Annotated in this window: 413 protein-coding genes, 2 pseudogenes and 2 riboswitches (1 of these 417 only partly in view); of the genes and pseudogenes, 227 read left to right on the top strand and 188 right to left on the bottom strand. The window is 47.8% G+C overall.

The annotated features are described in order from the left end of the window. Positions 1–315, bottom strand: partial view of a glucosamine-6-phosphate deaminase gene (nagB, locus tag BGP75_RS12690; protein ID WP_076718959.1) — the 5' end (the start) only. 474 nt of this gene lie to the left of the window's left edge; the window shows 315 of its 789 coding nt (coding positions 1–315); the start codon lies at positions 313–315; its stop codon lies beyond the left edge, outside the window. 482 nt (positions 316–797) lie between these two features. On the opposite strand from nagB, the gene BGP75_RS12685 reads away from it, so the two are divergent. The 5 genes from BGP75_RS12685 to BGP75_RS12665 all read left to right on the top strand — a co-directional run bounded on the left by BGP75_RS12685 (position 798) and on the right by BGP75_RS12665 (position 6,095). Beyond that, positions 798–2,069, top strand: a complete 1,272-nt coding sequence (locus BGP75_RS12685) for an ABC transporter substrate-binding protein (RefSeq protein WP_076718958.1) — start codon at positions 798–800, stop codon at positions 2,067–2,069. Positions 2,070–2,190: 121 nt separating this feature from the next. Continuing rightward, the gene (locus BGP75_RS12680; protein ID WP_076718957.1) at positions 2,191–3,120 is read left to right on the top strand and encodes a carbohydrate ABC transporter permease; all 930 of its coding nucleotides are present in this window, start codon (positions 2,191–2,193) and stop codon (positions 3,118–3,120) included. 15 nt (positions 3,121–3,135) lie between these two features. Further along, positions 3,136–4,002 carry a carbohydrate ABC transporter permease gene (locus BGP75_RS12675; protein WP_076718956.1) on the top strand — a complete coding sequence of 289 codons (867 nt, stop codon included), beginning with the start codon at positions 3,136–3,138 and terminating at the stop codon, positions 4,000–4,002. An 87-nt stretch (positions 4,003–4,089) separates the two neighbouring features. Then, the gene (locus BGP75_RS12670) at positions 4,090–5,238 is read left to right on the top strand and encodes an ABC transporter ATP-binding protein (protein ID WP_076718955.1); all 1,149 of its coding nucleotides are present in this window, start codon (positions 4,090–4,092) and stop codon (positions 5,236–5,238) included. Positions 5,239–5,306: 68 nt separating this feature from the next. Next, positions 5,307–6,095 carry a GntR family transcriptional regulator gene (locus BGP75_RS12665; RefSeq protein WP_076718954.1) on the top strand — a complete coding sequence of 263 codons (789 nt, stop codon included), beginning with the start codon at positions 5,307–5,309 and terminating at the stop codon, positions 6,093–6,095. A gap of 23 nt (positions 6,096–6,118) precedes the next feature. Here BGP75_RS12665 and BGP75_RS12660 read toward each other — a convergent pair whose 3' ends face one another. Continuing rightward, positions 6,119–7,681, bottom strand: a complete 1,563-nt coding sequence (locus tag BGP75_RS12660) for a diguanylate cyclase domain-containing protein (protein ID WP_076718953.1) — start codon at positions 7,679–7,681, stop codon at positions 6,119–6,121. A 307-nt stretch (positions 7,682–7,988) separates the two neighbouring features. Next, positions 7,989–8,879, bottom strand: a complete 891-nt coding sequence (locus BGP75_RS12655) for a LysR family transcriptional regulator (RefSeq protein WP_076718952.1) — start codon at positions 8,877–8,879, stop codon at positions 7,989–7,991. A gap of 233 nt (positions 8,880–9,112) precedes the next feature. On the opposite strand from BGP75_RS12655, the gene BGP75_RS12650 reads away from it, so the two are divergent. The 6 genes from BGP75_RS12650 to BGP75_RS12625 all read left to right on the top strand — a co-directional run bounded on the left by BGP75_RS12650 (position 9,113) and on the right by BGP75_RS12625 (position 19,780). Continuing rightward, complete coding sequence (locus BGP75_RS12650; protein ID WP_076718951.1) at positions 9,113–14,065, top strand: alpha-2-macroglobulin; 4,953 nt, start codon at positions 9,113–9,115, stop codon at positions 14,063–14,065. Between the two features lie 44 nt (positions 14,066–14,109). Beyond that, the gene (gene pbpC, locus BGP75_RS12645; protein ID WP_198939353.1) at positions 14,110–16,515 is read left to right on the top strand and encodes a penicillin-binding protein 1C; all 2,406 of its coding nucleotides are present in this window, start codon (positions 14,110–14,112) and stop codon (positions 16,513–16,515) included. Between the two features lie 200 nt (positions 16,516–16,715). Next, entirely contained in the window at positions 16,716–17,129 is a 414-nt protein-coding gene (locus BGP75_RS12640) for a DUF2000 domain-containing protein (protein WP_076718950.1), read from the top strand. Positions 17,130–17,220: 91 nt separating this feature from the next. Continuing rightward, positions 17,221–17,829, top strand: a complete 609-nt coding sequence (locus BGP75_RS12635; RefSeq protein ID WP_076718949.1) for a LysE family translocator — start codon at positions 17,221–17,223, stop codon at positions 17,827–17,829. Between the two features lie 223 nt (positions 17,830–18,052). Beyond that, positions 18,053–18,514, top strand: coding sequence for a MarR family winged helix-turn-helix transcriptional regulator (locus BGP75_RS12630; RefSeq protein WP_076718948.1), 462 nt, complete (start codon positions 18,053–18,055; stop codon positions 18,512–18,514). A 51-nt stretch (positions 18,515–18,565) separates the two neighbouring features. Then, on the top strand, positions 18,566–19,780 hold the full coding sequence (locus BGP75_RS12625) for an FAD-dependent monooxygenase (protein ID WP_233152917.1): 1,215 nt from the start codon (positions 18,566–18,568) through the stop codon (positions 19,778–19,780). A 97-nt stretch (positions 19,781–19,877) separates the two neighbouring features. On the opposite strand, the gene BGP75_RS12620 is transcribed toward BGP75_RS12625, so the two are convergent. Further along, positions 19,878–20,231, bottom strand: coding sequence for a nuclear transport factor 2 family protein (locus tag BGP75_RS12620; protein WP_076718947.1), 354 nt, complete (start codon positions 20,229–20,231; stop codon positions 19,878–19,880). Positions 20,232–20,351: 120 nt separating this feature from the next. Further along, the gene (locus BGP75_RS12615; RefSeq protein ID WP_076718946.1) at positions 20,352–20,771 is read right to left on the bottom strand and encodes a VOC family protein; all 420 of its coding nucleotides are present in this window, start codon (positions 20,769–20,771) and stop codon (positions 20,352–20,354) included. 167 nt (positions 20,772–20,938) lie between these two features. Between BGP75_RS12615 and BGP75_RS12610 the strand changes: the two genes are divergently transcribed. Beyond that, a complete protein-coding gene (locus BGP75_RS12610) occupies positions 20,939–21,853 on the top strand; it encodes a LysR family transcriptional regulator (protein ID WP_076718945.1) in 915 nt (304 codons plus the stop codon). A gap of 54 nt (positions 21,854–21,907) precedes the next feature. Here BGP75_RS12610 and BGP75_RS12605 read toward each other — a convergent pair whose 3' ends face one another. The 12 genes from BGP75_RS12605 to BGP75_RS27050 all read right to left on the bottom strand — a co-directional run bounded on the left by BGP75_RS12605 (position 21,908) and on the right by BGP75_RS27050 (position 33,780). Next, complete coding sequence (locus BGP75_RS12605) at positions 21,908–22,600, bottom strand: GntR family transcriptional regulator (RefSeq protein WP_076718944.1); 693 nt, start codon at positions 22,598–22,600, stop codon at positions 21,908–21,910. A 165-nt stretch (positions 22,601–22,765) separates the two neighbouring features. Beyond that, positions 22,766–23,767, bottom strand: a complete 1,002-nt coding sequence (locus BGP75_RS12600; protein ID WP_076718943.1) for a 4-hydroxyproline epimerase — start codon at positions 23,765–23,767, stop codon at positions 22,766–22,768. A 129-nt stretch (positions 23,768–23,896) separates the two neighbouring features. Next, complete coding sequence (locus BGP75_RS12595; protein WP_076718942.1) at positions 23,897–25,201, bottom strand: FAD-binding oxidoreductase; 1,305 nt, start codon at positions 25,199–25,201, stop codon at positions 23,897–23,899. Next, positions 25,198–26,127 carry a DMT family transporter gene (locus tag BGP75_RS12590; protein WP_076718941.1) on the bottom strand — a complete coding sequence of 310 codons (930 nt, stop codon included), beginning with the start codon at positions 26,125–26,127 and terminating at the stop codon, positions 25,198–25,200. Before BGP75_RS12590 ends, BGP75_RS12595 begins: the two co-directional genes overlap by 4 nt. Before the next feature lie 195 nt (positions 26,128–26,322). Beyond that, the gene (locus BGP75_RS12585; protein WP_076718940.1) at positions 26,323–27,372 is read right to left on the bottom strand and encodes a trans-3-hydroxy-L-proline dehydratase; all 1,050 of its coding nucleotides are present in this window, start codon (positions 27,370–27,372) and stop codon (positions 26,323–26,325) included. Between the two features lie 152 nt (positions 27,373–27,524). Continuing rightward, positions 27,525–29,027 (bottom strand): aldehyde dehydrogenase, encoded by a 1,503-nt coding sequence (locus BGP75_RS12580; protein ID WP_076718939.1) that lies wholly within the window; start codon positions 29,025–29,027, stop codon positions 27,525–27,527. 71 nt (positions 29,028–29,098) lie between these two features. Continuing rightward, positions 29,099–29,821, bottom strand: a complete 723-nt coding sequence (locus BGP75_RS12575) for an amino acid ABC transporter ATP-binding protein (RefSeq protein ID WP_076718938.1) — start codon at positions 29,819–29,821, stop codon at positions 29,099–29,101. Next, the gene (locus BGP75_RS12570; protein WP_076718937.1) at positions 29,814–30,485 is read right to left on the bottom strand and encodes an amino acid ABC transporter permease; all 672 of its coding nucleotides are present in this window, start codon (positions 30,483–30,485) and stop codon (positions 29,814–29,816) included. Before BGP75_RS12570 ends, BGP75_RS12575 begins: the two co-directional genes overlap by 8 nt. Before the next feature lie 11 nt (positions 30,486–30,496). Continuing rightward, a complete protein-coding gene (locus tag BGP75_RS12565) occupies positions 30,497–31,156 on the bottom strand; it encodes an amino acid ABC transporter permease (protein ID WP_076718936.1) in 660 nt (219 codons plus the stop codon). A 99-nt stretch (positions 31,157–31,255) separates the two neighbouring features. Then, entirely contained in the window at positions 31,256–32,074 is an 819-nt protein-coding gene (locus tag BGP75_RS12560; protein WP_076718935.1) for a transporter substrate-binding domain-containing protein, read from the bottom strand. A 163-nt stretch (positions 32,075–32,237) separates the two neighbouring features. Next, complete coding sequence (gene dapA, locus BGP75_RS12555; RefSeq protein WP_076718934.1) at positions 32,238–33,110, bottom strand: 4-hydroxy-tetrahydrodipicolinate synthase; 873 nt, start codon at positions 33,108–33,110, stop codon at positions 32,238–32,240. Between the two features lie 514 nt (positions 33,111–33,624). Continuing rightward, positions 33,625–33,780, bottom strand: a complete 156-nt coding sequence (locus BGP75_RS27050) for a hypothetical protein (protein ID WP_158070105.1) — start codon at positions 33,778–33,780, stop codon at positions 33,625–33,627. Between the two features lie 564 nt (positions 33,781–34,344). Between BGP75_RS27050 and BGP75_RS27045 the strand changes: the two genes are divergently transcribed. Next, positions 34,345–34,482: a hypothetical protein gene (locus tag BGP75_RS27045; protein ID WP_158070104.1), complete on the top strand. Its 138-nt coding sequence runs from the start codon at positions 34,345–34,347 to the stop codon at positions 34,480–34,482. On the opposite strand, the gene BGP75_RS12545 is transcribed toward BGP75_RS27045, so the two are convergent. Continuing rightward, the gene (locus tag BGP75_RS12545; protein ID WP_076718932.1) at positions 34,469–34,732 is read right to left on the bottom strand and encodes a helix-turn-helix transcriptional regulator; all 264 of its coding nucleotides are present in this window, start codon (positions 34,730–34,732) and stop codon (positions 34,469–34,471) included. The two genes, BGP75_RS27045 and BGP75_RS12545, sit on opposite strands and share 14 nt — an antisense overlap. A gap of 3 nt (positions 34,733–34,735) precedes the next feature. Beyond that, positions 34,736–36,115 carry a type II toxin-antitoxin system HipA family toxin gene (locus BGP75_RS12540; protein ID WP_083704788.1) on the bottom strand — a complete coding sequence of 460 codons (1,380 nt, stop codon included), beginning with the start codon at positions 36,113–36,115 and terminating at the stop codon, positions 34,736–34,738. Positions 36,116–36,597: 482 nt separating this feature from the next. Between BGP75_RS12540 and BGP75_RS12535 the strand changes: the two genes are divergently transcribed. Both BGP75_RS12535 and BGP75_RS12530 read left to right on the top strand, forming a co-directional pair. Continuing rightward, on the top strand, positions 36,598–37,374 hold the full coding sequence (locus tag BGP75_RS12535; RefSeq protein ID WP_076718930.1) for an SDR family oxidoreductase: 777 nt from the start codon (positions 36,598–36,600) through the stop codon (positions 37,372–37,374). Between the two features lie 29 nt (positions 37,375–37,403). Next, a complete protein-coding gene (locus BGP75_RS12530; RefSeq protein WP_076718929.1) occupies positions 37,404–38,417 on the top strand; it encodes an AraC family transcriptional regulator in 1,014 nt (337 codons plus the stop codon). A 17-nt stretch (positions 38,418–38,434) separates the two neighbouring features. Here the strand turns inward: BGP75_RS12530 and BGP75_RS12525 are convergent, their stop codons facing one another. Continuing rightward, positions 38,435–39,652: a Xaa-Pro peptidase family protein gene (locus BGP75_RS12525; RefSeq protein WP_076718928.1), complete on the bottom strand. Its 1,218-nt coding sequence runs from the start codon at positions 39,650–39,652 to the stop codon at positions 38,435–38,437. A 416-nt stretch (positions 39,653–40,068) separates the two neighbouring features. On the opposite strand from BGP75_RS12525, the gene BGP75_RS12520 reads away from it, so the two are divergent. After that, positions 40,069–40,677 carry a MarC family protein gene (locus tag BGP75_RS12520; protein WP_076718927.1) on the top strand — a complete coding sequence of 203 codons (609 nt, stop codon included), beginning with the start codon at positions 40,069–40,071 and terminating at the stop codon, positions 40,675–40,677. 43 nt (positions 40,678–40,720) lie between these two features. Continuing rightward, the gene (locus tag BGP75_RS12515; protein WP_076718926.1) at positions 40,721–41,161 is read left to right on the top strand and encodes a hypothetical protein; all 441 of its coding nucleotides are present in this window, start codon (positions 40,721–40,723) and stop codon (positions 41,159–41,161) included. Between the two features lie 246 nt (positions 41,162–41,407). Here BGP75_RS12515 and BGP75_RS26805 read toward each other — a convergent pair whose 3' ends face one another. Then, complete coding sequence (locus BGP75_RS26805) at positions 41,408–41,692, bottom strand: hypothetical protein (RefSeq protein ID WP_143821046.1); 285 nt, start codon at positions 41,690–41,692, stop codon at positions 41,408–41,410. A 484-nt stretch (positions 41,693–42,176) separates the two neighbouring features. Here BGP75_RS26805 and BGP75_RS12505 point away from each other — a divergent pair, with 484 nt between their 5' ends. The 4 genes from BGP75_RS12505 (at position 42,177) to BGP75_RS12490 (ending at position 46,362) form a co-directional block, all read left to right on the top strand. Continuing rightward, positions 42,177–43,889: an aldehyde ferredoxin oxidoreductase C-terminal domain-containing protein gene (locus BGP75_RS12505; protein WP_076718924.1), complete on the top strand. Its 1,713-nt coding sequence runs from the start codon at positions 42,177–42,179 to the stop codon at positions 43,887–43,889. 157 nt (positions 43,890–44,046) lie between these two features. Beyond that, the gene (locus BGP75_RS12500; protein WP_076718923.1) at positions 44,047–44,808 is read left to right on the top strand and encodes an ABC transporter permease; all 762 of its coding nucleotides are present in this window, start codon (positions 44,047–44,049) and stop codon (positions 44,806–44,808) included. Further along, positions 44,771–45,544: an ATP-binding cassette domain-containing protein gene (locus tag BGP75_RS12495; protein WP_076718922.1), complete on the top strand. Its 774-nt coding sequence runs from the start codon at positions 44,771–44,773 to the stop codon at positions 45,542–45,544. The genes BGP75_RS12500 and BGP75_RS12495 overlap by 38 nt, the downstream gene beginning before the upstream one ends. Further along, entirely contained in the window at positions 45,541–46,362 is an 822-nt protein-coding gene (locus BGP75_RS12490; protein ID WP_076718921.1) for a substrate-binding domain-containing protein, read from the top strand. Before BGP75_RS12495 ends, BGP75_RS12490 begins: the two co-directional genes overlap by 4 nt. 282 nt (positions 46,363–46,644) lie before the next feature. On the opposite strand, the gene BGP75_RS12485 is transcribed toward BGP75_RS12490, so the two are convergent. The 8 genes from BGP75_RS12485 to rsxA (BGP75_RS12450) form a co-directional block, all read right to left on the bottom strand. After that, on the bottom strand, positions 46,645–47,595 hold the full coding sequence (locus BGP75_RS12485) for a LysR family transcriptional regulator (protein ID WP_076718920.1): 951 nt from the start codon (positions 47,593–47,595) through the stop codon (positions 46,645–46,647). A 233-nt stretch (positions 47,596–47,828) separates the two neighbouring features. After that, complete coding sequence (locus BGP75_RS12480) at positions 47,829–48,122, bottom strand: RnfH family protein (protein ID WP_198939352.1); 294 nt, start codon at positions 48,120–48,122, stop codon at positions 47,829–47,831. A gap of 96 nt (positions 48,123–48,218) precedes the next feature. Then, on the bottom strand, positions 48,219–48,908 hold the full coding sequence (locus BGP75_RS12475; protein WP_076718919.1) for an electron transport complex subunit E: 690 nt from the start codon (positions 48,906–48,908) through the stop codon (positions 48,219–48,221). A gap of 18 nt (positions 48,909–48,926) precedes the next feature. After that, on the bottom strand, positions 48,927–49,694 hold the full coding sequence (gene rsxG / locus BGP75_RS12470; RefSeq protein WP_076718918.1) for an electron transport complex subunit RsxG: 768 nt from the start codon (positions 49,692–49,694) through the stop codon (positions 48,927–48,929). Then, complete coding sequence (locus BGP75_RS12465) at positions 49,691–50,824, bottom strand: RnfABCDGE type electron transport complex subunit D (protein WP_076718917.1); 1,134 nt, start codon at positions 50,822–50,824, stop codon at positions 49,691–49,693. The genes rsxG (BGP75_RS12470) and BGP75_RS12465 overlap by 4 nt, the downstream gene beginning before the upstream one ends. After that, entirely contained in the window at positions 50,821–52,425 is a 1,605-nt protein-coding gene (rsxC, locus tag BGP75_RS12460; RefSeq protein ID WP_076718916.1) for an electron transport complex subunit RsxC, read from the bottom strand. Before rsxC (BGP75_RS12460) ends, BGP75_RS12465 begins: the two co-directional genes overlap by 4 nt. Beyond that, positions 52,422–52,979, bottom strand: a complete 558-nt coding sequence (locus BGP75_RS12455; protein WP_076718915.1) for an RnfABCDGE type electron transport complex subunit B — start codon at positions 52,977–52,979, stop codon at positions 52,422–52,424. Before BGP75_RS12455 ends, rsxC (BGP75_RS12460) begins: the two co-directional genes overlap by 4 nt. A 20-nt stretch (positions 52,980–52,999) precedes the next feature. After that, positions 53,000–53,581: an electron transport complex subunit RsxA gene (gene rsxA / locus BGP75_RS12450; protein WP_143821062.1), complete on the bottom strand. Its 582-nt coding sequence runs from the start codon at positions 53,579–53,581 to the stop codon at positions 53,000–53,002. 427 nt (positions 53,582–54,008) lie between these two features. Here rsxA (BGP75_RS12450) and BGP75_RS12445 point away from each other — a divergent pair, with 427 nt between their 5' ends. From BGP75_RS12445 to BGP75_RS27420, 3 genes are all read left to right on the top strand, one after another. After that, entirely contained in the window at positions 54,009–54,473 is a 465-nt protein-coding gene (locus BGP75_RS12445; protein WP_076718913.1) for a RidA family protein, read from the top strand. A 349-nt stretch (positions 54,474–54,822) separates the two neighbouring features. Then, positions 54,823–55,806 (top strand): hypothetical protein, encoded by a 984-nt coding sequence (locus BGP75_RS27215; protein WP_076718912.1) that lies wholly within the window; start codon positions 54,823–54,825, stop codon positions 55,804–55,806. Positions 55,807–55,928: 122 nt separating this feature from the next. After that, positions 55,929–56,168: a hypothetical protein gene (locus BGP75_RS27420; RefSeq protein ID WP_233152916.1), complete on the top strand. Its 240-nt coding sequence runs from the start codon at positions 55,929–55,931 to the stop codon at positions 56,166–56,168. 384 nt (positions 56,169–56,552) lie between these two features. On the opposite strand, the gene BGP75_RS12430 is transcribed toward BGP75_RS27420, so the two are convergent. The 4 genes from BGP75_RS12430 to BGP75_RS12415 all read right to left on the bottom strand — a co-directional run bounded on the left by BGP75_RS12430 (position 56,553) and on the right by BGP75_RS12415 (position 58,954). After that, positions 56,553–56,921 carry a cupin domain-containing protein gene (locus BGP75_RS12430; protein WP_198939351.1) on the bottom strand — a complete coding sequence of 123 codons (369 nt, stop codon included), beginning with the start codon at positions 56,919–56,921 and terminating at the stop codon, positions 56,553–56,555. A gap of 65 nt (positions 56,922–56,986) precedes the next feature. After that, complete coding sequence (locus tag BGP75_RS12425) at positions 56,987–57,319, bottom strand: EthD family reductase (protein WP_076718910.1); 333 nt, start codon at positions 57,317–57,319, stop codon at positions 56,987–56,989. 83 nt (positions 57,320–57,402) lie between these two features. Beyond that, a complete protein-coding gene (locus BGP75_RS12420; protein WP_076718909.1) occupies positions 57,403–57,648 on the bottom strand; it encodes a ferredoxin family protein in 246 nt (81 codons plus the stop codon). 64 nt (positions 57,649–57,712) lie between these two features. Further along, on the bottom strand, positions 57,713–58,954 hold the full coding sequence (locus tag BGP75_RS12415; RefSeq protein WP_076718908.1) for a 4Fe-4S dicluster-binding protein: 1,242 nt from the start codon (positions 58,952–58,954) through the stop codon (positions 57,713–57,715). Positions 58,955–59,558: 604 nt separating this feature from the next. On the opposite strand from BGP75_RS12415, the gene BGP75_RS12405 reads away from it, so the two are divergent. The 8 genes from BGP75_RS12405 (at position 59,559) to BGP75_RS12370 (ending at position 69,222) form a co-directional block, all read left to right on the top strand. Beyond that, complete coding sequence (locus BGP75_RS12405) at positions 59,559–61,109, top strand: BCCT family transporter (protein WP_076719316.1); 1,551 nt, start codon at positions 59,559–59,561, stop codon at positions 61,107–61,109. A gap of 106 nt (positions 61,110–61,215) precedes the next feature. Next, the gene (locus tag BGP75_RS12400) at positions 61,216–61,605 is read left to right on the top strand and encodes a PaaI family thioesterase (RefSeq protein WP_076718906.1); all 390 of its coding nucleotides are present in this window, start codon (positions 61,216–61,218) and stop codon (positions 61,603–61,605) included. A 420-nt stretch (positions 61,606–62,025) separates the two neighbouring features. Continuing rightward, the gene (locus tag BGP75_RS12395; protein ID WP_076718905.1) at positions 62,026–63,624 is read left to right on the top strand and encodes a hypothetical protein; all 1,599 of its coding nucleotides are present in this window, start codon (positions 62,026–62,028) and stop codon (positions 63,622–63,624) included. An 87-nt stretch (positions 63,625–63,711) separates the two neighbouring features. After that, a complete protein-coding gene (locus BGP75_RS12390; protein WP_076718904.1) occupies positions 63,712–64,422 on the top strand; it encodes a 3-oxoacid CoA-transferase subunit A in 711 nt (236 codons plus the stop codon). 104 nt (positions 64,423–64,526) lie between these two features. After that, positions 64,527–65,165, top strand: coding sequence for a 3-oxoacid CoA-transferase subunit B (locus BGP75_RS12385; protein ID WP_076719315.1), 639 nt, complete (start codon positions 64,527–64,529; stop codon positions 65,163–65,165). Between the two features lie 43 nt (positions 65,166–65,208). Then, entirely contained in the window at positions 65,209–66,522 is a 1,314-nt protein-coding gene (locus tag BGP75_RS12380) for an aspartate aminotransferase family protein (RefSeq protein WP_076718903.1), read from the top strand. Positions 66,523–66,591: 69 nt separating this feature from the next. Then, positions 66,592–67,791, top strand: coding sequence for a 3-oxoadipyl-CoA thiolase (gene pcaF / locus BGP75_RS12375; RefSeq protein ID WP_076718902.1), 1,200 nt, complete (start codon positions 66,592–66,594; stop codon positions 67,789–67,791). A gap of 114 nt (positions 67,792–67,905) precedes the next feature. Continuing rightward, positions 67,906–69,222, top strand: coding sequence for a pyridoxal phosphate-dependent aminotransferase (locus BGP75_RS12370; protein ID WP_076719314.1), 1,317 nt, complete (start codon positions 67,906–67,908; stop codon positions 69,220–69,222). Positions 69,223–69,427: 205 nt separating this feature from the next. On the opposite strand, the gene BGP75_RS12365 is transcribed toward BGP75_RS12370, so the two are convergent. Further along, positions 69,428–70,183 carry an ABC transporter substrate-binding protein gene (locus tag BGP75_RS12365; protein WP_076718901.1) on the bottom strand — a complete coding sequence of 252 codons (756 nt, stop codon included), beginning with the start codon at positions 70,181–70,183 and terminating at the stop codon, positions 69,428–69,430. A 338-nt stretch (positions 70,184–70,521) separates the two neighbouring features. On the opposite strand from BGP75_RS12365, the gene BGP75_RS12360 reads away from it, so the two are divergent. Both BGP75_RS12360 and BGP75_RS12350 read left to right on the top strand, forming a co-directional pair. After that, positions 70,522–70,974 (top strand): DUF302 domain-containing protein, encoded by a 453-nt coding sequence (locus BGP75_RS12360; protein WP_076718900.1) that lies wholly within the window; start codon positions 70,522–70,524, stop codon positions 70,972–70,974. 722 nt (positions 70,975–71,696) lie between these two features. Continuing rightward, entirely contained in the window at positions 71,697–72,209 is a 513-nt protein-coding gene (locus BGP75_RS12350) for a hypothetical protein (protein WP_076718898.1), read from the top strand. 183 nt (positions 72,210–72,392) lie between these two features. Here the strand turns inward: BGP75_RS12350 and BGP75_RS12345 are convergent, their stop codons facing one another. The 14 genes from BGP75_RS12345 to sbnA form a co-directional block, all read right to left on the bottom strand. After that, positions 72,393–73,244, bottom strand: coding sequence for an ABC transporter ATP-binding protein (locus BGP75_RS12345; RefSeq protein WP_076718897.1), 852 nt, complete (start codon positions 73,242–73,244; stop codon positions 72,393–72,395). A 3-nt stretch (positions 73,245–73,247) separates the two neighbouring features. Further along, on the bottom strand, positions 73,248–74,219 hold the full coding sequence (locus BGP75_RS12340) for an iron ABC transporter permease (RefSeq protein ID WP_076718896.1): 972 nt from the start codon (positions 74,217–74,219) through the stop codon (positions 73,248–73,250). Continuing rightward, positions 74,216–75,220: an iron ABC transporter permease gene (locus tag BGP75_RS12335; RefSeq protein WP_076718895.1), complete on the bottom strand. Its 1,005-nt coding sequence runs from the start codon at positions 75,218–75,220 to the stop codon at positions 74,216–74,218. Before BGP75_RS12335 ends, BGP75_RS12340 begins: the two co-directional genes overlap by 4 nt. A gap of 6 nt (positions 75,221–75,226) precedes the next feature. Further along, positions 75,227–76,138 carry an iron-siderophore ABC transporter substrate-binding protein gene (locus BGP75_RS12330; RefSeq protein ID WP_083704785.1) on the bottom strand — a complete coding sequence of 304 codons (912 nt, stop codon included), beginning with the start codon at positions 76,136–76,138 and terminating at the stop codon, positions 75,227–75,229. Further along, entirely contained in the window at positions 76,132–78,273 is a 2,142-nt protein-coding gene (locus BGP75_RS12325) for a TonB-dependent receptor (protein ID WP_076718894.1), read from the bottom strand. The genes BGP75_RS12330 and BGP75_RS12325 overlap by 7 nt, the downstream gene beginning before the upstream one ends. Before the next feature lie 355 nt (positions 78,274–78,628). Then, positions 78,629–79,048 (bottom strand): ParB N-terminal domain-containing protein, encoded by a 420-nt coding sequence (locus BGP75_RS12320; protein ID WP_076718893.1) that lies wholly within the window; start codon positions 79,046–79,048, stop codon positions 78,629–78,631. A gap of 1 nt (position 79,049) precedes the next feature. Next, entirely contained in the window at positions 79,050–80,252 is a 1,203-nt protein-coding gene (locus BGP75_RS12315; protein WP_076718892.1) for a type III PLP-dependent enzyme, read from the bottom strand. After that, entirely contained in the window at positions 80,245–81,021 is a 777-nt protein-coding gene (locus BGP75_RS12310) for an HpcH/HpaI aldolase/citrate lyase family protein (RefSeq protein ID WP_076718891.1), read from the bottom strand. Before BGP75_RS12310 ends, BGP75_RS12315 begins: the two co-directional genes overlap by 8 nt. After that, positions 81,014–82,801 carry an IucA/IucC family siderophore biosynthesis protein gene (locus BGP75_RS12305; RefSeq protein ID WP_076718890.1) on the bottom strand — a complete coding sequence of 596 codons (1,788 nt, stop codon included), beginning with the start codon at positions 82,799–82,801 and terminating at the stop codon, positions 81,014–81,016. Before BGP75_RS12305 ends, BGP75_RS12310 begins: the two co-directional genes overlap by 8 nt. Next, positions 82,794–84,602: an IucA/IucC family siderophore biosynthesis protein gene (locus BGP75_RS12300; RefSeq protein ID WP_076718889.1), complete on the bottom strand. Its 1,809-nt coding sequence runs from the start codon at positions 84,600–84,602 to the stop codon at positions 82,794–82,796. The genes BGP75_RS12305 and BGP75_RS12300 overlap by 8 nt, the downstream gene beginning before the upstream one ends. Continuing rightward, positions 84,589–85,770, bottom strand: coding sequence for an MFS transporter (locus BGP75_RS12295; protein WP_076718888.1), 1,182 nt, complete (start codon positions 85,768–85,770; stop codon positions 84,589–84,591). The genes BGP75_RS12300 and BGP75_RS12295 overlap by 14 nt, the downstream gene beginning before the upstream one ends. Then, on the bottom strand, positions 85,763–87,571 hold the full coding sequence (locus BGP75_RS12290; protein ID WP_076718887.1) for an IucA/IucC family protein: 1,809 nt from the start codon (positions 87,569–87,571) through the stop codon (positions 85,763–85,765). Before BGP75_RS12290 ends, BGP75_RS12295 begins: the two co-directional genes overlap by 8 nt. Positions 87,572–87,583: 12 nt before the next feature. Further along, positions 87,584–88,594 carry a 2,3-diaminopropionate biosynthesis protein SbnB gene (gene sbnB / locus BGP75_RS12285; protein ID WP_076718886.1) on the bottom strand — a complete coding sequence of 337 codons (1,011 nt, stop codon included), beginning with the start codon at positions 88,592–88,594 and terminating at the stop codon, positions 87,584–87,586. Positions 88,595–88,749: 155 nt separating this feature from the next. After that, complete coding sequence (gene sbnA / locus BGP75_RS12280; protein WP_076718885.1) at positions 88,750–89,796, bottom strand: 2,3-diaminopropionate biosynthesis protein SbnA; 1,047 nt, start codon at positions 89,794–89,796, stop codon at positions 88,750–88,752. A 308-nt stretch (positions 89,797–90,104) separates the two neighbouring features. Here sbnA and BGP75_RS12275 point away from each other — a divergent pair, with 308 nt between their 5' ends. From BGP75_RS12275 to BGP75_RS12265, 3 genes are all read left to right on the top strand, one after another. After that, complete coding sequence (locus tag BGP75_RS12275; protein ID WP_076718884.1) at positions 90,105–90,401, top strand: hypothetical protein; 297 nt, start codon at positions 90,105–90,107, stop codon at positions 90,399–90,401. Further along, positions 90,394–90,783 carry a DoxX-like family protein gene (locus tag BGP75_RS12270; protein WP_076718883.1) on the top strand — a complete coding sequence of 130 codons (390 nt, stop codon included), beginning with the start codon at positions 90,394–90,396 and terminating at the stop codon, positions 90,781–90,783. Before BGP75_RS12275 ends, BGP75_RS12270 begins: the two co-directional genes overlap by 8 nt. A gap of 126 nt (positions 90,784–90,909) precedes the next feature. Then, complete coding sequence (locus BGP75_RS12265; RefSeq protein ID WP_158070103.1) at positions 90,910–92,031, top strand: saccharopine dehydrogenase family protein; 1,122 nt, start codon at positions 90,910–90,912, stop codon at positions 92,029–92,031. 109 nt (positions 92,032–92,140) lie between these two features. On the opposite strand, the gene BGP75_RS12260 is transcribed toward BGP75_RS12265, so the two are convergent. From BGP75_RS12260 to BGP75_RS12215, 10 genes are all read right to left on the bottom strand, one after another. After that, complete coding sequence (locus BGP75_RS12260) at positions 92,141–92,467, bottom strand: DUF6916 family protein (RefSeq protein WP_076718881.1); 327 nt, start codon at positions 92,465–92,467, stop codon at positions 92,141–92,143. Positions 92,468–92,486: 19 nt separating this feature from the next. Beyond that, positions 92,487–93,032, bottom strand: a complete 546-nt coding sequence (locus BGP75_RS12255; protein WP_076718880.1) for a phage tail protein — start codon at positions 93,030–93,032, stop codon at positions 92,487–92,489. A gap of 30 nt (positions 93,033–93,062) precedes the next feature. Continuing rightward, the gene (locus BGP75_RS12250) at positions 93,063–93,578 is read right to left on the bottom strand and encodes a phage tail protein (protein ID WP_076718879.1); all 516 of its coding nucleotides are present in this window, start codon (positions 93,576–93,578) and stop codon (positions 93,063–93,065) included. A gap of 41 nt (positions 93,579–93,619) precedes the next feature. Further along, positions 93,620–94,123: a phage tail protein gene (locus BGP75_RS12245; protein ID WP_076718878.1), complete on the bottom strand. Its 504-nt coding sequence runs from the start codon at positions 94,121–94,123 to the stop codon at positions 93,620–93,622. A gap of 305 nt (positions 94,124–94,428) precedes the next feature. Further along, a complete protein-coding gene (locus BGP75_RS12240) occupies positions 94,429–94,755 on the bottom strand; it encodes a DUF6916 family protein (RefSeq protein ID WP_076718877.1) in 327 nt (108 codons plus the stop codon). A gap of 19 nt (positions 94,756–94,774) precedes the next feature. Further along, positions 94,775–95,320 carry a phage tail protein gene (locus BGP75_RS12235; RefSeq protein WP_076718876.1) on the bottom strand — a complete coding sequence of 182 codons (546 nt, stop codon included), beginning with the start codon at positions 95,318–95,320 and terminating at the stop codon, positions 94,775–94,777. A 22-nt stretch (positions 95,321–95,342) separates the two neighbouring features. Further along, a complete protein-coding gene (locus tag BGP75_RS12230; protein WP_076718875.1) occupies positions 95,343–95,858 on the bottom strand; it encodes a phage tail protein in 516 nt (171 codons plus the stop codon). A 41-nt stretch (positions 95,859–95,899) separates the two neighbouring features. Beyond that, the gene (locus BGP75_RS12225; RefSeq protein WP_076718874.1) at positions 95,900–96,403 is read right to left on the bottom strand and encodes a phage tail protein; all 504 of its coding nucleotides are present in this window, start codon (positions 96,401–96,403) and stop codon (positions 95,900–95,902) included. A gap of 51 nt (positions 96,404–96,454) precedes the next feature. After that, positions 96,455–96,988: a GNAT family N-acetyltransferase gene (locus BGP75_RS12220; RefSeq protein ID WP_076718873.1), complete on the bottom strand. Its 534-nt coding sequence runs from the start codon at positions 96,986–96,988 to the stop codon at positions 96,455–96,457. 330 nt (positions 96,989–97,318) lie between these two features. Beyond that, on the bottom strand, positions 97,319–98,164 hold the full coding sequence (locus BGP75_RS12215) for an alpha/beta fold hydrolase (protein ID WP_076718872.1): 846 nt from the start codon (positions 98,162–98,164) through the stop codon (positions 97,319–97,321). Positions 98,165–98,339: 175 nt separating this feature from the next. Here BGP75_RS12215 and nosP point away from each other — a divergent pair, with 175 nt between their 5' ends. Both nosP and BGP75_RS12205 read left to right on the top strand, forming a co-directional pair. Then, complete coding sequence (gene nosP / locus BGP75_RS12210) at positions 98,340–99,482, top strand: nitric oxide-sensing protein NosP (RefSeq protein ID WP_198939348.1); 1,143 nt, start codon at positions 98,340–98,342, stop codon at positions 99,480–99,482. Then, positions 99,433–100,515 carry a sensor histidine kinase gene (locus BGP75_RS12205; RefSeq protein WP_083704784.1) on the top strand — a complete coding sequence of 361 codons (1,083 nt, stop codon included), beginning with the start codon at positions 99,433–99,435 and terminating at the stop codon, positions 100,513–100,515. The genes nosP and BGP75_RS12205 overlap by 50 nt, the downstream gene beginning before the upstream one ends. Before the next feature lie 114 nt (positions 100,516–100,629). Here BGP75_RS12205 and BGP75_RS12200 read toward each other — a convergent pair whose 3' ends face one another. Genes BGP75_RS12200 through thiB form a run of 3 tightly spaced genes read right to left on the bottom strand, consistent with a single transcriptional unit; the run spans position 100,630 to position 103,868 of the window. Then, the gene (locus tag BGP75_RS12200) at positions 100,630–101,244 is read right to left on the bottom strand and encodes an ATP-binding cassette domain-containing protein (RefSeq protein ID WP_076718870.1); all 615 of its coding nucleotides are present in this window, start codon (positions 101,242–101,244) and stop codon (positions 100,630–100,632) included. Beyond that, the gene (locus BGP75_RS12195) at positions 101,231–102,829 is read right to left on the bottom strand and encodes an ABC transporter permease subunit (RefSeq protein WP_076718869.1); all 1,599 of its coding nucleotides are present in this window, start codon (positions 102,827–102,829) and stop codon (positions 101,231–101,233) included. Before BGP75_RS12195 ends, BGP75_RS12200 begins: the two co-directional genes overlap by 14 nt. Positions 102,830–102,884: 55 nt before the next feature. Next, entirely contained in the window at positions 102,885–103,868 is a 984-nt protein-coding gene (gene thiB, locus BGP75_RS12190) for a thiamine ABC transporter substrate binding subunit (RefSeq protein ID WP_076718868.1), read from the bottom strand. 75 nt (positions 103,869–103,943) lie between these two features. After that, a riboswitch (TPP riboswitch) is annotated at positions 103,944–104,088 on the bottom strand. 32 nt (positions 104,089–104,120) lie between these two features. Here thiB and BGP75_RS12185 point away from each other — a divergent pair. Continuing rightward, a complete protein-coding gene (locus BGP75_RS12185) occupies positions 104,121–105,050 on the top strand; it encodes a phosphotransferase (protein WP_076718867.1) in 930 nt (309 codons plus the stop codon). A 42-nt stretch (positions 105,051–105,092) separates the two neighbouring features. Then, positions 105,093–105,674 carry an XRE family transcriptional regulator gene (locus BGP75_RS12180; RefSeq protein ID WP_076718866.1) on the top strand — a complete coding sequence of 194 codons (582 nt, stop codon included), beginning with the start codon at positions 105,093–105,095 and terminating at the stop codon, positions 105,672–105,674. Positions 105,675–105,783: 109 nt separating this feature from the next. Here BGP75_RS12180 and BGP75_RS12175 read toward each other — a convergent pair whose 3' ends face one another. Both BGP75_RS12175 and BGP75_RS12170 read right to left on the bottom strand, forming a co-directional pair. After that, entirely contained in the window at positions 105,784–107,262 is a 1,479-nt protein-coding gene (locus BGP75_RS12175) for an L-lactate permease (protein ID WP_076718865.1), read from the bottom strand. A gap of 109 nt (positions 107,263–107,371) precedes the next feature. Next, complete coding sequence (locus tag BGP75_RS12170) at positions 107,372–107,605, bottom strand: hypothetical protein (protein WP_076718864.1); 234 nt, start codon at positions 107,603–107,605, stop codon at positions 107,372–107,374. A gap of 446 nt (positions 107,606–108,051) precedes the next feature. Between BGP75_RS12170 and BGP75_RS12165 the strand changes: the two genes are divergently transcribed. The 5 genes from BGP75_RS12165 to BGP75_RS12145 all read left to right on the top strand — a co-directional run bounded on the left by BGP75_RS12165 (position 108,052) and on the right by BGP75_RS12145 (position 114,763). Continuing rightward, positions 108,052–108,642: a DUF938 domain-containing protein gene (locus tag BGP75_RS12165; protein WP_076718863.1), complete on the top strand. Its 591-nt coding sequence runs from the start codon at positions 108,052–108,054 to the stop codon at positions 108,640–108,642. 83 nt (positions 108,643–108,725) lie between these two features. After that, entirely contained in the window at positions 108,726–109,679 is a 954-nt protein-coding gene (locus tag BGP75_RS12160) for a zinc metalloprotease HtpX (protein WP_076718862.1), read from the top strand. 284 nt (positions 109,680–109,963) lie between these two features. Beyond that, complete coding sequence (locus BGP75_RS12155; RefSeq protein ID WP_076718861.1) at positions 109,964–111,691, top strand: ABC transporter substrate-binding protein; 1,728 nt, start codon at positions 109,964–109,966, stop codon at positions 111,689–111,691. Further along, on the top strand, positions 111,688–112,557 hold the full coding sequence (locus tag BGP75_RS12150; protein ID WP_076718860.1) for an ABC transporter substrate-binding protein: 870 nt from the start codon (positions 111,688–111,690) through the stop codon (positions 112,555–112,557). Before BGP75_RS12155 ends, BGP75_RS12150 begins: the two co-directional genes overlap by 4 nt. Positions 112,558–113,005: 448 nt before the next feature. Beyond that, positions 113,006–114,763 (top strand): ABC transporter substrate-binding protein, encoded by a 1,758-nt coding sequence (locus BGP75_RS12145; protein WP_083704783.1) that lies wholly within the window; start codon positions 113,006–113,008, stop codon positions 114,761–114,763. A gap of 197 nt (positions 114,764–114,960) precedes the next feature. On the opposite strand, the gene tpiA is transcribed toward BGP75_RS12145, so the two are convergent. The 4 genes from tpiA to BGP75_RS12125 form a co-directional block, all read right to left on the bottom strand. Continuing rightward, positions 114,961–115,710, bottom strand: coding sequence for a triose-phosphate isomerase (gene tpiA / locus BGP75_RS12140; protein ID WP_076718859.1), 750 nt, complete (start codon positions 115,708–115,710; stop codon positions 114,961–114,963). Between the two features lie 23 nt (positions 115,711–115,733). Then, positions 115,734–117,038, bottom strand: coding sequence for a hypothetical protein (gene eno / locus BGP75_RS12135; RefSeq protein WP_076718858.1), 1,305 nt, complete (start codon positions 117,036–117,038; stop codon positions 115,734–115,736). A gap of 186 nt (positions 117,039–117,224) precedes the next feature. Further along, positions 117,225–118,775 carry a glycerol-3-phosphate dehydrogenase gene (gene glpD, locus BGP75_RS12130; RefSeq protein ID WP_076718857.1) on the bottom strand — a complete coding sequence of 517 codons (1,551 nt, stop codon included), beginning with the start codon at positions 118,773–118,775 and terminating at the stop codon, positions 117,225–117,227. A gap of 373 nt (positions 118,776–119,148) precedes the next feature. Then, complete coding sequence (locus BGP75_RS12125; RefSeq protein ID WP_076718856.1) at positions 119,149–119,907, bottom strand: DeoR/GlpR family transcriptional regulator; 759 nt, start codon at positions 119,905–119,907, stop codon at positions 119,149–119,151. A gap of 276 nt (positions 119,908–120,183) precedes the next feature. Here BGP75_RS12125 and glpK point away from each other — a divergent pair, with 276 nt between their 5' ends. Continuing rightward, positions 120,184–121,668 carry a glycerol kinase GlpK gene (gene glpK / locus BGP75_RS12120; protein WP_076718855.1) on the top strand — a complete coding sequence of 495 codons (1,485 nt, stop codon included), beginning with the start codon at positions 120,184–120,186 and terminating at the stop codon, positions 121,666–121,668. 217 nt (positions 121,669–121,885) lie between these two features. Here glpK and BGP75_RS12115 read toward each other — a convergent pair whose 3' ends face one another. The 5 genes from BGP75_RS12115 to BGP75_RS12095 all read right to left on the bottom strand — a co-directional run bounded on the left by BGP75_RS12115 (position 121,886) and on the right by BGP75_RS12095 (position 125,895). Then, complete coding sequence (locus BGP75_RS12115) at positions 121,886–122,977, bottom strand: methyltransferase domain-containing protein (RefSeq protein WP_076718854.1); 1,092 nt, start codon at positions 122,975–122,977, stop codon at positions 121,886–121,888. A gap of 6 nt (positions 122,978–122,983) precedes the next feature. Continuing rightward, a complete protein-coding gene (locus BGP75_RS12110) occupies positions 122,984–123,367 on the bottom strand; it encodes a PAAR domain-containing protein (protein ID WP_076718853.1) in 384 nt (127 codons plus the stop codon). A 226-nt stretch (positions 123,368–123,593) separates the two neighbouring features. Continuing rightward, positions 123,594–124,079, bottom strand: a complete 486-nt coding sequence (locus tag BGP75_RS12105; RefSeq protein ID WP_233152915.1) for an MEKHLA domain-containing protein — start codon at positions 124,077–124,079, stop codon at positions 123,594–123,596. 22 nt (positions 124,080–124,101) lie between these two features. Continuing rightward, positions 124,102–124,596 (bottom strand): ATP-binding protein, encoded by a 495-nt coding sequence (locus tag BGP75_RS12100; protein WP_076718852.1) that lies wholly within the window; start codon positions 124,594–124,596, stop codon positions 124,102–124,104. A gap of 141 nt (positions 124,597–124,737) precedes the next feature. Then, positions 124,738–125,895: a toxic anion resistance protein gene (locus BGP75_RS12095; protein WP_076718851.1), complete on the bottom strand. Its 1,158-nt coding sequence runs from the start codon at positions 125,893–125,895 to the stop codon at positions 124,738–124,740. A 340-nt stretch (positions 125,896–126,235) separates the two neighbouring features. On the opposite strand from BGP75_RS12095, the gene BGP75_RS12090 reads away from it, so the two are divergent. The 4 genes from BGP75_RS12090 (at position 126,236) to BGP75_RS12075 (ending at position 129,562) form a co-directional block, all read left to right on the top strand. Next, entirely contained in the window at positions 126,236–126,562 is a 327-nt protein-coding gene (locus tag BGP75_RS12090) for a DUF6471 domain-containing protein (protein ID WP_076718850.1), read from the top strand. A gap of 90 nt (positions 126,563–126,652) precedes the next feature. Next, positions 126,653–127,369: a hypothetical protein gene (locus BGP75_RS12085; protein ID WP_083704782.1), complete on the top strand. Its 717-nt coding sequence runs from the start codon at positions 126,653–126,655 to the stop codon at positions 127,367–127,369. 63 nt (positions 127,370–127,432) lie between these two features. Further along, on the top strand, positions 127,433–129,109 hold the full coding sequence (locus tag BGP75_RS12080) for a VWA domain-containing protein (protein ID WP_076718849.1): 1,677 nt from the start codon (positions 127,433–127,435) through the stop codon (positions 129,107–129,109). A 63-nt stretch (positions 129,110–129,172) separates the two neighbouring features. Next, positions 129,173–129,562: a hypothetical protein gene (locus BGP75_RS12075; RefSeq protein WP_076718848.1), complete on the top strand. Its 390-nt coding sequence runs from the start codon at positions 129,173–129,175 to the stop codon at positions 129,560–129,562. Between the two features lie 130 nt (positions 129,563–129,692). Here BGP75_RS12075 and BGP75_RS12070 read toward each other — a convergent pair whose 3' ends face one another. Further along, positions 129,693–130,847 carry a hypothetical protein gene (locus BGP75_RS12070; protein ID WP_076718847.1) on the bottom strand — a complete coding sequence of 385 codons (1,155 nt, stop codon included), beginning with the start codon at positions 130,845–130,847 and terminating at the stop codon, positions 129,693–129,695. Between the two features lie 768 nt (positions 130,848–131,615). On the opposite strand from BGP75_RS12070, the gene BGP75_RS12065 reads away from it, so the two are divergent. Beyond that, entirely contained in the window at positions 131,616–132,785 is a 1,170-nt protein-coding gene (locus tag BGP75_RS12065) for an AAA family ATPase (RefSeq protein WP_076718846.1), read from the top strand. 160 nt (positions 132,786–132,945) lie between these two features. Here the strand turns inward: BGP75_RS12065 and BGP75_RS12060 are convergent, their stop codons facing one another. The 10 genes from BGP75_RS12060 to cysD form a co-directional block, all read right to left on the bottom strand. Beyond that, on the bottom strand, positions 132,946–133,545 hold the full coding sequence (locus tag BGP75_RS12060; protein ID WP_076718845.1) for a PilZ domain-containing protein: 600 nt from the start codon (positions 133,543–133,545) through the stop codon (positions 132,946–132,948). A 213-nt stretch (positions 133,546–133,758) separates the two neighbouring features. After that, on the bottom strand, positions 133,759–134,394 hold the full coding sequence (gene nth / locus BGP75_RS12055; RefSeq protein ID WP_076718844.1) for an endonuclease III: 636 nt from the start codon (positions 134,392–134,394) through the stop codon (positions 133,759–133,761). Between the two features lie 116 nt (positions 134,395–134,510). Then, a complete protein-coding gene (locus BGP75_RS12050) occupies positions 134,511–135,215 on the bottom strand; it encodes an electron transport complex subunit E (RefSeq protein WP_076718843.1) in 705 nt (234 codons plus the stop codon). Next, positions 135,208–135,897, bottom strand: a complete 690-nt coding sequence (gene rsxG / locus BGP75_RS12045) for an electron transport complex subunit RsxG (RefSeq protein ID WP_076718842.1) — start codon at positions 135,895–135,897, stop codon at positions 135,208–135,210. Before rsxG (BGP75_RS12045) ends, BGP75_RS12050 begins: the two co-directional genes overlap by 8 nt. Before the next feature lie 5 nt (positions 135,898–135,902). Continuing rightward, a complete protein-coding gene (gene rsxD / locus BGP75_RS12040; RefSeq protein ID WP_076718841.1) occupies positions 135,903–136,940 on the bottom strand; it encodes an electron transport complex subunit RsxD in 1,038 nt (345 codons plus the stop codon). A 36-nt stretch (positions 136,941–136,976) separates the two neighbouring features. Further along, positions 136,977–139,391, bottom strand: coding sequence for an electron transport complex subunit RsxC (gene rsxC, locus BGP75_RS12035; protein ID WP_076718840.1), 2,415 nt, complete (start codon positions 139,389–139,391; stop codon positions 136,977–136,979). Continuing rightward, positions 139,388–140,002 carry an electron transport complex subunit RsxB gene (gene rsxB / locus BGP75_RS12030; RefSeq protein WP_076718839.1) on the bottom strand — a complete coding sequence of 205 codons (615 nt, stop codon included), beginning with the start codon at positions 140,000–140,002 and terminating at the stop codon, positions 139,388–139,390. Before rsxB ends, rsxC (BGP75_RS12035) begins: the two co-directional genes overlap by 4 nt. 8 nt (positions 140,003–140,010) lie before the next feature. Further along, positions 140,011–140,592, bottom strand: coding sequence for an electron transport complex subunit RsxA (gene rsxA, locus BGP75_RS12025; RefSeq protein ID WP_076718838.1), 582 nt, complete (start codon positions 140,590–140,592; stop codon positions 140,011–140,013). A gap of 218 nt (positions 140,593–140,810) precedes the next feature. Further along, positions 140,811–142,550, bottom strand: a complete 1,740-nt coding sequence (gene cysN, locus BGP75_RS12020) for a sulfate adenylyltransferase subunit CysN (RefSeq protein WP_083704780.1) — start codon at positions 142,548–142,550, stop codon at positions 140,811–140,813. Between the two features lie 223 nt (positions 142,551–142,773). Further along, the gene (cysD, locus tag BGP75_RS12015) at positions 142,774–143,736 is read right to left on the bottom strand and encodes a sulfate adenylyltransferase subunit CysD (RefSeq protein WP_255395936.1); all 963 of its coding nucleotides are present in this window, start codon (positions 143,734–143,736) and stop codon (positions 142,774–142,776) included. A gap of 343 nt (positions 143,737–144,079) precedes the next feature. Here cysD and BGP75_RS12010 point away from each other — a divergent pair, with 343 nt between their 5' ends. From BGP75_RS12010 to cysG, 5 genes are all read left to right on the top strand, one after another. Then, entirely contained in the window at positions 144,080–144,865 is a 786-nt protein-coding gene (locus BGP75_RS12010) for a sulfite exporter TauE/SafE family protein (RefSeq protein WP_076718837.1), read from the top strand. A gap of 236 nt (positions 144,866–145,101) precedes the next feature. Next, the gene (locus BGP75_RS12005) at positions 145,102–146,793 is read left to right on the top strand and encodes a nitrite/sulfite reductase (protein ID WP_076718836.1); all 1,692 of its coding nucleotides are present in this window, start codon (positions 145,102–145,104) and stop codon (positions 146,791–146,793) included. Beyond that, the gene (locus BGP75_RS12000; protein WP_076718835.1) at positions 146,777–147,286 is read left to right on the top strand and encodes a DUF934 domain-containing protein; all 510 of its coding nucleotides are present in this window, start codon (positions 146,777–146,779) and stop codon (positions 147,284–147,286) included. Before BGP75_RS12005 ends, BGP75_RS12000 begins: the two co-directional genes overlap by 17 nt. Positions 147,287–147,352: 66 nt before the next feature. Then, on the top strand, positions 147,353–148,084 hold the full coding sequence (locus BGP75_RS11995; protein WP_198939347.1) for a phosphoadenylyl-sulfate reductase: 732 nt from the start codon (positions 147,353–147,355) through the stop codon (positions 148,082–148,084). A gap of 155 nt (positions 148,085–148,239) precedes the next feature. Then, on the top strand, positions 148,240–149,667 hold the full coding sequence (gene cysG / locus BGP75_RS11990; protein ID WP_076718833.1) for a siroheme synthase CysG: 1,428 nt from the start codon (positions 148,240–148,242) through the stop codon (positions 149,665–149,667). A gap of 88 nt (positions 149,668–149,755) precedes the next feature. Here cysG and BGP75_RS11985 read toward each other — a convergent pair whose 3' ends face one another. Further along, positions 149,756–150,988, bottom strand: a complete 1,233-nt coding sequence (locus BGP75_RS11985) for a flagellar assembly protein T N-terminal domain-containing protein (RefSeq protein WP_076718832.1) — start codon at positions 150,986–150,988, stop codon at positions 149,756–149,758. 409 nt (positions 150,989–151,397) lie between these two features. Between BGP75_RS11985 and BGP75_RS11980 the strand changes: the two genes are divergently transcribed. The 6 genes from BGP75_RS11980 (at position 151,398) to BGP75_RS11950 (ending at position 156,869) form a co-directional block, all read left to right on the top strand. Beyond that, the gene (locus tag BGP75_RS11980; RefSeq protein ID WP_083704779.1) at positions 151,398–152,057 is read left to right on the top strand and encodes a FlgO family outer membrane protein; all 660 of its coding nucleotides are present in this window, start codon (positions 151,398–151,400) and stop codon (positions 152,055–152,057) included. 183 nt (positions 152,058–152,240) lie between these two features. After that, positions 152,241–152,702, top strand: a complete 462-nt coding sequence (locus BGP75_RS11975) for an LPP20 family lipoprotein (protein WP_076718831.1) — start codon at positions 152,241–152,243, stop codon at positions 152,700–152,702. Between the two features lie 649 nt (positions 152,703–153,351). Continuing rightward, positions 153,352–154,410, top strand: coding sequence for a Glu/Leu/Phe/Val dehydrogenase dimerization domain-containing protein (locus BGP75_RS11965; RefSeq protein WP_076718829.1), 1,059 nt, complete (start codon positions 153,352–153,354; stop codon positions 154,408–154,410). Between the two features lie 168 nt (positions 154,411–154,578). Further along, positions 154,579–155,610 (top strand): ferrochelatase, encoded by a 1,032-nt coding sequence (gene hemH / locus BGP75_RS11960; RefSeq protein ID WP_076718828.1) that lies wholly within the window; start codon positions 154,579–154,581, stop codon positions 155,608–155,610. Beyond that, complete coding sequence (rlmB, locus tag BGP75_RS11955) at positions 155,603–156,349, top strand: 23S rRNA (guanosine(2251)-2'-O)-methyltransferase RlmB (RefSeq protein ID WP_076718827.1); 747 nt, start codon at positions 155,603–155,605, stop codon at positions 156,347–156,349. The genes hemH and rlmB overlap by 8 nt, the downstream gene beginning before the upstream one ends. 241 nt (positions 156,350–156,590) lie before the next feature. After that, a complete protein-coding gene (locus BGP75_RS11950; RefSeq protein WP_076718826.1) occupies positions 156,591–156,869 on the top strand; it encodes a hypothetical protein in 279 nt (92 codons plus the stop codon). Between the two features lie 241 nt (positions 156,870–157,110). Here BGP75_RS11950 and BGP75_RS11945 read toward each other — a convergent pair whose 3' ends face one another. From BGP75_RS11945 to BGP75_RS11890, 10 genes are all read right to left on the bottom strand, one after another. Further along, the gene (locus tag BGP75_RS11945) at positions 157,111–158,394 is read right to left on the bottom strand and encodes an ammonium transporter (RefSeq protein ID WP_076718825.1); all 1,284 of its coding nucleotides are present in this window, start codon (positions 158,392–158,394) and stop codon (positions 157,111–157,113) included. A 77-nt stretch (positions 158,395–158,471) separates the two neighbouring features. Next, entirely contained in the window at positions 158,472–158,810 is a 339-nt protein-coding gene (locus BGP75_RS11940) for a P-II family nitrogen regulator (protein ID WP_076718824.1), read from the bottom strand. 405 nt (positions 158,811–159,215) lie between these two features. Further along, complete coding sequence (locus BGP75_RS11935; protein ID WP_076719306.1) at positions 159,216–160,421, bottom strand: alanine--glyoxylate aminotransferase family protein; 1,206 nt, start codon at positions 160,419–160,421, stop codon at positions 159,216–159,218. A gap of 114 nt (positions 160,422–160,535) precedes the next feature. Next, positions 160,536–161,705 (bottom strand): YeeE/YedE family protein, encoded by a 1,170-nt coding sequence (locus BGP75_RS11930; protein ID WP_083704778.1) that lies wholly within the window; start codon positions 161,703–161,705, stop codon positions 160,536–160,538. A gap of 11 nt (positions 161,706–161,716) precedes the next feature. Next, positions 161,717–162,193, bottom strand: coding sequence for a hypothetical protein (locus tag BGP75_RS11925; protein ID WP_076718823.1), 477 nt, complete (start codon positions 162,191–162,193; stop codon positions 161,717–161,719). Positions 162,194–162,393: 200 nt separating this feature from the next. Further along, a complete protein-coding gene (locus tag BGP75_RS11920) occupies positions 162,394–163,680 on the bottom strand; it encodes an ammonia-forming cytochrome c nitrite reductase subunit c552 (RefSeq protein ID WP_076718822.1) in 1,287 nt (428 codons plus the stop codon). 24 nt (positions 163,681–163,704) lie between these two features. Beyond that, entirely contained in the window at positions 163,705–164,670 is a 966-nt protein-coding gene (locus BGP75_RS27210; RefSeq protein WP_198939346.1) for a cytochrome c peroxidase, read from the bottom strand. A gap of 69 nt (positions 164,671–164,739) precedes the next feature. Beyond that, entirely contained in the window at positions 164,740–165,069 is a 330-nt protein-coding gene (locus BGP75_RS11900) for a hypothetical protein (protein WP_198939345.1), read from the bottom strand. A gap of 259 nt (positions 165,070–165,328) precedes the next feature. Next, on the bottom strand, positions 165,329–165,958 hold the full coding sequence (locus BGP75_RS11895) for a TlpA disulfide reductase family protein (RefSeq protein WP_083704777.1): 630 nt from the start codon (positions 165,956–165,958) through the stop codon (positions 165,329–165,331). A gap of 125 nt (positions 165,959–166,083) precedes the next feature. Further along, complete coding sequence (locus BGP75_RS11890) at positions 166,084–167,001, bottom strand: LysR family transcriptional regulator (protein WP_076718821.1); 918 nt, start codon at positions 166,999–167,001, stop codon at positions 166,084–166,086. A gap of 275 nt (positions 167,002–167,276) precedes the next feature. On the opposite strand from BGP75_RS11890, the gene hppD reads away from it, so the two are divergent. After that, the gene (gene hppD / locus BGP75_RS11885) at positions 167,277–168,317 is read left to right on the top strand and encodes a 4-hydroxyphenylpyruvate dioxygenase (RefSeq protein ID WP_076718820.1); all 1,041 of its coding nucleotides are present in this window, start codon (positions 167,277–167,279) and stop codon (positions 168,315–168,317) included. A gap of 144 nt (positions 168,318–168,461) precedes the next feature. Here the strand turns inward: hppD and BGP75_RS11880 are convergent, their stop codons facing one another. Next, positions 168,462–169,406 (bottom strand): cytochrome c, encoded by a 945-nt coding sequence (locus BGP75_RS11880; protein ID WP_076718819.1) that lies wholly within the window; start codon positions 169,404–169,406, stop codon positions 168,462–168,464. Between the two features lie 78 nt (positions 169,407–169,484). Further along, positions 169,485–169,964, bottom strand: coding sequence for a cytochrome c (locus tag BGP75_RS11875; protein WP_158070102.1), 480 nt, complete (start codon positions 169,962–169,964; stop codon positions 169,485–169,487). Positions 169,965–170,486: 522 nt separating this feature from the next. On the opposite strand from BGP75_RS11875, the gene BGP75_RS11870 reads away from it, so the two are divergent. From BGP75_RS11870 to BGP75_RS11840, 7 genes are all read left to right on the top strand, one after another. Next, positions 170,487–171,179: a DUF1449 domain-containing protein gene (locus BGP75_RS11870; protein WP_083704775.1), complete on the top strand. Its 693-nt coding sequence runs from the start codon at positions 170,487–170,489 to the stop codon at positions 171,177–171,179. Between the two features lie 44 nt (positions 171,180–171,223). After that, positions 171,224–173,158: a flotillin family protein gene (locus tag BGP75_RS11865; RefSeq protein ID WP_076718818.1), complete on the top strand. Its 1,935-nt coding sequence runs from the start codon at positions 171,224–171,226 to the stop codon at positions 173,156–173,158. A gap of 175 nt (positions 173,159–173,333) precedes the next feature. Then, on the top strand, positions 173,334–178,754 hold the full coding sequence (locus tag BGP75_RS11860) for a DNA repair ATPase (protein WP_076718817.1): 5,421 nt from the start codon (positions 173,334–173,336) through the stop codon (positions 178,752–178,754). Positions 178,755–178,771: 17 nt separating this feature from the next. Beyond that, positions 178,772–179,329 (top strand): hypothetical protein, encoded by a 558-nt coding sequence (locus BGP75_RS11855; RefSeq protein ID WP_076718816.1) that lies wholly within the window; start codon positions 178,772–178,774, stop codon positions 179,327–179,329. Positions 179,330–179,544: 215 nt separating this feature from the next. Then, positions 179,545–179,796 (top strand): GlsB/YeaQ/YmgE family stress response membrane protein, encoded by a 252-nt coding sequence (locus BGP75_RS11850; protein ID WP_076718815.1) that lies wholly within the window; start codon positions 179,545–179,547, stop codon positions 179,794–179,796. A 121-nt stretch (positions 179,797–179,917) separates the two neighbouring features. Next, a complete protein-coding gene (locus BGP75_RS11845) occupies positions 179,918–180,091 on the top strand; it encodes a DUF2986 domain-containing protein (RefSeq protein ID WP_369832124.1) in 174 nt (57 codons plus the stop codon). Positions 180,092–180,209: 118 nt separating this feature from the next. Then, positions 180,210–180,455, top strand: coding sequence for a hypothetical protein (locus BGP75_RS11840; protein WP_076718813.1), 246 nt, complete (start codon positions 180,210–180,212; stop codon positions 180,453–180,455). Between the two features lie 86 nt (positions 180,456–180,541). On the opposite strand, the gene BGP75_RS11835 is transcribed toward BGP75_RS11840, so the two are convergent. Both BGP75_RS11835 and BGP75_RS11830 read right to left on the bottom strand, forming a co-directional pair. After that, positions 180,542–183,403 (bottom strand): cation:proton antiporter, encoded by a 2,862-nt coding sequence (locus tag BGP75_RS11835; RefSeq protein ID WP_076718812.1) that lies wholly within the window; start codon positions 183,401–183,403, stop codon positions 180,542–180,544. Between the two features lie 261 nt (positions 183,404–183,664). After that, on the bottom strand, positions 183,665–184,888 hold the full coding sequence (locus BGP75_RS11830) for an adenylate/guanylate cyclase domain-containing protein (RefSeq protein WP_076718811.1): 1,224 nt from the start codon (positions 184,886–184,888) through the stop codon (positions 183,665–183,667). 394 nt (positions 184,889–185,282) lie between these two features. Here BGP75_RS11830 and BGP75_RS11825 point away from each other — a divergent pair, with 394 nt between their 5' ends. Beyond that, positions 185,283–185,555, top strand: a complete 273-nt coding sequence (locus tag BGP75_RS11825; RefSeq protein ID WP_076718810.1) for a hypothetical protein — start codon at positions 185,283–185,285, stop codon at positions 185,553–185,555. Positions 185,556–185,594: 39 nt separating this feature from the next. On the opposite strand, the gene BGP75_RS27740 is transcribed toward BGP75_RS11825, so the two are convergent. From BGP75_RS27740 to BGP75_RS11805, 3 genes are all read right to left on the bottom strand, one after another. Further along, complete coding sequence (locus BGP75_RS27740; protein WP_076718809.1) at positions 185,595–186,005, bottom strand: PilZ domain-containing protein; 411 nt, start codon at positions 186,003–186,005, stop codon at positions 185,595–185,597. A gap of 400 nt (positions 186,006–186,405) precedes the next feature. Then, positions 186,406–187,695: an acetyl-CoA hydrolase/transferase family protein gene (locus tag BGP75_RS11815; protein WP_076718808.1), complete on the bottom strand. Its 1,290-nt coding sequence runs from the start codon at positions 187,693–187,695 to the stop codon at positions 186,406–186,408. Between the two features lie 1,347 nt (positions 187,696–189,042). Beyond that, positions 189,043–190,662 carry a HAMP domain-containing protein gene (locus BGP75_RS11805; protein WP_076718806.1) on the bottom strand — a complete coding sequence of 540 codons (1,620 nt, stop codon included), beginning with the start codon at positions 190,660–190,662 and terminating at the stop codon, positions 189,043–189,045. 401 nt (positions 190,663–191,063) lie between these two features. On the opposite strand from BGP75_RS11805, the gene BGP75_RS11795 reads away from it, so the two are divergent. From BGP75_RS11795 to lipA (BGP75_RS11735), 13 genes are all read left to right on the top strand, one after another. Then, positions 191,064–192,350, top strand: coding sequence for a glutamate-5-semialdehyde dehydrogenase (locus BGP75_RS11795; RefSeq protein ID WP_076718804.1), 1,287 nt, complete (start codon positions 191,064–191,066; stop codon positions 192,348–192,350). A gap of 35 nt (positions 192,351–192,385) precedes the next feature. Then, positions 192,386–193,024, top strand: a complete 639-nt coding sequence (gene nadD, locus BGP75_RS11790) for a nicotinate-nucleotide adenylyltransferase (protein ID WP_076718803.1) — start codon at positions 192,386–192,388, stop codon at positions 193,022–193,024. Positions 193,025–193,073: 49 nt separating this feature from the next. Next, positions 193,074–193,412 carry a ribosome silencing factor gene (gene rsfS / locus BGP75_RS11785; RefSeq protein ID WP_076718802.1) on the top strand — a complete coding sequence of 113 codons (339 nt, stop codon included), beginning with the start codon at positions 193,074–193,076 and terminating at the stop codon, positions 193,410–193,412. Between the two features lie 41 nt (positions 193,413–193,453). Then, complete coding sequence (gene rlmH, locus BGP75_RS11780) at positions 193,454–193,921, top strand: 23S rRNA (pseudouridine(1915)-N(3))-methyltransferase RlmH (protein WP_076718801.1); 468 nt, start codon at positions 193,454–193,456, stop codon at positions 193,919–193,921. A 271-nt stretch (positions 193,922–194,192) separates the two neighbouring features. Next, positions 194,193–196,082, top strand: a complete 1,890-nt coding sequence (gene mrdA / locus BGP75_RS11775; RefSeq protein WP_076718800.1) for a penicillin-binding protein 2 — start codon at positions 194,193–194,195, stop codon at positions 196,080–196,082. A gap of 30 nt (positions 196,083–196,112) precedes the next feature. After that, a complete protein-coding gene (gene rodA, locus BGP75_RS11770) occupies positions 196,113–197,258 on the top strand; it encodes a rod shape-determining protein RodA (RefSeq protein ID WP_076718799.1) in 1,146 nt (381 codons plus the stop codon). A 137-nt stretch (positions 197,259–197,395) separates the two neighbouring features. After that, on the top strand, positions 197,396–198,541 hold the full coding sequence (mltB, locus tag BGP75_RS11765; RefSeq protein WP_076718798.1) for a lytic murein transglycosylase B: 1,146 nt from the start codon (positions 197,396–197,398) through the stop codon (positions 198,539–198,541). Between the two features lie 14 nt (positions 198,542–198,555). Continuing rightward, a complete protein-coding gene (locus BGP75_RS11760; protein ID WP_233152914.1) occupies positions 198,556–199,419 on the top strand; it encodes a septal ring lytic transglycosylase RlpA family protein in 864 nt (287 codons plus the stop codon). A 272-nt stretch (positions 199,420–199,691) separates the two neighbouring features. Continuing rightward, the gene (locus BGP75_RS11755; protein ID WP_076718796.1) at positions 199,692–200,849 is read left to right on the top strand and encodes a D-alanyl-D-alanine carboxypeptidase family protein; all 1,158 of its coding nucleotides are present in this window, start codon (positions 199,692–199,694) and stop codon (positions 200,847–200,849) included. 112 nt (positions 200,850–200,961) lie between these two features. Next, entirely contained in the window at positions 200,962–201,822 is an 861-nt protein-coding gene (locus tag BGP75_RS11750; RefSeq protein WP_076718795.1) for an aminotransferase class IV, read from the top strand. 164 nt (positions 201,823–201,986) lie between these two features. Then, the gene (locus BGP75_RS11745) at positions 201,987–202,259 is read left to right on the top strand and encodes a DUF493 family protein (RefSeq protein ID WP_076718794.1); all 273 of its coding nucleotides are present in this window, start codon (positions 201,987–201,989) and stop codon (positions 202,257–202,259) included. Beyond that, the gene (lipB, locus tag BGP75_RS11740; protein ID WP_233152913.1) at positions 202,259–202,918 is read left to right on the top strand and encodes a lipoyl(octanoyl) transferase LipB; all 660 of its coding nucleotides are present in this window, start codon (positions 202,259–202,261) and stop codon (positions 202,916–202,918) included. Before BGP75_RS11745 ends, lipB begins: the two co-directional genes overlap by 1 nt. 7 nt (positions 202,919–202,925) lie before the next feature. After that, positions 202,926–203,951, top strand: a complete 1,026-nt coding sequence (gene lipA, locus BGP75_RS11735; protein WP_083704771.1) for a lipoyl synthase — start codon at positions 202,926–202,928, stop codon at positions 203,949–203,951. Positions 203,952–204,009: 58 nt separating this feature from the next. On the opposite strand, the gene BGP75_RS11730 is transcribed toward lipA (BGP75_RS11735), so the two are convergent. From BGP75_RS11730 to leuS, 9 genes are all read right to left on the bottom strand, one after another. Continuing rightward, positions 204,010–204,459 carry a type IV pilin protein gene (locus BGP75_RS11730; RefSeq protein ID WP_076719297.1) on the bottom strand — a complete coding sequence of 150 codons (450 nt, stop codon included), beginning with the start codon at positions 204,457–204,459 and terminating at the stop codon, positions 204,010–204,012. Positions 204,460–204,464: 5 nt separating this feature from the next. After that, positions 204,465–209,132, bottom strand: a complete 4,668-nt coding sequence (locus BGP75_RS11725) for a PilC/PilY family type IV pilus protein (protein WP_076718793.1) — start codon at positions 209,130–209,132, stop codon at positions 204,465–204,467. 15 nt (positions 209,133–209,147) lie between these two features. Continuing rightward, complete coding sequence (locus BGP75_RS11720; protein WP_076718792.1) at positions 209,148–209,675, bottom strand: PilX N-terminal domain-containing pilus assembly protein; 528 nt, start codon at positions 209,673–209,675, stop codon at positions 209,148–209,150. Then, the gene (locus BGP75_RS11715) at positions 209,672–210,463 is read right to left on the bottom strand and encodes a PilW family protein (protein ID WP_076718791.1); all 792 of its coding nucleotides are present in this window, start codon (positions 210,461–210,463) and stop codon (positions 209,672–209,674) included. The genes BGP75_RS11720 and BGP75_RS11715 overlap by 4 nt, the downstream gene beginning before the upstream one ends. A 10-nt stretch (positions 210,464–210,473) precedes the next feature. Next, positions 210,474–211,025 carry a type IV pilus modification protein PilV gene (gene pilV / locus BGP75_RS11710; RefSeq protein ID WP_076718790.1) on the bottom strand — a complete coding sequence of 184 codons (552 nt, stop codon included), beginning with the start codon at positions 211,023–211,025 and terminating at the stop codon, positions 210,474–210,476. Further along, complete coding sequence (locus tag BGP75_RS11705) at positions 211,022–211,618, bottom strand: GspH/FimT family pseudopilin (protein ID WP_076719296.1); 597 nt, start codon at positions 211,616–211,618, stop codon at positions 211,022–211,024. The genes pilV and BGP75_RS11705 overlap by 4 nt, the downstream gene beginning before the upstream one ends. 202 nt (positions 211,619–211,820) lie before the next feature. Beyond that, the gene (holA, locus tag BGP75_RS11700; protein WP_076718789.1) at positions 211,821–212,840 is read right to left on the bottom strand and encodes a DNA polymerase III subunit delta; all 1,020 of its coding nucleotides are present in this window, start codon (positions 212,838–212,840) and stop codon (positions 211,821–211,823) included. A gap of 10 nt (positions 212,841–212,850) precedes the next feature. Beyond that, complete coding sequence (lptE, locus tag BGP75_RS11695) at positions 212,851–213,354, bottom strand: LPS assembly lipoprotein LptE (protein ID WP_076718788.1); 504 nt, start codon at positions 213,352–213,354, stop codon at positions 212,851–212,853. Positions 213,355–213,439: 85 nt separating this feature from the next. Continuing rightward, the gene (gene leuS / locus BGP75_RS11690) at positions 213,440–216,073 is read right to left on the bottom strand and encodes a leucine--tRNA ligase (protein WP_076719295.1); all 2,634 of its coding nucleotides are present in this window, start codon (positions 216,071–216,073) and stop codon (positions 213,440–213,442) included. Positions 216,074–216,263: 190 nt separating this feature from the next. Between leuS and BGP75_RS11685 the strand changes: the two genes are divergently transcribed. Continuing rightward, positions 216,264–216,839, top strand: a complete 576-nt coding sequence (locus BGP75_RS11685; RefSeq protein ID WP_083704768.1) for a zinc ribbon-containing protein — start codon at positions 216,264–216,266, stop codon at positions 216,837–216,839. 168 nt (positions 216,840–217,007) lie between these two features. Here BGP75_RS11685 and lnt read toward each other — a convergent pair whose 3' ends face one another. The 5 genes from lnt to miaB all read right to left on the bottom strand — a co-directional run bounded on the left by lnt (position 217,008) and on the right by miaB (position 222,562). After that, the gene (lnt, locus tag BGP75_RS11680; protein WP_076718787.1) at positions 217,008–218,573 is read right to left on the bottom strand and encodes an apolipoprotein N-acyltransferase; all 1,566 of its coding nucleotides are present in this window, start codon (positions 218,571–218,573) and stop codon (positions 217,008–217,010) included. 6 nt (positions 218,574–218,579) lie between these two features. After that, positions 218,580–219,440, bottom strand: coding sequence for an HlyC/CorC family transporter (locus BGP75_RS11675; RefSeq protein ID WP_076718786.1), 861 nt, complete (start codon positions 219,438–219,440; stop codon positions 218,580–218,582). Between the two features lie 51 nt (positions 219,441–219,491). Further along, positions 219,492–219,950 carry an rRNA maturation RNase YbeY gene (gene ybeY / locus BGP75_RS11670; RefSeq protein ID WP_076718785.1) on the bottom strand — a complete coding sequence of 153 codons (459 nt, stop codon included), beginning with the start codon at positions 219,948–219,950 and terminating at the stop codon, positions 219,492–219,494. Continuing rightward, complete coding sequence (locus BGP75_RS11665; RefSeq protein ID WP_076718784.1) at positions 219,947–221,005, bottom strand: PhoH family protein; 1,059 nt, start codon at positions 221,003–221,005, stop codon at positions 219,947–219,949. The genes ybeY and BGP75_RS11665 overlap by 4 nt, the downstream gene beginning before the upstream one ends. Positions 221,006–221,212: 207 nt before the next feature. Next, on the bottom strand, positions 221,213–222,562 hold the full coding sequence (miaB, locus tag BGP75_RS11660; RefSeq protein WP_076718783.1) for a tRNA (N6-isopentenyl adenosine(37)-C2)-methylthiotransferase MiaB: 1,350 nt from the start codon (positions 222,560–222,562) through the stop codon (positions 221,213–221,215). Between the two features lie 220 nt (positions 222,563–222,782). Here miaB and BGP75_RS11655 point away from each other — a divergent pair, with 220 nt between their 5' ends. Further along, positions 222,783–223,109: a DUF1820 family protein gene (locus tag BGP75_RS11655; protein WP_076718782.1), complete on the top strand. Its 327-nt coding sequence runs from the start codon at positions 222,783–222,785 to the stop codon at positions 223,107–223,109. Between the two features lie 194 nt (positions 223,110–223,303). Continuing rightward, positions 223,304–225,571 (top strand): phosphoenolpyruvate--protein phosphotransferase, encoded by a 2,268-nt coding sequence (gene ptsP / locus BGP75_RS11650; RefSeq protein WP_076718781.1) that lies wholly within the window; start codon positions 223,304–223,306, stop codon positions 225,569–225,571. 428 nt (positions 225,572–225,999) lie between these two features. On the opposite strand, the gene BGP75_RS11645 is transcribed toward ptsP, so the two are convergent. After that, on the bottom strand, positions 226,000–226,845 hold the full coding sequence (locus tag BGP75_RS11645; RefSeq protein ID WP_076718780.1) for a CsiV family protein: 846 nt from the start codon (positions 226,843–226,845) through the stop codon (positions 226,000–226,002). 99 nt (positions 226,846–226,944) lie between these two features. Then, positions 226,945–230,397, bottom strand: a complete 3,453-nt coding sequence (gene mfd / locus BGP75_RS11640; protein ID WP_076718779.1) for a transcription-repair coupling factor — start codon at positions 230,395–230,397, stop codon at positions 226,945–226,947. Between the two features lie 363 nt (positions 230,398–230,760). Between mfd and BGP75_RS11635 the strand changes: the two genes are divergently transcribed. From BGP75_RS11635 to sthA, 10 genes are all read left to right on the top strand, one after another. Next, positions 230,761–232,191: a glyceraldehyde-3-phosphate dehydrogenase gene (locus tag BGP75_RS11635; protein ID WP_076718778.1), complete on the top strand. Its 1,431-nt coding sequence runs from the start codon at positions 230,761–230,763 to the stop codon at positions 232,189–232,191. A gap of 329 nt (positions 232,192–232,520) precedes the next feature. Then, positions 232,521–233,858, top strand: a complete 1,338-nt coding sequence (locus BGP75_RS11630; RefSeq protein ID WP_076718777.1) for a Na(+)-translocating NADH-quinone reductase subunit A — start codon at positions 232,521–232,523, stop codon at positions 233,856–233,858. Positions 233,859–233,860: 2 nt separating this feature from the next. After that, positions 233,861–235,069, top strand: a complete 1,209-nt coding sequence (locus BGP75_RS11625) for an NADH:ubiquinone reductase (Na(+)-transporting) subunit B (protein WP_076718776.1) — start codon at positions 233,861–233,863, stop codon at positions 235,067–235,069. Next, on the top strand, positions 235,059–235,838 hold the full coding sequence (locus tag BGP75_RS11620; protein WP_076718775.1) for a Na(+)-translocating NADH-quinone reductase subunit C: 780 nt from the start codon (positions 235,059–235,061) through the stop codon (positions 235,836–235,838). Before BGP75_RS11625 ends, BGP75_RS11620 begins: the two co-directional genes overlap by 11 nt. A gap of 2 nt (positions 235,839–235,840) precedes the next feature. Next, complete coding sequence (locus BGP75_RS11615; RefSeq protein ID WP_076718774.1) at positions 235,841–236,488, top strand: NADH:ubiquinone reductase (Na(+)-transporting) subunit D; 648 nt, start codon at positions 235,841–235,843, stop codon at positions 236,486–236,488. A gap of 14 nt (positions 236,489–236,502) precedes the next feature. Further along, the gene (gene nqrE / locus BGP75_RS11610) at positions 236,503–237,111 is read left to right on the top strand and encodes an NADH:ubiquinone reductase (Na(+)-transporting) subunit E (protein ID WP_076718773.1); all 609 of its coding nucleotides are present in this window, start codon (positions 236,503–236,505) and stop codon (positions 237,109–237,111) included. Between the two features lie 37 nt (positions 237,112–237,148). Continuing rightward, a complete protein-coding gene (gene nqrF / locus BGP75_RS11605; protein ID WP_076718772.1) occupies positions 237,149–238,372 on the top strand; it encodes an NADH:ubiquinone reductase (Na(+)-transporting) subunit F in 1,224 nt (407 codons plus the stop codon). A gap of 6 nt (positions 238,373–238,378) precedes the next feature. After that, positions 238,379–239,431, top strand: coding sequence for an FAD:protein FMN transferase (locus BGP75_RS11600; protein ID WP_076718771.1), 1,053 nt, complete (start codon positions 238,379–238,381; stop codon positions 239,429–239,431). Positions 239,432–239,440: 9 nt separating this feature from the next. Beyond that, positions 239,441–239,689 (top strand): (Na+)-NQR maturation NqrM, encoded by a 249-nt coding sequence (gene nqrM / locus BGP75_RS11595; protein WP_076718770.1) that lies wholly within the window; start codon positions 239,441–239,443, stop codon positions 239,687–239,689. A 179-nt stretch (positions 239,690–239,868) separates the two neighbouring features. After that, positions 239,869–241,269, top strand: coding sequence for a Si-specific NAD(P)(+) transhydrogenase (gene sthA, locus BGP75_RS11590; RefSeq protein ID WP_076718769.1), 1,401 nt, complete (start codon positions 239,869–239,871; stop codon positions 241,267–241,269). Between the two features lie 124 nt (positions 241,270–241,393). Here the strand turns inward: sthA and BGP75_RS11585 are convergent, their stop codons facing one another. Further along, positions 241,394–242,428 carry a sensor domain-containing diguanylate cyclase gene (locus BGP75_RS11585; RefSeq protein ID WP_076718768.1) on the bottom strand — a complete coding sequence of 345 codons (1,035 nt, stop codon included), beginning with the start codon at positions 242,426–242,428 and terminating at the stop codon, positions 241,394–241,396. A 102-nt stretch (positions 242,429–242,530) separates the two neighbouring features. Continuing rightward, a complete protein-coding gene (locus BGP75_RS11580) occupies positions 242,531–243,760 on the bottom strand; it encodes a PilT/PilU family type 4a pilus ATPase (RefSeq protein ID WP_076718767.1) in 1,230 nt (409 codons plus the stop codon). Positions 243,761–244,155: 395 nt separating this feature from the next. Between BGP75_RS11580 and BGP75_RS11575 the strand changes: the two genes are divergently transcribed. The 4 genes from BGP75_RS11575 to BGP75_RS11560 all read left to right on the top strand — a co-directional run bounded on the left by BGP75_RS11575 (position 244,156) and on the right by BGP75_RS11560 (position 249,929). After that, positions 244,156–245,796 (top strand): adenylate/guanylate cyclase domain-containing protein, encoded by a 1,641-nt coding sequence (locus tag BGP75_RS11575; RefSeq protein WP_076718766.1) that lies wholly within the window; start codon positions 244,156–244,158, stop codon positions 245,794–245,796. A 170-nt stretch (positions 245,797–245,966) separates the two neighbouring features. Then, positions 245,967–246,866, top strand: coding sequence for a MoxR family ATPase (locus BGP75_RS11570; protein WP_076719293.1), 900 nt, complete (start codon positions 245,967–245,969; stop codon positions 246,864–246,866). Between the two features lie 13 nt (positions 246,867–246,879). Continuing rightward, positions 246,880–247,890, top strand: a complete 1,011-nt coding sequence (locus BGP75_RS11565; RefSeq protein WP_076718765.1) for a DUF58 domain-containing protein — start codon at positions 246,880–246,882, stop codon at positions 247,888–247,890. Beyond that, positions 247,887–249,929, top strand: coding sequence for a DUF3488 and transglutaminase-like domain-containing protein (locus BGP75_RS11560; protein WP_083704766.1), 2,043 nt, complete (start codon positions 247,887–247,889; stop codon positions 249,927–249,929). Before BGP75_RS11565 ends, BGP75_RS11560 begins: the two co-directional genes overlap by 4 nt. Before the next feature lie 132 nt (positions 249,930–250,061). Here the strand turns inward: BGP75_RS11560 and BGP75_RS11555 are convergent, their stop codons facing one another. Beyond that, positions 250,062–250,454, bottom strand: coding sequence for a DUF3461 family protein (locus tag BGP75_RS11555; RefSeq protein ID WP_076718763.1), 393 nt, complete (start codon positions 250,452–250,454; stop codon positions 250,062–250,064). 360 nt (positions 250,455–250,814) lie between these two features. On the opposite strand from BGP75_RS11555, the gene BGP75_RS11550 reads away from it, so the two are divergent. Together BGP75_RS11550 and aceK are read left to right on the top strand one after the other, a co-directional pair. After that, positions 250,815–253,061: a YgiQ family radical SAM protein gene (locus BGP75_RS11550; RefSeq protein WP_076718762.1), complete on the top strand. Its 2,247-nt coding sequence runs from the start codon at positions 250,815–250,817 to the stop codon at positions 253,059–253,061. A 238-nt stretch (positions 253,062–253,299) separates the two neighbouring features. Continuing rightward, the gene (aceK, locus tag BGP75_RS11545) at positions 253,300–255,057 is read left to right on the top strand and encodes a bifunctional isocitrate dehydrogenase kinase/phosphatase (RefSeq protein WP_076718761.1); all 1,758 of its coding nucleotides are present in this window, start codon (positions 253,300–253,302) and stop codon (positions 255,055–255,057) included. Positions 255,058–255,260: 203 nt separating this feature from the next. On the opposite strand, the gene BGP75_RS11540 is transcribed toward aceK, so the two are convergent. After that, on the bottom strand, positions 255,261–255,470 hold the full coding sequence (locus tag BGP75_RS11540) for a cold-shock protein (RefSeq protein WP_076718760.1): 210 nt from the start codon (positions 255,468–255,470) through the stop codon (positions 255,261–255,263). A 320-nt stretch (positions 255,471–255,790) separates the two neighbouring features. Here BGP75_RS11540 and BGP75_RS11535 point away from each other — a divergent pair, with 320 nt between their 5' ends. Together BGP75_RS11535 and BGP75_RS11530 are read left to right on the top strand one after the other, a co-directional pair. Further along, a complete protein-coding gene (locus BGP75_RS11535; protein WP_076718759.1) occupies positions 255,791–256,384 on the top strand; it encodes an ACP phosphodiesterase in 594 nt (197 codons plus the stop codon). A 64-nt stretch (positions 256,385–256,448) separates the two neighbouring features. After that, positions 256,449–257,189, top strand: a complete 741-nt coding sequence (locus BGP75_RS11530; protein ID WP_076718758.1) for a ferredoxin--NADP reductase — start codon at positions 256,449–256,451, stop codon at positions 257,187–257,189. 62 nt (positions 257,190–257,251) lie between these two features. Here BGP75_RS11530 and BGP75_RS11525 read toward each other — a convergent pair whose 3' ends face one another. Next, positions 257,252–257,527 (bottom strand): late competence development ComFB family protein, encoded by a 276-nt coding sequence (locus BGP75_RS11525; protein WP_076718757.1) that lies wholly within the window; start codon positions 257,525–257,527, stop codon positions 257,252–257,254. A gap of 265 nt (positions 257,528–257,792) precedes the next feature. Between BGP75_RS11525 and BGP75_RS11520 the strand changes: the two genes are divergently transcribed. From BGP75_RS11520 to BGP75_RS11465, 12 genes are all read left to right on the top strand, one after another. Then, a complete protein-coding gene (locus BGP75_RS11520; protein ID WP_076718756.1) occupies positions 257,793–258,359 on the top strand; it encodes a 2-hydroxychromene-2-carboxylate isomerase in 567 nt (188 codons plus the stop codon). Positions 258,360–258,497: 138 nt separating this feature from the next. After that, positions 258,498–259,559: a histidinol-phosphate transaminase gene (hisC, locus tag BGP75_RS11515; protein ID WP_076719292.1), complete on the top strand. Its 1,062-nt coding sequence runs from the start codon at positions 258,498–258,500 to the stop codon at positions 259,557–259,559. 411 nt (positions 259,560–259,970) lie between these two features. Next, positions 259,971–261,185, top strand: a complete 1,215-nt coding sequence (locus BGP75_RS11510) for a PfkB family carbohydrate kinase (RefSeq protein ID WP_083704765.1) — start codon at positions 259,971–259,973, stop codon at positions 261,183–261,185. A gap of 46 nt (positions 261,186–261,231) precedes the next feature. Beyond that, positions 261,232–262,149 (top strand): pseudouridine-5'-phosphate glycosidase, encoded by a 918-nt coding sequence (locus BGP75_RS11505; protein WP_076718755.1) that lies wholly within the window; start codon positions 261,232–261,234, stop codon positions 262,147–262,149. 240 nt (positions 262,150–262,389) lie between these two features. Then, positions 262,390–262,602: a hypothetical protein gene (locus BGP75_RS11500; RefSeq protein WP_076718754.1), complete on the top strand. Its 213-nt coding sequence runs from the start codon at positions 262,390–262,392 to the stop codon at positions 262,600–262,602. Between the two features lie 327 nt (positions 262,603–262,929). After that, positions 262,930–263,892, top strand: coding sequence for a MoxR family ATPase (locus BGP75_RS11495; protein ID WP_076718753.1), 963 nt, complete (start codon positions 262,930–262,932; stop codon positions 263,890–263,892). A gap of 77 nt (positions 263,893–263,969) precedes the next feature. Next, complete coding sequence (locus BGP75_RS11490; RefSeq protein WP_076718752.1) at positions 263,970–264,947, top strand: DUF58 domain-containing protein; 978 nt, start codon at positions 263,970–263,972, stop codon at positions 264,945–264,947. A 3-nt stretch (positions 264,948–264,950) separates the two neighbouring features. Continuing rightward, the gene (locus tag BGP75_RS11485) at positions 264,951–265,658 is read left to right on the top strand and encodes a DUF4381 domain-containing protein (protein WP_076718751.1); all 708 of its coding nucleotides are present in this window, start codon (positions 264,951–264,953) and stop codon (positions 265,656–265,658) included. Further along, the gene (locus tag BGP75_RS11480) at positions 265,645–266,694 is read left to right on the top strand and encodes a VWA domain-containing protein (protein ID WP_076718750.1); all 1,050 of its coding nucleotides are present in this window, start codon (positions 265,645–265,647) and stop codon (positions 266,692–266,694) included. Before BGP75_RS11485 ends, BGP75_RS11480 begins: the two co-directional genes overlap by 14 nt. Further along, positions 266,691–268,034 (top strand): VWA domain-containing protein, encoded by a 1,344-nt coding sequence (locus tag BGP75_RS11475; RefSeq protein ID WP_076718749.1) that lies wholly within the window; start codon positions 266,691–266,693, stop codon positions 268,032–268,034. The genes BGP75_RS11480 and BGP75_RS11475 overlap by 4 nt, the downstream gene beginning before the upstream one ends. Beyond that, positions 268,018–268,293: a hypothetical protein gene (locus BGP75_RS11470; RefSeq protein ID WP_076718748.1), complete on the top strand. Its 276-nt coding sequence runs from the start codon at positions 268,018–268,020 to the stop codon at positions 268,291–268,293. The genes BGP75_RS11475 and BGP75_RS11470 overlap by 17 nt, the downstream gene beginning before the upstream one ends. 66 nt (positions 268,294–268,359) lie before the next feature. Then, positions 268,360–270,099, top strand: a complete 1,740-nt coding sequence (locus BGP75_RS11465; protein WP_076718747.1) for a BatD family protein — start codon at positions 268,360–268,362, stop codon at positions 270,097–270,099. Positions 270,100–270,145: 46 nt separating this feature from the next. Here the strand turns inward: BGP75_RS11465 and BGP75_RS11460 are convergent, their stop codons facing one another. Both BGP75_RS11460 and BGP75_RS11455 read right to left on the bottom strand, forming a co-directional pair. Next, positions 270,146–270,457 (bottom strand): hypothetical protein, encoded by a 312-nt coding sequence (locus BGP75_RS11460; RefSeq protein WP_076718746.1) that lies wholly within the window; start codon positions 270,455–270,457, stop codon positions 270,146–270,148. A gap of 84 nt (positions 270,458–270,541) precedes the next feature. Then, on the bottom strand, positions 270,542–271,057 hold the full coding sequence (locus BGP75_RS11455) for a flavodoxin (protein WP_076718745.1): 516 nt from the start codon (positions 271,055–271,057) through the stop codon (positions 270,542–270,544). A gap of 347 nt (positions 271,058–271,404) precedes the next feature. Here BGP75_RS11455 and BGP75_RS11450 point away from each other — a divergent pair, with 347 nt between their 5' ends. The 18 genes from BGP75_RS11450 to BGP75_RS11365 all read left to right on the top strand — a co-directional run bounded on the left by BGP75_RS11450 (position 271,405) and on the right by BGP75_RS11365 (position 286,830). Further along, positions 271,405–272,181, top strand: a complete 777-nt coding sequence (locus BGP75_RS11450) for a DUF3450 domain-containing protein (RefSeq protein WP_076718744.1) — start codon at positions 271,405–271,407, stop codon at positions 272,179–272,181. After that, positions 272,178–273,545 (top strand): MotA/TolQ/ExbB proton channel family protein, encoded by a 1,368-nt coding sequence (locus BGP75_RS11445; RefSeq protein WP_076718743.1) that lies wholly within the window; start codon positions 272,178–272,180, stop codon positions 273,543–273,545. The genes BGP75_RS11450 and BGP75_RS11445 overlap by 4 nt, the downstream gene beginning before the upstream one ends. Continuing rightward, on the top strand, positions 273,535–274,065 hold the full coding sequence (locus BGP75_RS11440; RefSeq protein WP_083704763.1) for a MotA/TolQ/ExbB proton channel family protein: 531 nt from the start codon (positions 273,535–273,537) through the stop codon (positions 274,063–274,065). The genes BGP75_RS11445 and BGP75_RS11440 overlap by 11 nt, the downstream gene beginning before the upstream one ends. Then, positions 274,065–274,475, top strand: coding sequence for a biopolymer transporter ExbD (locus BGP75_RS11435; protein WP_076718742.1), 411 nt, complete (start codon positions 274,065–274,067; stop codon positions 274,473–274,475). The genes BGP75_RS11440 and BGP75_RS11435 overlap by 1 nt, the downstream gene beginning before the upstream one ends. Continuing rightward, positions 274,475–275,149 (top strand): energy transducer TonB, encoded by a 675-nt coding sequence (locus BGP75_RS11430; protein WP_076718741.1) that lies wholly within the window; start codon positions 274,475–274,477, stop codon positions 275,147–275,149. Before BGP75_RS11435 ends, BGP75_RS11430 begins: the two co-directional genes overlap by 1 nt. Before the next feature lies 1 nt (position 275,150). Continuing rightward, positions 275,151–276,356, top strand: coding sequence for a lipopolysaccharide assembly protein LapB (locus BGP75_RS11425; RefSeq protein WP_076718740.1), 1,206 nt, complete (start codon positions 275,151–275,153; stop codon positions 276,354–276,356). Then, positions 276,331–277,095 carry a response regulator transcription factor gene (locus BGP75_RS11420; protein ID WP_233152912.1) on the top strand — a complete coding sequence of 255 codons (765 nt, stop codon included), beginning with the start codon at positions 276,331–276,333 and terminating at the stop codon, positions 277,093–277,095. The genes BGP75_RS11425 and BGP75_RS11420 overlap by 26 nt, the downstream gene beginning before the upstream one ends. Continuing rightward, positions 277,092–278,438, top strand: a complete 1,347-nt coding sequence (locus BGP75_RS11415; protein WP_076718739.1) for an ATP-binding protein — start codon at positions 277,092–277,094, stop codon at positions 278,436–278,438. Before BGP75_RS11420 ends, BGP75_RS11415 begins: the two co-directional genes overlap by 4 nt. 102 nt (positions 278,439–278,540) lie before the next feature. Further along, on the top strand, positions 278,541–280,511 hold the full coding sequence (locus tag BGP75_RS11410; RefSeq protein ID WP_083704762.1) for a TonB-dependent receptor domain-containing protein: 1,971 nt from the start codon (positions 278,541–278,543) through the stop codon (positions 280,509–280,511). 92 nt (positions 280,512–280,603) lie between these two features. Beyond that, positions 280,604–281,239: a PepSY-associated TM helix domain-containing protein gene (locus tag BGP75_RS11405; RefSeq protein WP_083704761.1), complete on the top strand. Its 636-nt coding sequence runs from the start codon at positions 280,604–280,606 to the stop codon at positions 281,237–281,239. Between the two features lie 36 nt (positions 281,240–281,275). Next, positions 281,276–281,770, top strand: a complete 495-nt coding sequence (locus BGP75_RS11400) for a DUF2271 domain-containing protein (RefSeq protein ID WP_158070099.1) — start codon at positions 281,276–281,278, stop codon at positions 281,768–281,770. 2 nt (positions 281,771–281,772) lie between these two features. After that, complete coding sequence (locus BGP75_RS11395) at positions 281,773–282,621, top strand: DUF4198 domain-containing protein (RefSeq protein ID WP_083704760.1); 849 nt, start codon at positions 281,773–281,775, stop codon at positions 282,619–282,621. Further along, on the top strand, positions 282,618–282,935 hold the full coding sequence (locus tag BGP75_RS11390; RefSeq protein WP_076718738.1) for a hypothetical protein: 318 nt from the start codon (positions 282,618–282,620) through the stop codon (positions 282,933–282,935). Before BGP75_RS11395 ends, BGP75_RS11390 begins: the two co-directional genes overlap by 4 nt. Continuing rightward, entirely contained in the window at positions 282,925–283,449 is a 525-nt protein-coding gene (locus BGP75_RS11385; RefSeq protein WP_143821042.1) for a DUF6162 family protein, read from the top strand. The genes BGP75_RS11390 and BGP75_RS11385 overlap by 11 nt, the downstream gene beginning before the upstream one ends. Beyond that, positions 283,442–284,392: a metal ABC transporter solute-binding protein, Zn/Mn family gene (locus BGP75_RS11380; protein WP_076718736.1), complete on the top strand. Its 951-nt coding sequence runs from the start codon at positions 283,442–283,444 to the stop codon at positions 284,390–284,392. The genes BGP75_RS11385 and BGP75_RS11380 overlap by 8 nt, the downstream gene beginning before the upstream one ends. Beyond that, positions 284,392–285,102 carry a metal ABC transporter ATP-binding protein gene (locus BGP75_RS11375; protein WP_076718735.1) on the top strand — a complete coding sequence of 237 codons (711 nt, stop codon included), beginning with the start codon at positions 284,392–284,394 and terminating at the stop codon, positions 285,100–285,102. The genes BGP75_RS11380 and BGP75_RS11375 overlap by 1 nt, the downstream gene beginning before the upstream one ends. Continuing rightward, positions 285,102–285,980, top strand: a complete 879-nt coding sequence (locus tag BGP75_RS11370; protein ID WP_076718734.1) for a metal ABC transporter permease — start codon at positions 285,102–285,104, stop codon at positions 285,978–285,980. Before BGP75_RS11375 ends, BGP75_RS11370 begins: the two co-directional genes overlap by 1 nt. Positions 285,981–285,993: 13 nt before the next feature. Beyond that, positions 285,994–286,830 carry a hypothetical protein gene (locus BGP75_RS11365; RefSeq protein ID WP_076718733.1) on the top strand — a complete coding sequence of 279 codons (837 nt, stop codon included), beginning with the start codon at positions 285,994–285,996 and terminating at the stop codon, positions 286,828–286,830. A gap of 153 nt (positions 286,831–286,983) precedes the next feature. Here BGP75_RS11365 and BGP75_RS11360 read toward each other — a convergent pair whose 3' ends face one another. Next, on the bottom strand, positions 286,984–288,699 hold the full coding sequence (locus BGP75_RS11360; protein ID WP_076718732.1) for a PepSY domain-containing protein: 1,716 nt from the start codon (positions 288,697–288,699) through the stop codon (positions 286,984–286,986). 79 nt (positions 288,700–288,778) lie between these two features. After that, complete coding sequence (locus tag BGP75_RS11355; protein ID WP_076718731.1) at positions 288,779–290,839, bottom strand: TonB-dependent siderophore receptor; 2,061 nt, start codon at positions 290,837–290,839, stop codon at positions 288,779–288,781. A gap of 358 nt (positions 290,840–291,197) precedes the next feature. Between BGP75_RS11355 and BGP75_RS11350 the strand changes: the two genes are divergently transcribed. From BGP75_RS11350 to nudC, 6 genes are all read left to right on the top strand, one after another. After that, positions 291,198–291,812 (top strand): TetR/AcrR family transcriptional regulator, encoded by a 615-nt coding sequence (locus tag BGP75_RS11350; protein ID WP_076718730.1) that lies wholly within the window; start codon positions 291,198–291,200, stop codon positions 291,810–291,812. 104 nt (positions 291,813–291,916) lie between these two features. Beyond that, the gene (locus BGP75_RS11345) at positions 291,917–293,158 is read left to right on the top strand and encodes an Acg family FMN-binding oxidoreductase (protein WP_076718729.1); all 1,242 of its coding nucleotides are present in this window, start codon (positions 291,917–291,919) and stop codon (positions 293,156–293,158) included. A gap of 201 nt (positions 293,159–293,359) precedes the next feature. Continuing rightward, positions 293,360–294,112 (top strand): hypothetical protein, encoded by a 753-nt coding sequence (locus BGP75_RS11340; RefSeq protein WP_076718728.1) that lies wholly within the window; start codon positions 293,360–293,362, stop codon positions 294,110–294,112. A gap of 364 nt (positions 294,113–294,476) precedes the next feature. Then, complete coding sequence (locus tag BGP75_RS11335; protein WP_083704759.1) at positions 294,477–296,150, top strand: methyl-accepting chemotaxis protein; 1,674 nt, start codon at positions 294,477–294,479, stop codon at positions 296,148–296,150. Between the two features lie 163 nt (positions 296,151–296,313). Continuing rightward, a complete protein-coding gene (locus tag BGP75_RS11330; RefSeq protein ID WP_076718727.1) occupies positions 296,314–296,661 on the top strand; it encodes a helix-turn-helix domain-containing protein in 348 nt (115 codons plus the stop codon). Next, entirely contained in the window at positions 296,648–297,571 is a 924-nt protein-coding gene (gene nudC / locus BGP75_RS11325) for an NAD(+) diphosphatase (RefSeq protein WP_076718726.1), read from the top strand. The genes BGP75_RS11330 and nudC overlap by 14 nt, the downstream gene beginning before the upstream one ends. 54 nt (positions 297,572–297,625) lie before the next feature. Here the strand turns inward: nudC and lipA (BGP75_RS11320) are convergent, their stop codons facing one another. From lipA (BGP75_RS11320) to BGP75_RS11285, 8 genes are all read right to left on the bottom strand, one after another. Then, positions 297,626–298,567 (bottom strand): lipoyl synthase, encoded by a 942-nt coding sequence (lipA, locus tag BGP75_RS11320; protein WP_076718725.1) that lies wholly within the window; start codon positions 298,565–298,567, stop codon positions 297,626–297,628. 291 nt (positions 298,568–298,858) lie between these two features. Then, positions 298,859–299,989, bottom strand: a complete 1,131-nt coding sequence (gene gcvT, locus BGP75_RS11315; protein ID WP_076719283.1) for a glycine cleavage system aminomethyltransferase GcvT — start codon at positions 299,987–299,989, stop codon at positions 298,859–298,861. Between the two features lie 150 nt (positions 299,990–300,139). Then, positions 300,140–301,531, bottom strand: coding sequence for a sodium:alanine symporter family protein (locus tag BGP75_RS11310; protein ID WP_076718724.1), 1,392 nt, complete (start codon positions 301,529–301,531; stop codon positions 300,140–300,142). A gap of 476 nt (positions 301,532–302,007) precedes the next feature. Next, complete coding sequence (locus tag BGP75_RS11305; RefSeq protein ID WP_143821055.1) at positions 302,008–302,736, bottom strand: amino acid ABC transporter ATP-binding protein; 729 nt, start codon at positions 302,734–302,736, stop codon at positions 302,008–302,010. 110 nt (positions 302,737–302,846) lie between these two features. Beyond that, the gene (locus BGP75_RS11300) at positions 302,847–303,950 is read right to left on the bottom strand and encodes an amino acid ABC transporter permease (protein WP_076718722.1); all 1,104 of its coding nucleotides are present in this window, start codon (positions 303,948–303,950) and stop codon (positions 302,847–302,849) included. A gap of 1 nt (position 303,951) precedes the next feature. Then, entirely contained in the window at positions 303,952–305,142 is a 1,191-nt protein-coding gene (locus BGP75_RS11295; protein ID WP_076718721.1) for an amino acid ABC transporter permease, read from the bottom strand. 134 nt (positions 305,143–305,276) lie between these two features. Beyond that, positions 305,277–306,299, bottom strand: a complete 1,023-nt coding sequence (locus tag BGP75_RS11290) for an amino acid ABC transporter substrate-binding protein (RefSeq protein WP_076718720.1) — start codon at positions 306,297–306,299, stop codon at positions 305,277–305,279. 763 nt (positions 306,300–307,062) lie between these two features. Continuing rightward, positions 307,063–307,686: a helix-turn-helix domain-containing protein gene (locus tag BGP75_RS11285; RefSeq protein ID WP_076718719.1), complete on the bottom strand. Its 624-nt coding sequence runs from the start codon at positions 307,684–307,686 to the stop codon at positions 307,063–307,065. Positions 307,687–307,972: 286 nt separating this feature from the next. On the opposite strand from BGP75_RS11285, the gene BGP75_RS11280 reads away from it, so the two are divergent. From BGP75_RS11280 to BGP75_RS11250, 7 genes are all read left to right on the top strand, one after another. Continuing rightward, entirely contained in the window at positions 307,973–309,352 is a 1,380-nt protein-coding gene (locus BGP75_RS11280; RefSeq protein ID WP_076718718.1) for an L-serine ammonia-lyase, read from the top strand. Between the two features lie 103 nt (positions 309,353–309,455). Further along, complete coding sequence (glyA, locus tag BGP75_RS11275) at positions 309,456–310,754, top strand: serine hydroxymethyltransferase (RefSeq protein WP_076718717.1); 1,299 nt, start codon at positions 309,456–309,458, stop codon at positions 310,752–310,754. Positions 310,755–310,916: 162 nt separating this feature from the next. Continuing rightward, positions 310,917–311,309: a glycine cleavage system protein GcvH gene (gene gcvH, locus BGP75_RS11270; protein ID WP_076718716.1), complete on the top strand. Its 393-nt coding sequence runs from the start codon at positions 310,917–310,919 to the stop codon at positions 311,307–311,309. Between the two features lie 135 nt (positions 311,310–311,444). Continuing rightward, positions 311,445–314,345 (top strand): aminomethyl-transferring glycine dehydrogenase, encoded by a 2,901-nt coding sequence (gene gcvP / locus BGP75_RS11265; protein ID WP_076718715.1) that lies wholly within the window; start codon positions 311,445–311,447, stop codon positions 314,343–314,345. 275 nt (positions 314,346–314,620) lie between these two features. Then, positions 314,621–317,356, top strand: coding sequence for a PAS domain-containing hybrid sensor histidine kinase/response regulator (locus BGP75_RS11260; RefSeq protein ID WP_083704758.1), 2,736 nt, complete (start codon positions 314,621–314,623; stop codon positions 317,354–317,356). A 230-nt stretch (positions 317,357–317,586) separates the two neighbouring features. After that, entirely contained in the window at positions 317,587–318,657 is a 1,071-nt protein-coding gene (locus tag BGP75_RS11255; protein WP_076718713.1) for an HD domain-containing phosphohydrolase, read from the top strand. Between the two features lie 347 nt (positions 318,658–319,004). Continuing rightward, positions 319,005–320,012, top strand: coding sequence for a diguanylate cyclase (locus tag BGP75_RS11250; protein ID WP_158070098.1), 1,008 nt, complete (start codon positions 319,005–319,007; stop codon positions 320,010–320,012). Between the two features lie 123 nt (positions 320,013–320,135). On the opposite strand, the gene BGP75_RS11245 is transcribed toward BGP75_RS11250, so the two are convergent. The 6 genes from BGP75_RS11245 to BGP75_RS11220 all read right to left on the bottom strand — a co-directional run bounded on the left by BGP75_RS11245 (position 320,136) and on the right by BGP75_RS11220 (position 328,754). Beyond that, complete coding sequence (locus tag BGP75_RS11245; RefSeq protein ID WP_076718712.1) at positions 320,136–321,677, bottom strand: sodium:alanine symporter family protein; 1,542 nt, start codon at positions 321,675–321,677, stop codon at positions 320,136–320,138. A gap of 351 nt (positions 321,678–322,028) precedes the next feature. Then, positions 322,029–323,717, bottom strand: coding sequence for an ABC transporter ATP-binding protein (locus BGP75_RS11240; RefSeq protein WP_083704756.1), 1,689 nt, complete (start codon positions 323,715–323,717; stop codon positions 322,029–322,031). Between the two features lie 13 nt (positions 323,718–323,730). Further along, positions 323,731–324,639 (bottom strand): ABC transporter permease subunit, encoded by a 909-nt coding sequence (locus BGP75_RS11235; protein ID WP_233152911.1) that lies wholly within the window; start codon positions 324,637–324,639, stop codon positions 323,731–323,733. Positions 324,640–324,653: 14 nt separating this feature from the next. Continuing rightward, entirely contained in the window at positions 324,654–325,580 is a 927-nt protein-coding gene (gene oppB, locus BGP75_RS11230) for an oligopeptide ABC transporter permease OppB (protein ID WP_076718710.1), read from the bottom strand. 215 nt (positions 325,581–325,795) lie between these two features. Further along, positions 325,796–327,391, bottom strand: coding sequence for a peptide ABC transporter substrate-binding protein (locus BGP75_RS11225; RefSeq protein WP_143821040.1), 1,596 nt, complete (start codon positions 327,389–327,391; stop codon positions 325,796–325,798). A 226-nt stretch (positions 327,392–327,617) separates the two neighbouring features. Next, the gene (locus BGP75_RS11220; RefSeq protein ID WP_076718709.1) at positions 327,618–328,754 is read right to left on the bottom strand and encodes a GNAT family N-acetyltransferase; all 1,137 of its coding nucleotides are present in this window, start codon (positions 328,752–328,754) and stop codon (positions 327,618–327,620) included. Between the two features lie 184 nt (positions 328,755–328,938). On the opposite strand from BGP75_RS11220, the gene BGP75_RS27040 reads away from it, so the two are divergent. Continuing rightward, complete coding sequence (locus BGP75_RS27040) at positions 328,939–329,106, top strand: hypothetical protein (RefSeq protein WP_158070097.1); 168 nt, start codon at positions 328,939–328,941, stop codon at positions 329,104–329,106. Between the two features lie 75 nt (positions 329,107–329,181). Here BGP75_RS27040 and BGP75_RS11215 read toward each other — a convergent pair whose 3' ends face one another. The 7 genes from BGP75_RS11215 to nosR all read right to left on the bottom strand — a co-directional run bounded on the left by BGP75_RS11215 (position 329,182) and on the right by nosR (position 337,822). Continuing rightward, positions 329,182–329,541: a copper-binding protein gene (locus BGP75_RS11215; protein WP_076718708.1), complete on the bottom strand. Its 360-nt coding sequence runs from the start codon at positions 329,539–329,541 to the stop codon at positions 329,182–329,184. Positions 329,542–329,612: 71 nt separating this feature from the next. Further along, positions 329,613–330,176, bottom strand: a complete 564-nt coding sequence (locus BGP75_RS11210; protein ID WP_233152910.1) for a nitrous oxide reductase accessory protein NosL — start codon at positions 330,174–330,176, stop codon at positions 329,613–329,615. Then, positions 330,173–331,000: an ABC transporter permease subunit gene (locus BGP75_RS11205; protein WP_076718707.1), complete on the bottom strand. Its 828-nt coding sequence runs from the start codon at positions 330,998–331,000 to the stop codon at positions 330,173–330,175. The genes BGP75_RS11210 and BGP75_RS11205 overlap by 4 nt, the downstream gene beginning before the upstream one ends. Next, the gene (locus tag BGP75_RS11200; RefSeq protein WP_076718706.1) at positions 330,997–331,902 is read right to left on the bottom strand and encodes an ABC transporter ATP-binding protein; all 906 of its coding nucleotides are present in this window, start codon (positions 331,900–331,902) and stop codon (positions 330,997–330,999) included. The genes BGP75_RS11205 and BGP75_RS11200 overlap by 4 nt, the downstream gene beginning before the upstream one ends. Then, on the bottom strand, positions 331,899–333,257 hold the full coding sequence (locus BGP75_RS11195; protein ID WP_083704754.1) for a nitrous oxide reductase family maturation protein NosD: 1,359 nt from the start codon (positions 333,255–333,257) through the stop codon (positions 331,899–331,901). The genes BGP75_RS11200 and BGP75_RS11195 overlap by 4 nt, the downstream gene beginning before the upstream one ends. Positions 333,258–333,459: 202 nt before the next feature. Beyond that, entirely contained in the window at positions 333,460–335,376 is a 1,917-nt protein-coding gene (gene nosZ, locus BGP75_RS11190; RefSeq protein WP_076718705.1) for a TAT-dependent nitrous-oxide reductase, read from the bottom strand. A 262-nt stretch (positions 335,377–335,638) separates the two neighbouring features. Then, on the bottom strand, positions 335,639–337,822 hold the full coding sequence (gene nosR / locus BGP75_RS11185; protein WP_076718704.1) for a transcriptional regulator NosR: 2,184 nt from the start codon (positions 337,820–337,822) through the stop codon (positions 335,639–335,641). Positions 337,823–338,440: 618 nt separating this feature from the next. Between nosR and BGP75_RS11180 the strand changes: the two genes are divergently transcribed. From BGP75_RS11180 to BGP75_RS11160, 5 genes are all read left to right on the top strand, one after another. Beyond that, positions 338,441–339,514, top strand: a complete 1,074-nt coding sequence (locus BGP75_RS11180; protein WP_083704753.1) for an ADP-ribosylglycohydrolase family protein — start codon at positions 338,441–338,443, stop codon at positions 339,512–339,514. 125 nt (positions 339,515–339,639) lie between these two features. After that, positions 339,640–340,122 (top strand): HIT domain-containing protein, encoded by a 483-nt coding sequence (locus BGP75_RS11175; protein WP_076718703.1) that lies wholly within the window; start codon positions 339,640–339,642, stop codon positions 340,120–340,122. 197 nt (positions 340,123–340,319) lie between these two features. Beyond that, positions 340,320–340,574, top strand: a complete 255-nt coding sequence (locus BGP75_RS11170) for an FmdB family zinc ribbon protein (RefSeq protein ID WP_076718702.1) — start codon at positions 340,320–340,322, stop codon at positions 340,572–340,574. Between the two features lie 291 nt (positions 340,575–340,865). Next, positions 340,866–342,638 (top strand): aspartate--tRNA ligase, encoded by a 1,773-nt coding sequence (aspS, locus tag BGP75_RS11165; protein ID WP_076718701.1) that lies wholly within the window; start codon positions 340,866–340,868, stop codon positions 342,636–342,638. 74 nt (positions 342,639–342,712) lie between these two features. Beyond that, a complete protein-coding gene (locus BGP75_RS11160) occupies positions 342,713–343,453 on the top strand; it encodes a YebC/PmpR family DNA-binding transcriptional regulator (RefSeq protein ID WP_076718700.1) in 741 nt (246 codons plus the stop codon). A 96-nt stretch (positions 343,454–343,549) separates the two neighbouring features. Here the strand turns inward: BGP75_RS11160 and BGP75_RS11155 are convergent, their stop codons facing one another. From BGP75_RS11155 to BGP75_RS11140, 4 genes are all read right to left on the bottom strand, one after another. Beyond that, positions 343,550–344,821 (bottom strand): sodium:proton antiporter, encoded by a 1,272-nt coding sequence (locus BGP75_RS11155; protein ID WP_233152909.1) that lies wholly within the window; start codon positions 344,819–344,821, stop codon positions 343,550–343,552. A 69-nt stretch (positions 344,822–344,890) separates the two neighbouring features. Further along, complete coding sequence (locus BGP75_RS11150; RefSeq protein ID WP_076718699.1) at positions 344,891–345,415, bottom strand: MgtC/SapB family protein; 525 nt, start codon at positions 345,413–345,415, stop codon at positions 344,891–344,893. A 108-nt stretch (positions 345,416–345,523) separates the two neighbouring features. Continuing rightward, positions 345,524–345,688 (bottom strand): DUF1328 domain-containing protein, encoded by a 165-nt coding sequence (locus tag BGP75_RS11145; protein WP_076718698.1) that lies wholly within the window; start codon positions 345,686–345,688, stop codon positions 345,524–345,526. A gap of 94 nt (positions 345,689–345,782) precedes the next feature. Then, complete coding sequence (locus BGP75_RS11140; RefSeq protein WP_076718697.1) at positions 345,783–345,980, bottom strand: CsbD family protein; 198 nt, start codon at positions 345,978–345,980, stop codon at positions 345,783–345,785. Positions 345,981–346,526: 546 nt separating this feature from the next. On the opposite strand from BGP75_RS11140, the gene BGP75_RS11135 reads away from it, so the two are divergent. The 9 genes from BGP75_RS11135 (at position 346,527) to BGP75_RS11095 (ending at position 353,826) form a co-directional block, all read left to right on the top strand. Continuing rightward, positions 346,527–346,706: a hypothetical protein gene (locus tag BGP75_RS11135; protein WP_076718696.1), complete on the top strand. Its 180-nt coding sequence runs from the start codon at positions 346,527–346,529 to the stop codon at positions 346,704–346,706. Between the two features lie 196 nt (positions 346,707–346,902). After that, positions 346,903–347,070, top strand: coding sequence for a DUF1328 family protein (locus BGP75_RS11130; protein WP_076718695.1), 168 nt, complete (start codon positions 346,903–346,905; stop codon positions 347,068–347,070). Between the two features lie 104 nt (positions 347,071–347,174). Continuing rightward, on the top strand, positions 347,175–348,764 hold the full coding sequence (locus BGP75_RS11125; protein WP_076718694.1) for a sensor histidine kinase: 1,590 nt from the start codon (positions 347,175–347,177) through the stop codon (positions 348,762–348,764). After that, positions 348,757–350,190 (top strand): sigma-54 dependent transcriptional regulator, encoded by a 1,434-nt coding sequence (locus BGP75_RS11120; RefSeq protein ID WP_076718693.1) that lies wholly within the window; start codon positions 348,757–348,759, stop codon positions 350,188–350,190. The genes BGP75_RS11125 and BGP75_RS11120 overlap by 8 nt, the downstream gene beginning before the upstream one ends. A 493-nt stretch (positions 350,191–350,683) precedes the next feature. Next, positions 350,684–351,529, top strand: coding sequence for a BON domain-containing protein (locus tag BGP75_RS11115; protein ID WP_076718692.1), 846 nt, complete (start codon positions 350,684–350,686; stop codon positions 351,527–351,529). 115 nt (positions 351,530–351,644) lie between these two features. Continuing rightward, on the top strand, positions 351,645–351,941 hold the full coding sequence (locus tag BGP75_RS11110; RefSeq protein WP_076718691.1) for a YqjD family protein: 297 nt from the start codon (positions 351,645–351,647) through the stop codon (positions 351,939–351,941). Between the two features lie 3 nt (positions 351,942–351,944). Further along, entirely contained in the window at positions 351,945–352,376 is a 432-nt protein-coding gene (locus BGP75_RS11105) for a hypothetical protein (RefSeq protein ID WP_076718690.1), read from the top strand. Continuing rightward, a complete protein-coding gene (locus tag BGP75_RS11100; RefSeq protein WP_076718689.1) occupies positions 352,363–352,611 on the top strand; it encodes a hypothetical protein in 249 nt (82 codons plus the stop codon). Before BGP75_RS11105 ends, BGP75_RS11100 begins: the two co-directional genes overlap by 14 nt. Before the next feature lie 36 nt (positions 352,612–352,647). Continuing rightward, the gene (locus tag BGP75_RS11095) at positions 352,648–353,826 is read left to right on the top strand and encodes an AI-2E family transporter (protein ID WP_083704752.1); all 1,179 of its coding nucleotides are present in this window, start codon (positions 352,648–352,650) and stop codon (positions 353,824–353,826) included. A 239-nt stretch (positions 353,827–354,065) separates the two neighbouring features. Here BGP75_RS11095 and BGP75_RS11090 read toward each other — a convergent pair whose 3' ends face one another. The 4 genes from BGP75_RS11090 to BGP75_RS11075 all read right to left on the bottom strand — a co-directional run bounded on the left by BGP75_RS11090 (position 354,066) and on the right by BGP75_RS11075 (position 358,825). Continuing rightward, a complete protein-coding gene (locus tag BGP75_RS11090) occupies positions 354,066–354,794 on the bottom strand; it encodes a hypothetical protein (protein ID WP_076718688.1) in 729 nt (242 codons plus the stop codon). Next, positions 354,779–355,348, bottom strand: a complete 570-nt coding sequence (locus tag BGP75_RS11085; RefSeq protein ID WP_076718687.1) for an RNA polymerase sigma factor — start codon at positions 355,346–355,348, stop codon at positions 354,779–354,781. The genes BGP75_RS11090 and BGP75_RS11085 overlap by 16 nt, the downstream gene beginning before the upstream one ends. Before the next feature lie 260 nt (positions 355,349–355,608). Beyond that, complete coding sequence (locus BGP75_RS11080; protein WP_083704751.1) at positions 355,609–356,343, bottom strand: hypothetical protein; 735 nt, start codon at positions 356,341–356,343, stop codon at positions 355,609–355,611. Between the two features lie 226 nt (positions 356,344–356,569). Then, entirely contained in the window at positions 356,570–358,825 is a 2,256-nt protein-coding gene (locus BGP75_RS11075; protein WP_076718686.1) for a bifunctional diguanylate cyclase/phosphodiesterase, read from the bottom strand. A gap of 277 nt (positions 358,826–359,102) precedes the next feature. Between BGP75_RS11075 and BGP75_RS11070 the strand changes: the two genes are divergently transcribed. The 6 genes from BGP75_RS11070 to BGP75_RS11045 all read left to right on the top strand — a co-directional run bounded on the left by BGP75_RS11070 (position 359,103) and on the right by BGP75_RS11045 (position 367,614). Then, positions 359,103–359,663, top strand: a complete 561-nt coding sequence (locus BGP75_RS11070; RefSeq protein WP_076718685.1) for an acyl-CoA thioesterase — start codon at positions 359,103–359,105, stop codon at positions 359,661–359,663. Positions 359,664–359,982: 319 nt separating this feature from the next. Then, positions 359,983–361,038 carry a substrate-binding domain-containing protein gene (locus BGP75_RS11065; RefSeq protein WP_076718684.1) on the top strand — a complete coding sequence of 352 codons (1,056 nt, stop codon included), beginning with the start codon at positions 359,983–359,985 and terminating at the stop codon, positions 361,036–361,038. Between the two features lie 80 nt (positions 361,039–361,118). Further along, a complete protein-coding gene (locus tag BGP75_RS11060; protein WP_076718683.1) occupies positions 361,119–363,971 on the top strand; it encodes an EAL domain-containing protein in 2,853 nt (950 codons plus the stop codon). A 178-nt stretch (positions 363,972–364,149) separates the two neighbouring features. Beyond that, entirely contained in the window at positions 364,150–366,948 is a 2,799-nt protein-coding gene (locus tag BGP75_RS11055) for an LTA synthase family protein (protein WP_076718682.1), read from the top strand. A 34-nt stretch (positions 366,949–366,982) separates the two neighbouring features. Continuing rightward, positions 366,983–367,339: a DUF2956 family protein gene (locus tag BGP75_RS11050; protein WP_076718681.1), complete on the top strand. Its 357-nt coding sequence runs from the start codon at positions 366,983–366,985 to the stop codon at positions 367,337–367,339. 59 nt (positions 367,340–367,398) lie between these two features. Then, on the top strand, positions 367,399–367,614 hold the full coding sequence (locus BGP75_RS11045; RefSeq protein ID WP_076718680.1) for a hypothetical protein: 216 nt from the start codon (positions 367,399–367,401) through the stop codon (positions 367,612–367,614). A 137-nt stretch (positions 367,615–367,751) separates the two neighbouring features. On the opposite strand, the gene BGP75_RS11040 is transcribed toward BGP75_RS11045, so the two are convergent. Further along, positions 367,752–368,111 (bottom strand): hypothetical protein, encoded by a 360-nt coding sequence (locus BGP75_RS11040; protein ID WP_076718677.1) that lies wholly within the window; start codon positions 368,109–368,111, stop codon positions 367,752–367,754. 648 nt (positions 368,112–368,759) lie between these two features. Between BGP75_RS11040 and BGP75_RS11035 the strand changes: the two genes are divergently transcribed. From BGP75_RS11035 to BGP75_RS27590, 3 genes and pseudogenes are all read left to right on the top strand, one after another. After that, positions 368,760–369,530 carry a hypothetical protein gene (locus tag BGP75_RS11035; RefSeq protein ID WP_076718679.1) on the top strand — a complete coding sequence of 257 codons (771 nt, stop codon included), beginning with the start codon at positions 368,760–368,762 and terminating at the stop codon, positions 369,528–369,530. A gap of 232 nt (positions 369,531–369,762) precedes the next feature. Beyond that, positions 369,763–370,269 (top strand): annotated as a pseudogene (locus tag BGP75_RS11030) (transposase); the annotation flags it as partial. A 172-nt stretch (positions 370,270–370,441) separates the two neighbouring features. Further along, positions 370,442–370,576 (top strand): hypothetical protein, encoded by a 135-nt coding sequence (locus tag BGP75_RS27590; RefSeq protein WP_255395934.1) that lies wholly within the window; start codon positions 370,442–370,444, stop codon positions 370,574–370,576. 138 nt (positions 370,577–370,714) lie between these two features. Here the strand turns inward: BGP75_RS27590 and BGP75_RS11025 are convergent, their stop codons facing one another. Further along, on the bottom strand, positions 370,715–371,074 hold the full coding sequence (locus BGP75_RS11025; protein WP_076718677.1) for a hypothetical protein: 360 nt from the start codon (positions 371,072–371,074) through the stop codon (positions 370,715–370,717). A gap of 364 nt (positions 371,075–371,438) precedes the next feature. After that, positions 371,439–372,722, bottom strand: a complete 1,284-nt coding sequence (locus BGP75_RS11020; protein WP_076718676.1) for a bifunctional molybdopterin-guanine dinucleotide biosynthesis adaptor protein MobB/molybdopterin molybdotransferase MoeA — start codon at positions 372,720–372,722, stop codon at positions 371,439–371,441. Positions 372,723–373,098: 376 nt separating this feature from the next. On the opposite strand from BGP75_RS11020, the gene BGP75_RS11015 reads away from it, so the two are divergent. After that, positions 373,099–373,578 (top strand): cyclic nucleotide-binding domain-containing protein, encoded by a 480-nt coding sequence (locus BGP75_RS11015; RefSeq protein WP_076718675.1) that lies wholly within the window; start codon positions 373,099–373,101, stop codon positions 373,576–373,578. A 702-nt stretch (positions 373,579–374,280) separates the two neighbouring features. On the opposite strand, the gene BGP75_RS11010 is transcribed toward BGP75_RS11015, so the two are convergent. After that, positions 374,281–374,595 (bottom strand): SCP2 sterol-binding domain-containing protein, encoded by a 315-nt coding sequence (locus BGP75_RS11010; RefSeq protein ID WP_076718674.1) that lies wholly within the window; start codon positions 374,593–374,595, stop codon positions 374,281–374,283. A 284-nt stretch (positions 374,596–374,879) separates the two neighbouring features. Here BGP75_RS11010 and sohB point away from each other — a divergent pair, with 284 nt between their 5' ends. The 5 genes from sohB (at position 374,880) to BGP75_RS10985 (ending at position 379,533) form a co-directional block, all read left to right on the top strand. Continuing rightward, on the top strand, positions 374,880–375,944 hold the full coding sequence (gene sohB / locus BGP75_RS11005) for a protease SohB (RefSeq protein ID WP_233152908.1): 1,065 nt from the start codon (positions 374,880–374,882) through the stop codon (positions 375,942–375,944). Between the two features lie 9 nt (positions 375,945–375,953). Continuing rightward, a complete protein-coding gene (locus BGP75_RS11000) occupies positions 375,954–376,613 on the top strand; it encodes a TetR/AcrR family transcriptional regulator (RefSeq protein ID WP_158070096.1) in 660 nt (219 codons plus the stop codon). Further along, entirely contained in the window at positions 376,610–377,098 is a 489-nt protein-coding gene (locus BGP75_RS10995) for a L,D-transpeptidase (RefSeq protein ID WP_076718672.1), read from the top strand. Before BGP75_RS11000 ends, BGP75_RS10995 begins: the two co-directional genes overlap by 4 nt. A gap of 146 nt (positions 377,099–377,244) precedes the next feature. After that, complete coding sequence (gene nagZ, locus BGP75_RS10990) at positions 377,245–378,306, top strand: beta-N-acetylhexosaminidase (protein ID WP_233152907.1); 1,062 nt, start codon at positions 377,245–377,247, stop codon at positions 378,304–378,306. A gap of 96 nt (positions 378,307–378,402) precedes the next feature. Further along, positions 378,403–379,533 (top strand): mechanosensitive ion channel family protein, encoded by a 1,131-nt coding sequence (locus tag BGP75_RS10985; protein WP_076719260.1) that lies wholly within the window; start codon positions 378,403–378,405, stop codon positions 379,531–379,533. A 148-nt stretch (positions 379,534–379,681) separates the two neighbouring features. On the opposite strand, the gene BGP75_RS10980 is transcribed toward BGP75_RS10985, so the two are convergent. Further along, a complete protein-coding gene (locus BGP75_RS10980; RefSeq protein WP_076718671.1) occupies positions 379,682–380,335 on the bottom strand; it encodes a glutathione S-transferase family protein in 654 nt (217 codons plus the stop codon). A 178-nt stretch (positions 380,336–380,513) separates the two neighbouring features. Between BGP75_RS10980 and BGP75_RS10975 the strand changes: the two genes are divergently transcribed. Further along, positions 380,514–381,356: a LysR substrate-binding domain-containing protein gene (locus BGP75_RS10975; protein ID WP_076719258.1), complete on the top strand. Its 843-nt coding sequence runs from the start codon at positions 380,514–380,516 to the stop codon at positions 381,354–381,356. A gap of 24 nt (positions 381,357–381,380) precedes the next feature. On the opposite strand, the gene BGP75_RS10970 is transcribed toward BGP75_RS10975, so the two are convergent. Beyond that, a complete protein-coding gene (locus BGP75_RS10970; RefSeq protein WP_076718670.1) occupies positions 381,381–381,641 on the bottom strand; it encodes a DUF5062 family protein in 261 nt (86 codons plus the stop codon). 140 nt (positions 381,642–381,781) lie between these two features. Beyond that, positions 381,782–382,876, bottom strand: coding sequence for an AmmeMemoRadiSam system radical SAM enzyme (gene amrS / locus BGP75_RS10965; protein ID WP_076718669.1), 1,095 nt, complete (start codon positions 382,874–382,876; stop codon positions 381,782–381,784). 82 nt (positions 382,877–382,958) lie between these two features. Between amrS and amrB the strand changes: the two genes are divergently transcribed. The 3 genes from amrB to BGP75_RS10950 all read left to right on the top strand — a co-directional run bounded on the left by amrB (position 382,959) and on the right by BGP75_RS10950 (position 386,289). After that, complete coding sequence (amrB, locus tag BGP75_RS10960; protein ID WP_076718668.1) at positions 382,959–383,789, top strand: AmmeMemoRadiSam system protein B; 831 nt, start codon at positions 382,959–382,961, stop codon at positions 383,787–383,789. Then, on the top strand, positions 383,776–384,408 hold the full coding sequence (amrA, locus tag BGP75_RS10955; RefSeq protein WP_076718667.1) for an AmmeMemoRadiSam system protein A: 633 nt from the start codon (positions 383,776–383,778) through the stop codon (positions 384,406–384,408). The genes amrB and amrA overlap by 14 nt, the downstream gene beginning before the upstream one ends. 111 nt (positions 384,409–384,519) lie before the next feature. Further along, complete coding sequence (locus tag BGP75_RS10950; protein WP_198939344.1) at positions 384,520–386,289, top strand: DEAD/DEAH box helicase; 1,770 nt, start codon at positions 384,520–384,522, stop codon at positions 386,287–386,289. Positions 386,290–386,468: 179 nt separating this feature from the next. Here the strand turns inward: BGP75_RS10950 and BGP75_RS10945 are convergent, their stop codons facing one another. Next, the gene (locus BGP75_RS10945) at positions 386,469–387,380 is read right to left on the bottom strand and encodes a LysR family transcriptional regulator (RefSeq protein WP_083704749.1); all 912 of its coding nucleotides are present in this window, start codon (positions 387,378–387,380) and stop codon (positions 386,469–386,471) included. 247 nt (positions 387,381–387,627) lie between these two features. Here BGP75_RS10945 and BGP75_RS10940 point away from each other — a divergent pair, with 247 nt between their 5' ends. Both BGP75_RS10940 and BGP75_RS10935 read left to right on the top strand, forming a co-directional pair. Next, the gene (locus tag BGP75_RS10940) at positions 387,628–388,329 is read left to right on the top strand and encodes a glutathione S-transferase family protein (RefSeq protein ID WP_076718665.1); all 702 of its coding nucleotides are present in this window, start codon (positions 387,628–387,630) and stop codon (positions 388,327–388,329) included. A gap of 217 nt (positions 388,330–388,546) precedes the next feature. After that, positions 388,547–388,705, top strand: a complete 159-nt coding sequence (locus BGP75_RS10935) for an oxidoreductase-like domain-containing protein (RefSeq protein WP_076718664.1) — start codon at positions 388,547–388,549, stop codon at positions 388,703–388,705. A 143-nt stretch (positions 388,706–388,848) separates the two neighbouring features. On the opposite strand, the gene BGP75_RS10930 is transcribed toward BGP75_RS10935, so the two are convergent. From BGP75_RS10930 to BGP75_RS10860, 14 genes are all read right to left on the bottom strand, one after another. Continuing rightward, on the bottom strand, positions 388,849–389,223 hold the full coding sequence (locus tag BGP75_RS10930; RefSeq protein WP_076718663.1) for a hypothetical protein: 375 nt from the start codon (positions 389,221–389,223) through the stop codon (positions 388,849–388,851). Between the two features lie 327 nt (positions 389,224–389,550). After that, complete coding sequence (locus tag BGP75_RS10920; RefSeq protein ID WP_083704748.1) at positions 389,551–390,189, bottom strand: LysE family translocator; 639 nt, start codon at positions 390,187–390,189, stop codon at positions 389,551–389,553. 377 nt (positions 390,190–390,566) lie between these two features. After that, entirely contained in the window at positions 390,567–390,998 is a 432-nt protein-coding gene (locus BGP75_RS10915; RefSeq protein WP_076718661.1) for a universal stress protein, read from the bottom strand. Between the two features lie 62 nt (positions 390,999–391,060). Beyond that, positions 391,061–393,670 (bottom strand): TRAP transporter permease, encoded by a 2,610-nt coding sequence (locus BGP75_RS10910; protein ID WP_143821053.1) that lies wholly within the window; start codon positions 393,668–393,670, stop codon positions 391,061–391,063. Positions 393,671–393,944: 274 nt separating this feature from the next. Then, positions 393,945–394,919, bottom strand: coding sequence for a TAXI family TRAP transporter solute-binding subunit (locus BGP75_RS10905; RefSeq protein ID WP_076718659.1), 975 nt, complete (start codon positions 394,917–394,919; stop codon positions 393,945–393,947). A 705-nt stretch (positions 394,920–395,624) separates the two neighbouring features. After that, positions 395,625–396,161 (bottom strand): VOC family protein, encoded by a 537-nt coding sequence (locus BGP75_RS10900; protein ID WP_076718658.1) that lies wholly within the window; start codon positions 396,159–396,161, stop codon positions 395,625–395,627. A gap of 141 nt (positions 396,162–396,302) precedes the next feature. Further along, on the bottom strand, positions 396,303–397,529 hold the full coding sequence (locus tag BGP75_RS10895; protein ID WP_076718657.1) for a Bcr/CflA family multidrug efflux MFS transporter: 1,227 nt from the start codon (positions 397,527–397,529) through the stop codon (positions 396,303–396,305). Positions 397,530–397,614: 85 nt separating this feature from the next. Next, entirely contained in the window at positions 397,615–398,265 is a 651-nt protein-coding gene (gene maiA / locus BGP75_RS10890) for a maleylacetoacetate isomerase (RefSeq protein ID WP_076718656.1), read from the bottom strand. Between the two features lie 31 nt (positions 398,266–398,296). Next, positions 398,297–398,884 carry a MarR family winged helix-turn-helix transcriptional regulator gene (locus BGP75_RS10885; protein WP_076718655.1) on the bottom strand — a complete coding sequence of 196 codons (588 nt, stop codon included), beginning with the start codon at positions 398,882–398,884 and terminating at the stop codon, positions 398,297–398,299. Positions 398,885–398,994: 110 nt separating this feature from the next. After that, positions 398,995–399,405, bottom strand: a complete 411-nt coding sequence (locus tag BGP75_RS10880) for a bacteriohemerythrin (protein ID WP_076718654.1) — start codon at positions 399,403–399,405, stop codon at positions 398,995–398,997. A gap of 12 nt (positions 399,406–399,417) precedes the next feature. Beyond that, the gene (locus tag BGP75_RS10875) at positions 399,418–400,722 is read right to left on the bottom strand and encodes a TRAP transporter large permease (RefSeq protein ID WP_076718653.1); all 1,305 of its coding nucleotides are present in this window, start codon (positions 400,720–400,722) and stop codon (positions 399,418–399,420) included. 2 nt (positions 400,723–400,724) lie between these two features. Beyond that, entirely contained in the window at positions 400,725–401,264 is a 540-nt protein-coding gene (locus BGP75_RS10870; RefSeq protein WP_076718652.1) for a TRAP transporter small permease, read from the bottom strand. Positions 401,265–401,445: 181 nt separating this feature from the next. Next, positions 401,446–402,459 (bottom strand): TRAP transporter substrate-binding protein, encoded by a 1,014-nt coding sequence (locus tag BGP75_RS10865; protein ID WP_076718651.1) that lies wholly within the window; start codon positions 402,457–402,459, stop codon positions 401,446–401,448. Positions 402,460–402,791: 332 nt separating this feature from the next. After that, complete coding sequence (locus BGP75_RS10860) at positions 402,792–403,595, bottom strand: IclR family transcriptional regulator (protein WP_076718650.1); 804 nt, start codon at positions 403,593–403,595, stop codon at positions 402,792–402,794. Positions 403,596–403,776: 181 nt separating this feature from the next. Between BGP75_RS10860 and BGP75_RS10855 the strand changes: the two genes are divergently transcribed. The 4 genes from BGP75_RS10855 (at position 403,777) to BGP75_RS10840 (ending at position 408,135) form a co-directional block, all read left to right on the top strand. Then, a complete protein-coding gene (locus BGP75_RS10855; protein ID WP_076718649.1) occupies positions 403,777–404,748 on the top strand; it encodes an MBL fold metallo-hydrolase in 972 nt (323 codons plus the stop codon). A gap of 252 nt (positions 404,749–405,000) precedes the next feature. Then, positions 405,001–406,701 carry an FAD-dependent oxidoreductase gene (locus tag BGP75_RS10850; RefSeq protein ID WP_076718647.1) on the top strand — a complete coding sequence of 567 codons (1,701 nt, stop codon included), beginning with the start codon at positions 405,001–405,003 and terminating at the stop codon, positions 406,699–406,701. Between the two features lie 34 nt (positions 406,702–406,735). Next, positions 406,736–406,972 (top strand): DUF2783 domain-containing protein, encoded by a 237-nt coding sequence (locus BGP75_RS10845; RefSeq protein ID WP_076718645.1) that lies wholly within the window; start codon positions 406,736–406,738, stop codon positions 406,970–406,972. A 152-nt stretch (positions 406,973–407,124) separates the two neighbouring features. Further along, positions 407,125–408,135, top strand: coding sequence for a fumarylacetoacetate hydrolase family protein (locus BGP75_RS10840; protein ID WP_076718643.1), 1,011 nt, complete (start codon positions 407,125–407,127; stop codon positions 408,133–408,135). Positions 408,136–408,284: 149 nt separating this feature from the next. On the opposite strand, the gene BGP75_RS10835 is transcribed toward BGP75_RS10840, so the two are convergent. After that, a complete protein-coding gene (locus tag BGP75_RS10835) occupies positions 408,285–409,235 on the bottom strand; it encodes a LysR family transcriptional regulator (protein WP_076719251.1) in 951 nt (316 codons plus the stop codon). A 119-nt stretch (positions 409,236–409,354) separates the two neighbouring features. On the opposite strand from BGP75_RS10835, the gene BGP75_RS10830 reads away from it, so the two are divergent. The 3 genes from BGP75_RS10830 (at position 409,355) to BGP75_RS10820 (ending at position 411,042) form a co-directional block, all read left to right on the top strand. Further along, positions 409,355–410,023: a DJ-1/PfpI family protein gene (locus BGP75_RS10830; RefSeq protein ID WP_076718640.1), complete on the top strand. Its 669-nt coding sequence runs from the start codon at positions 409,355–409,357 to the stop codon at positions 410,021–410,023. 140 nt (positions 410,024–410,163) lie between these two features. Next, a complete protein-coding gene (locus BGP75_RS10825) occupies positions 410,164–410,553 on the top strand; it encodes a hypothetical protein (RefSeq protein WP_076718638.1) in 390 nt (129 codons plus the stop codon). Between the two features lie 270 nt (positions 410,554–410,823). Next, positions 410,824–411,042 carry a hypothetical protein gene (locus BGP75_RS10820; RefSeq protein ID WP_076718636.1) on the top strand — a complete coding sequence of 73 codons (219 nt, stop codon included), beginning with the start codon at positions 410,824–410,826 and terminating at the stop codon, positions 411,040–411,042. A gap of 103 nt (positions 411,043–411,145) precedes the next feature. Here the strand turns inward: BGP75_RS10820 and BGP75_RS10815 are convergent, their stop codons facing one another. Then, positions 411,146–413,326 (bottom strand): bacteriohemerythrin, encoded by a 2,181-nt coding sequence (locus BGP75_RS10815; RefSeq protein ID WP_158070095.1) that lies wholly within the window; start codon positions 413,324–413,326, stop codon positions 411,146–411,148. 1,140 nt (positions 413,327–414,466) lie between these two features. Here BGP75_RS10815 and BGP75_RS10810 point away from each other — a divergent pair. The 5 genes from BGP75_RS10810 (at position 414,467) to BGP75_RS27735 (ending at position 423,133) form a co-directional block, all read left to right on the top strand. Then, positions 414,467–417,139 carry a methyl-accepting chemotaxis protein gene (locus tag BGP75_RS10810; RefSeq protein WP_076718631.1) on the top strand — a complete coding sequence of 891 codons (2,673 nt, stop codon included), beginning with the start codon at positions 414,467–414,469 and terminating at the stop codon, positions 417,137–417,139. Positions 417,140–417,262: 123 nt separating this feature from the next. Beyond that, complete coding sequence (locus tag BGP75_RS10805) at positions 417,263–417,595, top strand: STAS domain-containing protein (protein WP_076718629.1); 333 nt, start codon at positions 417,263–417,265, stop codon at positions 417,593–417,595. Further along, positions 417,588–419,360 carry a fused response regulator/phosphatase gene (locus tag BGP75_RS10800; protein WP_076718627.1) on the top strand — a complete coding sequence of 591 codons (1,773 nt, stop codon included), beginning with the start codon at positions 417,588–417,590 and terminating at the stop codon, positions 419,358–419,360. Before BGP75_RS10805 ends, BGP75_RS10800 begins: the two co-directional genes overlap by 8 nt. Beyond that, complete coding sequence (locus BGP75_RS10795; protein WP_083704746.1) at positions 419,332–420,561, top strand: EAL and HDOD domain-containing protein; 1,230 nt, start codon at positions 419,332–419,334, stop codon at positions 420,559–420,561. Before BGP75_RS10800 ends, BGP75_RS10795 begins: the two co-directional genes overlap by 29 nt. Positions 420,562–420,835: 274 nt before the next feature. Next, positions 420,836–423,133, top strand: coding sequence for an NADP-dependent malic enzyme (locus tag BGP75_RS27735; protein WP_076718622.1), 2,298 nt, complete (start codon positions 420,836–420,838; stop codon positions 423,131–423,133). Between the two features lie 314 nt (positions 423,134–423,447). On the opposite strand, the gene BGP75_RS27205 is transcribed toward BGP75_RS27735, so the two are convergent. The 7 genes from BGP75_RS27205 to BGP75_RS10760 all read right to left on the bottom strand — a co-directional run bounded on the left by BGP75_RS27205 (position 423,448) and on the right by BGP75_RS10760 (position 429,359). Next, complete coding sequence (locus tag BGP75_RS27205) at positions 423,448–423,717, bottom strand: hypothetical protein (protein ID WP_198939342.1); 270 nt, start codon at positions 423,715–423,717, stop codon at positions 423,448–423,450. A 75-nt stretch (positions 423,718–423,792) separates the two neighbouring features. Continuing rightward, on the bottom strand, positions 423,793–424,356 hold the full coding sequence (locus tag BGP75_RS27200) for a DMT family transporter (protein WP_198939341.1): 564 nt from the start codon (positions 424,354–424,356) through the stop codon (positions 423,793–423,795). A 22-nt stretch (positions 424,357–424,378) separates the two neighbouring features. Further along, entirely contained in the window at positions 424,379–425,242 is an 864-nt protein-coding gene (locus tag BGP75_RS10780; protein ID WP_076718620.1) for an ABC transporter permease, read from the bottom strand. After that, the gene (locus BGP75_RS10775; protein WP_076718617.1) at positions 425,242–426,213 is read right to left on the bottom strand and encodes an ABC transporter permease; all 972 of its coding nucleotides are present in this window, start codon (positions 426,211–426,213) and stop codon (positions 425,242–425,244) included. Before BGP75_RS10775 ends, BGP75_RS10780 begins: the two co-directional genes overlap by 1 nt. Further along, on the bottom strand, positions 426,210–427,007 hold the full coding sequence (locus tag BGP75_RS10770; RefSeq protein ID WP_076718615.1) for an ABC transporter ATP-binding protein: 798 nt from the start codon (positions 427,005–427,007) through the stop codon (positions 426,210–426,212). The genes BGP75_RS10775 and BGP75_RS10770 overlap by 4 nt, the downstream gene beginning before the upstream one ends. Continuing rightward, entirely contained in the window at positions 427,001–427,798 is a 798-nt protein-coding gene (locus BGP75_RS10765) for an ATP-binding cassette domain-containing protein (RefSeq protein ID WP_076718613.1), read from the bottom strand. Before BGP75_RS10765 ends, BGP75_RS10770 begins: the two co-directional genes overlap by 7 nt. Continuing rightward, positions 427,785–429,359, bottom strand: coding sequence for an ABC transporter substrate-binding protein (locus BGP75_RS10760; protein WP_198939340.1), 1,575 nt, complete (start codon positions 429,357–429,359; stop codon positions 427,785–427,787). Before BGP75_RS10760 ends, BGP75_RS10765 begins: the two co-directional genes overlap by 14 nt. A 310-nt stretch (positions 429,360–429,669) precedes the next feature. Continuing rightward, positions 429,670–429,936: riboswitch (cobalamin riboswitch) on the top strand. A gap of 90 nt (positions 429,937–430,026) precedes the next feature. Between BGP75_RS10760 and BGP75_RS10755 the strand changes: the two genes are divergently transcribed. The 20 genes from BGP75_RS10755 to BGP75_RS10660 all read left to right on the top strand — a co-directional run bounded on the left by BGP75_RS10755 (position 430,027) and on the right by BGP75_RS10660 (position 453,428). After that, positions 430,027–430,836, top strand: coding sequence for a DUF4198 domain-containing protein (locus BGP75_RS10755; protein WP_076719249.1), 810 nt, complete (start codon positions 430,027–430,029; stop codon positions 430,834–430,836). Positions 430,837–430,854: 18 nt separating this feature from the next. After that, complete coding sequence (gene cbiM, locus BGP75_RS10750; RefSeq protein WP_076718611.1) at positions 430,855–431,475, top strand: cobalt transporter CbiM; 621 nt, start codon at positions 430,855–430,857, stop codon at positions 431,473–431,475. Then, entirely contained in the window at positions 431,468–432,136 is a 669-nt protein-coding gene (locus tag BGP75_RS10745) for a hypothetical protein (RefSeq protein WP_076718608.1), read from the top strand. Before cbiM ends, BGP75_RS10745 begins: the two co-directional genes overlap by 8 nt. Next, the gene (cbiQ, locus tag BGP75_RS10740; protein ID WP_083704745.1) at positions 432,120–432,902 is read left to right on the top strand and encodes a cobalt ECF transporter T component CbiQ; all 783 of its coding nucleotides are present in this window, start codon (positions 432,120–432,122) and stop codon (positions 432,900–432,902) included. Before BGP75_RS10745 ends, cbiQ begins: the two co-directional genes overlap by 17 nt. 31 nt (positions 432,903–432,933) lie before the next feature. Continuing rightward, positions 432,934–433,698, top strand: coding sequence for an energy-coupling factor ABC transporter ATP-binding protein (locus tag BGP75_RS10735; protein ID WP_083704800.1), 765 nt, complete (start codon positions 432,934–432,936; stop codon positions 433,696–433,698). After that, on the top strand, positions 433,673–435,052 hold the full coding sequence (locus BGP75_RS10730; RefSeq protein WP_076718606.1) for an MFS transporter: 1,380 nt from the start codon (positions 433,673–433,675) through the stop codon (positions 435,050–435,052). Before BGP75_RS10735 ends, BGP75_RS10730 begins: the two co-directional genes overlap by 26 nt. A 120-nt stretch (positions 435,053–435,172) precedes the next feature. Continuing rightward, the gene (locus BGP75_RS10725; RefSeq protein WP_076718605.1) at positions 435,173–437,023 is read left to right on the top strand and encodes an ATP-binding protein; all 1,851 of its coding nucleotides are present in this window, start codon (positions 435,173–435,175) and stop codon (positions 437,021–437,023) included. An 84-nt stretch (positions 437,024–437,107) separates the two neighbouring features. Continuing rightward, the gene (gene cobO, locus BGP75_RS10720) at positions 437,108–437,695 is read left to right on the top strand and encodes a cob(I)yrinic acid a,c-diamide adenosyltransferase (protein WP_076719247.1); all 588 of its coding nucleotides are present in this window, start codon (positions 437,108–437,110) and stop codon (positions 437,693–437,695) included. Beyond that, positions 437,695–439,200 (top strand): cobyrinate a,c-diamide synthase, encoded by a 1,506-nt coding sequence (locus tag BGP75_RS10715; RefSeq protein ID WP_083704744.1) that lies wholly within the window; start codon positions 437,695–437,697, stop codon positions 439,198–439,200. The genes cobO and BGP75_RS10715 overlap by 1 nt, the downstream gene beginning before the upstream one ends. 61 nt (positions 439,201–439,261) lie before the next feature. Beyond that, positions 439,262–440,398, top strand: a complete 1,137-nt coding sequence (locus tag BGP75_RS10710; RefSeq protein WP_076718603.1) for a cobalt-precorrin-5B (C(1))-methyltransferase — start codon at positions 439,262–439,264, stop codon at positions 440,396–440,398. Positions 440,399–440,456: 58 nt separating this feature from the next. Further along, positions 440,457–441,209, top strand: coding sequence for a precorrin-6A reductase (gene cobK / locus BGP75_RS10705; RefSeq protein ID WP_076718601.1), 753 nt, complete (start codon positions 440,457–440,459; stop codon positions 441,207–441,209). Between the two features lie 198 nt (positions 441,210–441,407). Beyond that, the gene (locus tag BGP75_RS10700; protein WP_076718598.1) at positions 441,408–442,049 is read left to right on the top strand and encodes a precorrin-8X methylmutase; all 642 of its coding nucleotides are present in this window, start codon (positions 441,408–441,410) and stop codon (positions 442,047–442,049) included. Further along, positions 442,049–443,434: a precorrin-6y C5,15-methyltransferase (decarboxylating) subunit CbiE gene (cbiE, locus tag BGP75_RS10695; protein WP_076718596.1), complete on the top strand. Its 1,386-nt coding sequence runs from the start codon at positions 442,049–442,051 to the stop codon at positions 443,432–443,434. The genes BGP75_RS10700 and cbiE overlap by 1 nt, the downstream gene beginning before the upstream one ends. Further along, complete coding sequence (gene cobI / locus BGP75_RS10690) at positions 443,427–444,158, top strand: precorrin-2 C(20)-methyltransferase (RefSeq protein ID WP_076718594.1); 732 nt, start codon at positions 443,427–443,429, stop codon at positions 444,156–444,158. Before cbiE ends, cobI begins: the two co-directional genes overlap by 8 nt. Further along, positions 444,155–445,120 carry a cobalt-precorrin 5A hydrolase gene (locus BGP75_RS10685; RefSeq protein ID WP_076718592.1) on the top strand — a complete coding sequence of 322 codons (966 nt, stop codon included), beginning with the start codon at positions 444,155–444,157 and terminating at the stop codon, positions 445,118–445,120. Before cobI ends, BGP75_RS10685 begins: the two co-directional genes overlap by 4 nt. A gap of 85 nt (positions 445,121–445,205) precedes the next feature. After that, a complete protein-coding gene (gene cobJ / locus BGP75_RS10680) occupies positions 445,206–445,985 on the top strand; it encodes a precorrin-3B C(17)-methyltransferase (RefSeq protein ID WP_076718590.1) in 780 nt (259 codons plus the stop codon). Positions 445,986–446,002: 17 nt separating this feature from the next. After that, the gene (gene cobM, locus BGP75_RS10675) at positions 446,003–446,839 is read left to right on the top strand and encodes a precorrin-4 C(11)-methyltransferase (protein WP_076718588.1); all 837 of its coding nucleotides are present in this window, start codon (positions 446,003–446,005) and stop codon (positions 446,837–446,839) included. A 31-nt stretch (positions 446,840–446,870) separates the two neighbouring features. After that, positions 446,871–447,971: a cobalamin biosynthesis protein CobW gene (cobW, locus tag BGP75_RS10670; protein ID WP_076718586.1), complete on the top strand. Its 1,101-nt coding sequence runs from the start codon at positions 446,871–446,873 to the stop codon at positions 447,969–447,971. Then, positions 447,972–452,087, top strand: coding sequence for a cobaltochelatase subunit CobN (gene cobN, locus BGP75_RS10665; RefSeq protein WP_076718584.1), 4,116 nt, complete (start codon positions 447,972–447,974; stop codon positions 452,085–452,087). It abuts the gene before it with no gap. Positions 452,088–452,309: 222 nt separating this feature from the next. Next, a complete protein-coding gene (locus tag BGP75_RS10660; protein ID WP_076718582.1) occupies positions 452,310–453,428 on the top strand; it encodes a sirohydrochlorin chelatase in 1,119 nt (372 codons plus the stop codon). A 79-nt stretch (positions 453,429–453,507) separates the two neighbouring features. Here BGP75_RS10660 and BGP75_RS26800 read toward each other — a convergent pair. Next, positions 453,508–454,116 (bottom strand): annotated as a pseudogene (locus BGP75_RS26800) (integron integrase); the annotation flags it as partial. Positions 454,117–454,134: 18 nt separating this feature from the next. Continuing rightward, complete coding sequence (locus BGP75_RS26795; RefSeq protein WP_198939339.1) at positions 454,135–454,491, bottom strand: phage integrase N-terminal SAM-like domain-containing protein; 357 nt, start codon at positions 454,489–454,491, stop codon at positions 454,135–454,137. A 376-nt stretch (positions 454,492–454,867) separates the two neighbouring features. On the opposite strand from BGP75_RS26795, the gene BGP75_RS10650 reads away from it, so the two are divergent. The 10 genes from BGP75_RS10650 (at position 454,868) to BGP75_RS10600 (ending at position 461,175) form a co-directional block, all read left to right on the top strand. Continuing rightward, positions 454,868–456,130 carry an AAA family ATPase gene (locus tag BGP75_RS10650; RefSeq protein ID WP_076718580.1) on the top strand — a complete coding sequence of 421 codons (1,263 nt, stop codon included), beginning with the start codon at positions 454,868–454,870 and terminating at the stop codon, positions 456,128–456,130. A 100-nt stretch (positions 456,131–456,230) separates the two neighbouring features. Beyond that, positions 456,231–456,467, top strand: a complete 237-nt coding sequence (locus BGP75_RS10645; protein WP_076718578.1) for a hypothetical protein — start codon at positions 456,231–456,233, stop codon at positions 456,465–456,467. Next, complete coding sequence (locus BGP75_RS10640) at positions 456,464–456,937, top strand: hypothetical protein (RefSeq protein ID WP_076718576.1); 474 nt, start codon at positions 456,464–456,466, stop codon at positions 456,935–456,937. The genes BGP75_RS10645 and BGP75_RS10640 overlap by 4 nt, the downstream gene beginning before the upstream one ends. A gap of 440 nt (positions 456,938–457,377) precedes the next feature. Next, positions 457,378–457,872: a hypothetical protein gene (locus tag BGP75_RS10630; RefSeq protein ID WP_076718572.1), complete on the top strand. Its 495-nt coding sequence runs from the start codon at positions 457,378–457,380 to the stop codon at positions 457,870–457,872. Positions 457,873–457,897: 25 nt separating this feature from the next. Next, the gene (locus BGP75_RS10625; RefSeq protein WP_076718569.1) at positions 457,898–458,692 is read left to right on the top strand and encodes a hypothetical protein; all 795 of its coding nucleotides are present in this window, start codon (positions 457,898–457,900) and stop codon (positions 458,690–458,692) included. A gap of 113 nt (positions 458,693–458,805) precedes the next feature. Next, positions 458,806–459,120 carry a hypothetical protein gene (locus tag BGP75_RS10620; RefSeq protein ID WP_198939338.1) on the top strand — a complete coding sequence of 105 codons (315 nt, stop codon included), beginning with the start codon at positions 458,806–458,808 and terminating at the stop codon, positions 459,118–459,120. Between the two features lie 101 nt (positions 459,121–459,221). Next, positions 459,222–459,608: a hypothetical protein gene (locus BGP75_RS27415; RefSeq protein WP_076718567.1), complete on the top strand. Its 387-nt coding sequence runs from the start codon at positions 459,222–459,224 to the stop codon at positions 459,606–459,608. An 81-nt stretch (positions 459,609–459,689) separates the two neighbouring features. Continuing rightward, positions 459,690–460,019, top strand: a complete 330-nt coding sequence (locus tag BGP75_RS10610) for a hypothetical protein (protein ID WP_143821035.1) — start codon at positions 459,690–459,692, stop codon at positions 460,017–460,019. 74 nt (positions 460,020–460,093) lie between these two features. Beyond that, entirely contained in the window at positions 460,094–460,618 is a 525-nt protein-coding gene (locus BGP75_RS10605; protein WP_143821034.1) for a hypothetical protein, read from the top strand. A gap of 26 nt (positions 460,619–460,644) precedes the next feature. Continuing rightward, positions 460,645–461,175, top strand: a complete 531-nt coding sequence (locus BGP75_RS10600; RefSeq protein ID WP_198939337.1) for a DUF6714 family protein — start codon at positions 460,645–460,647, stop codon at positions 461,173–461,175. The last annotated feature ends 198 nt before the right edge of the window (positions 461,176–461,373 follow it).

The following is a 461,373-nucleotide window of genomic DNA, read 5'->3' as shown; positions in this document are numbered from 1 at the left end:
AGTACCATCTGGCAGATGAGTATTCTGCAGGTTGATATTGATATGCTTGAACAGTTGGTGATTCATAAAGTGTCGGTAGCTTTGAGGGTGGTCCGGTTCAAGACCAACGTATTCGTCCAGGTTAAAGCTGCGGACCTGGCTAAACGAAAGAATGCCATGTTGAAAGCGTGAGATCAGCTCTTGGTAGAGAGCAATGGGTGTGCTACCGGTAGCCAGACCTAATACTGCCGCAGGTTTGTTTTTGATCAGTCGACAAATATGGTCTGCCCCCAGTTGCGCAACTTCTTGCGCTGATTCAGCAATAACGACCTGCATAGAGATTACCTCCAAACTATTCTTAGAGTAGCGATGGTGACTTCGCTGGTAACCCACAATGGTATTTGATCATGGTCAGTCGTCATTGAATCATCAAGGCTTGTTTGAACCTGATGCCAGACAATACCAGTGTGGCTTTGAATCTGTTTCTATTTTCAATAAATAATACCTATACAATACCATTGATGGTTTTGGATTGATAGTGTAAAAAATAATCAGCTGTATCTTATTGATATTGAATTATTTTCAAGTTTGTTTATGAGTCTGGGTATTAAGTGGTATTGTAATTGGTGTGCTGTTTATGTACATTGGTATTATGTTGGTCAGGGTAAATCACCTGGAAATACTATTTTGGTGGTCATAAAGGCTAGCTGGTAAAGATACCAATAAGGGCTTTTTAAACGGGCCAAAGAATAAAAGACATACGCCTGATCCAGAAAAGGGTTGGCGTTCGGATAACAAGCAACCGGAGTATAAGAATAATGCGTAACACACCTCTTAAGGGCGCTGGCTTTCAGATGGCTGGTCTGGCGCTCGGAATTGCGATCTCTTCTACCAGTGTTCAGGCCGCTGATTGGTTGGTTATTGAAAGCTGGCGCAATGACGACACCAAAATCTGGAGTGATGTAATTATTCCTGCATTTAATAAGGTCCATCCTGATATCAAAGTGGAATTCAACCCGACTCCTCCCAGTGATTATAACTCTGCACTTTCCGCCAAATTGCAAGGTGGAACAGCAGGAGACTTGATCACCTGTCGGCCGTTTGATGTTTCTCTTAGCTTGTATAACAAAGGATATCTGGAGCCCCTGAATGATGTTGAGGGCATGAAACACTTCTCTGATGTTGCCAAGAGTGCGTGGGTTACTGATGATGGCGCTGCCAATTTCTGTATGCCAATGGCCTCTGTTATTCACGGCTTTATTTACAACAAAGAAATTTTTGAAGAATTGGGACTAAAAGAACCCAGGACAGAAACAGAGTTCTTTGATCTGCTTAATACTATAAAGACTGAGAGTCGTTATATTCCTCTGGTCATGGGCACGGCTGACCAATGGGAAGCTGCAACCATGGGCTTTCAGAACGTAGGTCCCAATTATTGGAAGGGTGAAGAGGGACGTAAAAACCTGATCAGCGGTGATGAAAAAATAACCGATGATCAGTACGTAAAAGTTTGGGAGCATCTCTCTAAGTGGAGTCCCTACATGGGGCGGGGCTATAAAGGCCAGCGTTATTCCGACTCCCAGAACCTTTTTACCCTGGGGCGTGGCGCGATCTATCCAGCCGGTTCCTGGGATATCCCGACCTTCAATGAACAGGCTGACTTTAAGTTCGGTGCTTTTTTCCCACCGGTTCCTGATGGGCAGGATACCTGTTATATCAGCGATCACACCGATATTGCCATGGGGATTAACAAGGCGAGTAAGAACAAAAAATCTGCAAAGATATTCCTTAACTGGATGGCCAGTCAGGATTTTGCCGAGCTTTATTCCAATGCGCTACCGGGTTTCTTCTCTCTAGCTAACCATAAGATTGAAATAAAGGACCCGGTGGCTCAGGAGTTCCTGAGCTGGCGTGATGAATGCCAACAGACAATCCGAAACTCCTATCAGATTCTTTCCCGAGGTACTCCGAGTATGGAAAATGAGCTCTGGAACGTCAGTGTTCAGGTACTGAACGGCAAAATGACACCAGAAAATGCTGCGGCTCAGGTCGAAAGTGGCCTGAGCAAGTGGTATGCACCCCACCAGTAAGCGTGTAAGTACTGAGGGATCCAAACAGGCGTCATAGAGAATCATGGCGCTGGAAGAGACCCTCGATACCAGACCAGGACATCCTGGTCTGGTTTGATTCATCCCCTTCTGGTACGACGATATGACTACTTCCAATCACAAGGCGCCATTTCCCTGGCATATCCTGTTTTTTCTCGCCCCGGGACTACTGATCTACGTTTCAATCAGTGTTTATCCGTTACTGGATACGCTTTGGCTGGGTTTTTTCGAGGAAGATGAGAGTGGGCAGCGTTTTTTCTCCGGCTTGAAAAATTACCAGACATTGCTGTTTGATGCCGTCTGGTCAGAGCCGTTCTGGAACGCGCTCTGGAACAATACCAAATTTTTTATTGTTCATATGCTGGTACAAAACCCTATTGGATTGATGCTGGCTGTGTTACTCAGTTCTCCACGTCTACAATGGAGCAACAGTTATCGCACCTTAATATTTATGCCGACCATGTTATCGGTGGTGATTATCGGATTTGTTTGGCAATTGTTGTTAAGCCCTATCTGGGGTATCAGTGAAAACTTCCTTTACGACATTGGGCTAGGCGAATACTTTGATGCCTGGTTAGGTAATGAGGGTACTGCGCTTACAACACTATCATTAATTTCTGTTTGGCAGTTTGTTGGTATTCCAATGATGCTTATTTATGCTTCGCTGCTGAATATTCCCGACGAACTCATCGATGCCAGCGTCGTTGATGGTTCAAGCGCCTGGCAGACTTTCTGGAATATTAAACTCCCGTTGATTTTGCCAACTATAGGTATGGTTTCGATTCTGACTTTTGTGGCTAACTTCAATGCCTTTGAGTTGATCTATGCAGTGAAAGGAGCACTGGCTGGCCCTAATTTCTCCACTGATATAATGGGGACGCTATTCTACCGCACCTTCTTTGGCTTCCAGCTGCAATCCGGCAGCATCACGATGGGAGCAGCGGTCGCTACGCTTATGTTCCTTATTATTCTGATTGGTGTCGCTATCTACCTGTTTCTGGTACAGCGTCGCATGCAGCGATTCCAGCTTTAAGGGAGGGCGATACAAATGCTTAATCAAATGACGATCCCACAGAAGCTGTCTATTAAACATGGCAGCGGTAAAAAGGTAATGATGCACGGGGTGTTGATGATCTACACCTTTATTGCTCTATTTCCCATTTTTGTGATTATTATCAATGCCTTCAAGACCCGTAAGGCGATTTTTAAAGATCCTTTGGCGCTACCCACTCCGGATACTTTCAGTATGGTGGGTTTTGAGCAGGTACTGCTGCGTTCAGAGTTCGAATTGTTCTTTGCAAACAGCATGGTGGTAACGTTGTTATCGCTATTTTTCGTGTTGTTGTTGGGGGCGATGGTGGCTTTTGCCCTGACTGAATACAAGTTTCGCGGTAATCTTTTTATCGCCATCCTGTTTGCCATGGGGATTATGATTCCTATTAGGCTGGGTACCGTCAGTATCCTTAATCTGATGTCAAATCTGAACCTTGTTAATACGCTGACGGCGCTGGTACTGGTCTATATTGCTCAGGGGTTACCGTTGGCGGTTTACATTCTTTCGGAATTTATTCGTCAGATACCCAAAGAGCTGAAGGAAGCTGCTCGCTGTGACAATGTCAGTGAATACAAGATCTTTTTTACCATCGTGTTGCCTTTGATTCGTCCGGCACTGGCAACCGTTGCAGTATTTACGATGATTCCTATATGGAATGATCTCTGGTTCCCGCTGATTCTGGCGCCAGGTGAAGGTAATCAGACAATTACACTGGGTGTCCAACAGTTTATAGGCCAGTACGTGACGGATTGGAACTCTGTGCTTGCGGCTCTGACGCTGGCCATCGTACCCGTGCTCGTTCTTTATCTGATCTTCTCGCGCCAGCTTATCCGAGGCTTGACCTCTGGAGCGGTGAAGTAGAGATCTATATCTATCCGAAAATGGTGCTGAGATACGGTATTGCGATATAGACGGAATGATCAGAATACTCGAATAAATAGGTGATTTATGGCTGACGTACAACTAAAAAATATTAAGAAAAACTATGGTGATGTTGAAGTTCTGCATGGGATTGAACTGGATATCAAACATGGTGAGTTCGTGGTGCTGGTTGGAGCATCCGGTTGTGGTAAGTCTACCCTGTTAAGACTTATTGCCGGGCTGGAGGATATCAGCAGTGGTGAGCTGTCAATTGCCGACCGGGTGGTGAACAATCTTCCTCCGGCTAAACGCGGTATTGCGATGGTGTTTCAATCCTACGCACTGTATCCACATATGAGTGTCTTCAAAAATATGTCTTATGGCCTCAAAATCGCTGGAAAAAGTAAAGCGGATATCCGTGAGAAAGTAGAGGAAGCAGCCAGGATTCTCCATATTGACCACTTGCTGGATCGGTTGCCAAGAGAGCTGTCGGGCGGACAACGACAACGAGTTGCGATTGGTCGCGCTATTGTCCGGGACCCCAATGTTTTTTTGTTTGATGAACCATTATCAAACCTGGATGCCGCACTTCGGGTTAAGACACGAGTGGAGATCAGCAAACTGCATCAGGAGCTGGGAGCTACCATTATCTATGTGACCCATGATCAGGTTGAAGCAATGACCCTGGGAGATAAAATTGTAGTGATGAACGAGGGGCGGGTAGAGCAGTGTGGCTCGCCATTGGAGTTGTACCAGCATCCGAAGACTCAATTTGTGGCGGGTTTTATTGGTTCACCCAAGATGAATTTTATGGATGGCAGAGTATCGGCTATTAATTCAGAGTACTTGGATATTAAGCTGAGCAACGGTACCATCACACAGGCTCATGTGGAGAGTGCTGATCTCGCTATTGGTGATAGTGTAACAATCGGTATTCGACCCGAGCATATGCAAGAGGGAACTGACGCAGAAATGGTTCTGGAAGGACAGGTCACACTGGTAGAGCAGCTGGGAGAAGCCAGCTTTGTTTACATGCAACTGGATGATGGCGCTGAAATTATTGTTCGAGCCAGCGGTGAAAGCACGACGACCATTGGCGAGCGTATCAAGGTTTGTTTCAGCCCGGTGAGTGCCCATGTATTTAGCCAGAGCGGTCAAGCCATGCGTCGATTAAAAGCAGGGAATGTTAAATCTCATGCTGAGTTGGCCCGATTAAAGGCCGTCGGTGCGGGTTAAATGGATATATTAGAGATAGAAAGGGGGAGATAAGACAGGGATAGCAATCTGAGCCTCCTGAGATAATTATGAATAAAGTTGAGAGCCTTGTTCACAAGATATTTGACTCCCATGAGCAGATTTCCCGGGAGAATAAACCACTGTATTTGCAATTACAGCAACTGATCAGGGAAGCTGTGAAAAGTGGCGTGCTTAAGTATGGTGATGCCATTCCTGCTGAGCGGGAGATAGCCAGTGCCATGAAAGTGTCCCGTGTCACAGTGCGTCGTGCAATCGATGATCTGGTGGATGAAGGCCTGTTGACCCAGCGCCAGGGGGCGGGAACCTTCGTCAGCGACCGGGTAGAACAGCCGCTGAATTTTCTTAAGAGCTTCTCCGAGGTTATGCAGGAGCGAGGAAAAACGCCTGGAACCCGGTGGCTGGATCGGGCCTTAGGGCTGGCAACTGAGGATGAGCAGGAAGCCTTAGGACTCAGTTCTGAAGACGAGGTGGTGCGCTTTCATCGACTGCGGACCGGTGATGACCAGCCGATGGCGCTGGAAATGGCCTCTATTCCGCGTCGTTTTCTGGATAACCCTTTCGTAGTGGAAGGCTCTCTCTATGAAGTTCTCTCCAGTAAAGGGCTCAGGCCGGTGAAAGCCCTGCAGCGAATCAGGGCAATTGCTATTGATGATATTCGGGCGGGGTATCTGGAAATTCCGGTCGGCAGCGCAGTGCTTTATATCGAACGCTTGGGTTTATTGGAAGACGATACTCCGGTGGAATTTACCCGTTCTTATTTTCCCGGAGATACCTACGACTTTGTTGCCGAGATTCGCAACCCGACCAGTCTGGAGCCTCCAGGCGGTCGGAGCTGATTTCAGTCACTCGCCGAGATCCTTTACTCTCCAAATATTTGGTAGATACCCGGTCCTTTTGACTTTGCCTGATACATCGCCTGATCGGCCATGCCGATCATGTGATCAGGGTGTCTGGTCTGATCATTGGCAAAAGCGATACCTATGCTGGTAGAGGTGTTTATTTTGTGATCATCTATATGAAAGGTCTTTTTCACGGCATTAATAATGCGTTCTGCAATTTGGAGTGCTTGCTCGCGGTCTAATGATTCAAGCAAAATGGCAAATTCGTCGCCACCAAAGCGAGCCAAAGTATCAGACTCTCGCAGACATTCAGCAATTGAAAGACCAATCTGCTTTAGCAACTCATCGCCTACAAGATGACCGTATTGGTCATTTACATTCTTAAACAGATCCAGGTCCAGAAAGAAAATGATTACCGGATGTCGTTTATCTCGATGATGCCTGGCCAATGCCAGTTTTAGCCTGTCATAGAACAGCATTCGGTTAGGCAGACTGGTCAATACGTCATGCAGTGCCAGATGTCGCAGTCGTTCTTCATTGGTTTTTCGCTCCAGCGCATCACCCACATGGCTGGCTACGTACACCAGCAGCTCCTTATCTTTCTCGGTGAATGAGGTGTTGTGATCATAGCTTTGAACCACCACCGCACCAGAAAGGTGATTTAGAAAAAAGGGAGCACCTAACCACGAATAGGGGGCTGAGCCTATATGTTTGATACCCCGTTTTTCACAGGTTTCTTTAAGGGTGTTTGGCAGGATTAGTAATGGCTCCCGGCTGGAGAGCAGGTAACCGGTAAGGCTGGTTTTTTCTTTCTGTTTAAAATCAAATGACTGGTCCTCAAATATCGGGTCCAATTCATCAATAAAAAAAGGAAAAGTGATTCGTTGACCTTCGTTATCCACCAGAGCAATGTAAAAATTCTTGGTGTAAATGAGCCCGCCGACGATTTGGTAAAGTCTTCGATAGAGCTCTTTCAGGTCCTTTGCGGCATGGGTGACGGATGATATTTCATACAGTGCCGTCTGCACCTGTTCGGCATGTTGCAACTGTTCCACCGACTCACGGAGACGCTCAACGGTTTTGCTGTTAGCTAATTTGGCAGCAATATTCAGCGCCAGGGTTTTAGCCAGTTCCAGGTGTTCTTGCTGGAAAAAATTCTCCTCGAAACAGGCAAAGTAGATAACCCCAACAGCGCGGTCTCCCAATAGAATCGGGACTGACACCTCCATGCGCAACGCCTTGAGGAAGGAATTTTTAGCTTCGCCAGCTCCATTAGCACTTTTTAGAACAGATTCTTTTTGTTCGAAAACCTGTAAAGGGGTATCAGAACCCGTTATCTCGTTAACAGAAAAAAGCTTCTTGCAACGGGGTGAGCAACACTGAGCTTTTTGAATGAGCTCCTGTTTTTCATCAGCCAGATAAATTCCACAGACATCGCCGTAAAAATCCGGTAGCTCAAACGTGCTTATAGTGGCGAGGGCATCATTAAGATCATCAATGACAATCAGCTGGCTAACAAGTCTGTTGATGAAACTGAAATAAGGTACCACCGCTACACTGGGGTCGTGTCTGGGAATTGACATGCTTCAATCATATCCAATGAGCGTTATAAATACACCCAGAGTTCGGAGGTGGGGCAAAAAAAATTGGGAAGAGCGCCTTTTGGATAAGTATGTTGTCAATGTTATGAAAGTGTTTTTGTTTGAACAGGCACAAGCCTAAACCGTTGAAGTGACCATTGCGGAAAAATCAGGTCCGGTCTCTCGATTATTAATCTCAAAGAGGTGTATAACCTGGCACATCCATCAGCAAGGAAAGATAACGGAAGTTGACGCACGGTCAACAAGGGATAGGTAATGAATGTCATCTCAAAAAAAACCTTCAATACCACTAAACTCTCCGCTCTTGTTGCTCCGCTAAAAATGAGATCAATCGATATGTCAGGCTTTCCCTTGTTGCATTTGGGGGCCATACGGCGTAGACCCCCAGGGATTCTATATCCCAGTTTTTTATGGGTTCTATCAGCTGACCGCTTTCCAAAGCATCTTTAACCATAAATGCTGGCGGGGAGGCTAAGCCTGTTCCGGCGATGGCCAGTTGGCAAACGGCCTCCAGACTGTCGACGATGATTCTGGGCTGGTAATCTATCTGGTAATGGTCGCCAGACTGGTTGACAAGAATTTTATGATTGGGACGCATTTTCAGGCCTATCCAGTCCCAGCTTTTTAAATCTTCCGGATGTTTTGGTTGGCTGTTGCGCTTTAACAGGGAGGGGCTGGCTACCAGTTTTCTCTTCATTACAAAGAGTCTTTTTGATTTCAGGGCACTGTCTTTCAGTCCTCCAATTCGAATAGCCAGATCAATGCCTCCCTGAATCAAGTCCTGCTGTAGATCACTGAAGCTGATCGATAAGTTTACTTTGGGGTACTTATCAGCAAAGGCTGCTATATTCTGGACAAGCTGATCTCGTGCCAGCATTGCCGGGACAGTTAGGCTGAGATTCCCAGAGGGTTCGCTGGAGTGGCCTGCAATGGCATCCAGACCTTCAGTAGCTGCTTCTATGATTTTTTGAGAGGCTCTGAATAGTTTGTTACCGTCGTCGGTCAACGAAAGTCGACGAGTAGAGCGGTACAGCAACGTCACACCTAACCGTTCTTCAAGTCTGGATATATGATGACTGACGACTGAAGGAGTCAACTTCAGCTCTTTAGCAGCTCCTCTGAATGATCCAGATTCAACTGTTTTTGCAAACACAACCATAGCCCGTAAGTCATCAATCATTGTCAGATATTCTCATATGGTTGAAGGGAAGCCCTTAAGCGATTCGTTCCGGCACGGATTATAAAGCTGTTTTAATACTATTTGCTTTATATCCTTGTCCAGATAAGAATGCCTTTCATCGAAGGGCATTTTGTTAGGGAACCTGCGCACAAGTCCCTTGGGCCATTAAACGTTCCCTGCGCAACAATAGTTGTTTCAAAGACATTTATATTTTTCTACAGGACTCGCTCGCTATGAAATGGACTCTGTGTTATCTCGCCTTGTTACTTATTGTTGGTGGTTGTTCAGATCAACGCAGAGAAGATCCTCAAGAAACCCTGACTAAAGCAGTTGTTGTTTCTGATGAGACCGTTGTCGCGTCTGATACGAAGATAGAGGATGGCGAAGACACTTTTGAGCTTGCCGCTGTGCAGCGTGATTATCAGGGGGTCGATTTTAAAGTACTGGATATTTCAGAGCGTACTCTCGATGGCCGTAATGCCATTGCGGTGATGCTTTCAGTCCCACTCAATCCAGCTGATGATCAGCAGACTCATTTGAGTGTTAGTCAGAACAGTGGGGACCTGGTGGATGGGGCCTGGGTATTATCTGCTTCTGGCAAGACGTTATGGTTTCCCCATACCGAGCCTGATACTGAGTATGAGATTACCGTTCAGCCTGGTCTTAAAGCAGCAAACGGTGATTCCCTGGTAACCAAGGCTTTTGCAACTGTACGTACCCGTAATTTGATCCCCGTGGTTAATTTCGATACCAATGGAAGCTTTTTAACCGCGGGTCTGGGGAATGGTCTGCCGGTTGCGGCGGTGAACGTTGAACAGGTCAATATCGACTTTTTTCGCATTAAGAACAAACATATTGATGATTTTTTACGACGGATGGAAAACTACCGTCAGTATTATTGGGATATGGATAGGCTGACAGGCCATGGGGATCTGGTTTACAGCGGACGTTACGATCTGAATGTGCCTAAAAATACCCGGGTGAAGCGCAGCATTGATGTTCGTGCTTCGGAAGCACTTAAAGAGCCGGGGCTGTACCTTGCGGTAATGTTGGCAGCGGGGGAATACGACAAGAAACAGCTGGTTTGGTTTTCTGTTACTGATTTAGGCATCCATGCCCGCCAGTATGACCAGCAGCTGGATGTACATGTTTCTTCACTTAAAACAGGTAAGCCGTTGGCCGATGTTAAGGTTAGTTTACTCGATACGCAGTCCAATATATTGACTGAAAGTTTGACGAGTTCCGATGGTCTGGCGAGCTTTGAAGGTTCAGAAGAAAAAGCCAGTTTGATTGTCGCTCAGGCTGGAGAACACTACTCGATTATTGAAACCAGAAAACCAGCATTTGATTTGTCAGAGTTTGATCTTGGCCAGCGTCCGCAGATGCCTGTTGAATTATTTGTCTATTCTCCCAGAGATTTATTCAGGCCAGGAGAAGTCATTGACTTTAATGGTCTGCTGCGTGACGGTGATGGTCGCAATACCCTGGCCACTGTACTCAATGCAGAGCTTAAACGTCCCGATGGATCGGTTGCCAAAACCTTTAACTGGCGGCCGCAGTCCCTTGCTTATTACCATTATGGTTGGCAAATACCGAGCAACGCCCCCTTAGGGAACTGGGAGCTGGTGGTTACCGGAGCATTACAAAGCCCCGTTGTTTATCCGTTTAAAGTCGAGGAGTTTTTGCCCGAGCGGATGAAGCTGAGCTTTAACAATAATAATAGCCAGCCGATAGTGGCGACACCGGCTGAAGAGCTTAAGGTTCCTGTATCAGGTGAATACCTTTACGGCGCCCCGGCAGCAGGAAATCGTCTCAGTACCATCGTTAATGTCAAACCCTGGCGAAATCCGATCAAAGCACTGGAAAATTATCAGTTCGGACATATTACTGAGTCAGGGTTGAGTCAGAAATTTAACCTGAAAGATTTGCGTCTCGACAAAGGAGGCTCTGGAGAGGTTGTTATCAGCTCGCGCTGGCCCGGTGTCCGCTCGCCACTTGAAGTTAAGTTAATCAGTAGCTTATATGAAACCGGAGGCCGACCGGTTACCCGCGTGTATTCCTCTCTGATCTGGCCTGCCAAGGAGTTAATTGGCATCCGTACTCGCTTTGGTGATGATAATCCAGCGGCTAATTCACGTGTGGGCTTTGATATCGTCAAAGCGAATTTGCAAGGAGAGCTAACTGCGGCGGAACATATGGAGGTCCAGTTAATTCGTGAAGATCGTCAGTATTTTTGGGTGTATGACGATTCACGAGGGTGGCACTACGAATGGACTGATAAGGAATTCGCTGAGATTACTGAATCTGTATCGATTACAAAAGGCCAGCCAACCACTGTGGAATACCCGGTAAGCTACGGTAACTACCGGTTGGAGGTCCGTGACAGGGACAATAACCTGACCAGTAGCGTTCGCTTTTATGCCGGTTACAACTGGTATAGCAATTGGCTTAATGCTCAATCGAGTAGTCAAGCTGTTCGTCCGGATAAAGTCAGTATCGTACTGGATAAAGAGCATTATAAAGCGGGTGATATCGCCAATGTCACGATTGTTCCTCCAGAACAGGGTGAAGCACTGGTTATGGTTGAAGGAGACGCTCCTTTGTGGATGCAGCGATTGTCGATTCCTGAACAGGGTGTGACATTGCAAATCCCCGTCGATGATAGTTGGCAGCAGCATAACCTGTATATTACTGCGATGGTTTTGCGTCGCGGGGAGCATAAAAAATCGATTACGCCAAAGCGCAGTTTTGGATTGGTGCACCTGGCGCTGGATCGCAGTGATCGTCAATTACAGGTTGAGTTTGATATCGCTGAAAAAGTTCTTCCGGAACAAACCGTTGATGTAGAGATAGAAGTATCCGGCAGTCAAATCAATGGCAATGGCAAGAATTCCAGTCCGGTGTTTCTGACACTGGCTGCGGTTGATGTAGGGGTGTTAAGCATCAGCAATTTTTCAACTCCTGATCCTCATGAAGGTTTCTTTGGACGACGACGTTATGGGATAGAAAATCGCGACATATATAACCAGGTTATTGAAGTCGGTGATGCAGAAAAGGCGAGTCTGCGTTTTGGGGGGGATGCTGACCTTACTCGTGGGGGGCAGGAGCCACAATCAGAAGTACAGATTGTTTCGCTGTTCAGTGGGCCGATTGAGGTTAATCAGGGTCGTGCATCAGTACCGCTGCATATTCCTGATTTTAATGGACGTTTGAGATTAATGGCGCTTGCATTTTCTGCCGATAGTTTTGGCCATGGAGAACAAGAGTTAACAGTAGCGGCTCCCGTCGTGACCCAAGTGGCAATGCCGCGTTTCCTTGCGTTGGGTGATAAAGCTACCATCGCGTTGGATATTAATAATCTCAGTGGTGAATCTCAAACGCTGGATGTTTACTTACAAAGCGAGGGACCTATTAGGCTGGTTGCACAAGAGCAGCGTATAGCGCTGGCCGATAAAGAGAAAAGAACGCTTAACTTTGAAATAGAAGCAACCGATTACAGCGGTCAGGCTCAGTTTGACCTGTTGGTCACTGGCTCTGCTATTCAACCCGTTAAGCGTCAATGGTACCTGGGTGTGCGTCCACCCTATCCTGCGTTAATTCATCAGCAATCGAAGTTACTTGCGAAGGGAGAGCGCTTCAGTCTACAGAGAGAAAGTCTCTCCGGTATGTTGTCAGATTCCGTCGAAGCATTGGTATCTGTCTCTCCCCATGCAAATATCAATTTGCAGGATCAGCTGCAACAGTTGCTCGAATACCCCTATGGCTGTCTTGAGCAAACCAGTAGTAGAGCTTTTCCACTGACCTTTGCTACACCCGAAATTCAGCAGCGTTTTGGTTTGAAAACGCTCGCTGAGGAACAGCGCATAAAAATGATTGAGCAAGGCATTGATCGTCTTTCGTCAATGCAATTGGTCAATGGTGGTTTTGGCCTCTGGAGTAACACTTCACCAGAAGAACACTGGTTGACAGCATTTGTGGCAGACTTTTTACTCAGTGCCAGAGATATGGGGGTTGAGGTGCCCACCCGTCTCATCGATAAAACGATGAATCGTCTTAAACAGTATGTGAATCGGGGTGGTCGCTTTGTCGGAGAACGCTGGAGCCAGGACAGCAATCATTACACATTTGCCTATAAAGCTTACAGCGCCTACGTATTGTCACGGGTTAATCAGGCTCCGTTAGGCTCCATGCGGACATTATTCGACCACCAGTTGGATTGGGCAAAATCCGGGCTGGCCCAGGCTCAATTAGGGATTGCGCTGATTCGGATGGGAGATAAGAAGCGTGGTGTGCAGTCTCTTGAAAAAGCGCTTGGCAATATTGCGCAGAGGAGTCGTTATTTCGGTGATTATGGCAGCCGTATTCGTGATATGGCGATGACGATCTATTTGCTGATCGATAATGGTATATACACTAATCAGGCCATTTCCATGAGTTTTGATCTGGCAAAACACCTAAGAACGCGACGCTGGTTAAGTACCCAGGAGCGCAATGCCTTATTTTTAGCGGGCATTGCTCTGGAAAGCTATCGTTCCGATAGCTGGCAGGCAAAGGTGATTCTGGGGGCGGCAGAACAAATACTGAGCCAGGATGTTGCCTATCGGAGAAAACTGGATGGTTCGGTGATAAATGAAGGACTGGAAATTGAATCGCAAAGTGACAAGCCCTTGTTTGTTAGTGCGAATATAAGTGGCTATGGCACGGAAAAACCCGGTTATAGCTCAGAAGGGCTGTCAATTGCCCGAACCTGGTATACCACAGACGGTCAACCAGTTGTTCCGGATAAAGTCCGTGTGGGTCAGCTTTATATTGTGCATCTGGAAGTGACTGCACAAGAGCGCACACCCGACGCTCTGGTGGTTGATCTGCTACCAGCGGGGTTCGAACTGGAAAATCAGAACCTTGAAAATGCGATCAAGCTGGATGAGTTCAATATCGACGGTAAGCTTATGAAAGAACTCAGTCGATACACGACAATTAAGCATCAAGAATATCGCGATGATCGATTTGTTGCAGCCTTGGATCTTAATAGTTACGGTGCAGCGAATGTTTTTTATCTGGTACGGGCGGTGACTCCGGGCATCTATAAAGTGCCTTCGCCGTTGGTCGAGGATATGTATCGTCCTGAGCGACGTGGTGTTGGTCACACGTTGGATTCCATCACCATTGTCAATACGGATGACTAGCCGCTGATAAACAGGACATTGATGACCAAGTAACAGAAGTAACAGTGAGCTTGAATCTACTGAGCCGATGGCGCTCCCATTGTAATAATGTTGATGATGACGGTACCCCCGGAAGGTACCGTCGACAGCTTGCTGTTATTTCGTTTACTGCTGTATTTGCCGGAATCTTACTGCTGCTCAACTCTCTTTATCCATTAAATTTGCCGCGTGATAATGCTTTGTTCGCGCGGATTACCGTGGATGATAGGGGTCGTCCTCTGCGAGCTTTTGCTGATCAGGCTGGTGTTTGGCGATATCCTATTTCGTTGCAACAGGTTTCGCCCCTTTATCTTGAGGCTTTGCTTACCTACGAAGATCGTTGGTTCTGGTATCACCCGGGTGTCAACCCACTGGCCCTTATCAGGGCAAGCTTTCAGAACCTCTTACAGGGTAGGGTGGTGTCCGGCGGCTCAACGATTTCCATGCAGGTGGCTCGCCTGCTGCATCCTCATCGGCGAACATGGGTAGGAAAAGCCAGGCAAATATTACGCACACTGCAACTTGAATGGCAGTTGGATAAAAATGAAATTCTAAACTTATATCTAAATATCGCACCCTTTGGTGGCACTATTGAAGGTGTGCAGGCCGCCAGTTACAGCTATCTCAATAAATCAGCAGCCAATCTGAGCCATGCAGAAGCAGCCTTATTGGCTGTTTTACCACAAGCCCCAACGCGCTATCGCCCGGATAGTCACAGCCAGATGGCAACGGTTGCCAGAAACAAAGTTCTTGATCGTATGGCTGTCAGTGGCCGCTGGTCAGCGGAAACAGTTGCTGAGGCGAAAATTGAAACGGTACATGCCTATCGTGCTCGTCCACAGCAGTTAGCACCGCTGTTATCAAGAAGACTTCTGAAAAATGCTGACGGGCAGCGGGCTATAAAAACAACCATCAATGGATCTTTGCAGCAGGCTTTGGAAGACTATTTGAGCAGCTATATTCACCGCCTGCCAGAAAAGACATCAGCAGCGATTCTGGTCGTGGATAATGAGACTGCGGCAGTTAAAGCTTATCTGGGGTCTGCAGATTTCAGTGATCCTCGGCGTTTTGGTCACGTTGATATGATTCAGGCCATTCGCTCTCCGGGCTCAACTTTAAAACCGTTTCTTTTTGGTATGGCGATTGATGAGGGGTTGATTCACTCTCACTCCTTATTAGCTGATGTTCCCCGGTCATGGGGCAGTTACCGACCATCCAATTTTAATAATCAGTATTCAGGGCCTGTTTCTGCCAGTGAGGCATTACAGCGTTCATTGAACGTTCCTTTTATTGATCTTTTGGAACGCTATGGTCCTCGGCGTTTTGCCGCAGCCTTGCAGGGAGCTGGTTTGAATTTAAAGATTCCCGGGGGGATGCCTAACCTTGCGATCATATTGGGCGGGGCCGGAACCACACTGGAGCAACTTGTCAGTGGGTATATGGCGTTTGCCCGTGGTGGGAAAACCGTACAGCTGAAGTACCTCCAGCAAGATTTAGCGGCAACGGAACATGAGCGGTATTTATTATCTGCCGGCGCTGCATGGATAACGCAGCGAACACTATCATCGGTAACAAGACCCGGTAGCCTGAACACGCTTGCGTCTGTTCAAACAGCCCAGAGTATGGCCTGGAAAACAGGTACCAGCTTTGGTTTTCGTGATACCTGGGCTATAGGCGTTGCAAAAAAATACACCATCGGTGTCTGGGTAGGTCGCCCTGATGGCACGCCCTTGCAGGGACATAGTGGCCGGGAAACGGCAGGACCTTTGTTATTTGCGGTTGCAGATCATATCCAACTGCAGCCGGATCAGATAGAGCAGCCCTCTGAAGTCAGTCAACAGGAAATCTGCTGGCCTTTGGGTATTTACACCTCTGTTTCAGAGCATTGTCATCGGTTGCACACTGCCTGGACGGTTGATGAAAACGTCCCTCCCACCTGGCATCGCGCTGACAATGATGCCTGGCAAACAAACCCATTTACATTCTGGATTAATACAGCAACCGGTTTACGCGTGGATAGCCATTGTGGCGACACTGATGAGCCGGTGATTAAGCAAAAAAAAACCGTTGCCCTTTGGCCTAAAGTGCTGGATCCCTGGCTTCCTGCCAAGATTCGTCGGGCAACACAGATACCTTTCATTGACAGCAGTTGTGATCAACACATCATTGATACATCCAGCACACTGAAAATCACTGGTATTGTTGCCAATAGTATCTATCGGGCGGCGGGCAGCTCTACGGTTTATCCCAGTGTGACGTTGCAAGCGATTGGCGGCAATGGCAATTATCATTGGTATATCAATGGAGTGCGTCGTTACAGCGGGTCTGGCAGGCGAGTGATTCCTCACCCGCTGAAAGAAAGGGGAGATGTCCAAATATTAGTTGTGGATGATAGTGGCAATATTGATAAGCTGGATATCAGAGTGATGTAATGTTGGATGATTGTTCGATTATATAAATTAGTATGTGTTAATAGGTCTGTATTATAAACCTTAAGCTTTTTCTGTACCTTAACTATAGGCGAATGAATAACAGCGAGCAGTAAAAACAAACCTGCTTGTCAAACGTCATTATTCAGTGTGATTTGTCAACTACAGTCATTATCTACCAATAGTTATGTACGGAAAAAGTTATGGAAACCAGAAAATGCGTCATAGTTATCGATCAGGCTCTTAGCAGTGGACCCATTGCAAATACTGCCGCTGTACTTTCCTTGAGTCTCGGTCGAAAGTTTCCTGAGTTGATCGGACAGGACCTGACCGACAACCAGGGGGATAGACATCATGGTATTACCACCGCAGCGATTCCTGTTCTGAAGGGGAGCGGGCCTCTGTTAAAGGAAATGAGAGAGGCTCTCAAAGCCCATGAGGCAGAGCTGACTGTTATTGATCTCACCCGAGATACGCAAACAACAAGAAACTATCAAGAATATGCAAATAAGCTGGAATCAACCCCGCTTGAGCAGTTGGAATACCAGGGGGTGGCGATATACGGTAATAAAAAGCTGGTCAACAAGTTCACCGGAAATCTTGGATTACTTCGTTAGGTTCCTTAGGTCTTTCCCGATTGTTTGTATTGGTTCAGGTTGTGTAACCTGAGCCAGACTTTTATTCACAATAAGTTAGGAGCACATACAGATGCTGATGAGCTTTATTATGGCTTCTTGTCTGATTACCCTGATCCCGGGGCCCTCAATGTTGATTGTTATGATGAACAGTATAAGGCAGGGGCTGCTTGAAGGGAGTAAAACTATTATTGGTGTTGTCGTTGCTGATGCAATATTACTAACGTTGGCATTGTCTGGAATCGGTACTCTGTTATACACATCAGCAATAGCCTTCTCAGTATTAAAGTGGGTTGGTGTGGCCTACTTGGTTTATCTGGGAGCGAAGCAACTTATTACTCCGTTGAATAAGGCTGAAGAAGGATCAAAGCCGGTGAAAAAAAGTGCAAATTCTTTTCTTCAGGGGGTGGGTGTTACTTTGCTAAATCCGAAAATTATTGGTTTTTTTGTCGCATTTTTTCCGCAGTTTATTGACCCTCAGGCCAGTATATCCAGTCAGTTACTGATATTGGGGCCGCTATTTTTGATAATAGTATTCGCTATTCTGTTTATGTATGCGCTCTTTGCCCGTTCAGTGAGTCATTTTCTCGCAGCTAGAAAAGGCCAGTTGGCATTGAAGAATTCTGCCGGGGTCGCTTTGATCGGGTGTGGCGTACTGGCTGCAACGGTAGAGCGGGGGTAGATCCTTCGATTCCTTAGTCCAGAGGGTTTTTCTGGCCGTTCTTTAAATCGAAGGGCTATTGACTGATCAGACCTGTTTGTTTAATAAGCTGAATCAACGTTATTAACGGATCTCTGGCTCTGTCAATGCGTTTTTGCTGTTGCGTTAAGCTAATCATTATTTTATATTCCATGGAATATAAGTCCTGAGTAACTAGTCGTCGAGTCAAGTGGAGTGAACTGATTTGAAGAGCAGCAGCTTAAGCGACCAATCAGATCAAAACAGTCCAGAAACAGACCCTCTGACAGAGGCTGCTATTTCTTTGCTGCAGGCAGCTAACTGGCTGAATGCTCAAATATCCCAACATCTTGATCCGTTAGATCTGACCTTACAGCAGCTAAAAATCTTATCAATTATCTATCGCTCTTCTGAGAACAAGGCTACGGTCAATCAGATTAAACAACAGATGATAGATCCAAGCTCCAACGTATCGCGGCTACTGAATAAGCTGATGGACAAAGGGTTAATTGAAAAAATCAGGAATCGGGAAGATCAGCGAGTTGTTCATATCCATATTTCCAAGGCTGGCATCAGGATGATGTGCACAGGGAAGCAAGCGATGGATCAAGGGATGTCTGTCTTGGGTAAGCTGGATTTAGAGGAACTAAAGCAGCTGGACAAGCTGATGAACAAGCTAAGGGCATAGTCGTTTTTTTTAGAAAAATAGATTCCATGGAATATAAATACATGGTATTTAATGTTGAAAATAAAGTTTTCGGATATTAATGGCGGTATGAGGAGAATTATATTGAAAGTGGCGGTTCTTGGCGGTGGGGTTGCGGGGCTTAGTGCAGCCATTGCTTTAAAACAAAATGGCTTTGAGGTGGAAGTCTATGAAAGGAATTCTTCTACCACTGATATTGGTGCCGGTATCGTTTGCTGGCCTAATGCCTCTTTCGTTCTTGATGATCTGGGAATCTTGGACCAGGTCGCATCGGTGTCAGGTATGCCGCCGATGATGAAGCGTATGACTCAGCGAGGTGAATCACTGGGCTCATTGGATATTAAACAACTAAACCGGTTGATGGGGTATCCCAGTTTCTCCATTTTACGTTCTGAGCTGATGAGTCTTTTGCTTCGTAGGATGGCTGCACTGGATATCAGTCTTCAATATGGTTGTATGGCTACGGCGATTGAACCTATTGAGAAGGGGAAAACGCAGCTATGTTTCGACAACGGTGAAAGCCTTATTGCCGACTTGGTTATTGGGGCTGAGGGGCGTATGAATTCTATGACGCGCCAATATGTCCATGGTGATAACAGGCCTGTTTATCAGGGGTTTATTAACTGGATAGGGGTGTACGAATCAGATGACAGGCGTTTCTCTGACCTATCGGTGTTCGATTATTGGGGGCTGGGGGAGAGATTTGGCATAGTTCCAATCACTGATCGAAAGGCATATTGGGCAGGAGGCGTGGTTTCAACGAAAACTGGCAACCGTAATCCTGCTACTTATAAGGATGATTTAACTGCCCTGTTCGAAGGTTGGCCGGACCCGATTACAGCGATCATCAAAGGAACTCCGCAATCGCGTATTAATAAGATTTATGTTCATGACCTTGAACCCGTTGATGTGTGGCACCGTGATAATGTGTTATTAATCGGCGATGCGGCTCATGCGCCACTGCCAACATCGGGCCAGGGAGCCTGTCAGGCGCTGGAAGATGCGTGGCATTTAGTTCAATGTCTGAAGACTGGTCAGCCGTTACAAGCAGTGTTAGAACGGTTTACAGATATTCGGGCATCAAAAACCACTGGTATTACGTTAGGTGCACGAAAACTGGCCTCATCCATATTCAATACTGATCCTGACTATTGCTCAGAACGTAATCAAAACAGTTTGCGTACCGATTATCGTGCTGTGGTTGAAGGTATGGCTAAGGGATGGGCGACAGGTTTACCCATTGGATGAGCCGCATCCCGTTAGCGGCTCTTCTTTTTGATGCTTTTACTGGTGTGGCTTTTACTTTGCTGTGATGTTGAATTTGTCATCATTGCAATGGCATCAGCTAAAGCCCAGACACATCAGCATAAATACGATAGTCCGTAATTCGGTCATCTTTCACCTTAAGAATCGTGGCAAATGTTGCCGAGTGATGACTGTTGTCCAGCCGTGTGTACTGAACCTGACCGTCACAGATCAAATCTTCACCTGCTGCCCAGACATTTTCAATAGTATGGGACATGCTGCTGATACTGGCAAAGAAGCCTTCATTAGCTGCGATCACGGCCTCTTTTCCTGTGATTGGATCTGCATTGGCGAACACAAAACGAACGTTGTCGGCCAAAAAACCGGATAAAGCATTTGCATTCTTGTCATCGACGATACGGTACAGTTTGTTGATATATTCCTGACTGTCCATGAGAGCTCCTGTTTATTGTTGTAAATCTGGGGGGTTATAGACTCGGGGTTATTAGTTAAGGCGATCGGGTTTGGATTAGCCGAATGTCACCGTTGTTTTTATAAGTACAGAGTTGCCAATTTATAAGTACAGATTTTTCTCGCTGGGTACTTCACTGAGGTACTCAACAAATTCAAATTGAAAACCTGCTGGATCAACAAAGTAGACATTTTTTCTGAACGGGTGGGCGGTTCCTGTGATGTCTATTTTGTAGCCTTTATTGGTGAGTCGATCGATAACCCCGTCGAGATCATCGACAACAAAACCCAGATGAGCCAGGCCGGGGTTATGGCCGGACAGTTGTCTGTTCTCTCCTTCACCCCCATTGTTTAATGTCAGGTAATAATCATCATCCCCCAAGTGCAGCCAGTCTCGTTCCCTTCCGTGACTGACTACTTTCCCCTCTCCACGGATGTGCCAATGGGGAAATGCAGTTTGCAGAAACCTCAACGTTGCAGGGATACTGGTTACCAGTAGGTTGGCGTGTTCCAATCGAACCATTTTTTGTTTCCTCCTGGATGTTTTGTTGAGTACATCCTAATACGTTTCGTATAGAGAGATAATCAGGTTTCAAGGAAAAATATTGTTGAGATAAAGTAAACAAAAAGGCTAGGATTGCTGTTGAAACGGTTTGACTGGATAGGGCAGACCTATGTAGAGGAGCTGTCGTGAAAGGTTTTAGTGCAATACCCATTTTTGTCGCTGTTATTGAAACGGGTGGCTTTTCTCCTGCAGCAAGAAAGCTGGGTGTGTCCAAGTCAGCTGTCAGTAAACGTATTACTCAGTTAGAAGATCAGCTCGGAGTGAGGCTACTGCATCGAACAACCCGCAAGCTCAGCTTAACGGAAGCGGGACTGCGTTATTATGAGCTTGCTTCTCAAGTGATGGTTACGGCGGCTCAAGCGGAAGACGCGGTAACAGAGCTGCAGGGCGAGCCTCAGGGGCGGCTGCGAATTAATGTCCCTATGTCATTTGGCCGACTGCATGTGGCGCCTGTTATTCCTGTATTTCTTGAGCGTTTTCCGAAACTGGAAATCAATTTGGTCATGGATGATCAGATGGTGGACCTGGTTGGGGGGGGATTTGATTTGGCCATTCGTGCTGGAGAATTACCTGATTCAGCTTTAATCGCACGGAAGTTGGCTCCTTGCCGCCATGTTATTGTAGCTTCACCTGAATATGTTGCCCGTGAGGGGCGACCAAAGACAGTGGATGAGCTTCGCGACCACAACTGCCTTTTATACAGTTATTCAACTGATGCCAAAGAGTGGACATTAACGAATAACAAGGAAACCACTTCTATTCAGGTTTCTGGTAATTATCAGGTTAACAACAGTGAAGCCTTGCTTGAGGGAGTACGTGCAGGAACGGGCATTGGGCGCTTACCAACGTTCGTTGCCGGGCCTGACCTTAAGGCAAAGCGACTGATAAATCTATTTGAGTCCTATCAGATAGCGGATAAAACCCTATATGCTGTTTTTCCTGAACGGGAATACTTACCTGCAAAAGTGCGGGTTTTTGTGGATTTTTTAATTGAACAGTTTGGTGGAGAGGAGCCTTACTGGGAGCCATCCTCTCACTGATAGTTCCTTTCGCTGATAGTTCCTTTTTCACCTTCTCCGGTTAGGTCTTAATCGCTACTTACCGGCGGTAGAGTGCATAAGTTGTTGCTGAGTCAGCAGATCATGAATGGCTTGACCGGCTTCCAGAATGTGTTTTTTCAGCAAAGTGGTTGCGGCGGCTTTGTCACGTTTCTTACATAAGGAAAGGAGTTCACTATGCTCTTTTTCGGCCTTATCAATTCCTGTTGTGAATAGAAGCTGTAAGCGGATATAACGGTCAGATTTGATGTTCAGGCTCTTAATAATTTCCATAGCCTGCGGCATTTCAGCCGGTTCGTACAAAGCGGCGTGCAGAGCGTAGTTAAGATCACTCCATGTTTCTATCTGAGTACCACTTTCAACGGCTGCTTCAAAGTCATGCAAAATCTTACTGGCTGCATCGAAATCCTGATCGGTCATGTTCTCTATAGCGTTCTCCAGCACATGACATTCTACCAGAGCTCTTAATTCGAATAACTCGTTCACTTTTGCTGGTGACAGCTCTGTTGCTGTTGCACCCTTATGTGCTTCGAAATGAACAAGCCCCTGAGCTTCGAGTTGCAATAAGGCTTCCCTTACCGGGATGCGGCTAACATCAAATTCTTTGGCTATTGCATCTTGCCGTAGCGCTTCACCTGCGACGATTTCCCCAGAGAGGATTTTTTCTCTCAGTATGTCGGCAACCATCTGGGTGCGTGTTTTGTAAACTGTGCCAGATCCTTTATTCATAAATAGCGTGTGACCGGTGACTAGAACTGTGTGAGATTCTGGAATTGTATCAGGTCATCGAGGGATAAAGGGAATATCCTTGTTGCGATCGACCCAATAAGTGCCGATCGCAAGCCCCAGCGGCGTTGATTATCAGTTTATCTGACAGCCTTATTCAGTTAGGACCTATTTTACTTCGAAACCGTGGGCGTAGGGGTCCTCACTGTCAACCCAGATGGTGTTATGGCCAAAGACCCGAGCCCAACCCTGAACGCTTGGCATTATTGCGGGTTGACCTGCGATGCTGGTGGCTGATTCAACGCGTCCCTCAAACAGGCTGCCAATGATACTCTCGTGAACGAACTGGTCTCCAATATTCAATTTTCCTTTGGCAACCCACTGAGCCATACGAGCGCTGGTACCGGTCCCACAGGGGGAGCGGTCTATTGCCCGATCACCGTAAAAAACTGCATTTCGGGCCAGAGCTTCAGGTTTGGTCGGTTTACCGGTCCATAGAACGTGGGATACACCACACAGGGTCGGATCTTCAGGATGCACAGCGTCGACAACGTCATCGACAATTCTGCGCACCACCGGACTTAGGCTAAGGATCTGATCGACACTGAATTCTTCAAGTCCGGCATAATTTTTTTGAGGGTCAATAATGGCGTAAAAATTTCCGCCATAGGACACATCCACTATGAGTTCTCCCATCCCTGGAATATTAACAGCAACTTCGCTGTGGGCGAGATAGGAAGCTACGTTGAAAATTCTGACCTTTTCTACTTTGGCTCCATTTTGTTGATATTCAATACGAATTCTTCCTGCTGGTACATCCAGAATCAGTTGTCCGGGAGTGCGGGGTCGGATAATGGCGTTCTCTATCGCTGCGGTCACGGTTCCGATTGTTCCGTGACCGCACATGGGCAAACAGCCGCTGGTTTCAATAAACAGCACCGCTGCGTCTGCTTCTGCGGAGCAGGGTGGGTAAACAATAGCACCGGACATCATTGAGTGCCCTCGGGGCTCAAACATTAAAGCGCGGCGAATCCAGTCAAAGTTCTGCAAAAAGAACTGACGTTTTTGACTCATGGTCTCGCCTTCCAGGGCTGGATAACCACCCGCAACCAGGCGCACCGGGTTGCCACAAGTATGGGCGTCGATGCAGAAAAAGGTGCCTTCTCTCATGTTAAATTCCTTGTAAATATTTTCTTTAAAATCGGCCTGTTTAACGAAATTTCCCTACAGACAACGGTTTATATCAGGTTTATAGGCTGCTTGCTTTTTTTCAGGAAGGAGTATTCTGTACCATCGCTGTCATCCTTGATTAGACAGGATTGATTCGGTTGGCAGATGTAAAGGTGCGCTGCTTCCGAACCGGGCTAGTTGATACGGTTTAAGGTCAATACTGGCTGTTTCATGTCGATAGAGCTGTAGAATCAACTGAGCGGTAATGGCAGCCTGGGTCAGCCCCAGATGTTGGTGTCCGAAAGCCAGCAGAACCTGTCCTTTTGGACCGGTACGGTCAATAACCGGCAGCGAATCGGGTAACGAAGGGCGACGTCCCATCCAGGGGGTCGCGTCACGACAGTCCAGCGGCCTCCCGAATAATGCCTGGGCATGCTGCTCCAGCATGTGGGCACGGCGCATATCCGCTTCTTTTTCAAGCCCGGCAAATTCGACGGTGCCAGCCAGCCTCAAGCCTCCTTCCAGCGGTGTCATGATAAAGCGTCTTTCTGCTGACGTGACAGGGAATGGCAGGGCCTGCTCTTCATGAGGAAGCATCAGATGGTAGCCTCGTTCTGTATCCAGAGGTACTTTTACGCCGGTCAGTGCCTTTACCAGAGGCTTGGCGTAAGCCCCATTGGCAATCAGCACATGCCGGCAGCGAAGCGAGCCATTGCTGCTATGAAGCTCTACCCCCTCATCCGTTAACTGGCCGCCGATTATATCGGCTTGTTCGTAGACCATGCCTCTTTGCTGAGCGGACCCTATCAGTACTTCTACCAGCTTAAGCGGATTTGTCACATGGCCTGTGGCAGAAAACTCCAGAGCGCCAAGCAGGTTTGGACTTAGTTCCGGCGCGCGTTCCAGTAACTGCTTAGCGTTGATGTGAGTAACCGGGATCTGATGGGGAGATAGCTTATCCATAAGGGCCAGCAGGGCGGCTTGGGTCTGTTGCTTTTCATAGGCCAGAAAAGAGCCTTCAACCTTGATTAAGTCTGTTCGTTCAATGGAACCCAGTAAATCGGACCAGGCTCCCAGGCTCGCGCTATTGAGTGCAGACAGAGCATCGGTGCTTCGTTTATACGCGGCGGGTAGCATATTAGCGACCAGTCTGAGCATCCAGGGGGTAATCTGCGGCAAGTAACGCCAGTCTATTCGTAACGGGCCGAGAGGATCGGCAATCATCCTGGGTAATTGCAACAGCATATCCGAAGAGGCCAATGGTAAAACCTGTTCAGAAGCGAGGTGTCCGGCATTTCCCGATGATGCACCTGACCCCGGCGCTTCTCGTTCCAACAGATGTACACTCAGGCCTGATTGCTGAAGTGCGAAGGCGCAGCTGGCGCCGATTACACCACCGCCTACGATGGCTATATCAGAGTTTAAGTTTCTCATAGAACCTTCTTGGTTATTTGGCTGTCACTTGGGTTTTTAATCTTGTTCAATGAGCCTGTTTTACCGACCTGATAAAACCCCCACATGGAAAGTAGAGTTACAGCAGCACCGATCATCTGCAGCTCTGTCATCAGTTCTGCCAATAACCAATAACCGGCAATCAGGGTGATGACTGGTTGTAGCAGAATGTAATTCACCACCGAGTTTATTCCGTGCCGGTTAATCAGCTGATACCAAATGGCATACCCCAAAATGGAGGAGCAGGAGACAACATAGAGAAGTGACAGAATGCTCTCAGTAGTGAGTTGATCAGCGATTGAACGGTCATCTGGATTAAGCCAATATGCGAGAAAGCACAGAGGGGCACTGATAAAGCCGATCCAGAATTGAAGAGTCAAAATAGGTAGGCTGCTTAATTTCCGTATTTGCAAATTGCCCAATGCCCACATCAGTACACAGAACAGAATCAATAATGCACCTGCCTTGATATCGATGGACTCCTGTAGCAACGTTGGAACAGTCGCCCCAAACCCTGCAATTACGACTGCCAGTATCTGCAGCAAACGCAGCCGTTCATTAAGAAAAATAAACGCCAGTAATGAAGACAACGGGGCTCCCAGTAGCAGGATTAACCCCGCTACGACGCTGTCCACGTAGCTGATGCCGATACTTAGCAGGCAAAAGTGACCTATCCCCATCACCAGGGCGATAACAATAACCTGCCGAAGGAGTTCTCGTGGAATCCGAAGGAACGGCAATAACAACAAACTCAGCAGTGTGAATCGCATACCGGTATAGAGCAGGGGCGACATATCTGTCAGGCCTATCTTCATAAACACCACGTTAAAGCCCCAGATCAGAACGACAAACAGCGCCGGTAATGCTGGTTTTGAGAGAATATTGCTTGTAGCTAAGTTATTCAGCACTCATTGCCTCCTGGCTTTTGGCCGGTCATCGTAGTATTTCAAACCAGCAGGTATCTTATCTGTCGTTATTCAGTTAGTAATCATTATCTTATTAATGGCGATCTGAGGAACCTGAATAACAGTGACCTTATTGATAGCTCTGTTGTTTGTGATACGTCAGAATCAGCTGCGATCGGACCTGTTTATTCCTCGTTATTACTTGCTTAGTTTATTACCCTTGTAGCGCGGCCAGGTATCAGAAACCCGATAGCCTTCAGGCCAGGGGTCTGTTGGATCAACCATAAGTTGGTGGGTGCCGGTGATCCAGGCCTGACCAGAGATGACAGGATAAATGGCTTCACGATCACCTACTCTGGTGATGCCATCGATACGGCAGTGAAATCGGGAACCGATAACAGACTCGCCAATGAATTGATCACCAGCCTTGAGTATTCCTTTTGCCTGAAGTAATGCCATCCGGGCCGAACAACCGGTGCCTGTCGGAGAGCGGTCCAGTTTTCCGGGCTGAATAGAGACCGCATTACGGCCCAGCCAGACTCCCGCTTCCTGTTCCAGAGGCGCAGCAATCTGGCAAAAGGAAATGTGCTTCCATTCCGGGTTTTCCGGGTGCGTGAATCCCAGTTGTTCATTGGCAGCGTTGGTGATTCTGATGCCTGTTTCAGCAATGTCCCGGGCCTCATCGGGAGTGATGGAAAAGCCTAGCTCTTTGGAATCAACAATGACAAAGCTGTCCCCCCCATAAGCAGTATCCACCCTTAGGGTGCCAAGTCCACTGACTTCAATAACCGCATCCATCTTGTCAACAAAGGAGGGGACATTACGCACCCTTACCGTTGTTACTTTGCCATTCTTACATTCGGCAATTACCTCAATCAGCCCCGCTGGAGGTTCCAGGGTCATGTGGGTTTCTGGCTCCTGCATGGGAATTATTCCGGTTTCAAGCAGTACAGTGGAGACACAGATACTGTTGGAGCCTGACATCGGCGGTGTATCCTCGGGTTCCATGATAATCCAGCCCATTTGGGCTTTCGGGTTCTTTGCCGGTACCAGTAGATTGACGTGGCGAAACACACCGCCCCGAGGTTCATTGAGGACAATATTGCGCAGGGTCTGATCGTTGGCTATCCAGCGTGACTGCTGCCAGATGGTTTCTCCTGGAGGAATAGCTACACCACCGACAATAACATCACCCACTTCTCCTTCAGCGTGGCAGCTGACAACATGAATAAGCTTGCGTGTTTGCATAATGAAATACTCTTAGAATCCTCAATGCCTGGTCGGTAGTGCATCATTGGCTTGCTATCCCGGCAGGCCACCGTACCGGCCCATATCCGTACCCAGGCTTTCGTGAGTGGTTAGCAAGGACCCTCTGGGATCGTAATCAATATTGAAAAAATTTATTCACTAAGATCAAGCCAGATTGTTTTGGTTTCAGTGTATTGATCATGGGCAAGCAGGGAGTTATCGCGTCCACCGAATCCTGATAACTTATAGCCACCAAATGGTGTGGTGATATCACCTTCGGCATAACAATTGACCGACACAGTTCCTGCCTGTAGTTTGCGGGCGTAGCGCTGCGCTTTAACCACATTGGAAGTGTACAGCGAGGCTTGTAAGCCGTAACAAGTATCATTGGCAATCTCAAGTGCGTGTTCATCTGATTCAGCCGTCATAATGGCGAATACAGGGCCAAATATTTCTTCGTTAGCAATGGTCATGTCGGGAGTGACCCTATCGAATAGCGTCGGGGCAATGAACAGACCCTTGCCCGCTACAATGGGGTCACCGCCAGCAAGTACTGTTGCCCCTTCTTCTTTGCCTTTGGCCAGGTAATGGCAGACTTTGTCGTACTGCTCCTGGCTGACAATAGCTCCCAGCATATTGGCCGGATCGAGAGGATCACCGGTAGTCCACTGATCCATTGCCTTTATGATTTTCTCAGTCAGCTCTGCTTTGATATCTTTGTGTATGATAATCCGGGAGTTAGCGGTGCAGTTTTGTCCCATATTCCATAAAGCGGCATAAACGATCTGTTCTGCCACTTTGTCGAGATTGTCTGCATCAGCCAGAACAACGGACGGGTTTTTACCTCCACACTCCAGGACGATACGCTTTAGATTGCTTTTGGCCGAGTATTCCAGAAATTTGCGGCCGATTTCGGTGGAGCCGGTGAAGGATACAACCTGCACATCCTCATGTAATCCCAAGGCTTTTCCGGCTTCATGACCGTATCCTGTCAGCACGTTGATAACGCCTGCGGGAATGCCGGCTTCTATGGCCAACGCTGCCAGCCAAAGGGTCGTCATGCTGGTTTGTTCTGCGGGTTTTACCACTACACTGTTGCCGGATGCCAGAGCAGGGCCCAGTTTCCAGGCGACCATCATCAGCGGAAAATTCCAGGGTAAAACACAGGCGACAACCCCAAGAGGCTCCCGCACGATAAGGCCTACTGCATCGTTTCCTGAAGGGGATAGCTGATCATAGAGTTTGTCTGTTGCCTCCGCATGCCATTCGATGCACTGTATGGTTTCCGGCAGGTCGGTGAGTTCGCATTCTCGTATTGGCTTACCGCTTTCAAGGCTTTCCATGACGGCCAGTTCGCGACTGTTTTTTCGGATTAGATCCGCAAACCGAAGCATGACCTTCTTACGTTCCGCCGGGTGTAAGCTGGCCCAGGCTCCACTTTCAAAAACGGCTTTACCATTAGCAACGGCGATATTGACGTCATCGTCATTGCAGGCGGCAATTTGAGCGATGGTTTCTCCCGTTGCCGGGTTCAGGGTGGGCAAGGTATCCCCTGAAAGCGCATCGACATATTGGCCGTTGATAAATGCCTGGGTAGGGAAATTCAGACTGCCGGCGATGTCTCTGTATTCGCTTGTAGTTAGGAGTTCAGACATGACTAGATTCTCTTTTATTGGTCAGAGTAGCTTTGATAGTTAGTGTGAATAGCCAGGTGCTCAATAAACAGCTACCGCACCTTGCTTAGAAACTGTTGCGTGCGCGCTTTCTGCGGATCGTTAATGAGTTGCTGAGCCGGTCCGATCTCTTCAATAACGCCCTGATGGAAGAAAGCGACACGGTCCGATACATCCCGGGCAAAACTGATCTCGTGAGTCACCACAATCATGGTCATACCGTCATCACTTAGCAGTCGTAAAGTATCCAAAACCTCGCCCACCAGTTCAGGATCAAGGGCGGAGGTGACTTCATCAAAAAGCATGTAATCAGGTTCCATTGCCAGCGCACGGGCGATAGCCAGCCGTTGCTGCTGACCACCGGACATACGAGTGGGGTAGACATCCAGCTTGTCTCCGAGACCGACATGTTTGAGCTGCTTTTCTGCAATATGGCGGGCTTCTTCCTTTGATTTACCCAGTACCAGCCTGGGTGCAAGCGCCACGTTTTCCAATACAGTAAGGTGGGGAAAGGAGTTCCATTGCTGAAAGACCATTCCGATATGGCGCCGAAGTTCGTTCAGGTTGGTGGACTTATCATGAACATCAATACCGTCCACAACGATCTGCCCACCTTGAATCTGTTCCAGTGCATTGATGCAATACAGCATGGTGGACTTCCCCGAACCACTGGCACCAATGATGCTGATAACCTCTCCTCGTTTGACCGAAAGATCTATGCCCTTTAAGACTCGTAGATCGCCAAACTTTTTTTCAACATTCTTCAGTTCAATCATATTGCCACCTTTGTTCCAGCTTGGCTGTGGTCTTCGAAATGGGATAGGAAAGGGCGAAATAAAAGAGTCCGACGATCGATAGAATAATGAACGGCTCCTGAGTACGGGTAATCAGTATCTGTGAGGCGCGAAGCAACTCCAGATAACCCAGTACTGAAACCAGGGCGGAATCTTTTAAAACTCCCAAGGCCACCCCCGCCCAGGCGGGAAGAACTGCCCGCAGGCCTACCGGCCAGACGACGTAACGCATGTCCTGCCAGTAAGTCATACCCAGGGACCGCGAAGCACGACGCATAGACGCAGGTACAGCCTCTATGCCTCCGCGGGCCACCTGAGCAACAAGGGCGGATGTGTAGAAAATCAACACAATACTGCCGGCTGCGAACGGATCTATCGGCAGGCCGATAATAGGAAAAAAATTAAAGAACAGTAGCAACTGAATAATCAGTGGCACACTGCGAAACACGTCCAGTACAGAACCTAACGTCAGGGAAGTCCATCGGGATGCCGTTAAAGCCCATCCGAACAGGCAACCGAAAAATGTGCCCACTGAGATGGCTATGGCTGAAATAAGTAGTGTTCCGCCAGCAGCCTCTGCCAGAAACCACAGATCATTAACTTGAAAACCGCTGAAAAACTGAATAGCACTTGCGTCTGATGACATCGATTTCATCCTCAGTAACGAAATAGCTTTCTGCTAAGCAGGTGTGATGTACCCAGAACAACCTTTACCAACAGATAGTAGATAATTGCTGTTGCCAGAAAGAACTCAAACAGACGGAAGGTGTTTGAGGCCAGGAACTGGGTCTCCCCGGATAATTCTCGAAAACCCACCAGCATTCCTAACGAACTCATTAATACCGCCCATACCAACTGGTTGGTCATCGGGTGATAAACCAGTCGAAAAACCTGGGGAATGACTATCCGCAAATAGGTTTGGGTTGCGGTTAATCCCAGACAGCGAGCGGCCTTGATTTGAGTGTCGGGTATGGCTTGAAAGCCTCCTCGAAAGTTCTCTGCCAGATAACCTGCGTTATTGAACGACAGCCCACATAACACAATAAGAAATGGTGACAGGTGCCAGCCAAAAGCCCCCAATCCAAATCCGAAGAAGAACAGTTGCAAGAGTGCGGGTGTGTTGCGGGCGATTTCGATCCATACTGTGGCGAAAATATAGAGTGGTCGATTGCCGTGCAAGCGCAAAAGAGCAAGACCCATACCCAATACAATACCGATAACCATTGATAAAGTGGCCGCTTCCAGAGTAAGTAAAGCGGCATCCAGCAAATCAGGTATAGCCTTGGTTACGGGTCGCCAATGGAATGTGTAGTCCATATCAATACCTATCGAATAATACCGGTGCCAGCTAGTGGTTATTACTGCGGACAGCCACACCGGTAAGATCAGGAAATGTCTGATTCAGTCCAATGAGTATCAATAAAATACATTTGGAATACGTAATTCTGGGGCTCCGCCACCGACATACTTCCCCCAGAGCTCCTGGTAACGTCCGGACCGGACCTGGTGGGTCACAAACAGGTTCAGATAATTCAGCCAGCCTTGATCCTTACGTGGGCCAACCACCGAGGTATAGTCTGTAGTCCAGGGCATACGAGGGCCTGCTGCCAGAGAATCGAATTGTTGTGCAACCGGTTTTACGGCAGTGTTTGTGGTAATGCCCGCGTCGGCTTTCCCCTGAGCGACCGCCAGGAAGACTTCGTTCTCGCTTTGGTAGCCCTGGTAAAGGTCTTCAGTTCCCCATTCTTTAGCCAGCTTCAGGAACTCTTTTTCAGGAACCGTTCCCACTGCTGCTGCAACGCGCTTACCTTTCATATCCTCAAAGCTTTTTATACCGGAGTCTTTTCGAACAATGGCTTGGGCGTAGTAGATTGCATAGGGTATGGAGAAGCCGACCGTTTTTGCACGTTGTAAAGAGTCAGAAGTGCCACCGAACACAACATCGGCTCGATTGTTAACGATAGAGGGTAGACGCTCAGCCCAGGTGACCGGCAGTATTTCTGCATCCACATCCAGAGCGGCGGCCAGATCCTGACAGTACTCCACATCAAAACCAGCCGGTTTATTGTTGGCATCCCGATAGCCAATAGGTGGGAAGTCCAGCACCACCCCACAACGGAGTTTTCCTTCGTCGATAACATCGTCCAACTTGTCAGCCTGGGCAGCAGCGCCGTATCCAAGAGCTATAGCAGCAACCATCGCCGCAGACATAACCTGTTTAGTGAAAGTCTTCATTTCTCTATTTCCTCTTATTGTTAGTGAGAGCGTTTCTGACACTATTAACGTTTTTCTTTCAGAACCTTGAGTCTTTCGGTATCCGTTATTTTTCAGCCTTTTTTAAATAAGCGGGTTGTTGAAGGTCCCGCTATTGATGCGTTTTTAATTGAAGGGGTTGTAGTTAAAGAACCTGAGTTAACAGCTCAATAAAGCAGGCTTCATCTTTTTCGCTGATCGGTAACAGGGGAGGGCGAACGGTTCCAACCGGAATGCCGATATGTGCACAGCCGAGCTTTGCCTTTTGGTTATAGTCGGCAGACTCCTGGTTCTGAATGACCGGTAAAATACGTTCCATGATTGATCGTACTTTGTTGAAATCATTAGCTTTAGCTGCTTCGATCATTTCTACATGCTGCTCGGGCAGGTAATTGGCAGCCCCGCCAATCCAGGATCGGACTCCCCAGAAAAGATAATCGGCAGCCTGGTCATCCGATCCGCAAACCACTTGAAAATCCGTCATTCCACCATTGATTAAACTGAGGGCACGGCTGAAATCACCGCTGCTTTCTTTGATGCCGATAATGTTCTTGTTCTTGCTGAGTTCAATCACCGATTCAACGCTTATTTCTACACCGGATCGGGCAGGGAAGTTGTACATAATAATCGGCATATCAACAGCTGCACTGACTGACTTGTAGTGGCTGATAATTTCTTGCTGTTGGGGAAGGCAGTAGATCGGGGGAGCCAGCATTAACGTCTGGTAGCCTAGTTCTTTTGCTTGTTGCGCTTTGGCAATTGACCCTGCGGTATGGGTATCATTTACGCCAGCAATCAGCGCCGCCCGGTCGCCGACCCGATCAGCGATATAGGCCATGACGCTGCGGCGCTCTTCGTCACTGAAAGCATAGTATTCACCGGTGGTACCACAGGCTACGATCCCACCAACGCCTGCTGCAATCAAATGTTCCAGCAAATTCCCCAGAGCAGCAAAGTCGACAGAACCCTCAGAATCGAAGGGAGTAACCACTGGCACCAAAACGCCTTCTATATTCATTTTATTTCCTCATGTTCAAAAAGACTGCCTATCACAGCCGTAGATTTGTGTGTCTGTCTGGACAGTAATCCGCCCTGATATTGAAGTCGGTTCCCATTGCCAATCGTTCTGAACTCTAAGCAGTTTGGATGGCTTCTGTATGTCGATTCAGGCCCATCCTAGATTAATTGTAGATTTTATACAATATATAATATTCGTGTATTTGTGTTTATTGGATCTTTGCTAAAACAAAGTTCAAACGAAGAAACTGTAGGGAAGGGGGCTTATGAGAAGGCTCTAACGAGCTGTCAGGCCGTTTATAAACAACAAAACCCGTGTTTGAGCGAGCGAGGGATAAAGCAGGGGCTTGAGAATTTCTGGTTGATGGTTGATTGACGCAGGTACAAGAGTTTCAGGAAGGTTTTCGATAACCGTGCGATCAATTTACAGTGACTTGTTCTTCGATATTACTGTCGGTATATAGCTGGGTAGGGAGTCGCTGACGAGACCGTAGGCTCCTTCTTCAATAAAAAAATCACAGGAACAGCTCTCGCACTACAGGAAAATTTGCAGTCTTATCATCAGTGACGATACTCAGTTTAGATTGGCCTGAGCCGAAATTTCTTGGAAAATAGCCAGGATTAGCGACGGTTGACTCAATCACAGCAACTAACTCTGATGTAATTTCCATCAATTCGATTGTTCCATTATCAGAAGTATACCCAAGTTCATATAATTCGGGCAGAATTTACATTGGATATAAAACTCACCGAAATTTCTCTATTGAAGCGGGTTATTTACAAAGCAGAGATGAAAAAAGAGAAATTAACCAGAGTAATTTTTTAAGTACATTCAGTAGTGCTATTGTTAAATCATATAGTATAGAGCTAGCAGGAAACTATAATTTACCAAAACACGATTATATGAGCCTGATAGGTAGCGTTGGCGTAGTATCAAAGGAAATAGATATTGACGTATCAAATACAAGCCCGATGTATTATGACACCCTGCCTCCCTGATAGAAATAAGGTCACAGATACTGAGAGAAGTACAGGTTTCCAGTACGGAGTAGGTGCGCAGTATCAAATTGATAACAATATTGCTGCCCGGCTAATGGTAAAAAGGGTAGCGAAATGGGGTTTCCTTTAGCTCGGGTACACCATACTCCTGGAATTTTGGAATCCAATACTATTTTTAGTTCGAGGGCGGCCGTGACACTTTGGGAAGAAGGACCTTAAATTACTCTGGTGGCCAGATGAAAATCAGCTTTTTAAAGCTCGTCACGCCAGAACGACTTTCCATTAATGGTTTCTGCTTCTGTGTAGACTCTGACTTGAGCGCCCGCTTTGGTCAGGAACATGCCCATATCTGGGATCTTCTCAATTACGTTTGATAAACCCAATATCATATCCAAATGGCTTCCCTATTTTCCTCAACGTATCCAAAGTCGGATTACCTTTTTCGTTTTCTATAGCCATCAAGATTCTGGGAGTTATATTCAACACCTTCTTGGCATAGTCTTTTTGAGTCATGCCCACGATCTTGCGCATTTGACGAGTTGCTTGCCCGAGAGTCAGTTCGCCCGCATCTAGCGCCCGGTTAAGTTCCTTCTTGAGTTCAGTAGAGTTCTGAGGAGGTTTCATCGGTTAGTCCTTCAATGACAATAATTGCTTGGCATGCGCTTCGATTGACTTCTTTCGAAACTCGATGATGTCCTCGTCAATGCTTGCCTCGCGCATGAATCCTTCCAAATCCCCAATCTTTTCCCCAAATTCTCGCAAGGAATTCCGTATTACCCCACCATCCACGCTATCCGGCAGCACATTCACTACTTTTTCCCATTGGGGGGTACCTGCCACTTCTGCGTCTCCCTGCCATCGGCATACTCTGGCGATTCCCTCGGGATCCAGATACATGGGTGCAAAATCAAACAGAGGCGTTAGCGTCACTTCCCCGCTTTCATGGCGGAACACCGCCGTGTTGCGTGCATGGTTGTCTTTGTTTCCCATTGCTATGTTTACAACATCCCTCTTCACAAATTCTAAAATTTCTTGAGTGGGATCGGTCGAGAACTTCGCCAAAGCCTCGCAGAGTTCCTCTTGGGGAATGGCTACACCGTAGTCGCTTACTCCTGCCAAGGAGCACAGACTCTCCATTGGCAGGCGCTTCATCGGCTCGCCTGACTCGCGGTCAAAGCGGGGAATAAACAAGGTGTCGTTTTCCCAAATCAACTCCTTGAAGACCTTCAGACCAAGCTTTTTAGCCACCCGCATATAGGCGGCCTCATTCTTCAGAACCTGTCTGTCCGCCGCAGTTTTTTTCCCGCGGGCAAACTTGACCAGCCAGCTGGACACCACCTGGTCGTCGGGTAATGCACCCTCAGCATGAAAGCGTCCCTCGGAATCCTTGACCAGCATGAACTTGGGAGCGGCTCCCTGCACGTCGGAGGCCCCCGACGTGTGGGCCCCATTTTGAAACGCATACTCGATGAAATGCTCCTGGCGCGACACGACAGTTTTCATGTCGAAACCAGGATGATCCTGCAGGGATACGACCTTTCCATCCTCATCAGGCACCTGGATCTGCGGGTCCCGCGTCGCATCTGCTTCACGGATGCGAATGTTCCCGGGGGGAAAGGCGGCACCATTCAGCAACAGGGGCCAGTCCGCCTGCGAACTGTCACTCAACTCCAGACGTTTTAGCCAATGGTCGCGCCCGTAGCCATTCGGCAATATGTCCAACATGAACGAGGGCCAGGTGGTGCTTTCGTGCAACTCGAAGCTGACAGGCAGACTGCAACTCAGTCCTGCTGCCAAACGTTCGGGATCATCCAAGTGTGAGGTGACAAAATCGACCATATATTCGAGTTCACTTTCTCCCTTGTACCCCAGCTCTGGCTGTCGAGAAGAAAGTGTCGCGGCTATCAGCCATTGACCCTTGTAATAAACCTCGATGGTTGCAACCTGGTCTGTCATCTCATCTCCAAGAATCACAATAGTGGTACCAAAACAGGATTTATCAACCATAATAAACCACTATAGTGGTATAAAATATAGATTATTCAGTATTTACATACCACTATAGTGAACCAAAATGTATTTCCTTTTCTCGAACACCTGTATGACCTATCGACTATCCACGATCTATCGGTGCTTCTTGTGGTTCTCACCATGGCTTGGTTTTGGCGTCCAATGTCACTCCCGTTTCAGCCGACAGCTGACGTTGGACGAGTTCTATTTAAGTGGCGGCTATGTGCTCAAATCATACGTTTAGGTGTTGCTGATATATTGGTGTTAAGAGGCGGTTTCCAACACTTAGCCGTAATTCAACAATCATCAGCCATACTGACTGATGATGCGACGTTGCAGGCATCAGCCCTCCGTTCTCACAACCGATTTTGAATATGGCGCAGTCGGATAGCAGGTCGGCATCTTTCGCCAGTGCGTGACGTCATTTGCGGTCGTATCATTTCCTCATCGAAATATTACACCTGAGGACAACAATGAACATGACAGACACAGCACTGATTACCGGAGCATCCAGTGGTATTGGACTGGAGTTGGCAAAAATACATGCCCAGAACGGAGGCGATTTGGTTTTGGTTGCCCGATCGCGGGATAAGTTAGACACCCTCCAGCTGGAGATGAGTGAGATATACAATGTTAAGGTAGTCGTGTTCGATGAGGATTTAGCCGACCCTGATGCTGCCAAGCGGATATTTGAACAAACTCAAGCGCTCGGTATTAAGATTGATGTACTGATCAATAATGCGGGGTTTGGAGGGTATGGAATGTTTCATCAGCGCGAACTGGCATCCGAACAGACGATGATGCAGGTCAATATGGTGTCTCTGACTAACCTGACTCACTACTTTATTAAGGGGATGGTCGAACGTAATCGTGGTCGGATTCTGAATGTATCCTCGACAGCCTCCTTTATGCCAGGCCCGTTACAAGCGGTCTACTATGCTACCAAAGCCTATGTAACCTCTTTTAGTCAAGCGATCGCAGAGGAAGTGAAAGAATCTAATGTGACGGTTACGGCCCTTTGCCCCGGTGCAGTGAATACAGGGTTTGTCGAGGCGGGTAATCTTGAGGGGGTGAAAATATGGAGAAAGGCTAAATCCGCAAAATCAGTCGCGCACTGCGGTTATAAGGCGATGGAGCGTGGTCAGTTAGTCGCGTTCAACGAAGGTAAACTTAAATTTATGCTGAATTGGATTGTGCCTCTTTTACCGCGTAAAACTGTACTCAAAACCTCTCGTCAAGCAATGGAAAAGAGCTGATTTAATTACAAAGATCGGATGGTTGAGCCATGAAATACGCCAGCAAGTTTGCTATTCCCTGCGGCTGGAAACTGATGCTAACAGATATGCAAATCGATCCAAATGCGGTGCTGGCTTATGCCAGACTACCAGCCGACCTTTTTAATCGCAGCGATGCTACCTTGACGCCAGCGGAATACTTTGAGTTATGGCGTGGTATCGAAAAGGCTGCTGGTGTGCGAGAAGTGCCATTGTTATTGGCAGAGAATTTTAATGTGGAATCTTTTGATGCGCCAATCTTTGCGAGTCTTTGCAGCCCGGATTTTAATGTTGCAGCCAGGCGATTGAGCCACTACAAGCCTTTGATTGGCCCCATGGCATTAGAGGTGGATGTTACAAAAGATTCGACCCTGCTGACGCTGAGCTGCTATCAGGAAGCAGGAAAGCTTCCTCGAATCCTAAGTCTGTGCGAACTGGTGTTCTTCTGTCAGCTTATGCGGGTTGGTACTCGTGAACACATCACGCCTCTTTCAATCGCGCTGCCGGAACTTCCATCTGATCTTCAGCCGTATCTAACCTATTTTGGATGTCCTGTCAGTTATTCTGACAACACAGAAATCAGCTTCGCATCGGGCGATGCAGCGAGGCCATTTTTGACCTCAAATATCGGAATGTGGGACTTTTTTGAGCAAGGGTTGAACCAAAAACTGGCGGATTTGGATGCAGGGGCCAGTACTTCTGCTCGGGCCAAAGCGGTATTGCTTGGCATGTTGCCAAGTGGTGAAGCAACAATAGAAGCGGTGGCATCGCAATTAGCCATGAGTAAGCGCACTCTACAGCGCAAGTTATCAGCGGAAACAGAATGTTTCCAATCGATATTAACATCAGTTAGGGCAGAGCTTGCCGACCACTATCTTGAAAAATCCTCGCTTTCACTGAGCGAAATTTCTTTCCTGCTCGGTTTTCAAGAGTCCAATTCTTTTATCCGTGCTTACCGAGCGTGGAAAGGAACTTCACCAGGTCAGTATCGCGAGCAGTGTCACTCATTGTTCCGTGGCTTTTAGTGGAGCTCGATTTTCACTCAGACCCTGTAACCAAATGGATCATCAATCGAGTGGGATGGTTGCGTAAACCATTCGGGCCCCTGATCGGTCATATAAAAATGATCTTCCAGGCGGATACCAAACTCGCCGGGAACAACCAGCATGGGTTCATTTGAAAAGCACATACCAGCTGCTAACGGGGTTTGATTACTTTTAACCAGATAAGGCCATTCGTGAATATCCAGACCAATACCGTGACCTGTTCGATGAGGACAACCGGGTGTTTGATAATCAGGCCCCAGACCCTGATCCGCTAGATAGGTTCTGGCCGCTATATCAACCTCACCACAGGGCTGACCAATTTGCGCTGCCTGAAATGCCTTATCCTGGGCAGCTTTTTCTATCGCCCACATCTTCCGTTGGCGATCATCAGCTGTACCAAAAACATAGGATCGGGTGATGTCAGAAATATAGCCTTCAATCTGACAACCAGTGTCGATAAGTACCATATCATTGGTTTCCAGTGCTTTTGGTTGTTTTACCCCATGAGGAAAAGAGGAGTCTTCCCCAAAAAGGACTATACAGAAATAAGAGCCACTTGGAGCACCTACTCGTCGATGAGCTTCGTCAATAAACTCGGTAACTTCGAGAGTTGTTATGCCATTACGCAAGATCCTGGCAGCCGCTTTTTGCACGGTTAATGTCATATCTTTGGCTCGTTGCATCAAGGCGAGTTCTGTTGCTGACTTAATCATCCGACAAGCCCCGGTAACAGGGGTGGCGCTTACCAATTGAAAATCATTTGCCTGTTGATCCATACCGTTGCTGATGAAAAAGGCTGTAGATTCGTCAATGGCAAATTTACCATTATGAATACCCATACCGTTAAGCACATCAATAGCCAAAGCATAAGGACATTCGTGTTCCTGCCAGGTCGCGACCTCAGCCTGAACCTGCATATACTGTTTCAAGGTATTGAGTTCAAAATGAGGCGCTATATAAACCATATCCCCTTTGGCGGGGAGTAGTGCTCCGACCATTCTTTCACTGGGATGCCAGCCTGTACCAGTAAAGTAATAAAGATTAGTCCCCGCATTGAGATAGGTGACTGTGATGCCTTGTTGTTGCATAAGTTTCTGGGCTGCTGCAATCCGCTGTTGAAATTCTTGTTGTGAGACCGGCTGGATATCTGCAGTCATATTTCTGAGTTTTTCCAACTCTTCTTTTGCGGTAGAACCGCCAACGCCAATAGTCATAGTTTGCTTAGCTCAAAGGGGATTTGTTGGTTTATCTTCTTGTTATTAATTGCTTTTGTATGCTCCTGAAGCTATTTGATGACAAGCCATAAAACAGTATACACACCCAACTGTTAAGAAACGTTTGCTGAATAGCTGCAGAGCAGGCGGTAATAGCTGATTAATGGTATATTGTATGCAATTTTTAGTCTACCAGTCTGAGTGGGCTGAGGAAGGCTGTTAAAGCCAACATGAAGCTGAAGGTTTGATGAAGCCCCTATCCGGGGGCTTAGGGAAGTTAAATGCTTGAAAAACAAACATCGTAACAGTTAGAGTACCGTCCAGAGAACGGTTATCACGACAGCGATAGCAGTCGAATAGGCCGGCTATTTATCTACTTGACATACAAGCCTCATCCACTGGGAGCAATCTGATTAATGATTGACTATCTGGCTACCTTTATTGTTTTTTTCGCTGTAATTGACCCCGTAGGGACCGTTCCCGTTTTTATTGCGGTAACCTCACAGTTCGACAACCCATCGAAACGAAGAATTGCGCTGATTGCTTCACTGGCGTCAGCAGGTATTCTGCTATTCTTTGTAATGGCTGGGGAGCTTATCCTTACGGCGATGTCGATTCCCCTGTCAGCGTTTCAAATTGCCGGTGGTATTGTGCTGTTTCTTTTCGCACTTTCAATGATTTTCGGTGAGAGTAAACCTGATGAAGAATTGCGGCTTGCTGAAGATCATCATGAAACGGCTATTTTCCCCTTAGCTGTACCTTCGATCGCGGGTCCCGGTGCTATGCTGGCAGCGGTTCTTATGACCGAAAATGCTCGTTTTAATTTTTGGCAGCAAGTTCAAACAGCAGCCGTTATGCTGTCGGTACTGGTGGTTGTGTATATTCTGATGTTGGGAGCAGGATTTATAAATAAGCTTATCGGCAATAGCGGTGCCAGCGTTGTGAGCCGGATCATGGGACTCATACTGGCCTCGGTTGCCGCGACAAACACGCTTGCGGGGTTAAAAATTTACTTTAATCTCTAAATGCTGAGCCTGTACAGGCATTGAAGTTTCCGAGGAATGAATAATGACAAAGCAATGGCTCAGTAAGTTTCAGGGAACCCAGTGGGAAGGAAAGGGTGAGTTGTGGCTTGATCCTGAAGGGAATAAGCAAGAGCGCTACGATTGCTCGATGATGTTTGGCCATGATGGGCTTGATTACACCTGGTTGTATGAGGGGGAGACCAAAAAAGGGAGCTTCACATTTAATAAGGCTGGAGGGGCCATTTGGCTTGATAGCTGGCACCAGCCAAAATCAATCCCGTGCGTGGATGTTGCAAATGCATGGGGACTTTTTACCGTCGAATGCTGTTATGAAGTACCCTCCAGCCCGAGTTGGGGCTGGCGAAGCAAACTCTCTGAGCGTCCAAATGGAGATCTGGTTCTTCAAATGACTAATATCGCACCCTGGGGTGAAGAAGGGCGAGCTGTCAGAATGATTTTTACATCAGTGGCAGACAAGGCCTGAACGGATAGATATTCCGTGTTCCATCAGACAAACTTAACCTGTTTGATGAACGCTGCACAGCGGGGAAGGTTTAAAGGAAAAAGATCAACATGACTAGTCGTGCTGAAGAGAAAGCACGGCGAAGTCGCGGTAGGGTAATCGTAACACCCCTGAGAACAGTGTTTACTTTATTTTGTTGACGCTGAGTTTACTGTCCATGTATGGCCAATTATCTGGCGATAAGCGTATTGCTATTTAGAGTCACCACTATTTTGAATTACTGGCATTGCCCGGAACAGGCGAGTTCAGAGTCGTTGATTGGCATGATGGTCGCTTGTTTGGTGATACTTTACACATCCAGACCTTCACCGTTTCACTGGGCTTGGTTTCAATTCGCTCGATAAACCAGCTGACAGAGTGGTCCTGTTTTCCTGTGGATACTCCGAGGGGAACGTATTCCCTGTTAGGCGTTATCTGCATTGCTTTTATTGCATCGGTTGCTGAAGCTATCCCGCTGATACATAACAAAAAACAAATTGTGACTAATTTCATGATTATTTCCCCTTTCTATGGCCTGCTTGTTAGGGGGCCTGCGACCAGCTCCCCCAGGCTGTTTAAAAAAGACGTTTTAGATAACGCTGTATAACTGCCTGTCTTTGAGTCTAGCCGATTGTTTCACAAATTCCTGCCGGTAGATTGAGTCTCTACATCAGATAAAGCCGCTGACATTTCCGGCTTTCAGTGAAGAGTACCTGACTCGTTTATTATCCTGCCGTGGCTGTTTTGGTAACTGCACCGATGAGTCTGAGATTTATATATAAGAAGCGCCTATAAATCGTTTGTATTTTTTAATTTGAGTTGATAAGCGTAAAAATCAAGAATCAGTCTGAAAGAACATCCATAGTCGCTATGACCGCGGTGCGCTCGCTGAGTGGGAATGGAGCCGCTGAGTAATGCTCGCCTATGGTTGTTTTCTGTAACTTATGTCCGGATTACGGCTGCTGCCTGATCTGCGGCAATCAGGGGCTGGTTCAGTATGCGCAGGTATTTACAGATAAATCTCAAAGATCAATCCATCGAAACTGAAGAGCTGAATGGGGATTCGGTTGCCTGTGCCGGGCGTTACTTTATTGTCAGAACACTGCTGGAGCAGGGCATCGCCACCGTGGAACCTCTTTCTGCCGATAACCCTCTTATTTTTTCGGCCGGTCCCTTTGCTGGTACCAGTTTTTCTAATGCCAACCGGATCAGTGTTGGTTGCAAGAGTCCGCTGACCGGTGGAATTAAGGAGGCTAATGCCGGTGGTACTTTCGCACTGGCAATGGGCCACCTGAAGCTGGCCGGATTTACTCTTCAGGACGTATCTCCCGAATGGGTAGTGATCAGAATTCCAAGGGAAGGGCCGATTCAGTTTGATTCTGCAGAGCCTTATATGGGTAAAGGCAATGTGGCGGCCGCTGCTCTGTTGCATGAAAAATATGGCGACAATGTCAGTCTTGCTCTGTGCGGTCCAGTGGGCGAGTACCAGGGATTGCTATCTGGTATCGGCTTCAGTGACCCAGAAGGACGCCCGGTGAGGCTGGCTGCTCGTGGTGGTGTTGGTGCGGTTATGGGGCATAAAAGAGTTAAGGCCATTGTGATCGATAAGGGTAAAACGCCGGAGCTGCATGATCGCAAGAAGGTGTCGAAAGCCGTTCGTGAATATGGGGTGCAGATTCGTGAGCATGAAGGCCTGAAAAACCTGAATCAGCTTGGTACAGCATTTATGGCGGATGTTGCCAACTATATTGGCGGGTTGCCAGTCAATAATTTCAGTCGGGGGCAGATGACTGATGGGACGCTGAAAATGGGAGGCCAGTATATTCGTGAGCAGAATCTGGCTCGCGGCGGTGACCAGACTCATGCCTGTATGCCGGGTTGCATGATCAAGTGCAGTAACGTCTATCACTGTGAAAAAGGCAAGGAGCTGGTTGCTCCGCTGGAGTACGAAACGATTGGTCTGATGGGGACCAATTGTGGCCTTACGGAGCCTGATCAGGTGGCGGAGCTTAATGCTATCGCTAATGATCTTGGTATCGACAGTATTGAAACCGGCGCGGTACTGGGAGTGGTTATGGAGGCTGGGCTGGCGGAGTTTGGTGATTTCAGTTATCTGCTTAGTGCTCTTGAGGAGATTCGTTACGGAACCGATCAGGGGCGCCTGTTGGCGCAAGGGGCATCGCGAGTCGGGACCCACTACCAGATTAAGAGGGTGCCCGCTGTCAAAGGTCAGGCATTAAGCGCTTATGATCCCAGGGTTATTGAAGTAACCGGTATCAGCATGATGGTCACCGCTCAGGGTGGGGACCATACTGCCGGTAATCTGGGGGGCTACGACTGTAAAGGGAAGAGCATCGCCGAGCTGGTTGATGTCAGTATGCAGGCTCAGATCAGTGCTGCTGCGGCTGATTCACTGGGAATGTGTATTTTTGGTCGTGCGGTGACCGATCCCAATCATCAGTTGCTGGCCGATACCCTTAACAACATTCATGGTACTGAACTGGCCCCATCGTTTATTGCCAGACTGGGGCGGGATACCTTACGACTGGAGAAGCTGTTCAACCGGCAAGCCGGATTTGAGGAACAGGACGACAGCTATCCTGCGTTCTTTTACGACGAACCGCTACCTCCTTCAGACAAGGTTGTACGGCTTTACAGCGACGAGGTGAATCGCTGTATCGATCAGTGGTGGGAGCAGAATCCTGACTAAACGGGGGAACAGGGTTGTTAGTGCCATCTGAACAGCCTGGTACGGGACCGGTGTGGACAGATTTGATCGTTTGTCTGTTGTTTTAGTCATCGCTGCTTAGCTGATATCGGTGATATTTATCGCTTGATGAAGTTTGCTCTGCCGTTGGGATGGGATCATGAACGACTTTTCTGACGCTTTTATAGCGGCGTTCTCATTGCTGATTCAGTTGGATGCTGACCTGGTGGAGATAGTTGCATTGTCGCTCACTGTCAGCTTGACCGCTGTTCTTAGTGCCGCGGTGATTGGCATGCCGTTGGGGGCTGCGCTGGCAATTGGTTCTTTTCCGGGACGGCGGATGCTGATTATCGCTATTAACTCACTGATGGGGTTGCCTCCCGTTGTTGTTGGCTTGGTCGTCTATCTGATGCTGTCCAGATCCGGGCCGCTGGGTGTGCTGGGGCTGCTGTTCACTCCCACGGCGATGGTGATTGCCCAGCTTATCCTGGTGATGCCAATAATCGCAGCCTTGACCCGGCAGGTGGTGGAAGTGCTCTGGGCAGAGTATGAGGAACAGCTCAGATCACTGGGAGCGACCCGTTGGCGGGCGCTGCCAACCTTGCTTATGGACGGACGCAGTCAGCTGTTAACCGCGTTGCTGGCGGGGTTCGGGCGGGCAATCGCTGAAGTGGGGGCGGTGATGATTGTCGGTGGCAACATTGATCATGCAACTCGGGTGATGACGACCTCGATCGCATTGGAAGTGAGTAAAGGAGATCTGGCCTTGGCGTTAGGACTGGGAATTATGCTGGTACTGATCGCCGTTGCTGTCAACGGGCTGAGCTGGCTGATAGGCAGTCCGGGGCAGGACCGGCTTTTAAGATCGAAAAGAGGAGGAGGCTATGGTAGACAGCAGTATCCTGCCGCTCGAACTCGATAATGTGAGTTATGAAATTGATGGCAAGCGTCTGGTCAAGAATGTTTCCTGTTGTTTTGAAGCGGGCCGGAGCACACTGGTTATTGGCCCGAACGGCGCCGGTAAAAGCCTCTTCTTACGGCTCTGTCATGGTTTGCTGCAGCCTTCGTCTGGTCTGCTGCGATGGCGGGGAAGTGACGGGCAGACGGGTCAGCGGCAGGCAATGGTATTTCAGCGGCCGGTGATGTTACGACGATCGGTTTGGGCCAATGTCGGTTATGCGTTGTCGGTCAAAGGCGTTTCGCGCGCGGAGCGGGAACCCATCATAAACCGGGTTCTTCAGTGCACCGGGCTGAGTCGCTTTGAGGACATACCGGCTACGCGACTTTCCTTTGGTGAACAGCAGCGACTTGCCTTGGCTAGAGTCTGGGCGTTGAGCCCCCAGGTCCTTTTTCTGGATGAACCCACGGCCAGTCTTGATCCTCCTGCCACTCATCAGGTGGAACAGATAATCACGGCCATCCAGTCTGCCGGAACCCGGATTATCATGACCAGTCATGATCTGGGCCAGGTGCAGCGACTTGCCGATGAAGTGATGTTCCTGCATCGCGGGCGGTTGCTGGAACAGACAGCCGCAGAGCAGTTTTTCGATTGCCCACAGAGCGATCTGGCCAGAGCCTTTACCCGAGGTGAATTACTCTGGTGGCATCGTAAAAATCCATTACACCCACCCGGAATCAGCAAGGAGATTTCCAGATGAGATTTTTTTCGATTGTTGGACTTATCGTATCACTGGGTTTTGCAGTAGCCGTGAACCTGGCCCATGGCGCGGAGACATTTATTACTCTCGCCTCAACAACTTCGACTCAGAATTCAGGATTATTTGACCATATTCTGCCCCGGTTTATGGCTGAATCCGGTATCGAAGTGCGGGTTGTCGCAGTAGGAACCGGACAGGCGATTCGAATCGCCCGCAACGGTGATGCCGATGTGCTGCTGGTTCACCACCGTCCCTCAGAAGAAAAGTTTGTTGAAGCCCGTTATGGAATAGATCGAAAGGACGTGATGTATAACGATTTTGTGATTGTCGGGCCGATTGCTGACCCAGCAGGTATCAGAGGTATGAGTGATGCAGCACTGGCGCTGAGTAAAATCGTTAGCGCTTCAGCTGTTTTTGTCTCCAGAGGAGATGATTCAGGAACCCATAAAAAGGAGCTTGGACTCTGGGTTGCAGCTGATATAGAACCAACGGTTAATTCGGGGGAGCGCTATCGCGAAACTGGGTCGGGCATGGGGGCGACGCTTAACACTGCCAGCGCCATGAGTGCTTATACGCTGGTTGATCGTGGCACCTGGCTGAGCTTTCGCAATAAGCGTGACCTTGCTGTCATGGTGGAAGGGGATGCCCGGTTGTTTAATCCTTATGGTGTCATTCTGGTCAATCCGGCGCTGCATTCACACATTAAAGCAGAAGCAGGTCGTCGTTTTATTGACTGGCTGACTTCCACAACCGGACAGGATGCCATCGCTTCATTCCGGATCGGTGATAAACCGCTTTTTTACCCCACAACCCGATAGGAAAAGGTTATGAGGCCGGTTACTTGATGTTGGTATTCACCACTTAAGGGCATTGAATACAATAGGTTGTTCATACTGACAGTTTTAATGGGATTCTTAATGGGATTCTTAATGGGGTTCTTAATGAGAGTCTTAATCAGGTTGAATTTGATCTGCCGGATAGCCTGTTGAAATATTCAATTTTTCGCATTCGCGATACAAGTCTTCAATTTAAGTGTTACGGGGGATCTGAGAAGAAATGATCTTTCTTACAGATCCTGCGGAAATTTATCGGAAGTCTAATCAGCCAGCCTTTGCAACATTTCCGTCCAGCAGCGCCCGGGGATCTGCCAGAGTTGTCGCTAACAGTTCTCGAATGGTTTGGGCGGATCTGGACAGTGGCTGATTCTTGCGAGTGATGATATAGACCTGACGTTCCACCACCGGATTCGTCAGCTCACGAAACACCAGCGGCGACTCGGAGAGTCGCGGAACAGCCAGTTCAGGTAAGGCTGTTACGGCCAGGCCAGCTTCCAGGATTCCGGCCAGAGCAGCCATCGTCAGTACTTCGTAGTCCGGGGAGTAGACTGATTCCGGTAAGCCTTCAGTGGTGTTCAGTAAGACGCTGACACCGGTATCCTGAGACATTCCGGCAAAGGGATACTCTTTCAGCTTGTGCCAGGGCAATGGAGAGGAGCTTGCAGCCAGGGGGTGGTTCGGTAACAGGACGGCACCCACCCGGTCCCGAAACAACGGGGTAAATTCCAGTTCCGCGTGATCTTGCCACTGATTGCTGATGCCAAAATCAGCTTCGCTACGGCGAACCTGCCGGTGAACACCGCGGGCATTGTCGTCGCGAAGATTGACCTTGATCGCAGGAGTACTCTGGCGAAAACTCTCTATTGCGCGTGGCAGTAGTCTGACGGCTATGGAGGGCAGTACTGCAATATCGACCACGCCGCTGCGTCGCCTGGCCGAAGCATGGACCGATAGAATGGCGTTCTCAAAATCCTCGATTAACCGCTCTGCTGTTGGCAGAAACTCCTCGCCATCCGGTGCAAGACTGACTTTTCGGGTGGTTCGTTTGAACAGCTCGACACCAATTAAATCCTCTAACTGATGAATAGTGATGGTCAAGGCTGGCTGGGAGATGGCCAGCTTATCTGCTGCACGGGTAAAATTTCCCTGGTGGGCCACTTCGACAAAAGCACGCAGATGCCTGAGGTTTAGAACTCGACTGATACCGGTCGCCATAATTATTATTCTCTTATGCGCTGCTGAATCTGCTCAGTGAGGTTCAGCTACTCTGGTCAGATCTTCGCTAATACACTTTTGTTATTGGTTGTATACAATGTACGTGTTAATACCCTTTCAAGCAATAAGGTTTATTCTGGTCCGGTCCATCAGATGAAACATCATTCTGGTGGCTGAAAAAGCGCTTGCGGTCCCAGCTTGGTGATGGGAATAGCACCGGCGGCTGTGGTTGGCTAATCAGTGACAGTCACGAGGCTGTCGGATCGTTTTCGCCCCTTAATGGACTTTGGATTGGCGGTGGCTGGCAGGTAGATCTCCACCCGGTCACCGGGTTCCAGAGGTTTGTCGAGACGGGCAAACTTTCCAAAAATACCCAGTTTGTAGCTGCTGAGATCGAGGTGAGGTAGGCGATCCAGCAGGCCGGAGCAGGTGATTGCGTCTTTTACGGTACTTCCCGGTGCCAGTGTTGACTTTAACCACAGCGGTTGTTCAGGATTGGCAAATACCACACTGATCTGCATGCTCATAGTTGGTCTCCTATCTTATTCCACTTTTATTATGAGGTTATTGTGGTGCTCTGTGATTAATTATTCCAATATAAAAAACAAAACTATTTATAAGAATTAATTATCAATGGTCGGGTCTATTGTCTTAGCAGATAAGGCTTGCCGGGAGCGGCTTGCTGAGCGCTCAACCAAACGCTTGCCCGCGATCAGAAACCCCATCACCAAAAAGCCGCCTGGCGGTAGCAGCATCAGCAGTACACCGCTGTAATCCTGCCACAGGACCAGCTCCATGACGCTGAAGCTGCCGCCCAACAGCAGGCCTGCCTGAGCAAAAAGGGTTCCGCTGCCCAGTATCTCGCGACAGGCTCCCAGCAATACCAGTGCCATCGTCATACCTGCACCCATCATCAGTCCGTCAGCAATCGCGGGCAGTACTGGCTGGCGGGAGGCGAAGGCTTCGGCCCGGCCCAGAATCGCACAGTTAGTCACGATCAGCGGGATAAACAGCCCGAGTACTTTATGCAGCTCATGAATCCAGGCGTTCATCACCAGATCCACCAGTGTAACCAGAGTTGAGATAATGAGAATAAAAACCGGGATACGAACCTCAGGGATAAGCCAGCGCCGGAAGGATGACACCAGCAGGTTCGAGCCAGTCAAAACCACTGTCGAGGCCAGCCCCATCCCCAGACCGTTGGTGGCTGTGCTGGTGACCGCCAGCAAGGGGCAAAGTGCCAGCAGCTGGGCAAACACCACATTATTGTGCCAAAGACCGTCGGCGATTATCTGTCGATAGGAAGGGATCATTGGTTACCTCGATTGTGATTACTTATTATCGTTACGACCAATATCGTTACTACCCATGCTTTTAGTATCTGGTTTGTTTTTACCTTTGTCGGGACTACCTGTGCTGTGTTGATCTGGGTCGGAATTGTCGGCGCTGGTGCCGGCACCGGCAGAGGGCAGAGAAGCGGGGTTGGCCAACAGAATGGAACGCTGCTGTTGAAACAGCAGCAGGCCGTCTCTGACCGTTTTAACCAGTGCTCTCGGCGTGATGGTTGCACCGGTAAACTGATCGAACCGACCACCATCTTTGCTGACGGCCCATTGTTCCGGGGCGGTGTTTTTCAGTGATAGTCCGACAAAACTCTGTATCCAGTCTGATTTGCTAACCTCCATCTTGTCCCCCAGCCCCGGGGTTTCGCTGTGGGCAAGTACTCTGACCCCCAGTAGTTCACCGTTTCGGTTCACGGCTGATAGCAGCTTGATAGCTCCGCCATAACCCTCGGTTGTGGTCAGACTGTAGGCGACGGCGGTGATCCTGCCGTTCTTTATGGCACGAAAAAACCGTATATCACTCCCTCGGGTGGTGATACTGATTGAGCTTGCTCCCAGGTTGTTACTGTAAAAGTCTTCAGAAATTACTTCAGTCAGAGAGGCATTCAGGTCTTCTGACTGGCGTTGAGCGATGGCTGTCCGGGTGGCGAGCTGGGCTGTGGCCAGTATTGATGTGGCCAGTAGTACAGCGGTTCCCAGTAGCAAGCCAGGCCAGCTGAGTTGACGCCAGTGGTCTGATTTGAACCGCGCAATCATTTGTCTGACCCGGATGAAGGTGACTTCGGTTGAGTATAAAAAAATTCTCGGATACGGCGCCAAAGAGGCCTTTTTATTGGGGTACCCGTTCGGCTGCGTCCATAGCGACGGGGTCTGACATAGTGATCAATCAACGGCGTCATAGCATTCATCAGCAGCACTGCAAAAGCGACACCTTCCGGATAGCCTCCCCAGGTTCGAATTACAAACGTCAGGGCGCCGCAGCCTGTACCAAACAGTAACTGTCCTCTGCGGGTGCAGGGAGAGGTTACGGGATCCGTGACAATAAAGAAGGCGGCCAGCATGACTCCGCCGGAAGTCAGGTGAAAGAGCGGGCTGGCATAAATTTCTGGGGCCAGTATCCAGGCGGTCGTAGAAAGCAGAAGCAGGCTGCCGAGAAAACTGGTCGGCAGACGCCAGCTGAATATGCGCTGGCGGAGCAGGTATAAACCGCCTATTGCAATCAGCAGCGATGAGGTTTCACCCAGGCTACCTGCCGTCAGCCCCAGGCTGCTGTCCAGCGGTTGGAAGTACTGCTCCGTTAGCTGTTGTAATGGCAACCCCTGGCTGAGGTCGGTTTTTAACTGGCCTAATGTGGTGGCCGCGGTTAGACCGTCAAAGGCAGTACTGCTCTGAAAGGTAATCTGTAATCCTTCGATAAAACTGGGGGCTGCTGTGCTCAGCAGGGGGGCCGCTTGGGTCCAGTGGGTCATCTCCACCGGGAATGAGAGCAGCAGCGCAACTCTGGCCAGCATCGCCGGATTGAAGGGATTCTGACCGATACCACCGTATACATGTTTGCCGACAATGATGGCAAAACCGCTGCCACAGATAGCGATCCACCAAGGGGCATGAGGAGGCAGGCTCAGCGCCAGTAATAATGCTGTCAGCATTCCTGAACCATCCAGAATATAAGTATCCAGCGGTTTGCCAGTGCTATACAGGCAAAGTATTTCGAACAGCAGGGCGCTGAGCAGGCAGAGGCCGATCAGGTTCAGTGCCGGCCAGCCGAACTGGTAGACTGCGAACAGGGTTATGGGTGACAGGGCAATCAATACCGTCGTCATCAGAGAGGGCACTCTGCCGGGGTTTCGCACATGAGGGGCTGCCTGTGGAATACTGATTTTCACGAGAGCTGCTCCGATTGCAGTGGTATATCCGTGACTCGGCTATCGGTAGCAATGATGTTCGCAGCGGCACCTTTATGCTGAGTGCCGGCATCATCCCCGCTTGCTGGCCTGTCAGGATTTTTTGAAGCTGGTCGAGTGTTCTTGATGTTGTTCTTAGTGTTGTTTTTGGCTTTGTCTTCGGTTTTGGCCGCTTTGCGGGCGTCCCGGGCAGCCTGCTGGCTGGCCAGACGTTGCTGGCGTGCCAGCGCCATTTCCCGGGTCTGCTGTGCTTTTCTGGTTGCCGTCTGACGGCAATCAAGTACTCCTCTGGCGTAGTTAAAATATTGCACCAGAGGAATTTTCGCCGGACAGACATAGGAGCAGCAGCTGCAGCCAATACAGTCCTGAACGCCGTAATCAACAGCACCATCAATATCATCTGCGCGCAGCCGGGCCGCCATTTCCACGGGCATCAGACCAACCGGGCAAGCTTCTACACAGCGCCTGCAGCGGATACAGGGGCGTTCGGGGCCGTCATCGACCTCCCTGGCTGTCAGCGCCAGCACACCACTGGAACCCTTGACCAATGGTACTCCGGTATGAGGAACAATCTGTCCCATCATCGGACCGCCCATTACCAGCCGTGCCGGTTCTTCGTTGAGCCCGCCGCAATATTTAATGACTTCGGACACCAGCGTTCCGACGGGGACTTCCAGGTTTTGCGGCTTCGCTATGGCGCCGCCAGCCACCGTGATCACACGAGATAGCAGAGGAGTGCCAGCGCATAGAGCCTGCTGGATCGCATAGACGGTGCCGACGTTGTGGACGCAGACTCCAATGCTGGCGCTACGGGCTCCGACCGGAACTTCCCGGCCGGTGATAATGCGTATCAGCTGTTTATCCCAGCCCATTGGATAGCGGGAAGGGACTCGAATGACGTTCAGCTGATTGATTCCTTTAGCTGCCGCTGACATGGCAGCGAAGGCTTCCGGCTTGTTGTCTTCAATGGCGACAGTGGCCTGTTTTGCCTGCAAAGCGTGTGCGGTCAGCCGGATACCGTCGATCAGTTGAGGAGCCCTCTCACGCATCAAGCGATCATCACAGCTCAGATAGGGTTCACATTCGCTGCCGTTGATAATCAGGTTGTGGATCGGGTACTGCAGGCTTTGACCAAGCTTTACTGCCGAGGGGAAGGTCGCTCCCCCCATACCGACAACACCGGCCAGGCCTACCTCGCGTGCGATCTCTTCCGGCCTGAGGGACCAGGGGTCTGTTGGTGTTGTCCAGGCTGGACTCCAGTGGTCTTTGCCGTCGGTTTCCAGAATTACTGTTTTGACCGGCAAGCCCGATGGATGCGGGGCCGGAAATTCATCAATAGCGACAACTGTGCCACTGCTGGGCGCGTGAACCGGTGCAGATATCTGTCCCTGACTGCGGGCCAGCAGTTGTCCTTTATACACGTAATCACCGGGACTGACTTCCGGTTCCGCCGGTTCCCCCACGTGTTGCTGTAATGGCAGATAGAGTGCGGCTGGTAAGGGGAGCGTGCTGATCGGATGATCTGCCGTATGCTGTTTCAGCGCTTCAGGATGCACGCCGCCGCGAAAACCGAACAGTTTCATACCGCCCCCTGCTTTGGCGGGCCACTGTCCTGGTGCTGAGGGTTGGGCCAGTGCCAGTTGGTCAACGTCAGAGGTACCTCCTGCATTGAAATCCCTTCAGTGGGGCAGACATCGGTGCAGGCTCCGCAACCGGTACAGGCATCATCAAGAACCACATGCAGTTGTTTAGCAGCGCCGACCAGAGCATCAGTCGGGCACTCGCGCAGGCACTTGGTGCAGCCGGTACACAGGTCTGGATTAACCCAGGCGAGTACCGGGGTCCGGGATCCAGCATCGCTGCTATCCTCTTCCCGTCCCAGAATGCTGCCCAATTGCTGAACCAAAAGAGGTCCCCCGGGAGGACAGAGATTGACGGAGGCTGTGCCCTCAGCAAGTGCTTCAGCTGCCTGTCGGCAACCGGCATAACCGCATTGGCCGCACTGGGTTCCGGGCAGCAACGCACTGAGGCTTTCCCGCAAGGGGTCTTCCTTGACCGGAAGATAGCGGTTAACAGCTCCCAGCCCCAGACCAAGAAGGGTACCGATAAGCGTGAGCAGGGTAACAGCAGTGATCATTACTTACTCCTCGTTTTCCCTCAGTTGCTGGGCAGGCCTGAGAATCCCATGAATGCCATGGACAGCAGGCCGGCAGTAATCAGAGCGATGGGGGTTCCGGAAAATAGTCCTGGTATCTGGCAAAGGGACAACCGCTGGCGCAGGCCGGCAAAGATAACTAACACCAGCACAAATCCCAATGAGGCGCCCAGCCCATACAATAGGCTTTCAATCAGGTTATGGGCGCGTTGTACATTGAGCAGTGCCACGCCGAGTACCGCACAATTGGTCGTAATCAGAGGCAGAAAAATGCCTAAGGTCTGGTAAAGCAGGGGGCTCAGGCTTCGAATGATCATTTCGGTAAATTGAACAACGCCGGCAATTACCAGAATAAAGCTGACAATTCTGAGAAAATCAGCATTCAATGGAGCCAGCAGATAATGCTCGATAAGCCAACTGCTGGCGCTGGCAAGAGTCAGTACAAAGGTGGTGGCAAAACCCATGCCTGCCGCCGCATCGATTTTTTTTGAGACGCCCATAAAAGGGCAGAGTCCCAGAAACTGAACCAGCACTACGTTATTTACCAGCGCGGTTCCAAACAGAAGTATCAGATATGCTTCCACCGATTCACCAGTCATCAGTCCCCAGGTATTTGGGCAATGTTTGTCAGTCTGGATTCAGGTGATTATTTTTACAATTTAAAAAAATAAACGTATTTATAATTCGTATTTATAAATAACAAACCGCTTTTGAAGTTTGTTCTTGAGAGCTTTTTGCACTCTTTAGATAACAATGATTGCTGAAGAGAAAGCAGCATTTATTCAGCTGTTTTTATGATGCCAGACGGAAGAGAAAAATAGACTGAGATTATTATCGGTGGTGTTTTTATAAGCTGATCAGAATAATCGATTTTTTATTTTAATTGGTGTTGGATATTCGGCTTTGGTTACTCTGCAAGCAGATGATCGCAGGTGACTGGCACGCTGTTTCAGTGTGCCTGTCCGCAGGTTTTCGTTCATATTCGACTCAATCTGATGATGGAGAGTACTGATGGCTGGAATTATTGAAGCACGGCTTGCCGAGCTGGGAATCGCGTTACCGGAGGCTCCGGCTCCGGTCGCCAACTACGTACCTTATGTTAAAACCGGTAATCTGGTGGTTCTTTCTGGCCAGGTTACGATCTGGAACGGTGACCTCAGATATATCGGTACAATCGGTGAAGACCTGACTGTTGAACAGGGTACTGAAGCTGCCCGTATGTGCGCGCTGAACCTGATTGCCCAGGTACGCGCCGCCTGTGATGGCGATCTGGACCGGGTTAAACAGGTTGTGCGTCTTGGTGCGTTTGTAAATGCTGTGCCTGATTTCACTGAACACCCCAAGGTGGTCAATGGTGCCTCCGATCTGATGGCTGAGGTATTCGGTGATCGGGGACGCTGTGCGCGGACCAATGCTGGTGCTACATTGCCACTGGGGTTTGCGGTAGAAATCGACGGAATCTTTGAAATCGAGTGATTTAGTCTGCGGGCTGCTGGAAAGAGGTTCCGATACTCAGACAACAACCGTGCGATGCGATCGAGAACCGACTTTATTTCCGAGAGCATGGCGCCGATTACCTGATCAAGTGGAATCTCTGCGGGCAAGACGGGTTGACCGGGAGGGACAAGGCCAATGCCGTCGGGGCGCTCTGGTGCCATACCTGACCGGGAAAGATGGAGACACTCATTGCTGAGCTGAAGACGAATATCGATAAGATTGATTACAGCAAGTTGAAGCTCTGGATAACTGTAAAAGCACGAGACAGCTAGCACAGCATTGTGTACCATCACGCCCCTCTACGGAATCTACTTAAAAGGAACTTTGCATGGCTACTGTCTTGATGTGTGAAAAACCTACAGCTGTCTCTTCTCTAAACCACCTGTGTGATATCCAGCCGACTGAGAGCATACAAACCGTCACTTGCGAGATACTGACTACGTTATCCCCCTACACACCCTATTTGGTCGGTGACTACTCCAGACCTCAAGATCAAGGTATAGTCAACCCGATAGCCTCTATGCCGCAATCTTCAGCCAAGAACTTAATGGGCCTTGTGTCAGAGTTTGGTGAGGATAAAACTATTGCCATAGCTCAAGTAATGTCAACTATTAGCAATCCATACAGCACGGCTGGCATGGGAGCTGCGACTAGTGTTTATGGTGGTCGAATGACCGGTTTTGTCGGCGCTGTTAAAGCGTATCAAGCTGCCCTCAAGCAACATAAGCAAGCTCTGAGCTATCCTGGTGGTCGCCAGATGAGCAAGGTAAGGATACAACGCGCTCACCAGAATATGATCCAACAGTTTAACTTAGAGGTTGAGTTAGCAACGGCTGGCAAAAAGATACGTAAAGGCCATCCTCTGATGAATGCTACCCGCGCTCGACATATAGCAGAGAGTGGGCGCTCGGTTGCAAAGTTAGAATTGATCAGTCAGATTGAAGCCCAGAACCTTGTTAAGTTCTCCAAGTACACTCAGCTCTTGGGCAATGGACTTGCAGTCATAGACTTTACAAGCCGTGCAGGTGCAATCCACAATACTTACAAGGCAGGAGGTAATTGGGAGAAGAAGATGTTTGTCGAGGCAAGTGGATTTGCTCTGGGAGCTATAACAGGAACTGCTATTGTCAACGGTGGCTTAGCCTTACTTGCCCTAGCTACACCTGTTGGTTGGGTCTTTCTCATTGGAGCAGGTATCGCCATTACTGCTGCGGCGGCAGGTGGAGCAATGGTGGTTGATCATCAGACAAAAAATTTAGCTGATTGGGGGTATGAGCGTCTTATGAATTGGATAAATTCACTATGGAAATAGTTGGCCCTATAGGGATGGTCTTAATAGGATTTGCAGTTATCGTCGGGATACTCTTCGTAGCTTTTGGTCAAATAACAGTTAGAAGGCTACGAAGGAATCCAGCTACGAAGGGACGCTTGGGCATGGAGTTTACTAGTGGCTGGGATATTTTAAACACGGCCCAAGCATTGGCATTACCCAAAGCTCTAACTGACAGATTCAAGGAAAGCCCCTTGTCGGCAATGTTTGCGAATGCAGACTTACTTCGTGAACACACTAGCGTCTTTGATCGAGTCTTAGCCGCTATCTTTTTCTGGCTTTACGCTTTCACAGCTGTTTCAGCAATACTGCTGGCAATGTCTATGGCCCTATTTCTCGACTAATTCTTTCAAATCATACAACCAAGGCGTGTGCTCAGTACCTCAGTACTACGCGCCGCTCTAATCCTTGTCAGGGCCGCTGTCACGCTCTCCTCTCCACCTGCTGACATCCACTCTTCAGTAGTCGACGCATCCTAGACGAAAGTAGATATAGGTCTATAGGCTTACCGTCACGAATAGCCGACCTAAAGACCCACTGCAGCATCTCAGCAAGCGCGTAGTCATCATTGTTGGCATTACCAAAGGTTGAGCAGACCTGTTCGACAGTGTGCTGGAGCGGTATATCAAAGCGTCTTTGCAGGAATACGGATCGGTAGCAGAGGGAATCTGAGGTTGCCGGCAGCTACCGCTTAGGCGGAAGAGCCGGCAATGGGCCGGAGCCAGCGGTTAGTTGGGCGTGACGATAACGTAGAGTTTACGTACCGGCTCCAGCACCTCCCAGGTGCCGACAAAACCGGCCGGAATCACGAAGGAATCTCCGACGGAGAAGGTGGAAGCACCGCCCGCCTCGTCGGTCAGTACCACCTTGCCGGCGAGAATATGGCAGAACTCGTTCTTGCTGGAATAATCGGCATTCCACTTACCTTCGGTACATTCCCAGATTCCAGATAACATCTGTTTAGTGCTGTCCTGGAACTGATTCCACAGGGTCTGTTCCGGTTGACCCCGCAGGCAGCGCTCAGGGGCCATGGTTGATACCGAACCTTCGACGGTTGAGGCCGAGAAATCGATCACTTGCTTAATACTGGTGGGCACTGTCTGTTGCTCCTGCTATGCAGCCCGGCATCAGTCGCCGGCCTGATGTTGGCTATCAAAAGGGATTATTCTGCGACTGGAATGTCCTGCATTTCGTAGACGACATGGTGGATTTTTCCGTCAAACATGGCTTCCAGCTTTAGGGCGTCCTCCACAGCAAGCTGTCGCTCGGCAGAGATTTTTGCCACTTCGAAATCATCCCAGTCCTTAAAAAACAGCTCAAATGTGAGATAGAACTTTGGAGGCAGCCCTTCGCGAGTCATGCCTTTTAGAAATCGCAGTTGTTGGAGCTTAGGGTATTTGGCAACCAGGGGCAGGTGAACCTCCTGGATATAGGCATCGAATTCCGCCTCTGAGCCTTTGACCTGACCTTCGTAATATGCGCAAAACGCTAACATGATGATCTCCTTGATTAAAAAAGCTGTTGTTACGATGGATTGCAGGAGAGCGATACTGCCCTCCCGGGCTTTGTTAAAGTCGGTTATTCAGGGAGTCGCTGGGGGCTGGTTTTGGCCAGCTCGGCATTGACGGCGATCCAGTCATCGGCATCACAGTCGGTATCGGGCAGAATGGCGCCATGCTCACAGTCGAGCTCGCAATTACCACAATCGCTGCATTCTTCCGGATTGATGGCCAGCATACTGGCTCCTTCGTGAAAACAGTCTGCAGGGCATGATTCGACACAGTCGTAACAGAGTGTGCATGCGTCGGTAACAACAAAAGTCATAACGACCTCCTGTATTGGGTGTCAGAGGTTGAAAGCGATTGAGCAGGGGGCTGCCCGATGAGTGTTATTCGACCAACAACGCTTCAATAGCGGTGGTGGAGAGGTCTTTGGGCCCCATGCGAATGGCATCCCAGGGGCATACATTCCAGCAGAGCTCGCAGCCGATACAGTTGCTCTCGGTGCTGACCACTTGCTCTTCACCTTCGTTAAGGGCGTCGTAGTAACAGTTTTTAATACAGGTGGTGCATTTGGGAAACTTACACTTTTCGTGATCGATGTAGGCCTGCAGCGGGCTGGCCTTAAACAGTTCTTCCAGTGATGGGGCTGCCCGGCGCGAGGAGATGCCGTACAGGTCATCGACTGTTTCATAGCCGTGAGAATCCATGAACTTCTCTACGTCGCCAATCACTTTTGGCAGCCATTCAATTCCCTTAAGCATCAGTACCGAGCCCACCTGCATGATACGGGCACCGGTCATCAGAAATTCAATAGCATCGCGACCGTCAAAAATACCGTTCGATCCGGCTATTTCCATGCCCAGTTTTGAATAAATATCCTGAACCCAGCGCAGCGTAATGGGTTTCACCCAGGGACCACCAACACCGGCAGTGCCACCGATATAGGGCGTGCCTGTTTCGATATCTGTAGCAAACCCCTTGAATCGGCTGTTGACGGAAACCGCCGCAGCTCCTGCTTCCTTTGCGGCTTTGGCTATTTCGGTCAGATCAATGGCTTCTGGAGTCAGTTTGACGATTACCGGGATATCGATGGCTTCAACGCAACGACGGGTTATTTCGTAGGTGGCTTCCGGGTTCTGGGCGATCATGGTTCCCGGGTATTTGCCAGCCCATTCTGTGGGATAGGGGTTGTGAAGGTTTATTTCGATCATCGGCACGCCGCAGTCTTCTGTCATCTTGCATAGCGTTGCCCACATATCGAGAGTGCCGGCAGAAACGTTACCAATGACATGGGCGCCATGTTGTTCTGCGTAGGCTTGGGTTTCCTTAAGGTAGGCGATCCACTCTTCATAGTGTTCACTGATATAACCGGAACGGCTGTAAAAGGTGAAATTGCGAGGGACTTTGCCGCGGATAGGTTGTCCTTTATCATTGAGAATCGCGTATTTGGAATGTTTGGTCAGTGTCGACATAGACTTCATTTCGCTGACCGTTTTGACGATAACGCCCGCTGCGCCGTTGTCGATGCATTTCTTAATATTGTCAACGCTGTTCGACGGCTCGATAGAAGCGACGATAATCGGATTTTTAAATTTGAGTCCGCAAAACTCTACGCTCATGTCAGCCATAATATATTCCTGTCTTAATATTCTCCCCCGGGGAGAACAAGTATTAAGTTATTGTTCGAATCAGTCGTCAGGGTTGACAGAACCATTCTCGTTTTTTGGCGATTGATATTTCAAATTAAAATAACTTAACAATTAATAATCTGGATATATTAATGTCTTCGTCGCATATTTATGGTTGGTGAAATACCTGAAATCTTCGATATGAAAAGGTTTGTAGTACATCGCATTCACCCTGGCGATCGGTCCTTGGATCAGGCTGTTTTTTTAGTTTGTAACGGAATAAATCCGGTTAAGGACAAATGGATTCATGCTCAGTGGACTACTGATCCTGATTTAATCAGGATAGTCGGTTGATAACAGGCGCTTTATATCAGCCATAGTCAGCACTTATTAATTAATATTGAGATTTTATTGGAATCTATTAATCCACTCGATGATTATTTAAAACTCGGTCAAGGGTTGGCAGTTGGTCCGATAACCTGAAATACCTCCTTAGGGTCTTGACCATTCTGGGATATTCAGAATGGCAGACGGGGTTATCACAGGTTCATCAGCTATCTGGATTGAAATAATAATTAGAAGACTGGAGTTTGTTATGACTGAAATGGTCGAAGAGAGAAGTGATGCTGAGATCAGCGAAAGCCCCGGCGTCCTGGCCAATGTAGATTGGCCTGTTTTTGCCGTTAGTGGCGGCTTTATTGGTTTGTTTCTTATTATGGCGCTGATTGATATTGATGCGCTTTCCGGAATGGTTAACAGTTCGTTCGCTTGGTCGACCAAGCTGTTTGGCGGCTACTGGCAGCTTCTGATGCTGTCTACATTTTTTATTGGACTGGGTTTGGCTTTTACCCGTACGGGAGGAGTCAGACTGGGCAACGTTGAGGTGGCGGAGATCCCTACCTTTAAATGGATTGCCATTATTATGTGTACGTTGCTGGCTGGGGGAGGTGTGTTCTGGGCAGCTGCCGAGCCGATGGCTCATTTCATCTCTCCACCTCCTTTATTTGGGGTTGAAGCCAAGACGGCGGAAGCTGCTTATCCGGCCCTGGCTCAGAGTTTTATGCACTGGGGATTTCTGGCTTGGGCGATCCAGTGTAGTTTGACTTCCATTGTGCTGATGTACCTGCACTACAACAAAGGATTGCCACTGAAGCCCCGGACGCTGCTTTATCCGGTATTCGGCGAAAAGATCTATAAGAGCTGGATTGGCTCTTTTGCTGATGCTGCCTGTGTTATCGCCGTTGTGGCGGGTACTGTCGGGCCAATTGGCTTTCTGGGGCTGCAGGTCAGTTATGGTCTTAATGAACTGTTCGGACTGGTCAATGATTACGGTCTGCAGTTAAGCATTATTCTGGGGCTGATTGTGCTCTATACCATTTCGGCAATCAGCGGCGTTACCCGAGGCATTCAGCTGCTGAGTACCATTAATGTGTTTCTGGCGCTGGGGCTGATGGGGTTTATTCTGGTGATGGGACCAACGGCTTTCATCTCCGATGCCTTTATTCACTCCTTCGGACTCTATCTGGATGAGTTCATTCCTATGGCAACCTTCCGCGCAAGTCCGGGCTGGTTGGACTGGTGGACGGTGTTTTTCTGGGGCTGGTTTCTGGGTTATGGGCCATTGATGGCGATGTTTATCTGCCGGATTTCCCGTGGCCGTACCATCCGGGAGATCGTGACGGTGGTGTCCCTTCTTGCTCCGGTTGTTACTGCTTTCTGGTTCACTATCATCGGTGGCAGCGGTATTGCTTTTGAGATCGCAGAACCAGGAGTTATTTCCGAGCCCTTTACCGGTTTTAACCTGCCGGCCGCCATGTTTGCCATTACTCAGCAGCTGCCGATGGGATTCATTGTCTCGGTTCTGTTTTTGATCCTGACCACAATATTTGTAGCAACCACCGGTGATTCCATGACTTATACCGTTTCCATGGTCATGACCGGTACTGATCACCCTCCTGCTTTTCTGCGAATCTTTTGGGGGATCGCCATGGGGTTGGTCGCGGCGATTCTGATTTCACTCGGATCGGGTGGGGTTTCGGCATTGCAGTCCTTCATTGTGGTAACAGCGGTTCCTGTGTCGCTGGTGCTGCTGCCGTCACTCTGGACGGGACCCAAAATTGCCCGGCAGCTTGCCAGGGAGCAAGGACTGATCTGAAGGGCTGAATACCGGTTCTGACCCGTTTTAAGCAGTTTTTGTTTGCTGAATCAAAACCCCGTGCTTAGGTGTCGGGGTTTTTTTGTTGATGGAGGTGGGGAGTCAGATGCCTGCAACAGACTTTGTTGATGACCTGGGGATTCAACCCCGTGGCTTTATCGATGGCAATTATGTAATAGAACTTGAAATCAACCCCAGGCATCTCAATGTCGGAGGGATTGTGCATGGTGGCGTGATCTGCAGTCTGTTGGATACTGCTCTGGCTCGTTCGTTCTTTTATGCTCTGCCAGGGAAACAGCTGTCAGCGGCCACACTTGAGATGAAGGTAAACTTCCTTGGTTCTGCCAAAGAAGGGATATTGAAAGCCAGTGGCCGGGTGGTGAACAGAACAAAACGAACGGCTTATGTGGAGGGGCTGGTCGAAAATGGACAGGGCAGGGTTCTGGCCAGAGGATCGGCAACGATGATGCTGTTTGAGGAAAGTCGAGTTCGCTAATCGAAATCTACGACAAATGTTGACGGCATACTGATGCTGGGGAGCAGGCGTCGTTGATTACCATGCTGTGATCTATTTATTCATTATGCCTGATAAGCAGGTTGTCTTATTTTTTTTGAATGATTTTATATAATCGTTATTTAAATAATCTATTAATTAATTTATCTGTGTTATTAAACTTATTGTAATTATGGTTTTAAGTTGTTGTTGCTATTTTTTGATAAATTTTAAAAAATATTTTAATCGGAATTTAATATTTTTGATGTGTTTTTTTTGTTTCTTTTTCAATGGTTTATGTTATTGATAATAAGCGGTTATAAGTTTCTTAAATTGTTTAATTGGCAGAGATCAGGGGGACGGGTTAATACTGGGTGGGACCATTGCCAAACATAAATGATAACCAGAAACAGAGATAAAATAATGGCCAGTTTTGATGCAGCCTCCGTTATTCCCAGTACGCCTCATTCCGTTCCGCTTACCGTAGCATCTTCCGATGTCCAGAAGATGATGGTGCGCTACCAGTATTCTGATCAAGTCAGTGCGATTATTGAAAATGAAAATCTATTACCGACCGGATTGCTGAGCAGATTGCAGGCTGCCTACCCACAGCATTCAGGACTGCTGGAAACTCGCAGGTTCCTGTTTACCGAGCGCGAAAATTATACCGGTCTGAAAGGGTTTCGTGAGGTCAATGAGATTCTTCGGAAAAACGGTATCGATATTGGCTACACCGCAGAGCGGGAGCTGTTTGTCGAAGTTTATCGATTTCTGGCGACCCGTCATTCACTGAACAGTATCGATTGGGATAACTTTGAAGATGACTCTGTATTTCAGCTGGTGATGCCTCAGCCAGGAATGATCAATGAAGTCGTTACCCGAGCTTATGAAGAGGCGGGCAGCGAGGCGGAGCGTACCCGGATTGCGGTCGCTTATCAGGAAGAAACCAACCCTCATGATGGCAATCAGCAGCTTAATAAGCCCTGGTTCGAGAACGATCAGGAAGAGGTGGAGTTTCTTGACGGTAGTCAGCATAAGTATCCTCAGTGTCAGCTGGTATTTGATCGCACCACTCAGAACTGTTTTTCGTTCTGTACTTACTGCTTCCGTCATGCTCAGGTTCGTGGTGATGAGGATATGTTTATCCAGAAGGATATTCAGCAGATACACGATTACCTGCGTTTGCACCCGGAAGTGACCGACCTGCTGATTACCGGTGGTGATGGTGGTTATATGCCGGTTAACCGGCTGGAGCAGTATGTACGACCGATTATTGATGATCCGGCGTTGCTGCATGTGAAGAATGTGCGTCTGGCGACCCGTTCACTGACCTTTCAGCCGGAAATGATCCTCAGCCATAAGTACGACAAGATGTTGGAGCTGTTTGATACTCTGCGGGACAACGGCGTTCAGTTGGCCTGGATGGCACATTTCTCGACGCCTCGTGAGCTGTTGAATCCGAGCACCATTGCTGCAATCCGTCGTCTGCAGAACCACGGGGTCAATATTCGCAGCCAGAGCCCGATGATGAATCACATCAGTCTGTTTACCGATGACACCGGCAAGGTGGATGTGGAGCGTTCAGCGCAGAACTGGATTGATCTGGCTGAAATTCTTGGAATGATGTGTATTGGTTTCCACTCCATGTACGCTGCCCGTCCAACCGGTGAGCACCATTACTTCACCGCACCTCTGGCAGACTATCAACGCATCTTTAACCGTATCTACCGTTCGTTGTCGTCGATCAACCGACCATCCCGTCATCTGTCCATGACGATATCCGCCGGTAAGCTGGCGATTATGGGCTACTCCATTATCAATGGTGAAAAGTGTTTTGCGCTGCAGTTCACTGAAGCCCGCAATATGGAATGGATGGATCGTGTCTTTATGGCTCGCTGGGATGAGCAGCAGAATAAGATCAACCTGCTGCAACCTTTTGAAGGCGATAAGCACTTCTTCGAAGATGAACTGCAAGAGATTGAAGACAGTCTGGCCGAGGCTCTGCGTAAGCGGCTGGCGTAGCCAGTATCAGCAGCAGGGCCGCGGGGAGATCAGAGTGAGCCTCCGGCCCTGTGTGGATTTCAGACCCAGCAGTAGAAGGTAACGACAATGATTGATAAGCAGGTAGGCTCAGCAGCCGCCGCAGTCGCCGATATTTTCGATGGCGCGACGGTAATGGTGGGGGGCTTCGGCGAGGCTGGCAGCCCGATTGAACTGATTCATGCGCTGATCGACAGAGGGGTGAAGAACCTTACCGTGGTCAACAACAATACCGGCAGTGGTCATGTAGGCCTGGCGGCACTGATTGAAAATAAACAGGTCGGCAAGATGATCTGCTCCTTTCCCCGTACCGCCAACTCTACCGTATTTCCAGATCTGTACCGGGCCGGTGAGATTGAGCTGGAGCTGGTGCCCCAGGGAACACTGGCCGAACGAATCCGGGCAGGTGGCGCAGGTGTGCCGGCGTTTTATACGGCGACCTCGGTCGGTACGCCGCTGGCTGAAGGCAAGGAGCTACGCAATTTTGAAGGACGGGACTATGTGCTTGAGCATGGCCTCAAGGCTGATTTTGCATTGATCAAGTGTGAGCGTGCTGACCGCTACGGTAACCTTGTTTACAACAAGACTGCCCGCAACTTCGGCCCGATCATGGCAATGGCGGCAGAAACGACCATTGCGCAGACCGGTTTGCAGCTGGAAGTGGGAGCTATTGACCCCGAAGTGATCGTCACGCCCGGTATCTTTGTGGATCGTATTGTTACGGTTACCGAACCGGCACAGGAATCGAGACTGGTTGCAGCCGGGAGGAGCTATCCATGAATAAGAAGAGTAGTTCCATGAATAAGAAGAGCAGTTCCAAGAATGAGAAGAGCGGTACCCTGAACCAGAAGAACGGTACAGTCATTGGCTGGAATCGTGAACAGATGGCCAGGCGTGCGGCGCTGGATATTCCCGATGGCGCCTATGTGAATCTGGGTATCGGTATTCCGGAAAAGGTTGCGCAGTACGTTCCTGAGGGAAGAGAAGTGATCTACCACACTGAAAATGGTCTGTTGGGTATGGGCATCGCGCCAGAACCGGGCCAGGAAGACCCCGAGCTGATTAATGCTGGCAAAAAAGCGGTGACGGTTATTCCCGGAGCCTCGTTTTTCCACCATGCCGATAGTTTTGCCATGATTCGTGGTCAGCATATCGATATCTGTGTGCTGGGGGCCATGCAGGTGTCCGCATGTGGTGATCTGGCCAATTGGTCTACCGGTGCAGCGGATGCGATTCCAGCAGTGGGTGGGGCAATGGATCTGGTGGCCGGTGTCAAGACTATCTTCGTTATTACCCAGCATTGTACAAAGAATGGTGACTCGAAACTGGTGGAGTCCTGCAGTTATCCCCTGACCGGACAGGCAGTGGTCAGCCGGATCTACACCGATCTGGCCGTTCTCGACGTAACACCGGAAGGGTTCAGAGTCCTGGAGCTGGCTCCCGGAATCAGTATGGAGTATGTGCGGGACAGGACCGAAGGGAATTTGATTGATGGCCGGCTGGCCAATGTTGTCGGCGCCTGATCTGGCCCCGGACAGTGACTGAATATTAAGACTGCAGGATAGAATGATGAACCAGCAACTCTCTCGTGGTGCTCGTATTTTCCAGCGAGCGCAGAATGTACTGCCGGGCGGTGTCAGTCGTAATACTGTACTTCGACGCCCTCATCCGCTATATGCCGAGCGTGGCGAAGGCTGTTACGTTACCGATATTGACGGTGTTCGCCGGATTGATTTTGCCAACAATATGGCTTCTCTTATTCATGGGCATGCTCATCCTGCTGTGGTAGGGGCGGTAACGGAACAGCTACAGAAGGGCAGTGCCTTTACCCTGGCTACCGAAGAGGAGGTCTGTTACGCAGAGCATATGTGCAGCCGTTCGCCGGGCTTCGACAAGATTCGTTTCGTTAATTCCGGTACTGAGGCGGTGATGAGCTGCCTGAAGGCGGCCCGTGCCTATACCGGTCGGCCGAAGATCGCCAAAGTGGAAGGCGCCTACCACGGCCTTTACGACTACGCAGAGGTCAGTCAGACGGCAAAACCGACTAACTGGGGTGATCCTGATCAACCGGCCAGTGTTCCGGTGGCTCACGGTACCCCGGCATCGGCACTGAACGATGTAGTTGTTATTCCCTTTAACGATCCGCAGCGAGCAATCGCTATCCTTGATCAGCATGCGGATGAGCTGGCCTGTGTGTTGATTGACCTGTTACCTCATCGGGTTGGGCTGATTCCTGCCTCGGCAGAGTTTGTCCGGGCATTACGTAAATGGACTCGCGAAAATGGAGCTCTGCTGGTTTGCGATGAAGTGATTACGTTTCGCTCCACTTACGGCGGTGCCCAGGACTGGTACGAGTTGCGCCCGGATCTGACTGCCATGGGCAAGATGATTGGGGGTGGTTTTCCGGTTGGAGCCCTGGCTGGCCGGAAGGAGGTGATGGATGTGATGGACCCTTGGGCCGATAAGGTGCTCTTCCCCCATTCGGGGACGTTCTCTGCCAATCCGATCACCATGGTCGCTGGTCATGTCTCCATGGAGCTGTTTACCGAACCAGCTGTGATTCGCCTGAATGGGCTGGCAGATCGGGCTCGTGATCAAATAACTGAAGCGATTCGCATCGCTGATGTCCCTGCCTGCGTTACCGGTGGTGGCAGTATGTTCAGGGTTCATATGAAAGCAGAAGCGCCCGAAGACTACCGCTCAGGATTTGTCGGTCCTGATGAAGCGCGCCTGACAGCGGCGATGCTGGACCACCTGTTCGACAACGGCATCATGATGATCAATACCTGCTCTGGCACCCTGTCCACCGCGATGACAGAGCAGGAGATCGATACCCTGGCAGACGTGATGTTAAGCGGTTTTCGTAAGATCAGAGCATAGCGGGCGGGCTGGTGATTAGACCAGATGCTGACTGTGACTATCTGTTGAGCCATCGAATTGGAAAATATCATGAATGAAGTATTTATCTGCGATGCCATTCGCACCCCGATCGGTCGTTATGGCGGCGCGTTGGCTTCAGTCCGGGCTGATGATCTGGCGGCGATACCGCTAAAAGCGTTGATGGATCGTCACCCCGGACTGGACTGGTCGGCGTTGGATGACATTATGCTGGGCTGCGCAAATCAGTCCGGTGAGGACAATCGAAATGTGGCCCGCATGGCTGGACTGCTGGCTGGCTTACCGCAGCAGGTAGCCGGTAGCACCATCAACCGGCTTTGTGGTTCCGGGCTTAATGCAGTGGGCCTCTGTGCCTCGACCATTAAAACCGGAGAGGCGGAGCTGTTGATTGCCGGTGGCGTGGAAAGTATGTCCCGTGCACCCTTTGTGCTGGGCAAGTCTGACACTGCATACGGTCGTGATCAGCAGCTGTTTGATACAACGATGGGCTGGCGCTTTATTAACAGAAAACTGGATGAAGCTTACGGCACCGAGACGATGCCGCGGACGGCGGAGAATGTGGCGCTGGAATTTGGTATCAGTCGTGAGGATCAGGACTGTTTTGCGCTCGCCAGCCAGCTAAAGGCGGCAGCAGCCCAGGAGCAGGGCTGGTTAGCTGAAGAAATTGTGCCGGTTTCTGTTCCCCGGCGCAGAGGGGAGCCTGTGGTGGTTGGTCAGGATGAACATCTGCGCGCCACAACACTGGAGAAACTGAGCCAACTGAAACCGTTGTTTGATCAGGGCAGTATTACTGCCGGCAATGCTTCGGGTATAAACGATGGGGCAGCAGCATTGTTGCTGGCCTCGGAAACAGGGGCAAATCGACATGGGCTTAGCCCTCAGGCGAGGGTTCTGGGTATGGCTGTGACCGGTGTCGCTCCTCGTATTATGGGAATTGGTCCGGCACCGGCCAGCAAAAAACTGCTTAAGCGACTGGGCCTTTCCATTGACGAAATGGATATCATTGAGCTGAACGAAGCCTTTGCTGCGCAGGCGCTGGCCTGCTCACGTGAACTGGGCTTGGCTGACGGTGACCCGCGAATCAATCCTCAGGGAGGTGCCATTGCACTGGGACACCCTTTGGGCATGAGTGGCGCACGGCTGGTTACCTCTGCTATTCGCCAGTTGCATCGCAACGCTGGCAGGTATGCGCTGTGCAGCATGTGTATCGGCGTTGGTCAGGGCATCGCTCTGGTTATTGAGCGGCTCTGAAGATAGTGGCTTGCTGGCAGCACCTTCGGTACGTTGCTGTTGTCAGCAACCCGATTTGCCTGGACTGAAGACATCTACTTAATACAGAGAGTTTACGTGAACAGCTATTCCAACATGAATTTTGAAAGCCCAGTCGATACCCGCATTGTTGATGAAAAAATGAAATCTCTGGGACTGATGTCGGTCGGGTATGCTTCCATTCGGGAGCTGGTCAGGCTGGTTAATGAAATAGAGCAGTCCACCGGTGTTACCTATATCCGCATGGAGATGGGGGTTCCGGGGCTGCAACCTCCAGAAGTGGGCGTCAAAGCTGAGATTGCTGCGCTTGAGGCTGGGGTGGCGGCCCGCTACCCAATGCTGGATGGGTTACCCGAGCTAAAACAGGAAATATCACGCTTTTGCAAGCTGTTTATGAATGTTGATGTGAATTCCGGTAGTTGTCTGCCGACGGTCGGATCAATGCAGGGAGCCATGGCTACCTTTATGGTTGCCAACCGCGCCCACGAGGGGCGCAGTGGGACACTGTTCATTGATCCGGGTTTTCCCGTCCAGAAAAAACAGCTGCAGGCCCTTGGCCAGCATTACGCCAGCTTTGATGTCTACAACTATCGGGGAGTGCGGCTGCGGGATGCCCTGGAAGAACAGTTGCAGAGTGGCAAGTTCAGTTCGATACTCTATTCCAATCCAAATAACCCATCGTGGATTTGTTTTACCGAACTGGAGTTGCAGATCATTGGTGAACTGGCTGATAAGTATGATCTGATTGTGATCGAGGATCTGGCCTATTTTGGTATGGATTTCCGACACAATTACGGTGTGCCGGGCCAGACCCCGTATCAGCCTACGGTAGCCCGATACACTGACAACTATGTGTTTCTGATTTCCAGCTCCAAGGCCTTCAGTTATGCCGGTCAGCGTATTGGTTCACTGGTAATTTCAGACCGACTGTTCGAGCGTGAGTTTGCCGATTTGGAACCTTGGTACAATACCCGCCAGTATGGCTACGCAAGTATCTTCGGAGCCCTTTACACCCTGTCATCCGGGGTGAGTCATTCTGCCCAGTATGGTCTGGCGGCGATGTTCCGGGCGGCCAATGAGGGGACATTCGATTTTCTCAACGAGGTGGCCGTTTACGGCACCCGCGCGAAGCTGATGAAACGTCTCTTTATCAACAACGGATTTACCATCGTCTATGATCGTGATGATGAGGCACCGTTGGCGGATGGGTTTTATTTTACTTTTGCTTACCCCGGTATGAGCGGTGAGGAATTGTTGGGGAAACTGATTTGCTTCGGTATTAGTGCTATAGCCCTTGAAACGACGGGGAGCGAACGTACTGAAGGGTTACGTGCTTGTGTTTCACAGGTCAGTGATGCTCAGTTGTCGGTGCTCGAAAAGCGGTTGCAACAGTTTCATAACTGTTTTGGTTGATGTGTAAGAGCCGATTTCGGCCGCTTTAACGATTCTTTTCGGTGTCATGGCCTGAGCTCAGTACTCTACTGCAGAGTATAGAGCCTGGTTTCAGTGGTTTAGCGGAAAGAACCCAATAGAAGTACTGATTGCTGTCAGGCTGTGCCGAATGGATTATTTAGCTGAAAGGGAGGGCCAAAGCTCTCCCGTTAAGGCGGTCGGTTTATTACTCGACGGCAAGCCGCTCCATATGGTGTTGTTCCAACAGTGTCTGATAGCTGCCATCAGCACGCATTTCTGCCATGCCTTTGTTGAAAGCGGAAATCAGCTCTTTGCTGTCAGAATGGGTTCGAGACACCATCACATGCACGGAGTTACTGGCCAACGAGCGATCAACGAAATCCAGTTTATCGGCTTCTTCGGGAAGGTAGCGTTGAATCAGGCTGAGAGCTTCTCCTTCGTCACCGGCGACCATGTCTACCTCACCACTCACCAGCAACCGTATAGCGTCGATTTGCTGATCCATTTCCCGGATCTGTAAAAAGTCAGCGTTATCGAATTTTTTGGAGATCACGCCATCCTTGAGCTTGGCGAATTTATACCCTTGCAGATCGTTGAGGCGGTCCCAGGAAATTGAATCGGTTTTACGCTTCAAAAACGAGACCCGGTTTAAAATAATCGGCACACTGAAGCGAAACTCCTTATTTCTTTCTTTGCTGAACCAGACGCAGATAGCCGCGTCATGGTCTGCACTTTTCACACCGGCCATGGCATCTGCCCAGGTGTGTGTATTTACGCTGGAGCTGTAACCTCCTTTTTTGAATGCCATTGTTACCAGTTCCGCCAGCGGACCCTTGTTGGTGAGGTTATTGCCTACATAGGGTTCCCATTCGCTGCAAACCAGATCCAGTGGGGCTGCGTTGATACTGGGGGAAGCCATTAGCAGTAGAGTTACAGCGGTCAGAAAGATTTTTCTTATCATAATTAATTCCTGGTTTTCAATTTTAGGCGAGATCGGGAATAGTTGTGCCGGCTGTGGGTGGTGACCTCCTGTTTATGAAGGTGTGTTCAGCTGTCCGTGTGACAGCACAGTCCCGTTGATGAGGATTGCTGAGCTCCATGTTTTGATTTATGGGCCGCGTAGTCAGTATATTTGCAGCTGATAGCTAAGAAAATTTAGTAATCCCTATCAAGCTATAAGGGGCGCTAATGAAAGGAACTAGCCCGTAGATCTCCTGTCAGAAAGCTCCAGTTGATAGCTGAAACAATGTGCATGCCATTTATCCGACCAATAATTGAAAACTAACAACAGGTGATTTAATGATGAAAAGTATTTCGTTTGCCGCCCTTGCTTTGATTGCTTCTTCTTATGCAAGTGCTACAGAAAGTTTGATCTCAATTGAAAGCAGCTACCCTGCAAAAGAAACTGCTGACAGATTTGAATCGATTATAAAAGATAAAGGTTTAACCTTATTTGCCCGCATCAATCACCAGAAAAATGCCTCTGGTGTAGATTTGGATCTAAGAGCAACCGAGGTGATTATTTTTGGTAATCCTAAAGTCGGGACACCATTAATGCAGTGCGAACAGCAGGTTGCAATTGATCTGCCTCAGAAAGTGTTGATTAGTGAAGACGCGAACAATAAGGTCTGGCTTTCATATAATAATCCTGAGTACCTTAAAGAACGTCACCATATCAAGGGGTGTGATAAGGTCATAAACAAAATTTCGATGGTACTTAATAAGTTAGGAACTGCCGCAACATCCAAGTAGTACATTTATCTAGTTGTACATTTATCTAGTTGTACATTTAGCTGGACGTGGATATACCGGATCCTCCGATATTACCCAGCCGAAGATTGGCTGTATAGACGTTGTCGGAGGCAGCAGGGCGGTCAATTGACCGCTCTTTGAGACTTTTTAAAGCTCGTCGTTTATTTATATCGGTTTAAAATAATCGGCACACTGAAGCGTAGCTCCTTATTTCTTCCTGATTACCCATGATCTTTAATCATGCTATATCGGGTGCAACGATAATTTAATTACGGATTCTGGAACTTGGGGCCGGTGTCTCTAATATAGGCGCTCAGATTTTTCTATTTATGCGGAGTGAACGAGCCTAGATCGACGCTATCCTGCCTTTATAAGCTACATGAGGGGGTTAATGTTTTCGTATTTTATGAAAATAAAGTCCCATGCTGCCGAGTAAAGCAATAATTAAACCACCAACGAACATGATGTTGAGCGCTAACTCAGGTGAGCTTGTGGGGAAAAAGAACACAAAGACGAGATAGGTCGCTATTGCAAAAAGAATAAAAAATATAAGAAATGAAATTATCATTGTAGAGGTGGTTCTGAAACTTGATTTCATGCGTCATTCCTTTTAGCATGCCGATCATTAAATAAAACTGCATTATTGAATTTATACAATAATAGCATTTTTTCTAGGGATGAACAGGGTGCTTTTACCTTGAAGCTTAACAGGAGTGTTTTCGATGGCTTATAGTGGTTCCAATCTAAAAGTTTGCCTTCCATTAGATATGACTAAATCATATGCGGTTATCGTCAGCGGTGATGGTATTAATTTTTGCGGCCATGCATTGCTTAACGTTGGCGGTAAAGGAGGATATTACTTCCATGTTGCGGGTATTCATGATTACCCGAAATACATGAGGCAAGAAGAGTACGATAAATACCTGATTGATACCAAGAAAGAAGAAATTGGCCGTTACTATAAGCGTTTAGCAAAGCCACAATCCGCCTATGATGAGTTGGTTAGAGTAATGCAAAAAAAATGGCTATGGGGTGTGTTGCCAAATAACTGCATTGCTTTTGTGGAGCAAATTTTACAATCAGGTGGAAGTTCATTTGGAATTTTTAGTAATTGTCCGATAATGCATACTAACAAAGAAGAAGTGCGTGCTACCACAGAGAGTTTAAGACGTCAGCTCTCAGAAGAAGCCTTGATCCAGTATTTTACAGGTGGTCGGGTGCCTGGATTGTATTAAAAACTCAAATGAGACACTGTTTGGGTGCGATCATATTCGACATAGAATATGATCGGGTGTGAAAACTGGAGGGCGCCTCTACATGCCCCTGATTAACGACTAGATCTTTCTTTTTAAAGCTCGTCGTTTATTGATATCTGACTTAGGCATATCAATGATGTCAGATGTCTCGACCAGTCTACCTTATATGGCCTGTGCTGATGGTGTGGAGGGCTGAGCGCCGACAGCTGATCTGGTAGCCAAAGGCACTAATAGGGGGCAATTGGCCTGGGGGTGGAGACCAATGCTACAGTCGAGATCAAATATTTCCTTAACTAGTTCCGGGGTTGCTGTCTGTGAGGCTGTTCCTTTTGCCATAACCTTTCCGTGCTTCATGTAGATCAGGTGATCTGCAAATTCAAAGGCCTGATTCAGGTCGTGTAGCACCAGTACCAGAGTCTTTCCCTGAAGTTGATTCAGTCGTCGAACCAGGTTCAGCAGATCATACTGGTGGCTCAGATCCAGGTAGCTGGTAGGTTCATCCAGCATCAATATATCCGTCTGTTGCGCCAATATCATGGCCAACCAGGCCCGTTGCCGCTGACCACCGGACAGTGCTCCCAGGGATCGTTCGGACATCTCGCTCATATCGGTATTTTGCAGGGCCTCTGCTACTGCATTGCGATCGGTTTTCGTCGCTGGGAATAGAGGACGCCGATAGGGGTGTCGGCCCATCATTACCAATTCGGAGACGGTCAGGGTTTCGGGGGCTCCAGGGTGTTGAGGCAGGAAAGCCATCTGCCGGGCCAGTTGTTTGGCGGGAGTGGTTGTCAGATCGCTGTCGCCGATCATGACTGTTCCGCTCTGGAGCGGGTGTAATCCAGCCAGCGCTTTTAACAGAGTTGATTTGCCGCTACCGTTTGCCCCGAGTAACACGGTAATGCGTCCTTCGGGAATAACCAGAGTCGATTCGTTAATCAGTGGTATACCGCGATAGCCGACACTTAAGTCGGTGGCGCGAATTGCACAGTTGTTATTTGGGCTGCATTTAGGCATGGGTTAATGACCTCGAACACGTTGTTGCCAGAGAAGCAGCAGTATGAATACCGGAACTCCGAGTATGGCGAGCATCAGACCTGCCGGGAGTTGCACCGGCGCAAAAAGGCTGCGGCCCAGCAAGTCTGCTAACATGGCTAACAATGCTCCGTAGACCAGAACGGGCATAGCCAGTTTTTCAGGTTGGGGGGGATGCAGTCTGCGGGCAATATGAGGTGCCAGCAGACCGATAAAGCCAAGGGTTCCGGCAGCAGCTACCGCTATTGCGCTAAGAGCACAGGCAACCAGAAGGCAAAGAGATTCAATTGTGCCTGTTCTTGCACCCAGCATACGGGAACTGAGAGGGTCCAGCAGAAGGGGGCCCAATTGCTGACAAAGTAGCCAGGAGGCGGGTATTAACACCAGAGACCAACTGAGAGTCCCTACCATTGTTGCCTGGTCAACGGTGGCAAAACTGCCCGCAAGCCAGGTCATGACCATGGCTAATCGTTGAGTTTCGGACAGAATCAGCAGGCATCCGATTAATGCGCTGAGCAGACTGCTGACACCTATACCCATCAAGATAAGGGCGATTGATGCAGTGCCGCGACAGAGTGCCCAAAGCATCCAGGCACTGGCCAATCCCCCCAGTACTCCAATCATGGGTATCCAGTGGGGGGAAAGTTCGGGTATTAATAGTATTGCAGCTACGACCGCCAGGGCCGCACCCTGATTGACACCAATAATACTTGGATCGGCTAGTCTGTTGCCGGAAAGTGTCTGTAGCAGTAGTCCAGCCATGCCTAGCCCGGAACCGACCAGGGCTGCCACCAGCACTCGAGGTAAGCGCAGCTCAGTGATCATCCGTAGCAGCAGTTCCCGAAGGTTCTCATCCAGCAGCAAAGGTATCGTGTCGATACTGCCATTTATCAGACAGATCACCAAAACGGGAGGAAAGAACCAAAGGTATGAGGTGGCTGTTAGAGACTTATTCATTGGTTAATATACCTTTTTCGTACCAGCCACAAAAACCAGGGTACACCGATTACCGCCAGGGCAACTCCTGGAGGTAGCCGATCATCGGTATCGAAGTGGTAGACCAGTAAATCTGCCAGAGTGAGCAGCAGAGCACCGAGTAAAGCACTGCCGGCCAATTGTCGGTGTATCTGGTTACCGAGCCACAGTCTGGACAAATGGGGCACGACCAGACCGATAAACAAAATGGGCCCGCTGACGGCTACAGATACCGCGGTCAGCAGCAGAATGGTGGCACCGACAGAGAGCAGAACCAGGCGGGGATCTGCTCCCAGGCCTCGGGCTGTATCCTTTCCTGTCTCCAGTAATAACAGGGGCCTGCACTGAATGACTGCCAGCACTAAGCCTGAGAATACCAACCCTGCAAGCAGGGGGATTTGTTCTGGTTCAACCATAGAAAGAGAGCCTGCCAACCAAAACCGAATAGCATCAAGTGCATGTTGATCGAGAATCAGCACAAGCGTGGTCAGGGCGCCGAACAGTGCGCTCAGCAAGGCACCAAATAGTAACAGGCTGTCTGCTGCCAGCCCGCCAGTGGCTAGACGGACCACGCCGAACACCAGAATCATGGCAATAGAAGCACCCGCAAATGCTGCGGAAAAACTATACAGAGGAGTAAAGGGCAGTGGGGAAATCAGCAGGCAAACCAAACCAAGAGATGCCCCCTGGTTGAGACTCAATAAACCAGGACTGGCCAGGGGGTTGGCTGTGAGTCGTTGCAGTAAGCAGCCTGCCGTTCCCAGAGCGGCTCCAACCAGCAGTGCGGCCAGTAGTCGAGGCAGGCGTAACTCTGTCAGCACCAGATAATCAATGGGACTGGTGCTGTTGATATTTCCAATCAGCAGCTGCCATAGATCGATTAATTCAAGAGTGGTGTCTCCTGATAATAGTGTTATTGGAATGACTAACAGGATCGCCAGAAGCAACCCGGGAAAGCGCCATTCAGATGTCAAAGTAGTCATAAATCATCAGTAGTCATTAATTATCTGTTCCAAATCGTCGAGAACCTGTTTGGCTGCTAGTGGACCAATCCCCAGCATCCAGTAGCTGTCATCTATTTCGTAGACCTGTCCCCGCAGTCGCTGCCAGAACCCTGAATGGCGCCAGCGTTGAACGAGGGATCCCTGTTTGGGGGAGTATTCGCTGAGCAGGATAATATCGCCTTCCAGCAAATCGATCTGTTGGGGGGAACGCAGTCGCCGGGCAAAGCCTTTACCGGACTGGGCCGTCGGACGCAGCAATCCACAGCGGTTCATCAGTTCACCGATAAAAGAACCGGGTAAGTAAAGTCGGATATGTGTTTGCATCGAACGAACGATAGACAGGCTGGGCTGACCTTTGGAGTCGTACAGGTGTCGAATTGTTTGGCATTGGCGGTCAATTTCATTGAGCAGATTTTCAGCTTCAGTATCTTTATCCAGGGCGCGAGCAAACAGCCGCAGGTTATCAGCCCAGCTAGCCCCTACCGATTCACTGAATACGGTTGGAGCGATGGAAGAGAGCAGGGTATACAGTCTTCCGTGGCGAAATTGACTACCCAGGATCAGGTCGGGTTTTAGCCGCATGAGCTGTTCCAGATCCGGCTCCTGTACCACGCCCAGAGATTGGATCTGGATGTGTTCTGTGGGCAGGTACTGAGGGAATTGCCCCACTTGGTAGGGCGTTGTTGAAGCAATGGGGTTGATGCCCAATGCCAGAACCATATCCAGTTCACCGGTATCCAGCACCGCAACCCGCAATGGGTTTTGGCTGACACAGCTGCTGCCCAGAGCGTGCTCAATCGCTTGGCAGGCCCTGGTTTCCGATCCGCTTTCTGCTTTGGATAGGATTGGATGGAAGGCCGCCAACAGCATGACGGCCAGCAGTATTTCTCTTACCATTGGTACTGATAACTTGCTTTCATGGCAATGCCTGAGGCAGGGATATGGCTGGTGTTGTTGCCGTTACGCAGCAACTGGCCGTAGACGCTGAAATAGTCCTCGTTTAAAAGGTTCTCTATTCCCAGACTGATGGTACTTTGGCCAGACTTGTATTGGGTGTGATAGTCAACCGTGGTATAGGCTTCTATCTCTCTGCTGCCAAAACCAACCTGATCCTCAAAGGCGTCGTCTCGAGATCCGCTGTAGTTCAGCTGTAGACGGTGGTACCACTGGCTGCTGGGGCTGTATTCAGCATAGGCACGCAGTTGTAAAGGGGGGATCCGATAGCCGTTCAGGGCTTCCCAGCGCTGATCGCCTTCGTCGTAGCGTTCACCTTCCATCCAGGTGAGTAATCCACCGAGTTTCCATTGGGCATCCAGACGATGATCCAAGGTCAGCTCAATACCGTAGATTCTCTCTTCGGCGCGAGGTAGAGCCAGGGTAAAGTTCTGAATGGTGGTTTGTCCCAGGTCTGAGGTGTTATAAAAAACAGCGATGCTGGCTTGAGTATTTCCCCAGTCACCTCGGCTACCCATTTCATAGCTGTCGACTTTTAGCGGGTCCAGCTGAGAGCTGTTGATGTCGAATCCTGCACTGGCGTAGCGCAGACGAAGACCAATATCCGGAAGCTCAAAGCCCTGAGAGAAGTTTCCGTAAACCTCGGTATTATCACTCAAACTGTAGACCAGGCCGGTATTAAAAAGCACATCATCGTAGCTCAGGTCACCGCCTTTAATGGCATGGCCTTGCCCCAGGGTTGTAAAATCATCAAAGGATGCCGAGATATACTCGTACCGGGCACCGATTTCCCAGCGAAGACTGTCGCTGAAATTACTTTCAAGTTGTGCGAATGCGCCCAGATTATCCTGGGTAATCGGAGGCATAAAGGTCTTGTCTCCGGTATTGATAAACACCAGACCTCCACTGTTATCAAAAGCATCCCCATCATAGGTGGTGACGGGCATTTCTGATTTTTCGCGATTTAAATCCATTCCCCAGCGCACCAGGTTGTTGTCATTGATATCAGTGCTGAGTGTCAGACGGGCACCCAGCGTTTCGGTATCGATAAAACTTTGTGCCAAAGCATTCCAGGAGCTGTAGGGACGGCCATCGAAGGGAGTGAAACGGGCATGATAGTCACGATAGTATGCCTGAGCATCGAGGCTGCCCAGAGGGGTCTGATCGGCTGACCATGCCAGATTGAGTAAGCTGTTACGGGTTCGGTTTTGCTCATCTAACTGCAGCCCGGGGATTGCTTTGGCTTTAACACTACCCGCAGGCTGAGATTTAACTGAAGGGTCTGAGCCGTAGTCTGAATCCTGTTCTGCATCAAAATGACTGGCAGAAAAAGTCAGGGTTCCAGCATCAAGGAACCAGCGTAGTTTACCGGCCAGACTAAGGCTGTCAGTATCCGACAGGTCACCTTGACTGGGTTCCGGGGCAATACGATCGCCATCGGCATCAAAAAATGCTCCCTGGCTTTCCCACGCCAAATTGACGCCATAATCGAAGTTCTCGTTACCTCCCCCCAGTTGTTGTTCAACGCGATAGCCGAATCCATCCTCGTCAATCTCAGACAGCGCACTCTGAAGGCCAACAGTGGTGCTGGCACCGCTTTCATTACGGCGGGTGATGATATTAACGACTCCACCAGCAGCACCACTGCCATAGACTGCACTACCACCGCGTAAAACTTCAATCCGCTCGATGTTGGAAGCATCGATATTCATCAGGTCACGGCTAACGTTGCGGTTAGTGTTCTGAGGAATGCCGTCAACCAGTACCAACAGGTTTCTCCCCCTAAGACTCTGATTAAAATTGGTCAGAGTCTGACTGGAGGGCGCCATACCGGGGACTGTCTTGGCCAGAACCTCACCGAGACTACGGGAGGTTTGAAACTGTGATTCCAGCTGTTGACGGTCAATCACAGTGACCGCATGGGTTAATTCGTCGGCGGCCATGTTCTGACGTGTGGCGGTTATCGTCAGCGTGTCCATCTCTGTACTGGCTGGTGAATCCTGGGTATCAGCTGTCGCTACTGCAGGTGAGACGGCCGCGATGAAGAGTAGGGGGGAGATCCTATTAATACGTTTCATGAATACTCAGTTAACCTTCAGAAATTAATGATATTGCAAGGGCGAATGATAATAATTATTATTTGCAGAATATGCAAACGAGAATTGAACTTATTTGAATAATGGTGGTAGTGATAATCGTTGTAATTATGAATTACATAATTGTCACTTCGGTGGTGGCTTTTGACCTGCTGATTGGAAAGTTAGGAAGTAGCAGAAAGTTTAGGAAGCAGCAGAAAGCTAGAAAACAGTTGAAAATTGGAAAGTGACTGAAAGCAGGAAAATGGCAGCAATGAACAAATGAGTAAGCTGACCGGTAACGTTATCCATTACCGGTCATCATTAAAGGGTGATTCACAAAACAATGACTGACACCCTAAGCTGTTTTTTGATCGATATCTTCTCCAAGATAAAAATTAAGGGAAATGTTACAGTCCGGTAGTTTTGCCGGAAAAATATGTTGGGTGGTTTTTGCCGGATAGGGGACACCCTTAACCGCCCGTTGAATAATACGTTCTGGTGTCACGACGACATTGTCGATCCGGCTCTGGACTTCAACTTGGGAATAATCCAGCAGCAAACAGGGAATAAACGGAAGGCCGAGGCGTTTTGCTGCTTCTGCCCGATGATGACCATCCATGATGGCCAGACTGTTTTTTTCCAGTGTTACCGGTGTACTCCATACTTTTTCCCGTCTGATTTTTTCCACTAACCACAACACCCGCTCGGGTATGTACTCCTCGGTTATGTTGAGGGCGCCGGTGGGCACCAGTGTCAGAGGCAATTGAGAAAACATCTTAACGCTCCTTATGTTGTTGGCTGTTAATAAATATCAGATCTGCATGGGGGTGGCTTAAAAAATCATGATGAGAGATATGCCAGCCATAGGCTCCAGCCAGAACAAACAGTACCGAGTCTCCCACAGCCAGGTCTGAAACAGTGACATTACTGGCTAATACATCTTTAGGCGTACAGAGTTCACCACAGAGGGTTATCTGTTCGTTGGTAGCGCTCGGACGAGGGAAGTCCCATGGCCAGTTGTCTCGATGGATTACTTTGAATGGGTGATTATGTTGCCACGAAGAGGGCAATCGGAAGTGGTGATTGCCACCGCGAAGTAAAGCGAACTTCTTCTCTCGGACAGATTTAATATCGATGACTTCCGTCAGGTAGTAGCCGCAGTTTGCCGACAAAAATCGTCCGCATTCAAAATTAACCGGGTAGCCAATATTGTACTCTGTCAGCAGTTGACTTAATCCGTCACAGAAGAGGGACCAATCAAACTGTTGTTCCAGTTGCTGATAGTTAATGCCAATACCGCCGCCGACATTAACTTGCTTGATCGGTATTTTACGGCTCCAATCCTGAAACAGCTGCAGATAGGAATCGAGTAGTTGAAGGTGCTTTTGATAATCGAGGTTGTTGGACAATGCGTGGATATGAAATCCGTCGATATCAAGATTTTTCAGTTGCGGTATTAACTCAAAAATCTCTTCCAGTTCACTCTGATCAATCCCGAACTGAGTAGCACTGCCGCCCATTGTCAGCGTTGCTTCAGGGAGTTTTATCCGTGGGTTGATCCTTAATAACACATTTGCTCTAACGCCTTGCTGACCGGCTAGCTGGTCCAGCATTTGCAACTGTAAACGGCTTTCCAGGTGATAGAGCTCAACCCGTTGTGATAGCGCATATTCCAGATCGTTACGGTTTTTTGCGGGTCCCCCAAAAGCTATTGAGGCATTTGGGACTGCTTCTCTGACCTTTTTGATTTCTCCTGCTGATGCCACTTCATACCCGTAGATCAGCGAACTGATTTCCTGCAGTACCCTGGCTTCGCTATTGGCCTTGATTGCGTAATACATCTTGCAATTTGCAGGCAGTTTCTCGACTACAGTTGTCACATGTTGCCTTAACCAGTCAAGGTCGTAAAAATAAGCGGAGGCCGGTTTATCAATTGTTGATAAATAGTTTTCAATGGCCTGAGAGGGAACTTCAAACATGTTTTTTTACCATTTCTTTAAAATCGTTAACCACCGCAGTTAAAGCACGACGGCAGATTCCCCGATCATCACCTGCTACAAAGCATTGAACGCCTTGCTCCAGCCATGCCTGTTGCTCTTGCTGGTTTCTCGGCAGTGCACAAAATCCTTTCTGGCGGCGTTGGCAAATTGTATGAATCTGCTCAATTGCAGCCTGAACTTCAGGGTGGGACGTTTGCCAGGGGAAATTGAATGATTGTGATAAATCGGCGGCTCCAGGTAACAGCATATCGACTCCGTCGACGGCTGCTATCTGGTCAGCTGCTTGAACACCGGTGCGATCTTCTATCATCATTATCAGCAACAGTTGAGAGTTGGCTTCAGAGACGTAATCAGCAAGATTATCGCGACCATAATGATTGTCCCTTGTGCTGTTTAATCCTCGTGCGCCCCGGGTGCCGTAGCGGCATTGATAAACAGCTTGTTCTGCCTGTTGCACAGTACTGACCCTCGGAAAAACCAGCCCCTCTGCGCCTGCGTCCAACAGCTGCACCGACCTGTACAAGGCGTTTTCGGGTAACCGCACCAATACCGATAGGCCGTTGGACCTGGCTGCAAGAATCATCGCTTCTAACTGCTGCCCTTCGATGAGCGTGTGTTCTAAATCGATGATGACAAAGTCAAAATCAGCTGCTGCTATCAATTCAATCATCAGCGGGGCCGGTGTTGAGCAGAAGATGCCCGTTATTGTGTCTCCCTTCCCGAGCCGTTGCTTTAAGGAATTACTCATGCTCACTTCCTGCCCGATATGGCGCTAAAGGGTTGGGCTTTTCAATGACTCTTTGACGTATTTCCGGTTGAAAGCGACGGCTTGCCAATTGTTCAATCTGTACTTTTTCCGCAAATACATTAAACAGCTTAAAGCGCTCGTTCAGGTCGGGATGAGACTGTTGATAGTCTTTCAGGATGCGGGCGAAAAGTTCCCAGAACATGCTTTCGCTGTAGTTGAAGTTCTGTTCCATAAACCAGGCCAGTTCAGCCAGATTGACGAAGGCCAGTGCGTCATAACAGAAATCCCGTAATTCATCAGCATCCAGTGTTTCCAGAAAGGAGTTAGGATTTACGGCTGAATGCTCCGCAGGTGCTTCAGCTAATCGCTCCAGATAAGAATGATCAATCAGGAATTCTTTTTTGAATCGTACGCCATCATGAAAATCCTTAAGGGCTACGCGCTGAGGCATACCCTGCTTGTGCACCAACATCATATTTTGAGCATGGGACTCCAGAGCCAGGCCATGTTTCCAAAGCAGATGCAGGACGGGTAAATAGACCTGTTGGAATAATTCTGTCAGCCAGGCGTGGGTTCCATATTGATCAATCCAGGGGGTAATCAGGGGATGATTGTCATGGTCCTGGTAGATCAACGCTGAAATGGGCAGGGCTGATTCCCCCTCCATGAGCTGACTTTGTATGCTTTGGCGCCAGATACAGGAGGCAGCTCCATAGCCATTTTGGCTGCTATAGGCCGGTTTATAGGCGACTGCGAAAAATTCCTTAAGAATAATGGGGCGTCTCGTTTGGTCTTGCCAATAATTATCCTCAGCGACAATGTCTGCCAGCCAGTCGCTGATCCCTCCCGCGTTGGCTACGGTGTGAGGAGCGAGTACTCTTGAGGTCGAAGTATTCACCAGGCTCATGGATAGTTTGATATTGCTGTTTTCAACATGCTCCGCATTGGCCAGTGTTCGAATTGATTGCTGAGGGAGGTAGCCTTGCAATTGACCGAGATAGATCATCTCATTGGATTTGATGGCTTCATGGCACTCCAGTGCGAGCACTTCATCCCATTGCCAGGGATGAACAGGTAACGGAAGATAATCGTCAAGGTTCAGCGCCCGGCTGCTCAGTTGCTGTTGATACAGATCCCAAATGGCTTCTCCCAGCGCTGCACGGATAACATCGCTGAAAGGCATCTCGGCTGTTGCGGAAACAACAGCAGCAGACTGTTTAACGGCAAATAACAAAGGAGTAACGATCGGGGCATACTCCGGTGCATAAAGGGCGCTGTCTGCCAGAGTAAACCCTAGTCTGGATTTGAAACTGGGGTGGTAGGGGTGGCCGTCCGTCAACCGGGACTCTATTTGATTAAAGCTTAAAGTTCTAAGGGGTTGTTGACCCCGTTGCGCCAGAACCTCTGCTTGTTTTATCTGGGTACTCCGCAGTTCTGAAACAAAGGCTTTAAGCCGGGCGGGATCGGCACCTATATTGGAGGACAGCTCATTCAGCACCTGGGCTAAATCTGTTACGGGTTGCCACCGATCTCCTTCTACACGCCAGGGACCTTCAATAATGCGGTGCCGAGCAAAGCTGTGGGTTTCTCTTATTCGGCAACAATAGCTGACCTCGGTACCTGTGCGGATACCTTGGGCTGGTATTGAAATCAGATCGCCTTTTATGGTTGCCTTTTTGAAAGCTTCTTCAAACATGAGCGCTTCAAAGAGTTGACGAAGCACTCGTTCACGAGCCTGATCCCAGGCAGGGTGAGATAACAGCTGACTGTACTTATCCATTCTTTTTCTCCATGACACTGTTTTTCTCCATGGCGCTGTTACTCTCCATTTTTAAAGGGTTTGGGATTTCTACCCAGCTTGGCTTTTCTCCATGCTGGCCAAAGCTACTCAGCATGTTGGCTTTGGCAGGTAGTGTTTCAGCTGTCAGTAGATCAGTGATGAGGGATTGATATTCCTGGGTTTGGTTTGCTTGTTGAATAATTTCCCGGGTCATGTTCCAGAGCCCATTCTCGGTCGCCAGCCCGGTTCTTCCCAGGGCTGCAATAAAGTGTGAAAAGTGATTGATCAGTGCATAATATTTCAGCCGAAACCAGGCTGTTTCCTGATCATAAAGAGCACTGCTGTCTTCGTTAATCAAGCCCTGCCAGGATGAGACGTACTCCCGGCTAATGCTGCCGCCTTCCATATCACGGACATAAAACACCTGTGGCCAGCCGTGCTCCAATGCGACCATACAGTTCTGCAGATGTGCCTCGAGGCTGAGGCCATAACGGGCAAACAGTTCCAATAAAGGGATGAGAGAGATATTCAGATAGGCCTGCCACCAGCGGGCAACAAACTGACTGTTAAAGGGTTCGTTGCGGTTTGTTGCCGCTTGTCGCATCTGGTCTATTAATGGCATCTCACCAGTAAGCGGCTTCTCTTCCAGTAAATAGGCGATGACTTGGGGCTGCTGGGTGTCACTTTGACCATCTCTGAATAAACACGCAGCTGCTGCCTGAAGTTCGTTGTCGGAGCAGGAAAAGGTCTGAAAGGCGCTTTCGGCCAGGAGCTGGAAGTGTTGCTCCAAATCCGGCTGTAACCGGTATACCAGCTTACTGATATCCAGAGCCCGTCGTAATTGTTCCGGAGGGTTGTTCCTTATGAAATTGGTTATCCGTACGTTAATGGAGAGTTTTTTGTAGCATTTTTGCTGTGGTAACCATACGGTTCTCACGGAAGATGTAGGCCAGACCGTTTCTCCTAACTTGCCCAGATAAATCAATTTGCCAGATTGTTGCCATGTTTTTACCTGCTCTTGTTGCAGCAAGTATTCCGCCTGCCAGGGGTGGCAGGGATGCAGAACGTATTGATCGATATTGGTCAGCTTTTCAGCCGCCTGTGTTATTGCCAGTTGATCCACTTTGATTGGCTGAAGCCGGCTCTTTTCCTGCCAGATAATGTCCGGGGCAACGGCAAAATAGCTCAACTGGTAGTCAGCAGACTGTTCCGGGGCATAGTTGCCTATATCCTGATTATCAAAACCGTCACAGGCTTTTGATGTTACGTGGAAAGGGTGACCGAAGAGTAATCCTTGTTCAGAGCGGCGGAATACATCAGTACTGCTTTGGTTTTGTGTGTGTGATAAATCACTCTGATTCTGTGTGTGTGATAAATAGTGTCTTATTCGTTGATGACTATTGCGCATCAGGGACAACAGTTTGTGGCGCTTTCTGTCATCGAAGTCGCTACGGCTGCCAAGCTGAGAAACAATCAGCTCGAACAGTTTTTCGATACCGGCGAGCGGGGTTATTTCACCACTTTGTTCAGATACCAGTGCGAATTCATCACCATATCGGTGAAACCCTCCAGCCGATAAATAACTGATTGATCCGACCAGCCAGCAATGGCTGTGGTCAAAATGATGGCTGAAGGCTGCGCCACGATGAGCAAGTTGAACCGTCGCTTCCTTCACCGTGGCAGAGGTTGTTTTTCCACTGGGAACAAAAACTCCCGTTTCCCGGAAATAAGTATTCAGGTATTGCTCAATGAGTCGAGAGTCGATGGCATCCCGAATTGTATATGAATTATCTGTTTGCATTGGATCCTCTCAGGCTACGTCCTGATTGCTGAAAAGTTGACTGAAAAATACTGATAAAGGCGGCAGCAAATAGCAGGCTGCAAAGCCAGACTAGTTGTATTGCTGTCAGCCAGAAGGTGGCTGTCATGATTAGCAGAGGGCCGACAATTTGGCCCAAAGACAGGTAACTCTGGGATATCCCCAAAGCCTGTCCCCGCTGCGATTCAGGAACTTGCTGTTGTACTACTAGTTGCATTGAGGGTATCAGGGCCGCGAAACAGGCACCCTGAACGATTCTGAGTAAAGCGATAAGGTAGATTGACTGGCAATAGGGTAATGCCAGCAGACTTAACGAACAGCACGCTGCGGCAATTAAGAAGTTGCGCTGGGTGTGACCTGCGTCGTTGGATCTACCCCACAGCGGACTTGCTATCAGACAGGCCAACCATGACAGTGCGTGCATTAAACCGGCAACGCTGGCAGAGTTGACCAGTGACAGCTGTTGCTGGATAAATCCACCAAAGCAGATGACTAATGCAACGGCTGCTGCTTGTGATAGCAATCCTGCCCACAACCAAGGCCGCGCTCCATGTAAATCAGGTTTTAGCGATTGTTGGTTGCTGACCACTTTTACCTTCAGGTCCGGCGTACAGCTGCGAATCGCCAGACAAACTATTAAGGAAACCAGCGCTGTCAGGTACAACAGGGGTTGGAGCTGCCAATGATCGTTCAGCCAACCACCCATTACCGGTCCGATCACTGCGCCTGCTGCAGTGGCGGATTGGATGGAGCCTATTGTGAGGCCTTCCTTCCCTTTACCTAAAGCCGAAGTAAATGTCAGGATACAGAGGCTGACTCCACTCAGGCCCTGCAACAAGCGGCCAAGAATGAAGATCCACAACTCGCTTGCCCAAGCCATCAAAAGCATACTGACGGAAAAGATGACAAGGCTGAACATCAAAACAGGTCGGTATCCCCAGCGATCACTGCAGATACCGATATAGCGTGCTGAAAGCAGACTTGCTATCGAAGGGGCTGCCATGGCAAACGCCCCCCACTGAGTCGCGTTGTTCAGACTGAGGGACATCTCCTCCGCCAAATAGAGCGGCATGATAGGTACCAGAATCATTAACCCTAATGTGGTTATGAACTGACTGCCCCAAAGTGTCGCAATCTGAGGGTTAAGCACCGGTCAGTTCCGCCAAAGGGTTGTTACTGGGCAGCATTCCACAGGGCATGCCGGAACCCAGGCTCTGGCGCATTAACAGTGGATGAAGCAACTGCTTGAATGGCCATTGTTGGGCACTGAAAAGTTCTCTGGCAGCGATATCTCGTGCAGAGTCATTGCTCATGCCCTGTACCGAGTTGTTCAGTACAGACTGCAATAGATGCCAGAATGGTTGTTCTGCAGAGTTCAGATCTCTGCACATTGCATCCATAATCGCGTAGAGGTTGACTTCTAACACCAGTGTTTGGAAATAGGCCAGCAGCTCTTCGGGATTTTCCAGCTCCAGTGTTCCTGGCGTTGAGCGATCCATTACGTAGCAAGGCGGTTGCAGGTCCTGCGCTTCCATCATGAGAGGGCAGGTACGAAGGGTGTCATGATCCCTTAACAGCAGGCCCTGTATCTCACCGAGGCGACAAATTAACAGTACGTTTTGTCCATGCAGTTCTGGCATTACGCCGTAGTTAAAACAGCGTAATCCCAGTTCGGACAATAACTTGGCAATTACTTCAAATAGTTTTAGACAACTTGTCAGACTTGCTGTCTGGTCCGCAATTGATAGTAACCGGCGTACACCGGTGGCCTGTCCTTTCTCGTTCTGCACCGCCAGGGCGGACATGGGCACCAACTCGATATCCGGATCATTAATCAAACTCTCAGGATAGCTTCGCAGCAGGCAACTCAGCTCACCGTTCTCCTGTAGCAGTGGGTTTTCCTGGTGTTCGGACATTGATGCCCATAGGGTTTCTTCACAGAGTTCAACATGGTTTGCCAACCATTCATCGCGGTCCTGTATTTTTGAAAAGACCCGCTGTGCCAGTTGTCCGTTATGCAGATAGCGGGCAGGCTGGACTCTTACAGCACCCAGTGAGGTTATCGATAGAGACAGCTTCAGGTGCAGGTGAGGCTGATGTTTAACCACCAGTGAACGAAGTGAGCTGGTGGCGATCAGGTCTGTAGCTGACACTCCCAGATCTCTGGCCGCTAGAAAACAGTTATGGGTTTTAATCCATAAAGCCTGTAGAGGATGTACGGGGAGTATCAGGTACTCTTCAAGGTCTAACTGCTGTTTCTCACAGACTTGTTTAACAACCTGCTGCTGGTTATCTGTTAACAATTGAAAAAATGGTTGCTCCAGGCCAGGCTGGCTGTTTTCCTCAACGCTCTGTAATGAGAGCGTTCTGGGAATTGCCCACCAACTGGCCTGGAGTTTCTTGCCGGGGAGTAGTTGATGGCTATCGATACTGATACCCTCAAATACTTTTGCTTTAGCGACCGGATGGAAAGGGCGGTCTCTTAGAGAAGCAATGCACTCCCATTCTGCCAGGTTCAGTTTACCGGGCTGCAACAAAGGGGCAAAAAACTCAGCCTCTTTGTCCAACAGCAGCAACTGGTAGTCTCTGGCCTGTGTTATCCACTGTATAAACCGCTCACCATTGGCCTGTTGAGGCCACCAGGTCGCGTTAACAATGGATTGGCATACTGCCACCAGAGTTAAGGGATTATCCTGTCCGTTATCGCAATATATCTCTGCGCTTATCTGTGGTTTGGACGACTTTGGATCGAGTCGTATTGGCCAGCAAATTCGGTGCTCAGCGGTGACAGGTGTTACCAGAAGCTGTTGATTACTTTGGTCCGGCTCGGATTGGGCAATCTGGCTGTGAGTACGAAAGCCAAATAGATTTTCCATCCAGAGCGCGTCAAATAAGTCGCTGAGCAGTATATGTTCGGCCCGTTTGAGCCGTTTTTGAACTGAAAGGGTCATGACTACCTTCCCTTAAAATAAAGGCAACATGGTTCCTACCCCTTGCGCTTTTGCCGCCAGGTAGAAATATCGGGCACAAACAAGATCATCGATAGCCATTCCCATCGGGTTCAGCAGAATGATCTCCTGATCATTTTCTCTTCCTGATTTCTCCCCTGTTACCAACTCTCCCAGTTCTGCATGTAGTTGTTCGCGAGAGAACTTCCCTTCCAGTACCAATTGGTTGATGATTTTCTTTTCACGGTTAGATTGATCCCAATCATCCACAACAACCTTGTCGGCTTTTACAAAGACCTCTTTGTGTACATCCATGATGGAGACGTTGGCTAAGAAGCAGCCCTTTTGTAGCCAGTCAAATTCGAGATAGGGTTCATTTGCAACTGTGCAGGTGATCACCATTTCACCCGCTCGGACAGCCTGCTCGGCTGAATCGCAGAGATTGAATTTGACGTCAAACTGCTTTGAAAGCTCTTCAACCAGTCGTCCTGCGGCTTCCCTGTTCAGGTCGAACAAATGGATGGTTTTTATGCTGGAAAACTGTTGCAACAGGGTTGTTAGCTGCATTTTTGCAATGGGGCCACAGCCAATACTGGTGAGTTCCTGAAAGTTGTCTTTTGCCAGGTACTTTGCTGCTACCGCGGTGATCGCGGCGGTGCGCATTCCACTGATTAAACTTGCCTCCATTAATGCGACCGGATAATTAGTCTCGGCATCGTTCAGTACCATTACTGCGCTGGCCCGTTCTTTACCATATTTGGCCGGATTGTGTTGGCGGCTGCCTATCCACTTTAAGCCGGCAATTGCATTTTCTCCTCCCAGATAGCAGGGCATCGCTATGATCCGGTCGGCGATATGATCAGCACCAGACCAGCGCAAATAGGGCTTAAGAGGCTGGACGTAGTTACCTTCAGCGTGCAGTTTTAACCCTTCTTCGATAGCGCGGACGTAGGCATCAGAGTGATCTCCGCCTAGTTGACGGATATCGGACTGACTTAGGTACAATAGTGAATCGGAGTTGTGCATGATGGTTCCTTGTTAAACCGGGCCCGAGAGCAAGCTGCCCATAGACTCAGTGTTGTTAAAACACCAGGGTTTAGCTAAATCTGGTTTAAGGGGTGATTAGTCAGCTGCCATTCAGGCAGACACTATTTAGTTTCTATGCGGTAACGCCATAGTGCTTAGTGACTTATGGCTTCAGGCTGAACCTGGGTTAATTCCGCTGGTAGGGGAGGTGTTGGTTTCAAAACCTCGGAGGATTCCAGCGAAGACAGGTGGCGTTGTCTGGCACTTTCTACCCAGACGTTGTCATACACCATGTCCAGGTAGCGCTCACCACGGTCGGGAAGCAGCGTTAATATTTTGCAAGGGGTCTTTTGTTGAGCCAGGAGTTTCTGCACGGCTGCCAACGCTGAGCCGGAAGAGCCGCCTGCAAGAATGCCTTCTTTGGTAACAAGTCTCCGGCAGGCAAGGGCAGATTCATAGTCATCCACATGAATAACCTGGTCTATCTCGTCAGTCTTCAATAATGCAGGGACTCGGCTGGCACCGATACCGGGAAGTTCTCTGGGAGAAGGCTTGTTGTTGAATAGTACGGAGCCTACTGCATCAACAGCGACTACTTTCATCTTCGGGTAGGCTTCTTTTAATCGACGGCTGATACCGAGCAATGTGCCTGAGGTGCTTACACCCATTACCAGATAATCAACGGGGTCCGATAGCTGTTTAATCAGCTCTTCACCTTCACCGTCGTAGTGGCTTTGCCAGTTCATGGGGTTGGCATACTGGTTAACCCAAAAGCCGTTCGGAACATGCTGCTCTAAATGCTGGACCCGATTGATTCGGGTGTCCAGATAGCCACCGTTTAAATCCTTTTCAGTCACCATGTCAATATTGGCTCCCAGAGACTCAATAATTTTTAGATTGAGTGGTGAGATTTTTGGATCAACGACACAGGTGAACTGTAAATTAAAGCGGCGGCATTGCATGGCTAATGCGATAGCCAAATTCCCCGATGAGCTTTCAATGACGTGGTGTAAATTTGGAATGAGCTTACCGCTCTCGATCAGTTTCTCAATAATATACTTGGCTGGTCGGTCTTTAACGCTTCCTCCTGGGTTCATCAATTCAAGTTTTGCTAATACTTCAGAATAAGAATAATCAAAAAACCGGTCTAGACGGACGACTGGTGTATTGCCAACGCAATCTGAAAAATCCTTAACTAACATTGTGTTATCTCCTGTCAGGTCTCTCTTGACGTCCTTTGTGTGTGTGCATTAAATCACAATATAATAGTAATGCAAGAAAAAACACGAATGAAAATCGTTATCATTAGTATTTGTTTTGATGGTTTCTTAAAATGATGAATGAGCTGTGGCCAAAACCGCTCTACTATCTGCAAGAAAGGCTTATCTGAAACAGGAAGAATGACATAAGGAAAACAGGAACATTGTCTTGTACATAAGTTGCACTTGCATAAATCACTGAGCTGTATATGCTGTACATATATACAGTTTGCGAGCATTGTGGAGACAATATGACCATCAGAACGGTTCATCAAGTCATCAGTAAGAAAGGTTTAGTGATTGGAGAATATATGAACTTAAAATTCGCCAAGGACATGGATAATCGTACTGATGTTCTTTATTACGTCGCCGAACTTATTGAAGAGCAGGGGGTGGAAGAGACTCTCGCAGAAAAAATTGCTGAAACAATCATTGATGACAACATACGTCATGATTTTTTGGCAAGATTGAAAACTGTTAAGGATATTCCAACCGAAGAGCCGGAACCTGCCGCTGTCAAGGGTACTGCTGAAGGATCTGATGAATAGTTCTTTGAAAGTTCACTTAATAGCTCGCATCGGCCTGGCATTTGTTTTCTTATACCACGGCCTGATACCAAAAATTATCTGGTTAAGTCCGGTCGAGGAACAGCTAACTAATTTGCACAATATCGGGATTCCGGCAACGGTATTGTCGCCCATTGCCGGGGGCGCCGAGATCCTGTTAGGTTTATCCATTCTTTTGCTAAGACAGTCTCTGTATCCGGTCTATTTTTCAGCTGTTCTGCTTATTGTTTTATTGATTGATGTCGCCATTTTTATGCCCGGTCTGCTGGTGGAAGCGTTTAATCCCGTTTCAATCAATATTACAGCTATAATATTGTGCTATATCATTGTAATAACTCAGAAAAAAGATATTAAAGTTTGCTAGGCAAACGAAACTTTGGTGGACTAAAACTTTTTTAAACTAAAGAACCTGTGAATAAGTCCATTGTGTTCTCTGTGGGCTTTCAGAGGCCGAATGGACTTGTTCATAGGTTTCCGGAGGATCGACAGTGTGAAATTTCCGGTATTGGTGCTTGGTGGTTATGGAAATTTTGGTGGAAAAATCAGTGAGTCATTGGCTATAACGCAGGGGATCTCTGTTACTGTTGCCGGACGAAGCAAGCAAAAATCTGAGCTTTTTGCTGATCAGCTAAGGCAGAGAACAGGAGGCAAAATTGATAGCGTTGTTCTTGATATCAATAAAAAGGATTTTAAAGATAAGATCGCCCGTACCGGTGTAAAACTGGTTATTCATTCATCTGGCCCATTTCAAGGGCAGAATTATGATGTCGCTCAGGCTTGTATTGAATCCGGTATTCATTATATAGATTTGGCTGATGGACGAAGTTTTGTTAACGGGTTTGACCGCTTGGATGCAAAAGCCAAAGAAAACAATGTGCTGGCGGTCACAGGAGCCAGTAGTGTTCCAGGGCTTTCCTCTGCGGTGATTGACGAGTATTTCTCTGCGTTTCAGGAACTAAACGAAATTCACTATGGGATCGCACCGGGAAATCGCGCTGATCGTGGTGAAGCTACGGTAAAGGCAATCTTAAGCTATACTGGTCGTCAGTTTAAGCGTTGGCAAAACAGTCAGTGGGAAGATACTTATGGCTGGCAGGAAATACATAGATATAAATTTCCTGACCCCGTCGGGCGTCGGTGGCTGGCAAGTTGTGATATACCTGATCTGGAGTTGTTTCCCGGTCATTACCCCAGTCTAAAGACTGTTAGGTTTTACGCCGGTCTTGAACTTGGCAGTTTGCATCTGGGGCTGTGGTTATTGTCCTGGCTTTCGCGATTTAGATTTGTAGATAACTGGTCTCGATATTCAAAACTAGTCACTCGAATGAGTTGCTGGTTCCAGGGGTTGGGGACTGATATTGGTGCTATGTATATTCAACTAAAGGGTATTGATTTAAATGGCCAGCCAAAAATTCTTCGATGGAACTTAATTGCTGAAGATGGTCATGGTCCACAAATCCCAACAATTCCTTCCATTATTTTAGCCAAAAAAATTGCCGCTGGATCTCTTCAGGAAAAAGGAGCTAAAGCCTGTGTTGGGCTATTTTCATTGATGGATTTTACGGAAGAAACCAGAATGTGGAATATATGGCAGCAAGTAGATGAATACTGATAACGAGAATAATAAAGTGAACGCACTTGCTGCTGAATAGGCTAAGGGTATGTAACCCTTAGCCTTAAGGTCTGCCAGACTTTTTGGACATATTTGTAGGTTTTAAAGATCAGGTAAAAACAGATTCATAGATAACAGCGCGGGTTGGGTCGTTATTTTGATTGTCTTCTCGACCGATCGGTACCAGAAAAATATCCAGCTTCCCCATTTTATTATTTTCAAGCTGGTATGTGTGCTGGGGCAGCATTATTTCGCAGCTTCCTTTAAACAGTAATGCAAATTGATCGCGTCCTCCTTCATTAACGGATTCACGTAAAAACTGGACATCAATAAGCTCAAGGTCAATCTCTGTGTTCTGTTGTTCGCTATCCAGATGAACTTTGAACGGTTGATTTAAGCATTGATCGAAATCGTGCTGAGTCAGTTTAGCTAACATAATTAATCCTGGGATCTAATTAACTGCGAGAAGGATAAATGCCTGCCAGGGCAATACAGAAATTCAACACCTGGAAGGGTTGCATATTATAATGTGCCTGGCTAGCGCCTGCGTTACCTATCGTAGAAGCGGACAATGGCATTAGGTTTGATGCATCCGCATAGATATCTGTTGGAGTAAATCGCCCACCCCGTCCTGGTTCACCTGCTTGGGCAAGATAGGAAGCAGCTGGTTCTGTGGCAGAAGCTTCATCATCTTGTGCGTACCAAGTGTGGGTATGCTCGGGCATCTGTGCTGGATATAGAGGAACACCGGGAGCCCCACCTTGTTCACCCAAACGATAATAGCTTAATCCAGGTCCTTGTCCTTGATGTGTTGGTGCACGGGCCTGTAAATCTGGTAGCCTCAGCGTAGTGCGTCCATCGCCACCATAGGTTGTACTGATTAGTGAAAAAAGGGCGGTATTTTCTGCGATCTGAAGATAACTTCCGTCACAGAACGCCCAGGCACGGGGAGCATAGTTACAGGCCCACATTTGAATTTGTGCGATAAATGGCTCAGACATAATGCATATCTCCTTATATGTGGTATGTGTTCAATTGCGGGGCGGGTACGTACCCTTTAATGCGATAATAAAACTCACACATAAAAAGGGCATCATATTGCTGTGAGGTTGGGATCCACCGGCGTCACTCACTTGACTTGGAGACATGGCAACCAGGCTTGTATGGTCTGTATCAAAGGCTTGTTGTCCAGAACCCATCATTCGACCCTGAGGTTCAGTACTGTCGGCTGAATTACCGCTAGCCTCCAAACTGTGAGTGTGGTTGGGCATATCCGCCGCGGTTAGCGTTACGGTTTCAACGCCCGTTCTTTGACCTATTACTCTGGGTGTCAGGCCCGGGCCGGTACCTTGATGCATGGGCAAACGGCCACGCATATCCGGTAAGGCAAAAGTGGTTCTGCCGTCACCGCCGTAGCGGGATCCAAGCAGGGAGAATAAGGCCTCATTTGATCCTGCTGGTATTATTCCATTGTCGCAAAAGGCCCAGGTATGGGGGGCAAAATTGCCGGCGAACATTCGAATCTCACCGATAAAGGTTTCGGACATAACTGAATTCCTCAATAAGCGTAAGTTAATCAGGTTGTGCTCTAGTTTCGCGAGGGGAATAACCCTGCCAGGGCAATACAAAAATTAACCACCTGAGACGGTTGCATATTGAAATGGGCACCACCATCTCCTGTGAAAGATAAGGCTGTACTCATTGCTTTGAGATTAGCAGTAGCTGTATAAATCGGATTGCCATCAGGTGCCATGGCTAATATTTTGCCTTCAGGCTGGTTGGTGTCTCCGGGTTGGCTGTTTGCTTGAGCCTGGTGTGAATGCGTAGCTAGCTCACCGATTGATAATTTGACGGTTTCGCTACCGCCTTTTTCGCCAATGTTGTAACCATTTCCCCTATGGATGGGTACTCTGCCTTGCAGTCCCGGTAAACCAAAGTTGGTGCGTCCATCGCCTCCGAAATTTATTCCGAGTAGCGCGTAGAGGGTTGGATTATTGCTGATAGATATAAGCGTGCCATCACACTTGGCCCAGGTTCGTGGTGGGAAATCAAATCCGAACATCGTGATTTGACTGATAAATGGCTCTGCCATGGTGCCTCCTTTCTTACTGTCAGTCGTTATCTATGCACTCGCAATATGCTGCTATGCACGAATTTCCATTAAAGTGGGTACCAAACCAAGCGCTCGTAGGGAAGAACGGTTTCTCCGATTTGAAAACCCAGTTTTGAGTAAAGCTTCTTTGCCGCCAGTTATCGGAATGCCACTGAGTGCAAATGATTCCGTTTAGTAACAATCGCCGTCAATCTCAATGATACAAATGGACGTTAACGATTGTCGATTTACAGGTTCCCTTAAGGTCTGCCAGACCTTTTGGACGTATTTGTAGGTTTTAAAGATCAGGTAAAAACGGATTCATAGATAACTGCACGGGTTGGATCGTTATTTTGATTGTCTTCTCGACCGATCGGTACCAGAAAAATATCCAGTTTCCCCATTTGGTCATTTTCAAGCTGGTATGTCTGCTGCGGTAAGATTACTTCGCTGCCTCCTTTAAACAGTAATGAAAATTGATCGCGTCCTCCTTCATTAACGGATTCACGTAAGAACTGGACATCAATGAGTTCAAGATTAATTTCAGTGTCCTGTTGTTCAGTAACCAGATGAACTTTGAACGGCTGATTTAAGCATTGATCGAAATCGAGCTGAGTCAGTTTAGCTAACATAATTAATCCTGGGATCCAATTAGCTGCGAGAAGGAAAAACACCTGCCAGGGCAATACAGAAATTCAACACCTGGAAGGGCTGCATATTATTGTGTGGCTGGCTTGCGCCTGCGTTACCTATCGTAGAATCGGATAGGGGCATTAGGTTTGCTGCATCGCTATAGATATCTGTTGGAGTAAATCGCCCACCCCGTCCTGGTTCGCCTGCTTGGGCAAGATAGGCATAATTGGGCTCTGTGTCAGAAGCTTCATCATCTTGTGCGTACCAAGTGTGGGTATGCTCGGGCATCTGCTGCTGATATAACTCAACACTTGAAGTTCCACCTCGTTGACCCCAAACATAATTACTTAAGCCCGGTCCTCTTCCTTGTTGAATCGGTGCGCGAGCCTGTAAATCTGGTAGTCCCACCGTTGTGCGTCCATCGCCGCCATAGGTTGTATAGATTAATGAGAATAGGGCTGCATTTTCTGAAATTGGAAGAACGCCTCCATCACAGAATGCCCAGCTGCGGGGAGCATAATTACAGGCCCACATTTGAATTTGTGCGATAAATGGCTCAGACATAATATATCTCTCCTTAATATATTCAGGTGCGGGATGGATAGTCACCCTGTAATGCGATAATAAAACTCACACATAAAAAGGGCATCATATTGTAGTGAGGTTGGGATCCACCGGCGTCACTCACCTGACTTGGAGACATGGCAACCAGATTGGTATTGCCTGTATCAAAGGCCTGTTGTCCAGAACCTAAGGTTCTACTCTGGGGTTCTGCACTGTCACCGTCATTGCCACTGCCTTCCAGAGGATGAGTGTGGCTGGGCATATCCGCCGCGGTTAGTGTAACGGTCTCAACACCTGTTCTTTGACCTATTGGTCTGGGTGTCAGGCCTGGGCCGGTACCTTGATGCATGGGCAAGCGGCCACGCATATCCGGTAAGGCGAAAGTGGTTCTGCCATTACCGCCGTAGCGGGTTCCAAGCAGGGAGAATAAGGCTTCATTTGATCCTGGTGTGATAAGTGAATTGTCGCAAAAGGCCCAGGTGCGGGGGGCAAAATTGCCGGCGAACATTCGAATTTCACCGATAAAGGGGTCGGACATAACTGAACTCCTCAATAAACGTAAATTATTCAGGTAGTGTTCTAATTTCGAGGGGGAAAATCCCCTGCCAAGGCGATACAGAAATTAATCACCTGAGACGGTTGCATATTGGTATGGGCGCCACCACTTCCTGTAGAGGACAAGGCTGCACCCATTGGACGGGGATTAGCAGCAACTGTATAAATCGGATTGCCACTGGGTGCCATGGCCAATACTTTGCCCTCAGGCAGGTTGGTGTCTCCGGGTTGACTGTTTGCTTGAGCCTGGTGTGAATGCTCTGGTAGCTGACTGTTTGATAATCTGACGGTTTCGCTACCGCCTTTTTCGCCAATGTTGTAACCATTTCCTCTATGAATGGGTACTCTGCCTCGCAGTTCTGGTAAACCAAAGTTGGTGCGTCCATCGCCACCGAAATTTAATCCGAGTAGGGCGTAGAGGGCTGGATTGTTGTTGATAGATATAAGCGTGCCATCACACTTGGCCCAGGTTCGCGGTGGGAAATCAAATCCGAACATCGTGATTTGACTGATAAATGGCTCTGCCATGGTGTCTCCTTTCTTGCTGTCAGTCGTTATTCATGCACTCGCAATATGCTGCTAGGCACGAATCTCCATTAAAGTGGGGTACCAAACCAAACGTTCGTAGGGAGGAGCGCTTTCTTCGATTTGAAAACCCAGTTTTGCGTAAAGCTTTTTTGCCGCCCAGTTATCACAATGCACACTGAGTGCAAGCGGGGAGCAGTTTTTACCTGCGGCATACTGCAGGGTTTTGAGTACGCCTTCACCAAAACCCTTATTACGTGCCTGAGGAATAAATGCGATATCCACTACCCTGATTTCATTGCTGCCAAAATCGATAGTTACACGTCCAATGGGTTGTTGATGCTTCTCGACAATAAAATACATTGCATTGGGAAAGGCATCTCCATAGCCATTGCTTTGGGCATGTAGCTGTTGGTCGATGATTGATTCAATAAAATCAGCTTCAGCATCAATCAACTGTAAGTCGGAGCGAGTTGACTGATAAAGCTTCTCGATGAAGTGGTTATCAGCTTGAGTTGATGGACGAATTTCCAGTCCCTGAGGTAAACGTAAAGCGTTGATTGGATGTTTAGTGCCGACCTTGGCCATTCCTTTATACCCTTGGTTAAAGTTCCGTTTAGTAACAATCGTCGTCAACCTCAATGATGCAGACGGATGTTAACGATTGTCGGTTTACAGCGTTTCCACAACCACAAATTCGCTGTCGTGATTTAGCCTAGACCACCAAATTCACTAATGCAAAAACTGAAACTCAGAAGTTTTTGAAGGTCCTGGTTCGAGGGGGGGACTTACAGGTTTCTTCGTTAATGTGTAAGGGGGCTGCTACACTGCTTCGGTCCGGGAAGGCCAAGTAGAGCACTATGACACCTTGATTCAAGGGCATTGTGACAGGCCGGAGGGTGCTCGAATCCTGAGGATTTAGCGAAGAAAGGCTCGTATTTCAGTAGCCACTGGCTCCGGATTTTCCATATGCAGGTGATGTCCTCCTGATACAGTTTTCACTGTCAGATTCTTAATGGCAGCGCAGCGCTGTTGGCTACTTGGGCGCTGGTCAATAATCCCTCTGTCACCATTAATTAACAGAGTCGGAGCCTGAATGGCCTGCAAATGTGCAAGAACCTGCGCTTCAGTCAAGTACAGTGGAGAGCTGAAACGTAAACGGGGATCACTGGTCCAGGTCCATCCTCCTTCGTAAGCCATGCTGCTGCGATTGATAAGGCAGCGCACTGATTCACGGTTAAGATCACCGACTCGAACTCTGGCATCGATCAGAGCGTTCTTGTCAGAGTAAACAGGGGGACGCTTTGTTGGTAGTCGGCCCATTTGTTTGATTGAAGCGGCCAGAGATTGCGGAGCCTTGGATGGATCAGCGGCGTATGGACCCAGTCCATCAATCATAACGAGTTTTTCTATTCGATCAGGGAGCAAAGCACTGACAAAGCTAGATACTCCGGCGCCCAGCGAGTGAGAGACAAATGAAAAACGTTGCCAGCCAAGCCCGTCGGCAGCGGCAATTACATCGGGAATATAATCGACAAAGTGGTAAGGCACCCCAGGAGGGCGGTGAGAAGAGAGTCCATGCCCGGGCAGATCAATTGCGATAAAGCGTGTATCTGGCAGCAACGGAGCCAAAAAATCGAAGCTGGCTGCATTGTCGAGCCAACCATGCACTGCCAGCACTTTATGGCCAGTCTCTGGCCCCCAGGCTTTGGCGGCAATCTGATACCAAGGGGTTTCGATAACAATCTGTTGCGGGTTAACCACTTGTTACTCCCAAAAAAACTGGCCCCATCTTAGCAGTCAGTACAAATTTAAAACAAGCGCAGTTTAACTGCTGTGGCACCGTGTTTAAGTTATTGGCTGGAGAATTACAAATAAGATACTACAATCCAAGCAGACACTGTGCATCAATGATCCTCCTGAAACAGGGAGAGCTGTAGTGGTTGAAAGTACAAGAATTGGCTGTTCCATTTTACAGGAATCAAAGGCATTGGTTTCGGACCTAAAAGGGCAAATAGATCAATTGGATCTGGCTCTTGTGGTCGTCTTTTGCTCCGTCAGTTATGACCTTCCCGAGATAGCGCGTGAACTGGAGCGAGCGTTCCCCAAAGTGGTTGTAGTTGGGTGCACAACAGCGGGAGAAATCGGTCCCAACGGATATAGCCGGCACAGTGTCAGTGCCATATCCTTTTCAGCGACTGATTTTTCTGTGAGTGTGGAGCTTTATAAAGATTTACATGATTTTCCGCTTGGGCGTTGGCGGACAAATACGAGCAGTCTGCATAGCCGTCATAACAGTCTTTATCAATTGAAAAGTGATTCAAAAACTTTCGGCTTGCTGTTGGTGGATGGTATGTCGATACGCGAAGAACCCCTCGTGCGTGTGGTAGCCAGCGCGATTCCACAAATACCGCTGATAGGAGGGTCTGCCGGAGATGATTTAAACTTCGAACAGACTTACATATTCTACCAGGGAAAACTCTGGAGTGACGCTGCTCTGCTGATCCTGATAACCACTGCATTGCCGTTTCAGCTATTCAAAACACAGCATTTTGTCGCTTCTGATCAACGAATGGTAGTGACTGCGGCAATTCCCGAACATCGAATAGTTACGGAAATTAATGGACTACCTGCAGGTCCCGAATATGCGAGGCTGCTGGGGCTGGAGGGCATGGAGCAGCTGTCGCCGATGGTTTTTGCTGCCCATCCTGTGGTGGTTAAGATGGGGGATGCAGAATACGTGAGGTCGATACAAAAGGTGAACACTGACGGAAGTCTTACCTTTTTCTGCGCTATTGATGTTGGTGTTGTATTACGCACGGCGCAAGGGGTTGATATCGTAACTAATCTAAAGCAAATGTTGGAGCATGTACATCATCAGGTCGGTCCTCCTCAGGCGCTGATTACCTGTGATTGCATTCTCAGGCGGCTTGAGCTTGAACAGCACGGCTTGTTATCACCGGTATCAGAATTGTTAACCAATAATAATGGCGTTGGCTTCAGTACTTATGGAGAGCAAATAAACGGTGTGCATGTTAATCAGACCTGTACCGGAATTGCTATTGGTTCCCATGAGCACTGAGGCTCTTTTACTGACCGATGAAGGCTCTGACAGGGATCAGTTACGGAATGAAATTCGTCGCTTAATGGCAATTATTCAAGTGCTTATGGACCGCGCCGAGCAAGGCGTCAATACCGATTCCAGTGACTTTTCTCTATTCCAGACAACGATTATGCTGGAAGATAAAGTACGTCGGCGTACCGGCGAACTGGAGCAAGCCCTAAATAAGCTTGATGTAACCAATGCTGCTCTGGAAAAGTCATTGCAAACACTACAGCAGACTCAACAACAGTTGGTTGAATCGGAAAAAATGGCGGCTCTGGGTCAACTGGTGGCGGGAATTGCTCATGAGATTAATACTCCGGTTGGTATTGGTGTTACAGCGATGTCTCACCTGAGTGATGCAACGATCAATATTGAATCACTATTGCATTCGGGATCGCTGACGAAGGGCGCTCTGGAAAGGTACATTTCTGAAATGAAGGAAGGTGGCACATTAGTGCTATCGAGCCTGACCAGGGCTGATAAGTTAGTACAGCGGTTCAAGCAGACTGCTGCGGATCAGGCAACGCATGAAAAGCGACAGTTCTGCCTTGATAGATTGATAGAGATAACCTGTGACAGTCTAAAACAGACTCTGATAGAGAAGCAGGTCCATGTGTCCATCACAGGTGAAAGTATGATTCAGATAAACAGTTATCCGGGGGCTGTGACGCAGGTTATCACTAACTTAATGATGAACTCGCTGAACCATGCATTTGACGGAGTTGAAGAGGGGCTGATCGAGATAGACATTCGTCGTAATGAGCGTCAGATTGAACTGATTTATGCTGATAATGGCAGAGGAATCAATAAGGATATTGTTGATCATATCTTTGAGCCCTTTTATACAACCTACAGAGGTAAGGGGGGCGCAGGATTAGGTCTTCATATTTCCTATAATCTGTGCCAGAAAGTGCTGGGGGGACATCTTGAATATATAGACTCTGAATCAGCGGGCACCCGGTTTTTATTGACCTTTCCTGTTGATGCACCCTCAGAAACTGATAAATAAACCTTCCATCAGATCCAGCTTTATCTTTTCTTATCTATAAGCAATATCAGCTTGGGTAATCCCTATCGGCCAGAATTTTTATAGCAGAAGAACAAGATGCTTCTTTCGGGTGATTTAATTGTCTGTGGCCTGATTCAGTACCAGGCATCGATCAGCCACCCGCTCTACATCCTCATCCTGATGAGTCACCAACAGCAATGTTTTATGCCCTTCTTTAGCGGTCTGTCTGACCCAATCAGTTGCCAGCCCTCGGGTCTGTGGATCCAGTTCGGCAAAAGGCTCATCTAACAGCACGATAGGTTCTGGTCGCAACAGTGTGCGGATCAGCGCTACTCGCTGTCGCTGGCCACCGGAACAATTCCCTGGCTTACTATCCAGCAGCTGCTCTATTTCCAATTGCTTTGCCGCAGCGGTTATTTTCTGCCAAGGGGGGGGTTTACCAAAACCAAGTTTCAGGTTCTGGGTTATGCTGAGGTGCTCAAATAGATTATGGTCCTGAAAGAGAAGGCTGACAGGGCGTTGCTCAGCAGGTTGATTCTCTATGGATTTCCCCTGCCAGGCTATGCTGCCACTCTGACAGGAGACGAATCCCGCGATAGCGTGCAGTAACGTTGATTTGCCAACGCCGCTTTTGCCCTGAATTGCCAGTATCTCAGCGTCTGCTACCTGCAGTTGATATTCCGATGACCAGTCATCGAGTCGAATTTTTAATTTATCAATGCTCAACATGAGATCGAAACCGTTCAAAGGCCCAGAGAATCAAACTGCACAGGGCTAAAAGCAGCAATGAAGCAATGGAGGCTTCAGCTATTCGGTAGGTACCGGCATAGCTGTAAATCAGCCAGGGAAGTGTGGTCCAATCCTGACTGCCGAAGATAGAAAATATTGCCACATCTCCTATGGCCAGGATCAGTACCAAGGCCAGGCTTGCGACAAATACTGGCCTGATAAATGGCCACTCAACACGCAGCAAACTGAACCCCTGTAATTTCAGTGAACTACTCAGCTGCATGTATTGCTGATCAAATTGAAATAATCGTGGCTTGAGTTGTTGAAAGGCAAAGGGTACCAAGACTACCATATTCAGTAGTGCCACGAATACAATACCCCAGTCGTCCAGATCTATTTTAGGTAGCAGAAAGATGAACAATCCAACCGATAACACCATGGCTGGTGCCACCAGAGTATGCGTTGCTATCCATTCCAGAGCAATCCGCTGACGATGTTGTCGCTGACGATATGCATTGCGGATTGGCTGGAGAATAAGGTATGCCGTAATCGTAGCCGACACAGCAGCTATCAGTCCTAACGCAATACTGACAGCAGTGGGTTCCAGCAGCGAAGACCAGGAAAATCGGCTTATCTCCTGTAGATCAATGCCAGCGAATAAGGCAACGATAGGTAAGAGCAGTACCAGCCAGGCGAGATAATAAATAGTTTGATAACAGGCTTTTTTGGTACTGGATAGGGTCGGGACCCAATGCCTGGTTGCTGTGTCAGCCGACAGCCAGCTAATGGAGCCTAGTAGAGTGAGAGCCAAAAAGAGTGACCCGGCGATCAGAAACTGAGTCCAGGCCAGCATCAGCGCTTCGGGAATATTAAAGTCATACTTGAGTGCCTGATAAATAGCGACTTCCAGAGTGGTTGCCTTTGGCCCACCACCCAATGCCAGAACCACCGCAAAACTATTGAAACAGAGTACAAAAATAAAGCCGAATAACATTAAGTAACTGGCTTTTACTGATGGCCATTCGATATGTTTCAAGCGCTGCCACGGGGTGAACTTCAGCTGAGTGGCAAGTTTCCAGCTGCTGTCAGGGATGGTATTCATTTGCTGCACCAATACACGTACAGCGAAGGGCATGTTCAGGTAGATATGAGCCAGTAAAATACCGTTCAGACCATAGAGGTTCCAGCTCTCTCCTAACCAGGGGGTGAGTATCCCTGAACGTCCTAACAGTGATACCAGACCCGTAATCAGTACCAGCGTTGGCATTACAAAGCAGAGAATACAGAGGCTGAGAAATGTCTGGCGGCCGATCAGCTCCGGAAGGTAGTAGATTGCTCTTGCTACAGGCCAGGCCAGTATCATCGAGAGCAGGGCGCTGAGCCCTGCCTGTTGTATAGAGAACCATAATACCTGTCTAAAATAGGTATCGGACAACAGGGACCAGTCGGGACCCGAGCCACCATTGCCATTTGCTGAGAATCCAATCAATCCCTGAAATGACAGCAAAGTGACCAGAGCGATAAACAATAATCCCAGTTGCCCCGCCCCGAGCCTTCCAACCGCTAACCTTCCCACAGCTAACATGGGGCTGTTATTCGCAGAGAATATGGCCTGTTATCAATCAAGGTGGGTATTTCCTTTATTCGGAGACTGCGTTACGCCATTCGCGTACCCAGGATTTACGGTTATCTGCCATCGTTTCGGGGCTAAATCCGATACGCTGCGGTTGTATCAAGTCAGCAAATGCATCAGGTAGTTCCATCCCGGGGATGACAGGCATCATCCAGTTAGTTACTGGAATAATTGATTGGGCCTCTTTTGAAATCAGAAACTTCAGAAATTGTTGAGCCCGGTCTTTGTTAGTGCTGTTAGCAGTGATTGCCGCGACTTCTACCTGGGCTACGTGGCCTTCTTTAAAGGGCGCTGCCTTGTACTGAGTTTTCTGTTCGGCCACCACATGGTAAGCAGGAGAGGTATTGTAGCTGAGCACATAATCTGCATCTCCTTCGAGAAACATACTATAGGCTTCCCACCAGCCCTTGGTAACGGTTACCGTATGCTTTGAAAGTTGTTTCCAGGCTGCTGGAGCCTTATCCCCGTAGACTGACTTAACCCACATCATCAAGCCCTGGCCAGGTGTGCTGGTACGAGGGTCCTGATAAATCACTGAAGCATCGGATTCTATTAAATTCTTGAGGGAAGTAGCCGGCTGGGTGATTTTTTCACTGTTATAAATAAATGAAAAGTAACCGTAGTCAAAGGGGACGAAGTCGCTATCGTGCCAGTTTAGTTCTGCTTTGAGGCCACTCAGATCAATATTATGAGACTGAACCAGACCGGTTTTACGGGTTTCTTCCAGCAAACCTTCATCTATGCCGAGGATAAGGTCTGCTTTGGTTTTATTGCCCTCGATGCGCAATCGGTTGAGAATGCTGACCCCGTCTTCCGCAGCAATAAACTCTAAGTTGCAACTGCATTGTTGTTCAAAGGCTTTTTCCAGTTGGGGGCCCGGCCCCCACTCGGATATAAACGAGTCGTAAGTATAGACAGTCAGATCAGCTGAGATGGCGGATGATGCAAACATTAGAGATGCGACAGCTGCTAAGGGTTTAACTGGATTCACGGATTGCTCCTCAGTAATCTTAAAAGATAGTTTCCGAGGGCGTGGGAGTAGCCATTCACAGGTAGGGGTGGATAATACCTTGGAATGCTCATTTCCTACGCCAGTGTTAACTGGATCAGGTTCGACGGGTAAACTCTCAGCCAGGGCTCCTGTCAATAAGCAATGGGAGTGGATTGATTGCTTATTGACAGAAACCTTAAAAGCACCCCGATGAGACGGATGCAATTCTAACCTAGAGGTCGATTTTTCGCTATGCCAGAAAGACAGTTCAGTTGGGCCAATCGCTACCTGAAAGGTAAAGTCGATTGGCAACAGATGGCAGAGGGAAATAGTTCCAATCGGCTGTTCCGGGGTTATTGGCAAGGTCAGGTGTTGATACTGCGAGTCAATGCACCCGGGGATGTGGCATTTGGCGTTGATCGGCACAAGGAGTATCGGATATTGAAGCTGATTGCCGGTCAGTCATGGGCACCTGACATTCTCTATAACGACTGGGAAAATGGCTGGTGTCTGATGAAAGAGGCTGGCACGGTCACCAGCGCTGATCATTTCTCTGATACTTTGCAGGATCAATTAATTTGCTGCGTAAACCAATGGCAGCGGTTGAACTGTTTCACCAGCAGTACCAGGACTCCTTATCAGGCGCTGTGGAACGAATATCGACGGGTCTATGCCCGCTATTCAGAGACAGGGCCTGCATACGCTGGCAGTGATAAAACATCAGCATCTGCTTATCTTTCATTAAAACCCTTAGAACAATTACTGGAATTAAGCTGGAAGCGATTACAGTTGCTTCCCGAGTTACCGCTCTGTCTGGTGCATCACGATCTACACCCTGGAAATCTCTGTCTCAGAGAAGGGAGACTTAAGGTACTGGACTGGGAGTATGGTGGTTTTGGTATTGGTTGGTTTGATGCTGCGGCATTAAGGCAGCAGTTTGCGATTGAATCTGAAAAAATAATGGAAATGCCGGTTTTTACCGGGCTGTCAACGCAGGAGGTACTACAGGGGCTGGATATGGCTGATTGGTTGAACTCCAGTCTTGAGTTATTGTGGCACAGTGTCAGATGCCTGTTACATCGAGATGGATCGGAGGTCCTTGCTGAAAGGGTTTTAAGGGCAAGGAAATTGCTAGAAGACAGCACAGGGAAGCGCTCGACTTTGGATCTTGAGAATATTTGATCAGTACCGTACAGTTGCGTTCGATTTTCAGGGAATTATTAGATGGCTGCCGATAAGAAAAACCATATCGCAGAAAATCTGCGAGCGCTACGTACTTTCAAGAAATACTCAATGATGACGCTTGCAAAATATTCTGGCGTCAGTAAAGCTATGATTTCTAAGATTGAACGGGGCGATGGAGGAGTGTCAGCCGAAGTTCTCGGCAAACTGGCAGAGGCACTCGATGTTGGTATTTCGGATCTGATGGCAAGTTGTGAACCGAGTGCTGTATTGCTTCAATCATTTGACACCCAAGCCGTATTTGATGATCAGAAAATTGGTTTTACGCGGCGGGCACTCTCTCCGGTTTTCCCCAATAGAGGGATCGATATCGTTCACAATATATTGCAGCCAGGGGGAAAAACCGGTGTGTTTCCGGCCCATAAACGCGGTATTCATGAATATCTTGTTGTGCTGGAAGGGACGTTGGTTGCTGAATTGGGTGATAAGGTAGTTACCGTTGACAAGGGAGATTGTCTTTTTTTTGATGCCCATGTTGAGCATCAACTCATTAATGAAGCGTCAACACCTGTCATTTGGATACTGGTTGTAGACGCTTCTAAGTACGCGCGTTCCATCAGCTGATTTATCTATATCTCGTTAAGAAAGATATAGAGCATAGACGGGATAGCGGCCAAGTAGCAAAATTGTTAGACAATATTGCCGCTGGAAATTTTTCAACTCCTGGTTTAGGTCATAAAACGATATAGCTGTAAATTGTCCCGACAACGATGGCGCTTGCAATTACGTAGGGGACCATTGCGCTAAGTAATCGACCCTCGATATGGCTGTCACCGACTGTTACGCTGACTAACGCAACTCGTGCCGGCGATGCCATGGTTCCATATGAAGATGCAGCATTTTGAGCAGCTGCTGTCCAGTTTGTCGGCAACTGAACATTTTGCGAAACTTCCACCTGTAACGGCATAAACATGGCGTTTCCACCCGAGTTTGAGCCGGTCAGCCATCCACTCAATGCTCCTAGCACCGGGGCGAGGAATACATAGCCTGATCCAAGTACGCCACCCGCGGTGGCGACGGTTTCTGCCATCCCGGAAAGGATCATTACTTGTGCTATTACCAGGAACAGTACTATCGTTGTACCCGCTGGAAGGAATTGTTTCCAGGTCTGCCGCGCGGTATCCCTGAAGTTCTTGAAATTCATGTCATTGATAATTACAACGGAAAGGGCTGCGATCGTAACCCAGAAACCTGGAATATAGAGAAGTGGATAATTAAACCCGGCATCAAAGGGGGCGATTACAAGTGTGCTTGTAAGAAAATCCTGCACAGGAGGGATTATTCGTGTGATCAGAAGCGTAGCGATAAGGATGGCGTAGGGGCCAATTGCTGACCAGATCTGCTCCTGTTTCACTTCTTTTTTATCTGCTGCTGCTTGCCTCGAAAGAGTATAAAAGGAGCTGATGGCAAAGAGCACAAAAAGTACCATCAGGCTTGCTAATGCGCCAGCTACTTCTATACCAACGACTTTAGCAAAATAGTAATCGCCCCCTCCCTTGACTGCTCCACAAATGAGTGCCACGAGCCAGTAGCGCGATAAAGACTTAATGCCTCCACAGACCGCCAATGTAGTCACTGCGAATAAGGCGGGTAGGGGAGCTGATAGCAGTAATGATTCAATACCAACCTGATCAACTGGTAAGTTGGCAAGTTGGGCTCCGATCATTGTTCCAACCCCTAAAGCTCCTAATGAAACACTTATCTGGCTGATCAGAACTAGGATACCGGCCTTTAACGGACTGTAGCCTAAAGCGAGTAGTATGGGGGCAATGACAAGTACACTGACTCCAAAACCACTAATCGCTTCTACAAACGGAGATGCGCCTATTACCAGTGCTAGGATCTGTAGCTCGCGACTCTGGAACAGTCCTTGTAATAGCTTGACAATAGTCGATAGGCCGCCGGTTGCTACTTGAAGCCGATATAGTAAAAGACCTGGAAATAATACGGTTAACACACCGAAGGCTATTGCTAACGCATTACCAACTGATTGTAAGGTAATAGGGACAATATCCGCGATATTTATGGTGAAAAAACATGCAACAACAATTGCAGCCACTGCTGATAGAAGGCTGGTTCTCAAACCGCTTTGCTTAAGAACAATCAGTAGTAAAAAGGGGAGAGCTAAGGGCACCGAAGCTAAATAAACCATAGAGTGCGTAACTCCTTTATTTGGAAGGATACCCCGATGCCGAGCCGCTAGTTCTGTAGATCAACTGTTCGGGGTATCGCTTGAGTTGTTGTGAATTTAGTTTTGTTCTTTAGTCATTGCTGAGTAAATGACTGTTATGCCGCGCTGGATCTGTCAGCCGGCTGACATCTCCTTCCAGAATGCCTTCTCCAGCGGCGAATGCGCAGTTATTAGTATCGGAAAAGTAGGGATAAATAATTTTTGAAAGGTCTTGTGGGTTTAGCGTTGAAAAGACATCTTCAGGTGTTAGTTCGCCCTTGGCGACTTTTTGAAATGATTGAAACAAGTTTTCTTGACTATTCACGTGGTTCAACTCCTTTTGGTTTAAATTACCTTGGTTTTTAAGGTGTTAGTTCCTGTTATCACTGACCTGATCACAAAAGTCTGTAGCTATGTTTTTATTCATGAAAGTAGACTTGTTCAGTGTTTTATTAAAATTGTGGAATAGTTTTTGCTTTATTTAAGTATTTGTATTTAAATGTACTTTTGTTTGTTTTTTATATTTTTAATAAAGGATGGTAGCATTTTAATCAAAAGTGGACACAATAGTAGACTTCTGTCTACTTTTTGTCAAAGGCTTTGAAATGAAGATTTTATTTCATTTTTTGTGAATGTTATGTCAGGGGGGGAGCCGTCTTATTAATCCATTTGATACCTGTCAAAGCTGCTTTTCTCCATTGCCGTTACCATTTGTTTTTTTACCGCGAGTTGCTGCTCGTTTCCTTCTTCCCGAATTCCGAAGGCATTGTTATGAAGTTAAGTTCTGGACATTTTGAATCTAACGCAGGCCCAATTCTTGAGGTGCTGAAAGCGGAGCTTCCTGCTGCCGCTGAAGTTCTGGAGGTGGCCAGTGGCTATGGGCAGCACGCGGCCTATTTCGCTAAAGAGTTACCGGATAGCCGCTGGCAACCATCTGATATAAATCAAGAATATTTCGACAGTATGCGCGCTTACGGGGAGGAAGCTGTCGGAGCAAATATGTCGCCACCCTTACTTATTGATGCCAGTGGTGAGTGGCCTGTTGAACAGGTGGATGCTGTTGTTTGTATCAACCTGTTGCATGTATCTGCAACACCGGCTTGTAGTGGGGTGTTGCGCAATGCCGGTCGCATTTTATCCAGCGGTGGATTGCTGATGTTTTATGGACCATTTATTCGAGAAAATATTGAAACAGCTCCCAGTAATCTGATGTTTGATATGCGTCTGAAGCAACGGGACCCGGAGTGGGGAATTCCTGACCTGTCAAGGGTCGAAGAAGAGGCTGCTGACTATGGACTTAGACTTAAAAAGGTTTATGAACTTCCATCCAACAATGTCATGGTTGTAATGATAAAAGATTAACAGGAGTCCACTGGATAGCGCTGGCAACGGAGTGCCGAGCTGATCTTCGTTAATGCTGAACTGTCCCCTATACTGTCACTATTATGGATCAGCAAACTCTGCGTCAACATCGTTTAAATAATCGATTACAGTCTCTACTGCTGGTTGTTGCACTTGCTGCACTGGTTGGTTATCTGGGATGGATGCTGGGGGGACTCCTTTTATCAACTGTCGGTGTTCTACTCGCCTGCATGGTTTATCTTGTCAATCCCCAGGCTTCATTACGTCTGACGTTACGTTTGTATCGCACTTCACGCCTGAGTCAGCAGCAAGTGCCAGAGCTTTATCAGGTTTTATCGGAACTTTGCCGTCGTGCCGGTATTGAGCAGCTCCCTCAGTTGTATTACATGCCCAGTTATAGTCTTAATGCGTTTGCCGTGGGCAGTCAGAAAGATGCTGCGATTATTCTTTCAGAAGGATTGTTGAGAAAGCTGAATTTTGAGCAGATGGTTGGTGTGTTGGGCCATGAACTGGCGCATATACATCATAATGATCTTCAGCTAATGGGCTTTGCTGACACCATCAGCCGGGTGGCAGGAGGGTTTACCCTGATGGGGGTAATTCTATTGATACTACATATTCCTTTAATGATTTTGTTCGGCGAGTTTCCTCCGTTAATTCCGGTGCTGCTGCTGTTGTTGGCACCCTACCTGAGCATTCTTCTGCAACTGGCGTTATCCCGGACTCGCGAGTTTGAAGCTGATCGGTTTTGTAGTGAATTGGTCGGATCACCACAGCCACTGATCCATGCGCTGAAGACCATGGAAACGGAATCTATCTCTATTATTGAACAGATACTTATGCCTGGTCGTCGACAGCCAGAACCCTCTCTTATCCGAACTCATCCTGCCACTGAGGAGCGCATCAGGCGTTTGGAAGAACTCCAAGGGGAATCTGGGAATTTATTCATTCAACCCATGACCGACTATCTGAAACCATTTCCTCGCAAAGAATCGTTGCAACGTCCCCGTTGGCGAATTTGGGGGCATTGGTACTGAAATAATAAGAGAAACCAAAAGAACAGATAATCTCATGTAAAGGGAGTCTGGGTAAAAGAATAGACGCTTTATGATGGAAGGCGTTTTATTACTCTGATTTCGTAAGAATCTGTTTTTTTTTAAGTATCTGGCGTTGTAGTGTCTGCTGACTGCATCCTGTTATGGCAAATCGGTATACTCTGAGCTGGCCTAAAGTTGTGTAGGCATCACTTATCTGCGATACAGGGCTTATCGTTTGCTATCATCATATAGGTAGACAGATTCGCTAACCGGCCGAGCCGATTATGCTTCAAACTAGATTTCCTCAGCTTTTCTATTTCCTGTTGGTAGCCTTGATACCGGCCTTGATTCCTGTATCTGATTTTTCTGTATATGCGGATATCCGTGAGGCTCGATATTGGCTGGAGACAGAGTTTTCGGAGACGACGTTGGAACCAGAACAACAGCTACGGGAAATGGAATGGTTTATTACTGCTGCAAAACCTTATCGAAATATGACCGTTAGAGTTGTTTCCGAGCGTATCGATGCCCACTTTTATGAAGCCAATACTTTAGCGAAGGCCTTTGAAGATATTACTGGTATAAAAGTGATACATGAGGTGACCGGTGAAGATGATGTGATTAAAAAACTCCAGGCTCAGATAGACCTTAATTTCAGCATTTACGATGCCTATATCAACGATAGTGATCTTATAGGTACGCACTTTCGGTCGAATAATGTCGTGCCCATTAGTGAATTTATAGCAGGGGATGGTGCAGAAGTGACATTACCGACTCTGGACCTGGAGGATTTTATCGGCCTCAGGTTTACAACCGCTCCTGATGGCAAAATATACCAGTTGCCGGACCAGCAATTTGCCAATCTATATTGGTATCGTCATGACTGGTTTTCGCGGCCAGAGTTAAAGCAGCAATTTCAGGCGCGCTACGGTTATGAACTCAATGTACCGAAGAACTGGTCTGCTTATGAAGATATCGCTGAATTCTTTAGTGTCTATGTAAAGGAGATTGATGGTCAGCGCGTTTATGGACATATGGATTACGGCAATGCTGACCCCTCACTGGGATGGCGATTCTCTGATGCCTGGTTATCTATGGCGGGCGTTGGTGATCCTGGCATCCCCAACGGTTTGCCGGTAGACGAATGGGGAATTCGGATTGAAGGCTGTCGGCCTGTTGGTGCCAGTGTGGCCCGAGGTGGTGCGCTTAACAGCCCTGCCGCCATCTACGCCACTCGAAAATTTGTAGATTGGTTACACAAGTATGCTCCTCCAGAGGCGCAAAGAATGAACTTTACCCAGGCTGGAGCCGTTCCCGGACGGGGAAATATCGCCCAACAGATCTTCTGGTACACCGCTTTTACTGCAGCTATGACAGATCCGGCATTACCGGTGAATGATGCTGATGGAACACCAAAATGGAGAATGGCACCTTCTCCCCACGGGGCCTATTGGCAACAGGGTATGAAGTTGGGCTATCAGGATGTCGGAGCATGGACATTTCTGAAAAGCACTCCTGTGAACCGCAGAAAAGCGGCTTGGTTATATGCTCAATTTGTAGTGTCAAAGACAGTCTCTCTGCGAAAAACATTAGTGGGGTTAGCTCCGATTCGACTGTCGGATATCGAGTCCGAGTATTTTACTGATATTGCTCATAAGTACGGCGGTTTAGTGGAGTTCTACCGCAGCCCTGCCCGTAATTACTGGACGCCGACGGGGAGTAATGTGCCCGATTATCCAGGTCTCTCTAATCTCTGGTGGCAGAATATAGGTGCTGCTGTCGATGGTTCAAAATCTGCGGAGCAGGTCATGAATCAATTGGCCGTAAGAATGGATCAGGAAATGGGACGTTTGCAGTTTCAAATGAAGGGACCCTGTCGTCCTGCTTTGAATCCGGTTCAATCTGAAGACTATTGGTATCAGCAACCTGGAGCACCCAAGGCTAAATTAGTTAATGAAAATCCAAAGGGGGTGACCCAGTCTTACCCTCAGTCTCTGGAGCGCTGGAGATGATTTCTCGATCCCGGTTATGTGAACTGATATGCCGTTGGGTATGGCTGATAGTGATCATCAGGATTGGACCGGTGAACGGTGCAGAAGTGGTAACCGACTCTGTTTATACTCTTTATACGCAATCGTTGCCGCCGTACAGCATGATGGTGCAGGAGAGCTCTGCTGATTCAAAGTCTGCTGATTCAAAGTTTTCTGTTTCAGCAGGCTCCCTGAGTCAGAATAAAAGAACCGGAAACAGTGCGAGTGCAGAACAAACCGCGCGCTCTCTCACCCGGGCTTCTGGCCTGGCAGTAGACATTGTCGAGCAGCTGTTTAGCCGTTCTGGGCTTAGCTCCCGTGTTGAAATTCTTCCTTGGAGCCGAGCCTATCGAATGGCAGCAAATGATCGGCAAGGTTGTTTGTTTCCGGTTCAGCGTACCCAGGAAAGAGAAGCCCAGTTCCAATGGATCAGTCCCCTGATTATCACGGAGACGGGGTTTTTCACCCGAGCGGATTTTCCCGCCAGCATTCGGACGCTGGATGATGTTCGAGACCTGCGCATTGCCAGTTATCGAGGAAATGCCATTGCGGATTACCTGACGGGCTTTGGCTATGACGTTGATATTTCCAATGATGAATTTGTTAACCTCAAACGTTTGCAGATTAAGCGAGTGGATGTCTGGGCTGCGGATACTCTGACTGCTGCTTTCTTTATCAGAAAATCATCTGGCACTGATGTTCATAACCAGTTGACTTTTTTCACTACGTTAAGAGGGCTGGCATGCAATACTGCAATTCCTGTTGAAGTTATCAAAGAGTTGCGATTACAGCTGAAAACAATGTATGCAGACGGCACGATTGAGTTGATTCGAGATAAATACCGCTGAACCTGCGAGCCAAGTCCCTTGGCCCCGGAGGGCGCGCTGAGAACATAATGGGCTTATTCGAAGGGTCCCCAGATGTCAGCGTTGAAACGTATTCAGAGCCTTATGATTCCATAAATTCCCGACCTGAGTCTGTATTTTCCAAAGAAATCTGAATTTTCATGTTTTTTCTAAATCAATCATAGAGTAGATTGTAAATGCTTAGTGTTTTCGTTATTTGTTGAAAATATTCTTTATCGAATGTTATCTTTTGGTTGGTGTTCGAAATCTATCTATGTTATTTGATGCTACAGGTCCTGTTCGCTGGCGTTACTTTTTAGCCAATCTGTATTGGCAGGAGATAGTTGCTACAGCGACTCAGTCAGCAGCTATGCTTAGGTAAGGTAATAAAAACAATTTGCATTAGCATTTATGAATTATGGCTTTGGAAATTAGCCACTAGAGGTTAAAAATGAAAAATAATAATAAAAGGCCGAAGGTACTCTTACTCAGTGCTGCTATCTCGATGGTATCCTGGAGTATGATGACTAACGCCGATCAGTACTCTGATGCTGCGGAAAACTGGCTGAGCAAAGAATTTACTGACTCCACACTGAAGTCAGCTGAGCAGAGAAAGGAGATGGCCTGGTTTACCGAGGCTGCTAAACCTTTTCGTGGCATGACTATTAATGTGGCATCAGAAACCATTGCGACCCATGAATATGAATCAAAAGTGCTGGCTAAGGCATTTGAGGAAATTACCGGCATTAAGGTTGTCCATGATTTGATTCAGGAAGGTGATGTGGTTGAAAAACTGCAGACGCAAATGCAATCGGATCGCAATATCTATGATGCCTATATCAACGATTCAGACCTGATCGGAACTCACTTCCGGTATGGCAAGGTCGTTGCTATTTCTGACATGATCAAGGGAGAAGCGAAAGACTACACGCTGCCTACCCTCGATTTGGAAGATTTTATCGGTCTGTCTTTTACGACCGGACCTGATGGCAAGTTGTATCAGCTCCCTGATCAACAGTTTGCCAATCTCTACTGGTTCCGTGCTGACTGGTTTGCCCGTGATGACCTGAAAAAGCAGTTTAAAGAAATTTATGGTTACAAGCTGGGTGTCCCGGAAAACTGGTCCGCCTATGAAGATATTGCCGAGTTCTTTTCTGTCTATGTTAAAGAAATAGATGGTGTGCCTGTTTATGGTCACATGGACTACGGTAAGAAAGACCCGTCACTGGGATGGCGTTTCACTGATGCCTGGTTTTCCATGGCCGGTGCAGGCGATGCGGGTATACCGAATGGTTTGCCTGTCGATGAGTGGGGGATTCGGGTGGAAGGTTGCCGACCGGTGGGCTCCAGTGTCGAGAGAGGCGGCGCGACCAATGGTCCTGCTGCTGTTTATGCGACTTCCAAGTACGTGGACTGGTTGCGTAAATATGCACCTCCTCAAGCCCAGGGAATGACCTTTAGTGAAGCGGGGCCAGTGCCTGCACAAGGGGGGATTGCTCAACAGATCTTCTGGTACACGGCCTTTACGGCCGCCATGAACAAGAAAGGGCTGCCAGTCGTCAATGAAGACGGCACACCCAAGTGGCGTATGGCTCCCTCTCCAAAAGGACCCTACTGGCAAGAGGGTATGAAGCTGGGGTATCAGGATGCGGGCTCCTGGACATTCCTCAAGTCTACCCCTGAGAAACGTCGTCTGGCTGCCTGGTTGTACGCGCAGTTCACAGTCTCTAAAACGGTTTCGCTAAAGAAAACCCTGGTGGGACTGACACCTATTCGTGAATCGGATATCAACTCCCAGGCGATGACTGATGCGGCACCTAAACTTGGTGGGCTGGTGGAGTTTTACCGCAGCCCAGCGCGGGTTCAGTGGACGCCAACTGGAACCAACGTACCAGACTACCCTAAGTTGGCACAGCTGTGGTGGCAGTATATTGCGGAAGCGGCCAGCGGGGAGAAAAGCCCTCAGGCTGCATTGGATGGTTTGGCCAAGGCTCAGGACAAAGTTCTTAAACGGCTGGAACGTGCGAAGGTGCAGGGGGAATGTGGACCCAAATTAAATGATAAGAGTGATCCTGAGTATTGGTTGAACCAGCCCGGTTCACCCAAAGCTAAACTGGCCAATGAAAAGCCTCCGGGTAAGACCATTGAGTACAATGCTTTGTTGAAAAGTTGGCAGAGAGCAGCCTATATACAGTTATTTGGTAACTGATCAGTCTGGCGATTCAGGTATGTGGAACGCTGCATGCTTCATAAGTCAGGTATAAAAAAGGGCGAGTATCCATGCGAAGATACTCGCCCAATGCTACCTTCAGTGTCAGGGGCTCGATGATCAAGCCCTTAAGGTAGCTTGGAGACACCCAGGCCCTGCCCAATAGATCGGACAAGGACCCGGAGCATGAAGTTTGACTAGCTTGCTGCCTGGCAAATGGCTGCAAATGATTCAGCGTTCAAAGAGGCTCCTCCTACCAATCCTCCGTCTACATCAGGTTGGTTAAAGAGGGAAGTTGCGTTACTGGCATTGACGCTGCCTCCATATAGAAGAGGCAATGTCTCTGCTATGGAGATATCGTATTCACCGATGAGTTCTCGTATTTTTTGGTGCACTTCCTGGGCTTGTGCTGGCGTAGCTGTTTCACCAGTACCGATCGCCCAGACTGGTTCATAGGCGATTACTGCGTTGGCGAAACTCTGAATACCATTACGCTGAATCACCGACTTTATCTGACTGCTGACTACTTCAATAGATTGGCCTGTTTTTCTCTGCTTAAGAGTTTCGCCGACACAGAGGACCGGAATTAGCTCTGAAGCAACGGCAACGGCAAATTTCTCTGCGATGATCAGGTCACTCTCTCCGTAGATCTCCCGGCGCTCTGAATGCCCCACTAAAACATAACGACAACCAGTGTCCTTTAACATTGGGCCGCTGACTTCACCGGTATGAGCCCCTTTTTCCTGCATATTCAGATTCTGTGCCCCCAGTGCCAGGTTCCCGCCGATCATTGCTTTAACCTGGGAAAGGTAAGGGTACGGTGGGCAAACCGCTATTGCTACTTGAGTATCTGGTTTTAATAGAGGAAGCAGCTGTTCCAACAGTTGATGGTTACTGGCGCTAGTACCATGCATTTTCCAGTTACCGATGACTAAGGGTGTTCGCATCTTGTTTCCTTAACTTGCATTTTTTACCTTGGAAATTGAGCCGTTGCCTCGTTACGCTCAATATTGAGGAGGCGGTCATATTTGGCCTGATTCTGGTGAAGCAAAGGGGAACCGGCGATAATTCCGTCAGATCCGGTTGCCACCGCAAGATCTGTAATAAAGGTATCGCCGGTCTCTCCTGCGGATTCAGATAAAATCAATTGGTAGCCAATATTCTGAGCAGCATGGATGAGTTCTAAGGTTTCGCTTAGGGTTCCCACCTGTATCGGTTTGACTTCGATAGCATTGGCGACACCGAACTGCTGCCCCTCATGAAGTAATCCCGTGTTACTGACGAATACTTCACCGCCGACCAGCCGTATCGATTTTCCCAATTGCTCGGTGATTTCATGCCAGCCTTCCCAGTCGCCCTCGTCGATAGGATCGATCAACGTAGATATTCCATAGTTATTCGCTAAATTTCCAAGGTATGCACTGAACCGTGTGGCGTCGAATCTGGTGCTGCTGTTCAATCGATAGTGGATACCGTCGTATAACAAGGATGGATCTAGCCGCAGGGCCAGCGCAACCTCTTCTCCGAGTCTGTGACCACTGCGTAAAATGGCCTCTTTGACCGTTTCAAGCAACAGCTCAACCGCCAGAAAGTTTCCCTGATTTCCTGTGGTTGCTGTTTCCCGGGACTGATTTTCCGGATCAACGTTGGAGAACCGGGACAAGCTTTTTATAATTTCCTTACTGATGTTTAGGGCGCTGCCTGCAGAGTGTCCACGCAATGGGTGAAGTATCAGGGACTGGACCCCAAAAGCAGGACTGATAGAGCTTTTATTTCCGACCATTTCCACCATGGGTAATGGAGCGTTTAAACTGACTGTTCTGTTTGGTGATTTCAGTTCAATTTCATCAGTTAACTGTAAAAACTGCTGATTTATATACTGGTGCAACGGTATTTTCAGCTCAAGTGCTGCGGCTCTGGCGGCTGCAATTGAAACAGCCAGTATCCCGTTAGCACCAAGATTGGATCTGTTATCAGTGCCATCCAGCGCCACCAATAGCTGGTCAAGTGCTGCTTGAGACTGTATCTCTTTACCTACAAGTAACTCGTTTACTTCGGAGTTTATGGCAACAACCGCATTAAGAACGCCAAGACCTGCAAAGCAGTGCGGGTCGCCATCTCTCAATTCAATGGCTTCACGGGTTCCGGTGGTGGAGCCTGCCGGAACGGTTGCACGGCCAAATATACCGGAGTGCAAAATCACGTCGGCTTCAACGGTGGGAATGCCCCGGCAGTCGAGTATTTGGCGTGCAGTAACCTGTTTGATGGCACTCATTGGTTGCGTTTATTCTTATCAAGTTCAAATGGTCGTTTTATGGCTTGCACGTGTCAGTTGCATAGCCCCTTACGATCCCTGTGGTTGTCTAACACCTGGCTGTTTATTCTGGTAATGGCTCTTTCTGGTAGCTATCAATTCTGGCAATAGCTACCGCTTTAAGAACATTGCCTTAATGGACTGCTTTTAGCTGCCAGTCTGTTGATAGGCTGCTGACAAATTTTGTGGGGTGATCAATTTGTTTGTTGATGCGGCCTCTTGCAAGTAGGCATCCAGGTCCGCCTGCTCACTTTGATTGAGAAACAGGCCAAGCTTGCTGCGACGCCAGATCAGATCTTCCAGAGTCAGGGTCCACTCCTGCTGAATTAGATAGTCCACTTCCCGCTGGTAAAGGCCAGCACCGAAATGGCGTCCCAAATCTTCAATGCTGTTGCAGTTTCCGAGGATCTGATGGCTAATCGTTCCATAGCTGCGCACATACCGTTTAGTGATAGAGAGGGGTAACCAGCTGTATTGTTTGCATAGTTTCTTTTGCAGAGTTAATGGATTATCAAAGTTACCGCCGGGTAAAGGTGCAGAGGCTGTCCAGGCGGAACCTGCCTTCGGGAAGAACTCTTTCAGACTATTCATTGCGGCTTCTGAAAGCTTACGATAAGTCGTTATTTTTCCGCCGAATACGGAGAGCAAAGGAGCCTTACCATTTTGGTGGTCTATCTCAAAGGTATAGTCTCGGGTGACCGCCTGAGGGTTTTCTGCTTCGTCATCCAAAAGAGGTCGAACACCGGCATAGGTGCGTACAACGTCGTCCCGTGAAATTTTCTTGGTAAAGTGCTGATTAGTGACTTCAATCAGATAGTCAATTTCTTCATCAGAAATTGCCGCTGTGGAGGGTTCTCCCTTGTGTTCAACGTCTGTTGTTCCGATCAGTGAAAACTGCCCTTCATAAGGAATGACAAATACTATTCGGTTGTCTTCGTTCTGTAGAATGTAGGCTTCATCTTCATCGTGAATCCTGGGAACAATAATATGGCTGCCCTTAACCAGACGAATATTCTTTGGTGAGGGTGTACTCATCGCGGTATCAAATAAGCTGGCAACCCAGGGACCTGCTGCATTAACGAGTGCGCGGGCCTGGATAATCTCCTGTTCTCCGGTAAGCTGGTTTTCCAGCGTAACTTCCCAGATGCCCTCGTTTCGTTCTGCCTTAACGCAGCGGCAACGGGTACTGATACGTGCTCCTTTTTCTCGCGCGGCGATCGCATTCAGCGTAACCAGACGTGCGTCATCAACCCAGCCATCTGAATATTCAAAGCCTTTTTTAATACCAGGAACGAGAGGGCCGTCAGCACTGAACTTGATTCCGTGAGAGCCTTTCAAGGTTGCTCGCTTACTCAGGTGATCGTACAAAAACAAACCTGCACGAATCATCAGAGCGGGACGCAAATGCGGGCGATGAGGGAGTCTGAACCGCAGTGGCCAAATGATATGCGGCGCATTTTTCAGCAGAACTTCCCGTTCCGCCAACGCTTCGCGAACCAGGCGAAATTCATAATATTCCAAATAACGCAGGCCACCGTGAATTAGCTTACTGCTGTTTGAAGAGGTTGCTGACGCCAGATCATTCATTTCGCAAAGCGCAACTTTAAGGCCGCGTCCTGCTGCATCTGAAGCAATTCCCACTCCATTGATTCCCCCGCCGACTACCAAAACGTCGTAGATGTTGGCTTCAGTGTTCATCTGTGTCTGTCTCCTTTGCGCTTACCTGACGATCAATCTAAACAGGCCAATGTGCTGCAAAATTTCTACCCGTATGCCTGATCCCGAAGTACAGGGAAAGGCTGGGTGGTTGTGAAAATATTTATTAACTATAGTATTCGTTATAGAACAAAATCAACAGAAAACGAACAAAAAAGAACAAAAATGTTTGATGTTGTTGATTTGTTTGAATAATTCGAATGAAATAAATAATCCGTAATTCTATCTTTTAGGCGGAATAGTGGTTGCCTTGGGCGTTTTTCAGCAGTCCCGGTGGGGTGGTGGTTACTGGCAATTTATAGGAAAAACCGTATCAGAAGGCAGATACGGTTCAAAGAGGACGAGAGAGCTGTCACTAGGTTAAGTGAAGCTCCACCTGGTTAGCAGCAAGAATATTGGTAATTTCTTTTGATGGCATTTGGTCAGTGAACAGGTGGTCCGCCTGGTCTATGTTGCCAAGTCGAACCATTGCATTGCGTCCGAATTTTGAATGGTCGGCGGCTAAAAGTACTTGTCCGGAGTTTTCGATAATGGTCTGTGCAACTCTCACCTCACGGTAGTCAAAATCCAGTAAGGTACCGTCACTATGAATACCACTGATGCCGATGATTCCAAAGTCCATTTGAAATTGATTGATAAAATCCCGGGTCGCTTCACCGACAATACCTCCATCTCGGTTACGGACTTCTCCACCAGCAATGATTACCGAGAAATCTTCTTTAGCACTCAGTATTGAGGCAACATGGAGATTATTGGTGACAATACGCAGATCTTTGTGACCAAGCAGGGCCCGAGCGATAGTTTCGGTTGTCGTACCAATGTTGATAAACAGGGACGAGCCGTCGGGAATCAGCTTGACCAGAACCCGAGCGATCTGTTCTTTGGCATCCAGATTCATTATTTTTCGGGCCTGATAGGCGGTGTTAACGGTGCTGGATTCTACTCCAGCGCCACCATGATGGCGGCGAATTTTCTTCTTTTCCGCAAGTTGGTTCAGGTCTCTTCGAATGGTTTGCGGAGTCACCTTAAAATGCTCAACCAGTTCGTCTATGCTGACAAAGCCATTTTTTTGTACTCGTTCGAGGATTAAATCCTGACGGCGTCTTTGGGCCATTGTTTGATCATTCTCCAGGCGGATTCAGGGAGCTTTTGGTTTCTGCTATAAAGCATAGGAATTCTATAGCTTTACGGCCTAATATGGGAGTTGAATTACAGAATTGTAAAAACTCTATTCGAAAGATAAAGAAAATAAGCTTTGGTTTTTGTGTTCGATATGGTAAAAATACGAACATAAAAGAATATTTTGTTGAGGTGCTCTCAATAAAATGCTTGAAAGACATTTTAGCGTCTAACAAGTTATCGAATAAAAAAGTGTGATAAAGGATCAACCATGGCTAAGTACATCCTCTCAATCGACCAAGGTACCACTAGCTCTCGGGCAATTTTGTTCGATATGCAGGGGAAAATTGATACCACTGCTCAAGAGGAATTTCCTCAGCACTTTCCTCAGGATGGATGGGTCGAGCATGAGCCGGAAGAGATATGGCAGTCGGTCCTTCGGACCTGCCGCGCTGCTATCGCAAACGCAGAGATTTCAGCGGATGAAATTGGTGCTATCGGTATCACCAACCAAAGGGAAACCACGTTGGTCTGGGACCGTAACACGGGTGAACCAGTGTGTCGTGCCATTGTCTGGCAAGACCGCAGAACCGGTGATTATTGCCAACAGTTAAAGGATGAAGGGCTGGAAGGCAATATCACCCGAAAAACCGGCCTGCTGATTGATCCTTATTTTTCGGCAACAAAGATTCGCTGGATTCTTGATGAAATTCCGGGAGTTCGACAGCGAGCGGAGCAGGGAGAGCTGGCATTTGGAACCATTGATACCTTTTTGCTCTGGAAGTTGACCAATGGCAAAGTTCATCGAACTGATGCCACTAATGCATCCCGGACGATGTTATTTAATATCCACGATCAACAGTGGGATCAAGAGCTATTAGATTTATTTAACATTCCTGGCAGTCTGTTACCGGAAGTGTTGGATTCCTCTGATGATTTTGGTGTGACAGATGTAGAACTGCTGGGAGCTGAAATTCCAATTTACGGAGTGGCCGGTGATCAGCAGGCTGCTTTGTTCGGTCAGACCTGCTTTAAAGAAGGGATGGCAAAGAGTACGTACGGTACGGGCTGTTTCTTGATGTTAAACACCGGATCACGGGCCTTGAAGTCTAACAGCCGACTGTTGACTACAGTAGCCTACAGACTCAATGGCAAACCCTGTTATGCATTGGAGGGTAGTATTTTTGCTGCCGGTACTACAATACAGTGGTTACGCGATGGTCTGAAGTTAATAAATGATGCAGTCGAAACTGAGCCTCTGGCTGAGCAGACACCGACCGATCACGGAGTCTATCTGGTTCCTGCGTTCACCGGGCTGGGGGCTCCCTATTGGGATCCGAATGCACGTGGTGCTATTTTCGGACTGACCCGGGATACCGGCATTAAAGAGATTGTCACCGCAGGTTTGCAGTCTGTCTGCTATCAGACTAAAGATCTCCAGAAAGCGATGGAGCATGATGGTGTTCGTGCCATAGCTCTGCGGGTTGATGGTGGTATGGTTGCCAACAACTGGGTGCTTCAGTTTTTGGCGGATATGCTGGGTGCTACGGTTGATCGCCCCGAAATTATAGAGACAACAGCCCTCGGAGTTGCCTATTTAGCGGGTTTAAAAGCAGGCTACTTCAAGTCATTGGAGAGTCTGGAAGGGCTCTGGCAATGTAATCGCCGGTTTGAACCACAGGTCGATAAATCAACACGAGACCGATATTATGATGGTTGGAAAACATCTGTAAGCAGAGTTCAGAAGGATTGCTGATTAGCAGCCATATTGTTATTGGTTTTGTGTTTGAAAGTTTATCTTCACGTCTGAAGTGATATTGCTACAGAGGGTGTCTCTGTTTGAATGAAGCTGATTTGGGTTGGCTGTTATCGCCAGCCCGAATCGGGTGTCGAGTCAGCTAAGGGAGACTGATCTTGCTCTGATCGTGTCTGTTTTTGTCCGTTATATCTTGTTGTCTTTTAATTAGTTGTCTTTATTTAGAGTTTCTGGCGCGAACCAGGAGCAGATCTACCCTGTAATTAACTGTACACCGATCATGAAGCCGCGTTTGCCAGGCGAGGTTATTGATACCTTCAACCAGCTCCAGTCCTGTAATTGACTGGGGGTGGGCACCCGGAGTCAACAATGCGCGGATAAATGGTTCAGCAGATCCCTTGTCAGGGCCTCTCTGGGAATGTCCTCCAATCCACTGCTCCATTGAAGTTGCATGAGGAGACCAGTCATAGGGCGTTGCTATTATGGCCGTTCCATCTGTCTCAACGATTCGTGCTATTTCGGTAAGAAAGCTGAGAGGTGACGGGACGCAGTCGATCAGGTTGAAGGCTGTCAGGGCGGTGACGGAGTCATCATTGAAAGGCAGCGTTTGAGCATCACATGCCCAAAAGTCCACTTGCTCAATTTCTTCAAAATTTACTTCGAATTCACGCCGGTCATAGACAACGCCGATTCTTCTTCTCGGATAACTGACTTTTCTTTCTCTGAGTATTTTCTGTGCCAGACGGAGCATGGAAAAATTAAGGTCAATTCCTAATACCGGCTTTTTTGTAATCTGCGCCAATTCAAATGTGGTTCGCCCTACGGAACAACCGGCATCAATAACCGGACCCTGCCAGCATGATTCAGTTTTATTGACTGCATAATCCAGGCACTTGATGATTGCACCCGCCTGTTGTTGCTCCTGGGATTCAGGCTCCTGTGGATCAAGATCCGCATAGTGATCCCAGCTGTAAGTGCTCAGGTGTTGTCGAGTAGCATCAAAAGCGGTTCCCGGTCCAATGCAATCCCCCAGTGTGCTTTCTATGTCCGCAGAAAAGTCTTCTCTGGCGGTGATGTGGTGCCAGTTGTCACTGATGTACTTGCGTGCATCCGGCACCAGAATGGGGATGCCGTCAATAATCGGGAATTCCAGAAAGCAGGAGGGGTCGGTGCAATGGAGGTGGCCCTCAACAACGTCATCTTCAGTGCCGCGAATTATTTTCGCAAGCACCAGAGGGCTGCTAATCCCACGGGAGTGTCGGCACTGGGGGCAAACGGGATTTAACGTCTCAAAGTGTAGTCTGCGCACTGTTGCTTATCCGCCGATGATCACAGTCGGACAGCAGGGGGGAATTATTTTCCCAACAGGGCTTGGGATCGGAGCGACACAGGAAGCATGGGCTGTCATGTCGCCCATACGAGCGGCAGGTAATCCTCCGATAATCACAGAACTGGAGCCTTTTGCAATCATGCCTGGTCCTGCCGGAACACAACTCGGCAGTATACAAGGGAGAGTGGTATCGGTGATACGAGCAGCAGGTACACCACCAATCACAACGGTTGGCTCTCCCTTTACAATCATAAGCGGGAGTGCAGGATGAGGAACCGGTGTGGGGACTAGCGCAGGGGGGTGAATGGGCGCATGGCAGTGTGGAGCGTCCTGAAGAACATTATCAGTGATGCGTGCGGCGTTAGGCATGCTAGCCCTCAAGTTTCAGTAGTGAAGCTTCGAACCCAGATTCGAAATTTTTGTAGTTAGATCATTAATATAGCAGATCAGGGGATCGTTTATACAGCTTGACCAGTTACCAGTGAGTTTAGACTAATTTAGCCTGACCCGTCTAATAGAGAATAGCGCCAATGACAGTTTTGCTGTTGATTCCGCGTGATTCCGGATCAAATGATACTGTATCGGAGCGTATCATTCAGAGATCGGTCCAGTTGCTAAATACCGCTGCCTGGCCACAATACTGACCTTTTTCGTTGGTTAGGTTCCAGACCGTTGCCCCTTCTATCCAAAATCGCTTACCTGTTGAAGATATCCTTACCCCTCGGTAATTGTCGATAAAGCCATCTTCTGTGACCTGGGTGAGAAGCGCTTCACGTTCTGCCCGGTTGACGGGCTCTGCTGATTTTCGAGAGGCCAGGCGGGTAAATTCTGACCAATCCATTTCAAATAAACGCAGGGCCGTTTGATTGCCATAGTTGAAGATGGGATCTTCTGCGGTGTTATGGGTAACAAGCGCATAAGGTGCTTCAAAAAGGGAGCGGTAAGCCTCTTCGCCAGACATGCCAGGCTCCACCAAATCTTTACCGGTTAATCGATGATAGCTGGATATAATCAATTGGGCATGCTCAGCCAGGTAGGTGTTTGCCGGGCAGGGCACTGCTGTTTTTGGAGCGTTAGGCAAAGTGAGGGCCTTCTATCTGACTTCAGGAAGAAGTGACGATGATCGTATTCTTTTCATCGGTTTTGACAGGCTCAAAGATGGTTTCACAGAACTCGAAAGTTTCTCTGGTTACTTGGAACTGATAGTTTTCGTTCTGTTGTGTATTTCTTTCATCTACTCGAACCCACCGGGTCTCCTTATCGACATCCAGATAGTGGGTGATTGCATCCAGTCCATGCCGATAGTAAAAGTTTCGTACACGCTCTCTTTGGGACTTTGCAAAAAAACCGATATCCAGAACAACATTAATTTTTCTATCTAAAAGTTTCAAAGACTCGTTCAGAATCTGGGTTTCAATGCGTTCTGTTCGCTCGAGTGCCCACTCGTATGACGGCGGGTCAGGAAGGTCCATAATGAAAAGATTCTTCATCCACTCGTCTCCAGAGAAAACATAGGCATTTTCCTGCTGCGCGAGCTTGGCCGCATAGGTGGTTTTTCCAGCGCCGGTATTGCCTGCAATAATAAACAGCTTTGACATGTTGTTTCCTGGGCGGACAGATCTGACAGCTATATAAGGTTTTATCTGCGTCCCCACTTACAGAGTCGAACCTGTCACTGTCAGATCTGGATTACTTCTTCTTAAGTTAACCGGACAAATTAAGTTAACCGGACAAAGTATTTAGCGTTCGCTCTCTACTACCCTATCTACATGGGTTTTCATCTGGGTATTGAGTTCTTGCAGGGTGTTGATGTTTTGCTGCATCACCGGAAGCGCTGCCTTCTTATAGGTCGACAGGCTTTCCATGGCTTCGATAACATCTGAAAAACTGGTCTTTAAGGCTTCGATCATCTGGGAGCTGTCATTGGCTTGCTGGATCACAGCAATACCTTGCTCTTTGGCTTTCCTGGCGGTGCCTTTCATCAACTCCGCGGTCATCTCGGTGGTGGCCTGAACGGCTTCCAATTGCTTCTTCTGATGACTTAACGCAACTTCTAATGCGGCTGCTGTTGCCAGCGCTTTGGCACTGACGTTTAAGGTGCGATCTGTTGAACGCACCAGTTCTTCGTTACCTCGACGAATGATATCCGATACCAGGATGGACTGATTAGCAGCTCCCAGACTGAGCTGCATGTCGCTGATTTCCTGTCGTAAGTAGTAGAGAACTTCTTCTTCAATGTAGTTTTTCTGAGCGGGTTCCAGCGTTTCAATCCAGGGGACTAACTCCTTATCCACCAGCATTGCGATCTGCAGTTGATCCTGAAGAGAGTAGGTGTGTTGAATCATCTGATCACGGTCAGCTTTTAAGGTCACATTATCTTTTTCAAGGACATTCTTGCCCTTTTCAAGACTTTCCAGAATATCATTGATAACCGTGCCAACAGACTGGTATTCGGACCACCAGGATTCCAGCCTTGTTCCAACGCCGGGGATTTTTGACAGCATACGTCGCAGCCAGCTTTCGGTAAAATCAAATTTATTGGGGTTAACTTTTTCGACCTGACGACGAAGTTCCAGCAGGTTTTTGGCGACCGTACCATTATCGCTGGAATCATCCATTATCTGGTTGACCGGCGCGTTGAGAAGGTCACTCTGCGATGCGACCTGTCGGCGTACTGCTGTACCGAACTTCTTTATATCATTGCTGAACTGGTTACGGGCCTCAATATCCCTGTCTCCAATACTGCGCAGACGTTCTAATAATTCGGTAACTTTGGCTTTTACCGCCTCTGATGGGGTCGCATCCGCTACTTTTTCTGGTGCCAATGTACCGACTTGATCGGCCACTTCTAACGAAGACAGCGTAGAAACTGTCTGCAATTCTATTTGAGATGTCATGGTCACTCCTGGCCGATACTTGTCTAAATAGCTGCATTTAAGAGAGTTGCTTCAACTGCTGTCTGTCAGGCGGCTGTTTAAAATCCGGTTTTTAATACCCGATGTTCGGTACGCTGATGTTCAATAAAGCTGTTTATCAATAAAGTTAACGTCTGTCTGAGAGCATCTGATTAACCTGAAAATATAGAGGGGCTGGTTACATCTTTCAAGCACATAACCGCATATAAGCTAAGATAGTGGATGATTAGCCATCTTTAGTGCTGATTTGCATCATGAGTATTCTTGATTCGTATTGACGTTGCCCATAGAGTAGAAGCAGTATCCTATCTGAGAAACAAATATGTCACAGTTTCTTAATGATCCAGAGTTACAGCGAATACTATCTACCTTTATCGTAGGCAGGATGAAGGAGCTGGGCTGGGATTATAAGCGCTTAAGTGCCGAGTTGCAGAACCAGTATGGGATCGAGCAGAGTCCGGGTAATCTGAAGTCAAAGATTTACCGGGGGAATTTTAAAGGTACACTGTTGCTGATCTTATACTGGGTTTTAGGCATTGATCAGCATACGATGAATCGAGCAAGAGCCATTTATCAGCAAACGCTTGATAAAAACCGTGCTAATCAAAGAAAAACTGACAACAGAACAGATGATAGCGGTAGTTGTTAAAGGGCTACCGATATGAGGGCGGGAAACTTTCGACAACAAGCAAAAGGCTTGTACTAAAACTCTGATTCAGGCCCGTAAGGAGGTGTTTTTGTGAAATCCCAGATCACTGTGGCCGCAGTGCTGTCGGCGTTACTTGTGGTTGGGTACGGCTGGTGGTTTCAGGTAGGTCCCGTTTGGCTGGCTGGGTATCTGGGGGTGAGTATTCTGGCCCTGGCTACAGTACCAATTGCCTATCGGTTATTTGGTTATTTACGGGATGATAAGGCTCGGCTGTTGCGGAAGAAAGAATTGTTGCAACATCAGGAGATGTTGGGGCGTTTGGCTGAGCTGTCCCAGCAGTTGGATAACCTGGGGGTAGCGGAAGCTGCAAAACAGGCGAGTCGCCTGACGGAGATGCTTAATGACTTTCATGAAGTGATTGCCAATCGTTTCAGGGATTCCCAGATTACTTCCAGCAGCTATATGGATGTGGCTCGCCGGGTGCAACTGCTCGTCATGCAAAACCTTTCAGATATGGTTGCGGTTGCCCGCAGTGTTGCCAGTATTGATAAGTCTGATACGCAAGATTCTAAAGCGGTGACAGGTGCTGATGGCCAGAATCAATTGCAACGGCGACTTGATCTGGCATCGGATCAAAAAGCCCGACTTGAGGAATTAACACAGGATAACAGGGCGCTCCTGACTGCTTTAGCTGAAACCTCTGTGGAGGTGGCTAACATCCAGGAGCTGGATGAATTTGAACGTACTGAGGCCTTGGCGCGACTGCGTCAACTGGCTGGGCGGGCGAAGCAATATAGCGCTAATTAGTCTGTAAAAAGAATACCAATCTCTGGAAAATCAGTGTTTAGGAAATCTCAAGGAGAGATGGCAATGAAGAAACACAACGTTGGATTTGTGGGAGCCGTGGTTTTGCTGGCCGGGCTTTTAATCTCTGGCTGTGACACTGGCAGCATAGATAATGAAAAAGATGCTAAAGCGCGCCTTGAGAAGTTGGTGGATGAACAGATTCTGCCAACGCGTAAAGAGAATCAGTTCCGGGCCAATATCCAGCTCTCCAGAACCAACCTGTTGTCAATGCTACCTGATATCAAAGAGTATCCCATGAGTTTGGCCGCCAGGGATAGCAGTTCTGTCGAAGCAGTAGAAATTTTTACTTCATCCGAAAAAGCGGGCAAAGACCGGGATGGATTTTATATCGCTATGGCTGATCGGTTTAACCGCCAGAACATTACTATCAGCAATGGCAAGCAGGCCATGGTAGGAATACGAAAAATAGCTTCTGGGTTGGGTGCCCAGTTTATCCTGGCTCACCAGAATGTACCTGATGCCTATTCCCCTTCTAATTTTCTATGGGGCAAAATGCTCAGTGCTCAGGGAATAGAGCTGACCACTATCGCTGAGGTAACTGCACCGAATACCGCCGGTATAGTGGTACGTAAGTCAAAAACAGATATGGTAACCAGTAATGGGGCTCTGGATGTTCAGAAACTGCTCACTGAAGTTACCAGTGGCACTTTCGCGATGGGCTACACTAACCCTTACCAATCCAGTACAGGCCTCAACTTTTTGCTGATGATTCTTGATTCTTTCGCAGGGGGGGATGAGTCGCAGCTGCTATCGCCTGATGTTGCCAGCGCATTTGAAGCCTTTCAGCTGGGAGTGCCTTTTGTTGCACAAAATACTCTGCAGATGAGAGATGCCGCCGTCGGGAGTGGTGTACTGGATGCCCTGGTCATGGAGCATCAGTCCTGGGTTAATGTAACCGGTATGGGAGACTATCAGTTTATTCCATTTGGTGTGCGCCATGACAGCCCGTTGTATGCCACCGCTGAAGCGGATGAGGCTGAGCGGGAAGTTCTTAAGCTTTTTGCTAAATTTGTAAAGGATAATCAGGCTTCAATTAAACAGTATGGATTTGCTCAGCAACCCAATTATAAGAGCAGCTACGATATTGATAATGGTTCGGTAATCCTTAATGCTCAGAAGCTGTGGAAAGACAAAAAATCCGGCGGTAAGCCGGTAGCAGCAGTTTTTGTAGCGGATGTCTCAGGCTCAATGGATGGTACGCGGATCAAAAACCTGAAAAAGGCATTGATTGAATCATCGGACCTGATTAGTTCCGGCAACTCCATTGGTTTGGTGACCTATAGTGAGAGTGTTAACGTGGATCTTTCTATACGGCCTTTTAATCTTCAGCAGAAGGCTTTGTTCATCGGGGCTGTTAAGAATTTGTCAGTCGGAGGAGGAACAGCAACCAATGACGGAGTTCTGGTTGCTGCCAATGAGCTAACCCAGTTTGCTAAAACTCATCCCGATCATAAGTTGGTTATTTTTGTATTGAGCGATGGTGAAACCAATAAAGGCCTCTCTTTTGAGGAGGTGAGCAGTGTGCTGGAGTGGACAGGTATTCCTATCCATACCATTGCTTACGAACTGAAATCGGATCATTTAAAGCAGATGGCAGGTTTGGTTGAGGCAGCATATATTGAATCCAGCTCTGAATCTGCCTCTTATCGTATCGGTAATTTGCTGAATGCAGAAATGTAACTTTAAGGGGCTGTTGATTAAAAACGGCTAAGGGCTTGTTTATAAAAGCAGCTAAGGGCTTATATGAAGGTCATTAAGGTATTTGCGTTGTTTTTGCTGCTCCAGCTTTCTGCCTGGGGGGGCACTCATTGGTACTTGCAGACTAACCAGGCTGACATTCTGGTTGTTGTGGATACGTCGTTTTCAATGAAACCTAATTTTAATAGTATGCGGGATTGGATTGATAATTTTGAAGCCAATACCCGTTATAGGAATATTGTTATCGGTACAGATAAAGCGCTGTTGGGAGATCTGGACCAGCTGCCATCCAAGGATCATATTTTTCGAACCGCTTTTGGTCGTTTTTCAGAAGTCAATTTGACCCGATTATACAGTCATCTAAAACCCGAAAAGCGATATTTGCTGACCAGCACAGGGGTCTCCCCATCTGGTTGGGAGGTCGTAAGCTGGTAATAAATCAGAGAGTGACTTTTATGTATGGCTGCTATTCTCAGAGAAAGCCCGGAACTTCACACGCCGGGCAGACTCAACAGTAGATCATCAGAATAGTAAATCTCCGGAAGCAGAATATATTTCGATACAGTTATACGACCATATCGATCTGCTGAACAGTGCCGCTCCCTCCATTTTCATCAAGGTAGACACCACTCTGACGAATGCGCCCCTGAGTTTCATTCTCTTCATTTTTGAGTTCAAAAGGCGTGTTGGTGGAACCGAGGTAAATAGCGCCAACATTACGATCCAACAATGAGCTTAATTGATCCTCTCCTTCGTGCTTACTCCAGATCTTCAGATCTGCAAACACGCTATCTGCTTCGTCAATAAAGCCATTATTGTCTTCGTCGTATTGCGCAAGGTCGGCAAAGCCGTCACCGCTGATTGCGCCGAAAAGCTCGGAGCCATCATTAATGATTCCATCTTCGTTTTTATCTAAGGCCAGCATTCCACTGTTCTCGTCAAGAAAGCTTATCCACTCCGTCTCACCGTCGACATCCAGATCAAACTCGTATTTCTCATCGGTCAGTTCCGCCGCAGTGCCATTAAAGTTAATAACCAAGGGATCTGTGAAGACTACCTGTTCTTTGCGTTGATATTCCAACGTTGATTCGTAGCTTCGAGACATTTCCAGATTCAGGTTCAAATCGATTGACTCTCCGTCAGTGGTTTGTACGACGCCGCAGGCAGAGAAAGAGGTGCATTCTGATTCCTGATAATACTCTGTAACAGTTACATCGACCTCTATCATACGCTGTTGCCCGATAACAGAACCTATGATCGGGTCTGCATCTGAGTATTCTGACGGGGTTACCGGATCTACCTCCGGTTCGACAGCTTCTACCCTGTTAGCACGGCCGGTCAGCGCTTCAAAAAGTGCCTGAAACAATCGGGCTCGACTGTTGTTGAGGGATATTTCTGCATCTTCTGAGGATTGTTCAACGGGGGCCGAGTCGGCAGTGGCGAGTTGAAAACGATCAGCAATCTCTGTAGGCATCAGGCGAAAGAGATCTGTTAGTGGCTGGAATGCTTGCTGTGATTGTTGAGAAAAGGGCTGGAAAGCAGCCCCCATGGATGATAGTTGAGTCATGTTCTGGGCATTGACTCTCAGTTGGGAGCTGCTGAGTTGTAACTGAGCGGCACTAAACTCCATCATAAAGCCTTGTTGGGAGCTGCTTTCTTCTCTAAATTCAAATTTCTGGTGCTCTGCACTCATTTGAATATTGCTGCTTTCAATAATCATAGAATCCTCGCTTCTACTGTTTTTCCATTCTTAAAAAGGTGGTTTCTCAAAAACGATAAATATCTAACAAAACTCTCCTGTTGGTTGTTGGCCTTAGCCTGTTTTTGTTGCATTAATTTTTTATATATTCTGTTTCTGATTTTTTAAAAAACTATTTTTAAGGTTCGTTTTAAGGCAACTGATTTCTAGAATCAGAATTTTGAAGTAATAAAAAACCGGCCAAACTGAATTTTATTTTCAGCGGCAATTTCATTCCTCAGGTTGCCGTTTCTGATACAGTTTGTTGCCGCTTAAATTGAGATGTTTTTATAAATATTAAGGCAAAAGAAAACCCTGGGATTTAAAATTGATTTAAAAATCACTTTTTGATCCCAATAAAAAATATCTCGAACTTAAATGCGTCATCAGTCGTTCCTGGAGACGCCTTGCTCGTGTATCAGCACTTGCTATGTAGTGAAAACACTCCGATCGGAGTTTGAATTACGTCATCAATCCTACCTTTGGCAACGATGTTGTAGCCGGTAATATTTTGCCGCTTTTATAACGGGTTAATTAGTAAGAGCAATATCTGCGCCCAAATGGAGAGAACTGAGGCCCAAGGGACCTGTTGGTAGATTCCCTGGGATTGCGTTTGGGGGCATATCTACAGCTGACAGATAGATGCCGATTGAAGGGAGTTAGTCCAGTTTTCTCCGCTAGCCAATATGAAGTCTCTAAAGTAGCATTAGATATTCAAGACCTGGACTGGAATTAGATGACACACCCTGCATGATTAATACACTAGCTATTGGAAACTATAGATCCCTGCTTAATTTGATCATTCCATTGAGTTCTTTGAACCTGATTACCGGGTCCAACGCCAGCGGAAAATCGAATCTCTATCGGGCGTTAAGGTTACTTGCTGAAACAGCTCAGGGAGGGGTCGTTAATGCACTGGCCCGAGAAGGAGGGCTTGATTCTACATTTTGGGCAGGGCCAGAGAAGCTTTCAAAAAGGATGCGTAGCGGCGAAGTACCTGTACAAGGCGGGCCACGGCAAAAAGCCGCTCGATTACGACTGGGTTTTTCTAATGATGATTTTGGCTACTCCATTGCATTAGGGCTACCTAAACCATCCCAGTCTGTCTTTTCTTTGGATCCTGAAATTAAAAGGGAATGTATTTGGGCCGGAAATGCCTATCGACCGGCAAGTTTGTTGCTGGATAGGGAAGGGCCTGTCATTAAAACCCGTTCAGGTCGAAGTTGGGATGTTATCAGCCAGCATACTAACAGTTTTGACAGTGTGTTCAGTCAGGTTGCAGACCCCATGAGGACACCGGAGGTCGTTTCATTAAGAGAAGATATACGAGGCTGGAGATTTTATGATCATTTCAGAACAGATGCCGAAGCACCGGCACGGCTGCCTCAGTTAGGTACTCGCACTCCGGTGCTTCACCATGATGGCCGGGACTTGGCTGCAGCTCTGCAAACCATTATAGAAATAGGTGACACTGAAGCACTGCATGATGCTATTTCAGATGCATTTCCGGGAGCCCGTTTAGGGATTTCTGTTCAGCAGGATAGTCGCTTTACTGTGGAGCTGCATCAGGAAGGATTGTTGAGGCCATTATCTGGGTTTGAATTATCTGATGGTACATTGCGCTATCTGCTATGGGTAGCTGCTCTGCTTACACCACGACCTCCACCGCTGATGGTCCTCAACGAGCCTGAAACAAGTCTTCATCCAGACTTGCTACCAGCCCTCGCCAGACTGATTATCCGGGCGTCAGAATCTACCCAGGTTTGGGTTGTCTCGCATGCCAGCCGACTTATTGCGGCCTTGGAGAGTGCCGAACAATGCAATTCGCTGGCGTTAGAAAAGTCTCTCGGTCAAACACAGGTGATCGGTCAGGGAATGCTGGACCAGCCGTCATGGCGTTGGCCAGACCAGAGCAGATAAGTGAATAACTCGACTACCTGCAAGAGATTCTTATTGGCGAGCTGCGCGGCTTGATTGTAATGAGCGCAGCTTGAGTAGGCTGTCTGCTGCTTTGTGCGAAGACTTCTAACTTCAGTAATCTTTCAGAGTGCATGTGATTTTTAGTAGAGAACGGTTTCGGCTATCGACTGGAGGCAGCCATATTTCCTTTTTGATGCCTGTGCAATTGAACCTGACGATTGAGGAGGTATTGAATCAGATTTTTTTGAGTTTGAGGGTTTAAGCGATCAAAGTTGAGCCTGACATAAAATGGGTTGCCTTGATTCATCTGCTGCAGTTCGTCGCAAGCAACGACAGTGGCGGTGGTTGAGAGCTGTTCTTCAGAGTCTTTATCAGAGTTAAGTACAAGATCAATACTGACTCTGTCTCCTTCATCAAGCTGCTCTTCAATAGGGAATGCCATACCGCAGGCGCTGAGATTAACCATCCTAAGTTTAAAGGCAACACGCTGGGTTAGATCTTCATCCACATCAAGTCGACTAATAACATGAGCCAGCTTTTGGTTGAGCATGCCCACCAGTTCGGCAACTTCAGGTGATTTTTCTTTGCAACTTTTGATCAGTGTCTGGAAACGGAGATCAAAATCACTACCTTGCCCATAGACTGCATCCAGACTGCTTCCTTTGTTAGAATCCGAGCTACTCTTGTTAAGCTTCCGGTAGCTGACTTTCAAGGAATCATTCAGGCGAAAATAGCGACGTTTTTCTGGTGTTTGTGACACTGATTTACCTTAATTCGTTGCGCTTTGATGTTATTAGATTATCCGCTGTACTTTACCTGAGTGCCATTAAATACACCAAAATAAACTTCTATTGATGCCGTCTGCGCTTAACTATTCTGACCGAAACGGTTGAAGACGCCTTAAGAAGGGAGTTTGCATTCCAGCTTCACAAAGGAGGGGGCTTGGACCGGTCCCCCTCTTGGAGTTCAACAATCAGTCACTGGTCTTATCTTTAAATTCACAAAGGTCTTCGATCAGACAAGCACCACAGCGGGGTTTGCGGGCAGTGCAGATATAGCGGCCCAGCAGAATAAGCCAGTGATGAGCATCCAGCAGAAACTCCTTGGGTACAAAACGAAGCAATTTCTCTTCCACTTCCAGCACATTTTTCCCCGGTGCTATTTTGGTTCGGTTGGATACCCTGAATATATGTGTATCGACAGCCATTGCTGGTTGCCGATAAGCTGTGTTAAGTACCACATTGGCGGTTTTTCGGCCGACACCAGGTAATGCTTCCAGATCTTTACGATTATCAGGTACTTGCGACTGGTGCTTGTCGATAAGCATTCGGCAGGTTTTTATAACGTTTTCGGCCTTGGCGTTAAACAGACCAATCGTTTTGATGTACTCCTTAAGGCCGTCCACTCCAAGGGCAAGAATGGCTTCTGGAGTGTTAGCTACCGGGTATAGCTTGTCAGTGGCTTTGTTGACTCCAACATCTGTGGCCTGGGCGGAAAGAATAACAGCAATCAGCAACTCAAAAGTACTGCTATAGTTGAGCTCTGTTGTCGGATTGGGGTTATCATCCCGAAGTCTTGCAAATATCTGCTGACGTTTTTCTTTATTCATGACAAGAGATTAGTCCCGGGTCGGTTTGCCAACGATAAAATAATGCTGAATTAAGCGCAGCTATAATGCAGCACAGAGACAGTACAATCCAGTCACTGCCCAGCCATCTCTGGAAGCTATCCGGTAACGCGGACTCTTTTAGAGCCGGTTTCAACAGCCGGAGCGATCGTTTCCGCCTTCTTTTTCAAACGTTTATCAATAAGGTTTTTCACCGCGATGATCAGTCCCATGCCGACAAAGGCACCCGGAGGTAAAACGGCAAACAGAAAGCCTTGGTAGTCCCCGATCAAGGTTATCTTCCAGGCTTCGGCTTCTGGTCCAAATAGTAATTGCATATCCGAGAAAAGGGTGCCCTGACCGAGTACTTCACGTATTGCACCAAGTAGCAGCAGTACCACTGAAAAACCTATTCCCATCATGAGTCCATCCAGTACAGAAGGAACAATCGGATTTTTGCTGGCAAAGGCATCAGCACGACCAAGAATTGCGCAGTTGGTAACAATCAGTGGAATAAAAATACCTAAGATTTGGTAAAGCTCATAAGCCATGGCCTGCATCAGCAGCTCTACACAGGTCACCAAAGAGGCAATGATCATCACAAATGCCGGTAGCCGGACGGTGGGGGGAACAAAGTTACGTATCATGGATACGCACAGGTTTGATCCGACCAGTACCAGGGTCGTGGCCAGGCTCAGGCCCAGGGCGTTGATCACAGAGCCTGTCACAGCCAGTAAGGGACAGAGTCCGAGTAGCTGTACTAATGCCGGATTGTTTTTCCACAGACCATCCAGAGCAATGGTGCGGTAATTGGAATCAGCCATTGCTGGGAACCTCCTCAGACCTGTTCTTGACGTTGGCGGGGGTGGCGCTCAGTAGCTGAGCCTTGTGCTGGCGAAATAATAACACTGCCCGTTTGCTGGCGTTGGTGACCGCCCTTGGGGTGATTGTGGCACCGGTAAACTGATCAAACCGCCCGCCGTCTTTTTTTACCGCCCACTGGGGATCATCGGCTTCCTGTAGCTGTTGGCCGTTAAAGCCCAGCACCCAGTCTGACTTTTTAAGATCAACTTTATCACCTAATCCCGGTGTTTCCTGGTGGGCCAGCACGCGTAAACCGGCAACACTGCCATTGGCATTAATACCAACAATCATTTCAATATTGCCCGTGTAGCCATCAGGCGCAATAACAGGAAGAATAACGGTCTTAACCTCTCCTTGCCAACGGGCGATATACGCATCTACCGGCCCCTGATAGCCGATAGAGCTGGCATCATTAATGCGGATGGTGTCACGGATAAGGTCGTTGTCGATACTGCTTCTGGGAACGATTTCATAGAGTGCTCTGGCTTGAGCTTCTTCACGGTTTTCGGTAATCCGTTGCTGGGTAGCTGCTTGAGTCAACGCGATAGCACCTGCTGTCACGATGGCGAATATGGCAAGACCGATGCTGTTCTGTCGTATTGCAGTCAGTATCGAGGATAGTTGCGAACTGGATGATGCCATGGTAATTAGCCCTTGATCCCGCGATTGGATTTCTTATGACCGTAGGTGCGAGGTCGGGTGTAATAATCCAGAAATGGCGCACTCAGATTCATTAACAAAACGGCAAAGGCGACTGCATCCGGGTAGTTACCCCAAGTGCGAATAATATAGATCAGCAGGCCAATAATCGCACCAAAGAACAGTTTTCCTTTATTGCTGGTTGCGGCCGTGACCGGGTCAGTTGCGATAAAAAATGCACCGAAGACGACGGCACCGGTAGTAAGATGGAAAAGCGGAGGTGCATAGTTACTCGGGTCGGAGCCATAGAAAAAACCGGATACCAGAATCAACGATACCAGCATTGATACGGGAATATGCCAGGTATAGATTTTACGAATCAGCAGATAGAGTCCACCTAATGCAAAGGCGCCACTTATTGCATACCAGGCATCCAGGCCTTGAGATAACAACGGAGACTGGCTCCAAAGCTCTTCTGCTGTCAGTGCTCCTTTATGCTTAAAGGTATCCAGTGGCGTTGCCATCGTGTAGGCATCAGGTAAATCAACAATTTCAAAGATTACTTTCAGGGTTTCGATCAGTCCTAAATTGCCGCTTTCGGTAAGCAAGCTCGGTGGTGCCCAGCGTGTCATTTCAACCGGAAACGAGATCAGCAGTAAGGCATAACCGACCATGGCTGGATTGAAGGGGTTATTGCCAAGCCCGCCATAAAGGTGTTTGGCAACCACTATAGCGACAAAAATACCAATGAAAGTGACCCACCAGGGTGCGAAAGGGGGGAGTGCTAACCCCAACAGTACAGCCGTCAGGATCGCACTGTAATCATTGAGATAAAATGTAACAGGGCGCTTACGTAACCTAATAACTGCGACTTCAAAGAGCACTGCCAGCATTGCAGCCCAGACTACGTTGATCAATGGCCCCCAGCCAAAGTAATAACAGAGTGCAGCCAGGCCGGGAAGTGTCGCCAGGATCACCTGAAGCATAACGTTACCGGTTCTACCCGGCTTCAGTATGTGGGGTGAGGTGATTCTTAATAATGCCATTGGGTCTCTGTTCCGACTGTCAATTAGTGCCTGGAGTTAGGCAAGAGTGGCTTCTTGGGCCTGAGCTTCTTGCAGTGCTTTTTCAGCCTGGACAACTTTTGCTTGCAATCCCGAAAGGGCTTTCTCAAGAGGTTCTGCGGATGCAGAGCCCTGTGCTTGAGCGTCAGCCAAGGCCTTTTCTGTCTTTTTCAATTTAGTTCGTGCTGCGGCTGCCGCAGTTTTCAGGGCTTTGATGTCGGGTCCTTGATTGGTCGCTTCTTTAGCCGTCTGGCAGTCTGCTTCTGCTTTAGCGAAGGCCGCGGCGGCAGAATCAGTTTTGGCCTGTTGCTCAGCAACGGCCTGTTTTAAGTCCTCTAGCTCTTCGATGCCTTCTTCTTCAGCTTTAGCCAGTGCTTTTTCCGCCTTCTTTAATTTTGTTCGGGCTATGGCAAGCGCGCTTTTCAGAGCTTTGACATCGTTTTGTGGAGGATCAATGGGTTGGGCTGCTGAGGTGGAAGCTGCTGTCGATTGGGTACCCTGAGAGCTGCTGGCATTTGAGACATTGCCTGCGGTCTCTGATGCTTCCGCATCATTATAGGCTTTTTGTGCTTGCTCGGCCTTTTCCTTTAGTTTCTGCAAGGAGTTTTTCAGCTGGTCTACACTGGGAGCACCTTTTGCTTCGGCATCGGCTAATACTTTTTCTGTTTTGCTGACCTTGGTTCTGGCAAGAGCAGCTGCTACTTTTAAATCTTTCAGGCTTGGGGCTGCTGGTGCTGGCGCCTTGTTCTCCGCGTCAGAGAATGCTTTTTGTGCTAGCTCGCTTTTTTGTTTGGCGGATTCAATATCCTGTTTTAGCTGGTCGATATTGTCAGCACCATTCTGTTCCGCTTCCTGGAGTGCTTTTTCTGCTTTTTTTAGTTTGGTTCGAGCAACTGCTGCCTGAGTTTTCAGTTGTTTAAGCTCGGCTTCAGGATCGATAGCAGAGTCAGTCGTTGTCGTGACCGGAGCTTTCCTTTTTGCTGCCTGGGCTTTTGAAGCCGCTTCAGCTCTAGCTTTTCTGCGTTCTTCTTTCTCCTGTTGAGCTGCTTCCAGGCGAGCCTGTCTGGCTTCAAACCGGATGCGCGCCTGCTCTGCTTTGCGTTGTTCCTGTTGCTCATTACGAATTTCAGACTTGGCGTAGCGATAGTACTGTACCAGTGGGATATTACTGGGGCAGACAAAGGAACAAGCGCCACACTCGATACAGTCCATCAGATTATGATTGAGCGCCTTATCAAACTCTTTACCTTTGGCAAACCAGTGTAATTGCTGGGGTAATAGTTCAGCAGGGCAGACCTGCTCGCAATTTCCGCAACGGATGCAGCTTTGGGCCGGTGGGGCCGGAGGAAATTCCTCCAGGGTTCCGGCGATGACGCAGTTACTGGTTTTTATGACGGGTATTTGGGCTGTGTTAAGGGTATAGCCCATCATCGGCCCCCCCATGACAAGTCTGGACTGTTTGCTGCTGTCAACTCCACAGAAATCCAGCAGATCTGCTATCGGGGTGCCAAGTAAGACCTCTAGGTTACCAGGAGAGCTGAGGGCTTTACCGGTGAGGGTGGTGATACGGGATATAAGCGGCTTTCCATCATGGACAGCTTGATAAACTGCAGACATGGTCCCGACATTCTGGACAACAATACCTATATCTGCCGGTAATTGACCGTGAGGTACTTCGACCCCTGTTACAAGTTTAATTAACTGACGTTCACCGCCTGAAGGATATTTGGTGGGTAGAACAACCACTTCGATGTTCAGTTTACTGGTTCTTGCTGCTTCGGTCATTGCCACAGCGGCTTCCGGTTTGTTATCTTCAATGCCAATCAGAATATGTGTCGGTTTTATCAGATAAGCAGCAATTTCGATACCACCGATAATCTCAGCGGCCCGTTCACGCATCAGCATGTCATCGGCAGTAATGTAGGGTTCGCACTCCACGCCGTTGATAATCAGCGTGTTGACGATATGGTCATCACTAAGATGCAGCTTTATATTGGTGGGAAAACCCGCCCCCCCCATGCCGGAAATACCGGCACAGCGAATGATTTCTGCCAGTTCGGCTTTTTCAAGAGTGCGAAAATCCTCTACGCCCTGGTGCTCTATCCAGGTTTCGTTGCCATCAGGTTCGAGAATGATGCATTGGGCACTCATCCCTGAAACATGAGGCACTGGATAATCACCAATTTCAACAATGGTGCCAGAGGTGGGGGCATGCATATAGATACTGACAAAACCGCTGGGCTCAGCAATGCGCTGGCCTTTCAATACCTTGTCTCCGACTTTGACCGTCGGTATGGCAGGGGTACCGATATGCTGCTGTAACGGCAACGTTAGCCGTTTTGGCAGTGGCATCTGGCGAAGTGGAATGGTCAGCGATTGCTGTTTGTTTTCCTGGGGATGTATACCACCATGGAAATTCCAGATACGACTCATGACTGGCTCCCTCCGGCGGCGCTACCATCGAATAGTTCTCCGCGTCCCCGGTCTGTGGCAATCAGCTGTTCGCTGGGTTTTGGCGCTGGCCAATTCCAGGTGGAAAGAGTGGTTTCGATAGGAATCATATCAATACAGTCGACAGGACAGGGCTCCACGCAGAGGTCACAACCAGTGCATTCTGACTCGATAACCGTATGCATCTGTTTTGCCGCGCCAAGGATGGCATCAACCGGGCAGGCCTGTATGCACTTGGTACAACCGATACATTCATCTTCACGGATAAATGCGATGGCCTTGGGTTTTTCTTCACCGTGCTCTGCATCCAGCGGAATAGCTTCTACGTCAAGAAGATCGGCGAGAGCCTGTATGGTGCTTTCTCCGCCCGGAGGGCATTTGTTGATTGTCTCACCGTTAGCTATTGCTTCGGCATAGGGGCGACAGCCAGGATAGCTACACTGACCACATTGGGTTTGAGGCAATAGGGCGTCAATTTGATCGACGATCGGGTTGCCTTCAACCTTAAATCGGATAGATGCGTAACCAAGCAATGCTCCGAAGGCTAATGCCAGTCCGAGTAATGCCAGAACCGCAATAAGAATGGCGTCCATCGATATCCTTAGAACTGTACCAAACCGGTGAAACCAAGGAAGGCCAGGGACATCAGTCCAGCTGTAACCATTCCAATGGCGGAGCCCTTAAAGGGCTCGGGAACATCTGCAACGGCGATACGTTCACGCATCGCTGAGAACAGGATCAATGCCAGAGAGAAACCAACAGCTGCTCCAAACCCATAGAAAATTGATTCAAGGAAGCCATTTTGTTTCTTGATATTCAATAAGGCGACGCCCAATACGGCACAGTTAGTTGTAATCAGAGGTAAGAAGATACCGAGTACTCGATAAAGCATGGGGCTGGTTTTATGCACCACCATCTCTGTGAACTGCACCACTACGGCGATAACGAGAATAAAACTGATAGTTCTCAGGTAACTTAGATCCAGCGGCAGTAGCAGGTATTCGTAGACGAGGTAACTGCACACGGAAGAAAGGGTGAGTACAAATGTAGTGGCCAGGGACATGCCCATAGCCGTTTCCAACTTGTTGGAAACGCCCATAAACGGGCATAACCCCAAAAACTGGGCCAGTACAAAATTATTAACCAATACTGTACTGACAAGAATCAGCAGGTAATCAATCATGGTGGACTGCTACTCTTAACCATTCAACCTTTCAATACCGTCCAAGCAACCTGTTTCGATTAATTATTTGACCAGTGAGTATCAAATAATCTTCAAAAAGGGTGCTACCTGACCGCCTAGTAAATAGACGGCGCCATATTGTAACGGGATTTATGCCATGCGTCATGGATAAGAACGGCAATAACCGTTCTTATCCAGCAAGTTGCATAAGAAGGTTCTTATATTAGACCAGACTCTTTCAATTGAGCAAGACCCTGATAAACCAACTCTGCCAGTTTCTGTTCGCCAATTTCCAGAGTTCTGCAATCTTGTGGGGCGCTGGGGGCGGCGCAGATACAGATTAATCCACTGTCTACCATGAGGTCCGCTGTTGCGTCTAAGCGCAATAGAGCCTGTTCGCGGTTACTCTCATCGCATCCAAGGTCTTGGTTAATCGAAGGCTGTAACAGCTCATCGCTGACAACAGTAACGGCTCGACCCTGATCAAACAGTTGCTTTTCCAGGTTATAGGCGACTGTTGCACGCTGTTCTGCGGTCCCACCAATGATATACAACTTGCCGGCCTGTTGGCCAAAACGGCGAGCGCGATCACTGCGGCTGACCTGAGGGGTGGTGCTGACACTGATATTCGGTGCTTTATGGTTTAGTGCTTTGTTGCCCCCTTTACTAATCATCCCGGCACCAACCGTAAGGTTGCTGAGACGGTCGACTACAATGAATGCGCCGGTACCCTGATGGTCGGCATAGTCATCACCCACGACGGCACGATCTAATGATAGTTCGCAAAGCGCTATTTCGTTCAGTTCCAGGCTACCGCCCGGATGCTGCTCCATGGTATTGACGTCTATCTTGTGTCTCAGGGTCGCAACATGGCCACTGACAGTTGTCGTGCCTATCTTGATAAGGTATTCCTTGCCAGGGAGCATTGGAGATTCGCTCATCCATACAAGGTTGGCATCAAATCGGTCTATGACATCGGGAACATTCTTCGAGTGTACAATCATGTCGCCGCGACTGACGTCAATTTCATCTTCCAGTGTCAGTGTTACGGACATTGGAGCGAAGGCCTGATCAAGGTTTCCGTCAAATGTAACAATGGATTTAACCTTGCTGCTTTTCCCTGACGGAAGCACCGTGACTTCATCACCTGGGCGAACAATACCTGATGCGATGGTGCCGCAGTAGCCTCTGAAATTCAGATTTGGCCGGTTCACATATTGTACCGGATAGCGAAATTCATCCAGATTGCGATCCGAGGCTATTTCTATATTTTCCAGCAGAGTCATCAGTGGTTGACCCTGATACCAGGGCATGGCATCGCTGGCATTCACTACGTTATCACCTTTCAGTGCGGATAAAGGTAAGAAATGAACGTCTTTAAGGTTTAGTTCTTTGGCAAAATTTTCAAAATCGCTGCTTATCTGATTAAACACGTCTTCGCTGTAGTCCACCAAGTCCATCTTGTTTACAGCGATGATGGTGTGCTTAATACCGAGCAGAGAAGTAATAAAACTGTGCCGTTTTGTCTGAGTTTGTACCCCGTGACGTGCATCAATAAGAATCACAGCCAGGTCGCAGGTTGATGCTCCTGTTGCCATGTTACGTGTGTATTGTTCGTGCCCGGGAGTGTCGGCAATAATGAACTTGCGTCTGGCGGTGGAAAAATAGCGATAGGCAACATCAATAGTAATACCCTGTTCACGTTCCGCTTGCAGGCCATCAACGAGAAGTGCCAGATCGACTTCTTCGCCAGTGGTACCTGATTTCACACTATCGGATTTAATTGCTTCCAGCTGATCTTCATAAATCATTTTGGAATCGTGAAGCAGGCGCCCAATCAGGGTGCTTTTTCCATCATCTACGTTCCCGCAGGTAAGAAGACGAAGCAGTTCTTTCTGTTCATGTTGTGCCAGGTAGGCATGAATATCGGCGCTGATCAGTTCTGACTGGTGACTCATCGTGGTTCAACTCGTCTTAAAATTCTGTTCACTGTTGTTGGGCTGTTCAGCGCTGTTCTATTGGTTCAAGCGCTGGTTTTTTACAACAACCATGTTTTACAAACTCTATGCCGCTACAAAACAGGCTATCCGTTGCAGCTGTTAATTTGTTCGTGCATACAGTCCTGCGGAGTCGGATCTCAAATACCAACTCTCAATCAGGGTCATTCGATAAGCTCGAAAGTTAGAAGTAACCCTCTTTCTTTTTTTCTTCCATCGACCCGGCCTGATCATGATCGATCACTCGACCCTGGCGCTCTGACGTTGTAGTTAGCAGCATTTCCTGGATTATTTCAGGCAGGTTAGAGGCTTCTGATTCCACCGCTCCGGTCAGCGGGTAACAACCCAGGGTCCGGAACCTGACACTTTTCATGGCAGGCTTTTCACCGGGTTCCAGTTGCATACGATCATCGTCAACCATGATAAGAGTGCCATCACGTTCCACCACTGGGCGCTCTTTTGCCAGGTAAAGCGGCACGATTGGAATACTCTCCAAATGGATGTATTGCCAGATATCCAACTCTGTCCAGTTGGAAAGAGGGAAGACTCGGATGCTCTCGCCTTTATCAATCTTGGCGTTGTACTGATTCCAGAGTTCAGGGCGTTGATTCTTTGGATCCCAGCGATGGTTTTTATCGCGAAAAGAGAATACGCGTTCCTTGGCTCGGGATTTTTCTTCATCCCGACGAGCGCCACCAAAAGCTGCGTCAAACTGATATTTATCCAATGCCTGCTTAAGGGCAGCGGTTTTCATCAAATCAGTGTGTTTCTTGCTGCCATGGACAAAGGGGTTGATACCCATTTCCACGCCTTCCTGATTGATATGGACGATTAAATCCATACCGGCCTCCTTTGCCATTTTATCGCGGAACTCGATCATCTCCCGGAATTTCCAGGTGGTGTCTACGTGCATTAACGGGAATGGAGGTTTGCCCGGATAGAACGCTTTACGGGTCAAATGCAGCATGACCGCAGAGTCTTTACCTACCGAGTAGAGCATTACAGGACGCTCAAACTCTGCGGCTACTTCACGAATGATATGGATGCTCTCCGCTTCCAGCTGTTTTAAGTGAGTCAGTTTTTTTTCTGACAACACCTGCTCTGATAAGGAGGAGGTTGAAAGACTACTTTCCGTCAATGCGCTCATGATTCTGCTCTATATTCCAAGTGCCTGGATCCGGGAGGATGCAGGCATGTCTTACATCAGTTTGTCGCGCATAGTACCTTCTATATGGTTAAAAGAAAAAAGAATAAATTCGAATTTTTTTATACTCGTTTGGAATTAAAAAACAAAGTTCTAATAAAAACAAACAGATACGTTTTTTTAGATACTTTAAATAACAAAAAGCTATGAGTAAATTTCTAATTATTCTTTTGTGTTATATGCCTGCTTCTCTATTATAGCCTCCTGATTTTAGTGTTTGTTTTGGGTTGGCTGTTTACGCCCGATCACCAGCTTAGAGCTTCAGTGCAGGAGTGTTGAGGGTTAAATGGAACTGGCATATAGCTTTGCAGGCCTTGTTGTAGGCTTTATTGTCGGACTGACCGGAATTGGCGGTGGTGCCTTAATGACGCCAATATTGATTGTTGGCTTTGGCATTAACCCTGTTGTGGCAGTAAGCACCGACCTGATGTATGCCGCTTTTACTAAAGCGGGCGGTATCTGGCCTTATGCCAGAAAAAAATTGGTTAACTGGTCGATTGTTGTTGCTTTGCTGTTAGGCAGCGTGCCCGGTGCTCTCTTTACTCTTTGGATTCTGAGTGGCATTGAGGCGCTGGAAAGTATTGAAAAGCTGATTAATATCACCCTTGGTGTCAGTCTGGTGCTGACTTCAATTGCTGTTTTTCTTCGAAATCGTATACGAGACGTTGTGATTAATACCAAGGCGGTAAAGCTGAAAAATACAGTCCGTCGCTGGCGTATGGTGTTAACAACTTTCGCGGGATTGGTACTGGGTGGGTTAGTGACTCTGTCTTCTGTCGGAGCTGGGGCACTGGGAACGGCGCTACTGATTGTTCTTTTCCCTCATATGACGATGCCGATGATTGTCGCGACGGATTTGGTGCATGCCGTTGTATTGACCAGTGTTGCAGGTGTCGGCCATTGGCAGCTGGGTAATCTGGATTTTACGTTATTGGCTTATTTGTTGGCCGGATCACTACCAGGAGTGTTTATCGGCAGTCATTTAGGGACACGTTTGTCCGCTCGTATCATGCAACCTCTGATGGGTAGTCTGTTGCTATTCATTGGATTGAAGTTTGTTCTGGCTGGATAGCTGAAGCAAAAAATAAACCGGCTGGCTGACAAAAACTGAAAATCAGAAAAGCAGCCAGAGTAAAAAGCTGATATAAGGAGCGGCCCGGAACGGGTCGCTTCATTTGTTATAGGGTGGCTCCGCTACTGATGTTTCTGATAGTTCGTAGCTGATTAGTTCGCAGCTGATAATGCAGGCTATTGATAAAGTTTAACTAAAGCGGCGGAGCCGTATTGCGGTATATAAGGTAGGTAAAGATGTACGTATACAACGAGCGTGAGCAACAGCTCATCGAGGAGCGCGTTGAGCAGTACCGGGATCAGACTCGGCGTTATCTCGCCGGAGAAATTCCTGAGGACGAATTTCGAATTCTGAGGCTGCATAACGGCCTCTATATTCAGCGTCATGCTCCCATGTTAAGAATCGCGATACATTACGGATTGCTTTCTTCAAAGCAGTTGCGCAAATTGGCTGACGTTTCGCGGACTTACGACAAGGGTTATGTGCATTTTACTACCCGTCAGAACGTGCAGTTTAACTGGCCAAAGCTGGAACAAGTGCCTGATATTCTTGGTGAGCTGGCAACGGTTCAGATGCATGCCATCCAGACCAGCGGTAGCTGTGTCCGAAGTGTTTCTTCAGATCAGTTTGCCGGTGTTGTGGCCAGCGAAGTAGAAGATCCTCGTCCCTGGTGTGAGATGATTCGCCAATGGGCTACCTTGCATCCTGAATTCACCTATCTGCCCAGAAAATTCAAGATTGCAGTCACCGCTGCAGACGAGGATCGAGCGGCCACTCAGGTACATGATATCGGTATCCGCATTGTCCGCAACGAGAGTGGAGAAGTCGGTTTTGAGGTATTAGTGGGTGGAGGGCTTGGCCGTACGCCTGTAATCGGTAAGCAGATTCGCCCATTTGTTGAGCAGAAAGAGATTCTCTCCTACATCGAATCTATTTTGCGGATCTACAACATGTATGGCCGCCGTGACAACAAGTTTAAGTCTCGTATTAAAATTCTTGTTAATGCCATTGGAATTGATAAATTCCGTGAGCTGGTCGAGGCTGACTGGGAACATACACGCAATTCGGAACTTCGCTTGACCGACAGTGAAATCAACCGAGTGAAAAGCTATTTTAAGCCACCGGCCTATGAACACTTTGATGGCTCTGACGCTGGGTTTGAAAACAAGCTGAAGACTGATCCTGAGTTTGCTCGATGGGTTGAACGTAATACCTTTAACCACAAGGTACCTGGATATATCGCAGTTACGCTGGCTTTGAGAGTTCATTCAGAGAACAGTAATAACCTACTGGGATCAAGGTTCAAAGCCACCGGTAATCTTTCTGAAAGTCAGTTGGATGCGATAGCCGATCTGGCTGATCGTTATAGCTTTGGAGAGGTTCGCAGTACTCACGAGCAGAATATGGTGATGGCAGATGTTAAGCAGTCTGACGTTTACAGTTTATGGAAAGCGCTGACTGAGCTTGGACTTGCGCGTCCAATAATTGGCACGCTGACGGATATGATCTGCTGCCCGGGACTGGATTTCTGTAGCCTGGCTAATGCCGAGACTCTTGGTGTCGCTCAGCAGATTGACGAACGTTTCGATGATCTTGATTACCTTTACGATATTGGTGAGCTCAAGCTGAAAATGTCCGGTTGTATTAATGCCTGCGCCCATCACCACGTGGGGCATATCGGTATCCTCGGGGTTGATAAGAATGATGAGTCTTATTACCAGTTCACTCTGGGCGGCTCTGCAACCAAAGATGCTTCTTTGGGTAAGGTCCTGGGGCGTTCGATTCCGAAAGAAAAGGTCGCTGATACCTTAGAGAAGATTTTGTCTGTCTATATCGAAATAAGACAGGAAGATGAGCGTTTTATAGATACTTATCGTCGCGTTGGTAATGCCCCGTTTAAGGAGAGAGTTTATGCCACTGATCATTAATCAACAACGGGCTGAATTGGATAGCTGGACTTCTCTGTTGGGAGATGAATCTGCTGGTGGTGAGGAGGTGCTCTCTGTCGATCAGCTTTCAGGCGATCTTTTGGTGAGCTGGGAGCAATGGCAGAAAAACCGACCGGCGTTACTTAGTCATGATGGTCGTGTGGGCGTTAAAATTGATAATGATTTTGAGCTGGGCGATTTGATTGAAGACCTGGATAAGCTCTCGTTGATTGCGTTGGAGTTTCCGGTGTTTAGTGACGGACGTGCGTTCAGTCAGGCTCGGCTGCTTCGCCAGCGATACGGTTATCAGGGTGAAATTCGTGCTGTCGGGGATGTTACCTGGGATCGTCTTCGCTTTATGCATCGTTGCGGTATCAATGCCTACGAAATAGCTGAAGATCGTTACAGTGATGAAATGTTAGAAGCATTCCAAGAAATTACTGTTCAGCTACAAGGGGCTGCAGACGATCCGCGACCGATTTATCGGCAATAGATATTCCTTAAGCGATAGCGATTTTTTATAAGAATATAATATACAAAGATAGAGGAGATTGTCTCCGTGTCAGATTCTCTCGATAAGTCATCGCTCAGCAGTGAGTTGAAGGCAAAAGTGGAACATGCTGTCAGTCTGCTTCAGACAGCGCATCAGGAGTATGGCGATGTTACTTTTGCCAACAGTCTTGGTGCAGAAGATGTGGTGATTAATGATCTTATTTGCCGCTTTGTTCCAGAGATAGAAGTGTTCAGTCTCGATACCGGACGCTTGCCTGAGGAAACTTTAACTCTTTTGGCAAAATTGGAAGAGCACTATGACCGTAAGGTAAAGGTCTATTATCCTGAGGCGAACGCCGTTGAAAGCTATGTTCGTGAAAAGGGTATTAATGCTTTTTATCAAGGGCAGGATCTGCGTAAGGCGTGCTGTCATGTCCGCAAGGTAGAACCGCTGAAACGCGCTCTGAGCGACAAGAAAGCATGGGTTACCGGCATCCGTCGTGAACAGGCTATGACCCGTGGTACCATAGCCTTTAACGAGTGGGATGAGGGAAATCAATTACAGAAGATAAACCCTTTGGCAGACTGGACCGAGAAAGAGGTCTGGGCATATATCAAGGCTGAGGAAGTTCCCTATAATGAGCTTCACGACCTGCATTATCCCAGTATTGGTTGTGCTCCTTGCACTCGAGCCATTGCTGTCGGCGAAGATGTCCGTGCTGGCCGCTGGTGGTGGGAAAACCCTGACAGCAAGGAGTGTGGCCTGCATCCAGTGACCTCGCTCAAGAAGCCCTCCTGATAGATCCTTAGAGGGCTGTTCTGAGCTAAGGTGCTGAATGCACCGTTGAATCAGCCCTGTTTTTGGTATAGAGACTAAATACCGTTGCTAAGGATCGGTGTGCTATGCGGGTGAACCCTCGCTCGTTACTAGGCACCCTAAGTTGAGGAGTATCAGTGGATTACTTACCACTTTTTTTTGACCTGAAAGGTCAATCCTGTCTGCTGGTGGGTGGCGGTGATGTCGCCCAGCGTAAAGCGTTGTTGCTGGAGCGAGCCGGTGCCATTATCACTGTTGTTTCACCTGAGATAAATGCAGAACTGGCTGTGCTGGTCGAATCCTCGGGTGGTGAGCTTATTCGTGGTGATTACCAATCGGGACTACTCGATAACAAAGTGCTGGTCGTTGCCGCGACAGATAACCCGGTGGTTAACCAGCAGGTACACCAGGATGCCACTGGGAATAACCTGCCTGTCAATGTTGTTGACAGTCCCGAACTCTGTACCTTTATTTTCCCTGCTATTGTTGATCGGTCACCATTGATGGTTGCGGTTTCCAGCGGCGGTAAATCTCCGGTACTGGCGCGTTTATTAAGAGCACGTTTGGAAACACTTATCCCCGCCTACTATGGCCAGTTAAGCGAAATGGCAGGCCGTTTTCGGGGTAAGGTCAAAGCAAAATTCAAGACTATTCGTCAACGTCGAGCATTCTGGGAGCAAATGTTTCAGGGGCCCATTGCTGAAAAAATGATTTCTGGCAACCCCCGTAGTGCTGAGTTGATGATGGAGCAGGCCTTGTCCGACGAGGTTTCTGATGAACCTGCCGTAGGGGAAGTTTATCTGGTCGGAGCAGGGCCCGGTGATCCGGAGTTACTGACCTTTAAGGCCCTTCGATTGATGCAGCAGGCAGATGTTGTTCTTTATGACCGTCTGGTTTCTCCCGAAATAGTTGATTTGTGTCGCCGCGATTCCGATCGGATTTATGTTGGAAAGGAGCGTTCGAATCATGCCGTGCCGCAGGAAGATATTAATGAATTGCTGGCTCGTCTGGCACTGGAAGGAAAACGAGTATTAAGACTGAAAGGGGGAGATCCCTTTATTTTTGGTCGTGGAGGAGAGGAGCTTGAAACGTTGGCTGCTCAGGGGGTTCCATTTCAGGTCGTGCCTGGTATTACAGCAGCTTCTGCCTGCTCAAGCTACTCAGGTATTCCTTTGACCCATCGGGATTATGCCCAGTCGGTAAAATTTATTACCGGACAGCTTAAAAACCGTACTTCTGACTTGAACTGGCCAGAGTTGGTTCATCCAAATCAGACCATCGTTTTTTATATGGGGTTACACCGCTTGCAACACATCTGCACACAGATGATTGCACACGGTAAACCTGAGGAAACCCCTGTTGCACTTGTTCAGGCGGGATCAACACCACAACAGAAAGTACTTATAGGTACTCTGGAAACGATTAACGAGAAGCTTAAGGAGACTCCGTTATCGCCTCCTACGCTAACCATTGTTGGTGAAGTCGTTAATTTGCATGAAAAACTGGCTTGGTTTAACGAGGCCGTCAAAAGTGATAATCATGCATTGATGACTGCTGAAGAATAGCGTCTTTTTAAGGCACTGGTCTGGTGCTTATGTGTATACAGAAGAGGTTTTGGTGACTGTTGGTTGACAGTTACCCGGGCCTTTTCGCCTACCAGGCCATCAGTACATCATCCTGCTGAATATTCTTACTTTCAGTATCGACCGAAATTTTCCCTTCTGAAAACAGCGGATGTACCTCATTTACGATGAGAGTATGCTCTGTATTTTCCAGTCGGATATGAGGCTTGTCCTGCTGATCATAGAATGTGGATTTCCTATAAACAGTCAGTTTGTCTCCAGGACGAACACCAACGATTGCGCCAGCATTGAAGGTGATAGAGTTGCGGTCAGTACGCACAATTCTCGCGCGAAAAGGTTCGCACTTAAGCTGTTTTTCAATATCTTTGCTGACTTCCAGAATGAGACTGTTCACTTTCTGGCCGTAGTCCGTTTTTAGGAACGCAGCCGTACCGAAGCCTGTTTTTTGATGGTCATCGAGTCTCCAGAGTCCGCCTTCTCGGTAATTGCGATTAAACAATAGGGCACCGGTAAAACCATCATGGATAAACAGCTCCAGAGCGAAATTTCTCATATGCTGTCTGCCTCTGTAGTCCATGGAGTCGTATAGGTTGCGAAAGAAGTTACCTTCTGAACTTCGGCTGGGATCAAACCTGTTGAGGTCACGAATAACACCTGAAACGATAAATTGAACATCGAGATCTTTAAAGTTCTGAAGAGTGTTAGTCACCGCTCCGCGGGGATTCTCAAAACTTGCGGCGGTGCTCAAAACCGGATTTATGGCAATATGGCTGGCATTCATTGCCTTGAGATTTCCCTGCCGTAAAAGATTGTCAGTGATGATTTTACTGATGATCTGTTTAGCATCATGCAGATCACCGAGGTTGGCCTGAGTCGGTGTTTGTATCGGAAAGGCGGCAATTGCAGCAGTTTTTTGGTAGTTGGCGGCAGTTCCTGCTTGCTGACAGCTGGACTCGGCATCCACTTCAGCGCTGATTTTTATGATAAACAGCTCCCCCCTGACTTGTTCGTCAATGACTTTAACGCGAGTTAGACTGCCAAGACTGCGAACACGCAGGTTATCGACGCTGAGTACCCCCTGATCAATCGTTTGGGTGCTGCTGACATATGCGCCTGCCTGGAGCATTGCCTGTTGGGATGCATTGCGCAGGGCCTGCTCTCTGGCGGATTCGATATCCTGATTGGTTATTAGTGCCCGGCCTTCCGCTTCGATGCTGATAGCCTGTGCTGTTCGATTGAGAACAAATAGAGTGCAGGTTGTCGCTAGGAAAAAAATCAGGACTGCTCGGAGTGGAATACGCATAGTCTTTTTGTAACTCGTGCTGGCAAATAGGCTTTGGTACAGATATCAGATGGACTTGCAGCTTCAAGCTTTATCTAAAGAAGCCGCTATTTAAAGTTAAGGAATTTGCAGAAAGTATGCAAATCATTCCCGGTTTTTATCGGTTATCGATACTGAGTAATCTGCTGGGCTGTTGTCTGTCTGGCAATATTATTCGCATTCGCTTCCAGAGACGAGTACCAGTATAAATAGCAGTTATCCACAAACGCCGTTACCAAGAGAGGCGATAAGGTATAGGAGTTGATTCGTTTGTGGTAGATTTATGTCTTGATAGATTCTTTATTGATAGCTCCTTTATTGATATGGAGATTCAGGTGAGTGCTTATTTTGTTTCCTTCTAGCTTAAACCTAAACAGATGAAAATAAACCGATGAAAAATACGATCTTACTGGCTCTTTGTTTATCGTTGGTAGCGGGTTGCAGTTTCCAATCTCAGCCGGTCCGTGTTGTCGTTGAGAATGAAGTCAGGACCAAGGTTGTAAATGAATCAGCACTGATACCGTCGGAACGGCAGCTCGACAGGGTTTCCCTGGGAGGAACGCTTCCTGTTTTTGGGCAGCCGGTTCGTGCTATGTCTGTTCAGATTGAGATAGCGTTGAAAAAGAGAGGAATAAAGCGATTACCCATTACTATCGCCCCCTTTGTCGATTTGTCTGCTCCTGACCGCAAGCGGAACCTTGGTAATGAACTGGCGGAAGGGTTTTTTCATGAGATGCAGACCCGAGGGTTTAACTTAATCGATCATAAAGCGATACCTTTCTCTAAAACTGGAAAAAAAGCTGTTGGTTCAGGGTTGGCAGACTACTATCGAAAGCACCGTATCAGCTATGTGCTGAGCGGGACTTACATTGTCAATTCTGATGGCATACTCATCAATGCTCGAGTATTAGATGTTATTACCAGGCAGGTTGTGGCTACCGGCCAGTCACAACTGGCTTCCCGGGATCTGGAAGGGGGGCTGCCCGGTTATAATCCGCTGGACAGTCGCGACGGTATGATCATTGAGAATGGTGGTGTCCCCGTTTACTAAATACAAGCGGTGTAGTCATTATTTCTTTTAACTCTGGATTTAATAAGGTGTTGGGCCATATTCTTTCAGTGGATCGGAATTTTTAGAGCGTCAACAGCATATTCGTTTGGATAATAACCTCTGTAAAATAAACCGGTTGTAGTACAAACTATTTGGAAAGCTTAACTAGAAGGTGTGGGTGTGATGGTACGCGTTGGAGTTTTATTGTTGGCTGTGATGCTTGCTGGATGTGACACCGTTCAGTATGAGTACCAGCAGGTTCGTCAAAAATTTCAGCGACCTGATTCACCGGTAGCTGGAGATGCTATAGCAATTGAATCACGCACGGTTACTGCCACCGGTTATGCGCCGATCAGCATTCAAGCTGGTGCGAGTCGAGGACACAAAGTCCTCAATGCCATGCGAGTATCAAAGTTGCAGGCCTATAAGGAGCTGGCGGCAATTGTTCATGGGCAATACCTGTTTGGCACGACTCAAGTGAAAGATATGGTTGTAAAAAACGATCAGTTTAATGCAGCAGTGGGGGGGATTATTCGCGGTGCAAGAGTGGTTAAAGCCTTTCCCATTCAAGATGACACCTACGCCACCATTCTGGAGCTGGATCTAAGAGACGTTCAGCGCGCTTACCTCAATATGCAGCCTTAATATGCGGTTGTAGAAATTATAAAAGCCGTCGGGAATACCTAACTTTTCAGCTTTACCATGGGTGTACTTTCGCATTGAAATTGCGTAGTGCTATGGGACCTTCGGCTTTTCCTGCTTTGTAATATCTGTAATCCGTGACTCAATTGTTTGTTGGCCGGTGTTTTTACTCAGTTTCTGGTTGAAAATCGTATGCTGCCAAGATTGTTTGTGCGTTTTATATAATTGACGTTTACGTAAAATGTGTATATTTTTATGAACTTCGAACTCCTCACAAGGGAGAAAGAAATGGGCACTTTGAAATCGCATTAAGCTTGATAAGGGCCTTTGTTCGCTACCCGGTTGGACCGGGAAAAATAACAATCGATATTGCTGTGATCCAGCGATAGGAGATATAGATGAGTCCCCAGCTTTTTGTATACCGCCAACGTTGTTCATCCCCCCAGTTTTGTTCACATCCACAGTTACCCCGGTGTAACTCCTTTCAGGCACTGACTTCAGGTCAAATTGATATTTGCATTTCCCGCTAGATGACAGGCGCTTTGATTTTCAGGGCAGATGTTTAATCAAGCCAGTAATTGTTTGAAGTAGTTAGTAGTCGACCTGTCAACGGCGGCGTATCTAACTGGTTACCGAATTTTAAGGGGGTATTATGTCCGTATTCAGCCATACTGAATTTTCTGAACACCAGCAAGTTTCTTTCTTCTCTGACCGGGAAAGTGGCCTGAAGGCTATTGTTGCTATCCATAACACCAACCGTGGGCCAGCTCTCGGCGGCTGCCGCATGTGGCCCTATGCGAGTGATGAAGAGGCGCTACGGGATGTATTGAGATTGTCAAAAGGAATGACCTATAAATCAGCGCTGGCCAATCTCAATCTGGGGGGCGGTAAATCAGTTATTATTGGTGATCCCCGTAAGGATAAAAGTGAGAAACTATTGCGGGCCATGGGCCGGTTTCTCAATCAGCTGGGAGGTGCCTATATTGCTGCTGAAGATTCGGGCACTGGTGTTGATGACTTGCGGGTGATGGGGCAGGAAACAGACTATGTGGCGGGAGTTAATGACCGTATCGGGGTCGATGGCTTAGTAAAAAATGGAGATCCGTCACCCTCTACTGCCTATGGCACCTTTATGGGGGTTCGTGCCGCAGTCAAGCATCAACTTGGACGTTCCGATCTGGAAGGCTTAAAGGTAGCTGTTCAGGGAGTAGGGAACGTTGGTTATCGGTTGGCAGAACATCTTCATCAATCGGGGGCTAAGCTTTATGTCAATGATATTCATCAGGCTCAGGTAGACAGAGCTGTTGCTGAGCTCGGTGCGACAGCCGTAAGTGCCAAAGAGATTGTTGGTCTGGATGTCGATGTCTTTGCTCCTTGTGCTCTGGGTGCTGTCATTAACGATAATAGCATCGGACAGTTGAAAGCGAAGGTGGTTGCCGGAGCTGCCAACAACCAGCTATCTGAGGAACGCCATGGCGAGCTGCTAAAGCAAAAAGGCGTGCTTTATGCGCCGGATTTTGTGATTAACGCTGGCGGTATTATCGATATCGGCTTAGAGCGTGATGGTGCAAAGCCTGCTGATATCCAGCGTCAACTGGAAGAAATCGGAGATACGTTGAGCGAGATCTTTATTCGGGCTGATCGGGGTGGTCTATCGACCAGTGTGATTGCCAATCAAATTGCTGAAGAACGCTTTGCCCATAATCGCTGATAGTTGTTAGTTTGCATCTCCTTCGTGAGTAGGATTGAGTACTCAGTACATCCTTTGAAAGCCTCCACCAGATTAATTATTCATACTCGATTGATCTGGTGGCTGTCATTTCGGTGTCGAGTCATGAATAATAGCGGCATATTCTCATCAACATCAACGAGATAACCGGTGTCCTACGCGAATCCTAAAACTGCTGTTGTCCTGGTCAATCTGGGAACCCCTGATAAGCCTACCGCTGCTTCTGTTCGTCGCTATCTCAAAGAATTTCTTTGGGACAAGCGGGTTATTGAGGGGGGGCGCCTCAGGCGAATTCTCTGGTGGGCGGTGCTTAATTTCATTGTCCTGCGCGTTAGACCCCGGAAAGTGGCGCGTCTCTACCAGACGATCTGGGAGCAGGATTCGCCTATGCGAAAGATACTTAACCGGCAGGTGGCCGGACTTCAACTGGCGTTGCAGCAGGGTTATCCAGGACGAAGTCCGGAAGTGTTTGCAGCGATGACCTACGGATCTCCTGGATTGGATCAGTGCCTTAGCGATTTGCATCAAAGTGGTTATCGGCGAATCTTGGTAATGCCGCTATATCCCCAGTTTTCGGCAACTTCGACCGGGCCCGTATACGATAAGGTCGCTGATTTTCAAAAAAGCTGTCGGGATATTTGTGATATTCGTATTCTCCGGGACTATTTCGATCATCCGCTATATATTGCTGCTCTGGCGGAATCTGTAGAGCAGTTCTGGCAGCAGAACCCGAAGAGCGAAAAGCTGTTGTTGAGTTTTCATGGGATTCCAAAATCTTATGCTGATCAGGGTGATCCCTATCCTCAACAGTGTCTGCGAACAGCAGAGTTATTGGCGACAAAACTTGGATTGTCAGAGGTCGAATGCCAGGCCAGCTTTCAATCTCGTTTTGGGCCTGCCGAGTGGGTGAAACCCTATACCGATGAAACCCTGAAACAGTATGGATCTCAGGGAGTTAAATCTATCGATGTGTTGAGTCCGGCGTTTTCAGCAGACTGTTTAGAGACTTTGGAAGAAATTGCCATTCAGAATAAAGAATTGTTTCTGCAGTCCGGTGGGGAATCCTATCGTTATATCCCTGCTCTTAACGCAACCCCTTCACATATCAAATTATTGGCTTCTTTAGTAGAAGAACAGGCAGGCCAATGGTTAGCGGTAAACGAGAGCGTCAATAATGGCTAAACCAGATATCAGTTATGGTCTTCATGCGGTTACCACTCTGCTGGAGCGTCACCCAAAGCGGGTTCACGGACTGTTGGTCCAGAAAGGACGGCAGGATCAACGCATGCAACGGCTTCTGGATATTGCCAAACAGCGGCATATCAGCTGGAAGTTTGTGGAACGCAGTGAACTTGATCGACTAGCAGATGGAGTGCATCAGGGTATTGTTGCTAATGTAGAGCCGAACAGGGCCCAGAATGAAGCCTATTTGGAACAGCTTCTGGAAAAGCTTGAAGAGCCTGCATTTTTACTGGTATTAGACGGTGTAACTGATCCTCATAATCTGGGGGCCTGTCTGCGGACTGCAGATGCCGCGGGTGTACATGCGGTTATAGCACCGAAAGACAAGGCCGCCCCCCTTAACGGGACAGCGGTCAAGGTGGCTTGTGGAGCAGCAGAAACGGTTCCATATATAACAGTAACCAATCTGTCGCGTATGTTGAAACACCTGCAGGCCTGCGGAATATGGATTACCGGGACAGCGGGTGAAGCCGATCAATGGCTTGCTGAATCCAATCTGACGGGTCCAATGGCATTGGTGATGGGAGCTGAAGGGACTGGTATGAGGCGTTTGACCCGAGAGTGTTGTGATCAACTGGTGAAAATACCCATGGCCGGTGAAGTCAGCAGTCTCAACGTATCTGTTGCCGCCGGAGTATGTCTGTTTGAGGCAGTACGGCAGCGCTCAGCCCTGCCTTGATACTCTTTTCATGACTGGCGGGACAGTTAAAGGCCTGTATGTGCGCAAGTACAGTTCTGAGCGTAATCATTGCATATATTTCAATTCCATCATTCGCCAACTGGCGTATTCTTTAAATGGATTTAGAGAGTCTTGCGACTTATTTTTGAAGGCGAAATTTTCGTGTAGGTAGTTAATATTCAATCGTTTTTGATGCTGTTGAGTCGTAAGTGATATAAGACAAAAAAAGGAGTGGAATGTCATGTTGACTTACGAAGACTGTTTGGAAATGTGTGACCTTACACTCGACGAAATTGATGCTGTAGCTGAGCATGAGCACTTGCAGCGTATCCAGGCCATAGCCACAGCTGAATATTTGGTTAAGGCAGAAGGGGGCGAGAGAAAGCTCCGCCGTATGATTATTGAAGATATCCGGCATGCGCAGAAGATAAGTGACCATCATCGAGAGCAGGATTTGAAGAGGGTGCTGACTCTATTTATTAAGACTCATCCCCGTCATGCACTGTCAAACAGAGGCTGATAAATTAGGATACTTAAGGGTAGATTGACATCCCATAAAGGGGATGCTGAGCAATAAAAAGGACGCTACCAGAGATCTGGGCGTCCTTTTTTTGTGTGAGCTATCTAGTTATTTCGAATCCTTTTAGTTACCAAGCACCGTTAAAGTGACAATCCTTTATTTTTGCAGTGAATACAGCTGTTAGGCTCGGTGGCTGTATTCACTTATCTGTATGCTCTCGTTTGTCTGGAGCTGCGCTTGCTTATAGATTATAAGCCGTCTCTTCATGCTCGGCAGTATCAAGTCCCTGAATTTCAGTTTCCTCATCCACTCGGAGTCCAACAATGGCACCGACGACTTTTAAGATGATCAGTGTCACTACTGCTGTGTAAGCGAAGGTCGATAGTACACCTATCAGCTGTACGCTGAACTGTCCGCCCATCGTTTCGATTCCGTCAGCGTACCCAAAACCACTAAATACACCCAGGGATGTTCCTGAGAATATGCCGGCAAAAAGTGTCCCGATAATGCCGCCGACACCGTGAGTAGGCATTACATCGAGAGAATCATCAATTTTAAGGACACGCTTGATATATTGAGTGGCAGTAAAGCAGATGGCACCAGCCAGTACGCCGATAATCAGGGCACCACCCGGTCCGACAAAGCCGGATGCAGGTGTTATCGTACCAAGTCCTGCAACCATACCTGTGACCGCGCCCAGAACACTGGGTTTACCAAACCGAACCCATTCAATAAACGACCAGGTTAATACACCAGCGGCGGCAGAGATATGTGTCACTAGCATTGCCATCGCCGCATCGCCATTGGCTGCCAGCGCTGATCCGCCGTTAAAGCCAAACCAGCCAACCCAAAGCATTCCGGCTCCGGTGACGGTCATTGTCAGGTTGTGAGGGGGCATTGCTGTGGTCGGAAAACCTTTGCGCGGTCCAATAACCATTGCAGTGGTTATCGCAGCTACCCCGGCAGTAATGTGTACAACTGTGCCGCCAGCGAAATCGTAAAGCCCCATTTCGGCCAACCAACCACCTCCCCAGACCCAGTGAGTTACGGGAGCGTATACAAGAACCAGCCAAATACAGCTGAAGATAAGCATCGCACTGAACTTCATGCGCTCAGCAAAGCCACCGATAACCAGCGCGGGGGTGATAATGGCAAAGGTCATCTGGAACATCATAAATAGAGATTCCGGGATGTCCCCCGCCAGAGTGTCTCGTCCGACTCCGGCCATCATGACTCGACTGAAATCTCCGATCCAGGCATTACCCTCACCAAAGGCTAAGCTATACCCGAATATCAGCCAGATAATTGATGCGGCTCCGGCTATGGCAAAACATTGCATCATGATTGAAAGCACGTTTTTTGAACGAACCAGGCCGCCGTAGAACAGGGCCAGGCCTGGTAGTGTCATAAATAAAACCAGCGCAGTGGATGCAAGAATCCAGGCAGTATTGGCACCGTTGAGCTGGTCGGCCGAGGCGATCCCTGGTATCAGTGTCAGGGCAATGAATGCGGTTGTCTTCAGCATTATAGGCTTCCTACTGAGGTTACTAAGATGAGTGTTTTCTGGTTGCTAAGGTTGCAATCTCTAATTGCAGTCAGTCACTAGAGTGCGCTTTTGCCCGATTCTCCAGTGCGAATACGAACAGCCGTTTCCAAATGGGTAACAAAGATCTTTCCATCGCCAATTTTTCCAGTCCGTGTGCTCTGGGTAATAACATCGATAATGTTCTCTACCTGTTCCGAAGAAACGGCAATTTCCAGTTTTACTTTGGGTAGAAAGTCCACGACATATTCGGCACCCCGGTATAGTTCGGTGTGGCCTTTTTGGCGTCCAAACCCCTTGACCTCTGTAACGGTAATACCATTAACGCCAACTTCGGCAAGGGCTTCTCGCACATCGTCAAGTTTGAAAGGTTTTATTACTGCACTAACAAGTTTCACTCGCATTACTCCTAATGGTGCACAAAATTTGTATTCTTTTACGAAAGAAAACCAATGCTCTTTTTATGCACATTTAGTGCCATTAAAAATATTGTTTAATATCAATAAGATATGACAATAGTGCAATATCTGGGAGCAACAAGCGCACCCTTATGGTGCTTTCTGGTTGGTGGTTGTACGGCCTTGGTGCATATTGGTGCGTTTAAACGGCTATAATTTAGGGCGTTTATTTGGTTTGTAAGCCGTGAAGAGCGGGAGGTTTGCCGGTGCAAGTCTTTGCTATGGACAGAAGTTCATCCGAGCAAGGTTACGCCTATTTGTCCTATCAAGGTCATTTGTAAGGAGGGGATTCCCCTCCTTTTTTCTTTGGAGAAGCTTAGCAAAGCTGCTGAATATTTCGGTTTCTCAGGTTCTTTCGTTGCTGGTTTTCTGCAATTGATTTTCCAGCTCGGCCATACCTGCTGGAACGTCAACTTCGATACCAAGCTCTTTAAACGTCGAGCCAAAGGCGTGCAGGGTTCTAAACAGGTTATGTACTCTGCACTGTTCACCCATTTGTCCTATACGAACAATCGGAGGGCCGAATGACCCGGCAATTTCCACTCGGTAGTATTTGGAAATATGCGCGCAGACATCTTTAGCTTCCAAACCATTGGGCAGCTTGATGCCAACAACTGAATTTAATCTTGCTTCTGTCGAGACATAAAGCTCCAGCCCCAGCGTTGCAATAGCCGCTTGCAGGGCGCGGGAGCATAACATGTGTCGATTAAAGCGCTTTTCCAGGGTTTCTTCGCAAACCAGGCGCATGGCCTCATGCAGTGCGAGTAACCCCGATACCGGAGCAGTGTAATGGTAGGATGCCCGGTGCCAGAAATTCGTTGCCAGAGTGGCATCCAGAGTCCAATGCCGCATGGGTTCCGGGCGGCTTAATATCCGTTGCCAGGCGTTGTTGGAAAATGCGACTAAGGATACTCCGGGAATAGAGCTCAATCCTTTTTGACCTCCGGTGATTACCGCATCGATACCCCATTTATCCATTTCCAAAGGCATGGTGCTGAGTGTGCAGACTGCGTCAACAATAACCTGACAATCGTATTGACGAGCAAGGGCTGCAATCTCAGGTAATGCGTGATTGTGAGTTGTGTTGGAAGTTTCTCCCTGGACAATCGTTAATACCTGGGGTCTGTAGCGTTTTAGTAGGGCCTCTACTGAATCCGGTGTTGCCCCCTGGCCTTCAGCGACTTGCAGCTTTTCAACCTCAGCACCTGCGCGGCTGGCCATTTCAGCCAAACGACTGGAAAAAAAACCGTTACAGACGCTTAATACCCGAGTTCCTGGCCATACCAGGTTAGCTACTGCCATTTCCATGGCTGCAGAACCAGGACCCGCAACTCCCATCAACCATTCGGACTCTGTCTGAAAAATATAACGCCCCATCCGTTTAACCTGATCTGTGACACGGGCCATCGTTTCGCCCAGATGATTGATGACGATTCCGTTTGCGGCTGCCACAGGGGCGGGAATTGGTACAGGGCCTGCTCCCATCATTAATAGCGGTTCTTCTGGTAGGATTCGGTTCAGGTGCTCTACCTGTGGGACCTCAATGGCCATTTTCTGCAGATCTCTTGTTACAAATAATTTTGGGTGCGTGAGCATAACACAGCCTAAAGAACCTGCAATTAAGTAATTTTAGGCCCGAGGCGGGCTTTAGATCGGCTGTTTCCCCTAATTGGAAAGATCAAAATACGGGCGTAGTTTGATGCCAAGCCAGTTTCCCGGCAACGCTGCTGCCATCCATAACCATCCATGCAGGCTGGTCGATGCGATACCTGAAAACAATGCACCGATATTGCAGCCAAAAGCAATACGAGCACCGTAGCCAAGCAACAGCCCACCTATCAAAGCGGCCACATAGTTTTTCCAGGATAAGGATAAAGCTGAACCAAAGGTTTTGGCCAATTGGGCAGCACAGAAAGCTCCCAATAATATACCGATATTCATAACTGAGGTGGTGTCGTTAAATATACTGTTTAACAAAGCAGAGCTTTGAAATGGAGCCGTCCAGAAAGAATTCTCTGCTGGAATCCAGCCCAGTAATGTAGCTGCTTTTGCACCCCATAAACTGAATGCCCAGGTGATAGTCCATGGATGTCCGGCTGTGGCAAGGGTGGCAAAATTCAGTAAGGCGAGTAGCGACGCCGCAACGAATACTGGCCATGGCTCTATGAGCCGCTGATGCCAGGGCTTCTGAAACGGGGGCGATACAGAGGAGCCTGCGAAAGTATTGATTCCATACTTTTTCAGAGCGAGCGCCAAGAGGCTGAACACACCGATTTGGAATATTACCGCGCCGGGCCAGCTGATGTGCACACCCATTGCTATCGGCGGTAGTGCTGGTAGTTGTTGCCACCAGTTCATATCAAGGCTGGCCCAAAATGACCCGCCGCAAAAAGCGGTCAGCACCAGCAGCATCTTCGGATTACCTGAGCCTGTTGTGTACAGAGTGCCTGAGCCGCAGCCCCCGGCCAGTTGCATTCCTATGCCAAAGAAGAATGCACCACAGGCCACTTGCCAGCCGACAGGGGCTAAAGCTCCATGGACCTGGCGTCCGAAAAACTCTCCTTGTGCGAGTACGGGGGCGAATAGCAGGGTAGTCAGGGCTATCATCCAAAGATGAGCGCGGACTCCTCGTGTATCACGGTAAAGAAACAGATTGCGATAGGCTGAGGCGAAGCCAAAGCGCCCCTGGTAAAGAGTAATACCCAAAAGAACGCCGATTATTAACAGCACTGAGAGTGGGCGCTCGGGTTGGTATAATGTGATCGACAGAGTGAGAGTTGCTGCCAGCCCGCTAGCTAGCAGCATATGATTTGCTTTACTTCCGGTAGTGGTCACTACCGCGCCTTTTAGTTAACAACTAAGTTATAATCGGGTGTCGGGTTCAGCGGACAAGAATAAACGTATTCTCCTTTCTTGAGTTCCACTTCATAGTCGAGAGTTTTTCCTGTGGACAGACCCCCACCGGAAACACTGGGCAGGGAGGCGTAGCCTATAATCCCTTTTCCCCGGAGCCAAAAACCCAGGTCATAGGGAACGTTCTTGTTGGTGACCCGAAATATGTACTTTCCCGGTGCTAATGTTATTGTTTTGGCGTTCTCCAGGCGTTGCTCTCCAGTTTGCTCATTCTGTGTTTTGCAATCTTCTGCACTGGTGGAGATAAACCCGTGATCGGTTCCGTTTTCACTTTCCAGAAACTGGCAAGAAACCTGTGTTAACTCGATAATCTGGGGTTGCTCAGCAGATACAGCGGAAAAACTTAAACCCGCACTCACTGAAACCGAAAGCAGCAGTGTGGTTATTGTTTTGAAGGGCGAATTATTCACTGGGTTATCCTCCGTTTGTACGACTTAATCAGCATTGATTTATTATCGGGCTGAAGTGCTGTCAGCAGCTTTTCTATAAACTTATCACTTGGATCATTTATATCAGCGATTGTTACATTCGCTATGCGTCTTTTAAGGCTGATGTTTTAAGGATTATGCTAAAACTGTCGCCTTGAGATCCCGCTGTTAGGTTCTTTGCCCTAAGGTAATGCAAGACGTTTTTCATACAGTGTGAATACCGATTGTTGAGCCTGGGTCAATGCTTCCTGTAACATCTGAGCGCCACGGCCTGTTTGTCCTGATTGCAGCATACTCAGGTAAAAACCTTCATAGAATTTATCGGGCTCCACGTAGATCTTCATAACAATATTGCTGGCTTGAGGATGGCGAGTCATTTGATAGTCTAACTGCGCTGATTCACCTGGCGCCAAGCGGGTATCAAATACCTCATGGCTGAGATTCAGGGGAACTCTGCGAGCCACAACAAAGTAACTTTCGGTTCCTGTAATTTGTTCACCTCGGGCATTTTCCTGGTAGCCCATCATGACGACCTGGGGAGTGACATAGGTAGGAAAACGGTGTCCTGTGCCGGTGTTGGTCATTACCATTTGAGCTTGAAGCAGGTTGTCATCCAGGTTTCCGGCTGTTGTATCGATGGTGACTCCTTGTCGTACCATTTCCGGGTCATGAATTCCCTTCCACTGATGCTTTCGATCTGGCATGTGACAATTTTGGCAATGAATACCTTCTTCGGCATACTGACTTTGTTTCCATTCGTTATAGGTGTTTTCCAATAGCTTTCCGTTTAGGGAGAATTCATTGGGTTCAAATTGATGGCAAGCTGCACAAAACTGACTGTCTTCAAAGGCATCGCTGGCGGTCCAGCCGTTGTGTGGAAGAGTCTGCTCTGCTGAAGGTATAGTGCCGTCCTTGCGTTTGGGGCCAAACCGTTGATTACCGCGTACATGACAGGCAGCACAGACCAAGCCCTGACGATGAAGGTCCTTGGTTTGAGTTGGATCTTTTGCCAACTGCTCGGATAAGGGGGAATAACCGTTTGCTATCTCGTCGACTAACAGATCTGCCTGTTCCGCTAAGGGGGCGTGGCAGCGTATGCAAGATTGATGTTCGCCACGGGCGTGGGGTGACATCTCCACTAACTGTCCCATCAGGCCTGGCCCCATAGCACGGCTATGGAGGCTGGTTTTCCAATCTGCCAGTTGTTCTGCATGACAAGTACCACAGGCTTGTGGTGATAAAGAGCTTTCCAGATCGCTGTAGTGTTCTGGCGCGTTTCCTTGAGCTGGAATGGGACGCTGCCAGTGCTGTTCAAGAAAGGCTTTAGTGTTTAATGTTGAAGAAGGCGAAGCAGCTGCAGCGAAACCAGTGATGAAACCGCTTGCCTCTACCACCAGTATGACTGGCGCCAGGACCAATACTATTAGCCATCGTTTAAAACGGCCTCCACATTGCTGTAATGATCTCATTGGTCCTGGTTTGCCTCCGGGGTCTTACATGGTTTTCGCAGCACAAGGATTAGCTGCACAGGGGTTTTTCACCGCACAGGGATTAGCTGCACAGGGGTTTTTTACTGCACAGGGATTAGCTGCACAGGGGTTTTTCGCCGCACAGGGATTGGTTGCACAGGGATTTTTTGCCGCACAGGGGTTCATCGCTGCAACTCGGAATGTTTTTTGAACTTCTTCGGTATAGGCCGTCAGTGCGGCTAGTTCTTTTGATTTCCAGTCCAGTGGTTTACTAGCCATGGGTACAACCATACAAAGCTGTACCATCTCATCGGCGCTGATGGTCTTCATACCGACTCGGTCTTTAGCCATCTGCACTTTATGAGGGTAGGGCTGTGCGAAGGTGTTCTGGAAGGCTCGATTGCCATTATGGCATGTTGCACAGGATAAGCCGTTACTGCTTAGTTTCTTATCATTCCACAACTGTTTGCCATAACGAACCAATTCACTGTTATCCCCCCACCATTCTCTTGATCCTGTTGGGTGTGTTACTAACTTGGGATCAATTTTATTGCCCGCAGCGCAAGGGTTTTTAGCGGCACAAGGATTGGCTGCACAAGGATTTTTGGCCGCACAGGGGTTGGCCGCGCAAGGATTTTTGGCTGCACAGGGGTTGGCAGCGCAAGGGTTCTTGGCTGCACAGGGGTTGGCAGCGCAAGGGTTCTTGGCTGCACAGGGGTTGGCAGCGCAAGGGTTCTTGGCTGCACAGGGATTAGCTGCACAAGGGTTTTTGGCTGCACAGGGATTTGCAGCACAGGGGTTTTTAGCGGCACAGGGGTTTGTCCATTTTTTTGCGCAGGGGTTTTTAGCTGCGCAGGGATTCGCTGCGGCAATTGTTATTCCATTCCAATTAGGATCTGTCTCCGAGCCAGCCATGGAGAATGGTGAAAAAAACAGTAATGCAGAAAGGGTCAGTAGAATAGCGCTTAAGCGCTGTATACTCTGGGTCATTGTTATTTCCTCTTACTCGGCATAGGGTTATACGTAGTATGTTTAATCACTAGCGTAGTCGCTAATTTATTATGACGCGCAAGGATTTTTGACTGCACAGGGGTTTTTTGCTGCACAGGGGTTAGCGGCACAGGGGTTATTCATTTTTTTCTTCTTGATTGCACAGGGGTTTTTGGCTGCACAAGGATTAGCTGCGCAAGGGTTTTTTGCAGCGCAGGGATTGGCGGCACAGGGGTTTTTTGTCGCACAAGGATTCGCTGCACAGGGATTGGCAGCGGCCAGTGTCATGCCCGTATAATTTGGATCTGTATGGGAGCTTGCGTAGGACAGATTGCTGAACATTAAAAGCGCGGCTAGAGTGCAAAAAACAGCAGCAACTTGTTTGAGTGAACGGTACATGTAAGATTTCCTTCTTTCTTGATTATTGTGTTTGTCTGGCCCTGTCGACTTAAAGTGCGCATAGAAGAGTCATTTATCGTCCAATCCCTTTTTCACCCTTATGTGGAGACTGGTTGTTTGGGTTTCTATCTAATTGCCCATCAGTGGCCTACCGTCAAAATTGAATACCTGTCAGCATGTTTCTGCTGCTCAGGTATCTAAAGAGAGATGACAGTGATGGAAATGTTACAGTTAGCGGAATTTTTTTTCGTTTTAGTCGTTACTTCTGAGATTGCAGATCTGTTGGAAGGTATTTCCCTATTAAATGCTTAGCTTTGGTCGAGTTCCATTCGGCTACGCCAACCAAGTGACCAATCTGGCGTCCAGTGGTATCAAACAGCAAGGTCATTGGTAGCAGTTTTTGACCAAATGCCTGGCCAAACAGGTAGTTTGGGTCGAGGTGCCCCGTCAGCTGGCTGTAACCTCTGGAGTGGAGAAACTGAAGAGCTGCTTTACCATCATTTAAATCCTGGTTCAGCGTGAGTACTTTCAGGCCTTTACTTCCCCATTCCTGCTGCAGGGCATTCAGTTCTGGCATTTCGTACAGGCAGGCTGAACACCAGGTTGCCCATAGATTAACTAATACTACTTTGCCCCGATAATCAGATAAGCGCTGCACATTCCCGTCTTTATCCATAAAAGCAGTATCTGGAGTGATGGATTTATTGTCGGTGTAAACGAACGGTTGTGAATGTCCTGTAAACCCTTGCGAGAGTGCCTGACTGCTGTAAATGACCATCATAAGCAATAGGCTAACAAGCAAGCTCACTGCTACCCGGCGGGTGATTTGACTCTGATTGACGGCGCAGGTTGTAATATTTATCCCATTGAATCCTGATGTTGCGCTCATTAAAAGCTCTCCTGCTATCTTGTTAATCTATGGTTGCTACTGGCAGGTTAATCTGCCGTTGTTATTTTCAGGTGGTGGTATACAGGACCCCCTCAGGCAGATTTTGTTACACAACGGTAATTTTCCTATTGCCGCTTGTTGCTGGAGGCGAGATCAAATGTCTGAAATTCATCCAGAATCAGGTCGGTAACCATCTGGCCGGCTTTACCTAGTGGTCGGCCGGTATCGAACACTAATTGGGGAGTGAAGGTTGCTTGCGAACCGCCCACATAATTCAGTTCGATAAGGGTTTTATTTGTTAGTTCGTCGTCGATCATGAAGGTTGGCATCCAACCAAAGCCTAATCCCATTAACAGGGCTGTCTTTTTACCAGTAAAACCGTGCATGTAAAAAACTCGATCTCCACCAAATTGAAGAGCGTCGAGTTTTTGATTTTTGTTTTCGCTGGTGTCCTGAATGGTCAGTTCGACGTGATCATACAATTGGTCAAGACTAATCTGCTGCTGCGTCGCCAGAGGGTGTTCGGGAGAGGCTACAAGAATGAATGTAATCGGGGGAAGAGGAATGGCTTTGAGATTGGGAGCAGGGTGATAGTCCTTAACTAACATTAGATCAGAGTGGTCGTGCTCAAAGCGCATTTGTACGCCTCCCAGAGCTTCAACTTTTACCTGGGTTTTGGTAGGGATGTCTTTATCTACCAGTGTTTTTAATGCCCGCATAACCGGTTCCATCGGTAGGGAACCGTCAATAACAAGTTCGAAAGAGGGTTCCCAGCCCTCTGAATAGCGTTCAGCCAGGGTTTCTATACGACTCGCCAATTCAAGCATTCGACGACCTTCGCTCCAGAGTACCTGGCCTTTAGGGGTAAGTTCTGCTCGGTAATGGCTACGGTCGAAGATATCAAACCCCAGTTGTTGTTCCAGTTTCTTTATTTGATAACTGACTGCCGACTGGGCCTTACAGAGTTTTTCTGCAGCTTTTGCAAAGCTTCCTTGTTGGATGATGATATCCAGTACCCGCAGCGCTTCTATATCCAGACGCACCTGTTTCACTCCTGATCAATTTATCTATAACAAGATGGCCATTGAATATATTGGCCAACGGTCAAGGGTGCCTGATATTTCCAGGGCTGATTAATAATAATCTAATTTATAGATGGAGATGATAAAAAGTTTATTCTTTTTTTTGCTGGTTATTTCGGCAAAATGAGATATATCACATTGCAAGAGAAGCCGGCCCTCAAAGACAGCCGGTGATAAGAATTAACAGTCGACAACATACAAAATATAACGATAAAGCAAGATTACTGGAGAAGACTATGGCCGAGCAAACTAATCCACTGGGGCTAAGAGGCATTGAGTTTACAGAGTTCGCTTCGCCCAACAGTGATTACATGCATGAAATTTTTATTGATTTTGGTCTTTCCAAGCTTAAGCGTCTAAAAGGCAAAGACATTCTGTATTACAACCAGAATGACATTCATTTTCTGTTAAACCGTGAGCGTCAGGGGTTCTCTCAAGCGTTTGCCAAGCGCCATGGTCCGGCCATCTGCTCAATGGGATGGCGTGTAGATGATGCGGACTATGCTTTTAAGGAAGCAGTACGCCGGGGCGCGAAGCCAGCAGATTCAGAGCGTAAAGATCTCCCTTATCCGGCTATCTACGGCATTGGCGACAGTCTGATCTACTTTGTTGATCGTTTTGGGGCTAATGGCTCAATCTATGAGGAAGATTTTATTTCAGTCGATGATCCCGTCATTGTGCCTGGCAAGGGGTTTCTGGCAGTAGATCATCTGACTAACAACGTTCATAAAGGAACGATGCATACCTGGGCTGATTTTTATAAGAATGTGTTTGGTTTTACTGAGGTTCGCTATTTTGATATCAAAGGTGAAAAAACGGCTTTGCTATCGTACGCATTGAAGTCTCCAGATGGGAGTTTCTGTATTCCTATTAATGAAGGTAAAGACGACAAAAACAATCAGATTGATGAATATCTGGAAGAGTATAACGGCCCTGGGGTACAGCACCTGGCATTCTTGTCAGAAGATCTGCTGAGTTCTCTGGATGCGATGGAAGGTAGCAAAATCGCCACTTTAGACATCAGCGATGATTATTACGATAACGTGTTCAAGCGCGTGAAAGGTGTCCAGGAGGATCCTGCTCGTATTAAGAAGCATCAGGTTTTAGTCGATGGTGATGACGAGGGGTATTTGCTGCAAATCTTTACCAAAAACCTGTTTGGTCCTATTTTTATCGAATTGATTCAGCGAAAGCAGCACAATGGTTTTGGAGAAGGAAACTTCCAAGCGCTATTTGACTCTATTGAGCGTGATCAGGAGCGTCGTGGTGTTATCTGACATCAGGAAGTAAGGTCTGAGTCTTTGTTGAGTTCTGTTTAACTGTTTTTATAACAGTCAGTAATTATTATCTGCCGTTCTTTGCCCCTTCTTATGAAGGGGCATTTTTTTGCCCGTAATATACTGGCAAGAGATTAGATCAAGTTATTTTTTATCGCTTTTTTTATCTGCGACGGGAGGAATAGCCATGAGGTAGGCTGCAATAGCCTTGCGATCCCTGTCCGGAAGCCTGGCCGTATTTTCCACGACTTCTGCCATAGAACCTCCGACTACATCATAGTCAGGGGTAAAGCCAGACGAGAGATACTCAGTAATATCTACCGTTTCCCATTTGGCGATGCCTGACTTATGGGGTGTTATATTCGGAATAGTCCCATCCCCATCCGGATTGGCTGCACCAGCGAGCCACCTTGAAGGATTCGCTGCGCCAGCCAGGTTTCTTGGAGTATGACATTCACCACAATGGCCGGGACCCTCCACAAGGTACTGGCCGCGCTGCTGCTCTGGCGTCGGATCAACCAGGTTGATGACAGGTTGGTTACTTAAATAAAGCTGTTTCCATAAACCCAGACCTCGTCGGATAGAAAATGGGAAACCGAGTTCATGGTTTTCGTTGGTGCGGGAAATAGCTGGCAGCGTATCCATATAGGCTTTCAGATCGACGATATCCTGAAGCTTCATGCGAGCGTAAGAGGTATAAGGGAAAGCGGGATAGAGGTGCTGGCCGTCAGGCCTTACGCCTTTTAGCATTGCAGTGGCGAAATCAGAGACTGACCAGTTGCCGATGCCAGTTTCTTTATCGGGGGTAATATTAGGTGCGATAAAGGTACCAAATTGAGTTTCAAAGCGTTGCCCGCCGCTGAGCGGAGGAACTGTATTCTCGTCTGCATTGTTCTTATCGAAATCTTCAGGCTTATGACAAGAGGCGCAACCACTGACATGGAAGACTAACTCGCCTCGCTTTGCATCTGCCGGAAGTGATGATAGGACCGTCGGTGAGACAGCAGATCCTGGTCCGCTAAGAAACCACAGTCCGGCGGTTACTATAACTGCAACTGCTGAACCACCGGTTGTCATCCATAACTTCATTGTTCTCACCTCATACAAATCAGGTTCTCTGCCAGCAAAAGCTATCAATGATTACCGAAAGCCTTTCATCCAACGAAATTACTCTTCCTCTTCTGCTCGAAAGCTTTCATGGCAGCCTTTACAACCTTTGCCAACATCCTTGATACCCATTCTTAAGCTAGCGAGATCTTTGCCAGCAACATTGACAAATTTTTCAAGCGCCTCTGTCAGTTCTTTGTGGCGCTCAGAAACTTTCGGATAGGTGGTCCAGGTTTCAGGTAATGCCCGGGTTTTTTCTGAAAGCCCCGGATCCTCTTTACTGGTGCCTTGGGGCCACATTGGGCCATTGTCCATTTTTGCTAAAGCCAACAGGTTTTTGGCAGCATTTGCCGCAATTTCCGCATCGTACTGACTTTTCCCTTTGGCCATATCTCCTACCAGACCAAGATTAAACGAGTAGACGCGCATAAAAGACTGTCGGGCCTCAATCGTTTTTTCAATATCTGCGGCACTAGATAAACTGCTACCAAAAGCCATAGTGGCAATCATAACTGGCAGAAACAGGTTACGTTTTTTCACATCCATTCTCCTAACATACTGAACAAAGCCGATCCCCATTAAAAATAGCATGCAAAAAATAACATTGTAATTATCAAATTATCTTTGCTCATAAAGTCCCGTTATTTGGCTACCTGTCTTTCGCCTGTTTAGAGAGGTCGAGAGCAGCACAGAACATCGTAATGGATATGAATCTTTGGAACGGATAAAGTTCGTGAGATTCTGGAGCTTGACGCCGTATCAAAGAAGGTTCGAGAGAGGATTACCTTTAGCATTACGGACGAGGAGTTGGCCATATTGGCTGAACATTACGGAATTGACAGTAACAAGCGTACTGAGCTGCGTCGACGTATTGCTGAGGAACTCGTGCAGTTTGCAGAAAATACTTCAAGTTCCTGATGTTTTTTGATTTACTAGAGCAGCCTGAAAAATCATCACATTATTAATAAGTTAGTGCTCATTCGTAGGGCTTGTTTTAGCCCTGGATAGCATTGCTCCAATTGCACTGCACTTATCTAATTACCATCAAAAGGAAACTGGGGTATGTTTGCGATTCTACTGCACGAGGGGATGGATCCGTTCTATCAAAACATCTCATCTTTCCCTACGGTTTTTTTTACTTTTATCCTGTCTGTTTGCCTGCTGTACTGGTTAGTTGCTGTTTTAGGGTTTGCCGATATAGATATCCTTGATTTTGACCTTCCTGACGTGGAGGGAGGTCTGCCTGGAAGTCAGGGGAGCGGATTTTCTGCCGCGGATACTCTTGCCGGCTTAATGCTAAAGCTTGGACTGAACGGTGTCCCTGTCACCATAATCGTATCTTTTATTGCTTTAATCGGCTGGTTACTGAGTTATTTCACGGTCCATTTTCTGTTTGGGATAGTTCCTGACGGAATTCTACGGTATCTGTTTGGTCTTTTGGTTGTGGGTGGAGTCCTCTACGCCGCAGCCATGATAACTTCTGTAATTATTCGACCTTTACGTCCTTTATTCAAACAGGCACAGCAGGAAACCCACAAGTATGTGTTGGGCCAGGTGGCCATCGTTCGAACTTCTCGCGTGGATAACTCTTTTGGTGAGGCAACATTAGACGACGGGGGGGCTGGTTTGATCCTCAAAGTCCGCTCATTTGGAGATACTGTTTTTAAAAAAGGAGATCGGGTGGTGCTGTTAGAGTACGTCAAAGAAGAATATGTCTATCGTGTGATTTCTGAAGCGGAATTTTCCCACGGTTAAAGTTTTAGAAAAATTATAACTGTTAAACAAATGGAGTAATTGTTATGGCTGACTTGTCTGTGCTTATGCCGGTAGTAATCGGCATTGGTATTTTCTTTCTTATTTTGCTGGGTTTGGCTGCCCTGTTTAAAGCCTTTTACATCAAAGTAGCTCAGGGTACCGCTTTGATTGTCAACGATATGAGCTCGCGTCCTAAGGTACATTTCACTGGTGCTCTTGTTTATCCGATTATCTACAAAAAAGAGATGATGAAAATATCTCTCATAACCCTGGAGGTTGATCGAAGAGGGCAGGATGGGTTGATCTGTTTGGATAATATGCGGGCAGATATCACAGTAGCGTTTTATTTGCGGGTTAATGAAACTGCCGAAGATGTATTGAGAGTGGCGAAATCTATAGGTGCTGACCGAGCGTCTGATAGAGCGGCTGTTTATGATCTGTTTGCGGCAAAATTTTCTGAAGCATTAAAGACGGTGGGTAAGCAGGTGGAGTTCGTCCAGCTGTTTGAGAATCGTCTGGAATTTCGCGAGAAGATTATCGAAGTTATCGGTGATGACCTTAACGGTTATGTCCTTGAGGACGTTGCTATTGATTATCTGGAGCAAACACCAAAATCAGCACTGGATCCCAGCAATATTCTGGACGCTGAAGGCATCAAAAAAATCACTGAACTGACTGCGCAACAAAATATCCGTACCAATGTTCTGGAACGGGATGAAGAGCTAGCGATTAAGAAAAAAAATGTTGAAACCAAGGAGGCGATGCTGGCTTTGGAGCGCCAGCAGGCTGATGCGGAAGCTAGGCAAGAGCGTGAAGTACTGAGTATTCAAGCTCGCGAAGAGGCTGAAACCAAGAAAATTCAGGAAGAAGAGCGTCGAAAAGCCGAACAGACCCGTATTCAGGTTGAACAGGATCTGGCGGTTCAATCCGAAAACCAGAAGCGGGAAGTGGAGGTGGCCGAACAGAACCGCCAGAGAGCCGTTGCCATCGAAGAGGAAAAGGTCATTCGGGCTCGTGATCTGGAAATTGTTTCACGTGAGCGAGAGGTTGAGCTGCAGCGGATCGAGGCGGAAAAAGCCTTGGAAATCGAGAAGAAAGAAATAGCCAACGTTATCCGTGAACGGGTGGCGGTTGATAAAACAGTGGCTATCGAAGAAGAACGAATCAATGAAGTTCGAGAAGTGTCTGAGGCGGACCGAGCCAAGCAGGTCCAGGTCTTGGCTGCTGAAGCGGCGGCTGAAGAAGATAAAGTCAAGCAGGTGAAGGCTGCAGAGGCTGAAGAGCTTTCCGCTAAACATAAGGCGGTGGAAATCACCCTGATTGCCCAGGCTGAACTTGAAGCGACAGCGAAAGAAGCTGACGCCAAGAAAAAACTGGCTGAGGGTATCCAGGCTGAAGAAGCGGCATCAGGGCTTGCAGAAGCGAAGGTTCAGGAAGCTAAAGCGGATGCACTCGAAAAAGAAGGTTTGGCAGAAGCTAATGTTATCGCTGCTAAAGGACAATCTGAAGCCCAGGCTAAGAAACAGGTGGGTATGGCCGGAGCCGAAGTTACCCGAGAGCAGTTCAAGGCAGAGGCTGATGGTTTAGTCGATAAGTTTGAAGCCATGGGCTCAATGACTGATCAGGCAAGAGAGCACGAAGAATTCCGGATGAGCCTGGAAACAGCCTTTAAAGAAGCCATGGCGTCCATTGAAGCAGGTAAGGAGATCGCGAGAGAGAATGCTGATGTACTCTCGGCAGCGCTTCAGAAAGCTAGAATCGATATTGTCGGAGGAGAGCAGCATTTCTTCGATACTTTTGCCAAGTCCCTGTCTTTAGGCAAGGCTGTGGATGGTTTTGCTTCCAAGAGTAACACCGTTGCGGCATTGCTTTCCAAAGTAATGGAGCCTAAGGCCAAAGTGGTGGAGCCTAAGGAAAAGTCTGCGGAGCCTGTGGTTAGGAAAGAGGCGAAATCAGAATCCAGTGACGGCGATTCTTGAAATCAGCAATGCCTGGCCCGTTCTTAATGAGGTAAGAGTTTGCCAGCCTGAGATAAGCCAGGTATCGGCTTATTTCCTGGAAGCTGGCAAATCGACATTCCTCTTCAATGGATTCAATAAGCCGGGCGCTTTTTCATATAAGTCGTTTAGAGCATGTAGCTAAAAGGATGGAACGATGGCGCAACAGGAACATTCTGACATAGATCCGGTTACCGAAGTGGCTGATCAGGTGGCAAGTGCTGTAGCTGAAGGCGGTGCCTATGAGGTCATTCGAAAGCGCCTGGTTGATCAGGGGCGCCAACTGGATGAAAAAACGAGGCAGCTGAACGAATCAAGGTTGGCGGAATTTGGCAGTTCTAGCATGAGCGTTCTGGCTCGTGTGCGTGTGCGTACGGAGAACAATTGTATTGCACGGGATATTGTCCAGGTGGGCAATCTGTTGATTTTTGGATACAACGTGTTCATTGGTCTTAAAAAGGAGACCAAAAGGGAAGATGTCTTTTCACTGTTCCAGCTTAATCAGGATGGATCTGACTACAGTATGGAGGCCGTTGGGCTGGAAGGCAGTTTTTTATCTGATAGTCGTTTTGTTAATGATTTTGATGAGTTGTATCGCTATTACAAGCACACTCGTTTAGTTCAACTGTCGGTGAAAGGTGGGAGATTGCTGGCAGGTTTTCAGATAGGGGAGCGGTTGGAGGATATACGGGTCTTTCGCTGGTCGGTTTCAGCCGATGGGAATACCGTTAGCTATATCGATAATCGAGGGGAACGGGATATTCAACTACCGCCACGATTTGATTTCGAATGGGTTGAAACCAGTAGAGAGGATTTTGTTCAGGGTCGTCATCCCCACGTCAATATTCTCGATAAAGTGTTTATTGAGACAATTGGCGGTGATCTGACGGTTAAAGTCGAAGATAACACTGAAGATGGGAAAGGAATCTATCGTGAGTCGGTAGAAGACAAAACCCAATCACTGGATGATGCTGACTATTTATATGCTGCTGTTGGCAGTCTTATATTGTTGAAAGTCAGGCCTTATCGAGAAGAAAACTGGCGTTACCTTGTCTTTAATACGTTAACTCAGGAAGTCTTACGAATGGATGCGATCGGAGCATCCTGTGTGCAGCTGCCGGAAGATCACGGGGTGATTTTTCCGGGAGGGTATTATCTGCAAACCGGGGAATATAAGACCTTTGATGGCGAAGTTGAAGGTTTGCAGTTTAAGCGAATGATTCGATCCCCCAATGGTGAAGATGTTCTGTATATATTCTATGAGCCAGTGGAAGGTATTTTCGGGCTTTTTGCCTATAACCTGATTCAGCGGCAGTTGCAGAATCCGATTTACGGGCATGGTTATGCGTTGTCGGAAGACGGCACAATCGTCATTTTCTCCGCTGAAACAGAACCAACCCGGGTTCACCCCATGCAAATCTGGGAAACACCCTATGTCAGTGATGAGTTCGCCAGCCAGAAACCTGCAAGTCAAAGCTTTTTTGGGCGGGTCGGGAATGCTGAGTTGGTGCGAGGTATTTCTGATCTCTATAGTATCTGCCGGATTGTAGAAGACAAGGAGGTTTCATCGCGCCTTTACGAAGAGCTCACTAAAACGGTCAGCAAGATGTTTGATGCTCATTACTGGCTCGGTGAACCAGAAGCGCTGGCTATCGATGACCTCCTCAAAGAAGTCAGTGCAACGGCCGAACTGGTCATTGATGAGTTTGAAAAAGTTGAGGGTATTCGTCAACAATCAGCCAAGGCGATGGTTGAAGCAGAGCAGCAACAGCAGGATATAATCGACTCAATAAGACCTGAAAACTGGAATCTTGCGGAAGATTACATAGAAGCCCTTAACAAGCTTCGTCATCAGCGCGGACATCTCACGACGATCAAGGAGTATCGATACATTGACCTTGAGCGTATTGAGGTATTGGATGCGCAAGTCACTGATGCTCAGGAGCAACTGAGCGAACAAACCGTTACCTTTCTGGCTGATGAGCAAGCGTTGGCTCCTTACTGGTCCAAAATTGAAGATCTGGACCGGCAGGTAAAAAGGGCTGATAGTGTTGTCGCCCTGGACCCTGTTGTTGAGATTATCGAAAATACCGCCTCAGGATTGGATCTGCTATCAGAGTTGATGGGAACACTGAAGGTTACGGATGCTAATGTCCGTACTCGAATAATCGACGCGATTTCTGAGGTCTATTCCAAGCTTAATCAAAGTAAAGCGACTGCCCGAAATAAGTATAAAAGCTTGGGATCAAAAGAAGCCGTTGCTCAGTTTTCCGCTCAATTCAAATTATTTTCTCAGAGTATTACCAATGCCTTAGGGATGGCGGTAACACCGGAGCGCTGCGATGAGCAGCTGTCTCGCCTAATTGTTCAGTTGGAAGAACTGGAGAGCCAGTTCAGTGATTACGATGAATTTCTGGCAGATATTATGGCGAAGAGGGAGGAGATTTATGAATCCTTCGAATCTCATAAACAGCAGTTACTGGATGAACAACAGCGCAAAGCACAATCGGTGAGCGAGGCGGGGGCGCGGATTATAGCCAGTATTGAACGACGCTCTCTGAAATTTACTGAAGCTGATGAACTCAATACTTATTTTGCTTCAGATGCGATGGTTCTGAAAGTACGTGATTTGGTGGAACGATTGAGGCAGCTGGACGGAGCCGTTCAGGCCGACGATTTAGAATCGCGCTTTAAGATGATAAAGGATCAAGCAGCGAGATCGCTAAGAGATAAGTCTGATATCTATGAAGATGGTGGCAACATCATTAAATTAGGGCCAAGGCATAAGTTTAGTGTTAATAATCAAGAGCTTGATTTGACAATTATACCCCGCAACGGGGAACTGAACATGCATTTGACCGGCACCAATTACTTTGAACCGATTGAAAATGCGGAACTGCTTGAACTGAACACTTACTGGGATATTTCCCTGGAGTCAGAGAGTTTGGTTGTTTATCGGGCGGAATACCTTGCCTCCTCAATTTTGCGGGCTGCACAGACTCGACAAGAGGCCGGAACTGAAGGCCAGATAACAATGGATCAGCTCCGCGGCGCCATGCTGGATTCTCAAGCGATGAAGGATCTGGTTCGTGTATTTGCCGCACCCCGCTACAAGGAAGGTTATGAAAAAGGCATACATGACCATGATGCGGCACTCATTCTTAAACAGCTGTTACCGGTTTATGAGGGAGCTGATTTACTGCGTTATGACCCGTTAACTCGAGGCTTGGCGCAGATTTTCTGGGCAAATATTGAAGCAGTTTCCTGCTCTCAGCCTGGAGGAAGCAATTCTCAACCGGAAAGAACCAGCGCACAGCAAGGAAATAGTAGCTCTTACAACGTCGATTCAATTAACAGCTGGCGTGAAAGAGCACGTTCAGCTCTGCAGATGCGTGAACTCTTTACTGATGATCTGGCTGTCGCTCAGTTGGTGTCTGAAGTTAAATCAACCTTAACAGCGTTTTTGGCTATTCATCCGATCTCTTTGGATAGTCTGACCGTTGAGCGCAGTGCTTCTTATCTGGTAGAAGAATTGGGTCGTGAGCGTTTTGAGTTTATTTCCAGTAAATATGCAGAGGAGCTGGCAGGGGAATTTAAGCGCACTCTGGATGAGAGCACCTGGCGACAATATCAATCTGCCCTGGATAAACTTAAAGGTCGAGCTGCTGAGCGCTGGAACCTTACTTTTTCATGGCTACAGGCGCTTGTCAGAAGTAAGAATCTTGAGCAGCTGGGGCATTATATTCCAGAGGCGGTTGCCTTAATCAACGGTGACGGGCGTTTGAGTCGTCGGGCTACTGAGGTAGATCTTGAAATTCGGGTTTCGGGGCTATTGGGAGAACATCCGACGATAGAGACCAGAGATGCCAATAGAACCCTGGCTTTCTCCCTGGACTCTTTCCTGTTGCGGTTGGAAAAACACCATCAGGAGGTCATACCTGGTTACCATCGCTATCTCGATTTACGTCAGAGAATTATTGATGAGGGGCGAGCCTCTCTTCGAATTGAAGAGTTTAAGGCAAAACCCCTGAGTTCATTTGTTCGTAACCGGCTTATTAATGAATCCTACTTACCCCTTATCGGCGACAATCTTGCCAAGCAGATGGGAACGGTTGGCGAAAACAAGCGTACTGATCTGATGGGGTTGTTAATGATGATCTCGCCCCCTGGGTACGGAAAGACAACGTTGATGGAATACGTTGCAAACCGCATTGGCCTGATCTTTATGAAGATTAATTGCCCGTCTCTGGGTCATGACGTGCTTTCTCTTGATCCTGCTCAGGCTCCGAACGCCACTGCCCGGCAGGAACTGGAGAAGCTGAATCTTGGCTTGGAAATGGGTAACAATGTCATGCTGTATCTGGATGATATTCAGCATACCGATCCTGAATTTTTGCAGAAATTTATCTCTCTCTGTGATGGTACAAGGCGTATTGAAGGGGTGTGGAAGGGTAAGACCAGAACTTATGATATGCGTGGTAAAAAATTCTGCGTGGTGATGGCAGGAAACCCTTACACAGAATCCGGGGAAGCTTTTAGGGTGCCAGACATGCTGGCTAACCGTGCGGACATTTATAACCTTGGCGATATTCTCGGTGGTATGGATGAGCAGTTTTCTCTGAGTTACATCGAAAACTGTTTAACCTCCAATCCGGTATTGGCTCCTTTAGCCACCCGGGAGATGAGCGATGTCTATAAGCTGATCGATATGGCCAGGGGTAAAAACGTTGCTACTACTGATCTTAGTCACCAGTACAGTGGCGCAGAAATTAATGAGATCAAAGGTGTTTTACAGAAGCTGTTGGTTGTTCAAGAGGTGGTGTTAAAGATTAATCAGCAATATATCGCCTCTGCGGCGCAGGACGATACTTATCGTACGGCCCCTTCTTTCAAATTGCAGGGCAGCTATCGAAATATGAATAAGATGGCTGAGAAAGTGTCAGCGGTGATGAATGAAGAGGAATTACGCCAAATGATCACCGATCACTACCTTGGTGAAGCGCAATTGTTAACCTCTGGTGCTGAAGAAAACCTGCTGCGATTAGCGGAATTGCGCGGCGATATCAGCGATCAGGAGCAAGCTCGTTGGCAGCAGATTAAAAAGGATTTTTTGCGTAATAAGGCCATCGGAGGTGATGATACTGATGTAGGCGGTAAGGTTGTGGCTCAGCTGGCTGATTTGGTGGAAGGTGTGCAACTGTTGGGAGCCGCTGCCAGCCAAGGGCTAACCCAGAGTGATTCCGGTTCAGGAACTGAGGCTGAGAGCAAATCGGATTCTGGCCTTGAAGCAAAGATCGTTCAGCTGAGTCAGGAGCTTATTCACTCGCTGGATCATATTGGTAAACAGTTGATAAATCAGAAACAACCTTATATTGAAGTGATTAATCAGCCGATGCCTGGTATTGATAAAATTTTGAGGGTTCTGGCTCATACCTATAAGCACAGCATGGTGGCTTTGGTTGAAGGAATGGACAAGAAGTTTGAGTTTGATAAGAAAACCCATGAAGAAATTGAGAAAATTTCTGCCAAATTAATGGTTATAGATCAGGATATTTCTGACCTGAATGATGAACAATAAACGTAGTTGAGGTGAATATGCACTGTCCACAATGTAAAGGATATCGACTCGAACCCAAGTTGCTGGAACCTGACTTGTTGGCGGCCAGTTGTAAAAAGTGCGGCGGCGCTTTGCTGTCGCTGCTGAATTATCGGCATTGGTCAGAGCATCATAGTGCCGTTCATGAAGTGGAGAAAGTTGAGGGCTTGAGGGTTGAAAGCGGAGGAGATGAGGTTGATGATAATCACACTGCTCAGCTGTGTCCGAAGTGCGGACGTATGATGACGAAGTTCCGTATTGGTCTGGAAAATAATAACCGTATTGATCTCTGTAGTGGTTGTGATGAAGCATGGCTGGATAATGGTGAATGGCGACTACTGAAACAGCTGGAACTGCATGAAAAGCTACCAAAAATTTTTACTGATGAGTGGCAAAGAAATATTCGTCAGCAACGGCAGCAACAATTGGTGAAATCCAAATATATCGCATTGTTTGGTGATGAGGACTTTTCCAAGGTTGATGAGTTTAAGAACTGGCTTGATCAGCATCCCGATAAAGCTGAGATTAAACAATACTTGATTATAAATTACGACTAGCCATTAAGCTGCGCTAACTTCAGTTTTTAGCGGGAAGGCCGATATCTACCATAAGGTTCCTAAGGAATGTTTCTATTGAAGTATTTATCATTCGAGCCTTCCCACAGCTCCTGTTTGGTTGATGCTGATCTGGATTGTTTGAATAGCTGTTGGGTTGTTACTTGCAGTGTAACTGTTTTATTCGCAACCGATTTATTCGCAACCGAGGTGAAGTCATGAGCGTAACAGGACTGATTGTTTTTTTGGCGATAGGTGCCGTCGCAGGCTGGTTAGCGGGAACGTTGATGAAAGGGGGTGGTTTCGGTCTGATTGGTAATATTGTTGTTGGTATTGTCGGGGCGGTATTAGGTGGTTTTGTATTTGGTTTACTTGGCATATCAGCGGGTGGGCTAATCGGTTCAATAGTGACAGCAACAGTGGGCGCTGTATTATTGTTGTTTGTGGTCGGGATTATCAAAAGGTCATAGGCCCTGAGCGTAATAAATATTATTACCGATGCGGCTAATAAGAGGCTGATATACCCAGTCGCGGATATTTTCTTGAATCCAGGCCGTATTGAGACTACATTCCAACACCCTTAAAGTCAGAATGTTAATAACCTCTATGAATCGCCGAAAGAAAATTAAACAGATCCTTCAGAAAAAAGACAAGAAGGCTAAAGCTAAGGTCCAGAATAAAGCCAAACCAGGCTACATTTCTAAGGCAGACAGAGCAGTTCTTAAGGCTGAGGGGGAAGCGATATTACCGGAAAAATCGGTTTAATCGGGGGGCTGTCATACCTTGGCTGTGAGCTGTTCAGGAAGTCTCCATAATTGTTAATTATACAACGCAGGCTTACATCAGGTTACTGCAGGTTGATTGGATCTACTACGAGAAAAGCATGGATAAAAAACTGACAGCTCATGTAGGTTTTGCATTTAACCTGGCGCTGGCGGCAGTGCTGTTCTGGTGGGAATGGGATTACGGAAAGGTAGGAACCAATTACAGTTTCTTTGCAGACTTGCTGCGTCATTTTATACCTGCTTCAACCGCCTCGATTATCGCTTACCTGTGTGGGTTGATAGCAGTTCCTATGACTTGGATATTACGTCAAAGAACGGGTGAACTCGTCCTTCGTGGACACTAGTGTCTTTTTAGATTGCCGCCTTTGCTGTAATGGTTATTTATTGAGGCCCTCAAAGGGCTAACCCTGCTTGTTCGTTTGATTTTACTTTATACATCGACCCCCAGACGCTCTCGGGCAACTTGGTGAATTCGCTTGCGAAGATTAGGGCTGGTTGATAAAAAATGTTGGAAGTCTTCCGACCTTAATGCCAACAGTTGGCTGTATTGGGTTGCTACGACATCGACAGTGCGTCGGGCATGGGTGAGTAACGCTATCTCTCCGAAGAAGTCGCCAGGGCCTAGTTGTTTGATCTCCGTTTCTACTAAAGCCTCCAGCATGCCAGAGGCGATAAAATACAGCGTATCATCAGGATCTCCTTTACAAACAACTTTTTCATTTGGAGCGGCTAGCCGGGGGTGGAGCATTTTTGCTATTTCAGATATGTGCTGTTTATCCAGTTCTGCAAAAAAAGGTACTTTACGCACCAGTGGTTCAGCTTCCAGGCGTTGGCTGGCTGCCTCGGTAAGGCAGTTTCTCAGATCGGTAAAATTATCTAACAGGGCATGAAAATCCTTGACCCGTAACTCAAGCAACTGGCAATAGGACTTTGTCGTGATAGTGGCACTGCGTGGTTCTTGTGTGAGCAGTGCTATCTCGCCAAAGAAATCGCCACTACCCAGCCACTTGGGTTGAGATCCGATTTCAACCATAACCGCTCCACTGGAAATGAAATACATGGCGTCTCCAGTCTCCCCTTTGGTGATTATTTGTTCATTCGGAAGCACCAGCAAGGGTTTAAGTTGCTTGGCGATAATGGATAGGCGGTCTGCTGGCAAGTCGGCAAAAAAGGGTACCTGAGCAACTAGTTTTTCTGGCTCCAGGCCGAGATCCAGACGAGGTTGTTGATCAAGAGTGTGAGAGTGTTTGTCCAGATCACGAATGAGGTCGTTGAACATTTCCTGGCTTATAGTTCGCTCTTCCAGCATGCGTTGGTAGCTCGTTTCTTCAAGCTGTAAAGCGACTCGATTCAAATATCTTTTTTGCAGAGTTTCAGCATAGTCCGGGTACTGTTGTTCAAGGCAATGCAGGGCCTGTTGAGTTTTATCTAGGCGGTATTCGAGGTATTCAATCAGTTGTGTAGCTGCCTGTTCACCAAGCAGTGGTGGAATTTTATCCTGAGCGTATTTAATCAGTGTTCGCACAACCGCTTTGATTGTCCGCAATACCTCGAAACGATCAGCGAGTAATTTGGCCAGAGGGCGTGTTACGCCAGTGTGATGATGTAACATCAACATCGCTTTCATCAGTGTTCCGAATCCCAAGGGCCTATGTGCGGCCTGATGGTAGCCGGTTACGCCATTGGCTTTGAGGCTATCAAGCAAATTATCTGCTAAGGCGAGTAAGATACGAGCAATCGCTGCCGATATCAGCCCTTCTGAAAACCGTTTCAGATACAGTTGGCGCTCGTGATTAATCAATGTGGTTAAGCCAACAGTCTGCACGATGTCTTTGGAGAGAGGGCCAACTTCGGCCATTGTTGCTCTTATATCGGATAGCCGTTGTTGGTAGTCTTTAGATACTTCAGCCGTGATTGAGTCGCTGATTTGGTCCTGTTGGGCCGCTTTTTCCAGATCCTTCCCTATGTGAGTGAGGGATAAGGCCATTACTTTACAGCGGATCGCTTGTTCAATGGAGGGTAGCTGGTCCAGTTTAAAGCAGTGCATTAGCATTCCCATGGTAGGGGCATTGACGAATAGGGTAATTAATACGAACCCGGTAACCAGTACAGCAACAAATTCTTTGATCTCTGATTCTATTCCTGGGGTTTCCAGTATGACCAGTGTCAGCGCGAGAGAGACGGCACCGCGCAGACCTCCCCAAAGCATTACCGTACGAAAAGCCATGCTGATCTTCTGACTCCAGCCCAATCGGTTCAGGCAAGGTAATACTCCAAATAGAACCAGCCCGCGAGCCAAAAAAGCGGTGATGGTGAGTGTCAGCAGGGTGATGGCACTGGCACCGGACATGTTTGACAGTAAACCTGGGACTAATAAGCCAACCAGAAAGAAGATAAGAGAGTTGGCCCAGAACGCCAGTTCCTCCCAGGTGTCCGTCAAGGTACTCCAGGTTTCAGGGGAAACCTGAGTACGGCCATAGGAGTTGATGACCAAACCTGCTGTAACCACAGCCATTACGCCTGATACATGAAGATAGTGTTCGGCCCAGAGAAATGTCAGATATGCCAGACAAATAGTCAGCGTAATTTCAACCAGGGGAAGGTTGCGTATACGGCCAATGATTGAGGCGATGATCAGAGAGGCAATCAAACCGACCAGAATTCCACCCAGGAACACCACCAGAAAGCGACCGGTAGCATCTAAAAAACTGGCTTTTGATCCCTCTACCAGTATTGCCGCCAGAATAGTAAACAGCACAATCGCGGTAGCGTCGTTAAACAGGCTCTCACCCTCAACCAGAATAGTTAATCGCTTGGGAGCTCCCAGACTTTTAAAGATTGAAATGACAGCGATGGGATCAGTGGCTGAAACAATAGTACCAATCAGGAGACAGGCCACCAGGCTCATAGTGGAAATGCTCCATACTGAAAACCCGACAACTAAGGTAGAGATCAGCAAGCCGATAATGGCCAGGAGCAGAATAGGGCCGAGGTCCGCTGCTAAGTGACGAACATTGATATTTAAGGCAGATTCAAAAATCAGCGCAGGGAGGAAGACAAAAAATACCACTTCAGATGTAATATCCAGAACTCTGAGAGAGCTGAGCAAATCAGCCACTAACCCTGTGTGTTGACTGTCATCCAATACCAGGACAAGCATTCCGAGCATACTGCCAGCCAAAGCCAGCAATACGGTATATGGAAAATTGATGCGATTGGCTAATGGCAACAGTAAGCTCGAAACGGTAAGCAGTCCCGCTAGGCCAAGGACGAGAAAGAAGGTTTCATGCATAGTGACGATCCTTTGGTCTACCTTTCATGTTGCACCCTTTAGCAAGGGTAGCTGATTTTTAAATCAGCCAGGGTTTAAAGGGTCATGTTGGCCTTGGTCCCATGATGGAATTCGTCTTGCTTTGCATCTGTTCCGAATGTTTCCAACAGCGGGCTCTGGCGTGCTGATTTTCTGCAGATCCGTTAAAAATGTCGTGATAACAGCAGCCAGCTAAAGGGTGTGTAACAAAATTATTGCAGGTTCTTTGGTTGATTAAGCCGGTTATGGTGAATCACAGTAGGCGCAATACACTGACAATGGAACTTCAACTCCAGCAACCTTATAGTCACCAAGCCAGGTAAAGGTGTCACCCAGCTGACTGGCGAACTGTTCAGATACCAGCAAAGAACAACCAGCCTCCTTGGTAAGGTTTTCAATCCGAGCTGCCCGATTGACTGCCGAACCAAGCACAGTGAAGTCCAAGCGATCCGGTGCGCCAACGTTACCATAGACGACTTCGCCCACATCCAGTCCCAGGCCATAGCGAATGGAGGGAAGGCCTTCTTTTTCGAGCAGGGGGTTTATTCGTTGAATTTCAATATGAGCGTCTTTCGCCGCTGCAAGAGCGGCTTTCCTGGCTTGTATCAGGTTTCGTTGCTTGTCGGTGGGAAACACAACCAGCATAGCATCTCCAATAAATCTGAGTACTTCGCCGCCGTGGTTGGTCACGGCCTTGGTAATGACTTCAAAATAGCGATTAAGCAGTTTTAGTAGCTGGTCGTGGCTTAGTACTTCAGTTATTGCGGTAGAGTCCCGCATATCGCTGTACCAGATTGCCGCCTCGATGAGCTCCGCATCCCCCCTCTTAATTTGACCGCTTAGGACTTTTTGACCAGTTCTTGGCCCTAAATAGGTTTCTAATAAAGCGTGAGAGGTCATATGTTGGGAGTGTACTTCCAATACCGGGGCGAGAAATAGCGCTATTTGGTTAAAGCTTTCGATGTCCTGAGGACTGAATCCGCCTAATCGATCAGTAACAAATATCAATGGGGTAGGAAGATCGTCAAATACAAACTTGAGTGGGATAGCTAAATAGTCGGTTGCTCCGCTTGCCTTAAGAGTGGCCAACGTCGAATGCAGTTCATCTGCTGAAGCATCTTCAAGATAACGACGAAAAGGTTGTCCGGTCTGGTGAACGCATTCAATGGGGCTGTCTATATAGTCCGCTGATTCCATAATTCCATGAGGAGGGTTGTAGGCCTCTACATCGACTTTGTCTCGCCACCAGGTGTAAGCAGAACCTACGACCAGAGGGTGAATGGTTCGTAGTCCAATTCTAATTCTATAAACAGGCGCACCGGCCTCCACCAGGAGTCGGCCCAATTCAGCTGTTAGTTGATCTGCACTGGTGATCCCCCGACCCGCTTTCATTAACCATTCGGTGATCTTCCGAGGATCCCACCGGACAAGAGAGGCTTTTGTTTCAGTTTGGCTGGGTATGGACATTTGTGCGATTCCTTCAGGGAATTTCACCCTTGGCGGATGAGTCGTTCTGTAACTCTTAATTGAGCCACTCATACAGTTGAGCCATTCGTATCTGACTCAGATGAGGCATGAAGTGCCCTGAGTATAATTGTACCTGAATAGTGTTTTTCAAGAGGGTGGAGCAAGTTGCGTTAGTGCTGTTTTCCCGTTTTGGGGGCCGGTTTGCACTTTGGTTGCTCCGCAAATAACAGTCTCCAGGCCTGTTTGTTCCAGAGATTATCATTGTAAAGGCAAAAGGTGGTCATTTTTGAATTGAAGTTCAATAAAATCTCGCCTAGTATCCTTTGGTTCTAATAAAAATAATCCTCCGACAGCGGGGAGTAAAAGTGACCGTTGTTAGGTCAGCAGGTGTTGTATGGAACAGTTAGCTATTGCATTTACAGGCGTTATCGCGATTTGGCTTAGTCAGGACTGCTGTCCGAAGCGGCGACGTTATGCCTGCTTATTTGGTTTAGCGGGTCAGCCGTTTTGGTTTTATAGTGCCTGGCAAGCAGAGCAATGGGGCATTTTTGCGCTTTGTTTGTTTTATGCGTGGGCGTGGTTTAAAGGTGTTCGTACTCATTGGTTATGTGATGAGGAGAAATCAATTCATAATGTCACCAAGGCATCCGATGCAGCTAAGGCCTGAACAAGGCCTGATCTGTTACATCGAAAAAGGGTATCAGGCCTACCTTGGAAACTTATCCGCAAAAAGTGTTATCCACTCTTTGGCAGCCTCCTCACTGTTCAGTCTTCGACCTTCTTTTTTTAATACATTTCTCCGATAGTGCTCGATATGACAGACTTGTTCGACCATTCGAATAGAGTCTTCGGCAGCACTGTTCTCGAGTTTTATGCCTACTTCATAGCCTTTATTTTTTTTGTTTTTGCACCAGGCAACAATTCCGGTGGTTTCACAAGGCTGGTCTAATACTTGGATTTTGATACAGATAACGCATCCAGGCTCTATATAATTTTTTGTGCTAATGCATAGCCCGCCAAGGCTGATATTCTTTAGACAGTTGTTTTTTACATCAGGGCTGCAATTGCTGCAGATACTGATAGGGATATCTGAAGGGTGTCGGATAAATTCACGCATTGTTGACCTGAGTATCCAATGTTTTTTGCCAGATATGTAACGGAACTGATACTGGTAAATCATTTACAGAAAATATCTTAATGAATCTTTGGCTGATTTTTGTATATTCTCTGCGCACTCTAGAATGGCCTGAAGCTAGTATGGCTGTGCAGCGAAATGACGAGGTTCTTCAACCTGTTCCTTAGGTATAGCACGGTTCATCGGAATAGGCGGGTGGGCTGGTGTATAAATACTGGTCTGAGGCCCAAAGGACCTGTTCGGGTACCTTAGTCAGCTGAACAAGCCAGGATACTGGTTAATTTTATTGGCAATATGCGGGTATGAATTGTGCTCCTATACCCGCGTAATAGGGTTTGTATCCCCACTTATTGTACGACAGTCGCAACAAATTTCCCGGGTGTTAGTTCAAGTTGATATGGAGTTTTTCGAAAGCTTGTCGATTAAGTTCTTCACGAAAATCCGGGTGGGCTATATTGATCAGATCTCGTGTCCGTTCGCGCAGGCTGCGTCCCCGCAAGTTCACGATGCCGTACTCTGTTGCAACATAATGAACATGTGCGCGGCTTGTGACCACTCCTGCACCTTCGCTCAAAGTGGTGGTGATTCGTGATAGTTTTCCTCCCGCCGCAGTTGAAGGTAAGGCGATAACACCGCGCCCTCCTTTTGATAATGAAGCACCCCGTACGAAGTCAATCTGACCACCAAAGCCGGAGTAGATCTTTGAGCCAATGGAATCTGCACAAACTTGTCCCGTTAGATCGATTTCAAGGGCGCTGTTGATCGACATCGCTTTTGGGTTGCGGTAAATACTGCGCATATCGTTGACGTACTCTGTATCAAGAAACCTTACCATCGGGTTGTCATCGACAAAGTTATAGAGTTTTTGACTGCCAATAACAAAGGATGTGACGATTTTTCCTGGATGATTTTTCTTGTAGGCTCCGGTAATGACACCTTTTTCTACCAGAGGTAATACGCCATCAGAGAACATTTCAGTGTGTATTCCCAGGTCTTCTCTGTCTCCCAGGCATGCCAGTACCGCATCCGGAATTGCACCGATACCTGTTTGCAGGCAGTCTCTATCTTCTACCAAGCTGGCTACGTGAGAACCAATTGCCCGATATATCTCGTTCTGTTCGGCTGGTTTGTGGCAGCTGATAGGAGTTTGTTTCTCGTATACCGTATGAAAGTCCTTATAGGCGATGATTCCGTCCCCATGAGTCCGGGGCATATTCGGATTGATATGTGCAATGATTTTCCCGGCTTTTTCCAGGGCTGCGTGGGTGGCTTCAACAGAAATACCCAGAGAGCAGTTACCATGCAGATCTGGGGGACTGACTTGTACCAGTACTGTGTCAACCGGTTGTTCGCCGCGTCGGATTAGTTTTGGAATCTCTGCCAGCAGCATAGGTACATAGTCTGCGTGTCCTTCCTGAACAGCCTTTCGTGTTGCTGCCGATACAAAATAACAACGACAACGGATATGACCCCGCATCTCCGGTTTGACCAACATCTCTGACCCCTCGGTATGGAGTTGTAACAACGTGAGGTTGGTGCGAGAGAGCGCATGATTGGCAAGCCCCTTCAGCAATACGCTGGGGGTTGCAGCCATGCTATGGACCCAGATGGCTTCATCATTTTCAACAGAAGAAACAGCATCTTCTGCGCTTCGAGCAATGCGTGGTGACATTGTTAGGCTCCGTGGAGTAAGGGAAAGATTATCTGCGGTGAGTTTTAGCGAATACTGTTGTCTGAGTAAATGCCTAAGGTCATTGGTAGCAAATTTTTATGAAATATTTTACCAAAAGGTATGTTTATTGTCGGCTTCCAGGTGTAAATGTTTGTAATCTTATAAATCCATGCTGAGCTTTATACTGCTTTTGCTGAACAGGTTCCGACAAAACTTCTGTACAAGATAGACGTTACCCGTAAATAATGTCCATTCGGTTAAACCTCATCATTTCTCTTGTTCCTGGGATATGGCTCGTTTAGGAAAAGGCCTGCTTAGTGACATAAGGGTCATCCTACTACGATCATGCTGCGTATTATGGGTAGTTATCATGCTATTGCAGCAGGCAGTATGCTTTGAATCGGGGTGATGCTGTAAGGGGCGAAAACAATCAGTTGGTTGCTCGCTGGAACAAATAGGTTAGAGAGAGAAGAATCGATAAAAATAATAGATGCGTATGTACTCAATGATGCAGTAAAATCGGTTGTCCCACAGCCAAGTCGTACTGAATTAATGGCCACTGGGCCTCTCATAATCCCCCAGGTTATCTGATGCTTATTTGAGGTGTAGTCGGTGATTTCATTATTTGGAAACAAGGTGGAGCTTTAATCAGAGTGAAAAATCAGCATTACTAAAATGGAATAATAGATATGAGTAATTTAGGGCATTGGGAATTGGATCGTCCCAGTATGCAGGTCAAACATAGCAGCGGTCTTTGCCTACAGATTGAAGGCAGGTTCAGTGAGCCGAGCGCTGTGATCCCCATTTCCGTACCCAGAGATATTTCAGCACCCGCACTTGCCACATTGATACGCCAGGGAGCCGATTATTGCCGGAAGCAAAAGGATAGGGATATTCGGCCACAGAAGCCTGACAGACCAAAACCTACACGGCCAGTTCTTAGCTTAAAGAAGGGATAGTATAAAGAAGGGATTCTTGAATAGAGGGCTGATTAACTGCTGGTTTTCCAGTCCCAGGTTTGCTGTTTAGCCATTTCTAAGCAGCATTGCAGGGTATCAACGTATTTATACCGTATTAACGTATTTCCTGAACTGACTGTTCATTTCCCTGATCATCCCCGGCCTGTGTTAGAAATAAGCAGGGAACCTACCAACAGGTCCCTTGGATCTCAAAGGGCGAGCCCTGGAATGACCGCATGCTTTGTCAGACAGCTTGGAAAGGACTCCACATTCCGCCGCACTGTCTTTCGCGCATCCAGCTATTCCAGGACTCGCTGAGAACATCAGCAACTTACTTATTAGCAGGTTCCCTAGCAGTGTTAATGTTAGAGTTAATCATCAGAGTTAATCACTGATCCAGGTTTTCTTGCTGGGGATGAAGGAAGTGTTCTACCTGCCGATCAATGAGGTCCTGGAAATCACTGGATAAGGATGATACCAGATAGGTACTATCGTTAGCCTTTTTATACTGGCCATTTGCCAGCATGCGAGAGTTTATCGGCTCCATTGAGTAGAGCCGTTGGTCCGTAATAAGCTCGTTAGTTTCAACGGAGAGGCTGAGCTGCTGGGCCTGTGCCACCATCTGCGCCTGCTCCTTGCTGCCACAGACTAATGACATCTTAAGGTTTAATACTGGTCTGAACTGATGAATTCGGTGCTGGTTCAGTCCCCGATAAAGGCCTTTGAATAACTGTGCGGCGCAGAGTGCGCTGATGCCGTGATTGATAGAGTTTTCAGAGCGGTTGTTATCTGAGTTGTTTGTGATTGCCGCACTTGCAGGCTCGACGGAATTTTTTCCTTCAAGGTGTCTGAACAAGGCGAACCAGTTTTCTTGGTCATCCTGATAAATATGACCTTTATATAACACGCATGCCTGCTCAAAAATCTGCCGATAAATTTGAAGCAGATTGCTGCGTTCTTCAGGCTCTAGAGCATTACTGCTGCTATCTTTTTGGTTAATGTAAAGCAGGTAAGACAACTTTGCTGTTGTTTGATCGTGCTCATGGTCTGCTGAATAAGCAGTAGTTGTCTTGGCCGTGTCAGGGTTCTGGGTTGAAGACAGCGCATCAATCAGTGTGGGCTTAGCGACGTTAGCCTTTGGGGAAGGGAAAAAAGGTTTTGATTCTTCCCTCGACGCTTCGGTGTCCAGCTCAAAGGGTGGATCCTGCGGCTGGAGAACCATGTCGTTCTCCGGCTCAACTGGCTGAATATTCTCTACCCGGGTGGGCAATTCAGAGTCTTCGAATTCTGATTGTAGGTCATCCTCAGGTTCAAGATCTTCTTCAGCACTTGCTTGCTGTTCATCAAGCTCCTCATCATATGCAAATTGCTGGTTCAGCATATGATTAATGCTGCCAAACTCATCACTGCGAGAATCATCCAGGTGGTTGATATCCAATCCTTCCTGAATTTGCATAGCGGCTCGTTCCAGGGCCTTTATGGGAGAGGTCAGGTGACGGGAAAACAGCCAGGCAGCCAGTATTGATAATCCAACGCAGGCCAGTAGTATTAGCCCGAGATTCTGTATTACTTTGTTGGAGGCAGATTGCAGGGGTTTGTCTGAGAGGTAAAGTCGTAGCTGACCGAGTGAGGTACTGCTGCTCTGGATACGGTGTTCGTATTGTTGCCCGATCGGCTGACCGGCCTGGGCAATCATTTCTCCTTTGTTTCCTGTTATCTCTGCTCCCTGAATCTGGGGGTCATCTGTCAGCTGTTTAAGGCTGATATTCAGACTGACCCAATCGCGCCCGAGGATTAGCGGGCCGCTGTTAAGGGCTAACTGAGCGGCTATAGAGTTACCCAAAGTATCCAGCTGAGACTGGTTTAGTTGTTTCAGATTTCGAGAGAGCTGATCAAAAAGAATCAGACCCGAACACACTGCGATAAGGGTGAGCAGGGTAAGGAGTTTACTGGTAACGGAAAATCGACGGACGACAGCTGGTTGCAGTGAATCAGAGCGCTTGTGCATAAGTCATTCGTTGTCCTGGGAGGCTACCCATATAATACAGATCTGGTTGGAAAAATCCGTATCCAGGCCATTTGAACGATTGCCTCGGTAAAGGAGTCTCGTTAAATAGCTTAACTAATTGCCTCTGTTGTTGAAAAAGATTTAGATTGATATCTCCATTTACCATTGGATAGATCCAACGGCGCCTGAGCTGATTGTTCAGGGCGAAATAGTATCAATTTGTTGTCAATGGGTAACCACCTCTTGTTGCATTTGTTGACCGATATATACCAAATTGCCCTGAGGTTTCGAATAACCGGGTCAAAAAGGGTGAAAATTTGCCGACCCTCGCCCAATTTTGCATATCCGCAAGAGGGAGGCGCAGGTTATAATGGCGAGATTGTTGAGGAGAAGATACACCGATGAACGTCAAAGAATACATGCGCCAGCTTGGTCAACAGGCCAGGGAAGCCGCGAGTTTGCTGAATAAAGCCAATACGGGAATGAAAAATTCTGCATTGTTGGCGATGGCTCGAGCGATTAATGCGTCTCGTGAGACTCTGATGGAAGCAAACCAAAAAGATCTGGAAGCAGCCCGCGAGCGCGGTTTGGAACCGGCAATGCTGGATCGATTGGAGCTCAATAGTGAGCGTATTGACAGTATGATCGAAGGCTTGGAGCAGGTTGCCGGTTTGCCAGACCCTGTCGGTGGTATTACTGATATGAATTATATGCCATCTGGTATACAGGTTGGCAAAATGCGTGTTCCTCTGGGCGTTATTGGCATCATTTATGAGTCCCGTCCGAATGTAACCTGTGAGGCAGCCAGCTTATGTCTGAAATCCGGTAATGCAACGATTTTGCGGGGTGGTTCAGAGGCGATTCACTCCAACCAGGCTATTGCTGAATGTATTTGTGCTGGCTTAGCTGAAGCCGGTTTACCTCTGAATGCGGTTCAGGTGGTTGAAACCACTGATCGTGAGGCTGTAGGTGAACTGATCACCATGCCTGAATATGTGGATGTTATTGTTCCAAGAGGGGGTAAAGGTCTTATCGAGCGTGTCAGTCGTGATGCCAAGGTTACCGTTATTAAGCACCTTGACGGTATTTGCCATGTTTATATCGACAAGGACGCAGATCTTGAAAAGGCACTGAATATATCGATTAATGCAAAGACGCATCGTTATGGTACCTGTAACACTATGGAGACATTATTGGTGCATCGCGATGTTGCGCATCTTATTTTGCCGGATCTGACTGACGTTTACCGGCAAAAAGGTGTGGAGTTGCGGGGCTGTGAAGCGACGTTTGCCGTTCTTGCTGATAAAAGCGCTATTGCTGGAGGTGAGGGTAGCCTTGTTGCCGCTAATGAAGAGGATTGGACTACTGAGTACCTTGCCCCTGTTTTATCGATTAAGATTGTTGACTCGATGGATGAGGCAATCCTGCACATTAACCGCTATGGTTCTCATCATACGGATTCGATTGTTACCGAGAACTACACCAGTGGGCGGAGCTTTTTGACTGAGGTTGATTCCAGTTCGGTGATGATTAATGCTTCAACACGATTTGCCGATGGTTTTGAGTATGGTTTAGGGGCTGAAATCGGAATATCAACCGATAAGATTCACGCTCGCGGACCGGTAGGTCTGGAAGGGCTTACCTCTCAGAAATATGTTGTATTAGGTGACGGCCATATTCGCCAGTAGCATCAGGGCGTCCGCGTCTAGGGAGTCAGGCCTTAATGACTGAAGCTGTTGCCTTTATGGGGGGGACGTTTGATCCAATTCATAACGGCCATCTACGTACTGCTCTAGAAATCCGGCAGTTATTGGATCTGAATGAAGTGCGGCTAATTCCCTGTCACATTCCAGTCCACAGAGAACAACCCGGAAGCAATGCACAACAACGACTTGAGATGATCAGGCTTGCTGTTGAGGGTGAGGCCGGGTTGAGTGTTGACGATCGTGAAATTCAGCGCAGTGAACCCTCCTACACCATTAATACGCTGGAGTCATTGCGTCAGGAGTTAGGGCAGCAGACCAGTATTTCAATGGTTATGGGAATGGATTCTTTCCTGACCTTGTCAAGTTGGCACCGTTGGGATGAATTTCTGGAATTGGCTCATATTCTGGTAGTGCAACGGCCGGGGTGGGAAATCAGTCTCGGTCACCATCTTGAGGATTGGTGCCGGCGCTATAGCGTTCAAAGCCCTGAATCAATTCGTTCGACACCCTGTGGCTGTTTGCTGATGCACCGCCTGACCCCGGTGGATATATCTGCGACCCGAATACGTGAGTTAATTCGAACTAATCAATCCCCCCGCTATCTTATTCCTGATCAGGTGTGGAAACATATCCGTGAGCAAGGACTTTATAGGTAAAATAACGATTTGTTTCAACAGCTGAAACAGATTTAGAAATAGAGGTATTATGCAAACAAAGAAGTTGATCAAATTGGTTAGCACTGCTCTTGAAGACCTGAAGGCAAGAGATATTGTGCTTTTAGATGTGCGCGGGAAATGCAGCGTCACCGATTATATGTTAATCGCCAGTGGATCTTCGAATCGGCATGTAAAAGCGGTTGCTGAGAATGTGGTTGCGGAAGCAAAAAAGGCGGGCGTAGAGCTGGTCGGAACAGAAGGCCTGGATTCCGCCGAATGGGCTTTGGTTGATCTTGGAGACGTCGTTGTTCATGTCATGCAACCTGAGAGTCGTGCTCTGTATGATCTTGAGCGTCTTTGGGGGACCGATGCGCTGGAAGAAGCCTAGATCTTTTAGGAGACTTAAGTGTATTTAAAGAGGCTTAGTCAGTGCGGATAAAACTGATTACCGTAGGTACGAAGATGCCCGGCTGGGTCGAGGAAGGCTACGCTGAGTATCAGAAGCGCTTTCCCAAGGAAATTTCTTTGCAGTTGCAGGAGCTTTCTTTGGGACACCGGGGTAAGGGGGCGGATCTTTCCAGGGCAATTCAAAAGGAAGGGGACCTGATGCTATCAGCGATTGCCCCTAAGGATAGGGTCATCGCTTTGGACGTGAAGGGAAAGCCCTGGTCCACAGAACAGCTGGCCGAGCAACTCACATCCTGGCAAATGGAAGGGGGGGATATCAGCTTATTGGTTGGTGGACCTGATGGTCTGGATAGTCGTTGCTTAGCAAGAGCAGATCTGAAATGGTCATTATCACCTTTGACGCTGCCCCATCCTCTTGTCCGAGTACTGCTGGCTGAGCAACTGTACCGTGCCTGGACGATATTGAAGGGACATCCTTATCATAAATAATAGTCTGGATATCGGTGAAATTGAACTGCGTAAGTACGTTAATCGGTTAAAAAATCAACTGCTCTACAGAGACCGTTTCTTTGTCTTGTCTGTTTTTCATGCTACCCATTATTGATCAATAATATCAATCTATTAGCACTGTTATGAATAAGTATTGAGATAAAGGTATAAATAAGTATTGGTGGAGTGAGACTTGCTGTACAACAGCCTGGAATCACCTGGCACTCAGCGGGACAGTAATAACCCGGTCATATAATAAGCAACGGCGGCAATGAGACATACCACAGCACTGAAAGATCATCACAAAGAGCGGCGGACGTTTACTTTTCGCACTCTAATTGCGTTTTGTTTAGTTGTGTTAATGATGCTTGGTTTAGTTGCCCGTATGTTCTATTTACAGGTGCTGCAATACGATACTTACCGAGTAAAATCTGATCTGAATCGAGTGCAGCTCCAGCCTGTGGCACCAACCAGAGGCCTGATCTATGACCGAAATGGTGTGCTTCTTGCCGATAATCGTCCCAGCCATAACCTGACGCTGATTAAGGAATTGGTTCAGGACCTTGATGGCGTTATTGCGCGGTTAGCTGAAGTAGTCGATATTAACGATGATGATATCGTACGCTTTAAAAGGCGCTTAAATCAGCGTCGCCGTCCTTATCAGTCAGTGCCCCTGAAATTCAAACTTAACGATGAAGAAATCGCTCGTATTGCGGTGGATTTCCACCGTCTTCCGGGGGTTCGGGTAGAGGCCGAGCTGATTCGCTATTACCCTTACGGAAAATCTCTGGTCCACGCATTGGGATATGTTGGCAGGATTAATGAGCGTGAGCTGAAGCGGATTGATGCACACAATTATAGTGGTACTCACCATATCGGAAAGCTTGGAGTGGAAAAGTACTACGAAGATGTTCTCCACGGTCAGGTGGGTATGCAGAAAGTTGAAACCAATGCCCGCGGTCGGGTTTTGAGGGTTCTAGAGCGAGAGAGTCCGGTTCCCGGAAAGGATCTTCACCTATATCTGGATCTTAATTTGCAGCTGGCCGCTGAAAAAGCACTGGGGGAAAGCCGGGGAGCTGTTGTAGCAATGGACCCAAATACCGGAGGTATCTTAGCGCTTGTAAGCACGCCAGGTTATGACCCTAATTCTTTTGTGACAGGCATCAGTGGTAAAGACTATCGTGCATTACAAAACTCCAGTGATTTACCATTGTTTAACCGAGCCATCCGAGGTCGTTATCCACCGGCATCAACACTTAAACCTTTTGTGGGTATCGCAGCGGTCGATTCCGGTACGGTTAAGCTTGATTACACGATGTTTGATCCGGGTTTTTACCAGATTACCCGTGGGGGACGAAAATACAGGGATTGGAAAAGGTGGGGGCATGGAAAGGTTGATCTCAGCAAGGCTATTACCGAGTCGGTTGATACTTACTTTTACGATGTTGGTCATCGAATGGGTATTGATCCTATGTCAGATTATCTTGGACGGTTTGGTTTTGGCAAAGTGACCAGTGTAGATCTTCCTGAAGCTCATGGTGCGATTCTCCCCTCCAGAGAATGGAAAAAACGATCCAGAAACCGTCCCTGGTATCCGGGAGACTCGTTGAATCTCAGTATCGGACAGGGATTTATGGTGGCAACACCGTTGCAGTTGGCTACGGCTGCCATGACGCTGGCAAATAGAGGTAAATGGTGGGCACCCCGAATGCTACAGACAATAGCCAATGATGACAGCTTTGTCGTTGATGTTCCGCCGGAAAAACAATTACCGGATGTTAAGTTAACCAAAGATGAATACTGGGATTACATGACTGAATCGATGGAAAAGGTCATTCATGCCAGCAACGGTACGGCTAGACGGATCGGTAAAGGACTTAAATACCGTATCGCAGGCAAGACGGGAACTGCACAGGTTGTTGGTATCAAGCAAGATGAAAGATACGACGCTGAAGCACTGTCAGAAAAAAATCGTGATCATGCATTGTTTATTGGTTTTGCTCCGGTTGAGTCTCCAAAGATTGTGTTGTCGGTGATTGTAGAAAATACCGGTGGTGGCAGCAGCGCGGCAGCACCTGTGGCGCGAAAGGTATTTGACACTTATTTGCTCGGGCACTCTTCTGATGACGAAGCCATTGCTGATGTAGGTGGGGGGGAGTAGTGATAATTTCAGAGGTGGAGATCGAATCGGTTGAGCCATAGTGACTTTCAGCGTGTATTACCCGATGCTTCAAATCACTTTCAACGTGAGCGAAGCCTGTGGTCCTACACCCATGTGGATGCCATTTTATTGATTCTGTTGCTGATACTGGCTGGCTATGGGCTGTTTGTGTATTACAGTGCTTCCGGGCAAAGCGCGGCTTCATTTCAGAAACAGTTGGTTCGCTACGGCGTTGCATTTTCAGTGATGATTGCAGCAGCCTGGCTGAACCCACGTCATTTCCGACGATGGGCGCCCTGGCTGTTTGTAGGAGGGGTCGGATTATTAGTTGCCGTATTGTTATTTGGGGTAGGGGCCAAGGGGGCTCAGCGCTGGATTGCGTTTCCCGGATTGCCACGATTTCAACCTTCGGAAATCATGAAATTGATAGTGCCTATGACCCTGGCTTGGTTTTTCGCTGAAAAACCGCTGCCTCCTAGCCTTCGTAATGTCGTCATTGTCTTGATGCTCATTGCTATTCCCGTATTGTTAATTGCTAAACAGCCGGATCTGGGGACTTCTCTGTTAATTGGTTCCTCTGGTGTTTTTGTTTTGTTATTGTCTGGTATTCGTTGGCGGTACATATTTGGTGCCAGCGCTGTTGCTACTGCTTGCGGTCCGCTTCTATGGATGGGGATGAGAGACTACCAGCGCCAGAGAGTATTGACTTTCCTGGATCCGGAAAGTGATCCATTGGGGTCGGGGTGGAATATTATTCAGGCCAAGACAGCTATAGGTTCAGGGGGTATTGATGGTAAGGGCTGGTTGAATGGTACCCAGTCACAGTTGGACTTTTTGCCCGAGAGCCACACGGATTTTATCCTTGCAGTTCTGGCGGAAGAGCTGGGTTTGGTGGGAGTGCTTGCCCTGTTGGCGATCTATCTGTGTGTTATCGCCCGGGGGCTTTATATTGCGACTCATGCTCAGGACACTTTTGGCCGGTTGCTGGCGGGAAGTCTGACGTTAACTTTCTTTGTATATGTGTTCGTTAATTTTGGTATGGTGAGTGGAATATTACCGGTTGTTGGCGTACCGTTGCCTCTTGTCAGTTTTGGAGGTACTTCGATAGTCACTCTGTTAGCCGGTTTTGGAATTATAATGTCTATTCATACACATCGTTCCATGGTCACGCGGTAGCGCTATGGCTGAACGGTATTGTCCAGATTTAACGGTATTGCCAGGTTTAACGGTATTTTCAGGTTTAACGGTATTTTCAGGTTTAACGATAGTATTAACGTTTTTGTCATGTATAAATTTGTAATGGGATATGCTCAATGACTTTTCATTCTCTGGGGTTGAAATTGCAGCTACGGGCTATAGTGCCTGCTCTGGCGGTCTTGTTGTCTTTATCCCCTGCTCAGGCATTTAGTGACACCAGTTATTCACAGAATCCTAAAGCCAAGCTCTTTGTTGATGAGATGGTCAACGAGGGCTTTGACCGCGCCTATGTAGAAAGCTTGATAAACGATGCCCACCGTCAGGAATCGATCCTTAAAGCTATTTCGAGACCGGCAGAGAGAAGGCTTGACTGGGGCAAGTATCGAAAAATCTTTCTTGGAAAAAAACGAGTAACACAAGGGGTGGAGTTCTGGGATAAGCAACAGGAAGCTTTAAATCGAGCAAGCGAGAAATACGGGGTATCGCCAGAAATTATTGTAGCTATCATAGGCGTAGAAACTCGCTATGGCCGTCACGCAGGTAAGTATCGAGTACTGGATGCATTGGCAACGTTGGCATTTGACTACCCCCCGAGAGCCAAGTTCTTTTCGGGACAGCTGAAGGAATTGCTATATCTGATAAAGGAAGAAAATCTGGAAAGTTCAAAAATTAAGGGTTCTTATGCCGGTGCAATGGGATATGGACAGTTTATACCCAGCAGTTATCGCCACTATGCAGTAGATTTTGATGGTGATGGTCAGAGGGATATACTCAATAACCCGGTTGACGCGATAGGGAGCGTCGCCAATTACTTCCGCAGTCATGGCTGGAAGTCCGGAGAGCCTGTGACCTTCCCTGCGAAGTTGACGACGGAGGTTGACAAGAGTCTGTTTAACCAGCAATTAAAGCCGAAAATAACCTTGGCGGATTGGAAAAAGTCTGGAGTTGTTGCCAAAGAGAAAAACTCTATACCGGATTCAAGTGTTGCCACTGCAATGAAAATGCATACAGGAAGTAAGACCGAGCATTGGCTGGGACTACACAACTTTTATGTCATCACTCGCTATAACCATAGCCGGCTTTATGCTATGGCTGTTCATCAGTTGAGCCAGGAAATCCTGGCGGCTCACACCAAAGCGAATTCGACTTCCAGCAAAACTAACACCGCGGCAGTTGGCACTTCGGCTTCTGATTCCGTTGAATCCACCAAAAACACAGAAACTAAAGCTGTTCGAAAAGATAACACCCTAACCAAGTCATGAGTCCAGGATTTAGTTTGAGTTATTTAAAATTATCGTTAGCGATCTTGGTTTTGGCGTTATTGGCAGGATGTTCCGGTTCTGGTTCCAAGTCGAGTAGTCGCTATAGCATCAGTCAGGATCGTGGTCCCGATAAGCAGGTGGACTTGTCCAAGGTTGCTGACGCTGTACCCCGGCTTGAACCACGAAGCCGTGGTGGCAATAAAAGCCCCTATGAAGTTTGGGGCAAGCGATACTATGTGATGCCCAGCAGCGAAGGATATCGCCAGCAGGGGACCGCCTCCTGGTACGGAAAAAAATTCCATGGACATAAGACCTCAAACGGTGAAATTTATGATATGTACGGGATGTCTGCTGCCCATAAGTCGCTTCCTCTGCCAAGCTACGTCAGGGTAACCAATCTGGACAATAACCGTTCTGTTGTTGTTCGGGTTAATGATCGTGGGCCATTTCATGGCTCAAGACTGATTGATCTCTCTTATGCCGCTGCATACAAGCTCAATATGCTTAAAAAGGGAACTGCGAGGGTGGAAGTTGAAGCCATCAATCCACAAGGCTATTCTGTAAGCCAGCTGGTGACAGAGGCTCAACCGGGGTTAGGTGCACCTGTTAAAGAAGCTTCTCAATTTGCTGCAAGCGGTTCCACAAGACAGTATATTCAGGTTGGCGCCTACTCCAGTTGGGCTGCGGCGCAAACTGTTAAAACCCAATTGGAATCCCTGGATAAGGGGCTTCAGGTATTGATCAGAAAACGGGAAGGAACTAATCCTGTTTATCGTGTTCAGATGGGACCAGTGGAAAAAAGTAGCCCCATGGAGGAGGTTTTCTCGGCATTGCGCTCTGCCGGTTTTGCAGATTTTCGTTTGATCAATTTCCCCTGAGATGCTTGATGGAACGTATGTCAGGATGGTTGGCTGTTTCTAGATGAATAGACAGGTCAAATAATTATAGATACATCACGGGTCGTTTGAGTTGATAGAGAGGCTGGGCTAATCGCTTGCACTTTGACTAAGCGGTTGTCAATTTATGGGCAGATTATCTAACTGGAACTGAATGCCAGAAGAGATAGAGCTATTTCTCTGGTAAATCAGTGTTAGAATCCACAGTCTTTTTCAATCGTATACCAAAATTCACAGTTACTGATAAAACGCTAATGAAAAAAATCGCTACTGCTTTTAACTCGTTCCTTGTTCTTTGTTTTTTTAGTGCACAGTTGTTTGCTGCGCCTGTATTGATACCTGCGGCGCCAAAGTTGGCGGCGACAGCATATATTCTAATAGATGCTGATACCGGCAAGGTGCTTGTTGCGAATAACGAGAATAAGCGGATTCCTCCTGCCAGTCTGACCAAATTGATGACCAGTTATATTTCTGCTTATGAGATAGGCAAGGGAAATATAGGAGTGGATGATTTGGCGTTAGTGAGCGAAAAAGCGTGGCGGACACCGGGTTCTCGAATGTTTATTCGTGAGGGTACTCAGGTCAAAGTTTCTGATCTTTTAAAGGGAATAATCATTCAATCCGGAAATGACGCCAGTGTTGCCATGGCAGAACATGTAGCAGGCAGCGAAGGTGCTTTTGCTGACCTGATGAATCAACATGCCCAATTATTGGGAATGCAGAACAGTCATTTTATTAACGCTACAGGGTTGCCTGCTGAAGGTCACTACACTTCTGCTGCTGATCTGGCGTTGCTGGCCCGTGCGATTATTAAGGGTTTTCCCGATCATTATGGAACTTACTCTGAGAAGTACTTTACCTATAACAAAATACGACAGCCAAATCGCAATAAGCTGCTTTGGCGTGATAAGAGTGTTGATGGCCTGAAAACCGGCCACACAGATGCTGCAGGCTATTGTTTGGTTACCTCGGCCAAGCGAAAAGGGATGCGGTTGATTTCTGTTGTGATGGGTACCCGAAGCGAAGAATCCCGGGCTCAGGAAAGTCAAAAGTTATTAGCCTACGGGTTCAGATACTACGAGTCTTTGGAGCTATACAAAGCCGGAGAAGTTCTGAATCAGGCAAAAGTATGGGCAGGCTTGAAAGACAATATTCAGCTCGGCACGGTAGAGCCTGTAGCTATTACTATTCCACGCGGGCAGAGTAAAGCGTTGTCCGTATCGCTTGATCTGGATAAAACGATTACTGCTCCTGTCGTTGAAGGTGCTCGTTATGGTTCTATCAATATATCTCTGAATGGTGAAACCTTGCTGGATAGTCCTGTAGTCGCGCTTGAATCGGTAGAACCAGCAGGATTGATTAAGCGTATTTGGCACAGTATTGTACTGTTTTTCCTTGGCCTGATCGGTTAACTGTTAAAAGCGTGCTCTGTGCCGGATTCTGTCAAGGGAATTCGGCAGGGGTTTCACGTCACCTTCATTTTCCTTCATACTAAACCCTGTCCACTAAGAAAAGGCCTAATTGATGAGCGGTATCGTTTATCTTAATGGTGAATTTGTCCCTGCTGAAGAGGCCAGAGTCTCTATCTTTGATCGGGGGTTTTTGTTTTCTGACAGCCTTTACGAAGTCATACCTTTCTATCATGGCATAGGGTTTCGTTTAGAGGAGCACCTTGAGCGGCTGAAAGAAGGTATGAGAGTTGTGAAGATGGAGTTGAATCTGGACTTTGCGGCCCTCTGTTCAGAAGTCGTTCAGCGTAATGGCGGTGGAAACAGAGCGGTGTATTTACAAATTACCCGTGGTGCCGACACTCAGCGAAGAGTGGTTTGTCAAACTCCCCTGGTACCAACCGTTGTAATTTTCAGTTATCCGATAGCGGTTGCGTTAGAAGGAAACCTTGATCTGGTGAAAGGTATTCATGCGATAACGACTGAAGATATTCGATGGCGTCATTGTGAGATAAAAACCACCGGGCTGCTCGGAAACATAATGGCAATTCAGCAGGCTTTGGAATCCGGTGCACAGGAAGCACTGATGGTTCGAGATGGCTACCTGACAGAAGGTTCTTCCTCTAATCTGTTTGTAATTCAGGACCGTACTATTTTTACTCCTGCAACGAACGAGCTGATACTCGGCGGCACTACACGAAATCTTCTGTTGGAGCTGGCCTCCGCTAACAATATCGATTGGCAGGAAAAGAATCTCCCGGCTTCCTGTCTGCACAGGGCAGAAGAGGTCTGGATCAGTAGTTCAACGCGAGGAGTTATACCTGTATTGCAAATTGACGGTCAGGCTGTTGCCAATGGTCAACCGGGGCCTCTTTGGAGGCGGATGGCTGAACTGTATCAATGCTTTGAAAAGCAGTTGTTTGATGCTTGCAATTAGTTGTGACAGTACCATGCAGTGGCAGAATAAAATAGGGTACCGGAATAACCTGCGAGTTGGTCCGGTGTTCATCGTTTTAAGTCTCGGATGATACAATTCTGTATTAACGGGTTGTGCCGGAAGATAAGCACCCTTTTTTGGAAAATGGTTACGAGTAAACGGTTATGAGTAAACAAGAACCACCGAAGATCGAATTCCCCTGTCCTGACTACTCAATTAAGGTAATTGGTCGGTCTGGACCGGGTTTTCAGGATCTGGTGGTCGAGATTCTGCAAAAGCATGTAGCAGACTTTGATCAGAAAACACTGAGTGAAAACCCGAGCCGTAATGGTAAGTTCATTTCTGTCAGAGTTCGGATTACTGCCACCGGGGTAAACCAGCTGAAAGCTATTCATCAAGACCTGATGGCTACGGGCCGTGTACAGATGGTGATTTGATGGGTTCTACAGTTATGTCTTCTGAACTGATCGTACGACAATTAGGTTTGCAGCCTTATATGCCAATATTGGCGGCAATGCAGCAGTTTACTGACAGCCGTGATTCAGATACGTCGGACGAGATCTGGTTGCTGGAGCATGAGCCGGTATTTACACAGGGGCAGGCGGGTAAGGAAGAACATCTGTTGGCACCTGGGGATATTCCGGTAGTCAAAGTGGATAGGGGAGGACAGGTTACCTATCACGGCCCGGGACAGCTTATTGTTTATTTGCTGCTAAACCTTAAGCGGTTAAAAATTGGAGTTCGTGAGCTTGTCACGCTAATGGAAGAATCTATCGTTCATGTGATGAAGCTTTATGCTGTTGAAGCTTATCCTAAAGCAGATGCACCGGGAGTCTATGTTAAAGAAGATAAGTTAGCTTCGCTAGGACTAAGAGTTAGAAGAGGGTGCAGTTTTCACGGATTAGCACTCAATGTTGATATGGATATAGCTCCGTTTCAGCGCATCAACCCCTGTGGGTACCCCGGTTTACAGATGGTGCAGGTCAAGCAGCTGGCTGAAAAAGCGACAATGGATGAAATCAGTCGACATCTGTTGGAATACTTGACCCATCGATTGGGTTATAATGCCGTCATTGAAAAGCAGCAGCTGGATTAACCCTCGAATGTCACACTCTTCAGATCACACTCCTACAGAACAGAATCTGCGAGAAACTTCTCCGAAGAATAGCGCTAAAAATCGTCGTGCTGAGCAGGGCGTTAAGTTACGCGGCGCAGATAAAGTTTCCCGTATCCCGATCAAAGTTATTCCCACCGAGAAAGAAGACCTGCAAAAGAAGCCTTCTTGGCTAAAAGTGCGTCTGGGTTCTTCCGCTAAGGTCAATGGCATCAAGCAACAACTGCGAAAGCATAAACTTGCCTCTGTATGCGAAGAGGCAAGCTGTCCAAACCTTGGCGAATGCTTTAGCAATGGCACTGCCACCTTTATGATCATGGGGGATATTTGTACCCGTCGTTGTCCATTCTGTGATGTGGCGCATGGCCGCCCCAATGCTCTTGATGAAAACGAACCCAAAGAGCTTGCTAAAGCGATTACGGATATGGGCTTGAAATATGTGGTTATTACCTCTGTAGATCGTGATGACCTGCGTGATGGAGGTGCATCGCACTTTGCTAATTGCGTTGCTGAGACCCGTGCACGCTGTGACACCATTGAGCTGGAAACGCTGGTTCCTGATTTTCGTGGGCGGATGGACGTAGCTCTGGATGCTTTGGCTGTGTCGCCGCCAGACGTCTTTAACCATAATCTGGAGTCTGTTCCCCGGCTTTATAAAAAGATTCGTCCAGGTTCTGATTACCAGTGGTCATTAGACCTGCTGAAGAAATTCAAGGAACGTTGCCCTGAGGTCACAACTAAATCAGGATTAATGGTCGGGCTGGGCGAAAGCAACGAAGAGATAATTGAAGTACTGAAGGATCTTCGGGCTCATGATGTGGATATGATTACCATCGGCCAGTACCTGCAACCCAGTCGGGACCACTTGGCGGTCGAGCGATTCGTTCATCCGGATGAATTCGATGAGTATGCGAGAGTTGCAAAAGAACTTGGTTTTAAGCATGTGGCAAGTGGCCCGCTTGTACGCTCCTCTTATCATGCCGATAAGCAGGCCCATGGTGAAAAGGTTTCCTAGTCTCCTTCTTGCCCCTTGATATTATCTTTTCCAGGAGACGGGCGGCTAAGCCTGTCTCTTAGTCATCCCAGGTGTTCTCACTGCTGTTTGTTGAACCGCTGTTATCTTTATCCCATCGCTTTATGCCCGTAGAGGTTATTTCCAGATAACCATCATCTTCCTGGCTGGTGTTGTTGATCGGTGTTGCTCTTAAGATATAGCTGGAGCCTGCTTGAGAAGTGATGCTTAAATCATAGAACTTATCCCCAGAGTCAATCGGTGCCTGAGCCGGGTATACCGTTCCAACTGCTGCGCTGACATAGGTGCTGTTATCAGCGCGATAACGTTCCATAGCAGTGACAAACCCCATCAAAGCTCCTTGTGCCTCTAAGCGCCGATTGTTAACCAGCATACTGGTATAGCTTGGGTACGCTATAGCGGAAAGGATCGCAATAATAGCCATTGCCACCATTAATTCCATCAGTGTAAATCCTTGTGCACGGAGCTTTGTTGCAGGGCTTTTGCACATTTGCACTATTCATTCTCCTCCATCCAGTAGGTTCTTATGGAATCAGGACCAAGATCTATATCGGAATGAGAGACAGCACCAGTGTAAAGATTACTGTTTTGTTCCCCAGCCATAACTGTCGGTGCTCCACCGAAACCTACAGTCACTATTTCTTTGGAGCGATCTGATCCTGTCATGGCTGTATCTTCATCCTGATCAATTTTCGGTGTCGCATCAAACAGACTGGTCACGTAGATCCTATTTGTTCCTTGGGTCGCCTGGCACGTGCCTAATGATGATGGTGTTGGTTCATAGGTGGTAAATACTATCTGATTGTTTACGGTAAGGGCTTTAGCAAGGACTTTCTCACCACTGGTTCCGAGTCTGATGTACCATCCCTGTTTACGATCAGTAGCGGAGTTGGACAAAGCCGTTTCAGCAGCAGTCTGTTCTTCGTCGGTGCCTTCAGTGATCAGGTTGTCTGTTGCATCATAAAGGTCATCTTCCGTGTATGAAGGATAGGTTGTTGGTGCAGTGAAAGCGTCTGTCAGCTTTATCATGTAAAAACGATCTTCAATGGACGTGTTGAGTGGATGTGCCCGGAATCCAGAACCAACGGAGAGGGCGAGGTAGCGATGCGTTCCCTCGAGCACATAGGACAAACTAAGTGCGTTGTAGAAACGGCGATTATTTGCTGTGGTGCCGGATTCTGCCAGATTTGCTATCGCTGCCCCGTTCACAAGGTTGCTCGCCGATGTTGCACCACTGTTGATATCAAAGCGCCAGATTTGGCCGCCCATATCGCCTACGTACAGCTGGTCAACATGATCATCGAAATCTACATCAATCATTCGTAAATCTGACGGAATGCTGTAGTCCATGCTTGAAAGTACCAAGTCATGCGAACTGTTATTTCCAGCAGACCATACTAATGCGCCTGTTTCCGCATTAACCATGAATATAGCATTTCCCATATTGTCGGGTGTTCGCACGGTAACATCATCCTGGTTGTCATCGTACCCTCCACCGAATATCAGCACATCAGTTGAGACGCCATTAAGTTTAACCTTTGTTTTAACCGGAGTTGACCAGGTTTGACCCAGTTCTGCAAAATCTCCACTGCCGCCGTTTATCTGCCACAGTACAGTTGGGTTGTTCCGGTCAGTTACGTCCAGTGCGTAGTAGTTCCTCCCGCCTCGGCGCATGCCGAAATAGATGTAGGCAAAGTCATTGGTATCAGAAAGATCACCATCTCCGGCATCGTCATTAGTCCAGGCAACAATGCTTCCATCAATACCGTAGGGACGAGGATCAACAGCCTGGTTGGAGAAATAGGTATTTAAATTTGGCAATAATTCCTGTGGGATAAATGCAAATTGTTCAACACCAGTGTCTGCGTTAACAGCGTGTAGGTAGCCTTCATTGCTACCGAAGTAGATTGTGCTATCTGGAGTTGTTGGGGTTGAATCATAGGTAAGAATTATGGGTTGACTATGCAACACATCACCCATTTGATTACGTTTTTCATCGGCACTATCCAGCCCGCGAGCCCATTGCAGCAGATCCGTTCTGTATTCATCTGATTGGGCATCAATCCCCAAGACAGCCTTAGTAAGGTTACCAGTGTTGTCCTCGTGCAGGAGGTTATTGGTAACATTCAGATTTGAGCCTGCGATATTCGTAAACAGTTTTCGAGTGCTGGGCAGTCGATGAGCAGCGCCGCCCTTTGTTATATCTCCGCCATCTGGGCGAGCATCATCCTCATCGATGCCGCTATCACCGTCAGCGCTGTCGTCGTCAACCCAGAAGCTTTGGCTATTATCTGCGAAAAAGCCTGAGTCTGGATCTACAGCTGGCTTGGGTGTCAGGCTGTTATCGTAGATTTCAGCATCAGGAGTCAGCTTGTAACGTTTTAGATTACCGAGCCATTTGGCCGTTTCCTGTGGCTTGAACAGTGCAAAATAGATATCGTCTCGATGATAGAATCGGCTGTACTGGCTGGCGGTTACTGCGGCCTTGGCGAAGGTTGAATTAGTAGCCAGTATAGACTTGATAATAGTATCGAATGCTGTTGTAAGCTCTGTAGCTGAGTTAGCCTCATAAAAACCTCCACCGCCATATGTTTCAGCTAAATCCCGTAACCACTGGTCTGAGAAGTTAAAGCCTATCGTATGAGTAACAATTTTTTGATCGTCATTCATGGACAATTGGTCAACATTTCGCAAAAAGCGGACAATCTCAGGACCACATGCTGCTGAACCGGAGTCGATACAGGAAGCATCTCCAGTCAGAGTTCTTACTTTGCTAGCGGAGGTATTAACACTGGCATAACCATCCGTTAGAAGAACAATATGGTTAGACTGACAGGACTCCGTTATTGGTGATTTATAGACAGGATTACCCGTAATCTCTTCATCCACACAGCTTGAAGAGCCTAGGTTTTCGCTTGTACATCCGGTCGGTTGCACTAGTGTGCCGCCTGTATACGAACCTGGATGAGATACTCGTGTTTCCGCTCGAGTGCCACTGCCGGAGCCTCGGGTTTTTCCGTAGTCGACAGCATCACCGCGATAGTAGAGAGCTGCTTCATACAGGGTATCGACAATAGGTGTACCGCTCTTATGATCTAAATCGTTAACAATGGTAATCAGCTCGCTTCTTACTGTGTTGGTGTTTTCCGGAACCGCGGAAGGGCTGGCGTAATAAACTATCCGGGGAGCCAGGCTACTGCCGTCATAGGATTCAACAACGCGTTTGCCGCTGCCAGTTATGATAAGTGTAAGACTGTTTCCGGCTTCCCAGCCGCTACGCCCAACTATCTCATTTATCAGGGAAGCAATATTCGGACTTCGCTTGAGCTCGTGTTCTGTGCTCCATTGCTCGGTGATATCCCAACTTATGCTGGCACTTGTAGTTGACCTGCTACTAATGGTCGTGCTGGTGTTAAACGTAACTGAATTATCAGTGTCTTCAGCTTTAATGGTCAGGCTAGTGCTTTCTGTCGAGCCTGTTTCATCTACTGCCAGTTCAAGGTAAGCCGTAGAAAGAACTGTTCCCTGATTTAATTGTAGGTTGTTGAATCTAATACCAATAGTCTGGTTACTGCTACCATCAGTGACCAACTCCAAGTCGCTACTGGTTAAATTAACTGAACTACCAATTTGTTCCGCATCATCTGAACTCTGACTGACACGCACACTATATTCCTGATTAACGCAACCAGTGGGGTTGCTGTCAGGATCGAAAGTTATGCTCAGAGTAGGGGCCTCACTAGGAGAGTTTTCATAACTTTTAGCTGATCTCAAGCCGGAACCGCTGATAATAAAATTCATGCTGTTGCCGCCGCACCAGCCTGAACGATCAACGATTTCCTGGACAATATTCGTCAGGTCCGGGGACTGGTAAGAGGCATTTCCGGTCCAAGGGCCCATCGTATTCCATCCAACGGATGCCGTCGTTGTTGTACGACCGGTTACATCATTTGGAGTAGCACTAAATCCACTACTTTGATCAGCGGCTTCTGCGTGAATAACAAGAGAGGTTGGATCACTGGTTGCTCCTTCTGCTGTGAAACTGATACTTGCCGAGGTTATTGTAGCGCCCTGAGGAATAGCGAGGTCGGAGAATCGCAGTCCGGTAGTTTGATTGGTGGTGCCACTGGTACCTGACTCATAGGTAATCTCCAGTAAGGGGGCTGATCCGCTCTCACCATTGTACGATTCCACCCAGCGTACGCCGTCGCCGCTGATGTGCTCCAGTATAAATACCATAGCGTTGTTGGGAGCCCAGCCGCTACGGTCTACAACTTCCTGAACCAGAGAGGTGAGATCAGGGGTAATCAAGTCATTATTAACAGCCGGGCTTGTCGTGATTGTCCAGGAAGTATTAGCAGTGGTTTTAGGCCTGCCTGAGCCGGAAATATTATTGTCACTGCTACCAAAACTAACCGGATCGTCAGAATCCTGTGCTGAAATACGAATGCTTACATCGTCACTGGATTCAGAGTGTTCTTCATCAATTTCAAAGGTTATTTTTGCGCTGACAATGGTGGATCCAACTGGGATGTCTACGCTATCGAAACGGATACCGACTATTTGTTCACTCGATTCATGCATTAGTTCTAAATCAGTGCTGGTGCGGTTCATATCACCATTACTGACTTTTTCTTCGGCATCGTCGTTACCACTGCTAACTCGTACGCTAACATCAGTGGTGCTGGCTGAAGTGGTGATGGTCGCCATATCCAACGTTGTCGAATCCATAGTTACGACACCACTATTGTCTTCTTCTACGTCATCATCACCTGAGCTAATGGCTGACGCAAGAACACCAGTGATTGCTGTTTGTTGGCTATCGGAAGTTATTTCTTCGTCGATATAGCTGACAGGATATAAAACAGGACCTCCCGGGTTTGTAAATCGCATTAAACCGACGTTGATATCCTGGGCGCTATTCAGAATATTTGTTAATGCTTCCTTCATTCTGGCCAGGCGGGTGGTACTTCCCCCATCTGTGCTTGTCATTGAGCCCGAAGTGTCTAAAACAAAAAGGACATTGGGCTTGACCGTCACACTGGTGGTGGTACCGCCAAAATAAATTTCGGTATCGTCCGCCCAGGCAGGCGTACATACAACTACGGTTGCCAGGAAGCTCCATAGAACTGCTTTCATCTGAGACTTACGATAACTGGTCATGATTATCTCCACTGCTTAGCAGGTTGGCACCTTTGTGTTGTTGTCACCGGTTGGGACGCGCCGATTAAATCCTTGTCGGATAGTCGTGGCACTTTTCATGTCAACCATTTCACCAGTGCCAACTGAATCAAATCTGAAGGCTACATATGTACCTATCTCATCTCCGTCTGAGTGGTTGCGATCAATAAACGTAAGTTGGACTGTTGCAGTAACGCCAGGTGTTGTTGTCTGAACAGAAGCGGTGCTTGAGGTACAGGTCGTGTTATCGTCAAGTGCTTCGTTCATCATATCCTGATCATCGATGGCAACAGATATTCCACTTTCAGCTGCTTGAAAAGTTCGGTTATACGTTTGCGCGTTTGTTGCGGCTTGCTCCTCCAGGGAGGACGTGCTTGTTCCACTGACAACGATTAGTGTTACCACCAATACAACGAGCATGCATACCACCAAAATCATTCCCTGTTGGCGCTGTCCAATATTTTTCGGACGGTTAAAACGGGGCTGAGTTTTTGTCGCAATTATCTTATATCTTTGGGCATTCACTCGTAGTTCCTCAGATATACCGTGCTGGAAAATACGCGTCTCAAGTAGCGATCGACCGGGTGGGTTGCTTCAGCCCCTCCCGTGCCAGCGGGTGCTACATAAGTACCTGCCAGAGCGTAAGTGGAGTTATCATTTGCTTGCAGCACAGGAGAGTTTCCTGCCACTAAAATGGAAAATCTGACCGCAACTACTCCTTTTTCATTCTCGCTGTATTCAAAGTCCATGTTGGCATCATCGACTGGAACGAATCGAATATTGCCGGTTTTTAATAACTGCCCATAAGTGATCTGTAGTTGTTCGATGCCCTCTACCAGTTCTTGTTCGCTGCCTGTTGTCTGATCAAATTGGTAAAGAGCGTAAACATCCTTGCCATTGTCGTTGTTACGTCCTGTATCCTTGACGTAGTAAGCAAGGTTATTTGCACTACCACTTGCATCTATAAACTTGATGTAAATGACGTCGGTGCCGTTTAGAACTCCCGATATCGTGTTTAACTCCGTCGGTCTGGTTGACCAACTCTGATGTCCTATTTCGAAGCCATTAATACCGTCGCTTAAAGGTTGAGTGCCTGCATTTAGTCCCTGAGAGCCCGCCATACGAATATTTCGACCCATTAGCTCCAGTGCTATACGACCATTTTCTTGAATCCGTGCGAAACTTTTTGCAATTCGATCATTGGAGCTACTACCGATAAATATCTCAAAAACGCCCAGCATCAAAAATGAACTAACAGCTAAAGCTACCATTAGCTCTATTAGTGATAATCCTTGTTGCTTCTTGAGTGTCATATGTCTAGTCCTACAAAGAGAAATCCAGTGTGAAACTCTTTGTGGTGAGCGCTTTGTTTGTATCAGTTGTTATATTCCAATCGAGTTCTGTCCAGTTTACTTGCACCATATAAATAGCTCCGCTAGCTGTTACTGAGCCCGATCCGCCAGGTAATAAGGCAGTGTAGTTTGAGTTATCATTTCCAACACCGGCAACATCAGAAAAGTTTTCTGCCCACTCTCTAAGATCCTGTTGAGCGAGACTTGCTGCGGTGCAGCCTTCTTCTGCTGTGATGCAATTGCCATTTGCTGGGATGGCAGATGAAACACTATTAAAACTGTAAGCTGCCATTGAGCTAGCTGCATAAGATGAGTTAACCCTGATTCGATCTGCAATATCTGCGGCTATTATGCTTGCTTGCGAACGATAGAAAGCCCCTCGATTGTTCTGTAAGCTGGTTAATTGCATTGCCGTGGCGCCGAGTAAAACACTGGTTAGTAATACAAGGCTAATAAGCACTTCCAACATACTGAAACCTTGGTTCGTTCTTAGTTTGCCTTTCCTAATGGTATGTTTTTTCATGGACACAAAAGGCTGTTGCCCCCTCCGTCATGATTGTCGCGGCGACCGTTTCCATTTTCATCGACCGCTAGCCTGGATGCTCCGGCTATTGTTAATATCACTCCTCGAGCTTCCTCAGAGCCGCGGTCATCACATAGGGTAAACGTGCCTGCTGTGGCAGAACTGGTCGTACCTGTACGCATAAAACCAGTAGGTGCAAATGAGAGTTGACCGTCTGTTGCGAAACTGAACCCGGATGTTCGAAGGATATTCCCACCATCTAGCTTCTCCTGAAAGCGAAGTAATTCGTCTGTTCCATCTACAACGGCATTGCCATTATTGCTAGCATCGGTAAAAACAATCCAGCCTTGTTCCCAGTTAACAGTGTTGCAGCTGGAAGTATCAGTGCTCGCGCACATAGTGACGATGCTTCGTCTCAGGGTTGCTTCACTTCGTGCGAAATGCAATGAGCCGATAAGTGAGTTAATTTGACTGGATAGTCGGTTGTCTTTTACAAACTGCTCATAGCTAGGGGCGACAATACCAGCCAAAACGGCGACTACAATAACTGTCACCATCAGCTCTACTAACGTAAATCCTCGTTCAGATTTCATAGCTTTAAGTTTATAAGAATGAATTTTCCCAATACCTAACATAGCACCACACATATAGTTTAGTGTTGATCTGGAGCAGTATACGTTCTGTCGGATATTGAGCTAAGTCAATATATTTGCTCCGAGCGAAGGCTTCACTGCTGACACAAGTGGATTTGTCGCTGACTGAAGGAATATACAGAAACGGGTAAACAGCTGGAGGTTACCTTATGCCACCCGCCATCTCGATGGTGATATCGGTTAACAATATCCATGGAGATTGGTGTTTAACACCTTTAATCGCCTGATCCACCTCGCTACAGCGCTGTAGTAAAGACGTGAGTCGTTTAGTGGAAAGACGGCGCAGGGCTTTATTGATTAATCCTTTTCGTTTTCCCCAGATCCGATGCTTTTTAAACTGAGCTTCTGATAGGCTTCCGGAACCCGATTCATGATTCAGGCTTACAAGGGTTCGCAGATCACGACTGAGAGCCCAGAGGATCAACGTTGCGTCAGTTCCCTCTGATTTAAGTCCCTGTAAGATTTTAAGACAACGGTTGGAATCTCCCCGAAGCGCAGTATCTGCAAGCGTAAACAAATCATAACGGGAGTTGTCGGCAACACTGGAAATAATTTCTTCTTCAGTGATTGGCTGTTCTGGGTAGAGTAATTGGAGTTTTTCAATTTCCTGACTTGCCGCCAAAAGATTACCCTCTACACGTTCTGTCAGTAGCTGAACAGCATCGGCTGTAATCTGAATATTAGCTCGCTGAAAGCGGTTCTGGATCCAGGCGGGTAATCGCTCTATTTCGACGGGCCAGAAGGCCAGTGTTGCACCGGCTTTATCAACAGTTTTGTACCATTTTGATTTTTGAGTATTGGCATCAAGCTTAGGGCAGAAGATTAATATCAGAGTATCTGGAGAAGGGGATTGAAGGCAAAGGTTGAGGATCTCTGTTCCCTTGGGACCAGGTTTGCCGTTAGGGATATGCAGTTCTATGAGTAATTTTTCAGAAAATAATGAGAGACTGCTGGTTCGGTCTAGCAGTTCCTCCCACTGGAAGCTATTATCGGCATGCATAACTTCACGTTCGTCAAACCCCAGGGCCCGCGCTGTTTGCCTTAACTGGTCGCCAGCTTCCTGTACCAAAAGAGGCTCGTCACCACTCAACAGATAGACTGGCAGCAAGCCTGCTTTGCGTTGTTTAAGGTGTGTGCCCAATTGCTCCGGAGGTAACTTCAAGAAAACTCCTTTAATTCTTCCGCGCAGCGAGTCCCAGATATCGTCGGACCAGCTGACGTGCAAGGTCGTCTCTCATTTCGCGGCGTAAAAGGGCCTCTTCAGCGTCTTTGGCATTAACATTGTTCTCGTCAAAAGTATAAACCTGCTCTGTTATCAGCATTTCTGGTGTCAGAACCGGCTTTTTATCTTTGTCGAGAATCTGGAACTGAAGCGTTGAGCGTAGCTCATATTCTTCAGTTTTTGCGCGGGAGTTCAGTGTCGCTGCTCTTCGCTCACTGGATTCCGATAAAATCTGTAGCTGGTAAGGTGCAGCCTCCGGTACGCTAACCATCTCAATGCCATTCCCTCTTAACAAGCGTTTTACAGATTTCACCGTAGCTGTTTCATGGCTAACACTGAGATATACACGTTGCAGGGTTTCCGGTACCTCAACGTCTCCTCTTAGTTTGAATCCACAGGCGCTCAGCAATACGCATAAAAGGGCTGTGGCACAAATACTTAGTCTTTTCAACATATGTTGCCTTCTGGCAGCAGCAGGCCCGACAACTTTCGGGCTTGCTACTCATTTTCCTGTTATTTATCTGCTAACCACAATTTATTTATCCGCCAACCACAATGTTGACCAGTTTATTGGGGACAACAATGACCTTACGAATAGTTTTTTCATAGGTGAAGCGAGCAACGTTTTCGTCCGCCAATGCTGCCTGTTGCACGTGGTCGCGATCAGCATCTGCAGGAACCTGAATTCTGGCTCTTAATTTACCGTTAACCTGAACAACAACTTCTATGGAAGAGCGTACAAGTGCCGATTCATCGACTTTGGGCCAGGGCGCGGAAAGTGCGTCATTATCATTCCCTAGAGCTCTCCAGAGTTCATGACAGATATGGGGAGTGATTGGAGAAAGTAATAATACTGCAGCTTCCAGCGCTTCCTGAGTGACCGAACGTCCTTCGTTGCTGACATCAATAAAGCGACTGATGGTATTGGTCAGCTCCATAACAGCAGCAATTGCGGTGTTGAAGGTATGGCGGCGTTCAATATCGTCACTGACCTTGGCTATGCTTTCATGAATTTTGCGACGAACCTCCAGCTGTTTTTCATTCAGATCAGTGGCCTTCAGATTAGCAGCTGAAATTGTCTTTTCATCAGAGGAAGCTGTTTTCGTATGATCATAAACAAGTTTCCAGAGTCTGCGTAAATAACGGTGAGCCCCTTCTACGCCACTGTCAGACCATTCAAGAGATTGCTCAGGAGGAGCTGCAAACATCATGAACAAGCGCACGGTATCAGCACCGAAGCGATCAATCATTAACTGTGGATCGATACCGTTATTCTTGGACTTGGACATTTTTGACATGCCCGTGTGAATCACTGGTTCGCCGTCGTCTTTGTGAACAGCCTGGACAACCTGGCCCTTTTCATCAGTCTCAACTTTTACATCAGTGGGAGATATCCATTCCTGGCCACCGTTGGCATCTTCCCGGTAATAGGTTTCAGCCAGTACCATTCCCTGACACAGCAGTCTTTTATAGGGTTCGTCTGACTCAACCAGCCCTTCGTCCCTTAGCAGTTTGTGGAAGAAGCGGGAATAGAGTAAGTGCAGAATGGCATGTTCGATGCCACCGATATATTGATCAACCGGTAACCAGTAGTTTGCTTTATCTGGATCAAGCATGGCATCAACGGTTGTGCGGCAGGCATATCGAGCGTAATACCAGCTTGATTCCATGAACGTATCAAAAGTATCTGTCTCGCGTTCTGCCGCGCCACCGCATTCCGGGCAGACGGTATTAATAAAGCTTTCCATTTTCTTGATGGGCGAACCCACACCATCAACGGTTACATCCTCAGGCAGCAGAACAGGCAGTTGATCTTCCGGTGTCGGTAATGGGCCGCAAGCAGGACAGTTTATGACCGGAATTGGTGCGCCCCAGTAACGCTGACGGGATACGCCCCAATCTCTTAGCCGGTAATTGACGGTAGTACGCCCCTGGCCATTGCCTTCAAGGTCCGATGCAATCATCTTGAAGGCAACGTCAAACTCCAGGTCGCTATAGTCGCCGGAGTTAACCAGTACTCCCTTTTCGGTGTAAGCGGCTTCTTCGAGATCTACTTCAACTGTCGGGTCCTGAGGGCGAATAACCTGCTTTATCTCAAGGCCATATTTTTTGGCAAACTCCCAATCCCGCTGATCATGACCGGGAACCGCCATGACAGCTCCTGAACCGTAGTCCATCAATACAAAGTTGGCAGTCCAGACCGGAACCTTCTGGCCTGTCAGTGGGTGAATGGCTTCGATGCCCAGGTCCATTCCTTTCTTTTCCATGGTGGCCATGTCTGCTTCGGCCATCTTGACGTTCTTGCACTCGTTAATAAAAGAGGCAATTTCTGGGTTTTTCTCGGCTGCTTTCAGGGCTAATGGATGTTGAGCGGCCACCGCAACATAGGTCACTCCCAGTAGAGTATCTGGGCGAGTGGTGAAAACTTCCAAATCTCCACTATCATTGAAATCAAAATTACCGACTACGTGGAATTTAACCTCGACTCCTTCTGAACGGCCGACCCAGTTACGCTGCATGGTGCGAACCTGTTCAGGCCAGTCTTCCAGGCCATCCAGATCTGCCAGTAGCTGATCGGCATAGTCTGTTATTTTCAAAAACCATTGAGGAATTTTCTTTCGTTCAACAACGGCTCCTGATCTCCAGCCACGGCCGTCAATCACCTGTTCATTGGCAAGCACAGTCTGATCGACCGGATCCCAGTTTACTTCGGATTCCTTTTTGTAGATCAGACCCTTTTTCATTAACTTGGTAAAGAACCACTGCTCCCAGCGATAATATTGGGGGTGGCAGGTGGCCAGCTCTCGATCCCAGTCATAGCCAAAACCCAGCGATTTGAGCTGGTTCTTCATGTAATCAATGTTTTCGTAAGTCCAGTTTGCTGGGGGCACATTGTTCTTTATTGCGGCGTTTTCTGCTGGCAGACCAAAGGCATCCCACCCCATGGGTTGAAGAACGTTTTTGCCCTTCATTCGCTGGTAACGGGTAATTACATCACCGATTGTATAGTTTCGGACATGTCCCATATGCAGTCGACCGCTTGGATAGGGGAACATGGACAGGCAATAGAACTTCTCCTTATTGGAGTCTTCTTCTACCTTAAAACTCTGGTTTTCCTCCCAGTGAGCCTGTGCTTGTGCTTCGAGCTTCTGGGGCTGGTACTGTTCGTTCATCATGCCTCTGTTTCTGCCTAAATAAGTCTACGCGTAGCGAGCAAATCGGACATTTTCCCGGTTGCTACAATTACAGTCAAAAGAATTTGAAAAAACTGCGACTAGGATACAATAGAAGGGTAGTGACAGATAGGGATCATTAGCGCTATAAACAAGGTAATATGGATTTTGGCCCTACAGGAGCGCTTATATGAATGACGATCGAGAGATTGAAAACGCTAGTTCTGATGAAAACGGGATTGAGCAAGCAAAAAATATTGAACATTCGAAGAATGCGCCAGCGGTCTACAATCGGCTGTTGGAACGGGTTTATTTGGCCCTGGAAGGGTTTGAAGAGAAGTCCTGGCCATTTATCAAGAAGAAAATAGAAGAAGCAGCAGAGGTTGAGCTGGCTGCCGAAGAAATGACGAAGGATGAGCTTAACCTGTTACAAGCTTATCTTAAACGGGATCTTAAAGACCTGGGCTACTATGCTCACAAAACAGGAGAAGGGGTTGCTTCTTGGCTGAAGTTTGATCTTAATATTTTGGAGCAGCGTATCGTCGATATGCTTAAGGGCATGGCTGATAAGACCCGTGTAGAGCAGGTTGAACTCAATCAGCTGCTGGAGCATGGACCAGAGGATTATATTGCCGGTGAAGTCAGCGGGGTCGGAACTCTAAGATGCCTGGACTGTGGTTCTTTGGTTCAGCTTACAAAGACAGCCGTTATTGAGCCTTGTCATCAGTGCAATTCCCATTATTTTCATAGGGACAGTCGTCTTTGATTTCTTGTTAATAATGACAGCTTTTTGGATATCAGTTTCCTGATGGCTGGTTTTCCTGGTGCTTTTGTTGTACTGGCTATCATTGAGATCAGGGTGTTCGCTGTCCCAGGCGAATACCCGAGAGTTAAGCTTTCTTATAAAAAATAATTCCCCAGTAGAGTACCTGAGTCAGGTGGACGTTTGATCTGCTGCTCTTGTTGTCATACGACGCTGAAATATCAGCCCTGCCAATAGTATTACGCATACCAGTAATATCGGCATTGAGCCAAAGCGACTAAAGGGTGTCATTCCTTCCATTGCCCTGACCTCTGAACTCAAAACGGTCGCTACGAATTGCTTCGTTTGGCTTATTACTTGTCCATCTGGTGCCACGATAGCGGAGACGCCGTTATTGGTTGCTCTCAGCAGATAGCGACCGTTTTCGATAGCTCTCATCCTGGCCATCTGCAGATGTTGGTGGGGAGCAAAGCTGTCTCCGAACCAGCTGTCGTTGCTGACTGTCAGTATGTAGTCTGCGTATCGTGCACTTGCTGACACCAGATCAGGATAAACAATTTCATAACAAATAAACGGTGAAAGAGATTGTCCGTTTTCCAGGGTAATGGGAGATTGGTGCTCTGGTCCAAGGCTAAAGCTGGACATTGGCAGGTCAAAAAACGCTATCAATCCTCTTAATGTATTTTCTAATGGCACATACTCACCGAATGGAACCAATCGTTGCTTGTGATAGATTCCAGAGGCCGTTGCAAGTCCCACGACAGAATTGAAATAGCGGGTACGGTCGTTTGTCCTTTGCCGAGAGGGCACGCCTGTAATCAGGCCTGTATTACTTTCTTTCAGTAAATTTTCTAAAGGGCGCAGAACTGGATGTGCTGAGTCAAATAGCTGGGGGATGGCTGTTTCGGGCCAAATAATCAAGTCTTTATCCAGCAGGTTAAGACTTGGGGTTACGTAGCTCTGTAATATCTTAGCTCGTTGACTTGGTTTCCATTTTAAGTTTTGAGGTGTATTTCCCTGAATTATCGCAATGCTCAGGTTTCCGTTTGTTTTGGGGCTGGTCCAGTTTTTCTGGTTTAATCCCCATCCAAGTAATAAAGGAAGAATAAGACAGATCAGCGCTACAGAGCGCAGGGTTTTGCCTGGTCTTTTTAATTGAAGATAGATAGCACTGGTTGCCAACGCCATAAAAAAGCTTAAACCGTATATGCCGGTCACTGGAGCCCATCCGGCCAACCAGGTATCAATGGGGCCGTAACCCAGATAAATCCAGGGAAACCCCGTCAAGAACCAGGACCGAAACCACTCTGCTATAACCCATACAGCTGGGAAGGAAAGCAATACCATCCACTGATGCTTATGGGCTGATTTAAGAGCAATATATTGATAGGCAGCGATATGGAGTGCGAAAAACAGTGCCAGTCCTGCAGCAAAGATAAGAGTCAGAGAGCCTGCGAGCCAAGGAGGAGCTGAGCCGTGCTGATGAATACTAACGTAAACCCATGACACTCCAGTGCCAAAAAAGCCAACGCCGTACAACCAGCCTCTAAAAGCCGCCGTTTTTGTGCTGATGCCCTCTAAAGAGAACAGCAACATAATGCCGGACACCAATAGAACGGGCCAGAGGTTGAACGGAGCAAACCCCAGTGGCGCTATCAGTCCGGCGAGCAGGCAGAGAAAGTGTCCTTTGCGGCCGCTAAAAGCAGTCGCCAGTGCAACAGGCTTTTGTGATCGCATTCCGATTCAGGCTTCGCTCATCTGCTCTATGGGCTTTACCTGTAAAAGGCGGATTCTACGATTGTCGGCATTGAGTACCTTGAAGTTAAACCCGCCGATATCCACCGCTTCTTCCCGTTGAGGTAGCCTTCCAAAACGCTGTGTAACAATTCCACCAATGGTATCGAATTCATCGTCATCAAAGTGAGACTTGAAGTAGTCATTAAAATCTTCAATCGGTGTCAGTGCTTTTACGATGTAACCATTGTCTTCGAATTGCTTTATCTGGGTGTCTTCTGCTTCTGCATCATATTCGTCTTCAATTTCACCAACAATCTGTTCAAGAACATCTTCGATTGTTACCAAGCCTGCGACTCCACCATATTCGTCTACAACAATTGCCATGTGGCTGCGCTTGGCACGAAACTCTTCCAGCAATATATTCAGGCGCTTGCTCTCCGGGACGAACGTTGCTTTACGAAGATGGTTGCGGATATCAAAATTCTCTACGCCACCTTTTAGTACATAGGGTAAGAGATCCTTGGCCAGTAGTACGCCAATCACTTCATCAGGAGACTCTCCGATAACGGGAAAGCGGGAATGAGCCGCCGCAATCATTTCTGGCAAAAATGCTTTTGGGCTTAGTTCAGAATTAATAACTACCATCTGTGGGCGAGGAATCATGATTTCCCGCACCTGCATATCAGATACTTCCAGAGCACCTTCGATGATGCTTAAGGCTTCTGTATCCAACACGTTGCTCTTCTCAGCATTACGTAACAACTCTAGCAGTTGGCTTTGATCCTTGGGTTCATCGGAAAACGATTGGGCGAGTCGTTCAAGCCAGGACTTATTCGTCTGGCCGTTGCTCGATCGATCTTCGCTCATGATTGGTGTTGCCTCTTCGTGTGTTTCATCAGTGCTGTCCAACAATATCCATTAAGTGTTGTCTTCGTAGGGGTTTGGAATACCAATATCAGATAATAGTTGAATCTCAAGAGTTTCCATCTCCTGAGCATCATTTTCATCAATATGATCAAATCCCAGCAGATGCAGGATACCGTGAATTACCATATGTGCCCAGTGGTCGATAGTTGATTTGTTTTGCTCGCCGGCTTCAGTTTCGACCACCGGAGCACAAATGACCAGATCACCCAGCAGGTCGATTTGAATCCCTTCCGGGGCTTCAAAAGGAAAGGAGAGAACGTTTGTGGGTTTGTCTTTGCCACGGTAGCTGGCGTTAAGGGATTGGCTTTCAGCGCTGTCGACAATACGGATGGTAACTTCCGCATTTTCGCGGTATCCAGATAACGCTTTCTCTACCCAGCATTGGAGCTGATCCTTCCTGGGTAGATTGTCAGCATCGCTAGCCAGCTGCAGATCCAGATCTAGATTCATAGACTGGTTGCGCTCTCGCCTGGTACTACGTTGTCTGCAGACGTTGCATTAGTGGAATGCACACTCTTTCGGGTTTTTGTGTCCGTTGTCTGGGCAGCATCAAGTGCGTCATAGGCTTGTACTATTCGTTGCACCAGAGGATGGCGTACCACATCTTTAGATAAGAAGTGTGTTACACCTATGCCTGGGACGCCGTCCAGCACTTTCATTGCGTGCTTTAGCCCGGACTCTGTGCCACGAGGTAAATCAATTTGGGTTACGTCACCTGTGATTACGGCGCTGGAGCCAAAACCGATTCGGGTTAAGAACATTTTCATCTGTTCTTTGGTTGTGTTTTGACTTTCATCCAAAATAACAAAGGAGTGGTTCAGTGTCCGTCCACGCATATATGCCAGTGGCGCTACTTCAATGATATTACGCTCAATCAGCCTGCCAACGGTTTCAAAGCCCAGCATTTCGTAAAGAGCATCATAGAGGGGACGCAGGTAAGGGTCTATTTTCTGGCTGAGGTCTCCAGGCAGAAAACCGAGTTTTTCACCGGCTTCGACGGCTGGTCTGACCAGCAATATACGTCGAACTTCCTCGCGCTCAAGTGCATCGACGGCGCAGGCAACTGCAAGAAACGTTTTTCCGGTACCTGCAGGGCCAATTCCAAAGTTGATATCCAGATCACGGATGTTCTTGATATAGCTCCGTTGATTGGGGCCGCGACTGCGGATCAGCGCTTTTTTTGTCTGAATCGAATAAAAAGGGGCGGACCCTTCAGAATCCTGCTGATGCTCGACATCAGCTTCCTGCAGAGAAAGGTGGACCAGTTCCGGCGTAAGAAGCCTCCCGGTTTTCGCTTCTTCATAAAGGTCCTGAAGAATATCGGTCACAACCTGGGTTGTTTTGTGATCGCCCATCAGCTGGAAATTGTTTCCTCGGTTCATGATGCGTATGTCTAAGCGCTTTTCGATGAGTCGAAGGTGCTCATCCAGTTGGCCGCAAAGATTAGCGAGGTCGGTGGGGTTGTCAGGTTCTAGGGTTAAACGAACAGCATTTTCAGTGGTCAAGGAAAAACTCTACCTCTTTAATTGAACGCTAACGGCATAAGTGCCGATACCGTCGCAATATCTATAATACCGTGCACAGGCTGAGATCCTGTTTATCTGTACATGTGCACGTTCCTGTCTAGCGCTTATCCTTCCAATATGGTGTATTTTTTGGAAGTTGGCCTGTTTCGTAGAACTGATACAAACTATAACTTAGTAATAGCCAGTTTAACTCATTTGAACAAGTTCTGCGTTGATCAGTTCCCCGAGTAAGCTGTTTGCGTATGCTTGGACGATGCGCACCGTTGCAAAGCGACCAATTAAATCGGGGTCAGTTGCTGAAAAATTGACGACGCGATTGTTTTCAGTACGTCCCTGCAACATACCGGGATCTTTTTTGGAGTAGCCACTGACGAGTACTTGCTGCTCAGTATCGACCATAGCCTGACTGATATCCATGGCTTGGCTGATTATTCGGCGTTGTAGTATTCCCAGTCGCTGTTTCTTGGTTTCTTCACTGGTGCTATCGGGTAGATCTGATGCAGGAGTACCGGGACGCGGGCTATAAATAAAGCTGAATGAGTGATCAAATCCGATTTGTTGGATCAGGTTCATAGTGGCTTCAAAATCAGCATCTGTTTCACCGGGAAAGCCGATGATAAAATCTGAGGACAAGCTGATATTCGGTCGAACTGCACGTAATTTCCGAATCTTTGACTTGTATTCCAGTGCTGTATGTCCCCGCTTCATAGCCATTAAAATCCGGTCAGATCCGCTTTGAACAGGCAGGTGGACATGGCTTACCAGCTCGGGAATATCGGCGAATGCCTGTATCAGGCTGTCGCTGAACTCAACCGGGTGAGATGTGGTAAAACGAATACGGTCAATGCCATCGATTGCGGCAACGTAACCAATCAGCTCGGCAAGATCTGCCGTATCTCCATCTGCTGTGGTCCCCTGATAGGCGTTGACATTCTGTCCCAGTAAGTTGACCTCACGGACGCCTTGTTCTGCCAACTGGTTAACCTCATTGAGAACATCGTTAAGGGGACGACTGACTTCTTCCCCTCGGGTGTAGGGGACGACGCAGAAAGTACAGAATTTGCTACAGCCTTCCATTACTGAGACAAAGGCTTCAACGCCATTAACAGAGGGGGCTGGAAGGCGGTCGAATTTCTCAATTTCTGGAAAGCTGACATCCACATGACCACTTTTTCCTTGAGCGGTCAGGTCAACCATTTCAGGTACCCGGTGAAGTGTCTGGGGGCCAAAAACCATATCCACATGGGGGGCGCGTTTGCGAATAGCTTCACCTTCCTGACTGGCAACGCAGCCACCAACACCTATCATGACGTCTGGATTGGCTGCTTTCAGTTTCTTCCAGCGCCCTAGCTGGTGAAACACCTTCTCCTGAGCCTTTTCTCGTATTGAGCAGGTATTAAGGAGCAATACATCAGCTTCATTTTCATCCTCTGTCACCTCCATCGCATGGCTTTCGCCCAGCAGGTCGCTAATGCGAGATGAATCATACTCATTCATCTGGCAACCGTGGGTTTTTATAAACAACTTCTTAGCCATGATCGACTTACCTATCCGAAAACAATGGGTGGAAACAAACCGCCTATTATATCCCAGTCTATGGATTCGGCCTAGTCTTCGTCACTCGCTATTGACTGGCGTCAGTATTAAAAAAGATTGCTTTGATGGACAAAAAGAATGATCTTGAAATTACCATAGGCATCCCCATTTTGCTTTGTGGTCCCCATTCTAATTTTGCAACCAGTGAAGTCTGATTGTTATGTCTAAAACCAAACGCATGTACCGAGTTATCTTTGTGAATCAGGATGAGCTTTTTGAACTCTATGCGAGCCATGTGTATCAGAGCGATATGTATGGGTTTGTTGAGGTCGAGGAATTCGTTTTTGGCAGTCGTAGTCAGGTGGTGGTCGATCCTGGTGAAGAAAAATTAAAGGGCATCTTTTCTGATGTTAAACGCAGTTTCATTCCAATGCAGGCCATTGTTCGTATTGATGAGGTAAATAAAGAAGGGGTCAGTAAAATCAGTGACGCAAAAGGCTCAATTTCTTCTCTTCCCCTACCGAATTCTCCTCGAAAAGGCGAGTAGTCTTACTGGGGTGGTTGAGTTTGCCAGCCAGGACAGTATGAGAGGACGGGCTGTTTGCCCACTTTAACCCGTCTTTCTTTTCATATATCTTTCTTTTTAGTTTGTGATGATTGAATATGGTAGGAGCTGCGGACTATGTGCTGCGGCTAATTGGGGTTGAAGTCGATTTAAGATCCACGGTTGGGGGAGTTTGAATGCCGAGTCTTGGCCGGTTGCGTCGGATTGTTCAGGATGTCAGTGGGGCATCGACATTGGACGAATCTCTTCGTCTGATTTCCGATCAGGTTAAGGACGTGATGTCTGTAGACGTCTGCAGTATCTATTTAATGGATGCTGATCGTGGTGATTTGGTGTTGATGTGCACTCAGGGTCTGGATCCAGGCTCCGTCGGCAATGTGCGGATGCCTATCGGTGATGGTTTGGTGGGAACCATTGCTGAACGCCAGCAAGTGCTTAAAACTGATGATGCTCTCCAGCACCCCAGCTTTCATTACTTTCCTGAAACCAACGAAGAGCTGTTCCATGCCTTTTTAGGCGTCCCTATTGTTCACTATCGCCAGGTGGTTGGGGTGTTGGTGGTTCAGCAGCAGGAGAGCCGGCAGTTTGATAGTGAGCATGAGGCCTTTCTTGTTACGGTTGCCGCTCAGTTGGCCGGGACTCTCAGCCACGCGATTAACAGCGGTAAAGTTTCAAATCTTCTCAAGGGGCGTAAGAAAGCCAACACTCACATTGATGGGATAGTTGGCTCGTCAGGTATTGGCATAGGTAAGGTTGTTCGAGCCGGCGGCAGCATCAGTTTTAAGGATGTAGATGAGGTTTGCGCGCTAGACAAAGACGCCGAACTGTTGAGTTTTAAGCGGGCTCTGGTGGCTGTTGGGAAAGAGCTGGATCAAGGGCATCAGCAGATGGCTGATACACCCGGAGATGTGCAGGCTATTTTTGACGCGTATCGTTTGATCCTGGAGTCCGATGATCTCCAGGTGGCTATCCGTAATCGGATATATGATGGGCTTATTGCTCCTGCGGCGTTGAAGTCGGTGATAGAAGAGCATGCTGCAATTTTTGAAGAGATGGATGATCCTTACTTTCAGGCCCGAGGTGAGGATATTCGTAACATCGGCTTGAGGATTCTGCGTTATCTTGTTGAGCCTAATGCAAAGCCAAACGAATATGGACAACCCGTAATTTTGATTGGTGATGTGGTCAGTGTGTCAGACATTGCTGAAGTTCCTGCTGAGAAGCTCGCAGGGATTGTCTGTCAGCAAGGTTCTGCCCTGTCGCATACAGCGATTCTTGCCGGAGCATTGGGGGTGCCTGCGGTGATGGGGGTAGGGAAGCTCCCATTGAGAATGCTTGCAGGTCAAAGCGGCATTGTTGATGGTTATCGTGGTCGGGTTTATTTTCAGCCTTCGAGCGCGTTGATGGCTGAGTATATTCGACTGGTTCGTCAGGAAAGCGAGTTTGATCGCGCTTTGGATAAGCTGCGACATTTGCCCGGAGAAACCAGAGATGGTTATCGCTTGTCGCTGATGGTTAATACCGGCTTATTGGCAGATATTTCTCCAGGTCTGGAGAAAGGGGCGGAAGGGATTGGGCTCTACCGCACTGAAATTCCCTTTATGATTCATGACTCTTTTCCATCGGAAGAGGAGCAATATCGTCTTTACCGCAAGGTGTTGAAGGACTTTTATCCTCGTCCGGTCACCATGCGAACGCTGGATATCGGCGGTGATAAGCCGCTGCCTTATTTCCCTGTCAATGAAGATAACCCCTATTTGGGCTGGAGGGGGATTCGTTTTACTTTGGATCATCCTGAAATTTTCAGTGGGCAGCTGAGGGCGATGCTAAGGGCGAGTAAGGGACTGGAAAACCTTAAAATACTGTTGCCAATGGTGAGCAGTGTTGATGAGGTCGATGCTTTTTTGCTATTGCTGGACAAGTCTGTTGCCAGTTTAAAAGAGGAAGGAGTTGAAGTTAACCGGCCTCCAATTGGCGTTATGATTGAGGTCCCTTCGACCATGTTTCTGCTGGACTTTCTTGCTGAGCGGGTGGATTTTTTGTCCATCGGCACCAATGATCTCACTCAATACCTGCTCGCAGTGGATCGCAATAATGACCAGGTAGCTCGCTTGTTTAGTCGGCTTCATCCATCAGTTGTACGTGCACTCCACCTTATCGTTGAGAAAAGCCGAAAGCTGGATCTCAATGTCAGTCTTTGCGGAGAGCTTGCGGCAGATCCTGCTGCGGTGTTGCTGCTGCTGGGGTTAGGTGTGGATTCTTTAAGTATGAATGCCCACGGGTTGCCTCGTATCAAGCATGTTATCCGCTCTTTTAAAAAATCAGACACGGAGCAGCTGTTGGCTGAAGCATTAAAGCTGGGGAGTGAGAAGGAGATTCGGTCTTTGCTTAATAATGCTCTTGAAGACGCTGGTCTGGGTGGGCTTATTCGCTCGGGTGTCTGATCCTTGCTTTCAGTGTGATCTTTATCATTGAGAGGGTGGTATCTTATAGATAAAAGACCTGCTGGAATGACCTCTTTTTAACCTTTGGGATTTATGTACAGCGGGTTCAGCATTGTTTTGTAAAAAAAAAGCCCTCGCAAGGAGGGCAAAAAAAATGATGAGGATAAAACTTCACGCCGGAATATATCTGCCTTAGCAGAGTGGAATCCTTCTCACCCCGTCCGACCAATAGGGGATATTGGTTTGAGATGATCTGGAATATTCCCTGTCCAACAAGAATGTGTAGTATTTTACGGAGAGGGAGTTGGCTCTTCAAACGACTCTTTTTCAGCTAAAAGGTGAAAAAAATTCATCGATGCAAGGTTGGCTTCTCCGTAAAACCACAGGTGTTCTACAGGGGGCTGATTCGCTTCTATTACTGATTTTCCTCACTGAATTGCAGACTGGGTAGCATACAGCTGAGCTGTATTGTTGGTGGTCTGGGTTTTTTCAGCTGTTGCCTTCAGGTTGGAGGAAGGGGGTTCTTCTGTGCTTCCCAGAGCGGGGGGAGCAATTCGAGTGAGTCTGATAAAAAGCCCGAACATAGGGTGATCAAGGTAATGGGTTTCACTACCTCGCATTCTTCTGCCTTGCTCCATTTTAACACTGAGTAAGCTGGGGTCCTTGAGCGGAGCTAAAGAGGGTTGTGCCTCAATATCCGGATTTTCAGTGATGGCTGTTGGTTCTTCCGGCGCGTGTGGTATCGCGCTATCCGCACTCTGCTGTGGGCTGTAGGGTGATTTCCAGCCGTTACCCACTCTTAGTGTGTAAAACAGGTTGGTGTGAAGGTGTAAATAGCGTGCTATATCCACCGATATGTCACCTTCAAGTTCGTAGCGGGTATCGTTGAGTCTGTTGCCTCCGGTGATGCGTATGGGGCGGGCTTTTCCCTTTCTGTATATTGGCTGTTTCCAGGCACGATGGAAAAGGGGTTTGTAGCCATTTCTTTTCATCAACGATTTGCTGATTGCCAATTTGCGTTTAGCCGGGAGTATTGGATAGGCGGAGCCGTCATTCACTGTTACCCCTGCTTGTGGCAGGTAAAGAGCGTTATTGCGGTGTGTGGGAATGGCGTTATGGTCCCAAAATTCTGCTGCCAGGCTTTGGTGGTTTTGGCTGAAAACAAAAAGTTCAACCTGATACCAGGGGGCTGCGGCTCTAGTTCCGCCTACCAGTGCCGCTGCTAATGTGAGTGCCAGCAAAAGTTGAGTTAACAGTGTCTGCGGTCGTGTCATCGATATTATGCCTGTGATGATTGGAGTGCTTTAAAAAGTACTCCTGTAAAAGTGGCGCTTCTGAATCAAGCCGTTTCAGCGCAGCTTGATTCAGCACTATTAATGTTCCTGTGGGGTAAGTTGCTGGAGCAATCGTTCCATTGCTTGGAAACGTTGTTCTGCCGCTGCCATATTAAGGGTGAATTTAAGACGGTTCCCGCCCTCAAGTCTATAGTTTTGTGGTTGCGATTGAACCATCTTGACAAGAATCAGTGGGTCAACCTTGGTTTCAGCTTTAAATTCGGCATGGCCATTGTTGGGGCCTGCTTCAAGTTTGCTGATACCAAGCTGTTGCCCTTTCAGTTTCAGTTGGGTGATTCTGAAGAGGTTCTTTACCGGTTCTGGCAGCAAACCAAAGCGATCAATCATTTCTACCTGGAGTTCTTTGAGTTCAGTCTTGTTTTTTGCGTTGGCAATGCGTTTGTAAAGGATCAGTCGGTTGTGGACATCCGGTAAGTAGTCATCAGGAATTAGTGCGGGCAAGCGAAGATTTATTTCAGCACCGATATTCAGAGGCTTGTCCATGGAAGGTGTTTTTCCTGCTTTTATGCTTTCAATGGCTTCTTCAAGCAGCTCCATATAAAGACTGAAGCCAATACCTTCCATTTGACCGCTTTGGTCATCGCCAAGTAACTCTCCAGCTCCTCGTATCTCAAGGTCGTGAGTCGCCAGAGTGAAGCCGGCACCGAGATCAGATGCTGCTTCAATCGCATCCAGCCGTTTCACTGCATCTCGGGTCATGGAACGTTTATTCGGTGTCAGTAAGTAGGCGTAAGCCTGGTGGTGAGAGCGGCCTACACGGCCGCGCAACTGATGCAACTGGGCCAGACCAAACTTGTCTGCTCGTTCGATAACTATCGTGTTGGCATTGGGGATGTCGATGCCGGTTTCTATGATGGTTGTACAGACCAGGACGTTGAATCGCTTGTGGTAGAAGTCGCTCATCACCTGTTCCAGTTCGCGCTCTCTCATCTGGCCGTGGCCAATGGCGACTCTTGCTTCAGGAATGAGCTCTTCAATTTCCCTGGCAAGGTTGTCTATGGTCTTTACTTCATTATGAAGGTAATAGACCTGTCCGCCTCGCAGCAGCTCCCGCAGGATTGCTTCTTTGATGAGGTTTTTGTCTTTTTCTCTGACAAAGGTATTAACCGACAGCCGACGGGCGGGTGGGGTTGCAATGATGGACAGGTCTCTGATACCGGACATTGACATGTTAAGGGTTCTGGGGATTGGGGTTGCTGTCAATGTGAGGATATCGATATTTGCTCGTAAGGATTTAATCCGTTCTTTCTGTTGTACACCGAAGCGATGTTCTTCATCAATGATGAGCAAGCCAAGGGATTTGAAGTCAATATTTCCTTGCAGCAGCTTATGAGTGCCAATCACAATATCAACTTTCCCTTCGCTGAGTCCGACAGTTGTAGCTTTTTGTTCTTTGGCGCTACGGAAACGAGACATGACTTCAATATTGACGGGCCAATCGGCAAATCTGTCGAGAAAGGTCTGGTGATGTTGCTGAGCCAGTAAGGTTGTCGGGGCCAGTATTGCTACCTGGTGGCCGTTTTGAACGGCAATAAATGCCGCACGAAGGGCTACTTCTGTTTTTCCGAAGCCAACATCACCGCACACCAGGCGATCCATTGGGGTCTTGCTGGTAAGATCTTTGATTACAGCATTGATTGCAATGGCTTGGTCGGGCGTTTCTTCAAATGGAAAGCCGGCAACAAATGCGTCGAACTGCTCATCAGGTGGTAGAAATGAACGTCCTTTTCTGGCGGCTCGGCGAGCATAGATATCAAGCAGTTCTGCTGCCGTATCCCGGATTTTTTCCATCGCTTTGCGTTTGGCCTTGCTCCATTGTTCGGTGCCGAGTTTGTGCAGAGGGGCCATGGAATCGCTGGCGCCTGAATATCTGGAAATCAGGTGCAGTGAGGATACCGGAACATAGAGTTTTGCCCCATCCGCATACTCCAGAGTCAGAAACTCATTGCGTTGTCCGTCAAGGTCGAGGGCCTGTAATCCCAAATACCTTCCTACGCCGTGTTGTTCATGAACGACTGGGGCTCCGGTTTGGAGTTCGGTGAGGTTCCGGAAAATCAGGTCGCTGTTGTCTTGCTCCTGGTGGCGGCGACGGCGTTGCATAACCCGTTGCCCAAACAGTTGGTTTTCAGTGATCAGGTCAATACATCTGTCTGATAGGCTGAGTCCTGATTCCAGCGGAGCAACAATGATTCCTGCGCTATATTCTCCTTCGACAAACTCTGGCCAGCTTTTTACCAGAGCTGGTTTCAGCGCAATGCGGTCCAGTAATTCCAGTAGTGCCTGGCGGCGCCCCGCAGACTCTGCACAAAAAAGCACTCTTCCCGTGTGGTTTTCGAGGAATTTCTGTATCTTTTCCATCGGATTGGTAGCTTTTGCATCGATAGGGAGTTCGGGAGGAGTTGTGGCTGCTAAGTTGATTCTTCCTGCTTTTGAGGGAAGCTTGTCTGCGGATAACTCCGTTCGTGGAAATGACTTCAAATTTAAGAAGGTTTGATTAACTTCAAAGAAGGCATCTTTTGGCGACAGGATAGGTCTTTCAATATCGTAGCTGCGGCTCTCGTGTCTGCTTGTCACTTCACTCCAGAATTCCTGGCAGGCACTTTCCAGGCCCGTATCGCAAAACAGCTGGGTCGTATCGGGCAGGTAGTCTGTAAGTGAGCTTGTTTGGTCAAAAAACAACGGCAGGTAGTATTCTATCCCCGGGGGGGCGATGCCATTGCTGACGTCCTGATAGGTCGGGCAGTGTTTTGGATCTACATCGAAACGTTCTCGCCATTGCTGGCGAAAATATGCGATGGCTGTTTGGTTAATTGGAAATTCTTTAGCCGGTAATAATCTGACAGATTCAACCTGATCTATGGAGCGCTGATTTTCAGGATCAAAAGTTCTGAGAGTATCTATTTCATCGTCGAACAGGTCAATTCGATAGGGGGAGTCACTACCCATCGGAAAAATGTCCATAATTGAGCCACGAATGGCGTATTCGCCGTGTTCGTAAACGGTGTCTACTGCATGATAACCGGCCTGACTCAGATTGTTTCGCATCTGTTCCATGTCCAGTTGTTGGCCTGTTTTCAGTATCAGGCTGTGTCCCGCCAGGTAGCTTATCGGCGGTAGGCGTTGCATGAGAGTGGCTGCTGGAACAATGATGACTGCTTGTTTGCTGTTCTGTAGTTGATGCAGGCAATAGAGGCGCTGGGAGATGATATCCTGATGAGGAGAAAAGCTGTCATAAGGCAGTGTCTCCCAGTCGGGAAAGCTAAGAGTCTTAAGGTCATCACCAAAAAAACGGATCTCGGCTGCTAAGCTAGCCGCACTTTCTGAGTTTTGCGCGATTACCAGGGTTAAGCTGTTGTGTTGTCTGGCCTGTTCTGCAATGAGTAAACCGCGAGCGCAGCCTTTCATATTGCCGATAAAGCGTGTTTTGCCGTTGGGTACGGGTGGTATGGGTGTAAATGGAGGAGTGGCCATGGAGTTAAAACAAGCTCTGATGAAGTGAACAGGAACTGGGCATTGTAGCGCCTGTGGATGCGATATCAATGTTGGAGTATTGCAACAGCATATTGGTTTTGTTTCAAGGAAGTGTTCTGGAGTTGGCTTATTCGGTGGAGCCATTTTTTATGCAGTCAACTGTATGATCTGATTGATATCTCGCTAATTTGTTTGAGTTTCTGCTGCCAGAGGTTTGAGTTTCTGCGGTACTGCCGATGGAGGTCTTAGGAGTCATTGTGTTGCGGTGCACCTAAAGTATACAAAAATGGGTTTGCCGGGCTAAGGTCAAATAGCGCATAATACGCGCTCCAAATCTATTGATGACGACATTGGAGTGACCCTGTGAGTCGAGAAAATATCTTCGCTGATTGGAAAGAGCGTGAAGCTGTTGCGGAATCGATGATCCCAATCATCGGACGTCTTTACCGTGATTCTGAAGTTGAGACTTCTGTATTCGGCAAGGTTGTTGTTAAACGTTCCGTGATTAACATTCTGAAAGCACACAAGTTTGTGCGCCAGGTCGAGGGTGAGGAGTTATCCGTTACGGATACTTATCCAGTACTGCAAGCTATTGATAAAATGGCTTTAGGGCGTGCTCATGTCGATATTGGTAAGCTGGCTGTCAAGTTCAAGAAAGAAGGCGAGGGGCGTACTCTTGAGGATTTTCTGAACGAAGAACTGGCTGGAGCCAAGAAGAATGGCGATGAAGCTCAGCCTACAGATGTGGTGCTGTACGGCTTTGGCCGAATCGGTCGTTTGCTGGCCCGTTTATTGATTGAAAAAACAGGCGGTGGTCAGAATCTGTGCCTGCGCGCCATTGTTGTTCGTGGCAAGGGCGGTGATCTGGAGAAGCGCGCCAGTTTACTTCGTCGTGACTCCGTGCATGGCTCATTTATGGGAACTATCTCCGTAGATGAAGAAAACAGTGCTATTGTTGCCAACGGCAACATGATCAAGGTGATCTATGCTGATGCGCCTGACACCATTGATTACACTCAATACGGGATCAGTAATGCTGTTGTCGTGGATAATACCGGCAAGTGGCGTGACCACGATGGTCTGTCATTGCATTTACGTGCCAATGGTGTGTCGCGTGTGCTTCTGACTGCACCGGGCAAGGGTGTTAAGAATATTGTAATGGGGGTTAACAACAAGGATATTACTGACGACGATCGCATCTTGTCAGCAGCCTCCTGTACAACCAATGCCATTACCCCTGTGTTGAAAAAGCTTCATGAGCAGTTCGGTGTCAAAAACGGTCATGTTGAAACTGTCCACGCCTACACCAATGATCAAAACCTGATTGATAACTATCATTCTGGCGATCGTCGTGGTCGTGCGGCAGGTCTTAACATGGTTTTGACTGAAACGGGGGCCGCCAAGGCTGTTTCTAAGGCGCTGCCGGAAATGGAAGGTAAGCTGACCGGTAACGCAATTCGTGTTCCAACGCCGAATGTATCAATGGCGATTCTGAATTTGAATCTGGAGAAGGCTACGACCAAGGATGAGTTGAACGACTTCTTGCGGAATGCGGCTCTGCACTCTGAGTTGCAGAAGCAGATTGATTACAGCAACTCTCCTGAGGCTGTCTCCTCTGATTTTGTCGGATCCCGTGCTGCAGGTATTGTTGATGGTCTGGCTACCATTGCGAGCGGTGACTCCTGTGTTGTTTATGTCTGGTATGACAATGAATTCGGTTATAGCTGTCAGGTGCTTCGCTTGTTGCAGCAGGTTACGCTTTCGACTCTGAAGGCCTACCCTATCGAAGGCTGATTTCACAATTATTGTCAGATCAAAAAAGCCGCTGACTTCAGCGGCTTTTTTTGTGGGTGGTTTTTATAATTGACAGTTTAAGAGAGTCTTTTGCGACTGCGCGTTGAAATTGCTGGGTATTTAATCAAATACCAGATAATCATCCTTTTTCCCTCGAAATAGTCCGCCAATTATCCATTGGTTGAGTGGAAAAAAAACCATTCAGTCTATATAATTACGCGGTTTTTTGGCGGGTTCTCAGGTGACTTTTGTCAAGCATGTGTCGCTAGCCGACATATGTTGTTATTCGGGAATCTGAAAGTAAAGTTATTCGTGATTGGGTGAGGCGTATGATCAAGATCAAAAAAGGTCTGGATCTACCTATTGCCGGTGCACCACGTCAGACCATCGTAGATGGCCCTGAAGTGCGCTCGGTTGCCGTTATCGGATTTGACTATGTGGGTATGAAACCTACCATGGCTGTCCGTGTTGGTGATCGAGTGAAGCTCGGTGAGGTGATTTTTTCCGATAAGAAGACGCCAGGTGTTAAGTACACCGCACCGGCTGCCGGTGTGGTATCTGCTATAAACCGTGGTGAAAAGCGTGTCCTGCAATCTGTCGTGATCGATGTGGATGGCGATGAGGCTGTAGAATTCGCAAAATATGAAATATCTGAGCTGGAGAAGCTGGACCGTGTTGATGTTGTAAGGAATTTGGTTGACTCCGGACTCTGGACAGCTCTGCGCACTCGCCCTTTCAGTAAAGTTCCTGCTCCCGAATCTGCCGCACGTTCCATTTTTGTGACGGCAATCGACACCAATCCATTGACTGCCGATCCAGCGGTTATTATTGCTGAGCAGAAAGAAAGCTTTGAAACCGGTCTGAAACTGCTGACCAAACTATCTGAAGGCTCTGTTTTCGTCTGTAAGGCTCCGGGTGCTGAGATTCCAGCCCCTATGGGAACAACAGCTGAAGAATTCGATGGGCCTCATCCTGCAGGTAACGTCGGAACCCATATCCACTTTCTGGACTCTGTCAGCGAGAACAAGACTGTATGGCATATCGGTTATCAGGATGTGATTGCCTTCGGCAAACTGTTCACAACCGGCAAACTTCCAGTGGAGCGTGTTGTCGCCCTGGCTGGCCCACAGGTCCCCGATGGCCGTCTGATTCGCACTCGCCTGGGTGCCAATACTGATGAGCTGGTGGCCGGTCTGATCAAGGATGCAGATAACCGTGTTATTTCCGGTTCCGTGTTTAACGGGCGCACAGCGGAAGGTCCTTTTGCCTATTTGTCCCGCTATGCGAACCAGATCAGCGTGTTGCTGGAAGGCCGTGAACGTGAGTTTATGGGCTGGGTTGCACCGGGTGCTGAAAAGCACTCTCTGTTGAATATTGTCAGCAGTAAACTGAGCGCCGGAAAACTGTTTAACTTCACGACCACCACCAATGGCTCTGAACGGGCAATGGTTCCAGTAGGGCAGTTTGAAACAGTGATGCCTTTGGATATCTTGCCGACTCAGCTGCTGCGTGCACTGGTTTGCGGTGATATGGATGCAGCTATCGCTCTGGGTTGCTTGGAGTTGGACGAAGAAGATCTGGCACTGATGACTTATGCTTGCCCCGGCAAGTACGAGTATGGTCCGATTCTTCGTGACAATCTGACCCAGATTGAGAAAGAGGGCTGATGATGAGTATTCGTAAGATTCTCGATAACATGGAGCCGCATTTCCATAAAGGCGGTAAATACGAAAACTGGTATGCCCTCTATGAAGCGGCTGATACCATTTTCTACACACCGGGCAGCGTTACTAAAAGTGCTTCTCACGTTCGCGACATGGTTGATCTCAAGCGAATGATGATCCTGGTGTGGATGTGTACATTCCCCGCAGTTATTGCCGGTATGTATAATCTTGGTTTTCAGGCCAACGAAGCAATGGCCGCTCTTGGTCTGACCGAAGCTGAAGGCTGGCGTGGAGCTATCATTGATACCTTTGCCGGACATGATTCCAGCAGTATCTGGGATAATCTGGTTTACGGTGCCGTGTACTGGTTGCCGATCTATGCAGTCACCTTTATTGTTGGTGGCTTCTGGGAAGTGCTGTTCGCCATGAAGCGAGGTCATGAAGTCAACGAAGGTTTCTTCGTTACTTCTATTCTTTTCTCACTGATCCTGCCTCCAACTATCCCTCTTTGGGAAGTGGCTCTGGGTATCAGCTTCGGTGTTGTGATTGGTAAGGAAGTTTTTGGTGGCACAGGTAAAAACTTCCTCAACCCTGCATTGACCGGGCGTGCATTCCTCTTCTTCGCGTACCCTGCCCAAATGTCCGGTGATGCAATCTGGACCGCTGTTGACGGCTTCTCCGGCGCAACTCCTCTGGGTCTTGCCGCAGCTGGCGGTGTCGAAGAAATTCTGGCTAACAACATCACCTGGATGGATGCCTTCCTGGGGAATATTCAGGGCTCTGTCGGTGAAGTTAACACGCTGATGATCTTTATCGGTGGTGGCTTGCTGATGCTGTTCCGCATCGCTGCATGGCGTATCGTTGCCGGTGTTTTCGTCGGTATGGTTGCTATGAGCTTGTTATTCAACATGATTGGCTCTGACACTAATCCGATGCTGAATATGCCGTTCTACTGGCATCTGGTACTCGGTGGGTTTGCCTTCGGTATGATGTTTATGGCGACAGATCCGGTTTCTGCCTCAATGACCAACACCGGTAAGTGGTGGTTCGGTGGGTTGGTAGGAGTGATGGTCGTGCTGATCCGTGTGGTCAACCCTGCATTCCCGGAAGGTATGATGCTGGCGATTCTGTTTGCCAACCTGTTTGCGCCGTTGATCGACTACTTTGTGGTTGAAGCCAACATTAAACGGAGGATGTTACGTAATGTCCGCTAATAACGATACGATCTCCAAGACGCTGAAGGTTTCGGTTGCACTCTGTGTGGTCTGTGCGGTTTTCGTCTCCGCCGCCGCCGTAGCGTTGAAACCTCAACAGTTGGCAAACAAGGCTTTGGATCGTAAGACCAATATCCTTGCCGCAGCCGATCTTAACGACCCAAATAAGACAGTTGATGAGTTGTTCGATGCTAACGTCACAGCCAAGGTGCTGGATATGACAACGGGCACTTGGGCAGAAGGTATTGACCCTCTGACCTATGACGAGCAGAAAGCGGCGAAAGATCCCGCTCAGGCTGTTGTTCTGGGTGATAAAGACATTGCCGGTATCAAGCAGCATGCTCGCTACAAGGTTGTCTATATGGTCAAAAGTGGTGACGAGATCGAGAAGCTGATCCTGCCCGTTCACGGTAAGGGACTCTGGTCTACACTGTATGGCTTTATGGCATTGGAAGGTGATTTTAACACTGTAGTTGGTCTTGGCTTCTACTCTCACGCAGAGACTCCAGGGCTGGGTGGAGAAGTTGACAATCCAAGCTGGAAGGCTGTCTGGAAAGGCAAGAAAGTCTATGGTGACGATTTCGAAAATGCTGAAATCGGCCTGATTAAAGGCAAAGTTGATCCTGCGGGCAAGAATGCCGCGCATCAGATTGACGGTCTGGCAGGGGCTACCTTGACATCCAACGGTGTAACCAACCTGGTTAAGTTCTGGCTTGGTGAGAACGGTTATGCACCGTTTCTGGCTAAACTGCGCGCAGGGGAGGTGTAATCATGTCCAAGATGAAAGAAGTCGTAACGAAACCTATTGTTGACGACAACCCCATCGCTCTGCAGATCCTCGGTATCTGTTCTGCATTGGCGGTAACCAGCAGCCTTAACGTGGCTTTGGTTATGGGTATTGCGGTAACGGTTGTAACTGCATTCTCCAACCTGTTTATTGCTGCTATTCGTAACCATATTCCGAACAATATTCGGATTATCGTACAGATGACCATCATCGCCTCTCTGGTAATTGTGGTTGATCAGGTGCTGAAAGCCTTTGCTTATGAGCTATCCAAGCAGTTGTCGGTATTCGTTGGTTTGATTATCACCAACTGCATCGTTATGGGCCGCGCAGAAGCCTTTGCTATGAAGAATGCCCCTGGCATCAGCTTCATGGATGGTATCGGTAATGGTTTGGGCTACTCTGCGGTACTGATTTTTGTGGGTACTGTTCGAGAGTTGTTCGGTTCCGGTTCCCTGTTTGGCATCGAGATCTTCTCGCTGGTGAATAACGGTGGCTGGTATGTCGCCAACGGCATGATGCTGTTGCCTCCATCCGCCTTCTTCGTCATTGGTTTGATGATCTGGGCTCTGCGTGCTTGGAAGAAAGGGCAGGTTGAAAAGCCTGACTTTACTCTGGCACCCAACAGCAAGTAAGGGGAGATTGAGTTATGGAACATTATATTAGTCTGTTTGTTCGCTCGATCTTTATCGAGAATATGGCGCTCGCCTTCTTTCTGGGGATGTGTACTTTTATCGCCATCTCCAAGAAGGTCAAGACCGCTATTGGCCTGGGAATTGCCGTAGTATTCGTGCTGGGCATTACCGTACCGGTGAACAACCTGATCTACACGACTTTCCTGGCTGACGGCGCGTTGGCCTGGGCAGGTCTGCCGGAGGTGGATCTTAGCTTCCTGGGTCTGATCTCCTATATCGGTGTTATCGCAGCGATTGTGCAGATTCTTGAGATGCTGCTTGATAAGTATGTTCCTGCGCTATACAACGCGCTGGGGGTCTTCTTGCCGCTGATCACCGTAAACTGCGCCATCATGGGTGCGGCTCTGTTCATGGTTGAGCGTGATTACAACTTTGGCGAGTCCATCGTCTATGGTGTAGGCGCCGGTCTTGGCTGGGCATTCGCGATTACTGCACTGGCAGGTATCCGCGAGAAACTGAAGTACAGCGATGTGCCTCACGGCCTTCGCGGTCTGGGTATCACCTTCATTACTGTTGGTTTGATGTCCCTGGGCTTCATGTCCTTCTCTGGGGTACAGCTTTAAGCTGTGCGGTGTGCGATTCAGTAAAGGTTAAACGAACATGGAAATTATACTCGGTGTGATCATGTTTACCGCCGTAGTACTGGCTCTGGTAGCGGTGATTCTGTTCGCCCGCGCCAAGCTGGTTAGCAGCGGTGACGTGACAATTGACATAAACGGTGATCCTGAGAAATCGATCACAGCTCCAGCCGGTGGTAAGCTGTTGCAGACTCTGGCCGGTCAGGGCATCTTCCTGTCCTCTGCCTGTGGTGGCGGCGGTACCTGTGCTCAGTGTAAGTGTATTGTCGAAGAGGGTGGTGGCGAGATGCTGCCAACCGAAGAGGGTCACTTCACTAAAGGTGAGAAGCGTGAAGGTTGGCGTCTGTCCTGCCAGGTAGCGGTTAAGCAGGACATGAAAGTAGAAGTCGAAGATGATGTCTTCGGCGTTAAGAAATGGGAATGTACGGTTGATTCCAACCCTAACGTGGCAACCTTCATCAAGGAACTGACCCTGCGTCTGCCTGAGGGTGAGAACGTAGACTTCCGTGCTGGTGGTTATGTTCAGCTTGAATGTCCTCCACATGTCGCTGCCTACAAGGACTTTGACATTGATGAGGAATATCACGATGACTGGAATAAGTTTGACATCTGGCGCTATGTGTCCAAAGTCGACGAAACGGTTATTCGTGCTTATTCTATGGCTAACTACCCGGAAGAGCGCGGTGTGGTTAAGTTTAACATCCGTGTTGCGACACCTCCTCCAGGGCGTGATGATCTGCCAGCCGGTAAGATGTCTTCCTATGTCTTCAGTCTGAAGCCTGGCGACAAGGTGACTGTATACGGTCCGTTCGGGGAATTTTTCGCCAAGGAGACCGATGCGGAGATGGTCTTCGTCGGTGGTGGTGCTGGTATGGCTCCCATGCGTTCACATATCTTCGATCAACTGAAGCGTCTCAAATCCAGCCGTAAGATCTCTTATTGGTACGGTGCCCGTTCAATGCGGGAGGCGTTCTATGGTGAAGAGTTTGATAAACTGGCTGCCGAAAATGAAAACTTTAAGTGGCATCTGGCTCTATCAGATCCTTTGCCAGAAGATAACTGGGATGGTTACACAGGCTTTATCCACAACGTATTATATGAGAACTATCTGAAGGATCACGAAGCTCCGGAAGATTGCGAGTACTACATGTGTGGGCCACCGATGATGACATCAGCAGTTATCAAAATGCTGGAAGATCTGGGTGTTGAGCGTGAAAACATCTTACTTGATGACTTCGGCGGCTAACCAGCCTTGTTGATTATTCGTCAATTCGCAGCCGTCATTGTCGGGCTGCTGGCTACTGTTTTTGTAACAGTGCTGGTGGGTTCGGCAGTGAGCGGCTGCAGTAACTCTTCAGAGCAACTGGTTATTCATGCGGTGTCTGGTGCCACCATGGGAACCAGCTACTCGGTTAAAGTTGTCGCACCGAAGGATTTCGATCAGCAAGGACTGAAAAGTAACGTTCAGGCTGTACTGGACCGAATTGAGTCCAGGATGTCGACTTATCGTAAAGACTCAGAATTGAGTCGCTTTAATACGTCAAAACCCGGACAGTGGTTTGATGTGACTGATGAAACAGCGAAAGTTGTGGCTTTGGGATTGACAATCAGTCAAGAAACTCAGGGTGCTTTTGATATGACTGTGGGGCCATTGGTAAACCTCTGGGGGTTTGGGCCGGGCAAAGTCATATCAAAAGCTCCTACAGAACTACAGATTAATAACCTTCTGACTCAAGTGGGCTACGACCAGATAGAGGTCAGGCAGACACCACCATCATTGTTTAAACATCAGGATGCCTATCTGGACCTTTCTGCCATAGCTAAAGGATATGCGGTCGATGCGGTCGCAGATACGCTGGGAAGTCAATTTTCTGCCTACCTGGTGGAGGTAGGAGGGGAGTTGCGAGCTGAGGGCAGAAAGCCTTCTGGAGAAAACTGGCGTATAGCTGTTGAGAGTCCCGTTGTCGAGACCAGGGATATCCAGAAAGTTATCAAGGTAGAGGGCACGGCTATCGCTACCTCTGGAGATTACCGAAACTACTTCGAGCAAGATGGCGTACGCTATTCTCATACTATCGACCCAACTACCGGTAAGCCTATTCGGCATCGACTGGCATCGGTAACAGTTTTAGACCCTTCCTGTGGCCGTGCTGATGCTTTAGCGACAGCGTTAATGGTTTTAGGGGAAGAAAAAGGACTGGCTTTGGCAAAGTCGATGAAACTGCCAGCTTTGTTTCTTGTTAAGCAAGAGCAAGGGTTCGCAGAGATAATCACACCAGAATTTGAACCGTTTTTAATACAGTGAGGTATTCCGATGGAAACTGTAATTCTAGCAGTAGTCGTGCTGGCCATATTTATTCTCGCTATGTCCGTGGGTGTCATTATGGGACGTAAACCGATAAAGGGCTCTTGTGGGGGGGTCGGAGCAGCTCTTGGTGAAAAGGATTATATTTGTCCCGTTTGCGGTGATGATCCTGACAAATGTGAAAATGAAAATGAACAGGAAGAGTCGATGGACGCTAACGCTTTAGGCTATGAACTCAGTTCAGTTAAAGCTAAATAGTCAGGTAGTACTAAATAGTCAGTTAAAACTAAATAGTCAGTTAAAACTAAATAGTCAGTTAAAACCAAGTAGCCTGACTTTCGGCCCCCGGGCATCTGATTTCAGGGGCTTTGTGGCGTAGTGATTCTACAGATATAACCAGGTTGCAAGGACCTGCGGACAAAACTTAGGGGATTTAGATGGCGGTTTACGAGTACGATGTAGTTGTAATTGGTTCCGGGCCCGCGGGTGAAGGTGCTGCCATGAATTCCGCCAAAAAAGGGCTTCGTGTAGCAGTCGTTGAAAGCCATGATAAAGTTGGTGGGGGCTGTACTCACAAAGGAACCATTCCTTCAAAAGCATTACGTCATTCCGTCAAGCAGATTATTGAATTTAATACCAACCCTATGTTCCGGGATATTGGTGAGCCTCGTTGGTTTTCTTTCCCGAAGGTATTGAAGCGTGCTGAAAAAGTCATCACCAATCAGGTGATGATGCGAACTGGTTTTTATGCCCGTAATCGTATCGATGTTTATTTTGGTACTGCGCGTTTTGACGACGCGAACACTATCAGAGTCTCTCATTCCAGCCGCAATGAAGATGTTTTGAAGGCAAAAAATGTAATTATTGCTACCGGGTCACGACCCTATTCTCCTGATGACGTTAACTTCAATCATCCTCGCATATACAACTCGGATACTATTTTAGAGCTCGAGCACACGCCCAGAACACTCATCGTTTACGGTGCTGGCGTTATTGGCTGCGAATACGCGTCTATTTTTGGCGGGCTGGGAGTCAAGATTGATCTCATCGATAACCGTGACCGCTTGCTGTCCTTCCTGGATGATGAGATATCCGATGCGTTGAGCTACCATCTGCGAAATCACGGCTGCACGATACGCCATAATGAAGAATATGAAAGCATCGAAGGGGATGATCACGGCGTTTTGTTGACCCTTAAGTCGGGTAAGAAGATTCGTGCGGATGCGTTCCTGTGGTGTAATGGCCGTACCGGTAATACCGATAATATGGGACTGGAAAAAATAGGTCTGGTTCCTAATGGGCGTGGACAACTGGAAGTCGATGATCATTATCGGACCCCTGTTGAGGGAATTTATGCTGCGGGCGACGTTGTGGGCTGGCCTAGTCTTGCTTCCGCAGCGTTGGACCAGGGCCGAGCAGCCAGCACGGATATGCTAAAGGCTGAAGATTTTCATTTTGTAGCTGAAGTACCCACCGGCATTTATACGATTCCTGAGATCAGCTCGGTTGGTAAGACGGAGATGGAGCTGACTGCGGCTAAGGTACCCTATGAAGTGGGGCAAGCTTTCTTTAAAGATATTGCTCGGGCACAGATATACGGTGAACCTGTTGGCATGTTGAAGATTCTGTTTCACCGAGAAACCCTGCAAATTCTGGGAATCCACTGTTTTGGTGACCGGGCATCGGAAATAATTCATATCGGTCAAGCCATTATGAATCAGGAAGGTGAAGCGAATACTATCAAGTATTTCGTGAATACAACCTTTAACTACCCTACGATGGCTGAAGCTTTCCGTATTGCTGCAATAGCCGGTCTTAATCGAATCGCGAATATCTGATACCGGTACAACCGCTTTGCAGGGAAATATACACTAAAGTAATTTCCCTGGAGCGGATCGCAATCAATAAAGGCCAGAAGTGGATTGGGTCCATAGATTAAGCGTATAACTGATTATTACTAAGCTAATGCCTTGGTGACAGATTGGACATCGAGGCTAATTTCTTCTGGTGTTTAATGTTGAACATCATCCTATCTACTTCGGATAGCATGGTTGAAATATCCAGCTCCGTATCTGCCTGATAACACTTGGCTCCAACACTTGTGGTGATGGGAGGTAAGCTGTCTCTGCATTGTTTTAACAAGTTGAGTTTTTTCTGAATACGGACGGCAATATTTTCCAGATCCTGCGACTGGCTAACAAAGACCAAAGCCGCAAATTCGTCATCACCGATACGGGCCGCAATATCTGAATCGCGCAGCTCGCTTCCCAAGGCATTCGCCAAAGCAATAATAGCCTGGTCTCCCGTTTCATAGCCAAGTTGATCGTTGATTGAGCGAAGGTTATCGAGATCAAAATACATCAGCCCAAAGGTGTGTCCATAACGCTTGGCAACGCTGAGTTTATATTGGGCGAGAGTGTCGAAGCCTCGTCTGTTATAAATCCCGGTTAAATCGTCGGTAAGACTCAGCTGATTTAGTTCGTGCTCACTGACCAGTAGTTGAAGATCTGATTCAATCTGATTTCTAAAGGAATTGATCAGTTCGAAATAGGGTTCCCTGTATTCGGTGGCACGATAATCCATTATGCAGAGCACGCCAAAAGGAATGCCGTTGGGCCACAGTAGCGGTAACCCAAGATAGGAAACGAATCCTTCTTCGGCAATTTCAGGGAATCCGGACCAGCAAGTCTGCTCACCAGTCCTTTCAGATGCGTGACTATTGAAAGCGTGAGCATTGGGAACATAAAGCTCACGAATATCATTGATAACCTGACGGTGGATAGTATTGCTATCAGAAGGGATAAGGTTTCCACTTAGATAAGGGTTGCTTTCCTGTTGACTGCTGATGGCAATTTGATAACCCTGCTGATTGAACTGTAACACAAAGCAGGAGGGCGCGTGGAATAGCCTGGCCAGCAGATCAACGGTATCCTGCCATTTATCCAGGGAGATCGTGCTTTGCTTTACTTCGAGGATCCATTTGTCCCTATCCAGCATTTGTGGCCCTATTTCTGAGGTTATAGTCTTACTTATTATTCAGTCAGTCTAGTGCATAACCCCGTTGAAATCTCCTCTATTAAGGTATTTTCGTCAACTGATCTAGCCGTTAGTTGACGAAGGATCATCATGGGTTGAATTGGAATCATCTTTATCGTCTTCATCATCCATTTCCAACGATAAAGCCATTTTAGGTGCTGATGCCTGATCGGGCTGCTCACTTTCATCACTTTGTCCATCTGGGGTTGCTCCAGCTTCGGGTTTCTTTTGTGCCGCCAGTCGCATTTTCAGTGCCAGATTTGTTTTCGAGTCGGAATTCTTCAGTGCGTCTTCAGCTTTGATCTTGCCGGTTTTCCAGAGATTAAAAAGCGCCATATCAAAAGTTTGCATACCCTGGTTCGCTGATTTTTCCATCACTTCCTTTATCTCATCTATTCTTCCGTGCTTAATCATGTCATTAACTCTGGGCGAGCCTAACAGTACCTCTATGGCTGCGGCTCTTTTACCATCCTTAGTCGGTAACAGTCGCTGTGATATCACTCCTTTCATGTTTAGTGAAAGATCAAGAAACAGTTGATTGTGTCGCTCCTGAGGGAAGAAGTTGATTATTCGCCCCAGAGCCTGGTTGGCGTTGTTGGCGTGTAAGGTGGAGAGACAAAGATGTCCTGTTTCAGCAAACGCAAGTGCATATTCCATTGTTTCTGCGCTACGTATTTCACCAATCAGAATGACGTCCGGAGCTTGCCTGAGAGTATTTTCAAGCGCGTCTTCATAATTAAGGGTGTCGACTCCCACTTCACGTTGATTGATTATTGATTGCTTATGGGAATGGACGAATTCGACAGGGTCTTCGATTGTTATGATGTGGCCGGAGCTATTTCTGTTTCGGTGATCAATCAATGATGCAAGGGAAGTTGATTTGCCTGAGCCAGTGCCACCTACAAACAGGATAAGTCCTCGTTTTTCCATGATTAAGTTTTTGAGGACCTTGGGGAGCCCCAGAGATTTTGCGTCCGGTATTTCTGTTGCTATGGAACGAATAACCATGGAGTACTCATGCCGTTGCCGAAAGATATTAACTCTGAAGCGGCCCAGGCCGGGTTTCGATAAAGCAAGGTTCATTTCAGGTCGTTCTTCAAACTCCCTGATCTGTTTCTCGTTCATAATCGCATATGCTATCTCTTTAATACGGCCTCTGACCATAACGTCATCAGCGAGAGGGACCATCTTTCCGTGTACTTTTGAACTTGGACGCGCATTCGTTGACAGAAATAAATCAGCACCCTCAAGTTCCACCATCTTTTCCAAGTATTTATCGAGTTCTTCAGACATACTTATTCCATGTGAAAAATTTTTAAGGCCAGTTGTATATCGCCGACCTTGTCTGTAACTGGCGGATTAATTCTAGACCTTTCCTTGAAGAGATCACCAGTATCGTTAATAAATATACTGGGAAACTACTCATTGATGTTATTTATACCGTTATCTTCACTGAAAGAATATCCGAGTCCCAAAAAGTATAACGATGGGGAGCTTTACTGCTGGCGGTTGTCAACAACCGGTTATTGAGACCACACACTGGTTGCAAACCATATACAGGGGGATGAAAAAAGAAGGGGGGGAGTTAAGGTTTACAGCTTGCCGTTTATTCAATGGGTTTTAGGGTCCCCAATGAATTGATACAGATCTGATTGGAAAGCAGACGATCACCCAAGTAAGGATTTAGAATGGAGAAAAAACTGCGTCTTGCCACTGGTCTGGTGATGGCTTTATTTGTGATATTGCACCTGACAAATCATAGCCTTGGGCTTATATCTCTGGCGTGGATGGAAGCTTATCGGAAGCCCTTTGTTGCTTTCTGGCATTATCCCCTGTCGACCTTTTTACTCTATGGTTCTGTACTGACTCATTTTGGTCTTGCGTTGAGTTCTCTCTATCGTCGGAATACATTAAAGCTGCCCACCTGGGAGATGATGCAGCTGCTTCTTGGACTTAGTATCCCTCCTCTTATTTTCAGTCATGTGGTGGGAACCAGGGCCGTTGCCGGGATATTGGATGTTAGTGTGGATTACGAGGTGGTAATTGGAGCGATATGGTCAAGTGCTGGCTTGGTGACCAAGCAAACTTTGTTGGTTATCGTGGTATGGGGACATTTATTAATCGGATTGCATTACTGGTTAAGACTGAAGCCAGCCTATGTTCGATGGTTACCATTTTGGCAGTTATTGGCCACATTACTTCCTATTCTCGCACTACTGGGTTTTGTTCGTGTATCGTTTGAAGTCGGTAAGATCGATCTTGAAAAACGTTTTGCCAGTCTGAATGAGCTGTACCCTCAGCAGATGGAGCTGATCCAGGGTATCGAACCAACAATGTGGTTGATTTTCGTTTTATCTGTTCTCCTGGTGGTCCTGGCCCGGTACCTGCGAGTGAGGTACCGGGTAAAATTTGGCTCAGTAAATATTGTTCATCCCACTGCGGGTAATTTGAAGGCCCCCGTCGGAGCTACCCTTTTGGAAGCTTTGAGGCAGGCGGGTGTTCCCCATTCATCTGTTTGTGGCGGGCGGGCTCGCTGTACGACCTGTCGAGTGAGGGTTATAGGGGGGCAGGAAAATTTGCAGCCTGCGGAAATGGAGGAGAACAATGCGTTGGCTGGAATAAAGGCTGATCCTAATGTTCGTCTGGCTTGTCAGCTTCATGTAGACCAGGATATTAGTATTGTGCCGTTGATTCCACCGGAAAGAAGTTCGGATTATGTGCGAAAACCCGGGGGAGTTGAAGGGAAGGAGCAACAGGTTGCAGTGTTGTTTGTTGATCTCAGAGGTTCAACCGCTTTAGGGGAGCTGCGTCTGCCCTATGATGTGGTATTTATACTCAACCAGTTTTTTTCAGCAATGGTGAGTGCTCTTGCTCAAACAAATGGCCACTACGCTCAATTTAATGGCGATGGACTGATGGCTCTGTATGGTCTGGAAACAGATTTGGCGACAGGCTGTCGAGAGGCCATTAGCGGTGCTGCGGCAATGTTAGCTGAGTTGGAACGTTTAAATAATCGCCTGAATCTTGAACTTGATGCGCCGCTTAAAGTCGGTATAGGCATACACAGTGGTGAAGCAATCGTCGGAACCATGGGACCTCCGTTAACGCCGATCGTATCCGCCGTGGGCGATACAGTAAATATTGCAGCTCGGCTGGAGGCAGAGACTAAAGTCCATACCGTTCCGTTAGTGGTATCCAGAATTACCGCTGAGCGAGGAGGGGTTGGGCTGGCTGGGGCTGGCCAGTACCAGGTTAGTGTCAGAGGGCGTAAGGAGTCCCTGGAGGTTTTGGCCTTCACGCAGCAACAACTGATAGAAGCGCTGCGCTAGGTCATGGATTAGCCGCAGCCCGCAGAGTTATGCTGTCTAAAATTAGAATTTAATCAAGGATTGGAATTAATATGCTCAACGGTATTTATGGTCGGAAGCAAGACGTTTCAATCAAATCAATTGAGCAGCCATCTCACGACAGTTCTGACTACCATGACTTGATTAATGCCATGGTTTCTGAAGTTGAAACCGTGGTGATGGGTAAGACTCATCAGGTGCGACTGGCATTGGCTTGCTTATTCGCCAATGGGCATCTTTTGATAGAAGATCTTCCCGGTATGGGAAAGACTACCTTGGCCCATACGCTGGCAGGGGTTCTTGGATTCAGTTTTAAGCGTATTCAGTTCACCAGTGATCTTTTACCGGCAGACATTATCGGGGCTCCTATTTTTGATGGTCGGGAACAGCGCTTCGAGTTTCAGCCAGGGCCTGTTTTTTCTCAGCTGTTGCTTGCTGATGAAATCAACCGGGCTACTCCGAAAGCACAAAGCGCATTGCTGGAAGCCATGGAAGAGCGTCAGGTTTCAGTTGACGGTACGACTCATCCTTTGCCTGTCCCTTTTTTTGTGATTGCTACTCAAAACCCTATCAGTCAGACCGGAACTTTTCCTCTGCCTGAGTCGCAACTGGATCGCTTCCTGATGCGCATCGAACTTGGATACCCTGCTCATGAGGCAGAGCGTAGAATACTTCAAGGAAGTAATCCAAGAGAGAGTATTTCGGAATTAAAGCAAATACTGGGTTTAGACCAGTTAAGGCTAATTCAGCAGCGTGTCGAATCTATTTTGGTTGCTGATCCCCTGTTGGATTATGTTCAGCGCTTAGTGCATTTCAGTCGCCAATGCAGTGATTTTGATTTCGGCCTTTCTCCTCGAGGCGCACTTGCTCTGGTTCGCAGTGCCAGGGCTTGGGCGCTGATTGAAGGACGGGATTATGTTATCCCTGAAGATGTTCAACAGGTACTGCCCTGTGTGGCAGAGCATCGTTTGAGAGGTGGACGAGGTCATAGTGGCCATAGGGGTATCACCTTAACCAGGCAGTTAATAGACGCTGTAGACGTATTGGAGTAGCAGGAGCGCAACCATGATTGCCTTATTGCAACGCCCAAAACAACTGTTGAACAGCTGGTCTGAAAGCTGGCTTGAACGGCGATCGCCGAAGACTCGTTCTTTAACATTAAACCAGCAGCGAATATTTATTATTCCTACGCGAGACGGTATCGGTTTTCTGTTGATGCTGGCCGCTATCTTCGTGGGCGGGATAAACTATGCTAACAGCCTGATTCTTGGTGTTTCTTTTCTGTTGGTAAGTCTATTTCTTGTATCCATTCTGCATACTTATGGCAACCTGTCAGGGCTTCAAATCAGCGCTGGGCGTAGCCAGAATGCTTTTGTCGGGGAAGAGGCGGTATTTACCCTTAACCTGAATTCTGAAGGCGAGCAGGACTATGAGGCTATCTGGTTTTACTGGGGGGAGGGTAAGCCCCAGGCAGTGAATCTGATAGGTGATCAAGAGTTATCAGTGCGGATGTTATTACCGGTAAACCAGAGAGGGTATTATTCACCGCCGCGATTAAAGATTGAAACCCGTTTCCCCCTCGGTTTGCTGCGAGCCTGGAGCTGGATTGACCTTGATACAAGCTGTCTGGTTTATCCAAAGCCCAGAATCAATGACTACCCAAGACGAAATGAAGGCGCAGGTTTGGATGGTGAGCGTCTGTTACATGAGGGTAGTGATGACTTTGATGGACTGAAAACATATGTTGCTGGGGATAGTCCCCGTAATGTCGCCTGGAAAACGTACGCACGTACCGGGGATATGTACTCAAAAGTTTTTGTCGGTCAGGAGGATCATGAACACTGGCTGGATTGGGAGGCCTTTGCGGGTTTAGCAATTGAAGAAAGGTTGTCCCGGCTCTGCTATTGGGTTACTCAGCTCAGTGATGAGGGGCGAACGTTTGGTCTCCGTCTACCCGGTGTTGAAATTCGTCCAGCAAGGGGAGAGCTGCACCGCAGTGAATGTCTTGAGAGGCTAGCTTGCTATGGTCTGGGAGACTTGGATCATAAACGGGTAAACGTCGGTGAGGCTGAATGATGGAGAATAGTCAGCCGATTCCACGAAATAGTCTGGTCTGGCTGTTGGCTTCAATGTTTGCCGGTATTGCTCCTCATTTTTCCCGGTTGCCACTCTGGGTAATCGCGGTCTGTTTGTTATGCGGTAGCTGGCGAATTATGGTTTATCGTAGCCGCTGGAAACTGCCTGGTCGATGGATAAAAGCACTGTTGGTATTTTCCAGTTTTGCGGCTGTTTTAGGGCATTATGGAACTCTGTTTGGGCCCGATGCAGGTACTGCGCTGTTAATTCTGGGATTTTGCTTCAAATTACTTGAAACTCATAACCGTAAGGATGCGTTTACAGTCGTTGTACTCGGGTTCTTTGTGGTCGCTACGGCGTTTTTTTATACTCAATCAATGCTTAGTGCGGGCTATTTGTTGCTGGTTTGCTTTATGGTTACGGCGGCATTAATCGGCCTGAATCAGACACCTTTGCAGACTGATCCCAAGCGAACAGCCCGTCGGGCCTTTAAGCTTCTGCTTCAAAGTATACCGTTGATGTTGGTTTTATTTGTGTTTGTTCCGCGTGTTGCACCCCTTTGGTCATTGGATCTGAGTGGGAGTCGGGCAAAAACGGGATTAAGTGATCGCATTACACCAGGAGATATTGCTGAGCTTAGTCGGTCACCAGAGCTTGCTTTTAGAGTGGAATTTGAGGGAAGTATACCCGACACCTCCAAGCTATATTGGCGAGGCTTGGTTCTGGATCACTATGATGGCGCGACCTGGAGTCGTGGAGTATCCAATAATGAGCAAAGTTTGATGGATCGCGAACCGATGGTGGCTGGCTTTAACGGAGAAGGAATTCCCTGGCAGGCGAGTGTCCGCTTTCAGGGAGATCAGTATCGATACCGTGTCATTATGGAACCTACGGATAAACGTTGGTTGTTTGCACTGCCGGCCGCCCGCAGTGAAAACAGGCGTGTTGGTTTTAGTCGTGATTTTCGATTGCTGTCTGACACTCCGATAAGCCAACCGTTCAGCTATTCGGTTAGCTCAGATCTCAGATTTAGTCTTGATACCAGCCTTCCCCGGTGGTTGGCTCAGCGAAATCTGCAGCTCCCCGAAACAGGAAATCCTCGTAGCCGACAGCTCGCAGAAAGATTACTTAAGCAATCAAAGACGGCAAGCAGCTACGTTACTCAGGTTTTAACGTTCTTTTCAGAAAAAACCTTCAGCTACACGCTTAGGCCTCCGCGCTTGACCGGCGACCGTATAGATCAGTTTTTATTTGAGACCAGGCAGGGGTTTTGTAGCCATTATGCCGGTGCCTTTGTCTATCTAATGCGTTCTGCCGGCATTCCGGCACGAATTGTAGCGGGTTATCAAGGAGGAGAGATTAATCCTCTCGGTGGGCATTTGCTGGTCCATCAATTCGATGCCCATGCCTGGGCAGAAGTATGGCTTCCGGGGCAAGGATGGAAAAGAGCCGATCCCACGGCAGTGATAGCCCCCTCCCGGGTTGAGCAGGGGGTAGAAGAAGCGCTTTCTGAGGAGCAGAGTTTTCTTGAAGACTCTGTGTTGTCACCGCTCCGCTACCGGAGTATCAACTGGCTGACGCAGTTTCGCTTTGCTTGGGATTACGTCAACTTTGCCTGGCATCGGTCAGTGTTAGGCTACGATGCTAAACTACAGGCTGATTTTCTTTCCAGGTTACTGGGGCCTGTAGACTTCAAAAAGCTGGGGCTCATTATGGTGCTGTTAACCACACTGGTGCTGCTAGGGCTTGCTGGACTGCTGTTCTTAAATCGACGGGGTCATTCCCGCGATCCGCTGCTACAAATTTATCTGAAGTTCTGCAAAAGAATGGCTGCTAAGGGTATCAGACGGATGCCGGGAGAATCTGCTGGCGAATACCTGCAACGATTAATCAAAAAATATCCGGACAAGGCTTCTGAAATGGAGGAGTTAACAGATTTGTATACGCAAGCTACTTACTCATCGAATTACTCTTCCAATGGAGAGGGGAGTCAACAAGCCACTTTATCGCGGATGAAGCGTTTACTACGCACACTTTGAACGGTCGTTGGCGTTGCGAATCCGTGGTTTTTGAAAGGTGCTGCAAGAGCCAAGATCCGCAGCTTGGGTCTAATAACCGCCGCATGGCTGTTGGCTCGATACAGACAATCCTGATTACACCGATATTGATGGTTATTTCAATTTCGCAATATCTTCACGCAGGTCGCGAATCTTGTTGGCCAGAACTTTTTCCAGGTGATCAATGTCAGTAAGCAGGCGTTCCTTGACATCGGTAATTTCATGCTCATGTTGAACCAGCTTGTGAAGTTCATCAATAGCCTTCATCAGAAAAGGAGACATTTCTGTAACTTCCTGATACTTGTCCTGACTACTGTCGATTCGAACTGTGTGGGCCGCCCGGCCAAACTTGAATTTTTTGCTTTTAGGCAGGAATGATTTTTTCCCACGTTTAAAGTATACCTTCAGGACGTCTTCGAGGCCTTCCTGACGAAGGCTGTATTTGTATACGGAGTCAATGCTGTCCTCCGCAATACCCATTTCAGTTAGAGTGGGGTAATCAGACATGTCTTAATCCTTATTTCCCGTGACTGGAAGTTATTAAATCGATGTCAACTTTAGTCTAGTCTTTGGAAAAAAGATAATGGTTTTGAATCTTGCGTTGAAGATAATTGACGTAAAGCAATAGATGGGAATCGGTTATTTTTTGCTGCTCTTAAGTAACAGCTTCCATCAGAGTATTATCACTTAACTTTTCCAAAGCTGCGGCTCAGCAATTATGGTTCCAGTCCGACGGCTGTTTGTTTATCCGACTTCTTTTCTCAGGTATACTGCACCGCTCAGGCATATTTTCCAGGCACTCTTTTTAGAACAGTTTTTTCAAAACTGTTTCTCAGATACAGTCCCTTCAAAAATCGGTACATCTTCATGCAAGCGGCTAGACCTTTAAATTCCTATACACAATACAGGCCCCTTAAGCCTGCTCCTTTTCTTCCCATGTCCAAAGAGGAAATGGATACGCTGGGATGGGATGCGTGTGATGTGATACTGGTTACCGGGGATGCTTACGTTGATCACCCCAGTTTTGGCATGGCTGTTATCGGTCGAATGTTGGAAGCAGAGGGCTTTCGAGTAGGGATTATTGCGCAGCCGAACTGGAAAGATAAGCAGGATTTTATGCGCTTGGGTAAGCCCCGCCTGTTCTATGGGGTTACTGCCGGTAATATGGATAGCATGATCAATCGATATACTGCAGAACGCCGTTTACGCCATGATGACGCATATACTCCCGATGCCGAGGGAGGAAAGCGTCCTGATCGCGCGGTGGTGGCTTACGCTCAACGTTGCCGGGAAGCCTATAAAGATGTTCCGCTGATTCTTGGAGGGATCGAAGCCAGCCTGAGACGTATTGCCCATTATGACTATTGGTCTGACAAGGTTCGCAGATCCGTGCTTCCTGATGCCAAAGCTGATCTGTTGCTGTATGGAAATGCCGAACGGGCACTGATTGAAATTGCTCACCGCCTGGCTGATGGAGAAGCGATTGAAACCTTGAATATGATCCGTGGAACGGCAGTGATGCGTTCTCAGCTTCCCGGTGGGTGGAGTATCATCGATTCCAGTGATGTGGACTTACCGGGCAAGTTAATGCCCATACCAAACCCTTATGCCTATGAAAACGCAGCCTGCGAATCAGGGGAGGGAGTCAAAGAGGTTGCTGAAGCGCAACCTCAGGTTCTTCGAATAGAGCCTCATGCAAAACGCAGGAAGGATATCTGTATTCGATTGCCTGCCTATGAGCAGGTGATGGAAGATCCTGTGCTTTACGCCCATGCTTCGCGGGTTTTGCATCTGGAAACCAATCCTGGTAATGCACGGGTTCTGGTTCAGCGTCATGGAAACAGGGATCTTTGGGTTAATCCGCCTCCGATACCGCTGACGACCGAAGAAATGGACAGGGTATTTGATCTGCCTTATGCGAGGGTTCCACACCCCAGTTACGGAAATGCACGAATCCCAGCCTATGAGATGATTCGCTTCTCTGTAAACATTATGCGCGGTTGCTTTGGAGGTTGTACCTTCTGTTCAATTACTGAGCATGAAGGACGGATTATCCAGAATCGATCTGAAGACTCCATTATTCGAGAGGTTGAGGCGATACGGGATAAAGTACCTGGTTTTACCGGAACAATTTCAGATCTGGGTGGGCCTACAGCAAATATGTACCGGCTGGCTTGTAAGGACGAAAAAATTGAGTCTGCTTGTCGTCGGCTATCCTGCGTTCATCCGGGTATCTGCGAGAACTTGAAAACCGATCATCGTCATTTGACCCAGCTCTACCGACGCGCGAGAAAGCTGCCGGGTGTTAAACGCATATTGATAGCCTCTGGCCTGCGTTATGATCTTGCGGTGGAAGATCCGGAATATTTGCGTGAACTGGTTAATCATCATGTTGGCGGTTATCTGAAAATTGCCCCGGAGCACACAGAAGAGGGCCCTCTGTCTTTGATGATGAAACCGGGTATGGGAACTTACTATCGCTTCAAAAAAATGTTCGAGAGATTCTCGAAAGAGGCCGGGAAAAAGCAGTACCTGATTCCTTATTTTATTTCTGCCCATCCGGGAACAGAAGATGAGGATATGCTAAACCTTGCCATATGGCTGAAGGAAAATAATCTCAAACTGGATCAGGTACAGAACTTTATTCCTTCCCCGATGTGCAATGCGACCACCATGTACCACAGTGGCCGAAGCCCTTTACAGCGAGTAAAACGTTCTTCAGAACAGCTGACTATACCTAAAGGAGCGCGTCAGCGTCGCTTGCATAAAGCCTTACTACGTTACCATGACCCGGAAAACTGGCCACTTATTCGAGAGACATTATTGCGTCTGGGGCGGCGGGATTTGATTGGTCGCGGGCCTCATGCATTGGTACCGCCCGGAGCCGCTGGCAAGAGTAATCGGTCAGGTGCTGCCAAGGGGCGTCGTCATTCTTATGTGTCTAAAGGCAAGCTTGGACAGCAAGCAAATCAGGCTCGAACCGATGGGCCAAAAAAAGCAACGCAAAGTACCAGAGCGAAGACTGGAACCAGCGTGAAAACAAATTCTGGATCGACTAAAAAATCAAACGGAAATCGCACTGGATCAGCTAATAAACGGGGTGGCAGAAACTAGGCGCTGTGGCTTAAGGGGCAAGTTCTGTGGCTTAATCAGGCGGATTTTAGTTGCAGACGGAACAGGCTGCGCGTTGCCAAAGAAATCAGATCAGTGCTTTTAAAAAAGACTGATCTTTTAGCTGCTCTTTTTAAGACATCAGAATACTGTTTATTGTTATCGCTTCACTATATTCTGCTTCCTGTGAGTGATTATCAACCTGGCCGCAGTGTCATGGGTAAGGGAAGAGGGTGGAGTTATGGGGCATGTCTTACCTCAAGAAGATGCAAGAGCAATTGCGACAGCGATTGCGCAGTCGATCGTTGATGGATTTGATGAATACCGGACAAAGTTTGAGCAGATTTCAGCAGGCGCGCAACGGCGATTTGAGCAAGCCGATTGGTTAGGAATGCAGAAGGCCTGCACTGATCGAGTTGATTTATATGACCTTTCTGTGAGTCTGGTGACAGCCCAGGTTAAAAAAGAGGCTGGAAATTACTCTCTCTCGACTGAAGTTTGGCGACAAGCGAAGCTGGCATATACTGAGCTTATTATCAGTCGTACTCATGGGGAACTGGCTGAGACATTTTTTAATTCTATCTATTGTCGTACATTCAGACATAAGGAAATTGACGATACCAAGATATTCGTCAAAACTTCACTCCCGAAAGGTTGGGAGCCGCCTAAGACAGGCATCATTAATCACTACTCTCTGAATGGCAACCTGCCCAAACTCATTTCTCAGATTCTTGATGACTATGCTTTTAACATTCCCTATGAAAACAAACGACGGGATGTCCGGAATATTGTTCGCCACCTGAGAGACAACCCTCATTTTGGTATGCCGATGAACAGTGGGGCCCGGCTGGAAATAATCAAGACCGTATTTTTCCGTAACAAAGGGGCATACATTGTTGGCAGGAGCCTGAGTGGTGATGGGAGTCAAAGTAATCCCTTTGTGTTACCTATTTTGAATAATGAGCAAGGGGGTGTTTACGTGGACACCCTGATCCTTGATCCGGATGACGTCAGTGTTATTTTCAGTTTTACGCGATCCTATTTCATGGTCATAGCGCCGATTCCATTTGAGTACGTTCGATTTTTGTCCAGTTTGTTGCCTACCAAAAAAGTCTATGAACTTTATAGTTCTTTCGGGTTTTACAAACACGGTAAAACTGAATTCTACCGGGACTTTCTTGATCACCTTGATCAGACGGACGATCAGTTTGTTATTGCACCAGGAATCAAGGGAATGGTGATGACAGTATTTACTCTGCCGTCATTGGACAGTGTATTTAAAATCATCAAAGATCGGTTTCACCCCTCAAAGGATATGACCCGAGAAACAGTCAAAGCGAAGTATCGCCTGGTTAAACGACATGATAAAGCAGGGCGCATGGCTGATACCCAGGAGTTCAGCAACTTTATTTTTGAGCGGTCTCGTTTTTCTGATGAACTCCTGGAAGAGCTGCTAAAAGTGGCAGCTGATACAGTCGAGGTGACTGAAGATAAGGTTATCGTCAAACATCTGTGGGTAGAGCGTCGGATGACGCCACTAAATATTTATATTGATAATGCTGACGAAGAAGAACTCCGCAGTGCTATCAGTGAATATGGGAATGCTATCAGACAACTTGCTTCAGCCAATATTTTTCCAGGGGACATGTTGTTCAAAAATTTTGGTGTAACTCGCCATGGACGTGTTGTTTTCTATGATTATGATGAAATCTGCTATCTGACCGAGTGCAACTTTCGGCGTATTCCTGAAGCGCAAACTATCGAACAGGAGATGGCCAGTGAGCCTTGGTACTCCATTTCTCCCGCAGACGTTTTCCCGGAAGAGTTTATTATTTTCCTGGCAGGTCGTCGTCGACGAGAAGTTGCAGCGGTTTTTAACGAGCTGCATTACGACATATTTGATGCAGACTATTGGCAGGGGCTACAGAACGCTATAAATCACGGTGAAGTCATGGATGTATTTCCCTATCGTCGTAAAAAACGTTTTTCCAGAAAGTAACCCTATGGGCTCGTATAGAACCGGTTGCGGCCTGGTCCGGTAAGCAGATCGTCTACAATAGAAGACCAGCGGTTATTGTTGTTTCAAGTGAAGTCGTTTAGAGCAAACAGTTTGGGAGAGTGGGAGGAAAACCGGTGGTTTTGAGGCAAACAGAATATGGGTGGCGGAAGCTCCGCCACCCTGACTGAATAATCGTGAATAGCTTACAGCTTAGTAACGTTGACCGCTTGAAGGCCCTTCTGTCCCTGAGTGACTTCGAAGGAAACTTGCTCGCCATCTTGCAGGGTTTTGCGGCCTTCTCCTGTAATGCCACTGAAGTGTACAAACACATCAGGCCCACTTTCCTGCTCGATAAAACCAAATCCTTTGTCGTCGTTGAACCACTTAACGGTTCCGTTGATAACCTCTGACATACTCTAGAAACTCCGATCGCTTTTCAGGCCCTGAGGGCTGATCCTATTATTGTGTTGTTTAACGTTCTGACAGTCTTTCATACGGAAAAGAGAACACAATGCTCATACCGACCAAGCGTTTGCTTGGAAAAACAACAGAAATTTCAACATACCGTAAAATATCAACCTTCTCAATGGCCTTTTGTCAAATCTGCGTTATTGTCATGAGTGGTTGTAGTTAATTGGTTATTATGTTTATTAAAATAAGGACTTATCAGTAAGGTTTCTTAGGTTAGCCCGACCTAAGTTCCATGGCTCGATGACCCAAGAAAAGGTGCTTATTGAATTACTTAGCCCATCTTTATTTTGCTGCAGCTACACCTGAGTCCAGAATCGGAAACCTTATGGGGGATTTTGCGCGGGGGGCGCTTGATCCTGACTGGCCGGTTTCGTTGCGAAATGGTGTATGGCTACATCGAAAAATAGATGTATTTACCGATGCTCATCCCTGCTTATTGCAGGCTCGGCGACGGATCAGTCCTGAGCGCCGAAGGTTGGCAGGTATTATTCTGGACATTAGCTTCGATCATTTTTTAAGTCGTCACTGGTCTCAATTCAGCAGCCAGTTGAAAACGGATTTTATACGGGAGGTTTATCGTGATTTAAGCCGTTACCGGGGATACCTGCCTGCAAAAATGGAGCGGCCATTAAAAATGATGGTCGAGCAGGACTGGCTGTCAGCCTACCATTCCATTGATGGAGTCAATCGAGCTCTGGACGGGGTTTCAAGGCGCTTTAGTCGACCGACCAATCTGCTGGGAGCGGGGGAGGAAATAGAAAAAAACTATGCAGATCTGGAAAAGGATTTCTTAGAGTATTTTCCTCAACTAATAGGCTATGTAAGCGGATTGCAAATGCAGCTAGAGATTGAGTAATGGAGCTAAACCGAACTGAGAGTCTATAGTAAGAGCGTAGAGTAAGCTGATTTGGGGAGATCTTATGAGTGAATGGATACAAGCGACTGTGCTTAATAATAAGCGCTGGAATGAGCATTTGCATTCGCTTCAAATAGAAGCAGAAGGGATCAAATTTACTGCTGGCCAGTATACTCGACTGGCATTGGATATCGATGAGGTAAGAGTCGCAAGGCCGTATTCTTTTGTAAATCCCCCCGATGTTGAAACCTTGGAATTCTATTTGAACAGCGTTCCAGACGGTCCATTGTCAAACCGCCTGGTTAACATGAATAGCGGCGATAGAATTTGGGTTTCTACTAAACCGGCAGGTTTTCTTACGCTTGATGAAGTGCCAGATGGCCAATTCTTGTGGATGCTGGCTACCGGAACGGCGATTGGTCCTTTTCTTTCTATCTTGAGGACGAAACAGCCCTGGAACAGGTTTCAGCGAGTGTTATTAGCCTACGCCGTTCGTAATGAAAATGAACTCAGTTACCGTGATCTGCTGGAACAGTTTTCGAAACAGCATTCAGAACAGTTTACCTGGGTCCCCTTTGTCAGTCGTGAATCTTTAGATTATGGTCTGTCTGGTCGAATTCCCACAGCTCTCGATGATGGTTCTCTTGAAGAGTATTTCAAGCAAAAACTGAACAGGGACACACAGGTGATGATTTGCGGCAACCCCCATATGGTCAAGGATTCCATAAGCTCCCTTAAAGCAAAAGGACTTTCAAAGAATTTACGTCATACACCGGGACATATAACGGTTGAGCGATACTGGTAACGGCGTTGGTGGTGCCACTACTGATGATTAGCAATTGTGCAACCGGACAGAGGATTCTTTGACTATTCGAGCCTGTCTCTTTTGCTTTTTCTTACGTATTGCAGTGCTTCACCAATTGCTTTTTGGATTTTTTTGTCCATCTCATGATGTTCTGTAGGAGACAGGTAAAATGCCATATCGATTTCATGACGAAAGTAGCGCGGAGGTAGATGATTAAGGGCGACACAAGCCACATCCGCCAGAAACTCAGGGTCGTCTGACTCATTTTGATACTTTTCAGCCAGAGTCTCCGTAACCATCTTTTCGTAGTAGTTATGAATATTCTCACGAATTGACATCGATAGCCCCTATCCAAATTGGATTAAAAAATGTTTCTTAATGCAATCTCTGATTGTTTCTTAAGCTCTTTAAATATCTATCTATTCTTAGTGTAGCAGTGTAGAACATTACAGGGATTACTTCTAACCCTTGTCGAGACGAGCGTCAAGCAAGAGTATATCTGAGTTGCGGCGGTAATTAAGGCGGGCATGGATTGTAGACGTAAACCGGCAAGAAACTGAGTATGATGTTTTGAGTACGCAAATAAAAAACGGGAAAATGTAAATGACCCAAAAAATAGAGTTTTTCTATGATGTGCTGAGCCCATATAGTTATCTGGCATTTTGTCGTTTACAGGGGATGGCTAAGCGACTTAAAACCGAGTTGGAATTGCGGCCGGTATCTATGCCCAGGCTCCATGAAATCACAGGGAATACTCCACCCGCGTTGGTGGTTGCGCGCCTTGCTTATGTAAAAAAGGATATCGATGCTCTCGGTCGTTATTACGGTATTCCTGTGCAATGGCCCAAGTTGTTTCCGTGCCGCACAGGTCGAGCGATGTCTGTTTTAACTTTGGTTGAAGGAGGTGAGCGGTTGCAGTTAACCCGACAGCTCTTTTCTGCTTATTGGGTTGAGGGCCTGGATATTGGTGAACCTGAGGTTCTGGCCAGTATCGTGGGTGAAGGATTGTTAACGGCTGCCGCAGAACCCTCTGTTCGGGAACAGCTGCAATCAACCACAGATGAAGCTGCGAAGCGGGGGGCGTTTGGTGTCCCCACTTGCTTTGTTGGCGAGCATATGTTTTTTGGTAATGATCGTTTGTTTATGTTGCAAGTCCATATGAATCGATAATTTAGGGAACCTTCGCATAAATCCATTAAGCTCTCAGGTTCCTTAAGGTCGGAGCTGTTTAAGAAAATATTGGGCTTATCCAAAACTTTCTTAAACGGTATACTCTGTTTTTTTGATCCTACCGAGATTTTTTCAGCGATGAGTAAATACTGGAGTCCTTCCATTCGTGACATTGAGCCTTATGTTCCTGGAGAACAGCCTAAGGGGGGGGCGGTGATTAAGCTCAACACTAACGAAAATCCTTATCCACCTTCTCCCAGGGTGTTGGAGTCAATACAGGGATTACCGGTTGACCAGTTGCGGCTTTATCCAGACCCTGACGCCAGCGCATTGAGGCAAGCTATTGCCAACAATTTGGATGTTGAAAGTAAAAACGTATTTGTTGGCAACGGCTCTGATGAGGTTCTCGGGCTGTCGTTTATGGCCTTTTTCCGACAGGTTTGGCCGATCCTTTATCCCAACTACACCTACAGTTTTTATCCGGTATATTGCAACCTGTTTGGAATCGAGTATCGAACGGTTCCCTTAGGGGAAGATTTCAGTATCAATATCGAAGACTATGAGACGGCGAACGGTGGTGTTGTCATTGCCAATCCAAATGCCCCGACAGGAATGGCCTTGTCTCTGGATAAAATTGAACAACTACTTTCCTTTAATCGTGAAAGTGTTGTTATTGTCGATGAGGCTTATGTTGATTTTGGTGCCGAATCGGCTGTCTCCCTGATTGATCGCTATGAAAACCTGCTGGTGGTTCAGACGCTTTCCAAATCCCGCTCTTTGGCTGGGCTGAGAGTTGGCTATGCACTGGGAAGTGAGGTTTTGATTGATGGTCTTGAACGTGTAAAGAATTCATTTAACTCCTATCCTCTGGATACTTTGGCGATTAATGCTGCCGTAGCAGCCATAGAAGATAAGGAATATTTTGAACAGACTCGCAACGCTATTGTTGAGTCAAGAACCTGGTTAACTGATGAACTTCAGCAGCTTGGTTTTGAAGTATTGCCCTCAAAGGCAAATTTTGTTTTCGTTTCTCACCTGGAAAAAGATTCGGAAACCCTGTATCAGCAGCTTCGCCAGCAAGGAATTCTGGTACGTTACTTTGACAAGCCTGTTATTGATCGTTACCTACGTATCACTGTTGGGACTACTGATGAAATCAAAGCCCTGGTAGACGCTCTTAAGCCATTGTTAGAGAGCTAGACTTCTTTGTGGGTGTCTATGAACCGCTGCAGGCTGCTATTTTGTTGGTTAAGTTCTGGCTTTTAAAAGTCGGCAGAGGTTAAAAGCCAGAGATTAACGGCATCGACTGTTTACTTCTGGCTTCCTTTAGACTCGCTAATATTAATTCTCGTCTGTTATTCTTTTCTCTCTCAACGCCTGTTACAGATATCCCTCTTTATCTTGATATTAATAAACCCGGCAACCTGTTTTTCCTGAAGTAAAATTACCACGATTGGTCAGGTTTCTCAGGAATGAGTCGTTCTTCCTGAATTGGGATTATCAGAATTTTTCGACAGCTTATCTTACCTCAGGCCTTTACCGCAGCTGAGTACTTTCTTTCCAGCCTGAAAAACAATACACTAAACAAAAGTTTGCTCTGAGGACATCTGTTTGCCTGAAAGTAAAAATCCAACTAGTGCTGTGAACAAAGGTAAACAGCATGAAGACGCTGTTCCGCAAAAGGAAAGCCAGCGTGAGTCTGAGGTATTGGCTTTGATTCGCCGAGATCCACTGATCTCTCAGAATGAGATTGGGGAGCGCTTGGGTATCAGCCGTTCAGCAGTGGCGGGCCATATTATGAAACTGATGCAGAAGGGCGTGGTTCGTGGAAAAGGCTATCTGCTGAATGATGAACCCTATGTGGTGGTGATTGGTGGTGCCAACATGGATATTCAGGGTACCAGTCAGCAAAGCCTTGTTGAGGGGGATTCGAACCCTGGGTCAGTGGTTCAGACCCCGGGTGGCGTTGGGCGTAATATTGCGGAAAACCTGGCTCGTCTAGGGGTTGATGTCCGTTTGATTGTCGCTCTGGGGCGAGATCGGAACGGAGAACAGTTGTTGCAGCAAACGGAGATGGCGGGTGTTGATTGCAGCCCCAGTTTTCATTTTAACGGTTGTAGTTCCAGTTACCTGTCAGTAATGAATCAACAGGGAGAGTTGGTCGCTGCGGTCTCGGATATGGCTATTGTCGATAATCTGACTCCGGAATGCTTAAGTCAGCGATCCAGTCTGATCAATAACGCTTCAGCTCTGGTACTTGATACCAATTTACCTGCTGCAACACTGGAGTTTCTTCTGCGCGAATACAGCCATATTCCTATTTTTGTGGATCCGGTATCGACCGCCAAAGCCGGGAAGGTGCGTCGCCAGCTATCTTCGATTCATACGCTGAAACCAAATCGCCTGGAAGCGGAGCAATTGACAGGAATAAAGATCCGTTCGTCGAAGGATTTCCCCGCAGTAACGGATTTTCTTCATCGGGTTGGGATTGCTGATGTGTATCTGTCTTTAGGGGCTGATGGAGTATTTGCCAGTCGATCAGATTCAAAGCTTCATCTTCCCGCATTGTCTAGTCTTGTGACTGAAGAGAAAGCTGGTTCCAATCCTGCTGCTCATTCACCACTGGCGCTGAAGTCTGTCACAGGTGCCGGTGATGCATTTATGGCAGGTCTGGTTTATAGCCATCTAAAGAAGATGGAATGGGTGAAAGGGGTTGGTTTTGCTCAGGCATGTGCGCAGATGACGCTGACCAGTGAGCGAAGTATTCACCCGGCCCTGTGTGTTACCCAGGTTGAAAAATTTGTAGATCTAAATCTTTCAGAATAATTGTCAGGTCGCTAAATAATTTGGCACCAATCGAACAGGAGTCATAATGTTAATTTCTTTTTTGGATGTCCACCCTGAAGTACAGCAAGCACTGGATCAAGGGTTACCGGTGGTTGCTCTTGAATCAACGATAATTTCACATGGTATGCCCTATCCACAGAATGTAGAAACGGCATTAACGGTAGCTCAGACCATTCGGGATAAAGGAGCAATACCTGCTACCATAGCGATCATTGGCGGTCGTCTGAAGATTGGATTAACACCGGAAGAGATTGAATATTTTGGTAAACAAGGTGTGGCCGTTACCAAGACCAGTCGCCGTGATATTCCTTTCATAGTTGCCTCAGGACTGGACGGAGCGACAACGGTAGCATCAACCATGATACTTGCAGCAATGGCCGGAATCAGGGTTTTTGCTACGGGGGGGATTGGTGGAGTGCATCGGGGGGCTGAAACAAGTTTTGATATCTCAGCCGATCTGCAGGAATTGGCTAATACTGATGTAGCGGTGGTTTGTGCCGGTATTAAGTCAATACTGGATCTGGGACTCACCCGGGAGTATCTGGAAACTCAGGGAGTGCCAGTCGTTGGATATCAAACCGATCAGCTACCCGCATTTTACAGTCGCGAAAGTGATTTTGAGGTGGATTACCGTCGGGATACTCCGGAACAGATTGCCCAGGCATTAAACGCTAAATGGAGAATGGGTTTAAAGGGTGGAGTCGTCATCGCTAATCCGATACCAGAAGCTTACAGTATGCCGCGCGAGGCAATAGATCAGGCAATTGCTCAAGCCCTTGGAGAAGCTGAAAAACAGGGCATTGGTGGTAAGCAATCGACTCCTTTCCTGCTGGCCCGGGTTAGTGAATTAACCGGGGGTGATAGTCTTAACGCTAATGTTCAATTGGTTTTGAACAATGCACGGCTTGGTGCTGATATTGCTATTGAACTGGCGGGAATGTAACTGTCGTTTTGATCTTAAACTGTCTTTGCGATCAGCGCTCCCTGACGGGTTGGTTTCTCGCTTATTGACGCCTGTTTATCGCTGTTCTTTGAAGGGGTCGAGAGGGTTGTCTGAGTTTTTTCTGGTTAGTGGCTTAAATAAATCCGTTGGGCCGATAAATTGAATTTGGATAACCTTCGTCTCTTGTACTACAATCTCCTGATCAATGGAAAGGGCAAGCTCGCGCCAGGGAGTGGAATCATGGGACAAAGGGTACGGAAAATCAGCGGTATTAAGGCCAGAGATAAGGATCATTTCGTCGCTCTGCTTAAGTCTAAACACTATCGTGAGGTTGGCATACTAGAGACTCCTGGGGAATTGGAGTACAGTGCCCGTTCTCAAATCAATGACTTTGATGACCCTGACTGTGATATGACCTGGACTGTCGTATTTAGCACCGGTCACGAATCCTAAATCTTCACAGATTCTTCCCGAGTCTGGCATGAAACAGCATCTTTCTGAGTAACCTGCGGTTGAGTTGCCTGTGGCAAAGCCTGCCATACGGCCGTTTTGCCTGTTTGTTCACGTCTGTTGGTGCCCTTTAAACTGAAGCATAAAAACGATTTCGCGATCGATTGACATTAATCGTCAATAGGTTGGATGTCGCGTTGCTATTTTCTGTACATTTATCCTGCTACAGGTTGTTGAACTTTAACGCCAGCAGTCACTCGAAGATTCTTGAATTGCACTCATTATTGAATAAAATCAGTTGCTTCTGTTGAGGGCTAAGATTTGGAACGGATGAATACGTTAACGCAATTTAAGACATTAAAAAGCTGGCTGGAAGGGCAGATCATTGGCCAGCAGCAGCTTGTGGAGCGATTACTGATCGCAATGCTGGCCGATGGACATTTATTGGTTGAAGGAGCCCCTGGACTGGCAAAAACCAAAGCCATCAAAACTCTTTCTGTGGGTATTGAAGGTGATTTCCATCGGATTCAGTTTACTCCGGACCTGCTACCCGCTGATGTTACCGGCAGTGATATTTATCGCCCAGAGGAAGGTTCTTTTCGTTTTCAACCGGGGCCCATCTTTCATAATTTGGTATTGGCAGACGAAATTAACCGGGCTCCGGCAAAAGTGCAGTCGGCTCTTCTGGAAGCGATGGCTGAAAGACAGATCAGTGTCGGCCGCAGCAGTTACTCGTTGCCCGCGCTTTTTCTCGTTATGGCAACTCAGAACCCTATTGAGCAAGAAGGAACCTATCCTTTGCCTGAGGCTCAATTGGATCGATTTTTAATGCAGGTACTTGTTGATTATCCTGACCAGGATGCAGAGCTGGAGATCTTGAAGCTGGCGCGGAATGAAGCAGAAGCCGGTAGTATCGATCCTCCGTCTATTACGATCAGCCAAAATGTATTGATGACGGCCCGTGAGGAAATTCTGCAACTGCATATGGCGGAAGCGCTTGAGCAGTATATTGTTCAGATAACCATTGCAACACGTCAACCGGAGCGCTATTCGTCGGAGCTGAAGAGTTGGATTGAATACGGTGCAAGCCCCAGGGCGACAATTGCTCTTGATCGTTGTGCTCGCGCTCACGCATGGCTCAATGGCCGTGATTATGTGAGTCCTGATGATGTTCAATCCATTGCTGTTGATGTACTCAGACATCGTCTTGTGCTGAGTTTTGAGGCAGAGGCAAATGGAATGAGCAGTGAAGCGGTCATTCAGCAGTTACTGCGCCAGATCCCCGTAGCCTGATAACAGGATGATTAAGCCGGTGTCAGTAACCTTACGTCAAGACATACAGCCTTAGTACAACGGAACGAAGATAATAGATGACTCAACGTGCAAACGTTCAACAGATTGATGAGTATCAGCTCGAAGGGGCGTATACCGATTTAAACAGACTTGTAGGCTTGCATCGTTTTTCTGGCGATCTCCGTTTAACTAAGCATCATCCCGGTGCGGCTGCCCAGGCGGGGGAGTGGAAAACCCGATTTCGTGGCAGGGGGATTGATTTTGAAGAAGTCAGGTTATATCAGCCCGGTGATGATATTCGCTCAATTGACTGGCGGGTAACGGCTCGCAGTCAAAAGACCCATACACGAGTGTACCGTGAAGAAAAGGAACGGCCGGTCATTTTAGCGGCTGATATGCGCTCCCCAATGTTTTTTGGTAGCCAGAACTGTTTTAAGTCAGTTCTGGCTGCTGCACTGACAAGCTGCCTGGCCTGGTGCTCACTGGCCAATCGGGATCGCGTAGGAGGTTTGGTTTTTGGTGATTACAGCCATCGAGACATTCGGCCTCGTCGCAGTAAACATAATGTTCTTGAGCTAATACGACAGTTGGATGCTTACAGTCATCTGCTAACCAGTCCTTGCCCTCCCAGGATGGAGCAGCCTCGATCATTGTCAGATTTATTAGAGACGTTAGTACGGATATGCAAACCAGGCACTGCCGTGTTTATTGCCAGCGATTTTCATGATTTTGATGAAAGCTGTCGTAAAAGGCTATATCAGTTGGCGCGACACGTGGAAGTCACACTGTTTCTGATTGTTGATCCTCTCGAAGAAAAACTTCCAGCCCGCGGGCAGTTTTGGATAACCAACGGTGTCCGACGCCAGCGCCTTTCTGACTCCAGCAGTCATGGCTGGGTTTTGAGTCAACGGATTGAAAAGCTGGAACAGGCCTGTGGGCCGTTGGGTGTTTGTTTACACCGGTTTAGTACCGGGGATCATCTGCTCAGCGGTATGCATCGGTTATATGGACGACGTAACAGCCCGATGAGTAGTAATCAACCGAGGGAGAGTTAGCCTGTGAATTCTACCTTGGCGTCGGAACTTGCACTGACAGAATCTGCAAAAACTGTTTTGGCACAGGCTGCTCCTGTTGTTCCAGCTCAAAAGGGGCCTTTGACTGTATCACCTTCGACATTACCACCTTCGACCGCACCATCTTCGCCAGTGACGTCTCCTGACCCTCTGGCCCAACTGAAAGATTTACATTTACCTGAGGCCATTGATTTTTGGCCGCCTGCTCCTGGCTGGTGGTTGTTGGCATTTATCGGATTAAGCCTGCTGGCCTGGGCCGTGATCAAATGCAGAAACCATATTAATCGGAACAGATACCGTAAATTAGCGCTGAAAGAGCTCCAGCAGATGTACGAAGACTTTAGCAAACACGGCAACTCGGGCCTCTTTTTGCAACAACTATCACAGTTGCTTCGCCGCGTAGCGCTGATCGCATTCCCCCGTCATCAGGTCGCCAGTTTACAGGGGCGGAAATGGCTTCAGTTCCTTGCTGACAGCAGTGAGCTGCGAGGATTTGTTGATGGGGAAGGAATGGTCCTGGCGAGTGGACCCTATGAGCCCACTGTTGATTATGACCCTCAGGTACTGATGAGTCTTGCCTCAGCCTGGTTTCAACAACACAGGGTTAGCCGCTGGGAAAAAGCAGTTCTTTCCCGGTCAGAAGCTAATGCCGGTTCAATATCTGGAGAGGAGGTTCCTCGTGCTGACAGTTGAATGGCCCTGGTTGTTACTGCTGTTGCCTTTGCCGTGGTTAATACAGCGTTTTATCCCGCCGGCTCCGCGCCAGGAAGCCGCCTTAATGGTTCCGTTCTTTGATGCTATCGACAATTCGAAAGCGGCCGAAAGCAAGCGGCTTGTGCGTCGCCGGTTACCGGGGGTGATCCTTTGGTTGATCTGGATTCTGGTACTTGTTGCTGCCTCTCGTCCACTTTGGGTCGGAGAGCCTGTACCACTGGCTTCAAGTGGCCGGGATTTGATGTTGGCAGTAGATCTCTCTGGCAGCATGAAAGAGGAGGATATGGAGTTGGATGGAGTATTGGTAAACCGTCTGACTGCGGTCAAGAAGGTGTTAGGAGAGTTCGCCGAGCGTCGTCAGGGGGATCGGTTGGGATTGATCCTGTTTGGCTCCCAGGCATATTTACACACGCCTCTGACTTTTGACCACAAGACTTTGGCCCTGCTGCTGGATGAAGCGCAGATCGGTTTTGCCGGAGAAGAAACAGCGATCGGTGATGCAATTGGATTGAGTATCAAGCGATTGCAGGAACGCCCAGCTGAGAGTCGAGTACTGGTGCTGTTAACCGATGGTGCCAATACGGCCGGTCGAGTGGAGCCGATAGAGGCAGCAAAAATGGCAGCTCAGGAAAATATACGAATCTATACATTAGGTTTCGGTGCCGAAGAAATGTTGGTGCGAAGTTTCTTTGGTACCCGTCGGATCAATCCCTCGGCGGACCTGGATGAAGCGAGCTTGCAATCCATTGCAGAAACGACTTCGGGTCGTTACTTCCGAGCCAGGGATATCAAAGAACTTGAAAATATCTATCAGACCCTTGATCGACTTGAGCCTGTACCTCAGGCGGATGAAATGATTCGTCCCCAACAGACGCTGTTTCATTGGCCGCTGGGGGTTGCGTTTATACTCAGTCTGTTTTGGGGCGTTATCCGATTACCAGCGCTGGGGTTTCTGAATAACAGTCTTGATCGCGCCTACCGCCCAGAGTCCAGAGAATCGGAGGAGGGGATATGATTGAACAGTTCCATTTCCTTCGGCCACTCTGGCTGGCCGCGTTATTGCCCGTTTGCGTTCTGGTTTGGGGACTCTGGAGTGCCGGGAATAAAAGCCAATGGGCTGATCTGATTAAACCGGAATTGCTTTCACACTTACTGGATAAGCACCAGGTAGTCAGTTCTCGTTGGCCGCTTGCTGGGGTGTTCGCAGTCTGGGTGATAGCGACCATCGCGTTGGCCGGGCCTGCCTGGGAAAAACTGCCTCAGCCATTATATAAGAAACAGTCCGCTGTAGTTCTTATTCTGGACCTGTCCCCCTCGATGCTGGCTCAGGACATGAAACCAGCCAGAATAGTTCATGCCCGTCATCGACTTATTGACCTGTTAAAAAGTCGGCAGGAGGGGGTTGCCGGGCTGGTTGTTTATGCCGGGGATGCTCATGTTTTGGCTCCTTTAAGTAGTGATCGTGAGACATTGTTAGCGTTAATACCGAGTCTGGATCCTTCGTTAATGCCTGTCCGCGGAAGCCGAGCTGAAGATGCCGTTGCGACTGCGATGAAGCTGTTAACTGATGCCGGACACAACAACGGTGATTTGGTTCTGATTACCGATGGCGTTGCAGCAAATGCCCGGTATGAAATCCAACAAAAGCTTGCTGCCAGCAACTTTCGTCTGTCTATTTTAGGTGTCGGAACCTCCGAAGGGGCACCCGTTCCTCTGTCTGATGGCAGTTATGCCAAGGATCGTTCGGGAAATATTCATCTGGCACGATTAAATAGCCTGGAACTGCAGCAGTTGGCCACAAATCTTAACGGGCTCTATCAGGATCTGAAGACAGATGGTAGCGACACCGAGCTGTTACTTCAGTTCCTTGATCAAAGTGATGCCCTGTTACCCTCTTCAGATAATAATCAGTTGATTGAACGGGAATTTGATCTTTGGAATGATGCTGGCAGTTGGCTGGTGTTGTTACTGTTACCGCTGGTGTTGCTATCCCACCGCCGGGGGTGGCTGTTAGTCGTGTTGATTGTACCGCTGGTCAATCCCCAACCTGTATATGCTTTCGAGTGGCAGGATCTTTGGAAAAATAAAAATCAACAAGCGATAGAAGCGTTTGAGAAAGGAGAGCATGCAAGGGCGGCGGAGCTGTTTGATTTGCCTGAATGGAAAGGTAGTGCTCAATATAAATCCGGGGATTACCAACAGGCGGCAGAAAGCTTTGCAGCGGATAAGAGTGCTGACTCCTGGTTTAACCGAGGCAATGCTCTGGCAAAAGCAGGGCAACTGGAGGAGGCTGTCAGCGCTTTTGAGCAAGCGTTGAAAGTTGATCCGCAGATGGAAGATGCGTTATTCGGATAAGGCTGATCAAGCCAGGCAGCAGATGCAGATTCCTGAAGAGCAGGAGAGTGAAGGTTCTACTGAGAGCGAGCCCGAGGCACTTCCCGAGAGCCAAACCCCTTTAGAGAGTGCACAACAGCAGGCATTGGAAAAGTGGCTTCGCCAGCTACCTGATGATCCTGGTGGGCTGTTGCGTCGAAAGTTCGAGTACCAGTATCAGCAGAAACTGAGGGCTTATCAACGAGGTGAGTGGAAACCTTCAGATGAAGTTCGCTGGTAAGTCGACTTGGGTCATGGCCGAGAGAACCGGGAAATTCAATAACTGCATTGAGACTAGTAGAGACTAATGAAATCACCACGTTGGAAACAGTATTTTCTTTTGGCCGCAATGATTCTGCTGGTTGTCAGCAAGCAGGTGCAGGCGGATACGTTGTCAGCCTTTGTTGATCGAACTCAGGTATCTGTGGGTGAAACCTTCAAGCTGAGTGTACGTATAGATTCCCAGGCACTGCTGGGGGAACCTGATTTTTCTAAACTTGAGCCTGATTTTAATATTCTTGGAACCAGTCAGAGTCGGAAAATTCGTTCGGTAAATGGTAAATCGGAGTCCTGGACGCAATGGGATCTTACTCTTATCCCTACTCGAGAAGGAACATTGGAAATACCCTCTTTTGAATTAAAGGGCAGTCGCAGTCAACCGATCATAATGGATGTAAGGCCCGTTCCAGCGCCTGGCAAGGCCAGTGGCCAGGATTCTTATCTGGAGTTGGAAGTCAGCAAAAATGCCGTTTATGTTCAGGAGCAGTTGCTTGTTAAAGTGCGGTTGTTCTGGGCTGTAAGAATGAGAGGTCTGCAAGGAGCGCTGCTGGAGCTGGATAATGCCAAGGTCGTTAAGTTGGATGAAAACCAATATGAGCGTGTGCAGCAAGGACGCCGGTACGGTGTTTATGAAGTAACTTATGCGGTTTTCCCACAACAGAGCGGTGAGCTGGTGATACCGGCACAACGGTATACAGCATCACTGATCGGGCGCACCAGTCGACAGCGAGTGGAAATTGTATCACCGCCTCAGACGATAGAAGTGTTGCCGCTTCCTGGCGCATTTTCATCCCGGGATTGGCTGCCAGCGTCAGATTTAACCTTGACTCAGAGCTGGAGTAAAGCACAGCCGGAATTTGTCGTTGGAGAGCCAGTGACCCGAACGTTGAGGTTACAGGTTAAAGGTGTCGAAGCAGCCCAGCTGGCACCAACCGTCATGCCTGATATCGATGGATTAAGAGTTTATCCAGAGCAGCCCAGTGTGCAAGAAAGCGTCACTGAGGCCGGCTACCAGGTTGAGCGGGTTGAGCGGTTTGGCATGGTTCCTTCAATTGCCGGAAATCTTGAGTTGCCTCCCGTCAGAATTCGCTGGTGGGATACCGTCTCTAACCAGGAGCGTGTTGCTGAGTTACCGGCTGAAACAATAGTTGTATTACCGGCACCTGGAAGCGAACAAAAAGTAAATCGGGGTTCCGTTGACAGTCTGCCGGTAAAACAATTAGAGCCCGCTGAAATGCCCGTTAATCAGGCAGCTGCTGAAACATCGGAGCAGGGAACTAACTGGCTGATATGGACGAATCTCTTCTGGGCGACGATAGTCGTCATGCTGATCTTTATTTTCTGGCGATCCAACAGAAGTAAGGTTCAGATTTCCAGTAAAGACGGTGATAATCCGGCTCCGTTGTCGATTACCGAGAAGCAAGCATTTAAGCAGTTTGAGCAAGCCTGTCTTTCAGGAGATATGCAGACGATCAGGACCGCTCTGCACAATTGGCTGGCCAGTCAGGATAATTCAGGCTCCACAAAAGACTTATCACCCCAGAGTGTTATTGAACAGTTGATCAAGAACGCCGGTGATATTGAGTCTGAAGGGTTTAAACACTCTCAGTTACAGGAGTTGTTAGTACAATTGGATAAAGGCCTCTATGGAAGGACGCCATCAGACAGCTACCCTGCTAAACAGCTACTGGATTGCATCAGATTCTTACGGAAAAACAGTGCTGGGGCAAAGCAAGCGTCGGGATCAAGAATCCCCGAACTTTACTGATAACCATCTCCTTAGATCGTTTGATGCTGGTACTTGTTTTCGCTGTTTACTGCAGGATATCTCCCATATCGACTTCTACTACATGGCCGGGGCCAGCATCTAATAGAATGTAATAGTCCTGATGAGGCACTCCGAATTTGAATGTTGACGTCTTGTCTGTTTTTCCCGCGAAAAGCGCTTCGTCTTCATAGGATATCACCTCAATTGGCAGATCATCGGCTGAAGAACCGTCAGAAAAACCGCCGGTACAATGGATTTGCGAATCCTGTTGTTCACAGGTGAGAAATAAGCTGTGGGCATTTGCACTCCCGCTAAAAATATAAAATATGCTTATGGTTAAAAGGTGTTTAACAGACATCGATAGTTTCTCTGTTGTTATGTGTAACTGTCAGGTTTAAGTGATTTTTCCTGCCCGTCTTGCATTAAAAGCGGCTATTGGGAATTAAGCGGCGGTGGATAAGCTCAGATTGATCAATTCACACCAGGTTGATAGACGTTCGTCAGTCATTTCACGCTGGGTATCTTCATCCAGTGCCAGCCCGACAAAGCATTTCCTGTCTTCGGTTAAAGCGACGGAATGATCAAATTCGTAACCTTCAATCGGCCAATGACCGATTACACTGGCACCTTTTGCAACGATTTTGTTATGTAACATGCCCATGGCATCTACAAACCATTCGGAGTATCCCAATTGATCGCCGAGGCCGATATAGGCTGTAATCTTGCCGCTGAAGTCGTAGCTATCGATCTCATCCCAGATTTCTTCCCAGTCTTCCTGTACTTCGCCGTAATCCCAGGTTGGAATAGCAAAAATGATCTTGTCGAAGGTATCGATAACTTCCAGTCCGGTGTCTTTTACATCAAATAACACCGCTTCATCTTCGCCCAGATGTTGCTGGACTTTGACCGCAATATCTGAGGTATTGCCGGTCGTTGATCCGTAGATAATTGCAATCATGTACTTACACCTGATTAGGCCAATTCCTGTTTTAGTTTTGGGGGAGAGAAGAGTGCCGACATAGCTGTTTGCTGAGCCAATGTTAACAGGAAGTCCCCAGGAGCCCCCTTTCTCGTTAGCTCGATCATAGACTTGATTTAAATGTTAATCAATATGATAATCGTTCGCATTATTGTAATGATTATTGAAGGTGAAAAGTTTTCTTGAGGGTAAGAAGGACTTTGAGTTAAGGCTGCTTGTTCTTAAACCTGGCTCCTTTTTTGTGTAAAAAATGTAAAGATGATTGATATTATTGCTTATATTTATAATAATAATTCTCATTTGTATTACTGTTATCAGAATTTTCTATGAATTTACCTATTAAAAAACTATTGCTGTCCGGCTTGCTGAGTCTCTCGGCAATTGCACCGGCAGTGGTGCTGGCCGCCGACTTGACCAGCAGCGAAAAGCAAGCTTCTGCAAATCATAAAGTGGCGAAGCAATCGCAACAGCGAATCGACTCTTTCGAGGACTCAACCCGTGCGGCGCGTGATGAATACCTGAACAATGAGCGTATGTCCGGTGTTACAGAGGCTTACAATCGTCAGATTATGCTGTTAGTGAAGTCTCAGGAGGATGAACTGGCAGATTTGGATGCGCAGCTGCAGTCAATTGAAGAAACTGATCAGGCTGTGTTACCGATGTTAAGTCGTATGGTGGAAATGTTGCACAAATTTGTTGCGGCGGATTTGCCATTTCTGAATGAGGAGCGTCAAAAGCGTCTGGCTAAGCTTGATGCATTGTTGTTGCGGGCTGATGTTAGTGTGGCGGAAAAGTACCGGCAGATTTTAGAAGCCTATATGGTGGAAGTGCAATACGGGCGAACATTTGAGGCCTATAGCGGAAGACTCGATCAGGAGGGCAGCAGCCGTCAGGTGAACTTTCTGCGTTTAGGGCGTACCGGGTTGTACTATCAGACGCTGAGTGGACAGGAAAGCGCTCTATGGCAACCGGCGCAAAAGCGCTGGCTGCTGTTATCTGAAGAACAGAATTTGACGTTGCGTAAAGCGATACAAATTGCTCAGCAACAACAGGTTCCCAGTCTAATTGATCTGCCACTGCCTGCACTGGAATCTCGCTCATGATAAAAAATGTTGTTGCTGTTGTGTTTGTCGTGCTGACGTCAAGTGCTGCTTATGGTGCGGAAGGAGCTTCGGCCGGTTTGCAGGGGTTATTGCAGGAAGTTAGGCAGTTCAGTGCTGCAGACCGTGCTTTAAACCAGAAGCGTGAGCAATTGTTTAATCAAGACCTTAAGCAACAGCAGGCATTGTTGCTGAAAAGTCAGCAGCGCCTGCAAGCGGCAGAAGCAGAGCAAGTTCGGCTAAAAAAGGCCTTTGGTGACAACGATCTTAAACTGGCAGAAATGGAGGCGCTGATTCAGCAGCGTTCGGGTCAGCTGGGTGAGGTATTTGGTGTCGCGAAAGAAGAAGCTGCTGAATTGCGCTCATTGCTGGATGATTCCCTGACCAGTGCTGATAATCCAGGGCGAGCGGCCCAATTGTCGTTTGCTGACTCCAAGCGAGTGCCAACCCTGAAAGAACTGGAAACCCTCTGGTATCAGTTGCAGTTAGAGATGACGGAGTCGGGAAAAATTAGCCGCTTTGAAGCGCCGGTGGTGGTTTCTGATGGTAACTCAGCCATCCAGCCTGTGGTGCGTTTTGGTTTATTTTCTGTGGCTACAGAGCAGGGGCAATATCTTAACTGGGACGTTGCCCAGCAAACATTGACTGTTTTGCCTACTCAACCGGATACGGCTGCAAAACAGTTGTCGGGGTATTTGAGTGGTAGCAGTAACGAAGTGCAGATAGATCCAACCCGCGGCCAGCTGTTTATGTTGCTGGATAGGGCGCCAAAACTAATGGACCGGATCCACCAGGGAGGGGAGGTGGGGTACCTGATTATAGGATTGGGTGTCTTGGGGCTACTGGTGGCGACTTTGCAGATGCTGGGGATGTTGTGGAGTGAGTTGAAAGTTCGTCGTCAGTTAAGTCGTCCTGACAAGTTGAATCGTAAGAATGTGTTGGGACGAGTATTGCTGCGGGTTACCGATCAGGGATTGACTCAGGATCAGCGAGAATTAAAAGTGGACGAGGCGATTCTGAAGGAATTGCCGGGTATCGAACGAGGGCAGAGTTTTGTGAAGTTGTTGGCTGCGGTGGCGCCGCTGCTGGGGTTGTTGGGTACAGTGATTGGTATGATAGCCACTTTTCAGAGTATTACCCTGTTCGGTACCAGTGATCCCAAGCTGATGGCTGGTGGTATATCACAGGCCTTGATGACAACGGTGTTGGGTTTGGTTGTTGCGATCCCGCTGTTATTCAGCCACAGCTTTCTGGTTGCGCGAGGTCGTCGCTTGACTCAGATTTTGCAGGAAAAGAGTCTTGGGGTTTTGGCTGATATACCGCAAGAGCAGAATCTGAGTGATAAGGCGTTTGATCGTGCTGCCTGAGTTGCTGAGAGTGGATGACTGGTTATTTGCCCTGGGGCAGTTCTTTCAGACAGGAGGTTGGGTGCTTTATTTGATCCTGGCCGTCAGTTTTCTGATGTTCGTGCTGATTCTTGAGCGGCTTCTGTATCGCTTTTTCAGCTATCCAGGACGAAAGCTGCAAATATTATCTGCACTGAATGCAGAGCCTCTGGCTGTCAAAAAACTCAGTTTGTTTTGCGAGTTGGATCTGGCATTGAAGGATCAGTTTGCGCTGATTAAAAATCTGATTACTCTTTGTCCGCTGATTGGCCTGTTGGGAACAGTGACGGGAATGATCCAGGTGTTCGATAGTCTTGCTCTTTATGGCACGGGTAATCCACGGTTGATGGCCGCAGGGGTTGCCAGCGCTACTTTTCCGACGATGACCGGGATGGCTGTCGCCGTTGCCGGGTTGCTGTTTCATAACCGGCTGTCTCGCTGGTCTGACGGCGAACGTCAGAAACTGCGTCTGATGTTGAGCCAGAACCAAGGAGTGCAGTGATGCGCCAGCGTCTGAATCTATCGCCACAGCAAGAAGATGCTGAAATTAATATGACACCCATGTTGGATGTCGTTTTCATCATGCTGATTTTCTTTATCGTTTCTACCTCTTTTGTCCGTGAGTCGGGTATTGATGTAAATCGACCGAGTGCACAATCCAGCGAATCGAAAAGTAAAACGGCGATTCTGGTGGCAATCTCTGCTGATGACGAGATATGGCTGGATCGAAAACAGCTGGATCTGCGGATGGTGCGTCCGGCAATTGAGCGGCTGCGTAGTGAACAGTCCGAGATCAACGTAGTGGTGCAGGCAGATGAGGAGTCCAGTACCGGGCAGCTCGTTAGCGTGATTGATCAGCTGCGACTGGCGAAAGTGCAATACACCGTAGCGACTCAGACAGGTGTGCGCTAATGGTGCGAATGTTTTTCGCGACACCGCTGGCGTTGTGTTTTGCACTGTTGCTGTTTTACCTGCTGGCGCTGATGACCAGCTCCGGTAATCAACTGGCGCAGGAAAAGCAGCTAAATCCCAGCCTGGATTTCCTGATGGTGCGGCAGGAGACCAAAGTTGAATTACGTAAGCGCCAGCTTCCACCCGAACCTGAGGAACTGGTTGAGCAACAGCAGCCCGAGATCCCTCAGGTGCTGCCACAGAACAGCGCAAAGATCAGCACAACGTTACCGAGCGTAAAAGTACCGGATATCAATATGGGGGTTGAGGTAGCTTTGTCGCCAACCTTGCACAGTCTGTCGATGCCGACACCCGCTCCCACGCCTGTGCCTACGCCAGCACCGACCATGACGATGGATACCAATCCCACCGTGTTGAGTAGGGTGCCTCCGCGTTACCCGCAACGTGCTTTGCGGCGACGACAGCAGGGTCGGGTTGTTGTGGAATTCACCGTGACTGAGGCGGGTTCGGTGAAATCAGGCTCGGTGATTGTCGTTGAGTCAACTCCGCCGGGTGTATTCGACAAGGTGGTTTTACGCGCCATTCAGCGCTGGCGATTTAAGGTCCGTATGATCAATGGTCAGCCAGTGCCGTTTAAAGCAAGGCAGGAACTGGAATTTAAGTTGGAGAAGTAGAATGCGTCAATTTCTTATCGCTGTATTCCTGCTGTTGCCACTGACGGCCAGCGCGGACACTCAACTTTCACAGCGTGAATATCAACTACTGATAAAAGCTTTCAAGTTCATCGAATCCGAACAATATACTGCGGCACATAAACAGCTGATGCTGGCCAGGAGTCAGGTTCGCAGTGACTATGCCAGGGCGTTGGTGTCCCACAACCTGGGGCAAGTAGAGCTGCAGCGGGAAGATTATAGTAAAGCGTTAGGGCACCTGGGTGATGCTTATAAGCTGCAGGCCTTGCCGGAAGATCAGCAGAACAATCTGGTTCGCACACTGGCACAGCTCAATTGCATAGAAGAAAAATGGCAGGCATGTGCGACTCATCTTGAGCACTGGATGAAAGAGGTTTCGAATAAAGTTAAAGCCGATGATCAACTGCTGCTGGCTCAGGCATACAGTCAGCTGGAAAAGTGGTCAAAAGTGGTCAAGCCGATCGACGCGGCAATCAGTCATCGCAAGATAGCACCAGAAAGCTGGTATCAGCTGAAAGTGGTTGCTCATATACGTCTTAAGCAGTGGAAGGCGGCAATTCGTGGTCAGAAAAGAATGATCAGCCACTATGCCGATAACCCTGCCCACTGGCGTCAATTGGTTTCCCTTCATCTACAGGCCAGGGACTCCAAATCTGCGTTAGCTGATCAACGCATAGGATTTGAGCGAGGCTTGTTGCGCAAAGCGGGAGACTATCGTTTGTTAGCTCAAATGATGCTGCAAGCGGCAATTCCGTATTATGCCGGTCAGGTGCTTCAGCAGGGCATGGATAAAGGTGTTTTGTCGGCAAATAAGAAGAATCTGGCGTTATTAAGTCAATGCTGGATTCAGGCACGTGAGAGTCAGCGTGCGCTGAGCGTTTTAGCGAAGCTTAACCGTCTGGCTCCAAGCCAGAAAACTTTGACTCAGATCGCCCATATACAAATTCAGTTGCAGAACTGGCAGGCCGCTCAGGGAACATTGCTACAAGCCATTAAGGCTGGTCAGGGTCAGCAGCCGCAACTGCAGCTGTTACTGGGGATCGCCCGTATTAAGCTTAAAAACTATGAACAAGCCCGACGTTCGCTCACCATTGCCGCCAACGACAATCAGATAAAAGCGACTGCCAACGGCTGGATGCGTTATCTGGATCAAATCAATCCGAATGATTCGCCGGTTTCAGCAAGCTGAGGGGGCCATGAGCGCCATCGACTGCAACATGAATATCGGCCAGAAGTCATTCCAGACTGCGCGTATATTATTGATTGAAGATGATCAGACCGTCAGTGATATGCTGGCGGATGTCTTAGGTCCCACCGGTTATCATATTCAGCAATGTTTTAACGGCAGAGAAGGCCTGACAGCGGCGATCAACTCGTCATTTCATCTTATCTTGCTGGATAGATTGTTACCGGAGTTGGATGGGCTGGAAGTATTACAGCGGTTGCGAAAATATAAAGATACACCGGTGATGATGCTGACAGCCTGCGGTGCTGAACAGGACCGTATTGCGGGCTTTTGCGGTGGGGCGGATGATTATCTTCCCAAGCCTTTCAATATGACCGAGCTGCTATTGCGGGTCGAGGCTTTGCTACGTCGTAGTATGAAAATGACACCGAGTCGGCAGCCGGGCGCCCTGGTTGAAGAAGATGGCCTGAGATTGGAGTCTCGTGACTTGGCTGTGTTCTATGGCAGGCAAAAGGCTGAGCTGACTCCGATTGAATTCGATCTGTTGCGCGTATTAATCAGTCACCGTGATGAGACTCTTTCAAAACCCTATCTTTATCAGTTGGTGTTGAGCAAGCCCTTCAGTCGTTATGAGCGAAGTCTGGACATGCATATCAGTAACTTGCGTGCCAAATTAGCAACCCTGGCACCGGAGAAGCGTTTGATCAAAACAGTGCGAGGCAAGGGATATCGCTATCAATGAGCAGACGTTTTTTCTGGCGCATGGTTGTCAGTCTGGTGATTGGTGCGTTAATCATGTTTTCGGCGCTTCATCAGCTGGCACAACAGCTCACTGTTCACATGACTCGGTTGCAAATTGAGCATCAGCAAAGTTTATTGGATTATGCCGCGAAGGCGAACGATGCGCAGCGCAGCGGACCTCAGGCCATGGTGCAACTGACTCGGCAAGTGGCCACTGATCTGGCAGTATGGTCAGCTGTTCAGACCACCGGTGGGCAGCTGATTTCAGCGTCTCCATTGCCGATATCACTCGCAGATCAACTGGGCTTTCAGCGCCGGGTTGATTGGCCAATACATCCATTTATGACAAAGGTATTGATCGGCATACCAATGGTGCAGGAAGGCTATTCATTTGTGGTTGAGCTCCCTGCTGCGATGCATCCCAGACCAAACACCTCAGTTGTACATCATCTTTTAACCCTTGTCATACCTTCAATACTGTTGTTGTTATTCTGTTGGCTGCTTTATCGCTATTTAATGAAACCATTGGAAGCTCTCAACCGAGGTACCATGAAGTTCGCTGCTGGTGATCTTAGTGCCCGTGTGCAGCCTGAATTATCGGCTCGGCGTCGTGATGAGATCACTCAGCTGGCCAGCTCGTTTGACAGCATGGCCGACCGTATTCAGAAACTGGTGAATACACAGCGACACCTGCTGGGAGATCTCTCTCACGAGTTGCGTACCTCGCTGACCCGGATTGAACTGGCGTTGGATCTTTATCGGCGGGGTGTCAGGGATAGCCAGGAACTGATGCCTCGTCTGGGTAAAGAGGTTGAGCTGATGAATATTCTGGTGAGCGACGCTTTAACGCTGGCATGGTTGAATGCGGAACCTGAGGTGACCTGTAGGGATCACTTTAATCTGTCTATCTTGCTGGACCTGCTCTGTGAGGATGCCAGTTTCGAATATCCTGAGCATACCCTTACCCGACTTTACCCGGCAGACTGTCCACTGAACAACAGTAACCAAAGAGCATTAGCACAGAGTATAGAAAATGTTTTACGTAATGCTTTGAAATATTCCCCGGCAGGCTCTGAGGTAACGGTGCGCTGTAGACCGAATCCAGAAGGGTGGTACCGACTGGAAGTACTGGACCTGGGGCAAGGGGTTACGGAAATGCAGCTGGAGCAGATTTTTGAGCCATTCTTTCGTACAGATAAAGCCAGGTCGCGTGAAGGCGGTGGTTTTGGATTGGGGTTGGCGTTGGTGCAACGTCAGATAGAAGCCATTGGTGGGAAGGTGTTTGCGCGTCAAAACAAGCCTTCGGGTTTATGTGTCGTGATTGAGATTCCTAACCTTAGCTAGTGTTATTCCTTTGTGTAAAGAATGTAAATTATCTATTCATTTCTATAAATGATAAATACAATGATAATAATTCGCATTAGTATTTGATTTTTGGGATGATAGATGAAAAGTTACCTTTGCTTTAAACAATTTCCGCTGGCTTTGGCCATTAGTATGGCAAACCAGGTGTGGGCGACTGAGGTCAGTGAAGGAGAGCCCGTGCAGATTTGGGGTACGGCAGTGAATAACTCTTCGTTGATGTTAGATGATGCGGATATCGAATTAAAGCAGGCAGATCATCTTAGTGATTTGTTGCGAGATCAGCCTGGGGTTGATATTGGTGGCGCTCATTCGTTAAACCAGCGCATTAATATCCGAGGGTTTCAGGATCTTGACCTTGAGGTGACTATTGATGGTGCCCGGCAAAACAACTTTATGTATCACCATGCAGGTAATCTACTGATTAACGCAGATATTCTTAAGGCGGTTGATATTCAAGTCGGTACAAACTCTGTGCTGAACGGGGGGTTGGCAGGGGGCGTTGCTTTTGAGACCAAAGATGCAAAAGATTTGCTGGAGCCCGGGAAAAAGTTTGGAGCACGTATCCATGCCAGTTATGCAAATAATGATTACCACAGTTATTCCTTTAGCGGTTATGGCCAACTGACAGATACTCTTGATGTGCTGGCATATATCAATGGGGTTACCCGTAACAACCCGGAAGACGGGAGCGCTCAGGAAACACTGGGCAATGACGGTGATATTAAAAACGGCTTATTAAAGTTTGGTTTTGCCGTGAACGATGAGAATCGTATTGAATTTGGTTATGACAAATACGCAGATGAAGGCAACTACGCGCCACGTCCTGATATGGGAGTCGCTACAAATGCTTCGATTAGTGGCGCGCGCGTGTATCCCACTGAGTTTGATCGCGAGACCAGGACTCTGACCTATGAACTGGATAAAGGGGATACGATCAGTCTGCGGGCTACTCTGTACCAAAATACTATGACTCTGTGGCGCAATTACTTGTCCGATGGTTCCTCACGCCCCGTTGCCCATACGATTAGAGAAGGTGAATCAGAGCATGTCGGGCTGAATCTACTGGCAGAGACGGTTATGGATCAGGGGGAGTTGACTCATACCTTGCGCTACGGCACGGAAATTTATAATCAGAAGACTCTGGTAAAGTTTGATGGGATCAAGTTTGGCAGGGAAGAAGCTGACTCTGCTGCGCTGTTTATTGAGGACGTTATCAGTTTTTCCAACGGCCTGACAGTTACCCCGGGAATTCGCTACAACCGCTATAAACTGGATACAGCCGCCAATGATCGTACTTTTACCGATACCACCTGGGGGCTGGCCGCAGAATATCCGTTAACTGACTTTGTCACCGTACGCGCCAGCAGTACCCAGTTGTTTAAAGGTCCAAACCTTTCTGAAGTGTTTACCGGAGCGGGAGCTAAAGCACTGACCGTTAATCCTGATCTTGAGGCTTCTACCGGTGTTAATCATGAGGTTGGCATCAGCTATCAGCGCCGTGGTATCGCGGGTCTGGATCGTTTGAACGCCAGCTTCACCCTCTATACCGGTGAAATAGAGAACTACATTGATGATGAAGGTAATAGTGGCAGCCTGGAAAATGTGGGTGATTATGATATGGATGGTTATGAGGCTGCTATAGCATTGAGCAAAGGGAATTTTGATGCACGCTTGAGTTATGCGCATTCTGAATCAGAAAATCAGCAGACGGGGACCCCATTGGGTCGCCAGGTCGGAGACAGTATTGCCGTGGGTCTGGATTACCGGATTCCCGAGCAGGGAGTGACTTTAAACTGGACAGCTCTGGTGACTCTGGAAGAAGAGTTTTACGATAAACCTGAATACGATGTCCACAGTATTTCTGCCCGCTGGACTCCTGCCGCAATAGAGGGTTTAACTCTGACTGCCGGTATTGAAAACGTGTTTGACGAATATTACACCTCTCATGCATCCCGAATTGGTGATGCTAATCATCCTGTGTTTGGGGCTCTGCATCTGAATGACTATGAGCCAGGACGTAATATCAAGTTGTCTGCTTCTTACGCATTCTGATCTTTTCTCCCCCTTTCGGAAAAGTGATGGATAGGGGCACCCCTGCGGGTGCCGCTTTATCTGGTCTTAAGCACAAGAAAACGGAATAGAGTTTGAACGTTCCAGGTAAGTCAAAGCAAATAAAAGCCAATCGATTAAACCGTATTGCGCGGTTACTACACATTTACACATCGATGTTAATGCTGTTGATTATGCTGTTTTTTACTGTCACGGGTTTGACGCTGAATCACCGAGACTGGCTCCCTGATCCTCCGGCTTTGCAGGTACAGGAGTTGCTGTTGCCTGCGGTTCTTCAGGATTCTGAAGCCTGGTATCAGGACCCTCTGTCACAGGCTGTTCATATGCGTGAATGGCTGCGTACAAGTCAGGGAATATATGGCGTTGAAGTCAGTTATGACTGGCAGACCGATGAACAGCTGCTGCTGATCGATATGAAGCGTCCGGGAGGCTATAGCTTGGTAGAAGTACAGCCTGCGACGGGAGTTCTTGTACTGGAAAATCAGGACTATGGTGTCATCGCAATACTTAACGATCTGCATATGGGGCGATACAGCGGAACGGTCTGGCGCGTTTTTATCGATATATCGGCATTGCTGATGTTGTTATTCACATTGACCGGACTTTGGTTGGTACTGCCACAGAAAAAACGCCGACAAAGACTGCTTTATATCAGCGGGCTCGGTATGGCAATCATGGCGACCGGGTATTTGTGGGTACTGAAGGGCTGATTGCATCGCACAGCTAAAAGCTGAATGAGGAAAATAATGAAACTGAAATGGGCGTTATCTGCACTGTTTGGCAGTTGGTTAATGACCGTTGGTGTGCAGGCTGAAACGGTCAATGTAGAGCTGCAACTACCGGTCATCAAGAGTGGGCAGTATAAACGCCCTTATGTGGCGGTATGGGTGGAACGCCAGGGTGATCGCAGAGCGTTCAGTACTTTGGCGATTTGGTATGACGATAAAAAGTGGCTGAAGGATATCCGCCGCTGGTGGCGCAAGGCTGGACGCTATGACAAGGGGGTGGATGCTGTAACCGGTGCAACCCGCCCGCCCGGCAGTTATCGCCTGAGTTGGGATGGTAAGGACAACGAAGGCAGAGCGCTTCTGGGTGACTTTTTACTTTGCCTGGAGGCTGTTCGGGAACATGGAAACCGTACCTTGTTTAAACAAAAGATTCGATTGGGTGACAAGGCCCAACACTACACCATTGCTGCAGGTAAAGAGCTGGGTCTGGTTCATATTAAGGTAGGAGATTAACCGTGAGTATCAAAGGATCTTTTTTTAAGACGGGTATGCTGAAAGCCGCAGCTTTAGGCGGCAGCTTGTTGTTTGCTTCATTGGCGACAATCACTCAGGCGCATCCGCTGTGGATTCTGCCGAGTGACTTTAACTTTTCGGGTGATGAACGTTCCTGGGTTACCTTTGATGTCAGCGCATCTCACAGAGTGTTTGCCTACGATAAAGGGGTTGGTCTGGAAACGGTGCAGATCGTTTCCCCGGATGGGGATCGAAATTATCTGGGTAACTACTTTAAAGGTCACCGTCGTAGCGTATTTGACCTGTTATTGGATCAGAATGGTACCTATAAGGTTTTTGCACAGCGTCCCCGGTTCTATTTTACCAGTTACAAATCCGGTAAACGGGATACCCCCAAGCGAATGATGGCGGATAAGGTTGCTGCACAGCAGAAACTGCCTAAAAATGCCCGCGAAGTGAATACAAAGCTGATTGATCTGTCCAGTGTTGTTTACATTACCCGTAATGCTCCGACGGATAGTGCTTATCAGCCCACAGGCAAGGGGTTGGAACTGAATCCAATTACTCACCCCAATGATATCGTTCAGGGTGAGGAGCTGGTGATTGAGATCTTGCTTAATGGAAAGCCCGCGGCTGGTGTTAACGTTGAAATTACGCCGGGTGGTACTCGTTACCGTGACGAGCGTAATCATATCCAGATAGTGACCGATAAAACCGGTCGAGTGCTTTTTACCCCAGAACAGGCTGGTCCCTGGTTGATATCAGCAAGTCAGTCGATGCCATCCGAATCCCCTCTGGCTGATACGATCGAAGCGATTCGTTATCTCACATTTGAGGTGATAGCGGGATGACCTTCTGCAAAACCTTCTTTCTATTGTTGTTCAGCGGCGCGTTTTTAATGCAAAGCAATGGAGTACTAGCCCATTATCCATTGATGGTTTGCTCGGCTGTCGGGGTGTTGATTAACTGCGAAGTAGGTTTCAGCGATGGCAGCAAGGCCATTGGTAAACCGGTTCGAATATTCGACTACCAGGAGAATTTAATACAAACCCGAAAAGCCGATCGTTTCTCCCGTGTTCAGTTTGAGCGGCCGGAGGGGGAGTTTTATTTACAGTTTGATTCAGGCCATGAATTCCCGGTGGAGGTGGATGTCGGTGAACTCTGAACAGTATATAGAGCCTGTTCGATCCGACAATGGGAGGCAGGAAAGCCGCTGGGTATTGCTGGCTGTATTACTGATCCTGTTCGTGGGTGGTTATGGCGTTACAACCAATCAATCAGTCCCGGCCAAACCTCCGGGTTATTTATTACTGGATGTTAAAGATAAAGCAGTACTTACGGCGTTGCGTAATGCGGGGGATGAGATTCAGTTTCTTGCTCAGGAGGGGAGTCCGTTACCCGAGGTGGCAAGTCTTGCCGCTGAAGGAATACCGCCGTTTAGCGATCATCTATCGGCAACTAGCCGCCATCGGTGGCGGAAACTGGACGGGGCCTGCTATATCGGCACACCTCTGAATGCCAGCAATGGCAGCTCAGTGCAGTTTTTACTGGTGTTGAATACCCGGGTGCTGGTCTATTGGCGTTCTGTTGAACGGTCCCATAAACATTCTCATCAATCTAAGCGTACAACCTCTGCTTGTACGCCAGATGAATACTGGCAGGTGTTACACAATGCGTAGTTATTCTTCTTACAGATCACTTTTCTTTGTGTTGGTTATGGGGTTATCAAGCGTTCAGGTCGGGGCTGCTGAGAGGCTGCGTGTCGGCATTACACTGCACCCTTACTTCAGCTACGTCAGTCAAATCGTAAAAGAGCGTGCTGAGGTTGTGCCATTGGTCGATGCTGGTTTTAATCCGCATAGCTATGAAATGCAGCCCGCAGATCTGAAACGGTTGATGACCATGGATGCGTTGGTGGTTAATGGCATTGGTCATGACGAGTTTGCTTTTCGTGCATTGGATACGCTGCAAAGCCAGCGGGGTAAAAGCGGTGGTGGGCTGAAGGTGATAGAGGCCAACGCTGATGTTCCATTGCTGGGGGTTGCTAATGCTTTGGGAGCCTGGAATCCGCATACCTTCGTATCGATCAGTGCATCCATTAGACAGCTTTACACCATTGCTCGAGAGCTGGGTGAGCTGGACCCGGAAAATGCGCAATTTTATAAAATCAATGCTGTGAAATTTGCGCGTGAATTACGGCGTATGAAGACCAGCTACAGTGCTCGCTTAATGGGATTGGACCTGAGTGGTGTGCGTATTGCCAGTACCCATAATGCTTATGGTTATTTTCTGCAGGAGTTTGGGATCGGTATCGATACCGTGATTGAGCCAGCACATGGTGTGGAGCCCAGTGTCAGTCAGTTGCAACAGACGATAGATCGCATCCGTGCCGCCGATATTCAAATTTTGTTTACCGAGCTTAATATGGATAACCGCTATGTGACAACCATAGAACAGGCCACGGGAATTCGCATTTACCATTTCTCTCATATGACATACGGCGAGTATGACTCTGCTCAGTTTAAGCGAGAGATGGAGGGTAATCTGGAAACATTGATGCAAGCGTTAGAACAGTATCTGAGTCGTCTCAACAAGCTGGCTGATACCGGGGGGAAGTATTAGTGGGGCCTTCGATATCCCTGAATAATGTCAGTCTGACCCTGGCGGGTAACCGGGTTTTGGATCCCATCAGTGTGGAGCTGGCTGCCGGGCAATTACATATGCTGGTTGGACCGAACGGGGCCGGGAAAACTTCATTGTTAAAAAGCCTGTTAGGGTTGATGCCTCACGGGGGGGAGATTAATCGCCATTGGCCAGACCCGAATGGGAAAGGGTTGAATGCTGTAAGGATGCCTGCCTACATTCCACAGCAATCACAATTTGATGTGGTATTGCCGGTGACTATTGAAGATTATATGTCGGCGATAATCAGCCCAAGGCCGTTATTTTTCCGTCAGTCTGCCAAGGTTCGGCATCAGGTTGCTGAATTGTTGGAACAGTTGGGGCTTGGAGATAAAGCTGGGCTGCAGCTGGGGCAGCTCTCTGGTGGCGAACGTCAGCGCTTGATGTTTGCACAGGCGCTTTTTCGCCAATCCTCACTTTGGTTTCTGGATGAGCCTATGACCGGTCTTGATACTGAAGGACAGACGTTGATTACTGACCTGATAGGTCAGTTTCGGGATAAGAGACATACGTTGGTGATGGTGCACCATGATATGGCGTTTGTTCGTCGGCATGCCGATAACGTATTGATAATCAATGCAGGCCTTGAGGCAATGGGTCCACCGCAATTGGTATTGGTAACCGGCACCGGGGTGTCAGAGGTAGCATAATGGAAAGTTTACGGAGTATGCTGTTTGAACTCCAGGCTGGGGGCTATCTGCCGGATATGTTCCAGTACGGTTTTCTGATTAATGGCTTAGTCGCTGCGCTGATGATTGGTCCGTTGTTGGGGGGGATGGGGAGTCTGGTCGTTATCAAACGGTTGGCGTTTTTCTCTGAAGCCGTGGGGCATGCTGCGCTAACCGGCATAGCTATTGGTATTTTACTGGGTGAGCCTGCGTCCCATCCGTTTGCTGCTTTGTTTGGTTTCTGTCTGATCTTTGCATTACTGTTACATTGGGTTAAGTCGCGAACCTCTGTGCCTTACGATGCTCTGGTTGGAGTCTTTCTGGCAGTGGCTATTGCGACGGGGGCAGCTTTGCTGCTGTATGTGGCGCGTAAGGTTAACGTACATATTTTAGAGAACGTGCTGTTTGGCTCTATCCTCACGGTACAGGACAGCGATCTTGCCATTCTGGCGGTCGTTAGCGGTATCTGCATCCTGGCGATGCTGCTGTTTGGCAATAATGCACTGGTTGCCACTCTTAATCCCGAACTGGCGCGGGTCAGTGAAATTCCTGTAAGGCTTTACGACTATATCTTTGTAGTGCTCATCGCGTTGATTACGGTAGCGGCAGTGAAGATAGCCGGGGCTATTCTTGTTGGGGCAATGTTGCTTATTCCGGCAACCACTGCGCGTTTGGTGACTCGTAACGTGATGCAGTTTTTCTGGTGCAATATCCTGATTTCGACCAGTTGCTCTTTGGCCGGTATCCTGCTGCCAATGGCATTCGATCTTCCTGTGCCATCCGGAGCATCTATCGTGTTATTAGCGAGCCTGGGGTTTGTATTGGCCGTTGGTTATAACCGCATGCGTATGTTTATGTAGAAAGGCTTTTGAAATGATACGTATTTTTAAAAACAAACGAATAGGATTGTTATTGCTGGCAGTATGCAGTGATGTGGTGATGGCAGAGGAAAAGATAGCCACAGCTTTGCCGATTGCTCAGGCATTAAGTGAGAGCCTGCTCAATAAAACTACGGTTGAAGCTGTCTACTTGCCGCCTGAGCGGCTACCGGTAAAGCGTATATCCAGTTGGCTGAAAAATAAAAGCCATGAACGTCTTCAGAGTGCGGGCCCCTTTGTGGCGTTGGTAACGGTGGAATCTCTTTGGCCGCGATATGCCCTGTACGGCAAATTGCGTAGACAGGATATTGGCGTGATTCCCATTGATATTGCACGGGAATTGAACGAACCGGGAACCCGCGTGCGAATAAGTGCTGATCCACAGCTACTCGATAGTTACTTTTGGTTAGCGCCGGATAATTTGCAAGTTATGAGTCAGATTCTAGCCCGTGATTTAAGTCGCATTTGGCCTGATCAGGCAGAGCAGATCTTTCTGAATTTGCAACAACTGCAGCAGCAGATACAACTGTTTTCTCTGAGGCTGGAGCAACAATTGATAGATCAGAATGTAACTGCTATCTGCGTCATGAACCTCGAATTAACTCCTTTGGCTGAAGCCATGTTTTTGCCTCTGGAAAACGCTGAACACTGCCCAGAAGAGGCGTTGCGTGTGGGGCGATTATCCCCAAGCCCTGAATTTGTAACTTTGCGTTGGAGTCTTGATCCGGCGGAGAAGCCACTTAACCAGGGGATCGAAGCCTGGTTGAACGGAAACTTTGATCGTTTGCAGCGGGCGTTAGATCCAGAAAATCTTCAAACGAGAATTGACTGATTATTGCCGGGTCCAATGGGAACAAAAAATACGGCTGAATACAGCTGAAGTCGGATGACCGGTAAGCGCTCGACAGTCCAGTTATCATGTCTACCCCCTGATCGGGGACAGACGCTCATTTAACGATCTTAAATGCAGTGGGTTTAATCTCAACTATCGCGCATCGATGGTTTTCTTTCCATCCGGCATCAGACTCCATTGGTTCTGATAGTAGTCTCCTTGCCAGGTGACGGCAGTAATCCATAACTCACTTTTGTTATCTATTTTTCTCGGTATGCTTAGATGCACATGCTTCGCTCCGATTGGGCCATGAATCAGGGTTCCTGGTGCGCGCATTGTGCGAGGTTTACCAACTCGGGCATAGATGAATTTAATTTTGTCCAGAGCTTCTGCGGGGAGCGCCACATTTAGATTAGTCATATTACCGGGGCGTATCGGCGGTAGGTCTTTCTCCAGCAGACCGGCGACTGCATTCATGGATACGGTCCAGGGACCAAGGGTTTGTTCTTGATAGAGAAAACCGCTTCCCTTGGTACCCTGACCACTCAGGGTTAAAGCGATACCTGTTCCTACCGCAATGCCTACAATTGCGATCAGGTTGAGATATTTGAATCCTCCCATTGGGCCGCCCCAAGGACGAATCAGATACCAGCCTTTATACAGTTTAGTCAGTAACGGGCTATGCTGAGCTGCTTTGCGCGCAGCCTTTCGGGTTCGCTTGTAGCTGACGACCAGTCCGCTGACAGCAAGAAATGTCATTGCAGTACCGCCGCAAAAATAGAACAGCTTGACTACCAGGTCTGAAGCTCCGGTCGCCCAGGTACCATAATGCAGTGGTGTCACCGCCATGTCTGTACGTTGCATAAAGGTCAGGTCTTTAACCATAAAGGCATCGACGATTTTACCAGTGTACGGGTTGACAAAAATGCGATGTCCACGCCATTCACTCAGTAATAATTCCCCTGTTGTTCCCACAACTTCGTATGGGTCGGCGCTATGCTCAGGGGGATTGATAATGTTGATCTGTAGATCGGGGTAGGCGGACTGAACTTGCTGGATAATTTCTGCAACGGGGCGCTTATCGGGCGTTCCTGTAGGTTCCAGCGAATCCAGCTCTTCATAACTGAGCAGCGGTTTCTGTGGGTAAGGCTCAATGATAGAAGGGGCACCAAGATACTTAACAAACGGATCCTGATAAAACCACCAGCTGCCGGTGATACCTATGATGAGCACTATCCATAAGCTCCATAATCCGACCAGCTTGTGTAAATCTCCCAGAAATACCCGCAGGTTTGCTGTACGTGGCGGCTTAAAGAAGTAGCGCCAGAATTTGGGGAAGGTCATTAATCCGGTTATCAATGAGATCAATACCAACAATCCCAGTGCATTCACTAAACTGTTTCCGATCGCCGGTAAAAACAGAGTGGCATGCAGATAACCAATGAACTGGCCTATTGACAGTAAGGCAGTGTCGCCTTTCACTTCACCACTGTAAGGATCAATCCATGCGTGTCGCCAACCGCCGGTGTCATCGATAAAACGTGCGTGGGCATTCAGATGAGGATACTTTTCTCCGCTGCGGAAGAAAAACATGCCGTTGTCGGGGTAAGCTGCCTGGAGCCTATCCAATAATACACCTGAACTTATGCGCTGCTCCTGAACCTCTGCGCGCATTTCATCATAGATCAACCAGTCCAACTCCTGCTGAATAGCTGCAATTGACCCGGTGAAGAGCACCACAATTAGCAACAGAGTCAGTTTTAGACCCATAAAGCTGTGAATCAGGTATGCCAGATAGCGTAGAGAGAGTCTGCGTTTTTTCTTATCACGTGAGCGACTGCGTTGATCTTTCCCAAGGGCTGTATTCATCAATAAATTCCACAAAGTTCAAATTAAAAAAGCCCTGCCGGAAGGGGAGCGACAGGGCTTTGGTCACTGAGGGGTTGAATTAAAACTTATATCGAGCATTCAATGTGGCGTTTAGCTTTTCACCATAGCCACAATCAGCTCCAGAAGAGCGACACCAGGAAATATAGGTTTTGTCTGTCAGGTTTTTTACGTCCAGGGTAAAGTCCCAGTTCCCGACCTCATATCCGACCATGGCATCCACCAGGGTCACACTGGCTATGGCCGGTGAACCTCCCCAGCCAACATTTGAGCCAGTACGACGGACCCCCAGGCCAGCGCGCCAATTGTTACCCAGCAGGTAGCTTCCCCAAACTGAAGTCTGATGCTCTGCCACGTAGGGTAAACGGCCTCCGTTACCATCGTTGGCATCGATTGCAGAATAGTTAAAAAGCACGCTGAGATTATCCCAGTTTTTTCTGGCTTTTAATTCCCAGCCGTCGATTGTTGCTCCGACCTGTTGCAAGCCACCCGGTGTCGTACCGTTGGTTACACGGTTAAGCTGTTCAATATCGAAATGGGCCAGAGTGATGGCTGTGGATTGATCGTCAGACAGGTACTTAATACCGAACTCGACCTGTTCACCTTCGGTTGGATCAAGGGTGCCTCCCTGGCCATCACTGCCTGTATTGGCTTCAAAGGATTCGGAGTAGCTTGCATACGGGGAGATGCCCCCGTTGAATTGGTACATCAATCCAAGATGGCCTGTTGTTGCACGGTTTTTTTTGTCAGCCGAGCCGGACTGTATGGTTTTAACGGTATCATGGCGTGCTGCCATAGATAGGACTACCGGCCCCCAGTTTATATGATCAGCAATATAGAAACCCAGTTGTTCAGTTGTTACCGAAGGCTTGTCCATAGCTGCTGAAACCGCAGCGACATTGCCATATACCGGTTGGTACGCATTAATGGGTGTACCGGCACCGTAGAATGTATTCCAATCATCAATTTCAATGTCTTGACGGTCTATACCCAGTAACAACCGATGGGAAGTAACACCAACATCAAACTGACCGAGGAGGCGTGCGTCCCAGTTCAGCCCCTGTGTGCTTTTGTTATTGGTATGAATGGTACGGCCAATATTACCTTCGGCATCGGGAGCCACGCCGATATTGGCCCAGTGTTCACGCGTGTTGGTTTCTGCATCAACATAGCGAGCGACGGCTGCCAGGCTCCAGGTATCGTTTAAGCGATGTTTTAGCTCGGTGGTCAGGGCTGACTGCTTACGATCATAGGCATCCCAGCCGGGTTCGCCAATATAGGTAGATGGTCCCAGCTGACCCAGAGGGCCTGTCATCAGCGTCCCTTGAGTCGGCAGAAACTGAGCGGTAATACCTCCTTCTCGCTTTTGGTAATTGTAGATAAATGTCATCTCAGTATTATCAGAGGCGCGCCAGCTGAAGGAAGGGTTGAAAACCGTTTCATCATCATCAACATGGTTAACCTGGGTACCGCTGTCACGGGTAAGACCGATAAAGCGGAACAGATACTTACCTTCGGCATCCAGTGCTCCTGTCCAATCTGCCGCCAGTTGCTTACGATTGAACGAACCTGCCTGTAGCCAGATTTCACCGGATTCTTCCTCTTCAGGGCGTTTGCTAACCGCGTTAACAATACCGCCCACTGAACCCTGACCAAAAAGAACTGATGACGGACCTTTCATCACTTCTATCTGTTTCAGTGAATAAATATTTGGTCTCACATTGTTGTAATAGCCGTAGTGTGAGCGTAGACCATCGACATATTTAACCGGATCTACACCACGTACTTTTGTTGAGTCGACACGGGTATCAATACCGAATGCCCCTGCATAAACTCCGCTGGTGTATAGCAGTGCATCCTGAATATTCTTTGCACCGGTTTGCTGAATAAAAGACTCATCTACCACAGACACAGAATAGGGCAGCTCTTCTATGGCGACACCATTTTTACTGATCGTAGCAGGAGCTCCCAGCGGCGGTATTTTCTTTTCGGTTTCATTGCCGATAACAGTGACTTTGTCTACCTCCAGAGTCTTTTCTGTATCGCTTTTGGCTGCCTGAACTATGCTGGTCCCCAGTGATGCTGAGGCAATACATGCGACCATATAAGAATGGCGAAACATCGTTTTCTTCTCCATTGATAAAATCTGCCTCAAACTATACATGATAGTGGTTATCATTTGCATTGGTAAATGATAATTTATTGCGTTATTTCTTTTATTCGCAATGGTGATATTGAAAGTCGTTTCTTATATTCAGTCCACTGAAATTACACTGAGTTCAAAAACCAAAATTTGACTTTTATTACAGTCATCTGCATATTGTCACCAGGTGGTGACAATATGCAGATGACTGCTGGATGATATAGGAATAGAAGGGCGGGAATTAGTTGTGCCGATACTTCGGTACCTTAATCAGGGTAATGGTGGGGCAAGGTGGCGATTGGTTAAAGTAACCGTTGATTAAAGTGAGTGTTAGATCGTGAAACGAGATCGTCAGGAAACAGAGCAACGCCTGCTGATTGCGACAGGACAGGTATTAGCACGGGATGGATTCAGAAAAGTGGGGGTTAACTCCATAGCCAAGCAAGCTGGCGTAGATAAAGTATTGATATACAGATACTTTGACGGTCTTGATGGTTTAGTTAAGCGTTATGCTGCTCAGGGAGATTTCTGGCCAGGCATTGATGAACTGCTGGGAGAAGAGCTGATAGGTAATAAGGCGCAGGCATTTCGTTCTTATCCACTACCTGAGCAGGTTGCTCGAGTTTTCGAAAACTACATAGATGCTATCCGCAGTCGGCCATTAACATTGGAAATTCTCGCCTGGGAGATGGTTGAGCGAAATGAACTGACCGCTCACCTGGAAACGATCAGAGAGAATCTGGGACAACAGCTGATATCTTTGATTGATCCCGGAGAGCTGTCAGACCCGGAGCTGTTTGCTGGAGTGACGGCTTTGATGTCCGCATCCATTCACTATCTAGCAACCCGTGCCCGACATATCCGTATCTACAACGGAATTAACCTGCGGGAAGAAGCGGGCTGGGATCAGATTAAGAGGGCGCTTCGCCATTTAGCCCTAAGCAGCATATAAAACAGCACTTATATAGGTGCGACTAACACAGGTAGGTCGTATCTGAGTTTAGTCAGGATGTCACCATTGAGTGACTTTGTTGAGAATTAACAGGAGAGCCGCTAATGTCTGACAAGAATAATGCTCCTTCCACTATTCCCAGGCGTGGATTTTTGAAAGCTGTGACCCAGTTTGGTGCCGGGGCGCTGATTTTAGTCAGCGGCGGTACAGTATGGAGAGCGGTGGATCAGGATGTATTCAGTCCTTTTGATGGGCCTGCATTTGAACCCTGGGATAACTGGAAGGGTCAGCACTTGAGTGGTCCTATGGCTATGCTGCCTAGTGCTATTCTAGCCTCTAGCCCACACAATACCCAACCCTGGTTGTTCAAAGTCAGTAATAAACAGATTCAGGTATTTGCTGATATTAAACGAAACCTGGGGAGTTTTGATCCGTACTTACGTGAGATGCATATTGGTTTGGGCTGTGCAGTCGAGAATATTATGATTGCGGCTCCCGGGTTTGGTTATCGAGCCCAGGTTGAGTATCAGCGCGCTAAACTGACCAAGGCGTTATCCCGAGCAGGGGTTGTTCCTGTTGCGACAATCGCCTTAGATAAACAGACGTCTGCTGAGAACCCTCTTTTTCTGGAAATACCCAATCGACGTACTTATCGAGGTGAATATCTTCGGGACAGAACCATCGGTAATAATCTGCTGAACCGCTTCAAAGAGGAGGCTCGTTCAGAACAGGTAGAGCTTGTCCTCTTTTCGACGGGTGAAGCGCGACAATTGTTTGATCAGGTCATGATGGATGCCACCCAGCAAATAGTCGCTGACTACCAGATGGTTCATGACAGTGAGGCATGGTTCCGGTTTAAGGCGGATGATATTCAAACGTATCGGGATGGCGTTACCATGGATAGCGTTGGGCTACCTGCACCAATAACCTTGGCTGCAAAAATATTACCCCCCATGTCTGCTGAAAAAGGTCACCAGATCTGGCTTGATACCACCCGGGATACCCATCTTGCAAGTGCGCCACTCACTGCCATGTTAGTGGTAGCCAATCCCTATACTGCTGAGGATAATCTGCGAGCCGGGCGGGTATGGCAGCGGATTCATTTGATGGCCAGCAAAGCCGGACTGTCCATGCACCCGATGAACCAACCGCTGGAGTGGGGTGATCGACTCAGGGAGCTGGACCGGTTATCTGGCAAAGCCGGGGCTGGGTATATGGAGAAACTCAGAAAACTAACTGCAGAATACCAAGGCCAGGCCACATTTTCCTTTCGTATGGGGTGGGCAAAAAACAAGGGAGCGCTGAGCCCCCGCCGGGCACTGGACGATGTACTGCTGAAAGCTTGAGCTGATTTTTAAACAATGGTCAGTTAAATAAGGGAACCTGTGAGCCAATCCGATGGGTCTCAAAAGGTTTGCTGAGAACATAATGGGCTTATTCGAAGGTTTCTAAGGTAATAACATACCCTGGCCAACAGAATCGCAGGTAAAATACTGCGTTTCTATTTTGATATTTTTCTTGTTTATAAAAGCTGTACAGGTTTTGGTATGAGTATACCCGGTTATGAAATCCATCGATGCTATGACGACTGGGGACCCATACGTGTCTTCGAGGATGGCTTACGCCGCTATCTTGCTTTCGGTAAGGATGCTGAGCAAAGCTGTGTCGATTTGCTGAGTCCTGCTACCCTGATATACGAATACACTCAGGCGATGGCTCTGGCATTGCTTTATCAGCCAGCCCCAAAACAGGTTACATTGCTGGGACTGGGTGCCGGCAGTTTAGTTCAGTGTTTACAGGATTATGATCCCGGTTTGGAGCTGAATGTTGTTGAACTCAGGCCTAAAGTTGTCGAGGTTGCGAGAGAGTGGTTTTCACTTGAACTGACCCCTCAATTATCCTTGCACCTTGGGGATGCTGGACTTTACATGGCAAATACCCCTGTTCGCAGCGATCTGATTTTTGCCGATATTTATAATGATGACGGGATGATAGAAACTCAGTTGGATTCTGTATTTCTGGACTGCTGTTACCATAATCTGAGTGATGAGGGGGTGCTGGTGCTTAATCTCTGGGAGGAACATCGAGGCAGCCACCCCATTGCAGCACAACGGATTCGCAAACAGTTTGGCAATCAGTGCATGAGCTGTTCTGTTGAAGATGGCAATATGATTGTTTTTGCCTTCAAGTCTGGCATGCCAGTCAATAACCCAAGGCGATTACAACCTTTAGCCAAGAAGCTGTCCCGTCAGCTTAATGCCCCCGTTCATAAGTTAGTGGGTCGTTTGCAGCCCCTGTAAATAGTATTTGGATGGGTTGTTAAGACAGCTCTTTGACTATGCTGCTATATTATTCATTATCTTTGATTATTTTCTGGGATCTGGCGGAATCAGATAAGATCTGACGGAATCTGATAAGAGTTGATGAGCAATTTAATTCATGATGGAATTCCCGTTCTGCTTCTTTTTCCAGGGAGGCGATAAATATCACGAGAAACGGAAGCGATTGGTTCGCTCGCAATGGATATTCCGGCCTGGTTCAGGAGCATTTGGAGAGGCATTATTTTCCAAAGTAATACCCTAAAAATAAAAACAATAGAAACGTTTGTCTGACCTGTCTTTAAGTTCATCCGGGCTGGCTTGCCAAACAGTAGAGGCGTTGATAATGATGTTTACTGTCCGTAATAAAATCATTCTGCTTGTATTGCTTTTTCTGGTTATGCTTGTAGGGCTGACCTGGAACAGCCTTACCAGTAGCCGCGTACTGAATCAAAACATCCGTAGTATTTCTGAACTTGATATACCGTTGATGCAGGCGGCAAATGATGTCAGTCGATTGCTGCAGGAACAAGCGATGGAATTTGAGCGAGGCAGCAGTGAGGCTACCAGAGCCCGTGATCTCAAGAAGAAAAACTATGGAACGGATCGGATTGATAAATCCAGAGACCGTTTTGTCGAACTGTCCAGTACGACTCAAAATGCACTGATTGCAACATCTGATGTACTTTCACGATTTCCTGACAGTGAATCCAAGCAGCTATTGGCGACTATTCTTCAGCAAATAGATGAGCAACAGCAGATCTATCAAAAAAATTCTCTGGAAACATACAAAAAGTGGACGGCGTTACAGAAAATTTCAGCGCGAAGGTTTTCTAAAAAAGCCCTGGCAGCCAAAGATCAGATAAATACTCTGATGGATCAGCTTGATTTGCAGGTTAAGGAATCATCCAAAGAATCCGTAGATCTGGTTGCTGAGCGGCAGCAAACCGATGATCGATTAATGATTGCAGCAAGCATTACAGCTGTTGTTGCGGGATTGATTGCCGGATTGTTACTGATCCGGGATATTACCAGACCTTTATTACAGGTTGTTGCTCAGGCCAAGCGAATGGCTGAGGGAGATTTACGAGACCATAGTAAGAAGAGTTCTTTTCGAAAGGACGAATTTGGTCAGTTGCAGTTGGCTATGGATCAGCTGACCGCACAGCTACGGAGTGTGATTGATGGCGTGATGGGGTCAACAAATCAGATGGAAGGTGCTGCTGAAGAGTTGGAAATGGTCACTCAGGAGTCAGAAAAGCTGATCCAGGAACAGCAACAGCAAACGGATCATATTGCTCAGTCAATTCATGAAATGAACAGCACGGCGATGCATGCCTCCGAAAGCTGCACGACTGCCTCAACTGCCGCTAAAGATGCCGATGAAGCGGCGCTTTCTGGTCGAGAGGTTGTCCATACGACTATTGATTCGATTAAAGGGCTTTCTGAGGATATTGAGTCTTCTGCTCAGGTAATCGAGCAATTGGAGGCAAACTCCCACAATATATCCAACATCCTCAATGTCATCGCAGGAGTCGCTGAACAAACCAATCTTCTGGCACTTAATGCGGCTATCGAGGCAGCTCGTGCCGGTGACCATGGACGTGGTTTTGCTGTTGTTGCTGATGAGGTCAGGCAGCTGGCAATGAATACGCAAAAAGCGACCCAGGAAATAGAGCAGGTCATTGCACAGTTGCAAAGTGGGGCGCGTCGAGCGACTGAAGTCATGACCCGTAGCAAACAAAATTCATTGGACGTTGTTAAACAAGCAGCAAAAGGTGAATCAGCTTTGGAAGCGATCCATGAAGCGGTCAGCAGAATCAGGGATATGAATACTCAAATATCAGCGACTGCCGAGGAGCAGTCTTCAGTCTCCCAGGAAGTTCAGAATAACGTTGACAGTATTACCAGTATTGCCCAGCGTTCGGCTGACTCCATCCGAAACTCTGCTAAAGCCAGCCATACATTGGATGATCTTGCTCACCGGCTAAGTGAACAGGTCCATTACTTCCGGGTGTGATCCGGCTTACTGAAGAAATATTGAGGTCGGCGAGATGATTCCATCTCGCTTCTTTTCCGACTGACGTAAACCTATCCGGCGAAATAATTACAGAGAACCCCTTTGGGTTACTTCTTATGCTACAGAATATGTAGCATAATGTGGCTTCTTTAGAGGAGGCTCCATGTCTATACCTTTTCCCGGAGTTGCTGTCAGGGGCTCAAAAACCGGCAAGCCTGTAATGGCTCTGCTCGACCTGCTTGGCCGTACATGGTCTTTGGGCATTTTATGGAATCTGAATTCGCAGGCGCTGACATTTCGTGAATTACAGTCCTGTTGTGAACAAATATCTCCATCACTACTGAATACGCGCCTCAAGGAGTTGAGGGCATTGAAGTTGATACGTCATCAGGGGGAGGGCTATTGTCTGACCGAGTTGGGTATTGAACTATTTAACATCATAGAGCCTATGGGAAAATGGTCTGTGAGTTGGGCTGAAGTTGTCAATCAAGGAGATAATGGTGGCGCTTAAATATACCCGGATGCCTTTGAATCGTTATTCAAAAGAACGTAAGGATTCAGACTGGCTTTGTCAGAGATTTGTAGACGAAGCTGCTCGTTTTGTTGTTGTACAATCGGGCAGGAATCTGTTTGATAAGAACTTGCAACCGGTATATCTGGAGCGGCGGGATATAGCTTCGGTAGAACTAAAGAACACGATTTTTCTTGGAATCGGGGATCGCGGCCCCGTGTTTGCGGTAGATTCCGTATTTCTTTCCGAAGCGGAACGGGAATTGGCTGAAACTGAGTATTGTTTTGAGGACTTACGTAAAGTCGGGCCGACATTGACTTTTTCAGATGCGGCTGTTTTGGCCTTTGGCAAAGGGCTTATACACTGGCATAGCACTCATCGATTCTGTGGACGTTGTGGGTGCAAAAACGAAAGCATTGAGGCTGGTCATTCTCGTCTTTGTCAGCGGCAAGAATGTCAGCACAGAACTTTCCCCAGAACTGATCCAGCCGTTATTATGATCGTTGAACACACTTTTGCTGATGGGGTCACACGTTGTTTGCTGGGGAGGCAAAAGTCCTGGCCTGATGGCGTTTATTCGACGCTTGCAGGTTTTGTCGATCCAGGAGAATCGTTGGAAGAAACAGTGGTTCGTGAAGTGAAAGAAGAAGCGGGAATTGATGTTACTGAAGTAAAGTACCTGGCCTCCCAGCCCTGGCCCTTTCCATCATCCATTATGTTAGGTTTTACCGCCAAGGCCTTAAGTGCAGAAATCCAAGTGGATCTTGATGAATTGGATGATGCTAAATGGTTTACCCGAGAGGAACTTAGCCAGCAGGGGGAGTGGGGCGATAAGGGACCGGGCTTCAAAAAAACCCGGTCCGACTCAATTTCAAGATTTTTAGTTGAGAGCTGGCAGGCAGCTGGCTAAACTTTCAGTTAAGGTTGCGAGTCGGCCTGGCACGACGAAGCAGCGGCTATCCTTTTACAGCTGCTGCCCATCGGCCTGAAGGTCTGCGTGGTAGGAAGAGCGGACCATCGGACCGCTGGCAACGTTCTCAAAACCTAACTCGTAACCAGTGCTTTCCAGTTGTTTGAATTCTTCGGGTGTTACATATCGCTCTACGGCAAGGTGGTGTTTGCTGGGTTGGAGGTATTGGCCGATGGTCACCATTTCGACGCCATGCGCGCGAAGATCTTTCATCACTTCAATAATTTCCTCAATCGTTTCTCCCAGCCCAACCATAAGACCCGATTTGGTAACCACTTCAGGATAAAGCTGTTTAAACTGTTTCAGTAAAGTCAGGGACCACTGGTAGTCAGCACCAGGGCGACACTGCTGGTAAAGTCTGGGCACCGTTTCCATGTTGTGATTTAAAACGTTCGGCAGTGCTGTTCCCAATACGTTCAGGGCAATATCCATTTTCCCACGAAAGTCTGGAACCAGTGTCTCGATACGAACCTCCGGTGAACGTTTTCGGATTTCCCTGACGCAGTCAGCAAAATGACCGGCCCCGCCATCTCTCAGATCATCACGATCAACAGAGGTAATGACGGCGTATTTCAGCCCTAACTTACGAATGGTGCGGGCCATATCCTGGGGTTCTTTTTCGTTTAACGGCATTGGCTTACCGTGGGCCACATCACAAAATGGGCAGCGTCTTGTGCAGATTGCTCCCATGATCATAAAAGTGGCTGTTTTTTTACTAAAACACTCGGCGAGATTTGGACAGGAGGCCTGCTCACAAACGGTGTGTAAGCCCTTATCCCGGAGTTCTGCCTTCACTTTTGAGATGTTTTTATTACTTCGAGGGTCGATACGAATCCACTCGGGTTTGCGTAAGCGTTGACGCTCTGGATCTGGCTTGATCTTCAGACGGGACATTTTTGATTCGCCTTTTAGCTGCGTCAATTCTATCAGATCCATTTTTTCCTCCGAGCTTTACTTAAGGTTGGTTACTGCATTGGGTTTTTACATTTCTTGCAGGATACTGCTTTTATTTAGATACTGCTTTTATTTGGGTGCTATTCGGATGGGGGCCGGGGATAAGCATGAGTATCGGTGAATGCTTCCGCCTGCCACAACGAAAGGGAAGTTGTGGCAGGCGGTCGAGCAGCCCAAATTCAGAGTTTCTCACGATTGGCAGCAGTGCGATCAGTTAGTCCAGTCTTTATGTTTAAGACTAACCGGCACCATTAGCTAATAACTATCCATCGATCAACCGCGATAATAGCGTTGAGGTACAAATGGGGTTTTAGCGACATTCATTGGGAGCTGCTTACCACGCACCAGTGCGTAAAGTTCAGTGTCCAGTGCTGCGTATTCGATGCCTACGTAAGCCATAGCAACCGGCGCGTTGGCGCTGGGGCCAAAACTGCCACTGGTAACCACGCCAACCTTTTCGCCTTGAGCATTCACAATGTCACTACCTTCTCGAACGGGAGCACGCCCTTGCCCGAGTAATCCAACTCTTTTGCGTTTTACATCCTTGGTTTGAATCTGGTCAAGAATGATATCTGCTCCGGGAAATCCTCCTGCTCGACTTCCTTCAGCACGACGGTTTTTACTGATAGCCCATAATAAGGAAGCTTCAACGGGAGTTGTTGTGGGATCAATATCATGTCCGTAAAGGCAAAGACCTGCTTCCAGTCGCAGGGAATCACGAGCACCCAGTCCAATGAACTCAACTTCGGCTAAATCCAGCAATAAGGTGGCGATAAACTCCGCCTTGTCTGCCGGTATAGATATTTCGTAACCGTCTTCTCCGGTGTAGCCTGCACGGCCGATAATGCAGTCAACCCCTTCAATAGTGATCAGTTGGGAATCCATAAATAGCATCTTGGCAACTTCCGGAACAATGCGAGATAACGCAGTTGCCGCTTCCGGTCCTTGCAGGGCTAACAAGGCTCTGTCCTCCAGGACTTCTATTTCCACACCTTCACCAAGGTTGGCCTGCATGTGCGCGATGTCCTGCTGTTTGCAGGCTGCGTTAACAACAACAAAAAGATGATCGCCTAAATTGCTGACCATAAGGTCATCCATTACACCACCATTATCGTTAGTAAAGAGGGCGTAACGTTGTTTGCCAGACGGCAGATCAATGATGTCTACAGGAACAAGCTTTTCTAGCGCTGCAGCTGCATTTTCACCTTTTAGCCGAACTTGGCCCATATGTGATACATCGAATAAACCTGCCTGTGAACGAGTATGCAAGTGTTCTTTCTTCACACCCATTGGATATTGCACAGGCATTTCATATCCCGCGAAGGGAACCATCTTTCCGCCCAACTTCACATGGAGGTCATAAAGAGGTGTTTTTGCTAGTGGGTTGTTAGTTGCTTCGGCCATGTGTAACTCCAATGATTCGTTGTTTGATTTCAAAATCAATGTCGCCTGAAAAGGTTGCTGGTAGTGGGCGATGTTATAACCATTCATGATTGGGATTCTGAAGAGACAGATTAATGCTAATCTGCCTCTTCGGATTCCCGTTCAAAGGTATTAAGAGCTTTGCTTTGTTGAAGCTTCAGAGACTTTCTGTGCTTCAATTTTAGCGAAGTATTCTTTCGTTAATTTAAATACGACCGGGCTCAACAGCATCAGAGCGATCAAATTGGGAATTGCCATCATTGCGTTTAGAGTGTCCGCCAGCAACCAAACGAAATCCAGTGAAATCGCTGCACCAGCAGGAACCGCAAGAATCCAGAGGACCCGAAATGGTACGATCACTTTTACGCCAAACAGGTATTCTGCGCAACGTTCACCGTAAAGACTCCATCCCAGGATCGTGGTGAAGGCAAAGACTGCTAAAGAAACGGCAACCAGGTAATTACCTATCCCTGGCAGGGCTGTAGCGAACGCTGCTGAAGTCAAGGCTGCACCAGACTCGCCTCCGGTCCAGGCTCCTGACGTAATAATTACTAAACCAGTAATGGAGCAGATAATGATCGTATCGATAAAGGTACCCAGCATGGCGATAAGCCCCTGGCGGACGGGCTCATTGGTTTGCGCCGCTGCGTGAGCAATAGGAGCGGACCCCAGTCCTGCTTCGTTGGAGAAGACACCTCTAGCGACGCCGAATCGTATGGCCGCCCAAACCGCAGCTCCGGCAAATCCGCCTTCTGCAGCAGCAGGGGAGAACGCATGGGTAAACACCAGGTCCAGAGCCGCTGGAAGTTCTGCCGAGTTAATTGCCAACACGATAAGTCCAGCAATCAGATAAGCGATAGCCATAAACGGAACCAAAGCGCCGGCTACGTTACCGATGCGCTTGATACCGCCGAGTAACACCGCGCCAACGAAAACCATCAGGATCAGGCCGGTTACCCATGTGGATACGCCGAAGTTGCTTTCAATGACGCTGGCTACCGAGTTTGATTGAACGCCATTACCAATGCCGAACCCGGCAATCATGCCGAAGACTGCGAAAGTGGTTCCCAACCAAGCCCATTTTTTGCCAAGGCCATTTTTGATGTAGTACATAGGGCCACCGACGTGGTTGCCCTCTTCGTCTACTTCACGATATTTAACAGCCAGGACTGCTTCAGAATACTTTGTTGCCATACCGACCAAAGCAGTCATCCACATCCAGAATAGCGCTCCCGGGCCTCCCAGAAATACGGCCGTTGCGACACCCGCGATATTGCCAGTACCAATCGTCGCGGAAAGAGATGTCATGAGAGCGTTGAAAGGAGAGATTTCTCCTTCTTTTTGATCTTCTGAAGAAGCAGAGCGTCCTCCGAGAAGTAATTTAAAGCCCGTTCCCAGTTTGAGAATTGGCATCAGTTTCAAACCTACCTGTAAGAAAAATCCCACAGCTAAGATAAAAAACAACATCCATGGACCCCAGACGATTCCATTGATGGTACCGAGTAGCTCAGTGAGCGCTTCCATCGTGTATTACCCTCCACAGGTTTTTAATTGTTTTCCCGCTTTATGAAATACGAAAATTTATCTTGTTCTGGAACAGACCCTCTAAACGTAAATGTTTAGAGAAAATGTCGATCAACCCGGCAGTCAGATCAACAAAGTTTCGTATTGGAAACAAAATACTCAAATTGACTGTATTTGGCAAGGTAAAACTTAGCAAGTAGCATATGAGAAAAACAGAAAACAGCAGGATAAACTCATAACCACATGAATCGAAATGACTTTGTGCAAAGTCAGCAGCATAGGTGTATAAAAGAAAAATTTTCCTATTTGAAAAATTGTGATTGAAAACAGGTTTAAGAGGAAAATAGCGGGAGAAGTGGGGAGATAAAAGGAAAGGGCGCTGAATAGCGCCCTTTCTGTATGGTTATGTTTTTACCGGGGATCCGTCCCGGTCAGTCGTTCAATAGGTTAATACGGGCCAGTGTCTCAAATACTGCTTAGTGCGCCAAAATTTGGCTCAAGAACAGCTGAGTACGCTCAGATTGAGGGTTATCAAAGAATTCATGCGGATTGTTTTCTTCAATAATCTGACCTCCATCCATGAAGATTACTCGATTGGCTACGGTTTTTGCGAAGCCCATTTCGTGGGTTACACAGATCATGGTCATACCCTCATGAGCCAGCTCGATCATAACATCCAGCACTTCCTTGATCATTTCAGGGTCAAGTGCAGATGTGGGCTCATCAAACAGCATCACCTCCGGATTCATGCAGAGACTGCGCGCAATTGCTACCCGCTGTTGCTGACCACCGGAAAGCTGTCCTGGATACTTGTATGCCTGGTCAGGAATCTTAACCCGTTCCAGGTACTTCATTGCTGTAGCTTCAGCATCTTTACGAGGGACTTTTCGTACCCAGATAGGGGCAAGACAGCAGTTTTCCAACACGGTCAGATGAGGAAAAAGGTTAAAGTGCTGAAATACCATGCCGACTTCGCGACGAATAGTCTCGATATTCTTGATGTCATTGGTCAGTTCCGTCTTCCCTACCAGTATTTGTCCCTGCTGATGTTCTTCCAATCGATTCAGACAACGGATCATCGTCGATTTCCCTGACCCGGATGGACCACAGACAACGATTCGCTCACCCTTGCTGACGGAAAGATCAATATCCTTTAGTACGTGAAACTCTCCGTACCATTTGTTTACGCCCTTTAACTGGATCATTATTTCGCTAGAGACGTTATTATTTTGTGTAGACATTAAATACTCCTGGAATTCTTGTTCTGGCTGCATCATCTTCAAGATGCAAACGTGCTCAGATCAATGTGCGTCTCTTAGCGCGCACCGTGCCCTGTATGTAGTTTTCTTTCCAGTGCCTGGCTGTAGCGAGACATGCTGAAGCAGAAAATCCAGAATACAAAGGCGACAAAAACATAGCCTTCAACGGAATAACCCAGCCACTTAGGATCAGACAACGCGGCCTGTACGATAGCCAACAAGTCAAACAAACCGATGATAAGCACCAGGCTGGTATCCTTGAACAGGGCTATAAAGGTGTTTACGATCCCGGGGATCATCAGTTTTAGGGCCTGAGGGAGGATTATTAACCCCATGGATTTCCAGTAGTTAAGCCCCAGTGCCATGGCTGCTTCATATTGGCCTTTAGGGATGGCCTGTAATCCGCCTCGGATAACCTCTGCCATATAGGCTGATTGGAACATGGTGATACCAATCAGAGCTCTTAGCAGCTTATCCATACTGGTTTCGCCAGATACGAACAGCGGAAGCATAACTGAAGCCATAAACAGCACGCTGATTAAAGGCACTCCGCGCCATATTTCGATAAAGGCGGTGGAGAGGCTCCGTACTATAGGCATATTTGAGCGGCGACCTAAAGCCAGCAACACCCCAAATGGAAGCGATGCCACGATACCGACACAGGCCAGTACCAGAGTCAGGCTTAATCCCCCCCATTTGTGAGTTTCAACAACTTCCAGGTCAAAGGCTCCGCCATAGAGCAGATAGAATGCAATGATTGGGAAAATCAACAAAGTGAAGGCTCCCAACCATCCCTTCTTGGGGGTACCCTCGAATATGAGCGCAGCAATCAATCCAGCCAGCATCACAAAAATTGTGTTGATACGCCAATATTCTGATTCGGGGTAAAAGCCGTAAATAAACTGTTCTAAGCGTACCGTAATAAATACCCAGCACGCACCACCACTGGTGCAATCTTCTCTACTGTCACCAAGCCAATCGGAGGTTAGGAAAACCCAATCGATTAGCGGTATCAGGTTGGAGATCACGATGTATCCGACCACAACCGTGAGTATGCTGTTAGCCCAGCTGGAAAATAAATTTTTTCTTAACCATCCCACTGCACCAACCGTGCTGGCCGGGGGCGGCATATCAGGAATCTTATTGTCATTAACAATCATTTTAACGCTCCGCCAATGCCATAATTTTGTTGTACCAGTTCATAAAGGCTGAAACCAGCAAGCTTATCGTCAGGTAGACGGCCATTGTCATAAAGATTATTTCGATTGCCTGGCCTGTCTGGTTTAGGGTTGTGCCCATGAACACTGCAACCAAGTCCGGGTAACCGATAGCCGTTGCCAGGGAAGAGTTCTTGATAAGATTCAAATACTGACTGGTTAAAGGCGGAATAATGACTCGAAGTGCTTGAGGTATAACGATAAGGCGTAATGTCTTAGCGTTGCTTATTCCCAGTGCGTGCGACGCCTCTGTCTGGCCTTTGTTAACCGCTTCAATACCAGAGCGGACAATCTCTGCTATAAATGCTGCCGTGTATATGGTTAACGCGAGCAATAGCGCAGTAAGTTCCGGGATAATGACGTTACCGCCTTTGAAGTTAAATCCTTTAAGCTCAGGGTAGTCCCAGCTCATAGGAGAGCCTGCGAAGAAATAGACTACCAAAGGAACGGCAATCAAAATGCCAACAGAACTCCAAAAGATCGGGAATTGCTGTCCTGTGAGGTCCTGACGTCGGTGATTCCAGCGTACCAGGTACCAGCACAGTGCTATTGCAGCGAAAAATGCGACAACAACAAACCAGAAACCGGATTCAAAAACAGGAGCGGGTGTATAAAGGCCACGGTTGTTCAGAAATGCGCTGCCGATCTCAATACTTTGGCGTGGTCCAGGCAATGGGCCGAGAACAGCAACGTACCAAAAGAATATCTGCAAGAGTAGCGGGATATTTCGAAATGTTTCGATATAGCACATGGCAAGCTTTGAGATTAGCCAGTTATTGGATAATCGAGCGACGCCCATGATAAAGCCAAGAATAGTTGCCAGCACGACTCCTAAAAAACCAACCAGAAGAGTGTTGAGCAGACCTACTACAAAGGTGTGACCGAAAGTATAGGTGGCATCGTATGGTATGAGTGTGAGTAGAATATCGAAGCCGGATGACTGGGATAGAAAGCCGAAACCGGTGGTAATTCCTCGAGTTTCCAAGTTGGTCAGTGCGTTGCTGACAAAGTGACCTATAGTTCCGACCACCAAAACAACGATTATTATTTGAAAAAGGATTGCCCGCTTATCCGGGTCATTCCAGAATTTCGTTTTGGAGGCAGGAGCCGAGCTTTGATCTAAATCAGCTGGCATAGATGAGTCTCCTGGAGAGTATTGCTTATTGTAATTTTTATAACATCATCATGAGGTGTGATGCTTTTACTGCGTCTTACTACAACAAAGCCACCGATAACTGATGCTATCGGTGGCTGATAACCAATGACCTGTTAACGCATTGGAGGTGCGTACAGGAATCCGCCTTTGCTCCAGAGAGCATTGTTGCCACGAGAGATCTTAAGCGGTGAGCCAGTACCAACGTTACGCTCAAAAGCTTCGCCGTAGTTACCGACTTGCTTGATGATCTGGAATGCCCAGTCGTCATTCAGACCCAGGCCTTCGCCCTTAGGACCTTCTTTACCAACAAGACGTTTAATACCTGGGTTGGTGCTGCTTTTGCTCATTTCATCAGCATTCGCAGAAGTGAGACCCAGCTCTTCAGCATTGATCATTGCGTTCAAAGACCACTTGACGATATTGAACCACTGGTCGTCGCCTTGACGAACAACGGGTCCTAGTGGTTCCTTAGAAATAACTTCCGGTAGAACCATCGCTGAACTTGGATCAGCCAGCTTGATGCGCAGGGCGTAAAGCTGGGATTGGTCAGATGTCAAAACGTCACAGCGACCGGCTTCAAAACCTTTAACCGTCTGGTCAGAAGTGTCGAATACGACAGGCGTGTAAGACATCTTGTGCTCACGGAAATAGTCAGACAGGTTAAGCTCGGTAGTTGTACCAGACTGGATACACACGGCTGCACCGTCTAATTCCAACGCACTCTTAACGCCCAGGCTCTTGCTGACCATATAGCCCTGACCGTCATAGTAGTTAACGCCGGCAAAGTTCAGACCCAGTTTTGTGTCGCGGGTTTGAGTCCAGGTGGTGTTACGGGACAAAATGTCGATTTCACCAGACTGCAATGCAGTGAAGCGCTCTTTCGCGGTAAGAGGAATATACTTAACTTTAGATGCATCACCCAGAACGGCTGCTGCTACTGCGCGACAAACGTCAACGTCCAGGCCCTGCCAGTTGCCTTTTTCGTCAGGGTTGGAAAAGCCAGGTAAACCTGTACTAACACCGCACTGAACGAAACCTTTGCTCTTAACAGAATCCAAAGTTTCCTCTGCTTGTGCTCCAGCGCTTAGCCCCATGGCGATAGCGGAAACCGCTGCTACAGACGCAAGTTTTTTCATGATTATTCCTTCTAATTATTAGACTGCCTGATACCAGACAAACCACTGTTAATTCTTGTCATTAGTCGTAGTTATCGAGCCAAAACTGAGAGCCCCGGTTAATCAATACAAGATACAGGTCACCGGTGTCGCACATTAGAACTCCGTGGCCGTTTGGGGCATGAAGAATTTCAAAGGGCGAGCAGCTTCAGCTAGCTGTATTGATTGAAGCAAAAGCCCCTGTAGTCAACAATATCTCTAGTTGGTGTCTGTGGCTGCTAGCTGTCTCGTTAACAGCATCAACTGGCGCCATATGTACGTTTTAGTGCATTAGGATTGATTTCTAGCTGCTCATATTCTTTCAGCGGGAGCCGACCCAGAGTGGTAAACAGTATTCATACGTAGTTGGTCAAGTGTTTAACCTGACCGCGAGCAAGATAGCGGGTTCTTGTCGACAGGTGGTAAGGAGCCAGCCCATGGATATAGTCATGTATCGGATTTTACGACGGGGTTGGGATATCTGGATAACTGGGATAGGTCTTGAGGGGAATTGATTTTTACAGGTATTGAAGTTCAATGATCAGCAGGCTGATGAGGAGAGCTGGGTAGCGCTTATGATAAGACAGCATCGCTTATGTAGGGCTGCGTAACTGATATGGGTAGCTGCTCCTTAGAGTAACTGTCGGTTCTGTTATGCAGACAGTTACTCTAACCGGAAGTGATATTCAGATAGAAACAGTATCCAGATCGACACTCTGTTTAGAATTAATTGGATTACAGGCTCCTAACTGGAAGTCACCCAAAGTACTTCGGCATCTTCTTCACTTGTGGAAACAAGGGCATGTCCCATGCCACCATCGTAATAGGTGCTATCCCCCTCGAACATTTCTACAGGCTCGTAGAATTCCGTGTGCAATATTACCGAGCCTTTCAGAACAAGCATGAACTCTTCTCCGTCATGCCTTACCCAGCTCGGGTATTCAGAAAAATTTCGTGCCCGTACTGTAGTTTTGTAGGGCAGAATCTTCTTATTGCTGAGTTGTGCTGCCAACATCTCATGTTCATAGGTAGGTGTCGGGTGGGGTTTGCCTTCATTCTTGCGGGTAATATCTCTTCGGCCTGCGGTGCGGGATTCCTTGGGAGAGGAGAATAACTGCGGTATATCAATATTCAACCCTTTCGCCAGCTTCTGCACTGCGGTGAAGGTCGGAGATATCTGTTCATTTTCAATTTTGGACAGTGTTGATCTGGCTAACCCTGTGCGTTTACTGGCTTCCTCCAAAGTCAGGTTGTGACTTAGACGAATGTCTTTGACTCGCTTACCCAGCTGCAGGGGTTCGACGGTGGACTCGGTGCCGAGAGTCTCGGTTTCCTCAACTGAAAAAAATTGGCTGGGATCTTCCGCCATTGCTAGTGCTCCAGGCTCATGCTTATTTTTCAATATGATACACCAATCAACGAGAGCGGGCACGGGGAGTGGCATTGTTGGGTACACTGATGTCGTATTTAGCTCGTTATTCACAAAAGTTTCCAATAGGAAATTTTTGTTGATTGTGTTTCCTGTGGGTGATAATCTCTTGTTTCAGTACTGCAATTGTTCGATTTCTGAGCAGTTTTTTGCCGCAGTGACTGGAGAAATTGACAAAGAATAACGAAAGAGAGGCGGGCAGCGCCTCCAGTAACGGAGAGTTCGGATGTCACTAAGTCTGTTTGACCTGTTTAAGATTGGAGTTGGTCCTTCCAGTTCTCACACTGTCGGGCCGATGTGTGCCTCTAATCGTTTTCTTAATTTGCTTGAATCCAAGCAACTCATTAATCGGGTAAGCAGACTTCGGGTTTCTCTTTATGGCTCTTTAGCTATGACTGGAAAGGGTCATGCGACTGATATAGCAACCCTGGTCGGGCTTCTTGGTCACAGTCCCGATAGCGTTGATCCCGATCAGATTCCGGTTTTTATCAATACTGTTCGTCAAAGCAAGTCGTTAAACCTTAATGGTACTCATGCCATTCGTTTTGATGAAAAGTCCGATCTGCTGTTTTTATTCGGTGAGTCCTTGCCACAGCATCCCAACGGTATGCGCTTTGACGTTTTTGATGAAGCGGGTGTTCTTTTTTACAGTCGTACCTATTTTTCAGTCGGTGGTGGTTTTGTGCTCTGTGAAGATGAAATTCAGAGCTCCGTTACCAGTACTGCTTCTGTAGAAATCCCCTATCCCTTTGAAACCGGTAGAGAATTATTAGAACGTGGTCGAGAGGCCGGAATAAGTATCGCCGAAGTCGTTATTGCCAACGAGCGTGCCATTAATCCCGATATCGATATTGAGGCGGGTATTCAGGACATCTGGCAAGTAATGGAAGCCTGTATTGAACGAGGTTGCCGCGAAACCGGTGAATTGCCCGGTGGTCTTGGTGTCAAGCGACGTGCTCATTCGTTGAAAAAAGAGCTGGTCGATAGCCCTGAAGCTGCGTTGCGGGACCAGTTGACGGTGATGGACTGGATTAATCTGTATGCGATGGCGGTTAATGAAGAAAACGCCGCCGGTGGACGTGTCGTGACGGCACCAACAAACGGAGCTGCTGGAGTCATCCCAGCGGTGTTGGCTTATTACCATCGATTTGTGCCGGGGGCTGGCCCTGAAGGTATTCGTGATTTTGTCTGTACTTCCGCAGCGATTGGGATGCTGTACAAGAAAAATGCATCAATTTCTGCTGCTGAAGTCGGTTGCCAGGGAGAAGTGGGTGTTGCTTGTTCTATGGCGGCCGCCGGACTGACAGCGGTGTTGGGAGGCAGTAATGAACAAATTGAAAATGCTGCAGAGATTGGTATGGAGCACAATCTTGGATTGACCTGTGACCCTATCGACGGGTTAGTGCAGGTGCCTTGCATCGAGCGCAACACCATGGGAGCTGTTAAGGCCATTAATGCTGCACGGTTAGCCCTCCGGGGTGACGGCAGTCATCGGGTTCCTTTGGATAGTGTCATTGAAACCATGCGCCAGACTGGAATTGATATGCAGGAAAAATACAAGGAAACGTCCCAGGGAGGATTGGCGGTTAACGTTGTCGCCTGTTAGGCACTCAGTCAGTAGCAACCAAGATATACAAGCAACGAGCAGAGTTTAGTCCTTCTGTTCGATTATCAGTAAGCCCGGCAATATGATTAGAGGGTAGAACATCATGACAGACCTTTACGCAAACGATCAGCAGCGTGAAAACTTCTTTACAGCCAATCTGGCAGATATCGACCCTGCGATTAAATCAGCGGTGGAGCGAGAGTTTGACCGTCAGGAATCTCAGATTGAACTGATAGCTTCTGAAAATATCGTTTCCAAAGCGGTAATGGAAGCCCAGGGTACTGTGCTGACCAATAAATATGCTGAAGGCTATCCAAGCCGCCGCTATTACGGTGGATGCGAGTTTGTTGATGAAGCTGAACAACTGGCAATTGATCGCGCTAAGCAATTATTTAATTGTGAGTTTGTTAACGTCCAGCCCCACTCTGGAGCACAGGCCAACGGCGCGGTGATGCTGGCGCTGCTACAGCCCGGTGATACTGTTCTAGGCATGTCACTGGATGCCGGAGGACATCTGACTCATGGTGCCAGACCGGCTCTTTCCGGTAAGTGGTTTAATGCTGTCCAATATGGGGTAAGCGAGAAGGATTGCCGTATCGATTATGATGCGGTTGAGGCATTGGCGGTTGAGCATCAGCCGAAAATGATCATAGCGGGTGGCTCAGCTATTCCTCGTGAACTCAACTTCGCCCGCTTTCGTGAAATAGCCGACAAAGTGGGGGCCTACCTGATGGTTGATATGGCTCATATTGCCGGGCTGATTGCTACAGGTCTTCATCCGAGCCCATTGCCATATGCTGATGTGGTGACGACCACTACTCACAAAACCTTGCGTGGCCCCCGGGGTGGCATGATCCTCAGCAATAGCCTGGAAATAGGCAAGAAGATTAATTCTGCTGTGTTTCCGGGACTTCAAGGTGGGCCGTTGATGCATGTTATTGCGGCTAAGGCCGTTGCCTTTGGTGAAGCCTTGCAGCCGAATTTTAAAGATTATATTCAGCAGGTTCTGGATAACGCTCACGCATTGGCGGAGGTTATGGTCGAACGTGGCTGCGATATTGTCACAGGCGGTACCGACACCCACCTTATGCTGGTGGATTTGCGACCTAAGGGGCTGAAGGGGAACGCGGTTGAACATAGCCTGGAGCGTGCCGGAATTACCTGTAATAAAAACGGTATCCCATTTGATCCCGAAAAACCGATGGTGACCTCCGGAATTCGACTGGGGACGCCAGCAGGTACGAGTCGGGGGTTCGGGGTTGAAGAATTCCGTCAGATTGGTCATCTGATCAATGATGTTTTAGACGGCTTGGCAGCGAACCCTGAAGACAACAGTCAGGTTGAGCAGCAGGTCCTTGAGCAGATCGAAGCGCTTTGCAAACGTTTCCCGCTGTACCGATAACGGCAATGTCAGTGGCTGATCGATAAATGCTGTTGATGAGGCGATCAAGCCCGGTTGTTGAAGATTTTTGATTCAGTTGTTAAGCAGTGCCGGATTGGCATTGTTTAACAACATTAAATAGATGTTTGAAAATTAAGAATATTGGAATTCAGGAATAAGACTATGAGCAATATCCCAACTAATCTGCGTTTCGCCAAAAGTCATGAATGGGTGTTGGACAATGGGGACGGGACAGTCACCTTTGGTATCTCAGATCATGCACAGGAATTATTGGGCGACGTGGTATTCGTTGAACTGCCGGAAGTTGGTCGTACGCTGAGTGCTGGGGATGATATCTCTCTGGTTGAATCGGTTAAGGCTGCTTCGGATGTATACAGCCCGGTTGGCGGAGAAGTTATTGCGGTAAATGATGCGCTGGAAGACGCTCCCGAAACGATTAACGAAGATCCGTACGAAAACGGCTGGATTGCCAAGCTACGCATTGATGACGCCGCAGAGATCGGTGCACTGCTGGATGCTTCTGGCTACCAAGCTGTTGTTGCCGAGAGTGAATAGATACTTCGGCATTTAAGAGTCAACTCGGCAACGGCTCTTTAATCAATTTTTGGTTATTGAGCCGTTTTTTCCGATTTTATTGTGTTGCTGGCCTCTGATTTCAGTGTTTAGGCCGCCATTGTTATAGGTATCACTATGACCGCTACCGTATCTCCACGCCTGAAGGCGCTTGAGTTCACCGAGGAGTTTGTCGGACGTCATCTGGGCCCGAATGAAGCCCAGGTACAATCCATGCTGGCGACCCTGGGTGTTGAGTCCGTTGATGAGTTGATCGGCCAGACTGTTCCTGAAGCTATACGTTTGCCGGGAGAACTGGCGCTGGCTGCACCACGCTCGGAGCGTGAAGTCCTGGAATACCTTGGTAAAATGGCAGCCAGAAATCAGGTTAATAAGTCATACATCGGTCAAGGCTATTACAATACGCTGACCCCCGCAGTTATTTTGCGTAACGTGATGGAAAATCCTGGCTGGTATACCGCTTATACCCCTTACCAGCCTGAAATCGCCCAGGGCCGTTTGGAGGCTTTGCTGAACTTTCAGCAGATGGTGATGGATTTGACCGGGATGGATCTGGCCAACGCTTCCCTGCTGGATGAAGCAACGGCTGCCGCTGAGGCGATGGCGCTGTGTAAACGTGCCAATCGTAAGAAAAGCAATCTGTTCCTGGTTTCTGATGAGACTCATCCTCAGAGCCTGGATGTGATTAAAACCCGTGCTGAATACTTTGGCTTTGAGGTGTTGGTCGGTAATATTGACGAGCTACTGGACACCGAAGATGCCTTCGGGGTATTGCTTCAGTACCCGGGTACCAGCGGTCGTATCAGTGATATTGAAGGGTTAATCAAAAAAGCTCATGAACAGAAAGCGTTAGCCGCGGTAGCAACGGACCTGCTCAGCCTGATAATGTTGAAAGCACCGGGTGAGCTGGATGCGGATGTGGTGTTCGGCTCGGCGCAGCGTTTTGGTGTACCTATGGGTTTTGGTGGCCCTCATGCTGCATTCTTTGCCACTCGTGATAAGTTTAAACGCTCTGCACCGGGCCGAATCATCGGTGTTTCTGTTGACTCCAGGGGGAACCCTGCTCTTCGTATGGCAATGCAGACTCGTGAGCAGCATATACGTCGTGAGAAAGCTAATTCCAATATTTGTACCGCCCAGGCTTTGTTAGCCAATATGGCTGGGTTCTATGCTGTTTATCATGGTCCTGATGGGCTTAAGCGTATTGCCGAGCGAGTTCAGCGTTTGACCTCCATTCTCGCGCTGGCTCTGAAAGAGCAGGGGATAACACTGCTGAATGACTCCTGGTTCGATACATTGACGCTGGTGGTTGGTGATCAACAGCAGGAGATATTGCAGCGTGGTTATACTGCTGGCTTGAACTTGCGTGCCCTGGATCAGGATAAGCTGGCCATTAGTTTTGATGAAACCACTGAATTGGCTGACTTGCGGCAGCTATGTGCTGTTATTCTTGGCAACAGTGATGTCGATATTAACTTTGAGACAATCGATGCATCCCTGGCTGCGGGTACCCGTTGTGGTTTGCCTGCTGAATTACGTCGCACTTCTGAGTTTTTGACGCATCCGGTATTTAACAGTTATCACTCTGAAACTGAAATGTTGCGCTATCTGAAGCGTTTGGAGAACAAGGACTTCAGCCTGACTCATGGCATGATACCGCTCGGTTCCTGCACCATGAAATTGAATGCGACCGCCGAGATGATCCCTGTTACCTGGCCTGAGTTTGCCAATCTCCACCCGTTTGCCCCCCGTGATCAGGTTCAGGGTTATATGCAGTTGCTGAAAGAGTTTGAAGCGATGCTGGTTGAGATTACCGGATACGACAATGTATCCATGCAACCGAATTCCGGCGCTCAGGGAGAATATGCCGGCTTACTGGCGATTCGCAAATATCAGCAGAGTCTGGGCCAGGGGCATCGGGATATTTGTCTGATTCCAAGCTCTGCTCACGGTACTAATCCTGCTTCCGCAGCGATGGCCGCTCTGAAGGTTATTGTTGTTGAATGTGATGAGCAGGGGAATGTAAATGTTGATGATCTTAAGGCAAAAGCTGAGCTGCACCGGGATAGCCTTTCCTGCATTATGATCACTTATCCGTCTACACACGGCGTCTTTGAAGAAAGCATCAAGGACATATGTCAGATCATCCATGATAATGGCGGTCAGGTGTACATGGATGGGGCCAACATGAACGCTCAGGTCGGACTTTCCAAGCCTGGAGATATTGGTTCCGATGTTTCTCATCTCAATCTTCATAAGACCTTTGCCATCCCTCATGGTGGTGGTGGGCCAGGTATGGGACCGATTGGTGTTAAAAGCCACTTGGCGCCATTCTTGCCGAATCATAAGGTCAGCCCAATTGAGGGACCGCGAGAAGAGATGGGTGCAGTATCTGCCACGCCCTTTGGTTCCGGCTCGATCCTTCCGATATCCTGGGCTTATTGCGCGATGTTGGGAGCCGAGGGGCTGAAGAAATCCACTCAAGTGGCAATACTGAATGCCAATTATCTGACTGAAAAACTATCTGAGCATTACCCTATCCTTTATCGGGGACGCAATAACAGAGTGGCTCATGAATGTATTGTTGATATTCGCCCACTTAAGGAGTCCAGCGGTATCAGTGAAGAAGATATCGCCAAGCGTTTGATGGATTATGGCTTCCATGCCCCGACCATGTCTTTCCCGGTGCCAGGGACGTTGATGATCGAACCGACAGAATCTGAATCGAAAATGGAGCTTGATCGATTTATCGAGGCGATGATATCCATCAGACATGAAATAGAGCAGGTCGAAAACGGGCTGGTGGACGCTGACAACAACCTGTTGAAGAATGCGCCGCACACTCAAAACGATCTGGTTAGTGCTCAGTGGGACCGTCCTTACAGTCGTGAACAGGCGGTGTTTCCTGTTGCTTCGCTGAAAGACAGCAAGTATTGGCCAACAGCTAACCGCATTGACAACGTGTATGGTGATCGTAACTTTATCTGTTCTTGTCCTGGGATTGACAGTTATCGATAATCAATAATTGTGACGTTTAAAAAGGGCGCATTTGCGCCCTTTTTTATTATATCCAGGTAGAGTCTTTTCTGGTGGTAATGTGGTTTGGAGGAAGAAATCAGCTATGGTTACTGTATAAACTCTGGGTCCCTATATTCTTTTTGTATCAGCAGCTGATCAATATCAATAAATGCACTGGGTTGTGGTAAAGAAATCCGCACGGAAGCCGAGTTAACTACTGCAGTCAGCCTTCGCACTAAGCCCCAAAACTGATATTCAACAAGAACAGCTAATCAATGACCATAAAGTCAACATTAAAGTACCGGCATTCTCTCTCTTACCGTCAGGCGACGCGAACTGCTGGGTTGTCGTTGGCCTATGGCTTTTTATTCAGTTTAATCGTCCTTTATGCTGACTACCGTAGAAGTCTTAAAGCCTATCAGGCGAGCATTGACCATGTTATCGCGACTACCGAGTTGGCTGCGATAGATGCGGTTTTTACTCTGGATGAGATTAAAGCTCGCTCTATAGTCAAAGGCCTGGTTCGAAATAATGTTCTCAGTAAGGCTCGTTTGACTGATGATTTTGGAGGCGAGTTGGCTGTTTTTGGAGAAGAAGTGCCAATTTCGTCCTACTCTGCTGCTTCTCGCTGGCTATTTGGCTATTCCCAGAAGATTGCATTTAAACTTCTTCAACATCGGGAAAAAGGTGATGTGAATGTAGGTGAACTGGTGATTTGGAGCAATACCGAATCAACCTATAACAGCTTTATTTCCAGAGCAGGCCTCATTTTGCTGGCGGTTATGACCAACTGTATCCTGGTCGGGATTGTATTGCTTTATGTCAGTCATAAAACGGTGACCTCAAAAGTCAAAAAAATTGCTGAAGACCTTGCCGGTGTAGACCCGGAAGCCCCCTCAAAAGACCCAATCTTCTTGGATTCCGGTCGCTACTACGATGAAATATCCCTGCTGGGAGAAAGCGCAAACCAGCTGATTAACCGGCTCGGTTCCTCAATACAGCTATTGCGTCAGGCGCAGCTGGCCAGAGAAGAAAGCGAAATTCTGTTTCAGGCGGTGTTTAATCAAACCTATCAGTTTATCTGTATTCTCGATACCCGAGGTCGACTGTTGGAAGTGAATTCTGCAATGATGGAGGTCTTTCAAGCAGAGCCGAACGCGGTATTGGGGAAGCCATTCCGGGAAGGCCCCTGGTGTGACAGCGCCAGGACAGTACAGCAGTTTGAACAAGCCATTGCAGATGCTAACCGGGGCAACTTTGTGCGCTTCGAAGTCTCGCAAACCGTTGCCAGTGGTGCCAAGATGTACGTGGATATTTCCCTGAAACCAGTTCGGTTTCGAGAGGATCAAATTGAATTTCTGATTCTTGAAGGACGAAATATTACTCATTTACATGATACTCAAAAAGAGCTGGAAAAAGCCTATGAGGATCTGGAAAAGAGGATAGACGAACGCACCCTGGAGTTAAAACAGAGTGAGGCGCGATACCGGGATATTGTCGAGGCTTCATCCGATTGGTTCTGGGAAACAGATGTCGATGGAAGATATGTCTATGTCGGTGACAAATTTCTGGACCTTGCGGGTGTACCTTCCAGTCGTGTTATTGGTCATCGGCGAGGAGATTTTCTATCCCCGGAGGATCTTGCTCGTGATGTGAAAGGCTGGAGTGAACACCGTCAACAGCAACAGAACCGGCAACTCATTCGATTCACTTATACATTGACCAGACCTGATGGCGCCGAGGCATCGGTCGAAATAAACGGAAAGCCCTTTTATAACGAACAAAACGAATTCCTGGGTTACCGAGGTGCTGGTCGGGATGTTACGCGGATATTCCGGGGACAAAGAGAGTTGGCCGAAGCTAAGCGACAGGCGGAAAAAGCCAGTGAGGCTAAGTCGCAGTTTTTGTCCAGTATGAGCCACGAATTAAGAACGCCTTTGAATGCGATTCTTGGTTTTGCTCAACTTATGTGCGCCAGCAAAAGAGACCCTATATCGGATAAGCAGCGGCAGTACGTGAATCAAATAAGCCACAGCGGTAAACATCTGCTGGCACTGATCAATGAGGTTCTGGATTTAGCCAAGATTGAGTCAGGAACGCTAACCCTTTCGATGGAGGAGTTATCAGCAGAAGAAGTGGTGCAGGAGTGTATTAGTTCGGTCAGTCACCTGGCAGACCACAACGACATTACCATTACCTACCAGCAGCCGGATGCAACACTCCCTCTGGTTCATGCCGACTATACGAGATTCAAACAGGTTTTGCTGAATCTGCTCTCGAATGCGGTTAAATATAACCGCCCGGGAGGCTCTGTTACTCTCTCTCTCAGTGCCGCTACCGCCGACCGGGTCAGTATTTGTGTCTCTGACTCGGGAGCCGGATTAACCCCTGAACAGGTTAAACAACTCTTTGTACCGTTTAATCGTCTGGGAGCAGAAATATCAGAGATTGAGGGAACAGGTATTGGATTGACGATCACCAAGCAATTGGTTGAACGTATGGGTGGCAAGATTCAGATACAGAGCACTGAAGGCACCGGAACTCAGGTGTATGTGGAATTAAAAGCGATACACAAAGTAGTTACAGTGCCTTCTATTCCTTTGGAACTTGAGCAGTTTGCTGAAGCCCTTATCAACCCGGGTCTGATTCTCTATGTAGAAGATAATCCTGCAAACCTTAAACTGATTGAAGAGTCCTTGGAGCTGGTTGAAGGAGTCCGTTTGATTTCTGCACTGAATGCAGAAGATGGTCTGGCGATTGCCTCACTGGACCAGCCGGATCTTATTCTGATGGATATCAATCTGCCTGGAATGGATGGTTACGAGGCGTTAAAACAGTTGCGAGCCAATCCTGTTACCCGCAATATCCCCGTTATGGCCCTGACCGCCAATGCCAGTGATGCCGATATCAAAAAGGGAATGGAGGCTGGATTCGATGCCTATATTACCAAGCCTATTGATATTGAGGCTCTGCTCCAGGAAATCTCCAAACATCTCAGAGTAGCTCTGTAGTGATCGTTGTAACAGAGTCTGAGCACCAGGATCGCTGGGGTGGAAGGTTGAAGGGGGAAATTGATTTAAGCATGCTCCACTTTTCAATAGGTTGTACTAATATATACAGGTATGCTTTGGTCACGGGAATCGCCTGTCCCGATAAGCAAAGGGATAATAAAAGTCGATGATACAGTTCTTGTCGGTCATATCGGGCTGTTGATTAGCGTAAATCAAAAAGTATCAAATTTATGTCAGAGTCTACGAATATACACGCTGAAAGTCGGATACTGGTTGTTGATGACAACCCGGCCAACGTATTGCTTCTCACCGCCATGCTGGAAGAAGAGGGGTTTGATAACGTTGTCAGCACCACTGATCCGCAGCAAGTTCTTCCCTTGCAGCAGCAACATGATTTTAACCTGATCATGCTGGATATTCGCATGCCACAGATGGATGGTTTTGCGGTATTGAAACTGTTACAGCCATGGATAGTTGAAGATCACCTCCCGATTATTGTTCTGACAGCCCAGACCGATGAAGCAACTCGTCTTAATGCGCTGTCTGGCGGAGCCAAAGATTTTGTCAATAAGCCGTTTAATCAGGCGGAAGTTGTTCGAAGAGTGCTCAATCTACTGGAGGGTAACCTTTATCATCGGATGTTGAAGCTGCAAAACCTTGAGCTTGAACGCAAGGTGGATGAGCGTACACAAGAGCTTCAGGCGACACGTTTACAGGTTATTCGCCAATTGGGCCTGGCGGGGGAATACCGAGACAACGAAACCGGTATGCATGTTATCCGTATGAGTAAATTCTGTGAGTTGCTGGCAGCGCAGATTGGCATGGACAGTGATTTCTGTGATCAGATCCTGAGTGCCAGCCCTATGCATGACCTGGGAAAAATAGGTATTCCTGATCGGATATTGTTAAAACCCGGAAAGCTGGATGCAGAGGAATGGGAGATCATGAAGACTCATGCCCAGATAGGTGCTCAGATTTTGTCTGGCAGCGATTCGGCGTTAATGCAAATGGCCCATGAAATCGCTCTGAATCATCATGAAAAATGGGATGGCAGTGGCTACCCAAATGGACTTAAAGGGGAAGATATTCCTCTTACCGGGCGCATATCAGCCATCTGTGATGTTTTTGATGCCTTGACCTCTGAACGATCCTATAAGAAAGCATGGACTACCGAGAAGGCTTTTAAACTGATAGAAGATGAATTAGGCAGTCATTTTGATCCTAACCTTGCTCGGGTTTTTTTGGATAATAAACAGCAGGTGTTGGACATTCGATCACAGTTCCCTGACGATGAGGAATGACATCAATCAGGGAGTCGCGTCTTTCCCGGCCTGATCTTGAACTTCAATAACCCCGTCTCACATTAACCGTGGCAGGAAGTTCGGCTTTTTCCCGGTAGTTGATCATATTCGTAGCGACGATGTTGATTGCCGATTCAATGTTTGACCTGTCCACATATCCCCGAATCTTAATGAGCTGCTTTGACTCTAAAAACCCAGTGGTATATATAAGTACTTAATATGCCTTTATCATTTTCATGTTACGGGACTGGATCAATCGCCTTGTATTACATTGCGCGTCGCTAATACGAGTTGCTTGAAAAGAAATCTGCCGTAGCTGGTTCATGATGTGCGTGAGAGGACCGTCTGTGACTGAACTAGCAATAGTTGAACAACCTTCAGAGTTAATGAGTTCCTGTGGTCGCCTGATCAAGCAATTACACAGTGCAGGCAGTCTCCCTGAAATGCTGGATATCGTCCGTGAAGAAATTCGTTTAACGCTCGGTTTTGATGACGTCTGGGCCTACCTTTACCGGGGGGATGACAGATCTATCTTTGAGCTTATCAGCGTGAGTGGATCGGCTAAGAATATTGTAGAGCAGCAACACTCTATCGTGGAAATTGCCGGTGATGCCTGGCTGACTGAAATCTTTTCCAGTGAAAAGCCGGTGTATTGTGCAGATGCACGTATTGATCCTCGAACAGACAAAGAAAAAGTCAAAGCGGTTGGTGTGGTAACCATGATTGGAAGGTTGCTTAGCCTGGACGGCAAAAAGCTAGGCAGGCTGGGGACTGGATCTTTTGAACAAATGGGCGTTCGGCCCATGTCGGCAGATGAGATCGCCTATTTCGACGTAATTTGTGATGTTGTGTCGATTACTGTTGACCGACTGCACTATATGTCGATGTCTCACCAGGATTCGTTAACCAAGCTAAGTAATCGACGTGGCTTTAAAGAAATTGCCGCGACTCAACTGTCGTTAGCCAATCGGAAGGGAGAGAAAGTACCTTTTGTCTATTTGGATCTTGATGGTTTTAAGCCGCTGAATGATACCTTTGGCCATAACTTTGGTGACAAGGTGCTGGTTGAGTTTTCCAACAAGCTGCGCCGTGTTTTAAGGGCGTCTTCTGCTATTGCCAGGATTGGTGGTGATGAGTTTCTGTTAACACTTCCTGAAACCGCGGATAAAAAGGCGATAACGTCAGTTGTTAATAAACTTAAGCAAAACTGCTGTGATTTCGAGTTTGACGGCTTGCCTGTCCATCTGAGTTTTTCGGTGGGGTATGCCATATACCCTGACGATGCCATGGATATTGATCAATTGATTGGTATTGCCGACAAAAACATGTATCGGAACAAACACTCAAAGCGTTAGTTTGTGAAAATAGCGAAGCATAATCTGATACTGAAGGCTACCGTCAGCGCTTTGTGGCTGAATGCCAGTGGGCACTGTCGATAGCCTTGCAACGCTGGTAGCAAGTACCCGCGTTAATTAAGCTTAAGCAGTACGGGTCTCTCCGTCCTTAACATCTGTTGGAGCTTCTGGTGCAGATGCCTTGGTTTTTGGCTTCTTATTACTCCAGTAATCGGCGTTTTCAATCCCTAGTTTTTCAGGATCAAAGGTGTATTCGGTGACACCAGCTTTCTGTTGGGCTTCGTAATCTTTCAGCGCTTTCAGTGCTGGTTTAGCCATAAAGAAAATGATCAGGATTCCGATGATATTTAACCAGGCCATCAAACCTACACCGACATCGCCCATACCCCAGGCTAAGTTAGCTGTTTTAACTGCGCCGTAGAAGGTGGAAATCATGATAGTCACTTTCAGTGCGAAAATAAGTCCGGGGATCTTCAAAGTGCGTCTGATGTAAGCGACATTGGTTTCTGCGATATAGTAATAGGCCAGAATAGTGGTAAAGGAGAAGAAGAACAGCGCGATTGCAACAAAGGGCTTGCCAACACCAGGCAGGCTGTTTTCGATTGCCATCTGGGTGAAGACAGGGCCGTTGGCGGCGATGCTGGTAGACAGATTTTGAACAATAAAGGTTCCTTCACCTCCGTGGACATTATAAGCACCGGTGATCAGAATCATAAATGCAGTGGCTGAGCAAACAAACAGTGTATCGATATAAATAGAAAACGCTTGCACTAATCCCTGCTGGGCAGGGTGCTGAACCGCGGCCGCAGCTGCTGCGTGAGGTCCGCTACCCTGACCAGCTTCGTTGGAATAGACGCCTCGCTTCACACCCCAGCCGATAGCTGCACCAAATCCAGCCATGGGGGTGAAAGCGTCGCTGATGATCATTGAAAAAATATCAGGCAGCATATCAATGTTCAGCAGGATGATAACGCAGGCGATAATGATATAAGCCAAAGCCATAAAAGGGACTACGATTTCTGTGAACTTGGCGATGCGTTTGACACCACCGAAAATAATAAAGCCCAGCACCAGAACGACAACGGTTCCTGTTATTACTTTAGCGAAGCTCAGTGATCCCATGGCTGTATCAATTGTCTGCCCGGAGCCAAAAGCTGCTTCAACCGCGTTACCGATGCTGTTGGACTGAACGCCTGGAAGCAGCAGGCCGCATGCAACGATCGTCGAGATTGCGAAGATCCAGGCATACCACTTCTGTCCCATTGCTTTTTCAATGTAATATGCAGGACCGCCACGGTATTGCCCTTCATCTTCCTCTTTGTAAATCTGGGCAAGGGTTGATTCTGTATACGCTGTGGCCGCGCCAAGAAAAGCGACAACCCACATCCAGAAAACCGCGCCGGGACCACCAAAGCCTATAGCCGCGGCAACACCAGCAATATTGCCCGTACCCACGCGACCAGATAAAGATACTGCTAATGCCTGAAAGGAAGAGATACCCTTGTCGGAGCTTTTGCCGGAAAACAGCAGACGGCACATTTCATTGAACTGCCTTACCTGAACGAAGCGAGTAAGAATGGAATAAAAAAGGCCAGCGCCGAGGCAAAGATAGATCAGTGCCGGGCTCCAAATTATGCCGTTCATAAAGTCGACAAAGTGTTGCATCTACAAGACTCCCTGAAATAAAAACCACCCGAACATCAGGTGCTCTATGGAAAAAATTGCAGAAATTATATAGAGGCTGTTGAAAAATAATTTACGGAAATGGGTGGAAAGTTTAATAAATACGCCTGGAGGATAAGATCTATCCAGGCAGAATAACTGGTTTGGAACAACCCGCATCAAGAGGAGCGCCAGGTAGCACTATCCTTAGGATCAGTCGGCGATATGATTAGTTCCAATAAGGGATACGAGTAGCATCAATTAGCATCACCGGTGACTAGGGGCCGCTTTTCACCGATGATGCCAGATTTTTAAGCCTTGTTTTACAAGATTATTTTAGTTGTCCTGGGTTATTTAGACGCAGGCCAGCTGGGGCTGCTCTTCGACCAATTCAAGATCAAAAGCGGCTGCCAACAGTTGTTGAGTATAGATTTCCTTGGGGTTCTGGAAAATCTGCTCAGCAGATCCCTGTTCAACGACATTGCCGTTTTGCATCACAATCACTTCATCGGACAAGGCCTTTACTACCGCCAGGTCATGGCTGATAAACAGGTAGGTCAGGGCATGTTTTTTCTGAAGGTCTCTCAGCAGTTCAACCACTTTTACCTGCACTGACCGGTCAAGGGCTGATGTTGGTTCATCCAGTAAAAGAAATTTGGGTTTTAAAACCATGGCTCTGGCAATAGCAATTCGCTGCCTTTGCCCGCCTGAAAACTCGTGGGGATAACGGTTTCTAAGCGCTGGATCCAAGTCCACTTCCTCCAATGACTGACAGACCGCTTGATCCCGTTGCCGGGCATTGAATAAGGGCTCGTGAACCTTAAGACCTTCCGCAATGACCTCCGCTACCGTCATTCTCGGTGACAGTGAGCCAAAGGGATCCTGAAAAACGACCTGCATGCGACGGCGTAAAGGACGCATCTCCAGCATGTCCTTGACGTCAATAGCTTCATCTTCAAACTGAATTTTTCCTTCGCTGCTTATCAGTCTAAGCAGCGCCTTTCCGAGAGTCGATTTACCCGATCCAGACTCCCCGACAATGCCAAGCGTCTGACCTTCCCGTAATTTCAGGCTGATATTGTTAACGGCCTTGACACTGTCGGTAATACGGCTGAAGAAACCAGTACGGATAGGGAACTCCACCCTAATGTCTTTTGCTTCCAACAGGATCGGCGAGGAGGGCGAAACGGCAGATTTTTTTCCTTTAGGTTCAGAATCAAGCAGTTCGCGAGTATAGGGATGCTTAGGGTCATTGAATACCTGGGTGGTAATTCCCTGTTCAACAATTTCACCGTAGCGCATCACGCACACTCTATCGGCAAAATGATGCACTACTCCGAGATCGTGGGTGATAAATAAAATAGCCATGCCAAAACGATCCTGCAGATCCTTCAGCAGTTCCATTATCTGGGCTTGAATTGTAACGTCCAGGGCTGTTGTTGGTTCATCTGCTATGAGGATATCCGGCTCACAGGCCAGCGCCATTGCTATCATTACCCGTTGACGCTGTCCTCCTGACAGCTCATGAGGGTAGGCCTTCAATCGCGCCTTTGGATTGGGGATTCCCACCAGTTCAAACAGTTCCAGAACACGAGGTTGGGCTTGCTGTTTAGTCATTGCCTTGTGCTCTATAAGCACTTCAGCAACCTGCATCTCGATCGTTTGCAGTGGATTAAGTGAAGTCATTGGTTCCTGAAAAACCATTGCAATCCTATCCCCGCGGACGCGACAGAGTTGCTTTTCTTCTGCTCGGAGCAGATCTAATCCGTCGTAGCGGATTTGTCCTTTGGGGTGACTGACCAGATTCGGCAATAACTGCAATATGGACATCGAGGTTACAGATTTTCCTGAACCGGATTCTCCTACAAGCGCCAGGGTTTCACCTTTATGGAGATTGAAGGAGACGCCTTTGACGGCGCTTACTGTTCCCGTATGAAGGTTGAAATCCACGTGCAGGTTATCGACTTCCAGAATAGGCTGTTGACTCTGATGATTCTGTTTAACCGCCGAAGATTGCTCAATAACAAAGGGTTGCGTTGACATAGTGGCTTCCTTGTTAGCGGGTTTTTGGGTCCAGCGCGTCACGCAGACCGTCGCCGATAAAGTTAAGACAGAACAGTGTTACCGCCAGGAATGCAGCTGGAAATATCAGCATCCAGGGAGCGCTTTCCATATTTCCGGTACCTTCACTGATCAGTACTCCCCAACTGGTCATCGGCTCCTGTACACCCAGGCCCAGAAAGGATAAAAAACTTTCCAGTAATATGACCTTGGGTACCGTCAGAGTGACATACACAATCACCGGACCAATCGCGTTGGGGATGATATGCCGAATTACGATCATTTTGTCAGAGACTCCAAGGGCATGAGCAGCATCGACAAACTCTCGTCGTTTCAGTGCCAAGGTCTGACCGCGAACAATTCGGGCCATATCCAGCCACTCCACCGCGCCAATTGCGATATAGATCAGAAAGATGCTGCGTCCAAATACGACCATCATAAGAATGACAAGGAACATAAAGGGGAGGGAATAGAGAATATCGACCAAACGCATCATCAGGTTGTCTGTTCGACCGCCGACATAACCGGAAATAGCGCCATAAGCGACACCAATAATCAGACTGACGGCAGTTGCCACCAGTGCAACACTGAGAGAAATCTGCCCACCGTAAAGCGTTCTCACAAACAGGTCACGACCGTTATAGTCAGTACCAAACCAGAGACTCTCTTCGAGAGTTGGACCAACCCCCATGTAATCCCAGTATATTTCGTCTACATCTGCGCTGATTAACAGGGGGCCCAGATAGGATAACAGCACAATAATTGCCAGAATCATCAGACTGATCATTGTGGCACGATTCTGAAGCAATCGTCTCCAGGCATCCTGCATCAGGCTCTCACCTTTTACCACAGGGAGCGATGCCGGGTTGGAGCTGGTTACTGCGTCTGAAGCTGAATTAGTCATCGTCATATTCCTCCTCAGTTCTCGTAACGAATTTGTGGATCAAGCAGGCCGTAGATTATGTCCACCACCAGATTGAAAAGGATGATCAGGCCACCATAGAAAACAACGGTCCCCATGACCAGGGTATAGTCGCGATTCAGCGCAGCTTGAACAAAATAGCGACCAATGCCGGGAATGCCAAAGATCTGTTCGATAACAACAGAGCCGGTAATTATTCCTGCCGTTGCAGGGCCCAGGTAGGATACGACGGGGAGCAAGGCGGCTTTGAGAGCGTGTTTTTGTATGACTTTGGTTGCAGTAAGTCCCTTGGCTTTAGCGGTACGAATAAAATGGGACCCTAATACTTCAATCATGCTGCCGCGTGTCATTCGGGCAATATAGGCAATTTGGGGTAAGGCTAAGGCCAGAATCGGCAGGACTTTGTTTGATAGGGCGCCATCATTCCAGCCCCCGACCGGAAGCCAGCTTAAATACACGCCAAAAACCAACGTTAATATCGGGGCCATGACAAAATTGGGGATTGCGATACCCGCCATGGCTCCACCCATCATCAGATAATCCCAACGAGTATTTTGATGGAGGGCAGCATAGCAGCCAATCAGTACTCCCAATATCACGGCCAGCAACATTGCCCACATACCCAGTTCAAGGCTAACGGGAAAACCTGACCAGATCAGGTCAGATACACTGAAGTCTTTATATTTGAAAGAGGGTCCGAAATCACCCTGGGCAATACCCCCCAGATAGTCTACAAACTGCATAAACAAGGGCTGGTCCATATTATAGGCAGCCAATAGATTCGCCTCGATTTCAGGCGGTAATTTACGTTCTCCATCGAAGGGGCCGCCGGGAGCCAAACGCATTAAAAAAAATGATAGCGTGATAACAATCAACAGGGTCGGAATTGATTGCAGTAGACGCTTAATAATGTACGGAAACATGGTGCTGTCCTCATCGGTCGAAACTACTTGTCGCCACGGATCAAGATCCTAAAATCCACCCAAGACCAGAATTCATGGCTGGAATCCCTGTTTCAACAGATAGCCTGGTTTGACCAGGCGTAGATATGCAAGAATCAACCATTACCGGTGGAGCCAGAGTTGCTCCACCGGTTCACCATAGTGGTGGTATGGTTAGTCTGTTAATTAATTGCAGATTAGCGTTCTAATGACATCCAGCGAGTGCGATGAACATCAATGACGTTTGGCTGCCAGCCCTTCACATGGTTCGCGACCAGATTGGTTGACACGTAGTAGTAGATCGGAATAGTGGCGTACTCATCCATGGCAATACGCTCGGCTTTTTGCATGAGCTTCAGACGTGCGTCGCCATCCAGAGTGACTGCGGCCTGATCCATCAGTTTTTGAAATTCATCGTTACGGTAGCCACCGTAGTTGTTAGGGGTCGCTTCCAGCAGACTCAGAAAGTTCTGCGCATCCGGATAGTCTCCCAACCAACCTGCGCGGGCAATTTCAAAGTTACCTTCTTTAAGGTCTGCGTAATGAACAGCGACTTCGGAGTTAAACAGCTCTGCCTTTACATGGATCTGTTTCCACATGGCAGCTACAGCTACAGCAATCTTCTTGTGCGCATCGTGAGTATTGTAACGCAGCTGAAGGGTCAGAGGATTTGACTTACTGAAGCCGGCTGCTTCCATCAGTTTGCGAGCTTCTTTAAGGCGATCTTTCTGAGACAGGGCTTTAAAATCAGCTTCCTGGATCTGATAGCGTCCGACACCTGGAGGTACAAAGCTGTAGGCTGGTACTTCTCCGGTCTTCAATACCTTGTCGGTAATGACTTCCCGATTAATAGCCATGGACAATGCCTTACGAATGCGAACGTCCTTAAACTTTTCATCTCGGGTGTTTATTGGATAATAATAGGTACCCAGTTGAGGGGCGACAATCGCCTGATCCTTCATGTTCTCCTTCAACCACTTGTACTGGTCGATCGGGAACTCATAGTTTACGTCCAGTTCTCCGGCACGAAAGCGCTTCAGCGCTGCAGGACGGTCCTCTGTTGGATAATATTGAACTGTATCTATAGATACGTTCCTGGCATCAAAGAAGTACTCATTTTTATCAGCTTTAATATGAGTTTGAGGTAACCATTCGGTTAGCTTATAAGCACCGTTGGATACCATCTTTCCTGGTTTTACCCAGTCGCTGCCGTACTTTTCAACCACATGCTTAGGCAGTGGGAAGCTGGTGTAGTGGTTTAGCTGTTCGATAAAGTACGGTGTTGGAGCTTTTAGCGTCATTTCCAGGGTGTAATCATCCAGCGCTTTAACACCGAGATTATCCATACCGCTCATAGTGCCCTTATTCAAGGCTTCGGCGTTGGCGATGGGGTAAAGGATATAAGCGTATTTAGCTGCAGTTTTGGGGTCCAGAATTCTCTGTATACCAAAGACGAAATCTGCGGCAGTTACCGGCTTGCCGTCAGACCACTTGGCTTGTTTGCGTAGTTTAAAGGTATAGACCTTGCCATCTTCGCTGAGGGACCAGCTTTCAGCAGCGCCGGGGATATTGATACCGTCGGCACCTTCCGTCACCAGACCCATAAACAGATCGCCAACGACCATGTCCTCCCAGTTACCTGAGACCAGGTTAGGGTCTAATGTACCCGGTTCTCCGCCAATACCGCGGTGCAATGTATCTGCGGTGCTATGGGCGGCTATACCCATCAGGCAGGCGGCTGAAACAGCTGTCAGCGCCTTTCTCCATGTTGGGTGTTTTATTTTTTTTGTCATGATTCAGATTCCGTCTGTTGATAATTTCAAACGCAGTCTAAATTTACGATCATTATTTGCGCAATCGAAATGCAACATACCCCCTATACTCATTTTCAATGAGCATCAGGGTCTTATCGACGAAGTGTTATAATTGATTGATTTTAATATGATTATTTTCCTTGTTTCGATTGCCTGCTGGGAAGCGGGACAGTAGCGACCTGGTAATATCTTTAATGAAGTGGTCTCAGGGTTGTTTATAGGGTAAATGCTGCCTTGCTTGTTGCTGATAAAGGCCCACATGTTTACGTTCTTCGGCTAACCATTTTTCAACAGCGTCTGATAGTCTTGGATCTTTGATCCAGTGAAGGGAATGAGTTATCTCAGGTTCAAAGCCTCTCAGCAGTTTATGCTCACCCTGAATACCCGGATCAAAGCGAGAAAAGCCCTTTTCGATGGCGTATTCAATCCCCTGGTAATAACAGGCCTCGAAATGAAGGCAATCGATACTTGGTAATCCTCCCCACCAGCGACCGGACAAGCTGTTATCGCCACAGACAAAGAGGGCTGCTCCTACGGGTTGATGTTCACGAGTCGCCACGACCAGCATTAGCCTGTCCTGCATCCTTTCAAACAGTTGCTGAAAAAACTCTAGATTCAGATAGGGGCTGCGGCCACGACGTTGATAGGGAATTTGATAAAACTCATAGAACAGCATCATTAACTGCGGGCTTAACGCTGACCCTGCATAACGATTTAATATCACGCCTTGTTCAGCGACTTTTCGCCGTTCTCGCCGGATGCTTTTCCTTTTCCGAGAATTCATACCGGCTAAAAAATCATCGAAGCTGGCGTAATCACGATTGAACCAGACAAAGTGGCAGTCGTTTCGGGTGAGCAATCGAAAGTTTCCGGCGATAGACATTAGTGAGTCAACCGTTTCTTTGTTCGGAAACAGCAAGTGCCAGGATGAGGCCTCGGTAGTCTCTGCGGTTGCCACAACTCCCTCCAGTAATTGGCGGCAAAGGTGTGGATCGCCTGAGGTCATTCGCGGACCTGTTACCGGAGTATAGGGAATAGATGAAACCAGCTTCGGGTAATAGGGAATTCCTGCACTTTGAGCTGCCTGAGCCCAACCCCAATCAAAAACGAACTCACCGTAAGAATCGTTTTTCAGATACATGGGCATAGCTGCAACGGGCTCGTTTTGTTCTGAGAGCACTAAGTGGTGAGGGTGCCAATTGGTGTTATTTCCAACACAGCCACTGGATTCCAGCGCTGCAAGGTAATCATAGTTGAGGAAGCAGTCCTTTGTTCCGCATAGCTGCTCCCAGCGCTGATTGCCAATGGAATCAATCGTAGTGTGAATCTTGCTGTGTGACATAGAGGGCGCCATTGGATTGCAATCAATACTTTTAGGCCGGAATTGTCATAAGTCATGCCGATCCCGAGAATAATCAGTTAGATTTGCCCGAGTTGTTTAGTCGGACTTTAAACTGCAGTTTTACACTGTTTTAGAAAAAAGTTCACGGTCCGGGGTTATTTGTAACTGTTAGCTGGAGATAGAGATGCTAGATTTTTTGAAGAAAGGAAAAAACAAAACTGAAGCGGCAAACACTCAGAACGCACAGCAGGAAGACCAGTTTGTTGAGCTGAAAAGTAAAAGCAGTGATCAGGCCAAGGAAGAAGCAAAGAAAAAATCTACAGGTTGCTGCGGTAGTTGCGGCGGTCAGTAACCCCTTCGCAGTTTGTTGTAGAAATACCCGGATGATACCGCTTTACAGCGAGTATCATCCAGATTCATTACCGTTCTAGTTTCTCATGATTTCGGTGATTACATACTTGCCGGTGCTTGGGCTTTTCACCATAAAGTGAATTTTCTGGCCTGCTTCCAGTGAATTGATATCAAGACCCGGTGCCAGTTCAAATGTCATTTGCATTGCACCCATTTTCCAAGCTTCAATCGGTTCATGCTGAACTTTGATTTTGTTGGCCGAACTAACAACTTCCTTAATAACACCTGTTGCCGGGACCGGCATGGCGTCCATCTCTCCCGATGCCATTTTGTGCCCGGAATGCCCCGTTTTATGGCCATCCGCATAAATATTTCCGCTACCGATAAATCCTGTAATCATTAGTGTCAGACCAATAGTCTTCAATGATTTTTTCACTGTTTATATCCTTTCTGATTGATCAAAACTTTTAATAGAATAAACCTGTTACCGAGCCTTACAGTGGCTACCTAAAATCCCATGGAAGAAATTAACTCCAGATTCAAATCGCTGAACTGATATAGCTTGCCACCATTAAGCTCTGCAAATTTTTGTGCCGATGGTTGATCGGCAAAACTGGCTAATGTGGGACCCATGGCTCCCTTTAAGCTGCTACCTACGACATACCAGGCCTGACGGGCATCAATATAGGTTTCTTCATCCGGGTGGTCCCAGGGGCTGACAGCCATGTTGTGAACAAACGCTTGCTGGATATTGTGTTGGTGCTCCGGGTCCAGCAGGTAGGCGAACATATCCCGGGTCGAGCAGAAGCGTTTGTTTTGCTCCTGTCCGCGCTCGTAGAGTTGTCCTTTTGGACCGGGAAAGTTGGTGATTATCATTCCACACAGATGACATTCTTCTCCGGTTTCGATTGCAATCGCTTGCTGAGCCGCCAGGGTTTCGGGAGTATCTTCATTACAGCCTGTCACTATCAGGCTGAGTAACACACAGATAATGAGGCCGGCAGTGCGAATCATTTTTGGGGCTGTCCGGGCAGCGTTGATTGTTTGTGCTGTGTTGATAAACAGGCTCATAGGCTCCTCCGGTTAAAAATCATCATTGATATAGCCATGGGAGCAACTAACCAGGCCAGCAGGCTGAGTAACAAAGTGCTGGTGGAGAATTGAACATGCTTGGCAATAGCCATGAGACCGGTGATCTGTTCGCTGGCAAAATAGCTGATATTCACCAATCGAAAAATATCTGTTGGATTTAACAGCAGCAGATAGGGGAATACTTGAGTATCTACATCGCCCTGAGTACCGACCAGCAGCCCCAGCAGCCCCAGATCGAAAACCAGCACAAACAAAAACCAAACGATCAGGGCCATACCTGCCGCTTTGGATTTTTCTGCTGCCGTCGAACTGATGATGTAGGCGAAGGCAATAAACACCCAGCCGAGCAGTACTGCCGAGACGATAAATATGCCGAACGCTGCACTCAGTTCTCCCCAATCGGTAGAGGCGGAAAAAATACCCATAATGAGTGCTGAAGACCCAAATCCGACTACAGTAGAGAAGGCCATGATGGCGCCATGACCGACCATTTTCCCCAGCAATAGCTGCCAGCGGGAAAGAGGGTAGGTCATCAGTAGCAACAGGGTGCCGTTTTCGTCCTCTCCGACCACGCCGTCATAAGCCAACATCAATGCGATCAGCGGAATGATAAAAACAGCCAGGCTGGCGAGGCTGACAATTGTTGTAGAAAGAGAAGTAAAGCCAACCCGACCCGCTGCCGCCGCACCGAAATAGGCAAGGCCGATAGCCAGAATGGCAAAAATAATTGTGATGGCGCCGATCCAGCGATTACGTAAACCGTCTCTAAACTCTTTCCCGGCAACAGTAAAAATGGCGTTCATGAGCGTTCTGCCTCTATTTGCATGGTTCCGGTAAAGTGAGTGTAAAGGTCTTCAAGTGTTGGCAGGTGAAGATCAAGGTTTTCCAACCCTGATATAGCCATAACACTTTGTAGTACCTGCATCTTTTCCTGGATAGGGACTTGTAGCTGAAGCCCTTCGCTGGTTGTGACCTGAGCACTCTGTAGCTTTTCCGGTAGTTGAATATTGCCTTCGAGCTTCATTGTTACCGGGAGGTTTGCTTCGCGGCGAAGGTCGTTCAGGTTCCCCTGAGCCAGCAAGTTTCCCTGACCCATGATCAAGGCGCGGTCGATATATTTTTCGACTCCCGGTAAAACATGGGAGCAGAGAATAATTGTGCAGCCCCTTTCCTTAAGCTGTTCCAACCGCTGGTAGAAATCCTGGGTGGCGATGGGGTCAAGACCGACAGTTGGCTCATCAAGTAGCAGCAGTTTCGGTTCACCAAGTAACGCCTGGGCCAGACCCAGGCGTTGACGCATACCTTTGGAGTAAGTTTTGACCCGGCGTTTTTCGGCGTGGCGTAAACCGACCTGATCGAGTAATGCCAGGCTCTGTTTTTTAGAGACGCCTTTCAAGCGGGCAAAGTAATTCAGTACTTCCAGTCCGGTCAGTTGATCGTAAAAGCTGACGTTTTCCTGCAAAAAACCCAGCTTGCGACGCTGATTGCGGGCCTCTGACCGGGTTGGGTCTTCACCGAAGACGCGTACTTTGCCCTTACTTGCTTCAATCAGGCCGAGAATCAATTTGATCGTTGTGGTTTTGCCTGCGCCGTTGTGGCCGAAAAGACCAAGAATTTCGCCTTGCTGCAGTGCCAGATTCAGATTTTTAAGGGCATGAACGCCTTCGTAGCGTTTTTCGACGTTATCAAGTTCTACAATATTCATCGCTGTGTCAGTGCCTCCGGCCGGTTGCTGTTCGCAGAGGCTGCGGTGGAGGCTTCCGGGTTTGCAAAAGGGGAGTTCATTAAAGGGGCGGAGTCATATACCCCCGGTGACTTGAATACCGGGAACTGGCGTTGCACCCATCGCAGGGTTTCGACTGCCGGGCTGTTAAGCAGAACTTTGACCGCCGGGTATTTCCATAGCAGCTTATCAACACCGTCATTGGGCTCGTACTGGGTATCTCCGACACCGTCGTCATTCATGTCCCATCCCAGGTAGTCACTCCAGTAATTACCGCGACCGTTTGCTGACCAATCCTGTTTTCGATTGGAAACATATTTAACCTGTTCTTTGTTACTGATAAAGGTATTGCCAGAGATCACGTTGTCTTCTGACCCCGCCGTCAGGTGGATGCCCAGATCACTTTCATTGAACTGGTTATTGATGATGTTGTTAAACACCGAGTTATACATAAACAGGGCTTTGCCTTCTGCGCCGGAAATCTTATTTGAGTTTTCAACCAAGTGAGGGTTTCGTCCGGTCTGTACACCAATAATATGATTGTTATCAATGGTGGAGTTGGTGATGAAGTTCATCAGAATGCCGTAATTCTGATCGTTCTCGGAGCGATTGTTCACCACGGTAAGAAATTTTGACTGCATTAATGCATAACCGGTGCGGGTGTTGAGTGTGTGGTTGTTAATCACCTGGTTGGTGTAGGAATACATGTAGTGCACGCCGTAGCGCAAATCGTGGAGGAAATTTCCATTCAGTTCGTTGCCGTTGCTGGTATCGATATAGATACCGTCACGGGTGTGCCAGACTTCGTTATTTTTGACCCGTGCACCACCGACGTTAAACAGATGAATGCCATTACCACGGTCCTGAGAGCGGATAGTGAGATCGCCCTCAATTTTATTGTCCAATACTTGAATATCCTGGGTTGAGTCGACCCAGATTCCAGACGTAATACCGTAAAAACTGTTATTACTGATGATTGCGCCGGTGGCTTTTTTTGCAACGAAAACACCAGCGTTCAGGTCAGTGAGGTTATCACCCCAGTTCTGAATTCTGAGATCACTGACTGTAATACCTTCGGCCTTCAGGGTGATGGCATTGCCCAATCCCTGGCCATCGATGATAGTGCCTGGCTGACCGCTAAGCGTCAGTGGCTTGTCGATAATAAAATTACCTTTGTAAAGACCGGGAGTGACCAGAATCTGATCGCCTTCCGCAGCTTCGTTCAGCACCTCTTGCAGGTGCTGGTCCGGAGTCACAATGAGTTGAGCAGCCATTGCTGTTAAGTTAATGCCTGCCCAACCCAGCATAAGACCGACAAATAATACTTGCCGTTTCATAGCCGGATATCCATCAAAAATTGATATTTAGCAGTATGGTATCACTGAAAAAGAGGGACGTTCTTAGCTTTGATCAAGAGACCAGAACTTTGAAGGAGGGCCCCTTACCACAGAGCCGAAATAGCCCCGAAAGTTCCTGCCAGCAGGCAGGAACTTGAGAGCTTCAGGAGTATGCCTGAAGCAGCTCGCCGGGGAGTTTGACTTATGCTTCTACCAGCATGCGTCCGCGCATTTCCATGTGCAGGGCGTGACAGAACCAGTTACAGTAGTACCACTGAACTCCTGGCTTGTTGGCCGTGAAGGTAACAGAGGCAGTCGCCTGTGGGCTGATTTCCATCTGCACGCCATGGTTGACCATACAGAAACCGTGGGTTACGTCCTCGATCCTATCGAGGTTGGTGACTATCACTGTGACTTCATCACCCAGTTTGACGGAGAACTCGTTCATGCCATAGTTCGGTGCAACAGAGGTCATATAGACGCGAACCTTATTGCCGTCGCGGATAACTTTGTTGTCTTTTTCAAGAGTAACGCCGTCAGCCTTAGCCATCGCAACCGTGGTGGCGAAGAATGGGTCATCACGCTTCCACAGCTTGGAAGGCTTAACCTTGCTGCGGTGCACGATCATGCAGTCATGCGGCTCTGCGTAAGTCGGACCATCGTGAACCAGCTTCATTTCGTCACCGGAGATGTCGATCAGCTGATCGTTTTCTGCATGTAGCGGACCACATGGCAGGAAGCGGTCTTTGGAGAACTTGCACAAAGAGATCAACCATTTACCATCGGCATCACGGGTTTCACCCATGGTAGTGTGGTTGTGACCAGGCTGGTACTGAACGTCCAGCTTCTGCTGAATGTAATTAACTTTTTTGCCCTGGTAGGCTTCAATCGCTTTAGCGATATCCCATTTAACCAACTGACTGTCGATAAATACGGTGGTGTAGGCGTTGCCACGGCCGTCGAAGGCTGTGTGCAAGGGTCCCAGACCCAGTTCCGGCTCGGCAACAACAGTGTCGCGAGGCTTGATTTTATCATCGAACAGATCATTGAACGTGTGGGTGTCAAATACAGTAACGGTAGGAGATAGCTTACCGTTGGCAACTGCGTAGCGACCATCAGGTGCCGTGTTAATACCGTGCGGGCTCTTAGGTACAGGTACGTAGCGAGTCAGCTGAGAACCTTTGCGACCATTCAAGACGGGTACGTTGGAACCGGGTAGGGTGATAAAGTCACCCGCTTTAACCGCAGCTTCTATACGCTCGATGTTAAAGATAACCAGGTGGTCACGCTCGTTACGCATGGTACCGGCCAGATCAACAGCGTTCTCAGAGTTGTAGCAGGTAGAGAAGGCGTACTTACCGGAGTAATCACAGTCGGTATTGTCGAGGTTACCGTCAACGATAACCTGCCAATCCACTTCCATGGTCTCAGCGTTGATGCCGTTGAACATAGTGTAATAAGCTTCAACATCGTTCATGCTGGCCAGGCTGCCGTCATTCGGGTGTGGGATACGGAATTCGGCGTTGGCGTATACGTATTTGGTGTGTGGTACTTTCTGTACCCGCAGACCGTGGATCGCCTGTACGTTAGGAACGGTAACGATCTTGTCTGTTTTCATAATGTCGCAGCGAATACGTGCAACACGGCTATTGCCTTTATCGTTGATAAAGACGTACTTACCGTCGTAGTGACCGTCAGTCATACTCATATGCGGGTGGTGGCAATCACCGACCAGCATGGAGCTGTCGCCACCACCGCCGCCCAGTATTTCTTTGGATTCATTGGTCAGACCCCAGCCTGTGGCACAGTCAAGGTTGAATACCGGGATGCGCATCAATTCACGCATGGATGGGATACCGAGGATTCGAACCTCACCGGAGTGACCGCCACTCCAGAAACCATAATATTCGTCAAGCTCTCCAGGTGCGACGCTGGCCTTGGAATCGCCGGAAGCCATCGCAGGAGCTGACATTAGTGAAGCGCCGATACCGGTGCCTGCTGCGCCAACCAGTGCTGCAGATCCGCCCAGGAACAGGCGACGGCTAAGTTTGACATGATCGCTTGCCTGATCATCTTCGACGTCGATTGCAGGCAGGTTTTTGTCCTTTGGATCAATCATTATTTATTTCTCCATCTCTTTTAAGGGAATAACGCATCTTTGCTTACTGCATCTATGGCGACCCTGTGACTATTGGTCTGTACTGTCGGTGCCATCTACTGAAACAACTGCAGGTTCTGTAAGTCGTATCCTGCTGATATCGCTTCCCTGTCTGAGTCCCGATAAGGACCAGCAGACAGGGTTATTTTTTTGGATCAATCATCTGAATACTCCTTTTCTATCAATTGCGCTCTTATCAGTGTAAAAGCACTCATTTTTCTGTTTATGCGGAAGGTGTTGCAATCTCGACAGCCGGAATCTGGTTCTTCGCCATCTTTGCTTTTTTACGTTTTTTCTGTACCAGCGGCGGACACTTGTTGTCGTTGTGATAACTCATCTGGCAGTCCAGGCAGTGATGGCATTCATTGGCGTTTATCGTCCCGTCTGGATGAATTGCCTGAATCTCGCATTCATTAGCGCAGATTTTGCAGGGCTGGCCACATTCCTTGCGACGCTTAAGCCAATCGAACAGACGCAGTTTAGACGGAATTGCCAGTGCGGCGCCCAGCGGACACAGGTAGCGGCAATAAACTTTACGAGTGAAGAGCGACACGAACAACAGAATGCCGGCGTAGAGCACATAACCCCATTCACGCTGGAATTTCAGCATGATAGTGGTTTTAAAGGGTTCGACTTCGGCATATTTTTCCGCTTCGCTGATAGATTCCAGAGACACGGCAAACAATGCCAGAAGAATGATGTATTTGACTGCCCAGAGGCGCTCATGAACAGCGAAAGAAGGTTCCAGCTGTTTGATTTTCAGCTTACGGGCGACGACATTGATCAATTCCTGCAGGGCACCGAACGGACACAGCCAGCCACAGAAAATTCCCCGTCCCCAGAGCAGCATGGACATTGCTACATAGCCCCAGAGAATGAAAATGATTGGATCAAGCAAAAACAGCCCCCAGTGGAAGTCCCCCATCAGTGCATGAGTAAAGGTGAAAACGTTGACAACAGACAGTTGACCGAGGGTGTACCAACCAATAAATATGACCGTGTAAGCCAGGAACACATGACGCAGATTATTAAGCATGCGGGGAAAGCGTACCAGGTAATCCTGCATAAAGATGATGACTGTCAGCAACACCAGGCTGATCGTCAGCACAGTAATCTGGAAGGTCTTTTCGCGCCAGATTGAAACCCACAAAGGCTCAGGTTCTGCTTCTTCGATCACCGGCATGACCGGGCGATCGATATACTTATCCAGGGTCAGGTAGTCACCATAAAAACTGGTGAAAACGCTGTCCAGTGCGCCGACCTGACGACGAACCAACAGTTCAAGCTGCCAGGGAGTTCCGTGATCAAATTCGTATTGATTACGGATAATAAAGATGGCGGTTTCTTTAAAACCTGGATACCCGTCGATCAGGAAATCCTGGAAGCGGTAATAGTCGGTGTCATGAAAGCTGATAACCTTGCCGTTCTGTTGTACCTGAGTTCGATCGAATATTCCGCCGCGAACAAAGCCATTGCCCTTGAAGGAGTATCGACCGTTGCCGAATACAGCGATTGCGTGATCGCCCTCCTGTAGCTCACTTTGCAGCCAGGCATACTGTTCTTCACCGAGCAGGTTACGACCAATGGTAGGGATATTCAGCGGAGCGTAGTACAGCTCAATAAACAGGTCTTCCTTTTTTTCAGCGGAAGCCATGTCAACCTCTTCTGCGTCGGTGCCGACAAAGGCCTTGTCTATCTGGCCACGGTTAAGCACCAGTTTACGTATCGAGCCGTCACCGGTCAGGGTTTCCCAGCTGGCCTCGCTGAATACTTCCTGTTTAATGGTGGATGGCGGCACGATGACATCGGCAGTCAGGCCTGGAAGGGCAAGGGCGATGCCCACTTTCTTGGCTGCTCGCATTATGGTTTCATTAACCACCATTACCGTTACGGTGGCTCCGGAAACGGCGTCGACGCTGATCACGCCTTCGGTCGAATTGGATGCTCCGACTCGAACCCTGTCGGTGACCTTCATGGCATCGTACTGATCAACAAAGTCGAACAGTTTGTGCTCGGGTATACCCACCAGCAGGATGGGCTCGTGATGCTCCAATACTGCGGAATGAACAAACTCGCCGCTGGGCTTCATCATCACAATCATATTGATAGGAGCGCCTGAGTAGGCAGGGATATCGACGATATCATTGGTTTCGAAAGCGTAGGCGATAATCTCTTCGCCTTTGGTTATGGTTCGGACCGGGAGGCTGTCATCTCCAACGGGGACTTTCTTGCCAATCGTCGCGTCAGGAAAAGCAGCTTTGATTATCGGGAGTGCTTCTTTAGTGGCGCTGACATTAACAACGGCCCAAGTTGTTGAAGGGACCAGCGTCGTTGACAAAAGTACGACTATTAATAAGGGTAACAGGGTGATAGTCGAGAACAGTTTTCGAGAGAAAAAAACGGCCATTCGTGGGTACTCAATACTGGCATATAAAAAACAGGGCCTAAGCTAAAGCAGCCTTACGGCCAGTATACGCTTGGCTTTTGCCCACCCTTTGATTTAGGTCAAATTCACTAAATCAGTACTTGAATATCTGCTCTTCTGGAGTGATTTAACCTCCTGATATGTAGTGTGAAACAACATCACTCACCAATCTGAATGACTAGGTGTAATATATAATATTCCTAATGTCTTATATTTGTACTTGTGCTAAATCAACTGTGATTGGCTGTCAGCGCTACCGAATCAGTAAACGCCATATCCAGGGTTAAGCTGCAAGTTAAGGTTGGTTAAGACAAAATAAGCTGGAGGCTGTCATATAGATCATGAACTGCTTAGGAGGAAATATCCTGAAGACGGCAAGTAGACATCAAAGCAATACAGGAAGGCTTATAAACGTAAGCCGATGGCAAATGCTACAGGTCGATAGATAGGTTATTAAAGGGTAGCTAGAGAGTCACTTAAAGAGTGTTCTTGGAAATTGGAATTATTTTGGGTATGAAATAGTCCTAATTCAGATTAATTTCGTACGGGAGGATCATGCAGGATGGCCCGAACGCTTTGAGTGGAACTTAGGAGGAGTAGATGGCTGATTCCAGATTGGAGCGTAGTGCTATTGTCGGTTGTTTATTGGGAGGCGCAGTAGGAGATGCTTTAGGCTTGCCCCGTGAAGGACTTTCTCCAGCGCGGGCTCAACGATTTTTTGGAGCGCCTGATCGGCACCGGATGCTCTTCGGTCGTGGCATGATTTCGGATGATACCGAACATGCCTGTCTTGTGGCTGAGGCACTCATCCGCTCTGGTAGTGATGCTAAGAATTTTGAGCAGCAATTAGCACGGGGGTTACGGCGTTGGCTGCTTTGTTTCTCGGTGGGAGGTGGGGCAGCGACATTTCAGGCATGTATTAAGCTTTGCCTGGGGGTTTCGACATCACATAGCGGTGTTGATTCCGCCGGTAATGGTGCAGTTATCAGAAGTGCACTCTTAGGCGTTGTTTTTGGGCGAGATCGAAACAAACTGCGTGAATATGTCCGTCGTTCCACCAGAATTACTCATCGTAATGAACGGGCCTATCAGGGGGCGTTGACGGTGGCGGTTGCTGCCTATATCAGTGCCAATGAGTCAGAGGTTAGTGGGCATTTATTGTTGAGTCAGCTGCGACATGTTCTGGATGGTAAGGACTCATACTATTTTATCGGACTGATTGAAGATGCGGTCGATTCAGCGCGATCAAAGGAGCGGGTTTCAAATCTTGCTTTGAGGCTCGGTTGTCATCGGGGGATAACGGGTTTTGTTGAGCATACGGTACCCTGTGTAATACAGGTCTGGCTGCGATATCCCAATAACTATCAGGCTGCTTTGCAGGAAATTATTGGAGCAGGGGGGGATACGGACACTACTGCTGCTATTCTCGGTAGTATTATCGGTGCACGTGAGGGCAAAGGAGCGATTCCCGAGCGCTGGCTTAACGGTGTTGTCGACTGGCCTCAAAGCAATCAGTGGATCGAAAAGTTAGCGGCTACTCTGTCCCGGCAATTAAATGAAGGGAAACCGCAAAGTCCACCAAAGATCGCCTGGCCGCTACTTGTTGCCCGTAATCTGCTATTTGCGTTAGTCGTGCTGCTTCATGGTTTCCGACGGATACTCCCTCCTTATTGATGGTTGTATTGATAGCTGATCAGGCGCTCCACTGGTATATACTGACTGGTAGGGCTTATTCCTAAATACACGTGGATTTGCTTTACATATCTATATTCCGGGAAGTTAACACTGAGGTAACAAGTATGGATGATTTGGAACTGGTTTATGATCAAGCTCACGAACTTGATCCAGAGCTGCATTCCTACAGTCTGGATCCGCAGTTAGAACGGGACACCCTGAAGCTGGGTAGTTTTCCTCTTTGTGATCTGCTGTTGATGAACGATGCCAACTATCCATGGTTTATTCTGGTACCGCGACGTGCCGATGTGTCGGAAATTTATCATCTGACTGATGCCGATCAGTTGGAGCTGATTAAAGAATCAAGCACCTTGTCTTTAAATCTGGTCGATATATTTTCAGCAGATAAAATGAACGTAGCCGCTCTGGGGAATGTCGTCCATCAATTACATCTTCATCATGTGGTTCGGTTTAAGCAGGATGCCGCCTGGCCCAGCCCGGTATGGGGTAAAATTCCCAGCAGGGCTTATACAGACGATGAACTTGCGGAGATTTCTCAACGAGTTGTTTCATTACTTGTCGATCGCGTTAAATTTGAGCCCCTGTAGGCGAGGTATCGGTAGAATCATGTTATGGGTAAGATTATGACGGCTCAACCTCTGTTGCAGCCGGTTGGCGGGAACGGCAAAGGATGGTTTGAATAGCCAAATATTTTTTTGCAGTATTATTGCCTATAGTGGTTTTAGGTGATGCTCTAGGGGTATAATCGCCGGTTTTGTATGTTCACTAGCAACCGGTAGAAGTTATGCCCATCTATGAGTATCAATGTGATGACTGTGGTCATCAGATGGAAGTGCTGCAAAAGATCAGCGATGACAAATTGACGGATTGTCCTGCTTGTGAAAAGCCCGCGTTGAATAAAATGGTTTCGGCGGCGGGCTTTCGTTTGTCTGGCTCCGGCTGGTATGAAACCGATTTTAAAACAGGCGCTAAGAAAAACCTGGCAGGCGACAACGCATCCTCTTCCAGTGACAGCGCTAAGGCATCCAAATCCGTATGAATTTCTACCCCGTAGATTGTCTGATCGTTGGTGTATATAACCGATTGGCGAATACTCTGGGGTTAGAGAGCGCTACGGATTAGAGGGCGCTGCGGACTAATGTATGCAGCCTGCCTAATGATGACTGACCGGGTGAGCGCTGGTTGCCCGCCTGGAATGCTTGATAAGAATGGTTAGTAGGATAATAGACTCGCCAGTAAAACAAGTCGTTACTCAGTTTGATCGTGAAAGTTTATGCACGCTCCCCTGTCGGGGATTTCAGCTTAAGATTTTAAGAAACAGGAATAGATTATGCGCAGCCATTATTGCGGCGTTTTGAATGAAGAGCAGATCGGTGAAACTGTAACACTATGTGGTTGGGTTCATCGCCGCCGGGATCACGGAGGAGTTATCTTCCTGGATCTTCGGGATCGGGACGGTATTGCCCAGGTCGTCGTTGATCCGGATACAGAAGAGTGCTTTGCACTGGCCGATAGTGTTCGTAATGAATACGTCATCCAGATTACAGGTCTGGTACGCTCGCGTCCGCAAGGAACTGAAAATCCTGAAATGACCACAGGTAAAATTGAGGTACTGGGCAAAGAGCTGGTCATTCTTAACAAAGCCGACACACCTCCCTTTCAGTTGGACGAGCACCAGTCTGTAGGTGAGGATGTGCGGCTGAAATACCGTTACGTTGATTTGCGTCGACCAGAGATGCTGAACAAACTTCGGTTCCGTTCCAAGATTACCAACTATATTCGCAATTATCTGGATGATAATGGCTTTCTGGATATTGAAACTCCTATCCTGACTCGCGCCACGCCAGAAGGGGCTCGGGATTATCTGGTTCCCAGTCGTACCCATGAAGGCAGTTTCTTTGCTCTCCCACAATCCCCTCAGTTGTTCAAGCAACTGCTGATGGTGTCCGGAATGGATCGTTATTACCAGATCGCCAAGTGCTTCCGTGATGAGGATTTGCGTGCCGACCGTCAACCTGAATTTACCCAGATCGATATCGAAACCAGTTTCCTGGATGAAGAGCAGATCATGGGGCTTACTGAAGGGATGATTCGCGGGCTGTTCAGTAGCCAGTTAAATGTAGAGTTGGGCGAATTTCCTCGTATGCCCTACGCTGAAGCGATGGAGCGGTTTGGTAGCGATAAACCTGACCTACGTATTCCACTGGAACTGGTTGAAGTTAAAGATCTGATGCAGGCAGTGGATTTCAAAGTATTTGCTGCTCCCGCTAAGGATCCTAAAGGTCGGGTTACGGCATTAAAGGTTCCCGGCGGTGCGGTGCTGACCCGTAAGCAGATTGATGAGTACACTAAGTTTGTCGGTATCTATGGTGCCCGTGGACTGGCTTGGATCAAGGTTAACGAGCTGGAAAAAGGTGTCGAAGGTCTGCAATCACCGATTGTTAAGTTCCTGGGTGACGATGTTTCCTTGCAGTTGATGGAAAGAGTTGAAGCGAAGAATGGCGATATAGTCTTTTTCGGTGCCGATAAAGGCAAGATCGTTTCTGAGGCTCTGGGTGCACTTCGCTGTAAGGTTGGTGAAGATCTTGACTTGATTGAACGTGAATGGGCACCACTGTGGGTTGTCGATTTCCCAATGTTTGAAGAAACCGGTGAAGGTAACCTGACTGCCTTGCATCACCCCTTCACCTCTCCGTCCTGCACTGCTGACGAGTTGAAGTCTGGCCCGGAGACAGCGTTGTCCCGCGCTTACGACATGGTTCTTAATGGCTGTGAACTGGGAGGTGGATCAATCCGTATTCATGACCAGTCTATGCAGCAAACGGTATTTGAAGTGTTGAATATCAGTGAAGAAGAGCAGCGTGAGAAGTTTGGTTTCTTGTTGGATGCGCTGAAGTTCGGTGCTCCGCCTCATGGCGGACTGGCTTTCGGTTTGGATCGATTGGTCATGTTGATGACTGGTGCGACTTCCATTCGCGAAGTGATTGCGTTCCCTAAAACTCAGAGTGCTGCCTGTGTTATGACGGCTGCTCCAGGAGATGTGAGTAATGCACAGCTGCGGGAGCTGAATATCAAAGTTCGCAAGCCCCAGGCGACAGAATAAGGCTGCATTTATATTCGCAAAAAGGGCCCCTTTAAAGGGGTCTGGTCTCCACCCGCAAGTAGAGGGAGTATCCAATGGCAGGTCATAGTAAATGGGCCAATATCAAACACCGCAAAGCGGCACAGGACGCTAAGCGCGGTAAAATCTTTACTAAGATTATTCGTGAGTTGGTAGTTGCCGCTAAAGAAGGTGGCGGTGAGGTTGCTGATAACCCTCGTCTGCGATTAGCCGTGGATAAAGCTCTTGGCGCCAACATGAAAAAGGATACCGTTGAGAAGGCGATTGCCCGCGGTGCCGGTGGTGGTGAGGGAGAAAACTATGATGAGCTGACCTATGAAGGTTATGCTCCGGGTGGAACGGCCATTTTAGTTGAAACAATGACCGACAATGTTAACCGTACCGTATCTCAGGTTCGTTCGGCGTTCACTAAAGCCGGAGGGAATCTGGGAACCTCGGGTTCAGTGGCTTATTTATTTGACAAAAAAGGGCAGATCAGCTTTGAAGAAGGGGTTGATGAAGATGCCATTATGGAGGTCGCTCTGGAGTCGGGGGCCGATGATGTGGTCAGCAATGATGATGGCTCTATCGATGTCTTTACGACTCAGGGGGATTTTCTGGCAGTCAAGTCGTCATTGGAAGAAGCAGGCCTGACACCTGTTTTCTCTGAAGTTTCCATGATTCCTTCAACCTCTAATGAGTTGGATGTCGAGGGTGGCAAAAAGCTGCTCAGACTGATCGACGTACTGGAAGATCTTGATGATGTGCAGAACGTTTATCATAACGGTGAAATTCCTGAGGAGGCGATGGAGGATTGATCTTCCATCTGTTCCGTAAAAAACCGCGCCTTGTTGCACGGTTTTTTATGGTCATATCTTAACTATTGTTTTTTGCCAGTAACGTATTCTTCAGCATTATTTTCCCCAAAACCGATTCATGGCCGGCTTAACGCTGATGCCATGAACCAGAATTGACAGCGTAACGACCACTAAAGTCAGGTGGATCAGTTCCAGAGTCAGGTCCTCTGGTAAGCCATGCTGAATAGCGTACATCAAATAATATAGCGAGCCGATGCCTCGCACTCCAAACCAGCCTGCCATGGCGCGTATCCTTAAAGGGGTGCGGGTGCCCAGTAGACCAACTGCTACGCTGATCGGGCGGGCAACAGTGAATAAAAACAGTGCGAAGCCCAGAGCGCGCCAGCTCCAGGAGTCGAGAAACAAGGTGCCACCGATCAGTAGGATCAAAACCAGTTCTGACAATCGCTCCAGATGTTCCTTAAATATCAGTGAGGCTTCACTGACGTGGCTTGAGCCGTCTCCGAGGGTTTCCGATTGCAGTTCCTGTTTTGGGTCCGGGGTTGCGCCAGCCAGTTGTTGTTCTGTTTGACGCAATGCTACAGCGGCGAAGAATACCGCCAGGAATCCCCAGGCGCTGAGTAGCAGGCTTATCCCGTAGACCGCCCCAATCAGCCCCAGTCCAAGGAAATCGTCCAGCAGTGCAGAGTGGTTGTAGCGTTTACGCAGTCGGGCAGCCAGATAAGCAAGACCGCTACCAGAAGACACTCCGATGGCAATACCTGCGGCGGTGGCCCAGAAAACATCCACCAGCGCCCAACGCAGACCGTACTCGCCCAGTTCGTGCAGGCCCAGTAATCCCAGGCCAAGCGTGACAAAAGGGAAGGCGGTGCCGTCATTCATGCCTGCTTCGCAAGTCAAGGTAAACCGCAGGCGATCATGGTCGCCCGGGTGGCGGATCTGAACATCGGTTGCAAGCACGGGGTCGGTAGGAGCGATTACGGCTCCCAGCAGGATAGCAGCCCCCAGCGGGAGTCCGAGAAGATAGTAAGCAAACAGTGCTACCAGTCCTACGGTTACTGTCATTGACAGAAAAGCGAGCAGCACAGGTGTTCGCCAACGGGCAAAGGTCACCGGAACCGGCATTTTGACCCCGGCAGCAAACAGCGATATAAGTACCGCAACTTCCGTCAGTATTTCCAACAATGCCGATTGTTTAAGGGGATTGAAGTGGAACAGCCCCAGTACGGTGGGGCCAACGACAATACCCACCGCCAGGTAGATGATGGCTGAGGTCACTGGCAGGCGCTTGACTGATGGTGCTGTCAGTCCGATACCCAGTAACAAAGCACCGACCAGCAGAAACCAGCCGCCGTTAGTTATTTCCATCGCTATAATCTCCTTGCAATGCTGTCTGTTTCGGAAGAGGCTGGATAAAGTGATTGCTGGTGATCACAGCTATTGCCTGGGAGTTTGATCGCTGAGTTTTTCACTCAGAGGGTGAGTTTCGGTGACAATTCTTTTGGTTTCGATGGGGGGATCTTCTGAAATGACTTTGATCTGTCGACCGATGCGCAGGCTGAAAAAGTTCATCAGACTAAGCAAGATGGCAATTTCATACCTGTTCCAGGCTGTTGCGGCTCCCACGGCGCCGGTAATCCAGATACTGGCTGCGGTTGCGGTACCGCTTACCTGTCCTTTTTCCTTCAGAATGGCACCACCTCCGATGAAGCCGATGCCGGTCATTAATCCGTAGAGTATACGGGCATGGCTCTCGGAATCTCCTCCCGAGAAGATCGACAGACTTGTTAGTATGTAGCCACAGCTACCGACAGCCACCAGTGGGAACGTTCGGAGTCCTGAGCTTCGGGTTTCCCTTTCCCGGTCCCAGGCGATTGGCAGTGCCAGCAGGTAGGCGATCATCAGCTGAATCAGATGGGTGCTGATCAGTGGCCAATCCAGATCCAGGAAGCTCATTGCCATGACTGATTCCCTTTGATTGATTCTTCAGGCCTTCACCGGAGGGTGAGGGCCTGACAGGGGTTAAGTTTGATTGGAAGCGATACCGCCCCAGGGTTGTTGAATGCAGAGCTAAAGCGGGGGGCGACGACCGGCGATAAACAGCACTATAGAGATAATCAGGCCGACCACAAAAAGAACCCAGGCGATATTGGCCGCTGTGCCTGCAATGCCTGAAAATCCAAAGACTGCCGCTACGATTGCAATAATGAGAAATGTTGCTGCCCAACCTAACATGTCAATTCTCCTTCGGCGACCTTTGCTGGGATTGATGTCATCAGCGGTTGCCGTGGTAATGGTTGATTTCGGTAATGGTTTAGCGGATCGAACCCTATAATCCTCGGATAAAATCCTCTACTTCACGTTCGGCTTCCTCTTTGTTTTTGCCATAGCGCTCCTGGAGTTTGCCGACCAGTATTTCTCTGTTGCCGTCGATAACCTCCCATTCCTGATCTGTAATATGGCCCCATTTTGCTGTTGCTTTACCCTTTAGTTGCTTCCAGTTACCTTTGATCTGATCCCAGTTCATAACGTTCTCCTTTGGTTCGTTTGCTTTTGCCAGTAACCAAGCATGATTTGTGCCTGAAGTTAAATTTTTTTCGTAACTTATTGTTGTTTAATGAATTATTTGTTTTTTAGGCGGTTTTTCGTAAGGAGTAAAGTTTCAGGAAACGGGTCAATTCGCCCGAAGTAATGAGTCAGAATATTTACCGTGACCTGTATGACCGTTGTTTAAGCCACGTCTAAGAGTTCGCCTGCAAGCGGTCGATGCCAGAGATTCCGGAGGTTTTGATAGATACAGCTGGGGATAGCGAAGCTTTAATATATGGGTAGGTATTGATTCGGTGATACGCTGATAACAATGGGGTTATATCCCCCGGCTCGGGTGGGGCAGAGCCCCCGACTATCCAAATCGTAATAACTGAAGATACATAAAATTGTTTTAAAACAATTGGTTGTGTTTTTTGGCCTGGTTTGTGCTTTGTTCAATGATGTCGGAACCCGTTCGTTGCAATTGTTGAACCGGTTGTGTCCGGAAACAACGGATGGATCTTTTATTGTGGAGGAGTGAATTATGTCGATTTCCAAATTGTTGAGTACAGTCTTCGGTATCCTGATGTTGGCCTCAGTGGCTGGCTGTGATCAGGCTGACGGGCCTTTCGAAAAAGCTGGTGAGGAGGTCGATAATACGCTGGAAAGTGCAGGGGATAAGATGGAGGAAGTTGGAGACGAAATCAAGGATGCGACTAACTAAGGAACCTGCGAACAGTCAATTTGGCTTCTGAAAGCTCTGAAGGCAGGGCTCTGGAGACCACAGGGAACACAGTGGAGTTATTCATTGGTTCCCTGACCTCCGGCTTCGGCATTTGCCATAAGGTCGGTTGACTACAGGCTTTACTGCCAAAGTTAAAATCGTATTTGTCGAAAACTGTACTTTGAAGTGTGTGACTATGTTCTGGGTATTGATCTGTTTTTTTGCGGCTATGAGTATGGGAGCTTTGGGTTTCACCGGCTTGGCGGGAGCCTGGGTCGGTGAAGCTGAGTTGCTGTTCTATATCTTTTTAATCCTGTTACTTGTTCTGTTACTGTTGCCTAGACGGCGACCCCCTGAGTCCTAGGGTTATCTGCGCTTATTGTTGTGGTATTGATCTTTGAACTCTGAAATAATCGCTGTTAAAACTGATAGTTGAATGAGCCTGAGGCTTGATCAATTGCAGTGTCGATGACCCGACCTGCGTCTGTTTTGCCAGACTTTGGTTCATTGAACAGCCCCTTGTCAGTCAGTGCTGCTGATCCTGTGGAGGAAGGGGGAAAAGTAACAGATAGAATAGGGATAAAAGATCTGATGCCGATGCGTGGACTTCAGTTTCTTCTGACCCGGTCTGTGCGGGTCTTCTCAGCAGCAATATTGCTTGTTCTGCTCTTCAGTCTCGGGTTGCTGATTTACAGTGCGTGGCATTACGTTAAGCGTATTGAGCCACTGCAGCAGCATCTGGACTACCTGATGACAATCGAATTGACCGAAGTGGGTGTACGCAAGAAGGTGGTCAGTTTGTTGGAGTCTGAATCGGAATATCTTAATCCGGAGGAGCTTAGTGCCCTTCTCGAGCAGCTCCAGACCTTAAGTAAAGTCGAGACGAATCGGATAACGGGTACACCTGATGTGCTGTCGACGGCTTTGACTCACCTGCGTGAATTTGACGGTGCCGGCAGGTTTCGACTCAATCTGGCTTTGTATGCCTTGCGCGATGCCTTGAATCAGGAGTTAGGCGCCCATAAAGAAATGGTTTCTGTGCTACAGGTACAGGCCGAGCGCGAATTTCGCATGGCTTTGGGAATTGCTTTCGGCATATTGCTTTTCTCCGCGTTGTTATGGGCAATGGTTCGCTTCCGAGTTCTTGACCCGTTAAACAAACTTACCGAGCAGATGTCACAGCTGGCACGCCGTGATTTCAGCGAGCTGTCGGAAGAAGATGCTGACTCCGTCGTCCTGCCAATCATCAAAAAATACAACTACATGACCAAGAGGTTGATGACCCTTGAGAAAGTCCAGCAACAGCGTCATCAACTATTAACCCAGGAGGTGCGTGACGCCACTTACATGCTATTGCAGCAACAGCGCCGTTTGGCTCAGGCCGAGCGACTGGGTGCGGTTGGTGAGATGGCTGCTGGTGTTGCCCATGAGTTGCGAAACCCGTTAACCAGCATCCAGATGGCGCTGGACAATCTTCGTTATGATCTGGTAGAGGAAGAAATCATAGAGCGGGTTGATATGATCGCCGACGAAACCAAGCGTATCACCCGGCAACTGAATCAGTTGCTTGATCAGGCTAAACAGCGACCTGAGAAAGCGGTGATGGTTGATGTTGGTGAAGAAATCGAGACTCTGGTGTCGTTAGCATCCTATCAATTACATCAGGATACGCGCCTGTATTTTGAAGTGGATGAAGGGCTCAGTTGTCTGTTGCCCGGCTCTCGTTTTAGGCAGGTTCTGCTTAATCTGGTACTGAACGCAGGGCAGGTGATCGGTGAAGCTGTCGGTGAGATACGGATAGGGGCGCGTCAAATTGGTGACAAGCTGGAGATCCGGATAACAGATACCGGACCTGGTTTTCCTGATGCCATATTGGAATCCGGTGTGCAGCCATTCCAGTCCTCGCGCGCGGGAGGAACCGGGTTGGGCTTGGTGATGGTGCGGCGCTTTGCTGCTGATCTCGGAGGAGAGTTATCACTGAGTAACAGTCCTGAAGGGGGAGCCTGTGTGATCCTCAGTTTACCTTGTAACCAGAATCTGGACGGTGGAAATGGCTAAATCTCTATTGATTATTGAAGATGAGGCACTGCTTAGTGCTGAGCTTCAACGTCACTATAAGCGTCAGGGGTGGCGAGTGGAACAGGCCCGAGATCTGGCGGCAGCCCGCAAGGCGCTTTACCAGGAGGGGGTGGCTCCGTTGGTGGTGCTGGCTGATATGAACCTGCCAGATGGCAATTCGATGGATGTGCTTGAGGAGTCTCGAAACCGGGATATCGGCGGAGAGTGGATATTCCTCACGGGCTATGGCAGCGTTTCGGATTCGGTGCGGGCATTACGCCTGGGGGCCTACGATTTCCTGGAGAAACCAGTTGATTTTGATCGTTTGGACCTGGTGGTAAGTGGTGCGGCTCGCAGCTCTACCGCACAACGACGGTTGAGTGATCAGCTCACAGAAGGGAATCGTCGTTATCCTCTTGCAAGATACGTGGGTTCCAGCGCTGCTGCCAGACAGGTTAGAGATATGCTCAGCCGGTTAGCCGAAGCTCCAATCACTTCATTAATCGTCACCGGGGAAACGGGAACGGGCAAAGGGGTTGCTGCGCGTATCCTGCATCACAGTGGACCCCGCCGTAAGGAGCCCTTGGTGGAGGTTAATTGTTCAGCTCTCCCCAAGGATCTGTTGGAGTCAGAGTTGTTTGGCCATGAAGCGGGGGCATTCACCGGAGCTAAAGGGAAGCGCCGTGGACTGTTCGAGCAGGCAGATGGCGGTACGCTGTTTTTAGACGAGATTGGTGAAATTCCTGTTGAGCTGCAGCCTAAGCTGCTAAAAGCGTTGGAAGAGCAGCGCTTTCGGCGGGTGGGAGGTGAGCGTGAAATCAAAGTCGATGTTCAGGTCATTGCCGCTACCAACCGTGACCTCGTTGATCGAATCAAGGAAGGGGATTTCCGTGAAGATCTTTATCACCGGTTGTGTGTTTTTGAGCTGCGATTACCCGCTCTACGCGACCGTTTGGAGGATCTTGATGAACTGGTTCCCCAACTGGTGGACGAGTTTAATGCCAAGTCTGGAAAAAGAGTCAGTCATATCAGTCCGGCGGTCTGGGATAAGCTGAAACAGCACAGTTGGCCTGGCAATGTCAGAGAGCTACGCAATGTTATTGAACGTTGCATTCTGTTTGCTGATGGAAGTGACTTTCCACTGCACTGGTTACAGCTCTCTCCACATGAGGCAATGAGTCACTCAGCCCCGGCAACTGTTTCAACGGAGGGGGCGGCAGAGCCGTTGGCGCAGCAGAATGAATCGGTCCAGGTTCCTCTGGATGGCAGTATGGGGATGGAAGATATTGACCGATTTATTATAGTCACCGCTTTGGAGCGCAGTAACCATAACGTCACCGCTGCGGCTCGATTGTTGAACACGACTCGCGATACCCTGCGCTACCGAATCAGTAAATATGATATTGATATCCCTGATGGTGTCTGATTCAAAGAGGTTTTGTATAAACTGGGTCGATAACAGGGACTTTTAGTCTTTGATCTGAGTATTCCTGACTTTGGTTTGCCTGGCCACCATGGGCTGTTGATTGACCAGAGTTCTTCCTTTTTAGCTGTCCTCTACCTTTCCTGACTTCGGGCCGGGTGAATCTCATGATTTGCCATTTTCTATGGTTGCGTTCAGCAGCCCGCTGATTGAAACCAAGTCTTACTACCGGTAGTTGATCAGGATAGGGTGATATATCCCCAAGGTGCGGGGGATATCCCCCGGTGGTCAGCTGTTTAATATTGGATTTTTGTTTATCTTGTTGATAATTAAAGGTAATTTGTTTTTGGCATTCTGTTTGCTTTGTTTAGGTAGAACCTTGTCGGAGCCTTAGCATTAATAACCTGTTAACGGTATCCGGTACGGGCTTTATATAAGGGGGATATGGATTCCCCGAAGATCAAAATTGAACTGAATATGCCTAGGAGACGGGATTATGAACAAATTTGCAGTTAAGCCTCTTGTAGCTGCTTGTGCCATTGCTTTGGCTGCGACAGCAGCACCAGTTCTTGCGGACTCTGGAGCTGACCGTTCATCCGATGTCTGGAGCAAGGCATCACTGGCAACAACCTATACATTGAATAGACATCTCAATCCCTTCGATATTGATACCGAAGTAAAAAATGGTGTGGCAACGTTACGGGGAGAGGTGGAAAGCGATATCGAACGGCATCTGGCAGAAGAGCTCGCCTTGGGTATCGATGGTATTCATAAGGTCAACAATGAGCTGATTGTTAACCCGCAAGCCAAGCGCCTGGAGTCTGCTAAAGATAGTAAAGAAGCTAAGCGGACCTTCGGGCAAAAAGTTGAAGATGCCAATCTGACCGCAAGGATTAAATCCCAGTTGTTATGGAACACCAGTACCGAAGGGTTGGCGATCAATGTTGATACGCGTAATAAGGTCGTAACCCTGTCCGGGGATGTTGAGTCGGAGGCTGAATCGGAGCTGGCAGAATTAATTGCCCTTAACACCGGTGAAGTTCTGGAAGTGAAAAATCAGCTTAAGGTCGTAGGTGAAAAAACCAGTCTTGATGAGAAAGTGGCGCAGGAGTCTCGTGAGGCTGCCCAGACCGTCAGTGACAGTTGGATAACAACCAAGGTTAAATCGATGCTGATCTATAATCGTAACGTGGATGGTGTTGATATCGATGTGTCTACTCAAAAGGGTGTTGTCACTTTACGAGGTCGGGTTGATAGTGAATTCGAACGTAAACTGGCGATTTCGATTGCCGAAGGTGTTAAGGGAGTGAAGTCGGTCAGTTCAGAGCTGCAGGGCGCGTAATCATCGATCAGGCCCTGTTTCGATCAATCTTGATTGTCAATAAACGACTGGCCAGGGACGGCCGAACAACCGGGATTAACCCGGTTTCGATAGCGATAAATTTTTGGAGGACGGTATGAGTAAATCAACTTCAACCACCAGTAAGAAAACGGATGCTAATCAGCAGAGCGCCGGAGGCGAGGAGTCCCTGTCCCGCAGAGTGGCAGATCAACTGCATGAACGAATTGACCAGGTTGCGGATCATGCGGAGCAGTCTGAGCGTAGTCTGCATGATCTCAGTGCCAATGCACAGACTAAGACTCAGGAGCTGAGTAGTGGCCTGACCAAGGTGGTGCGCGACAACCCCTGGACTGCCGTCGGTGGATCAGTTGCCCTGGGGGTGCTGATCGGAATGTTTGCAAGGCGTCGTTAGGTCATGTCTTCATCGCCTCAACAGACCCAGGGTGAGGAAAAGGCTCTGGAGTCTGAATCCCCGACACTGATCGAGACGGCTGTCGACGTGATGGTAACGACCCAGCGTCAGCTTGCTCAGTTGTTGGAACTTTTCACTCTTGAAGTTCGTTATTCTGGAATGATGTTCGGACGGGCGTTGGCGCTGGCTGTGATTGCCGCTTTGGCGCTGTTCAGTGTCTGGGGGTTGTTGGAGGCGGCGATATTGCTGGGTTTGATCGAGATGGGGTGGAGTTGGCCAATAGCACTGGCAACTTTGGCGCTGGCCAACATGGCCCTGTTGATTACAGCGGTATGGTTTATCCGACACTGTCTTACTGCCATCGGGATAGACAATACCCGACAGGCTCTGGGGCTGGATGTCAGACATGAGGCGGCTACTGATGAAACTGAGTAAATCACAGCTGAAGCAACAGGCGGTACAGGTTCAATACGCCAGTATCAAGGCGAGGCTGGCAAGACAGCGAATGCAAACAGCTGTCGAGGAGACGGTGGCTTCACCTCGAGGATTGATTTCAGGGTTCGCTTTGGGTTTTGTCTACGGTCGCCGCCTGCAGTCAAAAGATTGCCGACAACCTGGATCTGTTACACGACTAATAAGCTATTTACCTCTGTTGTTGAGACTGCTGTGATCTGGCAAAGACTCCGGGTAAATAAGCGAGGGCTATATGACTACTGATCACCATTCCAAGGTCTCTGTCGACCAATCTCCACTCCCTATCGAAGCCTTTGATGTGTCCAGGAAAGATCCGACGCTACCTGACTCCGGTGGTTTCAGTGGAACGGGTCAAAAGGCTGAAAAGAAGACGGAAAACAAATGGCGGCGGGAGACATGGTTACTCTGGGGGCTGTTGGTGCTGGCAGTGATCTATACCCTGGAGTTAGTAAAAGAATTGCTTATTCCTGTGGCATTGGCACTATTGCTTAGTTTGCTGCTGGCGCCCTTGGTACGTCGGCTGGAGCGTTTACACCTGCCGCGTCCATTAGGAGCTGGTGTTATTGTCTTAACGCTTTTTGGCGCCCTCAGCTATGGTATTGCGGGTGCGGTAAATCCGGTAGGTGAGTGGATTGAGCAAGCGCCGACAGTGCTTCGGCAGCTTGAACGTAAGGTATATCCGATCAAGAAAACTGTTGAAGAGGTTAGTAAGACCGCCGACAAGGTTGACCAGATCGCTACGGTCGGTGCCACTCAGACTGTCGAAATCAAGGGAATCAGTCTGCAGGATATGCTGTACGCGAATACCAGAGGGGTGGTGACCGGAACGTTGATGGCGAGCCTGCTGTTATATTTCCTGCTGTCCTGGGGCTCCATTCTTTTAGCCCGGATCGGAATGATGCTGGATGACAGGCGTTCTGGCAGGCAGTTTCTGGAACTTTTTCGTGTGGTGGAGGGGGAGTTGTCCAAATACCTGTCCACCATCACATTGATCAATATAGGGTTGGGGGCCGTTGTCGCTGTAGTTTTGTATCTGCTCGAAATGCCCAACCCGATGCTCTGGGGGGCAGTGGCTGGGTTGCTTAATTTTATACCCTACCTGGGAGGACTGGTGACGGCATTGTTGCTGGCAATGACTTCGCTATTGAACTTTGATGGTCTGTTTATGCCAACCGTGGTGGTTTCTATCTTTGTGGCTTTAACTATTATTGAAGGTCAAATTCTGACCCCTCTGATAGTGGGTCGGAGGTTGGCCCTCAATCCCCTTATCGTATTTCTCAGTGTAATCTTCTGGTTTTGGTTATGGGGCATGATGGGAGCGCTGATGGCGGTTCCTATCTTGATTTCACTAAAGCTGATGGGTGACAGGGTCGCTGCAATGAAGCCCTTGGCTCTGATCGCCGGAAGGTAATCGTTGTGGCCAGGGTGATACTACAGCAAAGATTTCATGTGATGAGCATACTCTGTTGTAGCCTGGCTCTGATCCTGGGCTGTACTACCAGTCCTCGTTTACAAATAGAACATCAGGATAGCATTGCTGCTGAGGGAACGGGGGTTCTGGTTGACAATGGAAAACGTCAGGCCAGCGAGCAGGAGTACCGACAGTTACTTAGGGACACTGCCAGCGAACCAGGTTCCCGGATTTGCCAATCATCCCCTGTTGGATGGTTGCCATTCACTCAACTGCAGGCAAGGACCACGAAAGCGTACAGGTCCATCCGGCAGATCCCCTTCAACAGCGACCAGCTCGGAGCTGTCTTTGATCGCCAGCCATTCCTGCTTAGTCAGCAGTCGGGTTTCCAGCGCCAGCTTGAGATCACCCAATGAGGTTTGCTTGCCCGTGTCCCGGTTGATTGCCCACAGGCTGACGCCTTCGAGATCACTGCTGGCCATACGTCGATTCCACTGGATATGAAGACGAGAGCGGCCTGGTGCATCTCCCTGATAGGCGCTGATTACCATGGGTGGCTCTGGCGTCGGTGGGTTCGATTGCATCACGGCCAGATAACTGACGGGTTGAACTTTGTTGTCGGCAGGCAAGAGCCAAAGACTCAGGCTTAGTATCATTGCCAGAGCAAAGCCGCCCTGCCACAAAGACAACTGACCCCATAATCGCTTCCAAGTGGATTCCGCAGGGGCTGGTTTGAGCATCGATTGCAGGTTACGCCATACATGTGCTGGCGGCTTAACTGCTTTGGTATGATCATTGATCGGATTCATTCTCTGTTGCCAGCGGTAAACGTCAGTTTCTAGTTCTGGGTGATTATGGAGCAGACTTTCAAATCGCTGGCGTGTTCTGCTGGACAGGGTTCCCAGCACATACTGAGCAGCCAAATGATCTCTAATTTCGGGCTTAAGATATCTTAGGCTTCGAGACATTGGTGTAACTCCTTCAACCCACGCCTTATCCAGGACTTGAGTGTTCCCAGTGGTTTTTGCAACTGTATTGCCAGTTCAGAGTGGGACAATCCATAAATGTATGCCGAGATAATTACGCTACGGGGTTCCTTGCGAATTTTTTGCAGGCAGCGGCTGAGATCATGATGTTGTAGCCAGAGATTGCTGCTGTCGTCCGTCAGCTCTCTAAGCAAATCATCACTTGCTGTTTCTTCATCAATTACTGCAATATCAACCTGCTCAGGTTGCCTGCTGCTACTACGCACTCGATCGATAGCGCAGTTGCGGGTGAGCTGGCAGATCCATGGCCATCCCCCTCCCAGGTCATGGCGATAGCGTTCGCTGTTCATCCAGATTTTGGTATAGGCTTCCTGCAATACGTCGGCTGCCAGCTCCTTATCCGGTACTATTTTGAGGATTAGACCGTATAACTTGCCACTGGTTAGCTGGTAGAGTTCTTCAAACGCAGGCTGGTGGCGCAGTTTGATTTGTGCCAGACAGTATTCTATCTGTTGTTTCCATTGCTCCGAACTCAAACGAGTTTCCTCACAGGTTTCCCCTTTTATATGGACCTTCGCAGGTATTAAGTCACCGGCTTGAACAAACCGGTGACTGTGGTGCGCTTAAGTTGTAATCCTACATGGGTTATATACCATTCAAGCTGCCCCCCCCAAGGGAACCGGGAACCTGCGACCAGGCACCCAGGTTCAAACTGTAACCTCAAAGATAACCTTCGATGGCTACATTACACTGTAGTATTCAGCTTCGAGTTGGATCATTTCAACGCACGTGCTTTTTATGGATGACGAGCCAGGTGCCAGACGCCCTTCACACCATCTCCTGAGATATCCCCCGGCTGCTTGTCCTTAATCCAGGTATAAAGCGGCTGGCTGTTGAGTGTCCATTGTAGGCTACCATCTTTACGCTGAATAATACCAAAGGGAGCACTGGCCTGGTCGTTACTGGAGGCCTGTAGAGGTGGCCAAAGAGTGGCGCACTTATCGTAGCAGTTAGACTGGTCTTTTTTATCTTTGTCAAAAATATAGAGCGTTTTCTGGCTGGCATCAGTCAGCAATTGAGTGTTTCCCCGATTAAATACGCTGACCGGAGCATCGTCGCTTCGGGCAACAAACCAGACATTCTTTACACCATGCCCGGTTGTTTCTCCCTGGTTTTTATCTTTGATCCAGCTGTACAGAGGCGCTCCTTTATAGCTCCATTGGCGGGCACCGTCTTTGCGGGTCAATATTGAAAAGTCACCCTGCTTTTCGGCATAGGCTCCGGCAATAAAAGGGGGCCATTTTTGCGCACAAGGGCCATAACAGTTAGAGACGTTCTGCTCGTCTTTGGCAAACGTGTACAGAGTTTTTCCACTTTTGTCGGCCCAGACTTCTCCTTGTGCGGTAACGACAGACTTGGCAGGCATTCTCGCTTCAGTTGATGACATGCTGGAAGCACAGGCGCTTACCGCCAAGCTTAAAGTCAATATCGGCAGAATTGTTAACAGGGGCTTATTGGTTGTTGTTTCCATGGTATTTCTCTTTATTGGATAGATCGGTACTTATTAATTTGACAGTAGGTACCTATGGAAACGTTGGGTTTGGAGGAATGGATGCATGAAATAAAAAATATTTGGTGATAAGTCCTGGCTACGGAACTTTAGCCGTAATTCTTAGAGGCCGATGACCAGGGTTAAGGGGTCAGAATTAAGGATTCTTGCCGCTTCAATCTGGCAGATAGGGGCCGAATAGACCTGTTCATCGGTTCCCTAATGACTGACAGCACTCTGCGAGTGAAAAGTCCTTTATATATCGAAGAATTGCCTGATCAGTAAGCGGTTTGGAAAAATAGTATCCCTGGATTTCACTGCAACCATGTTGTTTCAGGAAATCCAGTTGCGCTCGTGTTTCTACCCCTTCTGCTGTAGCGCGAATGTTCAGTGTGTTACTTAAAAATAAGATAGCTTTGATAATGGCTTCACTGTGGGCATCGCGGCCAATTCTTCGAACGAAAGAGAGATCGATTTTTATCCGGTTAACGGGTAGGTGACGAAGGTGAGAAAGTGAAGAATAACCGGTGCCGAAATCATCAATAGTCACCGACACGCCGAGTCTTCTCAGCTCTCTGACAACTTTGGTCGCTTTATCAACGTCTTCCAGAATTGCGCTTTCGGTGATCTCGATATCCAGAGCCGCTGGGGATAGCTGATAGCGCTCCAGGGTTGTCTTTACCAGGTTCTGTGGATTTCCACGGTGCAGCTGAATCGGAGACAGATTGATTGATAACTCTACGGGGGCTGTCCTGTTTTTAAGAGAATCAATAACTTCGTGACAGGCTTGTTTCAAAACCCATTCACCAAAGGGGATGATCAGCCCTGATTTTTCAGCGGCGGGAATAAAGACGCCCGGTGACACGGTTCCGCGTTGTGGATGCTGCCAGCGGGCGAGCGCCTCAATTCCTATAACTCTGGATTCACTGAGATCGATAATTGGCTGGTATGCCAGTGAGAACTGATTCCCGTCCAGTCCTGCACGTATGTCACTGACCAGGTTTTTTTGTGCCTGAACCTCCTGGTTCATTTTCTCCTTAAAGAAGGTGTAGTTGTTAAGCGGGCTTTCTTTAGACCGGTACATTGCCAGATCAGCGTTATGTAGCAACTCGTCGGGAGTCTCACCGTCATCAGGATAAACAGCGATGCCGATACTGACACCTATATGAAATTTGTTCTGACCTACTGCTATCGGCTTACTCACTAAATCAGTGATGCGTTGAGCGAGAATGGCGGCATCTTCACCCTCTTCGAAATCTCCACTGACGATGGCGAACTCATCGCCTCCCAGCCGGGCAACCAGCTCTGACGCTCGTATCTGGCTTGATAATGCTTTGGCGAACTCCTTGAGAAAAAGGTCACCCATCTGATGGCTGAATGAATCATTGATATCCTTAAAGCCATCAAGATCCAGAAAGAGTACAGCCAGAGCATTTTGATTTCGCCTGGCTACGGCAATTAAGTGCACCAGCTCTTCATTGAACAGGTGTCTGTTAGCCATTCCTGTTAAGGGATCATGAGTTGCGGCGTACCAGATTTGCTCTTTGGACCGCTCTTGAACTTCAATGATCATTAACTGTTGCTGGAGTTGCCGACTTAGAAAAAAAGCTGCCAAGCCAAACAACAGAACGACAATGGAGCCCATGACTCGAAGAGTGTTACGAAAACTGGTAAAGGTATGAAGCATTGTTTCGTTGGGAGCACCTGCTATTTGCCAGCGACCGCCCGGTAGTGACAGGTCCAGGAACGCCGTATCCTCATCAAAAAGCTGTCCATCCCCCCAGAAGGTTTCACCCACCTCACCAAGACCGTCACGTCCACGGATCGCCACGTCAATACTGATATCGGGGGCCGATAGACCCACCTGATCAAACAGCTTATCAATATCAATAACAATGCTCACCATTCCCCAAAAACTGCCAGCGGGCATCGACTCTATGGCAACAGCGGAGAATATCGGTAGTCGACCGATCAGGGCCTGCCCTCCCTGAACCAGAGTAATGGGACCCGCGAGTACATTCTGGCGAGTGCTGACCGCTCGCAGAACAGGTTCCCGCTGCGATTCGTTAGCCAGATAGTTAAGTCCAAGAGCCTTTTCATTTCCTTTCAACGGAAATACATGACGTACGATAAAGCCCTCAGATACACCAATAGACCGGACAAGGTCCCGTTTAGCCATCAGCGCTTTGATCATTTCCTCAATTTCACTGGGGGCGATATCCGGATGTAAGGATATCTGTGCCACTAAACCCGCAAACAACTGAAGATCACTGTTAAGCTTGCCTTCAATCCCCGCCCTGATATGGCTCAGCTGTTCAAGCGTTTCACTGCGCAGCTCTTGTTTATAACGACGATGCTCTACCTGATCTGCGTAATAAACACCCAAAGATGCGAGGGCACAGGCCAGGAAGGCCACAACCCAGGGGATGGCAGGATTTGTCGTAACCGTTGTCTGTTCTTCCATATATAGTGAACTATACCACTAAGGCATTGAAAATATTGGCAATAAGAGTTTTGATGATAAAGCTATTGCTATTAAGATACTACCTTAGGATAGTGTAGGACAAAGATTCGAGACCTGGGCGGACTGTTGAGGATCGATGGTTATCGTCTTTAAATATCTTTTGTCTCAACAGGCTCATCCTATTCAGGTTGGGTAGACTTTAGTCTATAGTCACGATCACGGTGATTACCTGACAATAATTGCTGTATCTGATGATAATCGAAACCGGGTGACAATGATGAGCGCAGTAGATTTTAGGAAAGTTAAAGATTCTCACACGGTGCTGAAGGAGTTGATGGTTCCTTCCTATGCTAACTTTGGTGGCAAGGTTCATGGGGGGATTATTCTTTCGTTGCTGGACAAGATTGCCTATACCTGCGCTGCTTCCCATGCCAAAGGCTATTGCGTGACTGCCTCGGTGGATTCGGTGGATTTCTTAAACCCTGTTGAAGTGGGGGAGTTGTTAACGCTTTCTGCTTCAGTGAACTATGTCGGTAAGTCGTCTATGGAAATTGGCGTCAGGGTGACCTCGGAAGACTTTACCAACGGTGCGATAAAGCATACCAACACCAGCTATTTTACGATGGTTGCTTTGGATGAAGAAACCCGTAAACCCCTGTCTATTTCTGGCTTGATTCTTGAGACGGAAGAAGAAATCCGTCGATTTATTGAAGGTAAGATCCGTCGTGAAGTTAAACGAGGGCATCGGCAGGAAATGAAAAAAATCAAATCTGGCCTGGATATGATTAAAGAGATCAATCACCTGGAAGGAGAGAACTGCAAACTTTACAAATCATAAAAGTCGAGCTCCAGGCATTTTGGAAACATCAGTTTGTCTGGGAGTCAACGGCTCGGAAACCAGAGTTCCTAACGTACTCAGGAGTATCCTTGGTCGACTGCATTGCTATGGTCGCAGTGCGAATAACGGAGCCCCGGGGCTGTTTGGCTCCCTTCTGGCCGTTTAACTAAGGCACATCTTGAATCACAAAAACTTCTCCCTAAATTGGAAAAATCAGTTTCTGGTAGCTAATCTTCCTTCCTGATGCATCGTTTAAAATGCAGCCTTACCTTTCGATAGTCGTTGCGATCGTAATAAGGATTAAAGGAAAAAGGACAAGATGGACGAGCCGCCGGCTAACCGCCCTTTGTATCAGATCAGCGCTACCTGCGTTTGTTTGTTTATTTCCCTGCTAACCATTATTGCAGGCTGCGACCGCACACCTTTTGATCTAAACCTAAAAGCGAACGATCCTCTCGGAAATACGTCTACAGAAGCTCAGAAAACAACCAGAGTTGCTCTGGTTATGAAAACTCTGACCAACCCCTTTTTTTTGGAAATGGAAAGAGGCGCTCGTAGAGCTGAAAGGGAATTTGCAGTGGATCTGATCGTAAAAATGGCGGCATCCGAAACCTCTATTCAGCAACAGATCGGTATCGTCGAAGATCTTATCCGTGACCAGGTTGATGCGCTAGTCATTGCGCCTGGGGATTCGGTTGAATTGATACCGGTACTGCGTAAGGCTCAGCTGGCTGGGATTGTCGTGGTGAATATTGACAACCAACTGGACCCCTTTTTTTCCAAAAAAAATGGTTTGGCAGCCGTACCCTTTATCAGTGTTGATAATAAAGCTGCGGCATACCGCAGTGCTAAATATATTGCTGATAAAATTCAGTTTCCTGCACAGGCCGCAATTATGGGCGGAATCCCTGAAGCACTTAACTCTGATGACAGGATTGAAGGAGCGCTAAAGGCATTTCGTGAAAACCCCAAAATCAGTTTGTTAACAGTCGACAGTGGTCATTGGAAAATAGAAGAGGGTCATGACCTCATGGAACAGTGGCTGCTTCGATACCCACAGCTTGATCTTATATTCGCAGCGAATGACATGATGGCTCTGGGCGCCATTGAAGCACTTCGTGAAGCGGGTCGTGAAGACGTACTTGTTTCTTCATTTGATGCTTTAATACCGGCGAGACAGGCCATTGAGCAGGGCACTCTGCAGGCATCGGTGGATCAGAATCCGGCTGTTCAAGGTTATCTGGGCGTTCAATATGCTTTGCGTGCGCTTAACGGGGAGGTGCTCCCCGAGATTACTTATGTTGATGCTGAGTTGATTACTGCATCTGCAGGGGCTGCAATCAAGCCTCTGAAATCCCCTGGAGGAGACTCCTAGAATGACCGCTTAGCGTTACTTTTTACAACTGAAACCGGCTTTAAGGAACAGATTTCGAATTCACGTGTAAGGAGTAGTTTTTGAGAGAATTTTTTTTAACTCGATTAAACCTGACCCCTAAATTCTTTGCCTATTTGACATTGATCGGTGGGGTACCGCTGATAGTCGCCAGTATGCTGAGCCTCGATACGGTCTCTGAAACCTTGGTTCACAAGGCCCTGGTGAAAGAGTTTGAATTGTTGGCAAGCCGCCGGGAACAAGTCGATTTGATTCTAAAACAGGTTGAATTCCTGGCAGAGAGTTTGTCTGGTATCGAAGAGATCTCTGAATCTGTCACTGCAAATCAGACTTCAGTCACGACCTACCAACGGCTCGTGACTGAGGAGAAAATAGGTCGGGTTTTAAATAGTTATCTGAACATTGAAGGATTAATTTCAATTCAGGTCGTTTATGCTTCGGGCAGTCATTATCAGGTGGGTGATACACTTGATTTTGACAGTGGAGATTTCAAGCCGCAATTGTTCTCTGAAGCGCAAAAAAAAGAATCCTATCTATACTGGCCAGGTATCCTGGCAAACACCAATGTTCGTTCAGATCAAAAATATGTTTTACCGGCGGTCAAACCGCTCTACAAAATGAACCCCCGGACGCTTGAGCGCAAAGTTGTTGGAGGGCTGATCATTAATTACAGTCCGGAATCGCTTTCTAACTATTTGAATAACAAAACTACAAGCGGCTCCTCTGGCAGGGGGATCTTCCTGATTGACCAACATAACCGTTTTGTCGTACATCCGGATGTTACAAAAATTGGTGACTTCATCGATGCTGATCTGGCCACCAGGCTGGCCGATGATGATGCTCAGTATCAGGCAGGAGGTGACGGCGACCGCGTATATATTACTCAGATTTCTGCAACCCAGCAGGGCTGGAAATTGATCTCGATGGTTCCTGAGCAGAAACTGCTGATGGGGGTTGGTCGAGTAGAGGAGCAGTTGATCGCTATCTTTGTCCTGGTGCTGATATTGGTGATTTGGATTGCTTTTCATCTGTCTCGATCTGTAGCGCTGCCAATCAGACGAGTGACGGAAGCATTTAAAAAGCTGAAAAAAGACCCTCGTCAACCGGATTCCCAGAGAACAAGTAGGCAGCGACTTGAGGTGGAAGGAAGCGGAGAAGTGGCCGATTTAACTGAAGGTTTTAACCTGTTCCTGGATGAGTTTGATGCAAGGCAAAGGGCTCAGCGAGGGCTTTGGGAAGCCGCAACGGTATTTGATGTAACTACTGAAGCGATCATGATTACCGATGTTGATGGCATCATAACGATGGTTAATCCTGCATTTGAGTCCATGACCGGATACAACCTAAGTGAGGTTATCGGGAAACCTTTTTCGATTTTACGATCGGACCGGCATTCCGCTGCATTCTATGACAGCATCTGGAGATCATTAAAGGAAACCGGTCAATGGGAAGGAGAAATATACAATCGACGCAAAAACGGGGAGGTTTTCCCCGAGTGGCAGATAATAACAGCAGTGTTCGATGACGATAATAATGTAACCGAGTATATCGGCCTGTTCAGTGACATATCGAATCAAAAGAATCAGGAACAGGCAATCTGGCGACAGGCCAATTATGATGCACTAACCGAGTTGGCAAATCGAAACCTGCTTAAAGATTCTATGGATCAGGAAATGGCTCATGCGAGTCGTAAAGGTTTAAAACTGGCGATGCTGACCGTTGATCTGGATCGCTTTAAAACGGTTAACGATACCCTTGGACATGATGTAGGGGATCAGCTTCTTGTTGAAGTGGCTCGACGTATTCAGATGACCGTCCGTAAACAGGATATGGTTGCACGCCTGGGGGGGGATGAATTCACTATCGTACTTAATGAAATCAATGATGAGGAGCTTCTACCCAGTATTGCCGGGAAAGTGCTTGATGTATTGCGACAGCCCTTTTTCCTGAATAGTCATCAGATTAATATCAGTGGCAGCATGGGGCTTACGGTTTTTCCTGATGACGGTAACAGCTTTCTGGTCTTATTGAAAAATGCCGATATCGCGATGTATAAAGCCAAACAGGCAGGTAAAGACTGCTTTCAATTTTATTCCAATGAAATGCAGGCTGATGCTCTGTATCGGGTACAGATGGAGCAGGAGCTAAGAGCCGCGATTAAGAAAGATAATTTCGTGTTGCTATACCAACCGGTAGTCAGGGCATCTGATGGGCGTATTGTCGGTGCTGAAACCTTGATTCGCTGGCTTGATCCTGATTGCGGACTAGTGAACCCGGACGAATTTATTGCTATTGCCGAGGACAGTGGTCTGATTGTCGAAATCGGTCAGTGGGTCATAGAACAAGCCATCGATCAGCTAAAGAAATGGCAACAAGAAGGCTATTGTCAATTAACGCTCGCCGTTAATATTTCCGGGATGCAGTTTCGCCACCCGGGTTTTCCGCTTTGGTTAGAACGAGTCCTGGCACAAGCGGAGGTTGATTGCGCTAATCTGGTGTTTGAAATTACAGAATCTGTAATGATGGAAAATAGTGATGCTATCAAGGACTGTATAGCTAAAACCAAGGCAGTGGGTGTTGGATTTGCGCTGGATGATTTTGGTACCGGCTATTCGTCTTTAGGCTATCTGCGAGAGTTTCCCGTTGACATCGTGAAGATAGACCGCAGTTTCGTGCGTGACTGTCCTGAAGATAAAAACGCATGCCGGTTGGTAGAAGCCATTGTTCACATGGCCCACAGTCTGGACCTTCGCGTCACCGCTGAAGGCGTCGAAACGGAACAGCAACAGGACTTTCTTACCGGCTTGGGCTGCGATTATCTGCAGGGTTTTTATATCAGTCACCCGCTACCTGTCTGCCGGTTTAATGAGCGGATAGGGAAAGACCGGGCTCCTGTGCTGAAAATTCCGGTTTAGAAACTCTTATGATATTGGTTTTGATGTCTTTACGGTTAAGTGGACTTTGTGGAATGGACTTCCAGGGTAAAAGAAAGCACTATCCCCCACGTTCTGTGAATGTATTGGCTCGGCGTGTCTGCGACTTGCGAATATCATTAATATTAAAACTATCACCTTTCGATAAGGGCGCTCTACTGTGGGTTACTCGCTGTTCATATTGCTTCTGTTCATCAGTCTTAATTTTGTCAGCAGATACCTTGCCGTTGATTATCTGGGAATGGTCGGGGAAGGGGTGTCGTTGCAGGCGTTGACTTCAGATTTTCTGGTTGCAGTTTTTGGCCTGTCTTTATTCATCTTAATTAACAAGGTTAATCGTTGGATAGCGCTAATAGTGCTGCTTTGGCCAATAGCCCATTTTGCCAACTTAGAAAGTATTATCGCCCTGAACAAGCCAATCAATCTGATGGATCTTCACTATGGAGGTGATGGTGACTTTTTGTCGAGTTCGTTGGCCTCTCTGAGTTTCCCGATTCTATACTTGGGGTTTATTCTTGTCTTTCTTGTCGCCTTCCTAAGAATTCGTTGGGGCCATAATTTTAATTTTCGTTATACTTTCGTTCTGTTTGCTGGATCAACGTTGGGTACTTTTTCACTGGCTTTGGATGCGGACACCTGGCAGGAGAGCAACCCATTGGCCTTGTCGGTTGTTCAGTATGTTATGTCGGACTCGGCTGAAGACGGCCTTGACTACAGCTTGCAAGACTCCGGGAGTTTTTCCGGCTTTGAGAATGAAGTCAATAGCAATAATCAAACCAGCGGTATAAATACTGATCGAGTTGTAGCTCTGGAGAGTCGTTCGAGAGCAGAAATCAAGCCTAACCTATTATTAGTGGTACTGGAGGGAATACCGGGAGCCTATATTACGAGTATTCAGGACTATTTTGATTTACCTCGAAGCAATCTGATGCCTAACCTGAGTCGAATAGCTGAGACCAGTCAAATAATACCAAGCTTTGTTACCCATAGTCAGCAGACCATTCGGGGGCTTTACAGCATGCTCTGCGGTGATTACAGCAAACAGTCGCTGACAACCCCCAAGTCGTTGGAATATCTGCAACTGGATACACACCAACGAAAGCGGTGTTTACCGAAAATACTAGCTGACACAGGTTATCGGACATCATACTTACAAGCTGCCGATCTGGCCTTTATGTCCAAGGATCAATTCATGTCTGCAATTGGATTTCAGGATGTAAATGGTAAGAACTGGTTCTCCCGGCAGTATATTCCGTTTGGTTGGGGACCTGATGATATGGCATTTTTCGAACAGGCCGTTGATAAAATTACTCAGCTGGATACCCAGCCCGAACCCTGGTTTTTGACGCTGCTGACCATTGGTACCCACCATCCATATGCCGTTCCTGACAAACTGGCACAACACTATGTCAATCGTAAACAAGCGGCAGTTGCTTATTTAGACAGGGCACTTGGGCCCTTTATGGACCGGTTAAACCAAATGGGGGTGCCTAAGGATACACTAATCATTTTCACCTCCGATGAGTCCCATGGAGTGAAAGGTCAACCCTATGGCAACAACTGGGGGCTTAACCTGATGATGGGAGTGGGGATTAAACCAGGAATACATTCTGGTATTTATGGACTGAGCGATCTAAGTATTTCTATTCTTGACTATCTTGGATTGAGTGAGAAAGGGAGTGAGATGATAGGACGAAGTCTTTTCAGGCATTACGATCAACCTCGCAGCATGCTCTTTCATTCGGTGATGGGGTTTCAGCTGGAACATGAGGGGTCGGTCGTTGGTTGCAATAGCGCTGGGAATTGTTCTCGATACGAAACTCAGAATGGAAAGTTATTTTCAGCCAAATATAACAAAATGGAACTGGCTGGTTCCGACAGTGATAGCGTAAAAAAACGAATACAAGCAAGTGCTTATCATGTTGATAAGGTACTCGCCGAAGGCCGGAAGAAGGGGCGGAACAGGTTAGCTCTGCTAAGTCAATCAAGCCACCGCCTTAGTCCCAACCAAATGGCGATGATATCCGGCGGTCAGATTATAAACGTCCCACCGTCAAGCAAAGTGACTATCAGCTTAAAATTGAGACCTGAAGTCAACCGTAATAATGACGGAGCATCACTATTTCTTGATCATAAAGGTTTTATTGGCCAAGGTGAGTATCAGAAAGAGGTTAGGCTGAACTACATCCGATTACCTACCCTGAATAATGGTGAGCAGTTGGAGCTGCGCTATAATTTTTACGCAGAAAAAGGGCTTACCAATTTCTCTCCTAATCTCTACGCCGGTATACAAGGCCGCTCAGAGGCTATCATCGAAGGAGAAGATCAAAGCCGCGCTATGGGACGAGCATTAGCGACTGATAAGGAGGCGTTAATCGTTGATGAGTTTAATGTCATCATTGAGCCCCAGGCAATACCAAGCCCCTTTGGTGTTGAGCAGTTTGCAATCGTAAAAGGTAAACAGCGGTTGGGTTATTCGACGACAGATGCAGGTACCTATTTTATTTCTTCAAGATACAAGTTAGGTGGAACTGTGCAATTCAGTCCCAATAGTAAAGGGGCTGGTTTTCAAGTGAATGGTTGGAGTATTCCAGAGGATTCGGGAACCTGGACTGAAGGGGAGAAGGCTGTATTGGCATTCGTGGTTGACTCGGATGATATCGCTGCCCAAGGCTATCAGTTGCAATTAGGTGCACAAGCCTATGTCAATAAAAAGAACCCGGAGCAGAAGGTTGAGCTATTACTTAATGATCACTTTCTCGGTACCGTAAGTTACAGCTATCCAGATAGTCGGCAAGAGCTGAATATCTCTGTACCAGCCGTTGCTGTTCGTGAAGGTTTGAATCAATTCACCCTTAATATTGAAAAACCAACATCTCCAAAAAGTCTGGGTCTTAGTGATGATGGTAGAGAGCTGGGTATCCATATTTATTCATTCAAGTTACTTAAAAACGGCTAACGCTCTGTATTGCCAGCATCTAGTGAGGGGCTATATGGCCAAGTATAACAAAAAGAACAGGGTCTCCGAGCAAACTCGCTCCGAAGCCATGGCGGTCGCCCGCAGTACGCAAAAGGCAGGGCAGACAAAGGAACAAACTAAGCTAATCGCTCAAGGTATTCAAAAAGGAATTGAGATTTATAAGAAACAACAAAAAGAAAAAACTCGGGATCTTAATAAACGACAAAAAAATGCTTCAACACCTGCATCTCAAGAAACGAATATCAGCTCAAACTCCGATGAAGCAGAGAAAAATATAGCTAAACCGCTCCTACCTTGGTTATTACTGGTGTTGTCCTGGTGTGGATTTGCTGGATATGTGTTTGTTACCCGAGTCGGTTTATCCTTATAAATTTACAGTAGCTAAGACTGTTAAATCAATAATGTGCAAGCTGGGTTGGAGAGTGCTGAATGAATTTGGGTCTTTGGTGGTTACTGATAATTGCAGTGCTATGTACCGCAGCAACCCTGTTCTTCCTGAGCTTAGTCAGAATGAACAGATGGCCAGAGGATACAGAAGAAAACTTAAGCCAGCATGAAAAACCATTGCAAGAAAAACAAAAGCAGGCTAATTCAGCCATTGAGGATAAGGCGGAAGATGAGGATTCGAATCATTCCGATAAATAGAGAGGACTATCCAGATAGGTTTTTTCATAGGGCTTTGAGCTTATCCAATTTTTGCATTGGAGCCTTTTTTTATATACAGGCATATGTCAAAACCCGCCTGATACAGGATGATACCATGCGGGTTGTCGTTGGCAGATTTACTTCAAGCCGACAGCGACTTCATAGTTATTGCCGCTGGGATTAGTCGTATCATAACTAACGACACTCTCATTGCCATAACTAAAGCTATGAGCGCCAACCGCCGGAATATCCAACCGGATAGCCCCCAGATCCATATTAGTATCACCAATGACAAAACCAATATCTGCTCCGCAACCTTTCGGAGCGATAAAGACAGAAGAGTTACCCATAGCAAGGGTTTCTGAGCCATCCGATGCGATAACATCGCCCACATCAATCCCGGCAAAAGTGGAGTCGTCATTGACCTTCTCTACGCTGGTGATTTTGATGGAATAGCTGGTGTGGTTCACAATTTTTAAAGACGCTGAAAGTGCCATAATCCTTTACCTTTCATTGAGAGTAGAAGTTGTTGATAGAGTCAGCCATGGCTTGAACGGTTACGCTTGAGCCATGGCTGCACCGGTTGAAGTGTAGGTAAACGATAGTTAAACACCGGATCAGTTCGGTATCAGTTTTATATATGGCTCAGGGGGCTTGAGGGAAAAACTTGTACAGGTTACAAGCATTCTACGTGAATTCGCGCGCGTTGAGGCTCTACGCCTTAAGTATTGGGTTTGATATTCAAAGGTACTATGTCTGGAATGGTTGGGGGATAAAATAGTCCAACAGAGAGTTCCTCCAATAGAACAGACGTTTGTATTTTAGAATTTTTTTGCTATTATTCGCCAGCGCTTAATTACGGACAATGCTGAATATAGAAGGATTTAGCCTCTAATGCTTGCAGTTTCTTACAAAAGACCAAGCGATCTACCGATTTACTACAGCCTAGTCGAGTCTCTTTTGCTCAAGTTCTTCCATGGACGGTTCCAGGTTCCTGTGCCAGGACTATTAGTTCTGATCAGATTGTCTAATGATCAAACAGAACGGTCGAGTCATAGTGAATCTGAGGACCGGGACTTTTGCAAAAAGTAACCTATTATTCCTCTTCAAATATATCCCTTTATGGCGATTGAGATTTATTATTAATGGAATTAAATTCTTTAAAAAATACTAGAAAAAATTCGTTAATACTTAATGCTTCCGTTTTTTTTGTTTGGTTGCTATGTTTTTTTACATTTCTATTTTTTGATGCTATTTCCTCTATAAAAATTGTTTCTGTAAGTTCTGTTCTCCTTTTTTTTCTATCTTTTTATTTTCTTGATTTAGACAAACGTCCGCTAAATATAGATACATTGACGTTTCGGTATGGAGCGATAGCATTCAATTATTGTTTATTATTTGCTCCTTTGTTTATATCAATGTATTTCGGATTTTACGAAGATGTGATTGTTTTTTTTGAAGAATTTTTTCGGATTGATGTTGAATTTATTGTAAGCGTTTTTAATGAGAGTATTTCTGAAGAAAATGTTGAGAAAATGCCTTTATTTAATGTTGTTTCTATTAATAATTTTCTTCTCTTTTCTTTTTCAATTTCTTATATTTGTTCTTCACTATATGAGCTTGGTTTCTACGCTGATCGATATGTTTGTTTGATGAAGGATTCTGGTCAGGTAGTGCGAGGTCAGCGAATTGGGGTGGGATCAATTAAATTGGTTGTACAAATACCAATAATATTTTTCATGGCATTCGCATGCTACATTTTTCCTTATGTTGCACTGACGGTTAATCACATTTTGTTTTCATCTTTGATGTTAATATGTGCTGTTCAGACTCTGTTGTGGTCCTTTACATTTTTGGCTTTCCAAATGACCATTTTCAACTTTATTCTAAAGATTTTAGTTCTTGTAAAAAAATAGAAAATATTTTTCTAAAAAGACCAATGGGATCTGGCCCCAGAGTACCAGAATAGGTGCGGTTTGGGGAAACACGGAGGAAAGTGCTTTAGCATAAAAAAAATTACATTGCTGTACTCTCAGTAGTCGAGCCTGATTAATATTTAACTCTCTGAATATTCAGGTAAAATATCAGTTTAATCTATCTAAAACTCGCCGTTTTTAGCTGTATCCGGCCAAAAGTCTGCAGAATCACATGAAACCGAGAAAGCCAGAAGCTCTACCTCAAGATGATTTGTTTCGACGCCGGTTAGATGATCTGGTCAACCCAGATCACCGACTGGTGCGTTTGGCCCATACTATCGATTGGGATTTACTGGATCGTGAACTGGGACAGCATTTCTGCGACACGGCTGGAGCCAGCGCCTTACCCACCCGCTTGGTGGCGGGTCTGATGTATCTCCAGCATGCGTACAACATGTCCGATGAAGTGGTCGTTGAGCAGTGGTTGGAATCGCCCTACTGGCAGTATTTTTGTGGCGAATCGTTCTTTCAGTACGAGTTTCCCTGCCACCCCACCAGTTTAACCCGCTGGCGTCAGCGGATCGGTGAGGCGGGTTGCGAGTGGTTGCTGACGGCGACAATTGAGGCCGGACTGAAACTGAAGGTGATACAGCCGTCGAGCCTCAAGCGGGTCGTGGTGGATACCACCGTTCAGGAAAAGAACATCAGTTTCCCGACTGATAGCAAGCTCTATGACCGTGGACCAATAGGGTCTGACCCTAGGGTATGTATTCTTCCTGAGCTTAGTCAGAATGAACAGGTGGCCAGAGGATACAGAAGAAAACTTAAGCCAGCATGAAAAACCATCGCAGGACCAATAGGGTCTGACCCTAGGGTATGTAGGGTATGTATTCTTCCTGAGTTTAGTCAGAATGAACAGATGGCCAGAGGATACAGAAGAAAACTTAAGCCAGCATGAAAAACCATCGCAAGAAAAACAAAAGCAGGCTAATTCAGCCATTGAGGATAAGGCGGAAGATGAGGATTCGAATCATTCCGATAAATAGAGAGGACTATCCAGATAGGTTTTTTCATAGGGCTTTGAGCTTATCCAATTTGTGCATTGGAGCCTTTGTTTTATATACAGACATATGTCAAAACCCGCCTGATACAGGATGATACCATGCGGGTTGTCGTTGGCAGATTTACTTCAAGCCGACAGCGACTTCATAGTTATTGCCGCTGGGATTAGTCGTATCATAACTAACGACACTCTCATTGCCATAACTAAAGCTATGGGCGCCAACCGCCGGAATATCCAACCGGATAGCCCCCAGATCCATATTAGTATCACCAATGACAAAACCAATATCTGCTCCGCAACCTTTCGGAGCGATAAAGACAGAAGAGTTACCCATAGCAAGGGTTTCTGAGCCATCCGATGCGATAACATCGCCCACATCAATCCCGGCAAAAGTGGAGTCGTCATTGACCTTCTCTACGCTGGTGATTTTGATGGAATAGCTGGTGTGGTTCACAATTTTTAAAGACGCTGAAAGTGCCATAATCCTTTACCTTTCATTGAGAGTAGAAGTTGTTGATAGAGTCAGCCATGGCTTGAACGGTTACGCTTGAGCCATGGCTGCACCGGTTGAAGTGTAGGTAAACGATAGTTAAACACCGGCTCAGTTCGGTATCAGTTTTATATATGGATTTTGGGTTGTTGGGGTCGACTGTATTCTATTCCTGTAGAAAATAGCTGGGATAGCTACTTTCTGTCCGGGATGTAAATGACTGATGATTTCATGACTGAACGGGATTCCCAGCAGCAGTCTGATCGGTAAGCATTGTGATGTTGAAATACATGCGGGATACCAAAATCGTTATTCATGTCAGGCCCGACTTGACTAATATGTTTGTTAAACAAAATCACATCAGTCCATCAAAGGGCTGAACGCGGACCTTATCTCCTATCTCAATATTTCCTCTTTCAGGTTCCAGCACGATCAGGCAATTGGCTTGGCTCATGGAGGTGAGTATGCCGGAGCCCTGATGGCCGGTGGTTTTTACCTGTAACTCTCCATTGTTGTTTGTGCTGCAAATGCCCCTGAGATATTCGGTTCGACCGGGTCTTTTTTTCAGTTTTTCGGCGCAGGTGATTTCAAAGCTGTGGGGGTAGATATCTGTCTCCCCGGCTAGTTTAGCCAGTGCGGGTTTGACGAATTGTAAGAAGGTGACCATAGCGGCAACCGGGTTGCCCGGTAGTCCAAAGAACAGGGAATCCCGGACTCTGCCAAACGCCAACGGACGGCCGGGTTTGATGGCTAATCGCCAGAAGTTGACCTGGCCTAACTTGTCCAGAGTCTCTTTAACAAAATCAGCCTCGCCCAGAGAAACTCCACCGGAGCTGAGTATCATGTCTGCCTGGTTGCTGGCTTGCAAGAACGCTTCTTCTACGGCTTCTCTTTGATCCGCAATAACACCCAGATCAAGTACTTCTACGTTCATCGCTTCTAATAGCGCTATGATAGTGTAGCGATTGCTGTCGTAGATTTGGCCGGGGCTTAGAGATTCTCCCAGGCTTCTGATTTCATCCCCGGTGGAAAAATAGGCAACGCGGGGTTTGCGCAGGACGTCCAGTCTGGCTTGACCCAGAGAGGCTATCAGGCCGAGATCTGCTGCTCCGAGTCGGGTGCCCTGACCAACGGCCACAGATCCAATGGACAGATCCTCACCGGCCAGGCGGCGGTTTTGGCCGGGTTTGGCACCGGCAGGGAATATAACGTAATTGATATCGTTTGGCTCTGAGTCAACTGTGCAGACTTCTTTAATGATGACGCTATCCAGGGAATCTGGGACCTGGGCGCCAGTCATTATCTCAACGCATTCGCCGGATTTAAGTTCCCCCTCAAATGGATGTCCAGCGAGTACCTTTCCTGCAATGCGCAGTTTTGCGTCACCCTCTGCCGGGAGGTCCTGGCTGGCAACGGCGTAACCGTCCATTGCTGAGTTGTTGTAAGCGGGAACATTGATGGGGGATATAACCTCAGTGGCCAGAATACGTCCCAGTGCTTGTTGTACATCTATTGCTTCAGTGTGTGCTAAGGGGGTGACTTCTGAGAGAATACGCTGCTGCCCCTCGATAACCGGCATCAGCTCCGAGGTTTGACCACCACAGTTCTGGTGGCGTTCTTTTGCTTGTTTGGTCTTCATACGGGGTCTCGAATCCTGGGCTCTGGTTGTCTGTCTATCCTACCGTTGGGTAGGCGGTAATCGAGGATACAACGGGCTATTCAGACGATCAATTGCAGCGTTCCGGAATCAAAAAAACAGTAAGTTTTGTCGATATTGAAGAACAGCTGTGGCTTCAGATTGTGGCCTGATCAGTTAAATATCCCATGTTTGTCAGAAGAGGCTATACTAAAAGAAGGCATCAACGCCATCCCCCCTTCATGTCGTTGATGTTTAAGCCCTGGGGGGCCGCGAGGTCCACCCTGGGCTTCTGTCGTTTTTAGAACCAGATAAACAAGAGCTGAAAAAAATGGTTGGTATTTATTTACCGGCCTACTAACGCTCAGGAATTCTTATCATGACCAATCATCTTAGCCTTAAATCCTATGCCTTGTTTGCTGGAGTGAGCGACGAGGACATTGCATTTCTGTCCACGTTATTAAATCTTAAGAGTTACGGTGATGGTGCTTATCTGTTCTGGCAGGATGATCTGGCTGATCGGCTTTTTCTGATACAGCAAGGAGCCGTAGAAATACTCAATCAGGTGCCGGGTGGTGCTCAGGTTAGAGTGGCGGTCAGGCAGGAGGGAGACAGCATCGGGGAAATGGCGTTGATTGACACACATCGTCGTAGCGCATCTGTCAGAGCGATAGAGCCGGTAACTGTGTTTTGGCTGTCCAGTGAAAGCTTGGAGCATATTCGCCAGACCAACAAAGATCTTTATATTTGCCTGTTGACAAATATTGCTCGGGAAATCAGCAGCCGCTTAAGCTCCATGGACACTGTGATCAGTGGTTCTCTGTTTGGCTGTAGTGAAACTGAAAGACTGGTAAAGTGATACAGATTGTCTTGCGATCGTCGATGTAAAAATCAGAGCAGCAACGCAATTTGCAGGCCAGCTTTAGTTGAAAATAATTCTATAAATACAGCCATTTTCTGCTTTATTTCTATTGTTGCCTCGCATCATTAATTGTCATAAAACTATGTTAAAGAAGGGACAACTCCCAGAACATAAGGGGTTCAGGATTTTGCCCACAGAGGTTGTGGATAATGCTGTGAATGAATTATGCGTAACGGGGATAGGAGCCCATATTCTGGGGCTTTATGTTAGATTGGTCAAAAAACAACCAATATCATAAAGTCTATAAAAAACAATAGGATATTAATGTCAATAGGGTTTATTTTAGAAAATATTGATAAAAACACCATTGATTTTTGTCATTAGTTTTGTCGCTGCTGTTGTGTGAATATCAACTTCCAGTTTTTGCTGGATTGGCGACAGTTTTTTGTGATGTCAAGAATTTTCTACTGCTGGAATCGGGAAGGTTTGTTCAAAGGTTTTGGTTGTTTTTTGCTAAGAATGCTGTCATTCAGACTGATACTTTGCTGTTGTCCCCCTGACCCGGCTTAATGCATAAGCAGGCTTATAGCTGATTAAGCTGGGTCAGCTGCTGGAAAGTCAGGAATCGAAAGACGGTGACTGTTAAAAATCTGACGGAATTAAAAGATTCGGTGTTTAACCTTTTGATCTTTAGATTGACTAGCGTTTAAACAGACTGGTAAGTCGGGTCGCCAGGATAACATCGCCTTCAGCTCGCAGGCGCCCACTCATAAATGCAAAGGTTCCACCGAGATCACCGGAAATGATATCGACGAAGGTTTCACTGTCCATGATCAGCGTGACCTCCGGGTCAGGATGTTCACCCTCAGACACTTCGCATTCTCCATTGCTGATGCTCACATAATAAGGCTGATCATCTTCGATGTTAATCTGGAAAACCGCTTCCATGTCACCAGCAGCGTCTGCTTGAAATTTGCTGACTAATTTGTTCATAACTTCGACTACTGATTTCATGCAATGCATCCTTAAAAATAACAGGGTTTAATCATAGCAGGTCTGCTATTTCTTTAAAGTAGCGGTGAAAATCATCCGCTTAAGTGTGACTGCCGGAGCTTGGCTTTTGAGCATTCTTTGTATAAGAAACCGGCGAATAAGTTCCAAATTTTGCTACAAAAAAATAAATATTTTGATTGCGACCATAGAATTCAATTTTCATCCCACTAACTGGTCCCTGTTGCCTTACTCTTTTGATACAATCCATTCAGTTTTTTAAAGCACAATTGGATAAGGAGCACTCTGTGCTGGAATTTTTTGCAGAATATGGCCTGTTTCTCGCTAAAGCCGTTACTATCGTTATTGCCATTATCGTAGTGATAGGGGCTGCTGTTCAGCTGGGAGCCAAGAACAAAGGGGAGTCAGATGGCCATATTGAGGTTAAGCACCTGAATGTGGAATTGGACGAGATGACCGATTCTCTTAAGGAAGCGATTGTCGATAAAGCCTTGCTTAAAAAAGAGCGTAAAGACGAAAAGAAAAAGGCCAAGGCGGAAGCAAAAGCCAATGCTAAACAGGTCAAAAAAGGTGTTGATTTAGAAAAAGAGCATAAGAAGAGAGTCTTTGTGCTCGACTTTGATGGTGATATCAAAGCTTCTGATGTTGAACCGATGCGTGAAGAGATTACCGCGATACTGACTATGGCCACCGAGCAGGATGAAATTATGCTTCGTTTGGAAAGTGGTGGAGGTATGGTTCACTCCTACGGTCTGGCATCTTCTCAACTGTTGCGTATTAAAGATCGCAAGATACCGTTGATTATCTCTGTCGATCGGGTGGCAGCCAGTGGCGGTTATATGATGGCCTGTCTGGCCGATAAGCTGATTGCAGCCCCTTTTGCCGTTTTAGGGTCAATCGGCGTTGTAGCCCAGATTCCCAACTTCCATCGCTTGTTAAAGAAACACGATGTCGATATTGAAATGCTTACAGCAGGTGAATACAAACGAACGTTGACCATGTTTGGCGAAAATACTGATAAAGATCGGGAAAAATTTGTCGAAGACTTAGAAGATACTCATGAGCTGTTTAAAGAGTTTGTTGCAGAGCATCGCCCTAAGGTTAATATAGAAGAAGTCGCAAATGGTGAGGTATGGTTTGGACGCCGAGCCATGGACAAAGCCTTGATTGATGAGATCAGCACCAGTGACGAGTATTTGTTAAATGCTTGCAACGAAGGTGATGTTTACCATATAAGTTATGTTGAAAGGAAATCGTTACCCGAGAGGTTTGGGCTTTCGGTTTCTGCTTCGGTAGATCGGCTGCTGCTCACTTGGTGGGATCGCATTCAGAAAACACGTTATTTCTCTTAGGAGCTGAGATTGTCTCAGGACACTGCTAAAAAAATACTGGACGCTTCTATTACACTGTTTGCCGAGCACGGTTTTCAGGAAACGTCCTTACGAGATATTACCGGTCTGGCCAAGGTTAACCTGGCGTCGGTGAACTATCATTTTGGGTCCCGTAAAGCGTTGGTTCAGGCTGTCGCCGAGCATTTTCTGACACCTCTTTGTCATGATATCGAAAGCCGCATCAGTGAACGAATGGTTGATGAGACAACCATTCATCCTGAAGAGTTATTCGAGATGCTGGTCAAGTCGGTGCTGCGGGCTGCGGGCTCCAGGCCACAAGGGGTTGTTCTGTTTATGCGGTTAATGGGTTTCGCCTATCTGGAGTCTCAGAGTGATCTTCGCCCGTTTATCATTAAGCAATACGGTCAGACCTTTAAACGATTCATGTGTCTTTTGCATGCATCCGTTCCTAATGTCAGTGAAGATGAGTTCTTTTGGCGAACACATCTGATGTTGGGAGCCGCTATCCTGCCCTTGTCCAGTCATCAGGCTCTGAACGAAATAGAGTCAGATGCCTACGACTCGCAGTCTTCTGTGGAAATAACCTTGCATCGTCTGGTTCCGTTTCTGGTCGCCGGGTTGTCTGCATCGGCTGATACGGTATCCGAGAAGGTGGAGAAGCTTTTGTGAGCGTAGATGTCAGTCTCGAGGTCTCTCTGGCCGAGCAGCAACTGACGTTTATTCAGGATCAACAACCAGTCAGGCAATTTCCTGTCTCTACCGGGTTAAACGGCTGTGGAGAGCTGACTGGCAGTGAGTGTACTCCCCGGGGGCGGCACTATGTGCGGGCCCGGATCGGAGAGCATCAGGCGCCTGGCAGTGTCTTTGTGGGACGTCGGCCCACCGGGGAAATTTATAGTCCTGCATTGGCCCAGGCTAATCCCGATCGTGACTGGATTCTCAGTCGGATCCTCTGGTTATGTGGATGTGAGCCTGGTTATAACCGTCTCGGTAATGTAGACAGTATGCGCCGTTATATATATTTACACGGTACTCCGGATACTGAACCTATGGGAATACCTGTTTCTCACGGGTGTATTCGTATGCGTAATGAGCACATTATCTGGTTATTCGATCATACCCCTGTGGGAACTCCTGTTCTCATTCGGGAGTGAGCAACCTCTGCTGTCAGACTTCCGGTCAACGGTTGATCGTCCTGTAAGCCAATAGAACCAGCCAAAAAGTTAAATAAAGCGTTAAAAAATAATCATATAACCGAATCATAAAATCGAGTCACAAAACAGAATCAAGGAGAGAATGGGTGTCTGTATCGAACACAGCTGCTGGGCCGTTGATGCTTGATGTTGAGGGCTTGCAACTAACATCTGCTGAAGCCAAAGTCTTAGAGCGACAACCGGTGGGTGGCGTTATTCTGTTTGCCCGTAACTATGCCGATCCTGAACAGCTGAAAACCCTGACACAGGCTATTCATGAGGTTCGACCTGAACTGCTTATTGCAATAGACCAAGAGGGAGGTCGGGTACAACGTTGCCGCGAGGGTTTTACTCGAATACCTGCCATGGGGCGGATAGGGCATTTATACGAAAACAGTCCCGAACAGGCCTTGCTGCTTGCTCGTGATTGCGGATGGTTGCTGGCATCCGAGCTGATTGCCCATGGGGTGGATATCAGCTTTGCGCCGGTACTTGATCTTAATCGTGAGATCAGTCAGGTGATTGGTGATCGCAGTTTTGGTATTGATGTCGATCAGGTCATTACTCTGGCGAAAGCACTGATGAATGGAATGCACGAGGCGGGTATGGCTACCACCGGGAAGCACTTTCCTGGCCATGGTGCCGTATCTGCTGACTCTCACTTGACAGTACCGGTGGACGAACGGAGTTTTGAGCAAATCAGCAGTCAGGATCTTCAACCGTTTGCACAACTTATCGATGCGACCTCAGAAAAAATTCAGGGATTTGATAAAGTTCTGGATGCGTTGATGCCCGCCCATGTAATCTATAACCAGTGTGATGATCTCCCGGCGGGCTTTTCCACGTTTTGGTTACAGCAGGTTTTGCGACAGCAGCTTGGTTTTACTGGAATGATATTCAGTGATGATCTGAGTATGGAAGGAGCCGGTGTTGCCGGATCCTACCCGGAAAGGGCACAAGCCGCGATAGAGGCTGGCTGTGACATGGTCTTGGTTTGTAATCATCCTGATGCTGCCAGGGACGTACTGGTTTGGATGGAAACCCAGCAGTTGCCCAGTGTCCCGGGTGTGGTTGCGATGAAAGCCAAAAAAACAGTAGACATTGATACTCTTAGAACGGACCCGCGTTGGCTCAGGACAAAGCAACAGCTGGATCTATTGACTCAATGATCAATCAGTCAACAAAAAATCAAGTGTAAAAGGAGCTGAGTGGTGGACTCTCTGGCTATTGAGCTAAAAGAATACTGGACACAACTCTGGTCCCAGATGGGATTGCAGGGTCAGGAAGGATTGTGGGTTATCGAAGTGTTCGTGGTGGTGTTTATCACGTTGCTGGCCAATTTGATTGTCAGGCGAATGCTCAACCGGGTTGCCCTGAAACTGGAGAAAACCAAGAACCAGTGGGATGATATTCTGGTAGAGGCCTCTCGTCAGCCAGTGTCGATGCTTATCTGGGTTATTGGACTGTCCTGGGCGGCCATGTTGGTCGATATGAAGTCCGATACATCGATTCTGGTTGCCGTCGAACCGGTCCGCGATGTTGCTGTAATTGTATTGCTCAGCTGGTTCCTGATCCGTTTGGTAAAAGGCGGTGAGCAGGCTGTACTGGAACCTGAGCGCTTCAAAAAACCGATGGACGAGACAACCGCTCATGCGATTGGCAAGCTGCTTCGGGCTTCCATCATTATTACCACTGTTCTGGTGATACTGCAGTCGTTGGGTTACAGCATATCAGGTGTGCTGGCCTTTGGAGGTATCGGCGGAATAGCCGTCGGTTTTGCGGCTAAAGATCTATTGGCCAACTTCTTCGGTGGTTTGATGATTTACCTTGATCGCCCCTTTGTTGTTGGTGATTGGGTGCGCTCTCCTGATCAGGAGATTGAAGGAACGGTGGAGTACATTGGTTGGCGCCAGACCCGGATTCGCACCTTTGATAAGCGACCCCTTTACGTACCTAATGCAACTTTTGCCAATATCTCTGTCGAGAACCCATCGCGGATGAAGAACCGTCGTATCTATGAGAAAGTCGGTCTCCGTTATGATGATGCCGCCAAGGTTGAACCGGTGATCAATGCCGTAAGAGAGATGTTGCAGCAGCATTCTGAAATAGATCAGAGACAAACGCTGATTGTTAATCTCAACAGCTTTGGTGCCAGCTCTCTGGACTTTTTCATCTACACATTTACTAAAACCACAGACTGGGTCAAGTTTCATCACATTAAGCAGGATGTGATGTTAAAAATCATGGCAATAGTTGAAGATCATGACGCTGAGTTCGCTTTCCCGACCTCTACTATTCACACTCCCGATCTGCTCAATAACGATAAAGCATCGGACTTAAGCCCGGCAAATCTTGAAAGGTTTGCAGAGATGGATAGAGTGCATCCAGAGTCCTAGGTTAAATCGTTCTGCAGGGATTCCTAATCCACAGGTCTCAAAACCAGGAACTGGATCTTCCGGGAAGCACCGCTGCTGTTAAGCTAAGCTGTCCTCTGTGATAGTGGGCTTGCTAGCTATGGCAGCGGTTTCCCGGCTATTTTTCGGTTTATTCTCCTACTTCCTCTTCAGCAATGATTTCGACTTCGGCCTGACCTGCCTCAATCCATTGTTGAAGATAAGGGTTTGAAAGCTGTGTTAGCCGATAGGCTTCGCTCTCTGGAGAAAGGGGAATCTGGTAGCCAGTCAAACGGATTGCCACGGGGGCATAAAATGCGTCCACGATTCCGAACTTTCCAAACAACCAGGGCCCCTGCTGCTTTGACTGTTGTTTGCATTGCTGCCAAAGTGACTCGATACGTTGGATATCCGCAGCAGCATCAGCCGAGTAGTCCAGCTTTCGTTGTTGGGCTCGACAGTTCATCGGTAATTCATTTCTCAGGGCCATAAACCCAGCGTGCATCTCAGAGACTGCAGACCGGGCCAAAGCACGATCGGCAGTATCTTCTGGCCACAGTTCCGGGTGTTGTTCGCCAAGGTATTCGCAGATCGCCAGACTTTCCCAGATGGTCAAGCCTGCCGTTTTTAACACGGGTACTTTGCCGGCTGCGGAGTGTTTAAGGATATTGTCTTTAAAACCTGCCTCAAAAAGCCGGATGCGCTCCTCGTCGAAATTGATGCCCAGCTGCTTTAATACCAACCAGGGGCGTAATGACCAGGAAGAGTAGTTTTTGTTTCCGATAATCAGAGTTGTTTCTGCCATGGGGTGTTCCCTAGTAATTAATTGTTTATCAGTGGGTTAAGTCTCGCTTCCCCAGAGAACTAAAACAATCGAATTCGGCTGATGGCACCCATCAGAAATATTGAACGATGCAATAACGATTGATACCGGCAATTAGAATGGGATAGTTATTTTGCAGATCTTTGGTTATTCTGCGCCGATGGATATCGACATATTACGTAGCTTTCTAGCCTTTGTTGAAAGCGGCAGCTTTACCGGTGCAGCCCGAAAAACCTTCAAAACCCAATCTGCCATCAGTATGCAGATGAAACGACTGGAGGAGGAGGGTGGACGCGCGTTGTTTGCAAAAGACGGACGCAATCTGGTATTGACTGATGATGGCAAGTTACTGGCCAATTATGCCCGGCGTATTTTGGCCCTGCACGATGAAGCTTTGGGAACCCTGAAAGCCGTCGGAGAGCACCCTCCACTGCGAATTGGCAGTCCGGATGACTATGCCGATAGCATTCTTCCTCAATTGGTTCGGCGGATTAAGGCGGATTACCCTGAGCTAAGGATTACTCTAACCTGTGCCACCTCGTCAAATTTGCGTGGAAGACTGGATTCCGGGGAGCTGGATTTGGCAATCCTGACCCGAAATCCGAACAGTGATGAAGGTTATCTGATGGTTCATGATCGTGGAACCTGGATGACGGCTCCGGGTTCAACGTTAATAGATCAGAATCCGTTACCACTGGTGCTTTTCGGAGAAGACTGTAAATTTCATACAACGGCGATCGACGGTCTGGATAAGCTCGAACGGGCCTATGAATTACAATGTACGACAACCAATGCATGCGTTATCCAGGCCTTGGTACGTAGTGATCAGGCGATTAGTGCCGTGGCATCTCTTACCGTGCCGGCTGATCTTGACGCCATAAGCCACCCAGAACTTCCAGAGTTGCCGGCGATTGATGTAGTGTTAATGGCGGCCCCCCAAAGTCATAGTCTGGTGACTCCGCAGTGGCTAAGAACTCTCAGTGCCAGTATTGAAAGCCCTTAGCAAATCCTCCAGCCCTATAACACGCTATTTAAGTAATGGGTGATCGGCGGGAAGGTTTTTGGAAATCCACAGTGCCAGCTTGTGTTTCATATGAGGAAGGTCTATCTGGTCTTTAGCCAAGGGTTGAATCAATTTGTCATGCACCAGCAGCTTGTAAATAGCAGTTATCTTCAGGTCTGCACCATCGGTTTCCTCAAATGATCCGGCACCGCGTTTTTGTAAGAATAATCCACCGACACGAATAGCCTCTTTGAGTAATTCACTTTCATTCTTCAGCTTCTTCATGTTTTCTTTCCCAGTTCAAAATTTTATCCGAGTATATACGAAGGTTTGGGAAAATCATTATTGAAGTTCGAGAATATTCAATCGATTAGGTTTAATGCTGTGATTGTAAGCGAGGGGTTGGATAATGGCCGTGAAGAGGATTATCGAGCACTTGAAGAAAGTCTGATGGGTAAGCGTTGGGCGCCCCAGCTTCCGGGAGGCCCGTCAAAAACCCCCGGCAGTTGGCTTTGGCACTGTTGGCAGCAACCGGTATCAGTGAGACCCCAATGGCCCAGTTGATACCAGTCTCGCTCAATGAGTAAGGCTCCGCAGCTATGGCAAAAAGTGCTCCCTCCATCCCGGTCATGCACATTGCCTGTGTACGCATAGCGAATGCCATTTTTCATCGCTATCTTTCGAGCACGGGTTAAGGTGTCAGCCGGAGTGCGGGGTTTGTCCTGCATTTTCCAATCCGGATGGAAGGCGCTGAAATGGATGGGGACTTCTACCCCAAGGTTATCGACGATCCAGGCCGTCATATCATTAAGTTCCCTGTCGGAATCATTTTCATCGGGAATCAGCAACGTGGTCAGTTCAAACCAGACATTGGTTTCATGCTTCAGGTACTTAAGCGTCTCCAGCACAGCTGCCAGTTCTCCGCCGCAGATCTTTTTATAGAAACGCTCAGAGAATGCTTTTAAATCGATGTTGGCAGCGTCAATATAACGGTAAAACTCCTCCCTGGGCTCCTCGCAGATATAACCGGCACTGACTGCGACACTGTTGATACCCATTTGATGGCAGGCCTTGGCAACATCAATCGCGTATTCCATAAATATGACCGGGTCGTTATAGGTGAAAGCAACAGAACGGCAGCCTAGTTTTTCAGCGGCTTGCGCCAGTTCCTCCGGGTGAGCCTCATCGGCCAGAGTATCCATTTCTCTGGATTTGCTCATATCCCAGTTTTGGCAAAATTTACAGGCCAGGTTGCAACCGGCTGTCCCAAAAGAAAGTACGGGTGATCCTGGTAGGAAATGGTTTAACGGTTTTTTTTCAATAGGATCAACACAGAAACCGCTGGAGCGCCCCCAGGTATACAGAAAGATCTGCCCAGCTTCGCATCCTCTTACAAAACAGAGCCCTCTTTGTCCGTCTCGCAGTTTACAAGCTCGCGGGCATACATCACACTGAACCCGACCGTCGTCCAGTTTATGCCAGTATCGTGTCGGAAACTGTTGTTGTGGGCTGGTCGGCATAGCAAATTATCCAATGCTGGTTTTAATAATAGGCTTTCTACTCGCTGCATCTATAATTATAAGACAACAGAGGGCTTCCATTATGTTGACTTCAAGAGCGCCAATTGCAGGAGTGTCGAAATCAGGATCATCAAAATCCGTTAGAGAGCCCGTTGTGGCAGGGATGTTTTATCCAGCTGATCGCCAGATACTGCAGAATGAAATTGATATAAAATTAGCGGAAAACCCTGCCCAGGGTACTTGTCCAAAGGCGTTGGTAGTCCCTCATGCCGGTTATATCTATTCAGGAGGCGTTGCTGCAAGGGGTTACAACCTGCTGCGTCCTTATGCCGATAGTATTAATCGAGTAATCCTTTTAGGGCCTTCTCATCACTATCCGTTCCAAGGCCTGGCGTTGCCTGGCTGTCAGTATTTTCGTACGCCACTGGGGGATGTTCCTATTGATCTGGAATCAGTGTCGCTACTGAAAGATCTGCCTCAAGTTCAGGTAATGCCTGAAGCACATGCTCAGGAGCATAGTCTGGAGGTACAGGTTCCTTTTCTGCAACGAGTGTTAGATGACTTTGCGCTGCTGCCATTGGTTGTCGGACCCAGCCGTTCATCACAGGTGGCGGAAGTGATTCAACGACTCTGGGGAAATAAAGAAACACTCATTGTCGTCAGTACCGATCTCAGTCATTTTCACGACTACCCAGAAGCTCAGCATCTGGATCGGTCGACCAGTGATCTAATCTGTGCACTTCATGAACCCTTAATGGGAGAGCAGGCCTGCGGTTGTTATCCTTTAAATGGACTGCTGAGAGAGTTGAAGCAGCGTAAGCTGAATATTGAGCTGCTGGACTTAAGAAACTCGGGTGATACAACAGGCTCAAAAAGTCGGGTTGTGGGGTATGGTTCCTATGCCGTCTTCTGAGTGCTCAGCCGGGACTGATTATGCAAGCGAGCCTGAATACTCTGCGGATCAACAAGCGTTATTACTCGGTCAGGCTCGGGCTTCCATTCGGCATGGATTAACCATTGGAGAGTCATTTGATCCTGATAAGTCAAATATCGACCCGCAACTCCTGGCTCCGGGTGCCTGTTTTGTCACCCTTACGATTGGCGGGCAATTACGGGGTTGTATTGGCACATTGGAACCTCGCGAATCATTGCTGGATGCTGTGGCTTACTACAGCTATCAGGCTGCATTCTGTGATCCTCGCTTTTCTCCCCTTTCCAGAGAGGAGTTTGACAGTATTTGTATTGAAATCTCAGTGCTGTCGCCGATGGAGAGTTTTGAGGTTTCCGATGAAGGGGAGCTGTTGCAGAAGCTCAGGCCGGGTATTGACGGTTTATGGATGGAAAGTGGAACTCATCGAGCGACCTTTTTACCCCAGGTCTGGGATAAGTTACCTGATCCTGCGAGATTTGTAGAGCAGTTGAAGCTAAAGGCCGGGCTGACAAAAGATTACTGGTCTGATCAGATTCGGTGGCATCGATACCATGTTTTTTCAATGGAAGAGCAACAGCCGCCGAAAGCATCGTTTATCTAACTTTCCGATAATTAACTTTCCGGATATTTTTCTCAGTATTTATTTTCTGCTGAACTCGTATAATTAGCGCTTAATTTCCCTCCTTTGTGGATCACTGAGACGACTGCGCTGATGTTTGAACTTCGCCCTTACCAGAAAGACGCAGTTCGCTCCGTTATTGAGCATTTTCGTAAAGGAAGTGATCCGGCTGTTGTTGTTCTGCCGACAGGAGCAGGAAAGAGCCTGGTGATCGCTCAATTGGCTCAGTTAGCGCGGGGAAGGGTATTGGTGCTGGCCCATGTTAAGGAACTGGTTGAGCAAAACCATGGCAAGTACGAAGCCTATGGCAACAAGGCCAGTATTTTCTCCGCTGGTTTAAAGCGGAAAGAAGCTGAGCAGCAGGTGGTGTTTGGCAGTGTTCAGTCTGTCGCTCGAAACCTGGAGCACTTTAAACAGGGTTTTACGTTACTGGTGATTGATGAATGCCACCGAATTTCGCCGCAAACAGAATCAGAATATCAGCGGGTTATTGGGCATTTACGACAATACAACCCTGATCTGAAAATTCTTGGTTTAACCGCTACCCCCTATCGGCTGGGATTGGGATGGATCTATCGTTACCACTACCATGGCATTGTTCGAGGTGATACGGATTGTTTTTTCACCGACTGCATTTTCGAATTACCACTGAGATTGATGGTCAAGCAGGGCTATCTGACTACTCCTGAGCTAATAGATGGAGCTGTTGCCCAGTATGATTTCAGCAGTTGCAAACCGGGTATGGGGGGGCGCTATCAGGAGGCGGATCTTAACCGCGTTGTTGGCGCTGCGAGTCGGGCTACCGCAATGATTATTTCAATGGTAATAGCCCAGGCTGAAGACCGGCAAGGCGTGATGATTTTTGCTGCCACTGTTGATCATGCCAGAGAGATCCTGACCTATTTACCCGATGGTGAAGCCGCATTGATTCTGGGAGAAACAGAAGGAAAACAACGAGACCAGTTGATTCAGGCATTCAAACAGAAGCAGCTAAGGTATTTAGTCAACGTTGCAGTGCTGACCACCGGATTTGATGCCCCCCATGTGGACTTAATCGCCATCTTGCGGCCCACTGAATCAATCAGCCTGTATCAGCAGATTATTGGTCGCGGCCTGAGATTAAGTCCCGGAAAAACCGATTGCCTGGTATTGGAATTCGCCGGTAACAACTATGACCTTTATGCCCCGGAAATAGGGACCAACAAACCGGCATCAGACTCCGAGCCGGTGATGGTTTTTTGTCCAGAATGCGGATTTGCCAACACCTTTTGGGGAAAAAAAGATCTAGATGGAGAACTGATTGAACACTATGGCAGGCGTTGTCAGGGGATTATTGGCGATGACGATGAATTATCTGGGAAGGGTAAAAGGCAGCAGTGCGATTACCGGTTTCGCTTTAAAGAATGTGACCACTGTCATGGGCAAAATGATATAGCCGCCCGTCGCTGCCACCATTGTGATAGCGTGATTATCGATCCAGACACCAAGTTAAAAGAGGCGCTGGCCCTTAAAGACGCTCTGGTATTGCGCTGTGCGGGTATGACGCTGGAATCACGCCAGGGGAAAAATGGACGACCTCAGCTGAAAGTGATTTACCATGACGAGGACGGTACGGAGCTGGCGGAGTATTTTAATCTGGATACCCAGGCCCAGAAAGGCGCGTTCTTTATCCATTTTATAAGACAGCATCTGCGAAACACCGAAGCCCGGCTTAAAGTCGAAAACGTCGCCCAGATTGTCGCGGCGGAAACACTCTTTCGAGCCCCGGATTTTATAGTGGCTAGAAAGAAGGGGCCATTCTGGACCATCCAGGAAAAACTCTTCGACTATGAAGGGCGCTATCGGCGGGCTAATCAGCAGTAGAGCCGTCGATACTCATCCTTCAATATCGAACGGTATAGCTGCACCTACCACGATTAGATTTTGAATATGTACGTCTTCAGGACTTTGAATGAGGTACGGGAACTGAATGAAGACTGGGAAATGGGGCTGTTTCAGCATTAATCCCTGACAATCTCTGCAAGCTTGCCTTCCACTACCTGTCATTTGTTAACAAATCCCAGTCTTGGCTCTTTTGATATTGAATTTATCATATGTCTCATTAATAGCTGTACGCGTTGGACGTGGCGCAAATCCGGGTGGGTGAGTATCCAAAGGTGGCTTTTTTGAGCTTGTTCAAGCGGAAATAATCGATTTAGACCGTTTCGGTTTTGGTCATCCGGCAGCAGTGCCAGTCCCAGGCCTGCTTCTGCCAGATATGACATGGCTACCAGGCTGTTTCCGGTGGTTACTATCTGGTCAGCGTAGTGTTTTTGTAACCAGCGAAACCCGGGCAGGCGACAGAGTTCACCATCGGCTCCGATTAGCCGGTGTCCTTGCAGTTGTTTACTGGAATTCGGGAATAAAGGGTCGTTTTCCTGTTCTGGGGCTATACCTGAAAAGTAGTTTTGGCTCCCATAAAGTGACCAGGGAATTTCACCGAGTTTTCGTCCAACTAAGTGCTCTGGTGGGTTATTGGTTGCACGAATTGCTATATCTGCTTCTCTTTTGCTGAGGTTGAAATCCTGATTGCTGATAACAAGTTCAACTTCTATTTCAGGGTATTGCTGGCGGAACCGGGCAAGGTACCGGGGCAGGTAGTGAAATGCGATGTTCTCCGGTGCGGTTAAACGGACCGAGCCTGAGGGGCGGCTGTCCTGACCCGATAATAGTCGTTGCAGATCGTCGAAGGAATTTGCGATTTGTTCTGAGCGTTCAATCAGGCTGTCACCCACAGGGGTTAGCTGGTAACCGTCATTGAGCCGCTCAAACAGTCGGCAGCCAAAGCTTTCTTCAAGCGTATTCAAGCGTCTGAATACTGTCGAGTGGTTTACATTCAATTCTCTTGCTGCGCCTGCAAGGGTGCCATTACGAGCGATTGCAAGAAAGGTCTTGAGGGCGTTCCAGTCCATCATTTCAGCTCATTGTTTTAATAGGGTGGGTGTTAAATAACGGGTTACTCGATTAGTCGTTTGCATTATTGCAAATTTTATTTTCATAAATCGCTAATTATACGGCAAGTTTGCAAGGAGTATGCTTTACCTGTGAATTTTCTGGTTGGTTTTCCAGCGCTCTGGTAACTAAACAACGGTAACGGGAACAGAAGTCAACGAACTGCTGGCAACAATTATCCATCCCTCTGGATCTCTGAAGGAGAAACCTGTGAATAGACCTCGCTATACCTTAATCAGTCACTCTTTGTGCCCTTATGTGCAGCGTGCTGTTATCACCCTTGAAGAAAAAGGGGTGGAATATGAAAGGATCGATATTGATCTTGCGAATAAACCGGAGTGGTTTGTGAAGCTTTCGCCGTTGGGGAGGGTGCCGGTATTAATGGTCGATGACCAGTTGCTGTTTGAATCCATGGTAATTACTGAGTATTTGAATGAGGTTACTCCGGGTGATCTTCATAGCCAGCAAGCGCTGATAAAAGCGCAACATCGGTCCTGGATTGAATTTGGCTCTGCGCTTCTTGCTGATATCGGTGGGTTGTATAACGCACCAGATAAGGCCGCTTTTTTACAAAAAACTCTGGTAATAGCAGCCAGGCTTCAGCAGTTGGAACATACCCTTCAATCTAACCGGTATTTTAGCGGTGATCAGTTTCTGCTGGTGGATGCTGTTTATGGAACAGTCTTCAGATATTTCGATATTATCGAAACGTACCTGTTAACGGATATTTTTGCAGGTTTTCCGAAGTTGACTCAATGGCGTAAAACTCTTGCAGAACGGCCTTCGGTAGCGCAGGCCGTTACCCCTGATTACGCTGATCAACTAACGGTATTTCTGCTTAAACGAGGGAGCTACCTTTCTTCTCTTATTGCAGAACAACACTGTGCCGGACGTCAGTTGGGTGTTCAATAGCGAATACAGTGATATTTCCTGATGTTGAGAGAGTTTCGGGTCGAAACAGCTCCTTAATCAAATTAGCCTATTGCTGTTGCGGGTTTAAAAACAGTCTGCGTTAAGAATGCCATTTTTTCGGGGGGAATGTCGTTATGAGTGGCTAAAGGATAATATCTTTTGAGGCAGCAGATCGAGTAAATTATGATATATCGCATTTTACTTTTGAGGACTGTCTATGAGCCATTTGTCTGCAAAACCAAATCGTCCAGAAGAGCATGAGTGCTGTGGGGGAGGTTGTAGCCCCTGTGTATGGGATTTTTATTACGAAGATCTGGAGCGTTGGAAGGAGCAACAGAAAAATGACCAAAACGAATCGCCTGAGCTTGAGTCTTGAGTAGTACAGGTTATCGACGATGGTCAGCCGCAGCCGCCATCGTCGATAAGGTTGATCTGTTATCCTAGCGTTCCAGACAGCTGATTAATGCTCCAGGTTTTTAGACGTTTATAGATATCTGGCAACTAGCTGGTCGGCTTTGATTAATGTTGCGTATAGCCGTCTTCCTGCATTAATTTTTTGGCTTTATCGATATCCAGTTCTTCAACGGGAAAGGACAGATAGTAGGGCAAGGAAACGGGCTCTTCGCTGAACTTAATCAGCTTTCCATCACTGAGCCGGTCGATAACGGACTCGATGGTTTTTTCCAAATCCTGCGGTGGAGAGTTTGGATAATGACCTCTCAGGTACCCAATGAGCTCTTCTATATTGTGAGCGCCATCTGCCAGAGAGATCACAACCCCCAGCCAGTCATCCAGAGCAGTGGTTTCCTGCGGATTGTCGATGTTAGCGAGTGCTACTTGATTATTTTTTCGGGTAATGACAACGGTGCGGTAGAAATACTGAGACTTATCCAAAGCAGAGTTCCTTTAGTGCAATTATCGTAGTCAATATAGCATTGTCGATCACCATCGGGTATGCCTAGTTAGGGATACCCGGTCAAAAGAGCCTTTCCGGGCAGATTCTTAAGAAACTGACCAATAAGCCCTTCATGCTTATACCACTCCGGCTTTCTGATGATCATGCTGACTATATAATAGATCGCCTCTCCAATTAAACCTTTATAATAGAGACTCGGTTTGTATAGCACCGCGATAGAAACCTCTTCCTGATAGCAATTGGCAAAGAATCGTTTTGACAATGAGGCAGCAAGTGATGTTATTGGATATTGGTAACAGAATTCCTTAGTTCTGGGCACTCTTAAGTTGTAAGAGCCCGAATCCCATTCCTACAAAAAGCCCTCCTGTAACACGATGGAACCACGCCACTCCTTTTGAGTTTCCGAAGAGACTCTTGGCTGACTTTGAAATATAGCCATAGCTAAACAGAGAAAGAAAAGAGATGGCCATAAAAATCCCGGTCATCGCGAAGAACTGAGGGACTATTGATGTATTAAGATCCAGAAACTGGGGAAATAGGGCAGCGAAAAAAAGGATCGGTTTAGGGTTTGTCGCAGCCAGAAGAAAGCCTTCATAAAAACAGGCACTTTTAGTTCGATGAGAGGTGTCCGTTTGTTCAGTGACTGAGAGCTTCGCCTTTTTCGCCAGCCTGAACTGTTTTATGCCCAGATACACCAGATAAGATGCGCCGATGACCTTGACGATTAAGAACAGAGTTGATGAAGCCGCCAATAGCGCACCTAATCCAAGAATCGATAAGGTTGACAGCAAGAACAGCCCTGTAATATTGCCCAGTGATGAGAGAACGACGGTGGTCATACCTGCTCTTATCCCGTTGGATATGGCTAGAAATACGGCGGGCCCCGGGCTGATGACGTAAAAGAAAGATACGATGGTATACATCAATAGTAATTCAATATTCACTGTTCACTCCTTATCAAAATAAAGCAGAGCCAAAGGTTTTAAAGCTGGTAATGAAGCGGCGATTTTGACGGCGCCCTTATTGGGAGTCAACAATGGATAACTCAATCTTGCGGAATCATGTTGATCATAATCTGATTCGTTGATCAGGATACTTTCTATCCAAAGCGAGAAAAGACGTTCTGTGGTTTCACCCCGTTATGCCGGACAGCCGACTGAGGGAAGTCCAGCGGTCCAATCTCCAGTCACCTGGGTGATACTTGTTTTTTGGTGTGATATCTATTGGGGGGGGCTAAAGAATTTAACAAAGCCCGTCGCCTCTGGTCAAAATCAATGAGGGCCGATAGATGTGACCCTCAAAACCGCCAGTACTCGAATGCCTACGCCCGAACAACCAAAACCGAGCAAGAGGCCCGTTCGACAACCTTTGCTGTGACTGATCCAAGTAGAACCTGATCAACACGGTTGCGTTTACGGCTCGGTATGACAATCAGTTCTGCTTTCAGTTTTTCTGCTAACTTCAGTATTTGTTTATACGGGTTTCCAGATTGGGCATGGAGTTGCACCTGAATATCTGATGGAGCATTTTCCTCCAGATAGGATGACAGTTTTTCACTGGCGGTTTTCAGCGCCTGTTTCATTGCGTCTTCTGGAAAATAAGAAGCAACCATGGGGTTGTTAAATCCCGGCAGCACGGTTAATACATGGAGGGTCGCGTTTTGTTCCCGGGCTTGGGTTACTGCCATGTTAAGTGCTTTGTTAACCAGTTCCGGTTCTTGGGGGTCGACGGGTAGTAGAATGTTCTTGCTCATAGTGAGTTTGCCTTGGCTCCGCCGTTTGGAGGAGCCGGTTTATAGTGATAAGTTTCTGGCGGTCAGGAGTGCTTTTCAGTCAAGGCCTCAGGTGTGGAGGCGAGTTTCCTTCGTCTCTGTCCCCATCCCAGCAGCACTAATAATGCCAGAACTGGAATAAATACCAGTTGCTTTGGTGGCCGTTCGGCGTTGACCAGAACCTGTTGAATCTCCCAGTCAAAGTCGAGCCCCAGCTCCTGGGCCGGGCTACCAAAAGTGACCATGTCGACAATGGTCTTCTGATCCTCTTGTCTCAGAGTGAGCCCAGCACTTTCCAGTCGTTCTTCACCACTGGCTGCATTACCCAACGGCAAAAGTACAACTTTGCTGACTTCATCTCCATCGATTGTCATGCCTTGCACTTGAAGCTTCAGGCTTCCATCTTCCGGTACCTGTTGGGCCAGTGCACTAATGTTGCTGGGCGACTCGAACAGCGTGGGTGGATATGCCATATCCCACCAGAAACCAGGACGGAACATAGAGAAAGCAATCAGAATTAACAGGATTGTTTCGTACCAACGATTCTTTATCATCCAGAAGCCCTGGGTGGCCGCGGCAAATACCAGCATTGCGACGATGGCACTGAATATCGTTAACATCAGCTCAAAGACAGAATCGATACCGATCAGCAGCAGTTGAGTATTAAAGATAAACATAAAGGGTAAAATGGCCGTGCGTATGTCGTAGGTAAAACCCTGGATACCGGTTTTTATTGGATCACTGCGGGCGATAGCTGCCGCAGCAAACGCCGCCAACCCGACAGGTGGAGTATCGTCCGCCAGGATGCCGAAGTAAAAGACGAATAAATGCACGGCGATCAGCGGTACGATTAATCCGTGCTCTGCCCCAAGGTTTACTATCACTGGTGCCATCAGCGTAGAGACAACAATGTAGTTCGCGGTTGTTGGCAAACCCATGCCCAGAATCAGACTGATAATCGCGGTGAAGGCGAGCATTAACAGGACTGAACCGCCGGAAATAAATTCGACAAATTCAGTCATCACCAGCCCGATACCCGTCAGGGTAACCGTTCCGACAACGACACCGGCAGCAGCTGTTGCCACACCGATCCCGATCATATTGCGGGCTCCACTGACCAGGCCGTCCAGTAATTCGTGCCAGCCCTGCTTGACTGACTGAAAGAGTTGCTGTTCTTTACGAAACAGTGCTATCAGGGGGCGATGGGTCAGGACGATAATGATCATGAATACCGTTGCCCAGAAGGCTGAGAGCCCTGGGGAGAAACGTTCGACCATTAAGCACCAGACCAGCACAAAAATCGGTAGTAAAAAGTAGAGCCCGGATTTAACCGTCGGGCCGACTTCAGGCAGTTCCAGTATCTCCGCTTCGGGATCATCCATTTCCAGGTCAGGGAACTTAGCGGAGTAACGGATCAGCAGAACGTAAGTGATAATGACTAAAACCGCCAGGATAAAGGTGGCTGTGTCGCCGAATAAGTCTTTTGTCCAGCCCACGCCGTAATACACCACCGCTGAGACAATGCAGATGCCCAGAAATGTGGTGACAAAGGACAACAGACTCTGTGCCATCGTCGGGTTATGACGGCGGGGAAGGCCGGTCATGTTGGCTTTTAACGCCTCAAGATGAACGATATATATCAAGGCAATATAAGAAATCATTGCCGGCAGAATTGCATGGGTAATGACTTCCAGATAGGAGATGCCTACATATTCAACCATCAAAAACGCAGCTGCACCCATAATTGGAGGGGTCAGCTGACCGTTTGTGGAAGCGGCAACCTCAACGGCTCCGGCCTTGGTACCGGGGAAGCCGACACGCTTCATCAAGGGGATAGTAAAGGTACCCGTGGTCACCACGTTGGCTATTGAGGAGCCGGATATCAAACCACTGAGACCGGAGGAAACGACGGCGGCTTTGGCCGGACCACCGCGCATATGACCCAGCAGTGAAAAGGCTACCTTGATGAAGTAATTACCTGCACCTGCTTTATCAAGCAGTGCGCCGAATAACACAAAGAGAAAAACAAAGCTGGTGGAGACCCCAAGGGCAACTCCGAATACGCCTTCAGTACTTAACCACTGGTGAGACATAGCCTTGCTCAGGCTGGCACCCTGATGGGCAATGACTTCTGGCATATAGGGGCCGCCAAAAGTGTAGATTAAGAATACCGCCGCTACAATCATCAGTGGTGGCCCCAGTGCTCTCCTGGTGGCCTCAAGGAGCAGCACCATTCCAATCACGCCGACTCCAATATCAAAGCTTGTCGGGGCGCCGGGGCGTTCAGCGAGTTGGTCGTAAAAGAGAAACAGATAGCTGGCGCAGAATGTCGCTATCAGCGCCAGAACCCAATCCTGGATTGGAATCAGATCTCTTCTGGAACGCTTCAGTGCAGGGTAGGCAGTAAAGGCAAGAAAAATGGCAAATCCTAAATGGATGGATCGTGCCTGGGTGTCATTAATGACACCAAAATCCAGTATAAAGGGTAGGGGCGAAGCATACCAGAGTTGGAACAAAGCCCAGCACAGAGGTACTGCAAAAAGAATCTTTCCTGCTGTTCCTGCAGGATTTCTGGCGCCACTGTCTGACGAGGCTACCATTTCCTGAATTTCTTGCTGCAGGTCGGTATCTTTATTGTCTTGGGAAGGGGTCATCATTGGCTCCATTGGCCCAGGAATTCAGGGGCTGAGCTGATGGTTTTTAAACAGATGTCAGCTGCTAAAAAGTATAGTGGTTAAACGGCGATAGTGGTTTTTTTGGCAAACAATAGTGATTGAATGACAACAGTCATCATGCCGTTTTTCTCTCTTTAGGTGCTGAAAACGAAAAAGGGGAGGTAAGGACCACCCCTTTAGGGTATATGTCCAAGAACAGTCAGGCTGGTACTCCAGTTGCTATTCTTGGATCATCTCCTGGAATGCTGCCTAATTACATTAGACCTGCTTCTTTGTAATATTTAGCCGCACCAGGGTGCAGTGGCGCAGAAAGACCATCCTTAATCATCTGTTCTTTTTTCAGATCATTGAATGCCGGATGCAGTTTTCTGAAAGTATCGAAGTTCTCAAACACTGCTTTTACCACTTCATAGATGACTTCATCCGGAGTGTTAGTCGAGGCAACGAAAGTTGCACCAACACCGAAGGTTTTCACATCTTCATCGCTGCCACGGTACATGCCACCAGGAATGGTAGCGGTGCGGTAATAGCTGTTGTCCTTGACCAGTTTATCGACGGCTGGACCACTGACTTCTACCAGTACACTGTCGCAGGATGTTGTGGCTTCTTTGATTGATCCGCTAGGGTGACCAACAGTGAATACCATTGCGTCAATCTTGTTATCGCAAAGGGCGGAGGACTGTTCAGATGATTTGAGCTCAGAGGCTAGCGCAAAGGTGTCTTTATCCCATCCCTTGGCCGCCATTAGTACTTCCATCGTGCCACGCTGGCCTGAGCCCGGGTTACCGATATTGACTCGCTTGCCCTTCAGATCATCAATTTTTTTGATGCCTGAGTCGGCCCGAGCCACGACGGTAAAGGGTTCCGGGTGAACGGAAAAGACAGCCCTCAGTTCAGGGTTAGGGCCTGCGTCTTCAAACTTGCTGGTGCCGTTGTATGCATGGTATTGCCAGTCAGATTGGGCAACACCCATATCCAGTTCGCCAGCACGAATAGTATTGAGGTTGTAGACAGATCCACCGGTACTCTCAACGCTGCAGCGAATGCCGTGCTCTTTACGGGTTTTATTGACTAGTCGGCAGATTGAACCTCCAGTCGGGTAGTAAACTCCTGTCACTCCTCCTGTTCCAATGGTCACAAAACGTTGGTCCGCTGCCTGGGTAGCAAAGGACGCCCCAAGGCCGATAGTGGCGGACAGCGCAAAGCTTGCCAGTTTGTTCAATTTCATCATTTCTTTATTCGCCCGATTTTGGTTTCTATTTTTTAATTTCTATTTCTAAGGGGGATCTGAAATCCGTATGTTAGGTGAGGGTTGCCGTTACCAGCCCCACAAAAATTATTCCACTAACAATAACCTTATTTAAGATAGCTAGGATTGAATAAATCGCTCACCTCCTTTTGTGCCAAACCGTTATTCAGCTGTGCCAACGCGGGTGTCAAATGGTGATTAGTACCAAAAAGACGATATAGACAGGAAATTTTCTGTCTGTGATAGAAAAAACAGGGAATTAGGATGGCAAATTAATAGGTAACAGGTAACAGGTAACAGGTAACAGGTAACAGGTAACAGGTAACAGGTAACAGGTAACAGGTAACAGGTAACAGGTAACAGGTAACAGGTAACAGGTAACAGGTAATAGGTAATAGGTAACAGGTAATAGGTAATAGGTAATAGGTAATAGGTAACAGGTGTATCGGCACGTTAAGGATACAAGGGGCCGGCACGATGATCGGGGTTGAAAGGCCTGAGAAAGAATCTCAACCTTCAAAAGGGCAGACGGCTGGTTTATTACTGCCGTCTGCAACTCATTTAGCGCGGTAGGATCTCTGCGTTAACGATTGTTGACAGGCTAAGTGTCTGTCTGTAATCGTTGTCTTGACCTGCAATCGCTCTGAAGGTCCTGGGTCCAAGGGGCTTGTTGTGCATAGTTCCTCAGGAAAACTCTTCTTCATGCAGCCATGCCGCATGCTTTGGTGCTTTCTTGGTTTTTGACCATTCTTCCAGCATCAGCGGTGCGACTTCTTTAAGCTGTGCCATCTGCTCAGCGGTTCCGGTCAGGCAGGTCAGCTCCAGACGATGACCATTTGGATCGAAGAAGTAGATTGACTTGATAATGCCGTGGCTGGTGGGGCCGAGAACATCCAGTCCCTTACCGATCAGTTCTTCTTTAGCCGCCAGTAAGGCTTCTTCACTTTCTACCTGGAAGGCGATATGTTGACACCAGGCCGGTGTGTTCAGATCGCGGCCCATCTTCGGGGAATTAGGAAGTTCAAAGAAAGCCAGGATATTACCATTACCGGCATCAAGGAACAGGTGCATGTAAGGGTCAGGCTCTTTCGTTGAAGGAACCTTGTCTTCGGCTATGGCCACCAGAAAATCCATGTTCAGCATCTTCTGATAGAACTCTACGGTTTCTTTGGCATCGTTGCAGCGGTAAGCGACGTGATGGATCTGTTCTAACTTAATCATGATATTACCTTCTTGGCGGTTCTCTTATTTTATGAGCGTTTTAAAAAAGTTTTTAAGACTTACAGCAGGTTTTTTAGCATGCTATTTGAGGTTCTGGCCGATTAGGCTTTAGCGATTTCATCGGATGAATCCCTCCCGGTTCTAGTCAGTTTGATTGGAAAAGTCAGTGACGGGTTTCGTTGCTAACAATAAAAAGCTGAGCAGTGCGGAGATCGCAAAGCACAGGATCAGCAATGTCATCGGTAACGCGCTACCATCGTTGAGGTAGGCCAGAAGTGCTCCGCTGAAGCTGCCCAGGCCAAACTGAATAACCCCGAATACTGAGGATGCCGTACCGGAAATATGAGGAAAGAACTGCAGGGTTCCGGAAATGCAGTTAGCGGCCAGTGCTCCCAATGTGCCTATATAGAAGGCCAGGGGTATCACCAGTGCCCAGAGCCCTCCCCATTGGGTTAAACCGGCTGCTGCCAGTATTACTGCTGAAGAAATAAGCAGCATTACCCATAGCAGGCTGGCTTTATCGCGTCCCAATGCTGATACCAGGCGTCCATTGATCACCGAGCCCACAGCCATAGCAATAACATTCAGGGCAAACAGGCCTGAGTACTGTTGAGGGGTTACATCGTAAAGTTGCATATAAATAAACGGAGTGCCTGCAATGTAAGCAAACATGCCGCCAAAGGCGAAACCGCCACAGAGCGCAAAGCCGATAGCCTGGGGGTGAGTCAAGACTGATCTAAAGGCCGCCATGATTGCGGCGGGTCTGAGCGATAGCTTTTGCTCAGGTTGCTTACTCTCCGGAACAGCTATTCCTACCAGTACCGCCCAAAGGAGCGCGAATCCTGCCAGTGTCCAGAAAATAGCCTGCCAACCTTGCCAGTGTAATACCAGGCTGCCGATCGATGGCGCCAGCATGGGGCCGGCGGTGAGAATCAGCATCAACCAGGACATGGCTCTGGCCAATTCATCGCCACTGTAGAGATCTCTGATTACCGACCGTGCCAGGACTGATCCTGAAGCACCAGCCAGACCCTGGCATAAGCGAGCAAGCTGAAGCTGTTCGATGCTGTCACTAAGAGCGCAGGCAATACTGGCGAGTAAATAGAAGAATAGTCCGCCGAGGATAATCGGTTTGCGGCCAAAACGGTCAGACAAAGGACCGTGTATCGCCTGTCCAGCGGCAAATCCGATCAGAAAAATACTCAGCGTCAGCTGTACTTCGGACTCGCTGGTTTGCAGGCTATTTGCAATGGCGGGAAAAGCCGGTAAGTACATATCCAGCGACAAAGCACCAAGCCCCGCCAGTATGCCTACAACAGCAAAACTAAACGGGCTTAAACGACGAGCTTTGTTAATCTCTGTACTCATGGGTTTTGGCTCTGGCTATCAGGCTGTTGCTGATATTCAATTTATTCGGCTAATGAGCAGCATACGGGTGCTGACCTTAGGTTCCTCAGGTTGCATCACCTTGCAGCTCCGGACGAGCATCCTGAAACGCCTTGAGTTCGAGGCAGGCCTTCTCTATCCGGTTAATCGTAGGGAAAGCGCTCATATTTACCTTGAATCGATGGGCGTTATAAAGCTGGGGGATCAGGCAGGCATCCGCTAATCCAGGAGTGTTTCCATAGCAAAACTGTCCAGTCGTATCGCTGTCAGCCAGCATCGTTTCCAGCGCACTAAAGCCTTCTACAATCCAATGGTGATACCAGCTCATTTTCTGCTCTTCGCTGACACCCATTTCGTTGACCAGATACTTTAGTACTCTCAGGTTGTTCAGCGGGTGAATTTCACAGGCGATAGCCTGTGCGAGTGCTCTGACCCGGGCTCTTGCTAAGGTGGATTCAGGCAGCAGTGCTGGCGTTTCCGGGTAGGATTCATCCAGATATTCGATGATCGCCATAGACTGGGTAAGAATTTCATTCTGATCTGTTTCCAAAGCAGGAACCAGCTTTTGAGCGTTGATCCTGGCGTATTCCTCTTTAAGCTGCTCACCACCATCACGGAGCATGTTTATGTAATGGTCATCGTAGGCTATTCCCTTTAGATTCAATGCTATACGAATTCGATAAGCGGCCGACGATCGCCAGTAGGTGTAAAGTTTCATTTGATCTAATCTCCTTTTCTCAGCCATCCTGCTATAGAATCTGTTCTGTCTGTTGCTTATTCGTCTCAGCCTTGGAGCTTGAGTCGTGCTTGGTTTCAAGGTTGATTTGTTCTGCATTCAGGCGAACTTTTTTCATCAGTTTCATCAGCGTTTGTTGCTCTTCCTGATCCAGGCAACTTAATAGCTGTTGCTCTCGTGCCCTGACTCTGGGGATGAGGTCTTCAAAAATACTTTGGCCTTCAGCAGTCAGTTGTAAGTTAACTCGTCTCCTGTCATTAGCATCAGTCCTGCGTTCCAGCAGTTCTCGCTTTAGCAGTCCCTGAATGGCGCGGCTGACCTGTACTTTGTCGATACTGGAGCGCTCGACGACATCACTGGCGGTCAAGGGTTGGTGGTTACCCAGTACAGCCATGGTTCGCCACTCCGATACTGAAAGGCCGTGACGACAGAAGTAAATATCAGAGACCGATTGGCTGACAGCCAGATAAAAAATTCGTACCTGATAGGGAAAGAATGACTGAAGCTGGAAGTCGTTGTTATTGGTGCTGTTATTGGTGCTGTTATTGGTGCTGTTATTGGTGCTGTTATTGGTGTTGCTAATGCTATTGTTGTCACTCATAGCTGTTGACCACTCTTGCTTTTAATATCGGGGTTTCTATCACCAATCCGAACGTATCTGTCTTGAATAACAAAACGCTTAGGTTCCTTAGACACGGTTGTTCCTGTTAACTATTGTTTGTTTAACGTTGGCTTATAGGCCATATCTGATTTCAGAATATGGTTGATCAGCCAGTTTCGCAGATAAGCATTTATGCTATCCGCCAGCAGGTGAGATGATGAACCGCCTATCCCAAAAGACTGCCTGACTGCACGCAGCCAGTCTTCAAAGGCCCTGTGCTGATCTTTATGGGCTTTAAAATCAGCATAGCCGGCCTTTTTCAGTAGTTTTTCCTCAGCACGGAAATGCTCTTTGACATAGTGGTCCAACTCATCCAGCACATAATTGATCATACCGCCGCTGGACTGGGCTTTAGTCAGCTGGTTGATCAGGCTGACCAATTGCTTGTGCTGGTCGTCAAGAAGTGGAACGCCAACGCTGTATTCGTCTTTCCACTCAATAAGTTCCATTGATTGATCCACACTCATATCCTCTTAATTCATCATTACTGATGGCAGCCATAACGACAGGGCTGGAATCGAGATCAGTAGCACCAATCGCATAACATCGGCAATCAAAAAGGCAACGATTCCGCGGCTGATGGTTTGTAGTCGCAGCCCGGGCGTGCTGGCGAGGATTACGAAAAGGTTCATCCCGACAGGGGGCGTGATCAGGCCGACTTCCACCACTGAAACCATAATGACGCCAAACCAGATCGGATCGAAACCCATTGAATTGATGAGTGGATATACAAATGGGAGAGTCAGCAATATCATCGACAAGGCATCCATAAAGCAGCCAAGAATAATGTAGAAAATGACCAGCATGATCAGAATAATATATGGATTCCAGCCCAGGTTACCGACAGTTTCGACCAGGCTTTGTGGCAAGCCGGTGGTTTCAACGAAGTAGTTGAAAACAGCTGTTCCGATCAGGATTAAAAAAATCATGCCGGTGGTGGATGCGGTTTCACTCAGGGATGACAGGAAGATTTTTCCACTCAGTTGTCGTTTCAGCAGGGCGAGAAAAAACGCCCCGGCAGCACCGATCGCGGCTGCTTCCGTCGGGGAAAACCAGCCAAGATAAATCCCTCCAATCACGACGCCAAACAGCAGCGCAACCGGCCAGACGTTCTTCATTGCCTTGAGGCGTCCCGCCCAGTTTACTCGTTTGTCGGCAGGGCCTAAAAGAGGGTTACGGGAAGTTCGGACCCAAATGGCCAGCATGTACAGGGCGGTGGCAACTATTCCTGGTATCAGAGCAGCGGCAAACATTTTGCCGATAGACTGCTCTGTTAAAATGGCGTAAATCACCATGATTACGCTCGGTGGAATCAAAACTCCGAGGGTGCCGCCTGCGGCGATGGTGGCGCTTGCCAGTCCATCGTCATACCCTTTTCGGCGCATTTCCGGCATCGCAACACGACACATGGTCGCAGCAGTGGCGAGACTGGATCCGCAGATGGCTCCAAATGCGGCGCAGGCTCCAACCGTTGCCATGGCAAGCCCACCTTTGCGATGACCGATAAAGACATTAACTGCATCATAGAGGGCCCGTGATAATCCGGCTCTGGCGGCAAATACGCCCATCATGATAAACAGCGGCACGACGGATAAAGAGTACGGGAATACTGATTCGAAAGGGGTTGAGCCCATAATAAACCCGACACTCTCAGGACCGTTCAGAATCAGTCCGCCGACAGCTCCGACTATTCCCATTGCTATGGCAATTGGGACTCTGATGGCAATGAGGACAAACATCACGGCAAAGGCAAGCAGGCCTATTAGTTGAGAAGACATTATCAGTTTTCTCCCTGCTGGTTGGACAGGTCATTGAAGGAAATACCACTTCGGCCCGTTATCAGGGTATATAAAGATTCGACGCCAATATGCACGGTAACCACTGCTGAAAGGGCTGAGCCGAATAACAACGGCAACCAGTAATAAATCATCGGCAAACCATAGGTCATGGAGACATCACCGTATTCCATTTGTAATGTTGCCTGATCGTATCCAAACCAGGCTATAGCGCCCATAAAACAGGTCCCGAGTGCTGCCGCAAAAAACTGGAAGAATGCAGAGGTCCGACGAGATGCCAGATCAGCCAGAATTGAAACAGATACATGGCTGCGGCTCATGAAGGCATAAGGAATCGAAAGGTATGCGGCAGCCATTATCATTAGCTGAATCAGATCCACTGCCCCGTAGATGCCGTTGTTTCCTGATTTTCGCATGATGACATCAGCGGTTGTGGTCAGGGTTGCGGCAAGCAAGAACAGCATTCCAATCCAGGCTGTATATTGGGTCAGGGAATATAGTATTCGGTTAAACAGAGCAATCATGGGTCACCCTTAATGGCTTACTGACAAAAACCTTATTAGGTGTGGCGAACAACCAGCCATATATCACTGGGTCGGTACATCACCGGCTGTCCGCTCAAGGTAGCTGTTGTTAGTACGTGTTTGAGTTATGAGTACGTGTTCGAGTTATGAATACATAGTCATACAAAGGTTTTCGTACGAATTACTCGTATTGAGCGACTGATTTTTGTGCCGCAGAGTAGATTTCCCGAGCATTCTTTACGCCCTTTTTCTCCAGTTCAGACAGATACTTATCGATAGTGGGCTGCAGAGTCTGGCGCCAGCTATCACGATCAGCATCGCTCAGGGTGGTAACGGTACTGCCTTTCTTTTTAATGTCATCAATACCTGCCTGGTCCCATTTGTTCCACCAGGGGCCGAATTTGGCAACCAGCGGTGTGCCGGACATATCGTCGATTACCGCACGAACGTCGGCGGGTAATGACTTGTACTTACGCTCATTCATCACGAAGTAAAAGCTGGTTGTATAGGCTTTGGCATCAAGGTGATGGTTGAGTACTTCGTAGAGTTTGAAGCCATGAATTGCTTCATAAGGAAAGACGTTACCATCCAAAACACCTTTTTGAAGGTTCTCGTAGACCTGCGTGGGTGGCATGCCCACAGGAGAAGCGCCCAGCTGTTTCAGCATCATTGAAATGGCTTGGCTGGGAGTACGCAGCCGTAACCCTTTCAAGTCATCCATGGTTTTCACCTGCTTGTCCCGGGTGTGAATCAAACCTCCGTTGTGAGCGTGTAAGGCAAGTACTTTCAAGCCCCTGTATTCGCTCTGCAGATAATTTGGATAAAGATCCCAAAGAGTCCTGGAAGCGGCTTCAGAGGATTTGACAAGAAAGGGTAAATCCATGATCAGGGTGCGAGGTAAGCGGCCACGGGGAATACCGGTAAGGCCATGGGATATGTCAACAACCCCAGCGCGAACCTGATCCAGTTGCTTGGCTACGTGACCAAATGCTGACCCGGCTGGATAGATGGTCACTTTGACCTTTCCGTTGGTGCGTTTTTCCAGTTCAGCGGCCCAGGGCTCGATAAAATCTTTTTGAGTTGGGTGGGATGAAGGCAGAAAATGACTGAGCTTCAGCTCAATGGTTTCTGCCATGGCCGACGATATGCCAGTCCAGATGAGTGCTGCGGTTAGAGCAACGATCAGACGTTTCATTGTTATAGTCCTCTGAATTACGTTTGCTGTTTTCGGATGAGTAGTTGTTTTATTTTTTATCTGCCAGATGCCATTGTTCCGTTGTGGCTTACGAATAATGGTTTCATCTGAAACTATTTAATTTCATATGAAACTAATTATCAAGATGAAGTTGATCTGAAGACAGGATTTTTACGAATTTTGTAATTCACTGGGTTTAGTCTGTGAACCTGATGAAGGTTTTGCGGCTACGGACGCTGCCAGGGCAGGGCTCTGGCAGCGCGGCAGTGTTTCCTTTTTTTATCTGTTCCTCTGTTATCTATCCCACTGTTACCTATCCCATTACTGTCGTGTTAATGGGTTCCTGGCAGGTATCCCAGCTGTTTAGATATTTCTGATGCTGTATCGGTTAGCAGCTTGGCATTGGCACCATCCCGGCTGATATCGAAACTGGATTTGAAGCCAAATAAGGCCAGTGTTAAAACCAGCTCTCCACGGTAATCGAAAATGGGTGCCGCTAATGCAGAGACTCCCTCAACACTATGGCCAGCAACCTGACCCAATCCCTGGTTGCGAGTTTCTTCAGAAATTGCCTCTACTTCCTGCCAGGATTTTGGAGCCCGTGGGTCAGAGCTTTTTTCCAGGGCTTTAAGTTCCTGTTCCACAATCGGGCGGGTCAGTTCCTGAGTCAGGTGAGCGAGAAAAACTCTGCCCGAGGCCGACATAAGCGTTGAGAATGTGGTGCCCGGGCGGATCCCGACAGAAATAGGTCGACGAGACTGAAACCAGCGAATAACGGTTGTGCCGGAGGAGCCCCAAACCGTAAGTATGACCCCTTCTTTGGTTCTGGCCCACATGTCCTCAATCATCGAGTTTGCAATTGTAGTGGGATCGAGGCGGGACAGGTAGGCCGTAGAAAATTCGAGAACATAGGGCCCCAGGTCATAGCGTCCGTGTGCGGTGCGTTCGACGAACCCCGACTGCACCAGGCTGACGAGGTAGCGATGGACTTTTGCCGGATGCATGCCCACTGTCTCCGCCAGTTCATTTAATGAGGCATGGCCACCGCTGGCTGCAAGGGCTTTCAGCAATACCATACCAACCTCTACAGACTGGACTCCTCCTTTGGTCGGGCTTTTTGGCATGTTTTCTTTCATGAGTAATTCCAGAGTTACGATATTCGTAAAAAAAATATATCCATTGGTTTTGAATGTTGCTTGTGCTGATAGTGAATGCTTAGATGATATAAATCAAATCTAAATCAAGTTACGTAAAGCGTAATATATGAGAGTTGATTAAGTCACAGAGTTAATCACTAATAGTGTACGAGGAATTATCATGACCAAGCAGTTTGCATCTGTCGCCGACCTGGAAGAAAAGACCGTCAGTTTTAGCCAGCTATCTGAACATTGCTGGGCGTTTACGGCTGAAGGTGATCCCAATACAGGGGTTATTATCGGTGATGATTCGGTAATGATTATTGATGCTACCGCAACACCCGTAATGGCTGAGGATGTGGTTCGTCAGATTCGCGAAATTACGGATAAGCCAATCAAATACGTAACCTTGTCCCACTACCATGCTGTACGTGTATTGGGGGCATCTGGCTATAAAGAGCACGGTTTGGAGCAGATTATTGCCAGCCAGGATACCTATGATCTGATTGTTGAGCGTGGCCAGCAGGATATGGATTCTGAAATTGGTCGTTTTCCCCGCTTATTTCGCTCCGTCGAAAGTATCCCCGGGCTGACCTGGCCAACACTGACGTTTAAGAATGAAATGACGTTAATGATGGGCGGACTGGAAGTTAAGATTCTGCAAGTCGGCCGAGGTCATACCAAAGGAGACACTGTCGTCTGGGTACCCAGTGAACGAGTACTGTTCTCTGGTGATCTGGTTGAGTGTGATGCTGCTTGCTATACCGGTGACGCTTATCTGAGTGACTGGCCCCAGACGCTGGACAATATTGTCGCGATGGAGCCTCAAATCGTGATTCCTGGTCGTGGTCCTGCGCTGGATACTCCTGAAAAAGTAAAGGAAGGGCTGGCCTATACCCGCGCATTTGTCAGTACTCTTTATCAAAGTGCGCAAAAAGCGGTAGCGCAAAACCTGGACCTGAAGGACACCATGGCGCTGACCAGAGAGGCAATGGACCCGGAGTTTGGTCATGTCTATATCTATGAACACTGTCTGCCTTTTGATGTTACCCGGGCTCATGACGAAGCATCCGGCATTCGTGATCCTCAAATCTGGACCGCTGAGCGAGACCAGGAAATGTGGCACGGCCTTCAACAGCAACAGCCCGAATAACCCACAGCTATTTGCCTGGCTTTTAATGACTTCCATTTAACGACCTTGATGACCTTCAGGGGTTTGAGTCGTTATTGCAGTCATTTTGAGCCCGCTGCAGGTTCTTTGCCTGATAGACCCGTTATTGATCTGCTGATAATGCAGCTTATCTGAGGGTATCTCCAGCAGCACGGCTGCGACGAGTCAGTTGCAGCCTCGCCCCTGAGTGGCAAGAACGAACAAGATCAGAAAGAATAAAAAGAGGAACCTCAGATGTTTCTAACCTACGAAAACCCGGTTTACGAATACACTAAATCACCCGATCAGAATAGTTTGGCACCCGCTCATCATCCTCTGGTTATCGTTGGAGCCGGTCCCATCGGTATGGGGGCTGCTCTTGACGCTCACCTACAGGGAATACCGGCAGTGGTGTTGGATGACAATAATACCGTCAGCGTTGGTTCGCGGGCGGTTTGTTATTCCAAGCGGGCTTTGGAAATCCTCAATCGACTGGGTTGTGCCAGGCGCATGGTAGAAAAGGGGGTTACCTGGAAAGTCGGGAAAGTCTTTTTTCAGGATGAACTGGTTACCAGTTTTGATCTGTTACCCGAAGAAGGTCATGAGATCCCTGCCTTTATTAATCTCCAGCAGTACTACCTTGAAGAATACATGGTTGACGGGTTAAAGGACTCTGATAACGTTGAAATACGCTGGAAGAACAAGGTCGTTGACGTAGAGAATCACAGTGCTGCTGGCGCTCAGGACGGTACTGATCATCAGGACAAGCCGATCACGCTGACCATTGAAACGCCTGACGGGCCCTACCAGATCACCACCGACTGGCTGATCGTGGCGGATGGTGCTAATAGTTCGGTACGAAATATGCTGGATCTTGCGATGCGCGGTAAGGTGTTTGAGGACCGCTTTCTGATCGCGGATATTGTTATGAAGGCAGAATTTCCGCCTGAGCGCTGGTTCTCCTTTGACCCGTCCTATCATCCCAATCAGTCAACACTGCTGCATCGTCAATCCGATAATGTGTGGCGGTTGGATTTCCAGTTAGGCTGGGATAAGGACCCGGAAGAAGAGAAAAAACCAGAGAATATTATTCCTCGCGTCAAGGCCATGATGGGAGAGGATGTGGATTTTGAGCTGGAATGGGCCAGTGTATACACCTTTATGTGTCGTCGTATGGATCGGTTCCGCCAAGGACGAGTTATCTTTGCCGGTGATGCCGCCCACCAGGTGTCGCCGTTTGGAGCACGGGGTGCCAATTCAGGGTTGCAGGATACGGACAACCTGCTGTGGAAGCTAAAGCTGGTGATGGAAGGTAAGGCTCCCGATGCGTTGATCGACAGCTATTGTGACGAGCGAGAGTACGCCGCCGATGAAAACCTGCTGAACTCCACCCGTTCCACGGATTTTATTACGCCAAAATCCAAAGTGTCCAAGTTGTTCAGAGATTCCACCCTGGAGTTGTCCAAGGAATATCATTTCGCCCAGAAACTGGTTAATTCCGGTCGACTTTCTGACGCTGCCTTTTTGACGGAGTCAGTCCTTAATACCGCTGATCGCGATAATTTTGCAGGCAATATGGTGCCTGGTGCGGTGATGGATGATGCGCCCATAGAAGGTGATCAGCAAGAGCGTTGGGCGCTGAATGTCTTCGGCAATCGTTTCCAGTTACTTTATTTTATTGATAACGCCAGTACGCTGGATGAGCAGACTGCCAAGCAATTATCGTCACTGGAGCAGGGTGACATCCCGGTACAGGCTGTTGTCGTTGCAACCTCAGGTACTGCTCCTCAAAACCTGAAAACAGTAATAGATATCAAAGGAATGCTGGCTACTCGGTATGATGCCCAAAATGGAACCTGTTATCTGGCCCGGCCCGATCAGCATGTGGCAGCTCGCTGGCGCTCTTTTGAGCTACCGAATGTCCAGAAGGCCGTAAAAACAGCGACCTGCAACTAGATACTTAACTGGGAATAATGAGGAGGAGTACACCATGTCTCTAAACACTGAATATAACTTTCATCAAGCTGACAAACACTTCTTTCGTGCTTATCGCCCTGGTGATGATTTTTATGAAGCATTGATTGAAATGCATCGCGACTTGACAGATGAGCAGAGTGAGGCCGTTAATGCCCGATTGATCCTGCTTTTAGCTAACCAGATCGGTGACTTGAACGTATTACGTGAAGCGATGACTGCTGCGCGCCAGGGGGTTAAATCTTCCGGATAGAATTTACGTAATAATTAATTTCAGTGCATTTAGTCCTGTTTTTAATTAGTTTCATTTGCAACTAATGTAAATTCTTGCATACTTGGCCTATTAGAGGAGGGATGAGTTTCCCTTCTGACCGGCACGAGTACGAACAGAGAGATAATAGAACTATGAAATTAGCCACTTTAAAAGCGGGTGGGCGTGATGGAACTCTGGTGGTAGTCAGTCGTGATCTGCAGCACTGCGTAGAAGTACCTGAGATCGCTGGAACCTTACAATCCGCACTGGATAACTGGAGTACGACTGAGCCTCAGCTGAAAGAGGTTTATAGCAGCCTTAACAGTGGAGAATGTGCGGGTGCCAGAGCATTTGATGTTGAGGCTTGTCATTCACCACTCCCACGGGCTTATCAGTGGGCTGATGGTTCCGCCTATATCAATCATGTTGAACTGGTTCGAAAAGCCCGTGGTGCGGAACTTCCCCCGTCGTTTCACACCGACCCTCTGATGTATCAGGGGGGCTCTGATAGCTTTATTACCCCACGAGATAATGTCGTTGCATCCAAGGAGTGGGGGATCGACTTTGAGGCGGAAGTCACTGTTGTGACTGATGATGTTCCTTTTGGAGCAACTCCAGAGCAGTGTGCTGATAAGATTCGCCTGATTATGCTGGTTAATGACGTGTCTCTACGTGGATTGATTCCTGGCGAATTGGCAAAGGGGTTTGGGTTTTTTCAATCGAAACCGGCCAGTGCGTTTTCTCCTGTTGCTGTTACTCCGGATGAGCTGGGTGATGCCTGGAAGGACAGTAAAGTCCATTTGCCACTTCAGGTGCACTTGAATGATAAGTTGTTTGGTAAGCCGCAGGCGGGCGTGGACATGACGTTCGACTTTTCGCAACTGGTGGCGCATGTGGCTAAGACCCGGGAGCTTTGTGCCGGCTCTATCGTTGGATCAGGAACGGTTTCCAATAAGCAGGGAGACCTGTTTGGTTCCAGTATTGATAACGGTGGTGTTGGTTATTGCTGCCTGGCGGAAGTTCGGATGTACGAAACTATCGAACAGGGCAAGCCCAAGACTGCTTTTATGGATTACGGTGATCGAGTAAAAATTGAAATGTTCGATGCTGATGGCCAGTCTGTTTTTGGCTCCATTGAAAACGAAGTGGTCGCACCTTCCTAAGGAGCAATGCTTTTAAACAGGCTGTTGATGATCTTATCCGGTCTTTATCATCTTCCTGAACGACAAGCCCCGAAAGTCTCTTATCTTGCGTCCGATGAGTGTTTTTCGGGGCTTTTTTTAGCCTTTTAATCCTTTTGGTCTTAGATCAGTCATTTTTTCCCGGAATAGATACTGAGCTTTTCCGCCCAGGTATGAAATGCGCTTTCATCAGCCGCTTCGGTTTCCGCTACCAGAAAGTCGATCAACACCCGCACTTTGGTCGGTAGGAATTCACGTTTAGGGTATATCAGGTAGACACCGTATTTTTCAGATCTGAAGTAGGGCCGTATTGGAACAATTCGACCGTTGTTTAACCAGTTTCTGGCGATAAAATGAGGAACCTGGGTCAGTCCGAGGCCTTGAGCGCAAAGATCAGCCAGCGCTTCGCCATCATCCACGATGAATTGTCGTCCTGGATCACAGGGTTGCCCGATGTCGCCATCGGGTACAAGCACCGGATGTAATCGGCCCGTTTGCCGGTAGCGAAAACGAATCCATGGGTGCTCGGTAAATTGTGCAGTGGTTAACGGATAGCCGTTGTTTTCAATGTAGCCGGGAGAAGCACAAATCAGAAAATCTATCGTGCTTAATTTACGTGCTACCAAGCGGCGGTCTTCCAGCGTACCACTGCGGACGCACAAGTCGATACCCTGTTCCATTATGTCCACATAGCTGTCGTTAAAAGACAGATCTAATTGAATATCCGGATAACGCTTAATAAAACGATGTAACGAAGGCATGACGTAGGTTCGGCCGTAGGAGACAGGCAGGCTGACTTTCACACGGCCTTTGGGCTCCTCGTTCGACTGCTTAAGCTGCAATTCACACTGTTCCAGTTCTTCTATGATATTTCTGGCGCTGATCAGGTAGCGGCTGCCCGCTTCAGTCAGGCTGACCTGGCGTGTGGATCGGTGGAATAGTTTGATGTTCAGGTGCTGTTCCAGTCGAGCCATACTTTTGCTTAAGGTCGAGGGGGATAACCCCAGGTGTTTCGCTGCTGCAGCAAAACCTCCCTGTTCAACTGCAACGACAAATTGTTGTAATAGGCTAAGTTTGTCCATTCGTGAATAAATGTCACAAGTGTTAAGAATAGGAGGGTATTCAATCATATATGTATCGGGTTTACTATGCGCTCATTGAGCCGGCTCATTCCCTTTCTTACCTTAAGAGGAATGTACTCATGTTAAATAAACTTCGAAACAGCTTTATCGGTATATTGGTGGTTACCGCTTTGTTGACAACAAGCGCCCAGGCAGCAGACAAACGAATAGGAATACTGGTGTTTGATGGGGTGCTGACCTCAGATATAACCGCTCCAATAGAGGTCTTTGGTATTGCCAGCAAGCAATCCTGGTTTGCCGATTATGAGACCATCACAATCGCCGTTGATAACAAGTCACTGATTGAGACGGAAGAGGGGCTGCTGCTAAAAACCGATGCGATGCTTAAGGACCGTCCTGAAGTGGATGTTCTGCTGGTACCGAGCAGTTACGATATGGCCCCCTTGCTGGCTAACAAAACGCTGATCAGCTACATTCAAAAAACGGCCGAGAAGGCCGAATGGATGGCAAGTAATTGCTCAGGAGCCTTCTTACTGGCAGAAGCGGGGGTTTTGGATGGTAAACAGGCGACGACCTGGGCAGGTGGAGAGCAGGGCTTGAAAAGTGAATACCCCCAAGTTGATGTGCAGTTCGACCGTAACTATGTCAAAGATGAAAAGGTCATCACTTCCAATGGTAGTGTTGTCAGTTATGAGGCAGCTCTAGCCCTGCTGGCTGAACTTTCTTCTCCTGATCGGGCAAAAGACGTGGCTGATGCGCTTCAGTTTAGTCGGGTACGCCCGCTGTAACATCGTTTATATCCCCTTCGTTGATAGAAGAGCAGTCCGGCAGGATTGTTCTTTGTTATTGCAAATGATAATCAATATCATTAGTATGATTATTATAGGCTCATAGAGGCGTTGGGCTACTATGGACTGAGGAGGATAGTATGGACGAGTTATTAACCATGGAGCAGGCTCCGGGTCAGGACGCTACAGTCAAAGTGGAAATTTCAACACAGCTGTTGGCAGGTTTCATTGAGCAGGGGTTACTTTGTGTCGCTGATCTAAGGTGTATGGATTCTGACAGTCGAAATCAAATTAAAAAACTCTGCCTTTCAGTCTGTGCCCGTAACTCTTTTTGTGGCGGAAATTTAGCCTGTGCCCGGAGCCTGGATTGTATGGAAACTGATTGCCATATAAAGGCTTACCATGACACCGGATACTCTGAGTGGAAAGAGCTGAATTCAAGAACTCAGGGGCTGAACAGCCTTCAGGGGCCTGATATGCATACAGCAGCCGGGCTAGCTGAATTGATTTATAAATCCAGCCGTGTTTAGCAGGCAAAGTTAATGGTTTCGTCGGTAAAGATGGTTGTTCGGCGTCAGGGGGAACCCCTTGACCGTAAAACAGTCTCAATTTAAACAATAGCCGATTAACAACGAAAGCCGGTTCAAGGTCGTCTGGCGTTCAACAAGGCCGACAGAATAAAGCCAGACTTGCTATGTTAATTTAGCTGCTATGTTAATTTAACTGATATGTTGATCTGGCGGTGGACACCGATAAGCAGTATTGAGATGGGGTGTTTACGAAATAAATCAGGTGAGTCGATGAGTGCCATTTTACCTTCGCGTCTATTTATCGTTGTGCTTTGTCTTGCGTCTTTTTTTGCTGCCTCATCGCTGACCATGGATGTCAGCGCAAAACCAGCGGCATGGTATCTCTGGAAAAGTAAAGTGGATGACTTTGTGATCTGTCGGCAAAGTAGCGCCGGTGAAGGCTGGATAAGAATTGGTGGGCCCTACAAAAATTCGCGCTGTGGACGTTAAACCCTTGACGCAGAGGCCTTTATCCATAATCTCCAACGAGCAGGATTGTCCGCCAATCAGTCTGGTCCTGCACGGGCACCTGATTCTGTACTGACTCTAGTGGTTAGACAGTTTTTCTCCAGGGGCTGGGTTCGGCGTGATTCATATCGCTGTGGACGATATGATCAGTAATCCAGTCCTTTAGTATCGATACCAGTTCCGTGTTCAGCACCGTTTCCCCAGCACGCGTTTTGTCTCTGATTCTTCTGATATGATGCTTGATTTGCAAATGTTCGGCACTGTGTTGTTTTAAGTCTGAAAAATTCAGTTTTTTCATCAGCTGTTCTTCAGTTTCAAAGTGAAACTCAATATATGAGAGGAGTTCTTCTATCGCCTCGATTGACTTATCAAGGTTGGCTTCATCTTTGACATTCTGCGCCAGGCAGTCTATCAAGCTCAATAAGTGCTTATGTTGGGCATCGATAGTCGGGTCTCCAACCAGCATCGATCCGCTGCTGACGTCGGTAAAGAGAAGCTGCTTCTCTATTGCAGACTTTTTCAAAAACAGCAGAAACTCCGTTGGTGACAGGGGCTTGCTGATATAAAACCCCTGTATTGACTCGCAGCCTTCTCGTTGCAGTACTTGAAGTTGTTCTTTCGTTTCAACACCTTCGGCTATCACCTCAAATCCCAGATTATGAGCCAGTGAAATGATGGCCCGGACAATGGCTTCATCACGAGTGTCTTTGGTCAAATTGGAGATAAAAGTCCTGTCGACTTTTAACACGTCCAGTGGGAACTGCTTAAGATAGCTAAGGGAAGAGTAACCGGTACCAAAATCGTCTAAAGACAGTTTGACTCCCAGGGACTTCAGACGATTTAACTTATCAACGCCGCCATCAATATCCTCCATCAGCAGGCTTTCTGTCAGTTCCAGGTCGAGTTGATTCGGTTGTATTTTCTCTTTTTCGATAGCTGCTTCGATAATCGGAATGAGTTGCGGATCGGAAAACTGTCGCATGGATAAGTTCACTGCGATAGTGGCTTCCGGTTCCAGTAAACCCATTTCAGCCCAAAGCCTGCGTTGATGGCATGCTTCCCGGATAACCCAGGCCCCTACTTTGTGGATCATGCCAATCTGTTCCAGAATGGGAACGAACTGGGTTGGTGGAACCAACCCCAACCGGGGGTGTTGCCAGCGAAGTAATGATTCTGCCCCTAAGACGCGGCCAGTATTTATATCTACCTGAGGCTGATATACCAGGAACATTTCCTTATTTTCCTGGGCCTTACGTAAACTGCTTAACAGCTGCAACTGAACCTGGGCAGCGGCTGCGATTTCCGGCGTATAGTATTCAACCTGACTGCCCGGAGCCTGTTGGGCTTTGTGTAACGCCATGTTCGTTTCCTGCAATAGCATCACCGCGTTTTCTTCACCGCCGTAACCAACAGAAATGCCTATTTTTAGATCGAGGTATATCTCCTGGCGGTTGATTAGGACAGGTGAGCTGAATACCTGCAACAGGTTCTCTGCTATTAATGTGACGTTGTTAATGTCTTCAGAATTCTGAGTGATAATCGCGAATTCGTTTCCACCGGTATGAGCCAGCAAGTCAGAGTTTGTCAGGCAGTCACGAATGCGTTGTGATGTTTTGGCCAGTAGCTGATCAGTCAACTCCATGGTTAAGGTACTGCTGATCAGTTTGAAATTATGGATATCGACAAAAAGCAGGGATACCAGGCTGTTGTGCATTTTTGATTGTAACAATGCCTGCTGAAGCTGCTGTAAGAAGCCCTCTCTATTCACTAACCCAGTCAGATGGTCATAATGATTGCTATGGGCGATTAGTTGTTCAAAGTTCTTTCGATCCTGAGCATCTTCGAGCAGCGTTCTCAGGTATTTTTCATTCTTAAGGTCTGATTGCGTCAAATGGGCTTGCGCACCTAAACGCAACGCTTGATGTGCAACGTTATCGTCTTCAGTGAGGACCAGAATCGGAGAGTTTGGCAGCATCTGGTACAGCTCCCGCATCACCTCCAATCCCTGCTGGGGATTCTCCTGCAAATCCAGTAACAGCGCATCCTTATCGTGCTGGTTAGCGCCTGAACTCAGCACACTCCCAAGAGGCAGGGCCCGAAGTCGGGACTCTGCAATCAGTCTGAGCAGTGCTTTGTTTTTTATTCTGTTTCCGGCCTTGAGTTGATCGATGCCGGTGTCACTGATTTTTTCAGACATATCTACATAAAGAATACTTAGCGCACCCGTTTTTTTAATACCGGTACTGCTATTTACTACTGTGTGCATCATACCCCCTTGCTCGCATGGGTAACTGCTTTGGGTTTTAACGACCTTATTTGCAGTCAATAAACCTTCTTTTGCTAACTCAATGACAGACGATGACTTTTTCTCGGTTCGATCTGACAAAGGCTCTGGTCGCTTGGTTTTTGATTTCTGCTGCGGAACCGGGTCACCTGTCTAAAAGCCCTCAATGCAAACAACTCTTTGCCTGTCAGCCGCTGAGTCGATAACAGCCTGTGTAGCTGGCCGTCAAGACGGATAAGACCTCACAGGAGAGGGAGTGTCTGAACAGAGGGAATAATCATCTTTCTCTCCATGAATGGTTATAGTCCTTGTGGAAGAAGATAAGGTGCGCGACCTGTCTAAATCTTTAAGCTATTGATGAGAATCAGCCTAACGTTTATAGCCAAGTTTTTATGATGCTCTTAAGGTAATAGCGTAGTGGGAATTAGGCAGGAGTCAAATATTCGCGGCAGGTTATTGTTGACAAATGATGAATATCAATATTTCTTTGTTGCTATCTGCAGTTTATAGCGGCTGGACAGGCATTGGCTGTTTGCAGCTAAAGAATATATTCGCTGCTCAGATCTGTTTAAAAGTTTGATTTTCATGTGCTTAGCTGTCCTTTTAGGACAATGGACAGCTATATGTCAATAATGTCGCGAGATCTGACATGGAAAAACTGGCACTTGTGATCTAGCCTCCTATTAGTATTTGCCGGATAGTATTTGCCGGATAGTATTTGCCGGATAGTATTTGCCGGAGCGAAGGTGCTTCTGACTCAGTCTTCTGTGTTTTCTTTGAGTTGATCTGTTTAAAGGCTCCCTAAGGATCCGCAGAGAACGTCATGGACTTATTCGCAGCTTCCCTGTGACAAGGACTGTAATGAGTATTTGCTGATGGACAAGATTTCTTTCTCACTCTTTCTAGTATTTTTTTGTAATGATGAAGTTCTGCTTCTGTTGATGTCAGGCCTTAAAACCCAAGACCTAACAACAGAGGGCTTTCCTGTTGGTAACAATCAGTTCGCCCGGTTCTCTGAATTGAGTTATGTATCGATGATTACCGCTTTAAATACATCAGACTCTGTATGTAATACGAAGAGCTCAGCATGGAGTAAAAGGGTTTAGTTGGTAAAGGATACCTATGAAAGTAAATACACCGGTTACCGATAAGGAGGTGGTCCTTCAGGCCAATCAGGAGATCGTTTCCAAAACGGATCTGAAGGGGTTGATCACCTATGTAAATCAAGAGTTTGTTGATATCAGTGGCTTCACTGAACACGAACTGATCGGGAAAAATCACAATATCGTACGTCACCCGGATATGCCGCCGGAGGCCTTCGCTGATCTTTGGGCAACTTTGCTGGCCGGTGAGCCCTGGGCAGGTATGGTTAAGAATCGTTGTAAAAACGGCGACTTCTATTGGGTTAAAGCGAATGTAACACCCGTCAGGGAAAACGGCCGGATTATTGAATTTATGTCGGTGCGTTCAAAGCCCGGTGCTGGCGAAATAGCGGCTGCTGATACGCTTTATCAGAATATCAAAGAGAAAAAGTCCAGCTTGGCTCAGCCTGGATATATAAAAAAGCTGAACTTACGTCAGAAACTGAATGGTTTTGTTATTTCTATTGGCGTGGTCCTGGCTCTCCTGGGGGCTTTTTTATTCAGTGGGCTTGATTCGGTTGAGCGCAACTGGAAAGACTATCAGAACCAGGTCGTGAAACGACAGCAGCTACTGGCTGAAGTCAAATCGCAGTTTGGTTATGGTGGGGTAGTACATAATTTTAAAAATTATGTGCTCAGGGCTTCGGAGGTTTACTACCAGCGCACCGAGCAGAATTTTGTTTCCTTAAATGACATGTTGGTACGTTATCGAGCCCTGCATCAGGGAGATGCACAAGAGCGTGGGGCTTTGGCAGCCATTGAAAATGTAATCGGAAAGTATCGCCAGGCGCTGAAGAACAGCAAATCCCTGGTCTCTCAAGGGCTGAGTTCGTCGGAGGTTGATGCGGCTGTCAAAATCGATGACTCGCCAGCCTTTGAAGCCTTTGAAATGCTGGAAAAAAAGAATCGGGGTTTGTCTGTCAGTAGTGGCGAGGCTTTGAGCATCACTATCGATAATTCAAGCTGGGGGCTCCTTGCAGGAGGAATCTGCTTTTTTATCTTTGTAGGCGGTTTTCTCAGTATTACCTTTCGTAACGTCATTCTTAAGCCAATCAATGAGCTGGTTTTCTTGATGGGCCAGACTGCTGAGGGAAAGTATAACGCGGAGGTGGATCTCAGCCGCAGAGATGAATTGGGTCAGCTGTTCAGAGCGGTTAAAAGCATGCAGATTAAGCTGGGTTTTGATATTAGTGACAGCAGGTCTCAGACCCGAGAGGCTCTCAGGGTCAAGGAAGCCCTGGATAATGTCAGTAGCAACGTCATGATGGCTGATACCAGTGGCCGGATTATCTATATGAACAAAGCCGTGATGGGCATGATGACCAGAGTTGAAGAAAATATTCGCGCGGACTTACCTGAGTTTGAGGCGGGTAAGCTACTGGGGAGTAATATAGATCAATTCCACAAGAACCCGGAATACCAAAGAGAGCTGCTAAAAGAACTGTCCACCAGCTATGAGGGGAAAATCAGCATTGGTGGAAGTCACTTTAGTCTGACTGCCAGTCCGGTCGTGGATGGTAATGGCAACCGATTAGGGACCGCGGTGGAATGGCAGGATATTACCGAACAACTGGATGCCGAGCGGCAAGTGGAAGCGTTAATAAAAAAAGCAGTGGTTGGTGAACTGGATGACCGTCTGAATTCGACTGCTTATAGCGGATTTATGAAAAACATCGCCAATGGTGTCAATCAGATGCTGGACACGATGATTGTACCTATTCGCGAAGTCTGCCGAGTACTAACGGCGATGGCCGAGGGAGATTTAACGGCAACCATGGAAGGTCAGTTTCAGGGAGAGTTTGCACAGCTGAATGATGCCCTCAACAGCACTTTACAGAAATTGCGCGGCACCACGGGCAGCATCATTGAATCTGGTAATCGTATCTCTTTAGGGGCCTCTGAAATTGCTCAGGGCAATGCCACACTTCGTCAGCGAACGGAGCAGCAGGCAGCCAATCTTGATGAAACGGCCTCCAGTATGGAGCAAATGACCAGTACGGTTAAGCAGAATGCTGAGAATGCCAGAGAAGCCGATATACTGGCATCAAAAGCCCGGGATCAGGCGGAAACTGGCGGCGAGGTGGTTGGTCATGCAGTGGGAGCAATGGCAACTATCAATGAGAGCAGTAAGCGAATTTCTGAAATTATCGGAGTCATTGACGAGATTGCTTTTCAAACCAACCTGCTTGCTTTGAATGCTGCTGTTGAGGCCGCGAGAGCCGGGGAGCAGGGGCGTGGTTTTGCTGTTGTGGCATCTGAAGTGCGTAAACTTGCCCAGCGAAGCGCCAGTGCAGCCAAGGATATAAAAGATCTGATTAGTGATAGTGTAGACAAAGTAAGCGAAGGGACTCGATTGGTTAATGAATCCGGTCAGGCGCTGACCGATATCGTCCAGTCTGTAATAAAAGTCAGTGATATCGTCGCCAGTATAGCTGAGGCCAGTCGAGAGCAGTCCAGCGGAATCGAGCAGGTAAACCAAGCGATTTCTCAAATGGATGAAGTGACTCAGCAAAATGCAGCCTTGGTTGAACAAACAGCCGCAGGAAGTGAAGTGATGAGTTCTCAGTCTCAACAAATGGTTGAAATGATTGCTTTTTTCAAGATCCACGAAGAGGCTGAATTAAATCAGCGCAGTAGTCGAAGCGCCGGATAGATTTATTACCGGTGCTGAGGAAATCAATAAACGCCGGTAGATTCGCACGGGTATCAACAATTACTTCTATGCTTCAGTTAGCGAGAGCGCTACAGATTTTACTTTGGTTTCAAGGAGAAGAGCATGCCGATTGTCCATATACCGCCCGAAAAAGGGTCCAGTATAGTCGTCATTAATATTTCTGGAAAATTCGATTTTTCCACTCATAAGGATTTTAGAGAGACCTATATTCACCATACTCAGAAGGGCCTGGATTTTAAAGTTGACCTTAGTGAAACTGAATATATGGATAGCTCAGCACTGGGTATGCTGCTGATGTTGCGGGAATATGCAGAAGAAAACGAAGGTAAGGTTTGGATTCACGAGCCGCAGAAAGATGTCCACAAAATTCTCCAGATAGCCAACTTTGACCGCTTCTTTGAGATAACCCAATGCGGAAGTAAAGAGAATGAATGATCCCTTGTTCGGGGGGGTGGACAGGGTGTTAGGAAGTAGCGATGATGTTCCCTTAAGGCTTGCCTTGGTCGTCGATGACGATGAAGTCAGTCGTATGATGCTTAAGTCGATGCTCAATGCTAACGACTATCAGGTAGTGGAGGCTGAAAACGGTGAGCAGGGGGTTGAGCAATTTGACCGCTATCAGCCCGATATTGTTTTCATGGACGTACTTATGCCTGTGATGGACGGTCTTGAGGCAACTCAGCAAATCAAAGCCAGGTTGGGCAACTCTTTTGTTCCTGTTATTTTCCTGACTGCGCTGGGTGACGATGAAACGCTGGGGCGTTGTGTCAGCGCCGGTGGTGATGACTTCTTAAGCAAGCCAAGTACTCCGGCAGCGCTGCGCTCGAAGATCATTGCCGTTGGCAGAATTCAACGATTGTATAAAGAGCTTCGCGTTCTTAATGATGAGCGTCAGCGGGAGGCGGAGGTTGCGGAGCAGGTCTTTAATCGGGTTGTAGCCGCAGATAATGTCGCTGTAGTGGGGCTTCAAACTCTGATGCACCCCGCTTCAACCTTCAGCGGTGATGTTCTGCTGACGGCCTATCGGCCGGATGGCGATCTTTACGTTTTTCTGGGGGACTTTACCGGTCATGGTCTGGTCGCCTCGATTGGTTCACTTCCGTTGGCTGATACCTTCAGGGCGATGGCCGGGAAAGGGTTTTCTGGCTCTGAAATATTGCAGCAGATTAATAATAAGCTTTGCCATTCTTTACCCACTGGAATGTTTCTTTGTGGTTGCCTGGTATGGATCTGTTCAGAAGAAAATAGAATTTCTGTTTGGAATGGCGGTATGCCTGATGTCTGGCTGCTGGACACCAAAAGAAAACAGGTAAAGCATCACTTTCCTTCTATCCATCCACCCATGGGGATACAAGCGTTCCAGGCTGAAGAACTTGTACTTGATCGTTTTGATGTGGAGGCCGGAGATCGGGTACTGATCTCCAGTGATGGTGTCGTAGAGGCCAGAAACTTTCGCGCAGAACAGTTTGGAGATCAGCGCTTTGAGCGGGCTATTCAGCAGGGATTGCAAAACGATGACCTGTTCGGCAGCGTTAAAACCAGTCTGGAGCTGTTTTGTGGCGTAACCGAGCCAGCAGATGATATCAGTATGGTAGAAATTCCCTGTTCAATAGCGCGTTCCTCATTGCCACCGGAAGGGAAGAGTACCTCCGTCGGCCAGACTCGTTTAAGCCAGTCCACTGCATGGAAGTGGCAACTGGAACTGACCGGGTCAGCGCTGAACGAGGCAGACCCTGTCCCCATGGCTATTGGTCAGCTTCAGGATATGGTGGGGCCGAGCTTGCCGCGTCAGGCTATTTTTACTGTGTTGTCAGAGCTTTATGTCAATGCATTGGACCATGGCGTCCTGGGCCTTGAGTCGACTCTTAAAAGCTCCGCCGAGGGGTTCTCTCATTACTACGATGAACGGGAGTCTCGTTTAGCCAATCTTTCTGACGGATTTGTTTGTATTAAGCTATCTTACAGCGTGGGGGCCGAAAAGTGTTATCTGGAGATGCGGATTGAAGACAGTGGTCCGGGCTTTAATTACGTAAACTGGGTGGATGACCCAGGAGATGAAACATCACACAGCGGACGTGGTATTCTGCTGGTTAATACTCTTTGTGACAGCCTGAGGTACTACTCTGTCGGTAATCATGTAGAAGCCATTCTGAGTTGGGCACGAGGAACAAATGATGGAGAAACCGCTACAGGAAACTGAAGTTTTGATGGCTCGACAGCCTATTTTTGACAGGCAGTTGAGTGTTGTTGCGTATGAGCTGTTATACCGCAGTGGCTCCAGTGGTGGTGCTGCATTTCTGGATGGGGATGAAGCCACCAGTGATGTTATTCTTAATGCCTATACTGGCGCGGGTGCCGATGTTCTGGCGCGTAATCTCCCGGTGTTTGTCAACTTTACTCATCGTATCCTGGTTGAGCACCGGATTCCCAAGTTGCTCAGGTCGCGAGTCGTGATTGAGGTATTGGAGGATACGGAAATTGATACACCGCTGATCGTAGCGCTAAGCAGGCTAAAGACGGAGGGTTTTAGACTGGCGCTGGATGATTTTGTTTTTCAGGACAAGTATCTGCCGTTGCTGGATATTGTCGATATTATCAAGCTGGATGTGTTGCAGCTTTCCAGTGAGGAGCTTGTCGAGAATATCAAATTGCTACAACCCTATTCGGTCTCGTTGTTGGCAGAGAAAGTCGAAAGCCAGGATAAGTTGTTTGAGTGCATGGATTTGGGATGTAAGTTGTTTCAGGGCTATTTCCTTCAAAAACCCACCCTTGTTGCCGGTAAAAAAGTCGGGTCAGATGTCGCAGCTGTATTGCAGCTGATTGCTGAATTAAACAACCCTGAGATTACCCCGGCTGAAGTGGAAACGCTTATTGTCAGGGATTCCACTTTGACCTACAAAATATTGCGAATTCTGAATTCTGCAGAATTTACTCTGGTAAAGAAAATTGTTTCGATCCGTGAAGCTGTCTGCCTGCTCGGACAGGATCAGCTGCTGAAATGGGCGTCGCTGATCGCGTTGTGCAGCAACAGTGAAAAGCCGCCAGAGCTGACGCTACAGTTGCTGGCTCGAGGCCGGATGTGCGAATTGCTGGCTGAATCGATTGAAGTAACCAATGCTAATAGCTATTTTCTCGTGGGGTTGTTGTCAGGTATCCATGCAGTACTGGATATAGAAAAGGAACAGCTTCTGGAGCTTCTGTCTCTGGGGCAGGAAGTGAAGCAGGCAATCAGTTCTATGGAGGGTGAAATGGGGCTGACGCTGAAATCGGTATTAGCCTATGAACAGGGTGAATGGGATGCACTGTCGGAGATTCAGTCCAACGTCGATGCTTTCCCCAGAGCCTATCAGGAAAGTATCAGCTGGGCTCAGGATGCGCTTAAATCTCTTGACCGGTGCTAGGGTAAGGCCCTGATTGGTGATAAAAACCGAAAGTTAAAAATTTTATTTTAAAACCGCTTAAGGCGCAGATCCTGTGTTTGCTTCGCCTTGGTTTGCGAGTATTCGAAACGCCTTTATATGGGTCTCCCTAAGGTAATTTAACCTGCTCAGATGGTGAAGAGTATCATTTAGAACCAAAGTACCTGGCGAATTGAACAATCTGGCCATACAGGAGGAGCTGAGGTCGTGATACTATCGGCAGGATTCTCGTAAGTTCATGTAAGGGATTGTCTCCATGTCAGAAGATTCATTCAAAGAAAGTGCTCTGCGATACCACACAGATCCCGTGCCGGGAAAGCTTGCTATACAACCTACAAAACCTTTGGCGAATAAACGGGATTTGTCCCGGGCATATTCTCCGGGTGTTGCCTATGCCTGTGAGGCGATTGTCGAAGATGATGCTGAAGCAGCGCGAATGACTGCTCGGGGTAATCTGGTCGGCGTTATCACTAACGGCACGGCAGTACTGGGACTGGGTGATATTGGTCCGTTGGCATCCAAGCCGGTCATGGAAGGTAAAGCCGTTCTATTTAAAAAGTTTGCCAATATCGATGTTTTTGATATCGAAGTTAATGAGACCGAAGTAGACAAATTAGTTGATGTGATCGCCGCTCTGGAGCCAACATTTGGAGGAATCAATTTAGAAGATATTAAGGCTCCCGAGTGTTTCCTGGTTGAAAGCAAACTGCGGGAGCGGATGAATATCCCTGTCTTTCATGATGATCAGCATGGAACTGCTATCGTGGCAGCAGCAGCTGTATATAACGGTCTGAGAGTTGTCGAAAAAACCATTGAAGATATCAAGTTGGTGGTGTCCGGTAGTGGTGCCGCCAGTATTGCCTGTGTTGACCTGCTGGTCAGTATGGGACTGCAAAAGAAACATGTGACGTTAATTGACCGTTCCGGTGTTGTTTATCAGGGCCGTGAGCAGGGGATGAACCCCTGGAAAGAGAGATACGCACGAGAAACAGATCTGCGAACATTGGATGATGCGATCGACGGTGCTGATTTGTTCCTGGGGCTGTCCGGACCGGGAGTGTTGACTCAGGATATGGTTAAGAAGATGGCCGAAAAGCCATTGATCCTGGCGATGGCAAACCCGACTCCTGAAATAATGCCGGAGCTGGCTAAAGAAGTCCGCCCAGACGCGATACTGGCGACCGGCCGTTCCGACTATCCGAATCAGGTCAACAACGTACTTTGTTTCCCGTTTATTTTCAGAGGGGCACTGGACTGCGGTGCCAGTACCATCAATGAGGCGATGAAGCAGGCCTGCGTCAAGGCGATTGCCGATCTGGCGATGAAAGAAGCGACTGATGTGGTTGCTGAGGCTTATGTCGGAGAAGATCTGACATTTGGCCCGGATTACCTGATTCCTAAGCCATTTGATCCTCGGCTGATCGAAGAAGTCCCTGTAGCGGTAGTCAAGGCCGCAATGGAAAGTGGTGTAGCCACTCGACCTATTGCCGATCTCGAAGCCTACCGCAAGTCACTGCACGAGTTTGTTAACCGTGCCGGTCTGTTTATGCAGCCGATGATTGAAGTGGCCAAGCAAGGGCCAAAGAGACGACTGGTTTACGCAGAAGGGGAAAACGATGACGTATTGATGGCTATGCAGGCCATCGTTGACGAAGGAGTTGCCGCTCCGATCCTGATCGCTCGCCCCGAAATTGTTCGAGAGAAGATGGACAGGCTTGGCTTGCGTTTTAATCTTGGGGAGGACGTGCAAGTGTTTAATCCCAACGATTGTGATCTCCATGACCGCTACTGGCAGCACTATCATGAGCTCGTTGGCCGCAAGGGGGTGACTGTTGAAGCAGCCAAGGCAGAGGTGCGCACCAATGCGACGGCTCTGGCTTCTGTCATGGTTTCTATGGGAGAAGCCCATGGTTTGATTTGCGGTAAAGTCAGTCGATTCGACAGTCACTTTCAGAAGATCTATGAGGTATTGGGTACAGACAGTGCTGATAGCCACGTATCTTCCGTTTGTGCTTTGTTGTTACCAACCGGACCGTTGTTCCTCGCTGATGCCTTCTTGAATGTTGATCCAACAACAGAGGAATTGGTTTCTACGACCGAATCCAGTATCGAATTTGTCCGTCAATTTGGTATTGATCCTAAAGTCGCTTTACTCTCTCATTCCAACTTTGGTTCTTCCCGAGGTAGTTCCGCTCGTAAGATGCGAGAAGCGGCAGCCATGTTAAGAGAGAAACACCCTGATGTGGAAATTGATGGTGAAATGCATGCATTCACCGCAATGAATGAAGAGCTGAGAAATCGTATCTTCCCGGGGGCAAATCTGACAGGTCAGGCTAATCTGTTGATTATGCCTAACCTGGATGCTGCCAACATTGCCCTGGGATTAATTCGTTCCTTAACGGATGCGCTATTGATCGGACCTTTCCTCACAGGTATCAGCAAGCCTGCTCATATCGTAATACCTTCGGTAACGGCTCGTGGCATATTCAATATGAGCGCTTTGACCGCTGCTGATGTGGAGCGTTACTGCAAGGACAATGTTTGTCCAATTTAGTAAAGGATAGCTTTAGTAAATAAAGGATAGCTTTAGCAACGGATTGTTTTGGTCAGGAATTGTTTGATTAAGATAAAGACTATCTGCTTACAATAGAGCCTAGACTCAAGAGTCTGTTGTGGTGATAAATACCACAACAGACTTTGAATGGGCCTGCGTCATATGGACTGTATTTTTTCTTATCAGACAGAACCAAGCATAATCACCTGCATTATCGAATCAGCTATATTATTGTAAACAAACCTATACCCCGTTACGTCTTCCGAGCAGCCCTAAAAGGTTATCTGGAAAGCTTCGACTGTTGGCTTCAAAAATCAGTCTGGCGGTTTTGCCTGGCAGGCAAGCCGCGTTTTATTAGGACGATCCAACAGTGTGACAATGATCGTTGCTGCAATAATCAGAGCACTGGACAGATAGAAGTTCGGTTCCGGCGCTATAGCAAAAAACACAAAATCAGCCACCACGGCAAACGCCAGTGCCAAATATTCGAACGTTGCTAGTTTAGATACCTCACTGTGCTGATAGCTGAGGGTCATCATGATGTGTGCAATGCCACCGGCAAATCCGCAGCCAATCAACAGCAATAGTTGCTCCTGGTCAGGCTGAACCCATCCCGTCGGTATCGTCGTCAGACCCGCAAGAGTACAGGTTAGGGCAAACTAAAAGGCGATGGATCCAGCGTTCTCTGTTTGAGCCAGGCTACGTATCTGGATCTTGGCCCCTGCGGTGAACACTGCCGTCAATAATCCAAGCGTCGCACCGATGAAATATTCTTGATTCGCAGCAACACCGGCGATATTCGGCATCACTAGTACTAGCATGCTGGCAAAACCAAGTGCAATGCCGAGCCAACGTGGGCCGCTGACTTGCTCTTTCAATATCATTCGTGCCAACAGTACCGTTAATAGCGGAGCTATGTAGCCAATCATAGTGGCATGGGCGATTGGCAGATACTTTAAAGAAGCAAAGGAGGCAAACATCGCCAAACACCCCAGTACGCAACGATAGACGTGCCCCATCGGTTTTTTTGTGCGTAATCCCGATGGAAATTCTTTACTTATATGGAGAAAAACCACCAGTGGAATCAAGGCAAAAGCACTGCGAAAAAATACGATCTGTCCAGTCGGAATCTGTTCGGCAATAAACTTGATAAATAACACCATGATGGTGAAAAACAAGGTCGCACCAATGCGAAGGGATACGCCAATAGCATCAGGGCTCATGGAAAACTCTTCAATGTGTCATTCAATCAACAGGTTTCTGAATATGGTCACGCAACTGGTCACCGATCAGGTTCAAAGCCAGCACTGTTATTAGTACCGCCAGACCCGGGAATATCATCAGGTAGGGTGCTGTCAACATATAGGCTTTACCATCGACCAGCATGGCGCCCCACTCAGCCTGCGGTGGCTGGACACCAAAACCGAGAAAGCTCAGTCCCGAGATCGAAAGGATAGTCCGAGACCACATGTTGGTCCACAGCACCAACAATCCGAGCCGTAAATTTGGCAAAAAGTGGCGCCATAGAATGAGCCAGAAGGGCAGGCGGTTCAGTCGAGCCTGCACTATAAAATCCTTCTGATTCAACACCAGCGTCAATGAGCGGGTCAGGCGGGCATAGCGCATCCAGCTGACCATCACCAGCGCGAGCACCATATTGCCAGTGCTCGGGCCTAGAATGCCGGAAATTGCAATGGCGGCTATCAGCTCGGGGAAGGCAAAAAACGAATCCGTGGTCCGCATGGATAAACGATCAAACCATTGCGGTCCGGCCCCTGCACAGAGCCCTATCAGAACACCGATAACCGCTCCGCAAACTGAAATAACCAAGGCCAATCCAACCGACCAACCGGCACCGTAAATAATCCGGGTGGCAACATCACGTCCCAGATGATCAGTACCAAGCCAGTGCGCCGCACCCGGCGATTGCAAACGAGACAGAAAGTCTGCGGTATTGGGATCATAGGGCGTTAGCAGCAGCGCCATTGCATAAAGTCCAAGAAATACCATGATTCCAATTCCGGTGCGGATCAAAAACCTCCGCAAAGCGGTCAATTCTGCTCCGTCACTTCCTTCATACACCGAAGGCAGAGTTTCGATATCTGTCATCAAACCACCACTCGAGTGACACGTTTTACAGGGTTGATCGCATCTTGCAGCAGCTCTACCAGCGTATTAATCAGCACATAACTGAACGCTGATAGCAGAACCAGACACATAATGACCGGATAATCTCTACTCATCACCGAACTGACAAAGAGAGATCCAATACCGTTTCGGGAGAATATCACCTCCACAATCACCGCTCCTTCGAGTAGCGCCGCCAATTCAATACCGATCATCGTTATTGCAGGAATCAACGCATGCCGTAACACATGGCACCAAAAGATTTCTGTTTCAGTAACTTGTCTTAATCTCAGGGCTTCGAGATGAGGCGCAGCTTGTGCCTCCAGTAAAAAAGAACGGAACAAGCGTGTCTGAGTGGTCATGACCCACAGAGCGAGAGTGGTGGCTGGTAATATTAAATGGGAAAAACTACCGCTGCCGTAAGAGGGCAACCACTGTAAAGTGGCTGCAAACAACAGAATCAACATCAATCCCAGCCAGTAAGAAGGGACTGCAGCTCCCACCGAGGCAACTCCAATGGCAACTCGATCCATTAAGCTACCGGGCTTTTGGGCACTCACAACACTGAGAACGAAAGCCAGCCCAAGGCCTAAAAGCAACGCAGTAATGGACAGTGTCAATGTTTCCTGAAGATTCGGTATTACAATCAGCCACACTTCTTCCTGGGAAACCAGAGAACGTCCAAGATCACCTTGCAGCAACGGACTCAACCAATGGAAGAACTGGCTTAGAAAAGGTTTATCCAGCCCGAACTCCTCCCGGATCATAGCGATAATTTCCGGTTGGACATCCCCTTCACCACTATAGCGGGCCTGCCCAATGGCAAGTGCTTTATCACCGGGGGCGAAGTAATACAGCAAAAAGGTAAGGAAGCTGACACCAAACATCACTGCCAGCAGTCCAGCCAAGCGCTGGCAGATCAGCCCTGTCACACCGTTTGCAATCTTCTTCATGCGCTGGCCTCCAATAGAACGGGAGCCATGGCTGCTGGGGCATCCAGAGAGCCCAGTATTCTGGCGGCTTCTATGAGTTCAGCCCCATAATCAGAAGTAGGGGCGGAAAAAAATTCCTCTACCGGCTGATAGGCCTCGACACAGCCATCGCGCAAAAGCAAGATCTTATCTGCATAGGCATCAGCGAAACCCAGATCATGGGTAACAAACAGATAGCTAAGACGATGTGCGGTTTTTATCCCATCGATCACCCACGCGATTTGTTTTTGCACCACCGCATCCAGAGCAGACAGAGGCTCGTCAAAAATGATGACCTCTGGAAGGCAGACTAACGCTCTAGCGATGCACACTCGTTGCGCCTGGCCGATTGATAGTTGGGAGGGGAGTCGTCTGGCCAGCTCTGGCGACAGCTCCACTTTCCTGAATGCAGCCGCGACCCGCTCGGCTTCTTTCTGCTTGCTCAGGCTCTTGTGGTACAAGCTTTCAGCAACCGCACGACCAACAGGCTGTAGCGGATTCAGCGCCGCCAGTGGATTCTGCATCACCCAGCTCACACCGGGTAACCCCAGATATTGATGTCCAGGGTTGAGCTGACAATCCTCTTCAGCAAACTGGTAACTTATCTGCCCCTGGCTAAAGGGCATCAGGCCTAACAACGTTTTCAGCAGGGTCGTTTTACCGGAGCCACTTTCACCTACGATACAGAGACATTCGCCCGGTTTGAGGGTGAAAGAAATATCATCGAGCAGTCGCTGACTGCTCACATCAACACAGAGTGAATTTACAGCTAACACGATGACGCTACCTGCCTTACCGAACGATGACCGCTCCAACTGCGGTTGGATACCAGCAACTGGCCGTACTTCGAGTGTGGTTTGTCCAGCAACTGCTGCGACGGGCCGAACTCCAGAATCCGCCCTGTGGCCATGATGGCGACCCGCTGGGCAAAGCGGGAAGCGAGGGCCAGATCATGGGTTACGATTAGCACTGCGATGTTCCTTTGACGTGCATGTTCCATGACCGTGGTAATCGTCTTGGCAGCAATCAACGGATCCAGCGCAGAGGTAGGCTCATCCAATACCAGCAGTTGCGGCTTTGCCAGCAGCGCAAAAGCGATCAGCAAGCGCTGTTGCATTCCCTGACTCCATTGATGCGGAAAACTGCGGCCGAAATGCTGCAATCCCAGTGAGTTGAGCAGGGCCTGCTGTTCAGAATTCGGCATCTCAGAGCCACCCCCACAGCGTAAGGTTTGCCGCCATTGAAGTGCCAGACGTTTCAATGGATCTAAACCGGCCTGGGGATTCTGTGGCACAAAGGATATACGCGAGCGATCCCGCGGCACCACCCCTGCGGCAGAGAAATCGTATTGTTCATCACCGAACTGCATTCGGCCAGCGAAGGGCTGTACAGGTTTATACAACCCTATCAAGCAATGCAACAGGCTGGATTTTCCAGATCCCGAGCCCCCCACGATTGCGACGCATTCGGCTTCATTGACGTCGATAGATATGTCCGATAAAACAACCTGTCTGCCTATACTGGCCGACAGGTTGCTAATGCTAAGAAGGTTGTTATTGTCGGGCAAGGTCCAGCTCCGGAGTTGCTAGATAGGTTTCTGCTGGGTGAATGCGATAGCCCTTCACTTTGCCATTGCCGACTGATACCTGAGCTTTATGGAACAATGGAATAATCGGCAGATCTTCATTGATAATGGCTTGAAGCTGATCATAAATTGGCTTCGCTTTCTTGGGATCAAACTCTGACCGCCCTTGTTCCAGCAGTGCATCCAACTTCGGATTGGAATATCCTGAGAAGTTGAAGCCGCCGTCGGTTTGCACCAATGTGCTGGGGAAATAGTCTGGATGCCCTTGCGGCGCGGCATTCCATGCCTGCAGATTTATCTGAATCTCTCCGGCTTTGAGGGCGTCGTTGTTTGCCCCAAATTCGCCCATTGCGATTTCAACATTCAATCCCAGCTTCATCAGCAGTTGCTGACTGATTTCCAGCGTTGGTCGCAAAGCGGCACGGCCTTCATAGGAGCGCATTTTCAGAGTGATATCCTTACCGTCCAGCTCGCGAATGCCATTGCCGTCAGTGTCTTTAATACCGGCTTTATCCAGCAATTCGTTGGCCCTTTGTAAGTCATAGGGAAGGCTTAATTCAGTGTTTACCCAAGATTTCATATCTACAGGGAAAATGGATTTTGCCGGGCTACCACCTACACCGGCAAGGGCTACCTGTGCTATTAACTGACGATCCAAACCCAGTGAAATAGCCTGACGTAGCGGTTTATTCGACAACACACCATCGGAGACTCGTACCATGAAGAAGAACAAGCGTAACGTTTCGGCTCTGAAACGCTGTCCTTCGTTGTTGTTCTGCAACTCGGCAAACTCTGGCTCTGCATAGTTGGTTACCAGATCCACGTCTCCCGCTTTCAATGCCAGTGCAGCGACCGAGGGATCGCCGATTTTGTCCAGTACGATGCCATCGAGTTTCGGCGTACCGCCCCAGTAGTCAGCAAAGGCGTGAGTTACGTATTGTTTGTTAGCTTTGGCCGAAGAGAAGATAAACGGTCCGGTACCGATAATGGGCAACGCTTCAGTACCCTCTTTCAACACTGCCGCTGAGGGTTCGGTCAGTGCCCATAAGAAAGCTGAGTTAGGCTTTTCGGTGATAAAGATCAAGGTTCTATCATCAACTACCTTAATCTTTTTGAGACCGAGTAATTTCCACAAACGAGGGTTATGCGCGGAATGGTCTTTCACTGCCAATTTGTCGAAAGAAGCTTTCACATCTTTAGCCGTCATGATGCTGCCGTCATGAAATTTCACCCCGCTACGAATAACGACTTTCCACTCAGTTGGCGAAATATTCTCATAGGATGAAGCCAGACGTGGGTACTGCTGCATCTCAAAGGTCAGGCCAACAAGGGTCTCCGACACTCCGGCCCGATTGCTCATCCAGCCATTCTGACGTGCTCTGGGATCTGGAACCGAACTTGTTGGACCAAAGGGATACCCAATACGCAGTACTTTCTCACTGGCAATAGCTGAATCTACCAACAGACTAGTGCTACCCATGAATGCTGCAACACCGTATAGCGCGGTGGCAAATAATGAGCCTCTGAGCACAGTTTTATCCATTCTTATACTCCAACGTTGCAATGGAAGACGTAACCAAGTAAATAATAATGTTATAACATAACACTACTTCTGGCTATCATTATCTGGCTTCAGTTCTAAATGGTTTGATCAGGACAGTAGGGTGCTTACTGGTGACTCTCGTAAATAAAGTAGACTATTACGAGAGAAATGAAGTTTTTATTTTCATCGCTAATTCGTCATAGATGTCGCATGCAGACATTGACAAGAACGGGTGATGAGCGTCTACTTGCTACCCTCACTGAGCGACTCTGGTTTACAGAGTTGGTAGAAGCCGTCGTATCTGTTATTCGCAATATTTGATTAGATAAGTCGGTGTTTTATTAGGGAAGTTGGTGAACCTTTTGGTAACTCCAACACTGCCCCCGCAACGGTAAATCGGTTAAGTTGTTTCACAATGCCACTGCACATTGACGTGTGGGAAGGCGAAGCAACCCGTTTGGATATTCAAAGAGAAACCTTTGAACTCAGAGTCTGATACGTTTGAGTCACAAGTGACCTCCTGGAATAGCTAACGTACTGATAAGTCCGGAAACCTGCTTGGTGTGATCTGTTTATTATGGTGTTGCGGAGGGCTTCACCGAGCGGTATTTCTGCTTATCCTCCCAACTCCGCCTGTATATATATTGCCCAGACGGAGAAAATTCTGATGCTTAAAAAACTGGTCGCGACTCTCGTTGTCTCAGCCTCTGCGGTTTCCGCCGCCCACGCTCATTTCCAAATGCTTTATACGCCTGATTTGTTGCGGGAAAAGGGCGGTGAAATCAGCCTTAAAGCCCCCTTTACCCATCCGGCTTCCAGTGGTCATGTGATGACCGTTGATAAGCCTCAGCAGTTTTTTCAGATCCGTAAAGGTAAAAAGAAGGACTTAATCGATCAGCTTGTGGCTGGCGATTGGACCAGTGCGGAAAATAAGGGACCTTCCTACGAGGCCAGTGTCAAGTTGCGTGGCCTGGGTGATAATGTGTTTGTATTACAAGCAGCACCTTACTACGAAGAAGCGGAAAATAAATACATCCAGCAGATTACCAAAACCATCGTTAATGTAGGTGGTCTGCCAACAGACTGGGAAGCCGAGGTCGGTTTGCCTGCTGAAATCGTGCCGCTGACCAAGCCCTATGCTATCTATGAACATGGCTCCTTTAGCGGAATCGTGAAAAGTGAAGGGAAGCCGGTACCCTATGCTGAAATTGAAGTTGAATATATCAACTACCTACCGGACATGAAGGCAAATGCGTTTGCCAAAGAGAGCACCGTCACGCTCCCCGCAGATGCTTTTACCACCATAACTATCTATGCTGATGCAACAGGTACCTTTACTTTCGGCATTCCTAAAGCGGGGCAGTGGGGGTTCGGAGCACTCAATGTAGGCCCGGAAAAAGAGTATAAGGGTAAGGAACTGTCTCAGGATGCTGTTATTTGGGTGCAAGCCCATGCCATAAACAAACCCTCATTATAAGAGAGCCCGGAGTCACCTATGCATATTGTTGACGGAGCACTGTCTGTACCGGTGTTGGCCGGTGGGGCCGCGCTCGCCATTGCAGGTGTGGCGGTTGGATTAAAAAAGATGGATTACGACCACTTACCTCAGGTCGGAATACTGTCTGCAGCGTTTTTTATTGCCTCTTATATTCATTTACCGATTGGGTTTTCGAGTGTCCATCTGATTCTGAATGGCTTGATCGGTCTGGCTTTAGGCTGGGCTGCCTTTCCGGCGCTGCTCGTGGCTTTGTTGTTGCAAGCCGTGTTTTTCGGTTTTGGCGGCTTTCTGGTGCTAGGGGTGAATACCCTGAATATCGCCTTGCCGGCGGTGTTGGTCTACGGTCTCTGCCGGGGTGGAATTGTATCCTCCTCGCCTAAAGTGGCCGCCACCTGGGGCGCTGTGGGTGGTGCCGGGGCCGTGGCCATAACCACCGTTATGGTTGCAGCTTCACTGGCTCTTTCCGGAGAAGCCTTTCTGTTGGCTGCAAAGGCAACATTAATCGCCCATATACCGGTGATGATTGTGGAAGGCTTTGTAACCGGAGCTGCGGTGCTGCTGATACGTAAGGTGAAGCCAGAATTCCTGAATCTTTCTGAGGAGTGGGAAGGTGGTTAATCAACTGATCAAGGCTTTGCCTCGTTGCTTTAAGGGCCTGTTTGTTCTGGTACCAGTGATCCTGTTATCGAGCCCTTTCGTATTTGCTCACAACGTTGTGGGTGGTGTTTATGCGTTGGGCAGCCTGATAGAAGGGGAGGCTGGTTTTTCCAACGGTGATATGGCTAAACCCGGAACAGCGGTAAAAATTCTGGATTCCAACGGAGCGCTGATCGCTGAGACCAGCACCGACGAAGAAGGGATATTCAGCTATCAGGCCACCCGTCGGATTGATCACCACTTTCTTTTGGACCTTAGCTCCGGTCATGTGCTCAAGCTGGTGCTTCCTGCTGACGAGCTTCCTGAAAACCTCAGCAGTGAAGCAAAATCGGTCGCTCAGACAGCAGTTCCTTCAGTCGATAAAACACTGAGTGGAAGTGACGCTCGGATTGACTCCGAAAAATTGCAGCAGATGATTGAGAAAGCTGTGGCAAAGCAGGTTAAACCGTTACGCAAAGAACTGTCGGCGTATAAGGAAAAGGCTTCCCTGCAGGATGTTCTGGGTGGGCTTGGCTACATCTTTGGCCTCTGCGGTATAGGCATCTGGATACGTCAGCGTAAGCAGGAACAAGATTTAAAGGATAAACAACGACAGGAACAAGCGCGTGCCACAGTTTCTTGAGCATAGCGGTAGCTCCTGGAAAGGACAACGGCTGAAACACGAGCCTTCGTGGATTGACACACTTGATCCTCGTATACGCGTCGCCTCTGCCTTTGTTTTTGCGCTGATTGTGGTGCTGTCCAACGACTTTGGTGTGCTGATTACAGGGCTTTTCGCCTCGTTACTGCTTGCTAAACTGGCTCGACTGAATGTGAAGCGGACGCTCCGGCGCGTTATCGCAATGGACATGTTTATGATCTTCCTGATCGTTATGCTGCCGTTTACCACCCCAGGAGAGGCGCTATTCTCAGTGGCCGGATATCCTGCCAGTCTCGAAGGGCTGTTGCATGCACTACGGATTACCTTAAAAGCCAATGCTGTGGTGCTGATGTTGCTGTCGATAGTGGGCACCATGAGTGCGACAACACTGGGTCATGCCATGGCTCGTTTAAAGGTGCCGGATAAATTGGTGCATCTGTTGCTCTTCACTGTGCGTTATCTGGATGTGATTGGTCAGGAATATAAGCGGATGCGTCGCGCCATGCAGGCCAGGGCGTTTGTGTTACGAAGTAACAGTCATACCTGGCGTTCCATGGGGTATCTGATTGGAATGCTGTTGATTCGTTCGCTGGAGCGCTCTGAACGTATCGTCGATGCCATGAAGTGTCGTGGATATAAGGGGCAGTTCTATTTGATGGACAATACCGTGCTGGCGCGGCAGGACTACAGCTATATGGTTATCTGCGCTCTGTTTTTCAGTGTCTTACTGGCACTGAACTTTGTCTGAAGGGGACGGCTATGAAGGGGTCAGTACAGCTATGACGGCACTTATCGAAACAAAAGGACTATGTTATCGCTATCCACGCAGGGGGATGGTCCTGGATAACGTTGATTTTTCATTGATGCCGGGTGAGAGGGTGGCGTTGACGGGAGCCAACGGTGCTGGAAAAACCACCTTCTTACATCTGCTTGTCGGACTGAAAAAAGCCAAGGCGGGGGAAATTCATGCCTTTGGTCAGCTTCGTAAGCAAGAGCCTGATTTTGTTGAAGTGCGTGCCAGAGCGGGCTTTTTGTTCCAGGACCCTGATGATCAGCTTTTTTGCCCGACAGTGCTGGAGGATGTCGCCTTTGGTCCGTTGAATCTGGGCAAATCAAGAGAAGAGGCTGTGGAAATAGCCCACGCTACCCTGAGTTCTCTGGGAATGGCCGGATTTGAAGAGCGAGTCACGCACCAGCTGTCAGGGGGTGAAAAGCGCATGATTACGCTGGCTTCGGTCTTGGCGATGAAACCTGATGTGCTGCTATTGGACGAACCCAGTAATGCTTTAGACACCAACGCCCGGCAGATACTGTTGGACACCTTACAGGGATTGCCGCAAGCGATGATCATCATTTCTCACGAAAATGATTTTCTGGCTCAGTTGGCAACTCGATGGGTCAGCCTGGAAGCCTCCCGATTTATTAACCTGGCTGTTGATGATCAAACAGCTGTTGATGAAACGGCAGATGCGTCGGATGACGCTGCTGCCGCTAGCGCTATAGATAAAACGGACGAACATGAGCTTCTTCGCGCCGCTCGCTAACAATGTCTTTCGCGGCTTATTCCTGGCCCAGCTGATTTCCCTGCTGGGTACCGGTTTAACCACCGTCGCTTTAGCATTGCTGGCCTATGATCTGAACCCCGGTCATGCCGGTGCTGTGCTCGGTAGTGCCCTGGCTATAAAAATGCTGGCATATCTTGGTGTTGCGCCCGTGGTTGGTGGATATATTCATCGCTTGCCTCGTAAGGGCTGGTTGCTTGGGCTGAATATCGGACGTGCATTATTGGTTGCGTTACTGCCGTTTGTGAATGAAATCTGGCAGTTATTTGTGTTGATCTTCCTGTTAAACGGTTTGGCAGCTGGTTACACACCGGTATATCAGGCGTTATTGCCGGACATCCTGCCAGACGAGCAAGAATACACTCAGGCCCTGTCCTTATCCCGTTTTGCAATGGAGATAGAAAGTCTGTTGAGTCCGGCTCTGGCTGCCCTGCTGCTGATTTATCTGCCTTCCAGTTTGTTATTTCAGCTTAACGCTGTTGGTTTTGTGCTGGCGGTGCTGCTGGTTTTGAGCGTGACGATACCTTCCGCCCCTGTCAGCGAGCGAACCGGTGGTGTCTGGCACCATGTGAGTTTTGGTATTCGTTGCTATCTGAAAACCCCCCGTCTTCGAGCCATCTTGGCATTAAACATGGCGCTTTCTGCTGCGGGCGCGATGGTTATTGTCAATACCGTTGTCTACGTCAGATCGATTTTAGGACTTGATGAACAGCAGGTGCCTCTGGTGATGATTGCTGCAGGGATTGGCTCGATGGCCGTGGCATTTGCGCTTCCGAAGATATTGGAGACCTATCGAGACAGGGCTGTAATGCTGTTCGGTGGTGGGCTGTTCGTGTTGGCGTTAGCGGCAGGTATGTTTAAACCCGGTTATATTGGATTGTTTCCCATCTGGTTCGTTATTGGTTCTGCCACATCATTGGTTTTGATACCGACCGGTCGGGTGCTTCGGGATTCGTGTAATCCCGGTGATCGAAGCGATTATTTTGCCGCCAACTTTGCTTTGACCCATGCCATGTGGTTTGTGGCTTACCTGGCTGCAGGCTGGATAGGCAGTCAATTCAGCATGACAGTTACCTTTATGTGTATGGCTTTGATGGCAGCGCTGGCAACACTGGCGGCCGCATTATTCTGGTCCATTAAAGATCAGGCTGAACTTTGGCACGAACATCCGGAAACGGACCATTTACACCCTCATGTCCATGATAAACATCACCAACATATTCATGAAGGTTGGGAAGGGCCTGAACCCCATGTTCATCCGCATCATCACCATAAGCAGCGTCATCGTCATGCTTATGTAATAGATGAGCATCACCTGCAGTGGCCCAGGCAATGACGGCGCATTTAGAGCAATTCATGCCTTTTATGGCAGATCGAAAAGAATTGAGCTTTGCTAGGCTTGGGATTGGAGAAATTCAAATAAGGTGCCTCAAAACAGGCATTTATAGAGACTGATATGAGCAGATTATCGACACCCCATTTCCCATTCTCGGCGGTTGCGGGACAAGCCTCGTTTAAGCTGGCGCTTATCCTGGCTGCGATTAATCCCTCAATTGGTGGGGTGTTAATCAGTGGGCCACGAGGGTGTGCAAAATCAACGTTGGCAAGAGGGATGGCCGATCTTCTTCCTACCGAACCTCCTACAGAGCCTTCTGTCCAGGTTGGAACCGCTCAGTTTGAAACAGCGGACTCTGCTTTTGTGACACTACCATTAGGAGCCAGTGAGGAAATGCTGGTGGGGACTCTGGATTTGCAGAAGGTCCTTAATGATCAGAATGTAGCGTTCAGTCCAGGATTGCTCAGTAAAGCCCACAATGGTGTGCTTTACGTTGATGAGGTCAATCTGCTTGCCGATAATCTGGTTGATATGCTGTTGGATGTTGCCGCCAGCGGAATTAATCATGTGGAGCGTGATGGTATCAGTCATAACCATGCTGCGGAGTTTTTACTTATCGGCACCATGAATCCTGACGAAGGTGAGTTACGCCCGCAGCTGCATGACCGCTTTGGCCTCTCTGTTGAATTGAGTAACCAGTACGAAGCTGCCGAAAGGGTAGAGATCGTGCGCTCCAGAGAAGCCTTTGATCAGGACCCCCAGGGGTTTTGCTCCGGTTATGTTCAGCAACAAACTGAATTAAGAGAGTGTATCGAACAAGCACGAGTGGTGCTGCGAACTGTCAGTTGCAGTGACCCGTTACGATTCGAGATTGCAGAACGCTGTAACGATGCTCAGGTGGATGGTCTGCGAGCTGATATTGTCTGGTATCGGGCGGCTTTAGCCCACGCTGCCTGGAACGGTCGTTCCGCTATGTCTATTGAAGATATTGATGCCGTTGAAGAACTGGTTCTGGCTCATCGTCGAAAGAGTCAGGGCTCATCTCCGTCCCGTCAACCGCCAGAGCATGCGCAAAACCCCAAGCCCCCTTCAGGATCTGCATTTAGACGGCCGCCGGAAAGACCTGAAGCTCCTCGCAATACTGAATTTAATAACGCTGATGCTAATCGTCCAGATGAAGATCGGGATCATGACCAGAACCAAACTCAGGATCAGGAAAGCGCAGGCAATTCTGGTGACTGGGGACAGATGGAACCTCAACAACAAAACATCGCGGTTCGTTCAAACCTCTCGCTCAGTCAGCTGCAGCGAGAACAGCGTGTTTCTGCTCAATTGTCCCGGCCATTAGCTCAAGTCAGCAAGCAAAAGGGAGAAGGCAGTAGCGGCTATCGGATCGGTTCCAAGGAGGGGAATAAGCCTAATTGGTTTTCAACCCTGGTAGAAAATGCAGGTATTTGGCCACCCAAAAAACTTCGTTTTCATCAGGAAACCAAAGGCCAAGCTGTACTTCATTTCGTTTTGCTCGATACCTCCGCTTCTACTCTCGGGCATGGAGTGTTTTCAACCGCCAAAGCGGCGGTACTGCATATTGCAGAGCAGGCTTATTTGAATCGGCAGCAACTGGCGATACTGGGGTTTGGCAACAATCAGGTGGATACCTTACTGCCGCGCATTCGTGCGCCTAAAGAACTGATGGAGCTGCTTAATCAAATACCGGCCGGTGGCGGGACGCCTATAAGGGAGGCGATGCAGCAAGCGCAGCAGTATCTGCAAAAATTGCAACGACAGACACCACAGCTGCAATTGCGTAGCTACATACTGACGGATGGTCGTACCAATGCCCGGTTAACGGATATCTGTTTACCCGGTGCTTGTGTACTGATAGACACTGAACAATCCCAGATTAAGCGAAGCCGGGGCAAACAGCTGGCTACGGATTTAGGCGCTGATTATTTCCCGCTACCGATATAAACGAGTGATGACCTTTATAAACGCAGGATAGCCGTTACCGGCGTGAGTTTATTGATACCGATTAAAAAAACAGGGGCCAAGGTTATGAAAACCCATCAAGAACGAATGGCAAGAAAAAAAGCAGTTGTTGACGAGAAAATCGCCAAGGCCACAGAGGAGCGTGGTGTTGTCATTCTGCTTAAGGGTAACGGTAAGGGTAAAAGCAGCTCTGCCTTCGGGACAATGGCCCGTTCTGTGGGGCATGGTAAGCGCTGTGCCGTAATTCAGTTTATCAAGGGACGCACCGAGACCGGTGAGTATAAGCTGTTTAAAGATCACCCCCAGATTGACTGGCATGTCATGGGCCATGGTTTTACCTGGGAAACCCAGGATAAAGAAAAGGACATAGAAGCCGCGCAAAAAGCCTGGCAGATCGCAGAAAAGCTGCTCCAGGACGCTAGTTATGATCTGCTGGTCTTTGACGAAATGAGTTATATGTTCAAATACCATTACCTTGATGTGGCGCCAGTGATTGAAGCCTTAAAGAACCGGCCTAAAGACCAGAGCGTGATGATTACCGGTCGAGCCATGCCCGAAGCGCTGGAAGAAGCGGCAGATACCATCAGCAGTATTCGTGATGAACGCCATGCTTTTCGACTGGGGGTGAAAGCACAGGCAGGGATTGAATTCTGATGGCTACCATTTCTTCTGCTGAACATTCTGCAACTACAGGCAATCTAAACACTGATTCTGTCGATGCGGATTCTGTAAACACCAGCTCTTCAAATACCGTTGAGTCCCATTCTGCCAACGCAGGCAGCCGTTCAGACTCGGTGCTATCGGAAGTAAGAGCCTCTGCCAGCTGTCCGGCACTGTTTCTCTCGGCACCGGGTTCCGGTGATGGTAAGACGACAATCACTGCCGCCCTGGCTCGTTATTTTAAACAGCAGGGGAAAGTTGTCCGGGTCTTTAAGACCGGTCCTGATTATCTGGACCCGCAGATTCTGGAGCAGGCTTCGGGGCAGGGAGTTGAGCAACTGGATATGTGGATGGCGGGTGAAGCATACTGCCAGCAGATGTTCTTTGAGGCGGCTAAAGAAGCTGATCTTATCCTGGTAGAAGGGGCCATGGGCATGTTTGATGGCACACCCTCCAGTGCCGATCTGGCCGCTCGATTTAACATCCCAATTGCTATTGTTCTTGATGTAAAGGGAATGGCGCAAACGGCAGCTGCGGTCGCTACCGGACTGGCTAATTTCCGCGATGATGTGCAGGTCGCAGGCTTGATCGCAAACTACTGTGGAACCGAACGTCACGCCAACCTGATTGAAGAAGCACTGCCAGATACCTTGCCATTGTTGGCCACCCTTGCCCGTGATCCGGAGGTGGCATTACCTGAGCGCCATCTTGGCCTTGTCCAGGCCGCTGAAGTGCGTGACGAACTGGAAAAGCGTTTTAGCGCCGGTGTTGAATGGATTGCAGGAAACCCGATTACCCAGTTACCGGCACCGGTTGAATTCTTTTCAGCAGCGGTTGAGTCGGTTGGCGCAAGCTTGAGGGGTATTCGGGTGGGTATCGCAAAAGATGCGGCCTTTAGTTTTATTTACCAGGCAAACCTGCGACTGCTGGAAAAGATGGGAGCCGAGTATGTCTTCTTTTCACCTCTTGAAGATACAGAGTTGCCGGAAGTCGATGCACTCTGGTTACCGGGCGGATACCCAGAGCTTTATGGCGCTGAGCTGGCCGCGAATAAGCCAATGCTTGAAGCCATACAGCAGGTTCATCGTGTCGGTATGCCAATCCTGGCTGAATGTGGTGGTTTTCTCTATACCCTTGAGACATTGACGGATCTGGATGAACAGCAGCATACCCTGCTTGGATTGATGAAAGGGCATGGGGCAATGCGTGGTAAGCGCGGGTGTCAGGGGATGCAGACTGCGGTTCTGCCAGAAGGTGATATTCGAGGCCATGCTCACCATCGTTCACGCAGTGAGGGAACGGATGAGCCCATCAGTTTTGGTCGACGCCAGCGTCATCCCGCACCGGGGGAGGCGATCTACCGTCATCAGAGCCTGACTGCCAGTTACCTGCATTTGTTTTTCCCGTCTAACCCGAAGGCGATTGCAGCGATATTTTCTGGGCAAGGTTGTCTGTCCATCGATGATCATGAATCACAACAGGTTTCCCATGCCGTTTAGTTGCTTGTCTGCTGGAGCTGCACAAATAGTAGTATCTGAACATACAGCGGAGCACTGATTGATGTGGCCGGAAAGTGATGAATCACCACGTCCTCTGAGAAGTGGCTACACGACAGGTTGCTGTGCGACAGCCTGCTGTGTCGCTGCTGCTCAATCACTGCTTGCCCAGCGGCAGCCGGGGAAGGTGGATGTGAGCTTGCCTCGGGGTAAGGTGGCAGAGATCATCATAGAAGGCTATGAATCGATTGAAAATGATGAATCGAATGAAGGTGACGAAAAAATCGAAGGTGGTGTACGAACTTCTACCATCAAGGATGCCGGCGATGATCCAGATGTTACCCATGGCGCTACAGTTTTTGTTGAGTTGAGATTGGTAAAAGATAAGGGTATTCAATTTAGTGCGGCCAAAGGTGTAGGTACGGTTACCCGTACTGGGCTGGTACTAGAGGTTGGTGAACCGGCCATTAATCCGGTCCCTCGTAAAATGATGACTGAGCATCTGCAAAAAGCAGCTTACACCTACCAATATGATGGAGGTTTTGAGGTCTCTGTTGGTGTCGAAGGTGGAGAACAAATCGCACAAAAAACCATGAATTCACGGCTCGGTATTTTAGGCGGCTTATCCATTTTGGGAACAACCGGCATTGTTCGTCCTTATTCATGTGCGGCCTATATTGCCTCCATTCATCAGGGGATCGACGTCTGTAAAAGCAACGGTATTACTCATATTGCTGCGACGACCGGTAGCACCAGTGAAAAGGCCATCGCCAGTCATTATCAACTGTCAGACATGGCTTTGATCGAGATGGGAGACTTTGTTGGTGCGGTATTGAAGTACCTGAAAAAAGTGCCTCTGGGAAAACTGAGCATCTGTGGCGGGTTTGGCAAAATCAGTAAACTGGCCAATGGCCATATGGATCTGAACAGCCGGGCGAGTGCCATTGACCTTGATCGACTGGGGGAATTAGCTAAACAGGCGGGTGCTGATCCGGTGTTGGTTAAGCAGGTTCAATCAGCCAATACCAGTATCGAAGCACTTAACGCCTGCCAGAAGGCAGATGTTGATTTAGCCGCACTGGTTTGTGCTGAAGCCTTAATGAAGGCTCGCCGTATTGTTCCTGATTCGGTCGAACTGGAAGTCTGGGCCACGGATAGAAAAGGAAATTTTGTAGGTAGTGCCCATGAGATTGAGCGATGACTATTGAAATTTCGAAGCTGGATACTGAACGAGCGGGGATGGTAGCGGACATGTGGTTATGAAAGTACTGCTCCTTGGAGGGACTGCTGACGGACGGCATGTTGCACAGGCGCTGCACCAGCAAGGCCTATCGGTCATCTATAGCGTCGCCGGTCTGGTTCGGATGCCTAACGTGCCCTGTCCGGTGATCAGCGGAGGCTTTAGCCAATGGGGTGGCCTACAGCAGTATATCGAGCAAGAGTCTATTGACCTGATCCTCGATGTTACCCATCCCTTTGCCGAAACAATGAGTACGACTGCGGTGAAAGTTGCCAATAAGTGTGGAATACCTTGCTGGCGTTTTCATCGTAAGGCCTGGGAACAACAAGCAGGGGATAATTGGCAGGGATTTACCGAATGGAAGCCTCTGTTAAAAGCTCTCGCAGGCAAACAGTCGATATTTGTAACCGCAGGGCAGTTAACACAGGAATTAATGGATCAATTGGTTCAAGATTCATCTATTCAAAAGGTGTTATACCGCACGGCTGCACCAGCCAAAATCAATCTGCCGGATACCGTTCAATGGATTAAAGCCATTGGTCCCTTTGATCTTCAGGGTGAACAGGCGTTGATGAAAGAACACAAAGTCGATGCTCTGGTGACTAAAAATAGTGGTGGAGATTCCACTCAGGCCAAATTGGTTGCGGCCCGACAATTAGGGATACCCGTTTTTATGTTTCAACGTCCGGAGTTACCCCGTGCAGATCTGGAGTTTGAAGCGTTGTCTGAATGCATTGATAAAGTCATTGATAGGTGTCGATTCGGTGCTTAATTTGTTCGCTGAGGACAAAGTAGTTGAAGGTTTAATTGATTAGATTGCTTAAGGGAACCGATGGATAAGATATATCCAAATAACCGTTGGGTTAAACAAGCATGGGGTTAAACAAGTATGGGGTTAAACAAGCATGGGGTTAAACAATAGCTGGTTTGGCAGCAAAAAAAGAAACCAGCCAAAAACGGGAGCAGAGTTGTGCCCTTTAGTTATGAAGTAGATCCTCAAAATATTGAACAGGAGAGCTTTCGGCAGATTCGTCAGCTCACTGATCTCAGCGGACTTAGCCGTGAACAACAACAGGTTGTGATGCGTATTGTTCATAGCGTTGGGATACCTGAAGTCGCTGGAGCGGTGCGCTTCAGTGACAATGCTTGTGAAAACGGATTAGCCGCACTCGCGGATAACGCTCCCATTCTTTGTGATGTGGAAATGGTCAAGCAAGGTATCACCAAGCGGATGATCCAACAGCCACCCTATTGCTATCTGAACGACCCTGAAGCGATTGCGCTGGCTAAAACCACCGGAGAGACCCGCTCTATGGCGGCCGTACAACTGTGGAAAGAGCATCTGGCGGGCAGTGTGGTGGTGATTGGAAATGCACCGACAGCGTTATTTCGGTTATTGGAACTGATTGAGCAAGGCGGTGAACGTCCTGCGTTGATTATTGGTATGCCGGTCGGATTCGTCGGAGCGGCGGAGTCCAAAGATGCACTCTGGGAGTGCCATCGGCAGTTAAATATCGAGTGCATTACCTTGTTGGGCAGGCAAGGCGGCAGTGCTGTCTCTTCTGCGACCTGCAATGCGTTATTGCGCTGTATTCGTGGTGAGTATTATTGATGCAGCTTCATATTATCGGACTAGGGGTCTGTCAGACGGCCCAACTGGATAGTCATGCTTGCGCTGCGTTAGCCGGTGCGGATCTGGTTATAGGTTCAGAGCGACAATTGGAAACGGTCTCTGAGTTATTAGCATCCGGGCAGAAAACACTGCTGCTACCTAACTTGAAAGAACTAAAGCCAGAACTGGAAAAGCGGGCGAATCAGGGGACTGCGTCAGTGGCGATCCTGGCTTCTGGTGATCCGCTGTTTTATGGAATAGGTCGCTGGTTCTCTCGTCAGTTTGACGCCTATCGAACGGCTCAGAATTTGTTCTTCTACCCAGCGGTATCCAGTGTTCAAGCTGCCTGTCATCGTCTAGCCCTTTCATTACAGGATGTGACTGTTTTTAGCCTTCACGGTCGTCCCCTGGAAAAGATTCGAACCATATTAAAACGCAATAAGACCCTGGTGATACTGACCGACAAATGCAGTACGCCGCAGATTCTGGCTCAGGAATGTATCGCCGCAGGCTTTGCTGAATCCCAGTTGATTGTTTGTGAGTCTTTGGGGTATCCCCAAGAGAAAGTGACTCGCTACAACGCAGTGCAACTGGCCACCTCAGAGGCTGAATTTGATCCCCTGCATGTCACTGTTATCGAAACCCGTGGACCGGGCGGCGTTTTACCGGAGTTTCCAGGTATTCCTGATGCAAGCTTTGTAACTGATGCGGAAGCCGGGAAGGGAATGTTAACCAAACGGGAAGTCCGTTTAGCTATTCTCTCCTTGCTGCAAGGCGCCGATCATGACGTCATCTGGGACGTTGGTGCAGGTTGCGGTGGTGTGGCGGTCGAACTGAGTTATTGGAACAAGTGGAGTCGGGTTTATGCCGTGGAGCACCATGCTGATCGGTTGCGCTGTTTAGAGGCAAACAGACAACGCTTTGGCGTCACCAGCAATCTGACCCTGGTACCGGGACGTGCCCCTGAAGTGCTAAAGGACCTTCCTCCTCCAGATAAAGTCTTTATCGGGGGTAGTGATGGTGAACTTGCTGGAGTATTGCAAACAGTGTGGAGTCTACTCCCGGCAGGTGGAGTATTGGTAGCCAGTGCCGTGACTGAAACGACGAAACAGCATCTGCTTGGATTTTATGATCAACGCAGAGAACATCAGGACGCTGAGACTGAAACATTGCAGATCGCCGTTAACAAAGGTGATGTGCTTGCAGGACAATTGCTCTATCGACCTGCCTTGCCGGTAACGCTGTTTAGGTTTGTAAAGGGCTCCAAATCAGTTGAAGTCATCAATATTTCTGGAATAACCAAAGAACCTGAAGTAACCAAAGCACCTGAAGTAACCAAAGTACCTGAAATAACTAAAGCACCTGGGGAGACCAACAATGACTAAAGCCCGTGCTGTAGGTCGTTTTTACGGAGTTGGTGTCGGGCCTGGTGATCCAGAACTGATAACCCTGAAAACCCTGAGATTGATCAAAAATGCACCCGTGGTCAGCTATTTGGTTAATGATCAAGGTCAGTCTCAAGCCAGAAATATTGCAGTGGAAGCATTCCGGGATGTCCGTCCTGGACAATTGGAAGTTCCTATTCCAATGACCATGTCTACAGATCGTCGTTTTGCTAATCAAGCCTATGATCAAGGCGCCCAGGCTATTAGGGAGTTATTGGACCAAGGCCAGGACGTGGTGTTTCTCTGTGAGGGAGATCCACTGTTCTTTGGCTCCTTTGCTTACCTGTTGGAGCGACTAGAGGGGGATTACCCGATATCCGTTGTTCCCGGTATCTCTTCAGTCAATGCCGCTTCATCTGCACTGGCTCAGCCCTTGACCATGCTCAAAGAGTCTTTTGTTGTGATTAACGGGCGAGCAAAGGATGAGAAAATTCGTCAGGCCCTGACAGATCATGACACAGTGGTGATTATGAAAGCCGGGCAAGCGCGTCCACGAATTTTGTCATTGCTGGCGGAAACGGGTCGCAGTGGTGATGCGCATTACCTTGAGTACATCGGTCGGGACAACGAGCGTATTTTGAACTCAATTTCAGAGTTACCTAATGAAGTAGGGCCTTACTTCTCGTTGTTTGTGGTTATCCGTAAAGAGAGAGATCGCGGATGATCCGTATTATTGCGTTAACTGAAGCTGGAAAACGTCTGGGGGAATCCCTTCAGCGGCTTTTGGTGAATGGTGAGCCTGATAGTAAACGCAATAACGAGCTTGATAGCGAACGCAATAACGAGCTTGATAGCGAACGCAATAACGAGTTTGATTGTGAGCTATGGTACAAACCCAAGCCCTTTTCTGTACGAGTGCAGCAAGCGTTTAATGATGGATATCGGCTGATATTTATCTGTGCCACGGGCATAGTTGTCAGAACCCTGGCCCCGGTGATTAATGATAAGCATCAGGATCCTGCTGTGCTGGTATTGGATGAACAAGGACATTATGTCATTCCCCTGTTGTCAGGTCATGAAGGTGGGGCCAATGCCTGGGCTGAAGAGATTGCAGAACTGATTAATCTGCAAAGGGATCAGTTGAATCAGTCGCAGGTTCAGTTGAAACAGCGAAAAGCCCAGTTAGTGATCACCACGGCTAATCCCTATTTGAAGCCAGTCTATACCGTAGGTATGGGCTGTGAACGTCACTGCCCGGAGGAGTACCTCCGATCCCTGCTGGATGAGTGTCTGAATCAAGCAGGTCTTGGTATAGATGATATTCAAAGCATCAGTAGCATTGATATTAAAGCGGATGAAAAGGGGCTAATAGCGCTGGCCCAGACGCTGGCGAAACCGTTCAACAGCTGGGACAAAAACCAGCTAAGCACGGTAGATAGTTTGCTAAGCACGCGCTCAGACTACATTTTCAAAACCGTCGGAGTTTATGGTGTTGCCGAATCTGCAGCCCTCTATAGTGCTCAGCAGCTGACAGGGGAGATGCCGGAGCTGCTGTTGAACAAACAGAAAAATACCAAGGCCACTTGTGCTATTGCCCGCAGTTATCCGAAAGCAGTCAGCCATTCAAACAAGCCCTTTACTTCGAACAATTCTAATCATTCAAACAGACTATCCACCGATGAGTAAAGAGAATCAGGAATCCAATCAGGTCGATGGGGGTTCTATGGTAATCCAACTCCGCGGCACGGTAACAAAGAGAGATGATGCGTAAATGAGTCAATTATATGTAGTAGGCACTGGGCCTGGTGATGGTCAGTTAGTTGCACCTAAAGCGCGGGAAGCCATTGCTGCCAGCTCTGATCTAGTGGCCTATGGTCTTTATCTGGATCTGCTGGGTGACGTGTGTGATGGTAAACAACACCATGATCTTCCTTTGGGAGAAGAGATAGCCCGGGCTCGTTTAGCCCTCGATTTAGCCGCCAGTGGCAAAACCACCGCGTTGATTTCCAGTGGTGACATCGGGATTTACGCCATGGCTACCCTGGTGTTCGAATTGCTTGATCAACAATTGCAGGGTAAAGAAGATCACCCTGAATGGTTGGACGTTGAAATCGAAGTGATTCCGGGCATTTCCGCGATGCAAGCGGGTGCTAGCCGAGTGGGAGCGCTTTTGGGCCATGATTTTTGCACCATTTCTCTGTCGGATCTGCTGACACCTTGGGAGACGATTGAAAAGCGGATTCACAGTGCCGGTTCTGGCGATTTTGTGGTTTCTTTCTATAATCCGGTTTCCCGTAAGCGCGACTGGCAATTGAATCATGCACGGGACGTTCTGTTGCAATACAGACCTGCCACAACTCCTGTATTACTGGGGCGTCAGCTCACTCGTGAAGACGAGAGCATTACCATCACTACCCTTGAAAAGCTCGATGCCAGGGATGTTGATATGTTTACCTTGGTGAGTGTTGGTAACAGTGAGTCCAGACATATTGTTAACGGCGCCCGGGAGTGGCTTTATACCCCTCGTGGTTACAGCAAAAAACTGGTTTAAAAAGGCGGGCATAACGGGTGACAGTCTATTTTATCGGAGCAGGTCCGGGTGATCCGGAACTCATGACTCTCAAAGGTCAGCGTATTCTCAAGCAATGCCCGGTGGTACTTTATGCCGGTTCTCTCATTCCTCGTGAAGTCCTTGAAGAAGTGGAGGGCAGTGCTGAAAAAATTGTCGACACCGCGTCGATTGATCTCAATGAGATCATGACGCATATTATCGAGGCCCATCAACAGGGTAAGGATGTTGCGCGACTGCAGTGTGGTGATCCCGCCCTCTATGGTGCTATTGGTGAACAGATCCGACGTCTTGAGCAAGCCGAGATTGATTATCAGGTCATCCCCGGCGTGAGCGCTGTTGCGGCATCCGCAGCTTATTTGGGCAAGGAACTAACACTATCGGGTATATCTCAGACCATCATCATGACCCGTTATGAAGGGAAAACCCCATTCCCTGAGCGAGAGCGTCTACCGGAATTAGCCCGAAGTGGCGCCACCTTGGCGATACATCTAGGAGTAACCCGAATCCATAAAATCGTTGAGGAATTGATTCCTCATTATGGAGAGGATTGCCCCGTAGCTGTCTGTTATCGCACCTCCTGGCCCGATCAGGACAAAGTCACCGGAACGCTCAAAGATATCGTCAAAAAAGTACGGGATAAGGGTTTCAGCCGGACAGCCCTGATTCTGGTTGGATACGTGTTAGACAGTGATGATTTTGCCGACTCTTATCTGTACCACAAAGATCAGGCCCACGTGTACCGACCAAAAGTGAAACCTGCTGAGCCACGAACAGTATCAAGAACGGCTTCCGTTTCAAAAGCAGAACCCTATGAGCCGCTAAGCGCTAAGTAGTCAGAGCGAACAGTATTTTAAGGAGCATTCGATGCAATTAAATAAAATCCCGACCACAGTGGTTACCGGTTTTCTGGGTAGCGGTAAGACAACTCTGCTGTCAAATGTACTTAAGCAAGCGGCCGGCAAACGTATAGCCGTCATTGTTAACGAGTTTGGTGAGCTGGATATTGATGCTGATCTACTGCGCAGTTGCCCACTGGATTGTGAAGACAATGAAAGTGCAGCGCCAGCCCAATCAGATGATCAATCCAATAGCGGTATCTATGAATTAGCCAACGGCTGCATATGCTGCACCGTAGAAGAAGAGTTTTTACCGGTCATGCAGCAACTGGTCGAGCGACGTGATGATATCGACCATATTCTTATTGAGACCAGTGGTCTGGCATTGCCTAAGCCCCTGGTGCAGGCCTTTAACTGGCCGGGCATTAAGGAATACTGCACCGTTGATGCAGTGATTACTGTCATTGATGGTCCTGCTGTTGCTGCAGGACGATTTGCCCATGATGCCGACAAAGTACAGGCTCAGCGATTAGCCGACGAAAGTCTCGATCATGACCCTAGCTTGCAAGAATTGCTGGATGACCAATTGAGCGCCGCTGATCTGGTCGTCGTGAGCAAAAATGATCTGTTGGAATCAAGCGAGCGGGAAAGGGTTGAGCAAGTGGTTGCAGCTAAGGTACCGGCGGCGGTGAAAACAACTTACATCAGCCACGGTGAAGCGCCACTGGACATGTTAATGGGCCTTGATGCCGCTTCAGAAGAGCGTATTGCTGATATTCACAACCATCACGATCATCATCACGCCCACGGTGAACATCATGACCATGCTCATGACCATTTTGATTCCTTTGTTATCACCTTGGGTGAAGTGGACGCCGATAAACTACAGGTTGCGGTAAAAGGCCTGATTGGAGATTTTAATATCTTTCGGGCTAAAGGTTTTGCGGCGGTTCCCGGAAAGCCTATGCGGCAGGTTATCCAAGCCGTTGGCAAGCGTCTGGATGTGCACTTCGATCGCTTATGGGGAGCTGAAGAGACCCGCGCTACCCAGCTGGTTTTTATAGGCAAAGGTATTGAGGAACCTGTGGTAAAAGCTGCGCTGGAAACTGCATTGGTGGACGCTGCCTAAATGCATTTACTGGCCGCTCAACCCGGAGGCTTTGTCGATGAAGAAGGCATCATCGACCTGGATCAGTCTCCGGCAGATATCGTCGTGCTGGCAGCCGCAGACAGTTTGCTGGCTGCGCTTGCCGCTGGGGTTAATAGACAGCCCGGTGGAGTTAACGGACTGCCTGATGGCACAGAACATTGTTCGGATATTCGCCTGGCGAATTGGATGCAGCTTCTGAAACCTGCGGCTTTCGACCTCTACGAGCATAAGGTACTAAGCCACGCCAAAGTTGTTGTCGTTTCCCTCCTGGGCGGTCAAAATTATTGGCAGTATGGTTTTGAACGCCTGCAAGCCTGGGCCAAAGCTAATGGCACAGATGAAAATGGGAATAAAATAGAGCGGCAGTTGATTCTGGTTCCCGGTGATGATGCTCCAGACCCGGAGTTGTTCGAAGCTTGTACCGTGGCTGCTGAAGACAGTCGTCGGGTTTGGCGCTATCTACGTGAAGGTGGAGTCGATAACGCACAGCAGCTATTTCGGTTCCTATCGACCCAGTATCTGAACCGGGGCAATACCGGGAGTGATAGTGAATGGCATGAACCTCGGGTGTTACCCCGTTGCTCGATGTATATGCCTGCCTACCGAGAGCATCAATCGGGTCAGCAGCAATCAGGTCACTCTCAATCAGGTCTATGCAGCTATGCTGAATGGCAGCAGCGCTGGGCTGATAATGATGCTGTGATTGGTAAAAAAAGCAGCAATGATAAAGACAGTAACGACAAAAACCCTAATGATAGCGGGATGTATGCAGCTCCGGTCTGTTTGCTGTTGTTTTACCGTAGCCATTTGCAAAGTGCTAATACCGCGATGTTTGATGAGCTAATTGTTGAGCTGGAAGCACAACAGCTGAATCCGCTACCTATCGCTATTGCCTCATTAAAGGATGCTGAATCCCTGGCGCTGGTTAATGCACTACTTGAACAGAGCAATGCTCAGCTAATCATCAATACCACCGGATTTGCCAGCAACACGGTGGCCAGTCCTGATCTGTCATCAGAGCCCACTGAGTTCTATTCGCCTTTTGTTCGTCCGATTCCTGTGTTGCAACTGGTGCTTTCCAGCAGTACCGAAGCGGATTGGGAGCAACACTCACAGGGATTGCGCAGTCGCGATATCGCCATGCAAGTGGTACTGCCCGAAATGGATGGTCGCATTCATACCCGCGCGGTGAGTTTCAAAGCGGAAAGCTACTTTGATGAGCGTTGCCAGATATCTGTTGTACGTTATGCACTGCACACAGAGCGGGCTCGTTTTGTTGCACAGCTAGCGAGGCGACATTGTTCATTGTCCTCTAAAACCAATAAGGACAAGCGAATCGCCTTGATTTTGGCGAATTACCCCACCAAAGATGGCCGGATTGGTAATGGTGTTGGATTGGATACGCCCGCATCAACCATTAATATCCTAAAGGCCATGGAGCAAGCGGGTTATCCCGTCACTAATATCCCAGAATCCGGTGATGCACTGATTGCTGAACTCTTAGGTGCAGTCACTAATAATCCAAACACCTTACACCAACTCCCCTGCTGGCAAAGCCTCAGTGTAGAGGAATATCTACAAGACTTTCGACAGTTACCTGATAGCTGTCAGCAGGCGGTTTATAACCAATGGGGCGCACCCGAAGAGGATATCAAATACCGTGATGGTCGTTTGATGTTGTCCGGGATTCGTCTGGGAGAAACTTTCGTCGGTATTCAGCCCGCCCGAGGGTTTAACATCGATCTGGTAGCCAACTACCATGACCCTGATTTGATCCCTCCCCATAACTATTTGGCATTCTATTTTTGGTTAAGACATTGCTATCAGGTTGATGCGGTTATTCATGTGGGTAAACACGGTAATCTGGAATGGTTACCCGGAAAAGGCAGCGCGCTATCCAGCAGCTGCTGGCCTGATATTGCCCTGGGACCCATGCCACATTTCTACCCCTTTATCGTCAATGATCCGGGGGAGGGGGCACAGGCCAAACGTCGAACTCAGGCAGTGATTATTGATCATTTAATGCCACCCATGACCCGAGCCGAAAGCTATGGAGAGTTGGCAGAGCTGGAAACCCTGGTTGACGAGTATTATCAGGCTCTGGGGATGGACGTTCGTCGAGAACAATGGTTGCGGGAGGAAATACTAAAACAAGTCCGAAGCTCTAACGTATTGGATGAGTTAACCGCTGCTGGACAACAGGACGGTGAAGAAACCGCAGATAAGCAGGCCATAGATGACCAAGCTATAGATGAAAAGTTATTGGAGGATCTGGATGCTTATCTCTGTGATATCAAAGAGGCGCAAATTCGCCATGGACTGCATATTCTGGGAGCCCTTCCCGAGACTGAAAAACTCAGTGATACCTTGGTGGCCTTATTGCGCTTACCCCGAGGCAGGGAAGGGAGCGAACAGGACGCAAGCAGTCAGGGGATTTTGCACAATCTGGTTACCGATCTTGATTTGAGAGTGGATGGGGAACTATTTGATCCACTAGACGCGAATCATGAACCCTGGACGGGAAACCGACCAGAGGTACTTACAGCAGTGAGCGATGATCTCTGGCGAAGTCAGGCTGATACCCGCGAACGTTTAGAGCTATTAGCCATAGATTGGGTATGTCGTTACGTTTTGACAGATTCGGCTTTAGTCGGTATAGAGCTAGATGACCCAATCGAAACCGGGCTTTCTTCAACGAAATATCCGAAAACCAGTGAACAGCTACTGTATGCTCGGAATAGTATTCGTCGCGCTCTAGAGCAAAGTGTTGAGCTTGAAATCGCATCTCTGCTGGATGGACTTAAAGGTGTATTTGTACCTCCAGGTCCTAGTGGTGCTCCAACGCGTGGGCGTTTGGATACTTTGCCGACCGGGCGAAATTTCTTCTCAGTCGACAATCGCTCTATCCCATCACCCGCGGCATGGGCTATCGGTGAACGATCCGCCCAAGCGTTGTTGCAACGTCACTTGCAGGAGCAGGGAGATTATCCCAAGCAATTAGGCTTATCCGTTTGGGGAACTGCGACCATGCGGACCGGGGGCGATGACATTGCCCAGGCGTTTGCATTAATGGGGGTGAGGCCCATCTGGGCACCGGGTTCTAATCGGGTGGTTGATTTCGAAGTACTGTCTTGCCAGCAGCTGGGTCGGCCCAGAGTGGATGTTACCTTGAGAGTTTCTGGATTCTTTCGGGATGCATTCCCCAATGTGATGAAACTCTATGACGCTGCTGTTCAGGCCATTGCGGCTTTGGAAGAACCCGGTAACGGCAATACCATCAAAGCCAATATTCAGGCGCGTCAACAACAGCTGGTAGATCAAGGAATGGCCATCGAAGAAGCGGAAAGACAAGCCAGTTTTAGAGTCTTCGGCAGTAAACCGGGGGCCTACGGTGCGGGTCTTCAAGGACTGATTGATGAACGCTGCTGGGAGCAGCAATCGGATTTGGCTGAAGCCTACCTGAACTGGGGTGGTTACGCTTATGGTCGTCAGCTAGGGGGTAATCAACAAGGTGATGGCATTGAAGCTAAGGGAGCTTTTCAGCATCAGTTGTCACAGCTGGAAGCGGTGGTTCAGAATCAGGACAATCGTGAGCACGATATTCTTGATTCCGATGATTATTACCAATTCCAGGGTGGAATGACCAACGCCGTAACTGTCTATAGTGGCGAGGCTCCTGAAGTCTATCACAACGATCACTCAAACCCTGCGGTCCCTAAAGTTCGCACCCTGAAAGAAGAGCTTAACAGGGTCATACGTTCTCGGGTGTTAAATCCCAAGTGGATAACCGCCATGCGTGAGCATGGTTATAAGGGGGCTTTTGAGATGACCGCCAGTGTGGACTATATGTTTGCCTACGATGCCACAACCAATTTGATCGCGGACTATCAGTACCAAAAAGTGTCTGATGCCCTGGTGTTTGATCCCGAGAACCGAGCCTTCCTGGAACAGCACAACCCTCATGCGCTGGAAGAAATGGCGGAGCGACTTTTGGAAGCAACCCAACGAGGATTGTGGCAAGATCCGGGCGAATATGCAGAAGCATTACAGGATCTCTTGCTGGATATCGATCAACAACAGGAAAGCGCAATTTGAACAGTATTGACGGGTAGTTCCCGTACAGTACTGATTATTAATAAAACTATTAGCGATTGAAATTAAGAATAAGACGGCCAGATGTTTAATTGAGTTCTTTCAATATGGAACATCCCATGGAGCTAATTCATTAGAATAAATAGCCGCCTTAGCGTTAGAATGCGTAAACTTTCGATTACCTTATGAAGTGTGTGGAGAATAGAAGTGTCTAAGAAAGGTATTATGGTGTGTGGTCACGGAAGTCGTGACAAAGACGCAGAACGTGAATTCGGACGCGTTGCTGCGGGTCTGAAAGAACGTTTTCCTTCCATACCGGTTGAATACGGTTTTCTAGAGTTTTCTGCACCCAATATCCATATGGGCTTAAATGATCTGATCAAACAAGGGGTTGATGAGATCTACGCGGTTCCTGGAATGCTGTTTGCAGCAACCCATGCCAAGAACGATATTCCATCCGTATTGACCACCTTCGAAGAGAAGAATCCAGGGCTTAAGGTCAGTTACGGCAGTGAACTTGGACTCCATGACGCCATGATCAATGCATTCCAGGCACGAATCTATGAGTCCCTGGGCCTTGATCCAGAAAACCCACCAGAAGATCTCTATGATACTTTGCTGGTCGTCGTTGGCCGTGGTACCTCAGATACCGGCGCCAATGCCGAAGCGGCAAAACTAACCCGAATTGTTAACGAAAACATGGGCTTTGGTTGGGCGGATACGGTCTATTCTGGAGTCACTTACCCATCCGTAGGCGTGGGTTTGGAAAAGCTTCTGAAGCTGGGTTACAAGCGAGTGGTTGTCGCCCCTTACTTCCTCTTTACCGGTCGTTTAATTAAGCGAATCTACGGCTATGTAGACCGAGTGGCAGAGCAGAACCCTGGCGTTGAATTCATAAAAACCCAATATCTGAACGACCACCCGAAAGTCATCGATGCCTTTGAAATACGCGTTCGCGAAATTATGGAAGGCAGCGAAGCACCGCAAACCCTAATGAGCTCCTTCAAAAAACGCCTAGCCGCCGGTGAAGTGGACATCCATCACCACCATGCGGAGTATTCTGATCCTGAAGAGCATAAGCACAGCCATGATCATGAAGAAGGGCACTCACATGACCATTCCCACTCCCATAGTCATGATCACTCCCACGGACACAGCCATGACCACTCCCATGGTCATTCCCACGGAGTCTATAAACACATCGCCCATCCAATGGGACCCAGAACCATGATCGGAGAGGGGGTTTGCTGCTGCTTTATGAGCCAATTCCCACAGGAAGTGTTGGATGAAGAGAAGGATCGGATAGGTGACGGTAGTGCGGATGAGACATTTGCTCATCGGTAGTCGTTGGTTGTAGATTTGATCGTGATAAAGCAGCGCCACGGTGAGTGAAACGCTGCTTTAGTTAATTCTCAGCAAGCCTTTACATATCAATAGGGCTTCGGACGCCAAGGCCTCCTCCACTGGCAACGTGAGTATATATCTCGGTTGTACGTATATCTGAGTGACCCAGAAGTTCTTGTATTGTACGCAGGTCATAACCTTGTTCAAGTAGGCGAGTGGCGAAACTGTGGCGGAACGTATGGCAGCTAACCACTTTTAGCATTTTTGCAGCCTTTACTGCGCTTCGTAGTTGTTTCTGCACGGTGCTATCCATAACATGGTGACGTCGTTCAATACCAGACCGAGGATCAATGGACGTGCTCTGTGCTGGAAACAAATACTGCCATCCTGGCGATCCGGCAACACTAGGATATTTTTTTCCCAACGCATTAGGCATATATACCTCGCCTGAGCCATTATCTGAATCCAGTTTGTGCAAATTTTTTACATACTCCACTTGTTTTTGTAACCGAACAGAGAGGCTTCCAGGTAGCAGCGTTCGTCTATCCTTACCTCCCTTTCCTTGTCGTACCACTATTATTGACATTGAAAAATCAATATCTTTAGTACGTAAGCGTAAACATTCATTCAATCGAAGTCCGGAGCCATAAAGTAGCTGGACGATTAACAGGTAGGGATCTCGTAGGTTACTGAGAACAGAAAGTGCCTATTGATGGCTTAAGACTTGGGGCACTTTTGCCCGTTTAGACGAGGCAATCGGCCGAATATTCTCCAATGGGGTTTTTAGAAACTCACGATAAAGAAAAACCAGTGCATTGAGAGCGGTTTTTTGTGTACTCGGTGCACACCGACCTTGCACAGCCAAATAGGAAAGGAACTGCTCAACCTCATAAGCCCCAAGCTCCGTTGGATGCCGTTTCTGATTAAACCTGATAAAACGAAGAGTCCAATGAACGTAAGTTTTTTCAGTCTTGTAAGCCAAATTTCGTGTTCTGATAAAAGCGCGTAATTGGTCGATAAAACGGATAGGTTTTGAGGGTAAGGCAACGGGTATATCATCCATGATCATACTCTTTTTGTGCTGTGTTTATATACAGTATTTCTCTGCAGCTTATTGATGTCAAGAAGAAAACCATCCGGGAAACAATGGATGCGTCTGCTTATCTACAGAACGATCTGTTTATTTGAAAAAAACATGTTAAATAACAGTGGATTAGAATGTGAGAATTTCAGAGTTTCACGAGGTGATTGCACCTGAGATAGACGGAAGCTTCCTGGTTTCCTCAGGAGGGAATGGGAATAATGCTATTCAAGTGTTGATTCTTAGAGGCATATGGAAGAATAATGTTAGAAATTTATGGAGATAGGTGGAAGCTGGATAAATGGACGCTTCCGGTGAATAACGCTGTTAGCACCCAAGGAAGTATCGGAACAATAAAATGATCGAAGAAATATACTCAGTTGTCGAAGAAAAATATTTTTCATCTGGCGATTTCAATGGAATGCCAATTTATGGGTTAGAAGGTGTCTTCGAAATTAACGGCGATGACTTTAAGGCCGCTGTTCGACAAGCCATCGAAGATGAAATATTGACCGCCCGATATGATGGTAACCCTCATATAAGAGGGTTTTCGCAAATCCCAAAGGATAAGATTCTAGAGGGATTTGATAATGCAGATTATCCAGGTCATACATGTCTCTATCCTCATGAGAAAAAGTTAGCTGGTTCCGACAGATTAACTGCGTATAAAGAAGCACCCTATGAAATGGCGCTAGCCGAAGGGGCTGGCCAACTTGATTTCAGAACCTTTGATCTGTCAGTTTTGGAGTACTACCGAAACGATCCACGTTATTCATATAATACTGACTTCATTCATGGACAAATATCTATCACCGATGAATATTTTGAATCTGATAGTGTTCCTGAGCATGACCAGATACTTCTTCAAACATTTGGCTTTGCTTACGACGATGATCTAAACAGGTATGTAGCAGTATTTTTACGATATCTAGGTAATCTTAGTACCGAACATCAGAAGGTTTGGGCAGCAAAGGAAGTAAAAGGAGATATTAAGCTACACCCCGATTATTACGCTTCAAGTATCTTGGGGTCATGGGGTTCTCGAATGTCGATTTTTAGGGCGTTTACGGAAGAATTGAAAGTCATTAATGAAATGAGCACTTTGATCGGAAAACCTACTCTCTTCCGGAATAGCTACGATGAAGAAACACCTAAAGAATTCGGCTTTCTTTTGAGGCCAACACAAGCTGAATTTAATAACTTCATGCTGTTATTAGATAAAATGATGTCCGATAACATCAACAAAAAATTCTTCGAAGATGATGTGGAGATAGAGAGTGAAGAGGAGCGGGATGATGGAAAAATTGTTGTAAGGCCTAAAGGAACTATACAAATTCTTGAGTCTTGGGTTAATAAGTACTTCCAGCCCGCCGACCCTACACCAATTGAAGATATGATGAAGACCTTTAGGAAGGTAAGGCAACTCCGTCAAAAACCAGCCCATAAGGTCAGCATTGATTCATTCGATCAAGAGTTATTCAAAAAACAGAGAGAACTTGTTGTAAAGGCCTATGATTCAGTCCGCACATTAAGACAGGTTTTAGCAAATCATCCTAAAGTTAGGGCCAACCCACCAAAGATAAGTGAGCAGTTATTTAATGGCGAAATATGGGATATATAGCTGTGCTAACAAGCGGCTGCTGGCCGACTGGTAAAAGCTCCGGCTTCGCCTCCACTTTTCCCAGCCGCAGAGCCGGGCGTTACACGTACAAGGAGATATCGTGATTCAAACTGACCATATATCGATTCAGTGCCCTCAGTGTGGGCATACTGAATTTGAGCAGCCAGAAAATCTAAAGGATGATGACTTTGTGAAATGTAATAGCTGTCATTTTGAAATTATGTTGGCAGACCTGAAAGAAGTAGGTATTGAACAAGCTAAAGAAGTCGTCATTCCTGAAGCAAAGGCTGAAATTGAAAAAATGCTCAAAAAAGCATTTAAGGGTAGCTTTAAATGAGTAAGTTTGAAATTTTAAGCTTACTCATTTCTGCTTTGGCAGCAATAATTTCAACCGTATCTTTAATGCGCACAAGGAAGTTAGCTAAAGAGCAGCTAGAGCTTGAAAGAGTTACCGCTGAGCTATCTAGGCTTCAAATTGAAAGTATCGCGGAAGAGAAATCGAATAAAACCAAGCCAAAATTTAATGTAAATCTCACAAAGCTAGGTAAGTCTTACAGCTTCTATATTTCCAACACAGGCCAAGGTAGTGCATACAATGTCAATTTTGAGCTAATTGACTGCGAAGATAGTCCTTTGTCATCTCATGATCTCCAAGATAAGTTTCCTCATCAAGAGATAAAGCCAAACTCAAGAGTTAAGCTTTTGGCAGCAATACACATGGGAAGCCCTAGAAAGTATCAAGTTAAGTTAACCTGGGAAAATGAGAACGGCGAGAAATATGAAGAAATATTTTGGCCCACTATGTAGTACGTGTAACAAGGCGCTCAAGCAAGGACGCGCTAACGCGCGCCACTTAGCTTGGCGTTATAAAGCGCGAGTAAACGTTCAAGTAACAGAGCAAAAATAATAAGGTGCTAGACGGAAGTCACGGAGATATGAGCCAACCAAAGAAAGAACACAGCATTATATTCAACCAGGCTGAAGCATCGGCGATATAAGCCATTCGCAAAACACTTCAATGGTCACTAGAATGAATAACCATTGAAAGATTCGATAAAAGCATTGGAGAAGGCATGAAAGGAAAAATAAGCCAAATCGAAATAATCCAACCGAACAATCAAGGCGTCAATACCTTCGCTCACTATCGAGTCGGATAAAGGGTGATGGCGCTTTATAACAATGGCATGCAGTGGGACGTGGCCTTCGGCCACGCCCCTGATGCCAAGCGTTATACGTAAAGGGAAGTAATGGATCAAATCTTAGATAATCTAAAAGACCCATCTTGGTGGTTTACGGGAATATTTTTCCTGTTGGTCGGTATCTTACTGACTAAAGCACTTTCAAGCTGGCTGCCAAATATATGGAAGTTTATTGCCAAACTTGTTCCTAGAATTACTCGTAAAGTTCAGCGATGGAAAGAGCGAAAAATTTTAAAACGAGTAAAGCGCTATAGACAGCACCCAACGGAAGTAGTCTGGCTAACGACAAGGTACTGGTCATTAATGACACTTTTTACAATGTACGCTGGTTTTCTCACCATCTCGTTTTCATTGTCACCAGAAGTAGCTGACAAATCTACAGAAATTAAAAAGCTATTTCCGCTTGTACTTCCTATTTATGCCTTTCAATTGTTAATAATGTGGGAGCAGGTCGTACTTAAAAGAGTAAGAAAAGCACACATTCAGTGGCAAAAACGTATAACAAGGCGCTCAAGCAAGGACGCCGTAAACGGCGCCGCTTAGCTTGGCGTTAAATTCAAGGATAGCCATGATATTTTGGAAAATAGTTGCCCTATTAGCTGTATTAGCTCTTAGCTATATATCTCTACGTCAAGAACACCGCAGAATTAAGTGGATAGGAATGAGCCTTTGTTCACTTATTTTTATTGTTGGAGCAATAGACGTTCTGATTTCAAGTAAAGAACAGGATAGGTTTCATAAAGAAGTCTTACGAGATTCTACAAGGATTCTATGGCAAGAATCTGAAGCATATTTTCGTATAACAAATGATATTGATGACGTTTCTCATGGTAAACAGCAGGTAGTATTTAAAATCATTCCCAAAAAACTAGATAAGGTCGGAAACATATTAATTGATGAAGTTCTTACGAGAGCATCGAACCATGGTTATCCCTTTACCTTTCTTGAGGAAGAAGATGCTTCGAAATTATGGTTTGCTCTTGCCGAGCCAGATGGAAGTATAGTGGTAGCTAAGGAGTCTGAACTAGGCATTGAGCATGTTAATTTCTATGAATATGAACTTAAAAAAGATAGTTTCATGGGGACTGGATCGTTCCAAAAGGTCGCATTTGAGCCTAGAATTGGAGCTCAATACAGCTCATTACATGATCTTAATAACACTATTATTATTGCTAGATTTGTTGCGGGAATTGAGGGTAATGCGTACTTAGATAGAGTTGACTTAAACCTAAGAACTAACGCAGGTTTAGCAACTTTGAGTTTTCCTTCAAAACAAATTAAAAATAATAAGACAGCTGTAAGCCCGGTTAGATATGTTGGTTTGGTTCTAGGCGAAAATGAATTTAACAAGCGCGTCAATTAGGACGCTCGCAAGCTTGCGCCTATTACGCGAGCGTTAAATGCCACATAAAGATAGTGCTTCTTTCCATGCTAATTGCGATGACACCTGCTGCTCACGGAGGTATAGACGGATCTATGAATGATGAAAAAAACTGGAAGCTAAAGCTCAGGTATGGGAAGGAATCTACTCCATATACTCATTACACTGTTCTGGCCGAGGGTGTTTGCGGTGATATGATAGAAGGATTCTCCTGCCCTAAGGGTAACGCCATAATGGGCATTAAAGTTTGGGCGACTGATATAGATGAGCCTCCATACATGGTAAAGAGTATCGGGGCTCAAGTTGGCTTTGAAGTTACGGGTGAAATTCAGATATACGAAACTGAACCAGAAGAACCACCTAGAGAAAATCCACATGGCTACGACATTCAGTTTACTCCTTTCGAGTAAGTGCCATGCATTTAACAAATCAATCAACGACCGCCCTTCGGGCTCGGACCTCCAAACCGCTACGCGGTTTTCCGGCCCGTTATTGAAGCGTTAGGCATACCATGAAAAAGAAATTGGCAGCATTCATAATCTGTACTTTATTATCGATGGTTCCAATAGTCCTATCTTTCGGTATTCTGCCTCGACAAGTTGCAAGTATTATTGCTCAATTTGGACCTTCATGTGCAGAGAATAGCTGGTGCGCTGAAAGGCTTTCATCGATAACTGTATTTGCTGTCTTAGCGTGGAGTGCATGGGGGTTGTACTTTATCATTAATTACAGGTGGATTCGTTTTGGCTATGTGGAGAAAAAAATACGAATTCTAGGCGCTTTTGTAGGTACTTGCGCGCTACTATCAGCTCATCTTTATGGTGTATTTATGGTTTTGCCTGCTGTTTTATTAATGCTATATATCCACTTCAAGGCTCCATATAGTGCTCATGCCTAACAAGCGGTCAAATCGGGAATGCCTACACGCCGCTTCGCTCTGTTTCAGCGTCCCATTAACCGAATGTTAAAAGGCTTACGGATGGCTAAGAATAATCACCCTGCATTGAAGCAGATAAAATTGGTGCTGCTATTTGTATCATTACCCACTCTGATATTCTTGTGTTATCGAGCTTATGGGTGGGTGTCGGAAAATACTCATAGTGCTGAAGAGGTTTTTATCGCATCTCTGGTACTCCTTGGGTCATGTAGCCTTTGCATCCTCATCTACTTTATAAATCTTGAAGAAATTCAGTTTTGTAAGGAGTTTGGGCTAGAGGGAGAAGACATTCAGGAAGCACAGGGTGGAACCTGCACCAGTGATGGCGGTGGGAGTCACAGTGACAGCGGTGATGGTGGAAGTAGTGTTTAAATTCGCTTTTAACAATGGCAGCCAAAGGGAACGCTTCACTCGTACCTCGTTTCGCGTCTCCTGCTGTAAGCGTTATGTTTGAAAAGGAGACTCCTATAATCCCTCGAAGATTAGATGTACATCGTGCACTAGGAACCGTATGTGAGTTAGATGGATTCCTGAATGCAATCAGGTGCATTATTGATTGTCCAAGAAGATTGTTTTCAGCGACGCTTATAGAAAAAGAAACCACTCTTGAAGCTATAATTCTTGAGGATATAGATTATATTGACAAAAACGGAAATCTACTTGAAAGAAGTGTTGTAGCTTACAAACCCGCATATGAATTATTTGTAAATCTAATTTATAACAGAATATCAGAATCAAAAACCAGTGCTACTGATAACTTAGATTGGAATTTAATAGAGTACTATGGCCTTCTATCAACTGCTGATATAGAAGATGGGCCATGGAATCGTTTTATCAGCCAAGAGCATTCAATCTTAAGGTTTATCAATGCGGACAATTGTGAATGTTTGATGTTTTATGTCGAGTTTAGTGATTTTGTAGTTGCAACACAACTAGGTGTACAGTGGAATGAACTGCAGTCAAAAACATAACAATACGCAGGAAGTCGAAATGCAAAATGATGCATTCGATTCAGCTTTGCGTTAAGCGCTTAGAAATGGAATCTGAAACATTGCTCAATGAAATTGAGGCTGTATTTCCTCATGTACCAAGGCCGAAGGATTTGGAGGTATCGTTTCATAAAGTTGATTGTTTTGAATGCGAATATATACGCAAAGACTTGGAAAAGTATCGGGAACCTATCCTTCCTGATGAGGCGATACGCCTTCTTTACAATGACTTGTCATGCCTCTCTTCAAAGGGTTGGCTGTGGGTATTTCCATCATATCTCAGGCACTGCATAACGAAGAAAAACGATTATGATGATATTGAAACCGAATTTTTAATCTATGCGTTGTCACCCGATTTAAAGTACCAGAAGGAAACTTTAGAAAGATTATCTGGGTTTTCTAAACCTCAGCTATTGTGCCTACTTAGTTTTCTTGAATGGTGTGAGAGGCACGAACACTGGTCAGATTATTGTGCTGACGAAATAGAGAATGGCATTGGTTTTTTAAAATCTTTGCTCAGTAACAAATATGGTGTCTAAATTGAAAAATTCGCTTAACAATCAGCTCAAAAAAAAGCAAAAAAGGGGACGCCCATTAGCCGTCTCCGGTCAACAGGGCGAGCGAACCTATGACGCATACGCCCTGAGTTAAATAATGCAGATCACTGATACACGCCTGTTTTTTCAGTGGTTGTGCTGTTTTACAGATAAAACGCACCAGTCACCCATCAGGATCTA

This window comes from Motiliproteus sp. MSK22-1, from assembly GCF_001968815.1.
Taxonomy (GTDB): Bacteria; Pseudomonadota; Gammaproteobacteria; order Pseudomonadales; family Balneatricaceae; genus Motiliproteus.
This window is presented reverse-complemented; position numbering and strand designations above follow the sequence as displayed.

Excerpts from the sequence above, each read along its gene's own strand:
- BGP75_RS12685 (WP_076718958.1), top strand. The coding sequence starts at position 798 with ATGCGTAACACACCTCTTAAGGGCGCTGGCTTTCAGATGGCTGGTCTG.
- BGP75_RS12680 (WP_076718957.1), top strand. The coding sequence starts at position 2,191 with ATGACTACTTCCAATCACAAGGCGCCATTTCCCTGGCATATCCTGTTT.
- BGP75_RS12675 (WP_076718956.1), top strand. The coding sequence starts at position 3,136 with ATGCTTAATCAAATGACGATCCCACAGAAGCTGTCTATTAAACATGGC.
- BGP75_RS12670 (WP_076718955.1), top strand. The coding sequence starts at position 4,090 with ATGGCTGACGTACAACTAAAAAATATTAAGAAAAACTATGGTGATGTT.
- BGP75_RS12665 (WP_076718954.1), top strand. The coding sequence starts at position 5,307 with ATGAATAAAGTTGAGAGCCTTGTTCACAAGATATTTGACTCCCATGAG.
- BGP75_RS12660 (WP_076718953.1), bottom strand. The coding sequence starts at position 7,681 with ATGTCAATTCCCAGACACGACCCCAGTGTAGCGGTGGTACCTTATTTC.
- BGP75_RS12655 (WP_076718952.1), bottom strand. The coding sequence starts at position 8,879 with ATGATTGATGACTTACGGGCTATGGTTGTGTTTGCAAAAACAGTTGAA.
- BGP75_RS12650 (WP_076718951.1), top strand. The coding sequence starts at position 9,113 with ATGAAATGGACTCTGTGTTATCTCGCCTTGTTACTTATTGTTGGTGGT.
- BGP75_RS12640 (WP_076718950.1), top strand. The coding sequence starts at position 16,716 with ATGGAAACCAGAAAATGCGTCATAGTTATCGATCAGGCTCTTAGCAGT.
- BGP75_RS12635 (WP_076718949.1), top strand. The coding sequence starts at position 17,221 with ATGCTGATGAGCTTTATTATGGCTTCTTGTCTGATTACCCTGATCCCG.
- BGP75_RS12625 (WP_233152917.1), top strand. The coding sequence starts at position 18,566 with ATGTTGAAAATAAAGTTTTCGGATATTAATGGCGGTATGAGGAGAATT.
- BGP75_RS12620 (WP_076718947.1), bottom strand. The coding sequence starts at position 20,231 with ATGGACAGTCAGGAATATATCAACAAACTGTACCGTATCGTCGATGAC.
- BGP75_RS12615 (WP_076718946.1), bottom strand. The coding sequence starts at position 20,771 with ATGGTTCGATTGGAACACGCCAACCTACTGGTAACCAGTATCCCTGCA.
- BGP75_RS12605 (WP_076718944.1), bottom strand. The coding sequence starts at position 22,600 with ATGAATAAAGGATCTGGCACAGTTTACAAAACACGCACCCAGATGGTT.
- BGP75_RS12600 (WP_076718943.1), bottom strand. The coding sequence starts at position 23,767 with ATGAGAGAAGGCACCTTTTTCTGCATCGACGCCCATACTTGTGGCAAC.
- BGP75_RS12595 (WP_076718942.1), bottom strand. The coding sequence starts at position 25,201 with ATGAGAAACTTAAACTCTGATATAGCCATCGTAGGCGGTGGTGTAATC.
- BGP75_RS12585 (WP_076718940.1), bottom strand. The coding sequence starts at position 27,372 with ATGCAAACACGCAAGCTTATTCATGTTGTCAGCTGCCACGCTGAAGGA.
- BGP75_RS12580 (WP_076718939.1), bottom strand. The coding sequence starts at position 29,027 with ATGTCTGAACTCCTAACTACAAGCGAATACAGAGACATCGCCGGCAGT.
- BGP75_RS12575 (WP_076718938.1), bottom strand. The coding sequence starts at position 29,821 with ATGATTGAACTGAAGAATGTTGAAAAAAAGTTTGGCGATCTACGAGTC.
- BGP75_RS12570 (WP_076718937.1), bottom strand. The coding sequence starts at position 30,485 with ATGTCATCAGACGCAAGTGCTATTCAGTTTTTCAGCGGTTTTCAAGTT.
- BGP75_RS12565 (WP_076718936.1), bottom strand. The coding sequence starts at position 31,156 with ATGGACTACACATTCCATTGGCGACCCGTAACCAAGGCTATACCTGAT.
- BGP75_RS12560 (WP_076718935.1), bottom strand. The coding sequence starts at position 32,074 with ATGAAGACTTTCACTAAACAGGTTATGTCTGCGGCGATGGTTGCTGCT.
- dapA (WP_076718934.1), bottom strand. The coding sequence starts at position 33,110 with ATGAATATAGAAGGCGTTTTGGTGCCAGTGGTTACTCCCTTCGATTCT.
- BGP75_RS27050 (WP_158070105.1), bottom strand. The coding sequence starts at position 33,780 with ATGGAAATTACATCAGAGTTAGTTGCTGTGATTGAGTCAACCGTCGCT.
- BGP75_RS27045 (WP_158070104.1), top strand. The coding sequence starts at position 34,345 with ATGAAAATCAGCTTTTTAAAGCTCGTCACGCCAGAACGACTTTCCATT.
- BGP75_RS12545 (WP_076718932.1), bottom strand. The coding sequence starts at position 34,732 with ATGAAACCTCCTCAGAACTCTACTGAACTCAAGAAGGAACTTAACCGG.
- BGP75_RS12540 (WP_083704788.1), bottom strand. The coding sequence starts at position 36,115 with ATGGTTGATAAATCCTGTTTTGGTACCACTATTGTGATTCTTGGAGAT.
- BGP75_RS12535 (WP_076718930.1), top strand. The coding sequence starts at position 36,598 with ATGACAGACACAGCACTGATTACCGGAGCATCCAGTGGTATTGGACTG.
- BGP75_RS12530 (WP_076718929.1), top strand. The coding sequence starts at position 37,404 with ATGAAATACGCCAGCAAGTTTGCTATTCCCTGCGGCTGGAAACTGATG.
- BGP75_RS12525 (WP_076718928.1), bottom strand. The coding sequence starts at position 39,652 with ATGACTATTGGCGTTGGCGGTTCTACCGCAAAAGAAGAGTTGGAAAAA.
- BGP75_RS12520 (WP_076718927.1), top strand. The coding sequence starts at position 40,069 with ATGATTGACTATCTGGCTACCTTTATTGTTTTTTTCGCTGTAATTGAC.
- BGP75_RS12515 (WP_076718926.1), top strand. The coding sequence starts at position 40,721 with ATGACAAAGCAATGGCTCAGTAAGTTTCAGGGAACCCAGTGGGAAGGA.
- BGP75_RS26805 (WP_143821046.1), bottom strand. The coding sequence starts at position 41,692 with ATGAAATTAGTCACAATTTGTTTTTTGTTATGTATCAGCGGGATAGCT.
- BGP75_RS12505 (WP_076718924.1), top strand. The coding sequence starts at position 42,177 with ATGCGCAGGTATTTACAGATAAATCTCAAAGATCAATCCATCGAAACT.
- BGP75_RS12500 (WP_076718923.1), top strand. The coding sequence starts at position 44,047 with ATGAACGACTTTTCTGACGCTTTTATAGCGGCGTTCTCATTGCTGATT.
- BGP75_RS12495 (WP_076718922.1), top strand. The coding sequence starts at position 44,771 with ATGGTAGACAGCAGTATCCTGCCGCTCGAACTCGATAATGTGAGTTAT.
- BGP75_RS12490 (WP_076718921.1), top strand. The coding sequence starts at position 45,541 with ATGAGATTTTTTTCGATTGTTGGACTTATCGTATCACTGGGTTTTGCA.
- BGP75_RS12485 (WP_076718920.1), bottom strand. The coding sequence starts at position 47,595 with ATGGCGACCGGTATCAGTCGAGTTCTAAACCTCAGGCATCTGCGTGCT.
- BGP75_RS12480 (WP_198939352.1), bottom strand. The coding sequence starts at position 48,122 with ATGAGCATGCAGATCAGTGTGGTATTTGCCAATCCTGAACAACCGCTG.
- BGP75_RS12475 (WP_076718919.1), bottom strand. The coding sequence starts at position 48,908 with ATGATCCCTTCCTATCGACAGATAATCGCCGACGGTCTTTGGCACAAT.
- rsxG (WP_076718918.1), bottom strand. The coding sequence starts at position 49,694 with ATGATTGCGCGGTTCAAATCAGACCACTGGCGTCAACTCAGCTGGCCT.
- rsxC (WP_076718916.1), bottom strand. The coding sequence starts at position 52,425 with ATGAAACTGTTCGGTTTTCGCGGCGGCGTGCATCCTGAAGCGCTGAAA.
- BGP75_RS12455 (WP_076718915.1), bottom strand. The coding sequence starts at position 52,979 with ATGATCACTGCTGTTACCCTGCTCACGCTTATCGGTACCCTTCTTGGT.
- BGP75_RS12445 (WP_076718913.1), top strand. The coding sequence starts at position 54,009 with ATGGCTGGAATTATTGAAGCACGGCTTGCCGAGCTGGGAATCGCGTTA.
- BGP75_RS27215 (WP_076718912.1), top strand. The coding sequence starts at position 54,823 with ATGGCTACTGTCTTGATGTGTGAAAAACCTACAGCTGTCTCTTCTCTA.
- BGP75_RS27420 (WP_233152916.1), top strand. The coding sequence starts at position 55,929 with ATGGAGTTTACTAGTGGCTGGGATATTTTAAACACGGCCCAAGCATTG.
- BGP75_RS12425 (WP_076718910.1), bottom strand. The coding sequence starts at position 57,319 with ATGTTAGCGTTTTGCGCATATTACGAAGGTCAGGTCAAAGGCTCAGAG.
- BGP75_RS12420 (WP_076718909.1), bottom strand. The coding sequence starts at position 57,648 with ATGACTTTTGTTGTTACCGACGCATGCACACTCTGTTACGACTGTGTC.
- BGP75_RS12415 (WP_076718908.1), bottom strand. The coding sequence starts at position 58,954 with ATGGCTGACATGAGCGTAGAGTTTTGCGGACTCAAATTTAAAAATCCG.
- BGP75_RS12405 (WP_076719316.1), top strand. The coding sequence starts at position 59,559 with ATGGTCGAAGAGAGAAGTGATGCTGAGATCAGCGAAAGCCCCGGCGTC.
- BGP75_RS12400 (WP_076718906.1), top strand. The coding sequence starts at position 61,216 with ATGCCTGCAACAGACTTTGTTGATGACCTGGGGATTCAACCCCGTGGC.
- BGP75_RS12395 (WP_076718905.1), top strand. The coding sequence starts at position 62,026 with ATGGCCAGTTTTGATGCAGCCTCCGTTATTCCCAGTACGCCTCATTCC.
- BGP75_RS12390 (WP_076718904.1), top strand. The coding sequence starts at position 63,712 with ATGATTGATAAGCAGGTAGGCTCAGCAGCCGCCGCAGTCGCCGATATT.
- BGP75_RS12385 (WP_076719315.1), top strand. The coding sequence starts at position 64,527 with ATGGCCAGGCGTGCGGCGCTGGATATTCCCGATGGCGCCTATGTGAAT.
- BGP75_RS12380 (WP_076718903.1), top strand. The coding sequence starts at position 65,209 with ATGATGAACCAGCAACTCTCTCGTGGTGCTCGTATTTTCCAGCGAGCG.
- pcaF (WP_076718902.1), top strand. The coding sequence starts at position 66,592 with ATGAATGAAGTATTTATCTGCGATGCCATTCGCACCCCGATCGGTCGT.
- BGP75_RS12370 (WP_076719314.1), top strand. The coding sequence starts at position 67,906 with ATGAATTTTGAAAGCCCAGTCGATACCCGCATTGTTGATGAAAAAATG.
- BGP75_RS12365 (WP_076718901.1), bottom strand. The coding sequence starts at position 70,183 with ATGATAAGAAAAATCTTTCTGACCGCTGTAACTCTACTGCTAATGGCT.
- BGP75_RS12360 (WP_076718900.1), top strand. The coding sequence starts at position 70,522 with ATGATGAAAAGTATTTCGTTTGCCGCCCTTGCTTTGATTGCTTCTTCT.
- BGP75_RS12350 (WP_076718898.1), top strand. The coding sequence starts at position 71,697 with ATGGCTTATAGTGGTTCCAATCTAAAAGTTTGCCTTCCATTAGATATG.
- BGP75_RS12345 (WP_076718897.1), bottom strand. The coding sequence starts at position 73,244 with ATGCCTAAATGCAGCCCAAATAACAACTGTGCAATTCGCGCCACCGAC.
- BGP75_RS12340 (WP_076718896.1), bottom strand. The coding sequence starts at position 74,219 with ATGAATAAGTCTCTAACAGCCACCTCATACCTTTGGTTCTTTCCTCCC.
- BGP75_RS12335 (WP_076718895.1), bottom strand. The coding sequence starts at position 75,220 with ATGACTACTTTGACATCTGAATGGCGCTTTCCCGGGTTGCTTCTGGCG.
- BGP75_RS12330 (WP_083704785.1), bottom strand. The coding sequence starts at position 76,138 with ATGGTAAGAGAAATACTGCTGGCCGTCATGCTGTTGGCGGCCTTCCAT.
- BGP75_RS12325 (WP_076718894.1), bottom strand. The coding sequence starts at position 78,273 with ATGAAACGTATTAATAGGATCTCCCCCCTACTCTTCATCGCGGCCGTC.
- BGP75_RS12320 (WP_076718893.1), bottom strand. The coding sequence starts at position 79,048 with ATGTTTTCTCAATTGCCTCTGACACTGGTGCCCACCGGCGCCCTCAAC.
- BGP75_RS12315 (WP_076718892.1), bottom strand. The coding sequence starts at position 80,252 with ATGTTTGAAGTTCCCTCTCAGGCCATTGAAAACTATTTATCAACAATT.
- BGP75_RS12310 (WP_076718891.1), bottom strand. The coding sequence starts at position 81,021 with ATGAGTAATTCCTTAAAGCAACGGCTCGGGAAGGGAGACACAATAACG.
- BGP75_RS12305 (WP_076718890.1), bottom strand. The coding sequence starts at position 82,801 with ATGGATAAGTACAGTCAGCTGTTATCTCACCCTGCCTGGGATCAGGCT.
- BGP75_RS12300 (WP_076718889.1), bottom strand. The coding sequence starts at position 84,602 with ATGCAAACAGATAATTCATATACAATTCGGGATGCCATCGACTCTCGA.
- BGP75_RS12290 (WP_076718887.1), bottom strand. The coding sequence starts at position 87,571 with ATGACCCTTTCAGTTCAAAAACGGCTCAAACGGGCCGAACATATACTG.
- sbnB (WP_076718886.1), bottom strand. The coding sequence starts at position 88,594 with ATGCACAACTCCGATTCACTATTGTACCTAAGTCAGTCCGATATCCGT.
- sbnA (WP_076718885.1), bottom strand. The coding sequence starts at position 89,796 with ATGTTAGTTAAGGATTTTTCAGATTGCGTTGGCAATACACCAGTCGTC.
- BGP75_RS12275 (WP_076718884.1), top strand. The coding sequence starts at position 90,105 with ATGACCATCAGAACGGTTCATCAAGTCATCAGTAAGAAAGGTTTAGTG.
- BGP75_RS12270 (WP_076718883.1), top strand. The coding sequence starts at position 90,394 with ATGAATAGTTCTTTGAAAGTTCACTTAATAGCTCGCATCGGCCTGGCA.
- BGP75_RS12260 (WP_076718881.1), bottom strand. The coding sequence starts at position 92,467 with ATGTTAGCTAAACTGACTCAGCACGATTTCGATCAATGCTTAAATCAA.
- BGP75_RS12255 (WP_076718880.1), bottom strand. The coding sequence starts at position 93,032 with ATGTCTGAGCCATTTATCGCACAAATTCAAATGTGGGCCTGTAACTAT.
- BGP75_RS12250 (WP_076718879.1), bottom strand. The coding sequence starts at position 93,578 with ATGTCCGAAACCTTTATCGGTGAGATTCGAATGTTCGCCGGCAATTTT.
- BGP75_RS12245 (WP_076718878.1), bottom strand. The coding sequence starts at position 94,123 with ATGGCAGAGCCATTTATCAGTCAAATCACGATGTTCGGATTTGATTTC.
- BGP75_RS12240 (WP_076718877.1), bottom strand. The coding sequence starts at position 94,755 with ATGTTAGCTAAACTGACTCAGCTCGATTTCGATCAATGCTTAAATCAG.
- BGP75_RS12235 (WP_076718876.1), bottom strand. The coding sequence starts at position 95,320 with ATGTCTGAGCCATTTATCGCACAAATTCAAATGTGGGCCTGTAATTAT.
- BGP75_RS12230 (WP_076718875.1), bottom strand. The coding sequence starts at position 95,858 with ATGTCCGACCCCTTTATCGGTGAAATTCGAATGTTCGCCGGCAATTTT.
- BGP75_RS12225 (WP_076718874.1), bottom strand. The coding sequence starts at position 96,403 with ATGGCAGAGCCATTTATCAGTCAAATCACGATGTTCGGATTTGATTTC.
- BGP75_RS12220 (WP_076718873.1), bottom strand. The coding sequence starts at position 96,988 with ATGGCCAAGGTCGGCACTAAACATCCAATCAACGCTTTACGTTTACCT.
- BGP75_RS12205 (WP_083704784.1), top strand. The coding sequence starts at position 99,433 with ATGTTAATCAGACCTGTACCGGAATTGCTATTGGTTCCCATGAGCACT.
- BGP75_RS12200 (WP_076718870.1), bottom strand. The coding sequence starts at position 101,244 with ATGTTGAGCATTGATAAATTAAAAATTCGACTCGATGACTGGTCATCG.
- BGP75_RS12195 (WP_076718869.1), bottom strand. The coding sequence starts at position 102,829 with ATGTTAGCTGTGGGAAGGTTAGCGGTTGGAAGGCTCGGGGCGGGGCAA.
- BGP75_RS12185 (WP_076718867.1), top strand. The coding sequence starts at position 104,121 with ATGCCAGAAAGACAGTTCAGTTGGGCCAATCGCTACCTGAAAGGTAAA.
- BGP75_RS12180 (WP_076718866.1), top strand. The coding sequence starts at position 105,093 with ATGGCTGCCGATAAGAAAAACCATATCGCAGAAAATCTGCGAGCGCTA.
- BGP75_RS12175 (WP_076718865.1), bottom strand. The coding sequence starts at position 107,262 with ATGGTTTATTTAGCTTCGGTGCCCTTAGCTCTCCCCTTTTTACTACTG.
- BGP75_RS12165 (WP_076718863.1), top strand. The coding sequence starts at position 108,052 with ATGAAGTTAAGTTCTGGACATTTTGAATCTAACGCAGGCCCAATTCTT.
- BGP75_RS12160 (WP_076718862.1), top strand. The coding sequence starts at position 108,726 with ATGGATCAGCAAACTCTGCGTCAACATCGTTTAAATAATCGATTACAG.
- BGP75_RS12155 (WP_076718861.1), top strand. The coding sequence starts at position 109,964 with ATGCTTCAAACTAGATTTCCTCAGCTTTTCTATTTCCTGTTGGTAGCC.
- BGP75_RS12150 (WP_076718860.1), top strand. The coding sequence starts at position 111,688 with ATGATTTCTCGATCCCGGTTATGTGAACTGATATGCCGTTGGGTATGG.
- BGP75_RS12145 (WP_083704783.1), top strand. The coding sequence starts at position 113,006 with ATGAAAAATAATAATAAAAGGCCGAAGGTACTCTTACTCAGTGCTGCT.
- tpiA (WP_076718859.1), bottom strand. The coding sequence starts at position 115,710 with ATGCGAACACCCTTAGTCATCGGTAACTGGAAAATGCATGGTACTAGC.
- eno (WP_076718858.1), bottom strand. The coding sequence starts at position 117,038 with ATGAGTGCCATCAAACAGGTTACTGCACGCCAAATACTCGACTGCCGG.
- glpD (WP_076718857.1), bottom strand. The coding sequence starts at position 118,775 with ATGAACACTGAAGCCAACATCTACGACGTTTTGGTAGTCGGCGGGGGA.
- BGP75_RS12125 (WP_076718856.1), bottom strand. The coding sequence starts at position 119,907 with ATGGCCCAAAGACGCCGTCAGGATTTAATCCTCGAACGAGTACAAAAA.
- glpK (WP_076718855.1), top strand. The coding sequence starts at position 120,184 with ATGGCTAAGTACATCCTCTCAATCGACCAAGGTACCACTAGCTCTCGG.
- BGP75_RS12110 (WP_076718853.1), bottom strand. The coding sequence starts at position 123,367 with ATGCCTAACGCCGCACGCATCACTGATAATGTTCTTCAGGACGCTCCA.
- BGP75_RS12100 (WP_076718852.1), bottom strand. The coding sequence starts at position 124,596 with ATGTCAAAGCTGTTTATTATTGCAGGCAATACCGGCGCTGGAAAAACC.
- BGP75_RS12095 (WP_076718851.1), bottom strand. The coding sequence starts at position 125,895 with ATGACATCTCAAATAGAATTGCAGACAGTTTCTACGCTGTCTTCGTTA.
- BGP75_RS12090 (WP_076718850.1), top strand. The coding sequence starts at position 126,236 with ATGTCACAGTTTCTTAATGATCCAGAGTTACAGCGAATACTATCTACC.
- BGP75_RS12080 (WP_076718849.1), top strand. The coding sequence starts at position 127,433 with ATGAAGAAACACAACGTTGGATTTGTGGGAGCCGTGGTTTTGCTGGCC.
- BGP75_RS12075 (WP_076718848.1), top strand. The coding sequence starts at position 129,173 with ATGAAGGTCATTAAGGTATTTGCGTTGTTTTTGCTGCTCCAGCTTTCT.
- BGP75_RS12070 (WP_076718847.1), bottom strand. The coding sequence starts at position 130,847 with ATGATTATTGAAAGCAGCAATATTCAAATGAGTGCAGAGCACCAGAAA.
- BGP75_RS12065 (WP_076718846.1), top strand. The coding sequence starts at position 131,616 with ATGATTAATACACTAGCTATTGGAAACTATAGATCCCTGCTTAATTTG.
- nth (WP_076718844.1), bottom strand. The coding sequence starts at position 134,394 with ATGAATAAAGAAAAACGTCAGCAGATATTTGCAAGACTTCGGGATGAT.
- BGP75_RS12050 (WP_076718843.1), bottom strand. The coding sequence starts at position 135,215 with ATGGCTGATTCCAATTACCGCACCATTGCTCTGGATGGTCTGTGGAAA.
- rsxG (WP_076718842.1), bottom strand. The coding sequence starts at position 135,897 with ATGGCATCATCCAGTTCGCAACTATCCTCGATACTGACTGCAATACGA.
- rsxD (WP_076718841.1), bottom strand. The coding sequence starts at position 136,940 with ATGGCATTATTAAGAATCACCTCACCCCACATACTGAAGCCGGGTAGA.
- rsxC (WP_076718840.1), bottom strand. The coding sequence starts at position 139,391 with ATGAGTCGTATCTGGAATTTCCATGGTGGTATACATCCCCAGGAAAAC.
- rsxB (WP_076718839.1), bottom strand. The coding sequence starts at position 140,002 with ATGGACGCCATTCTTATTGCGGTTCTGGCATTACTCGGACTGGCATTA.
- rsxA (WP_076718838.1), bottom strand. The coding sequence starts at position 140,592 with ATGATTGATTACCTGCTGATTCTTGTCAGTACAGTATTGGTTAATAAT.
- cysN (WP_083704780.1), bottom strand. The coding sequence starts at position 142,550 with ATGAGTCACCAGTCAGAACTGATCAGCGCCGATATTCATGCCTACCTG.
- cysD (WP_255395936.1), bottom strand. The coding sequence starts at position 143,736 with ATGAGCGCATTGACGGAAAGTAGTCTTTCAACCTCCTCCTTATCAGAG.
- BGP75_RS12010 (WP_076718837.1), top strand. The coding sequence starts at position 144,080 with ATGGAACTGGCATATAGCTTTGCAGGCCTTGTTGTAGGCTTTATTGTC.
- BGP75_RS12005 (WP_076718836.1), top strand. The coding sequence starts at position 145,102 with ATGTACGTATACAACGAGCGTGAGCAACAGCTCATCGAGGAGCGCGTT.
- BGP75_RS12000 (WP_076718835.1), top strand. The coding sequence starts at position 146,777 with ATGCCACTGATCATTAATCAACAACGGGCTGAATTGGATAGCTGGACT.
- BGP75_RS11985 (WP_076718832.1), bottom strand. The coding sequence starts at position 150,988 with ATGCGTATTCCACTCCGAGCAGTCCTGATTTTTTTCCTAGCGACAACC.
- BGP75_RS11980 (WP_083704779.1), top strand. The coding sequence starts at position 151,398 with ATGAAAAATACGATCTTACTGGCTCTTTGTTTATCGTTGGTAGCGGGT.
- BGP75_RS11975 (WP_076718831.1), top strand. The coding sequence starts at position 152,241 with ATGGTACGCGTTGGAGTTTTATTGTTGGCTGTGATGCTTGCTGGATGT.
- BGP75_RS11965 (WP_076718829.1), top strand. The coding sequence starts at position 153,352 with ATGTCCGTATTCAGCCATACTGAATTTTCTGAACACCAGCAAGTTTCT.
- rlmB (WP_076718827.1), top strand. The coding sequence starts at position 155,603 with ATGGCTAAACCAGATATCAGTTATGGTCTTCATGCGGTTACCACTCTG.
- BGP75_RS11950 (WP_076718826.1), top strand. The coding sequence starts at position 156,591 with ATGTTGACTTACGAAGACTGTTTGGAAATGTGTGACCTTACACTCGAC.
- BGP75_RS11945 (WP_076718825.1), bottom strand. The coding sequence starts at position 158,394 with ATGCTGAAGACAACCGCATTCATTGCCCTGACACTGATACCAGGGATC.
- BGP75_RS11935 (WP_076719306.1), bottom strand. The coding sequence starts at position 160,421 with ATGGCCATTGAGGTCCCACAGGTAGAGCACCTGAACCGAATCCTACCA.
- BGP75_RS11920 (WP_076718822.1), bottom strand. The coding sequence starts at position 163,680 with ATGAGATCATTACAGCAATGTGGAGGCCGTTTTAAACGATGGCTAATA.
- BGP75_RS27210 (WP_198939346.1), bottom strand. The coding sequence starts at position 164,670 with ATGACCCAGAGTATACAGCGCTTAAGCGCTATTCTACTGACCCTTTCT.
- BGP75_RS11900 (WP_198939345.1), bottom strand. The coding sequence starts at position 165,069 with ATGTACCGTTCACTCAAACAAGTTGCTGCTGTTTTTTGCACTCTAGCC.
- BGP75_RS11895 (WP_083704777.1), bottom strand. The coding sequence starts at position 165,958 with ATGAGCGCAACATCAGGATTCAATGGGATAAATATTACAACCTGCGCC.
- hppD (WP_076718820.1), top strand. The coding sequence starts at position 167,277 with ATGGCCGAGCAAACTAATCCACTGGGGCTAAGAGGCATTGAGTTTACA.
- BGP75_RS11880 (WP_076718819.1), bottom strand. The coding sequence starts at position 169,406 with ATGAAGTTATGGATGACAACCGGTGGTTCAGCAGTTGCAGTTATAGTA.
- BGP75_RS11870 (WP_083704775.1), top strand. The coding sequence starts at position 170,487 with ATGTTTGCGATTCTACTGCACGAGGGGATGGATCCGTTCTATCAAAAC.
- BGP75_RS11865 (WP_076718818.1), top strand. The coding sequence starts at position 171,224 with ATGGCTGACTTGTCTGTGCTTATGCCGGTAGTAATCGGCATTGGTATT.
- BGP75_RS11860 (WP_076718817.1), top strand. The coding sequence starts at position 173,334 with ATGGCGCAACAGGAACATTCTGACATAGATCCGGTTACCGAAGTGGCT.
- BGP75_RS11855 (WP_076718816.1), top strand. The coding sequence starts at position 178,772 with ATGCACTGTCCACAATGTAAAGGATATCGACTCGAACCCAAGTTGCTG.
- BGP75_RS11850 (WP_076718815.1), top strand. The coding sequence starts at position 179,545 with ATGAGCGTAACAGGACTGATTGTTTTTTTGGCGATAGGTGCCGTCGCA.
- BGP75_RS11845 (WP_369832124.1), top strand. The coding sequence starts at position 179,918 with ATGTTAATAACCTCTATGAATCGCCGAAAGAAAATTAAACAGATCCTT.
- BGP75_RS11840 (WP_076718813.1), top strand. The coding sequence starts at position 180,210 with ATGGATAAAAAACTGACAGCTCATGTAGGTTTTGCATTTAACCTGGCG.
- BGP75_RS11835 (WP_076718812.1), bottom strand. The coding sequence starts at position 183,403 with ATGCATGAAACCTTCTTTCTCGTCCTTGGCCTAGCGGGACTGCTTACC.
- BGP75_RS11830 (WP_076718811.1), bottom strand. The coding sequence starts at position 184,888 with ATGTCCATACCCAGCCAAACTGAAACAAAAGCCTCTCTTGTCCGGTGG.
- BGP75_RS11825 (WP_076718810.1), top strand. The coding sequence starts at position 185,283 with ATGGAACAGTTAGCTATTGCATTTACAGGCGTTATCGCGATTTGGCTT.
- BGP75_RS27740 (WP_076718809.1), bottom strand. The coding sequence starts at position 186,005 with ATGCGTGAATTTATCCGACACCCTTCAGATATCCCTATCAGTATCTGC.
- BGP75_RS11815 (WP_076718808.1), bottom strand. The coding sequence starts at position 187,695 with ATGTCACCACGCATTGCTCGAAGCGCAGAAGATGCTGTTTCTTCTGTT.
- BGP75_RS11805 (WP_076718806.1), bottom strand. The coding sequence starts at position 190,662 with ATGCACAAGCGCTCTGATTCACTGCAACCAGCTGTCGTCCGTCGATTT.
- BGP75_RS11795 (WP_076718804.1), top strand. The coding sequence starts at position 191,064 with ATGAACGTCAAAGAATACATGCGCCAGCTTGGTCAACAGGCCAGGGAA.
- nadD (WP_076718803.1), top strand. The coding sequence starts at position 192,386 with ATGACTGAAGCTGTTGCCTTTATGGGGGGGACGTTTGATCCAATTCAT.
- rsfS (WP_076718802.1), top strand. The coding sequence starts at position 193,074 with ATGCAAACAAAGAAGTTGATCAAATTGGTTAGCACTGCTCTTGAAGAC.
- mrdA (WP_076718800.1), top strand. The coding sequence starts at position 194,193 with ATGAGACATACCACAGCACTGAAAGATCATCACAAAGAGCGGCGGACG.
- mltB (WP_076718798.1), top strand. The coding sequence starts at position 197,396 with ATGACTTTTCATTCTCTGGGGTTGAAATTGCAGCTACGGGCTATAGTG.
- BGP75_RS11755 (WP_076718796.1), top strand. The coding sequence starts at position 199,692 with ATGAAAAAAATCGCTACTGCTTTTAACTCGTTCCTTGTTCTTTGTTTT.
- BGP75_RS11750 (WP_076718795.1), top strand. The coding sequence starts at position 200,962 with ATGAGCGGTATCGTTTATCTTAATGGTGAATTTGTCCCTGCTGAAGAG.
- BGP75_RS11745 (WP_076718794.1), top strand. The coding sequence starts at position 201,987 with ATGAGTAAACAAGAACCACCGAAGATCGAATTCCCCTGTCCTGACTAC.
- lipB (WP_233152913.1), top strand. The coding sequence starts at position 202,259 with ATGGGTTCTACAGTTATGTCTTCTGAACTGATCGTACGACAATTAGGT.
- lipA (WP_083704771.1), top strand. The coding sequence starts at position 202,926 with ATGTCACACTCTTCAGATCACACTCCTACAGAACAGAATCTGCGAGAA.
- BGP75_RS11730 (WP_076719297.1), bottom strand. The coding sequence starts at position 204,459 with ATGTGCAAAAGCCCTGCAACAAAGCTCCGTGCACAAGGATTTACACTG.
- BGP75_RS11725 (WP_076718793.1), bottom strand. The coding sequence starts at position 209,132 with ATGACCAGTTATCGTAAGTCTCAGATGAAAGCAGTTCTATGGAGCTTC.
- BGP75_RS11715 (WP_076718791.1), bottom strand. The coding sequence starts at position 210,463 with ATGACACTCAAGAAGCAACAAGGATTATCACTAATAGAGCTAATGGTA.
- pilV (WP_076718790.1), bottom strand. The coding sequence starts at position 211,025 with ATGAAAAAACATACCATTAGGAAAGGCAAACTAAGAACGAACCAAGGT.
- BGP75_RS11705 (WP_076719296.1), bottom strand. The coding sequence starts at position 211,618 with ATGAAATCTGAACGAGGATTTACGTTAGTAGAGCTGATGGTGACAGTT.
- lptE (WP_076718788.1), bottom strand. The coding sequence starts at position 213,354 with ATGTTGAAAAGACTAAGTATTTGTGCCACAGCCCTTTTATGCGTATTG.
- leuS (WP_076719295.1), bottom strand. The coding sequence starts at position 216,073 with ATGAACGAACAGTACCAGCCCCAGAAGCTCGAAGCACAAGCACAGGCT.
- BGP75_RS11685 (WP_083704768.1), top strand. The coding sequence starts at position 216,264 with ATGAATGACGATCGAGAGATTGAAAACGCTAGTTCTGATGAAAACGGG.
- lnt (WP_076718787.1), bottom strand. The coding sequence starts at position 218,573 with ATGCGATCACAAAAGCCTGTTGCACTGGCGACTGCTTTTAGCGGCCGC.
- BGP75_RS11675 (WP_076718786.1), bottom strand. The coding sequence starts at position 219,440 with ATGAGCGAAGATCGATCGAGCAACGGCCAGACGAATAAGTCCTGGCTT.
- ybeY (WP_076718785.1), bottom strand. The coding sequence starts at position 219,950 with ATGAATCTAGATCTGGATCTGCAGCTGGCTAGCGATGCTGACAATCTA.
- miaB (WP_076718783.1), bottom strand. The coding sequence starts at position 222,562 with ATGGCTAAGAAGTTGTTTATAAAAACCCACGGTTGCCAGATGAATGAG.
- BGP75_RS11655 (WP_076718782.1), top strand. The coding sequence starts at position 222,783 with ATGTCTAAAACCAAACGCATGTACCGAGTTATCTTTGTGAATCAGGAT.
- ptsP (WP_076718781.1), top strand. The coding sequence starts at position 223,304 with ATGCCGAGTCTTGGCCGGTTGCGTCGGATTGTTCAGGATGTCAGTGGG.
- BGP75_RS11645 (WP_076718780.1), bottom strand. The coding sequence starts at position 226,845 with ATGACACGACCGCAGACACTGTTAACTCAACTTTTGCTGGCACTCACA.
- mfd (WP_076718779.1), bottom strand. The coding sequence starts at position 230,397 with ATGGCCACTCCTCCATTTACACCCATACCACCCGTACCCAACGGCAAA.
- BGP75_RS11630 (WP_076718777.1), top strand. The coding sequence starts at position 232,521 with ATGATCAAGATCAAAAAAGGTCTGGATCTACCTATTGCCGGTGCACCA.
- BGP75_RS11625 (WP_076718776.1), top strand. The coding sequence starts at position 233,861 with ATGAGTATTCGTAAGATTCTCGATAACATGGAGCCGCATTTCCATAAA.
- BGP75_RS11620 (WP_076718775.1), top strand. The coding sequence starts at position 235,059 with ATGTCCGCTAATAACGATACGATCTCCAAGACGCTGAAGGTTTCGGTT.
- BGP75_RS11615 (WP_076718774.1), top strand. The coding sequence starts at position 235,841 with ATGTCCAAGATGAAAGAAGTCGTAACGAAACCTATTGTTGACGACAAC.
- nqrE (WP_076718773.1), top strand. The coding sequence starts at position 236,503 with ATGGAACATTATATTAGTCTGTTTGTTCGCTCGATCTTTATCGAGAAT.
- nqrF (WP_076718772.1), top strand. The coding sequence starts at position 237,149 with ATGGAAATTATACTCGGTGTGATCATGTTTACCGCCGTAGTACTGGCT.
- nqrM (WP_076718770.1), top strand. The coding sequence starts at position 239,441 with ATGGAAACTGTAATTCTAGCAGTAGTCGTGCTGGCCATATTTATTCTC.
- sthA (WP_076718769.1), top strand. The coding sequence starts at position 239,869 with ATGGCGGTTTACGAGTACGATGTAGTTGTAATTGGTTCCGGGCCCGCG.
- BGP75_RS11585 (WP_076718768.1), bottom strand. The coding sequence starts at position 242,428 with ATGCTGGATAGGGACAAATGGATCCTCGAAGTAAAGCAAAGCACGATC.
- BGP75_RS11580 (WP_076718767.1), bottom strand. The coding sequence starts at position 243,760 with ATGTCTGAAGAACTCGATAAATACTTGGAAAAGATGGTGGAACTTGAG.
- BGP75_RS11575 (WP_076718766.1), top strand. The coding sequence starts at position 244,156 with ATGGAGAAAAAACTGCGTCTTGCCACTGGTCTGGTGATGGCTTTATTT.
- BGP75_RS11570 (WP_076719293.1), top strand. The coding sequence starts at position 245,967 with ATGGTTTCTGAAGTTGAAACCGTGGTGATGGGTAAGACTCATCAGGTG.
- BGP75_RS11565 (WP_076718765.1), top strand. The coding sequence starts at position 246,880 with ATGATTGCCTTATTGCAACGCCCAAAACAACTGTTGAACAGCTGGTCT.
- BGP75_RS11560 (WP_083704766.1), top strand. The coding sequence starts at position 247,887 with ATGATGGAGAATAGTCAGCCGATTCCACGAAATAGTCTGGTCTGGCTG.
- BGP75_RS11555 (WP_076718763.1), bottom strand. The coding sequence starts at position 250,454 with ATGTCTGATTACCCCACTCTAACTGAAATGGGTATTGCGGAGGACAGC.
- BGP75_RS11550 (WP_076718762.1), top strand. The coding sequence starts at position 250,815 with ATGCAAGCGGCTAGACCTTTAAATTCCTATACACAATACAGGCCCCTT.
- aceK (WP_076718761.1), top strand. The coding sequence starts at position 253,300 with ATGGGGCATGTCTTACCTCAAGAAGATGCAAGAGCAATTGCGACAGCG.
- BGP75_RS11540 (WP_076718760.1), bottom strand. The coding sequence starts at position 255,470 with ATGTCAGAGGTTATCAACGGAACCGTTAAGTGGTTCAACGACGACAAA.
- BGP75_RS11530 (WP_076718758.1), top strand. The coding sequence starts at position 256,449 with ATGAGTGAATGGATACAAGCGACTGTGCTTAATAATAAGCGCTGGAAT.
- BGP75_RS11525 (WP_076718757.1), bottom strand. The coding sequence starts at position 257,527 with ATGTCAATTCGTGAGAATATTCATAACTACTACGAAAAGATGGTTACG.
- BGP75_RS11520 (WP_076718756.1), top strand. The coding sequence starts at position 257,793 with ATGACCCAAAAAATAGAGTTTTTCTATGATGTGCTGAGCCCATATAGT.
- hisC (WP_076719292.1), top strand. The coding sequence starts at position 258,498 with ATGAGTAAATACTGGAGTCCTTCCATTCGTGACATTGAGCCTTATGTT.
- BGP75_RS11505 (WP_076718755.1), top strand. The coding sequence starts at position 261,232 with ATGTTAATTTCTTTTTTGGATGTCCACCCTGAAGTACAGCAAGCACTG.
- BGP75_RS11500 (WP_076718754.1), top strand. The coding sequence starts at position 262,390 with ATGGGACAAAGGGTACGGAAAATCAGCGGTATTAAGGCCAGAGATAAG.
- BGP75_RS11495 (WP_076718753.1), top strand. The coding sequence starts at position 262,930 with ATGAATACGTTAACGCAATTTAAGACATTAAAAAGCTGGCTGGAAGGG.
- BGP75_RS11490 (WP_076718752.1), top strand. The coding sequence starts at position 263,970 with ATGACTCAACGTGCAAACGTTCAACAGATTGATGAGTATCAGCTCGAA.
- BGP75_RS11475 (WP_076718749.1), top strand. The coding sequence starts at position 266,691 with ATGATTGAACAGTTCCATTTCCTTCGGCCACTCTGGCTGGCCGCGTTA.
- BGP75_RS11470 (WP_076718748.1), top strand. The coding sequence starts at position 268,018 with ATGCGTTATTCGGATAAGGCTGATCAAGCCAGGCAGCAGATGCAGATT.
- BGP75_RS11465 (WP_076718747.1), top strand. The coding sequence starts at position 268,360 with ATGAAATCACCACGTTGGAAACAGTATTTTCTTTTGGCCGCAATGATT.
- BGP75_RS11460 (WP_076718746.1), bottom strand. The coding sequence starts at position 270,457 with ATGTCTGTTAAACACCTTTTAACCATAAGCATATTTTATATTTTTAGC.
- BGP75_RS11455 (WP_076718745.1), bottom strand. The coding sequence starts at position 271,057 with ATGATTGCAATTATCTACGGATCAACGACCGGCAATACCTCAGATATT.
- BGP75_RS11450 (WP_076718744.1), top strand. The coding sequence starts at position 271,405 with ATGAATTTACCTATTAAAAAACTATTGCTGTCCGGCTTGCTGAGTCTC.
- BGP75_RS11445 (WP_076718743.1), top strand. The coding sequence starts at position 272,178 with ATGATAAAAAATGTTGTTGCTGTTGTGTTTGTCGTGCTGACGTCAAGT.
- BGP75_RS11435 (WP_076718742.1), top strand. The coding sequence starts at position 274,065 with ATGCGCCAGCGTCTGAATCTATCGCCACAGCAAGAAGATGCTGAAATT.
- BGP75_RS11430 (WP_076718741.1), top strand. The coding sequence starts at position 274,475 with ATGGTGCGAATGTTTTTCGCGACACCGCTGGCGTTGTGTTTTGCACTG.
- BGP75_RS11425 (WP_076718740.1), top strand. The coding sequence starts at position 275,151 with ATGCGTCAATTTCTTATCGCTGTATTCCTGCTGTTGCCACTGACGGCC.
- BGP75_RS11420 (WP_233152912.1), top strand. The coding sequence starts at position 276,331 with ATGATTCGCCGGTTTCAGCAAGCTGAGGGGGCCATGAGCGCCATCGAC.
- BGP75_RS11415 (WP_076718739.1), top strand. The coding sequence starts at position 277,092 with ATGAGCAGACGTTTTTTCTGGCGCATGGTTGTCAGTCTGGTGATTGGT.
- BGP75_RS11410 (WP_083704762.1), top strand. The coding sequence starts at position 278,541 with ATGAAAAGTTACCTTTGCTTTAAACAATTTCCGCTGGCTTTGGCCATT.
- BGP75_RS11400 (WP_158070099.1), top strand. The coding sequence starts at position 281,276 with ATGAAACTGAAATGGGCGTTATCTGCACTGTTTGGCAGTTGGTTAATG.
- BGP75_RS11390 (WP_076718738.1), top strand. The coding sequence starts at position 282,618 with ATGACCTTCTGCAAAACCTTCTTTCTATTGTTGTTCAGCGGCGCGTTT.
- BGP75_RS11380 (WP_076718736.1), top strand. The coding sequence starts at position 283,442 with ATGCGTAGTTATTCTTCTTACAGATCACTTTTCTTTGTGTTGGTTATG.
- BGP75_RS11370 (WP_076718734.1), top strand. The coding sequence starts at position 285,102 with ATGGAAAGTTTACGGAGTATGCTGTTTGAACTCCAGGCTGGGGGCTAT.
- BGP75_RS11365 (WP_076718733.1), top strand. The coding sequence starts at position 285,994 with ATGATACGTATTTTTAAAAACAAACGAATAGGATTGTTATTGCTGGCA.
- BGP75_RS11360 (WP_076718732.1), bottom strand. The coding sequence starts at position 288,699 with ATGAATACAGCCCTTGGGAAAGATCAACGCAGTCGCTCACGTGATAAG.
- BGP75_RS11355 (WP_076718731.1), bottom strand. The coding sequence starts at position 290,839 with ATGTTTCGCCATTCTTATATGGTCGCATGTATTGCCTCAGCATCACTG.
- BGP75_RS11345 (WP_076718729.1), top strand. The coding sequence starts at position 291,917 with ATGTCTGACAAGAATAATGCTCCTTCCACTATTCCCAGGCGTGGATTT.
- BGP75_RS11340 (WP_076718728.1), top strand. The coding sequence starts at position 293,360 with ATGAGTATACCCGGTTATGAAATCCATCGATGCTATGACGACTGGGGA.
- BGP75_RS11335 (WP_083704759.1), top strand. The coding sequence starts at position 294,477 with ATGATGTTTACTGTCCGTAATAAAATCATTCTGCTTGTATTGCTTTTT.
- BGP75_RS11330 (WP_076718727.1), top strand. The coding sequence starts at position 296,314 with ATGTCTATACCTTTTCCCGGAGTTGCTGTCAGGGGCTCAAAAACCGGC.
- nudC (WP_076718726.1), top strand. The coding sequence starts at position 296,648 with ATGGTGGCGCTTAAATATACCCGGATGCCTTTGAATCGTTATTCAAAA.
- lipA (WP_076718725.1), bottom strand. The coding sequence starts at position 298,567 with ATGGATCTGATAGAATTGACGCAGCTAAAAGGCGAATCAAAAATGTCC.
- gcvT (WP_076719283.1), bottom strand. The coding sequence starts at position 299,989 with ATGGCCGAAGCAACTAACAACCCACTAGCAAAAACACCTCTTTATGAC.
- BGP75_RS11310 (WP_076718724.1), bottom strand. The coding sequence starts at position 301,531 with ATGGAAGCGCTCACTGAGCTACTCGGTACCATCAATGGAATCGTCTGG.
- BGP75_RS11305 (WP_143821055.1), bottom strand. The coding sequence starts at position 302,736 with ATGATCCAGTTAAAGGGCGTAAACAAATGGTACGGAGAGTTTCACGTA.
- BGP75_RS11300 (WP_076718722.1), bottom strand. The coding sequence starts at position 303,950 with ATGATTGTTAATGACAATAAGATTCCTGATATGCCGCCCCCGGCCAGC.
- BGP75_RS11295 (WP_076718721.1), bottom strand. The coding sequence starts at position 305,142 with ATGCCAGCTGATTTAGATCAAAGCTCGGCTCCTGCCTCCAAAACGAAA.
- BGP75_RS11290 (WP_076718720.1), bottom strand. The coding sequence starts at position 306,299 with ATGAAAAAACTTGCGTCTGTAGCAGCGGTTTCCGCTATCGCCATGGGG.
- BGP75_RS11285 (WP_076718719.1), bottom strand. The coding sequence starts at position 307,686 with ATGGCGGAAGATCCCAGCCAATTTTTTTCAGTTGAGGAAACCGAGACT.
- BGP75_RS11280 (WP_076718718.1), top strand. The coding sequence starts at position 307,973 with ATGTCACTAAGTCTGTTTGACCTGTTTAAGATTGGAGTTGGTCCTTCC.
- glyA (WP_076718717.1), top strand. The coding sequence starts at position 309,456 with ATGACAGACCTTTACGCAAACGATCAGCAGCGTGAAAACTTCTTTACA.
- gcvH (WP_076718716.1), top strand. The coding sequence starts at position 310,917 with ATGAGCAATATCCCAACTAATCTGCGTTTCGCCAAAAGTCATGAATGG.
- gcvP (WP_076718715.1), top strand. The coding sequence starts at position 311,445 with ATGACCGCTACCGTATCTCCACGCCTGAAGGCGCTTGAGTTCACCGAG.
- BGP75_RS11260 (WP_083704758.1), top strand. The coding sequence starts at position 314,621 with ATGACCATAAAGTCAACATTAAAGTACCGGCATTCTCTCTCTTACCGT.
- BGP75_RS11255 (WP_076718713.1), top strand. The coding sequence starts at position 317,587 with ATGTCAGAGTCTACGAATATACACGCTGAAAGTCGGATACTGGTTGTT.
- BGP75_RS11245 (WP_076718712.1), bottom strand. The coding sequence starts at position 321,677 with ATGCAACACTTTGTCGACTTTATGAACGGCATAATTTGGAGCCCGGCA.
- BGP75_RS11240 (WP_083704756.1), bottom strand. The coding sequence starts at position 323,717 with ATGTCAACGCAACCCTTTGTTATTGAGCAATCTTCGGCGGTTAAACAG.
- BGP75_RS11235 (WP_233152911.1), bottom strand. The coding sequence starts at position 324,639 with ATGACTAATTCAGCTTCAGACGCAGTAACCAGCTCCAACCCGGCATCG.
- oppB (WP_076718710.1), bottom strand. The coding sequence starts at position 325,580 with ATGTTTCCGTACATTATTAAGCGTCTACTGCAATCAATTCCGACCCTG.
- BGP75_RS11225 (WP_143821040.1), bottom strand. The coding sequence starts at position 327,391 with ATGACAAAAAAAATAAAACACCCAACATGGAGAAAGGCGCTGACAGCT.
- BGP75_RS11220 (WP_076718709.1), bottom strand. The coding sequence starts at position 328,754 with ATGTCACACAGCAAGATTCACACTACGATTGATTCCATTGGCAATCAG.
- BGP75_RS27040 (WP_158070097.1), top strand. The coding sequence starts at position 328,939 with ATGCTAGATTTTTTGAAGAAAGGAAAAAACAAAACTGAAGCGGCAAAC.
- BGP75_RS11210 (WP_233152910.1), bottom strand. The coding sequence starts at position 330,176 with ATGAGCCTGTTTATCAACACAGCACAAACAATCAACGCTGCCCGGACA.
- BGP75_RS11205 (WP_076718707.1), bottom strand. The coding sequence starts at position 331,000 with ATGAACGCCATTTTTACTGTTGCCGGGAAAGAGTTTAGAGACGGTTTA.
- BGP75_RS11200 (WP_076718706.1), bottom strand. The coding sequence starts at position 331,902 with ATGAATATTGTAGAACTTGATAACGTCGAAAAACGCTACGAAGGCGTT.
- BGP75_RS11195 (WP_083704754.1), bottom strand. The coding sequence starts at position 333,257 with ATGAAACGGCAAGTATTATTTGTCGGTCTTATGCTGGGTTGGGCAGGC.
- nosZ (WP_076718705.1), bottom strand. The coding sequence starts at position 335,376 with ATGATTGATCCAAAGGACAAAAACCTGCCTGCAATCGACGTCGAAGAT.
- nosR (WP_076718704.1), bottom strand. The coding sequence starts at position 337,822 with ATGGCCGTTTTTTTCTCTCGAAAACTGTTCTCGACTATCACCCTGTTA.
- BGP75_RS11180 (WP_083704753.1), top strand. The coding sequence starts at position 338,441 with ATGGCTGATTCCAGATTGGAGCGTAGTGCTATTGTCGGTTGTTTATTG.
- BGP75_RS11175 (WP_076718703.1), top strand. The coding sequence starts at position 339,640 with ATGGATGATTTGGAACTGGTTTATGATCAAGCTCACGAACTTGATCCA.
- BGP75_RS11170 (WP_076718702.1), top strand. The coding sequence starts at position 340,320 with ATGCCCATCTATGAGTATCAATGTGATGACTGTGGTCATCAGATGGAA.
- aspS (WP_076718701.1), top strand. The coding sequence starts at position 340,866 with ATGCGCAGCCATTATTGCGGCGTTTTGAATGAAGAGCAGATCGGTGAA.
- BGP75_RS11160 (WP_076718700.1), top strand. The coding sequence starts at position 342,713 with ATGGCAGGTCATAGTAAATGGGCCAATATCAAACACCGCAAAGCGGCA.
- BGP75_RS11155 (WP_233152909.1), bottom strand. The coding sequence starts at position 344,821 with ATGGAAATAACTAACGGCGGCTGGTTTCTGCTGGTCGGTGCTTTGTTA.
- BGP75_RS11150 (WP_076718699.1), bottom strand. The coding sequence starts at position 345,415 with ATGGCAATGAGCTTCCTGGATCTGGATTGGCCACTGATCAGCACCCAT.
- BGP75_RS11145 (WP_076718698.1), bottom strand. The coding sequence starts at position 345,688 with ATGTTAGGTTGGGCAGCAACATTTCTCATTATTGCAATCGTAGCGGCA.
- BGP75_RS11140 (WP_076718697.1), bottom strand. The coding sequence starts at position 345,980 with ATGAACTGGGATCAGATCAAAGGTAACTGGAAGCAACTAAAGGGTAAA.
- BGP75_RS11135 (WP_076718696.1), top strand. The coding sequence starts at position 346,527 with ATGTCGATTTCCAAATTGTTGAGTACAGTCTTCGGTATCCTGATGTTG.
- BGP75_RS11130 (WP_076718695.1), top strand. The coding sequence starts at position 346,903 with ATGTTCTGGGTATTGATCTGTTTTTTTGCGGCTATGAGTATGGGAGCT.
- BGP75_RS11125 (WP_076718694.1), top strand. The coding sequence starts at position 347,175 with ATGACCCGACCTGCGTCTGTTTTGCCAGACTTTGGTTCATTGAACAGC.
- BGP75_RS11120 (WP_076718693.1), top strand. The coding sequence starts at position 348,757 with ATGGCTAAATCTCTATTGATTATTGAAGATGAGGCACTGCTTAGTGCT.
- BGP75_RS11115 (WP_076718692.1), top strand. The coding sequence starts at position 350,684 with ATGAACAAATTTGCAGTTAAGCCTCTTGTAGCTGCTTGTGCCATTGCT.
- BGP75_RS11110 (WP_076718691.1), top strand. The coding sequence starts at position 351,645 with ATGAGTAAATCAACTTCAACCACCAGTAAGAAAACGGATGCTAATCAG.
- BGP75_RS11105 (WP_076718690.1), top strand. The coding sequence starts at position 351,945 with ATGTCTTCATCGCCTCAACAGACCCAGGGTGAGGAAAAGGCTCTGGAG.
- BGP75_RS11100 (WP_076718689.1), top strand. The coding sequence starts at position 352,363 with ATGAAACTGAGTAAATCACAGCTGAAGCAACAGGCGGTACAGGTTCAA.
- BGP75_RS11095 (WP_083704752.1), top strand. The coding sequence starts at position 352,648 with ATGACTACTGATCACCATTCCAAGGTCTCTGTCGACCAATCTCCACTC.
- BGP75_RS11090 (WP_076718688.1), bottom strand. The coding sequence starts at position 354,794 with ATGTCTCGAAGCCTAAGATATCTTAAGCCCGAAATTAGAGATCATTTG.
- BGP75_RS11080 (WP_083704751.1), bottom strand. The coding sequence starts at position 356,343 with ATGGAAACAACAACCAATAAGCCCCTGTTAACAATTCTGCCGATATTG.
- BGP75_RS11075 (WP_076718686.1), bottom strand. The coding sequence starts at position 358,825 with ATGGAAGAACAGACAACGGTTACGACAAATCCTGCCATCCCCTGGGTT.
- BGP75_RS11070 (WP_076718685.1), top strand. The coding sequence starts at position 359,103 with ATGAGCGCAGTAGATTTTAGGAAAGTTAAAGATTCTCACACGGTGCTG.
- BGP75_RS11065 (WP_076718684.1), top strand. The coding sequence starts at position 359,983 with ATGGACGAGCCGCCGGCTAACCGCCCTTTGTATCAGATCAGCGCTACC.
- BGP75_RS11050 (WP_076718681.1), top strand. The coding sequence starts at position 366,983 with ATGGCCAAGTATAACAAAAAGAACAGGGTCTCCGAGCAAACTCGCTCC.
- BGP75_RS11045 (WP_076718680.1), top strand. The coding sequence starts at position 367,399 with ATGAATTTGGGTCTTTGGTGGTTACTGATAATTGCAGTGCTATGTACC.
- BGP75_RS11040 (WP_076718677.1), bottom strand. The coding sequence starts at position 368,111 with ATGGCACTTTCAGCGTCTTTAAAAATTGTGAACCACACCAGCTATTCC.
- BGP75_RS11035 (WP_076718679.1), top strand. The coding sequence starts at position 368,760 with ATGGAATTAAATTCTTTAAAAAATACTAGAAAAAATTCGTTAATACTT.
- BGP75_RS27590 (WP_255395934.1), top strand. The coding sequence starts at position 370,442 with ATGAACAGATGGCCAGAGGATACAGAAGAAAACTTAAGCCAGCATGAA.
- BGP75_RS11025 (WP_076718677.1), bottom strand. The coding sequence starts at position 371,074 with ATGGCACTTTCAGCGTCTTTAAAAATTGTGAACCACACCAGCTATTCC.
- BGP75_RS11020 (WP_076718676.1), bottom strand. The coding sequence starts at position 372,722 with ATGAAGACCAAACAAGCAAAAGAACGCCACCAGAACTGTGGTGGTCAA.
- BGP75_RS11015 (WP_076718675.1), top strand. The coding sequence starts at position 373,099 with ATGACCAATCATCTTAGCCTTAAATCCTATGCCTTGTTTGCTGGAGTG.
- BGP75_RS11010 (WP_076718674.1), bottom strand. The coding sequence starts at position 374,595 with ATGAAATCAGTAGTCGAAGTTATGAACAAATTAGTCAGCAAATTTCAA.
- BGP75_RS10985 (WP_076719260.1), top strand. The coding sequence starts at position 378,403 with ATGGGATTGCAGGGTCAGGAAGGATTGTGGGTTATCGAAGTGTTCGTG.
- BGP75_RS10980 (WP_076718671.1), bottom strand. The coding sequence starts at position 380,335 with ATGGCAGAAACAACTCTGATTATCGGAAACAAAAACTACTCTTCCTGG.
- BGP75_RS10975 (WP_076719258.1), top strand. The coding sequence starts at position 380,514 with ATGGATATCGACATATTACGTAGCTTTCTAGCCTTTGTTGAAAGCGGC.
- BGP75_RS10970 (WP_076718670.1), bottom strand. The coding sequence starts at position 381,641 with ATGAAGAAGCTGAAGAATGAAAGTGAATTACTCAAAGAGGCTATTCGT.
- amrS (WP_076718669.1), bottom strand. The coding sequence starts at position 382,876 with ATGCCGACCAGCCCACAACAACAGTTTCCGACACGATACTGGCATAAA.
- amrB (WP_076718668.1), top strand. The coding sequence starts at position 382,959 with ATGTTGACTTCAAGAGCGCCAATTGCAGGAGTGTCGAAATCAGGATCA.
- amrA (WP_076718667.1), top strand. The coding sequence starts at position 383,776 with ATGCCGTCTTCTGAGTGCTCAGCCGGGACTGATTATGCAAGCGAGCCT.
- BGP75_RS10950 (WP_198939344.1), top strand. The coding sequence starts at position 384,520 with ATGTTTGAACTTCGCCCTTACCAGAAAGACGCAGTTCGCTCCGTTATT.
- BGP75_RS10945 (WP_083704749.1), bottom strand. The coding sequence starts at position 387,380 with ATGATGGACTGGAACGCCCTCAAGACCTTTCTTGCAATCGCTCGTAAT.
- BGP75_RS10935 (WP_076718664.1), top strand. The coding sequence starts at position 388,547 with ATGAGCCATTTGTCTGCAAAACCAAATCGTCCAGAAGAGCATGAGTGC.
- BGP75_RS10915 (WP_076718661.1), bottom strand. The coding sequence starts at position 390,998 with ATGAGCAAGAACATTCTACTACCCGTCGACCCCCAAGAACCGGAACTG.
- BGP75_RS10910 (WP_143821053.1), bottom strand. The coding sequence starts at position 393,670 with ATGACCCCTTCCCAAGACAATAAAGATACCGACCTGCAGCAAGAAATT.
- BGP75_RS10905 (WP_076718659.1), bottom strand. The coding sequence starts at position 394,919 with ATGAAATTGAACAAACTGGCAAGCTTTGCGCTGTCCGCCACTATCGGC.
- BGP75_RS10900 (WP_076718658.1), bottom strand. The coding sequence starts at position 396,161 with ATGATTAAGTTAGAACAGATCCATCACGTCGCTTACCGCTGCAACGAT.
- BGP75_RS10895 (WP_076718657.1), bottom strand. The coding sequence starts at position 397,529 with ATGAGTACAGAGATTAACAAAGCTCGTCGTTTAAGCCCGTTTAGTTTT.
- maiA (WP_076718656.1), bottom strand. The coding sequence starts at position 398,265 with ATGAAACTTTACACCTACTGGCGATCGTCGGCCGCTTATCGAATTCGT.
- BGP75_RS10885 (WP_076718655.1), bottom strand. The coding sequence starts at position 398,884 with ATGAGTGACAACAATAGCATTAGCAACACCAATAACAGCACCAATAAC.
- BGP75_RS10875 (WP_076718653.1), bottom strand. The coding sequence starts at position 400,722 with ATGTCTTCTCAACTAATAGGCCTGCTTGCCTTTGCCGTGATGTTTGTC.
- BGP75_RS10870 (WP_076718652.1), bottom strand. The coding sequence starts at position 401,264 with ATGATTGCTCTGTTTAACCGAATACTATATTCCCTGACCCAATATACA.
- BGP75_RS10865 (WP_076718651.1), bottom strand. The coding sequence starts at position 402,459 with ATGAAACGTCTGATCGTTGCTCTAACCGCAGCACTCATCTGGACTGGC.
- BGP75_RS10860 (WP_076718650.1), bottom strand. The coding sequence starts at position 403,595 with ATGAAAGAAAACATGCCAAAAAGCCCGACCAAAGGAGGAGTCCAGTCT.
- BGP75_RS10855 (WP_076718649.1), top strand. The coding sequence starts at position 403,777 with ATGACCAAGCAGTTTGCATCTGTCGCCGACCTGGAAGAAAAGACCGTC.
- BGP75_RS10850 (WP_076718647.1), top strand. The coding sequence starts at position 405,001 with ATGTTTCTAACCTACGAAAACCCGGTTTACGAATACACTAAATCACCC.
- BGP75_RS10845 (WP_076718645.1), top strand. The coding sequence starts at position 406,736 with ATGTCTCTAAACACTGAATATAACTTTCATCAAGCTGACAAACACTTC.
- BGP75_RS10840 (WP_076718643.1), top strand. The coding sequence starts at position 407,125 with ATGAAATTAGCCACTTTAAAAGCGGGTGGGCGTGATGGAACTCTGGTG.
- BGP75_RS10835 (WP_076719251.1), bottom strand. The coding sequence starts at position 409,235 with ATGGACAAACTTAGCCTATTACAACAATTTGTCGTTGCAGTTGAACAG.
- BGP75_RS10830 (WP_076718640.1), top strand. The coding sequence starts at position 409,355 with ATGTTAAATAAACTTCGAAACAGCTTTATCGGTATATTGGTGGTTACC.
- BGP75_RS10825 (WP_076718638.1), top strand. The coding sequence starts at position 410,164 with ATGGACGAGTTATTAACCATGGAGCAGGCTCCGGGTCAGGACGCTACA.
- BGP75_RS10820 (WP_076718636.1), top strand. The coding sequence starts at position 410,824 with ATGAGTGCCATTTTACCTTCGCGTCTATTTATCGTTGTGCTTTGTCTT.
- BGP75_RS10815 (WP_158070095.1), bottom strand. The coding sequence starts at position 413,326 with ATGCACACAGTAGTAAATAGCAGTACCGGTATTAAAAAAACGGGTGCG.
- BGP75_RS10810 (WP_076718631.1), top strand. The coding sequence starts at position 414,467 with ATGAAAGTAAATACACCGGTTACCGATAAGGAGGTGGTCCTTCAGGCC.
- BGP75_RS10805 (WP_076718629.1), top strand. The coding sequence starts at position 417,263 with ATGCCGATTGTCCATATACCGCCCGAAAAAGGGTCCAGTATAGTCGTC.
- BGP75_RS10800 (WP_076718627.1), top strand. The coding sequence starts at position 417,588 with ATGAATGATCCCTTGTTCGGGGGGGTGGACAGGGTGTTAGGAAGTAGC.
- BGP75_RS10795 (WP_083704746.1), top strand. The coding sequence starts at position 419,332 with ATGATGGAGAAACCGCTACAGGAAACTGAAGTTTTGATGGCTCGACAG.
- BGP75_RS27735 (WP_076718622.1), top strand. The coding sequence starts at position 420,836 with ATGTCAGAAGATTCATTCAAAGAAAGTGCTCTGCGATACCACACAGAT.
- BGP75_RS27200 (WP_198939341.1), bottom strand. The coding sequence starts at position 424,356 with ATGAGCCCTGATGCTATTGGCGTATCCCTTCGCATTGGTGCGACCTTG.
- BGP75_RS10780 (WP_076718620.1), bottom strand. The coding sequence starts at position 425,242 with ATGACAGATATCGAAACTCTGCCTTCGGTGTATGAAGGAAGTGACGGA.
- BGP75_RS10775 (WP_076718617.1), bottom strand. The coding sequence starts at position 426,213 with ATGAAGAAGATTGCAAACGGTGTGACAGGGCTGATCTGCCAGCGCTTG.
- BGP75_RS10760 (WP_198939340.1), bottom strand. The coding sequence starts at position 429,359 with ATGGATAAAACTGTGCTCAGAGGCTCATTATTTGCCACCGCGCTATAC.
- BGP75_RS10755 (WP_076719249.1), top strand. The coding sequence starts at position 430,027 with ATGCTTAAAAAACTGGTCGCGACTCTCGTTGTCTCAGCCTCTGCGGTT.
- cbiM (WP_076718611.1), top strand. The coding sequence starts at position 430,855 with ATGCATATTGTTGACGGAGCACTGTCTGTACCGGTGTTGGCCGGTGGG.
- BGP75_RS10735 (WP_083704800.1), top strand. The coding sequence starts at position 432,934 with ATGACGGCACTTATCGAAACAAAAGGACTATGTTATCGCTATCCACGC.
- BGP75_RS10730 (WP_076718606.1), top strand. The coding sequence starts at position 433,673 with ATGAGCTTCTTCGCGCCGCTCGCTAACAATGTCTTTCGCGGCTTATTC.
- BGP75_RS10725 (WP_076718605.1), top strand. The coding sequence starts at position 435,173 with ATGAGCAGATTATCGACACCCCATTTCCCATTCTCGGCGGTTGCGGGA.
- cobO (WP_076719247.1), top strand. The coding sequence starts at position 437,108 with ATGAAAACCCATCAAGAACGAATGGCAAGAAAAAAAGCAGTTGTTGAC.
- BGP75_RS10715 (WP_083704744.1), top strand. The coding sequence starts at position 437,695 with ATGGCTACCATTTCTTCTGCTGAACATTCTGCAACTACAGGCAATCTA.
- BGP75_RS10710 (WP_076718603.1), top strand. The coding sequence starts at position 439,262 with ATGTGGCCGGAAAGTGATGAATCACCACGTCCTCTGAGAAGTGGCTAC.
- cobK (WP_076718601.1), top strand. The coding sequence starts at position 440,457 with ATGAAAGTACTGCTCCTTGGAGGGACTGCTGACGGACGGCATGTTGCA.
- cbiE (WP_076718596.1), top strand. The coding sequence starts at position 442,049 with ATGCAGCTTCATATTATCGGACTAGGGGTCTGTCAGACGGCCCAACTG.
- cobI (WP_076718594.1), top strand. The coding sequence starts at position 443,427 with ATGACTAAAGCCCGTGCTGTAGGTCGTTTTTACGGAGTTGGTGTCGGG.
- BGP75_RS10685 (WP_076718592.1), top strand. The coding sequence starts at position 444,155 with ATGATCCGTATTATTGCGTTAACTGAAGCTGGAAAACGTCTGGGGGAA.
- cobJ (WP_076718590.1), top strand. The coding sequence starts at position 445,206 with ATGAGTCAATTATATGTAGTAGGCACTGGGCCTGGTGATGGTCAGTTA.
- cobW (WP_076718586.1), top strand. The coding sequence starts at position 446,871 with ATGCAATTAAATAAAATCCCGACCACAGTGGTTACCGGTTTTCTGGGT.
- cobN (WP_076718584.1), top strand. The coding sequence starts at position 447,972 with ATGCATTTACTGGCCGCTCAACCCGGAGGCTTTGTCGATGAAGAAGGC.
- BGP75_RS10660 (WP_076718582.1), top strand. The coding sequence starts at position 452,310 with ATGGTGTGTGGTCACGGAAGTCGTGACAAAGACGCAGAACGTGAATTC.
- BGP75_RS26795 (WP_198939339.1), bottom strand. The coding sequence starts at position 454,491 with ATGGATGATATACCCGTTGCCTTACCCTCAAAACCTATCCGTTTTATC.
- BGP75_RS10650 (WP_076718580.1), top strand. The coding sequence starts at position 454,868 with ATGATCGAAGAAATATACTCAGTTGTCGAAGAAAAATATTTTTCATCT.
- BGP75_RS10640 (WP_076718576.1), top strand. The coding sequence starts at position 456,464 with ATGAGTAAGTTTGAAATTTTAAGCTTACTCATTTCTGCTTTGGCAGCA.
- BGP75_RS10630 (WP_076718572.1), top strand. The coding sequence starts at position 457,378 with ATGGATCAAATCTTAGATAATCTAAAAGACCCATCTTGGTGGTTTACG.
- BGP75_RS10625 (WP_076718569.1), top strand. The coding sequence starts at position 457,898 with ATGATATTTTGGAAAATAGTTGCCCTATTAGCTGTATTAGCTCTTAGC.
- BGP75_RS10620 (WP_198939338.1), top strand. The coding sequence starts at position 458,806 with ATGAATGATGAAAAAAACTGGAAGCTAAAGCTCAGGTATGGGAAGGAA.
- BGP75_RS27415 (WP_076718567.1), top strand. The coding sequence starts at position 459,222 with ATGAAAAAGAAATTGGCAGCATTCATAATCTGTACTTTATTATCGATG.
- BGP75_RS10610 (WP_143821035.1), top strand. The coding sequence starts at position 459,690 with ATGGCTAAGAATAATCACCCTGCATTGAAGCAGATAAAATTGGTGCTG.
- BGP75_RS10605 (WP_143821034.1), top strand. The coding sequence starts at position 460,094 with ATGTTTGAAAAGGAGACTCCTATAATCCCTCGAAGATTAGATGTACAT.
- BGP75_RS10600 (WP_198939337.1), top strand. The coding sequence starts at position 460,645 with ATGATGCATTCGATTCAGCTTTGCGTTAAGCGCTTAGAAATGGAATCT.